Genomic DNA, 461373 nt, shown 5'->3' with positions numbered 1-461373 from the left:
GCGTCAGCGCGTGGATGACGCGATCGCGCAGTTCGCCAATCCGGAAGTCCGCACCACAACGCAGTTCGTCGGGCCCCTTTCGGTGGTCAGCCCCACGCTGGCCGATCAGGCCGAAGCGGTGGTTCGCGAGGCAGTCAGCAATGCCATCCGGCACGGCAAGGCGACCACGCTTTCGGTAAGCGTCACCGCAGCAGATGACCTTCTGATCGAAGTCGTTGACAACGGCGTCGGCATCTCGGGTGCGGTCACGCGCAGTGGACTGGCCAATCTGGAGAAGCGGGCCCTCGACGCCGGGGGCGCGTTTGCGATCGACAGCGAGCCCGGCGGCGGGACCACGCTGCGGTGGTCTGCACCGCTGCAGGCGTAGGCCATACGAACTCCGCGGCGACGACCAAAGTCCCTAACCGGACTGGTGCGGGTGTCGATAGCGTTTAGCCATGTCAGGCGGTCTATCCGGAGAACGCAAGCCGATCGTCGTTGGTATCGACGGCTCGTCTGCATCGCTCAACGCCGCGAGATGGGCTGTTGCGGAAGCGGTTACGCGTGACGTTCCGCTTAGGCTCGTGCATGTCGTGCGAGATCACCACAAACACACCGGAACGACGGCGTGCGAGGCCGACCCCCTGTTGCTCACCGCGACGGATGCGGTCGAGGCGGCGGGACATCCTGTCTGCCTTCAGGTGAGGCGGACAGTGGGGGACCCTGCTGAAGTCCTGATCGCCGAGTCCTGCCACGCCGCTATGGTCTGCATCGGTGAGCCGACACCGAACCCGATGAGCGGAAAGTTGTTCGGGTCCGTCGCGGTCGCGCTGTTCGAACATGCGCGCTGCCCGGTGGCGGTCATCCGCAGCGATTCAGCGGGGCTGATTCGCGACGGCGGCGTAGTCTCGGTCGTTCTCGACGACGAACCCGACAACGACGCGGTGGTTCATTTGGCGATGCAGGAAGGTCGGCTACGCAAAGCGACTGTGCGACAGATAGATCGACGGGTCGACAGTTGGATCCGCCGCTATCCCGACGTGCACGTCGAAGTCGTTGCTTCGGGTACCGGACGACGGTACGGACGCACTTGTGATGAACCGGGTGCGACTCAGCTGGCCGTTGTCGGCGATTCGGAGGCCGATCAGTTGGGCACGCTCGCCGTTCCGAACTGCCATCCCATCCTTGACTATCCCGATTGTTCGGTGTTGATGGTTCGCAACTAACGGCGGCGCCGCCACGCCACCAACCCGACGGCAACCGCTGCGACCACGAGTGCGGCGATCACCGGAGCCGTCACTTTCGGCTCGGTCGCGACTCGCCCCATGGAGTGCGTCGTCTCGACGACCCGCTCCCTGGTTTCGGCGGCCTTGTCCTTGGCGCGCTGCTTGACGTCCAACTTGTCCGACAGGGCTCCGACCGTCTGGCCCAACTCTTTTCGCGTGCGTTCGATGTCGGCCTGGATGTCGTCGACCTCGGCGTCTGGGCCAGGTTCGGGGCGGGGGGGATCAGGTAGTGCCATGGCGCGCGTCCTTGATCTCTGCGATATCGGCCTTCACGGTTTGCACGGTTCTCGGCGCCGCCGGAGTGGCCTCCTTCGCCTGGCTTCGTCCGCCGACCGCGGCGAGCGCCGCCGCGATGAACAACACCGCGGCTACGATGAGCGCGGCCGCCCACACCGGTAGTGCCAGCGACAGCGCAGCCACTGCCGCCGCGATGACGGTGGCCGCACCAAAGAATGCGAGCAGTCCGGCGACACTGAACAATCCGGCGCCGATGCCCGCATGTTTAGCGGACTGTTGGAACTCCTTCTCCGCAAGTCTGAACTCGTCACGGATCAGGCGTGACACCTGCGATGAGAACTGGCTCATCAGCTCGCCGATCGAAAGATCGGTAGCCTGCTTCGACTCGACACTCATGACATATAGATGCCCCGGCCTGCTCAGCCGAAACCCGGTGACAGGTGTGCTTCGCCGGCGCAACGTTTGGATAACTCGTAGGCTGCGTCTGCCTGCAGCACGTGACGTGCGGGCACAACGCGTGAGGTCGATGCAGCTCAAAGTCATTTTTCGGCGGCGTGCGCCTCGTGGGCCGCCACGGCCGGCCAACGTCACCATTTGGAAACAGTGTGGTGCGGCGTGACCCGTGGGGCAGTAGTGACTGCTGATAATTAACGCGGTCGTCCTGGCGACTTCGGTACGGCATGCGGCCGTGCCGCGTGAATTGCGGAATGTCTGAGCGCAAATGAAGGGTTCGACGTCGATGAGGGTCTTTGATCGATTCAACATCACGGTAGTTGCTGCCGGCGCTGGCTTGTGCGCTGTCGCCATGGCGGTGAGCCCGCACGTTGCGGCTGCGCCACTGGTCACCGGTGGCGAGGACTACGCATGCGTCCAGTCGTCGGCGGGGGAGATCCCCGGTGGGGCTCCGGCTGCCGTTGGCGCCGCGGGCGCGTGCGCTCCGGCTAGCGCTCCAGTAGCCGACATGGCAGGCGTTCCGATGGCCTTGCCAGGACCGGTGCCCGCCGCCCCGCCGGTGCCGGTGGCTCCGCCCGTACCGCTGGCTCCGCCGGTCCCGATCGCTCCGCCGGTGCCAATAGTGCCCGTGCCCGCCGCGCCAGTGGCGGCGGCGCCTCCCATCGGCGCCCCGCTCACTCAGATGGGCGGCGCAGGCGGCGGCAAGGGAGAGGTGACCGGTCCGCCGCCACCGGGAGCGCCTGTGTCCGGTGAGCCAATCTGGCCGGGTCCGACGAGCTGATGGCGCGCCGAGCCCCGTCGGCTTCGAATCTGCCTGTGTTGCAGGCTCTTCCGCGCTAAGAGGTGGTGCGCCGCGCGAATCAACAAGCGGCACTGCGGTAATCTGCTGCCCTTAGCGCGACGTGGCCGAACCGTGATGAATCCTTGATCGAATTGCGAAGGCGCACTTATAGATCGAAGTCACCGCGACACCTACGATCAAATTGACACCGTTGTAATTTCAAAGGAATCGGAAGCCATGCGTGGGGTTGTTCTGTGTGTAGTCGCAGCGATCGGGCTCAACGCGATTGCGGCTTCAGGCCCGACCGGCGTCAGCATGACGGCAGCGGATGTCTCCTATAAGGCCGGCGCGGCTGTGCATCAGGCCTACGAGCCCGCCATCGCATCTGTGCTGCCGAGGCAGGGCCAGGTCGTGGGTGTGGCGCACCCCGTGGTGGTGACATTCAGCGAGCCCGTCTCCGACAGGCATGCGGCCGAGCGTGCGATCGACATCAAGTCGGTGCCCGCGATGACGGGCAAGTTCCAATGGCTCAACAACGATGTCGTGCAATGGGTTCCGGACCGACGCTGGCCGGCGCACAGCGCGGTGGCGCTTTCAGCGGGCGGCTTCAAGACGGAATTCGCAACCGGGCCTGCGGTCGTCGGGGTTGCGAACATCTCCGATCACACATTCAAGGTGACCATCGATGGTGTCGACGCGGGGCCCCCGTCGTCATTGCCGTCGCCCCATCACCGACCCCATTGGGGGGAGCCGGGGGTCTTTCCGGCCTCGATGGGTCGGCCCGAGTATCCGACGCCTGTCGGCACCTACACCGTGCTGGCGAAAGAACGCGACGTTGTGATGGATTCGAGCAGTGTCGGCATCCCAGTCGACGCCCCCGACGGATACCTGCTCGACGTCGATTACGCCGTCCGGATCACCGACCGCGGCCTTTTCGTCCATTCGGCTCCATGGGCCGTCAACTCACTGGGCTATGAGAACGTCAGCCACGGATGCATCAGCCTGAGCCCAGAGGACGCGGAGTGGTACTTCAACACGGTCAACGTGGGCGACCCGGTGATCGTCCAGGAGAACAGTATTGAAGTTCCGCGAGCCGTCTCGGGCTAACTGTCCTGCCGGTTGGCGACGAGTTCCGTAGCGACTTGCAGCAGCGGCACATTCGAGTCCTGTGACAGCTTGCGCAACACCTCGAACGCCTGCACGGAGTCCACGCCGTACCGCTCCATGATCATGCCCTTGGCCTGGCCGATGGTGTCTCGGCTCGCGAGCGCGCGCTTGAACTGCTCGTCGCGCCGTGCCGCGTTCCAGGCGACCGAGGAATGCGCGGCGAAGATCAATCCCATGTCCCTCGATACCTGGCCGAACACGTTGGGCTCTTCGGAGTAGATGTTCAGTGCGCCCATGGTTTCGCCGGCGATGAACATCTGGAAGGCCATGACCGAGCGAATAGGCGTCTGCTCCAACGCATCTCGGCGGTACATCGGGAACCGCTCGTCGGTCTCCAGGTCCGCCACGTGGATCGTCTTTTCTTCCCACGCCGCGGTCAGGCACGGGCCTTCGCGGTGACGTTGCTGGATCTCGTCGAGCAAGATCGGCCACTTGTGCGTCGCCGCGGGGGTGTCGATGTGCTTGGCGTTGCGGGTGACCGTGACGCCCGCGTATTGGGCACCAGGGATCTCGATGGCGGCGTGTTCGGCCAACTCTGCGATCACGGTGTCGGAATCCGCGTCCGACCGGCTGTACAGCTGCTGTACGAGTTCCGCTATCCGGAGGTGGGTGGCCTCCACTCCGGCGGAATCGCTCGCGGTCATCATCCGATCATCTTGCATGACTAGGCATAAGGCTACGCGTTAATTAACGGTTAACCTGGCAAATCACAGTGCCCGCAGATATCGGTCGGTGACCACCCGCTGAATCACCGAGGTGACCGGCGCGCCCAGCCTGCTCCACCATGTGCCGTGCCGGGAGAATGCCACGACTTCCGCGTACACGTCTTCGGTAGCCGGGTCGTAGCGCACCATGAACCGTTCCTCGCCCGATTCGGCGTGCCCGGGCAGCGTCCCGTAGGCGAAGCCGCGGCGGTCAGCTTCGTCGACCACGTAGACCACGCGGCATGGCGCGCGCACCGGGCCCAGATGCACGATCACTTCTGCGCCCACGGTGACGACGTCGCTCGTCGCCTCGACCCGAAGCCCGGCGCCGCGCAGCATGCCCCATCGCATGCCCTTGTCGGCTGCCTCCTCGAAGCGTGGTCTGCCCCTGCCGATCACCGCCGACTTCTGCACGTGGTGGTAGCCGGCGGGCAAGTGGCCCGCGGTCGCGCCGACTTCGGAGTACGTCAACGGCAGCGCGGCAAGGTCGGACAGCTTCACCAGGACAGCTTTTCATCGCCGGCGTACGGTCGGAAAAGTGACTACTGAAAGCGTCGCTCAAGCATCAGGAACGTTCAGCATCGGCGGCGACCTCCCGGTCAACCGCCTGGGATTCGGCGCGATGCGCCTGACCGGTAAAGGCGTCTGGGGTCCGCCCGAGGACCGCGACGAATGCATTCGCGTGTTGCGCCGCGCCGTCGACCTAGGTGTCAACTTCATCGACACCGCCGACTCGTACGGTCCGTACATCTCCGAGGAACTGATCCGCGAAGCACTGCACCCGTACGACGGGGTCGTCATCGCGACGAAAGCCGGCCTGCTGCGGACCGGGCCCGATGAATGGCCGCCACTGGGCTTTCCGGCGTACTTGCGTCAGGAATGCGAGATGAGCCTGCGCAGGCTCGGGGTAGACACCATCGATCTTTTCCAGCTGCACCGGATCGACAACAAGTTTCCCGCCGAGGATCAGATCGGTGAACTCGTCACCCTTCAGAATGAGGGCAAGATCCGCCACATCGGCCTGTCCGAAGTGAACGTCGATCAGCTCGAGGCCGCGCAGAAAACCGCGACCATCTCCTCGGTGCAGAACATGTACAACATCACCGTGCGCTCCGCTGAGCCCGTGCTCGAGGCATGCGAAGACAAGGGCATCGGCTTCATCCCGTGGTTCCCGCTGGCGGCCGGGCCGCTGGCCGCGCCGGGCGGACCGCTGCAGCGGATTGCCGACGACCACCGCGCCACCCCGTCGCAGCTGGCGCTGGCATGGCTGTTGAAGCGCTCACCGGTGATGCTGCCGATTCCCGGGACGTCGAAGGTCGCGCACCTGGAGGAGAACGTCGCGGCCGCCGAGATCGAGCTGTCCGACGAGGAGTTCGACACTCTGAGCAAAGCCGGGTCCGCCAGCAGCTGAGGTAGGCAATACCGTGGCGGTGTGACCACCGAATTCGCAGAGGAGCACCGCGGCGGCGATTTCAGCCCCATTGAGCCCACGCTCCACGGCGGACCCGACTACGGCCGGTTCGTCGAAGCGGTCCGCACCTTGCAGGACCACGTCCGCGCCGCCGACGCCCCCGACGAGGTGATCACCCAGGCTGCCGACCTGATCGAGGCCGCCTCGGCGCTGCTCGCGCCCTACGACGCCGACGAGTGGTCGTCGCCGTCCGGCCGCCGCATGGACCTGCCGAACCGGGGCAGCCTGTTGAGCATCCCGGGCGACTACCACAAGACGGAGGGCGAACGCGTCGCGGGCACTGTGTGCTTTCGCCGCTTCCACCTGGGCCGCAACGGCGCCGTGCACGGCGGATGCATCGCGCAGCTCTTCGACTCGCTGCTCGGCTACACCACGTTCCGGCTTACTCAGAGCCTGTATCAGCGCACCGCGTTCCTGCACGTCGACTACCGAAAGATCGTGCCGATCGAAAAGGAACTGCAGGTCGACGCCGGTGTGGACGGCGTCGACGGCCGCAAGATGTTCATCTCGGGCCGGATCCTCGACGGGGATACCGTGCTCGCCGAAGCCAACGCACTGTTCGTGAAGCTCAATCCGGGTCAGCCGTGAAACCGTCGGAGGTCAAACGGCGCTGGGCGCGCTGGCGCGACCGGCTGCGTGACCGCCCGAAGACCGAGTTCGGCTACCGCATCGCCGTCGCAGTGGTCGGCCTTGCGATCCTCGGCGTCGGCATCCTGGCGATCCCGTACCCGGGCCCCGGCTGGGCGATCGTGTTCGTCGGGCTGGCGATCCTGGCCACCGAATTCGATTGGGCGCGAAGGCTCTTGGCGTTTACCCGCGAGCGCTACGACAAGGTGATGGGCTGGTTCAAGGCGCAGGGACTGTGGGTGCAGGTGCTCGGCGCGGCCTTCACCGCCGCGGTGGTACTGGGCACCCTGTGGCTGTTGGGCGCGCTCGGCTGGGCGGCCGGGCTTCTCGGCGCGGACGCCAGGTGGCTGAAGAGCCCGATTGGCCTGGGGGCATGACGACCGACCCCGATAGCATGGTCGCGTTCAGTGCCGAGCCGCACACCGCCCGTTTCACCGACAGTTTGGAGAGTTCCCGATGAGCGCGCCCGCCAGCTCCGCCCTAGCAGCCCCGATCCGGGTCGCTGCCGGGACTACCGCAGGGGCAGCGGTCCGTGACGCGGGCCTGCCGAGCCGGGGCGCCGACGACGCGATCGTCGTCGTGCGGGAGGCCGACGGCCGGCTGCGCGACTTGTCGTGGACGCCGGAGGCCGACGTCGAGGTGACGCCGGTCGCCGCCAACACCGACGACGGCCGCGCCGTGATCAGGCACTCGACCGCACACGTGCTCGCGCAGGCCGTGCAGGACATGTTCCCCGAGGCCAAGCTCGGCATCGGGCCGCCGATCACCGACGGGTTCTACTACGACTTCGACGCGCCGCGCGCGTTCACGCCCGAGGACCTCGAGGCGCTGGAGAAGCGGATGCGCCAGATCGTGAAGGAAGGCCAGCTGTTCTCGCGGCGTGTGTATGCCTCAAAAGAGGAAGCGCGCGAAGAACTCGCGAACGAGCCGTACAAGTTGGAGCTCGTCGACGACAAATCCGGCGACCCGGAAGTCATGGAGGTCGGTGGCGACGAACTGACCGCCTACGACAATCTCAATCCCCGCACCCGGGAACGAGAATGGGGCGATCTGTGCCGCGGGCCGCACATCCCGACGACCAAATACATTCCGGCGTTCAAGCTGACCCGCAGTTCGGCGGCGTACTGGCGCGGTGATCAGAACAACGCGAGCCTGCAACGCATCTACGGCACCGCGTGGGAATCGCAGGAGGCGCTCGACAAACACCTGGAGTTCATCGAGGAGGCGCAGCGCCGCGACCACCGCAAGCTCGGCGCCGAGCTGGACCTGTTCAGCTTCCCCGACGAAATCGGTTCAGGCCTAGCGGTTTTCCATCCCAAGGGCGGCATCATCCGGCGCGAGCTCGAGGACTACTCGCGGCGCAAGCACATCGAGGCCGGATACCAGTTCGTCAATAGCCCGCACATCACCAAGGCCGAGCTGTTCAAGATCTCCGGTCACCTCGATTGGTATTCGGACGGCATGTTCCCGCCGATGCATCTCGACGCCGAGCTCAACGAGGACGGTTCGGTGCGCAAGCCCGGCCAGGATTACTACCTCAAGCCGATGAACTGCCCGATGCACTGCCTGATCTTCCGGTCGCGCGGGCGCTCGTATCGCGAACTTCCGTTGCGGCTCTTTGAATTCGGCACCGTCTACCGCTACGAACTGTCCGGCGTGGTGCACGGCCTGACCAGGGTGCGCGGCCTGACCATGGACGATTCGCACATCTACTGCACCCGCGAGCAGATGCGCGACGAGCTGACCTCCCTGCTGCGCTTCATCCTCGAACTGCTCGGTGACTATGGCCTGACCGACTTCTATCTGGAGCTGTCGACGAAGGATCCCGACAAGTTCGTCGGCTCCGATGAGATGTGGGAGGAAGCCACCAGCGTGCTCGCCGAGGTCGGCGCCGCATCCGGGCTGGAGCTGGTGCCCGATCCGGGCGGCGCGGCGTTCTACGGCCCGAAGATCTCGGTGCAGGTCAAGGATGCGCTTGGCCGCAGTTGGCAGATGTCGACGATCCAGCTGGACTTCAACTTCCCCGAGCGCTTCGAGCTGGAATACACCGCGGCCGACGGCAGCAGGCAGCGGCCAGTGATGATCCACCGCGCGCTGTTCGGGTCGATCGAGCGCTTCTTCGGCATCCTGACCGAGCATTACGCAGGCGCGTTCCCGGCGTGGCTGGCACCGGTCCAGGTGGTCGGCATCCCCGTCGCCGACGACCACATCCCGTATCTCAACGGCCTTGCGACGCAACTGAAGATGCACGGAGTCCGGGCCGAGGTGGACGGCAGCGACGATCGGATGGCGAAGAAGATCGTCAACCACACCAATCAGAAGGTGCCGTTCATGCTCGTGGCCGGTGACCGTGACGTCGAGGCCAACGCCGTGAGTTTCCGCTTCGGCGACCGCACCCAGATCAACGGGGTGCCACGGGAGGAGGCCGTCGCCGCGATCGTCGAGTGGATCGCCGGTCGCGAAAACGCCACTCCGACAGCCGAACTGCTCAAGGTGGGCGCGAAGAAGTGAACGACCCCGACGACCGCACGATCGTCGACCACGGCGTCGGTGAGCCCGACCATCTGCAGCGCTTGTGGACGCCGCACCGGATGAGCTACATCGCCGAGGCGCCGATGAAGGGTGGCTCGGCGGCGTCGACCGAGCCGTTCACGGACATCCCGCGGATGCCCGACGAGGAAGGGCTGATGGTCGCGCGCGGCGAGCTGGTGTACGTCGTGCTCAACCTCTACCCGTACAACCCGGGGCATTCGATGGTGGTCCCGTACCGGCGGGTCTCCGAGCTCGAGGACCTCACCGCCGAAGAGAGCGCCGAGCTGATGGCGTTCACCCAGAAGCTGATTCGCGTGATCAAGTCGGTGTCGCGACCGCACGGTTTCAACGTGGGGCTGAACCTCGGCAGCTCGGCGGGCGGGTCGCTCGCCGAGCATCTGCACATGCATGTGGTGCCGCGATGGAGTGGGGACGCGAACTTCATCACGATCATCGGTGGTTCGAAGATCGTGCCGCAGTTGTTGCGTGAGACCCGTGAGCTGCTGGCGACCGAGTGGGCCAAACTGCCGTGAGCAACTTCTACCTGATGACCCGGGCGGCCTACGAGAAGCTGTCCAAGCCGGTCGCCAAGGCGGCACTGCGGGCCGGCTTCACGCCCGACAGCATCACCATTCTCGGCACCGCCGGAACGGTGCTGTGCGCGTTGACGCTGTTCCCGATCGGGCAGCTGTGGTGGGGTGCGTTCGCGGTCTGGATATTCGTGCTCGCCGACATGCTCGACGGGGCGATGGCGCGCGAGCGCGGCGGTGGCACCCGTTTCGGTGCCGTGTTGGACGCAGCGTGCGACCGGATCGGCGACGGCGCGGTGTTCTGTGGCCTGCTGTGGTGGGCGGCGTTCGGTATCGGCAGCACGTCACTGGTGGTCGCGACGCTGATCTGCCTGGTCACCTCGCAGGTCATCTCCTACATCAAGGCACGCGCCGAGGCGAGCGGCCTGTCCGGTGAGGGCGGCCTCATCGAGCGGCCAGAACGGCTGATCATCGTGCTGGTCGGCGCCGGGCTTTCCGGGGTGTCGTTCCTGCATGCGCCGTGGCTGCTGCATGTGGCGATGTGGGTGCTGGCGGTGGCAAGCCTGGTGACCGTCGGGCAGCGGATGCACAGCGTGCGGACCTCGCCGGGCGCAATGGAGCCCATCACGAAGTCTGAGCCCGCCAACGGCGAGACGGGCGAGCCATGACCCCATTCGGGGGCCAGCTCTCGGACCTGGGCTACGCCACAGGCTGGCGCGTCGTGCGCGCGATGCCGGAGTTCTTGGCGCGCAACGCTTTCGATGCGGGCGCGCACTACGCGGCCCGGGGTGGTGGACCCGAGCAACTGCGTAAGAACCTGGCGCGCGTCATCGGGGTTACGCCGGACAGGGTGCCCGACGGACTGATTCGTGCTTCGCTGGCCTCATATGCGCGGTATTGGCGAGAGGCGTTCCGGTTGCCCTCGATGGACCTCGAGAAGCAAGGCGAGTTGCTCGACCCGCACTGGGCGGGCAAGGAGCACATCGCTGCCGCCCTGGACTCCGGCCGCGGTGTGATCCTGGCGCTGCCGCACAGCGGGAACTGGGACATGGCGGGGGTATGGCTGGTGTGGAAGCACGGCCCCTTCACCACCGTCAACGAGCGGCTCAAGCCCGAATCGCTGTACAACAGGTTCATCGCCTACCGCGAAGGGCTTGGTTTCGAGATGTTGCCGCTGACCGGGGGCGAGCGGCCGCCGTTTGAGGTGCTTTGCGAACGGCTGCGCGACAACCGCGCCGTCTGCTTGATGGCCGACCGCGACCTCAGCCGCAACGGGGTCCAAGTCGACTTCTTCGGAGAACCCACGCGCATGCCCGCCGGGTCGGCGAAGCTGGCGATCGAAACCGGCGCGCACCTGTTGGCGGTGCACTCGTGGTACACCGCACACGGGTGGGAATTCAGCGCGAGCGAGCCACTGGACACGTCGTCGGGAGACGTACGCGTCATCACGCAGAATCTGGCGGACCGGTTCGCCCGCAACATCGCCGCCCATCCGGCCGACTGGCACATGATGCAGCCGCAATGGCTGGCCGATCTCTCAGACGAGCGCCGCGCGAAACTGGAGACGTAATGCGCATCGGCATGGTCTGCCCGTATTCGTTCGACGTCCCCGGCGGCGTGCAATCGCACGTGCTGCAACTCGCCGAGGTGATGCACGGTCGCGGCCACGACGTCAGCGTGCTGGCGCCGTCGTCACCACACGTGAAGCTGCCGGACTACGTGGTGTCCGGTGGTAAGGCGGTGCCGATTCCTTACAACGGCTCGGTGGCCCGGCTGCGGTTCGGCCCCGCCACCCATCGCATGGTGAAGAAGTGGCTGGTGCAGGGTGAGTTCGATGTGCTGCATCTGCACGAGCCGAATGCGCCGAGCCTGTCCATGCTGGCGCTGAACATTGCAGAGGGCCCGATCGTCGCGACGTTTCACACGTCGACCACAAAGTCGTTGACACTCAGCGTGTTTGAGCCGATTCTGCGGCCGATGCACGAGAAGATCGTCGGCCGCATCGCGGTGTCGGATCTGGCGCGCCGATGGCAGATGGAGGCGCTGGGCAGCGACGCCGTCGAAATCCCCAACGGCGTCGACGTGGGCTCATTCGCACACGCACCTGTGCTCGACGGCTATCCGCGGCCGGGCAAGACGGTGCTGTTCCTTGGCCGCTTCGACGAGCCCCGTAAGGGCATGGAAGTCCTGCTGGGTGCGTTGCCGACGCTGGCGAAGCGGTTCGGTGACATCGAGATCCTGATCGTCGGCCGCGGCGATGAGGATGAACTGCGCGAAAACGCCGGGAAACTGGCCAAGCATCTGCGCTTCCTCGGGCAGGTCGACGACGCCGAGAAGGCGTCAGCGATGCGCAGCGCCGACGTGTACTGCGCACCGAACACCGGCGGCGAGAGCTTCGGCATCGTGCTCGTCGAGGCGATGGCCGCGGGCACCGCCGTGGTGGCCAGCGATCTCGACGCGTTTCGTCGCGTCCTGGTGGACGGCAAGGCCGGGCGCCTGGTGCCTGTCGACGATTCCGCCGGCCTGGCCGCGGGACTCATCGAGGTGCTCGACGACGACGGCCTGCGCGAGCGGTACGTGGCCGCGGCGACCGCGGCGGTACACCGCTATGACTGGTCAGTCGTGGAGCGGCAGATCATGCGCGTCTACGAAACGGTTGCCGGAGCAGGAGTGAAGGTGCAGGCGACCGGATCCTCGGGCCGAAGCGCCGGGCCCAGGCGCGAAGCGCAGCGGACGAGCAGGGGGACTAGGTGATCACCTGGGTCGTGATCATCGTGCTGGCCATGCTGGCCGTCGTGGTGGTGCTGGTCGGGATGTGGGCGTATCAGACCGCGCATCGGCTGGACCGGTTGCACGTCCGCTACGACTTGTCCTGGCAGGCCCTCGACGGCGCGCTGGCCCGGCGCGCGGTGGTGGCGCGGGCGGTCGCAGTCGAGGCCTATGGCGCCGGCCCGGACGGCAAGCGACTGGCTGCGTGGGCCGATGCGGCCGAACGGGCACCGCGAGCCGCGCGTGAGGCAGCCGAAAACGACTTGTCCGCGGCGCTGGCACTCGTCGACCCGGCGGCGCTACCGGTGGCATTGGTCGCCGAGCTCGCCGACGCCGAGGCGCGGGTCCTGCTGGCACGCCGCTTCCACAACGACGCCGTCCGCGACACCCTCGCGCTGCGCGAGCGGCCCGCGGTGCGCGCGCTGCGACTCGGTGGAACAGCCGCGCTGCCAACATATTTCGAGATCGCCGAACGCGCCGAGACCACGCCGCGAGATGTGGGGCCGGTCAACCGGCGGCTGTCCGCACGCGTCGTGCTGCTCGACGACGACGGCTGCGTCCTGCTGTTCTGCGGATCGGATCCCGCGATAGCGGCCGGCTCGCAAAACCCAGCGCCGCGGTGGTGGTTCACCGTTGGTGGGGCGGCGCAGCAGGGGGAGACGCTGCCGCAGGCGGCGGCGCGCGAAGTCCAGGAGGAGACCGGGCTGCGCGTCGAGCCGGCCGATATGGTCGGACCGGTGTGGCGGCGCGAGGCCGTCATCGACTTCAACGGCTCGGTCATTCGCAGCGAGGAGATGTTCTTCGTGCACCGCACCCGGCGCTTCGAGCCGTCGGCGGCCGGCCGCACCGGGCTGGAGCGGGCCTATATACACGGCCATCGGTGGTGCGATGCGACAATGATTGCCGACCTAGTCGCCAAGGGTGAAACCGTCTATCCGCTGCAGCTCGGTGAGCTTCTCGAGGAGGCGAACGCGCTGGCGGACGTGCGGGGCGCAGTGCCGCGCAGGCAGCTGCAGTCGATCCGCTGAGAGGTTCGAAGCTGCGGATTCATTGGATTTGCCGCCACGTTTAGACTGGATCGGTAGCGATTTGGAGGAGATAGCAGTGGAAACCGCAGCTGGATCGAACGGGTCGGCCAACAGCCAGACCGGGACGGCTCGGGTCAAGCGCGGCATGGCCGAGATGCTCAAGGGCGGCGTGATCATGGACGTCGTCACCCCCGAGCAGGCCCGCATCGCTGAGGGCGCGGGTGCCGTGGCCGTGATGGCGTTGGAGCGGGTGCCCGCCGACATCCGTGCACAGGGCGGGGTGTCGCGGATGAGCGACCCCGACATGATCGAGGGCATCATCTCCGCGGTCACGATCCCGGTGATGGCCAAGGCCCGCATCGGGCACTTCGTGGAGGCGCAGATTCTGCAGAGCCTCGGCGTGGATTACGTCGACGAGTCCGAGGTGCTCACCCCGGCCGACTACACCAACCACATCGACAAGTGGAAGTTCACTGTGCCGTTCGTGTGCGGTGCGACCAACCTGGGCGAGGCGCTGCGTCGCATCAGCGAGGGCGCGGCGATGATCCGCTCCAAGGGCGAGGCCGGCACGGGTGACGTGTCCAACGCGACCACACACATGCGCAAGATCGGCGGCGAGATTCGTCGCTTGACATCGCTGGCCGAAGACGAGTTGTACGTCGCGGCAAAGGAATTGCAGGCGCCCTACGAACTGGTCGTGGAAGTGGCGCGGGCAGGCAAGCTGCCGGTGACGATGTTCACCGCCGGCGGTATTGCCACACCCGCCGATGCGGCGATGATGATGCAGTTGGGCGCCGAGGGCGTGTTCGTCGGCTCGGGCATCTTCAAGTCCGGGGACCCCGCCGCGCGGGCCGCGGCCATTGTGAAGGCAACGACTTTCTACGACGATCCCGACGTGTTGGCCAAGGTGTCACGCGGGCTGGGGGAGGCCATGGTCGGCATCAACGTGGAGGACGTGCCAGCCCCGCATAGGCTTGCTGAACGGGGCTGGTAAACAACTCTGCATGGCGATCGAAGAGATCCTGAATCTCGAGCAGCTCGAGGTAAACATCTACCGCGGAAGTGTCTTCAGTCCGGAGTCGGGCTACTTTCAGCGGACCTTCGGTGGCCACGTGGCAGGACAGTCTCTGGTATCCGCGGTACGCACCGTCGACGAACGCTTCCAGGTGCACTCGCTACACGGTTACTTCCTGCGGCCTGGAGATGCCAAGGCGCCGACGGTTTTTCTCGTCGAGCGCCTGCGTGACGGCGGCTCGTTCGTCACTCGGCGGGTGAACGCGATCCAGCACGGCGAGACCATCTTCTCGATGTCGGCGTCGTTTCAGACCGACCAGAGCGGTATCGAGCACCAGGACGCGATGCCGTTCGCGCCGCCGCCAGATGATCTGCCCGGCTTCATATCCAAGGGCGGGGCATTCGACGACGCCGGCTTCGCCCAGTTCGCCGAGTGGGATGTCCGCATCGTGCCGCGAGATCAGATGAAGCTGTTGCCGGGCAAAGCGTCGCAGCAGCAGGTGTGGTTCCGGCACCGCGACCCGCTGCCCGACGACTACGTGCTGCACATCTGCGCACTGGCGTACATGAGCGACCTGACGCTGCTGGGCTCCGCACAGGTGAACCACGTCGAGGAACGCAAGCATCTGATGGTCGCGTCACTGGACCACGCCATGTGGTTCATGCGGCCCTTTCGCGCCGACGAATGGCTGCTCTACGACCAGTCGTCGCCGTCGTCGTCCGGTGGCCGGTCGTTGACCCAGGGCAAGATCTTCACGCAGACCGGTGAGATGGTGGCGGCGGTGATGCAGGAGGGTCTGACCCGTTACAAGCGTGACTACACGCCATGAGCGCGCCCCGCGTTGGTGTGCTCGCTCTGCAGGGCGACACCCGTGAACACCTGGCGGCGTTGCGTGAGGCGGGTGCCGATGCGACGACGGTGCGTCGTCTCGGAGAGCTCGAATCCGTCGACGCGCTGGTGATCCCCGGCGGGGAATCCACCACGATGAGCCACCTGTTGCGCGAGTTCGAACTGCTCGAGCCACTGCGGACGCGGCTGGCCGAAGGCATGCCCGCCTACGGCTCCTGTGCCGGGATGATTCTGCTGGCGACCGAGATTCTGGACGCCGGTGCCGAGGGTCGCGAGGCCGTCCCGCTCAAGGCCATCGATATGACGGTGCGGCGCAACGCTTTTGGCCGCCAAGTCGACTCGTTCGAGGGCGACTTTCCGTTCGAGGGGCTGGACGACCGCGTGCATGCGGTGTTCATCCGTGCGCCGTGGGTGGAACGCGTCGGCCCCGACGTGCAGGTGCTGGGGCGGGCCGCGGATCACATCGTCGCGGTGCGGCAGGGTCGCATGCTCGCGACGGCGTTTCATCCGGAGATGACGGGCGACCGTCGCATTCACAAGCTGTTCGTCGATATGCTCTAGCGAGTTATGGAATAATCGGTACGAAACGCGGCTTGGATACAGCATGACTACCGAACAGATCACCGCACTAGTAACCGGAGCGAACCGCGGATTGGGCAAGCGGTTCGCTGAGCAGCTCGTCGAGCGCGGCGCCAAGGTATATGCCGCCGCCCGTCGGCCCGAGACGATCGACGTGCCGGGTGTGATTCCCGTGCAACTCGACATCACCGATCCAGAATCCGTCGCCCGCGCCGCTGAAGTGGCCGGCGACGTCAATGTGTTGATCAACAATGCAGGCGTCTCGACCGGCGCATCACTGCTGACGGGGTCGCTGGATGATGTGCGGCTGGAGATGGAGACTCACTACTTCGGTACCCTCGCCGTGACCAGGGCGTTCGCTCCGATCATCGAAAGCAACGGCGGCGGCTCGATCCTCAACGTGCTCTCGGTGTTGTCGTGGTTCCATGCGCCCGAATTGGGTGCGTACTCCGCGGCCAAGGCGGCGGGCTGGGCGATGACTGATGCACTGCGGCAGGAACTCGCGCCCCGCGGTGTCCATGTGGCTTCCCTGCACGTCGGATACATGGACACCGACATGGCCGCGCACGCTCCTGACGATCGGAAGGTCGACCCCTCTGCGGTCGCAAAGCAGGCGCTGGACGGCCTGTTCGCAGGCGAGCCGGAGATCCTCGCCGACGACCTGACGCGCGGCGTGAAGGCGCAACTGTCCGGGTCCTAGCGACTTGGGCACGGTTTTCGGCGCTCAACGCGTCAAGACGTGCACAAATCGCGCAAAGTAGGCCCATGACGATCATCGAGGTCGAGCCGCAGCCGCGTATCGACACGCTGGTGCGCCTGCCCGCCGGCGGCGAGGCCCGTAGGACCGAATACATCGGCACGGTGTGGTTCGACGGCAAGCCGATCGTGTCCGGGTTGACGCTGCAGCGGGCTCCCCACGCGCCGCGGGGTGTCCGGATGCCGAACTTCCAGACGTTGTTCTTCCTGCCCGACAGCCTTCGTTATGACCGGGCCGAACTCGGCGATGCGACGCTTTCGACCTCGGCGGTCTTGCAGGCGTCCGGCGAAAGGGCCGCGATCGTTCACGCCGCGGCCACGTTCACCGACGACCCGTCGGGGGCACCGACCTGGATTCAGGTGCACGTCAGCGGCCACCTCGGCTGGCCTGCGGGCATCGGCTACCGGGTGGTGGCGCTGGCGCCAACCGCCGCGGTTCGGTGAGGCATAAACCTCCACGTAGACTCGTTGATTGGACTTTGCATCGTTAGAAAGAGAGCAGTACCTGCATGAGCGGCCATTCCAAGTGGGCCACCACCAAGCACAAGAAGGCTGTGATCGACGCCCGTCGCGGCAAGAACTTCGCCCGATTGATCAAGAACATCGAGGTGGCGGCGCGCGTCGGTGGCGGCGATCCCGGCGGCAACCCCACGCTGTACGACGCCATCCAGAAGGCCAAGAAGAACTCGGTGCCCAACGACAACATCGAGCGGGCCCGCAAGCGTGGCGCGGGTGAGGAAGCCGGCGGCGCCGACTACCAGAGCATCACTTATGAGGGCTACGGCCCCAATGGCGTCGCAGTGCTGATCGAGTGCCTGACCGACAACCGCAACCGCGCGGCAGGCGAGGTGCGCGTCGCGGTCACCCGCAACGGCGGCAACATGGCCGACCCCGGATCCGTGTCCTACCTGTTCTCCCGCAAGGGTCTGGTGACGCTGGCCAAGGACGGCCTGACCGAGGACGACGTGCTGACCGCAGTGCTCGAAGCAGGGGCAGAAGAAGTCAACGATCTCGACGACAGCTTCGAAATCATTTGCGAGCCAAGTGATCTCGTTGCCGTTCGGACCGCGTTGCAGGATGCGGGCATCGACTACGAGTCGGCGGAGGCCAGCTTCCAGCCGTCGGTCAGCGTGCCGGTGGACCTGGAAGGTGCCCGCAAGGTGGTCAAGCTGATCGATGCGCTCGAGGATCTCGACGACGTGCAGGACGTCTACACCAACGTCGACATTCCCGACGACGTCGCCGCCGCTCTCGACGAGGAGTAGCCCGGACCAGCATGTCGACAGCCGAGGTGGCCGCGAACAAGGCGCTGTTCAGGCGCTTTCATGAGGCAGCCAACACTGGTGACTTCGACTTCCTCGCAAGGACGATCGACGAAGTCGTCGCGCCGGATGCGGTGATCCGCACGCCGTTGCCGATAGACACGACCGGGGCCGCGGCGCTCAAGCAGATCTGGTCGATGCTGCTGCGCATCTATCCGGACATCCACCTCACCGTCGAGGACTTGATCGGCGAGGGCGACAAGGTCGTCGGCAGGACGACGGTGACCGGCACGCACCGAGGTGAATTCATGGGTGTCGCGCCGACCGGAAACACTGTCACCTACAACGAGATGTTCATGTTTCGCATCGCCGACGGCCGCGTCGTCGAGACCTGGGGCGTCGTCGACGTCTACGCGCAGATGAAACAGATCGGCGTCGTCTAGCTCAGGTCGCCCTGGCTTCGACCAGACTGAACGGCGATGCGGTTGGGACCGCCCGGGTCATCTCGAACCCCGCGTCTCGCAACAATTCTCGGTACTCGTCTGCGGTGCGTTCGCGCCCCGAATTGCCCACCAGCATCTCCAAATCCAGCCATTTCGTGGCAAATTCGCGGTCGTGTTGGGGTATCAGGGATTCGACCAACAGCAATTTCGAGTCCAGGGGCGCAGCGGCCCGCACGGTCTCGAGGATCTGCTTGGCTTTCTCATCCGACCAGTCGTGAATGATGTTCTTCAGCACGTACAGGTCACCGCCCTCGGGAACGGCCTCGAAGAAGGACCCGCCGACGATGCTGACGCGGTCACTGACTCGCTGCTTGCGCAGCAGCGGTTCGGCGCCTGCGACGACATGCGGAAGGTCGAACAGGATGCCTTGCGCGGTCGGTGCTGCCGACAACATGCCGGCGAGCAGACGTCCGTGCCCGCCGGCCACATCGACGATGGTCCGGTGCTCGGCGAAGTCGTAGGCGGCGAGCACCGCCGTCAGGGCCAACTCGGTGAAGTTGGTCATCGCCTGGTTGAAGACTTCGCTCAATTCCGGATCGCTCATGGCCCAGTCGAACGCGGGCATTCCCCGCAGCTTCGGGACAACGGACTCACCGGTCCTGATGGCTTCGATGCAGTGGCTCCAGTGCTCACGGTCCTCCGGCGAGCCGACGAATCGGGCGAAGGCCGCCATCGAATCCGGAGTGTCCGACTGCAGCGTCTTCGCCAGCGGGGTCAGGTCGTAGCGGCCGTCGCGACGCTGACGGAAGATGCCTCGGCCGATCAAGGCGCGCAGCATCCGGGCCAGGGCGTCCGGGTTCGCATCAACCTTGCGCGCCAGGTCGTCGATATCCATCGGCTTCTCTGCGAGGACATCCGCAATGCCCAGTTCGGCAGCCACCGCGATCGCTTGGGACAGCCAGGTCGCCATGATCAGCTCGACCATCGCGGCGGGCGGCGGCACCAGGGATTGGTGAATTCGCAACAGGTGATGACGAGTCCGCTCGACTGCGCGGACCAACGGGACAGGCGGAACCTTCAGTGAAATACCCACATGGCCGAGTATCAGCCGATGAAGAGCCGCCGCAGCGAGTAGTTCGGTACTCGAATCACGCCGGGTGCAGGCTGACCGGCACGCCGGAGTAGCGCGTCATCCCGGTGACCAGATCGATGTCGTCCTTGCTGGTGAGCAGGTTGACGTTCGCCCCGACATGGCCGTGCGGGACCGAAACCGCACCGCGCCGAACAGAAGCGTCCACCCGCGCGACCCCGGTGAGCTCGCCGTGCTCGCTGCGCACGGTCAGCTTCTGATCGTCTGAAATCCCCGCCGCTGCAGCATCGTCGGGGTGCACGACGATCTCGGCGGTCTCGCCGAGGAACTCCAGCTGAGCGTTCAGCCGACGCAGTTGGCGGCGCGGCACGAGCACCAGCGGCGCGGGCTCGCGCAGCGCATTCAGCTGGTCGACGAGCACGCGGGGCGCCATCCGCCAACCGCCGAGCCGGTCGACGTGCCGATCCACCCACGGTGCGGGCAGTTCGCGGTCGGCCTCGGCCCATCCGTTGGCGACCAATTCGTCGTACGGCGCGCGTCCGCTCGAGCTCAGCTGCGCCAGCATCGCCTCGTCGCTGGCGTTGGGATCGGCGAGCTCGTGGCCGAGGCGCCGGCCGATTTCCGCCAGCACCCACCACATCGAACGTCGTTCTGCCACAGGGGCTACCAGCGCATCGGTGTGCTGCGCGGAAACGCGCGGGCACAGGAAGTCCCACAGCGTCACGTCGGGCCGCTCGAGCTGACCTTTGGTCGGAAGCACATGCGTCGACAACGCCGTCGTCTCGTTCGGCAGGATCTCGGTAGTCACCAGCACGTCGAGCTTTTCCAGCGCAGGGCGCAACGAGCAGGCATTGGGGAACGCCGTGAGCATGCTGCCACCGAGGTTCAGAAATGCGCGGATGTTGCCCGCATCGATCTCGTCGGGCAGCGTGGCACACGGCCACTCCCGCAGAAACGCCTGCGTCTCGGGACGGCTGCGCGGTCCTGGACCGAAACGTCCTTCCGGCGGCGTGACCGGCAGTTCGAAACTCTCCAGTTGGTAGCCGAAGCCCGGATGGAACCAGATGCCGCCGGGGCGGTTCATCGAATCGGTGATGATCAACAGCGCCCACGAAAGCCATTGCGTCACATTCGCACTCGGCGACATCGTGACACCCGTACCCGTGTCGACCGCAATGCGGCCCGCTTTCCGTATCGAGCTCAGCAGGCGCTCGAGGTCGGCTGCCGGCACGTCGGCGATTGCGGCCGCGTGGTGCACGGTGAACGGTTCAACCGCGGCTGCCAACGCGTCGACGTCCTGGGCCGGCGCCCTGACGCCGTCGCGCAGCACTTCGCGCACCAGATATGCGAGCACCGCGTAGTCGGTGCCGGGCCGCGGCGCGAGGTGGTGGGTCGCAAGCCGCGCGGTCTCGGTGTAGCGGGGGTCGACGACCCACACCTCGGCCTGCTTGGCGAGGTCGCGGATGACGCCGCGAGGATTCGGCATTCCGACGCTATGCCCGTGGGAGACAACGGGATTGCTGCCGATGAACATCGCGAACGTGGCGTTGTCGTAGTCGGGCCGCGCGGCAAGCGCCGGTGTGCCGCCCATCAGGTCGGCCATCAACACCTTGGCGGTGCCGTCGATGGTCAACGGGCTGAACTTCGCCGGTGTGCCGATCGCGGCGTGCAACTGCTGCGCGACGCGGTAGCCGACCGCGTCCATGCCCACGCCGGTGCCGAAGTTGATCCCGACGGATTCGGGTCCGTACCTCTCGATGGTGTCGCTCAGCTTGGTGCCGATGTCGTCGAGGCACGCTTCCCATGTGGTGTCCTGCAGCGTGCCATCGATCCGCATCTGGGGTCGTTCCAGCCGGTCAGGATGATGGTGAATCTTCGGCAGCGCACGGCCCTTCGGGCAGGTATAGCCCTGCGAGAACGGGTTGTCGCGGTCGCCGTGCACCGCGACCACGCGGTCGCCATCGAGGTCGACGAGGATGCCGCACACCGACGTGCACACCCGACAGAAACTGCGGACCGTTCTCACGATCGCAGAACGTTACTCGCAGGCGGTGAGGAAGGCCCCAATTTCCTGCGCCGTCTGCTGCGGCTGGTCGAGCATGATCAACACGTTCGCGTCGTCGATGTAGCGCAGCGTCCCCCCGGTCAGTTCGACCAGCCGCGTCGCATGCTCATCCGGCATCACCGGGTTGCGACTCCACAGTACGAGCACGTCGCCGTCGAAGTCGGCCAGCCGGTTGGTGGCCCGGATCAGATCGGTCTTGTCGAACCTGGTGCGGCAATACTTGACGAGATCGTGCCGGATCCGCCGGTCGGCCAATCCCGCCGCCATCCAGTGGTCGACAATGTCTTGGGGGACAGGCTTTTTCGCCATCTGGCCGAATATCAGCCACTGTCTCCGCAACCAGCCGACCTTGAGCTGCCGCATGGCCAGCGACACCGTCAGCGTGTTTCGACTGGCCAACCACGCCACCTTGCCGGGCAACCCTGGCGGGAAGTTGTCGAACGCTTCGGACGGACAGATCACCAGCCGCGCAATACGTTTGTCGCGGCCGGCATCGGTCAGAAAAAGCGGCCCGCCCCAGTCGCTGACCACCAGCGTGACGTCGGCGAGATCGAGTGCGTCGAGGAAGTCGGCGACGATTTCGACCATGCCGGGCAGCGTCAAATCCGCCTGCGCGCGCATCGGGATGCGGTGCCCGCCCATCGGCAGAACCGGCAGCAGATAGCGGAAGCCGGCGGGCAGCAGGGGCAGCGCCAGGTTCCACTGCGCGTCGTTCATCAGCAGGCCATGGAGCAGAACGACAGGTGGTCCACCCGGGTCGCCTTCCTCGCGGTATTCGATGGTCCCGGCGGTGACATCGACGGCTTTCATGACGACCTTTCGGCGGTAGAACGTCGGTTCTAGAACGTATGCTCTAGTCTGTCGTCAGGAGGCGCAGATGGCAAGGTCCACTCGAGAATCGATCCTGACCGCCGCTGCCGAGCTGATGCGGCACAAGGGCTACGGCGCTGTGGGCATGAAAGACATCGCTCAGGCATCCGGCGCTCCGATCGGCTCCCTGTATCACCACTTCCGCGGCGGCAAGGTGCAGATCGCGCGCGAGGCGCTGATCAACGCAGGCCACGCCTACGCGCTGCTCATCCCGTCGATCGTCGACGCCCACACCGACCTCGGCGACGCGATCGACGCCGTGTTCACCCAGGCGGCCGAGGACATGGCAGGCACCGGATTCGCGAACATGTGTCCAGTCGCCAGCGTCGCCGCGGAAATTGCCGACACTGTGGAGGAACTCCGCCAAACCTCTGCGACCGTGTTCCAGGGCTGGGTGGACGGGGGCGGCGCATATTTCGCCTCGAGGGGGCTGGACGCAGCGCAGGCCCGCGACGTGACGCTCGCTCTGATCGGCGGGTTGGAAGGTGCCTTCGTCTTGGCCCGCACGCTTCGCAGCACCGAGCCGCTGTTGGCCGCGGGTCGCACCATGGCCCCGCAGTATCGCGGTGTCGGGTTGGCCGCCAAGATGTCCGCATGGCAGTAGTCCTCGACCCGCACGGCAGGGCCTGGTCGGTGCGCCGCGATTGGTGGCCGTTTCCCGGCGATTTGTTGGATTTCACCGACCTGTTCGAGATCGTGATCGGGCTGGTGTTCGTGGTGCTGTGGCCGTTCTGGTTGGTGACGAAATTCCTCGGTGCGCGCTGGGTCGTCGTGGTCGAGCGCGACGGTCACGAAGTGGGACGCGAGCTGGTGCGCGGTGGGGGCAGGGCAAAGGCGCGCGTCAACGAGATCGCGACGCAGATCGCCGGCGGCGACCGCTCCGGCAGCTACTCGATCTGAGGCGTGTCCCTGCGGATTTCCGTCGGCGAATCGCGCTACTGTCGAACAGATGTTCACAGGAGGCCTGACGTGCGGGTGATGGGGGTCGACCCAGGGTTGACCCGCTGCGGCCTGTCCGTCATCGAGGGTGGTCAGGGCCGCCAGGTCACTGCGTTGGACGTCGACGTGGTCCGGACTCCCTCCGAGGACCCGTTGCAGCTGCGGCTGCTCGCCATCAGCAACGCGGTCGAGTACTGGATGGACACCCATCGCCCTGACGTCATCGCGATCGAGCGGGTCTTCAGCCAGCAGAACGTCTCGACGGTGATGGGCACCGCGCAGGCCGGGGGTGTGATCGCGCTGGCGGCCGCCAAACGCGGCATCGACGTGTACTTCCACACGCCGAGCGAGGTCAAGGCCGCGGTCACCGGCAACGGTAACGCGGACAAGGCGCAGGTCACCGCAATGGTCACGAAAATCCTTGCGCTGCAGGCGAAACCGACGCCAGCCGACGCTGCCGATGCGCTGGCGCTGGCGATCTGCCACTGCTGGCGCGCACCGATGATTGCCAGGATGGCCGCGGCGCACGCGTTGGCCGCCGAGCAGCAGCGCAAGTACAAGGCGACATTGAAAGCTACGCAGGCAAAGGCAAAGGCGGCACGATGATCGCATCCGTTCGCGGCGAAGTCCTCGATATCGCACTCGACCACGTCGTCATCGAAGCGTGCGGGGTCGGCTACAAGGTGATGGCGACGCCGACCACCCTCGCGACACTGCATCGCGGCAGCGAGGCCAGGCTGATCACCGCAATGATCGTGCGCGAGGACTCGCAGACGCTGTACGGCTTCGCCGATGCCGATGCGCGTGACCTGTTCCTGACGCTGCTCGGGGTGTCCGGGGTGGGCCCGAAGATCGCGTTGGCCACGCTCGCCGTGTACGACGCACCATCGCTGCGGCAGGCCCTTGCCGACGGCGACGTCACCGCGCTGACCCGCGTGCCCGGCATCGGCAAGCGCGGCGCCGAGCGCATGGTGCTCGAACTGCGCGACAAGATCGGCTCGGTGCACGCATCGGGCGCCATCGCCCTGAACGGTCACTCGGTGCGCGGCCCGGTCGTGGAAGCGCTTGTCGGACTTGGCTTTGCGCTCAAGCAGGCGGAGGAGGCCACCGACAAGGTGCTCGCCAACGAACCCGAGGCAACCACGTCCAGCGCGCTGCGGTTGGCGCTGTCGATGCTGGGTAAGAAGTAATGGGTCGATTCGAGGACGACGACCCCGAAGACACTTCCGAGCGGGAGGTCTCGGCCGCGTTGACTGTCGGCGAGGGTGACATCGACGCCAGCCTGCGGCCGCGGTCGCTGGGAGAGTTCATCGGGCAACCGCGGGTTCGTGAGCAGTTGCAACTCGTCATCGAGGGCGCCAAAAACCGTGGCGGGACACCGGATCACATCCTGCTGTCCGGACCGCCGGGGCTCGGCAAGACCTCGCTGGCGATGATCATCGCCGCCGAACTCGGTTCGTCGCTGCGGGTCACTTCGGGTCCGGCGTTGGAGCGCGCCGGTGACCTGGCCGCGATGCTGTCCAATCTGGTCGAGCACGACGTGCTGTTCATCGACGAGATCCACCGCATCGCCCGGCCCGCCGAGGAGATGCTGTATCTGGCGATGGAGGACTTTCGCGTCGACGTGGTGGTTGGGAAAGGCCCTGGCGCAACGTCGATTCCGCTCGAAGTTGCGCCGTTCACGTTGGTCGGGGCCACCACTCGGTCCGGTGCGCTGACCGGACCGCTGCGCGACCGGTTCGGGTTCACCGCGCACATGGACTTCTACGAGCCGGCCGAACTGGAGCGGGTCCTGTCTCGCTCGGCAGGCATCCTTGGCATCGAAGTCGGCCCCGAAGCGGGCGCCGAGATCGCCCGCCGGTCGCGGGGTACGCCTCGAATCGCCAACCGGCTGCTGCGGCGCGTTCGCGACTACGCCGAGGTGCGTGCCGACGGGGTGATCACCCGCGACATCGCGAAGATGGCGCTGGAGGTCTACGACGTCGACGAACTCGGCCTGGACCGGCTGGACCGCGCCGTATTGTCCGCGCTGACACGCAGTTTCGGCGGCGGGCCCGTCGGGGTGTCGACGCTGGCCGTCGCGGTCGGGGAGGAAGCGACCACCGTCGAGGAGGTGTGTGAGCCGTTCCTGGTGCGCGCCGGGATGATCGCCCGCACCCCGCGTGGACGCGTCGCCACCCGGCAGGCCTGGACACATCTGGGGATGACGCCGCCGAGCGGGGTCAACACCCTCGGTCAGTCCGGATTGTTCGACTAGGAGGGCCAAATGATCTACGCCGGTTTGATTTTCGCGGGTCTCGCGGCCTTGCTTCATGTCTACATCTGGGTGATGGAATCGCTGACCTGGACGTCGGCGCGCACCCGCGCGACGTTCGGCATCACCGAGGAAGAGGCGGTGGCCACCAAGGAACTCGCCTTCAATCAGGGTTTCTACAACCTGTTCCTGGCGATCGTCACCGCGGTGGGGGTGATTGGCGTGATCGCCGGCCACCAACCGGTGGGAGCGGCTTTGGTGTTCGCGGGTGTCGGGTCGATGCTCGCCGCAGCGGTGGTGCTGTTGACGTCATCACCGGATAAGGCACGCGCGGCCGTTACGCAAGGAGTCTTTCCGCTTATTGCCGTCGTGCTTCTGGTGATCGGGTTGTTGGTCTAGCTGCCCGCGCGAGTGTGCGGTCCCATACGCTCACCACGGCGTGTCGCGTATGGAACCGCACACCCGACTGCTCTACAGCAGGCCGAGCAACTGCAGATCGGTGATGTACTTGACGATGACATCCCGCGTCACGTGCGGAATGTCTTTGTCCGGACCGATTTTGGCGTCCTGCACTGCCGCGCGGAACCGGTTGGTCGGAGCGATCGACCCGCGAATCGGGGTCTCCGGCCGCTGGTAGTTGTGCAGCAGCGGAAGCAGGGAGGCCTGCCGCTGCCGCTCGGGTAGCGCACGGACCGCGGTGTCGAAGCGCTGCAGCCAGCCGGCGTAGTCACCGACACGCTCGACCGGGAACCCGGCTTCGATCAGCCAGTCGACGTACTCGTCGAGCCCGATGCCGTCGTCGTACGGGTTCATCACGTGATAGGTCTCGAACCCGTCAACAACCCGCGAGCCCAGCGTGGAGATCGCCTCGGCGATGAATTCGACTGGCAGCCCGTCATAGTGGGCCCGCTGCCGATTGCCTTCGGCGTCGAGTTCGTAGAACGAGTCGGGCGCGATCCCCGTGGCGACCAGGCTGAGCATCAGCCGGGTGAACATGTCGGGCAGGTTGAGCTGACCGGCATACGTGGTGTCGGCGAGGATCATGTCGCAGCGGAACACCGAGACCGGCAGGCCGCACAGGTCGTGCGCCTCGCGCAGCAGCACCTCGCCGGCCCACTTGCTGTTGCCGTACCCGTTGGCGTAGGTGTCGTCGACCTTGCGGGTCGCGCTGTAGACGCGAACGTCGCCGTCTTCGGTGAACTGGCCGGCCTCGACGCCCGCGCCCACCGCGATCGTCGATACATAGACGAACGGCTTCTGCTTGGTGGTCAGCGCGATCCGGATCAGCTCCGCGGTGCCCAGCGCATTCGGTCCGAACAGCTGGCTGTAGGGCAGCACATGGTTGACCAACGCCGCCGGGTCGACGATCAGGTCGACTGTGTCGGCCAGTCGCTGCCAGGTCTGCTGATCCAACCCGAGGTTGGCCTCGCCCTTGTCACCGGCGATGACCTCGAGATGGTCGGCCGCCAATTCGCTGTAGTGACGCAGCAATTCGGGGTCACCGCTGTCGAATGTCTTGTCAAGGCGTTCGCGGGCGGTGGCGTCATCCTTCGCACGCACCAACGCGATGACCTTGCCGTCGACCATGTCCATCCGCTCGAGCCATTCCAAAGCCAGATAGCGGCCGAGGAAGCCGGTCGCGCCCGTCAAAAGCACGGTGCGCACCTCTGAACTCGGACCCGGTAGCGACGGAGCCGCCGCAAGGGTCTTCGCGTCGATGAACTTGTCCAACGTCAGATCACTGGCGTGCACCTCGGTAGCGTCGCGGCCGTGCACCGACGCGAACGTCGGTCGCTTGCTGCCCGGCTGCCGCTCACCCTCGATGTAGGCCGCCAGCGCAGCGAGGTCACTGGCCGGGCTGACGATGACGCCGACGGGCACGTCGATCTCGAAGATCTCATGCAGCAGGTTGGCGAAGGTCAACGCGGACAGCGAATCTCCGCCCAGATCGGTGAAATGGGCATCGGGCTGCAGTTCGCTTGCCGTTGCACCCAGCAGCGCACCCGCGGCGCGGCTGATGGTCTCGAGCACCGGCCGATCGGCGCCGTGCTGGCGCAACTCCCGCAGCTCGTTGGCCTGACTGTCGGCCAGGTCGGTGTAGAGCTGTTCGAGCCGATCGCCGTAGAACTCCTTGAGCTTCGGCCGCGCGAGCTTGCGGATACCGGTCAGCAGACCGTTCTCCAGCGTGAAAGGTGTTGTCTCGATGAGGAAGTCACGGGGGATCTCGTAGGACTGCAGTCCCGTGGACTTCGCGACATCTTGCAGCGATTCGGTAATCCGCTGCTTCAGCTCGGCTTGCGGCCACCGCGAAAGTGCTTCCTGGGTCGGGACGATGACCGCCAGCAGATACGAGCGAGCGCTGTTGCCGTACACGAAGATCTGCCGGATCAGCGGGCTGTCGACGAACACCGCCTCCAGCTTGGCGACGGTGACGAACTCGCCCTGCGACAGCTTCAGCACGTTGTTGCGGCGATCGAGATACTGGAGCTGGTCTGGTCCCAGTTCGGCCACGACGTCGCCGGTGCGGTAGTAGCCGTCGGCGTCGAACACGTCGGCGGTGATCTCGGGCCGCTTGTAATAACCTGGGAACATGGTCTCGGACTTCACCAGCAGCTCACCGCGCGGGTAGGGGCGGTCCGTGCTGAAGTAGCCGAGGTCGGGGACGTCGACCAGTTTGTAGTCGATGACGGGCGGGCGTTGAACCTGGCCGTCTACGAACACCGCGCCGGCCTCGGTGGAGCCGTAGCCGTCGGTCAAGTGGATGTCGAGCAGCGACTCGACGAACGTCCGCATTTCCGACGAAATCGGAGCTGAGCCCGTCATCGCCGAGATGAACCGTCCGCCAAGGAGATTCTGGCGAAGGTCGGCGAGCACGTCGGCCTCCACCGCCCATCGGTCGGCACCGTCGGCGGATCGACGGTCGACCTCGCTCTGGAACTCACTGAACACCATGTCCCAGATCCGCGGCACGAAGCTCAGCTGAGTGGGGCGCACCAGAGCCAAGTCCTCGAAGAACGTCGAAAGATCACTTCTGGCAACGAAATAGGCGGTGCCGCCAGCGCCGAGCGTTGCGTACAGGATGCCGCGGCCCATCATGTGGCTCATCGGCATGAAGTTCAGCGTGATCGACGGCGTGGCGCCTTCGTTGCCCCACATCGCCATGCTGGAGCGCCGCCACGAGTTCTTGACCGCCTTGGCCAGGTACATCGCGCCCTTCGGCGCGCCCGTGCTGCCCGACGTATAGATGAGCAGCGCCAGGTTGTCGTCGCCTGCGTCGAAGGCAGGGGAAGCCGGCAGTTCGTTGCCGCGAGCCAGCACCTCGGCCAAAGTTTCTACAACAACCGGGGTTTCGGCGAGCCGCGCGGTTGCGGCGGCCAGCGCGTCGCGGTGGTCGTCGACCTCGTGGTGGTAGTCGAACACGACGAGCCGCTCGGGAAGGTGACCGGTCAGCATGAGTTCGACCGCGTCGTCGAGGAAATCGACACTCGACAGGATGGCAACCGGCTCGGTCTCTGCGGCGATCGGCCGCAACTGTGTGACGGGTGCGCTGGTCTGAAGGGGAACGGAAACCGCGCCGGCGCGTAGCAGCGCCATGTCGACAGTGGTGTAGTCGATGCTGGTGAACCCGAGGATCGCGACGCGGTCTCCGGGCTGTATCGGGTTCTGCGCCAATGCGGTCGCGACCGCGGTCACCCGGTCCGACAACTCGCGGTAGGTGATTGTGTCGAAGCGGGGGAGCAGTTCGGCGGAGGTCCGGCCCGTGGTCGGGTCGGTGACGAATTCGACGGCGCGCTGTCCCAACGCGGGCCGGTCGGCATAGCCGTCGATGACGGTCTGGATGATCTGCGGCAGGCTCAGCTCGGAGGATTCGATCGCGTGCGCGACGGCCTCGCTAGGTCGGGCGTCGGCGAACTGCTGGTCAGTGGCATACAAATCGGTGATGCGGCGCGCAAGCCGCTGTTCACGGGTAACAGTCGACATCAAAGGTCCTCAGCAAATCGCAGGAATTGTTGGCGCGACGTTGCGCCTAATCAAAAGTACGTTAGCGAAGCTAAGTTTATTCCGCTGTTGGCTGTCAGTTCGCTGTGAACGCTGTGACGGCTGTCACCGGCGCGGCACGCGGTTACGTGGGCGTCACAGCGGGTACCCGAGCGTCGACCCGAGGAGGCAACCATGACTGACACACGCGTTGACGCGCGCGGCGGCAGGCTGCAGATGCCCCGCAGCCGCGGCGCAATGAGCGGATTCCTTTTGATCTTGTTGGGCGCTTGGGGCGCTCTGATCCCGTTTGTCGGACCGTATTTCGACTTCGCCTTCACGCCGGATCAGGAGTGGTTCTGGACGACGGCGCGAGGCTGGCTCGAGGTGCTGCCCGGCGCCGCGACGGCGCTCGGCGGACTGCTGCTACTGATGTCGCGCAACCGCGCGACCGCGATGTTCGGCGGCTGGCTGACGGTTCTCGCCGGCGCATGGTTCGTCGTTGGCCGCGCGCTGGCCGGCCCGTTGGGCATCGGTGATATCGGTGCTCCGGTAGCAGACACTGAAACAAAGCGGGTGTGGCTTGAGCTGACGTACTTCTATGGACTGGGCGCGCTGATCGTGTTCTTCGGCGCTGTCGCGTTGGGTCGGCTGTCGGTGCGCAGCGCGCGCGACATCGCCTACGCGCAACGCCCCGTCGCCGCAGCGGCGACACCGCAGCCGGCTCCTTCCGAAGAGGTGACGGAGATTCAACCGACCGGCACGACGACGGCAGACCGGCCGCGCCGCAGCTGGCGCGACATGTTCGCCGGTGGCAGCGGCCATAGGCCGGCGCACCGCTAGCCCCTCCACAACGGAATTCCCGGTCGCTACCTTCCCCCAGCTAGCGGCCGGGAATTCCGCTTCTGCGTGCTGCCTCCTGTGCGAGTTGAACGCGCGAGGCGAGCCCGAGCTTGTTGTAGACGTGCCGCAGGTGTGACTGCACGGTTCGCGGTGAGACGAAAAGCCTTGTGGCGATGTCCTTGTTGGGAAGCCCTTCGCCGACGAGTCGCACGACGTCATGTTCGGTCGGCGTGAGTGAGTCCCATCCGCTTGAGGGCCGCTTGCGTTCGCCGCGGCCGCGAAGCGCGTAGGCGATGGCTTCATCTGTCGACAAGGTAGCGCCCTCGGCCCATGCGGTATCGAAGTCTGTGTCGCCCATTGCATTTCGCAGCACGGTCACCAGCGCCTGGTGATCGGCGTCGAACGCTCGTAACCGAATCGCGCCCATGCTTGCACGTGCTGCCTGGGCGGCGCCCAGTAAGCGCGCCGCTTCGCGATGACTGCCGGCATCACACGCCACGCGTGCCAGGCAGTCAAGAGCATCGGGGACGCAAAAGTGAGCATCGTTCCGCGACGCGAGGACAAGCGCATCGTGGATGTCGTCTTCCGCCGACCTATTTTCGTCGGCGGCGACCTTGACCATGGCACGCGTGGTCAGGCCCAGGGCTAACCAGCATCCTCTGGAACCTGACACGGTGATGTTGGCGACACGCATCGCCGTCTCCATCTCGCCCGCAGCCAAGGCCGTTCGCGAAACCCAATTGGAGTTCGTCGCGTTGTAGGGCTGTGCGATGTGCGGTAGCGCAAGTTCGGCCGCTGCCCAAGCGGCAGCGATATCACCATCGGCAAGGCAGGCCAAGGCGACGTTGGGATAGCAGGCGCTTTCGAAGTACGGGCCGATCTCCAGCGCTCCTTCGAGCGCTTCGCTGATTTTGTCGCGGGCGCCACGCGCGTCGCCTTGAGAAGACAGCGCAATCGATTCGGACATCAATCCGGTCAGCGTCGACAGGAGATCTTTGGCGGCGCGCGCCTCGTCAGCGGTCGCTCTCGACTGAGCAGCCGACGCTGCCAGCTCGCCGCGCACCCACCGCACGCACGCGAGGCTTATCCCACACTGGTGCTTAGCCAGATCGTCACCGACGGATTGGGCGATTGCAAGCCCTTCATCGAGCAACTCAAGTGTCGCCTGCGGGTCACCGGACACGATCGTCGCCATGTAGGACTGACGCTGGAGTATGTGGTTCAGACGCCACCAATCTCCGGTCTCACGTGCAAGCCGGGCAGCCTCGATGAAATACGGCTCCGCAGCGTCGGGGTCGTAGAGCACCACGCAGGCACGAGCTATCAGCGCACGAATCAACAGCGCGTTGTCGCCGCCAGTGCGGGCTGTTGCCAAGGCTTTTTCAATGTCTTCCAGATTCGGCACGTCCAGCGAGCCGTACCAGGAGTCGATCAACGCCTTGTCTGACAGCGCGCGGACACGCCCGGCGGTGAAATCAGTGGCGCCCGTGCCACCGTCAGTTAGTGCAGCGTCGATCCACGCCATGCCTTCGCGAAATCTACCTCGCCCCAACCAAACCGGCTGCAGCCACGAGGCAAGATCCAATGCCTTTGCAGTGTCCTTGCTTTCGAGGCTCCACACGAACGCGGCACGCAGGTTGTCCATCTCAGTGACTGCCTGCGTGATCCGTTGCGCGTGCCCGCTTGTAGCAGGGGCGTCAAGCGTCTCTGCCATGGATGTGTAGTGGTCGCGGTGTCTTGCGCGAATGTCGTCCGCTTCACCTGACTCGCCAAGCTTCTCCAGTGCGTATTGGCGCACCGTTTCCAGCATGCGGTAGCGGGTTCGCCCTTTGGCGCTTTCGGCGACAACCAAGGACTTGTCGACCAACAGGCTGAGCTGATCGAGCACCTGAAAGCGCTCCACGTCTGTTACGCCCGCAACGGCCTGCGCCGCGTCGAGGCCAAAGCCGCCCATGAAGACGGACAGGCGACGGAAAAGCACTCGTTCGGACTCGGTCAGCAGTGCATGTGACCAATCGACTGAGGCGCGCAGGGTCTGCTGACGTCGAACGGCAGTGCGGGCGCCGCCGGTCAACAGTCGGAACCTGTCGTGAAGGCTCTCGACAATTTCATCGAGTGAGAGGGCCCGCACTCGTGCCGCGGCGAGTTCGATGGCCAACGGCATGCCGTCGAGACGGCGGCAGATGTCGATCACCGTTCCGCTGTTCGTTTCCGTAACAGTGAAATCGGGGCGGGCGCGACGTGCACGGTCGGCAAATAGCTCGATAGCCTCGCCGTCGAGGGAAAGCGAGGGCACTTGCCAGTTGACCTCACCTGCCACCATGAGTGGTTCCCGACTCGTCGCGAACACAGCTAGATTCGGGCAGCCGGCAAGCAAGTCGTTGACCAGAGCCGCGCTGGCGTCGAGCAGATGCTCGCAGTTGTCCAGGACCAGCAGCATTCGTCGCTCGCGGATGGAGCGGTGGAGTGTTTCTGTGATTGAGCGTCCGGGCTGGTCTGTCAATCCGAGGGCACGCGCGATCGTGAGCGGTACGACCTCTGGGTGGGTAAGTGGGGCCAGATCGGCATACCAGACCCCGTCGGCGAATTCCGGTGTCATCTGCCCTGCGACCTCAATCGCCAAGCGGGTCTTGCCTGCTCCGCCCGCCCCGGTCAAGGTAACCAATCGACTGTCCGCCACGATGGATCGGACTTCAGCGACTTGCTGGGCGCGTCCTATGAAGCTTGTGAGCTGCCTTGGAAGATGTTGCGCGGCAGAGGCATTCGACGTCCGTAGCGGTGGGAAGTCGTTACACACGTCGGGATGGCACAGCTGCACGACATGCATGGCGCGCGGTAGATCGCGCAGTTGGTGGCGGCCGAGGTCCGTCAGCCAGGCATCCTCTGGCAGGCGTTCTTCCACCAATTCCTCAGTGGCTGCCGACAATACGGTCTGGCCGCCGTGCGCCAGGTCTCGCAGGCGGGCTGTCCTGTTGATCGTCGACCCTGCGTAGTTACCTTCGTCGCGCAACTGCACTTCACCGGTGTGCACGCCGATTCGCAGCTTGATGGGTGTCAGGTCTGCCCGTTGCAGATCCAGCGCACAGGCCACGGCATCGCTGGCCCGCGTGAAGGCCGCCACGAAGCTGTCGCCCTCGCCCTGCTCGACCGGCCGAACACCGCCGTGCTCGGCGATCAACTTCGAAGCGGTTTGATTCAGCTGCCCGATTGCGGCGGTCATCGCCGACGGCTGCGACTCCCACAGCTGCGTGGAGCCTTCGACGTCGGCGAGCAGCAGCGTCACCGTTCCGGTCGGCAGCAGGTCCGTCACATCGAGGTCACTCCAGTCAGTTTCGCTCACGCTAGTCACGATGCGATCCCGGCTTCCGGGAAACATCCGCCCTATGGCGCATTTTTCACCGTGGTGAGGCGCCGAGGCGCATGTTTCGCACACAGGCCGCGATATCGCAGGTGACATCGCAAATGAATCTCCGCCCCTACTTCACGCAAAACCCCGCCCAACGGCGGATGGTGCGGCGGTCGAGGAATCGGATAGTCAGAGGCATGACCACCATCAAGCCACCAACAACCACTCACACCCGGTCCATCGAGGCCGTTTGTACGCAACTCGGCGTGCCTCAGAAGGATCGGCATCTGTTCGAGCGTTGGGCGGGCAAGTCTTTGACTTCGCAAGCGCTGGACCAGTTGTACGCATACGTCGACGTGATGATTGCCATCCGCTGCGGCAAGCCGGGTTCAGACCTGCTGTCGGAGTTGATTGCGATGGGTGTCGACGGAGAAGACCTCACTGTCGACGAGTTGCGCGCCGTCGTTGCGGCGATGGTGAGTTCCGCTTCGCGGCGAGCAGACGCAGAGTGTCCCAACACGCCGACGAAATAGGGCCTTTTGCGTCTGCTCGCGCGAGAGAAAGCTAGCCCGTGTACGCCATGACGTGCTTGATCCGCGTGTAGTCCTCGAACCCGTAGGCCGACAGATCCTTGCCATGGCCGGAGGATTTGAAGCCACCGTGCGGCATCTCGGCCACCAACGGGATGTGCGTATTGATCCACACACATCCGAAGTCCAATGCGGCCGAAACGCGTAGCGCCCGACCGATATCGCGCGTCCACACCGATGACGCCAGTCCGTACTCGGTCCCGTTGGCCCACCCGATCGCCTCGTCCTCATCGGAGAACGACTGCACGGTGATCACCGGCCCGAAGATCTCCTGCTGGATCAGCCGGTCGTCTTGGCGAAGGCCGCCGATGACCGTCGGCTCCACGTAGAAACCCTTGCTGCCCTGGCGCTGTCCGCCGACCGCGATCTTCGCGTGTGACGGCACGTCGCCCAGGAACGAGAGGACTCGCTCCAGCTGGGTGGCGTTGTTCACCGGCGGCACCCACGCGTCCTCGTCGTCGGCCGGCTTGCCGTACGTCGTGGTCGCCCCTCGAGCCTGCTCTGCGAGCGCATCGGTCAGATCGGACGCCACCGAGGCCCGCGCCAACACCCGCGTCGCCGCCGTACAGTCCTGTCCAGCATTGAAATAGCCCGCTGTCGCGATTCCCTCTGCGGCCGAGGCGATGTCGCTGTCGTCGAACACAATGACCGGCGCCTTGCCGCCCAACTCCAGGTGCGTGCGCTTCAGGTGGCCACCGGCGCTGACCGCCACCGCACGCCCCGCGGCCACCGAACCGGTGATCGACACCATCTCGGGAGTCGGATGCGCCACCACCGCTGCGCCCGTTTTGCGGTCGCCGCAAACGACATTCAGCACACCGGCCGGGAAGTGCCGCGCCGCGATCTCGGCCAGCATCACAGTCGTCACCGGCGTGGTGTCGCTTGGCTTGATGACCACGGTGTTGCCCGCCGCCACGGCCGGGACGAACTTCCAGATCGCCATCATCATCGGGTAATTCCACGGCGCCACCTGGCCGACGACGCCGACGGGCTCACGGCGGATCCACGATGTGTGGTTCTCCATGTACTCGCCGGCCGACTTGCCTTCCAACATCCTTGCCGCACCGGCGAAGAACCGAATCTGGTCGACCATCGGAGGGATCTCTTCGGCCATCGTGACGTGGTTGGGCTTACCCGTATTGCGGCCCTCGGCTTCGACGAGCGCCTGCGCGTTCTTCTCGACATCGTCGGCGAAATCCAGCAGCGCCTTCTGACGGTGAGATGGGGTGGTGCGTTTCCAGTCGGCGAACGCCTTCGAAGCTGCGGCATACGCATTGTCGATGTCGGCCTCGTTGGAGACGGGCGCCGTGGCGTACTCTTCGCCGGTGGTCGGGTCGACGAGCGCCATCGTCGCGCCGCTGACGGAGTCGACGAGTTCGCCTGCGATGAAATTCTGAACCTTGGTCATTTCAACTCCTGGTTTAGAGGTCGGCCAGGACGAGAGCGAGAACGTCGAGGCCTTCGATCAGAAGCTCGTCGCTGATGGTCAGCGGCGGCAGGAAGCGCAAGACATTGCCAAATGTGCCGCAGGACAACACGATTACGCCCGCGGTGTGGCACCCGACGCACAGCTTCATGGTCAGCTCGGCGTCGGGCTCGAGCGTCCCTGGCTTGACCAGCTCCATCGCGATCATCGCGCCCCGGCCGCGGACGTCGCCAATGCGATCGTTCTCCGCCTGCAACCGCCCGAGTCGGTCCTTCATCAAGACCTCGATCTGGCGAGCACGCTCGACCAGGCCGTCGGACTCGATCGTTTCGATGGTGGCCAACGCCGCGGCGCAGGCGACCGGGTTGCCGCCGTACGTCCCGCCCAGCCCGCTGACATGTGGAGCGTCCATGATGTCGGCGCGTCCGGTGACCGCCGAGAGCGGCAGGCCGTCGGCGATGCCTTTCGCCGTGCAGATCAGGTCGGGCTCGATGCCTTCGTGTTCGCACGCGAACATCGCGCCCGTTCTGGCGAACCCGGTCTGCACCTCGTCGGCGATGAACACCACGTTGTTGGCACGGCACCAATCCAGCAGCGCAGGCAGGAAACCGTCCGCGGGAACGATGAACCCTCCCTCACCCTGAATGGGTTCGATGATCACGGCGGCCAGGTTGTCCGCGCCGACCTGCTTCTCGATGACGCCGATGGCGCGCTTGGCGGCCAGTTCGCCATCGGTGGCGAGTTCCTTACCGAATTCGGCGTCGCGGAACGGGTACGACAGCGGGGCACGGTAGATCTCGGGTGCGAACGGGCCGAAGCCGTGCTTGTAGGGCATCGACTTCGCGGTCAGCGCCATCGTCAGATTGGTTCTGCCGTGATAGGCGTGGTCGAACGATACGACTGCTTGCTTGCGCGTATACGTCCTGGCGATCTTGATTGCGTTCTCGACGGCTTCGGACCCGGAGTTGAACAAGGCCGACCGTTTGTCACCGCTGCCCGGGGTCAGCCGGTTGAGCTGCTCGGCCACCTCGACGTAGGCCTCGTACGGCGTGATCATGAAGCAGGTGTGGGTGAACTTCGCGACCTGTTCGGCCACCGCCGCGACCACGCGCGGCGACGAGTTGCCGATCGTCGTCACGGCGATGCCGGAGCCCAGATCGATCAGCCGGTTGCCGTCGACGTCTTCGACGATGCCGCCGAACGCCCGGGCGGCGTAGACCGGCATGGTGTTTCCGATTCCGCGTGACACCGCGGCGCTCTTGCGGTCGATCAGCTCTTGTGACCGCGGCCCCGGAATCGCCGTGCCGAGGTAGCGGCTTTGCTCGAGAGTGCTCAATGGAGGCTCCTGATTTCGGTGGGTTTCCGCCGCGCACGCGAGGAGCGGAACTACCAGCTCGCGCTGCGAACCGAGCCTAGTCTCTTGACGCGCCGATCCGTCGAAAACCGCGGCAGCTCATGCCGGAACCATCGGTAACATCCGGCCAATGCAACGGATTTCGTTGCGCAGGCTCACTCGCGGTCGTGATGGCACACCGCTTCGAGCATGACGCCCCAGGGGTCGAGCCAGAACGTCGCGAAGTACGGCTGCGGATATTGAGGGAACACCTGTGGCTCGTGCAGCACGCTGCCACCAAACTGAGCGGCGAGTTCTTCCGCAGCGGAATGCACGGCGCTCACCGCCGACCGCGTGCGCACCATGAACGCCAGGTGCTGCAGGCCGGCCTGGTGTCGTGAGTACGTTGACTGCTCGGCGGCGGGATAGAAGAACAGATAGGTGCCGGGCTTACCGGCCATCGGGCGATATGCAAACTCATCGGCGGCATCGAGGAACGTTTCGAATCCGACCAGCGGCATGAGCGCGCTGTAATAACGCCTCGCAGCGTCCAGGTCGGGAACATTGATGCCGATGTGTCCCAGCATCCTGCGACGCTAACAGCGGACCGGGGGGACGGCCGCCGATGGCAGCAATGGCACACTGGTCAAAGACGAGGCCCCTGACCTGCGGTCTGGGCGCCGTAACCGCAAGACGACACGAAAGACACCTCCGCCATGGGCGAAATGACCCTCTTCCTGCCCCTGATCATCATCTTGGGCGCATTCATGTTCTTCGCCTCGCGCAAACAGAAGAAGGCGATGCAGGCCACCATCGACCTGCACGAGTCGCTCACCATCGGGGACCGCGTGCACACCACGTCGGGCCTCGAGGGCACCATCACCGGCATCACCGACGACAGCGTCCATCTGCAGATCGCCCCCGGCGTCGTCACCACCTGGATGAAGCTCGCTATCCGCGACCGCATCGTCGACGACATCGACGATGACATCGACGAACCGGAAGACACCGACTACGAGGCGCGCGAGTCGACCGCGACCGAGATCACCGACAGCCCGAACGCCAAGACCGACGGCTGACATCTCGCGCACTTCCCGGATACCAGCACGTACCCTTTGCGGTGCTGACGAACTGATCTCGAAGGAGACCCTGACAACGTGGCATCGTCCCCGACGCCGGTGCACCCTGCCCGCTACCTGACGCTTTTCTTCGTGTTGCTGATCGGTGTCTACCTGCTGGTCTTCCTGACCGGCGACAAGCAGGCCAAGCCGAAGCTCGGTATCGACTTGCAGGGCGGCACCCGCGTCACGCTGACCGCACGCACACCCGACGGCTCCGCACCCACCCGGGATGCGCTCAACCAGGCGCAGCAGATCATCAGCGCGCGTGTGAACGGTCTTGGCGTCTCGGGGTCCGAGGTCGTCATCGACGGTTCGAACTTGGTCATCACGGTGCCGGGCAACGACAGCAGTGAGGCCCGCAACCTCGGGCAGACGGCTCGGCTGTACGTCAGGCCCGTCATCAAGGAGTTCCCGGTTCCCGACGCCGCCGGTCAGCCTGCCGAGGCTCCGCCGGGAGCACCACCGGGCGCGCCCGGCATGGCGCCCGGTGCGCCCGGCATGCCGCCCGGTGTGCCGCCGATCGCCCCCGCCGAGCCCGGCGCGCCCGTTTCGCCGCCGTCGCCCGCCGAACAGGCACCACCGCCGGCGGCCCCACCCGCGCAGAGTCCGGCGCCTCAGCCGCGGCCGTATCCGCAGGAACCGCCGCCGACCCCGGCACCGCCACCCCCGCCAGGGCCGGGCGCACCCCCGCCAGGACCGGGAGCCCCGCCGCCTGGCGAGAAGCAGACGCTGGCCCAGCGCATCGCCGACGAGAAGCAGCTGCGGCAGAGCAACGATCAGCAGATCCAGGTGCTGGCGCTGCAGTTCCAGGCAACCCGTTGCCACGACGAGGACGTGCTGGCCGGCAACGATGATCCCAATTTGCCGCTCATCACCTGTTCGCAGGACGGCAAGGCGGTCTACATCCTCGACAAGGCGATCATCAAGGGTGAGCAGATCAAGAACGCCGACTCCGGGCTCGACCAGCAGCGCGGCGAGTACGTCGTGACCGTCGAATTCAACGATGAGGCGTCGCGGATCTGGGCCGACTTCACTGCCGCCAACATCGGCACCCAGACCGCGTTCGTGCTGGATTCAAAGGTGGTCAGCGCACCACAGATCCAGGAAGCCATTCCGGGCGGTCGCACCCAGATCACCGGCCACTTCACCGCCGACTCGGCGCGCGAGCTGGCCAACGTGCTGAAGTACGGTTCACTGCCGCTGTCATTCGAATCATCTGAGGCCGAAACCGTCTCTGCCACACTGGGCTTGTCGTCCCTGCGGGCCGGCCTCATCGCAGGCGCCATCGGCCTGGCGGCGGTGCTGCTGTACTCACTGCTCTACTACCGGGTGCTGGGGCTGCTCACCGCGTTGTCGCTAGTCGCTTCGGGCGCAATGGTTTTCGCGATTCTGGTGTTGTTGGGTAGATACATCAACTACACGCTCGACCTCGCCGGTATCGCCGGTCTGATCATCGGTATCGGCACCACCGCCGACTCGTTCGTGGTGTTCTTCGAACGCATCAAAGACGAGATCCGCGAAGGGCGTTCGTTCCGCTCGGCTGTGCCACGCGGCTGGGCCAGGGCGCGCAAGACGATTCTGTCCGGCAATGCGGTGACCTTCCTGGCCGCCGCGGTGCTCTACGTCCTAGCGGTCGGCCAGGTGAAGGGCTTCGCGTTCACGCTGGGCCTGACGACGATCCTGGACGTTGTCGTGGTGTTCCTGGTGACCTGGCCGCTGGTGTACCTCGCCTCGAAGTCGCCGACGCTGGCCAAGCCGGCGTTCAACGGGTTGGGCGCGGTGCAGCAGATTGCGCGCGAACGACGAGCGGCCGCACACGCGACGGAACGGGGATAGCCAGATGGCGGCCAAACATTCATCCGACGTGACCGACTCCGACGCGGTCGAGGCACCCGACCTCGAAGCCGCAGCGGCCAACGCGCCCAGGCATGGCTTCTTCGTGCGCCTGTACACCGGCACAGGCGCTTTCGAGGTCATCGGGCGTCGCAAGCTCTGGTACGCGGTCAGTGGCTTGATCGTGGCGGTTGCCCTCGCGAGCATCCTGTTGCGCGGTTTCACCTTCGGTATCGATTTCGAGGGCGGCACCAAGGTGTCGATGCCGGTCGCGGGCCAGAACGGCACGGTCAGCACCCAGCAGGTCGAGGACGTGTTCAGCAAGGCGCTGGGCAAGTCACCCGAATCGGTGGTCATGGTCGGCAGCGGTGGCTCGGCCACCGTGCAGATCCGTTCGGAGACGCTCACCAACGAAGAGACCGAGAAACTGCGCAACGCGCTGTTCGACGCGTTCCACCCCAAGGGCGCTGACGGGCAGGTTTCCAAGCAGGCGATCAGCGACTCGGCGGTGTCGGCGTCGTGGGGTGGGCAGATCACCAAGAAGGCGCTCATTGCGCTCGTGGTTTTCCTGGTCCTTGCGGCCATCTACATCACCGTCCGCTACGAGCGCTACATGGCGATGTCGGCGCTGGCGACGCTCGTATTCGACTTGGTCACCACGGCGGGTGTCTATTCGATCGTCGGTTTCGAGGTCACGCCTGCGACGGTGATCGGCCTGCTGACCATCCTGGGCTTCTCGCTGTACGACACCGTCATCGTCTTCGACAAGGTCGAGGAAAACACGCGAGGCTTCGAACACACCACGCGCCGCACGTTCGCCGAACAGGCCAACCTCGCGGTCAACCAGACCTTCATGCGCTCGATCAACACCAGCCTGATCTCGGTCCTGCCGATCGTCTCGCTGATGGTGGTCGCGGTGTGGCTGCTCGGCGTCGGCACGCTGATGGACTTGGCGTTGGTCCAGTTGGTCGGCGTCATCGTCGGCACCTACTCCTCGATCTTCTTCGCGACCCCGCTGTTGGTGACGCTGCGCGAGCGCACTGATCTGGTCCGCACGCACACGCGGCGAGTGCTCAACCGGCGCAAGCCCGCCCGGGCCACCGAGGTCGTGCAGGACGCCGAACCGCAGGAGGCGGTGGTGGCCGCCAAGCCGGCGCCGGAGAAGCCTGCGCCTGGCTCGCGGCCCGTGCGGCCGACCGCCAATCGGACCGGACGTCCGTCGGGTAAGCGAAACACCCGGCGGTAAGGGTCATGCCAGTCGGGAGCCGGAGCGTCATCGCCGCGGCCGTGCTGTCGCTGGTCGGTGGGCTGGGGCTGGCGGCGTGCTCGGCGGGTCCCGCCGACAGCGTGAATTACGCCGTCGACGGCACGCTGGTCACCTACAACACCAACACCGTCACGGGCGCCGCATCGGGCGGGCCGCAGGCCTTCGCCCGGGTGCTGACCGGCTTCAACTACCACGGACCCGACGGGCAGATCGTCGGCGACCACGATTTCGGCACCATCTCCGTGGTCGGGCGGGCGCCCTTGGTGCTCGACTACGAGATCAACGCCAATGCGGTGTACTCCGACGGCAAGCCGATCACGTGTGACGACATGGTCCTGGCGTGGGCCTCGCAATCGGGTCGGCTGCCCGGTTTCGACGCTGCCAACCGGGCCGGCTACAGCGATATCGCCTCTGTCGACTGCGCGCCGGGTCAGAAGAAGGCGCGGGTGACGTTCGCCCAGGACCGCGGGTTCATCGACTTCGGCCAGTTGTTCGCGGCGACGTCGATGATGCCGTCGCACGTCATCGCCGACGAACTCGGACTGGGAGACGGGGGCGTCACCACCGCCCTCATCAACAACGACGGCCCGGCCGCCGAGCGCATCGCGCAGGTATGGAACAACACCTGGAATCTGGACCCCGGGCACTTCGACGCCAAGCGGTTCCCGTCCTCGGGGCCCTACAAGATCGACGCGGTCAACAAGGACGGCTCGGTCGTGCTAGTCGCCAACGACAAGTGGTGGGGCGCCAAACCCGTCACGAAGAAGGTCACGGTGTGGCCGCGGGGCGCCGACATCCAGGACAAGGTCAACCAGGGCGTCTACGACGTGGTCGACGTGGCGGCCGGGTCGTCGGGGACGCTGAATCTGCCCGACGATTACGTGCGCACCGACTCGCCGTCGGCGGGCATCGAACAACTGATCTTCGCGGCGCAGGGGCCGCTGGCCGGCCCGCCAGCGCGTCGGGCGCTGGCGTTCTGCACGCCGCGCGACGTGATTGCCAAGAACGCGTCGTCGCCGATCGCCAATGCCCGACTCAACCCCGTCTCCGAGGATGCGTATGCCGCGGCCGAGGGTGCCGTGGAGTCGGGGCAGTTCGCGGTCGCCAACCCCGACGCCGCCCGCGCCGCGATCAACAACCAGCCGATGACCGTTCGCATCGGGTATCAAAGCCCCAATGCGCGGCTGGCCGCGACCGTCGGTGCGATCGCGAAGGCCTGCGCGCCTGCGGGCATCACGGTGCAGGATGCGGCGTCGGATGCTGTTGGCCCACTGAGTCTGCGCGACAACAAGATTGACGCATTGATCGCAAGCACCGGCGGAGCTGCCGGCAGCGGGTCGACGGGCTCCTCGCCGATGGACGCCTATGACCTGCACACCGCAAACGGCAACAACCTGTCCGGCTACTCCAACGAACGCATCGACGGCATCGTCTCGTCGCTGGCGGTGACCTCCGATCCGAAGGAGCTGGCGCGGCTGCTCGGCGAGGGCGGCTCGATCTTGTGGGCGGACATGCCGACGCTTCCGCTCTATCGTCAACAGCGCACACTTCTCACATCGAAGAAGATGTATGCGGTGAGCAGCAATCCGACTCGATGGGGCGCGGGGTGGAACATGGACCGCTGGAAGCTGTCGCAATGATGGACATTTCGCGACTGGTCGCGTCGCTGATGCGCGAGGTGCCCGACTTCCCCGAGCCAGGTATCCAATTCAAGGACCTCACCCCGCTGCTGGCCGACGCGCGCGGCCTTGATGCGGTATCCGAGGCTCTCGCAGAGATCGCCAGGGGAGTGGACCTGGTGGCAGGAGTGGACGCCCGCGGGTTCTTGCTCGGCGGCGCCGTCGCGATCAAGCTGGGGATCGGTGTGCTGGCGGTCCGCAAGGGCGGCAAACTGCCGCCGCCGGTGATCGGCGAGACCTACAACCTCGAATACGGCTCCGCCACGCTGGAGGTCCCTGCCGAGGGCATCGAACTCGCAGGCCGGAACATTGCGATCATCGACGACGTTCTGGCTACCGGTGGCACTGTAGCGGCGACGGCCAAGCTGTTACGGCACGCAGGAGCGAACGTCACCGGCGCGGCAGTGATCCTCGAGCTTGCCGCACTCGGTGGCCGCGACCTGCTCGAACCGTTAGCGGTAAGCAGCTTGCACACGGTGTGAGGGCTATCCTCGAAGTCTGGCGAAGAGGAGGTGACCATGGCTGACGAACCCGGCACGGGACAGGCCGTGCAGGCGCCTCCCGGGGCTTCACTGCCTGAGACACAGCCGCTGGAGATTCCGAAAGTCTCGACGAGCGCGTCGCGGCGCGTGCGCGCCAGACTGGCCCGCCGGATGACAGCTCAGCGCAGCGCCGTCAACCCCGTGCTCGAGCCTCTGGTCGCCGTCCACAAGAGTTTCGTTCCGAAGGCCAATCTGGCGTTGCTGCAAAAGGCTTACGAGGTAGCCGAGGAGCGTCACGCCGACCAGATGCGGCGCTCCGGTGACCCGTACATCACCCACCCGCTGGCCGTTGCGAACATCCTGGCCGAACTCGGGATGGACACCACCACGCTGGTCGCCGCGCTGCTGCACGACACGGTCGAGGACACCGGCTACACGATGGAACAGCTGACCGCCGATTTCGGCGAGGAGGTGGCGCATCTGGTCGACGGCGTCACCAAGCTGGACAGGGTCGCACTGGGCACCGCCGCCGACGCCGAGACGATCCGCAAGATGATCATCGCGATGGCCCGCGACGGCCGGGTGTTGGTGATCAAGGTCGCCGACCGACTGCACAACATGCGCACCATGCGGTTCCTGCCGCCGGAAAAGCAGGCCCGCAAGGCTCGCGAGACGCTGGAAGTCATTGCGCCACTGGCACATCGGCTGGGTATGGCCACGGTGAAGTGGGAGCTGGAGGACCTGTCGTTCGCGATCCTGCATCCGAAGAAGTACGAAGAGATCGTTCGGCTGGTCGCCGACCGCGCGCCGTCGCGCGACACCTATCTCGCCAAGGTTCGTGACGAGATCAACGGCACGCTGTCCGCGTCGAAGATCAACGCGACGGTGGAGGGCAGGCCGAAGCACTACTGGTCGATCTACCAGAAGATGATCGTCAAGGGCCGCGACTTCGACGACATCCACGATCTGGTCGGGGTGCGAATCCTCTGCGACGAGATCCGCGACTGTTATGCCGCTGTGGGCGTGGTGCATTCGTTGTGGCAGCCGATGCCGGGTCGATTCAAGGATTACATCGCACAACCGCGCTACGGGGTGTATCAGTCGCTGCACACCACGGTCGTCGGACCCGAGGGCAAGCCGCTTGAAGTGCAGATCCGCACCCATGACATGCACAACACCGCCGAGTACGGCATCGCAGCCCATTGGCGGTACAAGGAAACCAAGGGCCGCAACGCTCCTCATCCGCACGCCGCCGCCGAGATCGATGATATGGCGTGGATGCGCCAACTGCTCGACTGGCAGCGGGAGGCCGCGGACCCCGGCGAGTTCCTCGAGGCGTTGCGCTACGACCTTGCGGTGCAAGAGATCTTCGTGTTCACCCCGAAGGGCGATTTGATCACATTGCCGACGGGCTCGACTCCCGTCGACTTCGCCTACGCCGTGCACACCGAGGTCGGTCACCGCTGCATCGGCGCAAGGGTCAACGGCAGGCTGGTCGCGCTGGAGCGCAAGCTCGAAAACGGCGAAGTGGTCGAGGTTTTCACATCCAAGGCGCCGAACGCAGGCCCGTCGCGAGACTGGCAGACGTTCGTGGTGTCGCCGCGCGCAAAGGCAAAGATCCGGCAGTGGTTCGCCAAGGAGCGCCGCGAAGAGGCCCTGGAGTCGGGTAAAGACGCGATCGCGCGCGAGGTTCGGCGCAGCGGGCTTCCCTTGCAGCGCTTGATGAATGCCGAGTCGATGGCGGCGCTGGCCCGCGAGCTGCGCTACACCGATGTGTCCGCGCTCTACACCGCCGTTGGTGAAGGCCACGTCTCGGCACGGCACGTCGTGCAGCGGCTGGTGGCCCAGCTCGGCGGTGACGACGAAGCCGCCGACGAGCTCGCCGAACGCTCGACGCCGACGACCATGGTGGTGCGGCAGCGCAGCACCGACGACGTCGGCGTGTCGGTACCCGGCGCTCCCGGAGTGTTGACGAAACTGGCCAAGTGCTGCACGCCGGTGCCCGGCGACAACATCATGGGATTCGTGACGCGCGGAGGCGGCGTCAGTGTGCACCGCACCGACTGCACGAATGCCACGTCGCTGCAACAGCAGTCGGAACGGATCATCGACGTGCAGTGGGCGCCTGGCCCGTCATCGGTGTTCCTGGTCGCCATCCAGGTGGAGGCGCTCGATCGGCATCGACTGCTGTCGGATGTGACCCGTGTACTGGCCGACGAAAAGGTCAACATCCTGTCGGCGTCTGTGACGACGTCCGATGACCGCGTCGCGATCAGCCGGTTCACCTTCGAAATGGGCGATCCGAAACACCTTGGCCACCTGCTCAACGTGGTGCGCAACGTGGAGGGCGTCTACGACGTCTACCGTGTGACTTCCGCCGCGTGACCATCTGTCAGCGGTAAAGCATTGAGCTCATTGCGTACGTCATCGCCACGCCACCAATGAGGAAAGTGAAGACCGCGGCTCCAGCGCCGCGCCGGTCGACGACAGCATCCGCTGGATTGTGGGAATTGACAAAGACAGTCAGCTGATCCGGCAGGTTGGCCAGCTCTGCGTCTGCTCGTTTGCGTCCATAGCGGCGCGGCACAAACGAGAAGCGATCACTGACGAGCTCGCTGCCGTTCACCAGGTACGCGTACTTGACTTTGAGGACGTACGGGCCCCATCCGGCGGTCACCCGAAACCACGGCGCCGGCACGACGGACCGTTCGACGACCCGCCCCGGGACGGGACGAAACAAGGTCGCCCGCTGGGTGTGCCAGAAGGCCGGGATCGACAAGACCAGGCCGACAAGGCCGACCGCGAACATAATCCATGCGCCACCATCCATCTGCTCTTCCCCCGTCGACCGATGTGTCGTTTCCCCATCAAGTATGTCGCTGTTTGCTCTGTTGTGAAATACTGCCGCGATGCGCACTGCATTGGTGGTCCTGATTGCTTCGCTGGCGGTGGTGTTGGCGGGTTGTGGGTCGACGATCAGGCCCGAGGGGGCCGCGCAGTCCGTCGTCGACCTGGTGTCCAAGCAGACCGGCTTCAAGCCGAACGACGTCAAGTGCCCTTCGGGCGTCGACGCCGAGGTCGGCAAGGAATTCGAATGCCACTTCACCGGACCCGAGGGCAAGGAGTACACCGCCAAGATGAAGGTCACCAAGGTGCAGGGCGACGACGTCGAGTTCTACATCAAAACCGCGCCGACCAAGTAATCTCCGCCGGATTCTGTGCCGCGAGACTGCAGTTATTGCGGGAAAGTCGCAGTGGGACAGCACAACAAGTGCAATCTCGCGGAATCGGCTGCGGGGATGCCTCGCGCTAGGAGCCGATCTGCACCGACTTGATCGTTGCGTCGATCACCGGCTTGCCGTCCTCGGTGCCGTCGGCCACGCCGCCCGCGGCGACCTTTTCCAACGTCGCCAGCCCCGCCGCGTCGATGGTGCCGAACACGGTGTAGGTCGGTGACAGCTGAGAGTCCTTGTACACCAAGAAAAATTGGCTGCCGTTGGTCCCTGGCCCGGAGTTGGCCATCGCCAAGGTGCCGCGCGGATAGATCACGGGGACCTTCAGTGCCGGATCGGTCAGGCGGTACTGGTTGGTGGGGTACTCGTTCGGGAACCGGTAGCCGGGCCCACCCGTGCTGCTGCCGGTCGGATCGCCGCACTGCAGCACACCGAGTTCGGCCGATGTGGTCAGCCGGTGGCACTTGGTGTTATCGAAGAATCCCTGCCTGGCCAGGCTCGTGAAGTTGTTGACCGTGCACGGGGTCTTGCCGTTGTCCAACTCCAGCCCGATGGCGCCCTGGGTCGTCGTGATGGTCGCGCGGATGAGCGCAGGATCGGTCGCGATCCGCCCGTTCTGCGGTGGCTTGACGGGCTTGCTCGCCGGCTCAGTCGTCGCCGGGTATTGGCAGTTGGCCCCCAATGTCTTCGGCGGCTCGAACGGCGGCAGCTGCTTGTCGACGGGCGAGGGCGCTGCGGTGACTGAGGGCTGCGTGGACAGGCCGTCCAGCCGCTCGAGCTCATTGGCGACCGTCACGAAGAACAGCACGCTCAGCACTATCGCCACGACCGTGAACACAGTGATCAGGTAGCTGATGACGAGTCCCGCGATGGCAAGGCCGCGGCCGTCCTCGCCGGTCTTTTTGATCTGCGACAGCGAGATGTGTCCGAAGATGATGCCAAGCGGTGCGAACAGGAACGCGCACACCAACGACACGATCGCCAACGCGTTGGTGCCCCGCGGCGGGTACCCCGGATAGCCATAGGGCCCCGCGTACGGACCCGGCGGCGGTGGGTAGGGCCCGTACGGCGGCGGAGTTGTCATGGCCGCAGCGTCAGTCGAGCAGAATCGACTTGATTGTGACGTCGTTCTTCGGCTTGCCGTCCTGACCTCCGTCGGCGGTGCCCGCCGCGGCGATCTTGTCCAGCGTCGCCAGGCCGGTCTCGTCGATGGTGCCGAACACCGTGTAGTTGGGCGGCAACTCCGAATCCTTGTACACCAGGAAGAACTGGCTGCCGTTGGTGCCGGGTCCGGCGTTGGCCATGGCGAGAGTGCCACGCGGATACTTCACCGGCTCCTGCAGCTTCGGGTCATCGGGCTGGTACTGGTTGGTCGGGTACTCGTTGTCGAACTGGTAGCCCGGACCGCCGGTGCCCTGGCCCGTCGGATCACCGCACTGCAGCACCGCCAATCCCGGCGATGTGGTCAGCCGATGGCAGGGTGTGTCGTTGAAGAAACCCTGCTGTGCCAGGTTGGCGAAGCTGTTCACCGTGCACGGTGCCTTGCCGTTGTCGAGTTGCAGCCCGAGGTTGCCCTGGTTGGTGGACATGCTGGCGCTGACCTGTGCCGGGTCGGTGGGCACCTTGCCAGTGCGCGGCGGCTTGGCCGGCTTGCTCGCCTTGTCCGCGGATGGCGGGTACTGGCAGTTCGCGCCGAGGTTCGCCGGTGCCGCGAACGGGGGCAGCGCTCCTGCTGCAGCGGGGGCCGCGCTGGTCGGGGCGGCCGATGACGTCGTCGCGGCGGCGGTCTGAGTATCGGAGTGCTTGTTGGTGATGACGATGGTGGCCACGATGGCGCCGATCACGACGATCGCGGCCGCGGCGGATCCGACGATCAGGTAGATGCGGCGTTTGCGCTCCCTCGCCGCTCGGCGCTCGAGCTGACGTTCCAGTTTGCGCTTCGCCGTTGCACGCCGTTGTTCGTTGGTCGGCACCGCCGGTGTCCTCCTCGTGATCGGTAGTCGGCACCGAGTGTGCCAGGCGTTGCTGAGTGCAGGGGTTGCGACCCGCGCCAACGATGAATGGGACACTGGACGCCGTGTTGATCACCGGATTCCCGGCAGGCATGTTGGCGTGCAACTGCTACGTGCTGGCCAAGCGGGCTGGGGCCGACGCGGTCATCGTCGACCCTGGCCAACGGGCGATGGGGCAGTTGCGGCAGGTCCTCGACGACAACCACCTCACGCCCGCCGCGGTGCTGTTGACCCACGGACACATCGACCACATTTGGTCGGCCCAGAAGGTGGCCGATATGTACGGCTGCCCCGCCTACATCCATCCCGAAGACCGCTTCATGCTGACCGATCCGATCAAGGACTTCGGGCCCCGGCTGGCCCAAATCGCGTTCGGCGCGCTGTTCCGCGAACCCAAACAGGTTGTTGAGCTCGACCGCGACGGCGACAAGGTAGAGGTGGGTGATGTGACGGTGACCGTCGACCACACGCCAGGACACACCCGCGGCTCCGTCGTGTTCCGGATTTCCGACGGGCCAGAAGAGGTGGTCTTTTCCGGGGACACCCTGTTCCGCGGCTCGGTGGGGCGCACTGATCTTCCCGGCGGCAGCGGCCGCGACCTGCTCGGTTCGATCATGACAAAACTGTTGGTGCTCGACGACGACACCGTGGTACTACCGGGTCACGGTGAAAAGACCACGATCGGTTTCGAACGCCGTACGAACCCATTCCTCGAAGGCTTGACTTGATGAGTTTCCGTGACTGATTTTCAGGCGCCAAAGGGCGTCCCGGATTACCTGCCGCCCGACTCCGCCCAGTTCGTGGGTGTGCGCGACGGCCTGCTCGATGCTGCCCGGCGCGCCGGCTACGGCGACATCGAATTGCCGATTTTCGAGGACACCGCGTTGTTCGCCCGCGGCGTCGGCGAATCCACTGATGTGGTGAGCAAGGAGATGTACACCTTCGCCGATCGCGGCGACCGTTCAGTGACGCTGCGACCGGAGGGCACTGCGGGCGTGATGCGCGCGGTGATCGAGCATGGGCTGGACCGCGGGCCGCTGCCCGTGAAGCTGTGCTACGCCGGACCGTTCTTCCGCTACGAGCGCCCGCAGGCCGGTCGCTACCGTCAGCTGCAGCAGGTCGGCGTCGAGGCGATCGGCGTCGACGATCCGGCGCTGGATGCTGAGGTGATTGCCGTCGCCGACGCGGGTTTCCGCTCGCTCGGGCTCGACGGTTTCCGCCTGGAGATAACGTCATTGGGCGACGACTCCTGTCGGCCGCAGTACCGGGAACTGTTGCAGGAGTTCCTGTTCAAGCTGGACTTGGACGAAGAGACCCGCCGTCGCGCCGAGATCAACCCGTTGCGGGTGCTCGACGACAAGCGCCCCAAAGTGCGCGAGATGACCGCCGATGCACCTGTGATGCTGGATCATCTGTCCGATGCGGCCAAGCAGCACTTCGACTCGGTGCTCGCGCACCTAGACGCGCTCGAGGTGCCGTACGTGATCAATCCGCGGATGGTGCGCGGGCTGGATTACTACACGAAGACGACTTTCGAGTTCGTCCACGACGGGCTAGGAGCTCAGTCGGGCATCGGTGGCGGCGGGCGCTATGACGGGCTGATGCGTCAGCTCGGCGGAAAAGACCTGTCCGGCATCGGCTTTGGTCTCGGTGTCGACCGTACGCTGTTGGCATTGAAAGCCGAGGGCAAGACCGTTGGCGGTGCCACCCGCGTCGATGTGTTCGGGGTGCCACTGGGGGATCAGGCCAAACTGACGTTGGCCGTGCTCGGTGCGCGACTGCGGGCTGCGGGTGTGCGCGTCGACCTGTCCTACGGTGACCGCGGAATCAAGGGTGCGATGCGCGCCGCCGACCGCTCGGGCGCGTCGATCGCTTTGGTTGCCGGTGATCGCGATATCGAGGCCGGCACGATCGGGGTGAAGAACCTGTCGACCGGTGATCAGGTCGATGTGGGTGTGGATAATGTTCTCGCCGAGGTGCTTTCGCGTCTCAGCCGCGGTTGATTGCCGAACTTCTCGGCCCGCCACACCTTTTAGTCACGTAGACGACCAGACCATAGCAGCAGGCTGATACACCAGGCGATGCTGCAAGATGATGCGGAAGAACGCTGACAGATCCCGCCCTCCCCGCGTGAAAGTTCCAGTGCCACTGGCGTGTTCGACACCTCCGAGCCTGCGCAGGAGCGCGGTGTCGAAGGCCAGGTTCGTTGCCGCGCCGAATCGTCCCGCGGCGAACGCGAACAATGGTTCGCCGCGCCGACTCAGGTCGGTGTCAAAGGTCCGTTGCTGAAACCCTTCATCGGGGCCGCTCCGGCGCTCGAGCATCAGCTGGGCGTGGGTGTTCAATTCGGCGGGCAGGGTGGGGCCGGTGACGCAACCCACGTCAGCTGCGCTGGCGAATCCCTCGGCAACGCCGGTCAGCCAAGACCGGTCGACGACGACAGTGTCGTCGACAAATGCGGTGATCATTCCGTGCGCTGCGTGCAAACCCTTGTTGTGTGCGGACGCCGTTCCCCGGCGGAGTTCTCTGATGTACTGCACCCGCGGATAGAACTGTGTTGCAATCAGTTTCGTGGTTTCGATGGTGTGCGGGTCGTTGTCGACGACCACGACCTTGAACCGTGGGTAGTCCTGTCGGAGCACACTGTCCAGGCACTCGCGGAGGGCGGCAGGGCGTTCGTGTGTGGCTACGATGACGGTGATCTGCGGCGTGTCGACCAACAGTGCAGAGCGGTGACGGACGCACTGTGGCACCGAGTCGTGTTCGCTTGCAATCGACTCAATGTCGTCGGTGCCGGGTAGCCCGTCAGCGGCGAGGTGGTCGTTGATCCGCGATCGCAGTGCCGCCATGACCGTCGCGGAATGGGCGTGCCATGTCCGGTCTTGGCTGACGTCGAGCACGACGACGCCCAGTGGTTGGTTGTGCAGGCGAACGAGGGTCATGACTTTGTGGGCACCCGGGTCGGCGATTGTCAGCTCCCGCTGTGGCCATAGCGCACTCAGTTCGATGTCGGCCCATGCCGCTGGAGGGGCTCCCGTGGCGGGGGACTGCGTCCATGCGGGACGACAATTGGAGGCGCGTGGCGATGCGGAGGTATGGGTCTTCACGTCGCCTCGCGCCCCCAATCGGGTCCTGACTGATATGCCGTCTGCAGTTCGCACCGAACGCACCATTGGCACCAAGCCGAATTTGCGCATCGGTACCGCCCACGCCACAAGTCCAGGGCGCCGAGGCTGGACGCGCTAGCAGAACTTGTCTGAGCGAAGTGACATCTTCCCCTCAAAGTGCCCGGCCCAGACTCCCTTTGACGAGTCCTGCAAATCTCAAAGGCGGTGCCAGCTACCGGGGACTGGGGAAGCAGCGCAACCCGAGGATAGGTTATTTGCTCGGGATTACGCAAGAAAACTGCCGTCTCCTGCAGAGATGTGTTACGCGACGCCACATGCAACCGCGACGTACCCGGTGACTGTGGCGGCGTGCCCTTGGACCGGCAAAGACCTTGGGGGCACCCGCAGCGCCGAAATGCTATGCGCCAAAGACGATGTCGACGAGGCCGAGTTGACCGCGAGGAGTTCAGGGGCAAGACTGCCCACCAGAGGGATGTGAATGGATCGCTACGAGAGTCTGGCCAACGCGGTCGTTTCGTTGGCCGACACCTTGGTGGCCGACTACGACGTCGTTGAGTTGGCGCATCAACTTGTCGACAGTTCGATGGCCCTGCTGCCGGTCGACGCCGTGGGCATCGTGCTTGTCGATCCACTCGGCGACGTACACGTGCTCGCGTCGAGCAGCGAGCAGACGCGATTGCTGGAAGTGTTTCAGATTCAAGCCGATGCGGGCCCCTGCCTGCAGGCCTATCGCGCCGGGCAACCGGTCGTGGTCGACGACCTGACTGTCGATCCGAATCGGTGGCCGGCGTTCGCCGAACGCGCAGGGCAGTACGGCTTCCAATCGGTCCATGCGTTGCCGCTGCGGTTGCGTGATGAGCGGCTGGGCGCGATGAATCTGCTTCGCATCAAGCCCGGCCGAATGTCGGTTGCTGACATTGCGGTGGGTCAGGCTTTGGCCGACGTGGCGACGATCGGGATACTGCACCAACGCATCGTGAGGCGCTCGGAGGAAGTCAGCAGGCAGTTGCAGGCTGCGTTGAACACACGCGTGATCATCGAGCAAGCAAAAGGCGTGCTGGCCGAGCGTGGCGCTATCGACATGGATACCGCGTTCAGACTCTTGCGAACCCACGCCCGAAAGACCAACCAACTCTTGGTAGAAGTCGCCCGTGCGGTGGTCGAGGGCACGGACACGACCGCCATCTTGGATGGCGCGCCATAACCTCGCATGCTTGACGTCACGCAGTAGGCGGCCCCGCTGGGACCTATCTGACCGTTGAATAAGGGACCGTGCCCATCTCGACATCGCTATGCGCAGGAAGCGACGGCAGTAGCCACGCGGCTGCCGCGATGGCTGCCACCAGCACTGCAATTGCGAAGTCCTCAAACATCATTCAGTCCCCCTCATAGTGCACCAGCCTGGGCAGCACGCCGATGACCCAGCCGATCAGGAAACCAACCACGAACACCCAGATCATCGGCCGGCCTCCGCAAACTCCAGGCCGGCATGCTCGGCCCAATCGCGCGGGCACGTGAAGTGCCTGGCGTAATTCGGTGAATCAGTGATGTCGCCGCGGAAGGCATGGAGTTTGAATTTGCTTGTCCGCCTGGGCAGCTCGGGGCTTGGCGCCCCCGAATTTTGCAGGCCTCCCCGCCCTGCGCTCACTGCTCCTTCATTTGTCTGTGGCGGTCGGGGTTGGCATGTGCGCGCCTGTGGGAAGGCGCTGCCATCTCCACGAGTCGCATCTTGATGGTGGGATTGAGTAGAGCGAATTGCGGGCAACACGGCCGACTCCCTCGGCTTCTAACGACATGGGTGTCATTTGCCGCGGGGTCTCGACGACAACGCTAATTTCTCGCTTGCCAACGCTTTATCCCCGTGGGAACGCGTTGGCAGATCCCAAAATTAACACACGCGAAAGCAACGGTCTAATTATTTCCCAAAATTGTCGCAGCGCGTTCCAAGTAGCTTGCTATTTGACCTGAATATGCAGGTGACAGCCGTACGTTCGGACGACATCGCCTAGGCGTACCAAATAGCCATCAATCCAATCAGCCAACCGAATCATTGTTTTCGTTTGAAACGAATCTCGGTCGCGCTCGCCGCTGCCTTCAGCCGCCTGTGACAACCGCAGTCAACAGTTCATCGACATTGCCGATGCCGCCGTCGAACGGGTTTCCGCGCTTGAGCACGTGCGTGCCGCCTGGCGTGACCGCGACGAGTTTCGGCGAGCTCGAGCCGATCTGCAGCTTGCGCGCAAAGCGCACCTGATCCAACTGGACGATTGCACCGCCGCCGTAGCTGAATATCCCGAGCTTGCGGTCGATGACCGCCACCGGGCGACAGGTGTGCAGCGGTTGACTGCGGCGGCGGCGAAACTGACGGAACGCCACCACTGCTCCTATCGCGATCACCAGGCCGACGACCGCGAATACCGCGCCGACTCCGCGAGACGGCGTGCCGGCGATGAGCGCGACGAGACCGAAGCCGCCGACGACGACTGCAAGCAGCCCCAGCACAAATGTCACGACCGTCAGCGCACCCGTCCGACGGTCAAAGACGAGCACCCGTCGGCCGTCATCGGTGACGACGAGGCCGCCCGTGTCTGCCAGTGTTCGCGGCGGGGTTGCTGTGTTCACCTATTGCAGGGTGCACGCTAGCCGGCTCGGACGTGGCCGAATTCGCAAACGCCATCCGGGACAGCATGCCGTCGCGCAGCGTCAGCGTGTGCAGCAGCACGGCGCTGACGTGTGCGGCAATGACAATCACCAACGTGTAGGCGAGCAGCGAATGCGTTTGGCGCAGCGTGAAATACAGGTCCGCGTCGAACGGCGCAATGCGAGGCAGGGACACCGATCCGAAGACGACGGCCGGCTTACCGGTGGCCGACACCATTGCCCATCCGACGAGCGGCTGGGCCAGCAGAAGCGCGTACAACAGGAGTTCCGAACCGATGACGACCTTGTGTTCCAGCCAGCCGACCGTTTCGGGCAGCGTGGGCACGCGGTGCGTGAACCTGTTGGCGGCCCGCACCACGACGATGACGAGCACGATGATGCCGAGCGACATGTGCACAGCGCGCAGCGAGGCGTAGGAGCCGATCGAGTTCACCATCGCGAATCCGATGAGCAGCATGCTGAACACGAGCACCGCGGTCAGCCAGTGCAGGATGCGCGTGCGCAGTGGATAGCCCGCCGGCGCGGTCACGGTGCGACCTCGTCGACCTGCACCGCGGACGGCGACTTCGGCTCACCCGTCCGTGCTCGATAGGAGGCCGCGTACACGGCGGACCGGGCGGAAAGCAATGGGTCATCCGATGGCTCGACCCCATCGGGCAGTACGAGCGGATCGAAATTGACGTCGCGAGCATTGCCGGCCGCTTCGGTCTCGACGGTCGTCAAGGTGAGCACGCCCGCGTCGACGGTGCGGCGATCGCTCGGCCACGCCTGCGTCGCGTCGGCTATCGGATCGCCCGGTTGACCGACGCTCAGCAACAGTCGCCACCGCAGTGGGCCGCTGCGCATCTGACGCACAAGCGCGTCGAAAAGCGAGTTTGTTGTTCCCGGCAGCGGTGGTAACGCCGCTTGCATCGGGACGAACGCCCACCGCACCGGTGTGCGTTCACCTGCGTCGTTGACGAAGAAGAACGTGATGAGACTGCTGTACGTGCTGTCGGCGAACCCCGGGGTCGGCGGATGCTGCTTGATCAGTGCCATCGTTGCGACCGACTCGGGATGCGCTTTGTTGAATGCCGACATCGCCACCGGGTCGGGTTTCCCTGTTGCCGGATCCGTCTTCGATGCCAGCAGCCGGTCGTAGAAGCCTTGCGGCGAATGGTCAACGAACACCGGCAAATTCAGCAACGCCATCCGCCACTGCGTGGCATCGGGGAAGGCGAATGCGAGTCCGAGGCCGCGCGCCGTCGCCGGTGCGTCGGCCACCATCGGGTTGCCGCCGCTCAGCGAGAACCGTCCGATCACCGGAGTTCGACCGGGCGTGAACAGAGCGGCTTTCGACAGCTCACGACCGTCGCCGTTGCTGTCGAAGTAGCCGTTGACCACGACCCCTTTGGCGTGGTTGCGCCGGAAGCCGGGATGAAGGCCGAATACCGTGCGGAAGCCGGCCATGAAGGTCTCGCGGGTCAGCGAGCGCGGTCCGATCCACTTGTTGGCGTAGGCGACGGCCCCGAGGTCGATCGCCAAGAATGCGCCGACCGCACCGATGCCAAGCAGAACCGAGCGACGGCTGAGTTGGGTCACTACCGGCTAAACGCGTCTGCTCGCGGATCGGTTCAACGCTGTGCGCTACGTCACACTACGTCTGCGCGGGCAGCACGTGGTCGGCCACCTTGTCAGTGCTCAGACACAGCGAGCAGACGTGCGCATCGTGCGTCTCGCACCGCATCATGTCGGGGCGCTCGTAGTCGTGATGGCACACGTGGCATTTCAGGTGCTCGCCCGACGGGTTGCCGTGTTCGTCGTACATCGGCAGATCGATGCCGTCGTCCGTGCGGCGCAAGTAGTACTTGCCCTTGGTGGCGATGGCGAGGATCGGTGGCAACACCAGCGCAAGGCCGATCGCCACCAGCGGTGAGTACGGGCGGATCGCCTCGCCGAGGCCGCCGAAGAACGCGATGACCGACAGGCCCGCGGCCAGCAGCATCGAGCCGAAGCCGACCGGGTTGAACGCATACAGCATGCCGCGGCGGAACTCCGGCTTCATCGGGGAGAGCTTCAACAAGTACTTGTTGAACACGATGTCTGAGGCGACCACCACCACCCAGGCCATCCCGCAGTTGGCGTAGAAACCGAGGATGGTGTTCAGGAAGCTGAACATGTTGGCTTCCATCAGGATCAGCGCGATCAACAGGTTGACGCCGAGGAACACGATGCGTCCCGGGTAGTGCTTCGTGATGCGCGTGAAGGAGTTGGTCCACGCCAGCGAGCCGGAGTAGGCGTTGGTGACGTTGATTTTGATCTGGCTGATGACGACGAGGACGACGGCCAACGTCATCGCGAGCCAGCCGGGCAGGAAGTTGCGGTAGATCTCCAGGAACTGGTGCACCGGCTGGTTGGCGATGCCTGCGCTGTTGGCCACGTTGGCGATCAGGTACACCGCGAGGAACAGACCGACGATCTGCTTGATGGCGCCGAAGAACACCCAGCCGGGCCCGGCCAGGATCAGCCACGTCCACCAGCTGCGCTTGTTCTCCGGGGTTTGCGGCGGCATGAAGCGCAGATAGTCGTTCTGTTCGGCGATCTGGGCGATCAGCGACAAGCAGACACCCGCGGCCAGCAGGGTCGAGCCCAGATCGAAGCCGCCCTTACCGTTCTCACCCTGGTAGGCGAAGAACTGGCTGACCGAATCGGGATGACTGATCACCAGATACACGAACGGCGCGACCATCAGCACCAGCCACAGGGGAGTGGTCCAGACCTGAAGTGTGGACAGCACTTTCATGCCGTAGATCACGAGCGGAAAGATGATCAGCGTCGAAGCCGCATAGCCGAGCCATAACGGGACATGCAGCCCGAGGTTGAGTCCCTGCGCCATGATCGAGCCCTCGAGCGCAAAGAAGATGAAGGTGAATGTCGCGAAGATGACGTTGGTGACCACCGAGCCGTAGTAGCCGAATCCGCTACCGCGAGTGACGAGGTCGAGGTCGATGTTGTAGCGCGCGGAGTAGTAGGCAACCGGGAAGCCGGTCAAGAAGATGACGACGGCGAAGATCAGGATGCCCCAGAGTGCGTTGGTGGTGCCGTACGAGATGCCGACGTTGGCGCCGATTGCGAAGTCGGCGAGATATGCGATGCCGCCCAGCGCGGATATGCCGACGACACGTGTTGACCATTTCCGGTAGCTGCGCGGTGCGAATCGCAGCGTGTAGTCCTCCAAGGTTTCCTTGGTGGCTGTCATTGTGTCGAGGTCGGTCTCGACGATCTCGTTCAGCGGCTCTTTGCTGAGCTCTTGTGTCATGCCGCGAAATTAAGACCGACTTGTTTCGTATCGATTTCAAGCACGTTCCCTGCGTGAACAGATTTGGCCAGGGTGTGTGGACATGTACCGGTTGTAACGATCCGGTACCGTGCCGCGATGTGACGGACATGCGAAAAGTGACAACGGTTGGGGCTGCGCTGGTGGTGGCGGCTGCCGGAATTACAGTGAGTCATGGCGTGGCGAGCGCTGAGCCGGCTGGTCACCAGGTGCGGTACACGCTCACGACGGGCGGCCCCGCTGATTTCGACCTCTTCTATCTGGTCAACCAGCCGCCGAACAAGCAGGCCTACAACGCCGATGCGTACGCATTCGTGAAGCGAGAGACCATCAACGTCGGGCCGGACGCGCCGTGGGTGTTCGAGACCACGCTTGCCGATCCGCAGTGGGCGATCTTCACCGTCAGCAGCACCACGCACGGCGGGCAGGCCGCACCGAATCCGCATTGCGAAATCGCCGTGGACGGTCAGGTGGTCGTGCAGCAGGACGCTCCATACAACCTGCAGTGCCAGCTCTCGCAGTGGTGATTGCTCTTCGCGCAAGCGCTCATCGCCGGTGATTAGGGCCTAACTACTGGCGCGCACCGCGCGCACAAATGACGCGACGGCGGCCCCGATTTCGTCGGGGCTGTCTTCTTGAAGGAAGTGCGAACCGGGCACCGTGACCTCGGTCTGGTTCGGCCAGGTGCGGACGAAGTCGCGGACACGTCCCTGGATGATCGATCCGGGGTCGCCGTTCACGAAGAGTTTGGGCACCTCGCTCTGCGACAGCCACTTGCCATACTCCTCGACGGTGGCGACCACGTCGGCCGGTTCACCCTCGATAGGGATGTTGCGTGGCCACGACAATGTCGGCCGTCGATCTTCGCCCGGGTTGCGGAACGGTGCGCGGTAGTGGTCCATCTCTTCTTCGCTGAGTTGACGAAGGATCGAGCCGGGCAGTACCCGCTCGACGAAGACATTCTTGTCGAGCACCATCGCTTCGCCCTCTGGCGAGCGGAATCCCTGAAAGACGCGACGGCCGGCGTCGGGCCAATCGTCCCAATTGACCGGCATTGCAATCGCTTCCATGTAGGCGATTCCGGCCACCCGGTCACGGTGTTGGTTCGCCCAGTCGAAGCCAAGCGCTGAACCCCAGTCGTGCAGAACAAGTATCACCCGATCGCCCAGGTCGAGTTCATCCCAAAGCGCGAAAAGAAAATCGCGCTGCTCGGCGTAGTGGTAGCGGTCCGCGCCCGAATCGTCGAGCTTGTCGGAGGCACCCATGCCGATCAGGTCGCAGGCGATCAGTCGACCCAGCCCCTCCAGATGCGGCATGACGTTTCGCCACAGATACGACGACGTCGGATTGCCGTGCTGGAACACGATCGCATCGCCTTGGCCCTCGTCGATGTACGCCATCCGCTTGCTGTTGATCTGCTTGTACTGCAGCTGGCCGTAGGGCTTGGCTCCCGGCATTGCGTCCTCCTCAATTCGGTTGGTTATCAGCGAGTTTCGCGGCGGCTTCGCGGGCCACGCGCAAGATGCGGGCCGAGAACTTCGGGTCGGCGACGGCACGGGACAGCGCCATCCCACCGACGCAGACCGTCATCAGCGCGATCGCGTCGTCCAGGTGCTGATTGTCGCCGTCACAGATCGCGGCCAACGACCCCCGCAGTTCGCGTTCGTAACGTGTCCGGAACTCGTCGGACGCACGGGCCGCGTCGGAGCTCAGGGTTGCGAATCCGCAACTGGTGGAGAGGTTGTCGCGGTGAGCGGTGGTGAGGTAGCGCCTGGCCAGGCTGGTCAGCCTGTCCCGCCACGACTCGCCGGATCTGGGCTTGATCCAGTGTGGCCTGCCCGTGGTGATCGCCCGCGCGAACGCGGCATTCGCCAGGTCCTCCTTGCTGGAGAAGTGTGAGTAGAACGCCCCGTGCGTCAGGCCGGCGTCCCGCATCACCGGAACGATCGCCGCGCCGTCGAGTCCGTCTTCGCGAATGCGGCGCGCGGCGGCGTCCAGGATCTTGTCCAGCGATTCCTGCTTGGCCTCTGCGCGTGCACCGCCGACTCTTCGCATGATGGGCATCATGCTAGTCGCATGACACGCATCATGCGAGTGCTTTTGTGTCCTCCTGTAGCGGCGTGTCCCAGTCGATGGCGTAGCGCTGTTCGGCGGCCATGGTTTTCTCCACGTTCGTCGCCGAGAACATGATCGGCAGCAGCAGCCGCATCATTCGCTGCGCGATCGGGCCAGGCGCCTTCGCGTGGCTGATGCGGGCTCCGCGCGCGGCGATCTTCTCCACTCGTGGCCTGCGCAAGCGCTCGTATGTCGCGAATGCCGACGAGACATCGGGTACATCGCGCAGACAACGCGCCAGCTGAATGGCGCTCTCCATTGCAAGCGACGCGCCTTGGCCGGTGCTGTTGGACGGGGCGTGCACGGCGTCGCCGACGAGCACCATCCGGCCACGGTGCCAGTGCGGGACGGGCGGCATGATGTGCAGGCCGCCAACGGCTTGCAGTGTCTGGCTGGTTGTCTCGGCGGCCAGCCGTGCGCCCGGGATGTCGTTCGCGTAGGCGTTGCGCAGCGTCGTCAACCATTCTTCGGCGGCAACGGCGCGGGCTTGCTTCAGGGTCATGTGTTGGGATGACGGCAGATTCGCGCCCCAGCCGATGCGGCCGTCGGGCCGCTTCCAGTACAGGTAGTACGCGCGCCGCCCGAACGCGAATGTCATGGTGCCGGGCTCTAACTGCGCAGTGTCGGATGCGTCGTCGACAAGGCCCTCGAAGCCGAGCAGTCCGAGATAACGCGCGCCGGGCGCCGCGGGGTCGATGAGCCTGCGCACTGTCGACTGCACCCCGTCGGCGCCGATCAGCACGTCGGCGCTCGCGTTGGTGCCGTCGGCGAAATGAGCGGTGACACCGTCGCGTCGTTCGTCGACGTGAATCAGCTTCTTGGCGTCGTGGATTCGCACACCGGCTCGCTCTGCTCGGTTCCGGAGTATCCGGTGCAGCGCGCCGCGGTCGATGAGTTGGCGTGGCCCGAGCCCTTGAGGTGTCGGCATCTCGCGGCCCGGCCTGTTGGCGATCGACATGATTGAGCGCGTGATCGGCGTGGCGGCGGCGCGGACGTCGTCATCGGCGCCGACGATCCGCAGTGCGGCCATACCGTTGGGTTCGAGTGCAAGCGATCCACCGATCCCGTTGGCCGAGGCCGCATCTGCTGGCCGCGCGTCGTACACGGTGGCGTCGATGCCTGCCATGGCGAACGCGGTCGCTGCGACCGGCCCGACGATTCCGCCGCCGATCACGAGTGCGGTACGTGTTGCGGTCATGATTCCTCCTGTGCGGGATCGGTGAATTCGGCAGGCAGTTGGCCGGTCTCATGGAATTGGCGCCACGCGTCGAGATGCGGGAAGGTGCCCGCCGTCAATTCGTCGAGCAGCGACCTCGTCCAGTCGGCCTCTGCGCGCGTCATAGCGATGCGGTATTCGTCCTCGATCAGGAACAGCCGCGGCACCTGTGACGCCTGCTGCAGTCCTGCGCTCAGTGCTTCGACGGATGCGGACAGCCGATCGAGCCGTGTCTGCAGTAGATCGATGACGTCCTGCGGTGCCAGCACCGCGAGCACGGACAGCCCGGCGGTGAATCGCGTGTGTTCGGCCTCGGGTTCGGCGATCAGTTCGCGCGTCCAGGCGACGAGTTCGTCACGGCCGGCGTCGGTGATTTGGTACACCGTGCGCTCGGGGCGGGCCCCTTGGCGGGTGACGCCGATTGCTTCGACGTAGCCGCTGCGCTCCAGATTCTGCACGACGGTGTAGAGCGATCCCCATTTGATACCCATGTCGCGTTCCTTGCCGCGCGCCCGCATCACCGACGCCATCTCGTAGCGGTGCATGGGCCGCTCCACGACCGTGGCCAGCACCGCAAGCGCCATCAGGTTCGCGACCTTGCGCTTTTCGGCCATCTCACGCCTCCGTCCGATTACTCGTGGCCGAATATACGGCTACGAGTAATCGCGACACAAGCCGGTAATTACCTTGACATCAGATCGAACAAGAGTTCGAATAGTGGGGTGCGGTGGGATCGACAGGGCGTCAGCGTCGATGACGGCGCCCTGCCTGGGCTGCAACGCATCGGTTTCGTCCGTAGCGTCCGCAGTCCTCAGTTCGAGGGCATGACGTTCCACGAGATTCTCTGCAAGAGCGCATTGAACAAGGTGCCGGCCGCGTCGATGCTGCCGTTCCGGTTCACGGTCAACGGCTACCGCGGCTGTTCACATGCGTGCCGCTACTGTTTCGCCCGGCCCACCCATGAGTACCTCGATTTCGACTGCGGCACCGACTTCGACTCGCAGGTGGTCGTCAAGACCAACGTCGCCGAGGTGTTGCGCCGCGAGCTGAATCGACCGTCGTGGCAGCGGGAGACCGTCGCGCTCGGCACTAACACCGATCCGTATCAGCGGGCCGAGGGCCGCTACGCGTTGATGCCGGGAATCATTGGCGCGCTTGCTGATTCCGGCACACCGTTTTCCATCCTGACCAAGGGCACACTGCTGCGCCGCGATCTACCGTTGATCGTCGAGGCCGCGCGCAGCGTGGACGTCAGCGTCGCAGTCTCGCTGGCGGTCGGCGATCCGGAACTGCACAAGGATGTCGAACCGGGAACGCCGTCGCCGCAGGCGAGGTTGGGATTGATCTCGGCAATTCGTCAGGCGGGCCTTGGCTGTCACGTCATGGTGGCGCCGGTGCTGCCGCGGTTGACCGACTCCGTCGAGCATCTCGATGCGCTGCTGGCTCAGATCGCCGCGGCCGGCGCGACGGGTGTGACGGTGTTCGGCCTGCACCTGCGCGGCTCGACTCGCGGATGGTTCATGGCGTGGTTGGCCCGGTCACACCCGGAGTTGGTCGCGGAGTATCGCGAGTTGTACAGGCGCGGAGCGTATCTGCCGTCGGACTACAGGAAGACGCTGCACGACCGCGTGACACCGTTGGTGGCCAAGTACGGTCTTGCGCCCGACCGGCGGTCGTTTCGTGCGGGCGAGGCCCCGGCGGTTGCCCCCGCCGAGGTCCTGCAGCCCACGTTGTTTTGATTCGCGGCTCGGTTCGCGGTGTTCTAGCCCTTGTTGAAGCCGAGATCTGCGAATCGTGGCACCGACTGGCCGCGGCGCGCCGCCTCCGCGTCCAGTCGCTTGCTCAGCCGACGGCCCGCCGACAGCATGTAGATGGCCCGGTAAATCGGGTTCTTGGGCACGATGAAGTCGTTGAGCGCCCGATTCACCTCGAAATCGACTGTGCCATCGGGATTCCCATGCGAGCGACCGACGAGTGTGATGTTCTCCTGACTGTCGAACACCTCGCCGTGGCTGTGGAACGTCAGGGCGGCAGGACCGCCGACCACATCGACGCCCGCCGGTGGCCGCACGCGGAACCCCGTCGACGTCTGTTCGGCATCGCGCACCCGCAACGGCAACGGCCACCCGTCCGGCGTCACGGTCGTCAGGACTGGCATGCCGAGCCGGTCCAACGCGCCGCGGGTCCGTGACTTCCAGTGAACCGGAGCGGTCGTCTTCCACGACCCGGCCCCACGACCGGCGGGCGCGGGATCAGACGGCGGCACCGGAGGCGCCGCATCCGGCATCCAGATCTGCGGCGTGGCGTCGAGATCACCACTGGGCCACCACAATACGCGCACCGGCGTGACCTCGATCCAGATCCGCGCCCAGTAGAACGCCATGCCACGCAACATGGCCGTCGGGATGCTCGCATACGTTTGCGGCAACCGCTCTTGAGAAACCTTCAAATAGCGTGCGGCGTTGGCTTGCAGATCGGCGTCGCGCACCGTCGCCAAGCCCTGGACGACGAATGTCGCCGGCTGTTCGAGTCCGGAGCCGCGCGGCTGTGAGAACGACAGCGTCACCTTCGGGTTGCGACGAGCGCGCTCGGCCTTCAGCGGATACGTCAGGCCAGTCGAGATGTCGATGGTGTGCTCGCCGAGGTACGGGGTCACCGGCCACGTCACCGGAGAACCGGCGCGATTAAGCGACGCGTACTCGGTTGTGACGAATGCGCCGGCTTGGTCGCGGATGATGGACCAATCCAGATCAGCCTGAATGGGGACAGCGGTCACGGCAGCCTCCGGGGTGTAGTTTGGATAGAGCAAGCTATATTGATTAGAGCGGACTATAAGGAAAGGCGGTGCGAGGTGTCAAGGGACAGCGACTCGCGTCGCAAATACGACAGCACGCGACGGCAGGCTGACGCCGAAGCGCGGCACCAGCGCATCCTCGAAGAGGCGATCGCGCTGTTTCTCGAAGTCGGCTTCGGCTCTACATCGATCGGTCAGATCGCCACTGCCGCAGGCGTTTCAGCGCAAACCATCTACGCCACGTTTGGATCCAAAGCGGGTGTGCTGTCCCGTGCCTACGACTATCTGCTGACGGGTGATTTCGAAGCTGTCCCTATCCGGCAGCGCATGCCCGGATTCGACGGCGTGCATCCGAGGCAGTATTGCGCCGTGTTCTCCGAACATGCGGCCATGGTTCGCGGGATCAACGACCGCGTCGCTGCGCTGCTGCGGGTGGTGGAGCAGTCTGCGTCGGTAGATCCAGCGCTCGGTGAACTGCGCGCAGACCTGATTTCCCGACTGCGGTCGGACTGCCGTGCATGGGTCAACCAACTCGACCCGGACGCGCTTGCGTCGGGGGTGACGCGCGCCGAGGCCGCCGACGTGATGGGTTTGATCATCTCGCCGACAACGTATTCGATCCTGACGGCCGACCTCGGTTGGTCGGTCGATCGCTATCAGCGGTGGCTCGCGACGACTTTGCCCACGTTGCTGCTCAAGCCGGAACTTCTATCCAATCAATCGCCGAAACTGCGGTGAGATCGCAATTTTCGCCGAAACCTCGATCTGTGCGCAGTCTCACGAAGGGCGTCAGCTCTTGTTGCGCTTGACCTGATTGAACGGCACACCGCGGTCGGCGGCGTACTCACGCGGGAAGCCGAGCACGCGTTCGCCGATGATGTTCTTTGCGATCTCAGTGGTGCCGCCGCCCAGCGCCGCAGCCTGCCGCGACAGGTAGCGCTCGCCAAAGCGCAGCGAGTCATCGCCACCGTCGACCACTGCCGACGTGCCCGTGATGGCCAGCACCGTGTCGAACTCGAGATGGTGAGTTTCGGCGTGCGTTACCCGGATGATCGAGCCCGCGGCCGGAGGCAGTGAGCCGTCGAGGACGCCGTGGTAGACGTGGTCGATCAGCTGCTCACGCACCGCTCGATGCACCAACGCCCTGCCAGCCATCTCGCGCACGCGTTCGTTGTCGGCCTGCCCCGTCTTCTCCAGGAGCTCGACGTAGTCGATGGGCATGTCGGTCTTGCCTTCGGCGCCAATGCCACTGGCGAATTCCGAGCCGCCGCCAACCGCGCGGCGCTCATGGTAGAGCTGCCGGGAGGCGACGTGCCAGCCCTCGTTGACCTCGCCGACGACGGCGTCATCGCCGAGTTCGAGGTTGTCGAAGAACTCCTCGCAGAACTCGACCGACCCATTGACCTGCTTGATGCGTCGAAGCGTGATGCCTGGGCTGTTGATCGGCACCAGGAACATGGTCAGGCCTTCATGCTTGGGCACCTCCCAGTTGGTGCGCGCCAGCATCAAACCGTAGTCGGCCGCGAACGCGCTGGTGCTCCATGTCTTGGCGCCGTTGATCACCCACTTGTCGCCGACGCGGTCGGCGCGGGTGATGACACCCGCCAGATCGGACCCACCGCTGGGTTCGGAGAGCAGCTGCACCAGTACTTCGTCGCCGCGCAGCACGCCGGAAATGTGTTGGCGCTTCTGTTCTTCCGATCCGGTGTCCAAGATCGTCGCCGCACAGATCGTGAACGTCGGCGTGTTGAGGATGACCGGCATCTCATAATTGCGCGATTCGGCGTCGAACGCCTTCTGATAGGCGATCGGCAGCCCCAGGCCGCCGTACTCCCGCGGGAAGCAGATGCCGGCGAATCCGCCGTCCCACAGCATCTTCTGCAACTCGCGGGCGCGCAGCCACGGTGCCTCTTCGCCACGGTCGGCTTCAGGCGGATTATCCCGATCGATGCGCGGCATGTTCGCTGCCAGCCACGCCCGTGCGCGAGCGGCGAATTCGTCGACCGACTCGGTCGCGACCGGCGCTGCTGTCGTCTCCGTCATGAGGCAGCCTTCGTCAGTGCGTAGACGCGCAGGTTGTGGTCTTCGGGCGTGCCGAACATCGAGCGGTACAACGTGACTCGGCGCAGGTACAGGTGCAGGTCGTGTTCCCACGTCACGCCGATGCCGCCGTGTAGCTGGATGCAGTCCTGCAGCATGCCCGGGGCATGTTCGCCCACATAGGATTTCGCGACGCTGACGGCCATCTCCGCGTCAGGCGACCGCGACGCCACCGCGGCGACCGCTGCCTTCGTCGTTGCGCGGCATGCCTCGAACCAGATCTTGAGGTCGGCGTACTTGTGTTTGAGCGCCTGGTAGGAGCCGATGGGTCGGCCGAACGAATGCCGGTCGAATCCCCACTGGATGGTGAAGGCCAGCACCGTGTCAAGGATGCCGACCACTTCGGCGCACTGCAGCATCTGGGCGATCTGGCTCTGTCGCGCGATCAGATCGGGCGTCTGCTCAGCCGATCCCACGGCAGCGGACTCGTCGACCTCGACACCGTCGAAATGCACACGCGCGTAACTCTTCACAAGGTCGATTGACTGCTGCGCCTCGACGCGTACGCCGGGCGCGTCCGTCGGCACCAGGAACTGGCGTGGTGCACCGTCACATTGCGCGACCACCAACAGCACCGCGCTCTCTGCACCCGCCTCGACGCGGTCCTTCGCTCCATCGATCCGGTAGCCCGCCGGTGTGCGGGTGGCCGTCACCGTCGCGCCCAGAGGCGACCAGGGCCTGCTCGGCTCGTAAACCGCCCACGACCCGACGATCTCACCCGAGAGCAGGGATTCGATTGTCGCTTCGTGGTTTTCGGGCGCCTCGACCAGACCGGCCAACACCGTGCTGACCGGATGCAGCGGCCCAGGTGCGACGGTCCTGCCCGCGAGTTCGGCGACCAGCGCCAGATCGGCGACACCGTCACCGGACACGCTGCCGCCGCCTAGCTCGTCTGGCACAAGCAGGCTCGTCCAGCCCAATTCGGCGGCTCGCCGCCACCAGTCGGCCTCAAAGGACGCGCCGGCGGCGTGGAGTTCCCGCAGGCGACTCAGCGACGCTTCCTTTTCCAGAAACGACTGGGTCGTCGAGGCGAAGAGCAGCTGTTCTGGGTTTGTCTCGTCGGTCATGTAGTCCGTTCAGGCGGGTATGACGAGGGGTGGCACGTCGGGGTTGTGGACGATCTGGTTGGGCACCTTGAAGAGATCGATCATGTTGCCGCCCATGACTTTTCGTTGCCCCTCGTCATCAAGTCCCTGCAAGTCGTCGATCAGGTGGGTCGGCTCGGCCAACCCTTCCGGATGCGGCCAGTCCGATCCGAAGATCACCCGGTCGACGCCACACAGGTCGGCCATCTGCGCGAAATCGTCCTCCCAGAACGGCGCGACGTAGACGCCGCGCTTGAACGCCTCGATCGGATTCTCCGGGAACGCCTGCGGCATCTTCTTGTACGTGTTCTCGAACTGCTTGAACAGGTACGGCACCCAGTCAGCACCGTTCTCGATGGACAGGATGCGAAGGTCGGGGTTGCGGGTCAGCGCGCCGTGGCACACCAGCGCGGCCATCGAATCCTCGATGGGGCGCTTGCCCATTGACACCATGCGGAACGCCGTCGGCTTGAAGGGCAGGAACTCGTCGGCAGGCTCCCAGTCGTTGAGGTACTCCGCATAGCCGGAATCCGACGCGTGCATCGAAACCGGAATGCCCGCCTTGACGCAGGCGTCCCAGAACGGGTCGAACTCCTCGGTGCCGAAGGACCGGGTGCCGCGCAGGCCGGGCACCGGGGCGGGGCGCACGAGGACGGTCTTGGCGCCGCGCTCCAGACACCACTGCAGTTCCTCGAGCGCCCGGTCGACGATCCCGAGGTTGATGACGGGCGTGGAGAAGATGCGGCCTTCGTAGTCGAACTGCCACGTTTCGTACATCCACTCGTTGAGCGCGTGGATGACGTCGGCGATGAGCGCGGGATCGTCTTTCATGCGCTCTTCGACCAGGCTGGCCAGCGTCGGGAACATCAGTGAGTAGTCCAGTCCGAGGCCGTCCATGACCTCCATCCGCGCGGCCGGATCGCGGAACGCGGGGATGGCCTTCATCGGCTTGCCCATCACCTCGCGGAAGCTCTTGCCGCCGCTGCCGTGGCGGAAGTAGTCTTCCTGCGCGCCGGGCCGTGCGACGACCTCGAAGGTGGGATTGGGGATGTAGTCGCTGACTTGGTTGCGCACCATGATCTTGGTGCGACCCCGGACCTCGATGTAGTCGATGACGTGCTTGCGGTGCTCCGGCAGGAACTTGGTCAGCGCTTCCTTGGGCTCATAGAAGTGGTTGTCGGCGTCGAACACCGGATAGGGAAGCTTGCGGGTCATATTCGCCTCCTGGAAGTCTCATTGGCGGTAACTGGTAATGACATTACCACGTCTCGACCAGCGAAAACACCACCCCGGGAGAAACGGTTTGCGGTCGGTGCGGCGCAGGTCAGGCGACGTTGCCCGGCCGCGCGAGGGCGGCGAGGCAGAACTCGTAGATGTGTCCGGCGTCGATAGGGGCGCCGTTCAGTTCGGCGCCCAGGACCTGCAGTCGCATGGCGCCCAGCGCCGTTTGCATGATCAGCGCCGCGGTGGCGTCGACGGCGATGCCCGTGCGAAATGTGCCCTCGTCGATGCCGCGGTTGATGATGTCCTTGATCAGCTCGTGCAGCGGAGACAGCACCCTGGCGTACTCGCGGGGCAGCGTCTCGGCGAGGTGGTCGTTGTAGTTGGTCAGGCCGCGGTTCACCCTGTCCTGGGTGCTGGATTCGGCGGGTGTGCAGATGCGGTCGATCAGGATCCGCAGCGCTGCGGCGCTCTCGACGCCGGTGGTGTCCGCGCGCCACTTCTTCGTCGACTCCGACATGATCTTGTCGACCAGCGCGAGCAGCAACTCATCCTTGGTGGTGAAGTGCTGGTAGAAGGACCGCAGCGAGGTCTTGGACCGCTCGACGACCTCGAGCACCGTGAAGTCGGTGCGGCCTGTCTCACCCAGGATCGCCAGCGCCGACTTCATGAAGCGCCTCTCGCGCGGTTCGGTGTCGACGCCCGCGGCATCCGGTGGCCCGCTGGACTTCGTCATGGTAATGACGTTACCGCTTTTGCAGAAGCTCGGTTACTGTTCCGTCCCATGACGACAGACTCAGCGCAGACGTGGACCGTTGCCGGTCTGCTCGATTTGTTCGACGTCCGCCAGGACGGGGAGAACCGCTTCATCGCAGAGACGGGTCCCGCCGGCGAGGACGAGCGCCAGGTGGTGGAGGGCACGCAGGTGCTGGCCCAGGCGATTGTCGCTGTGGCCAAACGGTTCCCGGAGAAATCGGTGCGCTCGGTGTCCGCGGTGTTCGCGCGCGCCGTGATGGTCGGCGCGGGGCCGGTCGAGCTGGAGCTAGACGTCGTGAGCGAGGGCCGGTCCACGGCGACCGCGATCGTCGCCGCCAAGCAGAACGGCAAGCGCTGCATCACCGCGACGGTGCTCACGGACGTGCCGACCGCTGACGTGATCCGGCACCATCTGCCACGCCCTGACGTCGTCGGACCCGACGATGCCAATGTCGCAGAAATGCCGATGGACGGACGGCAGCTGCGTTTGGTCGACGTCGTCGACGTGAACAGCCCCGACGAGGTGGGTCCCCCGGAGCTGTATGCCTGGCTGCATTACGACCCGATCCCCGCCCGCGACGATCTCGCCAAGGCGCTGATCGCGTATTTCACTGGGCACCTTGGTATTTCGACGACTATGCGCGCGCATGAGGGCATCGGCACCGCGCAGGCGCACCTGACGGTGTCGACGGCACCCATGACGATCACGGTGAGCTTTCACGAGCCGTTCCGATGGGAGGGCTGGCTCCTCTACACGCATGAGAGCACCCAGGTCGGCGCAGGCATGTCGTATGTGCGCGGCGCCGTGCACACCGAGGAGGGCGAGCTGATCGCATCGTTCGCGCAGGACGCGTTGATCCGGCCGCTGCGCACGACCGACACCGCCATCAAGGAGCAGTCGCGGCTCTAGATCTTCAAATATCCCTTGTCAGCGGGGATTTGGGCCGCGGTCACCAGTGACGACGCGTCGCTGGCGAGCCACACCACGATGTCGGAGATCAGGTCCGGGGCGGCCAGCGATTCGGTGGGCAGCGCGCCGGGCGAGTAGCTGTGGATGTAGTTGGGGTGGTCGGCGAAGATCTGCCACATCGCGGTGTCGTTGCCCATCGGAGTGTCGGTGCCGTACGGGTGCACCGAGTTGACCCGAATACCGAATTCACCGAGTTCGACCGCCAACGAGTTCGTCAGCCCGACGACACCGAACTTGCTGGCGCAGTAATGGCCGCAACCGGGAACGGCCTTGATGCCCGCCGCCGAACTGATCGCGATGATCGAGCCGCCGTTGCCCGCCTCGATCATCGGCGGCACCGCGGCCTTGATGGTGTTCCACACGCCGGTGAGGTTGATGTCGAGGACTTCCTGCCACTGCTGCGCCGAAATCTCCCACAGCCGACCCCAATTCATCACGCCGGCATTCGCGACGACGATGTCGAGGCGACCGTACTGTTCCAGCGCGCCGGCGACCACGCGCTGCTGTCCGGCGGCGTCCCGGACGTCGACCTCGTCGGCGACGATCTTGCGACCCTCGCCCTCGACCAGGCTCACCGTCTCCGCGAGGTCCTCCGGCGTCGCAGGCGGATATCCGTTGTGTTCGGCGACCGGCGCGCACGCGTCGATCGCGACGATGTCGGCGCCTGCCCGCGCCAGCCGGATGCAATGCGAACGCCCTTGTCCGCGTGCGGCTCCTGTCACGTAGGCGACCTTGCCGGCCAGCGGTTTGTCTTCAGCCATGGTCGACATCGTGCGCGTGGTGCATGACGTCGTGCAAGTGGTAGACCGCGATTGTCGCGATGGTGAATTCGCTGCCGTTGCTGCGCAGGCCGCGCCGCGACCACCCGTCGTCGGGCACATGGGCGTAGGTGTCGGCGACGACGCTTGCGGCATCGAACAGTTCGGTGGCCACCGTGGCGGGGTGCTGGGACGCGTAGTCGTCGGCGATCGCGGTTTCGTCCTGGTCCCAGTTCGGAAACTGCGGGTCGTCCTCGGTGAGCATCAACTGCACTCGGTGGTTGAAGATCCTGTGGACGTCGCGGACATGGCAACCGTATTCCAGCGTGGACCACACCGTGGGCTGCCGGCGTTGTGCGGCGTCGGGTTCGGCAAGGCGACGCATCCACTCGGTCGCGTCGCCGCGGATCCGATCGGCGACCGCGCTGTAGGGCACGGATGTCGCATCGAATCCGCACTCCGGGCAGGGCCGCGACAGCACCCAGGTCCAGTCCTTGGTGTCGGGCTCGATTGGCTCAGGTGTCACGCCACCAGTGTGGCAGCCTCTTCACGAATCCGGTCGGCGGAATCGGGTCACCGTGGCCGACGGAACGCTAAATGTTCCAGCGGGTGCGACGAATGCCGATCAGCTAGCGGCGAAATCGGCGAGCAGCGCCGACCGAAGCACGTCCAACGGCAGCCCGCCGAGATCGAGCGCGCTGCCGTGGAACTCCTTCAATGACAACCCTCGACCGAGCATCTCGTCGCGAAGCTGCTGCCAGATCCGCTGCCCGATCGCGTACGACGGCGCCTGGCCGGGCCAGCCCAGGTAGCGGTCCAACTCGAAGCGCAGATGCTCCTCAGTCATCGCGCTGTGCGACTGCAGGAACACCCAGGCCCGTTCCGCGTCCCATCGGCCGCCGTCGGGCGCGGTCAGTCCGCAGTGCACGCCGATGTCGATCACCACGCGCGCAGCCCGGAAGCGTTGCGCGTCAAGCATTCCCATCCGGTTGCCGGCATCGTCGAGCCAGCCGAGGTCGGCCATCAGACGCTCGGCGTATAGCGCCCACCCCTCGCCGTGCCCCGACACCCAGCAGCCCATCCGCCGCCACCGGTTCAATCGGTCCGACGAAACGACTGCGCGCCCAACCTGCAGGTGGTGGCCCGGCACCCCCTCATGGAACACCGTGGTCGTTTCCTGCCAGGTGCGAAAGGTGTTGACGCCGGGCGGGACGGACCACCACATCCGGCCAGGGCGGCTCAGGTCTTCCGATGGGCCCGTGTAGTAAATGCCACCCGTATGCGTCGGCGCGATCCGGCACTCCAGCCTGCGCAGCGCGGGTGCGATGTCGAAGTGCGTATCCGCCAATGAGTCGACGGCGCGATCGGACAGGTTTTGCATCCAAGCCTGTAGCGCGTCGGTGCCATGCACCAGATACCGCGGTTCGTCGTCCAGTCGCCGGATCGCCTCGCTGACCGAAGCTCCGGGATAGAGCCGGTTTGCGATCGACTCCTGCTCGGCGACAATGCTTTCCAATCGTTCGAGACCCCATTGGTAGGTCTCGTCGAGATCGACGGCAGTGCCGAGGAATTCGCGCGACAGCAGCCGGTACGCGTCGCGGCCGAAGGCGTCGTCCTGCCGGGCGTGTGGCGCGATCTCGTCGCGCAATGCCGCCGCAAGCGTGGCGTAGGCTTCGGCGGCCGCCGCAGCATATTGCTGCAAGTCCGCGTGCAGTACGTCGTTTCCAGGCGCGGCGTCGGACACCATCGCCACGAACAGCTGCTGAATCTGTGCCGACTGTTGGACGCCGCGCGCCACCTGACGGGCCGCTGGTGCATGTCCGGCCGCCGCGGACGCCCGCAGCGCCTCGGTGTAGCCGCGGACACGCTCGGGCACCCTGGACATCCGCTTGCCGATCAGCGCCCAGTCCTCGTCGGTGTCGGTCGCCATCAAGTCGAACACGTCACGCATGGACTGCAGCGGCGACGCGATCACGTTCAGATCGCCGACATCCAGCCCGGCGTCGTGCAATTCGATCTGCAGGCCGAGCCGTTCACGCATCGCCGCGACCGTCACATGGTCGACCTCGTCGACCGGGGTCGTGGTCTGCAGCTCACGCAGTGCCGAACGGGCGGCGTCGACGCGGGCCGCCACGCCGTCGGGGGAGTAGTCGGTGACGTCGTCGTCGTGGCCGAGGATGCCCATTTCCGTTGCCGCGCATGGGTCCAGCGCGGCGAACGTCTCGAGGTAACGTTCGGCGACGGCGTCGACGGCCGTTGGTGGCCTAACCAAGGTTGTCGGTTGCGAAGGTGTCGCACTTGTTGGGATCGCCGGTCTGGTAACCGACCGTGAACCACTTCTGCCGCTCCGCTGACGACCCGTGGGTCCATTGCTCGGGGTTGATGCGGCCCGTCGCCTGCTTCTGAATGCGGTCGTCGCCAACGGAGGAAGCCGCTGACAACGCATCGGCAATGTCCTTGTCGCTCAATGGCTCCAGGAACGGCACACCGGTGCTTTCCTGTTTGGTGATTGCCGCGTAATGCGCCCATACGCCGGCGTAGCAGTCGGCCTGCAGTTCGGTCCGCACGCCGCCACCCTCCGCGCCGGTGGGGTCCTGCTGCGCTCGGCCGAGGACGCCTTTGAGGTCCTGCACATGGTGGCCGTATTCGTGGGCAACGACGTATTCCTGCGCCAACGGTCCACCGCTGGAACCGAATTCGTTGACGAGCACCTCGAAGAAGTCCGTGTCGAAGTAGGCGGTCTGATCGACAGGGCAGTAGAACGGGCCGACCGACGTGTCGGCGGGTCCGCAGCCGGTCTGCACCGAACCGTGAAACAGCATGGTGTGCGGGGGCGTATATCCACGCATCAGCTGCTGCCACACTCCGTCCACCGAGTTCGTCGTCGCAACCACCCGACATTCGACGTACTTGTTGGCATCCGCACCGGTTTTGCAGTGGCTCAGGTCGTAACCGGGCGCCTGCACGCCGCCCGCGTCGATCTCTTGTTGCTGGGGCATCACCGAGCTCGGATCGACACCGAGGAACAGCGCGACAACGACGATCAACAAGCCACCGAGTCCGCCACCGATCGCGATTCCGCGACCAGGCCCAGGCCCACCTCCGGTGGAGATGTTGCTGGTGTCGATCTGCATACCCTCGTTGAAGGTCATTGCCCCGCTCCGTCGCTCGCCACACCCGTTCAGACCCCGGCGTGTCCAGCTTTGCACACTACGATTTAGGGGTGGCAGTCCTTCTGGGACATTCGACCATCGCGCACACGGCACTGGGAGATCTTCGCGGCACCACCGACGGTGGTGTCGAGGTCTGGCGCGGCGTGCCGTACGCCGAGCAGCCAATCGGTGAACGCCGGTTCCTGGCACCCGGTGCGCTGCGCCCGTGGACCGGCGTGCGCGACGCGTTCGAGCATGGACCGCTCCCGCCGCAGAGCAAGTCGTTCGTCGGCGGCGGTCGCGACGACCCGAAGGTGCGCGACGAAGCGTGTCTGACCCTGACGGTGTGGTCGCCCGATACCACCGCTTCCCTGCCCGTGATGGTGTGGATTCCCGGTGGCGCATTCGTCTACGGGGCCGGTCAGTTTCAGCTCTACAACGGCTCGCGGCTGGCAGCCAATGGAAATGTGGTGGTGGTCAACGTCACCTACCGGATCGGCGTGTTCGGCGGTTTCGAGCTGAGCGATCTGGGCGACGGATTCGACGACAACCTCGCGCTGCGCGATCAGATCGCCGCGTTGCGATGGATCAAGGACAACATCGCCGCATTCGGCGGTGATCCCGATCGGGTGACCGTGTTCGGCGAATCGGCAGGCGCAACGTCGGTGCTGGCGTTGTTGGCCAGTCCCGCCGCCGACGGCCTGTTCCGCCGCGCGATCGCGCAGAGCCCGGCGCTGCCGCTGATCGCCGACCGCGAACTGCGGGCCAGGCAGGCCCACGACTTCCTGAAGCGGTTGGGTGTCAGTGCCGACGAGGTGAAGGGGCTTCCGCAGCGGCAACTGCGCCGTGCCGCAGGCATGCTGCAGCTCAAGAGCGCCGCGAGGACCCCGACGCTTGCCTATGGCCTCACCTACGGCGTCGACCTGCTGCCGCGCCATCCTGTCGAAGCCGCCCGCGCGGGCGCACTAGCGCGGGTGCCGTTGATCATCGGCACCAACAGCCACGAGGCGTCGATGTTCGCCTGGACCAAGCCGCCGATGCTGCCGACGACCGTCGCGTCGATCGACTCGTACCTCAACCGTGTCGCTCCCGACGCCAAGCAACAGGTGTTGGCCGCGTATCCCGACTACCCGCGGAGACGCGCGCTCGTCGCGTTCGGGTCGGACGTCATGTTCGGTCGTGGCGCGTGGGCATTCGCCGACGCTTACAGTGCGCACGCGCCGACGCACATGTACCGATTCGACCATTTCGGTTGGAGCCTGCGGCTTCTCGGCCTCGGCGCCACGCACGGCAGCGAGATCGTGCACATCCAGCACAGCTACGCCTCGTTCATCGGACGCAAGCTGCATCCGCTCGGGCGTCGGCTGCAACCGCCCGTCGGCAGGCGCATGCAGCGTGCCTGGCTGGACTTCGCGGCGCAGGGATGGGAGACCGGCCAGATCATTTGGTCCAACGGACACGACTGGCCGATGTACGACACCGACCGTCGCTGCACCCGGGTCATTTTGTCGGCGCACGACATGGTCGTCGAAGATCCGGACGCGGACCGTCGCAAGGCCTGGGCGGGCCTGCACTAGCTTGCGCCGAAACTGTATTCCAGCAGGGTCGTTCTCGAACTTTCGCTGCTGGAATACCGTTTCGGCGAGTACTAGGTTCGCGCGTAGCGCTTGGCGGCGTAATCGCGCAGGTTGTAGAGGAATTTCTGGAATGTCCGCGCCATCAGCGGGCGGCCAAGGGTCATTCCGATGCGGCTGGCGACACCGTTCGGCTTCATCGCCATCACCCACGTCAGATGACAGCCGGTGGTCGTCGGCACGATGCGGTAGTCCTCGGCGAACGCCGCGATGCTGCGGCTCGAGGCTTGGTTGAACCGAAAAGCCATGTGCGTGAAGGGCTCCCAGGCCAGGAATTCCTCGTCGCCGACGATGCCGCCGCGCATGTCGACCGTGCGGGTGGTGCCCACGCCGTGGGGTGGTGGACTGGTCCACGTCACCTTGGTGATCGCGGTTGCCCACTGCGGCCACGACTCGGCGTCGTCGAGGATCTCGAACACCTGCTCCGGGGTGATCGCAAGATCGACGGTGGAAACGAACCGGTACGGTGCGCTGTCGATGAAGTCCAGGCCGACGCGTTCACAAGCGTGCATGGCCATACACAGTAAATGACGGTGTCTAGCCGGGGCCGTCGCTTGCCGCAGCCAATAGCGGCACCAGCACTTCGCTGATCGGAGCGGCGATGCCGTGCGCCGCGGCCTTGCGCAGGATCACGCCGTTGCGGATGTCCCACTCCAGCGGTCGGCCCGCTTCGCGGTCGGTCAGCATCGAGGTGGTGATGTCCGGCGGGGCCTGCGCCAGCATGCCGATGATCTCGTCGATCACGTCATCACCCAGGTTGGCGCCCTCGGCGCGCGCTACGGCGAGGCATTCGGCCAGATACCGCCGCCCCAAGGCGGCCACGTCGTCGCGACGGAACGCGCCCGAGCGCCGACCGGTCAGCACCATGACCGCAACGACGGCGTTGACCAGCAGCTTGTGCCATGCCGCGGTGCGGAAGTCGGGATCCAGCTCGACGATCACCCCAGCTGGTCGCAACAACTCCGCCAGTACCGCGGCTGCCTCGCTGTCCGGCAGCACCAGCCGCGGCTCGGTGCGCACCCGCACCCAACCCTCCGGTTGGACTTCTGCGGACAGCCAGACGGCTGCGGGCACCACCGTCGATGTCGGGCAGAACCGGCCCACCCGCTCGACCTGCTCGACGCCGTTCTGCAGCACACAGACCAACGTGTGCTCGTCGCACAGCCCCGCCAACCACGCGCCGGCCTGCTCGTTCTGGGTGTCCTTGACGGCGATGAACACCACGTCGACGGGTCCGCCGACCTCGGCCGGATCAGCGTGCACGGGTCCCGGCAGCAGGATCGGCGCCTGGTCGTCGGGCCGGACCTCGATCGATGAGCGCGGTCTGTGCCCGCACAGCAGGACAGGGCGGCCAGCGGTGTGCAGGTAGGCGGCAACGGTTGCGCCGATGGCGCCGGGTCCGATCAGAGCGATGCTGGTGCCCACCATCGCCAAGTTACCGGCGGTCAGCCCCCCTCTACACTTGGCAATCGTCTCGTCAGGCCATCAACAGGGAGATTTCGTGCTGCGCACACATGCCGCCGGTTCGCTGCGGTCCACCGACGCCGGGCAGAAGGTGACGCTCGCGGGTTGGGTGGCGCGTCGTCGCGACCATGGCGGCGTCATCTTCATCGACTTGCGCGACGCGTCGGGGGTCGCGCAGGTGGTGTTCCGTGAGGGTGACGTGCTGGCCCAGGCGCACCGGCTGCGCGCCGAGTTCTGCATCGCGGTGGACGGTGTCGTCGAGATCCGGCCGCAGGGCAACGAGAATCCCGAGATCCCTACCGGCGAAATCGAAGTCAACGCGACATCGCTGACGGTACTGGGGGAGAGCGCGCCACTGCCGTTCCAACTCGACGAGACCGCAGGCGAAGAGGCCCGCCTGAAATACCGCTACCTTGATTTGCGCCGCGAAGGTCCTGGCAACGCAATTCGATTGCGCTCCAAGGCAAATGCTGCCGCCCGCGAGGTGCTTGCCCGACACGACTTCGTCGAGATCGAGACTCCGACGATGACGCGGTCCACGCCTGAGGGCGCCCGCGACTTCCTGGTGCCCGCCCGTTTGCAGCCGGGAAGCTTCTACGCGCTGCCGCAGAGTCCGCAGCTGTTCAAACAGCTGCTGATGGTGGCAGGCATGGAGCGCTACTACCAGATCGCCCGCTGCTATCGCGACGAGGACTTCCGCGCCGACCGTCAACCCGAGTTCACCCAGCTCGACATGGAGCTCAGCTTCGTCGACACCGAGGACGTCATCGCGATCTCGGAGGAGATCGTCAAGGCGTTGTGGGCGCTGATCGGTTACGACGTGCCAACCCCGTTGCCGCGCATGACATACGCCGACGCGATGCGGTTGTACGGCTCGGACAAACCCGATCTGAGGTTCGGCCTGGAGCTCGTCGAGTGCACCGACTACTTCTCCGATACCCCCTTCCGGGTGTTCCAGGCGCCCTACGTCGGGGCCGTGGTGATGCCGGGCGGGGCCTCGCAACCGCGGCGCACGCTCGACGGCTGGCAGGAGTTCGCCAAGCAGCGCGGCCACCGCGGGCTGGCCTACGTGCTGGTGAACGACGACGGCACGCTCGGCGGCCCGGTGGCCAAGAACCTGTCCGACGCCGAGCGCGACGGGCTGGCCGCACACGTCGGTGCATCGACCGGTGACTGCATCTTCTTTTCGGCAGGCCCGGCCAAGTCGTCGCGCGGGCTGCTCGGTGCGGTCCGCATCGAAATCGCCAGGCGGCAGGACCTGATCGACCCGAACGCGTGGGCCTTCACCTGGATCGTCGACCCGCCGCTGTTCGAACCCGCCGACGAGGCGACCGCGCACGGCGACGTGGCCGTCGGCTCGGGTGCGTGGACGGCGGTGCACCACGCGTTCACCGCACCCAAGCCGGAGTTCGCCGACAGCGTCGACACCGACCCGGGTGCCGTGCTGGCCGACGCATACGACGTGGTGTGCAACGGCAACGAGATCGGCGGCGGCTCGATCCGTATCCACCGCCGCGACATTCAGGAGAAGGTGTTCGCGGTGATGGGCATCGACAAGGCCGAAGCCGAGGAGAAGTTCGGATTCCTGTTGGAGGCGTTCACCTTTGGCGCACCGCCGCACGGCGGCATCGCATTCGGGTGGGACCGGATCAACTCGCTGCTGTCGGGCATGGATTCGATCCGCGAGGTCATTGCGTTCCCGAAGTCCGGCGGCGGCGTCGACCCGCTGACCGGTGCACCCGCGCCGATTACGCCGCAGCAGCGCAAGGAATCGGGAATCGACGCGAAACCGGAGCCGAAGGGCTAAGCCGGCTCGGGTGTGCGTGCCGCCGCGAAGAAGCCACGCAGTGCGTCGGCCATCCTGGCGCGTATCGGGGCACCCGAAATCACCACGTCGACCATCGTCAGCGAGTGGTGGGTGTGGCCCCTGGCGCCGAGGTGCTCGGTCGGGACGCCCGCGGCCGCCAGCGCGGCGGCGTATGCCCTGCCGTCGTCCCGCAACGGGTCGAACTCTGCGGTTACCACGATCGCGGGCGGCAGCCCGGACAAATCGTCGGCCCGCAACGGCGCAAAGCGCGGGTCGCTGCGCTGCGCTTCATCGATGTAGTGGTTGTAGAACCACTCGGTCAGCGGCGTCGTCAACAGGTAACCCTCGGCGTTCTCGACGAATGACGTCATCGCGGTGCCACCGCTCGTGGGCGGTGTCAACAAGACCTGCCCGACGATGTGCGGATCGCCCATGTCTCGCGCCAGTTGGCAGACCACCGCGGTGAGCCCGGCACCTGCGCTCCACCCGGCCACCGCGACTCCGCCCGGACGGCCGCCGAGCGTCTCGACGTTGTCGGCGACCCACCGCAGCGCGGCCAGGGCGTCGTCGACCGCCGCAGGGAACCGGTGCTCTGGTGCGTGGCGGTAATCCGCCGAGATGACGATCGCGTCGGTGCGCGCGCAGAGGTCTCTGCACAGCGGCTCATCTGAAACGGCGTCGCCGACCACCCAACCGCCACCGTGGAAATACAGGACGACGGGGTGTGGGCCCGGCGTTGTGGGGCGATACAGCCGGTATGCGAGATCGCCTGCGGCCCCTGGCAATACGCCGTCGACGATCTCACCGACATCCGGACCAGGCGGCCGGTCCGCGAGCATCTGCAAGTAGAACGCCCGGGCTTGCGGTACTGACATCGATTCCATCAGCGGCAGCTCCATCGCCGCCATTTCCATCAGGACCATCTCGACGTCGGGCTGCAACCGGCGGACCACACCGTCGTTGCATTTAGAGCCCTCAGGACCAGACAGCGTGAAGCCCAGGTAGTTTCGGGCGACGACTTCGTCGCAGCTGGCGCGGTAGAAGTCGACACCCGCACAGTACGGCAGGAAGACTCGCGGCTTGCCTGGCACATTGGCGCCCATGTACCAAGAGTTGGCGGTGGGGAAGAGCGTGATGGCGCCGCAGTCGGCGACATGTTGCATCCACCCGGCCTCAGCCGTTTCGGTGGGCTCGATGACGTCAAGGCCGGAAGCGCTCATATGACCGAGGCAGTCGAGCACCCAGTCCACGTGCTGTTCGATCGAAACGGTCATGTTCGACAGCACCGACGGGCTTCCCGGGCCGGTGATGAGGAACAGGTTGGGGAAGCCGACCGTCGTCAATCCGAGATAGGTCTGCGGCCCATTGGCCCACTTCTCCGTCAGCGCCAAGCCGTGGCGGCCTTTGATGTCGACGGCGGTGATCGCACCCGTCATGGCGTCGAAACCAGTGGCGAACACAATCACGTCGACGGGGAACGATTCGTCGGCCGTATCGATGCCGGTTTGGGTGATTTCTCTGATCGGGTGCTTCCGGATGTTGACAAGGCGCACATGCGGCAAGTTGTAGGTGGCGTAATAGTTCGTGTCGAGGCATGGCCGCTTCGTCCCGATGTGGTACTCGCCCGGGCACAACTCGAGAGCTGTCTGCGGATCGTCGACGATGGAGCGGATCTTGTTCCTGACGAATTCGGCGAACTCGTCGTTGGCGGCGGGATTGCTGAGCACGTCGGCGAACACGGTGAACGACTGCAGCAGCAGCCCCTGCTCCCATACCCGTTCGTAGCGCTGTTGGCGGACGGCCTCCGAGACGCTGAACGTCGTGGTGATGTCGCGCTCTGCGGGGATGCCGTTGGGTGACACCTTTGCCGCGGCGCGGTATTCGGCCTCGTTGTCGAGTGGCGCGAGCATCTCCGGGGTCACCGGCCCGTTGTGCGCCGGGATGCAGAACGTTGGGGTGCGCTGGAAAACCACCACTTGTTGCGCCTGTTCGGCGATGGCCGGAATCGACTGTACCCCAGAGGAACCCGTCCCGATGACGGCCACGCGCTTGCCGGCGAAGTCGACCGGCTCGTGCGGCCAGCGGCTGGTGAGATACACCTCGCCAGCGAACCGGTCAAGACCGTCGATCTCGGGAGGCTTCGGTATGGACAGACATCCGGAGGCCATCACGACGAACCGAGTGGTGACTTCGTCACCGGTATCGGTATGGATGCGCCACAGCAAGGCTTCGTCGTCCCAGTGCGCCTGCTGCACCCTGGTCGAGAAGGTGATGTGGCGGCGCAGGTCGTGCTTGTAGGCGACGTGGTTCAAGTAGCGCAAAATCTCGGGCTGGGTGGCGTACTTCTCCGACCATTGCCACCCGCTCCGCCAATCAGGGTCGAAGCTGTACATGTAGTCGATGCTGGGGATGTCGACGCGGGCCCCGGGATAGCGGTTGCAGTACCACGTGCCGCCGAGGTCATCGCTCGCTTCGAAAATCCGCATGCGGTATCCCGCTCGGCTGAGCCGGTAGGCCAGGTACAAACCCGCAATCCCCGCGCCCACCACGACGACGTCTACCTCAGGTCCGCTCGTGTCGGTCATCAACCGATCATCACGCCCCGCTGACCTGCTGTACCGGGTACTGCAATACTCGAGTCCCCGGGAATAGACCCCAAGCGTGTAAAGCTTGAAGGAGCAATGACCCAGCCACCCGACATCGAGACGACCAAAGCGTTCAACGCGAAGATCGCCGACGAGTTCCGCGCCAACGACGGCAAGGTCGGCGCCTTCGAGGGCAACGAGTTGCTGCTGCTGACAACCACCGGCGCCAAGTCGGGTGAGCCGCGACTGTCGCCGTTGTCGTGCAAGCGCATCGACGGGAAGTTGGTGGTCGTCGCGGGTTACGGCGGCGCCGACGTCAACCCGGCGTGGGTGCACAATCTTCGTGCCAATCCCCGCGCGCACGTCGAACTGGGCGGCGAGTCCTTCGACGTCATCGCACGCGAACTGACGGGCGCCGAACGTGAGGCGATCGTTCCCAAGCTCACCGCGATCGCGCCGCAGTTCGCAGATTTCCAGGCGAAGGTCAGCCGCGTGATCCCGATCTTCGAATTCGACAAGGCGTAGGACGCGATGCCGGTGCGCGTCGGGATCATGCTGCCCAGCCGGGAAACCGCAATGACGGGACAGCACGACGCGCCGGGCCTGGTCGAGTACGCCCGGACCGCGGAAGCGGCCGGCTTCGACTCGGTGTGGGTCGGTGACTCACTCTTGGCGCGGACCCGTGGCGAACCACTGTCGATCCTGTCCGCGGTCGCGGCTGTGACGGAGCGGGTCGCGCTCGGGACCGCGGCGCTCATCGGGCCGTTGCGCCAACCGCTTCTTGCTGCCGCGCAGGCGGCCACCGTCGACCAGTTGTCTGCCGGCAGGCTGATTCTCGGGCTCGGGTCGGGCGCGCCGCTGCCGGAGAGCCGCCGTGAATTCGACGCGGTCGGAATGCCGTTCGCCGGGCGCGGCACCCGACTGGACAAGACTGTCGCGCTGTGGCGTGAGACATGGAGTGGCCAAGGCGAATTCGCCGATGCGCTGCCGCCTGCGCGAGCGGGCGGCCCGCCGGTGTGGCTGGCGGGCGGGGACACGACGAAAGTCATCGAGCGCGTGTCGGCCACCTATGACGGCTGGCTGCCGTACCTGCCCGACGCCAATGCCTATGCGCGAGCGTGGGATCGGATTCGCGCACAAGCGGTCCGCGAGGTCACTCCGGCGTTGTACGCGACTGTCAACCTCAGTGGTGCGGGCGCCGACGCCGAACTCGACGAGTACCTGCGCTCCTACTACGGCCAACCGCTCGACGTGATGCGCCACGTCCAGGCAATCCGCGGCGGCTCGGTCCAGGAATGTCTTGACTGGCTGGCCCGCTATGTCGACGCGGGCGCTCAACACCTGATCCTGCGGATCGGCTCGCTGCGCCCGCGGCCCGAATCCGTAGCCGAACAATTGTTGCCTGCATTGAAGGAGATCTGATGACTGAAATACCCGACGCAGAAACGATGAAGGCGTTCAACAAGAACATCGTCGATGAGTTCCGCGCCAACGGCGGGAAGGTCGGCGGGCCCTTCGAAGGCGCGACCCTTCTGTTGCTCACGACCACCGGCGCCAAGTCGGGCCAGCCGCGGCTGGCTCCGCTGGCCTACCTGACGATCGACGACAAGATGATCATCGTCGGATCGAAGGCGGGCGCCGACACCAACCCCGATTGGGTGCACAACGTTCGGGCCAACCCGCGGGCGCACATCGAGGTCGGCACCGACGCCTACGACGTCACCGTGCGCGAGTTGCCGTCCGAGGAGCGGGACGCGACATATCCGAAGGTTGTCGAGTTGGCGCCGGGTTTCGGTGAGTACCAAGCGAAGACGAGCCGCGTCATCCCGCTGTTCGAACTGCAGCGGGCCTAGGGATTGCACTCAGGGTCGTGAAAGGCACCGGATCACGACCCTGAGTGCAATCGGAAGGGGCAAGTCTTACAGCCGCTCGATGATGGTCGCGTTGGCCATGCCACCGGCCTCACACATCGTCTGCAGCGCGTAGCGGCCGCCGCGCTGTTCGAGCGCGTTGACCATCGTCGTCATGATGCGCGCACCGCTGGCGCCCAGCGGGTGACCGATCGCGATCGCGCCACCGTTGACGTTCGTCTTCGCCAAATCAGCGCCCACATCGTGCGCCCACGCCAGGACCACAGGTGCGAACGCCTCGTTCACCTCGAACAGATCGATGTCGGCGAGCGTCAAACCTGCTCGCGCCAAGACCTTTTCGGTCGCGGGGATGACACCGGTCAGCATGTACAGCGGGTCCGACCCGACGACCGTGGCCGTATGGATGCGGGCCAGCGGACGCAGGCCGAGGCGCCGTGCTGCTTCGCTGGTGGTGATCAACACCGCTGCGCTGCCGTCCGACAACGGCGATGAGTTGCCTGCGGTGATCTCCCATGTGATCTGCGGGAAGCGTGCCTCGTACGCAGGGTTGTAGAACGCCGGCTTCAAACCTGCCAGCGTGTCAACGGTGGTGCCGGGGCGGATGATCTCGTCCGTCGTCAGGCCCGCGATCGGCGCCAGTTCGTTGTCGAATCGGCCCTCTTTGGTTGCCGCCGCGGCCTTTTCGTGGCTACTCGCGGAGAACTCGTCGAGCTGCTGCCGGGAAAAACCCCACTTCGCGGCGATCAACTCCGCGCTGATGCCCTGCGGCACAAGGCCTTCGGGATAACGCTGGGCCATTTGACCGAACGGATCGCTGCCCGGCAGGACACTCGAGCCCATCGGCACCCGGCCCATGGACTCGACACCCGCGGCGATCACGACGTCGTAGGCTCCCGAGATCACGCCCTGGGCCGCGAAGCTGATGGCCTGCTGGCTGCTGCCGCACTGACGGTCGACCGTCGTACCCGGGACACTCTCGGGGAAGCCGGCGCCCAGCACCGCGTTGCGGGCGATGTTGACCGCCTGGTCGCCCACCTGGGTGACCGCGCCCGCGATGACGTCGTCGATCTGCGTCGGATCGATTCCGGTCCTGTTGACCAGTTCCTTCAGGCTGTGCGCCAGAAGGTCGACCGGCAGCACGTCGTGCAGTGCCCCGCCGGCTTTTCCTTTTCCGATCGGGGTGCGTACCGCACCCACGATGACTGCATCCCGGCCCACGTATCCGGCCATTGCCGCCTCCTGACAGACTCGACGCTGAGTAGTGCTCTCTATATCCAGCTATAACACCTAGGTATAGTGAGAGCAACCCAGGAGAGGGGTGACGTGCATGACAGTGCTGCAAGGGCCGCTCGTCGACCGTGACAAGTGGTCGGCTGTCGGCGAGTGCCCGATCGAGAAGACGATGGCATTGCTGGGCACCAAGTCGGCAATGCTGATCATGCGGGAGGCGTTCTACGGCACCACTCGGTTCGAAGACTTCTGGCGGCGCGTCGGCATCACCAAGGCTGCGGCCTCGGCGCGGCTGGCCGAACTCGTGGACGCAGGTCTGCTGGAGCGCAGGCCGTACAAGGAACCCGGGCAGCGCAGCCGCGACGAGTATGTGCTGACCGCCGCTGGGACGGATTTCATGCCGGTGGTATGGGCGATGTTCGAGTGGGGTCGACGGCACCTGCCGTACAACGCCTCGCTACAGCTTGCGCATAAGGATTGCGGCGCCGAGGCGACTGTCGAGATCCGTTGCGAGCGGGGCCATCAGGTGCCCGCCAACGAGCTGGTGGTTCAGCTCGCAGGCAGGTGATCGGAAGCTGATTCACAGCCGAAGGGAACGGGGCAGCGGTTTGCCCGCAGCTACGGTGAGCCATGTCGAACACCCCTGTCCACCACGGGTCTCGTCCCGCCGAGGCTGCCCAAGCCCATCAACCCGGCGCTCGCCAAGCACTACGAAGCCCGCGCCGCCAGCATCCAGAATCGGATCGCCGACGTCATCACGCGATTCGCCGGTTCGATGGCGTTCGTCTATTTCCACATCCTGTGGTTCGCGGTGTGGATCATCTTCGGCATCGAGGGCTATCCGTTCGGGCTGCTCACGATGATCGTGTCGCTAGAGGCGATCTTCCTGTCGACGTTCGTGATGATCAGCCAGAACCGGGCCGACTTCAAACGACAAGCCGCCGCCGATCAGCAGTGGCAGATGGTGCAGGAAGAGGATCAGCAGAACAAGCAACTGATCGAGCTGACCAACCAGATTCTCGAGCTGACGCGCGCCGTGCACGCGATCACATGTGCTGACGGCCAACATAATTCGACTGCAGTCAACGGCTCTGCAGAAACGCCTTAGCCAACGTCTTCGGTGCCTGCGCCAACCACGCCTCGGTGATCAGCTCCTCGAGTTCGGGCACGCCGATCTCGGCAAGGCGCACCAGCACGGCCGGGTAGCCCTCGAAATGTGGGGTGGTGAAATACACCCGCGGATCGTCGGCGATGAGCGCGAACTTGACCCCCTCATCAGCCACTCTGGCGCCGAGGATGTCGCCTTCGGGGGCGTCGGCGCCGAGCGCCGCCAAGTCCGACGTGCGCAGCGGCCGCTCCCACGCGATCAGCTTTTTTCGCACCCGCCAGTTGTGCGGCGACGCCTCGGCTGTCTCAGGAAGCCCAGCGACTGATCGCCTGACGTCCGCCCACGTGGCCACGACATCACGATAGGCCGGAGCCATGCGCGCACCGCAACCTTGTGATGGGATCTGTCGATGGGCATCAAGGTGGCGCTGGAGCACCGCACCAGCTACACATTCGATCGGCTGGTGGAGGTGTATCCCCATGTCGTTCGGCTGCGGCCCGCGCCGCATTCGCGCACCCCTATTGAGGCCTACTCGCTGTCCGTCGAACCCGCCGATCACTTCGTCAACTGGCAACAGGACGCATTCGGTAACTTCCTGGCCCGCCTGGTCTTTCCGACCCGCACCCGCAGCCTGACCATCACCGTCGGCCTGATCGCCGACATGAAGGTGATCAACCCGTTCGACTTCTTCATCGAGGACTGGGCCGAACAGATCGGCTTCCAATACCCCAAGGCGCTCGCGGAGGATCTCAAGCCGTATCTGCGGCCGGTCGACGAGGAGGGCGAAGGGTCGGGGCCCGGTGAGCTCGTCCAGGCGTGGGTGAAGAACTTCTCGGTTGCGCCCGGCACCCGCACCATCGATTTCCTGGTCGCGCTCAATCGTGCGGTGAACGCCGACGTCGGCTACAGCGTGCGGATGGAACCCGGTGTGCAGGCACCGGATTTCACGCTGCGCACCGGAATCGGTTCGTGCCGCGACTCGGCGTGGCTACTTGTGTCGGTCCTGCGGCAGCTCGGCCTGGCCGCCCGGTTCGTATCGGGCTATCTGGTGCAGCTGACTTCCGACGTCGAGGCTCTCGACGGACCCTCGGGCCCCGCAGCCGACTTCACCGATCTGCATGCCTGGGCGGAGGTCTACATCCCCGGCGCCGGGTGGATCGGGCTCGACCCGACGTCGGGCCTGTTCGCCGGCGAAGGGCACATTCCGTTGTCGGCGACGCCGCATCCGGAGTCGGCGGCACCCATCACCGGCGCGACCGAGCCATGCGAGACCACGCTGGATTTCACGAACGTGGTGACGCGCGTGCACGAGGATCCGCGTGTCACGCTGCCCTACACCGAAGCCGCATGGGGCGCGATCTGCGCGCTGGGTGCCCGTGTTGATCAGCGGCTCGCCGACGGTGACGTGCGACTGACCATCGGCGGTGAGCCGACCTTCGTCTCGATCGACAATCAGGTGGATCCCGAGTGGACCACCGACGCCGACGGGCCGCACAAACGAGAGCGAGCCTCTGCGCTGGCGGCCCTGCTGAAGAGGGTGTGGGCGCCGCAGGGTCTTGTGCAACGCAGCCAGGGCAAGTGGTATCCCGGAGAACCCTTGCCGCGCTGGCAGATTGGGCTGTTCTGGCGACACGATGGCCAACCGCTGTGGAATGACGAGGCGCTGCTGGCCGACCCGTGGCGGCCCGAGGTCGAATTGCCCGCGCTCGCACCGGATATCGGGCACCAGCTATTGAATGCGATTGCCGACGGCCTCGGACTGCCAGGGTCCCAGGTGCGACCGGCGTACGAGGACGCGTTGGCCCGGCTGGCGGGTGCGGTGCGTCGGCCAGAGGGTGAACCCGTTGCTGCCACAGACGATCTGGAGGCCGACAGCGCCGACGCCCGTGCTGCCCTGGTATCGCGGCTCGACGAATCTGTCGCCGAACCCGCCGCGTACGTGCTGCCGTTGCATCGTCGCGACGACGACTCGGGATGGGCGAGCGCCGACTGGAAACTGCGCCGCGGGCGCATCGTGCTGCTCGAAGGCGATTCACCGGCCGGCCTGCGGTTGCCGCTGAACTCGATCAGTTGGCGTCCGCCGCGGCCGTCGTATGACGCCGACCCCTTGCGTCGGCGCGCCGCTTTGCCTGTCGACTCCGAGGCGGAGACGGCGGCGGTCGAGGACGCCGACTCCGCGCCCACCACTGCGCTTCTCGCGGAGATCCGCAGCGGCTACCTGTACGTCTACCTGCCGCCGACCGAGGAACTCGAGCACTTCGTCGATCTGGTCAGCCGAGTCGAAGCAGCCGCCGCCAAGGTCGACGTGGCCGTGGTGATCGAGGGCTACGGACCACCGCCCGATCCGCGGATCGCGTCGATGTCGATCACTCCCGACCCCGGCGTGATCGAGGTCAACGTCGCTCCGACGGCCAGCTTCGCCGAGCAGAAACAGCAACTGCAGACGCTCTACGAGCAGGCCCGCCTGGCCCGGCTGTCGACTGAGTCGTTCGACGTCGACGGCACGCACGGCGGGACCGGCGGAGGCAACCACATCACGCTCGGCGGCGTCACGCCCACCGATTCGCCGCTGTTGCGCCGCCCCGACCTGCTGGTTTCGCTGCTGACCTATTGGCAGCGCCACCCGTCGCTGTCGTATCTGTTCGCCGGCCGGTTCATCGGCACCACCTCGCAGGCACCGCGCGTCGACGAGGGCCGCGCCGAGGCGCTCTACGAACTCGAGATCGCGTTCGCCGAGATCGCGCGACTGAGCTCCGAACCCGGTGCGACGAAACCGTGGGTCACCGACCGCGCGCTGCGTCATCTGCTCACCGACATCACCGGCAACACGCACCGCGCCGAGTTCTGCATCGACAAGCTGTACAGCCCCGACAGCGCACGCGGCCGCCTCGGGCTGTTGGAGCTGCGCGGTTTCGAGATGCCGCCGCACTATCAGATGGCGATGGTGCAGTCGCTGTTGGTGAGGTCGCTGGTGGCTTGGTTCTGGGACGAGCCGCTGCGGGCCCCGCTGATCCGCCACGGCGCCAACTTGCATGGTCGATACCTGTTGCCGCACTTCGTGATTCAAGACATCGCTGATGTAGCTGCCGACCTGCGTGCGCACGACGTCAACTTCGACACCAGCTGGCTGGACCCGTTCACCGAGTTCCGGTTCCCGCGGATCGGCACCGCGGTGTTCGACGGCGTGGAGATCGAACTGCGTGGCGCGATCGAACCGTGGAACGTGCTCGGCGAGGAATCCGCGGTAGCAGGCACGGCCCGCTACGTCGACTCGTCGGTGGAACGCATCCAGGTCCGGCTCATCGGCGCTGACCGTCACCGCTACGTCGTCACCGCCAACGGCCATCCGATCCCGCTGCTGGCCACCGACAGCGCCGATGTCCAAGTCGGCGGGGTGCGCTTCCGCGCGTGGCAGCCGCCGAGCGCGCTGCACCCGACCATCACCGTCGATGGGCCGCTGCGCTTCGAACTGCTCGACACGGTGACGGGGATGTCGCGCGGCGGTTGCACCTATCACGTGTCACACCCGGGTGGTCGCGCATACGAAACGCCACCGGTCAACGCCGTGGAGGCCGAGTCCCGCAGGGGCAGGCGCTTCGACGCGACGGGCTTCACCCCCGGCAAGGTCGACATGTCGGACATCCGGGAGAAGCAAGCCCGCCAATCGACCGATGTCGGTGCGCCGGGCATCTTGGATCTGCGCCGGGTGCGTACCGTTCTGCAGTGATGGCCCTTCCCGCACCGAATACGCACGACATCGACAACCTGCTCGCCCGGTACCGCGCCGCGCGTTCACAGCAGGCGCTGTTCGATGTGCGCGGCGACCGGGCGGGCACCGGATACGACGAATTCGTCGACGCGGCAGGCAATGTCCGGCCGGCCTGGCAGGAGCTCGCCGAATGCGTGGGGGAGCGCGGCCGCGTCGGGTTGGATCAGCTGCGGTCGATGGTCCGCGGCCTGGTCGACAACGACGGCATCACCTACATCCAGGTCGACAGGCACGGCTCGGTCGTTGGCCAAGCGCAAACCAACGGCGACGGCACCGCGGAGCCTGGCCCATGGCACCTCGACGCGCTGCCGCTGGTGCTGTCCTCGGCGGAATGGGACGCTCTGGAATCAGGTTTGGTGCAACGCTCCCGGTTGCTCGATGCGGTGCTGACCGACCTCTACGGCCCCCGCGACGCGGTGACCAGCGGCGTGCTCCCGCCGCAGCTGCTGTTCGCGCACCCCGGCTACGTCAGGGCGGCCCGCGGCATCGAGGTGCCAGGTCGCCACCAGCTGTTCCTGCACGGCTGCGACATCAGCAGGGCCGCCGACGGCAGTTTCCAGGTCAACGCCGACTGGACCCAGGCACCGTCGGGCGCGGGCTATGCGCTGGCCGACCGGCGAGTGATCGCGCACGCAATCCCTGACCTGTACGAGCGGATCGGGCCGCGGCCCGCCTCGCCGTGGGCGCAGGCGTTGCGCCTGGCGCTGATCGATGCGGCTCCGGAGTCGGCAGAGGAGCCAGTGGTAGTGGTGCTGTCTCCCGGTATCCTCTCCGAAACGGCCTTCGACCAGGCCTACCTGGCCAGCGTGCTGGGTTTCCCGCTGGTGGAGAGCGCCGACCTGGTCGTGCGCGACGGCAAGCTGTGGATGCGGTCGCTGGGCACGCTCAAGCGCGTCGACGTGGTGCTGCGTCGGGTGGATGCGGAATACGCCGATCCTCTTGATCTGCGGGCAGATTCGCGACTCGGCGTGGTCGGCCTTGTCGAGGTGTTGCGCCGCGGAGCGGTGACGGTCGTCAACTCGCTGGGCAGCGGCATCCTGGAAAGTGCTGGGCTGCTTCGGTTTTTACCCGAGCTGGCCGAACGGCTGCTCGGGGAGACGCCGCTGCTGCAGACCGCTCCGTTGTATTGGGGCGGCATCAACACCGAACGCTCGCATCTGCTGACCAACCTGTCGTCGTTGCTCATCAGGTCGGTGTGCGGCGGCGACCCGATCGTCGGACCGGCGCTATCGTCGGTGCAGCGCAAGGAATTGGGATCGCGCATAGAAGCCACCCCGTGGCAGTGGGTGGGCCAGGAGTTGCCGCAGTTCTCGTCGGCGCCCACCGACTATTACCCGGGCGGGCTGTCGTCGGCCAGCGTCGGCATGCGGTTGTTCACCGTGTCGCAGCGCAGCGGCTATGCGCCGATGATCGGCGGGCTGGGGTATCTGCTGGCCCCTGGAACCGCTGCCTACCGATTGAATTCTGTTGCGGCCAAGGATATCTGGGTGCGTACGTCCGCCCGTGTGACCGCCGAGCGGATACCGACCGCTGTGGAACTTCCCGCGATGACGCCGAGCCCGACGCGCGCGGTCAGCTCGCCGCGTGTGTTGTCCGACCTGTTCTGGATGGGCCGCTACGCGGAGCGCGCCGAGAACATGGCCCGGCTGTTGACCGTCACCCGCGAGCGCTATCACGAATACCGGTACCGCCGCGAGATGGAAGGCAGCGAATGCGTGCCGGTGCTCCTCGCCACACTCGGGCACATCACGGGGACCGACACCGGGGGAGGCGGCGACTACGCCGAGATGGTCGCGACGGCTCAGAGCACGCTGTGGTCGCTGACCGCCGACCGGCACCGGTCCGGATCGCTGGCGCAATCGGTGGAACGACTGGGGTTGGCCGCGCGCGCCGTTCGCGACCAGATGTCCAACGACACGTGGATGGTGCTGGCCGCAGTCGAGCGGGCGCTGCTGCACGCTCCGGATGGGCCACCCGAGTCGCAGACAGAGGGCGAGGCGTTCCTGTCGTCGACCAACAATCTGACCCTGGCAGGGATGCTGGCGCTGTCAGGTGTCGCCGCGGAGTCGATGGTGCAGGACGTCGGCTGGACGATGATGGACATCGGCAAACGCATCGAACGCGGGTTGGCATTGACGGCGCTGCTGCGGGCAACCTTGACGACGGTCCGCAGCGCAGGCGCAGAGCAAACCATCACCGAGTCGGCGCTGGTGGCTTGCGAGTCGTCGGTCATCTACCGGCGGCGAATGCTGGGCAAGGTTAGTGTGGCTGCTGTGGCGGACCTGGTGTTGTTCGACACCGAGAATCCCCGGTCGCTGGTCTACCAGCTCGAGCGGCTGCGGACCGACCTGAAGACGCTGCCCGGATCCTCTGGCTCTTCGCGGCCCGAGCGGCTGGTCGACGACCTCATCACGCGGCTGCGCCGGCTCGATCCCGCCGACCTGGAAGTGGTCAGCGCGGACGGCACGCGAGCCGAACTCACCGACCTGCTCAACAGGATGCATCGCGACTTGCGTGAGCTGTCCGGTGTCATCACCGCGACCCACCTCTCGCTGCCCGGTGGCATGCAGCATCTTTGGGGTGCCGACGAACGTCGTGTGGTGCCGTGACCGACGGCCCGATCGCGTCGCCGTCGACCCGTTGCTACCAGATCTCGCACAGCACGGTGTACCGGTACTCGGATGTCGTCACCAGTTCCTACGGTCGCGGATTCCTGACCCCGCGAGACTCGACGCGTCAGCGGTGCCTGTCGCACGAGCTGATCATCGAACCCGAGGCCGCAGACAGCTCTACCAGCCGCGACGGGTATGGCAACATCAGCTCGTATTTCCATGTCACCGAACGCCATAACACGCTGTCGATTCGCAGCAATTCGGTGGTGGAGGTGGATCCGCTGCCGCCCGAGCTGTACGGCGGCGGGTCGGCGCGCGCGCCGTGGGAGATCGCCCGACCCGTCGGCTTGGACGGAGCGTTGGCCACCGAGTTCACGTTGGACCTCCGGCCTGCGGAGATCACCGACGAGCTACGCGCTTATGCCGCACCGAGTTTCGAGCCCGGTCGGCCGTTGATCGAGGTGCTTCGCGATCTGACGTCGCGGATTTTCACCGACTTCACGTACCGGTCGGGATCGACGACGGTGTCCACGAAAGTCAACGAGGTTTTGGCGGCGCGAGAAGGGGTATGTCAGGACTTCGCGCGGCTCGCCATCGCTTGTCTGCGTGCCAACGGGTTGGCGGCCAGCTATGTGTCGGGATATCTGGCGACAGACCCACCGCCGGGGAAGGAACGCATGGTCGGCATCGACGCGACGCACGCGTGGGCGTCGGTGTGGACGCCGCAGAACCAGTGGCTGGGTTTGGATCCCACCAACGACCAGATGGTCGACGAGCGTTACATCTATGTAGGGTTCGGCCGTGACTACGCGGATGTGCCGCCGCTGCGCGGGATCATCTACACCGACGCCGAGAGCAGCGTGATCGACGTCTCGGTAGATGTAGCGCCGTATGAGGGCGGTGTGCTGCGTGCGTGACTTCCTCTGCCCCAACTGCGGCCAGCATCTGGCCTTCGAGAATTCAGTGTGCCTGAATTGCGGTAGCGCCCTTGGCTTCTCGCTGCCGGACATGGCGCTGCTGGTGATCGCACGCGGTGAAGCGAGTGACCACGGCGGTGCCGTCGACGCCGCCGACTACCAGTTGTGCGCGAATCTTCACCTGGCGGAATGCAATTGGCTCGTGGAGAAGGGCCCCGTCGCGCGGCTGTGTGCGTCGTGCGTACTCACCCGCACCCGTCCCAACGACAGCGACACGACGGCGCTGGCCGCGTTCGCAGCCGCCGAGAAGGCGAAACGTCGGCTGATCGCCGAGCTCATCGAACTGAAGCTGCCGATCGTCGGCCGCGACGAGGACCCGCAGTTCGGGTTGGCGTTCGACCTGCTGTCCAGTGAGCAGGAGAAGGTGTTCACCGGCCATCACAACGGCGTGATCACGCTCGACCTGGCCGAAGGTGACGACGTGCACCGCGAGCAGTTGCGTGTCGCGATGGCCGAGCCCTACCGCACACTGCTCGGGCATTTCCGGCACGAGATCGGGCACTACTACTTCTACCGACTGGTCGAGCCGTCGGAGCAGTATTCGAAGCAGTTCCGCGAACTGTACGGCGATCCCGATGCTGACTATCAGGCGGCGCTGGACCGGCATTACAAAGAGGGTGCGCCTGCGGGCTGGGAGGACGACTACGTGTCGTCTTATGCCACCATGCATCCCGCCGAGGACTGGGCCGAGACCTTCGCACACTATCTGCACATCCGCGACACGCTTGATACGTCCGCCGCGTTCGGCTTTGCTGCCGCCGCCGCGACCTTCGAGCGACGGGTATTGGGCCCCAGCGGATTCGACGCGATCATCGATATGTGGCTGCCGCTGGCGTGGGCACTCAACATGATCAACCGGTCGATGGGTCGGGAGGATTTGTATCCGTTCGTGCTGCCGCCGCCGGTCCTCGACAAGATGCGGTTCATCCACACGGTGATCGAGGAAACCACCACGTAACCGCCGCGCTAACTACCGCGAGCGTGCGTGTCTGCACGTCGACACGCGGCAAAACGCGTGCACCTCGCGCACTATCGACGCCCGCGAGCGTGCGCGAAATGCTCACAATTGGCGGCGTGTCTGCGTGCAGACACGCACGCTCGCGGTAGTAGAGGTTGGGCGTTCAGGTCCAGTACCCCGCGGTGGTGGCGTACAGCCGCGCGACTAGCTCGGCGACGGGTAGCTGCCGCAGCGCCGCGCTGAGCACCTCGACGCTGACGGTGCCGTCGAAGCCCTGGTCGAGAAATGTTGCGGCGAAACGAGTCAACTCAAGTATGCCTTCGCCGGGCACGGCGCGACGATGCAGGCTCTCGCGGATCATCCGCTCGCGAAACTCGGGTTCCAGCGCGTCGGTGAACTGCAGATAGGCGATGTCGTCCAGCGGCACCGTGGCCAGGTCCTCCCACGTGTTGGAGCTGAAGCAGAAGTGCCAGGAGTCGATCATCAGGCCAGCCCGCGCGGTCTGGCTCGCAGCCCGTACGTACTCCATGCCGTCGCTGATCGTCGGAATCGCACCGAGCGGTGTGTATTCCACTGCGAGACCTGCCCCGGCATCGTCGAACAGCTTGGCGCAGCGCTGAATTCGCTTGGGAGGCACCCTGTGGGTGAATACCGTGAGCACCCACTCCGCGCCGATCGCCTGCGCACGGTCGGCCAGCTGCTCGGCGCTTGCCATCATGGCGGACTCGTCGTCGCCGACGATGAAGGCGAGCAGCTCGTGGCAACGCACGCCGGCGGCGGCGTACGCCTCGACGGCCCAGGCGTCGACCTTCTCGACGTTGATCCCCACTGCGCCGAACCCCGCCGCGCTCGCCGCCGACACGAGGTCGGCCGTCGCGACGTCCCACTTGCCGTCGGGGGTCAGAGCAAGCCGCATAGGAATGCCTTTCCGCGCGGCGATAGTCGATATCCCACGTCGAGGCTGATCGTCAGGCCCAGTCCCTTGAGCTGACGTACGCGGCGCTTGAAGCGAGGCACATCCAGGCCGACGCGGGCGGCCAGATCCGGCGCCCGCACCGCCTCGTTCGCGCCAATCATCTCCAGATATTCTCGCGTCCAAGGGGATTCGGCCGCGGCATCCCAGCGGGCCAGGCGGGCGGCGATCGCGTCGACGTCGGCCTCTGAGAGCCGGTCGTCGGCGGCCAGATCGGGTCGCTCGTCTGGAGCCAGATAAGACACCGCGATCAGGTAGGTGTGTTTGGCCGGGCGGCGGTCGAGGTCCTTCTGCACGGACTTCGCGTCCGGGTACCCTGCGGCGCGCGCCTGTGCGGCGGTCACCCGGTATTTCGCCGGATGCTCGGCAACCTCGTCGATGCGGATGGTGCCTGCCACGGTGCGCTGGGTGCCACCGGCCTTGGCGCGCGGGGCGTCCCACCGCCGCAGGACGAGTGTGATGTCTCCGTTAGCAATGCCTTCGGCCGTGTCGCGGTTGAGCAGCACGCGTCTGACCCTACGATCGCCCGGTGGCTGATCGCTATGGCTCCGATGTACTCGCAAACAACCCGAACCGAAGGCCCCGCTCTACCGAACAAGCGGTGGAGATGGGCATGGTCGTCGAGGACGCTCAGACCGGCTACGTCGGCGCGGTGGTGCGTGTCGAATACGGCCGGATGGAACTCGAGGATCGGCATGGGCGACGCAAGCCGTTCCCGATCGGACCGGGCTATCTGGTCGACGGGAAACCGGTGATCCTCACCGCGCCAAAGCGTTCGGCGCCGACGGCTCCTGCACGCACCGCGTCGGGCTCGGTGGCGGTGCAGGCCAAGGCGAGGGTCGCGCTGGCCAGCCGGATCTACGTCGAGGGCAGGCACGACGCCGAACTGGTCGAGCAGGTGTGGGGCGACGACTTGCGCGTCGAGGGCGTTGTCGTCGAATACCTCGGTGGTGTCGACGATCTCGTCGGCATCGTCGACGAGTTTCAGCCAGCCTCCGGCCGCCGTCTCGGCGTGCTCGTCGACCACCTGGTGGCAGGCTCGAAAGAGGCCCGGATCGCTGAAGCGGTACGCCGCGGACCCGGCGGGGAGCACACCCTGGTCGTCGGTCATCCGTTCATCGACATCTGGCAGGCGGTGAAGCCGGCGCGCCTGGGCATCTCGTCGTGGCCGGTGGTGCCGCGCGGCACCGACTGGAAGAAGGGTGTCTGCAAGGCGCTGGGCTGGCCCCACACACAGCAGGCCGACACCGCCAACGCGTGGCAGCGGATTCGGGGCAGGGTGCGCGACTGGAACGATCTGGAGCCGGCGCTCATCGGTCGGGTCGAGGAGCTGATCGACTTCGTGACCGCCGGCGCTTAAGCCAGCGTGTGGCCTGTCGTGCTGTCGACATGGTCGGGTATCTCACCCTCGTGCCGATCGCCGGTCGTCGAGGTGCCGCGAGGCTCGAACATGAGGATGGAGCCGCCCGGCGACGACGGCTTGTGCTCGGTGCCCTTCGGCACGACATACGTGTCGCCCTTGCGCAGCACGACGGTGGCTTCGACACCGTCGGCGTCCCGCACCGCGACGTGGAACTCGCCGTCGAGTACGAGGAAGAATTCGTCGGTGTCTTCGTGGACGTGCCAGACGTGCTCGCCCTCCGTGTGGGCGATTCGGACGTCGTAATCATTGACCTGGGCGACGATTCGCGGGCTGTAGATGTCGGCGAACGAACCAAGCGCCTCGGTGAGATTGACGGGTTTGGCTATCACGATTCGAGAGTATGTCCGCTTCCCGTGGTATTCCTGAACGGTGTCCGACGGTCTGTTCGACGTCCCCGGTGAGCCGAGTGCACCCGCGGGCGGACCTGTCGGCGCATCGGCCCCGCTGGCGGTCAAGATGCGGCCGGCCACGCTCGATGAGGTGGTCGGCCAGGATCACCTGCTCAAGCCGAACTCCCCGTTGCGCCGCCTCGTCGAGGGCTCCGGCGCGGCGTCGGTCATCCTCTACGGGCCGCCGGGCACCGGAAAGACCACGCTGGCGTCGCTGATTTCGCAGGCCACCGGCCGTCGCTTCGAGGCGCTGTCGGCGCTGTCGGCGGGCGTCAAGGAGGTCCGCGCGGTCATCGATATCGCCCGGCGCGCCGCCGTACACGGTGAACAGACGGTGTTGTTCATCGACGAGGTGCACCGGTTCTCCAAGACCCAGCAGGACGCGTTGCTCTCGGCCGTCGAGAACCGGATAGTGCTGCTGGTCGCGGCCACCACCGAGAACCCGTCGTTCTCGGTGGTCGCACCACTGCTGTCGCGGTCGCTGATCCTGCAATTGCAACCGCTCGACGCCGACGCCGTGCGGGCGGTGGTGCGCCGCGCCATCGACGACCCTCGCGGCCTGGGTGGCCAGGTGGATGTGACCGAGGACGCCGTCGACCTACTGGTGCAACTCTCCAGCGGTGATGCCCGGCGCGCGCTGACCGCGCTGGAGGTGGCGGCCGAATCGGGCGAGCAGGTGACGGTTGCGACCATCGAGCAGTCGCTGGACAAGGCCGCCGTGCGCTACGACCGCGACGGCGACCAGCACTACGACGTGGTCAGTGCGTTCATCAAGTCGGTGCGTGGCTCCGACGTCGACGCCGCCCTGCATTACCTCGCGCGAATGCTGGTGGCGGGGGAGGACCCACGGTTCGTGGCCCGCCGGCTGATGATTCTGGCCAGTGAGGACATCGGCATGGCCGATCCGACCGCGCTGCAGACGGCGGTCGCCGCGGCGCAGACAGTACAGCTGATCGGCATGCCGGAGGCGCAGCTCACGCTTGCCCACGCCACCGTGCACCTGGCTACCGCGCCGAAGTCGAACGCGGTCACCACTGCACTGGGCGCCGCGATGAGCGACATTCGCGAAGGTAAGGCCGGGCTGGTTCCCGCTCATCTGCGCGACGGACATTACTCCGGCGCGGCCAAACTGGGCAACGCCATCGGCTACAAGTACAGCCATGACGACCCGGATGGTGTTGTGCCGCAACAGTATCCGCCTGACGAGTTGGTCGGCGTCGACTACTACCGGCCGACCAACCATGGCGCAGAACGGGAGATTGCGACCCGGCTGGACAAGTTGCGGGCCATCATCCGCAAGAAGCGCTGAGCGGTTCGAATCTGACCCTTGACAGCCCTGGTAAACCCTTCTACGTTGGTATTCAATCAAATCATTGATCAAACATAAGGTTGATAATTGGGGAGTGATGGCGACGCAGACGGCTCGCTGGACCGTGCCTTCATGGCGTTGGCCGACCCGGTTCGGCGCGCGATCGTTGCACGGCTGTCCCGCGGACCGGCCACGGTCAACGAGCTGGCCGAGCCGTTCGACATCACGAAACAGGCAGTGTCCAAACACATTCAGGTGCTCGAGCAGGCGGGGCTGGTCACCAGGACCCGCGACGCGCAGCGCAGACCCGTGCATCTCGATGCGGCCGCACTCGAGCGGCTGACCGCATGGATCGACCGCTACCGGCTCGACGCCGAACGCAGCTACCGCCAGCTCGATGCCCTGCTGGCGGCGATGACCGACCCACACCAGAAAGGAACCGACAAATGACGAACGCGCTCAACCTCAACGCCCCGGTCGACACGCTGGCCATGGAATTCACCCGCGAGTTCGACGCTCCGGTCGAGGCGCTGTTCCGCGCCCATGCCGAGCCCGAACTGGTCAGGCAGTGGCTCGGTCCGCGCGATCTCGAGATGACGATCGAGCATTGGGAGTTCAAGACGGGTGGCGGCTACCGCTACGTGCACAAGGCCGATCGCGGTGAGTTCGCTTTCAACGGTGTGTTCCACAAGGTCCGGGACAACGAATTCATCATCCAGACTTTTGAATTCGAGGGCGCCCCGGACATGGTGAACATCGAATACATGTGGTTCGAAGACCTCGGCGGCGGTCGCAGCCGGCTGCGCGGACGGTCGATCTGCCCGACCGTCGAGGCGCGCGACGGGCTGCTGTCGTCGGGCATGGAGGGCGGCATGACAGAGGGCTACGAAAAGCTCGACGAATTGCTCAAGACGCTCTGATGGACTGGACACTCGAGGTCGTGGTGGTTCCGGTCGCCGATGTCGACCGGGCCATCGAGTTCTACCGCGACAAGCTGGGCTTCCGACTCGACCACGACACGCGGGCCGGTGACCAGCGCTTCGCCCAGCTGACGCCGCCCGGGTCCGGGTGTTCGATCGTGCTCAGTGAACCACCACCGATGACGCCTGGATCACTTCGGGGCCTGCAACTCGTAGTGGCCGACGCGTACAGCGCACGTGGCGAACTCGTCGAACGTGGAGTTGCCGCCGGTGACATCGAAGTGATCGACGAACGCGACGGCGGAACGCTTTTCGGGTTCAACGACCCCGACGGCAACGCCTGGGTGGTGCAGCAGATCAAGGAGCGGGCGGACAAGCCACTGCTGCCGCGGACATGAACGATCCCGGCCGGTCGGGGGCCAGGCCGGGATCGTCGGGGGATGGGGGCTAGCGCATTAGACCGGAACGCCTGCCACCCATCAGGCCGGTACGCCGACGGCCCATCAATGCCGACACGAGCGCGACGCCGATGGCTGCGACGACCACCTGGCACAAAAGCTCGAGCCAGTCGATGCCTGCGGTTGCGGTCGGAATGCCGAGCGCGCGGGCGATTGCCGTGCCGATGAAGGCGGACACGATGCCGACGACGATCGTCACGAGCCATCCGATCGGCTGCCTCCCGGGGACCATGAGCCGCCCCAGGGCGCCGACGACGATGCCGATCAAAATTGCGGTGATTACACCGGTGATAGTCATTGTTCCTCCAAGCTGTGTGGGCTGGAGGTGACATACCCCTGCGTCGGCGTCAATAAACGCGTGCGTCAAACGGCACGCGAGAGTCAAGCCATCTCAGGCACCCGCAGGTGGGCGATGGCGAGTTCGAACTCGCCGACGTCGATCACGTCAGCGCCCATCTCCCTGGACCGGGTGTCCCGCAGCTCCCGTGCCTGCTCACGGTTGCGCTCCATCGCGTCGCGGCTGTCGAACGTCGCCGTCGACACTGCTCGCCCGCTGGTGTGGTTGACCAGCATGCTGGCGCTGCAGAACCCCTCGAGGTCCTCCAGCGACGGCAGGACGTCGCTCTTGTAGAAGTCCAGTGCTTTGTTCGCCTGATCCGGCGGCACCTTGATCCACGTGACGCGTGCACAGGCGCCGTCGGTCGACTGGTGGTCGCGGTGCAGTACCCCGATTTCCCACTCGTCGATCTTTTCGACCTCACCGCCGAACCTCTCGACCGCTTGGCTGCGGAGCTGCTTCGCCTTATCGGCCGAATCGCGCATCGCGTCGTCCGACTCGTACGCAGCGGTGATGATGCAGCGGCCGGACTCGCGGTTGACCAATAGCGAGATGCCGACATACCCGTCGATGTTCTCGAGTTCGGGCATCACCTGATCGCGCATATAGGCAACGCCGTCGTCGATCGATGCGGTTTGCGCCTGAATTGTGGTTGTGCGTGCGTGCACGATCCACCCCCGGTTGGTGTTAGGGCGGCGCCCCGGCGACGCCACCGGACCAAACCTCAGCTTGCGCCCGCCAAGCAGGGGATTCAATGGATGTTTCGCTTTGCAAACGGGCGTATTTCGGTTCGCAACTTGATGATCCGTACCCTGGGGAACGTGGCCACAGACAAGTCCCACGTGCTCGATATCGACACATCGCGCCAGCGGATCGTCGACCTGACCGACGCGGTGCGCTCGTTCTGCGGCGGGCACGGCGACGGGTTGTGCAATGTCTTCGTGCCGCACGCCACCGCTGGCGTGGCGATCATCGAAACCGGCGCGGGTTCCGACGACGACCTGGTGGACACGCTCGAGCGCCTGCTGCCGAGGGACGACCGCTACCGCCACGCGCACGGGTCGCCCGGCCACGGCGCCGACCATGTGCTGCCGGCCATCGTCGCACCGTCGATCACCGTGCCGGTCGAGGACGGCGAACCGCTGCTCGGCACGTGGCAAAGTGTCGTGCTGGTCGATCTGAACAGGGACAATCGCGAACGCCAGGTGCGGCTGACCTTCGTCGGCGGGTAGATCCGGCACTCCGCGCCGCGCCGGTTCGTTGAGTTGTCAGCGCGACAATCGCGACCGGTACTGTAGTGCGGTCGAATAGTCGCAGGTTGCGACGAGAACTTGGAAAAGATGAGGCAGTAGGAACGTGCAGACACACGAGATCAGGAAGCGCTTCCTCGATCACTTCGTGAAGGCAGGCCACACCGAGGTGCCGAGCGCCTCGGTGATCCTCGACGACCCGAACCTGCTGTTCGTCAACGCGGGCATGGTCCAGTTCGTGCCGTACTTCCTCGGCCAGCGCACGCCGCCGTACGACACGGCAACCAGCATCCAGAAGTGCATCAGGACGCCGGACATCGACGAGGTCGGCATCACCACCCGGCACAACACCTTCTTCCAGATGGCGGGCAACTTCTCGTTCGGCGACTATTTCAAGCGCCGCGCCATCGAGTTGGCCTGGACACTGCTGACCAACCCCATCGACCAGGGCGGCTACGGATTGGATCCCGAAAGGCTCTGGGCCACAGTCTATTTGGATGACGACGAGGCTGTCGGCCTCTGGCAGGAGGTGGCGGGACTGCCTGCCGAGCGCATCCAGCGCCGCGGCATGGCCGACAACTATTGGTCGATGGGCATCCCCGGCCCTTGCGGTCCGTCGTCGGAGATCTACTACGACCGCGGCCCCGAGTTCGGGATCGAGGGCGGGCCCGTCGCCAACGAGGACCGCTACATCGAGATCTGGAACCTCGTGTTCATGCAGAACGAGCGCGGCGAGGGCACCAGCAAGGAGGACTTCGAGATCCTCGGCCCGCTGCCGCGCAAGAACATCGACACCGGCATGGGCGTCGAGCGAGTGGCATTCCTGCTGCAGGGCGTGCACAACGTCTACGAGACCGACCTGCTGCGCCCGGTCATCGACACTGTCGCAGCGCGGGCGCCTCGCGCCTACGACGTCGGCAACCACGACGACGACGTCCGCTACCGGATCATCGCCGACCACAGTCGCACCGCGGCGATCCTGATCGGCGACGGGGTGAGTCCCGGCAACGACGGCCGCGGCTACGTGCTGCGCCGCCTGCTGCGCCGCGTGATCCGCTCGGCGAAACTGCTCGGCATCGACGACCCGATCGTCGGCGACCTGATGGCCACGGTGCGCGACGCGATGGGTCCGTCGTACCCCGAACTCGTCACCGACTTCGACCGGATTCACCGCATCGCGGTGGCCGAGGAGACCGCGTTCAACCGCACCCTGGCCTCCGGATCGCGGTTGTTCGAGGACGCCGCAGGCGCAACCAAGGCTTCGGGCGCCACCGTGCTGTCAGGCACCGACGCCTTCACGCTGCACGACACCTACGGTTTCCCGTTGGAGCTCACGCTCGAGATGGCCGCCGAGTCGGGTCTCAGTGTCGACGAAGAGGGCTTCCGCACTTTGATGGCCGAGCAGCGACAGCGCGCCAAGGCCGACGCGGCGGCCCGCAAGCAGGCGCACGCCGACCTGTCCGAGTACCGTGATCTGGTCGACGCGGGTCCGACCGAGTTCACCGGCTTCGACGAATTGACCTCCGAGGCAAAGATTCTCGGCATCTTCGTCGATGGCAAGCGGGTTCCCGTCGTCAGCCACGAGGGCAACCCGGACCGCGTCGAGTTGATCCTCGACCGCACGCCCTTCTACGCGGAGTCCGGCGGTCAGATCGCCGACGAGGGCAGCGTCACCGGCTCGGGCGCGTCGAGCTCGGCCAGGGCCGCCGTCACCGATGTACAGAAGATCGCCAAAACCCTGTGGGCGCACCGCGTCAACGTCGAGTCCGGTGAATTCGTCGAGGGCGACACCGTCGTAGCCGCCGTCGACCCGCGTTGGCGGCATGGTGCGACGCAGGGCCACTCGGGTACCCACATGGTGCATGCGGCGCTGCGACAAGTGCTGGGCCCCAATGCTGTTCAGGCAGGTTCGCTGAACCGGCCCGGTTATCTGCGGTTCGACTTCAACTGGCAGGGCGCGTTGACCGAGGATCAGCGCACTCAGATCGAAGAAGTGACGAACGAAGCCGTTGAGGCCGACTACGAGGTGCACAGCTTCACCACTGAGTTGGACAAGGCCAAGGCAATGGGCGCCATGGCGCTGTTCGGTGAGAACTATCCCGAGGAGGTTCGCGTCGTCGAGATCGGCGGGCCGTTCTCGCTGGAGCTCTGCGGTGGTACGCACGTGAATAATTCGGCGCAGATCGGTCCGGTGACGATTCTCGGGGAGTCGTCGGTCGGATCGGGTGTGCGTCGGGTCGAGGCCTATGTCGGTCTGGACTCCTTCCGCCATCTCGCCAAGGAGCGCGCGCTGATGGCGGGCCTGGCATCGACACTGAAGGTTCCCTCGGAGGAGGTTCCTGCGCGGGTCGCCAACCTGGTCGAGCGCCTGCGGGCAGCCGAAAAGGAACTCGACAAGATGCGGCTGGCGAGTGCGCGCGCCGCCGCAGCGAATGCTGCCGCAGGGGCTGAGCAAATCGGTAAGGTGCGTGTCGTGGCGCAGCGGATGGCCGGCGGAATGTCGGCGGCGGATCTGCGCACACTCGTCGGCGACATCAAGGGCAAGCTCGGCAGCGATCCGGCCGTCGTCGCGTTGATCGCCGAAGGTGAGAACGACAGTGTGCCCTTCGTGGTGGCGGTCAACCCCGCAGCGCAGGATCTTGGCCTGAAGGCCAACGAATTGGTCAAGCAGTTTGGTGCGGCGGTCAACGGCCGTGGGGGCGGGAAGGCCGATCTGGCACAGGGTTCCGGTAAGGGGGCAGCGGGCATTGACGCGGCATTGGCCGCGCTGCGCGCGGAAATAGGCCGGGGGTAAGCCCGTGGTCGACACTGATGATCGTCTCCCGGATCGGCCAGGGGGCGACGATCCAGGCCGTGGCCGACGGCTCGGTGTCGACGTGGGTACGGTGCGTATCGGGGTCGCGGCCAGCGATCCGGACGGGATTCTGGCCACACCCGTGGAGACGGTGGAGCGGGACCGGCGCAACAAAGCCGGCAAACATCTGCGTCGGCTCGCGCAGCTGGCCGAGGAGCTGGAGGCAGTGGAGGTGGTGGTCGGGTTGCCGCGGACCCTTGCCGACCGCTCCGGGCCGTCTGCCAAAGACGCGATCGAATTGGCCGACCAGTTGGCTCGGCGCATCTCGCCAACGCCGGTACGGTTGTCCGACGAACGGCTCACGACAGTGGTCGCGCAGCGCTCACTGCGCGACGCGGGCGTCCGCGCCAGGGGCCAGCGCGCGATGATCGATCAGGCTGCGGCGGTAGGTATTTTGCAGAATTGGCTGGACCAGCGGCGCGCTGCGCTGCGCACGCGAGGAGCAGAGATCACCGGTGCCGCGCACGGAGAGGTCGGGGATGACTGACAACCCATGGGGCGGCCGCGAACGCGCAGAGCCTGTGTCGGTCGGACCGCCGCGGCGCCGAGTGAGTCGGTCGGACCGGATCAGGGAAGCGCGCGGCCGCCGCAAACGGCGGTTCACCAGCGGCTTCGCGTTGGCTCTCTTGATCGTGGTCCTGGTCGGGGCGGTCTTCCTGGGTTCGAAGATGTGGCACTCGCTGTTCGGCGGGGACAACGACTACACCGGCGACGGTGTCGACGACGTCGTCATCCAGATCCATGACGGCGACTCGACGACCGCGATCGGCCAAACGCTCGCGGACCGCAAGGTCGTGGCCAACGTCAAGACGTTCGTCGCAGCAGCCGAGGGCAACACTGCGATCTCGGCCATACAGCCCGGTTTCTACAAGGTGCGCACAGAGATCCCAGCGTCCAACGCCGTTGCACGACTTGCCGATCCGCAGAACCGCGTCGGCAAGCTGGTGATCCCCGAAGGCCGCCAGCTCGACGATGTGCAAGACGTGAAGACCAACGCCGTCACCGAGGGCATCTTCAGCCTGATCTCGCGGGCGACATGTGTGAACCTCAACGGTGACCGGCACTGCGTTGCGGTGGACGACCTGAAGAAGGCCGCGGGAAGCGCTGAGCCGTCGGCGCTTTCGGTCCCAGACTGGGCTGCCAACCCGGTCGCCGCGCTTGGCAACGACCACCGCCGGCTGGAAGGGCTGATCGCTCCTGGCACGTGGAACATCGATCCTTCGGCGTCCGCGCAGGACATCTTGTCGACGTTGATCGGCGCCAGCGCCACGCAATACGCCCAGGGCGGGCTGCTGGACACGGCGAAGGCGATGAACATGTCGCCGTATCAGATCCTCACCGTCGGTTCGTTGGTGCAGCGCGAATCCAAACCCGATGACTTCGCCAAGGTTGCACGGGTCATTTACAACCGGCTGCACGAGAACCGGACGCTGGAGTTCGACTCGACGGTGAACTATCCGTTGGACCGGATCGAGGTCGCCACCACTGACGCCGACCGTGCGCAGCACACGTCGTGGAATACGTATGTGCGGCCTGGCCTTCCGGCAACACCGATCTGCTCGCCGGGGCAACCCGCGCTTGCGGCGGCCGAACAGCCTGCGCAGGGGGACTGGCTGTACTTCGTCACGATCGACATGCAGGGCACGACACTGTTCACCCGCGACTACGAGCAGCATCTGGCGAACATCGAACTGGCCAAGCGCAACGGTGTCCTCGACTCCGCAAGATAGTGCGCGCAAAGCCGCGGTGCTCGGGTCGCCGATCGGACATTCGCGCTCACCGCAGTTGCATCTGGCCGCCTATCGGGCGCTGGGGCTGAACGACTGGACGTATGACCGCATCGAGTGCACCGCCGATCAACTGCCCGGCCTGGTAGGAAGTTTCGGCCCGGAGTGGGTGGGTGTCTCGGTGACGATGCCCGGCAAGTTCGCGGCGCTGCGGTTCGCAGACGAGCGCACCGAACGCGCCGAACTCGTCGGCTCGGCCAACACATTGGTGCGAACCGCGGTCGGCTGGCGGGCCGACAACACCGACATCGACGGTGTGAAGGGAGCGTTGGGGCCAGTCGCTGGCCGAGCCGCAGTATTGGGCTCGGGCGGCACCGCGCCTGCCGTCGTCGTCGCGCTCGCAGAGCTTGGCGCACACGATATTTCGGTCGTCGCCCGCAGCCGAGACAAGGCGGGGCCGCTGCTCGCCCTTGGCCCCAGAGTCGGGGTCGACATCCGTTGGATCGAACTCGGGACGACATTGGCGGACGTCGACGTCGTAGTCAGCACCATCCCCGCGGACGTCGCCGCCGGATATGCCGCCACCGTTGTGGCGACACCGTTGCTGCTCGACGCGATCTACGACCCTTGGCCTACCCCGTTGGCAGCGGCCGTCGAGGCGGCAGGAGGACGCGTCATCAGTGGACTGCAGATGCTGCTGCATCAGGCCTTCGCTCAAGTCGAGCAATTCACCGGCATGCCTGCGCCTGTCGAGGCGATGAGGGCGGCGCTGGCCGAACAGTAGGGTCGAACGGGTGAATGCTCGCATCGGCGTCGTGTTTCGCCCTGACTTTCATCCCGACACGCTACGAGAAACGGCAGCGGCCGCCGATCGCGCAGGCGTCGCCGAACTGTGGCTGTGGGAGGACTGTTTCCTACAAGGCGGTATTGCTGCGGCGGCGGTCGCGCTGGCGTCGTCCGAAACGCTCACGGTCGGCCTCGGTGTGCTGCCTGCGCCGCTGCGCAACGTCGTGACCACAGCGATGGAGATCGCCACCCTCGAGGCGATGTTCTCGGGACGGATACGGGTCGGCATTGGGCACGGAGTCCAGGACTGGATGCGGCAGGCCGGCGCCGCCGTGGCGTCGCCACTAACGCTGATGCGCGAGTACGTCACAGCCTTGAGCGATCTGCTGTCGGCACGATCGGTCACCGTCGAGGGCCGATACGTGCGACTTGCTGATGTGCGGTTGGATTGGCCTCCGCAACAACCGGTTCCGGTGCTGATCGGCGGAACGGGACCGAAGACACTTACGTTGGCAGGTGAGATCGCTGACGGAGTGATTCTCGACTCGCGATACACCGCGACCACGTTGCGGGATGCGCTTGGTCACGTGACGTCTGGTCGCGCCGGCCGTTGTGATACGGCCTTCAGCACGGTGTTGTTCCTGGCATGTGGCGCGGCTCAGGTGGCGGAATCGGTGGGGCCATTTCTGGCTGCGGGCGTTGACACCCTCGTTATTCAGCCGACCGGGCCGCAGATCGATATGCCTGAATTGATTGCGGCCGCAGGCGAGGTCGCAGCGGCTATGCGGTGATCAGCCGGGTGTCGTTGTGTCCCAATCGGTCTCGTGCAGAGCGGACCGCGCCGATGCTGGCCACCGTCACCAATACGATCGCCACATACCCGGACACCGCCAGGTGCTGGCCGAGGATCAACCAGCCCGCGACCGCGGCCACCACCGGCGACAGACATGTCAGGATCGCGAATGTCTCAGGCGGCAGCCTGCGCAGCGACACCAACTCCAGCGAGTAGGGGATCACCGACGACATCACCCCGACGGTTATCCCCAACCCCAGCACGTGCCATCGCAGGGCGGCGTCCGGGTCGACCGCGACCATGGCAAACGGCGCCGTGACGACCGCACCGATCGCCGTCGCGACCGCCAAGCCGTCGAGCCTGGGAAAGTCGGCGCCGGCCCGCGCGGTGGCCAGGATGTAGCCCGCCCAGCTCACGCCGGCGCCCGCGGCGAAGCCGAGTCCCACCGGGTCGAGATGACCGACCCGGACGCCCGTCAGGCTCAGTAGCGCGACTCCGAGCAGGGCGAGCATGGCCCATACCCACGCCGATGCGCGACGGCTCACGATCACGGAAAGCGCAAGCGGGCCAAGGGCTTCGACGGTGACCGCGACACCTAGAGGGACCCGGGTCAGTGAGATGTAGAAGCACGCATTCATGACCACCAACGCGGCGGCGAGCGCGGCGGCCGACACCCATGCCCGGCCCGAAATCCCGCGCGGTCGGGGGCGGACCGCCACGCAGAGGACCACGCCGGCGACAACGAGGCGGGCGAACACCGCCCCGATCGGGCCCAGCGCCGCGAACAAGCCGACAGCGAACGCTGCGCCGACCTCCTGGCTGATCGCGGCCACCACCACCAATAACGCTGGACCAACTGGTGACCGTCGATGCACGCAACCGACGTTAGCCTCGATGGATGGGGGCGGGGATGACCGGTGCCTGCGTGCTGGTTTGGCTGGGCGCGCTGTCCGTGTACGACGTCAGGGTGCGGCGGCTACCGAACTGGTTGACGATGCCGGGCGCCGCGGCGATCCTCGCGACGGCGGCGGTACATGGACGCGGTGGCCCGGCGGTCGTCGGTGCGGTCGCGTTGTTCGTCGGTTATGCCGTCGTGCACCTGATGTCACCGACGGCGATGGGCGCCGGTGACGTGAAACTCGCCATCGGCATCGGCGCGCTGACGGCCACCTTCGGCAGCGACGTCTGGCTGCTTGCCGCGATTGGCGCGCCGCTGCTTACTGCCGGCGTGGCCGTCGTGATGCTGATCCGTCGTTCGGAACACACTGTGCCGCATGGCCCTTCGATGTGCGTGGCAGCGGCGATGGCCATGGCGTTGGCGTTGCTTTAAGCCGATGAGGACGGCTGTGCCGACTCGTCGGTAGAAACATCCCGCGATGATAGGCCCCGCGTGCATTTGCATACTGCAGGTAGGTTAGTACATACTGCAAGTATGCAAACTACCGTTCACGATTTACAAGCGATCTCACAGCGGTATTTCGCCGCCTGGGCGGCGCATGATCCCGACGCGATCGTCGCGCTGCACACCGACGACACCCAGTTCTGGACACATTTGGGCGCAGGCCCGGTGCGGGGCCGTGATGCCGTGCGTGCGGCCTTCGCCGAAATCTTTGCGCAGTTCCCGGATTTCTCGTGGGAGACCTATCGCGTGCTCTACGGCGAGGATCACTGGATCCTGGACTGGGCGTTGATCTCCGGCGATGTCCGCTTCGACTGCCTCGACGTCGTCAACGTCGGCTCCGACGGGTTGGTGACCCGCAAGGACACCTTCATCGACGCAGCACAGTTGCAGCAGGCGATGGTGGCTGCGCGATGAGCACCGCAACGCCCGTCGACCAATTGCCCCTCGTCACCGCCCTGCCCGTCGAGCACCTTTTCGATATGCACGTCAATCTGCAACCGGGGCAACCGATCCCGACGCCGGTCGGTATGCGCTTCACGTTCATCACGACCGGCGGCGTTATCGAAGGACCGCGACTGCGCGGCGAATTGCTTCCCGGTGGGGGAGACTGGCTGCTCGTCGGCGCCGATGGCACGGGCCGCGTCGACGTCCGAGCCACGCTGCGCACGCATGACGGTGTCCTCATTCACTACGAGTCGCGCGGCGTCATCAAGCTTCCCGCCGACGGCGTACAGCGACTGGCCGCCGGGCAGGTTCTGCCGTTCGAGGAGACGTACATCCGCACGACGCCGAAGTTCGAAACCTCCGACGAACGCTATGCCTGGCTGTCCGAGGTGGTCGCCGTCGGCTACAACATCTTGTCGCCCAACCACATCGACTACCGGATCTATCGGGTGCTCTGAGTGGACCACATTCGGCTTGCGCGCCAGTCGAATCGCGTAGTGCGACGCTGGCCCGCCACGCAACGTGCGGTGGGTCGGCTGCATGCGCGGCTCTACCGGATCAGCGGCGGGCGCTTCGGATCGCATTGGTTCGCACGGGCGCCGGTGATGGTGCTCGAAACCGTCGGCAGACGAAGTGGACAGCGGCGGGCGACACCGGTGCTGTACCTGCGCGACGGCGACGCGCTCGTCGTCCTCGCGGCCAACGCGGGAGCAGACCGGACTCCCGCGTGGTGGCTCAATCTGCGCGAGGCGGAAGTGGGCGAGGTGGTGGTGGGCCGACGCAGAATGCGCGTGCGGCCCCGGCTCTTGGCGGGCGCCGAACGCGACCGGTTGTGGCGGGCTTTCGTGGAGATGTACCCGCAGGCCGAGCATTACGCGCAGTTCACTGATCGCGTCCTGCCGCTGATCGCGTTGGAGCCGGATGCCAGGTGAGCACCGGCTATGGTCAGGCCGTGGCTACGAAGGTGGCGAGACGGACACAGGCCGAGCGGACCGAGGCGACCACCGCGGCTCTCGTCGACGCCGCGCGCGAACTGTTCGCCCGCGACGGCTACGACGCGACGTCCCTGGATGCGGTGGCGGCACGCGCGAACATGACGAAGGGCGCGGTGTATCACCACTTCGACGGCAAGCGACAGCTGTTCGAGGCCGTCTTCACCCGCGAGGTGGAGCAGTTGGCCACGCCGCTCGTCGAGGCCTACGCCCGCAAGAAAGATCCGTGGGAGGCCTTCAAAGCCGGATGCCGAGCCTTCCTCGACGAATGTCTTGACCCGGACCTGCAGCGAATCGTGCTGCTCGACGCCTTGGCCGCCATCGGGTGGGAGCAGGTGCGCCGGCTGGAAGGCCCGCTGCTGGACATGATGCAGCTCGGGATTTCACAGGCCGCCGAAGCCGGCCGGATCGCACCGCGACCGCCAGGGCCACTCGCGCATTTTCTCTACGGAGCGTTGTGCGAAACCGCGATGATCGTCGCCCGCGCCGACGACCAGAAGGCCGCCCACCGCCAAGCCGTCACCGAGATCAACCGCATCCTGGACGGCCTCGCCATCGACTGATTCGGGTCCCGGGGGCGCGACGTGCGAAAATGGGACGCGTGTTGCGATGGACGACAGCTGGTGAATCCCACGGCCGCGCGCTGGTGGCCATGGTCGAAGGCATGGTTGCCGGCGTACACGTCACCTCCGACGACATCGCGGGCCAACTGGCCCGTCGTCGCCTCGGCTACGGCCGAGGTGCCCGGATGAAGTTCGAGCAGGACCAGGTCACCATGCTCGCCGGCGTCCGGCACGGGGTCACGCTCGGCGGCCCGATCGCGATCGAGATCGGCAATACGGAGTGGCCCAAGTGGGAAACTGTGATGGCGCCGGACCCTGTCGACCCAGCTGAGCTCGATGTCGCGCGTAACGCGCCGCTGACCCGGCCCCGGCCCGGCCACGCCGACTACGCAGGCATGTTGAAGTACGGCTTCGACGACGCGCGCCCAGTGCTCGAGCGGGCCAGTGCCCGTGAAACCGCCGCCCGCGTCGCCGCCGGAACCGTCGCCAGAGCGTTCCTCAAAGAAGCACTCGGCGTCGAGGTGGTGTCGCACGTCATCTCCATTGGCGCGTCCAAGCCGTACGAGGGCCCGCCGCCGGTGGCCGCTGACCTGGCCGCCATCGATGCCAGCCCGGTTCGGGCGTTCGACGAAGAAGCCGAAAAGTTGATGATCGCCGAGATCGAGGCCGCCAAGAAGGACGGCGACACGCTCGGCGGTGTGGTCGAGGTCGTCGCGCACGGTCTGCCGGTCGGGCTCGGCTCATTCACCAGCGGCGACAACCGGCTCGACAGCCAACTGGCCGGTGCCGTGATGGGCATCCAGGCGATCAAGGGCGTCGAGATCGGCGATGGCTTCGAGACCGCGCGCAGGCGCGGCAGCGTCGCCCACGACGAGATGTACCCGGGCCCCGATGGCGTGATGCGTTCGACCAACCGCGCAGGCGGCCTCGAGGGCGGCATGACCAACGGCCAACCGGTGCGGGTGCGTGCGGCGATGAAGCCGATCTCAACCGTGCCGCGGGCGCTGGCCACTGTCGACATGGTCAGTGGCGAAGAAGCCGTTGCGATTCACCAACGCTCCGATGTGTGCGCGGTGCCCGCCGCGGGCGTCGTCGTCGAGACCATGGTCGCACTGGTGTTGGCGCGTGCGGCACTGGAGAAGTTCGGTGGCGACTCGCTGAACGAGACGCGGGCCAACATCGACACCTACCTACGTTCGGTCGCCGACCGCGAGCCGGCGACCGAAGCCGCGGAAGCGTCTGGCTGATGGCGCCAAAGGCTGTGTTGATCGGGCTGCCTGGATCGGGCAAGTCGACGATCGGGCGGCGGCTGGCCAAGTCCCTGGGCACCTCGATGCTGGACACCGACGCCGCGATCGAAGAGACCACCGGCCGCACCATCGCCGATATCTTCGCCACCGACGGCGAGCAGGAGTTCAGGCGCATCGAAGAGGACGTGATCCGTGGCGCGCTGGAATCGCATGACGGCGTGCTGTCGCTGGGCGGCGGCGCCATCACCACGCCGGGGGTGCGCGACGCGCTCGCCGGACACACCGTGATCTACCTGGAGATCAGCGCCGCGGAGGGTGTGCGCCGCACCGGTGGCAGCACAGTGCGGCCGCTGCTGGCAGGTCCCGATCGCAACGAGAAGTTCAAAGCGCTGATGGCAGAACGGGTTCCGCTGTACCGGCGGGTCGCCACAATGCGTGTCAACACCAACCGTCGCAACCCCGGCGCCGTGGTGCGACACATCGTCGACCGCCTGGAGAACCCGCAGGCCGCCCGGCGTCGCCGTCGTCGACCGTCGTGGCGCCGCGGTCCGTCCTCGCTGACGCCGAAGCCAAGCGCCCAGGACAGCGAGGCTCCACCGACACCCGCGGCCGTCGCCGCCCGACATTCGAAAGGCCACCGTGACTGAGCCGGTGACCGTCGACGTTCTCGTCGACCCGCCATACCCCGTCATCATCGGCACCGGACTGCTCGGTGAACTTGGGCGCGTCCTGGAGGGCAGGCACAAGGTCGCGATCCTGCACCAGCCGGTGTTGGCGCAGACCGCGGAGGCGATCCGAAACCACCTGTCCGACAAGGGGGTCGATGCACATCGCATCGAGATCCCGGACGCCGAAGGCGGCAAAGAGTTGCCGGTGCTCGGTTTCATCTGGGAAGTCCTGGGCCGCATCGGTATCGGCCGCAAGGACGCGATCGTCAGCCTCGGCGGAGGAGCGGCCACCGACGTCGCCGGATTCGCCGCAGCGACGTGGCTGCGCGGTGTTGACATCGTCCACGTGCCGACCACGCTGCTGGCCATGGTCGACGCCGCGGTCGGCGGCAAGACGGGAATCAACACCGACGCGGGTAAGAACCTGGTCGGCGCGTTTCACCAGCCGGCCGCCGTGCTCGTCGATCTCGCGACGCTGGAGACGTTGCCGCGCAACGAGATCGTCGCGGGCATGGCCGAGATCGTGAAGGCAGGTTTCATCGCCGATCCGGTGATTCTCGACCTCATCGAGGCCGACCCGCAGGCCGCCCTCGATCCGTCCGGGACGGTTCTGCCGGAGCTCATCCGGCGGGCCGTCGCCGTCAAGGCCGAGGTGGTCGCGGCTGACGAGAAAGAATCGCAGCTGCGCGAGATCCTGAACTACGGCCACACCCTCGCGCACGCGATAGAACGCCGGGAGCGCTACCAATGGCGGCACGGCGCAGCGGTCTCGGTGGGCCTGGTGTTCGCCGCCGAATTGGGCCGGCTGGCAGGACGTCTCGACGACGACACCGCCGCGCGGCACCGGTCGATCCTCACCTCACTCGGACTGCCCGTCAGCTATGACGCCGACGCGCTACCGCAGCTGCTCGAATACATGGCCGGGGACAAGAAGACGCGTGCAGGCGTGCTTCGGTTCGTGGTGCTCGACGGGTTGGGCAAGCCGGGGCGTCTCGAGGGCCCGGATCCGTCGCTGCTGGCGGCAGCCTATTCAGAGATCGCGGAGGTGGGGCAGTGAAGTTCTCAACCGTGCTGGTGCTCAACGGCCCCAATCTCGGTCGGCTCGGGCGTCGTGAGCCGGAGGTGTACGGCAGCACCACTCACGATGAACTGGTCGCGCTGATCGAACGCGAGGCTGAGCAGCTGGGCCTGAAAGCCGTTGTGCGACAGAGCGACAGCGAAGCCGAGCTGTTGAATTGGGTGCACGCCGCCGCCGACGCCGGCGACCCGGTGGTGCTCAACGCGGGCGCGCTCACCCACACATCGGTGGCGCTGCGCGATGCGTGCGCGGAATTGCAGGCGCCGCTGATCGAGGTGCACATCTCGAACGTGCATACCCGCGAGGAGTTTCGGCACCACTCGTACCTCAGCGCCGTGGCAACCGGCGTGATCGTCGGACTCGGAGTGCAAGGCTACGTGCTGGCGCTGCGCTACCTCGCGAGCCTCGACTAGGGGCTACTCCTCGCGGCGCGCCTGGGTGGGCGCGGTTTCGGCGCCGCCGTCGTGGCGCACCGCTGCGAACACGTCAGTGTCGGCGCGGTCTTGTTCTTGCTCGGCGGCGGCCTCGGCCAGACCGTGATGCTTGCGCGGCTGCTTTTCGAGGTTGCGGTCGACCATCCAGCGACCGAGCGCCACGCCCGCGATCGCGAACAGGAACACCAACAGCGCCGTGAACGCCGCGAACGTGGTGACCTCGTTGAGCAGCGCCTCGACGTAAAGGCTCTTGTAGAACAGCGAGATGAACCAGGCCACCGCACCGCTCACCACACCTGCGAACAGGCCGGCCAGCAGCCACGTCATCGCCAGGTCGCCGCGACGGTCGGGGTCTGGGTTGGCCTTCGCGTCGGCTTGACCGTCGAGAAGGCCCCAGATGAAGACCGCGATCGCGAAAAGCACGACCAGCACGATGCTGATCAATCCCGCCTTGGTCTCCCACGCGTTGATCAACGCCCCCTGCAGCAATCGGACGATCACCATCAGGGCCGCGAACACCAGTCCGCGCAGTAACCACTTACTCATGGGGCCACACCTTAGCGAGTAGGTTCTTCAACTGTGACTATTTCACAGCGTCGGGACCGTCTGCGCCAGCGACTGGCCGACGCCGAACTGGACGCGATGCTGGTTTCCGACCTGGTCAACGTGCGTTATCTGTCCGGTTTCACCGGTTCGAACGCTGCCCTGCTCGTCCGGGTCGACAGCGAAACGCCGATCCTGGCCACCGACGGGCGCTATCGCACCCAGGCGGCGCAGCAGGCCCCCGACGCGGAGATCGTGATCGAGCGGGCGTGCGGCCCGCATCTGGCCACGCGTGCCGCCACCGACGGGGCTCGGCGGGTGGGCTTTGAGAGCCACGTGGTGACCGTCGACGGATTCGCCGCGCTGCGCAAGGCCGCAGGGGATCAGGTGGAGCTGGTTCGGGCAGCGGGCACCGTGGAGGCGCTGCGCGAGGTCAAGGACGCCGGCGAGATCGCACTGCTCAGGCTGGCGTGCGAGGCGGCCGACGCGGCGCTGACGGATCTCGTGGAGCGTGGCGGTCTACGCGCGGGGCGCACAGAAAAAGAGGTAGCCCGCGAACTCGAGGCGCTGATGCTCGATCACGGGGCCGACGGCGTGTCGTTCGAAACCATCGTGGCGGCCGGTGCGAACTCGGCCATCCCACATCACCGGCCGACCGATGCGGTGTTGGCCGCTGGCGACTTCGTCAAGATCGACTTCGGCGCGCTGGTGTGCGGCTATCACTCCGACATGACCCGCACGTTTGTGCTGGCTCCGGTCGCGCAGTGGCAGCTCGACATCTATGAACTGGTTGCCACGGCGCAGCGGGCGGGCCGAGAAGCCTTGGCGCCTGGCGTCACTCTCAAGGATGTCGACGGAGCGTCGCGGCAGGTCATTGCCGACGCAGGCTATGCCGACAACTTCAGCCACGGGCTCGGCCACGGCGTCGGGCTGCAGATCCACGAAGCGCCAGGAATCAGCGCGTCGGCCGCCGGTACACTGCTTGCTGGCTCTGCGGTCACCGTGGAGCCAGGTGTCTATCTACCCGACCACGGTGGCGTCCGCATCGAGGACACGCTGGTCGTCTGCGATAACACCCTGGAGCCGGACGGCCGGCGACATGAGACCACAGACTTACTCACCCGGTTCCCGAAAGAACTGGCGATCCTTTAAGAGGAGAACAACCGAAAGTGGCAACGACCGCTGACTTCAAGAACGGGCTCGTCCTGCAGATCGACGGCCAGCTGTGGCAGATCACCGAGTTCCAGCACGTCAAGCCGGGCAAGGGGCCGGCGTTCGTGCGTACCAAGCTGAAGAACGTTTTGTCCGGCAAGGTCGTCGACAAGACCTACAACGCGGGCGTCAAGGTCGAGACCGCGACGGTCGACCGGCGCGACCACACCTACCTGTACCGCGACGGCTCCGACTTCGTGTTCATGGACTCGCAGGACTACGAGCAGCACCACCTGCCCGAGTCGCTGGTCGGCGAGGCCGCCAAGTATCTGCTCGAGAGCATGCCGGTGCAGATCGCGTTCCATGATGGCGCGCCGCTATATCTGGAGCTGCCGGTGACCGTCGAACTTGAGGTCACGCACACCGAGCCGGGGCTGCAGGGCGATCGGTCGAGCGCAGGCACCAAGCCGGCCACCGTCGAAACCGGTGCCGAAATCCAGGTGCCGCTGTTCATCAACACCGGCGACAAGCTGAAGATCGACTCCCGCGACGGCAGCTACCTGGGTCGGGTGAATGCCTGACCGCAAGGGGGATCGAGGCAGGCATCAAGCCCGCAAACGCGCCGTCGACCTGCTGTTCGAGGCCGAGGCGCGAGGACTCACCCCCGCCGAGGTAGCAGAAGCGCGAAACTCCTTGGCGGAAAGGGAATCCGACGTATCGCCCCTGAACGCGTACACGGTGACGGTGGCGCGCGGCTACACCGAAAACGCCGCGCACGTCGACGATCTCATCTCGGCGCATCTGCAGGGCTGGACGTTGGAGAGGTTGCCTGCTGTCGACAGGGCGATCCTGCGGGTGGCGGTGTGGGAGCTGCTGCACGCCGACGATGTTCCCGAGCCGGTCGCCGTGGACGAGGCCGTCGAGCTGGCCAAGCAGTTGTCCACCGACGACTCACCGGGTTTCGTCAACGGTGTACTGGGTCAAGTGATGCTGGTGACGCCGCAGATTCGGGCGGCGTCGGCAGCGATGCGGGGGACTAGCGAGGGCAGCTGATGGGCGTACCGCAGGATTGGGCTCCGTATTCCAGTGTGGAGGAGGCTGCCCGGGTGTACCTGCGTGATCCCGAGCTGGCGCTGGACCAAATCCGTTCGGTGATAGACCTTTCCGCGATCAAGTCGTTCATCATGTCGCGCGGGTCAACCGACGAGGCGTGGGGCGAGGCGTTGTGGCAAGAAGTGATCCTCACCGACGGTCAGCGGCTGATCATGTGGCGCGCCGACGACGAGTTGTCGACGGTGGACGACCGTGAACGACGGGTGCTGAACGCCTCGGTACGAACCATCCTGCTGTCGACGATCACCGACCACGTGCTGACCGCGGAGTACGAGGTGCTCGGCGACGACACCCGGCGGTTGTCCGAGGTGCGGCTGCGAATGTACACCCAACTCGTCACACGATCGCGGCAGAAGTCGGCCACCGAAAGCGACATCTACTGCGAATCTTTCAGGTATTACAAGTCGGTCGACAATGGCGGGCTGGCCCAGATGCAACGGCTTCTGCAGTTCGGCCGCGTGCTGTCCCGCTGCATGCAGTAATAACTGCACCGAGCGTGCGTGTCTGCACATCGACACGCCGACTTTTGTGTACATTTCGCGCACGCTCGCGACCGCCGATTGTGCACAGCCGCACATTCATCCACAGATGACCGGCGGGCCCTACCGCGGTTGTCGGCGGGCTTCGATGATCCTGGCCATGAATCCCGAACTAGCGGAGCTCTTCGAAAGTCAAGGCGGCGTCGCCACTACCGGCCAGATCCTGGCCCGCATGACAAGGCGCCGCTTCGAGGCTGCGGTCAATTGCGGTGTCCTGGAAAGGATGTGGCAAGGAATCTATTGCCTCGGCGAGCCGACGGCCGAACTCAGGCTTCGTGGCCTCGACCTGTCGAGCGGCAGCTCCGTACCGGTCTGCCTTGGTACTGCCGCCGCGATCTACGGCTTCGACACCGAGGGCACCGTCGATCTGCATGTGCTGAATCCGCCCGGCGGTCAACTGCGCAGCGCTGACGGCCTGGTGGTGCATCGCCGCGACGGCGCTCCTCTCGTGTCGGTCGACGGACGACCGGTCACATCTGCTCCATGGACGGCCGTCGAGGTTGCCCGCGCGCAGCGTCGGCCGCGGGCGCTGGCAACTCTGGATGCCGCGCTGCGCAGCGAAACGTGTAATCGGGCCGAGCTGTGGCGCGCCGCCGTTGAGCAGTCCCGGCGGCGTGGCATCGTCGCGGTGCGCGAGCTCATTCCGCTCGCTGATCCACTTGCGGAGTCGCCGATGGAAAGTGAAGCGCGGCTGGCCATGATCGACGGTGGCCTGCCTATCCCGAAACTGCAATACGAGATCATCGACGGCAACCGCGAGCGCAGGCGCGTCGACTTCGCGTGGCCGCAATGCCGGATCGCCGTCGAGTACGACAGCGAGGAATGGCACAGCAATCCCGACGCCATGAAGCGGGACCGTCGCCGGCGGACGGCCTTGGAAGCGGTCGGATGGACAGTCATCTCGATTGTTTTCGAGGACGTCCGTAACCGGCCATGGGAGTTCGTCGGGTTGATTGCCGGGCAGTTGCGTCACGCTCGGGCGGCGTGAGCGTGCGCGGAGTGCACACAAAATGCGGCGTGTCGACGTGCAGACGCGCACGCTCGCGGTAGTTGAGGTGGTTGAAGGTAGTTGCGGGGGACAGTTCGGCTCAGCGCGATTGTAAATTCTTCGTTCGCACCGACTGGCGCAATGGCGCCTCGACGCCGTCCTTTTGCCTGGTAGTCGCCGATGGCCAGTGGCGAAATCAGTTAACCTGCGCCGGCGTAGATTTCACGGGGCTGCGACGGCCATTCGCGGCTCCTAGCGTTCACCTCGTGTCAGCTGAGCCGACGCCGATCCGGCGGCCCCGCGCGGATCGAGCCCGTCAGGTCGCTGACGTGCTGCGGCATCAGATCCACACGGGCGCCTACGGCGACGGGCTGCCCAGCGAGCAGGACCTGGCCGCGGAGTTCTTCGCCTCACGCAACACCGTTCGTGAGGCGCTGGCCGTACTCAAGAACGAGGGCCTGATCGACCGTGGTCGAAAAGTCGGCACGCACGTTGCGGTCCGCAAGTACGACCACGGTCTCGACGCGCTGGTGGGCCTGAAGGAAACCTTCAAGGACTACGGCGAGGTGCGCAACGAAGTGCGGGCCGTCCTGCATCTGGCCGCGCCCCCTGCGGTCGCGCGCCGACTGCAACTCGAGCCCGGTGCACAGGTGGTCTTCATCGAGAGGTTGCGCTATCTCGGGGACCTACCACTGTCCCTCGATCTGACGTATCTCGCACCCGATATCGGCGCCAAGGTGCTCGCGCACTCGCTGGAGACCAACGACGTGTTCGCACTCATCGAGCAGGTCAGCGGTCAACGGCTCGGATCGGCAACGCTTGCGCTGGAGGCGGTTTCGGCCGATCCGCATTCCGCGGCCACGCTGCAAGTGCCCGATGGCGCGGCGCTGCTGATGTTAGAACGCCTCACCAGCCTCGACGACGGAAGGCCCGTCGACCTCGAATACATCCGGATGCGTGGTGACCGAATCACCATGCGCGGCAGCCTGATCAGGAGTGAATCATGACGCTGGTGAACCAACGCGCCGATGTTCCGGTGACGATCGACGAGTCCCTGTGTATCGAGGGCTGCACGCTGTGCGTCGATATCTGTCCGCTCGACTCGCTGGCGATCAATCCCGGCAACGGCAAGGCCTACATGCATGTCGACGAATGTTGGTACTGCGGGCCCTGCGCAGCCCGCTGTCCCACCGGAGCCGTCACCGTCAACATGCCCTATCTGATCCGTTGAGGACCCCACACATGAAGAAGCGCCTGATCCGAGTCGCCGCCCTGGCCACCGCCCTCATGCTGGCTGCGACCGGCTGCTCGCTCGACTCTTCCAACCAATCGTCCGGCAATGTCGTCAATGTCGTCATCGGCTACCAGTCGAAGACCATCAACACCGTCACCGCGGGCACCTTGCTGCGCGCGCAGGGTTATCTGGAACGACGGCTGGCCGACATCACCACCCGCACCGGCACCAAGTACAACGTCACCTGGCAGGACTACGACACCGGCGCACCCATCACCGCGCAGATGGTCGCCGAGAAGATCGATATCGGCTCGATGGGCGACTACCCGATGCTGATCAACGGGTCCAAGACCCAGGGCAACGAACGCGCCCGCACGGAGATCGTCTCGGTGACGGGGTACAACCCCAAGGGTGCGCTGAACATGGTTGTGGTGGCGCCTAATTCGCCTGCGCAGAAGCTGACCGACCTGACCGGTCAGAAGGTGTCGGCCAGCGTTGGCTCGGCAGGCCACGGCACGCTGGTGCGGGCGCTGTCCAACGCCGGCGTCGATCCCAAGACGGGGGTCGAAGTGCTCAATCAGCAGCCCCAGGTCGGTGCATCGGCGCTGGAATCGGGTCAGGTCCAAGCGCTTTCGCAATTCGTTGCGTGGCCGGGCCTGCTGGTGTTCCAGGGCAAGGCGAAGCTGCTGTACGACGGCGCCGAGCTGAACTATCCGACCCTGCACGGTGTCGTCGTGCGACGGGCGTACGCCACCGAGCATCCGGAAGTGCTCGACGCCTTCCTGCAGGCGCAGCTAGACGCCACCGACTTTCTCAACACCAAACCGCTGGAGGCCGCCAAGATCGTCGCCGACGGCAGCGGACTGCCCCAGGAGGTCGTCTACCTATACAACGGGCCCGGTGGTACCTCATTCGACACGACACTCAAGCCGTCTCTTATCGACGCGTTGAAAGGCGATGTGCCCTACCTGAAGTCGATCGGCGACTTCGCCGACCTCGACGTCGCAGGCTTCGTCCAGGATGCTCCATTGAAGGCCGCTTTCGCGACACGCAACCAGGACTACGGCAAGGCCGTCGCCGCCACCGCCAACCCGTCGGTGTTGGGCGGCACCGATCTGATCTGCAACGCACCGGTCAACAATCCGGGCCAAGCCAGTGAACTGTGGCTCGACGGAGCTTCCGCGACGCAGTCGGCGGCCAACCCCACCTGCCTGCTGAAGGCGGTTCGCGACGCCACCGCGAAGGGCTCGAAGGTGCGCGCAGCCTACGTTCCCGACACGGAACTGGGCACGCGGTGGTTCGCCGACAAGGCGGCGTGGGTTCGTGACGGTCAGAACTACCTTCCGTTCGGCACCCCCGCGGGAGCCCAGAGGTACGTTGCAGCCCATCCCGGAACCGCCGCGGTGGACTACCAGCAAGCATTGGCCGGCGCCGTATGACCACCGCGGATGCTGTCGTCTCCGGTGTTCTCGACTCGCCGGTAACCGCGCGTCCGGCCATCCGACGGCCGCGGCCTATTTCGCAGTGGCGCCGTCGGCTGGTCCGCCTGGCATCAGTCATCGCGGCGATCGGCCTGTGGCAGTTGCTCACCGCCAACCACATCCGGCTCTGGTTGCGATTCGACACGCTGCCGACGGTCACCCAGATCGCCTCCGCATTCGTCAAACGGCTTGGCACACAGCCATATTGGCTTGATCTCGGACAGTCGCTGATCCGGATCCTGACCGGTTTCGCGCTGGCCGCGGTCATCGGTGTCGTCACCGGAATTCTGCTCGGCAGGTCTGCGGTGTTCTCCGACGTGTTCGGGCCGCTGACGGAATTGGCGCGGCCCATCCCGGCGATCGCGATCGTCCCGGTGGCGATCCTGCTGTTTCCGACCGACGAGGCCGGGATCGTGTTCATCACGTTCCTCGCGGCCTACTTCCCGATCATGGTCAGCACCCGGCACGCCGTGCGCGCGTTGCCGACGATCTGGGAGGACTCGGTCCGCACCTTCGGTGGCAACAGCTGGGATGTGTTGCGACGCGTCGTGTTGCCCGGCATCCTGCCCGGCCTGTTCGGCGGCCTGTCGGTCGGCATGGGGGTCGCGTGGATCTGTGTGGTGTCCGCCGAGATGATCTCGGGGCGGCTGGGTGTGGGCTACCGCACCTGGCAGGCCTACACGGTGCTCAACTATCCCGACGTCTTCGTCGGCATCATCACGATCGGCGTGCTCGGCTTCGGCACCGCTGCGGCCGTCGAACTGATCGGCAGGCGGGCTACGCGCTGGCTGCCCCGCGCTGAGGAGAACCTGCGATGACGACCGCTGTGGCACAGGGCATGCGGCTGGAACTCGACGACGTCCGGCTGTCCTACACAGGGGCGCCGGTTGTCGACGGGCTGAGCCTGACGGTGCAGCCTGGCGAGATTCTGGTGCTGACCGGACCGTCCGGCTGCGGCAAGTCGACGGTGCTTCGCGCGCTGGCCGGGCTGCTGCGGCCGGATTCCGGCCAGGTGCTGGCCGACGGGCACGAGGTCACGAGCACTTCGCGGGACCGTGGGATGGTGTTCCAGGACAGTGCGTTGTTGCCATGGCGCACAGTGCGTTCCAACATCGAACTGGCACTGCAGTTGCGAGGCCAGCCACGCGCCGGGCGACGCCGGCGGGCCGAACAGTGGATCGACGAGGTGGGGTTGACCGGGTTCGCCGATTATCTGCCGAAGAGTTTGTCGGGCGGCATGCGTCAGCGCGTCCAACTCGCTCGCGGGCTCGCCGGGGCGCCGCGCGCGGTGATGATGGATGAACCGTTCGCCGCGCTGGACACCCAGACCAGGGGCGCCATGCAACGACTGCTCATCGAGACCTGGCGCGCCCACCCGACCACGATCGTGTTCGTCACCCACGACGTCGACGAAGCGCTGATCCTCGGCGACCGTGTCGCTGTTCTCGGTCGCGTCGGGCAGCCACTGCGCGCCCTCATCGACGTCCCTGAGCCGCGCACTGAACAGACGGGCCGCCAGGCGCTGCGCACCGAAATCATCACAGCTCTTGGTCATTCATGATGCAAATACCTGAACTGGCCGAGACGAGTCGGCTCGACTGCGACGTGCTTGTGATCGGCGGCGGCACGGCGGGCACCATGGCGGCGTTGACCGCCGCCGAGCACGGGGCCCGGGTAATGCTGCTCGAGAAAGCCCATGTGCGCCACTCGGGCGCATTGGCGATGGGCATGGACGGGGTGAACAACGCCGTCATCCCCGGCAAGGCCAGCCCCGAGGACTACGTCGCCGAGATCACCAGGGCCAACGACGGAATCGTCAACCAGCGCACCATCTACCAGACCGCGACGCGCGGGTTCGCCATGGTGCAACGGCTGGAGCGTTACGGCGTCAAGTTCGAGAAGGACGAACACGGCGAGTACGCGGTACGCCGGGTGCATCGATCCGGGTCCTACGTGCTGCCGATGCCCGAGGGCAAGGACGTCAAAAAGGCCCTGTATCGAGTGCTGCGGCAGCGGTCGATGCGGGAGAAGATCACGATCGAGAATCGGCTGATGCCGGTGCGTGTGCTGACCGACAACAACCGCGCCGTCGGCGCGGCCGCACTGAATTCGCGCACAGGCGAATTCGTCGCCGTCGCAGCGAAGGCCGTGATCCTGGCCACCGGTGCGTGCGGACGACTGGGGTTGCCGGCTTCCGGATACCTCTACGGCACGTATGAAAACCCGACCAACGCGGGCGACGGCTATTCGATGGCGTATCACGCAGGCGCAGAGTTGTCGGGCATCGAGTGCTTTCAGGTCAACCCCCTGATCAAGGACTACAACGGGCCCGCATGTGCCTATGTCGCCAACCCGTTCGGCGGCTATCAGGTCAATGCATTGGGGGAGCGGTTCGTCGACTCCGACTACTGGTCAGGTCAGATGATGTCGGAGGTGAAACGCGAGATCGAGTCTGCCCGCGGCCCGATCTACCTCAAGGTGTCGCATCTTCCCGATGAGACGTTGACGGCTTTGGAGAACATCCTGCACACCACCGAACGTCCGACTCGTGGGACGTTCCACGCCAATCGCGGTCATGACTACCGCACACATGACATCGAGATGCATATCTCCGAGATCGGTTTGTGCAGTGGGCATTCCGCGTCCGGGGTCTGGGTGGACGAACATGCGCGCACCACCGTGCCAGGGTTGTACGCGGCAGGTGATCTGGCGTGCGTGCCGCACAACTACATGATCGGCGCGTTCGTTTACGGCGATCTGGCCGGCGAGCATGCGGCTTCGACAATCGCAGACGTCGTTGCGCCGCAGGAACTTCCGCAGGACCAGCTAAAGGAGGCGCACGAGCTCGTCTATCGGCCGCTGCGGCAGCCCGATGGTCCACCGCAGCCGCAGGTGGAATACAAGCTGCGTCGGTTCGTCAACGACTACGTGGCTCCGCCGAAGACAGCGACGAAGCTGTCGATCGCGGTGCAGAGCTTCGAGCGGATGCACGATGAAATCGCCGAGATGGGCGCCACTACACCGCATGAGCTGATGCGTGCGGTCGAAGTGTCGTTCATCCGCGACTGCGCAGAAATGGCCGCCCGCTCATCGTTGACGCGCACCGAGTCGCGATGGGGTTTGTACCACGATCGCGCCGACCTGCCCGATCGCGACGACGAAGAGTGGCGCTACCACCTGAACCTGCGCAAGACACCCGACGGCGCGATGGAGTTCCTGAAGCGGCCCGTCGCACCGTATTTCGTGCCGGTTCCAGAGTTTGAGCACCTGCCCTCCGAGCGGCCGGTGACGCATATCGACCAACCTGTGTTGGCCGGCGGGCGGGCACCGGCCACCTCGTCGTCGCGCGTGCCGCAAGCCGGGCCGATGCAGCCGCCGTCGCCGCGCATCGCCGAAGTGCTGACGCTGGAATCACCGACGGTCGCTGAGCTGACCGACTTTCTCACCGACCCCGATCCGGGCGTGCGACGAACCGCGGTGGCCACCCTGGTGGAGAATCTGCCCGATGGGTACGCAGGGCCGCTGTTGGATGCGCTGGGTGACGACGACGGCGAGGTGCGCCGGGCAGCTGCCGAAAGCGTTCGCGAACTCGTCGAAGTCGTGCCAGCGCCGGAAAATGTTGCCGGACAGCTGGGTTCGGTAGATCCTCTCGTCCGCGCAGTGGCGGTGTACCTTCTCAGCGCGCGCCGGGTCGGCGACGGTGCACAATATCGGCTGGCGTCGGGAGATGCCGATCATCGGGTACGCATCGAAGCCGTGCGGGCGCTGGTGTCCGTCGACGACGTCGACGGCGTAGCAGCCGCGGCGGCCGATGACAATCGCGAGGTCAGAATCGCAGCGGCCAACGGCTTGGCGACGCTGCGCGCGGGGGTCGAGGCGGTACGCCGTTTGGTCGGTGACCGCGACCCCCTGGTGCGGGCTGCGGCGCTGGCGGCGCTCGGCGCCGTCGGATGTGGTGCCGACGATCTGGCCGAGGTGCAGCGGGCGCTCACTGAGCCGGCGTGGCAGGTACGCGAAGGTGCCGCAAGGGCGCTTGCAGGGGCGGCGCCGACCGTCGCAGTCCCCATACTGACAACTGCGCTTACCGATCAGCACCTCGACGTCCGCAAGGCGGCGGTGCTGACCTTGACGCGGTGGGCCGACGACGAACCCGCGGCCCGTGAGGCGTTGGGGTTGGCACTGGAGGATGGCGACGCCGACGTCCGAGCGTATGCCCGCAAAGCGTTGGCGGTTCGACTCAGCTGATCGAGTGGACGAGTGTTGGAGAAATCGAGTAGGCCGCTACTCACCTGGTCGGCCCGATACGGGGGCAGGCTGATGAGGTGGCCGATGAACTCACCTCGCACGAGAGGGCACTGCGCAAGCTTCCGCTGCCGTACTCGCTTGCGCTGCGATTGCGCGACGCAGGTGTCGCGCCAGAAGTAGTCAGCGAATATGTCGGTGTCGACGAGGCCGCGCTGGACGGGGTCTACCGCATTGCAGAGGCCAAGCTCAGTGCCGCTGAGCAGGCACGGATGCCATGTGAACACTCGTGCTGAGCAGGTGGCGGCCCTGGGATTCAGTAGTCCGGCAGGTCGATGGCGTCCGCGGTGGTGAACCACTTCTTCTCGGCGAAGGAGCGAAACGGCCGGCGCTGCATCCACTTCATCACCTGCGCGGTGACGGCGATGTCGCTGGCCGACTTCGGTAGATATCCGTCGACGCCGTTGGGCAGGTCCTGACAGCGACTGATGTACGGTCGCATCACCGCCTCGTATCGCCGCAGCGCCGCTTGGATACGTTGAGCATCAAGAGATCCGGCAGGCCCGAGTTCGCCCGCAAGCACGTACGCGCCGACCAAGGCCAAGCTGGTGCCCATACCGCTCAGCGGTGAGGCGCAGTATCCGGCGTCACCGACCAGCGTCACCCGCCCCTGCGAGATCGTCGGCATGTGGACCTGGACGAAAGCGTCGAAGTAGAAGTCGTCGGCTGTCTGCGCCGCCGACAACAGCGCGTCGCACTGCCACCCGGCGCCCGCGAAATGCGTTGTGAGCAACGCCCGTTGCTCGTCGGCGTTGCGTCGGTCATAGGCGATCGGTTCCGAGCGAAAAGCCAAACCGGCCTTGCACAGCGCGGGATCATGCGACGGCCGCATCGACGCGTTGAGTCCGGGGGCCTGGTACATCAGATACCAGCCGTCGAGTCCGACCGTGTCCGGTGCGGTGAACCATGCGTTGTACCCGCCCATTGGTTTGACGAACAGCTCTTCGGGCCCGAAAGCCAAGCGCCGCACTGCCGAATGTGGCCCGTCGCAACCGACGACCAGGTCGGCAGAAAACGTCGATCCGTCGCTCAACGTCGCCTTGACCGCATCCTCGCTCTGGCTGAGTTCCTCGATGCGGGTGCCGAAGCGGTAGTCGGTCTGCTCCGTGGTCGCCTGATACAGCACGTCGACCAGATCGCCGCGCAAGATCTCGAGCTTGGAAACCAGCCCGTTGCCGTTGAACGCGGTGACCGGCATCTCGGCGCGCCTGCTGCCGTCGGCCTTGATCCACGCGACACCACGCTGGTCTAGCGACCGCTGACGCATCTGCTCGATGAGCCCCATGCGCTCGACCACATCGCCGCCCGCCCCGCGCAAGTCGACGGTCTGTCCGCCGGGGCGAATGCCGTCGGCGAGTTCGACGATCGTGACCTGATAACCACTCTTGTTAAGCCAGAAGGCAAGTGCGGGCGCCGCGATCCCGGCACCGCTGATCAGTACCGTCGGCATCTAGATTTCGAGCGCCTGGTAGGTGCGTCGGACGAACTTCGGTTGGGTGGATTGAAGTTTCAGCAATGCGGTGTTGCCCGCGACAGCGGCCGCCGCGTCTGCGCCGAAGTTCGGCAGATTCTGGATCAGGTAGATCAAGATGAGGTCCTCGCTTGGATCCGCTTGCCACCACGTGCCGTATGCACCCGGCCAACTGAAGGTGCCAAGACCCCCTGGGCCGAACAGTTGCCGGGATCGGGTCGGGTCGGTCACCACCGAAAGGTTCAAGCCGAAACCGCGACCGATCCAGAACGGCATGCCCAGAAACGGATGTTGCTTCTGCTCGTCGGTCAGTCGGTCGGTGCGCATCAATTGCACGGACGGCTCCGACAGCACGCGCACACCGTCGACCTCGCCGCCCGCCAACAGCATTCGGACGAATTTCAGATAGTCGTCGGCGGTGGAGAACAGATTTGCACCGCCCATACAGAACGGCGGCGGCGTGATCGGCGGCGGTCCCATCGCGTCATGGCTGAGGGTGTCGTCGTCCTCGAGCTTGTACATCGTCGCGGTACGACCGCGGTTGCGGGAGTCGACGAAGAATCCGGTGTCCGCCATGTTCAGCGGACCCAGTACCCGCTCGGTGAGCACATCCTGAAGCGACTTGGCTTCCATGCGCTCGAGCAGGATCCCCAGCACGTCCGTCGCGTTGCTGTAGGTCAGGCGGTCGCCGGGTTGGTGCTGCAGCGGCAGTGCCGCAACCTCGGCCAGCCAGCGGTCGGGGCCCTGCCGCGGCGAAATGCGGGAGTACGCCTTGGCCAGCGGACCGGTCACCGAGAAGAAGTACGCCAGCCCGCTGCGGTGGGTCATCAGGTCGTCGACGGTGATCGGCCGGCGCGCAGGCACCGTCTTGTCGAGCGGACCGCCCGGGGAGGCGAGCACCCGCATGTCCGACAACTCCGGCAGCCATTTCGCGACGGGGTCGGTCAGTGCGAGCTTGCCCTCGTCGACCAAGGTCATGGCCGCGGCGACGGTGACCGGTTTGGTCATCGACGCGATACGGAAAATCGTGTCGCGCTGCATGGGCAGGTTGGCATGGACGTCGCGGTGGCCGAGCTCGTTGACCTGCAGCACCTCCCCGGCGCGCCACACGAGGGTGACCGCCCCGGCCAGCAGGCCGGCATCGATGGCCTCGCGGATGGACGCCTGATTGGTGTCGAGCTTCATCGGCGCCAGCGTACCCAGCTGCAGTCGGATCCTCGCCGGGCGGTGAGTAGGGCTTTGTCGATTGCCCCAAAAACGAGTACGGGACTACCTAATCCCACAGCGTCCTCACAGCTGACGATGTTCTTGCAGCGCTAGCTGCCTTTCGCGTCCGTACCGGGAGGGGTCGTGATGGGGTACGCAACGTACGTCGGTCGAGTGGGTGGCTTGGCAGTGGCCTTGGGGGTCGGTGTTGCGGTAGCGACCACGCCCGGGGTGGCGTGGGCAGGGCCGACAGATTCCGGGTCGACGAGTCCGTCAACGGATACATCCTCCTCGTCGTCGTCGGCAGCCGATTCCTCGACGCCCTCGTCCGCGTCCCCGTCCGGCGACCAGGGCGCCGGCGCCAGCGGCGAGAGTGGCGGTGGCGCCGCTGACACCAAGAAGTCCGGAGAGACCAGCGGTGGCAAGTCGACCACCAACGCCACGCCGAAGGACAAGAAGTCAGGTTCGGACAAGTCGAGCGCAACGACTGCGCCGAAGAAGCCGAAGCGGCGGCCGGCGAGCATCGCGTCGGGCCGCGACGCCACCGATAGCAACCACGACGCCGACACCACCACCTCATCGCAACCCAAGACGGGCGCGGTGGCGGATCCTGCGTCGACGAGCGTATCGGTCGATGTCGCGACGAAGACATCTTCGCTGAACACCGCGCCGGTGCAGGACCAGGTGACGGCACCGAAGCCTGAGGTGACGCCGTTGTCGTCCACGATGTTGTCAGCGGTCGGATTGACACCGTCAGCCGATGGCGATGCTCCAGCGGCGCCCAGGGATTCACCGCTGCTGCTCGCGGGCTTGGCGGCGTTCCGGCGGCAGACCCAGCAAGACATGGTTGAAGACCAACCGCTGGCGCAGACGGCATCTGATCCGTCTCAGTCGAGTCTGATGATGGCTCAAACGATCACGGCGAATTCTGCACCGGTGGCGTCGCCTACGGTCGGCCTGCCCGAGACAGTCAACGGCACGGTAACCGGCTCGTTGAATGCTGTTGACGCTGAAGGCAATCCGTTGACGTATACGGTCCAAAACCAGTCGGTGGGTGCCGCGGTGGCGGTCACCGGGGCCGGCAGTTTCACCTACACGCCGTCTGTGACCCAGCGCCTGCAGGCGGCGTCGACGTCGGGTTTGGATACTGACACCTTCACGGTGCGGGTCTCTGACGGGCAGGCATACACCGATGTACCCATCACGGTTGTGGTGCGGCCCGCCCAGCTTGCCGCAGGTGCACCAGTGGACGTGGATCGGGACCCGTCGGGCGTGGCGTTCAGCGCCGACGGTTCGCGCGCGTATGTGACGAACAAGTACGACAAGACGGTTTCGGTGGTCAATACGGCGAGCGGCGCGGTGGTGGCCACGATAAAGGTGCCGTATGCACCGACGGCGGTTGTCGTCAGCCCAGTGGCAACTCAGAACCGCGCGTATGTGGCGATGACAACCGGTGTGGCGGTTATCGATACGTCGACCAACAAGCTGGTCGACGCCAAGCCCTCGACGTCGGCGGTGGATTCGATCGCTGTCGGGGCTAGTCCGTCGGCGTTGGCGATCAACAGCACCGGCACTCGGCTCTACGTCAGCAATGGCGGTAGCAGCACTGTGTCGGTGGTCAACACCGCGACCAATACGGAGATCACCAGGGTCACGGTGGGATCGCAGCCGTCCGGCCTGGCGGTCAGCCCCGACGACAGCCGCGTCTATGCGCTGAGTCGCTACAGCGATTCGGTGACGGTGATCAGCACCGTCGACAACAAGGTGATCGGCAGCGCGAAGGTCGGTGATTCGCCGCGCGGCGTCGTGGTCAGCCCGAACGGTCAGCGAATCTATGTGTCCAACTACAACTCCGGCACGGTGACGGTTCTCAATACGGCAGGCGCGACACCGGTATTCGTGAAGACAATCACTGTCGGCACCCAACCGGAGGGCATCGCCATTACTCAGGACGGCGCGCTGGTGTACGTCGCCAACGGCAAGGACACGGTGTCGGTGATTGACACGCGCACCAACACCGTTGTGGGCTCACCGGTTGTGATCGATTCACCCGCGGAGAGCGGAGCGCACTCAATCGCGTTGAGCGGCAACAAGCTCTATGTCACCGATTATGTCGATGACTACGTGCGGGTGCTAAACCTCTCGAGGGTGCAGACAGCGCCGCAGGCAAACGGTTCGCCGACGGTCGGCACGCCCGATCCCACCAACGGAACGGTCATGGGCGACCTGAAGATGATCGACACCGACGGGGATGCGTTGAGCTACAACGTGTTCGCTGTTCCTGCGAAAGGTGCGGTGACGGTGACCCCGAGCGGCGTCTACTCTTACACGCCGACGGCTGCGGCCCGTGCCTCGGCAACACCGGGCACCGTCGACACGTTCACCGTGCGCGTCAGCGATTCTCTCGGCGCCTATAAGGATGTCAGCGTCACCGTGCCGGTTCTGTCGTCGACGAACCGCGCGCCCGTCATCACCGGCACCCCGTTCTGGTCCTCACCGGACTCGGGGACCGGACAAGTCACCGGCGGCGTCACCTTCACGGATCCGGACGGAAACCCGTTGACATACACCGTTATCAACGGACCCACCAAGGGGACAATCACCCTCCGTCAGCTCGGAAGCCTGACGTCATTCACCTACACCCCCACAGTCGCGGCCCGAAACGCCGCGTATCAGACGCCGGGGGAGGACACCGACAGCTTCACCATCGTCGCCAGTGATGGCCAAGCTACCGCGTCGGTGCCGTTCACGGTGACGGTGTCGCCGTTGTCTCCGGTCAATCACCCCCCGGCGCTGCAAGGTCAGCCCACCATGTCCGTCGATCTGTATACGGGCAAGGTGTCGGGCAACTTCACCGTGGTGGAGCCCGACGGGGATCAGGTCAGCTACAGCTCCTACGGGGGACCCGACGGAGGGGTGGCGCTCTACGGGTCATCGGGCCCCGCGACGACCTACACCTATACCTTCTACTACCAGCCGACTGACGCGGCGCGCGAACGGGCCGCGCAGACAACGGGGTCGGATACCACCAGCTTCGACGTCACCATCAGCGATGGTCGAGGAGGGACGACGAACTTCTCCGTAACAGTGCCGCTGGAGCCCCGACCGACCGATATGCCGGTGTGGAACGGGCCGACGACGACCACGTTCGACTCGTACACGGGTCGCACAACCGGCAACATGAACGTCGTCGATCCCGACCACGATCCACTGACCTACGGCACCGCCTACGGTCCGTGGTACGGGACACTGACGATCGACAATGCGACGGGCAATTACGTCTATGTGCCGTACCTGAACGCCGACCAGGGTGTGTTGTCCGACGAGATCGTGACGATCAGTGTGAGCGATGGCACGTACGTGACGTATCACGACTGGTGGGTGCTGACCTACCGCGATGACCTCGCGCCGCTGTAACCCGCCGGTGTGTCGCTGGCGGCGTCCCCGCGACGACGGTGACGGTGATGATCGGCAAATTCGAGTATGCGACTACCTAATCCCACCGGGCGCTCACAGCTGACGATGTTCTTGCAGCACCAGTGGCTGCTTCGCGTCCGGACTGGGAGGGGTCGTGATGGGGCATGCAAAGTACGTCGGTCGTGTTGGTGGCCTGGCAGTGGCTCTGGGGGTCGGGGTTGCGGTAGCGACCACGCCCGGGGTGGCGTGGGCAGGGCCGACAGATTCCGGGTCGACCAGTTCGTCGACGGATTCGTCGTCCGATTCTTCGACGGGCTCGGCTTCGGGCGCAGACACGCAGGCGCCGTCGTCAACCGAGTCATCCCAGTCGGCGCCGGCCGGCGAAGGCGCGGGAGCGAGCAGCAACGGCAGCGGTAGCTCCGCCGGCAGCGATACTTCCAAGGACACCGGCAACCCCGCCGGTAAGAAGTCGACCACGAAGTCAGCGGTCAAAGACAAGAAGTCGGGTTCGGAGAGGTCGGCTGCGGCGGCCGCGCCGAAGAAGCCGAAGCGCCCGGTGGTGAGCACCCCGTCTGGTGCAGACAGCTCTGGCGGCCAATCGGCCACCGCCACCACGTCGCAACCCAAAGCTGCGCCGGCGACAGACAACGCGTCCACGAGCGCGTCGGTCGATGTCGCACCGGCGCCGATCAACACCGCGACCGTTGCGGATCCCGAGGTGACGTCGGCGCCCGCGGCTGCGACGACGCCTTTGCCGGCTGCGACGTTGACTGCCGTTGGGCTCGCTCCGTCCGCGGACGGTGATGCTCCCGACGCGCCGGGCGATTCCCCACTGATGCTGGCCGGACTGGCGGCGTTCCGGCGCCAAACCCAGCAGGGCTTGGTCGAGGACGAGGCAATCACGAACACGGCGTCAGATCCGTCGCAGACCAGTCTGATGATGACGACCGCTACAGCCGTGAACTCTGCGCCGACGGCGGCTCCGGTGGTCGGGTTGCCGGATCCCACGACCGCTGCGGTTCAGGTAGCGTTGAACGCCTCAGACGCCGACGGTAATCCGTTGTCGTACAGCGTGACAGGGCAGCCCACCGCCGGAACTCTGGTGGCGTCGGGCGCAGGCAACTACACGTACACGCCTACTCAAGCTGCTCGACTGCAGGCCGCCACGACAACCGGTTTGGACACCGACACCTTCACTGTGCGGGTTTCCGACGGGCAGACCTTTACCGACGTGCCCATCACGGTTGTCGTGCGTCCGGGGCAGCTCACCACGGGTGCCCCGGTAGATGTAGGTCGGGACCCGTCGGGCGTGGCGTTCAACGCAGACGGTTCGCGCGCGTATGTGACGAACAAGTACGACAAGACGGTTTCGGTGATCAATACGTCGACCGGCGCAGTCCTGGCCACAATCAAAGTGCCGTACGCACCGACCGCGGTTGTCGTCAGCCCAGTGGCAAGTCAGAACCGCGCGTATGTCGCGATGACAACCGGTGTGGCGGTTATCGATACGTCGACCAACAAGCTCGTCGACGCCAAGCCCTCGACGACGGCTGTGGATTCGATCGCTGTCGGGTCCGGTCCATCCGCGTTGGCGATCAACAGCACCGGCACCCGGCTCTACGTCAGCAACGGCGGCAGCAGCACTGTGTCCGTGATCAACACCGCGACCAATACGGAGATCACCAGGGTCACAGTGGGATCGCAGCCATCCGGCCTCGCGGTCAGCCCCGACGACAGCCGCGTCTATGCGCTGAGTCGCTACACAGACAAGGTGACGGTGATACGCACCTCGGACAACGTGGTGATCGGCAGTGCGACGGTTGGTGATTCGCCACGCGGCGTAGTCGTCAGTCCAGACGGCAAACGAATTTACGTGTCCAATTACAACTCCGGCACGGTTACCGTGCTCGACACCTCTGGCAACACGCCGGTGTTCGTGAAGACGCTCACCGTGGGGACTCAGCCAGAGGGCATCGCGATGACCAAAGACGGCAGTCTCGTCTATGTCGCCAACGGCAAAGACACCGTATCCGTTATCGATACTCGCACCAATACCATTCTGGGACCGGCTGTTCCGATAGATTCACCGGCTGAAAGCGGTGCGCACGCTATCGCGGTGAGCGGCGACAAGCTTTACGTTACCGACTATGTCGATGATTGGGTGCGGACCATCAATGTCGCTCGGGTGGAGACTGCGCCGCAATCGTCCCAAATGCCTACGGTCGGCACGCCCGATTCGGCGACGGGAACTGTCGTCGGCGACTTGCAAGTCGTCGATACTGACGGAGATGCGTTGGGTTATAACGTGATTACTCAACCCACCAAGGGCACTGTGACGATCAGCCCCAACGGAAGCTACAGCTACACGCCGACGGACGCGGCTCGTCTGCAGGCAGGGCCCAACACCACCGACACGTTTACGGTGCGCGTCAGCGATACGCTCAACGCCACGAAAGACGTCACTGTGACTGTTCCCGTGTCGCCCAAGGCGGCGACACCTCCGCCGCCGGACCCGACGAACCATCCACCGGTGGCGTCACCGTCGATATTTGCTCAGGATCAGGTGGTCGGCGCGGTTACCGGATCGGTCCATGCCACTGATGCTGATGGGAACGCCTTGACCTACACGGTAATTGGCGCGCCCAGCCACGGGACGGTAGTGCTGAACCCGTATACCGGCAGCTATGCATACACGCCGTCGGCGGCGGCCCGGTTGGCTGCCAATCAAACGTCCGGCCCCGATACCGACACATTCACCGTCGCGGTCAGCGACGGAAAAGCCACCGTCACCACACCGGTGACGGTGCCCATCTCGCCGGCGAACGTGACTGTCAGTCCGACCACGACGACCGTGGGAAGTGGAGCGCTCGGCATTGCATTCCGCGGCAACTATGCATTCGTGGCGAACCAGGGGGCCGGCACCGTTTCCGTGATCGACATGACGACGAATTCCATTGTCGCGACATTGCCGGTCGGCGCAGCGCCGACGTCCGTGGCGACGATCAATGCGAGTCCCAGCTATCAGGGCACATACGCGTATGTGACCAACCGGGACAGCAATTCGGTCTCGGTCATCAACACCTACACCAACACCGTCGACAACTGGATACCGGTGGGCTCTCAGCCTTGGGGGGTCGTCGAGACCCCGAATCTTGCACAGGTGTACGTCACCAATTCCGGTAGCAACACGGTTTCTGTGATCGACACCAGTTCGAGAAGTGTCGTCGCGACTATCCCGGTCGGCGGTGCGCCGACTGGCGTGGCTGTCAGCGGTGACGGTACTCGCGTGTACGTGGCCAACAAGACCAGCAATACGGTGTCCGTGATCGACACCGCTACCAAAGCCGTGGTTGCCACTGTGCCGGTAGGCATTAACCCGATGGTGCTGGCGGTCAGCGGGGACGGAAGCCACGTGTATGTGGCCAACAAAGCCAGCAACACAGTGTCGGTGATCGACACAGCCAGTAAAACCGTGGTCGCCACCGTGGGTGTCGGAAGCAACCCGATGGGAGTGGCAGTGAGTCCGGACGGCACTCTTTATGTGGCCAATGGCAATGACACCATTTCGGTTATCGATACGGGGACCAACGCTGTGGTGCGTACCGTGACCATGGACGCCGCGCCGGAAACCGGGATGCATCTGTTGGCGGTCGACCCGTACGGTCGGGTCTACACCACCGACGCCGCCGACGGTGTCGTTCGGTCGTTCTCCATTGCTGCTCCGGCCTCCTCCGCGCTACCCGTCACTTCGACGGCAGTGTCAGTCGGCTCGAACCCAAGCGGTGTTGCAGTCGCCGGTAATCGGGCCTACGTGCTCAACACGGGCAGCGACACCATTTCGGTGATCGACACCACCACCAAGCAGGTCATCAAGACCATTCCGGTCGGCGCAGGCGCGACCACCGTCGTGGTCACTCCCAATGGGCAACGGCTGTATGTCGCCAACTACGACACGGTGTCCGTGATCGACACCGCCAGCGGCAACGAAGTCGTAGCTCCGATAACCATTCCCGACCTGTGTGAGAACGGTTCCTGCTACGGCAGTTCGGGGGGTATTACCGATCTTGCGATCAGCCCGGACGGCAGCCGGGCCTACGCGGTGCGGGAGTATTACACCGACACCGGCCAGTTCAGCGGCGTGTCGATCATCGGTACGAACACGAACACCGTGACCACCACCACCTGGACGTACCCGTTGAACGACATTGACGTCTCGGGCGACGGCACCCGACTCTATGGGGCCGAGGGGGACTACCGCTTCGTCAACGTGTTCGATGCCACCACGTTGAGCGGGCCTGGCTATATCGATGTGTCGACTCCTGAACCTGGGTGGGCGTATACGACGGCGGTCGCAACAAGTCCCGACGGCAGGCGGACCTACGCGATCGTCAACACCGACGAATTCTCGTACCGCTCGAATTCGAAGTATGTGTCGGTGATCGACACCGATCCGGCGAGTCCGACATACAACACCCAAATCGGGCAGATCGCGGTTGCATACGGCGCGAAGGACATCACTGTTAGCCCTGACAACAGCCGCCTTTACGTCACGCTGGCGGACGGCGCGACTGTCGAGGTCTTCGATACTGCAAGCAACACTGCGCTCGGGTACTTCGTCAAACCCAGCTCGGGGTCGCTCACCGTCGGTCCGGACGGGACCGTGTATTTGACCGACTACGCCAATGGCACGGTTTACTCCGTCACAGTGGGCACTGCACCGTCCTCCCTCTAGCCGCCGCAGACGTTCACCGGTGTCGCTGGCCGCCACCTGAACGGGAGGTGTTAAGCTCTCGCGGAAGTTCGACGTCCTTTAACGATCCGTCCAGAGAGGCGGAGAAGGAGGTCAGGGTCACTTGGGCTCTAGCGCAGCCTCATCAGGCACCGACCGGGAGTTGATGTCCGCAGCGGACGTCGGTCGAACCATCTCCCGCATCGCCCATCAGATCATCGAAAAGACCGCACTCGACGGCTCCGATGCTCCCCGCGTCATCCTGCTCGGCATCCCGACCAGGGGCGTCACGCTGGCCGCGCGGCTGGCCGACAAGATCAACGAATTCTCCGGCGTCACCGTCCCGCACGGCGGCCTGGACATCACGCTCTATCGCGACGACCTCGACTTCAAACCACCGCGTCCGCTCGAGGACACCTCCATTCCCGAGGGCGGCATCGACGGCGCGCTGGTGATTCTCGTCGACGACGTTCTCTACACGGGGCGATCGGTCCGCTCGGCCCTGGACGCGCTGCGCGACATCGGCAGGCCCCGCGCCGTGCAACTCGCGGTCCTTGTCGACCGCGGCCACCGCGAGTTGCCGCTGCGCGCCGACTACGTCGGCAAGAACGTGCCCACCTCGCGCAGTGAGAACGTCAAGGTCCGCCTCGTCGAAGACGATCAGGTTGACGGCATCTGGATCGCACCACACGGAGGGCCGGTCCGTTGATGAGCGCTCGCGCGAAGAAAGCACAATCATGAAGCATCTTCTCTCGGCCGGCGACCTGTCCCGCGACGACGCGCTGGCCATTCTCGACGACGCCGACCGCTTCAGCCAGGCCCTGCTCGGGCGTGAGGTCAAGAAGCTGCCGACGCTGCGCGGCCGCACCATCATCACGATGTTCTACGAGAACTCCACCCGAACCCGGGTGTCGTTCGAGGTCGCAGGCAAGTGGATGAGCGCCGACGTGATCAACGTCAGCGCGTCGGGATCGTCTGTCTCCAAAGGGGAATCGCTGCGCGACACCGCGTTGACGCTGCGGGCCGCCGGCGCTGACGCGCTCATCATCCGCCACCCCGCCTCCGGCGCGGCCCAGCAGCTGGCCGAGTGGACGGCCACCGAGCAGGGCGGTCCGGTGGTGATCAACGCAGGCGACGGCACCCACGAACATCCGACGCAGGCGCTGCTCGACGCGCTGACCATCCGCCAACGGCTGGGCAGCATCGACGGCAAACGGGTGGTGATCGTGGGCGACGTCCTTCATAGCCGCGTCGCGCGGTCCAACGTGCTGCTGCTGGCCACCCTCGGCGCCGAGGTGGTGCTCGTCGCGCCGCCGACGCTGCTGCCGGTCGGCGTTGCCGACTGGCCGGTCACCGTTTCACACGACCTCGATGCCGAACTGCCGCTCGCCGACGCGGTACTGATGCTTCGCGTCCAGGCAGAGCGGATGAACGGCGGCTTCTTCCCGTCGGCGCGGGAGTATTCCGTGCTCTACGGACTCTCCGAGAAGCGTCAGGCGATGCTGCCCGGCAACGCCGTGGTGCTGCACCCCGGCCCGATGGTGCGAGGCATGGAGATCGCGTTCGCAGTCGCTGATTCGACACAATCGGCTGTCCTGCAACAGGTTTCCAACGGTGTACATGTCCGGATGGCGGTGCTGTTCCACTTACTCGTCGGCGCCGAGCAGGAGGTCAGCGTATGAGCGTGTTGATACGAGGGGTGCGCCTCTACGGTGAGGGCGACCGGGTCGACGTTCTCGCGTCCGACGGCCAGATCGCCGACATCGGCGCGGACCTGGCCGCCCCCGACGACGCCGACGTGTTCGATGCCACCGATCAGGTCCTGCTTCCTGGCTTCGTCGACCTGCACACGCACCTGCGCGAACCCGGCCGCGAGTATGCCGAGGACATCGAAACCGGTTCGGCAGCAGCGGCTTTGGGCGGCTACACCGCGGTGTTCGCGATGGCCAACACCAATCCGGTCGCAGACAGCCCGGTCGTCACCGACCACGTATGGCACCGCGGCCAGCAGGTCGGACTCGTCGACGTGCACCCCGTCGGCGCGGTCACCATGGGCTTGCAAGGCAAGCAGCTCACCGAGATGGGCATGATGGCCGCCGGTGTGGGTCAGGTGCGGATGTTCTCCGACGACGGCATCTGTGTCGACGACCCGCTGATCATGCGCCGCGCACTGGAGTACGCCACGGGCCTTGGTGTGCTGATCGCCCAGCACGCCGAAGAACCGCGCCTCACAGTCGGCGCCGTCGCGCACGAAGGACCCAACGCCGCCCGGCTCGGCCTGGCCGGTTGGCCGCGCGCTGCGGAAGAATCCATCGTCGCGCGCGATGCGTTGCTCGCCCGGGACGCCGGTGCCCGGGTACACATCTGCCACGCTTCCACCGCAGGTACCGTCGAGATCGTCAAATGGGCGAAGGCGCAAGGTATTTCGATCACTGCCGAGGTGACACCTCATCATCTGCTGCTGGACGACACTCGGCTGGTCAGCTACGACGGCCGCAACCGCGTCAATCCGCCGCTGCGGGAGGCCTCCGACGCCGAGGCGTTGCGCCAAGCGCTTGCCGACGGTGTGATCGACTGCGTCGCCACCGACCATGCGCCGCACGCCGAGCACGAGAAGATGTGTGAGTTCGCCAACGCGCGCCCGGGCATGCTCGGCCTGCAGACTGCGCTTTCGGTGGTGGTCGAGACGATGCTGCGCACCGGCCTGATGACGTGGCGCGATGTCGCGCGGGTGATGAGCGAAAACCCCGCCCGCATAGTCGGACTGCCCGACCAGGGCCGACCGCTGGAGATCGGTGAGCCTGCCAACCTGACGGTCGTCGACCCCGACGCCGCCTGGACGGTCGAGGGCACGGCGCTGGCCAGTCGCTCGGACAACACGCCTTACGAGTCGATGGAGTTGCCTGCGGCCGTCACGTTGACGCTGCTGCGGGGCAAGGTGACGGCGCGGGATGGGAAGAGCCCGGCGTGAACTTCGAGCGAGTAGCGCAGGCGGATCGCGCATGAACACCGGAACGCTTGTCACGATGCTGGTTGTAGCGGCGGTGCTCGCGGTGCTGATCGCGTTGGCGATCCGGCAGATGCTGCGCGGCTGGTTGCATCGAGCCCAGCGGCAGGCCCAATTGATTGGCACGCTGCCGCAGCTGCCCGATAGTGTCGGCCCGGCGCTGATTCCCGCCACCAAGGGCCTCTATGTCGGCAGCACGCTGGCCCCCAGCTGGCTCGATCGCATCGCCGTCGGTGACCTCGGCTATCGCGCGAAGGCCGTGCTGACCCGCTATCCCGAAGGAATCATGTTGCAACGCACCGGCGCCGGGCCCATCTGGATACCCGACGACTCGATCGAAGCGATCCGCACCGAGAAGGGCATCGCTGGCAAGGCGATGACCCACGAAGGCATCTTGGCCATCCGCTGGCGATTGCCGTCGGGCGCCGAAATCGACACCGGGTTTCGCGCCGACGATCGCCGGGAGTACGACCGATGGCTGGAGGTCGCATGAGTAAGGCAGTGCTCGTCCTCGAGGACGGCCGCATCTTCACCGGCGCCGAGTTCGGGGCTGTCGGGCAGACGCTTGGCGAGGCCGTCTTCTCCACCGGGATGTCCGGCTATCAGGAGACGCTGACCGACCCGAGTTATCACGGCCAGATCGTGGTGGCGACGGCACCGCAGATCGGCAACACCGGATGGAACCACGAAGACGCGGAGAGTCGCGGCGACAAGATCTGGGTGGCCGGTTACGCGGTGCGTGACCCGTCACCGCGCGCCTCGAACTGGCGCGCGACCGGCACCCTCCAGGACGAACTCGTCCGCCAGGGCATCGTCGGTGTCGCCGGCATCGACACCCGTGCAGTCGTTCGGCACCTGCGCAGCCTCGGTTCGATGAAGGCCGGCGTGTTCTCGGGCAATGCGCTGGCGGACCCCGATGAGCTGCTGGAGAGGGTCCGCGACCAGCCGTCGATGCTCGGCGCCAATCTCGCGGGCGAAGTCAGCACCGACGCCACCTACACCGTGGAACCAGATGGGCCGCAACGATTCACGGTCGCCGCGATCGATCTCGGCATCAAGACCAATACGCCACGCAACTTCGCCAGACGAGGGGTGCGCAGTCACGTGTTGCCGTCGACGGTGGAGTTCGGGCAGATCGCCGACCTCAACCCGGACGGCGTGTTCCTGTCCAACGGTCCCGGTGACCCTGCGACCGCCGACCACATCGTCGGGGTCACCCGAGAGGTGCTCGGAGCCGGGATTCCGTTGTTCGGCATCTGCTTCGGCAACCAGATCCTCGGCAGGGCGCTCGGCCGGTCCACCTACAAGATGGTCTTCGGGCACCGCGGCATCAATGTGCCGGTCATGGATCACGCCACCGGGCGGGTGGCGGTGACCGCGCAGAACCATGGATTCGCGCTCGAGGGCGAAGCGGGGGAGCGGTTCGATACCCCGTTCGGACTCGCCGAGGTCAGCCATACCTGCGCCAACGACGGTGTCGTCGAGGGCATCAAACTCGTTGACGGCCGCGCCTTTTCGGTGCAATACCACCCGGAGGCGGCGGCGGGCCCGCACGACGCCGAGTACCTGTTCGACCAGTTCATCGACCTGATGGGTGGCGGGCGATGATTTTCGCGGCGAGCGACCGCTTTTGCACAGAAACCCGCGGCGTGTCGTGTACAAACACGGTCACTCGCGGAGAAGGGGGAGCAGTAGATGCCGCGGCGGAGTGACCTCAACCACGTGCTGGTGATCGGCTCCGGGCCGATCGTCATCGGGCAGGCCTGCGAGTTCGACTACTCCGGCACCCAGGCGTGTCGTGTGCTGCGCGCCGAGGGCCTGCAGGTCAGCCTGGTCAACTCGAACCCGGCGACGATCATGACCGACCCCGAATACGCCGATCACACGTACGTGGAGCCGATCACGCCGGCGTTCGTCGAGAAGGTGATTGCCCAGCAAGCGGCGCGCGGCAACAAGATTGACGCGGTACTGGCCACGCTTGGCGGCCAGACGGCGCTCAACACCGCCGTCGCGCTCTTCGAAAACGGCGTACTCGACAAGTACAACGTCGAGATGATCGGCGCTGACTTCGAGGCCATCCAGCGGGGCGAGGATCGACAGCGTTTCAAGGACATCGTCGCGAAGGTCGGCGGCGAATCGGCCCGCTCCCGAGTCTGTTTCACCATGGACGAGGTCCGCGAGACAGTAGCCGAACTCGGGCTGCCCGTAGTGGTGCGACCGTCGTTCACGATGGGCGGTCTCGGGTCCGGCATGGCGTATTCCACTGACGACGTCGAGCGGATGGCTGGCGACGGCCTGGCCGCCTCGCCGAGCGCCAACGTGCTCATCGAGGAATCCATTTACGGCTGGAAGGAATTCGAGCTCGAGTTGATGCGCGACCACCACGACAACGTGGTCGTGGTGTGTTCGATCGAGAACGTCGACCCGATGGGTGTGCACACCGGCGACTCCGTGACTGTGGCGCCTGCGATGACGCTGACCGACCGGGAGTACCAGAAGATGCGCGACCTCGGCATCGCAATCCTGCGCGAGGTCGGCGTCGACACCGGCGGCTGCAACATCCAATTCGCGGTCAACCCGGCCGACGGCCGCCTCATCGTCATCGAGATGAACCCGCGAGTGTCACGCTCGTCGGCCCTGGCCTCCAAGGCAACCGGCTTCCCGATCGCCAAAATCGCCGCCAAGCTGGCCATCGGCTACACGCTCGACGAGATCCTCAACGACATCACCAAGGAAACGCCTGCCTGCTTCGAACCGACGCTGGACTACGTCGTGGTCAAGGCTCCTCGGTTCGCGTTCGAAAAGTTCCCCGGCGCCGACCCGACGCTGACCACCACGATGAAATCCGTCGGCGAGGCGATGTCGTTGGGCCGCAACTTCATCGAGGCTCTCGGCAAGGTGATGCGTTCACTGGAGACCGGGCGAGCCGGGTTCTGGACCGCCCCCGATCCCGACCTGTCTGTCGACGACCTGCTCGAAGGTCTCAAGACGCCCACCGACGGCCGGCTCTACGACATCGAACAAGCGCTGCGCCTTGGCGCGACCGTCGAGCAGGTAGCGGCGGCCTCGGGCGTCGACCCCTGGTTCGTCGAGCAGATCGCCGGGCTCGTGGCGCTGCGCTCGGAGCTGCTGGACGCGCCGGTGCTGGACGAGGCGCTGCTGCGCCGCAGCAAGCATTACGGTCTTTCGGACCGCCAGATCGCCGCGCTGCGACCGGAATTGGCCGGCGAGGTCGGCGTGCGCGCATTGCGTGAGCGGCTCGGCATCCACCCCGTCTTCAAGACCGTAGACACGTGTGCGGCCGAATTCGAGGCCAAGACGCCCTACCACTACAGCAGCTACGAACTCGATCCGGCCGCCGAGACCGAGGTCGCCCCGCAGGCCGAGAAGCCGAAGGTACTCATCCTCGGCTCCGGCCCGAACCGGATCGGGCAGGGCATCGAATTCGACTACAGCTGTGTGCATGCCGCCACCACGCTGAGCCAGGCCGGTTTCGAGACCGTGATGATCAACTGCAATCCCGAGACCGTGTCCACCGACTACGACACCGCCGATCGGCTGTACTTCGAACCGCTGACGTTCGAAGACGTCTTGGAGGTGTTTTACGCCGAATCCGCCTCGGGGAAGGGCGGTCCCGGGGTCGTCGGCGCCATCGTGCAGCTCGGCGGGCAGACCCCGCTCGGGTTGGCCGAGCGCCTCGAGAAGGCGGGTGTGCCGATCGTCGGCACCAGTCCGAAGGCGATCGATCTCGCCGAGGACCGGGGCGCATTCGGTGAAGTTCTGATGAATGCGGGACTGCCCGCACCACGGTTCGGCACCGCAACCAGCTTCGAGCAGGCGCGCCGGATCGCCGCCGATATCGGCTACCCGGTGCTGGTGCGACCGTCCTACGTGCTCGGCGGTCGCGGCATGGAAATCGTCTACGACGAAGAGACTCTGAAGGGCTACATCACCCGCGCCACCCAACTGTCGCCCGAACACCCCGTGCTGGTCGACCGATTTCTCGAGGACGCCATCGAAATCGACGTCGACGCGCTGTGCGACGGCACCGAGGTGTACATCGGCGGCATCATGGAACACATCGAGGAAGCCGGCATCCACTCCGGCGACTCGGCATGCGCACTGCCGCCAGTCACCTTGGGCCGCAGCGACATCGAATCCGTACGGCGCGCGACCGAAGCGATCGCCCACGGCATCGGAGTGGTCGGCCTGCTCAACGTGCAGTACGCACTCAAGGACGACGTGCTCTACGTGCTGGAGGCCAACCCGCGCGCCAGCCGCACCGTGCCTTTCGTCTCCAAGGCCACGGCCGTCCCCCTGGCCAAGGCGTGCGCGCGAATCATGTTGGGCGCCACCATTGCTCAGCTTCGCGATGAAGGCATCCTGGTCAGGACCGGTGACGGCGCCACCACAGCGCGCAACGCGCCCGTCGCGGTCAAGGAAGCCGTCCTGCCGTTCAACCGATTCCGCAAGGCCGACGGTGCCCAGGTCGACTCGCTGCTCGGGCCGGAGATGAAGTCGACCGGCGAGGTGATGGGCATCGACCACGACTTCGGCAGCGCGTTCGCGAAGAGCCAGACGGCGGCCTACGGGTCGCTGCCTGCCGAGGGCACGGTGTTCGTCTCGGTCGCCAACCGCGACAAGCGCTCACTGGTGTTCCCGGTGAAGCGCCTCGCGGACTTGGGCTTCCGGGTGCTGGCCACCGCGGGCACGGCGGAGATGCTGCGGCGCAACGGCATTCCCTGCGACGAGGTACGCAAGCACTTCGAAGAGCCCAGCGAAGGCCGCCCGGAGCTGTCGGCGGTCGACGCCATTCGGGCCGGCGAGGTCGACATGGTGATCAACACCCCGTACGGCAACTCGGGCCCGCGTATCGACGGCTACGAAATCCGTTCTGCCGCAGTGTCGATGAACATCCCGTGCGTGACGACGGTGCAGGGCGCCTCAGCGGCGGTGCAAGGCATCGAGGCCGGAATCCGCGACGATATCGACGTGATGTCGCTGCAGGAATTGCACAGCAGTTTGGGTTCATAAGTGGCCGGGTTCGGGCGACGGCTGGCCGAGGCGGTGTCGCGACGCGGTCCGCTGTGTCCGGGCATCGATCCGCACAAGGAGCTCCTGCAGGCCTGGGGATTGTCCACTGACAGCGACGGCCTGGCCGAGTTCTGCGACATCTGCGTGCAAGCCTTCGACGATTTCGCGATCGTCAAACCACAGGTCGCGTTCTTCGAAGCGTTCGGCGCCAAGGGTTTCGCGGTGCTGGAGCGCACGATCGGCGCGCTGCAGTCGTCGGGCGTGCTGGTGCTTGCCGATGCGAAACGCGGCGACATCGGCTCGACGATGGCCGCGTACGCCGACGCCTGGGCGGGTGACTCGCCGCTGGCCGCCGATGCGGTGACCGCATCGCCGTATCTCGGCTTCGGCTCTCTGCAACCGCTGCTCGACACCGCGAAGGCCCACGGCCGCGGCGTCTTCGTGCTCGCCGCGACATCGAACCCGGAGGGCGCAAGCGTCCAGCGTGCCAAGACCGACGGGGGCACCGTCGCCCAGTCGATTGTCGACGCCGCCGCGGCAGTCAACCGCTCGTCATCGCCTGAACCCGGCTCGGTCGGCGTGGTTGTCGGGGCCACGCTGTCCGACCCACCCGACCTGAGCGCCCTTGGCGGTCCGGTCTTGGTGCCGGGTGTCGGTGCCCAGGGTGGACGGCCCGAGGCGCTCGGCGGCTTTGGCGGGGCCCTGTCCGGACAGTTGCTGCCCGCGGTGTCGCGCGACGTGCTGCGTGCCGGGCCCGACGTGGCCGCGCTGCGCGCCGCCGCCGAGCGCTTCCGCGATGCGGTGGCGTACCTGGCGTAACCGACGGTGGGCGACGGATATCGCCGCCATCGACCGCTCCTGGTCGTCGGGCGGCCATCACCGAGCTACTACGTCAGGTAGTTGCCGCGGCTGAACCCCGCGCAAATGCCACTTTTGTCACACCAGGCACAGAGGTCACGGCGGTCTAGTTGAATCCAACAATTTTGCGCTCTGTGCTGGGCCGATTACCTGTCAACTGACCGGCCGCGACACGCCCGACACGCCATGACCTGGGAAAATTTTAATAATGCGATCGCGGCCGCCGCGGACCCTCGACTGGGTCACATCTCGGCCCTCCGCGTGACGTATGACACAAATCCCGAAAACCGTTGATATGCAGGCAGTTCCGCCGAAATGGCCGGAAGAGTGGCGCCGCTGACGCCTCTGACGGCCGTCCCGTCCGACTCACGCGTGCGCGCTACACGCTGGGCTTTTGACCCAAGAACCAGGGGGTGGGGTTAGCTTTCGTCAGATTGCGTGGGTACGGTCGTGCTCGCTGGCTGGTTCTAGGAAGTTTCTAGGTCAGCCGAGACAAAACAGATGATGGTGACGATACGGAGGAACCCGTGGCCCTTCCCCAGTTGACCGACGAACAGCGCGCGGCAGCGTTGGAGAAGGCTGCTGCCGCACGTCGAGCACGTGCCGAACTCAAGGATCGGCTCAAGCGCGGCGGCACCAACCTCAAGCAGGTGCTCAAGGATGCCGAGACCGACGAGGTCTTGGGCAAGATGAAGGTTTCTGCGCTTCTGGAGGCATTGCCCAAGGTCGGCAAGGTCAAGGCGCAGGAAATCATGACTGAACTCGAGATCGCCCCGACCCGCCGCCTGCGCGGCCTGGGCGACCGTCAGCGGAAGGCGCTGCTGGAAAAGTTCGACTTCTCGTAAGGGAGGTCAGTGAGCGAAGGCGGAGGGCCGGCCGGCACTCGGCGCTCTAAGGCACCGGTCTTAGTGTTGTCCGGCCCGTCTGCCGTCGGGAAGTCCTCAGTCGTTCGCTGCTTGCGGGACCGGCTTCCCGACCTGCACTTTTCCGTGTCCGTCACCACCAGGGCACCCCGCCCGGGTGAGGTGGACGGCGTCGATTACACGTTCGTGACCGCGGACCGATTCCAGCAGCTGATCGACGAGGGCGCCCTACTGGAATGGGCGGAAATTCACGGTGGCCTGCACAGGTCTGGGACGCCAGCCGCGCCGGTGCGCGAGGCAACCGAGGCCGGCCGGCCGGTTCTGATCGAGGTCGATCTGGCTGGCGCGCGGGCGGTCAAACAGGCAATGCCCGAGGTGATTACGGTTTTCTTGGCCCCGCCCAGCTGGGAGGAGCTGGAGAGCCGACTGGTCGGGCGAGGCACCGAAACGGCCGAGGTGATGGCTCGCCGGCTGGCCACTGCACGGGCCGAATTAGCCGCTCAGGGCGACTTCGACGAGGTCGTCGTGAACAGCGAGTTGGAATCTGCCTGCACCGAATTGGTATCCTTGCTGGTGGGCAGGACTTGTTGAGGCGCCCGTAGCCGTTCGCCATCCCGCCCGAGAACCACCTAACCCTCAGGAGACTTTCTACGTGAGCACCCCGCACGCCGACGCGCAGCTGGCCGCTGTGGACGACATCGACACGTCCGCCGCCAGCGCCTACGACACGCCGTTGGGCATCACCAACCCGCCCATCGACGAGTTGCTGGACCGCGCGTCGAGCAAGTACGCGCTGGTGATCTATGCCGCCAAGCGGGCGCGCCAGATCAACGACTACTACAACCAGCTCGGCGACGGCATCCTCGAATACGTCGGCCCACTGGTCGAGCCCGGCCTGCAGGAAAAGCCGCTTTCGATCGCCATGCGCGAGATCCACGAAGACCTGCTCGAGCACACCGAGGGCGAGTAGCTAAGGCCACGCGGTGACGGACCGCAAGCGGATCATCGTCGGCGTCGCCGGTGGCATCGCCGCCTACAAGGCGGCCACAGTCGTCCGTCAGCTGACCGAAGCCGGCCACTCCGTCCGCGTCGTGCCGACCGACTCGGCGCTGCGCTTCATCGGCGCCGCGACGTTCGAAGCGCTGTCCGGAAATCCCGTGCACACGGGCGTCTTCGACGATGTCCACGAGGTCCCGCACGTCCGCATCGGCCAGGAGGCCGACCTCGTGGTGGTTGCCCCGGCCACGGCCGACCTGCTGGCCCGAGCGGTGGCAGGCCGCGCTGACGACCTGCTGACCGCGACGCTGCTCACCGCGCGATGTCCGGTGTTGTTCGCGCCCGCGATGCATACCGAGATGTGGTTTCACCCAGCCACCGTCGAGAACGTCGCGACGTTACGGCGAAGGGGCGCAATCGTTCTCGAGCCCGCTTCGGGCCGACTGACAGGTGCGGACACCGGCGCTGGCCGGTTGCCCGAGGCCGAGGAGATCACCACGCTCGCGGGTCTGTTGCTCGAACGCGGCGATGCGCTGCCCTACGACATGGCCGGCGTCAAGGTGTTGGTCAGTGCCGGTGGCACCCGCGAGACGATCGACCCCGTGCGTTTCATCGGGAACCGCAGCTCAGGCAAGCAGGGTTATGCGATGGCCCGGGTGATGGCACAGCGCGGCGCCGACGTCACGCTCATTGCGGGCAACACCGCGGGCCTGATCGACCCGGCCGGCGTCGAGGTCGTCCACATCGGTTCGGCCGCCCAGCTGAAAGACGCGGTGTCCAAGCATGCCCCCGACGCGCACGTGCTGGTGATGGCGGCCGCGGTGGCGGATTTCCGGCCGACGACCGTGCAAACCAGCAAGATCAAGAAGTCCGCCGACCCCAACGCGGCGGCCCCGGTGATCGAGCTGACCCGCACCGACGACGTACTCGCCGGTGCCGTGCGGGCCCGTGCCGACGGCCAGCTGCCCAACATGCGGGCCATCGTCGGCTTCGCTGCGGAAACGGGCGACGCCAACGGCGATGTGCTTTTCCATGCCAGGGCCAAATTGCAGCGGAAAGGCTGCGATTTGCTCGTGGTCAATGCTGTCGGTGAGAATCGGGCGTTCGAAGTCGACAACAACGACGGATGGCTGCTTGCGTCGGACGGAACCGAATCGGCACTGGAGCACGGTTCGAAAACTCTGATGGCCAGCCGTATTGTGGACGCGATCGTGGCGTTCCTGCACAGCAGCGGCGGATAACACCGACGCAGGCGTCAGGCTGCGGCTAAGGGTTGCGCGAGAAGCTGGCGCACGGTTGGCTGCAGCGAAGCAGGGATATAATTTGACTAACTAAGTTTCGGAAAGGGTTCGAACCGTGAGCGATGCTCGGCTGTTTACCAGTGAGTCGGTAACCGAGGGCCACCCCGACAAGATCTGTGACGCCATCAGCGACTCGGTGCTCGACGCGTTGCTCGCGGACGACCCCAAATCACGCGTAGCAGTGGAGACGCTGGTCACCACGGGACAGGTGCACGTCGTCGGGGAGGTGACGACGAACGCCAGGGAGGCCTTCGCCGACATCACCAACACCGTGCGTCGACGGATCCTCGACATCGGCTACGACTCCTCGGAGAAGGGCTTCGACGGCGAGACCTGCGGCGTCAACATCGGCATCGGCGCGCAGTCGCCCGATATCGCCCAAGGCGTCGACACCGCGCATGAGACCCGCGTCGAGGGCGCGGGCGATCCGCTGGACCTGCAGGGCGCCGGCGACCAGGGGCTGATGTTCGGCTACGCCATCAAGGACACCCCTGAGCTGATGCCGCTGCCGATCGCGCTGGCGCACCGGCTGTCGCGCCGGCTGACCGAGGTTCGCAAGAACGGCGTGCTGGGCTACCTTCGCCCCGACGGCAAGACCCAGGTCACCGTGCAGTACGACGGCACGACGCCGGTGCGCCTGGACACCGTCGTGCTCTCGACCCAGCACGCCGCGGGCATCGACCTCGACGCCACGCTGACCCCGGACATCCGCGAGAAGGTCGTCAACACGGTGCTGGCCGATCTGAGCCACGACACGATGGACACCTCGGACTTCCGACTGCTGGTCAATCCGACCGGAAAGTTCGTGCTCGGCGGCCCGATGGGCGACGCCGGGCTGACCGGCCGCAAGATCATCGTCGACACCTACGGCGGCTGGGCCCGCCACGGTGGCGGCGCGTTCTCGGGCAAGGATCCGTCAAAGGTGGACCGTTCCGCGGCGTACGCGATGCGCTGGGTGGCCAAAAACGTGGTCGCTGCGGGCCTGGCGGAGCGGGTCGAGGTGCAGGTGGCCTACGCGATCGGCAAGGCGGCCCCCGTCGGCCTGTTCGTGGAGACCTTCGGCAGCGAGACCGTCGACCCCGCCCGCATCGAGAAGGCCATCACGTCGGTCTTCGACCTGCGACCGGGCGCGATCGTCCGCGACCTGGACTTGCTGCGTCCGATCTACGCGCAGACGGCCGCCTACGGCCACTTCGGCCGCACCGATGTCGAGCTGCCGTGGGAGCAGCTGAACAAGGTCGACGAGCTGAAGGCCGCCGTTTAGTCAACGCTGCGGCGCTAGGAACTGAACACGTAGTCCTCGAGCGGGAAGCGGCGGCTGCGCCAGTACGCCTCGATCGTGCTGGCCGGCCGCAGCGGCACATCGCCGTTCTTGTCGAAGTAATAGCTGTTGGCCAGCCGGCAGCTGTCCTGCCAGAAAATCTGCCGGTGCCGCTTGCGCATCATCTCGGCGAAGTAGCGGTCGTTGGCCTCCTGCCTCACCGCGACCCGGGTGGCGTTGCGGCGATGGGCTCGCTTCAGGCAACGCGCGATGTGGTGGGTCTGCGTCTCGATCAGTGCGAAGTACGACGATCCGACGTAGCCGTACGGTCCGAAGACCATGAAGAAGTTGGGGAAGTCGGGGATGCTCACGCCTTCGTAGGCCTGCAGGCGATGCTCGTCCCAGTAGCTGCTCCACGATCGGCCGCCGGGCCCGGTGACCGGATACGTCGGCAGGTCGTCGGTGTCCATCACCTTGAATCCGGTCGCCAGGATGAGCACGTCGACGTCGTGGTTTTCGCCGTCCCCGGTGGCAACCCCTGAACCGGTGATCTTGTCGATCGGCTCAGTGACCAGCCGGACGTTGTCGCGGTTGAACGTCGACAGGTACGTGTTGTGGAATCCGGGCCGCTTGCAGCCGACGGCGTACCTCGGCGTCAGCTTGTCCCGCACGTCGGGGTCTTTGACCTGTTTGCGCAGATACGCCTCACCGACCTTCGACATGTTCTTGGCCATCGGGTTGACCGTGAAGTACTGCGCAGCCAACGGGAACGTCAGCTCGACATAGGCCTGACTGAGCAGCCGCTGTACGGTCCTGCCGCCAGGAAGGCCCATCGCGCGGCGCGACCACGGCGGTAGCGGCACGTCGAGCTTCGGGAAGCACCAGATCGGTGTGCGCTGAAAAACCGTGAGGTGCTTGACGATTGGCGCTATCTCGGGAATCACCTGCACCGCTGAGGCCCCGGTACCGATGATCGCGACCCGCTTGCCGGTCAGGTCCTGCCCGTGATCCCAGCGCGCGGTGTGCATCGTCAGACCCGCGAAGGAGTCGACGCCATCGATGTCGGGGAGCTTGGGTGTGACGAGCACACCGCTGGCGTTGACCAGGAACCGCGCGGTGACCACGCCGCCTGGATCGGTGCGGATCAGCCACAGGTTCTGGGTCTCGTCGAAGTCCGCGCCGAGCACCTTGGTGTTGAACCGGATCTTGCGACGCAGGTCGTACTTGTCGACGCAGTGCTCGGCGTAGGCCCTCAGTTCGTGCCCCGGCGCGTAGGTGCGCGACCAGTTTGGACTCTGCTCGAACGAGAATTGGTAGGAGAACGACGGAATGTCAACGGCGATACCGGGATACGTGTTCCAGTACCACGTTCCGCCCGGCCCCTCACCCGCCTCGATGACGAGATAGTCGCCCAGACCCACTTTGTCGAGCTTGATCGCGGTGCCGATGCCGGAAAACCCGGCACCGACGATGACGGTCTCGTAGTCGGGCACTGTCGGCGCTGTCATGTGGACTCCCGTCGCTGGGTTCCTTCCCCATTTCACAGGAAGCCCCGCGCCGGGTCAAAGGATCAATGGGTCGCTAGTGCAGCGCAGCGCCTACTCCGGCCAGCCGTTGCTGAGGATGATGTCGACGAAATCCTCACGGACGAACGTCGGATCGAAATGGGCCAACACGTCGTCGTTTACCGTGCCGAAGGTGGTCTGCGGCCGGTGCGCCATGCCGCCGTTGAAGGCCTGCAGAATCTGACGCTTGAAATTCGGCCTCGGATGCGCGGCCGTAACGGCGTTGCGGGCATCCTCCGACAAGTCGTCACGGCCGATGCCGAGCACGTCGGTCTCGACTCCCGCGGTCACGAGTGCGATCTCCGGGTCGAGGAACTCGGGAACACCGGGAGTGGTGTGCAGCGCGATGGCGAGCCATACCTTGCGCACGGCAGCGTCGTCGAACCCGCGGTCGCGCAAGAACTTCTCGGCCGCGTTGGCGCCGTCGACCTCGAAGCGCAGCGTGGAGTCGCGGAAGCCGTCGGTCAGGCCGATGTCATGGAACATCGCCCCGACATACAACAGTTCGAGGTCGGGGTCCAGCCCGCGACGGCGGCCCTGTAGCGCGCCGAACAGGAAGACGCGCCGAGAGTGATCGAAGAGCAGGTCGTCTTCGACATCCCGGATGTATTCGGTGGTGTCACGGACAAGTTGGGTGTCTGGAATCGCGATGCCCGCGATCGTCTGTGTAGTCATGGCCCAAGTGTGGGCGTGCGGAAACCCCTCGGCCCATGTCCGTTCTGCCATCTTTCCCACAAAAAGCGACATATGCTGGACCCATGGCTGCTGCTCGCGACGTCGTGTTCGTGGTGTTCGACGGTATGACGTTGCTCGACGTGGCTGGCCCGGCGGAGGTGTTCGCGGAGGCGAACCGGTTCGGAGCGTCCTACCGGGTGTCGATGGCCTCGGTCGACGGTCAGGACGTGCTGACGTCGGTTGGGGTGCGGCTCGCGGTCTCCGCGCCGATCGCCTCGGTGAAGCAGGTCGACACGGTGGTGGTGTCGGGTGGTGACAATCTGGTCGGCCGCCCGATCGATCCGCAACTCGTGGCGGCCGTGGCCGCGCTGCGGCCGCGTACCCGGCGGATGGCGTCGATCTGCACGGGGTCGTTCATCCTGGCACAAACCGGGCTGCTCGACGGCCGCCGCGCGACCACCCACTGGCGGCAAACCGCCCTGATGTCGCGCGCCTATCCATCGATCAACGTCGAGCCGGATGCGATCTTCGTGCGCGACGGCGACGTCTACACGTCGGCCGGGGTGTCCGCAGGCATCGACCTGGCGTTGGCCCTCGTCGAAGACGACCACGGTCCTGACCTCAGTCGCGATGTCGCCCGGTCGTTGGTGGTCTATCTCAAGCGGGCAGGTGGACAGTCGCAGTTTTCCGTGCTGGTCGAATCGCGGGCACCCGAGCGGTCGCAGCTGCGCAGGGTGACCGACGCGATCGCAGCCGACCCCGGTGCCGACCACACCGTGAAAACGCTTGCGGCACAAGCATCTCTGAGTACGCGGCAGCTGACCCGACTGTTTCAAAGCGAGCTGGGGACGACCCCGGCCCGCTACGTGGAGATGATCCGCATCGATGCGGCCCGCTCGGCGCTGGACGCGGGCCGCTCGGTCGCGGACTCCGCGCGATTGGCCGGATTCGGCAGCGCCGAGACGCTGCGGCGCGTGTTCGTCAGCCAGCTCGGCCTCTCACCACGGGCATACCGCGATCGGTTCAAGTCGACCGCGTGAGCCGCTGAATTCATCCGTGCAATGCGTCCCGCAGCGCCGACAATCCATGTTCGGCCGCGTCGGTCGCGGCCGGCACCACCCCCGCATAACCGAGGTAGCCGTGGATCAGTGTCTCGGCGTTGTGCAGTTGAACCGGCACTCCGGCAGCGTCGAGAAGTTCGGCGTAGCGGGCGCCGTCATCACGCAAGGGGTCGTGGCCTGCGACGGCGATGTACGCCGGGGGCAGTCCGGTCAGATCCTTCGCCCGGCCGGGAGCCAGCGTCGCCGGCATGTCGGAGAGATCCAAATCGCCGACGTACCAACGGGAAAACCCGCCGACAGACGAGAGGTTGAGCAGCGGGGCGTCGGCGTTCTCGGTGAACGAGGGCAGCGAGGTGTCCCACGTCGTCGCCGGATACCACAACAGCTGGAAGCGGATGGCCGGCGCGCCGGCATCGCGTGCCAGCAGCGCCACCACCGCCGAGAGGTTGCCGCCCGCCGAGTCGCCTGCAACGGCGATCCGGTCGGGATCGACGCCGAGCTCGCCCGCGTGTGCCGCCACCCATTGCGTTGCGGCCCAGGCATCTTCGACCGCGGCCGGGTAGGGGTGTTCGGGGGCCAGCCGGTAGTCCACCGACACGACCACCGCTTCGGCTCCGACCGCGTGGTTGCGTGCGTCGCCGTCATCGGTGTCGAGGTCGCCGACGCACCAGCCGCCACCGTGGAGGAAGACGACCACCGGCGGCGTTGTCTGGTTGTCCGTGGGCGGCCGGTAAATGCGGATGGGGATCGGGCCGGCGGGCCCGTCGATCGTGCGGTCCTCGGTGCGCACGTCGGGGTGGACCGAACGGCGCGGCAGGTCGCGGAACCGTTGCCGGGCCGCCTCGACACCCCCGTCGGTTGTCAACTGAAACGGAACGGCCTCCAGTACCTTCAGCAGAATGGCGTCGACCGCGGGTTTCTCGTCAGCAACGGACATGGGGACACCGTACGCACACTCCCGAACCAGGCTGTTTTGGGTGACGGCCGCGATCGTCGGCGCCTGCTATGGCGTCTTCCTCATCGTCACCGCACTGCGGTTGCCCTCGGGCGCCGAGCTCACCGGCCAGTTCAGGCTGCAGCCTGCGGTCAAGGCGCTGACGGCGGTGCTGTTGGCCGCCGCGGCGTTGACACACCCCGTCGCCCGGGAGCGCCGATGGCTGATCGCGGCGCTGGTGTTCTCGGCTGCCGGGGATTTCCTGCTGGCGATGCCATGGTGGAAACCGTCGTTCGTGCTGGGCCTCGGCGCCTTCCTGGTCGCGCATCTGTGCTTCCTGGCCGCGCTGATTCCGCTGGTCTCCCGGTCGGGTCCGCGGCTTGCTGCCGCCGCCGCCATTGTGTTGGCCTGCATCGGGCTGCTGGTGTGGTTCTGGCCGCGGCTGCTGGAAGAGGGCATGGCCGTACCGGTGACGCTCTACATCGCCGTGCTCGGGGCGATGGTGTGCGCCGCGCTGCTGGCCCGGTTGCCGACGCCGTGGACGGCAATGGGCGCGGTCTGCTTCGCGGTGTCGGACGGGATGATCGGCATCGGCAAGTTCGTGTTGGGTTCCGAGGCGTTGGCGGTGCCGATCTGGTGGGCGTACGCCGCGTCGATCCTGCTCATCACGGCGGGCTTCTTCTTCGGCCGCGCGTCTGTGCCCTCTGCTAGACCTGCTGCGTGAGCACTACCCGCCAGCAGGCCGAGCACGAGCCGATCGCGCGTGTGCTGCCGATGCTGACGGTGCCGCATCTGGACCGTGAATTCGACTATCTGGTTTCGGCCGAGCAGTCCGACGACGCGCAGCCCGGTGTGCGGGTGCGGGTGCGCTTCCACGGCAGGCTTGTCGACGCGTTCGTGCTCGAAAGACGTTCTGACACAGACCATGTCGGCAAGCTCGGCTGGCTCGACCGTGTCGTTTCGGCCGAGGCGGTGCTGACGCCCGACGTGCGTCGCCTCGTCGACGCGGTGGCCGCGCGCTACGCAGGCACCCGCTCCGATGTGTTGCGCCTCGCCGTCCCGCCGCGGCACGCCAACGTCGAAAAGCAACCGGCCCCCGACTTGGCGCCGTTGGCCGTAAAACCTGTCGACACCGCTGCGTGGGCCGCCTACGGGCGCGGCGAACAATTCCTTGCCGCCCTCGGTGACGGCCGCGCCGCCCGCGCAGTGTGGCAGGCCCTGCCGGGGGAGCGGTGGACCGACCGACTGGCCGAAGCCGCCGCCGTCACGGTCAATTCGGGCCGCGGTGTATTGGCGATCGTGCCCGATCAACGCGACGTTGATGCGTTGCACGCCAGCGTAATTCGATACATCGACGAGGAGAGGGTGGCCGCGCTCTCGGCGGGACTCGGCCCTGCGCAGCGCTATCGCCGTTGGCTGTCTGTGCTGCGCGGCGGCGCGCGCATGGTCATCGGCACGCGCAGCGCGGTTTTCGCCCCAGTCACCGATCTCGGGCTGGCCATCGTCTGGGACGACGGCGACGACACCCTCTCCGAGCCCCGCGCTCCTTATCCGCACGCGCGGGAGGTGGCGATGTTGCGCGCCCACCAACTCCGTTGTGCCGCATTGATCGCCGGCTACGCCCGCACCGCGGAAGCGCAGGCGCTGGTGCGCAGTCGGTGGGCTCACGACTTGGTTGCGCCCCGCCCGGTTGTCCGCGCCCGCTCGCCTCGTGTCGTCGCACTCGACGACAGCGGCCACGAGCAGGAGCGCGACCCGGCGGCCCGCACCGCCCGGATTCCTTCCCTGGCTCTGCGTGCGGCGCGGACCGCCCTGCAGGCCGGGCATCCCGTGCTGGTGCAGGTGCCCCGGCGCGGCTACATACCTGCGCTGGCGTGTGCGCGGTGTCGCACCGTCGCGAGGTGCAGACACTGCACCGGACCGCTGTCGCTGCTGAACCGCGACGCCGCGGTGTGCCGGTGGTGCGGTCGCGAGGAGCCGGCGCTGCGCTGCGCACGCTGTGGATCCGACGCGGTGCGTGCCGTTGTCATCGGCGCGAAACGCACAGCTGAGGAACTCGGCAAGGCGTTTCCCGAAACACCGGTGATCACCTCAGGCGGGGAGGCGATGGTGGCCGAGGTGCCCGCAGAACCGGCGGTCGTCGTCGCGACGCCCGGTGCCGAACCCACTGCCGTCGGCGGCTACGGCGCGGCGCTGCTGCTCGACGCGTGGGCGCTGCTCGGTCGTCAGGATCTGCGCGCCGCCGAAGACGCGTTGCGGCGCTGGATGGCGGCGGCCTCGCTGGTGCGGCCGCGCGAGGACGGCGGCACCGTCGCAGTGGTGGCGGAGTCGGCGATCCCGACGGTGCAGTCGTTGATCCGATGGGACCCGGTCGGCCACGCCGACGCCGAGTTCGACGCACGCGCCGAGGTCGGCCTGCCGCCCGCCGTGCACATCGCGGCTGTCGACGGCACACCCGCGGCCGTGGCGGCCCTGCTCGACACCGCGGAATTGCCCGAAAGCACGCAGGTGCTTGGGCCCGTCGATCTGCCGATCGGCGCGCGCCGGCCGCCCGGACTTTCGGCTGACACGACGGTGAACCGGATGCTTGTGCGGGTGCCGCGCGACGGTGGGCTGGCGCTCGCTGCGGCGCTGCGCCGCGCCACCGGGGTGCTCAGCGCCCGACACGATCAGGAGCCGACGCGTGTGCAAATCGACCCGTTGCACATAGGGTGATGCGGACACGGTGACTCGCGCCGGTCAGGAGGTGGTCATGGGGCGGCTGTTCAAGTGGCTGATCCCGTTGGCGCTCATCACTTTTGGCCTGCTGTGGCCCCTCGTCATCCGCGGCGGTTCCGACGCATCGGACGTTTCCGATCCGGTGGTCTTCAGCAATTACCAGGCCGATTACGTCGTGAACGGCGACGGCGAACTCGACGCCGTCGAGACCATCACCGCTGAATTCCCCGGCGGGCGGCACGGCATCTTCCGGTACTGGGACGTCGCCAACCAGAACAGCCCACGCGTGCGGCAGAAGCCCGAGATCACCTCGATCCTGGTCGACGGTGAGCCCGCGTCATATCAAATGCTGTGGGAGGGCGGGGAGCGCTTCCTGGTGGCCAAGATCGGCGATGCCGACAAATACCTGAGCTACGGCACCCACACCTATGAGATCCGCTACCGGATCCCCGGAGTGCTCGACCCCGGCAGCACCGGCGCCGACAAGACATTCGCCCGAGGCGTCGGTGCCCCGCCGAGGTCGCCTTCGGTGTTCTTCTGGAACGTGATCGCGCCCTCGTGGAACAACCAGATCGACAACGTCGACGTCACGGTGACCCTGCCGGGCGAGGTCGGCCTCGCCCAGTGCTCGGTCGGCTTCGGTGTCGGCAGAAAGTGCGACGGGCTTTCCGTCGACGGCAACACGGTCAGGTTGACGGCCACCGGCCTGGCGCCGCGCACGCCCGTCACCGTGCGCGCCGGTGTCGACGTGCCGACGCCACCGCGAACCAGCCTGCCGTGGCCGTACACCTGGGACCGCATCCTGGGCCAGTCCTGGTCCGGCGTCATCTGGATCGCAGGCCTGACAGTGGCTTTCGGCCTCGGCGCGGTTCTGTGGTACCGCACCATCGTCGAACCGCCGCCAGGATTCCCGTTGCAGTACGCGCCACCGCCGGGCCTTGGGCCGGTGCAGACCGAGTACATCCGCACCGAGAGCGTGCCGAAGAACGGGCTCACCGCCACGCTGTTCTACCTTGCCGAGCGACGTCTGATCGACCTGCGACAGGTCAACGACAAGCAGTGGAACATCCGCGGGACGGCAGTGCACGGGGCGTGGGCCGACGTGGATCCCGTCAGTGTCGCGGTCGGTTCGGCACTCGATGTGATGACGGCAGGCAAGGAGTTCGAGGCCAGGAAGACCGTGAAGGCCGGCCAGAAACTCAACAAGGCCAAGACCGACATGGCCAAGGCCGTCGAGAAGTGGGCATTCAAGAACGAATTGATGGTCAAACGCAAGAAGGAGATGTGGGTCCGCACCGCCAACGCGGTTGCCTTTCTGCTCATGATCTGCGGCTTCTTCCGGTGGGGCTTCCCGACCACCATGTGGGCGCTGCCGTTCGCGGCGTTCTTCCTGCTCTCGGTTGGGGCGTGGGCCGATGGCGTCGGCACTCGCCGCACCGAAAGCGGTCGCCAATTGTGGTCGCAGGCAGGGGGATTCCACCGTATGCTGTCGACCGACTCCGCTGAGGCGCGGTTCGACTTCGGGGCCCGCAAAGACCTCTACAGCGCATACGTCCCGTTCGCAGTCGCCGCAGGCGTCGCGGCGCTGTGGGCGAAGAAGTATGAAACAACGGTGGGAGCGCCTGCGCCACAACCGGATTGGTACAACTCGTCGTCATCGACCTCGTGGGGCTTCAGCCACGGCTCCAGCGGTCCTAGTTTCGACAGCTTTGAGTCGGCGTTATCGTCGTCGATCGGCGCCTACACCGCGTCGCAGTCGTCGTCGTCCTCCTCCGGTAGCAGTAGCGGCGGCTTCAGCGGCGGCGGTGGCGGCGGCGGTGGCGGAGGAGGAGGCGGCTCATGGTGAGGTTTCTGCTCATCTTGGTGTTGGTGCTGGCGGTGTTGGTGCTGATCGGTTTCGTGATGGGCTACAACAAGATTCGCAGCGCCGACATTCGCGTCGCCGAAGCGCTGTCTGGCATCGACGTGGAGCTGACGCGACGTGCGTCGCTGATCCCCAGCCTGGTGCACACCGTGCAGACCTTCGCCGCCCACGAGAAGGGCATCCTCGACCACGTCGCCAACGCGCGCGCGGCATTGACGTCTGCCACGACCGGAAAATCGGTCGCGCAGCGCAGTGCTGCCGAGAAGGAACTCGACAGCGCACTGGCGCCAGTGCTGGCGCTCGGTCAGAGCTACCCGCAGCTGAACTCGTCGAACAACTTCCTGAATCTGCAGGACAACCTCGCCGACACCGAGAACAAGCTGGCCTTTGCGCGGCAGTACTACAACGATGCCGCGGCGACGCTGAACCGACTGATCAGCACCATCCCGTGGATGTTCGTCGCGCCGATGACCGGGGTGTCGGAGCGGGAGTACTACCAGACTCCTCGCTAGAGCCCGAAGAAGGCGTCCCTACACTGGCGCGGTGCGCATCGTCTTCGCAGGGACCCCCGAACCCGCGCTGCCGTCGCTGCGACGGCTGATCGATTCGCCGCGCCACGACGTCATCGCGGTGTTGACCCGTCCCGACGCCGCGAAGGGGCGGCACGGCAAGCCGTCGCCGTCCCCGGTGGCACAGATGGCAGTCGAACACGACATCCCGGTGCTGAGGCCGTCGCGTCCCAACTCCGAGGAATTCATCGCCGAGCTGACGGAGCTGGCGCCGGACGCGTGCGCAGTCGTCGCCTATGGCGCGCTGCTGTCGGAGCGGCTGCTCGCGGTGCCGGCCAACGGCTGGATCAACCTGCATTTCTCGCTGTTGCCCGCATGGCGCGGCGCCGCACCGGTACAGGCCGCGATCGCCGCCGGTGATGCCGTGACCGGTGCGACCACGTTTCAGATCGAACTCGCCCTGGACTCCGGCCCGGTGTACGGCGTCGTTACCGAGACCATCCGGCCCGCCGACACCGCGGGCGATCTGCTTGAGCGGCTGTCGATTTCGGGTGCAGCCCTGCTGGAGACCACTCTCGACGGCATCGCCGACGGCTCGCTCACCGCGGTACCGCAGCCTGCCGATGGCGTCACCATCGCACCGAAGGTCACCGTCGAGGACGCGCGGGTGCGGTGGGACCTGCCCGCGCATGCGGTCGATCGCCGCATCCGGGCCGTCACGCCGAACCCCGGCGCCTGGACCATGATCGGCGACCTGCGCGTCAAGGTGGGACCCGTTACCGTCGACGAGTCGTCAAACAGCCTGCCGCCCGGTGCGATTCGCATCGAACGCAAGGGTGTCCACATCGGCACCGGGTCACACCCGGTCCTCCTCGGCCAGATTCAACCGCCCGGCAAGAAGCCGATGAAGGCAGCCGACTGGGCGCGCGGAGCACGCCTTGACGAAACCGCACACGCCGAATGACCAGACCGCCCAACAAACATCGGCCCCGGCGTAAACCGCTCGATCCGGCCCGTCGTGCGGCGTTCGACGTGCTGCGCGCGGTGTCAGAGCGCGACGCCTACGCGAACCTCGCGCTTCCCGCGATGCTGCGCGAGCGCGGCATCACCGGCCGCGACGCCGCGTTCGCCACCGAACTCGCCTACGGCACCTGCCGCACCCGCGGCCTGCTCGACGCGGTCATCGGCAAGGCCGCTGAGCGACCGCCGGAGAACATCGACCCTGTGCTGCTGGACCTGTTGCGGCTCGGCGCGTACCAACTGTTGCGTACGCGGGTGGAACAGCATGCGGCTGTTTCGACCACCGTCGAACAGGCGGGTATCGAATTCGATTCGGCGCGAGCAGGTTTCGTCAATGGCGTGCTACGCACCATCGCGCGCCGCGACGAGCAGTCGTGGTTGGCGGAGCTGGCCCCGGCTGCCGGCAGCGATCCCGTCGGGCACCTCGCATTCGTACACGCCCATCCGCGCTGGGTTGCGCAGGCCTTCGCCGACGCGCTCGGCGCCGACGCGGGGCAGCTGGATGCGCTTCTGGCCAGTGACGACGCCCGCCCTGCCGTGCATCTGGCCGCACGGCCCGGGGTGTTGACCGCTGAGGAACTCGCCGATCAGGTCGACGGTACGGTCGGCCGCTACTCGCCGTACGCCGTCTACTTGTCCGGCGGTGATCCCGGTCGGCTGGATCCGGTTCGTGACGGCGCCGCGCTGGTGCAGGACGAAGGCAGCCAACTGGTGGCCCGGGCACTGACCCTCGCCTCTGTGGAAGGTCCGGACAGTGGCCGGTGGCTGGATTTGTGCTCAGGCCCTGGCGGCAAGACCGCGCTGCTGGCCGCCTTGGCCCGCGGTGCCCGGGTGACCGCGATCGAACCTGCTGCCAGGCGTGCCGAGATGGTCGAGGAGAACACCCGCGGCCTTCCGGTCGAGGTGCTGCGCGTGGACGGCCGCGAGCCCGGGCTCGAGCCGGGATTCGACCGGGTGCTCGTCGACGCGCCATGCACCGGGCTCGGCGCACTGCGGCGCAGACCCGAGGCCCGCTGGCGGCGCCAGCCCACGGACGTGCCGACGCTGGCCAAGCTGCAGCGCGAACTGCTGGCCTCGGCGATCCGGCTGACCCGACCGGGCGGGGTCGTGCTGTACGCCACGTGTTCGCCGCATCTGTCCGAGACAGTCGGCATCGTCGCCGATGCGCTGCGCCGCCACCCGGTCACCGCGTTGGACACCCGGCCGCTGTTCGACCCGGTCGACGATCTGGGTGACGGGCCCTACGTGCAGCTCTGGCCGCACCGGCACGGCACCGATGCGATGTTCGCCGCCGCCCTCTTAGTAGGGTGAGCGCCATGGCAGAACCCCTGATCGCGCCGTCGATCCTGGCGGCCGACTTCGCCGAACTCGGTGCCGAAGCCGCGGCGGTGACCGGCGCCGATTGGCTGCACGTCGATGTGATGGACAACCACTTCGTGCCCAACCTCACCATCGGGCTGCCGGTCGTCGAGGCGTTGCTCAAGAGAACCGACATCCCGATGGACTGCCATCTGATGATCGACAACCCCGACAAGTGGGCCCCGCCCTACGCCGAGGCAGGCGCGTACAACGTGACCTTCCACGCCGAGGCCACTGACAATCCGATCGGGGTGGCCCGCGACATCCGGGCGGCAGGCGCCAAAGCGGGGCTCTCGGTCAAGCCAGGCACGCCGATCGAACCGTACCTGGAGATCCTGCCGCACTTCGACACGCTGCTGATCATGTCCGTGGAGCCCGGCTTCGGCGGGCAGAAGTTCATCCCGGAGGTGCTGCCGAAGGTCGGCACTGTGCGCAGGCTCGTCGACGCCGGCGAGCTGACGATCGTGGTGGAGATCGACGGGGGCATCAACGCCGACACCATCGAAGAGGCGGCGCTGGCCGGTGTGGACTGCTTCGTCGCGGGGTCGGCGGTTTACAGCGCCGAGGATCCGGCCGCCGCAGTGGAATCGCTGCGCCGACAGGCCGCCTCGGCATCCAAGCATTTGACGTTATGAACCTCGACGCCGCGATGCGGTTGGCTGTCGAGCACGCCGACCGGGTCAAGGGCACCACATACCCGAATCCCCCTGTGGGGGCGGTCATTTTGGACCGCGACGGGGAGATCGCAGGAGCGGGCGCGACGGAACCGCCCGGCGGTCCGCACGCCGAAGTCGTGGCGTTGCGCAGGGCGGGGGAGCGCGCCGTCGGCGGCACCGCAATCGTGACGCTCGAACCGTGCAACCACTACGGCAGGACGCCGCCATGTGTGGATGCCCTTGTCGCCGCCGGTATTTCGCGCGTCGCTTATGCGGTCGCTGACCCGAATCCAGAAGCCGCGGGTGGTGCGACGCGGCTCGCCGCATCCGGCATCAAAGTCGAAGCCGGCGTATTGACCGATGTCGTCGCGGGCGGGCCGCTACGCGAATGGCTGCACAAACAACGCACCGGACTTCCGCACATCACATGGAAATACGCCACCAGCGTCGACGGTCGCAGCGCGGCCGCCGACGGCACCAGTCAGTGGATCACCAGCGACGCCGCCAGGGCCGACGTGCATCGCCGTCGGGCGACCGCCGACGCCATCATCGTCGGAACCGGAACGGTGTTCGTCGACGACCCCACGCTGACCGCCCGGTTGCCCGATGGCACGCTGGCCGAGCGCCAGCCCCTTCGCGTCGTCGTCGGTGAGCGCGAAATATCCTCCGAGGCACGGGTTCTCAACGATGACTCGCGCACCATGGTGATCCGCACCCATGATCCACACGAGGTGATCAAGGCCCTATCGGATCGCACCGATGTGATCCTCGAGGGCGGACCGACATTGGCGGGAGCGTTTCTGCGGGCCGGGGCAATCGACCGGATCCTGGCGTATGTGGCGCCAATTCTGTTGGGCGGACCCATCACCGCGGTCGATGACGTCGGCGTGCTCTCGATCGCGCACGCGCAGCGGTGGCGCTTCGACGGCATCGAGCCGATCGGGCCCGACCTGCTGCTCAGCCTGGTGCCGGCATAGCGATCGCGGGCGGAGCCAGCGCACCGACCTGGTAAAGGACGTCGAGCTCGTCGCGGATTCCCCAGTGCTCGCACAGCCGGCCGTCGCGAGTGCGGAAGAAGTGCGCGGTCTTCATCGCGAACGGTCGCCCTGTGACGTCGACGCCGGGTGGCGAAACCGCATTGACGCCATGGGCGGTCGCACGGATCGCGATGGTGTCACCGGCGGAGACGACGTCGTGCACCTCGTAGCGGACCTGTAGCACGGCCGTGACGAACGTCAGGATCGCGATGTAGCCGTCGGGTCCTGGCGGAAGGGAGACGGGGGAGCCGTGGTCGACGAAATCGTCGGTGACCAGGTCACGGATTCGCTCCAGCTGCCTGGAGTTCATCGCGCTGATCACGCCTTCGGCAAGTGACTCATTCGTGGTTTGCACAACCATCCCAACGGGGCTACCTCCCGATTGGTTCAGTCCACCTCCAGCGGGCGGTGCTCGATCAGATCGCGCACCCCACCGACGCCGAGACGCTCACGGAAGGCGCGTACGGTATAGCCGACCACCGTGGCGTCGGTGCAAGCCCGCGCCGTTGCGTTGCGTGGTAGATGAAACACCGGGCCGATCTCACCGAAGTAATCACCGCGTTTGACGACCTTCAAAATTTCTGTTGCGCCACTGGGCAATTCGCGCACAATCTCAAGATCGCCATCGGAGACGATGTAGATCAGCTCGCCCATCGTGCCCTGCTCGAACAAGACCTCGCCTGCCTCCAACTCCACGGTCTCGGGGGGCCGGTCGGTGGACGCGAAGTCTGGCACGAGTTCGACGACACGGTCGGCCAGCGGCAGAATCCGGCTGTCGTGCGTTGCGACGACGACCATTCGATCGCCCGACGCCAGCTCGCGAATCAGCCGCAGGATCTCCTCGACCTGAATGAAATCCAGGTGCGCGGTGGGCTCGTCGGCCAATATCAGCGGCGGATCGAGAGCGATCGCGCGCGCGACTGCGACGCGCTGCTGCTGCCCACCGCTGAGGTCGCCCGGACGATGGGACATCCGATCCTGCAGACCGACGCGGGACAACAGCTGTTCGGCCTTCTTGAACGAGGCGCGGCGCGACATGCCCGAGGCCAGCAGCGGCACCATCACGTTCTCCAGCGCGGTGAGGCTCGGGACGAGATTGAAGGCCTGAAACACGATGCCGACTGTTTCCCGACGGTAAGTCGACAGTCCGCGTGCGTCGAGGGCGGTGACGTCGACGTCGCCGAATTTGATGGCGCCGCCAGTGGGTTTGAGTATGCCGCCGAGGCAGGACAGCAGCGTCGTCTTGCCGCAACCGCTGGGACCCAACAGGATCACCAGCGAACCGGCGGCAACGTCGAGGCTGAAACCGTCAATCGGGCGAACGGTATCGGCGCCGCTCGCGTACTCGACCACGAGGTCCTGAATGCTGAGATCGCCCATGGCTCAAGGACCCCCGAACGCCAGCGCTGGATCAACGGACACCGCGCGGCTCAGTCCTGTCGCGCTGGCGATCAGACCGATGACGACGGCGACCAATGGAAGCGCGACGAAAGCATAAGCGGGCACGATGACTTGCATGGGGAACAACGGGCCCAGCAGCATCGATAATCCCGCGCCGACGAGCGCGGCGAGCAACGCCACGATCACCGACTGCATCGCAAGACCCGCCGCGATGCTCCGCGTGGGAACGCCAATCGCCTTGAAGACTGCGAAGTCTCGCAGGCGTTCGAGCGCCGACAGATAGATCACCGATCCGACCACGAGCGCCGCCACCACCCAGAGCAGAACCGCCACGATCGTGATCGAATTCACAGCCACCTTCAACGGCCGAAGGAGATCGGCGACCGCGCCCGCTCGATCGATTCCGCGATAACCGGCGGGTGTCTGCGCGAGTGTTCCGCGGATGCCGATGGAGGCGACGAGCGGTTGACCGCCGTACACCAACTGCTGCGCGCCCTGAGTGGTGAGGAACACATTCGGCAGGTTCGCCAGCGCCGTCGAGTTCTCGACGCGGCCGACGATGTGCAGTCTGCGCGAAGCGATTTCGACGTCGTCACCAATGTTGCGGCCGAGCGTGGTCGACACCACCACCTCATCGGGCGTCCTCGGCGGCCGACCTTCTGAAACCGCAGGCATCCCTGGCCCGCTCTCCGGTGCACCGAAGATGTCGACGTTGCGGGTGGTGTCGCCCAGCGTGGCCGTACCCCCGGCGTAGGCAAGCGGAGCGGCCGCGCTCACGCCGGGGGTGGCTGCGATCCGTTGCAGGTCGACCGGCGCGAACGGCGTTGCGCCGACAAAGGGCCCGGAGGCGCCGGCCTTGACGAGGAAGAGATCTACGCCAAGCGCATCGACAGTCTTCTCAGCCTCCACCCGAAAGCCGTTCGCAAGCCCCGTCAGCGCGAGCGTCATCGCGAAGATGATGGATGTGGACAGGATTGCGATGACGAAGCGCCGTTTCCGCCACTGCATGTCGCGCAGCGCGGCGATCAGCATGTCCGCGAGATTACCGACGCCTTAACAATTGCGGGCGGAGTTGGGGTTATGACTTCTCCTTGGCGAACGCATCGACCAGGGTCCGGCAGAACGCGGGTAGGTCGTCGGGCTTGCGACTCGACACCAACGTGTTTGGCCCACGCGAGCATTCGACAACTTCGTCATCGACCCAATTGGCGCCTGCGTTGCGAAGGTCGGTCGCCACACTCGGCCACGACGTCATGGTCCGGCCGCGGACAGCGTCGGCCTCGATCAGTGTCCAGGGGCCGTGGCAGATCACCGCGACCGGCTTGCCCGCGTCGAAGAAACTCTTCACGAACGCAACAGCCGCGTCGTTGGTGCGCAGGAAATCGGGATTGGCCACTCCGCCGGGCAACACCAGTGCGGCGTAGTCCGACGCGGAGGCAGAATCGGCCGCTTTGTCCGCCTCGAACGTGTCGGCCGGGGTCAGGTGGTTGAACGCCTGGATCTTTCCGACTTCCGTCGACACCAACTCGGGTGTGCCGCCTGCCTGCTCGACGGCCCTCCAGGGCTCGGTCAACTCGACCTGTTCGACTCCTTCGGGGGCGACGAGGAACGCAATAGTCTTGCCTTTCAGTGAACTTGGCATGAATTTCCTCCCTTCAAATTGTTGGCTATCGCACGCGTACCCGGCGCGGCGAGCAACCAATCAGGGCGTTGCCGTCGGTACACTCGTACCAAAGCGCTTTCACCGACGAGAGTTGCCGCCTGGTGAGCACTAACAAAGGAAAACGAGCGTGACTGCACTGCAGGACTGGCTCAGTACCCGACCCGTAGATCCGCGAGGCCTCAAGACAGCCATCTGCGACGCCTGGCGGAACCTGACCGCCGATGAGCCGGCAAAGACCGACGAGCCTGCGCTGCTGCGCCGCGGACTCGAGCGCTGCTGAGCGCTTAGTCCTGCCGGTGTCGGCCCCGCCTCGCAACCTCTTCATCGACAGGCGTCTGCTCGGCCTCGGGCAGGGGCGCAATCTCCTCGGCGTGCTCGTGCCTGCCTGCGATCAGCAGGCCCAGCAGGGCACCGATCACACACACGAGCGCCGTGATGCCGAAGATCTCGCCGTATTGCATGACATAGGCGGTGCGGACTCGGGCGGCCTGCGCGGCGAGCCGTTCGACGAGGTTGTTGCCGGTGCCGGCGGGCAGGCTCGCCAGGTGCTGGTTGAAGCGATAGAGCCCCCACGCGCTCAGCGCGGCGATCCCGATCAGCATGCCGATCATCCGCGACACCACGACGGCCGCCGAGGCGATGCCGTGCTGGGCGGCAGGCACCACGCGCAACGTCGCCGATGTCAGCGGCCCGATCACCAGGCCGAGGCCCAGGCCCGCGATCGCGAGGTCGGTGTCGAGGGTCGGCAGGCTGATGAAACCGAGGTCGTGGCGCGCGGCAAGCAGGTCGACGGGCCACTTGGAGATCAGCCAGTAGCCGCCTGCCGCGATCATCAGGCCGAAGAACGCCACGATCCGGTCGCCGACCTTCGTGGCGATCCAGCCGCCAAGCAGCGCGCCGATCGGCAATGCGATCAGGAACCGGACCAGGAGGGCGGCTGCCCCGTTCTTGTCGAGCCCGAGCACGCCCTGGCCGAACAGTTCGACGTTGACGAGCGTGACCATCAGCGCCGCGCCCGCGGTCAGCGATGCGCCGAGCGCGGCGAGGAATGGCCGGAAGTGCACACCGGCCGGCTCGATCAGTCGGGTGCGGGCGAACTTCTCCCACACGAAGAACGCCACGCAGGCGATCGCGGCGCCGATGAGCAGCGGCAGGCCATAGCTCGGCAGCACCTGCTTGCCGTCGGGGGCGGGGTTGTACAGGCCCCAAGTGGCCAGGCCAAGCGTGATCGCGAGCAGGATGCCGCCGATCACGTCGACCTTCTCGGGTTTGTCGGTCTTCTCCCGCGACGGAAGGCTGAAGTGGATCATCACCATCGCGACCGCGGTCAGCGGCACGTTGATCCAGAAGACGTCGCGCCAGGTGTTCAGCGCCCAGACCACCGCGATGCCGTACAGCGGTCCGAGCACGCTGCCCAGCTCCTGGGCGGCACCGATGCCGCCGAGCACGGCAGCGCGGTTGCGCGCGGACCAGAGGTCGGCGGCGAGCGCCAGCGTGACGGGCAGCAGCGCTCCGCTGGCGGTGCCCTGGATGGCACGCCCGATGATGAGCTGAAAAAGATCACTCGAAAGCGCGGTGACGACCGAGCCCAGCGCGAACCCGGCGAGGCTCACCTGTAGCACCAGCTTGCGGCCGAACCGGTCCGAGGCCCGGCCAAGCAGCGGCATGGCCGCGATATAGCCGAGCAGATACCAGGTGACGATCGGGGTGACCCGCTGGATCTGGTTGATCCCGATCCCGACGTCTTTCATGATGTCGGTCATGATCGTGACCACGACATAGGTGTCGAGGGCACCTAGCAGCACCGCGAGGCTGCCGGCGCTGATCGCGACTCTGCGCGAGGAGCGCATCAGACCGTCGGTTTGGTGACGGTCACCGACTTGCCCCAGTCGGTGCATGTCATCGTGATGCTGTTGCCCGGTGTCGGCTCGAGCTTCGCCTGCACGAGTTCATGGTTGCCGTCCTCGCGGATCCACGCGGTGCTGGGAACGGGTCCGGTCGCGCCGATCTGGGGCGCGATCTTGTTGACGGCGTCGGCGCTCACGGTCCCGGTGATCCGGACCGCGTCGATGCCGGCGATGGTCTCGCGGCCGTCGGCCTTGGGGTTGGAGAAGTTGGCCAGCACATTGCCCAGCCCGGCGTCAGGGTTCAGCAGCACCGATACGTCGTAGATGTCGGCGGCAGGTCCGAAGTCCTGGAAGCTGCCCTTGGTGATGGCGCCGAACAGGTTGCCGTCGGCGACCACGAAGTCGACCCCCTCGAGGCGCTGGCCCAAGAAGATGATGTTGGCGGTCCCCTGGGCGGCGACGGCTGGCTTGTTCGTCAGATCGCCTTCGAGGGTCTCGATCGGCAGTTCCTTGATCTCGCCCTGCACGCTGAGCTTGAGGTGGACGCTCGACTGGGCCTTGGTGGTCTCGCTGGACTCCTTGAGCAGGGTCGCGGCGTCCGGGAGCTCCTTGGACGAGTCCTGTGATTTCGAGGAGCACCCCGCGATCAGGGCGACGGTGGCGAAAAAGGCGGCGAAGATGGCCAAGAGGCGCGTCTGCATGAGTGCATCGTAGAGGGTGCGCCTGTCCGTACGCGTTTCGCGTGGTGCCGGCCGAAATGCAATCGTGGCTTCCGAACTGGACTTTCGGCGGGACGCTAGGCTCGTCGGCGTGTTCACCGGAATCGTCGAAGAGCTGGGCGAGGTCGTCGGCAAGGAAGAGCTTGGTGACTCGGCGCGCTTCGTCATCCGCGGGCCCGTCGTCACCTCCGATGCGGGACACGGGGACTCGATCGCGGTGAACGGCGTCTGCCTCACCGTGGTCGAGGTGCTGCCGGATGGTGCGTTCAGCGCCGACGTGATGGGCGAGACGCTGAACCGGTCGAGTCTGCGCGGCGTGGGCGTGGGCAGCCAGGTGAACTTGGAGCGCGCCGCCGCAGTCAACAGCCGCCTCGGCGGACACATCGTGCAGGGACACGTCGACGGCACCGGGCATGTCATCGCGCGAACGCCGTCCGAACACTGGGAAGTCGTCCGGATCGCATTGCCGACAGCGCTGTCCCGCTATGTCGTCGAGAAGGGTTCGATCACCGTCGACGGTGTCTCCCTTACGGTTTCGGCTCTTGGTCATGACTGGTTCGAGGTGTCGTTGATCCCGACGACGCTGGGTCTCACGACGCTGGGCAGGGCAGAGGTCGGCACTCGGGTGAACCTCGAAGTCGACATCATCGCGAAGTACGTCGAGCGGCTCATGGGAACGGAATAGCGCTCCATCTGACCCGCGGCTACCAACTTTGGCCGCCAATACACTATCTGCTGCGATTTTGGTGTCGCTTTGCCGCAACTTCCCGCGTTCAAGGATCCGCACTGTGGTTCATGCAGCTCAGCGCCGAATACCCGTCCAAATGCAAAAACGCGGACACGCGTGGATGGTTTGCGAAATGTGCTTGCCCAGATATTGACGATCATGTTAAGTTTCGCCGCAGTTAATTAGCAGCACCGCCCCGGCTTCCGGGGTCCCATGAACCGTCACTCGGGGGAGTCGGGAGCACGCAATGGCGTCAGCTAAGCGTGGCAGGCATGCCAAACGGCCGAGTCGGGCCAACCGTGCCAGCGGGTTAGCGTTCGCCGTCGGACTGGGAATGGCGGTCGCCACGGGTCATGGCGTCGCATCCGCCAGCACGGGCGACGGCCAACCGGACCCTTCTGCGAATGCCGACACCGGAACGAAGACGGACCCGACGACCGGTAGCGCTTCGGGCACAACGACTTCCGGTACTTCAACAACCACCACGACAGGTACGGAAACGTCGACGACGACGTCCAGTAGCACGACCTCCGGTTCGACGACAACAACATCCGGTGACGGACCGACCTCATCGGTCAGCGCCTCGGGCGGTTCGGGGACCACCGTCTCGGGCGAAGGGTCATCATCTGGAACGTCGACGCAGTCCACGACCGAACCGACAACGGAGAAGCCGAAGCCGACCGAGACCAGTTCGAGCACCACGACTCCCGCCACGCAGACCTCTGAGACCGAGGGCAAGCAGAAGTCATCCACCACCACTACCGAGCAGACCGCCACCCCGACAGCGGAGACCGTCGCGGCCAAGCCTGTCGAGGGTAAGCCAGAGACTGCCGAACCGCTAAGCGCCACAACGCAAAACGCCGAGGCGAAGACCGAAGTGGCGACGATCGCGCCTGCCGCGCGGATGATGACCATGTCGACCGCGTCGACGACGACGGCACCCGCCCTGCCGACCATCACGTTGCCGCCGTACCCCACGGTGCCCGGCGTTTCGCCGACCAAGGTGGCGCTGGCCGTTTTCGTGGTCTTGGGCAAGGCGCTGCAAACGGCGCTCTCAGGTCCGGTTCCGAACCCGATCGCGATTCCGCTCTACATGCTGGTGATCGCCGCGTACCAACGCTTGACCGAACTCGCAACCAACCACGTTCCGGTCGCGGGAACCCCCTCCACGCCTTTGCAATTGCCGACGGGCACCGTCGTCGGTGACATCGGAACGGCAACGGATCCCGACGGTGACCCGCTGACGTACACGGTGACGACACCACCGACCAAGGGCACGGTCGCGTTCGTGGGCACGTCGTACGTCTACACCCCGAACACGCTGTTGTCGCGCGACGGTGGCACCGACAGCTTCACCGTCACCATCGACGACAGCGGCGGGGCGGTCGATCACCCCTACGCCCCGAATGGCCACACCACCGCGGAAACAATCAACATCAACTATGTCGGCACCGGCATCGATCTGCCCCCGGTGCCCACTGCGACTCAGGGTCCGCGCGACTCCATCGGCGTGGTGCGCGGTGGTTTCACCGTGGTCGACCTCGACGACCTCACCGGCGCCGGGCGCACCTTCAGCCTGGCGAACGGCAACTCCGCGGGTGCCACCGCCACGTCGGCGTTCACCAGCCTGGGCGGCATCGTGACCCTCAACCAGACCACCGGCGACTGGACTTACGTGCCCGCCGTGTCGGGCAACGTGCTGGGCATCCCGACGCACACGGACACGTTCGTGGTCACCGTCGACGACGGTCACCCGGGCGGTTCGGTGCAGACGACCGTTTCAGTGGGGGCCGACCTCGGTATCGCGGTAACCGGAACCAGCACCAACCCGACGACCGGCGCGTACAGCGGCAGCCTGAACGTCCCGGCAGGCGACAACGGCTTGCTGACCTACAGCGTCGGCACCGGCCCTTCCTCCAAAGGCAGCGTGTTCGTCACATCCACTGGCGGCTTCATCTACACGCCCACCGACGCAGCGCGGCATGCCGCGGCGAAGCTGACTGCCACCGACGCCGACAAGACCGACTCGTTCACCATCAAGGGCACCGATGCCAACGGCAGGTCGATTACCGTTGCGACAGTTCAGGTTACGATCAGCGCAACCAATGCGGTCCCGACCGGAACCGCCACCTTCAACAGCCCGGGCTCGAACGGCGTGATCACGGGCGCGGTGTCGGTGACCGACGCCGACAACGACACGCTGGCCTACAGCGGAACAGCGGGTAAGGGCACCGTGACCTTCACCGGCGCCAACTTCACCTACACCCCGACGTTGACGGCGCGCCACGCCGCGGCCGCCGACGGCGCGAGCACGGCCACCAAGCAGGACACTGTCACGATCAACGTCAGCGACGGCTATGGCGGGGTGAAGACGTTCACGCAGACGGTCGACGTCACACCGCAGAACACCAACCCGACGTACACGAGTGTGAGCAAGTCCAGCAGCGGTCTGCTGAACCTGACCAAGACGTGGACCGTCAACGGCATGGCCGATGCCGACAGCGACACGCTGACGCTGGCCGTCACGTCCCTGCCGTCGGGAGGCTTGGTGAATGTGCCGGTGGTCTTGGGCAACACCGTCACGCTCGTCAGCCTGGGGACGGAGAGCGGTAAGACCTTCGTCGTGACCATGTCCGACGGGCATGGAGGCAACGTGCCGATCACCCTGACCATCTAGGTCAATGCCCAGGTCAGGGGAGTGGCAATAACTATCCAGCCGGCGTGGTTCATACTGATGTGATGACGAGGCTGGACACCGTCGAGCGAGCGGTTGCCGATATCGCCGCGGGTAAGGCGGTCGTCGTCATCGACGACGAGGATCGCGAGAACGAGGGCGACCTCATCTTCGCCGCCGAGAAGGCCACGCCCGAGCTTGTCGCGTTCATGGTCCGTTACACGTCGGGTTACCTCTGTGTGCCACTGGACGGTGAGGTTTGCGACCGTCTTGGACTGCTTCCGATGTACGCGGTCAACCAGGACAAGCACGGTACCGCATACACCGTCACGGTCGATGCGAAAAACGGTGTGGGAACGGGTATTTCGGCTTCTGATCGAGCTACCACCATGCGTCTGCTCGCCGATCCGTCAAGCGTCGCTGAGGATTTCACCAAGCCGGGGCATGTGGTGCCACTGCGCGCGAAGGACGGTGGCGTGTTGCGCCGTCCCGGCCACACCGAGGCCGCCGTCGACCTCGCCCGTCTCGCTGGTTTGCAGCCGGCAGGTGCGATCTGTGAAATCGTCAGCCAGAAGGACGAAGGCGCCATGGCGCAGACCGATGAGCTGCGTGTTTTCGCCGACGAGCACGAACTTGCGCTGATCTCGATCGCCGACCTGATCGAGTGGCGGCGCAAGCACGAGAAGCACATCGAGCGCATCGCCGAGGCGCGCATCCCGACCCGGCACGGTGAGTTCCGCGCGGTCGGCTACACCAGTATCTACGAAGACGTCGAGCATGTGGCGCTGGTCCGTGGCGACATCGCAGGGCCCCACGGTGACGGGCACGACGTGTTGGTGCGGGTGCACTCGGAGTGCCTCACCGGCGACGTGTTCGGTTCCAGGCGCTGCGATTGCGGTCCGCAACTGGACGCCGCGCTGGCCATGGTCGCCCGCGAGGGTCGTGGTGTCGTGCTGTACATGCGCGGTCACGAAGGGCGCGGCATCGGGTTGATGCACAAGCTGCAGGCGTATCAGCTGCAGGACGCGGGCGACGACACCGTCGACGCGAACCTCAAACTCGGCCTGCCCGCCGACGCGCGCGATTACGGTATCGGCGCGCAGATCCTGGTGGATCTCGGTGTGCGGTCGATGCGACTGCTGACCAACAACCCCGCCAAGCGGGTCGGCCTCGACGGTTACGGGCTGCACATCATCGAGCGCGTGCCGCTACCGGTGCGGGCGAACGCGGAGAACATCCGTTATCTGATGACCAAGCGCGACCGGATGGGTCACGATCTGGTCGGCCTCGACGACTACGACGAAGCGGTGCCTGGCGAATTCGGCGGCGCGCTGTGAGCGCCGAAGTGAGCAGTGGAGCTGTGAATTGAGCGGTGGCGCTGGCGTTCCTGATCTACCGGATCTGGACGCGAGGGGTGTGACGCTGGGCATCGTCGCCAGCACGTGGCACGAGAAGATCTGCGACGCACTGCTCGAGGGCGCGCGAAAGGTGGCAGCGGACGCGGGCGTTCACAACCCGACGATCGTCCGCGTGCTCGGCGCGATCGAGATCCCGGTCGTGGCGCAGGCTCTGGCCGCAACCCACGACGCGGTCGTGGCGCTCGGTGTGGTGATTCGCGGCGAGACACCGCATTTCGACTATGTGTGCGACGCTGTCACCCAAGGATTGACACGCGTGTCGCTGGACGCTTCCACACCGGTGGCCAACGGCGTGCTGACGACGAACACCGAGCAGCAGGCGCTGGATCGGGCGGGACTGCCGGATTCGGCCGAGGACAAGGGCGCGCAGGCCGCCGCTGCGGCGTTGTCGACCGCGATGACGTTGCGCGATCTGAGGTCATGAGCGACTGGGAAATCGAGGTGCGGCCGCATCTGACGCCCTACTTCGCCTACGGCGCGGCCGCGCTGATCCTGGCCGCTCACATCGCCGTCGGTGCGCTGCTGAAGATTTCGTCGACCGGCGTGATCTTTCAAACCGCCGACCAGGTGGCCATCGCACTCCTCGGTGCTGTCATCGCGGGTGCCGTTCTGTTGTTCGCCCGGCCGCGGCTTCGGGCCGGGCCCGCCGGTATTGCGGTGCGAAACCTGTTCGGTTACAAGCTGATCCCGTGGTCGGATGTCGTGGACGTGTCGTTTCCGCGTGGGGCACGGTGGGCGCGGGTGGACCTGCCCGACGACGAGTACATTCCGGTGATGGCGATCCAGGCTGTCGACAAAGACCGCGCGGTCGACGCGATGGATCGCGTGCGAGGTCTGCTGGTGCGCTACCGGCCAGACATCAACTCACACTGAGGGTCATCGCCACTTCGCCGCGCTCGCTTGGGCTTTCGGCTGGATTCAGCGCGAAGCCAAGACTCTCGTACACGGCGCGAGCCACGGCATTGTCGGCTGCTACCCGCAGGGTGACGGTGCGGGCGCGGCGCTGGCGGGCCCACTGCACCGCGGCGGCGACGAGCGGGCGCGCCAAACCCCGGCCGCGGGCGGCCGGGTCGAGCCACAGCGAATACAGATAGACCGTTTCGGCGTTCTCCAGCTGCGCGCCGATCAGGCCAACGGGCCGGTCGTCGATCAGCACCGCGAGCTGAGCATGATCACGCAGTCGGCGGCGCCACTTCGCGGCGGTGAACGCCGCTTCCTGTTGATATTGGGGGTCGTCTTCGCCGAGCGAATCGGCCAACGCGCGCAATCGAACTGCGGCGAAGACTCGCCAGTCCGACTCCGTCAGTCTGGCGACACGGGCCACTACTGCGGTCACGGAGTGTCGCCCATGACGAGGCCTTCGCGACGCGGGTCTGCACCACCGCTCCAGCCTCCGCCGTCGCGGACGATCGCCGACAGCCCGCTGGATTGATCGGCGATGTCGACCTGGTGCCCGAGCTTACGCAAACCAATTACCAACGGGTCATGGTCACCGTTGTCGGCCGTGTTGATCGCCGGATGTTCACCGCCGACATTGGTCTTCGGTGAGTTCGCCGCACCGAAGTCCACCGCCGACACCGCCTGCTGCGGATCCAGGCCCCAATCAATCATTCCGACAAGGGTTTTCACGACGAACTGAATGATGACGGAACCTCCAGGGGACCCCGTCACCGCATAAAGGGTCCGCTTCGACTGGCCTGGATCGGTCAGGTTGAACACGAGCGTGGGCGCCATCGAGCTGCGTGGTCGCTTTCCTGGCTCGACGCGGTTGGCCACCGGCACCCCGTCCTTGGCCGGCTCGGCCGAGAAGTCGGTGAGTTGATTGTTGAGGATGAACCCGTCCACCATGTGGAACGAGCCGAACGCCGATTCCACCGTGGTGGTCATCGACGCCGCGTTGCCTTGGGCGTCGACGATGCTGATCTGGCTGGTGCCGTGTTCGGGTGTCGGCGGGGCGGGCGGTGTCGGTGGACCGAATTCACCGGGCTTCGCGGTGCCCATGGTGTGCTGTTCGGAAATCAGCGCGGCGCGGCCTGCGAGGTAGTCACTGCCAAGAAGTGTGTTCGGTGAGCCACCGGGCAGCGCCACGAAATCGGTGTCGGCAACGTATTTGTCGCGGTCGGCGTAGGCCAGCCGTTCGGCTTCGGAGATCAGGTGCACACCCATCACTGTTGGCTTGCCACCGTTGAGGTCGACGTCGGTGGGCTTGTGATCGGCCATCGGGAAATGTTCGAGCATGCCCAGTGTCGCCGCCACCGCGATGCCGCCCGAGGACGGGGGCGGCATGCCGCAGATCTCTTTGCCGCGGTAGGCCGTACAGAGGGCCTCGCGTTTCCTGGCGGTGTAGCGGGACAGATCGTCGAGCGTCATCAGGCTTGGGGTACGGCCGCCGCTGGTGTCGCCCGCCGCGGCCACGATGGCCCGTGCGAGGTCACCGGTGTAGAAGGCTTCCGGATCGGATGCGATGACGCCCAACGTCTTTGAGTACGCCGGGTTGGTGAGCTTCAAGCCCGACGCCTTCGGGCTGCCGTCGGGGTTGAGGAAGTAGGCCGACGCATTGGGATCCACCTTCAGCTGCGGTGCGGAGTCGGCGATCGCGGCGGCGAGCCGCGGGCTGATGTCGAAGCCGTCGTCTGCCATCGACACCGCGGGACTGAACAGGTCGCGCCATGGGGTCTTGCCGTGCTCGGTGTGGACGGTCTGCAGCAGCCGAAGAATGCCGGGCACTCCAATGGACCGTCCCGAGGCGCGGGCATTGGGTTTGGGCTCGGTGCGGTCGGCATCGGAGATCCAGCGCAGGTAATTCTCGGTGGCGGCCATCGGCGCCGTTTCGCGGCCGTCGTAGGCCTGCACCGAACCGGAGGCGGCGTCGTAGTACAGCAGGAAGCCGCCGCCACCGATGCCGGAGGACTGCGGCTCGACCAGCCCTAGCACCGCCTGCGCGGTGACGAGTGCGTCGGCGGCGGTCCCGCCATTTTTGAGCACCTCGCAGGCGGCCCGCGTGGCCAGCGGGTTGGCGGTGGCGACGGCATAGTGGGCCGTCCGGACCGCCGTCATGTCTTTGCGGTAGCCGGTGGCGACCTCGGGATTGGTCGAGATGTTCTTGGAGGTGGTGGCCGAACCTGAGGCCGGCGCCGCGGAGGTCTTGGGGGCCGGTGTCCCGTTCGCGACGATCGAGCAGGGGCCGGCCTGGGTGGCCGGTGGTGTGGTCTCCTCGGCGGCACATCCGGCCAGAACCAAGATCAGAGCTGCGAGCGGTGCCAGGATCCGCATCACACGACGGTAGTTGATCTGAGCCGTGCGGCGACGGCAGTAACCTGGAATCCGTGCCCGATCCAGCGACATACCGGCCTGCCGCCGGGTCGATCCCCGTCGAGCCGGGCGTTTACCGGTTCCGGGATCCGCACGGCCGGGTGATCTACGTGGGCAAAGCCAAGAGCCTGCGCAGCCGGCTGAACTCCTATTTCGCCGACATCGCGGGTCTGGCACCGCGCACCCGGCAGATGGTGATGGCCGCGGGCAGCGTCGAGTGGACGGTCGTGACCACCGAAGTCGAGGCGCTGCAGCTGGAATACAACTGGATCAAGGAGTTCGATCCGCGGTTCAACATCCGCTATCGCGATGACAAGTCGTATCCGGTGCTGGCTGTCACGCTGAACGAAGAGTATCCGCGGCTGATGGTGTACCGGGGGGCAAGACGTAAAGGCGTTCGATACTTCGGGCCGTATTCCCATGCCTGGGCCATTCGGGAGACGCTTGATCTGCTCACCCGGGTATTTCCCGCCCGTACCTGTTCTGCGGGAGTTTTCAAGCGGCACAGGCAAATCGGACGGCCGTGTTTGCTCGGTTACATCGACAAGTGCTCGGCACCATGCGTCGAGCGGGTCAGCGCTGACGAGCATCGCCAGATCGTCAACGACTTCTGCGATTTCCTCGCGGGCAAGACCGACCGCCTTGCCCGCGACATGGAACATCAGATGAACCAGGCCGCCGCCGAACTCGACTTCGAGCGCGCTGCCCGGTTGCGGGACAACATCTCCGCGCTGAAGCGCGCGTTGGAAAAGCAGGCCGTGGTGTTCGGCGACGGCACCGACGCCGACGTCGTCGCATTCGCCGACGACGATCTCGAGGCGGCCGTACAGGTGTTCCATGTCCGCGGCGGACGCGTCAGGGGCCAGCGTGGGTGGATCGTGGAAAAGTCCGGCGAGCCAGGGGGATCCGACCAGAGTCAACTTGTCGAGCAGTTCTTGACGCAGTTCTACGGCGATCAGGCCGAACTGGACGGCGCTGCCGACGAGTCGCTGAACCCGGTGCCGCGCCAGGTGTTGGTGCCGTGCCTTCCCGACAACTCCGAGGAGTTGGCCACCTGGCTGTCGCAACTGCGCGGGTCGCGCGTCTCGCTGCGGGTGGCGCAGCGCGGCGACAAGCGGGCCCTCGCCGAAACCGTCAAGCGCAACGCGCAGGATGCGCTGAACCAGCACAAGCTCAAGCGCGCGGGTGACTTCACCGCGAGAACGGCTGCGCTGCAAAGCATCCAGGATGCGCTCGGGTTGGCTGAGGCGCCGCTGCGCATCGAATGCGTCGACATCAGCCACGTGATGGGCACCGACGTGGTGGCTTCGCTCGTGGTGTTCGAGGACGGGCTGCCGCGCAAATCGGACTACCGGCACTACGCGATCCGCGAGGCTGCCGGAGAGGGTCGTTCCGATGACGTGGCGTCGATCGCGGAGGTGACGCGTCGGCGGTTCTATCGGCATCTGCACGATACGCAGCACCCGACTGAGCTTGCCGCGGAAGGGAAATCGCGCAAGTTCGCGTATCCGCCCAACTTGTATGTTGTGGACGGCGGCGCGCCGCAGGTCAACGCGGCGCAGGCGGTGCTCGATGATCTTGGCATCACGGACGTCGCGGTGATCGGGCTGGCGAAGCGGCTGGAAGAGGTGTGGGTGCCCTCGGAGCCGGACCCCGTCATCATGCCGCGCAACAGCGAGGGGCTGTATCTGCTGCAGCGGGTGCGTGACGAAGCACACCGGTTTGCGATCGCCTATCACCGCAGCAAGCGCTCGAAGCGGATGACGGCCTCGGCGCTGGACTCGGTGCGGGGGTTGGGGGAGCACCGACGTAAGGCCTTGGTCACGCACTTCGGCTCGGTGGCCCGGCTCAAGCAGGCCAGCGTCGAGGAGATCACCGCGGTGCCGGGGATCGGCGCGGCAACGGCGAAGGCGGTGCTGGAGGCCCTCGGCGCGCCGACCGATTCCGAAGCGCCCGCTCCGGTCATCGGCAATGATCAGACCAGGGCATCGGGATGACGGAGCATATGCACGAGGAACTGCGCGACAGCGCCGGCGACACCGAATCGGACATCGATGTCGTGCTGGTCACCGGGTTGTCGGGGGCAGGGCGTGGCACCGCCGCAAAGGTGCTGGAGGACCTCGGCTGGTACGTCGCGGACAACCTGCCGCCGGAGCTGATCGCCCAGATGGTCGAACTCGGACTGGCGGCGGGGTCGCGCATCACCCAGTTGGCGGTCGTGATGGATGTGCGCTCGCGCGGATTCACCGGCGATCTGGACTGGGTGCGCAACGATCTGGCCACCCGGGGCATCACGCCGAGGGTGCTGTTTCTGGAGGCTTCCGACGACATTCTGGTCCGCCGATACGAACAGAACCGGCGCAGTCATCCGTTGCAGGGCAATCAAACTCTGGCCGAAGGCATCGCAGCGGAACGGCAGATGCTCGCGCCGCTGCGCGCCGTGGCAGATTTGGTGATCGATACGTCGAAGTTGTCGGTGCCCGCGTTGCGCGAGAGCATTGAGCGCGCGTTCGGTGGCGAGACCATCGCCCAGACGAGCGTGACCGTCGAATCGTTCGGGTATAAATACGGGCTGCCGATGGACGCCGACACGGTGATGGACGTCCGGTTCCTGCCGAACCCGCACTGGGTGGACGAACTGCGGCCACACACCGGCCAACACCCCGCGGTGCGGGATTACGTGCTCGGGCAGCCGGGGGCCGCGGAGTTCCTGGATACCTACCATCAGCTGCTGGACGTCGTGATCGAAGGCTATCGCCGGGAAGGGAAGCGCTACATGACCGTTGCCATCGGCTGCACCGGCGGCAAGCACCGCAGTGTCGCGATGGCCGAGGCGCTGGCGTCGCGACTGCAGGACGATGAGCTCACGGTGCGGGTGCTGCACCGGGATCTGGGCCGCGAATGAGCCCCCGCATCGTCGCACTCGGTGGCGGGCACGGGCTTTACGCCACGCTGTCCGCCGCACGTCGGCTCACCCCGCATGTGACAGCTGTCGTCACCGTCGCCGACGACGGCGGATCATCGGGCCGGTTACGCAGCGAGCTCGATGTGGTGCCACCGGGTGATCTGCGGATGGCGTTGGCGGCGTTGGCATCTGACAGTCCGCATGGCCGGCTGTGGGCGACCATCATTCAGCACCGGTTCGGCGGCAACGGCGCACTGGCCGGCCACCCGATCGGCAATCTGATGCTGGCGGGCCTCAACGAGGTATTGGCCGATCCGGTGGCGGCGCTCGACGAACTGGGCCGCGTCCTTGGCGTCAAGGGCCGGGTGTTGCCGATGTGCCCGATGGGACTGAGCATCGAGGCGGACGTTTCGGGGCTCGAGTCGGATCCGCGAATGTTTCGGGTGATCCGCGGGCAGGTGGCGATCGCCACCACCGTCGGTCAGGTGCGACGGGTGCGGCTGCAGCCTGCGGATCCACCTGCCACCCGGCAGGCGGTTGACGCGATCATGTCCGCCGATCTGGTGGTGTTGGGTCCCGGCTCCTGGTTCACCAGCGTCATTCCACACGTGCTGGTGCCGCAACTGGCAGCGGCGCTGCAGGCCACGACCGCCCGGCGGGCTCTGGTGGTGAACCTGGTCGCCGAGCCGGGCGAAACCGCAGGCTTCTCGGTGGAGCGGCACATCCATGTGCTTGCCCAGCACGCGCCGGGGTTCTCGATACACGACATCATCGTCGACTCCAGCCGGGTGCCCAGCGAACGCGAGCGTGAGCAGTTGCGTCGGACCGCCACCATCCTCAATGCCGAAGTTGAGTTTGCTGAGGTGTCCAGACCTGGTACACCTTTACATGACCCGGCGAGGTTGGCCGCGGCTCTGGAGGGTGTGCGTGTTCGCGGGATGGCTCCGACCCCGAACATCCAGGAGCCGACCGTGCCCGCACCGACAGTGAACGGACCGAGAGGTGACGACCCGTGGCGATGACGGCCGAGGTCAAGGACGAACTGAGCCGGCTGGTGGTGAACTCCGTCAGCGCCCGCCGTGCCGAGGTGGCGTCCTTGCTGCGCTTTGCGGGCGGCCTGCACATCGTGTCCGGACGCGTGGTGGTCGAGGCGGAGGTCGACCTGGGGATCATCGCCAGGCGACTGCGTAAGGACATCTACGACCTGTACGGATATAGCGCGGTGGTGCACGTGCTGTCGGCCAGCGGCATTCGCAAGAGCACGCGCTATGTGGTGCGGGTGGCCAAAGATGGGGAAGCGCTGGCGAGGCAGACAGGTCTACTGGATCTGCGCGGCCGGCCGGTGCGAGGGCTGCCGGCCCAGGTGGTTGGCGGTAGTGTCGCCGACGCCGAAGCTGCTTGGCGCGGAGCGTTTTTGGCGCACGGATCACTGACCGAGCCGGGCCGGTCGTCGGCGCTGGAGGTCAGCTGTCCCGGGCCGGAGGCGGCGCTGGCATTGGTCGGTGCGGCGCGGCGGCTTGGCGTGAGCGCCAAGGCGCGCGAGGTACGGGGCAGCGACCGGGTGGTGGTGCGCGATGGCGAGGCCATCGGCGCGTTGTTGACGCGGATGGGCGCCCAGGACACCCGGTTGACCTGGGAAGAGCGTCGGATGCGCCGCGAGGTACGGGCGACCGCGAATCGGCTGGCCAACTTCGATGACGCCAACCTGCGGCGTTCGGCACGGGCGGCGGTGGCCGCAGCGGCAAGGGTGGAGCGGGCGCTGGAGATCCTCGGCGACACCGTGCCTGATCATCTGGCCGCCGCAGGGAAGTTGCGCGTCGAGCACAGGCAAGCGTCGCTGGAGGAGCTCGGTCGACTTGCTGACCCACCGATGACGAAAGATGCTGTGGCGGGCCGGATTCGACGGTTGCTGTCGATGGCCGACCGCAAGGCCAAGCAAGACGGCATTCCCGATACCGAGTCTGCCGTCACGCCTGATCTGCTTGAGGACGCCTAGGCTAGCCGGCCGTCGGCGGTTCCGGTTGCGGGTTGAAGCCGCGGAGGATGCCGGGGTTCAGCACCGGCACACCCGGCGGATCGGGCTGCGGGTTGAAGCCGCGAATGACACCCGGATTGGTGATGGGTGACGTGGCCACCTTGCCGGGCGGGTCCGGCTGCGGGTTGAAGGCCTGGGCGGTACCCATGCTCAGTCCAAGTCCGGCGAGCGCGATGCTGCCTGACAGCAGCGCCCCGACGACGATCTTCTTCATGGTTTCTCCTTGTTCGAGTCTCCCGGTGGTTCCGGTTGGTCTCCAGCATCAGAGGCGAGCCTTGGCGGATTCTTGGCGTCGGAACAAGCGTGCCGAGCGCACGGTTGGTGTACGTAAACATCGACACGGCCCGTAAACAAGCGTGCGTTCGGCAAGAGGAGAGGTATGCGCATAGTCCTCGTCGGCGGTTCCGGAACCATCGGCCGACGGCTGGCGCCGGCGCTGGCGCAGCGTCATGAAATCGTGGTGGCAGGGCGAACTTCCGGCGACATCCATGTCGACATCACCTCTGCAGAGTCGATCGAGGCGATGTATCAGGAACTGCCCGGAGTGGACGCAGTTGTCGGCATCGCGGCATCGGGTGCGCTCGACGAATTCGCTACTCTCACCGAAGAACAACTTCTCGACAACATGCGCGGGAAGTTCTTCGGCCAAGTCAATCTCGTGCTGATCGGTCAGCGCTACGTGAACGCCGGAGGGTCGTTCACGTTGACGTCGGGTGTGTTCGCCGACCAGCCCGCCACGGGCGTGACCGGCGGCGGTGTCGTGAGTGGGGCGCTGCATAGCTTCGTGCTGTCCGCGGCACTGGAGTTGCAGGGCCGCTACCGTGTCAATGTCGTCAGCCCGACGATGGTCAGCGATTCGGTCGACGAATACGCTCCGCTGTTTCCCGGGTTGTCCGCTATTCCGATGGACACCCTCGTCGGGCACTACGTCGACTGCATCGAAACCGAGATGACCGGTCAGATCATCCGCGCCTACGGCTGAACATCGCCTGACACTGCGTCTTCTGTGGCATTCTGCGGGGATGGTGGCTTCGCCGCCTTCGGGGGTTGTGACGTTTTTGTTCACCGATATCGAGGGTTCGACCCGTCGGTGGGAGGCAGACGCGGCGTCGATGCGGGCGGCGCTGCTGGCCCATGACAAGGTGCTGCGCACGGCAATCGAGGCGCACGAGGGTTTCTTGTTCAGCCACACCGGCGATGGTGTGGTCGCTGCGTTCGCGTCGCCGAGGGCTGCTGTTGACGCGGCGATCGATGCGCAGCGCGCGCTGGAGTTGCCGGTGCGGATGGGCATTGCAACCGGTGAAGCAGAATTGCGTGACGGTGACTACTTCGGCACGGTGCTCAATCGCGCTGCGCGGGTGATGGCGGCCGGGCACGGGGGTCAGATTCTGATCGCAGACTCGACGGCGGGTCTGCTCAGCGGTGTCGAGCTCATGAACCTCGGTCCGCGGCGGCTACGCGACGTCCCGAGCCGAATCACGTTGTACCAGGTGCAGGGCCCCGGACTGCGGTCGGAGTTTCCGCCGGTGCGGACAACCGATCCGAATCCGGGAAATCTGCGGCCGGCGGTAGGCAGGCTGGTCGGCCGCGGCGATGAGGTCGATGACATCGCGGCAGAGGTGCGATTGCATCGTTTGGTCACGTTGACCGGAGTGGGCGGAGTGGGTAAGACCAGGTTGGCTCTCGAAGTCGCCGCTGTGCTGTCCGACGAATTTCCCGACGGTGTATGGGTTTTCGAACTGGCATCGGTTTTGGATCCGGCGGCGGTCCCCGCCGCAGTGGCTTCGGTGCTGGGCATCACCCAGCAGCCCGGTAAGACAGTCAGCCAATCGCTGGCCGCCGCTTTGGACGGAAGGGTGCGTCTGCTGGTAATCGATAACTGCGAACACGTCGTCGATGCCGCAGCACAACTTGTCGAGGCCATCCTTGCTCAGTCGGCAACGGTGCGAATTCTGGCCACCAGCCGTGAGGGCCTGGGTGTCGTGGATGAGCGACTGCGACGGGTGCCTTCGCTCGAGGTGAACGCCGCCACCGAGCTGTTCGTCGAACGCGCCCACAGCTTCTCCGCTGACGAATCGACGGCGGTGGAAGAAGTTTGTCGACGCCTCGACGGCATTCCGTTGGCGATCGAACTGGCCGCCTCACGGATGGAGTCGATGACGGCAACCGAGGTTCGCGATCGACTCGATCACCGATTCAAACTGCTCGTCGGAGCCCGGCGCGGATTGGAGCGCCACCAAACACTACGTCAGGCCATGGCATGGTCATACGACTTGTTGGATGATGCCGAACGTGCTCTGCTGCAACGGTGTTCGGTGTTCGCCGGTGGATTCGGTCTTCAAAGTGCTTGCGCAGTGGCCGGCTATGAGGATTCCGACGAGTATGCCGTGCTGGATCTGCTCGACGCACTCGTGCGCAAATCGCTGTTGGTCGCCGACCGGTCTGCCGGACGGACCCGGTATTCGATGCTGGAGACGATCCGCCAGTTCGCCGAGGAGCAACTCTTGGCTGGTGGGGGGATCGACGATGCGCGTACTGCGCATGCCCACCACTACGCCGGTAAGGAAGCCGAGATCCTGACCTTGTGGGATGGCCCAGGGCAGCGGGAAGCATATGACTGGTTCACAGTCGAACTCGCCAATCTGCGCACCGCGTTTCGCTGGGCCGCCGACCGCGAGGATCTCGATGATGCGGCCACCATCGCGTGTTACGCAGCGTTCCTCGGCTACTGCGTTGAGAACTACGAGGCTGTGCCGTGGGCCGGGGAGTTGATCGAGCGCGCGAGCGCTGCTGATCACTCACGGCTCGCCTTCCTGTGCGCAATGGCAGCGCTGGGCTGGTTCGTAGGTCCCGCCGAGGCGGCAGTGCGGTGTTGCGACGTCGGACAGGCGGCGCTGTGCAACGGTCCTGCCGCGATACCGTTTGGCCTCGATGGCATGATGGCCACCTCCTATCTGGCCGTCGGTCAGCCTGATCGGGCGGTCGAGTGGCTCCGTGCGCGACTTGGAGGCGGGCTGGATACGCACGCGCAAGCCAACATCAGAGCGACGCTGTCCATGAGCTTGACGATCGCGGGTCGCGAAGAGGAAGCAATTGCTGCCGCGGCCGGTCTGGTCGACCTCGCCGAGACCACCCGCAACCCCTACACACTCTCGCTCGCGCTCATGGCTGACGGCTTCGCCTGGCGCAGTGCGGACCCCGACCGCGCATTGAAGGCGATGAACCGCGGCCTCGGTATAGCCCACGACAGTGGGAATCGCTTCAACGAATCCCACCTGACAGCCAATCTGGCCCAACTCGACGTCGAGCGCGGTGATCCCCTCTCCGCACTCGAACACATCGGCTTGGCGATTCGCGATATGCACGATTCGGGGAACATCACCACTGTCCGTTCGCCGTTGGCGAACTTCGCGATCTTGCTCAATCGGCTAGAACACTACGAAGCAGCGGCGACCATCGCCGGCTTCGCCCGCAGTCCTCTTACTGCCGCCTCGTTTCCCAAAATCGATACCGCGATCGCACACCTCCGCCGTGTACTTGGCGAGGACGCGTACGAGTCGCTCGCCGATGAAGGTGCGGCGATGACCATCGCCGATTTGGTCGCCTTCGCATACGACCAAATCGACCGCGCCCGAGCGCAACTCGAGCGGTCGCCATGAGGCCGCCTTCGGGGGTTGTGACGTTTTTGTTCACCGATATTGAGGGTTCGACCCGTCGGTGGGAGGCAGACGCGGCGTCGATGCGGGCGGCGCTGCTGGCCCATGACAAGGTGCTGCGCACGGCAATCGAGGCGCACGAGGGTTTCTTGTTCAGCCACACCGGCGATGGTGTGGTCGCTGCGTTCGCGTCGCCGAGAGCGGCTGTTGACGCGGCGATCGATGCGCAGCGCGCGCTGGAGTTGCCGGTGCGGATGGGCATTGCAACCGGTGAAGCAGAATTGCGTGACGGTGACTACTTCGGCACGGTGCTCAATCGCGCTGCGCGGGTGATGGCGGCCGGGCACGGCGGCCAGGTGTTGGTGGCGGAGTCAACGGCGGGACTGCTGAGCGGACTCGACCTCGTCGATCTCGGTCAGCGGCGGTTACGCGACGTTCCTAGCCCCGTCAACATCTTTCAGTTGCGCGCGCCGGGACTACGTGAAGACTTCCCGCCGTTGCGGACCGCCGAAACCACCCCTGGCAATCTGCGACGACCGGCGACAAGTTTCATCGGCCGTGACTCCGCGATTGCCGAAGTGGAAACCGCGGTGCGGGCACATCGACTGGTCACGTTGACGGGATCCGGCGGAGTCGGCAAGACCCGTCTGGCACTGGAAGTGGGCGCCCGGTTAGCAGCCGAGTTTCCGGACGGAACATGGGTTTTCGAGTTGGCCGCAATAGCCGATCCCGACGCGGTGCCGGATGCCGCTGCGGCGGTGCTGGGAATTACCCAGCAGCCCGGCAAGACTGTCTCCGATTCGGTGGCTGCGGCACTCGAGGGCAGAACGCGACTGCTGATTTTCGACAACTGCGAACATGTCCGCGATACGGTCGGCGATCTGGTCGAGACAATCCTTGCCCGTTCCTCATCGGTTCGGATACTCGCCACCAGTCGCGAAGGACTGGGTGTCGAAGACGAGCGCGTGTGGCTGGTTCCCTCCCTCGAGGTTCGGACTGGCTTGAACTCCGCTGCAGCAAGACTTTTCGTTGACCGTGCGGTAAGCGTCGCCTCGCACTTCGCGGTGGCCGACTCCGAGGACGCTAACGCCGTGACTGAGATATGTCGCCGCCTCGATGGAATACCGTTGGCGATCGAGCTTGCGGCCTCCCGAATGGCGTCGATGACCGCCAGCGACGTCAGGGACCGCCTCGACCATCGGTTCCGGTTGCTGGTGGGGACCCGTCGAGGGTTGGAACGTCACCAGACGCTGCGCCACGCGGTGGCGTGGTCCTACGATTTGCTCAGTGACGAAGAAAAGACATTGTTGACTCGGTGTTCGGTGTTCACCGGTGGCTTTGATGTCGAAAGTGCCCGTGCGGTGGGCGGACTCAATGACGACTTCGCCACGCTCGATCTGCTCGACGCGCTGGTGCGCAAGTCGTTGGTGGTCGCAGGCCGGTCCGCCGGTAAGGCGCGATATTCGATGTTGGAAACGGTGCGCCAATTCGCCGAGGAGCAGCTCGCGGAAGGTGCCGACGCGGATGCGGCCCGGGCAACGCATGCGTCCTACTTCGCTGCGCGCGAAGACGACATTTTGGCGCTGTGGAACAGCCCGCGGCAGCGTGACGCCTACGCCTGGTTCAACACGGAGTTGGCCAATCTGCGCACTGCGTTTCGATGGGCTGCCGAGCACGATGATCTCGACACCGCGGCGCCGGTCGCGACGTATGCGGCCTTGTTCGGCGTGCTGACGGAGAACTTCGAACCCGTGACATGGGTCGAAGAACTCATCCCGGCCGCCCGTGCCGCCGACCATCCCAGGCTCACATCGCTGTATCTGCTGGCCACGCATTGTTGGATGGTGGGACGCATCGATCAGGCCGTGCAGTACGGCGACGAAGGACAAGCGCTGGTCGACAGCGGCCGATACGGGGTGCCGCGCGGGTTGGAGAGCTGGTCGGCCGGCGTGTCCAACAACATCGGGCTGCCCGAGGACTCGATCGAGGCATACCGTCGCATGCTCGCACGCCGAGACGATGACCCGTACGGGTTGACGCGCTCGGGGCTCGCATTGGGCCTGATGAGAGCTGGGTCTCCCGCCGAGGCGATGGCCGTCGCCAAGGATCTTGTCGACTCTGCCGGAGAGATAATCAACCCATGGGGACAGTCCTACGCCCTGTTGGTGTACGGCATGGCGTGGTGTGATGCCGATCCTGCCGGTGCTCGTGACGCTCTGCGGCGGGGCCTTGCGATTGCTCAGGACAGCGGTATTCGCTACAACGAATCGCATCTGGCGAGCGTCCTTGGTCGGCTGGAGGCGCGACACGGTGACGCGAGGTCGGCGCTCGAATACCTCCAACTGTCGATCGGCAACTACCACGACTGCGGAAACACCTCTACCCTGCGGGTCCCGCTCGCCAGCCTCGCGGCGTGCCTCGAGCGCCTCGAGTATTGGGAAGGAGCGGCGGTCATCGCGGGCTTTGCGTCCGGTCACCTTGCCAGGGCATGGCTCCCTGAACTCGGCAGCGCGATAGCGCATCTGCGGGACGTTCTCGGCGACCAGAGATACGTCGAACTCAGCGAAAAGGGGGCAGCGATGACCGCCGCCACGTTGGTGGCCTACGCCTATGACCAAATCGACCAGGCGCGAGTAGAACTCGAACGATCGCAATGAAGCGGCCGTCGGGGGTTGTGACGTTTCTGTTCACCGATATCGAGGGCTCGACCCGTCGGTGGGAAGCAGACGCGGATGCGATGCGGGTCGCACTACTTGCCCATGACAAGGTGCTGCGCACCGCGATCGAGGCGCACGACGGCTACCTGTTCAGTCATACCGGCGATGGCGTGGTCGCGGCTTTCGCATCACCGAAGGCGGCCGTGGACGCGGCAATCGATGCGCAGCGCGAGTTGCAGTTGCCGGTGCGGATGGGCATCGCGACGGGTGAGGCCGAACTGCGCGACAACGATTACTTCGGCACGGTGCTCAACCGCGCTGCGCGGGTGATGGCCGCGGGCCACGGCGGCCAGGTACTGGTCGCAGACTCAACGGCAAGCCTGCTCAGCGACGCTGAGCTGGTCAGCCTCGGACCTCGTCGGCTGCGAGATCTACCGAACCCGATCACAGTGTTTCAATTGCACGCCTCTGGCTTGCCGACGGATTTTCCGCCATTACGGACGATCGATTCCAGTCTTGGCAATCTGCGGCCGGCAGCCAGCCGGCTCATCGGTCGCGACGACGAAGTCGACCTCGTCGCAGCGGCGATGCGGTCGCACCGGCTTGTCACGTTGGCGGGTGTGGGTGGTGTCGGTAAGACTCGATTGGCGCTTGAGATTGCCACCGTGCTGGCCGACGAATTTCCGGACGGCGTCTGGGTTTTCGAACTGGCTTCGGTCACTGATCCTGCGGCCGTACCCGACGCCGTGGCCGCGGTGCTGGGCATCACACAGCAGCCCGGCATGACGATGAGTGAGTCGATCGCTGCCACTTTGGAGGGCAGGGTCCGCCTCCTGGTCTTCGACAACTGCGAGCACGTCGTCGACTCCGCAGCGGATCTGATCGATCTGGTCCTCGCGCGCTCGGCCACGGTGAAGATCCTGTCCACAAGCCGTGAGGGGTTGGGACTCGCCGACGAACGGTTGTGGCGAGTTCCATCACTGGAAGTCGTTGCGGCCATTGAGTTGTTCACGGAACGGGCTGCGCGGGCATTGTCGGCTGACGAATCAGGGGCGGTCGAGGAGGTGTGTCGCCGACTCGACGGTATTCCGTTGGCTATCGAGCTTGCCGCCTCGCGGATGGAATCGATGACCGCGACAGAGATGCGCGACCGCCTCGATCACCGATTCAAGCTACTCGTCCGGTCGCGACGCGGACTCGCACGCCACCAGACGCTGCGCCAGGCGGTGTCCTGGTCGTATGACCTGCTCGATGGCTCGGAAAGATCGCTGCTGGAACGTTGTTCGGTATTCGCGGGTAGTTTTGATGTTCAAAGCGCCTGTGCTGTAGCGGGATTCGACAACATCGACGAGTTTGTAGTCCTTGACTTGCTCGACGCGCTGGTGCGAAAATCGTTGGTCGTCGCGCATCGGTCGACAGGGCGAACCCGCTTTTCGATGTTGGAGACCATCCGCCAGTTCGCCGAGGAGAAGTTGGTCGCGCGCGGGGCGGCAGCAGAGGCAAGCTCGGCGCACGCCGAGCATTTCGCCGGCCGCGAAACCGAAATCATGGCGTTGTGGGACAGCGCGCGCCAGCGCGAGGCTTATGACTGGTTCGGCACCGAACTCGCCAACCTGCGCATAGCGTTTCGTTGGGCGGCCGATCACGGCGACCTCGAGGTCGCCGCTTCCATCGTGACCTTCGTCGGCCTTCTCGGCTTCGGCGTTGAGAACTACGAGCCGGTTTCCTGGGCAGAAGAGCTGATCGAGCCCGCCCGCGCGACTGGACACCCCCGCCTCGCGAGTTTGTATGTGATTGCGTCGCTGTGTTGGATGGCTGGCCGGGTTGATGACGCGCTCGGCTATGCCGACACCGCTCAAACCGTCATGGGCAGCGCACTGCGTACGCCGCCGTACGCGATGGAAGGCTGGGTCGGAGCGGCGTATGCAGTCGTCGGGCAGCCAGAGCGATGGGCGGAACTATGCCGCGCTCAGCTCGAACGCCGAGGTGACAACCACGTCTACATACGTGCTTGCCGGGTCTTCGCGCTCAGTTTTGCCGGCGCGATAGATGAGGCCGTTGACGACGCCGAAGGACTGATCGAAGCAGGGATAGCGACAGGCAATCCGTACATGCGTACGTTCGCGGTCGCCGCCTCCGCCTTCTTTCTCACCACTGGTGATAATGCGCATGCGATGCAGGCGTGTCGCGAAGGGCTGGCACTGGCTCAATCCAGCGGCAATCACTTCAACGAATCAATCCTTGCGCTGAACCTGGCCCGCCTCGAGGCACAGGAAGCCGTCAATGTGCAGGCGATCGATCATCTGACTCTAGTCATTCGCAACTATCACGACTCCGGAAACGTCGCGAGTCTACGCAGCCCGCTGGCTGTGCTCGCAGGATTTCTAATCCGGCTCAGGCGTTTCGAACCGGCGGCGACGATCGCAGGATTCGCGTACAGCCCTCTCGCTGTAGGGGCCGTTCCGGACCTGGAGAGCGCGATCGCTCAACTGAGGGATGCGCTCGGCGATGAGGTCTACGAAACGCTTGCCAACGTGGGCCAGTCAATGACCGCCGCTGCGGTGGTCGCCCACGCCTACGACCAAATCGACCAGGCGCGAGCGCAACTCGAACTACTACGGTGAACGCATGGAGACACTGAGGGTCGGTGCGGCCTTTCCCGATCCACCGTTCAACGGCATGCCGGATAACAGCGGACTCGATATCGACCTGATGACCGCGATCGCCGAAGCCCTCGGCGCCACAGTTGAATTCATCCCGTATGGCGGTGCTGACTTCAACGGCATCTTCGATGCCCTCGGCTCCGCCTACGACTGCGTGGCCGCAGGCACCACCGTCACCCCCGAACGCGAAACCAAGGCGCAGTTCGTCGCGCCCTACCTGATCTCCGGCCAGTCGCTGGCCGTCGACACCACCCGGTTGCCGAACGTCACGTCCGTCGACGACCTCGAAGGCCTGACCATCGGCGTACAGCAGGGCAACACCAGCCAGCCCATCGCCGAGCGCCTCGTCGCCGACGGCAAGGCCGCGGAGGTCCGCGTCTACGACTACGGCACCATCCGCACCGCGCTGACCGACCTGACCACCGGCGACTGCGACGCGTTCATGAAGCTCGCCCCGGTGCTGACGGAATTGGTCACGCCGATCGCCGGCGTCGAGGTCGTCCAGCGCGGCATCTCAGTCGAGAACATCGCGATCGCGGTACCGCTCGACGACCAGGCCTTGTTCAGCCGCATCACCGTCGCGCAGGCCGAACTCGAGGCCGACGGCACCCTGCCGCGCATCCGTCAGAAATGGCTGGGCAAGCCCGATGCGGACCAAAGCTCGGCCGTCCACTGAACCAGCCCGCACGTGGCGTCTATCACACCACTAGGCTGGTCGCGAGCGATAAGGCGACTAAGAGGAGACACAAAGTGACCATCCGGGTCGGCGTTAACGGCTTCGGCCGCATCGGACGCAATTTCTACCGGGCTCTCGCGGCGCAGAAGGCCGAGGGCAAGAGCACCGACATCGAGGTCATCGCGGTCAACGACCTCACCGATAACGCCAGCTTGGCGCACCTGCTCAAGTTCGACTCGATCCTGGGCCGCTACCCGGAGGAGATCAGCCTGGAGGGTGACGACACGATCGTCATCGGCAGCACCAAGATCAAGTCGCTGGAGGTCAAGGAAGGCCCGGCCGCGCTGCCCTGGGGTGACCTGGGTGTCGACGTGGTCGTCGAGTCCACCGGCATCTTCACCAACGCCGCCAAGGCCAAGGGTCACCTGGATGCGGGGGCCAAGAAGGTCATCATCTCCGCGCCGGCCACCGATGAGGACATCACCATCGTGCTCGGCGTCAACGACGACAAGTACGACGGCAGCCAGAACATCATCTCCAACGCCTCGTGCACCACGAACTGCCTTGGCCCGCTGGCCAAGGTCCTCAACGACGAGTTCGGCATCGTCAAGGGCCTGATGACGACGGTGCACGCCTACACCCAGGACCAAAACCTGCAGGACGGCCCGCACAAAGACCTGCGCCGCGCCAGGGCCGCCGCGCTCAATATCGTGCCGACCTCGACCGGTGCGGCCAAGGCCATCGGCCTGGTGTTGCCCGAGTTGAAGGGCAAGCTGGACGGCTACGCGCTGCGGGTGCCGATCCCGACGGGTTCGTGCACCGATCTGACCGCCGAGCTGTCCAAGTCGGCCACCGCCGAGGAGATCAACGCGGCATTCAAGGCCGCCGCCGACGGACCGCTGAAGGGCATCCTGAAGTACTACGACGCGCCGATCGTGTCCAGCGATATCGTCACCGACCCGCACAGCTCGATCTTTGATGCCGGGCTGACCAAGGTGATCGACAACCAGGCCAAGACGGTGTCCTGGTACGACAACGAGTGGGGTTACTCGAACCGCCTCGTTGACCTGGTCGCGCTGGTCGGCAAGTCCCTGTAGCCCAGTGGCTATCAAGACACTCGAAGACTTACTCGCAGAAGGCGTTTCGGGCCGGGGCGTCCTCGTGCGCTCCGACCTGAACGTCCCGCTCGACGACGGGAACATCACCGACCCCGGGCGCATCATCGCGTCGGTGCCCACGCTGCAGGCGTTGTCCGATGCAGGCGCCAAGGTCATCGTCACCGCGCACCTGGGTCGGCCGAAGGGCGGCCCCGACCCGCAGTTCTCGCTCGCGCCGGTGGCAAAGGCGTTGGGGGAGAAGCTCGGCCGTCACGTTCAGCTGGCTACCGACGTGGTCGGCACTGATGCTCTTGCGCGTGCCGAAGGGCTCACCGACGGTGACGTCCTGCTGCTGGAGAACATTCGCTTCGACGCTCGCGAAACGAGTAAGGACGATGGCGAGCGGCTGGCACTGGCCAAGGCGCTGGTCGAATTGGTCGGCGATGACGGCGCTTTCGTGTCCGACGGCTTCGGGGTGGTGCATCGTAAGCAGGCCTCGGTCTATGACGTGGCGACGCTGTTGCCGCACTATGCGGGCACGTTGGTGGCCGCTGAGGTGAAGGTCCTGCAGCAGCTGACCAGCTCGACCGAGCGGCCGTACGCGGTGGTGCTCGGCGGTTCGAAGGTGTCGGACAAGTTGGCTGTCATCGAGAATCTGGCGACCAAGGCCGACAGCATCGTCATCGGTGGCGGCATGTGCTTCACCTTCCTTGCCTCACAAGGTGTTTCGGTGGGCAAGTCGCTGCTCGAAGAGGGGATGATCGAGACTTGCCGCAAGCTGCTCGAGGACTACGGTGACGTGATCCACGTGCCCGTCGACATCGTCGCGGCCGACGAGTTCAAAGCCGATTCGCCATCGGAAATCGTTGCGGCTGACCGCATTCCGCAGGACAAAATGGGTCTGGACATCGGGCCGGGCTCGGTCGAACGGTTCACCGCGCTGCTGTCCAACGCCAAGACGGTGTTCTGGAACGGCCCGATGGGCGTCTTCGAATTCCCCGCATTCGCGGCGGGCACCAAGGGCGTCGCAGAGGCGATCATCGCGGCAACCGACAAGGGCGCGTTCAGCGTGGTCGGCGGCGGTGACTCGGCCGCCGCGGTGCGTCAACTCGGCCTGCCAGAAGACGGCTTCTCCCACATTTCCACCGGAGGCGGGGCCTCGCTGGAATACCTTGAGGGCAAAACACTGCCCGGCCTGGAGGTACTGGAATCATGAGCCGTAAGCCGCTGATCGCCGGCAACTGGAAGATGAACCTCAACCATTTCGAGGCGATCGCGCTCGTCCAGAAGATCGCGTTCTCGCTGCCGGACAAGTACTTCGACAAGGTCGACGTCGCGGTGATCCCGCCGTTCACTGACCTGCGCAGCGTGCAGACCCTGGTCGACGGGGACAAGCTGCGGCTGACCTACGGTGCACAGGACGTGTCGCAGCACGACTCGGGTGCCTACACCGGCGAAATCAGTGGAGCCTTTCTGGCCAAGCTGGGCTGCACGTTCGTCGTCGTCGGGCACTCGGAGCGGCGCACGTACCACCACGAGGACGACGCCCTCGTCGCCGCGAAGTCGTCCGCGGCCTTCAAGCACGGCCTGACGCCGATCATCTGCATCGGTGAGCAGCTCGAGGTCCGCGAGGCCGGCAACCACGTCGAACACAACGTGGAGATGCTGCGCGGTTCGCTGGCCGGCCTGACTTCCGAGCAGATCGGCAACTCCGTGATTGCCTACGAGCCGGTCTGGGCCATCGGCACCGGCCGGGTGGCCAGCGCGGCCGACGCGCAGGAGGTCTGCAAGGCCATCCGCGACGAGCTCGGCAAGCTGGCGACGCCGGAACTGGCATCCGGGGTCCGCGTGCTCTACGGCGGTTCGGTCAACGCCAAGAACGTCGGCGAGATCGTCGCACAGGAGGATGTGGACGGCGCACTGGTCGGTGGCGCGTCGCTGGACGGCGAGCAATTCGCGACACTGTCGGCCATCGCGGCCGGCGGCCCCCTGCCCTGATAGCAGCTCAGGAGCCTGTAGTCTGGCTGCCATGGAATTGGCCCTGCAGATAACCCTGGTCGTGACCAGTGTGCTGGTTGTGCTCCTGGTCCTGCTGCACCGCGCAAAGGGCGGTGGCCTGTCCACGCTGTTCGGTGGTGGCGTCCAGTCCAGCCTGTCGGGGTCGACGGTTGTCGAGAAGAACCTCGACCGGCTGACGCTCTTCGTGACCGGCATCTGGCTGGTTTCGATCATCGGCGTCGCGCTGTTGATCAAGTACACCTAGGGCGGCCATGAACACGCCGGAACACAGCCGGCAGCCGTACTACACGCCCGTCGAGGGCATCGCGATCACCTTCTTGTACAACAGGGCTTTCGGCAGCTTCTTTGACTTCTTCGGCCCGAAGATATTCGTCGACGGCGCCGAGATTCCCGGCCAACGCTGGGGCAAGGCCGATCTGCTCGTCCCGGCGGGCAGGCACCAGGTGCACGTCTATACGAGGTATTTCTTTCCGCCGAAAACCGGTCCCGCCGATTACACGGTCGTGGTGCCGCCGGGGGAGTTCGTCGAACTCGAATACCGGGCGCCGGTGTTCACTTTCGCCCGCGGATCGCTGGGCCCGCCGCCGCAGCGGTATCGGGGAGTCTGGCCGGTGGTCGCGCTGATCGGCGGCGGGCTGCTGATCCTGGCGCTGATGCTGCTCTTTGCCGCTCTCTAGCGGCTAGAGGATGCCGCCAAGGCCGGGCAGATTGCCAAGCACCGGCAGGTCGCCGAGCAGTCCGCCCGTCGGATCATCGTCGCAGACCTGGCTCTGCTGCGGCACATTGATCACCTGACCCTGGTTGCCGATCGTGACAGTGTTCTTCGGACAGGCCTGCGGTTCGGCGGCAGCGGGGCCCGGATAGCCGAGCGCCAACGCAACGAACGTCGCAAAGATGGTGGCGGCGAGCGCTTTCATGATGGATCCCAACCTCGGAGTTTGCTCTGCAATCAGCATGCGCCACCAGCAGGACGGCAGCAACCCGCGGTGCCAGGAACCATTCAGCAGTCGACCATAGGATCGCGCGCGTGTTCGTGCACATACTTCTTCGCGCCGGTGCTGTTGCGGTTGTTCTGGTGTCTTTCGGACCCGGCATCGCCGCAGCGGACCCGTTGCCCGTCGCGGACGTCACCCAATCCGCGGACACCGACGACGGCTGGCATCTGAGCGCTGCGCTGACGAAGATGACCATCAACTCCGTGCCGAACATGGCCGCAACGGCGTTCACCAGAGAAGGTTTTGTCACCGGCAAGGCGGTCGCTTCGATCGACGGCAACGGCAACTCGGCAGTGAACTCGGGCATGTTGATTTTCGGTCTGCAACTGGGGTGTCAGGTCGACCTCAGCGAGGGCGGCAGCATCGGTGTCGATGCCGACGCCGGTATCAGCCCTGGCTTCAACGGCGGCAATCTGCTCAACATCGTTGGCCCGTATGCCGATATCGGCGGAAACGCCTCGATCAATCTGTTGCCGGGAAACATCACGAACCTCGGGCTGGGCAAGAAGGAATTGAAGGGCCGCACCGGCGAGATCGTGGTGCACGACGCACACGTCAAGGTGGACAGCTGTGGAGGACAGGTCTCCGTCCGGTTCTTCGCGACGGCGATGATCGACACGGACAAGTCGGACGACAGCGTCAACGCCTACGGGGACATTCTCACGTTATGAGTACGTTGCGGATTTGCGTTGCAGCAGTGGCACTCTCGCTGGCAGTGTGGGGTGCCCCTGTCGCCGATGCTGACTGCACCACCGCGGGTGACTTCGGAGCCGGTGCCGGCTGCTCACCTCCGGGATCGGGATCGGGATCGGACAACAGCATCGAAAGCTGGCCACCGACATCCGTGGATTGGCCCCCGCCGCAGAAGTCGGATTCCGACAGCGACAGCGGCGGCAAGACAGGTGACGCCAAGCCGACGCCCATCGTGTTGCCCACCGGCCAGAGACCATCGCCTACCGTGACGCCGAGCACGAGCACCACACCGACACCCACTCCGATCGTGATTCCGCAGCACTAGGACCCTCGTCATGCGGGCTTCAGCGCCCGCATCGATACTTGAGCCATGGCTGAAGGACCCGACGTCACGCTCGCACCGATCGGTTCGGTGCGGCGCACCCAGGTGGGTCGCGAGGCCACCGAGCCGATGCGGGAGGACATCCGCCTGCTCGGCACGATTCTCGGCGACACGGTGCGTGAGCAGAACGGCGAGGAGGTGTTCGACCTCGTCGAGCGGGCCCGTGTCGAATCGTTCCGCGTGCGGCGCTCGGAGATCGATCGCGCCGAGTTGGCCCGGATGTTCGACGGCATCGACATCCACCAGGCCATCCCCGTCATCCGCGCGTTCTCTCATTTCGCGCTGCTGGCGAACGTCGCCGAGGACATTCACCGTGAACGCCGCCGCGCGATCCATCTCGCGGCAGGTGAGCCGCCGCAGAACAGCACTCTGGCCGCCACGTATTTGAAACTCGACTCGGCAGAACTGGATTCGGCCACAGTTGCCGAAGCGCTGAGCGGTGCATTGGTCTCGCCGGTGATCACCGCGCATCCCACCGAGACCCGCCGCCGCACGGTTTTCGACACCCAGCACCGGATCACCGAACTGATGCGGTTGCGGCTGCACGGGCACACCGAAACCGACGACGGCCGCGACATCAACGTCGAACTGCGCCGGCACATCTTCACGCTATGGCAGACCGCTCTGATTCGGTTGTCGCGGTTGAAGATTCAGGATGAGATCGAGACCGGGTTGCGGTATTACCAGTCGGCGTTCCTCGAGGTCATCCCGAAGGTCAACGCGGAGGTGCGATCCGCGTTGCAGGCCCGCTGGCCGGACGCGGATCTGTTCGAGCTGCCGATTCTGCGACCGGGCTCATGGATCGGCGGTGACCGCGATGGCAATCCCAACGTCACCGCCGAAGTCGTCCGTCAAGCCACTGGCAGGGCCTCCTTCACCGCGTTCGAGCACTACTTCACCGAGATCAGTTTTCTCGAGCAGGAGCTGTCGATGTCGGCGCGGCTGGTGCAGGTCAGCGAAGAGCTCAAAGCGTTGGCGGATGTGTGCAACGAGCCCGCCCGCGCCGACGAACCGTACCGCCGCGCATTGCGCGTCATCCACGGCAGGCTCACCGCGACCGCGGCTGAGATCCTGGACAGCCAGCCGGAACACGAACTCGACCTCGGCCTGGAACGCTATGTGACGCCGGCCGAACTGCTTGCCGACCTCGATGTCATCGATGGTTCATTGCGCTCCAACGGAAGCGGTGTGCTCGCCGATGATCGGCTGGCCAGGCTGCGGGAAGCCTTGCGGGTCTTCGGTTTTCACCTCTCCGGCCTGGACCTGCGCCAGAACTCCGATGTGCACGAGGAGGTGGTGGCCGAGCTGCTGGCGTGGGCGGGAGTACACGCGGACTACCCGTCGCTGGCCGAACCGGAGCGTGTCGAACTGCTGGCTGCCGAGTTGGCGACCCGTCGACCGCTGACGAAAGACGACGCCGCACTGTCGGAGCTGGCCCGCAAGGAGCTGGACATCGTCGCCGCGGCCGCCCGCGCCGTTCGGGTCTTCGGACCGCAGGCGATACCGAACTACATCATCTCGATGTGTCAGTCGGTTTCGGACATGCTCGAGGCGGCGATCCTGCTCAAGGAGGTTGGCCTGCTCGATGCCTCGGGCGACGAGCCCTATGCCCCCGTCGGCATCGTTCCGCTCTTTGAGACCATCGACGACCTGCAGCGCGGTTCGGCCATTCTCGAAGCGGTGCTTGACCTTCCGCTGTATCGCGGCGTCGTGAGTGCACGCGATGACAGCCAAGAGGTGATGCTCGGGTATTCCGACTCGAACAAGGACGGGGGGTACCTGGCGGCAAACTGGGCGCTGTATCGCGCCGAACTGGACCTCGTCGAGTCGGCCCGCAAGACCGGAATTCGGTTGCGGCTCTTCCACGGACGCGGTGGCACCGTCGGTCGCGGGGGCGGGCCGAGTTACGACGCCATTCTCGCCCAGCCACCGGGTGCGGTGAACGGATCGCTTCGGATCACCGAGCAGGGCGAAGTGATCGCCGCCAAATATGCCGAACCGCGTGTCGCACATCGCAACCTCGAGACGCTGTTGGCGGCCACGTTGGAGGCCACGCTGCTCGACGTCGAAGGCCTGGGCGATGCGGCGGGGCCTGCCTATGAGGTGCTCGACGAACTGGCTGCCCGCGCTCAGCGCGCGTATGCCGAATTAGTCCATGAGACACCAGGTTTCGTCGAGTATTTCAAGGCGTCCACGCCGGTCAGCGAGATCGGTGCGCTCAACATCGGCAGCAGGCCGACGTCGCGGAAACCGACGACGTCGATTTCGGATCTACGAGCCATACCGTGGGTACTGGCTTGGAGCCAGTCGCGGGTGATGCTGCCCGGCTGGTACGGCACCGGCGCCGCATTCGAAACCTGGATCGCCGACGGCGACGGAAGGCTTGAAGTACTGCAAGACCTCTATCGTCGTTGGCCGTTCTTCCGCACCGTGCTATCGAACATGGCGCAGGTGCTGTCCAAGTCGGACATGGGTCTGGCTGCGCGCTATTCCGAACTCGTCGAAGACGAGGCGCTGCGCCAGCGGGTGTTCGGCAAGATCGTCGACGAGCATGAGCGAACGATCCGCATGCACAAGCTGATCACCGGCCAGGACGACCTGCTAGCGGACAACCCGGCGTTGGCGCGGTCGGTGTTCAACCGCTTTCCGTATCTCGAGCCGCTGAACCATCTGCAAGTGGAACTGCTGCAGCGGTACCGCTCAGGAGACGACGACGAACTGGTCCAGCGCGGCATCCTGCTGACCATGAGTGGGCTGGCAACCGCGCTGCGCAACAGCGGATAGCCACGCGACGTTAGAGTCCCGCGGTTCGACGCATCCTGTTGACGACACCGCGCACTGCGGACTCCGTGGCCGCGATCGGCGCGACTGCAGCCTCACCGATGTCGACGATGCGTTCGACGCGACCGACGATGGCTTCGAGGCGATCGACCACCGCGAACAGTCGCGGTGCGAGCTCGTTGATCTGGTTGATCGTTTCGTTGAACCGCTCCAGGGTGGCGTCGAGGTTGCCTGTCGAATGGTTCAGGTCGACCAGGGTCTCGCTCAGCCCCTCCAGGATGGTGTCGACCTGCTCCACCGTCACGTCGGCGTTCAGTGCCGCCTGCGCGAGCTTGCGGATCCGCTCGGTGCCCGTCCGAGGCGCGGGTTTGCCACCTTTGTCAACCATGCCCGACATTATGACCACATCGATGGAACCGCCGGAGCGTAGTGGTCGTCTGAATCAGGTATGCAGTGCCGGAACAACCCACGTTCAGCCAGCCCTGACCTTGTCCGACGTATCGCGGAGTACGTCGCGGGATTCGCCGACGCGGAGGCCGACCAAAGGGGCGATGTCGAAAGCCGACGCCCGCCAGAGTAGGGAATGTGATGGAAATCCGGCGAAATCCGTCAGATATCCGACTCCCGGCGCGCTCCTAGAGCTCGGCGGCGGCGTCCTCGTCGAGCAGCCACACTGTCGCGTCGCGACCGACCGCGCCGGCGGCGGGCACGTCGACCGGCTTGGCGCCGCCGATCGCGGCCGCCACCGCGTCGGCCTTGCCTGCGCCCGAAACCACGAGCCAAACCTCGCGCGAACGCTGAACCGCGGGCAGCGTCAACGTGATTCGTTGCGGCGGCGGCTTGGGGGAGTCCGGCACACCGAGAACCAGTCGCTCTGTCTCGCGCACCGCGGCCGTATCCGGGAACAGTGAGTTGATGTGCCCCTCCGGTCCCATGCCCAGCAGATGCACGTCGAAGTCCGGTGCGGGCTGCCCCTCGTCGGCATTGGCGAAGAGCACTTGCTCGTAATCGCGTGCTGCGGCGTCCAGGTCGTCGCCGAACTCAGCGCCGCTGGCCGCCATCGGATGCACGTTGCCGGTCGGGATGTCGATGTGGTCGAGCAGCGCCTCACGGGCCTGCTTGTAATTGCGTTCGTCGTCGTCTTCGGGAACGAACCGATCGTCACCCCAGTACAGATGCACCTTCGACCAGTCGATCTTGTCGCCGGCCTCGCCAACCCGCTTGAGCAAGCCAATGCCGGTGCCCCCGCCGGTCAACACGATGTGGGCAGTGCCGCGGTTGTCGACGGCGCTGATGATCGCCTCCACCAGTCGGTCGCCTGCCGCCGCCACCAATGCCGCAGTGTCGGAATACTTCTCAACAATGTGGCTCACAGGTATTGCACTTTCTCGATGCCTTGCAGCGCCTCGTGATAGATCTCGTCGGCGTCCAGCCTCCGCAGGTCCTCGGCCAAGCACTCCTTGGCGTCTCTGCGCGCCAAGGGTATCCGCGCTTCAGGCTTACTGGTTCTGTTCAGCGTTGCGGTCACCCCTGTCTGTGGACGCTTCAGGGTGATGGTTTCACTGTCTCGCACGAGTTCGACCTTCAATTCGCCGACTGCCCGCTGCACCGGGCCGTCGATTCGGGCGGCGAGCCAACCGGCGAGGACGTCGAGCGAGGGCTCGTCCCGCAGGCCCGACACCAGCGCCGAGGTGATCGGCTCGAAGGGTGGCTGATTGAGCGCGGATGCCAGCAGCGCGCGCCAGTAAGTGATGCGGGCCCACGCCAGATCGGTGTCGCCGTCGGTGTAACCCTGCAGGCGACTCTTGATCGCGGCCAGCGGGTCGGAGCACTCTGTCGCATTAGTTATCCGGCGAATCGCCAAGTGACCCAACGGATCCTGTGCCGGCACCGCCGGGCCTCCGGCAGGCCACCATGCGACGACCGGGGTATCGGGCAGCAAGAAGGGCAGCACAACGCTGCTGGCGTGTTCGGCGAGCTCACCGTGCAGGCGGAGCGCAACGACCTCGCCCGCACCCGCATCGCCGCCGACGCGAAGTTGCGCATCCAGGCGCGACTCGGTGGCGCTTCGATCGCCCTGGACCACCACGATCACTCGGCACGGGTGCTCACGACTTGCAAAGTTGGCCGCCTCGATGGACTCCTCCAGCAGATCGTCTGAGTCAAGCGAGATCACGAGCGTGAGCACGCGGCTCAACGTGATAGCGCCGCCCTCTTCACGCAGGCCGGTGATCTTCTTGCTGATGTCGTTTGTTGTCGTGTCGGGCAGGTCGACGATCATCAGGGTCGCCTCCATTCGCGGCCCATGCGATGCATCATCTCGTCGGCCGACGGCGGCCCCCAGGTACCCGATTCATACGCATCAGGCTTGCCATGTGACGCCCAATAATCCAGCACGGGATCCAGGATCTCCCAGGACAATTCGACCTCGGCGTTGGTCGGGAACAGCGATGGTTCGCCGAGCAGCATGTCGAGGATCAACCGCTCGTATGCCTCGGGAGAGTCCTCGGCGAAGGCCGAACCGTAGGAGAAGTCCATGTTGACGTCACGGACCTCCATCGCGCTGCCGGGAACCTTCGATCCGAAACGCGTGGTGATGCCTTCGTCGGGCTGCACCCGGATCACCAAGGCGTTCTGGCCGAGTTCTTCGGTCATGGTCTTGTCGAACGGCAGGTGCGGGGCGCGCTTGAAGATGAGTGCGATCTCGGTCACCCTGCGTCCCAAGCGTTTTCCGGTCCGCAGGAAGAACGGCACCCCCGCCCAACGACGAGTGTCGATCTCCAGCGTGATCGCGGCATACGTCTCCGTCGTGGACTCCTTGGAAAAGCCCTCCTCGTCCAATAGACCGACGACCTTCTCGCTGCCCTGCCAGCCCGCGGCGTACTGCCCGCGAGCCGTGGTGTCATCGATGGGCTGCATCAACTTGATGGCGGAGAGCACCTTGATCTTTTCCGCCTGAAGTTCGTGCGGGCTGAAGTTCACCGGCTCTTCCATGGCCGTCAGCGCAAGCAGTTGCAGCAGGTGGTTCTGGATCACATCGCGGGCCGCGCCGACTCCGTCGTAGTAACCACCGCGGCCACCGAGACCGATGTCCTCGGCCATGGTGATCTGCACGCTGTCGACGTAGTTGTTGTTCCAGATGGGCTCGTACAACTCGTTGGCGAAGCGAAGGGCCAGAATGTTCTGGACAGTCTCCTTGCCGAGGTAGTGGTCGATGCGGAACACCGACTCCTCGGGGAAGACACTGTTGACCACCGTGTTGAGCTCTTTGGCGCTCTCCAGGTCGTGGCCGAACGGCTTCTCGACGACGACCCTGCTCCACCGGCCCTCTTGCGGCCTTGCCAATCCCGACTTCTGTAGCTGCTCGCATACCTGCTGAAAAGCCTTGGGCGGGATCGACAGATAGAATGCGTGGTTGCCGCCGGTGCCGCGCTCGGCGTCTAGCTTCTGAAGTGTTTCCGACAGCCGCTCAAATGCTTTCGCGTCATCGAAGGTGCCCTGCACGAAGCGGATTCCCTCGGCCAGCCGGTCCCAGACCTCCTGGCGATACGGCGTGCGGGCATGCGTTCTGACCGCATCGCACACCAGCTTGCCGAAATCCTCATCGGCCCAGTCCCTGCGGGCGAATCCGACCAGGCCGAAGTTCGCAGGCAACAGTCCGCGATTGGCGAGGTCGTAGATGGCAGGCATCAGCTTCTTGGTGGCCAGATCGCCGGTGACGCCGAAAATCACCACACCGCACGGGCCCGGGATGCGGGGCATGCGCTTGTCGCGCTTGTCCCGCAACGGATTACGCCAGGTAGCTCCGGCTGCAGACGCCGTATCCGTTTCGGGCGTCATTTGTTGGCGGCGTCGAGCTGTTCCTGCGTGGCATCGAGCAGCTCAAGCCACGACTTTTCGAACTTTTCCACGCCTTCGTTCTCGAGCACGAGGAATACGTCGGTCAGATCGACTCCCACTTCCTGGAGTTTGTCGAACACGCTCTGCGCTTCGTCCGCTGTCCCGGTGACGGTGTCACCGGTGATCACACCGTGGTCGGCGACCGCGTCAATCGTCTTCTCCGGCATGGTGTTCACGGTGTTCGGCGCAACCAGCTCGGTGACATACAGCGTGTCCGAGTAATCCGGATTCTTCACGCCAGTCGACGCCCAGAGCGGCCGCTGCACCCGTGCACCGTCGACCGCCAAGGCCTCGTAGCGGGATCCGCCCACGAACACTTCTTCATAAGCCGCATAGGCCAGCCGCGCATTGGCCACTCCGGCCTTGCCGCGCAATGCGAGCGCCTCATCGCTGCCTATCGCCTCCAGGCGCTTGTCCACCTCGGTATCCACGCGCGAAACGAAGAACGACGCGACGGAATGGATCTTGGTGAGGTCGTGCCCGGCATCCTTGGCCTTCTCCAGGCCTGCCAGGTAGGCATCCATCACCGCGCGGTGCCGCTCAACAGAGAAGATCAGCGTCACGTTCACCGAGATGCCCTCGGCAAGAACCGAAGTGATCGCCGGGATTCCTTCCTTCATCGCGGGGATCTTGATGAACAGGTTCGGGCGGTCGACAATCTTCCACAGTTCGATGGCTTGGGCGATCGTCTTCTTTTCGTCGCGTGCCAGTCTCGGGTCGACCTCGATCGACACTCGTCCGTCCACGCCGTCGGACGCCTCCCACTGCGGGCGGAGAACGTCGCAAGCCTCGCGTACATCATCGGTGGTGACTGTGCGAATTGTGGCGTCCACGTCGGCGCCGCGCTCGGCGAGTTCCTTGACCTGCGCGCTGTATGCGTCACCTTTGGACAGCGCCGCCTGGAAGATCGACGGGTTGGTGGTCACACCGACCACGCTCTTGGTGTCGATCAGTTCCTGCAGGTTGCCGGTCTGCAGTCGATCACGGGACAGGTCGTCGAGCCATACCGAAACACCCTGGGCGGAGAGGGCCGCAAGGTTGGGATTCTGTGCCATTGCTGATGCCTTTCCAAACTTTTCGCTAGTCAATTCTCTAGTGATCGCTCCGCGGCGGCCACCACTGCCTCTGGGGTGAAACCGAACTCACGGAACAACGTCTTGTCGTCGGCCGACTCGCCGTAATGCTCGATCGAGACGATCTCGCCGGTGTCGCCGACCAGCTTGTACCAACTCTGCGCGACCGCCGCCTCGACGGCGACGCGCGCCGACACCGCAGGCGGCAGCACGCTGTCGCGGTACTCCTTGGGCTGGGACTCGAACCACTCGACGCATGGCATCGAAACAACGGTCGCGGTGATTCCCTTGTCCGCCAATATCTTTTGCGCCGCCACGGCCAATTGCAGTTCCGAGCCCGTGCCGATCAGCACCACATCGGGATCCTCGTCGGGTGCGCCGCCGAGCACGTAACCACCCTTGGCGACCCCTTCGGCGCTGGTGCCCTCCAGTACGGGGATGCCCTGTCGCGTCAGAATGAAACCGACCGGACCGCTGCCGGCGCCGCGCGCGATGATGTTGCGCCACGCATAGGCGGTCTCGTTCGGGTCGCCCGGCCGCACCACCGAAAGGTTCGGGATCGCCCGCAGCGCCGCCAGGTGTTCGATCGGCTGATGGGTGGGACCGTCCTCGCCAAGGCCGATCGAATCGTGCGTCCAGATGTAGATTGTGTCGATGTCCATCAGCGAGGCCAACCGCACCGCGGGGCGCATGTAGTCCGAGAACTGCAGGAAGGTGCCGCCGAACGCGCGCGTCGGCCCGTGCAGCACGATGCCGGACAGGATCGAACCCATCGCGTGTTCGCGAACTCCGAAGTGCAAAACGCGGCCGTAGGGATCGGCGGTGAACTCCTTGGTGGAGATGGACGCGGGCCCGAACGACTTGACGCCCTTGATCGTGGTGTTGTTGCTGCCCGCGAGATCCGCTGAGCCGCCCCACAATTCGGGCAGCTTCGGTGCGACGTCGTTGAGGACCTGGCCAAACGCCGCGCGGGTGGCCAGCGGCTTGGAACCCGGCTCCCAGTAGGTGAGGTCGGCGTCCCAGCCGTCGGGCAGCTCTTCGGCCGTCAGCCGGTCCAGCAGCGCCTTGCGGTCGGACTCACGCTGCGCCCACGCGTCGAACTCGCTCTGCCATTTCTCGTGCGCTTCCTTGCCGCGCGCCACCAGCCCGCGGGTGTGCTCGATGACCTCGTCGCGCACCTCGAACGTCTTGTCCGGGTCGAAGCCGAGGATCTCCTTGACCTTCGCGACCTCTTCGTCGCCGAGCGCGGCGCCGTGTGCCTTGCCGGTGTTCATCAGCTCAGGCGCTGGGTAGCCGATGATCGTGCGCAGCGAGATGAACGACGGCTTGTCGGTGACCCGCTTCGCCTCGGCGATGGCCTCTTCTATGCCGACGACGTTCTCGCCACCCTCGACCTGCTGCACGTGCCACCCGTAGGCGCGGTAGCGGGCTGCCGTGTCCTCGCTGAGCGCGATGTTGGTGTCGTCCTCGATCGAGATCTCGTTGTGATCGTAGAAAACGATCAGGTTGCCGAGTTGCTGGGTGCCTGCCAGCGACGACGCCTCGCTGGTGACGCCCTCCTCGATGTCGCCGTCGGAGGCGATCACGTAGATGTAGTGGTCGAACGGGCTGGTGCCCGGCGCTGCGTCCGGATCGAACAGGCCGCGCTCGTAGCGCGAGGCCATCGCCATGCCGACCGCAGAGGCCAGCCCCTGGCCGAGCGGTCCGGTGGTGATCTCAACGCCCTTGGTGTGGCGGAACTCCGGGTGTCCCGGTGTCTTGGACTTCCAGGTGCGCAGCGACTCGATGTCGGAAAGCTCGAGCCCGAACCCGCCCAGGTACAGCTGGATGTACAGGGTCAGGCTGGAATGCCCTGCCGAGAGCACGAAGCGGTCGCGGCCGAGCCAGTGCGGGTCGCTGGGGTCATGGCGCATCTGGCGCTGAAACAGCGTGTATGCCAGCGGCGCCAGGCTCATCGCGGTGCCCGGATGGCCGTTGCCCACTTTCTGCACCGCGTCCGCGGCCAGCACGCGGACCGTGTCGACAGCCTGCGAGTCCAGCTCGGTCCAGTCGTCGGGGTGGTTCGGACGAGTGAGGGTCGAAATCTCGTCGAGAGTGGTCACGTGGCGAACTCCTTACATAGGCCCGGGCTTCGCAATCCGCTTTGTCCACCCTAGTGCGCGAACCTGGGGCACCGCAGGTGCGTGGGGGACGATTAGGACGGCGTTTACACGCGGTCTACCATCGTCTGTAGTAGAAGCCGCGAGGCGGCGACCCCGAGGAGTAATTGCGTGAGGATTCGCGAAGGCAGCCTTGTCGAAGGGGCGCCGAACCGGATCAGCACCAAACTCCTCGGCTATCTGTCACTGACCAAACCGCGGGTGATCGAGCTGTTGCTCGTCACGACCATTCCCGCGATGCTGCTGGCGCACCGCGGCACCGTCGACCCGCTGCTCATCCTCAACACTTTGTTCGGCGGCATGCTGGCTGCCGCGGGCGCCAACACGCTGAACTGCGTGGCCGACGCGGACATCGACAAGAAGATGAAGCGCACCGCCCGTCGACCGCTGGCTCGCGACACCGTGCCGCGCAGTCATGCGCTCGTGTTCGGCTTGGCACTGTCCGTCGGCTCCTTCTTCTGGCTGTGGTGGACGACGAACATGCTGTCCGCGCACCTGGCAGGCGCGACCATCGCGTTCTACGTGCTCGTCTACACGCTGCTGCTGAAGCGGCGCACCTCACAGAACGTGGTGTGGGGCGGGGCGGCCGGCTGCATGCCGGTGATGATCGGCTGGTCCGCCGTCACCGGGACCATCCAATGGCCTGCGCTGGTGATGTTCGCGATCATCTTCTTCTGGACGCCGCCGCACACCTGGGCGCTGGCCATGCGCTACAAGGACGACTACGAGGCGGCCGGGGTACCGATGCTGCCCGTGGTGGCCACCGAGCAGCAGGTCACCAAGCAGATCCTGGTGTACACGTGGCTCACTGTCGTCTCGACTTTGGCGCTCGCGTTGGCCACGGGCTGGCTGTACGCGTCGGTGGCGATCCTTGCGGGCACCTGGTTCCTGGTGATGGCCCATCAACTCCACGCAGGGGTGCGCCGCGGGGAGTCGGTGAAGCCGCTGCGTCTGTTCCTGCAGTCGAACAACTACCTCGCGGTGGTCTTCCTTGCGCTCGCGGTGGATTCGGTCTTGGCGCTGCCGAGACTGCTAGGGCACTAACACCACCGAGCCGACGGTCTTGCGGCCCTGCAAATCGCGGTGGGCCTGCTCGGCATCTTCCAGCCGGTAATGTTCGCTCACCGTGACCGTGATGGTGCCCGCGGCAATGGCGTCGAGTAGTTCGCCTGCGCGCCAAGCGAACTCGTCGGGTGTGCGGGTGTAATGCGCAAGCGTCGGGCGGGTCAGGAACAGTGAACCCGACGCATTGAGCCGCTGCGGATCGAACGGCGGCACCGGGCCGCTGGCCGCCCCGAACAGCGCAACCGTGCCGCGCACCCGGCAACTGGCCAGGCTCGCGTCGAAGGTGTCCGCGCCCACCCCGTCGTACACCGCGGCGACACCGCCGTCCGTCAACTCCTTGATCGTCGCACCGAATTCGGCTGGGTCATCGGGGTAGCCGAGCACCTCGACCGCGCCTGCTTTGCGCGACAGCTCGCGCTTCTCCGGTGTCGACACCGTGGTGATCACCCGCACGGCGAGGCTGGTGGCCCACTGCGTCAGGATGAGCCCGACACCTCCCGCGCCTGCGTGCACCAGCACGGCGTCGCCCTCCTGCACCGGATACGTCGACTTGATCAGGTAGTGCGCGGTCATTCCCTTGAGCAGGGATGCTGCGGCCACATCCGCGTTGACGCCCTCGGGCACATATGCACAGAAATCGGCTGGGGCAGTGCAGTATTCGGCGTAGGCGCCGTCGGCCTGGGCGGTGACGACCCGATCTCCGACGCTCAGCGCCGCGACATCGTCGCCGACGGCGTCGACGGTGCCGCACACTTCGGTGCCGACGATGAACGGCACCTCGCGCGGATACTGGCCGGACCGGAAATAGGTGTCGATGAAGTTCACGCCGATCGCCTCGGCCTTGATCACCACTTCACCGGGGCCGGGGGTGGGCTTGTCTTTGTCGGCGTAGGTCAGGACTTCGGGACCGCCGGTCTCTGCGACTTCAATGGCCTTCATGCCCACTATCCTGCCAAGGTGAAGCTTGCCCGGCCCGACGTGTTCCATCCGCGCATCGTGCTGGCGGGTTGTCCGGCACTTCCTGAGGGCGATGGCGACGATGACGGCCTGGTCGCAGCGCTGCGCCAGCGTGGGCTGCATGCCCGCTGGCTGTCGTGGGACGACCCGCAGGCCCTGGAAGCCGATCTCGTGATCCTGCGCGCGGCGTGGGACTACATCGACCGACTCGACGAGTTCCTGGTGTGGACGAAGCGCGTTCGCAATCTGCTCAACCCGCCCCAGGTCGTGCTGTGGAACACCGACAAGCGCTATCTCGCCGACCTCGCCGACGCTGGTGTCCCGACCGTCCCCAGCCAATTCTTCGCGCCGGGGGAGAAGGTCCGGCTGGCTGCAGGTGAGGTGGTGGTCAAGCCCGCGATCGGCGCGGGATCCGTTGGCGCCCTGCGGTTTTCTGACCATGATGAAGCACGTGCCCACGCCGCATCGCTGCAGGCCGAAGGTCGCACCGTTTTGGTACAGCCCTACGACCGTCGAATCGAGGACGGCGAGACGGCACTGGTCTTCCTGGGTGGCGGGCAGTCGCACGCGTTCACCAAGGGCCCGATCCTGCCGCCCCCGGGGCAGGCGCCGGTGTTCGACGCGTCCGGCACCTACGCCGAGGAAACCCTCACGCCCGCCGACCCCGACTTCGAGCTGTGGGACATCGGTCACGCGGCGCTGGCGGCGGCCGCCGCCCACCTCGGCATCAACGTCGAAGACCTGCTGTACGCCCGCGTCGACGTGATCGGGGACCGGCGCGACGCGCATGTACTCGAGGTCGAACTCGTGGAGCCGTCGCTGGGCTGGCGGCAGTTGGATGAGGACACCAGGGCCCGGCAGCAGCGGGTCTTCGCCGTCGGTGTCGAATCAGCCCTGGAGCGCCTCGGGCTTGGACCGCTCTCGCATCGACGCCCATAGCGCAGCGGTCGCAGCGGTGCACGCCGCCGCACCGAGCACGTGGACCGCGACCAGCGCGGCGGGCACGCCGGTGAAGAACTGCACGGTGCCGACGAAGCCCTGGGCTGCGACGAGCGCCAGCAGCACATTCAGCCGCAGCGTGACAGGCCGCGGCGCACGCACCGCGAGCAGACCGAAGCCGAGTCCGACGAGCAGCGCCAGATAGGCGACGAGCAGCGACGAATGCAGGTGCACCAGCGTGGTGATCTCCACCTGCAGCCGCGGCACCGGCTGGGCGATGCTCTTGTCGCCCGCGTGCGGCCCGGCGCCGGTGACCAGCGTGCCGCTCACCAGCTGCCCGGCCAGTACGACGGCGGTCAGTACGGTCAACTGGCGCAACGGTTTTGGCACCACAGGCGCCGGCATGCCATCGTCGGGTTCACCGATCTTGACGTACAACAGCACGGCCAGCCACACCATGGTCATCGACGCCAGCAGGTGAATGGCGACGGTCCACCAGAGCAATCCGGTCAGCACGGTGATGCCGCCGATCACGGCCTGCACCACGGTGGACGCCGGCATCAGCCAGGCGTAGATCAGCACCTCGCGGCGCCGCCGAGCGCGCGTGACCGCCAGCACCGCGAGTGCGGCCGTCAGTACCACGAGGAAGGTGATCATCCGGTTGCTGAACTCGACGACCTGATGAACGACGGCGACCTCGGCGTGGGGGACCGGGACGAAACTGCCGGGGAAGCACTGCGGCCAGGTCGGGCAACCGAGGCCAGACGCGGTGACGCGGACGATGGCGCCGGTGACGGCAATCCCGCCCTGGGTCAGGATGACGAGAAGCGCGACGATGCGCTGAACCCGAAGACTCGGCACGGGCAGCAGGTCGACTATTCGCAGGAGAAATCGTCCGACGGCCACGACCTCGATCGTAGAGCACCGCAACTACACGCCGTAGTAGCGGGGACGGCGTCCCTGGCGGGCATCAATTGAGACAAAACCGTCTAACATGAGATAAAGTCGTCTCATGAAGTTGGATCGCGATCAGGTGTTGCGCGCAGCCGCGGACTTCCTGAGCCGACGGCCCAACGCGACCCAAGACGAGATCGCTGCGGCCGTCGGCATCAGCCGCGCGACCTTGCATCGTTACTTCGCAGGGCGTGCCGCTCTCCTCGAGGCTTTGGACCAGCTCGCGGTGGCTCACATGCATGAGGCGCTGAAGACAGCCCGATGGCAGGAGGGTTCGGCCGAAGAGGGGTTGCGGCGCCTGGTGTCGGCGTGCGAGCCGGTGGCCGGATACCTCACGTTGCTCTACACCCAAAGTCAGGATTTCGACGCCAACGAGGCCACGGATGCCTGGGCAGAAATCGACGCCGAGATCAGGCAACTGTTCCAGCGCGGTCAGCGGGAAGGCGAATTCCGTCCCGATCTGTCTGCCGTCTGGCTGACCGAGGCGCTCTACAACCTCGTCGCCGGCGCGGCGTGGCTCATTCAGGTCGGACGGGCGGCGCGCCGCGACTTCACTGAGATGGTCACCGAACTGCTGTTGCATGGGGTGAGGGCGTCGTGACGCGTCGTTGGCTGGCGCTCGGCGTGATCAGCCTCGGAGTGCTGGTGATCGGCGTCGACGGCACAGTGCTGGCGGTGGCCACCCCGTTCATCACCAAGGATCTCGAGTCGACAGCGACCCAGGTCCTTTGGATCGGCGATATCTACTCCTTCGTGCTGGCGGCCTTGCTCGTCACAATGGGCAGCCTCGGCGACCGCGTCGGTCACAAGAGGTTGCTGCTCTGCGGCGCAACGGCTTTCACTGCCATGTCCGTGGTGACTGCATACGCTTCGTCGGCTGAGCTCCTGATCGGCGCGCGCGCGCTGCTCGGCGTGGCCGGGGCCACGCTGGCACCGTCGACGCTGGCGTTGATCCGCGGGCTGTTTCTCCAGCCGCGTGATCGCAGCATCGCTGTCGGTGTCTGGGCCTCGATGTTCTCGGCCGGTGCCGCACTGGGCCCGGTGGTCGGCGGCCTGCTATTGGAGCACTTCTGGTGGGGGTCGGTCTTCCTGATCAACGTCCCGGTGATGGCTGCGCTGCTCGTCGGCGGCATCGTCCTGTTGCCGGAGCAGCGCCACCCCACGCCGGGGCCGTGGGACCTGCCCAGTGTCGGGCTTTCCCTCGTCGGCGTGCTCGGCCTCGTCTATGCCGTAAAGGAAACTGCCGCAAACGGCCCTCGCATCGACATCGCGGTGATCGGCGTCGCCGGCGTCGCGGCCTTCACGCTGTTCGTCCGGCGTCAGCTCAGGCTGCCCGCACCGTTAATCGACGTGCGGTTGTTCCGCAACCGTGCGTTCTCGGGCGTTGTCGCGGCCAATCTGCTTTCAGTGCTGGGTCTTTCGGGCCTGGTGTTCTTTCTGTCCCAATTCTTCCAACTGGTACAGGGCTATAGCCCGATGAAGGCCGGGCTGGCCGAACTGCCCGCCGCGGTCGCGGCGACCGTGTTCGGCGTGCTGGCCGGTTTCGCCGTGCGCCACTGGTCGCAGCGCGCCGTCCTCACGACGGGCCTGGTACTGGTCGGTGTCGCGATGGCGTCACTGACCGCGATCAGCCCGTCCACCGCCTATCTGCGTCTCGGCGTCGCCCTGTTTTTCGTCGGCGTTGGCCTCGGGCTGGCCTTCACCGCGGCCAGCGACGTCATCATCGGCAGCGTCATCCCTCAGCGGGCCGGTGCGGCAGCGGCGGTCTCGGAGACTGCCTACGAACTTGGCATGGCGCTGGGAATCGCGACACTTGGCTCGATCATCACCGCCGTATACCGCGGGTTGGCGATTCCGCCCGGCACCCCCGATGCGGTGGCGTCGCGTGCGCGGGAATCGCTCGCCGCGGCGGTCGACGCGTCAGCAGGGCTGCCCGCCGACAACGCAGATGGCTTGTTGGCCGCGGCGAGGGATGCCTTCACCGGCGGACTGGCGATCGCGGCCGGTGTCGGCTCGGCGCTGCTACTGGTTTCGGCAGTGGCGGTGTGGTTGTTGCTCAGGCCGCGACCAGCACCACCACCGGATCATCCGACGGGATGCCCTGCTCGCGGCGCAGCCGCAGCCGGCTGAAGCCGTAGTATCGGATTTCGTTGTCTTACAATAACTCTCAAATAGCCCTTGCAGGCGCGGCGGCTATCGCCGGCGGTTGTACAGCGGTGGAATGCTTTGCTCGAAGCTGAAGACATTGTTGGGGTCGTACTTCGCCTTGATCGTGCGCAGTCGGTCGACATTGGGTCCCCAATAGGCGGTCTCCCAGTCGGCTGTACCGGCATTCGGCACATTGACATACGCACCATTCACGTACGGCGCCAACGCTTCGCTGAACTCGGCGATCCAGGCCAGACACTTCGGTGTCAGCGGGTCGGCCGCGACTGTCTCAGCCGGTATGTCGCCCCGACGAGGACCCCAGCCGGCGCCGGGCTCGGCGTAGAAGAGCGCGTTGCGGTGAGCGAACGCCGATCCGCCCGACGGTTCACTGCCCGTGAGGGCTCCGCCGAAGGCATTGGTGAAATAGTTGCAACCCGGCGCGGGAGCCTTCGCCATGAATGAGGCGACGAGTTCGATAGCTTCTGCAGGAAATGGGTCGTAGATGAACTGCGAGTTGAACTTCCAGTTCCTGGGCTCCTCGGCTGTGGGTATCTGGAAGCCCGCGTAGATCTCGGCCCAAGTCGCGTCCGCCGTCGAGATGGTCGGCTTGCCGACCGACAGGATCGGCGCCAGCAGCTGCATTGCCTCTGCCGCTGTTCCGGATGCGAGCGCACCGACCAGCTGGAACTCATCGCGGTTGATCTCGAGTTGGCTGGTGAGCCGGTTGTCGGTGTAGGGGGCGCAACGCTGCCAGGCTTCGAAAACGCCCGGTAGGTCGCCCATCCGCGGCCACGTCGCGGTGAGGTAGATGGCCTGCGTCAGTGGGCGAACCCGGTAGGTCAGCGATGTGACGATTCCGAAGTTGCCGTTCCCGGCGCCGCGGAGTGCCCAGAGCAGATCTGTGTTGTTCTGCTCGTCGGCGATGATGGCGTCGGCCCCACCGTCATCCGACGCCACGACAATTTCGGCTGCCATGAGATTGTCCGACGCCATGCCGAAGGCGCGGGTCAACAGCCCGAAGCCGCCGCCAAGGGTCGCGCCGACCAGACCGACGGATCCTTCGGTGCCCGTTGGCGCCGCAAGGCCGGCGTTGCCGAGCGCGGTAACGGCCTCGAGCTGGTTCAATCCAGCGCCGACGACCGCCGTGTTCGACGCGGCATCGACCGTTGCCGATTTCAATTCGCTGACATCGATCACAATGCCGTGGTCGACGTTTGACCAGCCCTCGAGGCAGTGCCGGCCGCTGCGCACCCGGGGTGCGACATCGTTCTGTCGCGCCCACGCCAGCGCGTTGACCACGTCCTCCGTCTCTTGGGCGAACACGATCACTGCGGGATTGTGGGTGAAGAGCAGGTTCCAGCCGGCGCTGGCGATCGGGTAGTCGGCGTCGACCGCTCGGACGACGCGGCCGGTCAACTCAGCCGGCCGTGCGGTCGTAGACCTCACACCACCGCTTCGGGTGCGGCGAAGATGTCATCGCCCGGCTCGGTGTCGAGCACCTTGCGGTTGAACATCATCAGATAACCGAAATAGACCCCTCCGGCAGCGATCAGGCCGATGACGATCAGGGTGGGCACCGTGGCGTCGCCGGGTGTGACGAGCACGAACAACACGAACGCCTCCCAGGTCAGGGCAGCGACCGCGACCGGCAGCTCGAAGCGCCCCAGACTGAAGCCGCCCTCCCTGTGCTCGAGTCGTTTCCGCACCGCCAGGTAGAGGATCACTATCGCGCCGTAGATGAGCGCAGGCAGGATCGTCGAGCCGATGATCAGCTGCATCAGCGCCGCACCCGGGAGCGCGAGCATCAACACGACACCGACCACCAGGATCAGGATCGTCGCAGGGACGGGAGTTTGGGTCCGCGGATTGACTCGCCGCATCAATCCGTGCGCGGGGAAGCGTTCGTCGCGCGCCATGGCGAACACCTGCCGCGAGCATGCCGCCATCACCACCATCCCGGCGCCGAACATCGCAAAAGTCAGCCCCGCCAACAGGATTCGCTCCGTGACCGGTCCGAGCTGATCGCGGATGATCGCGGCGACCGGCGAGCCGCTGCCGCTCACGCGCGGAATGTCCTTGATTGCGACGGTCAGTGCGATCAGGAACACCAGCCCGAGGACGCCGGCCGCGACCACCGAAGCCACGATCGCTCGCGGGACGCTGCGAAAGGGATCCTTGGCCTCTTCGGCGAGATTCGCCGCAGAGTCGAATCCCACGAGCGTGGTGAGACCCATGATCATGCCTGCCATCAACCCGCCGCCGATGGCGAAGTAGTTGGGCGCCCCTGCGGTGATGCCGCGTGAGGTGAGGTTGGCGATGTCGCCGCTGCCGGTGAACACCATGACCGCGGCCAGCGCGACCACCAACACCGCGACGATGGCGAGTTCGATTCCCACCGCGCCCGAGGTGATGAGGCCGAGCAGGCGCGTCGAGGCGATCACCAGCACAGCCTGAATGATCAGTATCGCGACCGTGATCAGCCGAGCGGTGTCTTCGCTCGGGTGCATCCCCACCAACGGCATGAACGCCTGACTGGCCAGCGCATTGTCGAGGGCGACCACCGCGATCGCCAGGTACCAGAACGTCAGCCACCCGAACAACCAACCGATCTTCGGGTTGGCCAGCCGTGAGGCCCACTGATACGACGAGCCGCTGAGCGCGATGCGGGCGGCGAACTGCGCTACCACCAGCGCCACCAGAGCCTGTCCTATTGCCGCGAGGATCCACAGCCAGATACCGACGGGCCCGGCAGTAATAAGCAGGTCGTCGTACGTCGCGAAGATGCCCACGGCCACCGAGATGAACGCGAACGAGATCGCGAATATCTGAAAAGCACCGAGTGTTCGTTTCAGTTCCGGCTCGTAGCCACAGTCCCGACAATCGACGTCGGCAGAAGTGGTCTCCGCCAGATTTTCAGCCGTCATTTTGGGCCTTTCGTGGCGGGTGATACCCGGACACTAGCTGACCGGATATCCGTTTCCGGGCCGAATTGTCCTTTACGTAAAAATTCGCTGGCTGGTCAGGTGAACCGGAACCAGCGCAGCGCGCATAGTCCGGCGACTGCGCCCCATGCCGCGAGCACCGCGATGCCGAACCAGTCCACCGACAGCGTCATCGCCCGTGTCAGCGCTTCGGTCAACGCGCCCGACGGCGTCAGCCGGGCCACCCACTGCACGCTGTGCGGCACCATGCCGCCTTCGAGTGTGAGCGCGCCAAGGCCTGCGAAGACGAACCACAGCAGGTTGGCGATCGCCAAGACGATTTCAGCCTTCAACGTGCCGCCCAGCAGCAGGCCCAGTGCCGTGAAACCCGCGGTGCCGAGCGCGATTATCGCGGCGCCGAGCAACAAGCCCAGGATGTTCGGTCGCCAGCCAAGACCAAAGCCGATGGCGCCCAACAAGATCGCCTGTAAGAACACGACGGTGACGACGGCCAGCGACTTTCCGGCGATGATGCCCCACACCGGCAACGCCGTCGCACCGAGGCGTTTCAGCGCGCCGTACCGACGGTCGAAAGCCACCGCGATGGCCTGCCCGGTGAACGCCGTCGAGATCACCGCGAGCGCCATGATCGCGGGCACGAACGTCGCCGCCCGGTTCGGGCCGAACGAGCCCAGCGGCAGCAGCGTCAGCCCGACCAGCAGCGTGATCGGGATGAACATGGTGAGCAGCAGCTGCTCGCCGTTGCGCAGCAGCAGCTTGAGTTCGAGGCCGAACTGCGCGGCCAGCATCTTCTGCACGGTCGCGGGGCGCGGATCGGGCGAAAACGTCCCTGGCGCAAACAAATTGGTCATGATCGCAACTCCCGGCCGGTCAGATCGAGGAACACGTCCTCGAGGCTGCGCTGTTCGACCCGCATGTCGGTAGCCAGCACATCCAGCCGTGCGCACCAGGCGGTGACGGTGGCCAGCACCTGGGGGTCGATGTTGCCCTCGACCAGGTACTCGCCCGGCGCTGTCTCGGTCGCCTGGTAGCTCTCGGGCAGGGCCGACACCAACAGCGACAGATCGAGCATCCGTGGCGCGCGGAACCGCAGCTGGTTCTCGGCGCCGCTGCGCATCAGCTCCGCCGGTGTGCCGGTCGCCACCGCCACACCGTGGTCGATGATCACAATTCGGTCGGCCAGTTCCTCGGCCTCGGTCAGCTGATGTGTCGTCAGCACCACGGTCACGCCGTCGCGGCGGAGCCCATTGATCAACTCCCACACCACGATTCGCGCGTGTGCATCCATGCCCGCCGTCGGCTCGTCGAGGAACACCAGCTCCGGACGGCCCACCACCGCGCACGCCAGCGCCAACCGCTGCTGCTGGCCGCCGGACAGCCTGCGGTAGGTCGTGCGCGCCGCCTCGGTGAGGCCAAGAGTGTCCAGCAGCCATCGCGGGTCGAGTGGGTTAGCCGCATACGCCGCAACAAGATTCAGCATTTCGCCGGCTCGAGCGGCCGGGTAGCCGCCGCCGCCCTGCAGCATCACACCGATGCGCTCGCGCAGGCGGGCGTTGTCAGCGAAAGGATCCAGACCGAGGATCTCGATGCTGCCCGCGTCGGGTTTGATGAAGCCCTCGCACATTTCCACCGTCGTGGTCTTGCCTGCGCCGTTGGGGCCGAGCAGCGCGAGCACCTCAGCGGCGTTCACGTCGAGGTCGAGTTCGGAGACGGCCGTCGTCGACCCATACCGCTTGACGACGCCGCGCAGGCGCACGGGGGCAGTCGAGTCGGGGCTCACGGGGATTCAGCGTAAGCGCCGGGCTTGGCAGGCTGCGGCGCCGGTATTGCCGGTTCGACGATTTCCGGCACCGGCTCCACCTGCGGACGCCCGGGGTCTGGCAGCTTGCGCCACGGCAGGCGGTAGTACGTCAGGCTGATGAGTATGAGCACGATCACGGTGCTTGCCACCACCGCGAGCAGGATCTGGAACAGCGTGAACCGGTCGCCGTTGGCTGTCGGGCCGAATATCCCGACGACGAGCGTGACGACGATCGTTGTGGTGCGAAACGCCGGCCTGGTCGCCCACGCGGCCAGCGGGATCACGGCCCACAGCACGTACCAGGGCTGAACCACCGGAAAGAGCAGCACGGTCATGCCGAGCGCCACACCAAGCCCACCGACCGGATGCAGTCGCCCGCGCAACACGGCGAGCAGCAGGAACGTCACGATGATCGCGATGGTGAACACACCGATCGCACGCGTCAGTCCGAGCACCGCGGTGGTGTGATCGCCGAGCCCCAACAGGATGCCGACCTGTCCTGTCCCCAACGCCAACAACGTCGGCAGTGACATCCAGCTGCGCACGACGTTGGCGGTGCCCAGTGTGTACAGCCAGCCGAAGCCGAGGCTGCTGGCCCAGCCGATCAGCGCCATTACCGCCACCGACACCAGGGTCAGCGACCCGCCCGAGATCAGGAACGCTTTGACCGTGCCGCCCCAGCGGCAGGCCAGCGCCATCGCGACGAAGCCCAGCGCGAGCAGCGACGGCAGCTTCACCTGCGACGACAGCGTGATCAGCACGATGCCGAGCAGAAGACTGCCCATCGGCAGCCAACGCGCCCATTCGTCGCGGCCATGTGGCCAGGCCCAGGGTTTCGGCAGTAGCGGGCCGACCGCATCGACGCCACGCAGCGCGAATTCGGTGCCGGCCAACATCAGGCCCAGCATCAACGCCTCGTTGTGGATGCCTGCGACCAAATGCATGATCAGCAGCGGATTAGCCGCGCCCAGCCACAGCGCGCTCACCTCGGCGACCCCGCAGCGGCGCGCCAGCCGCGGCACCGCCCACACGATCAGGCCGACGCCGAGCAGCACGACGATCCGGTGGCACAGCACCGCCGCCACGATGTTTTCTCCCGTCAGCGCCGAGATGCCCTGCCCGATCCACAGAAACAACGGACCGTACGGGGCAGGCGTCTCGCGCCACATGTTCGGCACCGACAACGTGAAGACATGGTCGAGGCCCAGCCCCGGGGCGGGGCCGACGCGATAGGGGTTGAGGCCCTGCAGCGAGATCTCGCTCTGCGCCAGGTAGGAGTAGACGTCTCTGCTGTACATCGGCGGCGCGATGAGCAGCGGCAGCACCCACAGCATCAGGGTCCGGTCCAGCTGACTGCGTGTCATGCGCCGGTCGCCGAGCGTGAACCGACCGAGCATCAGCCAGGCCAGCGCCATCATCACCGCGCCGGTGGTGGTCATGGTCAGCGACACCGTCTGGATGCGCGAGGGCAGATTCAACAGGCGGACACCGAAAGTCGGGTCCTGAACCACGGGACGCGCGCCGACACCCAACGCGCCGATCGCCATCAACACCGTGCCGGTGGCACCGAACAGGCGGGTGCGGCGAAACGCGATCAGCTCGGCGTCGTTGAGCGGGGAGCCGACGGCGCGTTCGTCGCCGTGCCATCCGGCAATCGACGTACTGAGAGTCCGCAGGCGGAGCGCCACCACAGCAGCGTAACGGCCGTCCGTATGGTTCCCGTCACCATAAGGGGACCCTTGCTTTACCGCGTTCCTGAATTCCGTCACAATAGTGTTGTGAAATTCGGTCCGGAAAGCGCTGGAGCCGCCGCGGTGGCGACATCCAGCGATCGCCACACCCGTGGCGCGATCGTCCAGCTCTTGCTGGAATCCGGGCCGATCACCGCGGGTGAGATCGGCGACCAGCTGGGCATCTCCGCCGCCGGCGTGCGCAGGCACCTCGACGCGCTGTTGGAGGCCGGCGACGCGCAATCGGCCGCCGCTGCCGCGTGGCAGCACCACGGTCGCGGGCGGCCGGCCAAGCGGTATCGGCTGACGGCCCAGGGCCGCGCCAAGCTGCAGCACACCTACGACGACCTGGCTGTTGCCGCGATGCGACAGCTGAGGGAGATCGGCGGCGACGACGCCGTGCGCACCTTCGCGAGGCGCCGCATCGATGCCATCCTCGCGGGAGTAACCGAGGGGCCAGGCGACGTTGAAGCCAGGGCAGACAGGGTGGCGATGGCGCTGACCAAGGCCGGCTACGCGACCAGCACGACACCGGTGACCGGGCCGATCCACGGCATTCAGCTCTGCCAGCACCACTGCCCGGTTTCACACGTCGCGGAGGAGTTTCCCGAGTTGTGCGAGACCGAGCGGGAGGCGTTCGCCGAGATCCTTGGCACCCACGTGCAGAGGCTGGCGACCATCGTCAACGGCGACTGCGCATGCACCACCCACGTCCCGCTCACCCCCGAGAAGCCAAAATCGATCCGGCGCACAGCCCGCGTCGGAAAAACCACGAGCAAGCAAGGAGCGTCGACATGACGACCACTCCCGAGGTCCACAAGGTGGGCGAACCGCTCAGCCAGGACGAGGCCATCGCCTCGCTGAGCCGGTACGGCTACGGCTGGGTGGACTCCGACGCGGCGGGCGCCAGCGCACAGCGCGGACTGTCCGAAGCGGTGGTGCGCGACATCTCGGCCAAGAAGAGCGAGCCGGAGTGGATGCTGGAGACTCGGCTGCGCGCGCTGCGCACGTTCGACAAGAAGCCGATGCCGAATTGGGGCTCGAACCTCGAGGGCATCCACTTCGACAACATCAAGTACTTCGTGCGCTCCAGCGAGAAGCAGGCCGCCACGTGGGACGACCTGCCCGCCGACATCAAGAACACCTACGACAAGCTGGGCATCCCCGAGGCCGAGAAGCAGCGTCTGGTCTCTGGCGTCGCCGCACAGTACGAATCCGAGGTCGTCTACCACTCGATCCGCGAGGATCTGGAGAAGCTCGGCGTCATCTTCCTCGACACCGACACCGCGCTGAAGGAACATCCGGAGATCTTCAAGCAGTACTTCGGCACCGTGATCCCGGCGGGCGACAACAAGTTCTCCGCGCTGAACACCGCTGTGTGGTCAGGCGGTTCGTTCATCTACGTGCCGCCCGGCGTGCACGTCGACATCCCGCTGCAGGCCTACTTCCGGATCAACACCGAGAACATGGGCCAGTTCGAGCGCACGCTGATCATCGTCGACGAGAACGCCTACGTGCACTATGTCGAGGGCTGCACCGCGCCGATCTACAAGAGTGATTCGCTGCATTCGGCGGTCGTCGAGATCATCGTGAAGCCCGGTGGCCGTTGCCGTTACACGACCATCCAGAACTGGTCGAACAACGTCTACAACCTCGTCACCAAGCGGGCGCGGGCCGAGGCAGGCGCGACCATGGAGTGGGTCGACGGCAACATCGGCTCGAAGGTCACGATGAAATACCCGGCGGTCTGGATGACCGGCGAGCACGCCAAGGGCGAAGTGCTTTCGGTGGCGTTCGCGGGCGAAGGTCAGCACCAGGACACCGGCGCCAAGATGCTGCACCTGGCGCCGAACACCTCGAGCAACATCGTGTCCAAGTCGGTGGCCCGCGGCGGCGGCCGCGCGTCCTACCGCGGCCTGGTTCAGGTCAACAAGGGCGCACACGGTTCGCGGTCAAGCGTGAAATGCGATGCGCTGCTGGTCGATACGATCAGCCGCAGCGACACCTACCCGTACGTCGACATCCGCGAGGACGAGGTGACGATGGGCCATGAGGCGACGGTGTCGAAGGTCAGCGAGGATCAGCTGTTCTATCTGATGAGCCGCGGCCTGACCGAGGACGAGGCGATGGCCATGGTGGTGCGCGGGTTCGTCGAGCCGATCGCCAAGGAGCTTCCGATGGAGTACGCGCTGGAGCTCAACCGGCTGATCGAGCTGCAAATGGAAGGCGCGGTCGGATAGTGGCTGAGCTGACTACTGCTGTCGAGGGAATCAACAAGGGGGAGCTGTTCACGTCGTTCGACGTCGACGCCTTCGAGGTGCCGCACGGTCGCGACGAGCTCTGGCGCTTCACGCCGTTGAGGCGGTTGCGCGGCCTGCACGACGGTTCGGCTGTTGCGACCGGCGCGGCCACAATCGATGTCCAGACATCGGATGACGTGCGAGTCGATCGGGTCGGGCGTGACGACTCGCGACTGGGCGCGGCGGGTGCACCCGCTGATCGTGTTGCGGCGCAAGCGTACTCGTCGTTCGAGACCGCGACGCTGATCGAGGTGCCCAAGGACACCGTCGTCCGCGACGAGATCCAGGTGACGGTGACCGGGCCCGGCGAGGGCAAGGTCGCCTACGGGCACCTGCAGGTGCGGGTCGGTGAGCTGTCCGAGGCGGTCGTCGTCATCGACCAGCGCGGCAGCGGAACCTATGCCGACAACGTCGAATTCGTGGTCGGCGACGCTGCCCGGTTGACCATCGTGTCGATCGCCGACTGGGCGGATGACACGGTCAACGTCAGCACACACCACGCCGCGCTCGGCAAGGACGCGGTGCTGCGCCACGTCGCAGTCACGCTCGGCGGCGACGTCGTGCGGCTGACGGCGCGGGCCAAGTTCTGTGCGCCGGGCGGTGACGCCGAGTTGCTCGGGCTGTACTTCGCCGACGACGGCCAGCACTTCGAGTCGCGGCTGCTGGTGGACCACGCTCAGCCGAACTGCCGCTCGCACGTCACGTACAAGGGTGCGCTGCAAGGCGATCCCGATTCGAAGAAGCCGGACGCGCACACCGTGTGGATCGGCGACGTGCTGATCCGGGCCGCGGCCACCGGAACCGACACCTTCGAGACCAACCGCAACCTGGTGCTCACCGACGGCGCGCGCGCCGACTCGGTGCCGAACCTGGAGATCGAGACCGGCGAGATCGTCGGGGCCGGGCACGCCAGTGCCACCGGTCGTTTCGACGATGAGCAGCTGTTCTATCTGCAGGCCCGCGGCATTCCGGAGGACCAGGCCCGCAGGCTGGTTGTGCGCGGCTTCTTCGGCGAGATCATCGGCAAGATCGCCGTCCCCGCGGTGCGTGAACGTCTCACCGCGGCCATCGAACACGAACTTGAGCTAACCGAAGGAATCACTCACTGATGACCACACTGGAAATCAAGGACCTGCACGTCAGCGTCGTCTCCAAGGAGGACGGGACCGACATCCCGATCCTCAAGGGCGTCGACCTCACCGTGAACTCGGGGGAGACCCATGCGTTGATGGGCCCCAACGGATCCGGCAAGTCCACGCTGTCCTATGCGATCGCCGGCCACCCCAAGTACACGGTGACGTCGGGCTCGATCACGCTCGACGGCCAGGACGTGCTCGAGATGAGCATCGACGAGCGCGCACGCGCCGGGCTGTTCCTTGCGATGCAGTACCCCGTCGAGGTGCCGGGCGTGTCGATGTCGAACTTCCTGCGCACCGCGGCCACAGCGGTTCGCGGCGAGGCACCGAAGCTGCGGCACTGGGTCAAAGAGGTCAAAGGCGCGATGGCTGACCTCGACATCGACCCCGCGTTCTCCGAACGCAGTGTCAACGAAGGCTTTTCGGGCGGCGAGAAGAAGCGCCACGAGATCCTGCAGCTGTCGCTGCTGAAGCCCAAGATCGCGATCCTCGACGAGACCGACTCGGGTCTCGACGTCGATGCACTGCGCGTCGTCAGCGAGGGTGTCAACCGCTACGCCGAGGCTGAGCACGGCGGCGTCCTGCTGATCACCCACTACACCCGCATCCTGCGCTACATCCAGCCGCAGTTCGTGCACGTGTTCGTCGGCGGCCGCATCGTCGAATCCGGCGGACCGGAACTGGCCGACGAGCTCGAAGAGAACGGGTACGAGCGCTTCACGCAGGCGGTCGGAGCCTGACATGACCGCCGCGCAGGTTCTCGACCTGACTCGGGATATCGAAAAAGTCAGGGCCGACTTTCCGATCCTGAAGCGGGTGATGCGCGGCGGAAGCCAGTTGGCGTACCTGGATTCCGGTGCGACATCGCAGAAGCCGGTGCAAGTGCTCGACGCCGAGCGGGACTTTCTGACCACCTCCAACGGCGCGGTGCACCGCGGTGCGCACCAGCTGATGGAGGAGTCGACCGACGCCTACGAACAGGGCCGCGCCGACATCGCGGCGTTCGTCGGTGCGAATCCCGACGAGCTGGTGTTCACCAAGAACGCCACCGAAGGCATCAACCTGGTCGCCTATGTGCTCGGCGACAACCGGTTCCAACGCGCGGTCGGCCCCGGCGACGTCATCGTCACCACTGAGCTCGAGCATCACGCGAACCTGATTCCGTGGCAGGAGCTGGCTCGGCGCACCGGCGCGACGCTGAAGTGGTACGGGGTCACCGACGAGGGCCGCATCGATCTGGACTCGCTGACACTCGACGATCGCGTGAAAGTGGTTGCCTTCAGCCATCACTCGAACGTCACCGGCGCCGTGGCTCCGGTGGGCGAACTCGTGTCGCGCGCGAAGGCGGTCGGTGCGCTGACGCTGCTGGACGCCTGCCAGTCGGTGCCGCATCAGCCGGTCGACTTCCACGCGCTCGACGTCGACTTCGCAGCGTTCTCCGGGCATAAGATGCTGGGCCCCACCGGCATTGGGGTGCTGTACGGCCGCAGCGAGCTGCTCAACGCGATGCCGCCGTTCATCACCGGCGGTTCGATGATCGAAACCGTCACGATGGAGCAGACCACGTACGCTCCTGCGCCGCAACGCTTCGAGGCAGGCACGCCGATGACCTCGCAGGTGGTTGGTCTGGCTGCCGCGGCGAGATATTTGCGAGAGATCGGCATGGCCGCGGTCGAGGCGCACGAGAGCGAGTTGGTCGCCGCGGCGCTCAGCGGGCTGGCCGGCATCGACGGCGTGCGGATCATCGGGCCCACCTCATTGGAAAACCGCGGCTCGCCGGTGTCTTTCGTCGTCGACGGCATTCACGCCCACGACGTTGGGCAGGTGCTCGACGACGACGGTGTCGCGGTGCGGGTGGGCCACCACTGCGCGTGGCCGTTGCATCGCCGGTTCGGCATCGCCGCGACCGCACGCGCCTCGTTCGCGGTCTACAACACGCTCGACGAGGTCGACCGGTTGGTGGCGGGTGTGAAGCACGCGGTGGAGTTCTTTGCGTGAGACTGGAGCAGATCTACCAGGAAGTGATCCTCGATCACTACAAACACCCCCACCATCGGGGGCTGCGTGAGCCGTTCGGCGCCGAGTCGTATCAGGTCAACCCGACGTGCGGAGACGAGGTGCGGTTGCGGGTCGCGCTGAGCGACGACGGCGAGCGTGTCGATGACGTCTCCTATGACGGGCAGGGCTGCTCGATCAGCCAGGCCTCGACGTCGGTGCTGACCGATCAGGTGATCGGCCAGAGCGTCGGCGATGCGTTGAAGACAGTGGCGGCGTTCACCGAGATGGTGTCCTCACGTGGCACCGTCGAGGGGGACGAGGAGGTGATCGGCGACGGCATCGCATTCGCCGGCGTCGCCAAGTACCCGGCGCGGGTGAAATGCGCGCTGCTGGGTTGGATGGCTTTCAAAGATGCGCTAGCGCAAGCCAGTGAGGAGATCGCAGATGAGCGACACCGCAGTGCCTAACGACGAACTGCTCGCCGACCTCGAGGAGGCGATGCGCGATGTCGTCGACCCCGAACTCGGGATCAACGTCGTCGATCTCGGCCTTGTCTACGACCTGAATGTCGAGAAGGGGGAGCAGGGCAACGTCGCGTTGATCGACATGACGTTGACGTCGGCGGCATGTCCGCTCACCGATGTCATCGAGGATCAGTCACGCACCGCGCTGGTCGGTGCCGGGCTCGTCAACGAGATCCGGATCAACTGGGTGTGGAACCCGCCGTGGGGCCCTGACAAGATCACCGAAGACGGCCGCGAACAGCTGCGGGCGTTGGGTTTCACGGTCTAACCTGCACGGCCGACGATAAGTCGGCGGTTCGGCGGTTGTGGACGGGGCTGCTCGTTCACAATCGCACTGTGGTCACGGTTCCAGCGTTGGTGTGGCGAGGTGGTTTTTTTCGCCGGGCGGTGCTGATCGGTGGTTTTCTCGGGGTCGTCCTCGGAGCCATGGCCTGGTTGGACTCCGGTCTGCTGCTCGCCGGCATTCTCGCGGGCGTCACCACCGGATTGATTTACGGAATTTGGATGCCGCGGCGTATGGCCCGCTATTGGCCTGGCGCCAAACAACTCTCGGGCAAGAACCGCGTGACGGTAGCGCGCACCGCCCGCCACGGCGAGCCCATCGGCGACCCGCAGTTGGCGGCGGCGGTCATTGATTACAGCGGCGGCATGCATGCTTCGGCCGAACAGGCCAAGCCGTATCGCTGGGTGCTACCGCTCGTCCTTGTCGTCAGCGTCGGAACGGCGTTGTGGGACAGCATCTTCGGCACCTGGGGTAACGCGATCGTCTCCCTCGTTTACCTGGTTGCTCTGCTGGCCGAGTTGTTGTGGTGGCCCAAGCGACGGGACCGGCTGCTGGCCAACAGCGATCGCGCGGCCGACCTCGCCGGCGACATTCTCGAAAAACGGGGTGCCGACCAGACGGATCTCTGACTAAGGTCAGAGATATGACGGCGGATTTGGTGGCGCAGGTCAGGCGTTTCAATCGCACCGTCACACAGCGGATCGGCGTGCTGAACGAGAACTATCTGGCCAGCGACCGCTCACTCGGGCAGAACCGGCTGCTCTGGGAGATCGGCGTCGACGGCTGTGATGTCCGCTCGCTGAGGGAACGCCTGGACCTGGACTCTGGCTACGTCAGCAGGCTGTTGCGTGCACTGGAGACCGCCGGTCACGTCGTCGTCGAGCAGAGCCCCGCCGACGGGCGCATCCGCATCGCCCGGCTGACGGCGGCAGGCCGCCGCGAGCTCGCCGCGCTCGACCAGCGCTCCGACGACGCCGCAGCGGCGATCCTGCAACCGCTCAACGCCCGGCAACGCACCGAGCTCGTCAGCGCCATGGCAGAAGTCGAACGCCTGCTGATCGCCTCCACGGTCGAGGTTCGGCAATGCGATCCGCGCCACCGCGACGCCCGGTTCTGTCTGCACACCTACTACGACGAGCTCGCTGTCCGCTTCGAGGGTGGCTACGACCCGGCGCGCAGCCCTGTCGCTGACGTCGAAATGACCCCGCCCGCAGGGCTTTTGCTGGTCGCATCGCTGCACGGCGAACCTGTCGGTTGCGGCGCGCTGATCTTTCATCCCGACGCGGTCGGATTGCTGAAGCGGATGTGGGTGGCGCCATCGGTTCGCGGCCTGGGGCTGGGCCGCCGGTTGCTTCACGAGCTGGAGAACCGGGCCCGCACAGAGGGGCTACGGCTGATGCGGTTGGAGACGCGCGACGAACTGTCCGAGGCGATCCAGATGTATCAGACGTCCGGGTACCGCGAAGTCGCTCCCTTCAACGACGAGCCCTACGCCCATCACTGGTTCGAGAAGTCGCTGTAACGCTCGGCCAGTATCTGGTAACTCAGTCGGTATGAGCCTCGACGAGTCTTACGTCGCTACCCGGCGACAGCTACGGGGAGTGGCCGAAAGCCTGATCGCCGGGCCGCAGTACCGGGCAGCGGGCACGGTCCGGCTTGCGGTGCGCCCGGATGGGTTCGCAGGCGTGGCCGTCCCATTGGCTGTGCGCGGCACGCAGTTCGTCTGGCCCGATGGCGCCGCCGAGCTGGCCGGACCGGTTCGCACGTTGGCCGAAGCCGCCGGGGTCGCGGCTGGCCCGCCCGCCGGGGTGTACGAAATCGTCGACCCGTTACCCGTGGATGCGACGCTGGACGTCGACGCGGCAGCTGCCGAGTGGCTCTATCGGAGCCACTACGCAGGCGGGCACGCGATCAAAAGCGCGCTGCCCGAGGCGCATCCCGTGTTGTGGCCCGAGCACTTCGACGTCGCGGCCACCGAGGACGAGGTGAACTACGGCGTCTCAGCAGGTGACGACTACCACCCGACGCCGTACGCGTATATCGGGCCATGGACCAAACGCACCGGATCGTTCTGGAACGCGCCTTTCGGCGCCGTGTATGCGCTCGACCCGGCGCACGATGTGGACGCGTTGGCCACGCAGATCACCGAGTTCTTCGAACAGGGCAGAAGGGAATCGCGATGACGGAGTTCAACACCGACTTCAGTGGCGTGCGGGCCCTGTTCATCAACTGCACGTTGAAACGGTCGCCGGAGGTCAGCAACACCGAGGGTCTGATCGACATCAGTTCACGGATCATGGCGAAACACGGTGTCGAGGTGGAGGTGGTTCGCGCCGTCGATCACGACATCGCCCCCGGGGTTTGGCCAGACATGCGCGAGCACGGCTGGGCCTCCGACGATTGGCCCGTCATCTTCGAGAAGGTGCTGGCGTCCGACATTCTGGTACTCGCAGGCCCGATCTGGCTGGGGGACAACAGCTCCGTGATGAAGCAGGTGCATGAGCGCCTTTACGGGGGCTCGCATCTGCTCAACGACTCCGGCCAGTATCTGTACTACGGCCGGGTGGGCGGCTGTTTGATCACCGGCAACGAGGACGGTGTCAAACACTGTGCACAGAATGTCCTATACACCCTCCAACACATCGGCTACACGATTCCGCCGCAGGCCGACGCGGGCTGGATCGGCGAGGCCGGGCCGGGGCCGTCGTATCTGGACCCTGGATCCGGCGGGCCCGAGAACGACTTCACCAACCGCAACACCACGTTCATGACGTGGAACCTGATGCATCTGGCCCGGATGTTGAAGGCAAGCGGAGGTGTGCCCGCGTACGGAAACATCCGCTCGGGATGGGATGCGGGATGCCGCTACGACTTTGCCAATCCTGAATACCGTTGAGCGGTTACCGTGACCGTGATGACCGAAACAGTCGACGAAGCCGCGCTGATCGCCGCGTTGCGCGACGGCGACGAAGCCGCGTTCGCCCACCTCGTCGATCAGCATGCGCCATCGATGCTGCGGGTGGCGCGGGGTTATGTGCCCAGCCGCGAGATCGCAGAAGAAGTGGTCCAGGAGACGTGGATCGCGCTGCTCAAGGGCATCAACAATTTCGAGGGCCGATCCTCTTTGCGCACTTGGCTTTTCGCCGTGATGATCAACATCGCCAAGGCACGGGGTATGCGCGAGCGCCGTGATGCCGACGCAGCGATCGCGGCTTCCACTGGCACCGTCGACCCGGCCCGGTTCCGCACGGCCGACGATCCGTACCCGGGCCATTGGAAGCAAGGCGAAGAGCCGTCGCCGTTCCCCGACACCCCCGAGGGCACACTGCTCGGCAACGAGCTCGTCGAGGTCGCGCGCGCCGAACTGGAGAAGCTGCCCGACCGTCAGCGCACGGTTGTCACGCTTCGCGACATGCTCGGCTTCGACTCCGCCGAAGTGTGCGGCCTGCTCGACATCAGCGTCGCCAACCAACGGGTGCTGCTGCACCGTGGCCGGGCCGCAGTCCGGCAGGCGCTCGAAGAGTATTTGGAGGACGCCTCATGACTGGCCGCGACGCCATGGACTGCAACGAACTGGTCGAGCTCGTCACCGCCTACCTGGACGGTTCGCTCGACCTACAGACGCGGGCACGGTTCGACATGCACCTACTGGAGTGCGATGGCTGCGAGAACTACCTTCAGCAGTTCCGGGAGACCGTGGCCACGGTCGGCAAGATCCGCGACGACGACCTCGACCCGGCATTCCGCAACCGCCTGCTGGACGCGTTCAAAGACTTCACCTGACCACTACCGCCCAGTTTGTGCTGACCATAGGCTGGGAACAGACAGATTGACAGCAGCGTTAGGAACATCGTGGCTACGCGAGACATCACCGCCGAACAGTTCAACGACACCATCAACGACAACGAGATCGTGCTGGTGGATTTCTGGGCGTCGTGGTGCGGCCCGTGTAAGGCCTTCGCGCCCACGTTCGCCGCGTCCTCGGAGAATCACCCCGACGTCGTCTACGCGAAGGTCGACACCGAGGCCGAGCAGCAGCTGGCCGCGGCAGCCGACATCCGCTCGATCCCGACCTTGATGGCCTTCAAGAAGGGCAAGCTGGTGTTCAACCAGGCGGGCGCACTGCCGCCGGCGGCGCTCGAGCAGCTCGTGCAGCGGGTCAAGGAGTTCGACATCGACGCCGCGATCGCCGCGCAGGGCAACGGCGAAGCGAACTAGCGAAACGCACGCGATAGCGTGCACGGGTGAACTTTGTCCTCGTAGATAGACCGCGACCGCACGTCGCGCTGGTGACACTCAACCGGCCCGAGCGGATGAACTCGATGGCGTTCGACGTCATGGTCCCGCTCAAGAAGGTGCTCGACGAGTTGACCTACGACAACGACACGCGCGTGATTGTGCTCACAGGCGCGGGCCGCGGCTTCTCCTCGGGTGCCGACCACAAGTCGGCAGGCTCGGTGCCGCACATCGACGGGCTGACCCGGCCGACGTTCGCGCTGCGATCGATGGAGGTGCTCGACGACGTCATCCTATCGCTGCGCAAAATGCACCAGCCCGTGATCGCTGCCGTCAACGGCGCGGCGATCGGCGGCGGACTGTGCCTTGCGCTTGCCTGCGATATCCGCGTCGCAGGTGCGGGTGCCTATTTCCGTGCTGCGGGTATCAACAACGGACTGACGGCGAGCGAGCTCGGGCTGTCCTACTTGTTGCCGCGCGCGATCGGTACGTCTCGGGCGTTCGAGCTGATGCTGACCGGACGCGACGTCGACGCCGACGAGGCCGCACGTATCGGACTGGTCTCGCGTGCCGTGCCGGACGATGAGCTGCTCGACGTTTGCTATGAGCTCGGGGAGCGCATCGCATCGTTCTCGCGGCCGGGAATCGAATTGACCAAGCGCACGCTTTGGAGTGGACTGGACGCCGCTAGCCTGGAAGGGCATATGCAGGCCGAGGGCCTGGGACAGCTCTTCGTCCGTTTGCTCACCGGCAACTTCGAAGAAGCGGTCGCGGCGCGCGCCGAGAAGCGCGCACCGGTCTTCACCGACGACAAATAAGGGGACAGCAGCGTGATCACCGCAACGGACCTCGAGGTCCGCGCTGGAGCGCGCACGCTGCTGTCCACCGACGGTGCGGCGCTGCGGGTGCAGCCAGGCGACCGCATCGGGCTCGTCGGACGCAACGGCGCAGGCAAGACCACGACCATGCGCATCTTGGCGGGTGAGGGTGAACCTTACGCCGGGACGATCGCGCGGACCGGGGAAATCGGTTATCTGCCACAGGATCCCAAAGAGGGCGACCTCGAGGTGCTGGCCCGCGATCGGGTGCTGTCAGCCCGCGGCCTCGACACGTTGCTTGCCGACCTGGAGAAGCAGCAGGCGCTGATGGCCGAGGTGGCCGACGACGCCGCGCGTGACAAGGCGGTCCGCAAATACGGCCAGCTCGAGGAGCGCTTCGCTTCGCTTGGCGGATATGCGGCCGAAAGCGAGGCGGGCCGCATCTGCGCAAGCCTTGGTCTGCCCGAACGTGTTCTGACACAACCACTTCGCACACTCTCCGGTGGTCAGCGCCGCCGGGTGGAGCTGTCGCGCATCCTGTTCGCCGCCTCCGACACGGGGTCGGGATCGGCCACCACGTTGTTGCTCGACGAGCCCACCAACCACCTCGACGCCGACTCGCTGGGTTGGCTGCGCGATTTCCTGCGCGGGCATGCCGGCGGTCTGGTGGTGATCAGTCACAACGTCGAACTACTCGCCGACGTCGTCAACCGCGTGTGGTTCCTCGACGCGGTGCGCGGCGAGGTCGACGTCTACAACATGGGCTGGCAGAAGTACCTCGACGCCCGCGCGACAGACGAACAGCGGCGCCGCCGCGAGCGGGCCAACGCCGAACGCAAGGCCTCGGCCCTACGCGCCCAGGCGGCCAAAATGGGTGCCAAGGCCACCAAAGCCGTTGCCGCACAGAACATGCTGCGTCGGGCAGACCGGATGATGGCTGCGCTCGACGAGGAACGCGTTGCCGACAAGGTGGCCAGGATCAAGTTCCCGACGCCTGCGCCGTGCGGCCGCACCCCGTTGGTGGCCAAGGGTCTGACCAAGAACTACGGCTCACTAGAGGTCTTCAGCGGCGTCGATCTCGCCATCGACCGCGGTTCGCGGGTCGTGGTGCTCGGCCTCAACGGCGCGGGCAAGACCACCCTGCTGCGGCTGTTGGCCGGCGTCGAGACGCCGGACTCCGGAGGCCTCGAGCCGGGCCACGGAATGAAGATCGGCTACTTTGCGCAGGAACACGACACGCTCGACAACTTGGCGACGGTGTGGCAGAACATCCGTCACGCCGCGCCCGACACGGGTGAGCAGGAACTGCGGGGTCTGTTGGGCGCCTTCATGTTCAGCGGTGCGCAGCTTGATCAGCCCGCCGGCACGTTGTCCGGCGGTGAGAAGACCCGACTCGCGCTCGCCGGTCTGGTGGCATCGACTGCGAACGTGCTGCTGCTCGACGAGCCGACCAACAACCTCGACCCCGCGTCGCGCGAGCAGGTGCTCGACGCACTGCGGTCGTATGTCGGCGCAGTGGTGTTGGTGACGCACGACCCCGGCGCCGCCGAAGCACTCGACCCGCAACGCGTGGTGCTGCTGCCCGACGGCACCGAAGACTTCTGGTCCAACGACTATCGCGACCTGATCGAGCTCGCCTGAGCGCGAATTGCGAACTGTTTCATCAATTCCGCCCGTTGGGTGTGAACGCTTCCTACGCTGGGTATTGGGTAGGGGTCGGGGCATCAAACGTGGGGAGAGATGTCGATGAAGAAACTGAACAAGTCCCGGGATGAAGTCCTGAACGAATTGCGCAGCGCATACGAGGGGGGCGCGAGCATCCGTACGTTGGTGGCCAACACCGGCCGCTCGTATGGCTCGATCCATAGCATGTTGCGCGAGTCGGGTACGACCATGCGCAGTCGGGGCGGACCCAACCATCGCAGCCGCAAGGCAAGCTAGGACGGTTGCTGGCGCAGCGAGGCCTCGACGAGGTCGAGTACGGCACTGAGCTTTTCGGGTTCGTCGCCGGATGCCAGCCGCGCAACCAGGCCGTCCAGCACAAGGTCAAGATACGTCTGCAGGACCGCGCTCGGCACGTCGTCGCGTAGCCGGCCCGCCTGCTTCTGTGTGCGCAGCCGTTGGGTGGTCGCCGCCGACAACTCCGCCGAGCGCTCCGACCAGCCGCGGTTGAACGCCGGATCGTTGCGCAGCTTGCGCGCGATCTCCAGCCGCGTCGCCAGCCAGTCGAACTGGTCGGGAGCGGCAAGCATGTCGCGCATCACCTGAACCAACCCCTCCCGCGACGCGACATCGGCCATTCGCTCGGCATCCTCGCGGGCCAGTTCGAAGAACAGCGTGTCCTTATCGCGGAAATGGTGAAAGATGGCACCGCGCGACAGCCCGATCGTCTGCTCGAGCCGTCGCACGGTGGCCTTGTCATAGCCGTATTCGGCGAAACAGCGCCGGGCGCCGTCGAGGATCTGTCGGCGCCGCGCCGCCAGATGGTCTTCGGTTACCCGGGGCATATCTGCGCTTACGACTTCAGCATGTTGCGCAGCACGTACTGCAAGATGCCGCCGTTGCGGTAGTAGTCCGCTTCACCGGGGGTGTCGATGCGCACGACGGCGTCGAACTCCACCTTCGAGCCGTCCTCCTTCGTGGCGGTCACATGGACGGTCTTCGGCGTCTTGCCATCGTTGAGCGCCTCGATGCCGCTGATGTCGAACGTCTCGGTGCCGTCCAGCTTCAGGCTCGCGGCGGATTCGCCTTCGGGGAACTGCAGCGGGATCACCCCCATGCCGATCAGGTTCGACCGGTGGATGCGCTCGAACGACTCGGTGATGACCGCGCGCACACCGAGCAGGCTGGTGCCCTTGGCCGCCCAGTCGCGCGACGAGCCTGAGCCGTACTCCTTGCCGCCGAGCACGACAAGCGGAATGTCCTGCGCCGCATAGTTTTGCGCGGCGTCGTAGATGAACGCCTGTTCGCCGTCCTTGGTGAAGTCGCGGGTATAGCCGCCGGACACGTCATCGAGAAGTTGATTGCGCAACCGGATGTTGGCGAACGTGCCGCGGATCATCACCTCGTGGTTGCCGCGCCGCGAGCCGTAGGAGTTGTAGTCCTTCTTGTCGACCCCGTGCTCGTCGAGATATTGCGCGGCCGGCGTGCCGGGCTTGATGCTGCCTGCGGGGGAGATGTGGTCGGTGGTCACCGAATCACCCAGCAGCGCCAGCACTCTCGCACCCTTGATGTCGGTGACCGGCTGCGGCTCGGCGGGCATGCCGTCGAAGTACGGAGGCTTGCGCACGTACGTCGAGTTCGTGTCCCATTCGAAGGTGTTGCCCGACGGGGTCGGCAGGTTGCGCCACCGGTCGTCGCCCTTGAAGACGTCGGAGTAGTTCTTGACGAACATCTCGGTGTTGATCGCCGACGCGATGGTGTCGTTGATGTCCTTCTGCGATGGCCAGATGTCCTTGAGGAAGACCTCGTTGCCGTCGGAATCCTTGCCAAGCGGTTCGGCCTCGAAGTCGAAGTCCATGGTGCCGGCCAGCGCGTAGGCGATCACCAGCGGCGGCGACGCCAGGTAGTTCATCTTCACGTCCGGGTTGATGCGGCCCTCGAAGTTGCGGTTACCCGACAGCACCGCGGTGACCGACAGATCGGCGTCGTTGACCGCCTTGCTGATCTCCTCGGGCAGCGGACCCGAGTTGCCGATGCACGTGGTGCACCCGTAGCCCACCAGGTAGAAGCCGAGCTTCTCCAGGTACGGCCACAGCCCGGCCTTGTCGTAGTACTCGGTGACCACCTGCGAACCCGGCGCCATCGTCGTCTTCACCCACGGCTTGGCCGTCAGACCCTTCTCGACGGCGTTCTTCGCAAGCAGCGCCGCACCCAGCATCACCTCGGGGTTGGAGGTGTTGGTGCACGACGTGATGGCCGCGATCACCACCGCGCCGTGGTCGAGGATGAACTCGCCGCGGTCGTCGGATTTCACCTCGACCGGACTGCTCGGCCTGCCGTTGGCGCCGACTGCCGCCGAAGGCACGACCGCGTCGTCATCAGCGAAGGCCAGGCTGGATGCCGGGTCGCTGGCGGGGAAGGACTCCTCGACCGCCTCGTCGAGCTTGGTGTGCTCGGCGGGCAGGTTCTCCTCTACGTAGTTGTGAATGTCCTTGCGGAAAGCGGTCTTTGCGTCACCCAGCGCGATCCGGTCCTGCGGCCGTTTCGGCCCCGCGATCGAGGGCACGACATCGGACAGGTCGAGCTCGATGTACTCGGAGTACTTCGGCTCGCGCTCTGGGTCGTGCCACATGCCCTGTTCCTTGGCGTACGCCTCGACTAGCGCGAGTTGCTCGTCGCTGCGGCCGGTCATCCGCAGGTAGTCGATTGTCACCTCGTCGATCGGGAAAATTGCTGCGGTGGAACCGAATTCGGGGCTCATGTTGCCCAGCGTTGCGCGGTTGGCCAGCGGCACCTCGGCGACGCCCTCGCCGTAGAACTCGACGAACTTGCCGACCACGCCGTGCTTGCGCAGCATCTCGGTGACGGTGAGCACCACGTCGGTGGCGGTCACGCCGGGCTGCCGCTCCCCGGAGAGCTTGAAACCGACGACACGGGGGATGAGCATCGACACCGGCTGGCCCAGCATGGCCGCCTCGGCCTCGATGCCGCCGACGCCCCAGCCGAGCACGCCGAGGCCGTTCTCCATCGTCGTGTGGCTGTCGGTGCCGACGCACGTGTCGGGGTAGGCCACGCCGTCGCGCTCGAAGACGACGCTGGCCAGGTATTCGATGTTGACCTGGTGCACGATGCCGGTACCGGGCGGCACCACCTTGAAGTCGTCGAACGCGCCCTGGCCCCAGCGCAAGAACTGGTAGCGCTCGCCGTTGCGCTCGTACTCGATCTCGACGTTGCGCTCGAATGCGTTCGCGGTGCCGAACAGATCGGCGATCACGGAGTGGTCGATGACGAGATCGGCAGGCGCCAGCGGGTTCACCTTGTCCGGGTCACCACCGAGGTCGCCGACCGCCTCGCGCATGGTGGCCAGGTCGACGATGCACGGGACGCCCGTGAAGTCCTGCATGATCACTCGGGCGGGGGTGAACTGGATCTCCACGCTCGGGTCGGCCGACGGGTCCCAGTTCGCTATCGCCTCGATGTGGTCCTTGGTGATGTTGGCGCCGTCCTCGGTGCGCAGCAGATTCTCGGCGAGCACCTTGAGGCTGTATGGCAGTTTCTCGGTTCCGGCCACCGCATCGAGGCGGTAGATCTGATAACTCTTGTCCCCGACCTTCAAGGTGTCGCGGGCGCCAAACGAATTCACCGAATCTTTGCTGCTCACATCAACTCCCGGCTCGATATCGCCGCGACGGGCTGTGTCGTCGGCGGTCACAATTCTAACAGTACGCTTGTCCTGTGAATCAACCCAGGGGTGCTTTTAGTCTCGTCCTCGTGGGTGAGTGCTGCCACCCGCATACCCACTCATCGCGTACCGTGCCCGTGTGACCGGACCGCACGTGCTCCCGTTTCTGCCGACGTACATCCCGCCTCAGGTATGCGCGACGGTCGGGCAGGACCCGGCGACCCCGCCGGACGCCTGCATGAACCTCGTCTTCGCCGATGTTCGCGACGATGGCGTGAGTGCGTCGGCCAGCCAGGACAAGGCCGGCCTCGCCGGCGTGGTCGCCGACGCCAAGCAAAAAGGCATCGATCTCAAGATCGTCGTGATGGACCAGAGCCCGCCGATCGACACCCCGCTGCGCGATGTCGCCACCGCGGTCGGCAAGGCGTACCCCGGTTCCACCGTTTTGGTGATCAGCCCCGGGTGGGCGGGGACTTACAGCCCGACCTATGACCGGGTGACTCTCGAGGCGGGTCAGGACGTCGCCAAGACCGGCGATGCGGTGCAGTCTTCGAAGAATTTCGTCAGCGAGTTGACGACACAACATTTCCCGTGGACGCCATTCACCATTGTGCTCGTGCTGGCGGTGATTGCAGCGGTCGTCGCCACCCGCGCGTTACAAATCAGAGCGCGCCGCGAACAGCCGTAAAAACCCCTCTGGCAGCGCATTTGGCGCGTTTCTGCTTCCGTATTGCAAATAGAAAAGTCACAGCGGGATAACGCTACATTCAATTACAGACTTGTAATTTGTGACTAAAGTTTCCTTAGCGTCAGATGTGACGTACCGTGCAATCGGTGGCTGATGTTGCAGTTGTGATTGTTGTGACTGCACACAGCGTGCGAGCCATAGGAGACACGGTCGGATGAGACGCAACCCTCGGGTCCGCGCGGTGATGCTTGCCATCGGCATGCTGCTCGCGACTCCTGGCCTGGCGGTCGGGCAGCCCGCCAGCTCGGACACCCTCGGCGAGCTTGTCGCGGCTGTGGCGAACGCCAATCAGAAGCTGCAAGACCTCGGCGCCTCGATTCAGGCGCAACAGGAAAGCGTCAACAAGGCGATCGTCGATGTGCAGACAGCGCGCGAGAATGCCGCGGCCGCACAACAGGAAGTGGACGCAAGCGCACAGCGCGTCTCGGAGGCGAACGCCGCGATCGCAGCGGCCCAACAGCGATTCGACACCTTCGCTGCCGCAACATATGTCAGCGGTCCTTCGGATTCCTATCTGACGGCCACCGATCCTGCCGACATCCTGTCGACCGCGGCGGCCGGTCAGACACTGGCAGTGAGTTCACAGCAGATCATCACCGATCTCCAGCGGGCCCGCACCGAGCAGGTGAACAAGGAGTCGGCCGCACGGTTGGCGAAGCAGAACGCCGACAAGGCCGTCGTCGACGCCGAAGCCAGTCAGCAGACCGCTGTTTCGGCGCTCACCACCGCGCAACAGACGTTCAAGGACCAGCAGTCCCAACTCGATCAGTTGACCGCCGAACGGGCCGCGGCGCAGGCCAAGCTCGAGGACGCGCGCAACTGGTCGGCCCCCGCAACCGGTGCGCCTGCGGCCCAGCCCGCTGCGGCGCGCGTCGGTGACCCGAACGCGAACTGGGATCGGGCGCCGGGGGCACGCGATGGGGGCGGTCAGAAGTGGGATTCGCTGTGGGATCCCACTCTCCCTGCGATCCCGAGCGCGTTCGTCAGCGGTGACCCGATCGCGATCATCAACACGATCCTCGGTTACGCGTCGACATCGGCACAGGTGACCCAGCAGATGGGTCGCGGCTTCCTGCAGAAGATCGGCCTGGTGCCGACGCCGAGCGGCTACACCAACGGCGCAATTCCGCGCGTGTATGGCCGCCAGGCGACCGAGTACGTGATCAACCGCGGCCTCGCGGTGCGGGGCACGCCGTACTCGTGGGGTGGCGGCAACGCCGCCGGCGCGAGCCGCGGCATCGATTCCGGTGCCGGCACAGTCGGTTTCGACTGTTCGGGGCTGATGCTGTACATGTTCGCAGGCGTCGGCATCAAGCTCGACCACTACTCGGGCTCGCAGTACAACGCGGGCCGCAAGGTCCCGTCGTCGCAGATGCGTCGTGGCGACATGATCTTCTACGGGCCCAACGCCAGCCAGCACGTCGCGATGTACCTCGGTGACGGTCAGATGCTCGAGGCTCCGTACACGGGGTCCGTGGTGAAGATCTCGCCGGTGCGCACCAGCGGCATGACCCCGTACGTGACTCGAATGATCGAATGGTGAATCCTCTGCGCCGCATAACAATTGGACTACTGATCGCCGTCGCGCTGCTGCTTGGCCTTGCTGCACCCGCGATCGCCGCCCCCGACGACGGGCAATGGGATCCGACGCTGCCGAAGATCCTCAGCGCCGGTGCGCCCGGCGATCCCGTCGCGATCGCCAACGCGTCGTTTCAGGCGACGCAGGTGGCCCTTCAAACGACACAGAATCTGGGCCAGCAGTTCCTCGCCAGCATCGGCCTCGGCGGCTCGCCAAGCACAGGAGCGGTTTCCCCGGGCGCGCGCGTGCGTGGTCCGCAGGCGATCGAGTACGTGATCCGCCGCGGCGCCTCCCAGATGGGTGTGCCGTACTCCTGGGGCGGTGGCACGCCGAACGGTCCGAGCGCAGGCGTCGACGAAGATGCGGGCAAGATCGGCTACGACTGTTCCGGATTCACCCGCTACGCGTTCGCAGGCGTCGGCGTGCTGATCCCCAAGTACTCCGGCGACCAATACAACACCGGCCGCAAGGTGCCGCTGTCGCAGGCCAAACGCGGCGACCTGTTGTTCTACGGCCCCGGCGGCACGCAGCACGTCACGCTGTACCTGGGTGGCGGGCGGATGCTGGAAGCGTCGAGCGCCGCAGGCCACGTGACGGTCAGTCCAGTGCGGCAGGGGGGTCTGCAGCCGTACGCCGCGAGAATTATCGAAAGCTGAGCGTGGCCTGAGTTAAACCTGAGCACTCCTGGTGAATGCCGTTCGACCAGGCGACACTTCGCTGGGCAACGTCGACGGATTCCGGACTGCCTGGAATAGTTGACGGCGAGCGTGCGGCCAACTCCGGCCGACGCCGCTGCGACCAGCGTCTTAACAGATCTGGAAGGACCGTTGATGAGTTCACCGAGTGGGCCGCCGCAGGGCGCTGGAGGTTATTCCGGACAGGCCCCAACACAGGCCTACAACCCCGGTAACCCCGCCTCCCACGCCGCGCCGCCGAACAACGGAGGCCTGCAGCAGGAGGTGCACACCCTCGAGCGCGCCATCTTCGAGGTCAAGCGGATCATCGTCGGCCAGGATCAGTTGGTCGAGCGGATGCTGGTCGGCCTGCTCGCCAAGGGGCACGTGTTGCTCGAAGGCGTGCCCGGGGTGGCCAAGACGCTGGCCGTCGAGACCTTCGCGAAGGTCGTCGGCGGCACGTTCGCCCGCATCCAGTTCACCCCTGACCTGGTGCCAACCGACATCGTCGGCACCCGGATCTATCGCCAGGGCAAAGAGGAGTTCGACATCGAACTCGGTCCGGTGGTGGTCAACTTCCTGCTCGCCGACGAGATCAACCGTGCACCCGCCAAGGTGCAGTCGGCGCTGCTCGAGGTGATGGCCGAGCGCAAGATCTCGATCGGCGGCAAGACGTTCCCGTTGCCGGCCCCGTTCCTGGTGATGGCCACGCAGAACCCGATCGAGCAGGAAGGTGTTTACCAACTGCCCGAGGCGCAGCGCGACCGCTTCCTGTTCAAGCTCAACATCGACTACCCGACTCCGGAGGAGGAGCGGGAGATCGTGTACCGGATGGGCGTCAAGCCGCCGGAGCCCAAGCAGATCCTGGCCCCCGGTGATCTGCTGCGCCTGCAGGACGTGGCGTCCAACAACTTCGTGCACCACGCGCTCGTCGACTATGTGGTGCGCATCGTCACCGCGACCCGGCACCCCGAGAAGTTCGGCATGCCCGACGCCAAGGCGTGGATCGCCTACGGCGCCTCGCCGCGTGCGTCCCTCGGCATCATCGCGGCCTCGCGCGCGCTGGCACTGGTGCGTGGCCGCGACTACGTGATCCCGCAGGACGTCGTCGAGGTCATCCCCGACGTGCTGCGGCACCGGCTCGTGCTCACCTACGACGCGCTGGCCGACGAGATCTCTTCGGAGACCGTGATCAACCGGATCCTGCAGACGGTGGCGCTCCCGCAGGTGAATGCCATTCCGCAGCAAGGTCATTCGGTGCAGCCGGTCATGCCGGCAGCAGCGGCTGCCGCCGGTAATCGGTGACTACTTCCAGACGAGGGGTCGACCTGCCGTCGCTCAAGCGCGGGGAGATTCGTGACCCAGCGCTGACGGCGGCACTGCGCAAGCTGGAACTGACCGTGCGCCGCAAGCTCGACGGCGTGCTGCACGGCGACCACCTCGGGCTGCTGCCGGGGCCGGGGTCCGAGCCGGGGGAGTCGCGGCTCTACCAGCCCGGCGACGACGTACGCAGGATGGACTGGTCGGTCACCGCGCGCACCACTCACCCGCATGTGCGTCAGATGATCGCCGACCGTGAGCTCGAGACGTGGTTGGTGGTCGACATGTCGGCCAGCCTGGACTTCGGCACCACCGGTTGCGAAAAGCGCGATCTGGCGGTCGCGGCCGCGGCTGCGATCACGTTCCTCAACAGCGGCGGCGGTAACCGGATCGGTGCGATCATCGCCAACGGCGACTCGGTGCGGCGCGTTCCGGCACTGTCGGGCCGCATGCACGAGCAGGAACTGTTGCGCACCATCGCGACAATGCCGAAGGCACCGACGGGGGTACGCGGCGAGCTGGCCGCCGCCATCGACGCGCTGCGGCGTCCGGAACGGCGCCGCGGCATGGCGGTGATCATCAGCGATTTCCTCGGGCCGATCAACTGGATGCGTCCGCTGCGGGCGATAGCGGGCCGACACGAGGTGCTCGGCATCGAGATCCTCGACCCCCGGGATGTGGAACTTCCTGACGTGGGCGACGTCATCCTGCAGGACGCTGAAAGCGGGGTGACCCGGGAGTTCACTATCGACGCGCAATTGCGCGACGACTTCGAGAAAGCCGCGGCCGCCCATCGTGCCGAGGTGGCGCGCACGCTACGGCGTTGCGACGCACCGTTGCTCTCGCTGCGCACCGACCGGGACTGGATCGCCGACGTCGTCCGATTTGTCGCCAACCGCCGCCGTGGAGCACTCGCCGGCCGGACGTAATCCGACGAAATGACAACTGGCATATGACATTACCGTTGCTCGGACCGATGACGCTGTCGGGCTTCGAACACGCGTGGTTTTTTCTCTTCCTCATCGCTGTCGTCGCGATCGCCGCGCTCTACGTGCTGGTGCAGGTGGCCCGGCACAAGCGGATGCTGCGCTTTGCGAACATGGAGTTGCTGGAAAGCGTTGCGCCGAAACGGCCTTCGCGCTGGCGGCATCTGCCCGCGATCCTGCTGGTGTTGTCGCTGTTGATGTTCACCGTCGCCATGGCGGGCCCAACGCATGACGTCCGCATTCCGCGCAACCGCGCGGTGGTGATGCTCGTCATCGACGTGTCGCAGTCGATGCGGGCCACCGACGTGTCGCCGAACCGGCTGGCCGCCGCGCAAGAGGCGGCCAAACAGTTCGCCGATCAGCTCACGCCCGGGATCAACCTCGGCCTGATCGCGTACGCGGGCACGGCGACGGTGCTGGTGTCGCCGACCACCAACCGCGAGGCGTCGAAGAACGCGATCGACAAACTGCAGTTGGCCGACCGCACGGCGACCGGCGAAGGCATCTTCACGGCGCTGCAGGCCATCGCCACCGTCGGCGCGGTGATCGGCGGAGGAGACGAGCCGCCTCCAGCCCGCATCGTGCTGATGTCCGACGGCAAGGAGACGGTGCCGTCGAACCCGGACAATCCGAAGGGCGCCTACACGGCCGCGCGCACTTCGAAGGACCAGGGCGTGCCGATTTCGACGGTGTCATTCGGCACGCCGTACGGCTACGTCGAAATCAATGATCAGCGCCAGCCGGTCCCGGTTGACGACGAGATGCTGAAGAAGATCGCCGAGTTGTCGGGCGGTCAGGCCTACACCGCCTCGAGCCTGGAGCAGCTCAAGGAAGTCTTCACCAACCTGCAGGAGCAGATCGGCTACGAGACCCGCAAGGGCGATGCGAGCGCGGGCTGGCTGCGGCTCGGCGCGCTGGTGCTGGCTTTGGCGGCGCTGGCTGCGATGCTGATCAACCGCCGACTACCCGACTGACGCAACTGAAATGACAACTGGCACATGACTTTACCGTTGCTCGGACCGATGACGCTGACGGGTTTCGACCACCCGTGGTTCTTCCTGTTCCTCATTGCGGTGCTCGGGCTGGTCGGACTGTATCTCGCCATGCAGGCGGCGCGCCGCAAGAGAATGCAGCGCTTTGCCAACACGGAACTACTGGAAAGCGTTGCGCCCAAGCGACCGCCGCGTTGGCGGCATGTGCCGACGATCCTGTTGGTGTTGTCGCTCGTGCTGTTCACCATCGCGATGGCTGGGCCGACGCACGATGTCAAGATTCCGCGCAACCGTGCGGTGGTGATGCTCGTCGTCGATGTGTCGCAATCCATGAAGGCCACCGACGTGTCACCGAACCGGCTGGCGGCCACGCAGGAGGCGGCCAAGCAGTTCGTCGATCAGATGACTCCCGGCATCAACCTCGGGCTGATCGCCTATGCGGGCACCGCGACCGTGTTGGTGTCGCCGACCACCAATCGTGATGCGTCCAAGAATGCGATCGACAAGCTGCAGGTGGCCGACCGCACCGCGACCGGTGAGGCCATCTTCACGGCGCTGCAGGCCATCTCCACCGTCGGTGCGGTGATCGGCGGCGGCGACACCCCACCGCCTGCCCGCATCGTGTTGATGTCCGACGGCAAGGAGACGGTGCCGTCCAACCCCGACAACCCCAAGGGCGCCTACACGGCGGCGCGGGCCGCCAAGGATCAGGGCGTGCCGATCTCCACGGTGGCCTTCGGCACCCAGTACGGCTTCGTCGAGATGAACGGCCAGCGGACGCCGGTACCCGTCGACGACGAGATGCTGAAGAAGATCGCCCAGCTGTCCAATGGACAGTCCTACACCGCGTCCGATGTCGAGCAGCTCAAGGAAGTCTTCACGAACCTCCAGGAGCAGATCGGCTACGAAACCCGCAAGGGCGACGCGAGCGCGGGCTGGCTGCGACTCGGCGCGTTGGTGCTGGCGCTGGCGGCGCTGGGCGCGTTGTTCATCAACCGGCGCCTACCCAACTAGTCATATCCCCATGTCGCTGCGCTCCTGCCCGCCGTAAGGCGATTTCTTAAGAATGCGCTTCAGGCACTAAGTTGGCGGTCATGCCCGAATTCGTATCCCGTTCCGTGCTGGTGACCGGCGGAAACCGCGGCATCGGTCTGGCCATCGCTCAACGGCTGGCCGCCGACGGCCACAAGGTCGCCGTGACCCACCGCGGATCTGGCGCGCCGGACGGGCTGTTCGGCGTCGTGTGTGACGTCACCGACAACGCTGCCGTCGACCGCGCCTTCAAGGAGGTCGAGGAGCATCAGGGCCCGGTCGAGGTGCTGGTGTCCAACGCAGGCATTTCCCAGGATGCGTTCCTGATTCGGATGACAGAAGAGCGGTTCGAGAACGTCATCAACGCCAATCTCACCGGGGCGTTCCGCGTGGCTCAGCGGGCGTCGCGCAGCATGCAGCGCAACCGGTTCGGGCGGATCATCTTCATCGGTTCGGTCTCGGGCATGTGGGGGATCGGCAACCAGTCCAACTACGCGGCCGCGAAGGCCGGTCTGATCGGGATGGCCCGTTCGATCTCCAGGGAGCTGTCCAAGGCCGGCGTCACCGCCAATGTGGTGGCACCCGGTTACATCGACACCGAGATGACCCGCGCGCTGGATGAGCGAATCCAGGCCGGGGCACTGGAGTTCATCCCGGCGAAGCGGGTCGGCACCGCCGAGGACGTCGCCGGGGCCGTGAGCTTCCTGGCGTCCGAAGACGCGAGCTACATCGCCGGTGCGGTGATCCCGGTCGACGGCGGCATGGGCATGGGCCACTAAGAGAGAGAAGGACTTTGACATGACAGGTTTGCTCGAAGGCAAGCGCATCCTCGTAACGGGGATCATCACCGACTCGTCGATCGCGTTCCACATCGCCAAGGTGGCGCAGGAGGCCGGTGCCGAGCTGGTGCTGACCGGTTTCGACCGGATGAAGCTGATCCAGCGCATCGCCGACCGGCTGCCGGAGAAGGCGCCGCTGCTGGAACTCGACGTGCAGAACGAGGAGCACCTGGCGTCTTTGGCCGACCGGGTCACCGAGGTGATCGGTGAGGGCAACAAGCTCGACGGGGTGGTGCACTCGATCGGGTACATGCCGCAGACCGGCATGGGCATCAACCCGTTCTTCGACGCGCCGTATGAGGACGTCGCCAAGGGCATTCACATCTCGGCGTACTCGTACGCTTCGCTGGCCAAGGCGCTGCTGCCGATCATGAATTCCGGCGGCGGCATCGTCGGCATGGACTTCGACCCCACCAGGGCGATGCCCGCCTACAACTGGATGACCGTGGCCAAGAGCGCGCTCGAGTCGGTGAACCGGTTCGTGGCGCGGGAGGCCGGTAAATACGGCGTTCGGTCGAATCTCGTTGCTGCCGGGCCGATCCGGACACTGGCGATGAGCGCCATCGTCGGCGGTGCACTCGGCGAGGAGGCCGGCGCCCAGATGCAGCTGCTCGAGGAGGGCTGGGATCAACGCGCCCCGATCGGCTGGAACATGAAGGATCCGACGCCGGTGGCAAAGACGGTGTGCGCGTTGCTGTCCGATTGGCTGCCCGCGACGACCGGCACCATCATCTACGCCGACGGCGGCGCCAGCACACAGCTGCTCTAGATGAATTTTGACGCGCTTCTGCTCCTGTCGTTCGGCGGACCGGAGGCGCCCGAACATGTGATGCCGTTCCTGGAGAACGTCACTCGCGGCCGCGGTATCCCGCGCGAACGGCTCGCCTCAGTCGCCGAGCACTACCTGCACTTCGGCGGCGTGTCGCCGATCAACGGCATCAACCGCGAGTTGATCAGCGCGCTCGAGGCCGAAATCGACCTACCCGTCTACTTCGGCAACCGCAACTGGGAACCCTACGTCGAGGACACTGTCGCGACCATGCGCGACAACGGGATTCGTCGGGCCGCGGTGTTCGCCACTTCGGCATGGGGCGGCTACTCCAGCTGCACGCAGTACGTGGAGGACATCGCCAGGGCCAGGGGTGCAGCCGGCGAGGGAGCGCCCGAACTGGTGAAGCTGCGCCAGTACTTCGACCACCCCTTGTTTGTCGAGATGTTCGCTGAGGCCATCGGCGCTGCCGCACAGACCGTTTCCGGGGACGCGCGCCTGGTGTTCACCGCGCATTCGATTCCGCTTGCGGCCCGAAACCGTTGTGGTGCAGATCTTTACAGCCGTCAGGTGGCCTATGCGTCGCGCTTGGTCGCCACTGCGGCCGGCTACGCCGACTACGACCAAGTCTGGCAGTCGCGCTCCGGGCCGCCGCAGGTGCCGTGGCTCGAGCCCGATATCGCCGATCATTTGACGGCACTTGCCAAGGGCGGCACCAAGGCCGTGATCGTCTGTCCGATCGGTTTCGTCGCCGATCACATCGAGGTGGTGTGGGACCTGGACAACGAGCTACGCGGCCACGCCCAGGATCTCGGCATCGCATTCGCACGGGCGGCGACGCCGAACGCCGATCCGCGATTCGCGAGACTGGTCGCCGATCTACTCGACGAGTTGCGCGACGGCCGCGAGCCCGCCAGGGTGCCCGGTCCCGATGCACCTGCGCTGCAAGGGTTTTCGGTGAACGGGGAGGTCTGCACGCCGAACTGCGTTAGCCGCTCCACGCCGAGTGCAGAATCGCGCTGATCGCCGCGATCCGAGCCGATCGCACCACCGAGGACAGCGGTCGCAGCGCTTCGCTGGCGATCTGGACTTCCGATGACGTCTGCAATCCGATCGGGATCAGCCCGGAGCTGACGGTCACGATCGCGTCGATGTGAGCGGCGTTTTCGAGCACGCGCACCGCGCGCGTGGGCGCGTGATCGGGCACCCGATGGCCCCTGCTGCCTTCGAGTACTTGCTCGACGAGTCCGCGCGGGTCGGCCACGTCGGTGCCCGCGGCGCGGATGGCGCCCAATGCATCTGCGGCCGACCGGACCGCAGCGCGCAATGCGTATTCCGCCTCACCGAGGTCGACGAATTCGGCAGAGGCCTGCGTCGGCACCGAATACACCGTCCACGACAATGCGGTCGGCTCCGGCTCGAAATCGGACTCGTCTTCCAATTCGTCGTACTCGAATTCAGGGACAAGACCTACCGCGGTTGATGCATCACGGCCGATGATGACGGCTTCGCCTGCGGTCACCGCGTCGCGCTGAAATTGGGTACCTGCAGGGAGTCCGCGCACATCGCCAGGCACCGGCAGCACCACGCCGATGGCGGGTGCGCGGAGTCCCGTTCCTGCGGCTGTGCGCACGGTCTGCAGCAGCGACACTGCGCCCGCGTCGTCTAAGTCGGGCCACGGCAACCCCGTGCGGCCTGCCGCCACCGAGTCGTACGCGGTTACGGAATGCCTTGACGCCCATTGCGATAACGCGTCGAGGACATCATCAGGCGCGGCGGCGCCTGCGAGCCAGGCGTTGGCCCAAACCGAAAGGGAAACACTGGGGCACCACATGATGCTCGCAGTGTAGTTGTTAGCGGCTGTTTGGGTCGGCTACGCGATAGGCTGGCGGCATGGCCGTCCCGCTGATCTGGCTAATCGCCGCACTGGCCCTCGCCGGGGCCGAAGCGCTCACTGGCGACATGTTCCTGCTGATGCTCGGTGGCGGCGCGCTGGCCGCAGCCGGTTCGAGTCTGGTCTTCGACGACTTCTGGGTGCACGGCGCGGTTTTCCTGGTCGTGTCGGTGCTGTTGCTGGTGCTGGTGCGGCCCGCGCTGAAGCGTCATTTCATGTCGGGCAAGGGCCTGCCTGAGCCGGTCAAAGCGCTCGAGGGAAAGAGCGCGCTGGTGCTCGATCGGGTGGCGCGCCATGAAGGCCAGGTGAAACTCGATGGCGAAATCTGGACGGCGCGCCCGTACAACGACGACGATGTCTACGAACCGGGCGACCACGTCACCGTCGTGCACATTGACGGCGCCACCGCGGTCGTTCAAAAAGTGGTCTAGAGAAAACTGGACAACCAAGGAAGGAACGCGTCATGGAAGGTGCCGTCGCCGGCCTGATCCTGGTCGGGGTGCTGGTGGTATTCGCCGCCATCATCGTGGCCAAGTCGATCGCGCTGATCCCGCAGGCCGAGGCCGCGGTCATCGAACGGCTGGGCCGCTACAGCAAGACCGTGTCCGGTCAGCTGACGCTGCTGCTGCCGTTCGTCGACAAAATCCGCGCCAGAGTAGACCTGCGCGAACGGGTGGTCTCGTTCCCGCCGCAGCCGGTGATCACCGAGGACAACCTGACTGTCAACATCGACACCGTGGTGTACTTCCAGGTCACCAACCCGCAGGCGGCGGTCTACCAGATCAGCAACTACATCGTCGGCGTCGAGCAGCTGACCACCACCACGCTGCGCAATGTGGTCGGCGGCATGACGTTGGAGCAGACGCTGACGTCGCGCGATCAGATCAACGGGCAGCTGCGCGGCGTGCTCGACGAGGCCACCGGCCGATGGGGTCTTCGGGTGGCACGAGTAGAGCTGCGCAGCATCGACCCGCCGCCGTCGATCCAGGATTCGATGGAAAAGCAGATGCGCGCCGACCGCGAGAAGCGAGCCATGATCCTGACCGCGGAAGGCTCCCGCGAGGCGTCGATCAAGCAGGCCGAAGGCCAGAAGCAGGCGCAGATTCTCGCGGCCGAGGGTGCCAAGCAAGCGGCGATCCTCGCGGCCGAGGCCGATCGGCAGTCGCGCATGCTGCGCGCCCAGGGCGAACGGGCCGCGTCCTACCTGCAGGCACAGGGCCAGGCGAAGGCGATCGAGAAGACCTTCGCTGCGATCAAGAGGGGCAGGCCGACCCCGGAGATGTTGGCCTACCAGTACCTGCAGACGCTTCCGCAGATGGCCAAGGGCGAGGCGAACAAGGTCTGGCTGGTGCCCAGCGACTTCGGGTCGGCACTGGAGGGCTTCACCAAGATGCTGGGCGCCCCGGGCTCTGACGGTGTATTCCGCTACACCCCGTCTCCGGTAGAGGAGGATCTGCCTGCGCCAGAAGACGATTCCGACGAGGTCGCCGAGTGGTTCACGACGCAGACAGACCCGGCGATCGCGCAGGCCGTCGCCAAGGCCGAGGCGGACGCGCGTGGCTCATCGGGCATCGGCGCCTTGCCGCCGCCGCCGCTGCCGCACGACACCATGCCGACGATGCAGTATCCGCCGCTGTCACAGCAGCCACAGGACGGGCCGCCGCAGGCGCCTGGACGGCACGGCGGCTAGTCGACTCAACCGGTGATCGCCGGCTCGGTGTCGGGAGCCGAGTCGGCGAGCCGGTCGCGGTGATGGCGGCGGTGGATACGGATCTCGTAGACCAACCCCGCGATGCCGATGCTCGCGGTGCACAGCGACACCACGAACAGCAGCGGGCTGACGTGCCCGGTGAGCGCGTCGCCAAGTATGACGACGGCGGCGGTGCCTGGCAGCAGACCCACCACGGTGGCCAGTGTGTACGGGAGTACGCGCACCGCGGATGCCCCGCACGCGTAGTTGACGACCGAGAACGGCATCGCCGGGATCATTCGCATGGAGATCACCGTCGGCCAGCCGCGCTCGCGTAGCCGCGCGTCGACGGACTCCACCCGGGAGTGCTTGACCAGCCGGCTCAGTTGCCAGCCTGCGGCGCGCACCAACAGCAGCGCGATGACAGCGCTCACCGTGCTGGCCAGCACCGCCAGCGGCACACCTAGGTAGGGCCCGAAGAGCAGGCCTGCGGCGAGTGTGAACACGGTGCGGGGAAACGGGAAGACCGTCATCACAATGTGTGCCGCGAGGAACGCCAGCGGGAACCACGGACCGGCCGCTTTCACCCAATCACGCAGCTGAATGGCTGTCGGCAGCGGCACCAGCCAGGCGACTGCGACGAGAATCACAATTGCTGTCAGGATCGCGATGAAGCGGCGGGGCGAAACCGTCGACGCCGTGGAAATCACCGCAGCACGCAGCGCGCGCAGGGTGCTGACGACGGGTTTCATGCCTACCCACACTACGGCCCGCGCGGCGGCGACACGTTCTGCGCGTCGGTGTGAGTCGGCCAACCGGCAGGCGCTGCTGTGATGGCGATCATTTAGCCTGATGGCTGTGCAGAAACCCGGTGTTACGGATTCCGATGTCGCGAAGTGGCGCTCGGCGGTAGCCGGCGTCCTTGCCAAGAGCACCCGGCGTGACCCCGCGGATTTGCCCGCCGAGCCTGAGCGGCTGCTGGACTCGCTGACCTACGAAGGTTTTCCGGTCCGCCCGCTCTACACCTCGCTCGACGAGCTGCCGGAACCGGCACTGCCGGGGCAGTGGCCGTTCGTGCGCGGTGGCGATGCGCTGCGCGACGTCAAGTCCGGCTGGCGGGTTGCCGAAGTCTTTCCTGTCGACGGATCCTCGCCGGCCGACGCGAACGGCGCTGTGCTGGTTGCGTTGACCGAAGGCGTAAGCGCGCTGGTGCTGCGCGTCGGCGGCTCGGGGCTGGATCGGCTGCTCGACGGTGTGTTCCTCGATCTGGTGCCGATCGTGCTCGACGCGGGTGCCGACTACGTCGCCGCATCGGATGCGGTGCTGGCACTGTTGACCGATCTCGATGACGACCAGCGCTCGCGGCTTTCGGTGGATCTCGGTGCCGACCCGTTGACCGCGCCGCTGAGCGGGCGCGCCACGGCGAACCTCGCCGATGTCGTTGCCGTGGCCGCGAAGGCCACCGGGTACGACGGCGGCGTGCGCGCGATCACCGTCGACGGCCCGGCGTTCCACAATCTCGGCGCCAGCGCATCCTGGGAATTGGCGGGCAGCATCGCCGCGGCCGTCGGGTATCTGCGGTCGCTCGGGGACGGCGGCATCGCACCGCGGGATGCACTGCGACAGCTCAGTTTCCGGTTCGCCGCCGACGACGACCAATTCATGACCATCGCGAAGCTGCGCGTGGCGCGCCGGCTGTGGGCCCGCGTGGCAGAGGTGGTGGGGGAGCCCGACGCGGGAGCCGCCCGGGTGCATGCGGTCACGTCGCTGCCGATGATGGCGCAGCGCGATCCCTGGGTGAACATGCTGCGCACCACAGTGGCGGCGTTCTCCGCGGGCGCAGGCGGGGCGGACACCGTGCTGGTTCACCCGTTCGACGTCGCCATACCCGGTGGGTTCCCCAGCACCGCAGCGAGTTTCGCGCGCCGTATTGCCCGCAACACCCAACTGCTGCTGCTGGAGGAGTCGCACATCGGCCGGGTGCTCGACCCCGCGGGCGGCTCATGGTTTGTCGAGGATCTCACCAAGAGCCTGGCCGAGCAGGCGTGGAAACACTTCCAGGACATCGAATCCCGCGGGGGCTTCGAGACCGCCCGCGACTATGTCGTCGCACAGATCACCGAGGTGGCCGAGCGCCGCGCCGACGACATCGCGCATCGGCGCACCGCGATCACCGGCGTCAACGAGTATCCGAACCTGGCGGAACCTCCACTACCGCAAGGTGATTCCCTGGAGAACGTGGTGCGCTACGCCGCGGGCTTCGAGGCGCTGCGGGAACGATCAGACGCGTTCCTGGCAAAGACCGGATCGCGGCCGACGGTATTGCTGCTGCCGCTCGGGCCGCTGGCCGAACACAACATTCGCACCACATTCGCGACCAACCTGCTGGCCTCCGGCGGCATCGAGGCGGTCACCGAGGACGCGGCAGCCAAAGTCGCGGTGATCTGCGGCACCGACGCTCGCTACGCCGCAGAGGCCTCGGCGGCCGTCGAGTCCGCGCGCAAGGCCGGCGTTTCGCACGTCCTGCTCGCAGGCCCGGAAAAGGCTGTGGCCGAGGCTGATTCGAAACCCGACGGCTATGTGACCGCAGAGATCGACGCGGTCGAGGTGTTGTCCGACCTGCTCACCCGATTGGGGGCCTGAGGTGACCGCGACCACTGGAATCGGCAGTTTCGCCGACGTACCACTGCACGGCGAGCAGAACAGCGCGCCGGCCACCGCTGCCGCCGTCGCCAAGCACGTCGAAGCCGCGGCCGCCGCGCACGGCTACACCCCGGACCAATTGGATTGGGCCACCCCTGAGGGCATCGACGTCAAGCCGGTGTACATCGGCGCAGACCGCGATGCCGCCGTCGAGGCCGGCTACCCGCTGAACAGTTTCCCCGGCGAGGCGCCCTACATCCGCGGTCCGTATCCGACCATGTACGTCAATCAGCCGTGGACCATCCGCCAGTACGCCGGGTTCTCCACCGCTGCAGAGTCGAATGCGTTCTACCGCCGCAACCTCGCCGCAGGCCAAAAGGGTCTCTCGGTCGCATTCGACCTTGCGACCCACCGAGGCTATGACTCCGACCACCCGCGCGTGCAAGGCGACGTCGGAATGGCAGGTGTGGCAATCGATTCGATCCTCGACATGCGCCAGCTGTTCGACGGCATCGACCTGTCGACGGTCTCGGTTTCGATGACCATGAACGGCGCAGTGCTTCCGATCCTCGCGCTGTATGTGGTGGCAGCAGAGGAACAGGGAGTGGTGCCGGAGAAGCTGGCCGGGACCATCCAGAACGACATCCTCAAAGAATTCATGGTCCGCAACACCTACATCTACCCGCCCAAGGCGTCGATGCGGATCATCTCCGACATCTTCGGCTACACCAGCACCAAGATGCCGAAGTTCAACTCGATCTCGATCTCCGGCTACCATATCCAGGAGGCCGGTGCCACAGCCGATTTGGAGCTGGCGTACACCCTTGCCGACGGTGTCGAGTACATCAAGGCGGGACTCGACGCGGGCCTGGACATCGACAAGTTCGCGCCCCGGCTCTCGTTCTTCTGGGGCATCGGGATGAATTTCTTCATGGAGGTCGCCAAGCTGCGCGCAGGCCGGCTGCTGTGGAGCGAACTGGTCGCGGAGTTCAACCCCAAGGACGCGAAATCGCTTTCATTGCGCACACATTCGCAGACCTCTGGCTGGTCGCTGACGGCGCAGGATCCGTTCAACAACGTCGCGCGCACCTGCATCGAGGCGATGGCCGCCACCCAGGGGCACACCCAGTCGCTGCACACCAACGCGCTCGACGAGGCGCTTGCGCTGCCGACCGACTTCTCCGCACGCATCGCGCGAAACACTCAGCTGCTGCTACAGCAGGAGTCGGGGACCACACGCCCGATCGACCCGTGGGGTGGTTCGTACTACGTGGAGTGGCTCACCCATCATTTGGCCGAGAAGGTGCGCGCGCACATCGAAGAGGTCAACGAGCACGGCGGCATGGCGCAGGCGATCAGCGACGGCATCCCCAAGATGCGGATCGAAGAGGCGGCCGCGCGCACGCAGGCCCGCATCGACTCGGGGCAGCAGCCGGTGATCGGCGTCAACAAGTACCAGGTTGACGAAGACCACGAGATCGAGGTGCTCAAGGTCGAGAACAGCAGGGTGCGCGCCGAACAGATCGCCAAATTGCAGCAGCTACGCGCCGACCGCGACCCGAACGCCGTCGAGGCCGCGCTGACCGAGCTGAGCCGGGCGGCCACCGAAGGTGATGGCAACTTACTCGAACTGGCCATCAACGCGGCCCGGGCCAAGGCCACCGTCGGCGAGATCTCCGATGCGCTCGAGAGGGTTTGGGGGCGCCATCAGGCCGAGATCCGTACCATCGCCGGGGTCTACCGCGACGAAGTCGGAAAGGTCAGCAATATCTCCAGCGCCACAGAGTTGGTCGAGAAGTTCGCCGAGGCCGACGGCCGCAGACCCCGGATCCTGGTCGCCAAGATGGGCCAGGACGGGCACGATCGCGGTCAGAAGGTGATCGCAACGGCGTTCGCGGACATCGGCTTTGACGTCGACGTCGGCTCACTGTTCTCGACTCCGGAAGAGGTGGCGCGCCAAGCCGCCGACAACGACGTGCACGTGGTCGGAGTGTCGTCGCTGGCCGCCGGGCACCTGACGCTGGTGCCGGCACTGCGCGACGCGCTCGCCGAGGTGGGCAGGCCCGACATCATGATCGTCGTCGGCGGCGTCATCCCGCCCGGCGACTTCGACGAGCTGTATGCCGCCGGTGCGACGGCGATCTTCCCGCCGGGCACAGTCATCGCCGACGCCGCGATCGGCCTGCTGCAGAAGCTGGCCGAGCGGCTCGGCTACCGCCTCGGCTAGATGACCACCCCGGCCGAAGAACTCGCGGCGGCCGTCCGCAGCGGCGACCGCGCGGCCCTGCCGAGGGCCATCACGCTGGTCGAGTCGACCCGCCCGGATCATCGCGAGCAGGCTCAACAACTGCTGCTGGAGCTGATGCCCGAAGCCGGTGGCGCGATGCACGTCGGCATCACCGGGGTGCCCGGTGTCGGCAAGTCGACGACCATCGAAGCGCTCGGCATGTATCTGATCGAGCAGGGCCACCGGGTCGCGGTGCTGGCCGTCGACCCGTCGTCCACCCGCACCGGCGGCTCCATCCTCGGTGACAAGACCCGGATGGCTCAGCTCGCGGTGCATCCCGACGCGTACATCCGGCCGTCGCCGACTTCGGGCACGCTCGGCGGCGTCGCGAAGGCCACCCGCGAAACCATCGTGTTGCTCGAGGCGGCCGGCTTCGACGTGATCCTGGTCGAGACCGTCGGTGTCGGGCAGTCAGAGGTGACCGTGGCCAACATGGTCGACACGTTCGTGTTCCTGACGCTGGCGCGGACCGGCGACCAACTGCAGGGCATCAAGAAGGGCGTGCTCGAACTCGCCGACATCGTGGTGGTGAACAAGGCCGACGGTGAGCACGCGGCCGAGGCCAAGAAGGCGGCGCGCGAGCTCGCAGGAGCGATTCGGCTCATATACCCACGCGAAACCCTTTGGCGCCCACCGGTTCTCACCATGAGCGCGGTGGAGGGCAGCGGCCTCACCGAGCTGTGGGACACGGTGCTCAAACACCGCCAGGTGCTCACCGACGCGGGGGAGTTCGAGACCCGCAGGCGAGCCCAGCAGGTGGACTGGACATGGTCGATGGTTCGCGACACCGTCCTGGACCGGGTGCTGTCGCATCCGGCCGTGCGGAAGATCCGCGCCGAGGTGGAACGCCAGGTGCGCGACGGCGAGCTGACCCCCGCGCTTGCTGCGCAACAGCTGCTCGATGCGGCTGACGTGCAGGGATCTAACTAATTGGTAACACTTCGTTTATTTGCCGGGGTTGCAGGTAAATTCAATACATTGTGACGGGTGTCAAAAGCCGGGAGCGCAGCGCAGCGCTCCCTCACGGCATACAGGGCGCGGCCGACTCGAGCTTCGCCTGCACGGTGCGCGCATTTTCCCAGCTGTTTCCCGGTAAGCGATTCGGTGGCGGTGCGCTTGCCGTCTACCTCCACGGCGAACCGGTAGTCGACGTCTGGACGGGATACGCCGACCGCCGCGGCACGGAGTACTGGACCGCCGATACCGGCGCGATGGTGTGGTCGGTGACGAAAGGTCTCGCGTCGACGGTCATCCACCGACTGGCCGACCGCGGGCTGATCGACTACGACGCCCCCGTCGCTGCCTACTGGCCCGAATTCGCGGCCAACGGCAAGGCCGAGATCACTGTGCGTGACGTGATGCGCCACCGCGCCGGGCTGTCCCAGCTCAACGGAGTGAGCAAGGCCGAACTGCTGGACCACATGGCGATGGAGTCGCGACTGGCGGCGGCGTCGGTGAACAGGGTGCTGCACGGTAAGCCGGCGTATCACGCGCTGACGTATGGCTGGCTGATGTCGGGCCTCGCCCGCGCCGTCACCGGCAAGGGCATGCGCGCGCTGATCCGCGAGGAGTTGGCCGAGCCGCTGAACACCGACGGGTTGCACTTGGGCCGTCCGCCGGCCGATTCGCCGACACGCGCCGCGCAGATCCTCGCGCCGCAGGGCACGCTGAGCAATCCGATCTTCAACTTCGTCGCGCCCCGGGTCGCCGCCATGCAGTACTCAGGGGTGTTCGGCTCGATGTACTTCCCGGGCATGAAAGCCGTTGTGCAAGGGGATATCCCGTTCCTGGACTCCGAGATACCCGCTGCCAACGGCGTGACGACAGCCAGAGGCCTGGCCAAGATGTATGGCGCGCTGGCCAATGGCGGCCGAATCGATAGCAGGCAGTTCCTTTCGCAGGAGCGGGTGACGGGCTGCATCGGCAAACCAAGCCTGCTGCCGGACCGGAACATCTTCGTGCCGATGAGCTTCCACCTTGGCTACCACTCGCTGCCGTTCCCGCCGGGGCTGATGCCTGGCTTCGGGCACGCGGGTCTGGCCGGTTCGGTGGGCTGGGCCGATCCTGAGACCGGGTTGTCGTTCGGGTTCGTCCACAACCGACTGCTCACCAGGATGGTGCTCGACCAGGCGGCCTTCGCGGGGGTCTATGCGCTGATCCGTCGCGACGCCGCGCAGGCGCGCGCGCGGGGCTATCAGACGGTGCCTGCATTCGGCGCGCCCTACGACGTGCAGAAGCCCGTCGCGCTGTAATTCAGCGGTTGGCGTTGGTGAACCATTTGGTCTTGTTGCGCCAGGACTCCGCCGATGTGATCGCGAATCCCGCACCGCACATGCACGCGAACACCCACACCAGGGTGGTACCGCCCCAGGTGGTCTGAAGCGGCGTGATGAAGGCGGTGGCAAGCCGGACGACGCATGCGGCCACGCCCGCCGCCGAGGCGACGAGATAGATGTTGGCCACCCGGCGCGAACGCGGATCCTTGCGCAGCACGAGCAGCGCCCTGGCGCCGTAGGTCAGCAGGTAGATCAGCATGCCGCAGAGCAGCAGCCAGTAGATGTTCAGCCAGAAGTCGGTGGGCACCTGGAAGAAGTCGGCCTTGTATATCTTCGCGCCGTTGCCGAGGGTGAACGTGACCAGCAGCAGCGGGATGCACAGTGTCGCCGGATATTCGACGTACTGCTTGAAGGTTCTCTGCAGCGAGTGGTCGTCCTGCAGCCTGCCCAGCGCGTTGTACACGACGGCGGACGCGGCGACGATGTAGAGGTCGTGGCCGATGTAGTCCTCGAGATTCCACTTGCCGGTCATCGCGTGCAGCCAATGACCGAGCGTCTCCGACGCCCACGGAGACATCAGCAGAACCGCGCCGCCCTGCAATGCGATGTTCAGGGTCGCAGCGAACTCCCAGCGAGACGACCAGGTGACGCGACGGATCCACAAACTCCACCCGATACATGCCAGGGTGATCGCTATCAGGGTTGCCAGAGCCATGGGAGTCGCCTTCGTACTGAGCCTGTCAGCAAAGTGTACGGCTTAGCCGGATTAAAGAGGAGGAGCGTCCGCCCTCGGCTTCATCTCGGATAACTTCGGCGGGCGGGTCGTCTGCTTGGTCTGCACGGTGTCCTGCACTGCCGTCATCGTCGTGAACGGGGCCGACTCGACGTAGCTCCACACTTCCTGGCGGCTCATCAATCCGAACTGGATCTGCAGGTCCGGGTAGCTAAGCGCGAACCTGTCGGCGACTCGCCGCAGTTCCTCGGCGTTCGGATAGTCGTCTTCCTTGATCCGCCGGTAGTACGTGCTGCTCGAGATCCCCAACGCGTCATAGATGTCCTTGGCATCGATGTCGCCGTCTAGGAGATAGTCAAGCAACGCCTTGAGCTGTCTGCCGTTCTCGTCGGTCCGTGGCATGCACTTACGATAGCTGGACTTCCCGCTTTTGGGCAGTACCCTTCGCAAATCGGATGGCTTAGCCGTTATTGACGCAGGTGTCACACTTTTGGGAGCACTCTCCCAATTTTGGGAAACCGGTGTTATGTTAGCTACATGGTTGCTCCCTATTTAGCTGATCAGACCAGCGAGATGACGTATCCGGTCGACACCCTGGCCATGGCCACGTTGCGGGTTGTCGACCATGACATTGCAGACGGGACTGCTCCTGTCCTGGACAAACTGTCCACACCGCCTTCCGAAGAGGTGACCGCGGAAGTTGACGGAGCAACGGAATGGCTGGGGGTGGCGGCCGACGAGATCTTGCTTGCCGCGCTCGGCCGGACCATCGCTCGCACCATCGGTGACGGCGTCGTCGCAATCGACGTCACCGGAGAGCGGCGCTGGCTGCTTCACGGCATCCCGCTGCTGTGCGCGACGTCGCTGCAAGCGAGTCCGACCGACATGCTCCGCGACGTGCACCGCCTGCTCAGTGCAAGCCCCGCGCCGTCGTCCCCGCTGTCGCCGGAGATCTTCCTCAACTACATCGGCACACTGGCCGATGGAACCGACCCCTCATACGAGACGCCGCCGGGCCTTGGCTATGCACTCGAGCTGCGGGTGTACCGCATCGACGGCGAGCTGCACCTCGACTGGTGGTACGACACCACCCGGTTCGACCGCTACACCATCGAAGAGCTCACGGAACAGTTCCCGCTGGCGCTCTTCGAGATGACTTCAGACGCCGCCGCTCCGGTCTGACGTCATCGGGCATCTTCCAGGCGGAACCCAACCTTCATCGTTACCTGGAAATGCCCGATGGCGCCGTCTGCCAGGTGCCCACGAACTGACTGCACCTCGAACCAGTCGAGGCCGCGCATGGTCTCCGAGGCACGGGATATCCCGTTGCGGATCGCCTCGTCGATGCTGTCGGGCGAGCTGCCGACGATCTCGATGATTCGGTACGTGTGATCGCTCATGTCGCGAAGCTACGCGGTTTGGGCTGCCGGTATGCCGGAGTCGGCGGGTGACACGCTGGCCGAGCGCAGGGGCGCGGCGGCAGAGGCGGCGCGCCGCCTGGTCAGCCCTGATTTGCGGCGGCCACTAGAATCGACCTAACGGCACCGATCCGGCCATCACCGGGGAGCCTTCGGAAGAACAGCTGAACCAGCCAAGTAGACCCGAACGGGTGGGCCCGTCATCGCCTGCAGTTGAGCGGCGCACACCTGTGTGCGCAAGCGGGGTGGTACCGCGGCGCTCGCGCACCGGCGCGACGTCGTCCCCGTGCCGAGAGATCTGGCATGGAGACGACGGACCACTGTGACTGCATATCCGAAGCCGACATCCGGCGCTCCGAAGTTCCCGGAGCTCGAACTCGACGTCCTCGACTACTGGGAGTCCGACGACACGTTCCGCGCGAGTGTCGCGCGCCGTGACGGCGCACCGGAATACGTGTTCTACGACGGCCCGCCGTTCGCCAACGGTCTGCCGCACTACGGCCACCTGCTGACTGGCTACGTGAAGGACATCGTGCCGCGCTACCGCACGATGCGCGGCTACAAGGTGGAGCGCCGGTTCGGTTGGGACACCCACGGCCTGCCCGCCGAACTCGAGGTTCAGCGCCAACTCGGCATCGCCGACAAGGCCCAGATCGAAGAGATGGGCATCGAGAAGTTCAACGACGCGTGCCGCGAATCGGTGCTCAAGTACACGAACGAATGGCGGGCCTACGTCACCCGGCAGGCGCGCTGGGTCGACTTCGACAACGATTACAAGACGCTGGACCCGACCTTCATGGAGTCGGTGATCTGGGCGTTCAAGCAGTTGTGGGACAAAGGCCTTGCCTACGAAGGCAATCGGGTGCTGCCGTACTGCTGGAACGACGAAACACCGCTGTCCAACCATGAACTCCGGATGGACGACGACGTCTATCAGAGTCGGCAGGACCCGGCGATCACCGTCGGCTTCCGCGTGGCCGACGGCCCGCTCGAGGGCGCTCATTTGCTGATCTGGACGACGACGCCGTGGACACTGCCGTCGAACCAGGCGGTCGCAGTCGGGCCCGATGTCGACTACGTCCTGGTGCAGGGTCCCGACGGGCGGCGCTACGTGCTGGCGCAGGCACGGCTTGCGGCCTACGCCCGCGAACTCGGTGAGGAACCCGAGGTGCTTGCCACCTACACCGGCCGGGATCTGGTCGAGACGCGGTACGTGCCGCCGTTCCCGTATTTCATGGACGCGCCGAACTCGTTTCGGGTGCTGGCCGCCGATTACGTCAGCACCGAGGACGGCACGGGCATCGTGCACATGTCGCCCGCCTACGGCGAGGACGACATGGTGGTCACGCAGGCGGCGGGCATCTCGGCCGTCACACCGGTGGACGCCAAGGGCCGCTTCGACAAGACCGTGGCCGACTATGCGGGCCAGCACGTATTCGACGCCAACCCGCAGATCATCCGCGACCTGAAGAACCATGGCCGGTCGGCGGGGGTCAATGGCGCGGTGCTGTTGCGCCATGAAACCTACGAGCACTCCTACCCGCACTGCTGGCGGTGCCGAAACCCGTTGATCTATCGGGCCGTATCGTCGTGGTTCATCAAGGTCACCGACTTCCGCGACCGCATGGTCGAGCTCAACGAGGACATCACCTGGTATCCCGAACACGTCAAGGACGGGCAGTTCGGTAAATGGCTGTCCAATGCGCGCGACTGGTCGATCTCGCGAAACCGCTACTGGGGCAGCCCGATTCCGGTGTGGAAGTCCGACGACCCGGACTATCCGAGGATCGACGTTTACGGCAGCCTCGACGAGCTCGAGCGCGACTTCGGGGTGCGACCGGACAATCTGCATCGGCCGTACATCGACGAGTTGACCCGGCCCAATCCTGTTGACCCGACCGGTAAGTCGACGATGCGGCGCATCGAGGATGTGTTCGACGTGTGGTTCGACTCGGGGTCGATGCCGTACGCGCAGGTGCATTATCCGTTCGAGAACCAGGACTGGTTTGACACGCACTTTCCCGGCGACTTCATCGTCGAGTACATCGGCCAGACCCGCGGCTGGTTCTACACGATGCATGTGCTGGCGACCGCGCTGTTCGACCGCCCGGCCTTCAAAACCTGTGTGGCACACGGCATTGTGCTGGGCAACGACGGCCAGAAGATGAGCAAGTCGCTGCGCAACTATCCCGATGTGACCGAGGTGTTCGACCGCGACGGCTCCGACGCCATGCGGTGGTTCCTGATGGCGTCGCCGATCCTGCGCGGCGGCAACCTGATCGTCACCGAGCAGGGCATCCGCGAAGGCGTCCGACAGGTGCTGTTGCCGTTGTGGAACGCCTACACGTTCCTGGCGCTCTACGCGCCGAAGAAGGGCACCTGGCGCACCGATTCGCAGCATGTGCTCGACCGCTACATCCTGGCCAAGCTCGCCGAACTGCGTGACGACCTGACCGAGTCGCTGGACGTCTGCGACATCTACGGCGCGTGTGATCAGCTGCGCCAGTTCACCGAAGCGCTGACGAACTGGTACGTGCGCCGGTCGCGTCAGCGGTTCTGGGAAGAGGATCCCGACGCCATCGACACGCTGCACACGGTGCTCGAGGTGACGGGCAGGCTGGCGGCGCCGCTGCTTCCGTTGATCACCGAGGTGATCTGGCGCGGCGTGACCGGCGAGCGGTCGGTGCATCTGACCGACTGGCCCGAAGCCGGTGTGGTGCCAGCGGATCCAGAACTCGTCGCGGCCATGGACCAGGTGCGCGAGGTCGCCTCGGCGGCGTCATCGTTGCGCAAGGCGAAGAAGCTGCGGGTGCGGCTACCTTTGCCGAAACTGACTGTGGCAGTAGAGAATCCGCAGCGGCTTTCGCCGTTCACCGATCTGCTGGCCGACGAGCTCAACGTGAAGGCCGTCGAGCTCACCGACGACATCGACACCTACGGTCGATTCGATCTGACCGTCAATGCCAAGGTGGCCGGTCCGCGGCTCGGCAAGGACGTGCAGGCGGCGATCAAGGCCGTCAAGGCGGGCGAGGCGGTCCTCAACGAGGACGGCACGTTGACTGCGGGGCCTGCCGTGCTGCAGCCCGAGGAGTACAGCTCGCGGCTGGTGGCCGCCGACCCCGAGTTCACCACCGCGCTGTCCGACGGCGCCGGCTTGGTGGTGCTCGACGGCACCGTGACGCCGGAGCTGGAAGCCGAGGGCTGGGCACGCGACCTGATTCGGGAGTTGCAGGATCTGCGCAAGTCGACGGGCCTCGACGTGTCCGACCGGATCCAGGTGACGATCTCGGTGCCCGAGGACAAGGCGCAGTGGGCCCAGACGCATGCCGACCTGATCGCGGGCGAGATCCTGGCCACCACTTTCGAATTCGGCGAGCCGGTGGAAGGCGCCGAGGTCGGCGACGGCGTGCGGGTGGCGATCGCCAAGGCCTAGCCGGGCGACTCAGCCGACCCGTGCGCCACGGCCGTCGAACGTCACGGTGTCGCCGGAGCGAAGCTGCCTGCCGCGGCGGCGTTCGATCTCGCCGTTCACGACGACCAGCCCGTCGGCGATGACGACCTTGGCGTCTGCGCCGCTGTCGATCAGCCCCGCCAGTTTCAGGAACTGACCCAGGCGAATCGTCTCGTCGCGAATCGGCACATCGTGCATTCCGTCAGGCTATCGACCTGGCATCGGCGGTTGCGGATTGCTAGTTGCCCGGGTGGATGTCGTCGACCCACCGCACGTGCTCGGGTTCGACTTCCACATCAGGCAAGTCCAGGTTGACGACGACCGGTTCCTGGTCGCTGCGCACGACGACGCACGAGAGGGGTTCGTCGGGGCTTGCGTTGATCTCCTGGTGCGGCACGTACGGCGGGACGTAGATGAAGTCGCCGGGGCCTGCTTCGGCGGTGAACTCGAGACGGTCGCCCCATCGCATCCTGGCCCGGCCCGCGACGACGTAGATCACGCTCTCGAGGTGCCCGTGGTGATGCGGTCCGGTCTTGGCATCGGGATGGATGACAGCCGTGCCTGCCCACAACTTGTCGGCCCCCGCAGTGGCGGCATTGATCGCTGCCGCGCGATTCATGCCGGGCGTCTGCGCGGTGTTGGTGTCCAGTTCGTCGGCGTGCACGATTCGTACGCCGTTGAGGCGATAGTCGGTCTTCTCGGTAGGCATCAAAACCTCTCTCAACGGAGCCGCACTTTCCAGCGCTGTCAACAAATGATGACGCTTTGCAGAAGAGTGTCCCTCGGGGACACGGTCGGCGAGGTCGGGCGGTGGCCATAGCATCGGGAACCGTGGATTCGCGCTGGGTGCTGCACTTCGACATGGACGCGTTCTTCGCGTCCGTCGAGCAGCTGACCCGGCCAACCCTGCGGGGGCGTCCCGTGCTCGTCGGCGGGCTGGGCGGCCGCGGTGTTGTCGCAGGGGCAAGCTACGAGGCCCGCGTCTATGGCGCCCGATCGGCGATGCCCATGCATCAGGCTCGCCGCCTGGTCGGCGCCCCGGCCGTGGTGTTACCGCCACGCGGCGTGGTCTACGGCGTAGCCAGCCGCCGCGTGTTCGAGACCGTCCGAACGCTGGTGCCCGTCCTCGAGCAGCTCTCGTTCGACGAAGCCTTCGGCGAGCCAACCGAGCTTTCCGGCGCTGACGCCGCAGACGTCGACGCGTTCTGCCGACACCTCAAGGACCGGATCCGCGAGGAGACGGGCCTGGTCGCATCCGTCGGTGCGGGATCGGGCAAGCAGATCGCCAAGATCGCCTCGGACCTGGCCAAGCCGAACGGCATCCGGGTGGTGCGCCGCGACGAGGAAACCGTTCTGCTGCACAGCCTTCCGGTGCGCCGGCTGTGGGGCATCGGGCCCGTGGCCGAGGAGAAACTGCACCGGCTCGGTATCGACACCGTAGGCCAGCTTGCGGCGCTGACGGACGCCGAGGCCGCGAACATCCTCGGGGCGACAGTCGGCCCCTCGCTGCACCGCCTAGCGCAGGGCATCGACGATCGACCGGTCGCCGAGAACGCTCCGGCCAAACAGATCAGCGCAGAATCGACCTTCCCCGAAGACCTGACAACCCTCGACCAGTTGCGGGAAGCCGCAGGGCCGATCGGCGAGCATGCGCATGCACGGTTGGAGAAAGACGGTCGCGGGGCCCGCACCGTGACGGTGAAGCTGAAGAAGTCCGACATGAGCATTCTGACGCGGTCGGCCACGCTGCCGTACGCGACAACGGACGCCCCGACCTTGATCGCGATGGCAAGGCGGCTGCTGCTCGACCCTGTCGAAATCGGCCCGATTCGCCTTGTCGGCGTTGGCTTTTCGGGGCTGTCCGATGTGCGCCAGGAGTCGCTGTTTCCGGACCTCGAGCTGATGGCCGAGGAAGTGTCCGACACGCAGCTGCCGCAGACGGTCAGTGACCTGGCCGCCACCGCGCCGGCATGGCGCGTCGGCGACGACGTGGTCCACCCCGAACACGGGCACGGCTGGATTCAGGGCGCGGGCCACGGCGTGATGACCGTGCGGTTCGAGACCCGCAGCACCGGGCCGGGGCCCGTGCACACATTTCCCGACGACACCCCCGGCATCGAGCGGGCCAACCCGGTCGACAGCCTGGACTGGCCGGACTTCGTCAGCGAGTTGGCGGCCCGCTCAGCCCCAGCGGCCGAGGACCTCCTCGACGGGTGAGCCGGCAGCCAAGGTGGCCATCAGCAGCACGCGGGCCTGCGCCGCCGGTAGCCGCGGCACCAGCACCGCTCCCGCGTCGACAAGGTCCCTGCCCGGGCCGTAACCGGCGGTGACCTTCCCGCCGGGCACCCGCGTGGACACCGCGACCGCCACCCCGTTGCGGCAATGCCGCCGCACCCCTTCGATCACCGCCGCGCCTGCGTTACCCGCGCCGAGGGCCTCCAGCACGATGCCGCGAGCGCCCGCCTCGACACAGGCGTCCATCGCGACCGCGTCTGCGCCGGGATACACCGCGACGGTGTCAACGCGCGGCGCGTCCGCCCCGGACAGTGGACCGAGAAACGGCCGGTCCTTGGACCGCTGCGCGATGAACCGCCCGTCGGCGACGCTGCCGAGCACGTCGCCCGTGAAGCCGCGCATGTCACCCGTCGCAGACTTCTGCAGTCCCAGCGGCTGCCACACCGTGCCTGCCAGTGTCACCAAGACGCCTTGCCCACGGGCCCGCGCGCTGGCGGCCAACGTCAGCGCATCACGCAGATTCCCGGGTCCGTCGGCGTCGGGCGCGTCGGCGCTGTGCAGCGCGCCGGTGACCACCACGGGCATCTCGCCGTCATAGGTCAGCTCGAGCCAGAGCGCCGTCTCCTCCATGGTGTCGGTGCCGTGAGCGATGACCACACCGGTGGCTTCATCGTTCTTGCAGGCCGACAGCACCGAGGCGCGGATTTGGTCCCAGTGCGCGGGTGTCAATTGCGAACTGTCCATCGCCATCAGATCGACGACGTCGACGTCGAGACCGGCGGTCAGGTCCGCGCCGCTGCGGGTCGGTCGCTTGACCCCGGTGTCGTCGCTGCTGGTGGCTATGGTGCCGCCGGTGGTGACGACGACGAGGCGACCCATGGGGGAATCATTTCAAATCCAGTCTCCTGCGATGATGGGGGAGTGACTGATGAATCCCCGGGCACGGCCGAACCCGTGACTGACGAGGAGGCGCCGCAGCAGCCTGCACATAAGCGGCTGCGTCTGCTCCTGACTGTCGCCGGGGTCGTGCTGGTCCTCGACATCGTCACGAAAGTTCTCGCGGTGCGGTTGCTGACCCCGGGTCAGCCGGTGTCGATCGTCGGCGACACCATCACGTGGACGTTGGTGCGCAATTCCGGCGCGGCGTTCTCGATGGCGACCGGCTACACCTGGGTGTTGACCTTGATCGCGACAGGCGTCGTGATCGGCATCATCTGGATGGGCAGGCGACTGGTCTCGCCGTGGTGGGCGATCGGACTCGGCATGATCCTCGGCGGCGCCATGGGCAACCTGGTCGACCGGTTCTTCCGCTCACCGGGACCGCTGCGCGGGCACGTGGTGGACTTCCTGTCGATCGGTTGGTGGCCGGTGTTCAACGTCGCTGACCCGTCGGTGGTCGGCGGGGCGATCCTGCTGGTTGCCTTGTCGCTGTTCGGTTTTGACTTCGACACCGTCGGCCGCCGCAAGGCCGACTCGTCCGAGTGACGACCCGCTCGATGCCAGTCCCGGAGGGACTGGCGGGGATGCGCGTCGACGCCGGGCTGGCGCGGCTGCTCGGGCTGTCGCGAACGGCGGCCGCGGCGCTGGCCGAGGACGGCGGCGTCGAGGTCGACGGCGCCCCCGCCGGCAAGTCCGACAAGCTCACCGCAGGCGCGTGGCTGGAGGTGCGGCTCCCCGAAGCGCCTGCGCCGGTGGAGAATACGCCCGTCGACATCGAGGGCATGGAGATCCTCTACTCCGATGCCGACATCGTCGCCGTCGACAAGCCGCCAGGCGTTGCCGCGCATGCGACCGTCGGATGGCACGGGCCGACGGTGCTCGGCGGGCTCGCCGCTGCGGGTTTCCGGATCAGCACGTCGGGGATCCACGAACGGCAGGGGATCGTGCACCGCCTGGATGTCGGCACCTCGGGCGTCATGGTGGTCGCGCTGTCGGAACGCGCCTACACCGTACTCAAGCGGGCGTTCAAACAGCGCACCGTCGAAAAGCGGTATCACGCACTGGTGCAGGGGCATCCCGATCCGTCCAGTGGGACCATCGACGCGCCGATCGGGCGCCACCGCGGACAGGACTGGAAGTTCGCGGTGACCGAACAGGGCCGGCACAGCGTCACGCACTACGACACACTCGAGGCGCACCAGGCGGCAAGCCTGCTCGACATCGAACTGGAAACCGGACGCACCCACCAGATCCGGGTGCACTTCGCCGCATTGCACCATCCATGCGCGGGGGACATCACGTACGGCGCCGATCCGACCTTGGCGAAAAAGCTTGGCCTGCAACGCCAGTGGCTGCATGCGCGATCGCTGGCGTTCGCCCACCCCGCCGACGGCAGGCGCGTGGAGATCACCAGCCCCTATCCGCACGACTTGCAGCATGCGCTCGACGTGTTGCGCAACCACGAACTGTGAGCGATTCACGTCGCTCCGGGTTGCTCTTCGGCGTCGGCGCGTACGCGTCGTGGGGCCTGTTCCCGGCGTTCTTCCCGCTGCTGAAGCCCGCCAGCGCATTCGAGATCCTGGCCCACCGAATCATCTGGTGCGTGGCGCTGATGGTCGTTGTCATCGCGGCGGTGCGGCGGCTCGGCGATATCCGCCAGATCACCGGGCGCACTTGGCTGTTGCTGACGTTGGCGTCGGCCCTCATCTCGATCAACTGGGTGATCTACATCTACGCGGTGAACAACGGCCACGTCGTGGACGCCGCGCTCGGCTACTTCATCAACCCACTGGTGACGGTGGCGCTGGGGCTACTGGTCTTCCGCGAGCGGCTCAACCGCGCACAGTTCGCGGCGTTGGGCATCGCGGTGATCGCGGTGGTGGTGCTGACGGTGGAAGTCGGCTCGCTGCCCGTGATCGGGCTCGGCCTGGCACTGTCGTTCGGTCTCTACGGGGCGATCAAGAAGGTGGTGCCCGTCGACCCGCGGGTCAGCGTCGGCATCGAGGCTGGACTGGCTGCGCCCTTCGCGGTCGCCTACATCGTGGTGCTGCAGGTGACGAACCGCGGCACCTTCACCGACCACGGCCCGGGTCACGTGGTGCTGATGATCCTGTCCGGAGTGTTCACGGCGCTGCCGCTGCTGCTGTTCGCCGCCGCTGCTCAGCGGTTGCCACTGGTGACGATGGGCTTGCTGTTCTACCTGACCCCGGCCATGCAGCTGACCTGGGGTGTGGTCGTCGGCCATGAGCCGATGCCGCCGGCGCGGTGGTTGGGCTTCGGGTTGATCTGGGTGGCGCTGGCGGTGTTCACCGCCGACGCATTGTGGCGGTCCCGTGTCGATCGGCGGGCACTCGAATCGTCATCTCCGTAGTGACACCATCGAGTCAGAGAGGACCACGCCATGAGGTACTGCCTGTTGATGCATTACCAGGAGGGCACAGAAGTCGGATTGACCGAGGAGGACATGGCGCCGGCCATGGCAGCCTTCCAGCAGTACGCCGACGACTTGTCGGACGCCGGTGTGCTGATCGACACCGAGGTGCTCGAATCCGTCGTCGCCACCACCACCGTCACCGCCCACGCGGGCACGCCCGAAATCCAGGACGGCCCGTTCGCCGACACCAAGGAGAAACTCGGCGGCATCTTCGTCATCGAGGTCGATGACCTCGATGAGGCGCTGAAGTGGGCGCAACGCAATCCGGCCAACGGCTGGGGCTGGATCGAGATCCGTCCGGTGGCGCGGACATACGCCGCCGACCGCGGGTGGTACCACCCCTAGCAGTCCAGTCCCTGGTCGCTGAGCTCACCCGGGACTCCTACGGCAGACTGTTGGCGGTGCTGGCGGCGCCGACGCGCGATCTCGCCGCCGCCGAGGATGCGCTGGCCGACGCGTTCGAACGCGCGCTGGCCCGGTGGCCCGACGACGGCATACCCGCGAACCCCGAAGGCTGGCTGCTGACGGTGGCACGCAACCGATTGCGCGACCTCTGGAAATCCTCCGGCTACCGGATGACCCAGCCATTGGACGAAATCGATTATTACCCAACATCTTTGGATGACGCCATGCCCGCTGTACCGGACCGGCGGCTGGAGCTGATGTTGGTCTGCGCACATCCGGCGATCGCCCCGAACATCCGCACGCCGCTGATGTTGCAGTCCGTGCTCGGCGTCGAGGCCACCGCGATCGCCACCGCTTTCGCCGTTGAACCCGCGACCATGGCACAGCGTCTGGTGCGGGCCAAGAAACGCATCCGCGACGCAGGCATCCCGTTTGTGCTGCCCGAACGCGACGACCTCGCCAAGCGACTGCCCGCGGTCCTCGAAGCGGTTTACGGTGCCTATTCGATTGATTGGCAACTTGCGCCGCAGGGCGCGCCGATCGAATCGCTGTCCGCCGAAGCGTTGCATCTGGCGCTCGTACTCGCCGAGTTGCTGCCCGATGAGCCGGAGGTGCTTGGTCTCGCCGCGTTGGTGTGCCTGTCGGAGGCGCGCCGACCGGCTCGGCGCACCACCGACGGCGCCTTCGTCCCGCTCGACGAACAGGACACCACCCTTTGGGATGCGGCACTGATTGCGCGTGGCGAGGGTCTGTTGCGCCGCGCATACGAGCACCACACTCCTGGCCGGTTCCAGTACGAGGCGGCGATCCAGTCCGCCCATTGCGCCAGGGCCACCCACGGCGCCGTCGACCTGGATGTGCTGAGCAAGCTGCACCGGGCACTGCTGCGAATCGCGCCGTCGCTGGGCGCGGCCGTGGCCGCTGCGGCGGTCGACGGGCAACTCGACGGACCCGAGGCGGGGCTGCGCCGTCTTGACGCGATCGATGACCCGGCCGCCGCGCGCTTTCAGCCGTTTTGGGCCACGCGGGCGCATCTGCTTGCCGAGGCGGGGCGGCCCGCGGAAGCGGCGAAAGCGTTCCGCCGAGCCATCGAACTCACCACGGATCCCGGGGTTGCTGACTATCTTTTCTGGCGTTTGCGTTGAAAACCCACTAGCAATGACTTAGCGTTTGCTCGTGGGGAGCGACGCTGAGCAGTTTTCCGGGGGCAGGGGACGCGGCCGTCCAGTCGGCGCCGACTCGGCTGAGACGCGCGCGCGCATTCTTCGCGCAGCGCGTGAAGTGATCAACGAACGCGGGTACGAGGCCGCCAACTTTCAGGCCATCGCGTCTCGTGCAGGGCTGAGTCGGCCCACCATGCACTACTACTTTCACGCCCGCGAGGAGATCTACGACTGCCTCATCGCAGAGGCGTATTCGATTGTCGCCGACTGCATTGCCCAAGCGAAACGTCAAGATACCCTGCTGAACCAGCTGACGACCTTCGCCGTGGCCGCGGACCGATCGGGCTTCGCGGATCAGTCGATGTTGCGATTCGTCATCACCGCCCGGTTGGAATCACATCGCAGTCCAAGCCTTCGGGAGCACCCCGGGCCGGTGGTCGCCGCCGTGCAGGAGTTCTATGCCTCGGTCATCGATGACGCGATGGCCCGTGGCGAGATTCCCGCCGAAACCGATGGCCCCGCAGTGGTGAGCATGTTGCTCGCGATGTTCCTGGGAATGGGCTTCTACGCCGGATTTATTGTCGAACACAACAACATGGCCGAGATTGCCAAGCAACTTCACCGGCTGATGACAAGGGGATTGCTAGATCAGCGGAAGAACGGCAGAACGCTCAGCTTGACCGCTCCCGTCCCTGCGGCCGTCGGCGCCGATGGGCTTTCCCACGTCTGGCCCGAACTGACTGGTTGATCTTGTCACCGCAGGTCAGCCACCGATCGGGGCCACCCTGACGGTGGCATGACCTTTTCGAGGGCAACCGCTTTGGTTTTCGAGGGAAACACCCGATTCCTACCGCGGAGGACCGCAATAGCGTGCTGTCCATGGTCGGCATCTGGTTGGCAGTCCTCATCGCCGCGTTCGTCGCGGCGGGGGTGCTCGTGCAAATCGGCTGGGAATTGCATCCGATGCCCACCGTCAGACGGGTGCTGCGGCGCGGACGGTCGCGGATCGACTAACGCCTCTCGGCCACCCACTGGTGGGCCCAGTCCTGCAGCGGCTCAAGCGCAGTCATCAGCGCACGGCCCTGATCGGTGAGCCGGTATCCGCCGGCATCGTGGTCGACGATCCCGAGGTCTCGCAGCTCGCGGAGCCGGGTGTTGAGCGAACCGGGATTGGTCTCGCAGGCGGCCTGCAACGCCCGGAACGTCAATGGGCCGCCACGCAGTTCCCAGAGCGCGCGCAGCGCGCCGCGACGGCCAAGCGTGTCGAGAGCCACCATGATCGGTCTGCCTGACGTCGAGCCACGTACCGGCGATCCGATCCTCGGGGAAGTCATGCTTCACATTTTGTAGCACCGATGCGTAGAGTGCCAGCATGACAAGCTATAAAATCCATAGCGCGCGGATCGCCCCGGCATCGGCACCGCTGGAATCCGACATGCAAGAGGCGATCGACGCGATCATGCGGGGCGCGCCGCCGCTGGTGCTCTTCACGACGATGGCCCGTGATCGACGGCTGTTCTTCAAGTTCTTCAACTCGGGCCTGCTCGACCGCGGCCACCTGACGATTCGGCAGCGCGAGATCGTCATCGACCGCGTGACGGCAATGTGCGGCGCCGAATACGAATGGGGCGTGCACGTGGCCGTTTTCGCGGCCAAGGCCGGGTTGACCGAAGCGCAGATAGCGTCGCTGGTGGCGGGCGGGCCCGACGACACGTGTTGGGCCGACGAAGACCGGGTGCTCATCCGGTTGTGCGACAGCCTGGAGCAGACTTGCTCGGTCGACGACGACATCTGGACGCAGTTGGCTGCACACCACAGCGACGAGGCGATCCTCGAACTGCTCATGCTCGCAGGCACCTACCGGACTGTGAGTTATCTCGTGAACAGTCTGCGGCTGCCGCTGGAGCCTGGCGCGCGCCGGTTCCCCGGTTGAGGCACGCCGGCAAAGACACGCACAGCGACACGCCGAGAAGTGTCGGACCGCGGCCATAGACTGGCTCCCCTATGAACTCTTCCTTCGTGCACCTCCACAACCACACCGAGTACTCGATGTTGGATGGTGCCGCGAAGGTCAAGCCGATGCTCGCCGAGGCGGAGCGGCTTCAGATGCCCGCCATCGGGATGACCGATCACGGAAACATGTTCGGCGCCAGCGAGTTCTACAACGCCGCCACCGATGTGGGCATCAAGCCGATCATCGGGATCGAGGCCTACATCGCACCTGCGTCGCGCTTCGAAACCAAGCGCATCCTGTGGGGTGACCCAAGCCAGAAGAGCGACGACGTTTCGGGCAGCGGGTCCTACACCCACCTGACCATGGTCGCCGAGAACGCAACCGGCCTGCGCAACCTGTTCAAGCTCTCCTCGCTGGCCTCGTTCGAGGGTCAGCTCGGCAAGTGGTCGCGGATGGATGCCGAACTCATCGCCGAGCACGCGTCGGGCATCATCGCCACCACCGGCTGCCCGTCGGGCGAGGTGCAGACACGGCTGCGGCTCGGTCACGAACGTGAGGCGCTGGAATCGGCAGCCAAGTGGCGCGAGATCTTCGGTCCGGACAACTACTTCCTCGAGCTGATGGACCACGGTCTCGACATCGAGCGCCGGGTGCGCGACGGGCTGCTCGAAATCGGCCAGAAACTCGGGATCCCACCGCTGGCCACCAACGACTGCCACTACGTCACCCGCGACGCGGCACACAACCACGAGGCGCTGCTGTGCGTCCAGACCGGTAAGACGCTGTCGGATCCGAACCGGTTCAAGTTCGACGGCGACGGTTACTACCTGAAATCCGCCGAGGAGATGCGGCGGATCTGGGACGCCGACATTCCCGGCGCCTGTGACTCGACATTGTTGATCGCCGACCGGGTGCAGTCCTACTCCGATGTGTGGGAACTGCGCGACCGCATGCCGATCTTCCCGGTGCCCGAAGGGCACGACCAGGCGTCGTGGTTGAAGCACGAGGTGGACGCCGGGCTCGCCCGTCGCTTCCCCTCCGGCGTGCCGCAGGACTACGTCGACCGTGCGGCCTACGAGATCGAGGTGATCTGCGCCAAGGGCTACCCGTCCTACTTTCTGATCGTGGCGGACCTGGTGAGCTACGCCCGCTCTGTCGATATCCGGGTTGGGCCGGGTCGCGGTTCGGCGGCCGGCTCGCTGGTCGCCTATGCGCTACGCATCACCGACATCGACCCGATCGAACACGGGCTGCTGTTCGAGCGGTTCCTGAACCCCGAGCGCGCGTCGATGCCCGATATCGACATCGACTTCGACGACCGCCGCCGCGGTGAGATGGTGCGGTATGCCGCCGACAAGTGGGGGAGCGACCGGGTCGCGCAGGTCATCACCTTCGGCACCATCAAAACCAAAGCGGCGCTGAAGGATTCGGCCCGCATCCATTACGGCCAGCCGGGCTTCGCGATCGCCGACCGGATCACCAAGGCGCTGCCACCGCCGATCATGGCCAAGGACATCCCGCTGTCCGGGATCACCGATCCGAACCACGAGCGGTACAAGGAGGCCGCCGAGGTTCGCGGGCTCATCGACACCGACCCCGATGTGCGCACCATCTACGAAACCGCGCGGGGTCTCGAGGGCCTGATCCGTAACTCGGGCGTGCACGCCTGCGCGGTGATCATGAGCAGTGAGCCGCTGACCGAGGCCATCCCGCTGTGGAAACGGCCGCAGGACGGCGCGATCATCACCGGCTGGGACTACCCGTCGTGTGAGGCCATCGGCCTGTTGAAGATGGACTTCCTGGGGCTGCGCAACCTGACGATCATCGGCGACGCGCTGGAGAACATCAAGGCCAACAGGGGAGTCGACCTCGACCTCGAGTCGGTCCCGCTCGACGATCCCGCGACCTACCAACTGCTCGGCCGCGGCGACACCCTCGGCGTCTTCCAGCTCGACGGCGGGCCGATGCGCGATCTGCTGCGCCGCATGCAGCCGACCGGTTTCCAGGACGTCGTCGCAGTGATCGCGCTGTACCGGCCTGGCCCGATGGGCATGAATGCCCACAACGACTACGCCGACCGCAAGAACGGCAAGCAGGCCATCAAGCCGATCCATCCCGAGCTCGAGGAGCCGCTGCGCGACATTCTCGCCGAGACGTACGGCTTGATCGTCTACCAAGAGCAGATCATGCGCATCGCGCAGAAGGTGGCCGGCTACTCGCTCGCCCGAGCAGACATTCTGCGAAAAGCCATGGGCAAGAAGAAGCGTGAAGTTCTCGAGAAGGAGTTCGAAGGCTTCTCGGAGGGCATGAAGGCCAACGGGTTCTCGGCCGCGGCCATCAAGGCGCTGTGGGACACGGTGCTGCCGTTCGCGGACTACGCGTTCAACAAGTCCCACGCCGCGGGCTACGGCCTGGTGTCCTATTGGACGGCCTATCTGAAGGCCAACTATCCGGCCGAGTACATGGCGGGCTTGCTGACGTCGGTCGGCGACGACAAGGACAAGGCCGCGGTGTACCTGGCCGACTGCCGCCGACTGGGCATCACCGTGCTACCGCCGGACGTCAACGAATCGAGCCTGAACTTCACCTCGGTCGGCGAGGACATCCGCTACGGCCTGGGTGCGGTCCGCAACGTCGGCGCCAATGTCGTTGCGTCCCTTGTCGCTACGCGTACCGACAAGGGCAAGTACATCGACTTCTCGGACTACCTGAACAAGATCGAGATCGGCCCGTGCAACAAGAAGGTGACGGAATCCCTGATCAAGGCGGGGGCGTTCGACTCGCTCGATCACCCGCGCAAGGGGCTGTTCCTTATTCACACCGACGCCGTCGACTCGGTGCTGGGCACCAAGAAGGCCGAAGCGATGGGTCAGTTCGACCTCTTCGGCGGTGCGGACACCGCGACCGATGCGGTGTTCACCATCAAGGTGCCCGACGAGGAGTGGGAGGACAAGCACAAGCTGGCGCTCGAGCGCGAGATGCTCGGCCTCTACGTCTCGGGACACCCGTTGAACGGCATCGCTCATCTGCTTGCGGCGCAAGTCGATACGCAGATCCCGGCCATCCTCTCTGGCGATGTCGCCAACGACACGCAGGTGCGCGTCGGCGGAATTCTGGCCTCCGTCAACCGGCGGGTGAACAAAAACGGCTTACCGTGGGCCTCAGCACAATTGGAAGACCTCACCGGCGGCATCGAGGTGCTGTTCTTCCCGCAGACGTACTCGACGTTCGGAGCGGAGATCGCCGACGACGCAGTGGTACTGGTGGGAGCCAAGGTTGCCATCCGCGACGACCGCATCTCGCTGATCGCCAACGAGCTTGTGGTGCCGGACTTCTCGAGTGCCCAGGCGAACCGTCCGCTGGCCGTCAGCCTGCCGACGCGGCAATGCACCGTCGACAAGGTGACCGCGCTCAAGCAGGTGCTGGCGCGCCACCCCGGCACCTCGCAGGTGCATCTGCGATTGATCAGCGGTGAGCGCATCACCACACTGGAGCTTGATGCCTCGCTGCGGGTGACGCCGTCGTCGGCGTTGATGGGCGACCTGAAGGCACTGCTCGGGCCGGGCTGCCTCGGCGGCTAGAACGCGTAGCGCAGGATGCGCGCCTTGCGTGCGCCTGCCTTGCTCTTGCCGGACAGCTTTGTCGCCACCCGGATCCATCCGGGAAACAGGTCGACCTCGGGCTGGTGCGCCAGGCTGGCTTCCTCGACCAATGTCAGCCGCCGGTTCCACATCTCCGGATGGTGTGCGTCCTTGAAACCCGCATAACCCCATTGGCTTCCGACGTCCTTGAACATCTTCTGCGGGGAGAGCTTGATCGCGACTCGGCTGACCCAGCCGATGCGGCCATAGTCGTTGAATGCGAGCTCGCCGGAGCTGAAGTAGTCGGTGATGCGCCGGAAGATGCTCACGATCACCGCTTCGGACAGGAACGCGAACAACCCGTCAGCGACCAGAATTGTCGGGCGGTCGGCGGGAATGCCATCGGGCCAATGCTTTTCGGAAAGGGACGCGGGCACCGAATGCGAGTGCGGGTGGGCCGGCAACACCTCGTCGCGAAGTGACATGATCCCAGGCAGGTCCACGCTGTACCAGTCCACCGTCGAGGGCGGGTCGACACGATAGACGCCGCTGTCCAGTCCCGCGCCGAGGTCAACCACGACGGCGTCCCGGTGCTTTCGGATGAACGCGCGCACCCGGTCGTCGAGCATCTTCGCCCGTAGCGCCGTCTGGCAGACGACGCTGGTCTGCACGCCCAGACCCGCGAAGTCGTAGTCGATCTGGCCGACGACCTCGTCGGCCAGCCGGTCGGCGAGAATCGGTCGTGCCCACCGGCTGTCCAGCGCCCTGGCATATTGAGTGAGGAACGCGGTCTGCTCGACTGGCGTGAGTTCGGTAGTGGCAATTCCCATGTCCGCCAACGATACTCCGCTTTTCAGGCTGAACAATCAGCCCAAAACGTTCACCGCCCTTGCGATTACGAGCGCGATGGTGGTCACCGCCACCAGGCTCTGCACCGCCATCATTCCCTTGGCCCAACGGGCCAGCGGCATCGTGTCGGTTGGAGAAAAGGCCATCGCGTTGGTCAGGCTGACGTACAGATAGTCGACGAACGTCGGACGCCACCCCGGTTTGACCAGCTTCGCGGTGTCGGGGTCCATCTGCGGAAACATGAAGTCCGGGTAGGGCTGTTCGCCCGCACGCCGGGCGAACGGGCCGCCGCGGTCCAGTTCCCAGTACCAGATGCCGAACACGATGATGTTGGTCACGAAGACCGCCCCGCCGCTGCCCAGCAACACCGCAGCCTTGTTGCTGACCTCACCAGTGAGGATGCGAACGTCCAGCAGCACCGCCGAAAGCGTGTTGTCCAGGGTGATGGCGGCGAGCAGCACCCAGGTGGCGTATCGGCCGAGCCGTGTCGCGTTGGTGAGTTTCAGCGGGTTGAGCCACAGCAGCACCGCAATGAGAAGCAACTCGAGCCCGACCAGCGGCCAGCGGGGGACCACGGTGTAGCTCTTCGGGATTGCCAGTTGCAGACCGATCACGGCGACGAGCGCGAACAGCACTGGCAATCGGCTCTCGGGATCGCCGGGCCGCAGCCACGACGGTAGATGGCGTTCGGCGCCGGAGGCCAAGCGCTCTGCGCGCTTGAGGAATTCGTCGACCGCCGCCGAGGGTTCGGGTGTCGTGTCCATCAGGTCAGTGTGTGCGACACGATAAGGGGATGGAATCGCGACACGTCAGCATTTGGATCGAAGCCGCCCCAGAAGTCGTCTACGAGTTCGCCGCCGACCCACAAACCTGGCCGCAGTGGGCCGCCGGACTCGCCGCAGGCGAACTTCGGCAGACCGCCGACGGCTGGGTCGCCGATTCCCCGATGGGCCAGGTGACGGTCGAGTTCGCGCCGCCGAACCAGTTCGGCGTGCTCGACCACGTGGTCCGGCTGCCGTCGGGCGAGGCCGTCTACAACCCGCTGCGGGTGATTCCCGCAGGCATCGGGGAGCCCCGCTGTGAGGTGTTGTTCACGGTGCGGCGACGCGACGGCATGACGTCAGCCGAATTCGATGCCGATGCTGCCGCGGTGGCCGCTGACCTCGAGGCGCTACGGCGGCTGCTGGAGAACTAACGCTCAGACGACTGGAACGGGCGCAGGGCCAGCCAGACCACGGTGCCGGCTGCTGCAGCGGCAAGGACCGAGGGTGCGGCGCTGCCGGTGGCGACCGCGACGATCACCAGGACCAGGAAGCCGATGGCGAGCGCCAGCAGCTTGTAGACCGGCCACGCCACGCCGGCGATGTTGACTTCGTCGCGCACGGTCATGAGGTGACGATAGCTCGCAACCGAGTTTTCGGTCAACCGAAACACCGGCCTGAATGGGCACTTCGGTAGCGGGTCTACGCTGGTGCGATGCCACTTTCCGGAGAGTACGAAGCAAGCCCGTGGGACTGGGTCCGCAAGGACGCCGACAGGATCCTCGAGACCGGCACCACCGACGGCAGCGAGATGAAGGGCAAGCCGATCATCCTGCTGACCACGATCGGCGCCAAGACCGGCAAGGTGCGGAAGACGCCGCTGATGCGCGTCGAGCACGACGGCCAGTACGCGGTCGTCGCGTCTCTCGGCGGGGCGCCGAAGAACCCGGTCTGGTACTACAACATCAAGGCACACCCGCGGGTCGAGTTGCAGGACGGCGACGTCACCAAGGAATACGAGGCGCGCGAGGTCACGGGTGACGAGAAGGCCGTCTGGTGGGAGCGTGCGGTCGAGGCCTGGCCGGACTACGCGGAGTACCAGACCAAGACGGACCGGCAGATTCCTGTCTTCGTGCTGACCCCGATTAACTGAAAACCGCTGGTTGGTGGCACTATTGTTCGGTGTCCGCTGAACTGAGCCAGAGCCGTCGTACTGGAATGTCTGCGCCGCTTTCCGCCGCAGATATCGACGAGGCTGCTCAGCGAATTTCCGGCGTGGTGCTGCGCAGCCCGCTGCAGTACAGCGAGCGGCTGTCGGAGGCCACGGGCGCGACCGTCTACCTCAAGCGCGAGGATCTGCAGGCGGTCCGCTCCTACAAGCTGCGCGGCGCGCACAACCTGCTGATGCAGCTGTCCGAGGACGAGAAGGCCGCGGGCGTGGTCTGCTCGTCGGCGGGCAACCATGCGCAGGGCTTCGCGATGGCGTGCCGCTCGATGGGCGTGCACGGCCGGGTGTACGTGCCGGCCAAAACGCCGAAGCAGAAGCGCGACCGCATCCGCTATCACGGCCGCGAGTTCATCGAGCTGATCGTGGGCGGCAAGACCTACGACGTCGCCGCAGCCGCGGCACTCGATGACGTCGCCCGCACGGGTGCCACGCTGGTGCCGCCGTACGACGATCTGCGCACGATGGCCGGCCAGGGCACCATCGCCGTCGAGATACTCGATCAACTCGACGGTGAGCCCGACCTGGTGATCGTGCCCGTCGGTGGTGGTGGCTGCATCAGCGGCGTCACCACCTATCTGGCCGAACGCACGGCCAATACCTCGGTGTTGGGCGTCGAACCGGCAGGCGCCGCCGCAATGGTCGCCGCGCTAGCCAATGGCGAACCCGTCACGCTGGAGCACGTCGACCAGTTCGTCGACGGCGCTGCGGTCGCGCGCGCGGGCTCGCTGCCGTATGCGGCGCTCTCCGCGGCAGGTGACATGGTGTCGATCACCACGGTCGACGAGGGCGCGGTGTGCACCGCGATGCTCGACCTCTATCAGAACGAGGGCATCATCGCCGAGCCCGCAGGCGCGCTGTCGGTGGCCGCAGTGATGGAGGCCGACATCGAGCCGGGATCGACTGTGGTGTGCCTGATTTCGGGCGGCAACAACGACGTGTCGCGGTACAACGAGGTGCTCGAACGCTCGCTGGTCCACCTCGGGCTCAAGCACTACTTCCTCGTCGACTTCCCACAGGAACCCGGTGCGCTGCGGCGGTTCCTCGACGACGTGCTCGGCCCGAACGACGACATCACCCTGTTCGAGTACGTCAAGCGCAACAACCGCGAAACGGGTGAGGCGCTCGTCGGCATCGAACTGAGTTCGGCCGCCGATTTCGAAGGCCTGCTCGACCGGATCAAGGCCTCCGACATCCACGTCGAGACTTTGGAGCCGGGCTCACCCGCGTACCGCTACCTGCTCTGATCGCAACACCGCGACTGAGTGTGGCGCCAATACCGTTGAGCCGTACCTGACTTCGGGCTCGCCCCATGCCAACGCGACCTTGCCGGTGGCCGGGACCTCGACGGCATCGGTGCCAAGGTTGCACGCGATCGCCAACGATCCTCGGTGCATGACCACCCACCGGTCGGCTTCGTCATAGTCGACGCGCATGTGGTCCAGCCAAGGATCGGCCAAGTCAGGTTCGTTGTGCCGCAACGCGATCAGCTGCCGATAGAACCGCCGCAGCCTGCCATGCTCGCCCTCGTCGATCTCGGCCCAGTTCAACTTGGACCGTTGGAAGGTCGCGGGGTCCTGGGGATCCGGAATCGCGTCGGCGTCCCAGCCGTGTTCGGCGAACTCACGCTTGCGTCCCTCGGCGGTCGCCCTCGCCAACTCCGGCTCCGGATGCGAGCTGAAGAACTGGAACGGCGATGACGAGCCCCATTCCTCGCCCATGAAAAGCATTGCGGTATACGGTGATCCAAGGGCGAGCGCCGCCTTGACGGCCAGTTGACCAAAGCTCAGATTCTGCGAGGGCCGGTCCCCGACCGCGCGGTTGCCGACCTGGTCGTGCGTCAGCGTGTACGCCAGCAGCCGTGTCGCAGGGATGCTGGTCGTGTCGAGCGGACGTCCGTGGCGGCGATGCCGGAACGACGAGTACGTCCCCGCGTGGAAGTAGCCGTGCGTCAACGTCTGCGCCAACGCCTCCATCGAACCGAAATCCGAGTAGTAGCCCTGCTGCTCGCCCGACACCGCCGCGTGGATGGCGTGGTGGATGTCGTCGTCCCACTGCGCGGTCATTCCGTATCCGCCGCGGTCACGGGGAGTGATCAACCTGGGGTCGTTGAGGTCGCTCTCCGCGATCAGCGAAAGGGGGCGGCCCAACTCCTGTGCCAGGGCGTCGGTTTCGCCGGCCAGCTCTTCGAGAATGTGGATGGCGGTGGTGTCGACAAGCGCGTGCACGGCGTCGAGTCGAAGGCCGTCGGCGTGAAACTCACGCATCCATCGCAGCGCACATTCGATGATGTAGCGACGCACCTCGTCGGCGTCCGCATCGGAGATGTTGATCGACTCGCCCCACGGGTTGCTGCCCGACGACAGGTACGGCCCGAATTGCGGCAGGTAATTGCCTGACGGGCCAAGGTGATTGAACACCGCGTCGATCAGCACCCCGAGCCCACGCTGATGACAGGCATTGATCAGCCGCACGAGCCCGTCGGGCCCGCCATACGGCTCGTGTACCGCATACCAGAGCACGCCGTCGTAACCCCAGCCGTGTGTCCCGCCGAACGCGTTGACCGGCATCAGCTCGACGAAATCGACGCCCAGATCGACCAGATAGTCCAGTTTTTCGATCGCCGAGTCGAATGTGCCTGCCGGCGTGAAGGTGCCGACGTGCAACTCGTAGATGACGCGGCCTTCGATCGACAGGCCCTGCCAGCCACCGTCTGACCACGCGGCCGCGGCGGGCTGCCACAACTGCGAGCGTTCGTGCACGCCGTCGGGCTGACGGGCGGAGCGAGGATCCGGTAGCACCTTCGGATCGTCGTCGAGGACGAAGCCGTACCGCGCATCGGGTCGGGCGTCGACTGATGCCCGCCACCAGCCGTCGTCGGACCGCGTCATCGGATACAGGGTGCCCTCCACGTCGAGGCGCACCTGGTGCGGCCGCGGCGCCCACACCGCGAAGTCAGTCATCGGCCCGCTCCAGCAGCGCGACAGCGGACCCGGCGAACAGATCGGAGGCCGAGACCTTTCCGCTGAATCGGCCCCCGCCGATGCGGTCCGTCCAGGTGCCTGCGGGAAACGTCAATGTCGTATCGCCCCAACCGGTTTCAGCAAGGCGAACCGAATGCCGGGTGACGGCGGTCACCACGTCGTCTCCTCGCAGGAAAGCGACCAGATGCTCGGCGCCCGCGCCTTCTGCCAGCAGCGGCGTGTAGTCGCCGTTGGTGAATGTGTCGGGGCGGTCGCGGCGCAGTCGCAGCGCCGACCTCGTGATGTTCATCTTCGGATGCTGTGACGCCTGCCGCCGCGTCGGGTAGTCCACGGGTCGCCGGTTGTCCGGATCGACAAGGCTGTCTTCCCACAGTTCGGTGCCCTGATACACGTCGGGCACCCCTGGGGCTGTCAACGCCACCAGTTTCTGGCCGAGGCTGTCGTTGCGCACGTGTTCATCGAGTCGGGCGACCAGCGAGGTGAGTTCTGCCCCGACCGGACCGTCCATCACTGCATCCAGCCACGCGTGCAGATCGGATTCGAACGCGGTGTCCGGATCATTCCATGTGGTGTGCACCGCGGCTTCTCTGACGGCTTTCTCGGCGTACGCGTGCACCCGGGTGCGGAGGTCGTCGGTCACCTCACCGTCGGTCGGCCACACGCCGAACAGGTTCTGCAACAAGAACAGTCCGGTCGCGGGATCAGGCGGCGGCGCCGCGAGGACCCACTTGCCGACCAACTCCGCCCACAACGACGGCACCTGCGAGAGCACCCCGATCCGGGCCCGCACATCCTCACCGCGCTTGGTGTCGTGGGTGGTCAACGCCACCATCGCCTGCGGCCACAGCCTGGCCCTTACCGCGGCGCGCTCGTGAAACTCCGCGACGCTGACACCGAACCGTTCCGGCTCTCCACCGACCTCGTTCAGCGACACCAAGCGGGCATCCCGATAAAACAGGCAGTCCTCCATCGACTTGGCGGTCGCTGCGCCGCACAATTGCTGCAACCGGACCGCCGCTTCGGCACTGGTCGACAGCGTCGAGGCCACGATGCTCAGCGGTTGCGTCAATTCCGGTAGCGCCGTGGCGGTTTCGGCCAATGCCTCCGGCAGCACCAGGGACAACGACCGGTAGTCGGAGCGGTAGACGGGCACCCGGCTGATCAATTCCGCTACGGCGCGGGGCACGTCGGGGTGGTCGATACCGGTCGCGGAGGCGATGGTGCGATGCAACCGGGCGAGTTCGCTTGCGAGCGTGTCGGTGACGGCCTGCGCTTTCAGCCGTCGAGCCAACTGCGGCATCTCGGCGTACGTGTTGCCAGTCGAGTCGAACAACGCGGTGAGCGGGCCTGCGCCTGCGGGATCGAGAAACAGTCCGCCGATTTCGCGCAGCGCGTCGTAGCCGGTGGTGCCCGCGACGGGCAGCGTCGGCTCCAACGGTTCGCCGACGGCGAGAATCTTCTCGATCACGATCCAGGCGTCGGGCCCGACGAGTTCGCGCAGCCACCCCAGATAGCCTGCGGGGTTGGATAATCCGTCCGGATGGTCTATCCGAATGCCGTCGACGAGGCCCTCGGTGAACCATCGCTTGACCTCCACGTGCGTGGCGTCGAACACCGCGCGGTCTTCCTGGCGCAATCCAGCCAGCGACGTGATGGAGAAGAACCGCCGATACCCGCAGATGCCGTTGCGCCATCCGATCGGCCGGTAGTGCGTCTGGTCGGCGGGATAGTTCGGCGGCGCCGGATCATCGTCGGACCCCAACACCGGCAGGACGACCCGGCCGTCCGGATCGAGGTCCCAGTCGATGTCGAAGTACGACGCGTACGGTGATGCGCGACCCTTGGTCAACACGTCGAGCCACCAACGGTTCTGATTGGGGTCGTCGACGCCCACGTGGTTCGGCACGATATCGACAACGAGGCCGATATTCCGTTGCCGCGCAGCGGCGGAGAGTCGCGCTAATCCCTCGGCGCCGCCGAGCGCGGGGGAGACGGTGGTGGGATCGGTGACGTCGTAGCCATGGGTGGAGCCCTCGGCCGCGGTCAGGATCGGCGACAGATACAGGTGCGACACGCCGAGTTCGTCGAGGTAGTCCAGGATTGCGATGGCGTCGTCGAAGGTGAAGCAGTCACCGCGCATCTGCAGTCGGTAGGTCGACAGCACTGGGAAAGCCATGTGTGTCAAGCAGTCTTACGCAGCACCAGCAACGACCGCGCCTGCAGCGAGATCTTCTTGCCTGCAGTCACGACCAGGTCGGTGGACCCGGTCGCTTCGGCGGTGTCCAACGTGGCGGTCCATTCCTTGGCGTAGTTGCCCTTGGGGGTGACGAAATCCTGTGCCTTGTCATTGGCGTTGAAGCACAACAGGAACGAATCGTCGACCACGCGTTCCCCGCGTGCGTTGGGAGTCGGGATCGCATCGCCGTTGAGGAACACCGCGACGCACTTGAAGCCGGAGTCCCAGTCCTGCTGTGTCATCTCCTTGCCGGCCGGCGTCAGCCAGGCAAGGTCACGAACCTGATCGCCGCGCGCGATCGGCGCGCCTTCGAAGAAGCGGCGCCTGCGGAACACGGGATGGTCGCGCCGCAGCTTGGTGACCCGGCGGGTGAACTCGAGCAGATCGGCGTTCTTCTCACACAACGACCAGTCCATCCAGGACAACTCGGAGTCCTGGCAATACACGTTGTTGTTGCCTTGCTGGGTGCGTCCGATCTCGTCGCCGTGCGAAATCATCGGAGTGCCCTGAGAAACCATCAACGTGCCCATGATGTTGCGCATCTGCTTGGCGCGCAGCGCAAGGATGTCCGGATCGTCGGTCGGGCCTTCGACGCCGCAGTTCCACGACCGGTTGTGGCTTTCTCCGTCGCGGTTGTCCTCGCCGTTGGCCTCGTTGTGTTTCTCGTTGTACGACACGAGATCGGCCAGCGGGAAGCCGTCGTGACAGGTGACGAAGTTGATGCTCGCACCGGGCCGCCGGCCGGTGGCCTCGTAGAGGTCCGAGGATCCGGTCAGCCGCGAGGCGAACTCGCCGAGGGTCGCGGGCTCGCCCCGCCAGTAATCGCGCACAGTGTCGCGATACTTCCCGTTCCATTCGGTCCACAAACCTGGAAAATTGCCGACTTGATAGCCGCCCTCGCCGACGTCCCACGGTTCGGCGATCAACTTGACCTGGCTGACGACGGGGTCCTGCTGCACCAGATCGAAGAACGCGCTCAACCGGTCCACGTCATAGAACTCGCGGGCCAGTGCCGCGGCCAGGTCGAAGCGGAACCCGTCGACGTGCATCTCGAGGACCCAGTACCGCAGCGAATCCATGATCAACTGCAGCGTGTGCGGATGCCGCGGGTTGAGGCTGTTGCCGGTGCCGGTGAAGTCCTTGTAGAACCTCAGGTCACCGTCCTGTAGGCGGTAGTAGGCGGCGTTGTCGATGCCGCGGAAGTTGATGGTGGGGCCGAGGTGGTTGCCTTCGGCGGTGTGGTTGTAGACCACATCGAGAATGACCTCGATGCCGGCTTCGTGAAATGACCTCACCATGGTTTTGAACTCCGCGACCGCGCCGCCCGCGTGCCGGTTGGCGGCATATTGGTAGTGCGGCGCGAAGAAGCCGAATGTGTTGTAGCCCCAGTAGTTTCGCAGACCGAGTTCGAGCAGCCGGTGGTCGTGCAGGAACTGGTGCACAGGCATCAGCTCGATCGCGGTGACGTTCAGCGACTTCAGATGGTCGATGATCGCCGGATGGCCGAGCCCGGCATAGGTGCCGCGCAGTTCCTCGGGGATGCTGGGATGGGTCTGCGTCATCCCCTTGACGTGGGCTTCGTAGATGATGGTCTCGTGGTACGGCGTGCGCGGCGCGCGATCCGATGCCCACTGGAAGAACGGGTTGATCACCACGCTGGTCATGGTGTGGCCTAGTGAGTCGACCTGCGGCGGAGTGCCGCCCGACGCCAGGTCCTCGGCGTTGAGGTCGTAGGAGAACAACGCCTGGCTGAAGTCGAAGTCACCGTGGAACGACTTGCCGTACGGGTCGAGCAACAGCTTGCTCGGATCGCACCGGTGTCCGGCCGCGGGATCCCACGGGCCGTGCACGCGGAAGCCGTAGCGCTGCCCGGGAGTGACGGTGGGCAGATAGCAATGCCACACATAGCCGTCGACCTCATCGAGGTTGATGCGCTCCTCGGTGCCGTCCTTGGCGATCAGGCACAACTCCACCCGCTCGGCTACTTCGGAAAACAGCGAAAAGTTTGTCCCCGCACCGTCGTACGTGGCACCGAGGGGATAGGCCTCACCGGGCCAGACGGTGGGTACGGATGCGCGCTCGGCCGATGACATCAGGGTCGCCACCAGCCGGTGGCCAGGCCCATCTGACGGCCCAGTTCGTTGACCATCGTGCGCATGTAGGTCGTCGAGATGTGGTGGGCGTCGCGATACAGCAACACATTCCCCTCCACGGCCCGGCAGACGTCCTTGCGGCACACCGCATCACTCATGTCGAGCGGCTTCAGCAGTGGAAACTGCGCGACGAAGTCCAACGTCTGGTTGTGCTCCGACAGTACGTCGGATCGCTTGATGCCGCAGGAGATCGCGTTGCCGCCGCTGGCCAGACAGTCGGCAGGGAAGAACGGCTTGCCGTCATGGACCATCCACGGTGTATCGCGCATCGCGAGAATCGGAATGTTGTTGTCGGACAACGCTTGCCAGATGCCGATGTAGTGCGACGGCATCACATCGCCCGGCTTGATGTTCCACGGCCGGGTGGACGTGGTGAATACGAAGTCGGGATGATCGGCGATCAGTTTCGGCATGACGCGGTTGTTCCACACCCGGCATCCCGGGTACGGCCGGTTGTCACCCATCACCAACGGCATCTGCTCGGTGGTCAACGGGCAACCCATCTTCAGGTACGTCACCACCTTGAAGTGGTGCAGCTGCCCGAGTAGGTCGAGCGCGGTTATCCAGTGTTCGGCATGTGAACTGCCTGCCAGCGCGATGGTGCGGGTCGCGTCCTTGTCGCCGAAGGTGCATTCGATGACGTCGCTGTTGTCGAAATCGCTGATGCAACCGTCGGTGGTGGTCTCAGGCAGATCGTCCTTGGCTTCCAGCACGGTCGGGCGCATCGGCAGCTTGGGCACCTTGGCGTGGTTGAGCAGGGCGGTGGCTCCGGGGTAGTCGCGGATGGAAAGGGTCGCGAGCTCCTTGCCGTTTGCCCGCTGCACCGTGACGTGCTCGCGCCACCCGAACGCCGTCGCCGTCAACGCGACACCCAGCAGGCCGACGATGGAACCCAGCGCGATCGTCGGGCGACGCAGCCGAGTCCACAGCGGGACGACGGGGGTGGTTTTGGGTGCCTTCGTCGAAGCGCGGTAGCGCAGCGGGTTCTCGACATACCGCAGTGTCAGCCATGCCAGCACGCCGGAGAGCAGCAGCACCGCCGCGCCTTCGATGAAGTTGACCCGCGGCCGGCCCGTATAGGACAGCCAGAAGATCAGCAGCGGCCAGTGCCACAGGTACAAGGAGTACGCCATCGACCCGAGCGTCACGAATGGCGCGGTCGCGAGGAACCGGTTGGGGACGGGCAGGCGGCCTGCGGTCTTGCCGTCGGACTGCCGGTTGGCTGCGGAAAGGATGAACAGCATCGTCGCGCCGACGGGCACCAGCGCCCAGGGGCCAGGGAACTCCTTGACGCCGTCGATCAGCGCGCCGCACGACAGGATCGCCGCCAGCGCGACCACCGCGATCGTCGTCCGCAGCCACATCGGCCAGCGCACGTAGGGCACCACGGCGCCCAGCAATGCGCCGAGCAGCAGCTCCCATCCCCGCGCGAAGCTGTTGTAGTAGGCGGTCGCCTGATCGGCGTTGTGAGCAAATATCGCGTAGACGAACGAGGCGATGGTGAGCGCGCTCAGCAGCACCACGAATGAAATCCGCATGTACTTTCCGAGGCGGCCGCGGAACAGATAGGCGAACCCGAAGATCAACGCCAGAAACGCGATATAGAACTGTCCTTGGACCGACATCGACCAGATGTGCTGCAGCGGACTGACCGCCTCACCGGCGCGAAGGTAGTCCGCCGCGGTGTTCGCCAGCTCCCAGTTCTGGAAGTAGCCCAGGCTGGCCAAGCTCTGGTCAGCAAACGTCTCCCACCGCGTCTCCGGCTGGATCAGGATCGTCAGCACCGCCGACGCGGCGAGCACGACGACAAGCGCGGGCAGCAGCCGGCGAACAAGTCGCGTCACCTCGGGAACGGGCGATAGAGACGTGCCCGGCGTCAGCGCCGTGCGCAGCAGTCGGCCGCCGAAGAAGAAGCCCGACAGCGCCAGGAATACGTCGACGCCACCGGACACCCGGCCAAACCACACGTGGAACACCGCGACGAGCGCGATCGCGATGCCGCGCAGTCCGTCGAGATCGTGTCGGTAGAAACCCGACTCACGAGTGCCGGTGGTGGCGCGTGAGGGGGAAACCGGATCGGTGACGGCCGCCGGCCGGGGAGGGGCGAGGGTCATCATGGTCGACGGTTAATCTACCGAAGATCGCCTGGTGCCTCATGCGACAGGCGATTCGTCACAGCCACTGAGCAAAGGATCAGGCTCGTTCTACAGATGACGTTGACCCCAGCGGAGATCAGCGCGATCGACGCCGCGCATGTTTGGCACCCGTACAGCTCCATCGGGGCCGAAGCGCTGCCTCCGGTGGTGGCGGTGGGCGCGAAGGGCGCCTGGCTGACGCTGGTCGACGGTGGGCGACAGATCGAGGTCCTCGACGCGATGGCGTCGTGGTGGACGGCCATCCACGGGCACGGCCATCCGGTCCTGGACGCGGCGATCACCGACCAGCTCGCGACCATGAACCACGTGATGTTCGGCGGGCTCACGCACGAGCCCGCCGCACGGCTCGCGCGACTGCTGGTGCAGATCACCCCCGACGGTCTGGAAACCGTGTTCTTCAGCGACTCGGGGTCGGTGTCGGTGGAGGTCGCGGCCAAGATGGCGCTGCAGTATTGGCGCAGCATCGGCCGTGGCGACAAGAGCCGGCTGATGACGTGGCGCGGCGGCTACCACGGCGACACGTTCACCCCGATGAGCGTGTGTGACCCCGATGGCGGCATGCACTCACTGTGGACGGACATTCTGGCCCGTCAGGAGTTCGCGCCGCAGGTGCCGGGCGAGTACGACGCCGCGTACAGCGAGGCGTTCGAAAAGCAGTTGTCCGAGCACGCCGACGAGTTGGCCGCTGTCATCGTCGAACCCGTCGTGCAGGGCGCGGGCGGCATGCGGTTCCACGACCCGCGCTATCTCGTCGACCTGCGCGAGATCTGCGACCGGCACGGTGTCCTGCTCATCTTCGACGAGATCGCCACCGGCTTCGGCCGCACCGGAGAGTTGTTCGCCGCCGACCACGCGCGCGTCAGCCCGGACATCATGTGTGTGGGTAAGGCGATGACCGGCGGGTACATCACGCTGGCCGCGACGTTGTGTACCCGCGACATCGCCCAGACGATCAGCACGCGCGAGCCGGGTGCGTTGATGCACGGCCCGACGTTCATGGCCAACCCGCTGGCTTGCGCAGTCGGGGTCGCGGCGGTCGAGCTGCTACTCGAACAGGATTGGCGCGCAAGGGTTTCCGCGATCTCGGCGGGTCTGCAGGACGGGTTGGCGCAAGCTGCCGACCTGCCGGGCGTCGCCGACGTGCGGGTGCTCGGCGCGATCGGGGTCATCGAGATGGAGAGGCCGGTCGACCTGCGGGTCGCGACACCTGCCGCGCTGGAACGCGGCGTCTGGCTGCGCCCGTTTCGCAACCTGATCTACGTGATGCCGCCCTACATCTGCACCGACGGCGAGATCGAGCAGATCACCTCGGCGATGGTCGGGGTCGCGCGTGCGCTAACCTGAACACCGTTCAATTGTCGGCTCGCCGACGTGTTCAAGTCTTTAGAAGGTGCTCCAGTGACCCGTGTCGGTCTTTCCCCGCTGGCCTGGCTCGACGAGGTCGAGCAGCAGCGCCGCGCGGCCGGACTGCGTCGCGCCCTGCGCACCCGCCCGCCCGTCGGCGCCGAACTGGACCTGGCGTCCAACGACTACCTGGGCCTGTCGCAGCACCCCGAGGTGATCGACGGCGGCGTCGAGGCGCTGCGCACCTGGGGTGCCGGTGCAACCGGATCGCGGCTGGTCACCGGCAACACCGAACTGCACGAAAACTTCGAAACCGCGCTCGCCGACTTCGTCGGCGCAGAGTCCGCGCTGGTCTTCTCGTCGGGCTACACCGCCAACCTCGGGGCGGTGGTGTCGCTGTCTGGGGCGGGCTCGCTGCTGGTCTCCGACGCGCTGACCCATGCGTCTCTGGTTGACGCGTGCCGGCTGTCGCGCGCCCGCGTCGTCGTGACCCCGCACCGCGATGTGGCCGCCGTCGAGGCGGCGTTGTCAGCACGCGACGAGGAACGCGCCGTCGTGGTCACCGACTCGGTGTTCTCGGCCGACGGGGTGATGGCGCCATTGCGTGCGTTGCACGAGGTCTGCCGCAGGCATGGCGCGCTGCTGATCGTCGACGAAGCGCACGGCCTTGGCGTGCGGGGCGACGGCGGGCGGGGGCTGCTGCACGAGGTCGGCCTCGCCGGTGCGCCCGACGTCGTGATGACGACGACGCTGTCGAAGGCGCTCGGCAGCCAGGGCGGCGTCGTACTCGGCCCCGCCGCGGTGCGGGCGCACCTGATCGATGCGGCGCGGCCGTTCATCTTCGACACCGGCCTTGCCCCTGCAGCGGTCGGCGCGGCATCGGCCGCTCTGAAAGTGTTGACCGCCGAGCCGTGGCGGGCGCAGGCCGTGTTGGACCACGCGGCGGCGCTGGCGGCGATGTGCGGCGTTTCCGAGGTTCCGGATTCGGCCGTGGTGTCGGTCATCCTCGGCGAACCGGAGGTGGCGTTCGCCGCCGCAGCGGCATGCCTTGACCGCGGTGTGCGGGTTGGCTGCTTCCGCCCGCCGACCGTGCCTGCCGGCACCTCGAGGTTGCGGCTGACGGCGCGGGCGTCGCTGTCGGACGACGAAATGGCTTTGGCGCGAGAGGTTCTCACCGAAGTGCTGTCAGCCCGAACGTGAGCATCGTCGTCGTCACCGGCACCGATACCGGCGTCGGGAAGACCGTGGCCACGGCGGCGCTTGCGTGCGGCGCGCGGTTGGCAGGCATCGACGTCGCGGTGTGTAAGCCGGTGCAGACAGGCAGTCCTCGCGACGACGACCTCGCCGACGTGGCGCGGTTGGCGGGGGTCAATGCGCTCTTCGGCACCTGGCGCTACCCGGAACCGCTGGCACCGGCCGCGGCCGCGGAGCGCGCAGGCATGGCGTTGCCGACACGCGAGGAGTTGGTGGGTTCGGTCACCGCGGTCGATGCGAAGCTGACCCTGGTCGAGGGTGCCGGTGGACTGTTGGTCGAGTTGGGCGACGGTGGCGTGACGCTACGCGACATCGCGCGCGACCTCGGTGCGCCCGTGCTTGTCGTTGTCTCGCCGGGCCTCGGCACCCTGAACCACACCGCGCTGACGCTGGAAGCGCTTGCCGCCCATGACATTCCGTGTGCCGGCTTGGTGATCGGGGCGTGGCCGCGCGACCCTGACGTGGCGGCAGTCGGCAATCGCGACGCATTGGCGCGGTTGGGCGAGGTACGAGCGGTGCTGCCCGCCGGGGCGGGAGCTCTTGGCGCTGAGGAGTTCGAGTCGATGAGCGCGGCGGCCTTCGACGCGCAGTGGGTCAGGAGTCTGGCCGGCTGATGGTCCACTCCGTCGAGTTGGTCTTCGACCGCGAGACCGAGGAAGCGATCCGGCACATCTGGGACGGATTGCGGGAGGCCGGAATTCCGAGCCAGGCGCCGGCAAGCAGACCGCACGCGACGCTGACGGTCGCCGAGCGGATTGATCCCGCGGTGGACGAACTGTTGGCGCCGCTGGCGGGGTGGTTCCCGCTGGACTGCCGGATCGGGGCACCGCTGCTTTTCGGCCGGTCCCAGCTGATCCTGACGCGACTGGTGGTGCCGACAGCCGAACTGCTGGACGTGCACGCCGAGGTTCATCGGCTGTGTGCGCCGCATCAGCAGCCGGGCCCGATGGCGAACACACTGCCCGGTCAGTGGACCGGCCACGTGACGATGGCCAGGCGGCTGCACGGCGATCAGCTCCGACGTGCACTTCGGATCGCGGGCAGGCCGTCAGAAATCGTCGGTCGCGCGATCGGGGTGCGCCGCTGGGACGGCAACGCGAAGCGCGAGTATCCGATCAATCGATAAGAGCGGCAACCTTTTTCGGCACGCACATCCGCCATGCGTCGAGCACCAGCTCGCGAACCTCGTCGAGGTCGATCGCGTCGAGCCGGACGTGAATCCAGTTGTATCGCATGTCCGACTTGCGGGGCAGCATGAACTTGTCGGGCTCCGCGGCGATCATCGCCTCGCGCTCCTCTTTCGGAAAGCCGACACCCATCACCGTCTCGTCGCGCGAGAAGGCCACGAAGACGATCTGCCCGACGCGGAACTTGATCTGATCGCGGACGACGACCTCGTAGGCCCGCGGCAGTGTCGCGGTGATGCGTCGGACATCGTCAACGGTGATCACACTGCAGGACGCTAGTCGAGGCCACCGACTCGTTGCGCTGACAAATACAGCAAAACCTGAGATTCTGCTGTACGTGTCGGGGATTGTTAGTCGACCTGACGAAGAACGGGCTGTTGCCGATTTCCTACTAGCGGCTACTCGACAGCCGTCGGCCCTTCTTCTGGAAGGCCCGGCAGGCATAGGCAAGACCACCGTGTGGTTGCGCGCGGTCGACGAGGGCCGGCGGCGTCGGATGCGAGTACTGACGACACGGCCCGCGCAGGACGAAGCCGTCGTCGCCTACGGTGCGCTGGCCGATCTGCTCGGCGGTATCGAGGCCTGGCTACTCCAACGCCTGCCACCGCCACAGCTGCGGGCCGTCGACCAGGTGCTGTTGCGGGCCGACGAGACCGATACCTTCACCGAACCCCGCGCAGTTGCCGCCGCGGTTCTGGCAGTCGTCGAAGCGTTGGCCGCCGAGACCCCCGTCCTGCTGGCCATCGACGACGTGCAGTGGCTTGATCCGTCTTCGGTCTTCGCGCTGGGTTTCGCCGCTCGCCGCTTCGCCGGACGCATCGGCGTGCTCGCGACTCGTCGTACGCACACTGGCATGAGCGCGGCGGCGTCGTGGTTGCGGATCGGCGGTCCGGAGGCTGTGCGGCGAATCACCTTGGCGCCTTTCACCATCGGTGAGCTCTCTGACCTTCTTTCGTCGCGGCTCGAAAGGCCGCTCAGCCGATCGGCTGTCAGGCGGATACACCAGATATCAGGGGGAAACCCGTTCTACGCCCTCGAGTTGGGTCGTGGTCTTCACGTCACGACGCCCGAAGGTGAAGTATCTCTGCCGGACACGCTTTCGGAGTTGGTCGATGCGCGAATCAGCCGGCTGGAGCCTCGGACTCGGCGCGCGCTGTTGAGTGTGGCTTGTCTGGCGACACCCTCGACGGACGTCATCGCGCGAGCCATGGACACCACCGTGAGCGAGGTGGCGGCGCTCCTCGAGCCAGCCGAAACCGATGGGATCGTGCGCATCGATGGAAGCAGTGTCGCGTTCACCCATCCGCTGCTGGCGCACGGTGTCTACGTCAACGTGGCGCCTGCCGACCGCCGCGCGATGCACCGGGCCATCGCATCCGTGGTTGATCAGCCTGAGCTGCGGGCGCGCCATCTGGCCCGCGGCGCCACAAGTGCCGACGACACGACGGTGAGGGCGCTCGACGAGGCCGCGCAGATGGCGCGCAGCCGAGGGGCGCCCGCCGCGGCGGCGGAATTGCTCGACCTTGCGCTCAATCTCGGCGGGGCCGATCCGGACCGCCAAATTCGCTCTGCGACATATCATTTCGAGAGCGGAAATGCAGAGAGGGCTCGCTCACTTCTCGATGCGGCGATCAAGCGGCTCGAACCCGGCGAAGCCCGAGCGGCCGCGGCGAGTCTGCTCGCGACCATCGTGATGTATGCCGACGGATTCGGCTCTGCGGCAACCGTGCTGGAACGGTTCCTGCCGGAGGCGAGCGGAAGTGCGGCACTGTCGATTCAGATGCTGATGGCACTCGCCTACGTGCTGGTGAACACCGGCCGCAAACGTGAGTCCGCCAAATATATCGATGAGGCGGTGACGCGCGCCGAGGCGCTGGGTCAGCCCACGCTGCTCAGCCGTGCTTTGGGGCTGCAAGTCGTGCTGAGGTTCATGTGTGGCGTCGGCGTCGACGAGACGAGGATGCAGCGCGCCCTCGAGCTCGAAGACGACCTGTCACCGGCTCAGTTGGCGTTCCAGCCGCGGGTGCAGAACGCAATTCTGCGCGCCTGGACCGGTGACCTGGACACTGCACGTACCGAGCTTCGGGCCATAAATGAGCGACGCATAGACAACGGCGAGGAGAGCGAATCGGTCTTCATCTCGTATCACCGCGCGATGGTCGAGATATGGAGCGGCGACTTCGCCGAGGCCCATCGCATCGCGGAGGAGGCGATGGATCGGGCCGCACACCTCGAAGGCGACGTACACCTCTTCAGCATCGTCGCAATCAAGTCTTCGCTCGCCGCCTACGCGGGACGGGTCGACGAGGCGCGCCGCGACGCTCGGGTGGCGCTTGACGCATCCGATCGCAGCGAGGGCAGGGAACTGGCGGGCTGGATGGTGGCGAACCTTGGGTTCTTGGAGACATCGCTCGGCAACTACAAGAAGGCCCTCGACGTGATGCAACCGGTTATCGACGGGCTACTCAAGGACCCGGATTATTCCGAGATCATCGTTGCGTCCTGCGTCGGCGACGCGGTGGAAGCCATGGTCGCGCTCGAACGGCTGGACGAAGCCGAGCGCCTGACCGCTTTCATCGAGCGCAACGGTAAACGACTCGACCGCGCGTGGATGCTTGCAGTCGCGGGCCGGTGCCGGGGAATGCTGTTGGCCGCAAGCGGTGATTTCGCCGCGGGGGCGCGGGCGGCCCAAGATGCCATGTTGCAGCACGACCGCGTGCCAATGCCGTTCGAACGCGCCCGAACTCAGTTGCTGCTTGGGCAGTTACAACGCAGGCAGCGCCAGAAGCGCACGGCGTCAATCACATTGCGCGGTGCACTCGAGGTGTTCGAGCGGTTGGACACTCCGCTGTGGGCCAAGCGTGCACGCGCCGACCTGGCTCGCGTCACGGTCAACGCGGGTCAAGTGGTGCTCACGCCCTCCGAGCGGAGAGTCGCAGAACTTGCTTCCTCGGGGATGACGAATCGCGCCATCGCAGCCGAGCTGTTCATCAGCCCGAAGACCGTGGACACCAACCTGGTCAGGATCTATCGCAAGCTGGGCATCCACTCGCGAGCGGAACTCGGCCGCTGGGTGTCAGACAATCTGCGTTGACCGCGCCGATATCCCGGCTACCAGCAGTGCGAGCCCGAACGCGAACCGTGCGCTGGGATCCTCCGTCAGCACGGACTGCTCGTCCGGCAGCTCGGCGCCGGCGGCGTCCCACTGCAGACGGGACTGCTCGTCGACCGTGAATCCGAGCACGTAGTAGACGACCGTGCGAGCCGCCAGCTCGGCGTGCGCGGGTTCGACGCCGGCGTCTGCGGCAGCCGCGGTCAGGTGTGCGAGCACGCGCGCCATGGCCTGCGACTGGCCTGCCGCGAAGCTCGCCGATACCAGCTCGGCGCCATCGGTATGCGACAGAAGGGCATCGCGCAGCCGCCCGCAGATGCCGGTGATGCGGTCGCTCCAGCCGCCTGCCACGTCGTCGACCGACTCCAGGATGCGGTCGGCTACGGCGCCCAGAAGTTCCTGCTTGTTGGCGAAATGCCAGTACAGGGCACCCGGCGAGACATTGAGCTCGCGGCCCAGCCGCCGCATCGTCAGGTCGGCGATGCCGTAGGAGTCCAGCAGCGTCGTCGCTGCGTCGACCACGTCGCGTTTGTGGAGCTGCACACCGGTACCCTAACCTGAACAGTGTTCAATTGTCGGCTCGGCCGACGTGTTCAAGACGCGACGGAGGGCAACGGGTGAGCGACATTCTGGCAGAGGCTCGCGAGCAGGTACTGGAACGCGGCGAGGGCCTGACCCAGGACCAGACGCTGCAGGTGCTGCAACTGCCCGACGACCGGCTCGACGAGCTGCTGGAGCTGGCCCACGACGTCCGGATGAAGTGGTGCGGACCCGACGTCGAGGTGGAGGGCATCATCAGCCTGAAAACGGGCGGCTGCCCGGAGGACTGCCACTTCTGTTCGCAGTCAGGGCTGTTCGCATCGCCCGTGCGCAGCGCATGGCTGGACATCCCGAGCCTGGTTGAGGCTGCCAAGCAGACGGCCAAGACGGGCGCGACCGAGTTCTGCATCGTCGCCGCCGTGCGCGGACCCGACGAGCGACTGCTGGCGCAGGTCGCCGCGGGCATCGAGGCGATCCGCAACGAGGTCGACATCCAGATCGCGTGCTCGCTGGGCATGCTCACCCAAGAGCAGGTCGAGCGGCTCGCCGAGATGGGCGTGCACCGCTACAACCACAACCTCGAGACCGCGCAATCGTTTTTCACCAACGTCGTCACCACCCACACGTGGGAAGAGCGTTGGGACACCCTGCAGATGGTCCGCGAGGCCGGCATGGAGGTCTGCTGCGGCGGCATCCTCGGCATGGGCGAAACGCTTGAGCAGCGCGCCGAATTCGCGGCGAACCTCGCGGAGCTGGATCCGCACGAGGTGCCGCTGAACTTCCTCAACCCCCGGCCCGGCACGCCGTTCGGTGACCTCGAGGTGTTGCCCGCATCCGAGGCGCTGAAGGCCGTCGCCGCGTTCCGCCTCGCGCTGCCGCGCACGATGCTGCGCTTCGCGGGCGGCCGCGAGATCACGCTCGGCGATCTCGGCGCCAAGAAGGGCATCCTCGGCGGCATCAACGCCGTCATCGTCGGCAACTACCTGACCACGCTCGGCAGGCCGGCCGAGGCCGATCTGGAGCTGCTCGACGATCTGCAGATGCCGATCAAGGCGCTCAACGCCAGCCTCTAATGGCTGCCAAGTTCAACGTCTACACTGGCGAGCCCGCCGGCGGGGCAGTCCCGACCGCCGCACAACTCGGCCTGGAGCCACCCCGGTTCTGCGCGGAGTGTGGCCGCCGCATGGTGGTGCAGGTGCGCCCCGACGGCTGGGTGGCGAAGTGCTCGCGCCACGGCGAGCTGGACTCCAAGGATCTAGATGAACGCCGATGAGCGCTCGCGCGAGGAGACGATGACTGACGTTGAGCCGCCCCGCTTTTCACGCCGCAGGGCCGCGCTGACGACGGTCGTCGGCCTGACCCTCGCCGGCGCTGTGGTGGGAGCACTGTGGGCCTGGCTGGCGCCATCGATTCACGCCGTCGTCGCGCTCACCAAGAGCGGCAACCGGGTCAAGGGCTATCTCGGCAACGAGAGCGACAACTTCTTTACCGCGGCGTTCCTGATGGTCGGCATGGCGTCAGTGCTGGCGTTCGTCGCAGCGGTCCTGGTGTGGAAATGGCGCGCGCACCGGGGGCCTGTGATGGCGGCTGCGCTGTCCGTCGGTTCCGCTGCGGCAGGCGCTGCCGCGGCGGGCGTCGGCGCCGTGTTGGTGCATTGGCGTTACGGCGCAATCGACATGGCAGCTGCGCCCGTTTCGCCAGAGCACCGCGTGCACTATGTGATCGAGGCGCCCGCAGTGTTCTTCGGCCAGGGCCCGCTACAGATCGCGACCACAATCCTGTTTCCTGCTGCGGTGGCGGCGTTCGTCTACGCGCTGATGGCGGTTTCGACGCAGCGTGACGACCTCGGCGCGTGGCCGCCCGTAGCAGAACCGGTCATGGGCCCGCCGGTCACAACGGAGAACGCTCTACCGTCCGCCCAGTGACGACCTTCGCTGCGATCTTGATCAGCCGGGCCATACCGACGTAGGTCATCGGGTTCAGCAGCGTCGGCCACGTCGTCCGCACCAGGTGCTCGTCGAGCGGCTTGCCCTTGAAGCGGTCGGTCAACCAGCGCAACGTCATCGGCGCCGACATCGGGTGCAGCAGCATGTGCTCGCTGAACATGTCGCGGTGGTAGGTCACCGATGCGCCGCCCGACTGGTAGGTGTGCGTCAGCTCGTCGATGTCATCGACCGAGACGATCCGGTCGTGCACGGCCTGCACGATGAGCACGGGAGGCGTCGGCACCGCAGTGCCGAGCTTGATGCTGTCGAACACATGCTGCACCTCTGGCGTCTGCAGGATCTGCTCGAGCGGCTGGTCGACCAGCTTGGCCATGTCCATCCCGATGAAGCGGAGCACCGCGTGCGCGGTCGTCATCTTTTCGATCCGCAGCAGCATCGCCTTGCCCTCTTCGGTGGCGTGCTCCTGGATGACCTTGTCCAGCTCCGGATAGATGTGCGTCAGCGCGGCCACGACCATTCCGGGCAGCCCGGAGTAGAAGCTGCCGTTGAGGCGCCTGAACGCATGGCCGAGGTCGGCGACAGGCGAGCCGAGCACCGCGCCGACGATGTTGAGTTCAGGCGCGTACGAACCGCTGACTTCGGCCGCCCACGCAGTCGCCAGGCCACCGCCCGAGTAGCCCCAGAGGCCCACCGGCGCGTCAGTCGACAGGCCGAGGCGTTCGTACTGCAGTGCGGCGCGCACGCCGTCGAGGACGTGGTAGCCGGGTTCATACGGTGCGCCCCACATGCCCTTGGTGCCCTCGTGATCGGGCACCGACACAGCCCACCCCTCGGCGAGCGCGGCGGCCACGAGCAAGAACTCGACCTGTGCCAGCGCTCCGACCGCCTTGGCGCCGCGCCGCAACGCGTACGAGGGGAAGCAGCGGCTGGCTACCGCGTCGATCGCGACCTGGTAGGACACCAGCGGAATCGGGCCCTTGGCGGCACGCTCGGCCGGCACGATCACCGTCGTGGCCGTGGCCTGCGGCAGGTCGTTGAGATCCGTGGTGCGGTACAGCAGCTGGGTGGCGGTGAACTTCTGCGGGATCAGGCCCATAAACGCCAGCTCAACGTCACGGGAGCGCAGCACCGTGCCGGGACGGGCGTGCTCAAAGCCGGGCGGCGGCTCGTAGAAGGGGTCTTTAGCTGGAATGACGGGCCGGGCCTTGCGCTCCACGTCCTCGTGTTGCGGCTGGCCGATCCATTCGGCGCCGGTATACCGCGCCGCGCTGCCCAGGTCCATCCGGTCATTCTTACCTTAAGAAGGCATTAAGAAGCCAGCCGACTCACCCTGGCGGGCGTAGTGCCGCGAATTCGTCGGTAACCCGGTAGCGCGAGTCGGTGAAGCGATACAGCGCGGCAGGACGGCCCCCGCTGCGCCCAGAACGCGCCGTGGTGCCGGTGCGGGTGATGACGTTGCGACGCTCCAGCACGCGCTGAAGATTTGTGGCGTCGACTTGATAGCCCAGCGCCTCGCTGTAGATGTCGCGAAGCGCCGACAATGCGAATTCTTTTGGCGCCAAAGCGAATCCGATGTTGGTATACGACAGCTTGGCGACCAACCGGGTGCGGGCGTGTTCCACCATCGGGCCGTGGTCGAACGCCATCTGCGGCAGATCGCTGACAGGGTGCCAGCGCGTGTCCGGTGGCAACTCTGGCGTCGCGGGGGAGGGCACCAGCCCGAGGAACGTCGAAGCGATGGTGCGGGCGCCGGGCACGCGGTTGGGGTCGGAAAACACAGCCAATTGCTCGAGGTGAGCAAGTTCACGCAGGTCCACCTTCTCGGCGAGCTGCCGCCGGACCGAGCTGGTCAGATCCTCGTCCACGCCGAGCCGGCCCCCGGGCAGCGACCACTTTTCGACTTCGGGCTCGAGTGCACGTTGCCACAACAGCACGTGAAGTGCGGGTTTCCCGGAGCCGACATCGCGAACCTGGAACACGACTGCGAGCACCTCATGGGCGGTGCTAATATGAGACATGTTTTCGATTATAAGTCGAAAACCTGGTTGGAGTTAAGGAGGCGGCAGTGACGGTTCTTGACCGCATGCCTGCTAACGATCTTGCGGACCGAATTGTTGCTGGTCCGACCGGATATTCCGGTGTCGACGGCGACGAGGAATGGGCTGCCGAGGTACGGCGTCTGGCCGACTTGCGCGGCGCCACGCTACTGGCCCATAACTACCAATTGCCGGCCATTCAGGACGTCGCCGACCACGTCGGTGACTCGCTGGCGCTGTCGCGGATTGCGGCCGATGTGCCCGAGAACACGATCGTGTTCTGCGGTGTGCACTTCATGGCCGAGACGGCCAAGATCCTCAGCCCCGAAAAGACCGTCCTGATCCCGGATCAGCGTGCGGGCTGCTCGCTGGCCGACTCGATCACCGCCGACGAGTTGCGGGCATGGAAAGCCGAGCATCCCGGCGCCGTCGTCGTCTCCTACGTGAACACCACCGCGGCAGTTAAGGCCGAGACCGACATCTGCTGCACATCCTCGAACGCGGTCGAGGTCGTCGCGTCGATCCCCGACGACCGCGAGGTCCTGTTCTGCCCCGACCAGTTCCTCGGCGCCCACGTGCGGCGGGTAACGGGCCGCAAGAACCTGCACGTGTGGGCTGGCGAGTGCCATGTGCACGCAGGCATCAACGGTGACGAACTCGCCGACCAGGCCCGCACTCACCCCGACGCGGAACTCTATGTGCACCCCGAATGTGGTTGCGCCACATCGGCTCTGTACCTGGCAGGCGAAGGCGCCTTCCCCGAAGACCGGGTCAAGATCCTGTCCACCGGTGGCATGCTGGACGCGGCGCGCGAGACTCATGCCCGTCAGGTGCTGGTCGCCACCGAGGTCGGCATGCTGCACCAATTACGGCGCGCCGCACCGGAAGTCGACTTCCGCGCCGTCAATGACCGGGCGTCGTGCAAGTACATGAAGATGATCACTCCCGCCGCCCTGCTGCGCTGTCTGGTGGAAGGCCGCGACGAGGTCGACGTCGATCCCGAGACCGCCCGGCTGGCCCGTGCCAGCGTGCAGCGGATGATCGAGATCGGGACACCCGGCGGCGGCGAATGATCGCGGCGTGTGGGGGTCAGGGTTACTGGCAGCAGCGTGCCGACGTCGTCGTCATCGGCACAGGAGTGGCCGGCCTCGTCGCCGCGCTGGCCGCGCATCGCAGCGGGCAAAAAGTGGTGGTGCTGAGCAAGGCCAGTGAGACCGCGACGTTCTACGCGCAGGGCGGCATCGCCGTCGTGCTGCCGGACGCGCTACGCGAAGACGGTGACTCGATCGACCAGCACATCGCCGACACGCTGGCGGCTGGTGCCGGGCTGTGTGACCCGGCTGCGGTGCGTTCGATAGTGGCCGACGGCTACCGCGCGGTCGCCGCGCTCGTCGACGACGGCGCGCGGTTCGACGAAGCGGCGCCAGGGCAGTGGGCGCTCACCCGCGAAGGCGGACATTCTCGGCGTCGGATCATTCACGCCGGCGGTGACGCCACGGGAGCGGAGGTGCAGCGGGCACTCGATCATGCCGCGGCCCTGTTGGATATTCGGCGCAATCACGTTGCGCTGGAGCTGCTTCAGGCCGACGGCGCGATCACGGGTGTGCTCGTGCTCAACGACGACGGACTCGGCATCGTGCACGCGCCGTCGGTGATCCTGGCTACCGGCGGGCTCGGACATCTCTACACCGCGACCACGAACCCGGAGGGCTCGACCGGGGACGGCATTGCGTTGGCGATGTGGGCCGGGCTGGCGGTCAGCGACCTCGAGTTCATTCAGTTTCACCCCACGATGCTGTTTGACGGCGATGCGGGTGGCCGGCGCCCGCTGATCACCGAGGCGGTTCGCGGTGAAGGTGCGATACTCATTGACCGACAAGGCAATTCGGTGACCGCCGGAGTGCATCCGATGGGCGACCTCGCGCCGCGGGACGTAGTGGCGGCAGCCATCGACGCGCGAATGGTGGAAACCGGCGATCCCTGCGTGTATCTCGACGCGCGTGCCATCGAGGGTTTCCAGCGGCGGTTCCCCACCGTGACGGCGGCCTGCCTGGCAGCGGGAATCGATCCGACGCGCCAGCCGATTCCGGTCGTGCCTGGCGCGCATTACAGCTGCGGTGGTGTCGTCACCGACGTGGATGGCCGCACGGCACTGGCGGGCCTGTTCGCCGCAGGGGAGGTGGCGCGCACGGGGTTGCATGGCGCAAACCGATTGGCGTCCAACAGCCTTCTCGAGGGCTTGGTCGTCGGTCGTCGAGCGGGCAGGGCCGCGGCCGAGCATGCCGTGGCCGCCGGACCGAGCCGCGCGACGTTGCCCGACCTCTCACAACGACGTGCCCTACCGCGGGCGGATCTGCAGCGGGCGATGTCGCGGTACGCCTCGGTGGTGCGCGACGGTGACGGCCTGGAACGGCTCGCGAAAGAACTCGACACCGCGACATCGCGTGTTCTCAAGTCCCGCGGCGACTTCGAGGATGTCGCACTGACCACGACCGCGGGCGCCGTGGCGGCGGCCGCGTTGTCTCGCACCGAATCCCGTGGCTGCCATCACCGTTCGGATTATCCGAACACCGACCCGGCATTGGCTCACAGCTTGGTTCCGGCGGTGGCCTGCTGATGGAGCTCAGTGCTGACGAGCTGACCGAAGCTCGAAGGGTGATCGCCCGCGGCCTTGAAGAAGACCTGCGTTATGGCCCCGATGTCACCACGCTGGCGACCGTGCCCGGCGATGCGACGACAACCGCGTCGATGGCCACCCGTGAGCCCGGTGTGATCGCCGGCGTCGACATCGCGCTGCTGGTGCTCGACGAAGTGATCGGACCCGACGGCTACCGCGTCAAGGAGCGGGTCGAAGACGGTGCACGTCTGGGCGCCGGTGGGGTTCTGCTCGTCGTCGAGGCGCCGACACAAGGGCTGCTCACGGCGGAGCGCACGATGCTCAACCTGGTGTGTCACCTGTCGGGCATCGCGACGTCGACCGCGGCGTGGGTGGATGCGGTCGACGGCACCAAGGCGAAGATCCGCGACACCCGCAAGACGCTGCCAGGGCTTCGCGCGCTGCAGAAGTACGCGGTACGCGTCGGCGGGGGAGTCAACCACCGGATGGGTCTTGGCGACGCCGCGCTGATCAAGGACAACCACGTCGCCGCTGCCGGTTCGGTGGTGGCCGCCCTGCGCGCGGTCCGGGCCGCCGCACCGGAGCTGGAGTACGAGGTCGAGGTCGACTCGCTCGAGCAACTCGACGAGGTGCTCGCTGAAGATGTCGAGTTGATCCTGTTGGACAACTTTCCGGTGTGGCAGACGCAGATCGCGGTGCAGCGCCGCGACTCCCGTTCCCCCGCAACGAAACTCGAGTCGTCGGGCGGGCTGTCGTTGGAGTCTGCCGCAGAGTACGCGGGGACGGGCGTCGACTACCTATCCGTCGGCGCCCTCACCCACTCCGTACGCGTATTGGATATCGGCCTGGACCTCTAGCCGTCAGCGCCGTCGTGGCCGTCGGCGCCGTCGCCGCTGGCCTTGCTAGTACCCGTTCCGGTCCCGCCCTTGCCGCCTGCTCCACCGGGCGCGCCGAGGCCACCATGGCCGCCGTCGCCGCCGTTACCACCGAGGCCGGTGCCCGACTTGGACGTTCCGTTGCCGCCGTCTCCGCCGTCGCCGCCGCGCCATGTCGGGCCGCTGGCTCCGCCAGTGCCGCCGGTGCCGCCCGTGCCGGTGCCGAGGCTGGTCGTCCCGCTGCCACCCTTGCCGCCGGTGCCGCCCGGGCCATAGAGGCCGCCGCCCTGGCCGGCGTCGCCGCCGTCACCGCCGTTGGCATTGCCGAGACCGCTCTTCGCGTCGCCGCCCGAGCCGCCGCTGCCACCGGCCCCCGCGCCTGTGGCATGTCCGCCGTTACCGCCGTCACCGGCATTCGCGTTACCGACGGTCGTGGTGGCGCCACCGCCGCTGCCGCCGTCGCCCGCGTTGCTGAAGCCGCCGGTGTTGCCGCCATCGCCGCCAGCGCCGCCGGTGGCGGTGCCCGCGGTGGTGGTGGCGGTACCGCCGCTGCCGCCGGAACCGCTGTTGCCGGTGACGATTCCGCCGTCACCGCCGTTGCCTCCTGCGCCGCCGGTTGCCGCACCTCCGACGTTCGTGGCGGCGCCGCCTGCGCCACCGTTCCCGCCGGTGCCGAGTACCGACGTGTGACCGCCATTGCCGCCTGCGCCGCCGGTTGCGCTGCCCGCGACGGTGAGCACGGCCCCGCCCGCGCCACCGTCGCCTGCGTTGCCGAACACATTGCCGGAGTTGCCGCCGTCGCCGCCTGCCCCGCCAGTGCCACTGCCCAGCACGCCGCCACCGGTTCCGCCTGCACCTCCACTACCGACCAGCACGCCGCCGTTGCCGCCGTTGCCGCCCTTGCCGCCCGTGACGCCGACGCCGATCTGAACGAAGCCGTTGCCGCCCGCGCCGCCGTTGCCGATCAGACCCGCGTGTCCCCCGTCACCGCCGTCGGGATCCGACAGTGTTCCGTTGCCGCCGTCCCCGCCGCTGCCCAAGAGCAGACCGCCGTTGCCGCCGTTCTGGCCATTCGTCGCATCCCAACCGTTTCCGATCAAAAGCCCGGCGTTCGGGTGCTCCTCGGTGCCGTTACTGATGAATATGCCGACGATCCCACCGATCAGACCGGCGACCGAGTTGAGCGCCGAGGCCGGCACGAGGGTGGGCGACGCTGCCGGTCCAGCGAGCGTGGAGGCCGCGGTGCTGGCCGTTCGCGCCGCTGCGAATGTGGTCGCACCACTGGTGGTGGCGGCGGGACCGCCGCCGGTCGGCGCCGCGGCCGAGCGCGCGAAGATCGTCGGGGCGACGAGGTTGGGGCTCGATTGCGACGCCGCGGTCTGGCCAGTCGGCGCAGCGGAGCCAGTGCCACCGACCACCGCCGTCACGATGGATGCCGCACCGCCACCCGCGGCCGGACTGCTGCCGGTCGACAGACCGCTGACGCCTCCGAACAAGGTGTTGGGCGTAACCAGAGCTGCGAGGTTCGGGCCGGCGGGAATTGTCACCTGCTTTGCCGATGTCGACGGAATTGGCGTTTGCCCGGTCGAATAGGCGGAACTGCCGGCTGCGAGAACACCTACCGCAACTGCCGCGGTGAACACCGTTGTTTTGCTGGCAATCGTCATTGCCGATTCCTTCCCCTAAAGGGCCCCTCGTGCGGATGACTGGCTAATTGCAATACCAATCTGAGCAACATATTTATCACTTTTTCAAGGGTCCGAAAGGCTTTTGACGGCGGTAATTCGAATATGGCTGCAAACCGCACAGCGAAACCGTCGTCCAGCGACTCGCGGGGGCAGCCCGGCGCTTGTTCGAAGGTGGCGCCGCTACTATCCCCTCATGGCGCAGCGAGCAGATGATGAGTCCACGGTCGTGTATCCGCATGGTGGGGGGTCGCGCTCGATGCAGATTCTGCTTGCCGTCACCCTTGTCATCGCCCTCGTCGCGGCCGTGCTGTCGGGCTGGCTGCTGATTCGAATGCTGCGCGAAGGCACGCCGGACTCGCCGAACTACTCCGGCGCACAGCGCGCCGATGCGAAGCAGAAGATCTGCACCGCGACCGATGTGGTGCGTAAGGGCGTGTCGCTCAACACCAATCTGCAAGCGCCCGGTGGCCCGGAGGATGTCACCGGCAGCCTGGCAGTGGCGGCCAATGCCAGGATCTCGCTGTACGACGGCGGCCAGTACCTGCTGACCCGCCTCGACCCGGCTACCCCGCCAGATCTCACGGACACGGTGAAAAAGTTTGCCAATTTGTTGATGGACATTGGCGCGAACGCCACCGCAGGGTCACCGAACTCCCAGCCGGAGCAGGCAGCGCGATTAAAGGAAGCCGACGCGGCCAACACCAAACTCACCGAACTGTGCAAATAACGAAATTAGCAACAGTTCCACGACAGGCATTCAAGCCGCTTTTACTGGGTTAAAAGACAACTCAAACGTATTTGGCGAACTGGCTAACTGTGTCCGACACGGCGGCGACGCCGCGGCATTGGTCATTGGGAACGCCACCGCTTGACGGATTCGTTAATTTACGCGAAACGCGGGAAAAGCGCCAGTGCATTTTCCCGAGCGATCGCCGCCTCGGCGAGCGGACGTCGAACTCACCTACGCGTTGGCTTAGCTCGCCGGGCTGAGCAGAGTGCGCGCGGCCGCCTTGGCGGCACTCAGTGCGGCGGCGTCGCCGGCGATCCGCGAGAGGATCAGCGCGCCTTCGAGGAGCGCGATCACGGCGAGCGCGGTCTGCTGTGCGTCGTCGTCGGGCCAGCCGTCGCGGCGTAGCCGGTCCGCGACGGCCGAACGCCAGCCGCCGAAGGCCCGCGCCGAAGCTTCGCGCACCTGCGCGCTGGCGTTGACCGACTCGGTGGCGATGGGCTCGATGGGGCAGCCGTCGCGCTGATCGGAGCTCAGCCCGGCGCTCATCAAATCGATCCATCCTTCGACGATGTCGGGGACCGCCAGGTCGCTGTCGAGGAAGGACCGCAACCGTCGCTCGATGTCGGCGCCGACGGTGTCCACGACAGCAGCGGCGAGCTCCTGCTTGCCGTCGGGGAAGTGGTGATACAGCGAGCCCGCCTTGACGTCGGCGGACTCCAGGATTTGGTTGACCCCGGTCGCGGCGTACCCCTGCCTGCGGAACAGCAGGGCGGCGCTGTCCAGCAGCGCGGCGCGGCTTCGATCCGGGCGAGGCATGCCTTGACTTTACTTGAAAGATCGCTCAACAATACTTGAAAGGTCGCTAAAGAAAGGTCTGCCATGCACCAGCTGATGTTCGAGGCCGCAGGCGAATACGCCTGGCGAAACGCGCCCGATCCGCAGATCACCACACCAGAACAGGCGATCGTGCGCCCGGTGGCCGTGGCGTGTTGCGACCTCGACGTCGCGGTCGCCGAGGGACGGTTGCCGATGCCGCCCGGGCACGCGGTCGGCCATGAGGGGGTCGCCGAGGTCGTGGCCATCGGTGACACCGTCCACAGCGTCAAGGTGGGCGACCGGGTCGTCGTGCCGTTCCAGATCAGCTGCGGCACGTGCGTGGCGTGCCGTCGCGGTGCGACGGGGTCGTGTGCGTCGCTGCCGCTGATGGCGATGTACGGCATGGCGCCGTCGGCGGGCCTCGATGGCGGCGGGTTCATGGCCGACCTGCTGCTGGTGCCCTATGCGGACGCGATGCTGGTTCCGCTGCCCGACGGTGTCGACCCGGTGGCCATCGCGTCGTTGTCGGACAACATCCCCGACGGCTGGCGCGCGATCGGTCCATATCGTGCGGAACTGGCCGCACTCGACCCCGCCGAGCGTCGTGTGCTGGTGGCTGGCCGCCTGTCGATCGGGTTGTATGCCGCCGCCTTTGCCTCGGCCTACGGCGCGCAGGTCGACTATGTGGACACCGACCCGCAGCGACTGGCCATGGCCGAGAAGTTGGGCGCCACAAGCCATGACCGATCGAAGCCGGACAAGTCGTGGGACCCGTACCCGATCACCGTGCACACCACGGCCGATCCCGCGGTGCTCGCGGCGACGATGCGCGCCACCTGGCCCGACGGGGTGTGCACCGACACCGGCATCTACTACCAAGGCGCGGTCGAGATGCCGCTGCTTTCGATGTACACCCGCGGATTGCGATTCGTCACGGGCCGGGTCAACGCCCGCGCCGTGATCCCGGAGATCCTCGAATTGCTAACGGCGCATTGCGATCTCGCCCCGGCCGTCGACAGGGTCGTGGCGTGGGAGGACGCGGCGCAGGCGTGGCCCGCGATGACGGGCAAGACGGTGTTCACGCGAACGGATCGGTGATCGCGCGGAGGTCTTCGAGTGCCTCGCGCAGCTGGCCGAAACGTCGGATGCCGAGGTGTGAGCGCCACTCGGCCGCAATGGCGTCGTGTGCCTCTTGCGCGGCCTTGCCGGCCTGCAAGCCGCGCTTGTCGATTTGAATGAGCCGGGCGCGCCGGTCGCTGGGATCCGGCACCCGACGCACGTAGCCCATGCGCTCGAGTTCGTCGACGAGGCCGGCGGCGCTCTGCTTGGTCATCTGGGCCTGCTCGGCCAGGTCGGTGAGTCGCGACCCACCTGGCGCGATGCGCTGAAAGACGCGAGCCTGGGCCAGTGTCACGTCATCGAACCCGGCGTCCTTGATGGCCTGCAGGATTCGGCTCTCCATATGCCGGTAGGGGATGAACAGCAGCAGACCGAAGTTGATCGCGGGCTCTTGCATGTAGTCAGGATACCTGACTAATATACGCACGGTGGACGCCGAAACCAGTTGGCGGGTAATCGAACAGGAGCGCCTCAGCCTGGCCGACCTGCTCGAGGGGCTCACCGAGGACCAATGGAACTCGCCGTCGTTATGCGACGGGTGGCGGGTCAGGGACGTCACCGCCCACGTCGCCCTTGCCCCCCAGCCGCCGAGCCCATTGACCATGGTGGTCGAAGCCGTGCGCGCCGGGGGCCGGTTCCACAAGCTCAACCACGACGTATCGGTGCGCCACGCCGAGCAACCGGGCGTCGACCTGGTCGCCGAGTTGCGTGAGCATGCCGCGTCGCGGCGGCTGCCACCAGGGACCAACTACCGCAACATCGTGTTCGACATCCTGGTGCACGGCCAGGACATCGCGATTCCGCTCGGACTCGCGCGCGACATGCCGCTGGAAGCAGCCCGCGCCGGAACCGAGCGGGTGTGGACCATGGGGTGGCCGTTCGGCGCAAAGCGCGACCTCAAGCAGTTCCGTTACGTCGCAACCGATATCGACTGGTCCGCGGGCGAGGGCCCCGAAATCACCGGACCCATTTCCGCGCTCCTGCTGGTGCTGACCGGACGGCAGGCGGGGCTACGGCAACTGTCCGGCCCGGGGGTCGAAGCGCTGACCGCGCACGTCAGACCGTAGCCACACCGCGGCGTACCAGCGATAGCACCACCGCCGCGGTGGCGAACAATCCGGAGAACACCCGGTTCAGAATCGTTTGCTTGCGCGGCGTCTGCAGCCACTTCAGCAGTCGTACCGACAGGCCGGTGTAGAGGCCCATGACGACGAGGTCGACCGCGACCATCGTCACGCCGACGGCGAGATATTGCGGCAGCAGCGGTTGAGTCGGCACCACGAACTGGGGCAGCACCGCGAGAAAGAACACCAAACCCTTTGGGTTGGTGGCGTTGACGAGAAATCCGCGTACCAGCAGCGCGACGCGGCCGCCGTCCATCGCCTTGCTGACCTGCTCGCGGAGATCGATGGTCGCTGTACGCCATTGGCGCACAGCCAGATACACCAGATACGCCACGCCGATCCATTTGATGATGTTGAACGCCAGGATCGAATTGGCAACCGCGGCACCGAGCCCGATCGCTACGAGCGCGAGTTGCAGCATCAGCCCGACCTCGAGCCCGAGGATGCTCCAGTAGCCGCGCCGCACCCCGTGCGTAAGGCCGGTCGCCATCGATTGAATGGCACCCGCGCCAGGAGACACGCTGATCGCGATCGCCGCGCCAAAAAACGTCAGCCAGACTTCCCACGCCATGAGGTCAGTCTGTCAGCGTGGTCAAGCGATATCGGCGACGAAGATCGCGACGTTTTTCGCCTGCACTCGAGCCATGAACGGCAGCCCCTCGGCGCTGCTGCCCGCCGGGACGATCCGCGGATTTGTCAGATGCACTTCTTTGCGGACGAAGCGCAGGTCGGCCTCGCCCGCGGCCAGCACGTTCTTGACCCAGTCCGTCTTCCCGTGGCCAAGGGCAATCGCCACCTGATTGCCCTTGCGGAACGCGGTGACGACGGTTTCATACTGTTTGCCCGACTTGCGGCCACGATGGGAGATGGTCGACATTCCCGGCAGAAACTTCGCGATCGGCTTGATGATCGGGTTGAAGTACTTGACCTGGAAGTTCTCGACGGCGACCGGAAACACCATCGGCACACCCGGCGCGTTATTGGGATGGTCTTTACGAGATGCAGCGGCCATGACGATGAATGTAGCCGTCATCGGTAATGGATTTTTGTTCGGATAGCCCGATCAGGGACAATCGAGTCGATGACCCCGATCAGGATGACCCGCATCGACCTGCGCAACCGCGCCCTCGGCGCGGCGCAGCTGCGTGCCGCGTTGCCACGCGGCGGCGTTGACGTGGACGCGGTGGTGCCTACCGTGCGCCCGATCGTGGACGCGGTCGCCGAGCGGGGCGCAGAGGCCGCCCTCGACTACGGCCAATCCTTCGACGGCGTTCGGCCCGCGACTGTGCGGGTACCGGCGAGCGAGCTGGACGGCGCACTGGCCGCACTCGACTCAGATGTGCGCGCGGCGCTGCAGGTGGCCATCGACCGGACCCGCGCCGTGCACGCCGACCAACGGCGCACCGACACCACGACCACCCTCGCGCCCGGCGCGACGGTCACCGAACGCTGGGTGCCCGTGGAGCGCGTCGGCCTCTACGTGCCGGGCGGCAACGCCGTCTACCCGTCGAGTGTGGTGATGAACGTGGTGCCGGCGCAGATCGCGGGCGTTGACTCGCTGGTGATCGCCAGCCCGCCGCAGGCCGAGTTCGGCGGCTTGCCGCATCCGACCATCCTGGCCGCCGCCAAGCTGCTGGGTGTCGACGAAGTGTGGGCGGTTGGCGGCGCGCAGTCCATCGCGCTACTGGCATACGGCGGCGCCGACACCGACGGTGCCGAGCTCGCGCCCGTCGACATGATCACCGGGCCGGGCAACATCTACGTCACCGCCGCCAAGCGGATCTGCCGTTCGCAGGTCGGCATCGACGCGGAAGCCGGGCCGACGGAGATCGCGATCCTGGCCGACCACACCGCAGACCCCGCGCACGTCGCAGCGGACCTGATCAGCCAGGCCGAACACGACGAGATGGCAGCCAGCGTGCTCGTCACCGACAGCGTGACGCTGGCCGACGCGACCGACCGCGAGCTGGCCAACCAGCTGCAGACGACTGTGCACCGCGAGCGAGTGACCACAGCGCTGACCGGCAAGCAGTCGGCGATCGTCCTCGTCGACGACGTCGACGCCGGGGTGCGCACGGTCAACGCCTACGCCGCCGAACACCTGGAGATCCAGACCGACGAAGCACGCGAAGTGGCCAACCGGATCCGTTCGGCGGGAGCGATTTTCGTCGGAGCGTATTCGCCGGTCAGCCTCGGCGACTACTGCGCCGGCTCCAACCACGTGCTACCCACTGCCGGCTGCGCACGGCACTCGAGCGGCTTGTCCGTGCAGACCTTCCTCAAGGGCATCCACGTCGTCGACTATGACGAGGCTGCCCTGAAGGATGTGTCCGGCTACGTCATCACCTTGTCCCAGGCCGAAAACTTGCCGGCACATGGCGAAGCGGTGCGGCGGAGGTTCGAAAGGTGACGGTAGGCAAGAAAGTGACGCTCGCCGACCTGCCGCTGCGTGAGGATCTGCGCGGCAAATCGCCTTACGGCGCACCCCAATTGGACGTTCCGGTGCGGCTCAACACCAACGAGAACCCGCATCCACCCACCCTGGCCTTGATCGACGACGTGACGGCTTCGGTGCAGGCGGTCGCAGGCGATCTGCACCGCTATCCCGACCGTGATGCGGTGGCCTTGCGTACTGACCTGGCCGCCTACCTGAGCGCGCAGACGGGTACCGACCTGAGCGTCGAGAACCTCTGGGCGGCAAACGGTTCCAATGAGATTCTGCAGCAGCTGTTGCAGGCGTTCGGCGGACCGGGCCGCAGCGCGATCGGCTTCGTGCCGTCGTATTCGATGCATCCGATCATTTCGGACGGCACGCAGACGGCATGGCTGGTGGCGAACCGCGCCGAGGACTTCGGCCTCGACGTGGAGGTGGCTGTTGCCGCCATACACGAACACAGCCCCGACATCGTGTTCGTTGCCAGCCCGAATAACCCGTCCGGACAAAGCGTTCCGCTGGACGAGCTGAGTCGGCTGCTCGACGCTCTGTCGTCTCAGCCCAAGGGCATCCTGATCCTGGACGAGGCCTACGGCGAGTTCTCCTCGCAGCCGAGTGCGGTCAAGCTCATCGACGAGTATCCGACCAAGCTGGTCGTCACGCGCACGATGAGCAAGGCGTTCGCGTTCGCCGGCGGCAGGCTCGGTTATCTGATCGCCGCGCCTGCAGTCATCGACGCGATGCTGCTGGTGCGCCTGCCGTACCACCTGTCGTCGGTCACCCAGGCGGCCGCTCGCGCCGCGCTGCGCCACGCCGACGACACGCTGGGTAGCGTCGCGAAGTTGATCGCCGAGCGCGATCGCGTCACAGAAGCCTTGACCGACATGGGTTTCCGGGTCATTCCCAGCGACGCCAACTTCGTGCTGTTCGGCGAGTTCGCCGACGCGCCCGCGACCTGGCAGCGCTACCTCGACGCCGGCATCCTGATACGCGACGTCGGCATTCCTGGATACTTGCGCGCCACCACAGGGCTGGCCGAGGAGAACGATGCGCTGCTCAAGGCGAGCGCCGAAATAGGAGCACAGTGACCGAGCCACGTCGCGCGAGAATCGAGCGCAAGACCAAGGAATCCGACATCGTCGTCGAGCTGAACCTCGATGGCACCGGCATCGTCGACATCGACACCGGCGTTCCGTTCTTCGACCATATGCTGACCTCGCTGGGCAGCCACGCCAGCTTCGACCTGAGCGTGCAGGCCAAGGGCGACATCGAGATCGAGGGACACCACACCATCGAGGACACCGCGATCGTGCTTGGCCAGGCGCTCGGTCAGGCGCTCGGCGACAAGAAGGGCATCCGCCGGTTCGGCGACGCGTGGATCCCGATGGACGAGACGCTCGCGCACGCGGCCGTCGATGTATCGGGGCGGCCGTATTTCGTGCACACCGGCGAGCCGGAGTTCATGGTGGAGTTCACGATCGCCGGTTCGGCCGCGCCGTACCACACCGTGGTCAACCGGCACGTCTTCGAATCGCTGGCGTTCAACGCCCGCATCGCGTTGCACGTACGCACGCTTTACGGTCGCGACCCGCACCACATCACCGAAGCGCAGTACAAGGCCGTGGCCCGCGCGCTGCGCCAGGCCGTCGAATACGACCCCCGGGTCAGCGGTGTGCCCTCGACCAAAGGCACGCTGTGACAAAGAAAGTCGTCGTGCTCGACTACGGCTCGGGCAATCTGCGCTCGGCGCAGCGGGCGCTGCAGCGGGTGGGTGCCGACGTCGAGGTCACTGCCGACGTCGACGCGGCGATGACCGCCGACGGACTGATGGTGCCGGGCGTCGGCGCGTTCGAGGCGTGCATGACGGGGCTGCGAAAGATCAGCGGGGACAAGATCATCGCCGACCGCGTCGCGGCAGGCCGACCGGTGCTCGGTGTCTGCGTCGGGATGCAGATCCTGTTCGCGCGCGGGGTGGAGTTCGGCCAGCAGACCACCGGCTGCGGGCAGTGGCCGGGCGCCGTTGTGCGACTCGACGCCCCGGTAATTCCGCACATGGGCTGGAACGTCGTCGACGCTCCTGCGGGATCGACCCTGTTCAAGGGCATCGGCTCCACCACCCGGTTCTACTTCGTGCACTCCTATGCCGCCCAGCAGTGGGAGGGCGACCAAGACGCGCTATTGACCTGGGCCACCCACACCGTGCCGTTCCTCGCCGCCGTCGAGGACGGACCCCTGTCCGCCACGCAGTTTCACCCGGAGAAGAGCGGCGACGCCGGAGCCGAATTGCTGACCAACTGGGTCGGAGCACTAGGTTGAGCCCGTGTCTTTGATTCTGTTGCCCGCTGTCGACGTCGTTGACGGCAAGGCTGTCCGCTTGGTGCAGGGCCAGGCAGGCAGCGAGACCGACTACGGCTCGGCGCTGGATGCCGCCATGACATGGCAGCGCGACGGCGCCGAATGGATTCACCTCGTCGACCTCGACGCCGCGTTCGGCCGCGGCTCCAACCGCGACCTGCTGGCCGAAGTGGTCGGCAAGCTCGACGTCGCCGTCGAACTGTCGGGCGGCATCCGTGACGACGATTCGCTGACCGCGGCGCTGGCCACCGGATGTGCCCGCGTCAATCTCGGCACCGCGGCGCTGGAGAACCCGCAGTGGTGCGCCAAGGTCGTCGCCGAACACGGCGAGAAGGTCGCAGTCGGCCTGGACGTCAAAATCGTTGACGGCGAGCACCGACTCCGTGGCCGCGGTTGGGAAACCGACGGCGGCGACCTCTGGGATGTGCTGGAACGCCTTGATCGCGAAGGATGTTCGCGATTCGTCGTCACCGACGTCACCAAGGACGGCACGCTCAACGGTCCCAACCTCGAACTGCTCAGCAAGGTCACCGAGCGCACCGACGCGCCGGTGATCGCCTCCGGCGGGGTCTCCAGCCTGGACGACCTTCGCGCCATCGCCACCCTGGTCGACCGCGGCGTAGAAGGTGCGATCGTCGGAAAGGCGCTGTACGCCGGACGATTCACGCTGCCGCAGGCGCTGGCCGCGGTAGCGCAGTAGGCCGCCGATGGCACTGGACGACACCGACCTCGACGCACTGGTGTACGAGGCTGCCGCCATCCTCGATGCCGCAGCGGTGCCGTTCATCGACGGCCACCGTGCCGACTCCGCGGTGCAGAAGAAAGGCAACGACTTCGCCACCGAGGTCGACCTGGCGATCGAGCGGCAGGTGGTCGAGGCGCTGACCACCAAGACCGGCATCGAGGTGCACGGCGAAGAATTCGGCGGCGCCGACGTCGATTCTCCGCTGGTGTGGGTGCTCGACCCGATCGACGGCACATTCAACTACGCCGCGGGCTCACCGATGGCGGCAATCCTGCTCGGCCTGGTCCGCGACGGCGAACCCGTCGCCGGGTTGACCTGGGTGCCGTTCACCGGCGAGCGGTTCACCGCGGTGGTCGGTAAACCGCTGCGCAGTAGCGGCATCGAGCAGCCACGGCTGCAGCCGTCGAAGTTGTCTGACTCCATCGTGGGACTCAGCACCTTCAACATCGACTCCCGTGGCCGGGTGCCGGGCCGCTACCGGCTCGCGGTGATCGAGAATCTGAGCAGATCGTGCTCGCGAATGCGGATGCATGGTGCGACGGGCATCGATCTCGCCTACACGGCGGCCGGAATCCTGGGCGGCGCAATAAGTTTCGGAGCCCATGTGTGGGATCACGCGGCCGGCGTCGCGCTGGTGCGTTCAGCGGGGGGCGTGGTCACCGACCTCGACGGCAGCGCGTGGACCACGAAATCACGTTCGGCGGTCGTCGGCGCGCCCGGCGTGCACGGCGAGCTCCTCGAGATTTTGAATTCCGCCGGTGATCCGGGGAGTTACTGATGGATCCCAAAGACCTTGCGGTGCGGATCATCCCGTGCCTGGATGTTGACGACGGCCGGGTGGTCAAGGGTGTCAACTTCCAAAACCTGCGTGACGCAGGCGATCCCGTCGAACTGGCTGCCCGCTACGACAAGGAGGGCGCCGACGAGCTGACCTTCCTCGACGTTACCGCGTCCTCGGCAGGCAGGGCGACGATGTTGGAGGTCGTCAAGCACACCGCCGAGCAGGTGTTCATCCCGCTCACTGTCGGAGGCGGTGTGCGCTCGGTAGAAGATGTCGATGCGCTGCTGCGGGCCGGAGCGGACAAGGTGTCGGTCAACACGGCGGCGATCGCCCGCCCCGCACTGCTCGGCGAGCTGTCGCGCCAGTTCGGCTCCCAATGCATCGTGCTTTCCGTCGACGCGCGCACCGTGCCGGAAGGCGAGCCGCCGACCGCATCGGGCTGGGAGGTCACCACGCACGGCGGCAGGCGAGGCACCGGCATCGACGCGATCGAATGGGCCACGCGTGGCGCCGAACTCGGCGTGGGGGAGATCCTGCTCAACTCGATGGACTTCGACGGCACCAAGGCCGGTTTCGACCTGAAGATGCTGCGGGCCGTCCGTGGCGCGGTATCGGTTCCGGTGATCGCCAGCGGCGGCGCGGGCGCGGTGGAACATTTCGCGCCCGCGGTTGTTGCAGGAGCAGACGCCGTGCTGGCCGCCAGCGTGTTCCACTTCGGGGAGTTGACCATCGGCCAGGTGAAGGCGGCGATGGCATCGGAAGGGATCGTGGTGAGGTGACGCTGGATGCAGGCATCGCGTCGCGACTGAAACGAGACGCAAACGGGTTGTTCACCGCTGTGGTGCAGGAACGCGGTACCGGTCAGGTGCTGATGGTGGCGTGGATGGACGACGAAGCGCTGGCCCGCACACTCGAAACCCGAAGGGCCACTTACTATTCGCGCTCGCGGCAGCAGCAGTGGGTGAAGGGCGAGACGTCGGGTCACACTCAGCACGTGCATTCGGTGCGGCTGGACTGTGACGGCGACACCGTCCTGCTCGAGGTCGATCAGGTCGGCGCCGCATGCCACACCGGCGATCACACGTGCTTCGACGCCGACGTCCTGCTCAGTCCGGAGGATTAGGCGCGCTCCGCTGGCGTGGCCAAAATGCGTCGGCACCGCAGATAGACGACCCCGATGGTGATCAGGGTCAGCCCTAAGAACACGCCTCCCGCCGCGGACAACGGTTGCTGCAATTGCGGCCCGCGACGCGCGCCAGGGACGAGGAGGACCGTGGCCAACAGTCCCGACGACAGCACGCCACAGACAAGGCACGCCGAGCCCCAACCGACAAGTCCGGCTCGAAACTTTGCGACGAACTTTTCGTGTCTGCCATTGAACGTGCGGAAGCCGGCGATGAGCGTGCGGCCAATCCAGCCATCCCGGACCTTTCGCGTCAGGGTCGGCGCTCCTGCTGCCTCCAATAGGAAACACCCGCCAAGCGCCACGCAGGCCAACGCGTTTACGGCGTCTTCCGCGTCGGTGGACATCGCGACGATGTGGCGCACCACGACGAGCCACACCACGGCGGCGAAGACCCCGATCTCTCCGGCCAAGTGCAACGCCTTCATCGTCGGCGATCCACTTCTCGACACGCTCAGCCCCTTCCTGTTCGGTTCGCTGGCGAAGTGTAAAACGCCGATCGCGCCGAACGTTCGTTACCGCTCGACATTTGGCGATCTTCTCGTCAACGGGCTCACGTTCGGCCGAGACGCCACACTGTGACGATGCCTCGCTTCGCTGATCGGATCGCCCTCGTCACTGGCGCCAGTTCTGGAATCGGTCGCGCCACGGCGCTCAAACTCGCGGGAGAGGGCGCTGCCGTTGCGCTCGTCGCCCTGCCGGGTGACGACCTCGACGAGGCGGCGGCCGTATGCCGCGATACCGGGTCGTCCGCGCTCGCCATCGCGGCCGATGTCGCAGACGCACGCCAGGTGGCCGCCGCGTTCGATCGCGCCGAGACGCTCGGTCCCGTCGACGCGGTCTTCAGCAACGCCGGCGTTTCGATCGTCGGCCCCGCGATCTCGCTCTCCGACGACGACTGGCTGCGGCAGCTTCACATCAACCTCTCGGGCAGCTTCTACGTGGTGCGCGAGGCCGCGCGACGGATGATTCCGCGGGGCGGCGGCGCCATCGTCGTCACCGGCTCTGAACTCGGAATCCTCGGTCAGCAAGGCTACGTCGGCTACACCGCGACCAAGGGTGGCGTGCTGGCGATGACGCGCGCTTTCGCCGCAGAACTCGCCGGATACGGTATTCGCGTCAACAGTATTTCGCCGGGCACCACCGAAACCCCCATGCTGACAGCCGAATTCGAAGCCTCGCCCGACCCGGCCCGTGAGCGCGCCGAGAACGAGTCGACCATCCCGCTGGGCCGTTTCGGCCAGGCCGGGGACATCGCCGCAGCCGTCGCGTTCCTGCTGTCAGACGAGGCCGGCTACATCACGGGAGCCAACCTGGTGGTCGACGGCGGCCGCACATCGTGTTTCACCATCGGCACGCTTGGCGGCTAGACGTCGATGCGGGTGGCCTTGGTGCGGGCCATCCACCTGCCCTCGTCGAACCGGACCTCGATGGGATGCGAGAACGCCGCGGTGACATTCTCGGTCGTCACCGTCTCGCGTGCCGGCCCTGCCGCGACCGTGCGGCCTTCGGCGATGAGCAGCGCATGGGTCGTGGTGGTCGGCAGCTCCTCGAGATGGTGGGTCACCAGGATCGAGGCGACCTCCGGGTGCGTCTCGTCAAGCGTGTCGATGGTTTCCAGTAGCTGCTCGCGAGCTGCCAGGTCGAGACCGGTGGTGGGTTCGTCGAGCAGCAGCAGCTTCGGATCCGAAATCAGCGCTCGCGCAATGAGAGTGCGGCCGCGCTCACCCTGAGACAGGGTTGGCCAGACGTCGTCGGCTCTGCGCGACAGGCCGACGGTGGCGATCATGTCGTCGGCGCGGCGCAGTTCGTCGGCGCTCGGCGTCCACCGGTTCGGCAGGTCGATCGTCGCGGTGATGCCGGTGAGCACAACGTCGCGCACAGTCAGCGCGTATTGCAGACGGTGCCGCGGGTTCACGTGGCCGATCGAATGCCGCAGCTGTGCCAGGTCGACGCGGCCCATCTGCGCGCCGAGGATGCGCACGCTGCCCGACGTCGGGAACATGACCGCTGCGCAGAAGCCGAGCAGTGTGCTCTTGCCCGCACCGTTGGGACCCAACAGTGCCCAGTGCTCACCCGCGTGCACCGTCAGCGAGATGCCGTCGATGATCTGCTTGCCGTCGCGGCGAAACGTCACGTCCACGAGTTCCAGGACCGGCGTCACGACTCGCACGCTACTAGGCCCGCGGGGGCACGCCTATCGCCAGAACTGCTGCGTCGTCTTCGACACCCTCGCCCAGCCCCTCCAGAACCGAACGTAGTGCGTTGACGATCGTCGCGGCCGAGGCGGGGGAATGGGCCGAAGCCAACTCGAGCAATGCATCGTCACCGAGACGCTGACTGGCAACTCCGGTGCGTGCTTCCGTAAGACCGTCGGTGTAGAGCACAAGCGTGTCGCCGGCGGTGAGACGGATGTGGGTCGAGGTGAAACGCGGAGCCGAGGAGATGCCAACGGCTTGACCGCCAACGAGGTCCACGAAATGTGCGGCGCCGTCGGCGCTGAGTAGAAGGGCAGGTGGATGCCCACCATTCGCGAGGTGGACGTCGAATCCATCCTCGCATCGAGTCAGCACTCCGAAAATCACAGTGCAGAACCGCATGGAGCGGCTGAGCACTTCCTGGTGGAACACCGTGTCGAGGTTGTGCAACACCGTCACTGGGTCGCCGTCGATGACCGCGGCCGCGCGCAACGTGTATCGGGTCAGCGATGTGAGCGCCGCGGCATTGGCGCCCTTGCCACAGACGTCACCGATGAAGAACCCCGATCTGTCGTGCGGCAGTGCGAACAAGTCGTAGAAGTCGCCACCCACCTCGTCGGGCGAGGCGGCGTGGAAGTAGGCGCGCGCCTCTAGACCTTCGGATGGCGATAGCGTCGGTGGCAGCAGTGAACGCTGCAACGTCCGCGCCAGTACTTGAGTCCTCGCTCGCTCGAGTTCGGCCTCGCGTTGCGCTTCGAGCAGTTCGCGCTCATAAGAGCGACGATCGCTGGCGTCTTGAACGACAATCCGCAGTAGCTCGATGTGTCCGTCAGCGTCTGCCTTGACGTTGGCGGTGAAGAAGACAGGAAGCCGTGTGCCGATCGAGGTAACCAAATCCACTGTGATACCAGATATTTCGCCGTTCATCTGCAGCAACGGTTCAAAATGTGTCTCGTAATGGATGCGGCTGCCAGCGGTGAGCAGATCGGTGAAGGGCTTACCGGTCAGTGCATCCGGCTCGTAACCCAGCCATCGTGACAGCGTCGTATTGACCGCAATTATCCGGCGATCGGCACCCGCGGATATGTATCCGCATGGTGAGTTCTCGTAGAGGTCGGCAATATTCACGGGGCACCGGCGAAGGCCACTATGGCCCTGGCGGTGACTTCCGGGGCGCTTAGGTGCGGACAGTGGCCTGTGGTGTTCAGCGTGACGAGTTCGCTGCCTTCGATGTGCCGGTGCACGTAGGCCCCGACTTCCCGTGGGGCAATGGCATCCTGTTCACATTCGATCACCAGCGCAGGCACCGTAACGCGGCTCAGATCGCCCCGGTTGTCGGAGAGAAATGTCGCGTGCGCGAACACACGGGCGCATTCGGGGTCGGTCCGGCAAAAACTGTCGGTGAGTTCGTCTGCGAGCTCGGGGTGTTCGGGTGCGCCCATGATCACCGGCGCCATGGCACGGGACCAACCGAGGTAATTGCTCTCCAGCGATTCAAGAAGTTCGTCGATGTCACTGCGTGAGAAGCCGCCATGGTAGTCGCCGTCATCGATGTAACACGGCGACGGGGTCAAGAGCACCAGCTTTGCGAACCGACTCGGATCTGCGGCCACCGCAAGCACTCCCATCATCGCTGCCACGGAGTGCCCGACGAACGTCACATCGCGTAGGTCGAGCTCGGACAAGATCTCGAGAATGTCGTCAGCGTATTGCTGAAGAGATCCGTATCGCTCCGCGTCCCAGGCGGCCGGCTCGGCGGCGCCTGACCCGACATGATCGAAGAGCACAACCCGGAAGTTGGGAACAAGTTCGGGTACGACAAGTCGCCACAGCTGTTGGTCGCAGCCGAATCCGTGGGCCAGCACGATTGTCGGCGCATCGTCGGACCCGACGATGTTGACGTTGTTGCGGCTGCGGGCTGCCATCACGCCGATTGCCGCTGCCTCAACACCTCCAGCGCCTTGTCGGCATGGGACTCGAAGCCGAACTCACTGGCGATCACGTCGAGCACAGTGCGGTCGGTGTCGATCACGAAGGTGGTCCGCTTGACGGGCATGAACTTGCCGAGCAGGCCGCGCTTGACGCCGAACTGGGTGGCGACGGTGCCTTCGGTGTCCGAGAGCAGCGGATAGTCGAAGTTCTGCTTGTCGGCGAACTTCGCCTGCTTCTCGACCGCATCGGCGCTGATCCCGACGCGGCTGGCGCCGACGGCTGCGAACTCCGATGCCAGGTCACGGAAGTGACAGGCCTCCTTGGTGCAACCCGGCGTCATCGCCGCGGGGTAGAAGAACAGCACGATCGGGCCGTCGGCGAGCAACTCGGTGAGGCTTCGTACGGTGCCTGTCTGATCCGGCAGTTCGAAATCGGTTACCTGGTCACCCTGCTTGATGGTCATGGCCGTTCACGCTACGCCCAGCGGTGGCCCGGGCAAATATCGCTGCGACGAAAACCATTGGCGCCGTGCTTTGTTGTCGTGCCAGCCTCGTCGCGATGGTCAACCTCGAGGCGTTCGTATCCGACGGCTACGTCAAGCTCGAAGCGGCCGCGCCGCGGGCGGTCGCCGACGCTGCGCGCGCCGAACTGTGGAAGCAGCTGAATCTGTCGCCCGATGAAGCCGACACATGGTCGGCGCCTGTGTTGTGGGCATCTGACCAGACGGGGGCCGGCCCGTTCGGCGCGCTCGCGCGCAGTCCTGCGTTGGCCGAGGCGCTGGACCGCATCTGCGGGACGGGCGGCTGGTTGCCACGCGGTGCGCTGGGCAATGTGCCCGTGCGGTTCCCGGTAGCGCCGTCAGACGATGACCGGGGCTGGCACATCGACGCCAACACACCGCAGCCAGACGGGTCGTGGGCGGTGACGGGACGACCGCACACGGTGCTGGTGCTGACACTGCTGTCCGAGGTCGGCCCCGACGACGCACCGACTCGGATTCGCATCGGTTCGCATCGCGACGTCGCCCTGGCGCTGTCCGACGAACCTGTCGCGCTGGCTGAGATGGGCCGCATCGTCGACGAGGCGAGCGCCACGCGCCCCGTGGCCTACGCGACGGGCGAGCCCGGCGACATGTACGTCCTGCACCCGTTCACGGCTCACGCCGCCGACGTGCACCGCGGCCGTACGCCCCGCTTCATGGCTCAAGCGCCCGTCATGCTGACCACCCCGTTGACGCCTGCGTCGTCTTCGGCGTTGGGATGCGTCTGGGAGGATTGACGCGTGCAAACCGCCGCCAATCTCGCGACCACCACCTCCCGCGAGGACTTCAGGGCGCTGGCTGCCGAGCATCGCGTGGTGCCGGTGACGCGCAAGGTGCTGGCCGACAGCGAGACCCCGCTCTCGGCGTACCGGAAGCTGGCCGCCAACCGGCCGGGGACCTTCTTGCTGGAGTCGGCCGAAAACGGTCGCTCATGGTCGCGATGGTCGTTCATCGGCGCGGGCGTGCCGTCGGCCCTGACGGTGCGCGACGGCGAGGCGGTATGGCTGGGCACGACACCGAAGGACGCACCGCGCGGCGGCGACCCGCTGCAGGCCCTGCGCGCGACGCTGGAGCTGCTGAAGACCGAGCCGGTGCCCGGCCTGCCGCCGCTGTCGTCCGGCCTGGTCGGGTTCTTCGCCTACGACATGGTCCGGCGGTTGGAGCGGCTGCCGTCGCTGGCCGTCGACGACCTCGGGCTGCCGGACATGCTGCTACTGCTGGCTACCGACATCGCCGCCGTCGATCACCACGAGGGCACCATCACGCTGATCGCGAACGCGGTGAATTGGAACGGCACCGAGGAGCGCGTGGACTGGGCGTACGACGATGCGGTGAAGCGCCTGGACGTGATGACGGCCGCGCTGTCCGAACATCTGCCCTCGACGGTCGCGACGTTCAGCAGGCCCGAGCCGCTGCACCGCTCGCAGCGCACGGTCGAGGACTACACGCGCATCGTCGAGAAGCTCGTCGGCGACATCGAGGCGGGCGAGGCGTTCCAGGTGGTGCCGTCGCAGCGATTCGAGATGGACACCGACGCGGATCCGCTCGACGTCTACCGGATGTTGCGGGTAAGCAACCCGAGCCCCTACATGTATCTGCTGAACGTCCCCAATGATGAAGGGGGACTGGACTTTTCGATCGTCGGCTCCAGCCCCGAGGCGCTGGTCACGGTGAAGGACGGTCGGGCCTCGACGCATCCGATCGCAGGCACGCGGTGGCGTGGTGCGACCGAGGAAGAGGACGCGCTGCTCGAGAAGGAGCTGTTGCACGACGACAAGGAACGCGCCGAGCACCTGATGCTCGTCGATCTGGGGCGAAACGATCTGGGTCGGGTATGTCGGCCCGGCACGGTGCGTGTCGAGGACTACAGCCACATCGAGCGCTACAGCCACGTCATGCACATCGTGTCGACGGTGCACGGGGAGCTCGCGCCCGACAAGACGGCGTTGGACGCGGTGACGGCGTGCTTCCCGGCGGGCACGCTGTCCGGCGCACCGAAGGTGCGCGCGATGGAACTGATCGAAGAGGTCGAGAAGACCCGCCGCGGCCTGTACGGCGGTGTGCTCGGCTATCTGGACTTCGCGGGAAACGCCGACTTCGCGATCGCGATCCGCACGGCGTTGATGCGGGGTGGCACCGCGTACGTGCAGGCAGGCGGGGGAGTCGTGGCCGACTCCAACGGCCCGTACGAGTACACCGAGGCGGCGAACAAGGCCAAGGCGGTGCTGAACGCGATCGCCGCGGCCGAAACGCTGACCGAGCCGTGATCCGGCTGGCTCAGCTGCTGTTGCTGTCTTCCGCCGGGGCGCTGTGGGTGGCGTCGCGGATGGCGTGGGTCGACGTGCAGTCATTCGATGGGCTCGGCCAGCCGAAAACCACGGCCCTGACCGGGGCTGCGTGGTCGACAGCGCTGGTGCCGCTCGCGGTGCTGTTGCTGGCGGCCGCGGTGGCTGCGCTGGCGGTGCGTGGCTGGCCGCTGCGGTTGTTCGCGGTGCTCGTCGCCGCGGCCAGCGCGCTGATGGCTTACCTGGCCATCGGCCTGTGGGTGATCCGAGACGTCGCGCCACGGGCCGCTCATCTCGCCGACGTGCCGATCACAAATCTGGTCAGCACTCAGCGCCATTACGGGGGCGCCATCGTCACGTTGGTGGCCGCGGTGGTGACGCTGTCGGCGGCGGTGCTGCTGGTGCGTTCCGCGGCCAGGGCCAAGCCCGAGGCTGCGCGTTACGAACGTCGCAGCGCGCAGGCGGAGGAGCAGGCCACCGCGCCGTCCGAGCGGGCCATCTGGGACGCCCTCGACGAGGGGCGAGACCCGACGGATCCGGACAACAAGGGTCGGTGATCGATCGTGCTGTGGTGGCGGCTACCCTTCGTGGAAGATCAAGCGCGCTCTATGGAAGGACTACGGCGGGTATGAGTTCGGCGACTGTGCTCGACTCCATCATCGAGGGAGTTCGCGCCGACGTAGCCGCCCGTGAGGCCGTCGTATCTCTCACCGAGATCAAGCAGATGGCCAAGGATGCGCCGCCGCCGTTGGATGTACTGGCTGCACTGCGTGAACCGGGCATCGGCGTGATCGCGGAAGTGAAGCGCGCGAGCCCGTCCCGCGGGGAGCTGGCGACGATCTCCGATCCTGCCAAGCTCGCCAGCGCGTACGAGGACGGCGGGGCGCGCGTCATCAGCGTCCTGACCGAGCAGCGGCGGTTCAACGGCTCACTCGACGATCTCGACGCGGTGCGCGCAGCGGTGTCAATCCCGGTGTTGCGCAAGGACTTTATCGTCAGGCCGTATCAGATCCACGAAGCGCGCGCGCACGGCGCGGACATGCTGCTGCTGATCGTCGCGGCGCTGGAGCAGTCGGTGCTGGAGCCGATGCTTGACCGCACCGAATCGCTGGGCATGACGGCGCTTGTCGAGGTGCACACCGAGGAAGAGGCGGATCGCGCTCTGCAGGCGGGCGCGAAGGTCATCGGTGTCAACGCCCGCGACCTCAAGACGCTTGAAGTCGACCGTGATTGCTTCGCCCGGATTGCGCCGGGGCTGCCGAGCAACATCATTCGGATCGCGGAGTCCGGAATACGCGGCACCGCTGATCTGCTCGCTTACGCCGGTGCCGGCGCCGACGCGGTGCTCGTCGGCGAGGGGCTGGTCACCAGTGGCGACCCCCGCAGCGCCGTTGCCGATCTGGTCACCGCAGGCACGCATCCGTCGTGCCCCAAACCCGCGCGCTGACACGTGGCGGACCTCGCCGGCCCCGAGTTGCCGCGTTCCAGCGCTGCGGTAGCCGAACCGACAGTGCACGATCCCGATGCGCGTGGGCATTTCGGTGTCTACGGCGGGCGGTTTGTTCCCGAGGCGTTGATGACGGTGATCGAGGAGGTCACCGCCGCCTATGAAAAGGCCCGCGGCGACCAGGTTTTCCTCGACGAGTTGGACCGGCTGCAGCGCCACTACAGCGGCAGGCCGTCGCCGCTGTACGAAGCGTCCCGATTGAGCGATCAAGCTGGGGGCGCACGGATCTTCCTGAAGCGAGAAGACCTCAACCACACCGGATCTCACAAGATCAACAACGTGCTGGGGCAGGCCCTGCTGGCGCGCCAGATGGGCAAGACCCGGGTGATCGCCGAAACCGGTGCCGGACAGCACGGAGTGGCGACCGCGACGGCATGTGCGCTGTTGGGTCTCGAGTGCGTGATCTACATGGGCGCGATCGACACCGCGCGGCAGGCACTGAACGTGGCGCGGATGCGACTGCTGGGCGCGACGGTCGTTTCCGTCGAAGCAGGCTCGAAGACGTTGAAGGACGCCATCAACGAAGCGTTCCGCGACTGGGTCACCAACGCGGACGACACCTACTACTGCTTCGGCACTGCGGCGGGCCCGCATCCGTTCCCGACCATGGTGCGTGACTTCCAGCGCGTCATCGGGTTGGAGGCGCGCGTGCAGATCGTCGAGCAGGCGGGGCGGTTGCCCGACGCGGTGACGGCATGTGTGGGTGGCGGGTCGAATGCGATCGGCATCTTCCACGCGTTCATCGACGATCCCGGCGTGCGGCTGATCGGCTACGAGGCGGCGGGCGACGGTGTCGAAACCGGGCGCCACGCCGCGACGTTCACCGGCGGCTCACCGGGGGCGTTCCAGGGCTCATTCTCATATCTGCTGCAGGACGAAGACGGCCAGACGATCGAATCGCATTCGATCTCAGCAGGTTTGGACTATCCGGGCGTCGGGCCCGAGCATGCGTTTCTGAAGGACACCGGCCGCGCCGAGTACCGGCCGATCACCGACACCGAGGCGATGGACGCGTTCTCGGTGTTGTGCAAAACCGAGGGCATCATCCCGGCGATCGAGTCCGCGCACGCGGTGGCGGGTGCGTTGAAACTCGGCGTCGAGCTGGGCCGCGGGTCGATCATCCTGGTGAACCTGTCGGGCCGCGGTGACAAGGATGTCGAGACCGCCGCCAAGTGGTTCGGGCTTCTGGACGGTGCGTCATGAGCCGGCTTGCCTCGTTGTTTTCCGCATGTCGTGACGAGGGCCGCTCGGCGCTGATCGGATATCTGCCGACCGGCTTTCCCGATGTGCCGACGTCGATTTCGGCGATGACGGCGATGGTCGAATCTGGCTGCGACATCATCGAAGTCGGCATTGCCTACTCCGACCCGGGGATGGACGGGCCCGTGATCGCCGCGGCTACCGAGGCCGCGTTGCAGGGCGGGGTGCGGGTGCGCGACGCGCTGACGGCGGTGGAGGCGATCAGCAAGGCCGGCGGTCGCGCTGTGGTCATGACCTACTGGAATCCGGTGTTGCGTTGGGGCATAGATGCATTCGCGCGAGACCTGGCCTCTGCCGGCGGGCTCGGAATGATCACACCGGACTTGATTCCCGACGAGGCTTCGGAATGGATCGAGGTTTCCGAAGCCCGCGACCTGGATCGGATCTTTCTCGTCGCGCCGTCGTCGACACCGCAGCGATTGGCGGAGACGGCCAACGCGTCGCGCGGATTCGTCTATGCCGCTTCGACAATGGGCGTCACCGGCGCACGCGATGCGGTTTCGGTGGCGGCGCCCGAACTGGTGCGCCGGGTGAAGGCGGTTTCCGACATTCCGGTCGGCGTCGGCTTGGGGGTGCGGTCCCGTGAACAGGCGGCGGAGATCGGCGCCTACGCGGACGGTGTCATTGTGGGGTCGGCGTTGGTGTCGGCGTTGAAGGACGGTATCCCGGCGGTGCGGTCGTTGACCGAGGAACTCGCCGACGGTGTGCGGCAGAGGATTACTGCGTGACGACGACTTACCTGGCTTACATTCCGAGTCCGCCACAGGGCGTGTGGCATCTCGGTCCGATACCTATTCGGGCGTATGCGCTGTTCATCATCATCGGCATCGTGGTGGCGCTCGTGCTCGGCCAACGGCGGTGGGAAGCACGCGGGGGTGCGCGCGAGGGAGCCTGGTCCGACGAGGATCACGGCGCCGTCGTCTACGACATCGCGCTGTGGGCGGTGCCTTTCGGGCTGGTCGGTGGGCGGCTTTATCACGTCATCACCGACTGGCGAACTTATTTCGGCGAAGACGGGGCAGGTCTCGCTGGAGCCTTCCGGATCTGGGACGGCGGCCTAGGCATCTGGGGTGCAGTGGCGCTGGGCGGCGTCGGGGCGTGGATCGGTTGTCGGCACCGCGGCATTCCGTTGCCGGCATTCGCTGACGCGATCGCGCCGGGAATCATTCTGGCGCAGGCCATTGGGCGACTTGGCAATTACTTCAACCAGGAGTTGTTCGGCAGGCCGACGACGCTGCCGTGGGGCCTGGAGATCTACGAGCGGCGCGATGCCAGCGGTGCGCTGGACACGTTGAACGGTGTGTCGACGGGTCAGTTGCAGCAGGTGGTCCATCCGACGTTCTTGTACGAATTGCTCTGGAATCTCCTGGTTTTCGCGGCGCTGATCTACCTCGATCGCCGGTTCAAGATCGGCCATGGTCGGCTGTTCGCGATGTATGTGGCGGGCTACTGCATTGGTCGGTTCTGGATCGAGTTGATGCGCAGCGACGCCGCCTACATGCCTGTCGACGGCATTCGGGTGAACTCGTTCACGTCGACGTTCGTGTTCATCGGCGCGGTGGTGTACATCATGGTCGCGCCAAAAGGCCGCGAGGATCCTGCGTCGCTTGTCGGTAAGCCGAAGGTGGAGGACGACCTCGCGACGTTGGCCACGAAAGAGTTGACCGCCGTGGCCGCGACGACCGGGGTGGTGGCCGCCGCGAAGGCCGCTGGCGATGCCGAGGAGGAAGACGCCAAGGCCGCGGGCGACGTCGTGGATGCCACCGATGCTGAAGCGCTCGGCGCTGACGTCGCGGGCGTCCCCGCCGAGAGCGTGGAAGACGCCGAAGCGTTCGCCGTCGAAGGAGAAGAGGAACCCGAAGGGTCCGAAGCCGGCCTTGGCGCTGTCGAGGGTGACGAGGTGGCCGAGGCGGTGGACGCCGCGCCGGAGGTTCACGACGCCGAGGTGGAAGCGGCCGACGAGGCCGAAGCGATCGCGGATGAGGTGGCCGCCGAAGCCGAGGAAACCGAACAGCCAGAGGCCGGCCTTGGCGCGGTCGAGGGTGACGAGGTGGTCGAGGCGGTGAAGGCTGCGCCGGAGGTTCACGACGTCGAGCTGGAAGCGGCCGACGAGGCCGAAGAGCCGGTTGCGACCGAAGAGCCAGAGGCCGGCCTTGGTGCGGTCGAGGGTGATGAGGTGGCCGAGGCGGTGCAGGCCGCGCCGGAGGTGCACGACGCCGAGGTAGCGGCCGCCGATGAGGCGGAAGCCGTCGCAGACGAAGTGACGGCTGAATCCGAGGAACCGCTGTCGGAGGTGGCGGCCGAAGCAGAAGATCTCGCGGAGGCCGTGGCGGATGCGCCCGACGAAGACATCGAGGCGGCTGCGGAGTTCGAGGCGGCCGGGGAGCAAGCCGACGCCGTCGAGTCGGACGACTCCGAACCCGACGAGCCGGAGACCGAGGCCGCCGAAGCGGCGGTAGAAGAGGCTTCGGCCGAACCCACCGAACAAGAGGCCGCCGAGGAAGCCGAAGCGGTAGATGATGAGGCCGATTCCGCCGCAGAGGACGAGCCCAAGACGGGCGTCCTCGAGGAGGCGAAGCTCGAACCCGAATCGGCCGATGAGGGTGAGCCGGCAGAAGGAACGGGCGGGCGACTGAGCCGCTGGCTCCGCCGTAATCGTTGATCACAGCGGTTTATCCCCAAGCCCGAATTCATCCACAGGCTGGATCTTTCGTGTGGCGGGACGTCAGTTTGGCTGATTATTGTCGAAAGTATGTTCGAATCGCTGGCCGCAGCCGCCGCGGGTACTTCTGGTGCCGGCGGAGTGAGGGCGTGGACGTGCGTGGAGAACGCGGCGTGCGCGCGGCGGTTGGCCGCAAGCGCTGACGTCTTGGAGGCGCGGTGGTCTGCCGATGGGTCGGCCGAGCGCGACCAGTGGTGCCTCGACAATTGGGATGCGGTGGCTGCCGAGGTGGCCGCGGCGCAGAACGTTTCCCACGGGGTGGCGTCGCACCAATTATTGGTGGCGATGGCCTTGAGGGAGCGGCTCCCGCGCGTCGCTGAGGTCTTCGCGTCGGGGACGATCTCCTATCGATTGGTGACGACGATCGTCTCGCGCACCCGGCTGGTGCGCGACCCCGACGCCCGGACGCAGTTGGATGCGGCGATCGCAGCTGAGGTCGCGGGCTGGAGTGACCTGTCGGTGGCCAAGGCCGAGGCGGCGATAGACAGATGGGTGGACCGGATTGATCCAGGCGCATTGCGGCGCACGGAGACTAATTCCCGTGGCCGGCACCTGGACATTGTGCCCAACAACGACGGCAGCGGGCTGGACAGCGTCCAGGGCATGCTGTACGGCCACTACGGGGCTGCGCTGAATCAACGCCTCCTAAACATGGCCCGTGGCTTGTGCGACAAGGACCCCCGCACGGTTGATCAGCGCCGCTCCGATGCCATGGGCGCCTTGGCGATCGGCGCGGACCGGCTTGCATGCGAATGCGGTGATCCGGAATGCTCGGCGACCGCCAATTCGGCGCCCAGCGCACCTGTCATTCACGTCATCGCCGAGGAGCGCAGCTTGGCAGATGACACACCGGTACAGCTGGACGGCGAAACTCCGCCGACGTTCGGTGCGGATAAGCCGTTGCGGGAGAGGACGATTGCCGAAGTCTCGGCGCCTGAGCCGCAGACGGGGCCCGCGCACACCAATCCTGCGCTGGTGATCGGTGGCGGGATCATGCCCGCGCCGCTGCTGGCCGCCAAAGTCGCGAACGCTGCTACGATTCGGCCGCTGATTCATCCTGGGGATGCGCCGCCGGAGCCGAGGTATGTGCCGTCACGGAAACTGGCCGACTTCGTACGCTGTCGGGATCTGACATGCCGCTTCCCCGGCTGTGATGAGCCTGCGTACCGCTGCGACCTGGACCACACGATCCCGTATCCGATTGGGCCCACGTGCGCATCGAACCTCGGCTGTCTGTGCCGAAAACACCACCTGCTCAAGACTTACTGGGGCTGGTCGGCCCAACAGTCACCTGACGGCACCTTCATCTGGAGGGCGCCCAGCGGACAGGCCTACACGACCTATCCAGGTAGCAGGCTGCATTTCCCGACGCTGTGCAAGCCCACCGCGCCCGTTGCGGGGCCGGTGCGCTCGCCGCGAGTGGCCTCCGGCCTGATGATGCCGCGCCGCAAGCACACTCGCGATTACCACCGGCAACGCAGTATCGACGCCGAGCGCAAACTCAACGACGACCGCATCGCTGAGCGCAACAAGCCACCGCCGTTTTGAGCCCGGTCGAGTAGGCGCCTGGAATTTGGCGGATTTCCTTACTTACAACGGGATGTCTCGCTCTGGCATGCTGAATGCCATGACCGAGCCGCAGTTCAGTGGCAGTGAGAGTGGCAGTTCGTTCCCGCCGCCTGGGCAGCAGCCGAGTTACGTGCCGCCGCCGGCGGGCCAATATCCGCCGCCGCCAGGGCAGTACCCCCCGCCACCTGGCCAGTACCCGCCGCCGTATCCCCAGGCGTACATGGATCCCGCCGCGCCGTTCGGCCGCCACCCGCTCACCGGCGAGCCGCTGTCCGACAAATCGAAGGTCGTCGCGGGACTGCTGCAGTTGCTCGGGCTGTTCGGGCTCGTCGGCATCGGCCGCATCTATCTGGGCTACACCGGACTTGGCATCGCGCAGCTCGTTGTCGGCATCGTCACCTGCGGCATCGGCGCAATCGTCTGGGGCATCATCGACGCGGTGTTGATGCTCACTGACAAAGTCCGCGACCCAGCGGGCCGTCCGCTGCGCGATGGCACCTAGCGCGACAAGTCGGGGACGGCGCTACGGCGCGCTCGGTACCGGCGCCGCAGCGTTGGGTGCGCTCGCTTATATCGGCATCGGTGATCCGCACCGCCCGAACTTCGCGTTCCCGACCTGCCCGTTCAAGGCCCTGACGGGTTGGAATTGCCCAGGCTGCGGCGGGTTGCGGATGACTCACGACCTGCTGCACGGCGACATCGCCGCCGCCATCGTCGACAACGTCTTCCTCCTCGTCGGTCTGCCGATGCTGGCCGCTTGGCTGCTCGTGCGCTGGCGACGCGGGGAAAAGCTGATGCCGATGCCGGTCATCGTCGTGATCGCCATCGCCGCGATCACCTGGACAGTGGTGCGCAACCTGCCCGGGTTCCCGCTGGTCCCGACGCTTATCGCCGGGTAGTTCCACCGCTGCGCTGATATAATCACCAACCGGGCCGGTGCAGTCCCGGACAAGATTTTCCCGGACTGCGGAGGGGCCTCTCGATGCTGTATTCGGCATTCCCCAAACCTCAGGGTCTATACGACCCAGCAAACGAATCAGACTCCTGTGGCGTGGCCATGGTCGCCGACATCCAGGGTCGCCGCTCGCACGGCATCGTCGCCGACGGGCTGATCGCTTTGGAACACCTCGAACACCGCGGAGCCGCAGGCGCCGAACCCAACAGCGGTGACGGAGCGGGCATCCTCATCCAGCTGCCCGTCGAGCTCCTCACCGAGGTTGTCGACTTCGACCTGCCGGCTGTCGCCGAGGCAGGCGCCAACACGTTCGCCGCGGGCATCTGCTTCCTTCCGCAGGACGCCGACGCCCGCGCGGCCGCACAAGAAGGCGTCGAGGCCATCGCCGCCGAGGAAGGTCTACGTGTCCTCGGCTGGCGCACGGTACCCGTCGACGCCGACGGCGCCGAGGTCGGCGCCACGGCGCGAAGCTGCATGCCATACATGGCGCAGTTATTCGTCTCGGCTCCCGAAGGCGACGTCGGCGGCATCGATCTCGACCGCCGGGTCTACCCACTGCGCAAACGCGCCGAGCGTAGCGGCGTGTACTTCCCGTCGCTGTCCAGCCGCACCATCGTCTACAAGGGCATGCTCACGACAATGCAGCTGCCCCAATACTTTCCGGATCTGCGCGACGAACGCTGCGTCAGTGCGATCGCCATCGTGCACAGCCGCTTTTCCACGAACACATTCCCGTCGTGGCCGCTGGCCCACCCGTACCGCTTCGTCGCACACAACGGCGAGATCAACACCGTGCGTGGCAACCGCAACCGCATGCACGCCCGCGAGGCCATGCTCGCCAGCTCGCAGATCCCCGGCGACCTGTCCCGACTCTCGCCGATCTGCACGCCGGAGGCCTCCGACTCGGCCTCCTTCGACGAGGTGCTCGAACTGCTGCACCTCGGCGGCCGCAGCCTGCCGCACGCGGTGTTGATGATGATCCCCGAGGCGTGGGAGAACGCCACCACCATGGACGCTGCCGAGCGCGCGTTCTGGCAGTTCCACGCCTCGCTGATGGAACCGTGGGACGGCCCCGCCTGCGTGACGTTCACCGACGGCACGCTCGTCGGAGCGGTGTTGGACCGCAACGGATTACGGCCCGGCCGGTGGTGGCGAACCATCGACGACCGCATCATCTTGGCCAGTGAAAGCGGTGTGCTCGACGTGCCGTCCGCCGAGATCGTCGCCAAGGGACGGCTGCAGCCCGGGAAGATGTTCCTCGTCGACACCTCGCAGGGCCGTATCGTCTCCGACGACGAGATCAAAGAGGACCTGAGCAAGCAGGAGCCCTACGGCGAATGGCTGCATGCCGGCCTACTCGACCTCAAGACCCTCCCCGAGCGGCACCGCGTCCAGCCCAACCACGAATCGGTGGTGCGCCGCCAGATCTCGTTCGGCTACTCCGAGGAAGACCTGCGCATCCTGCTGACCCCGATGGCGGCATCGGGCGCCGAACCGTTGGGGTCGATGGGCACCGACACCCCGACGGCCGTGTTGTCCCAACGCTCGCGGCTGCTCTACGACTACTTCGTCGAGCTCTTCGCCCAGGTGACCAACCCGCCGCTCGACGCGATCCGCGAGGAGATCGTCACCTCCATGGCGCGTGTCATGGGCCCCGAGCAGAACCTGCTCGAACCGACCGCCGCGTCGTGTCGCCAGATCGTGCTCGGATGGCCCGTCCTCGACAACGACGAGCTCAACAAGATCGTCCACATCAACGACGACCACGAGCACCCCGGCCTGCGGACCACCGTGCTGAAGGCACTGTATGAGGTGGAACGCGGCGGTGAGGGTCTCGCCGATGCACTCGAGGAACTGCAGCACCGGGCATGTGAGGCGATCGCCAAAGGTGCACGGACACTGGTCATCTCCGACCGCGACTCCGACCACACCAGGGCCCCCATCCCGTCGCTGCTTGCGGTCTCTGCGGTACACCACCACCTCGTCCGCACCAAGGAACGCACCTCGGTCGCGCTCGTCGTGGAAAGCGGTGACGCCCGCGAGGTGCATCACATCGCGATGCTCATCGGCTTCGGTGCGGCCGCGGTCAACCCGTATCTGGCTTTCGAGTCCATCGAGGACCTGATCCGCGAGGGCGAACTCACCGGCATCGAACCCGCCACCGCCGTGCGCAATTACCTCAAGGCGCTCGGCAAGGGCGTGATGAAGGTGATGAGCAAGATGGGCATCTCCACCGTCGCCTCCTATACGGGCGCACAGGGATTCGAGGCCGTCGGCATCAACAAAGACGTCATCGACGAGTACTTCACCGGAACGCCAACCCAACTCGGGGGAGCCGGACTGGACGTGATCGCGGAGGAAGTCAAGCTTCGCCATCGCCGCGCCTATCCGGAGAACCCGACCGAGCGGGTGCATCGTCGCCTCGAGGTAGGCGGTGAGTACGCGTTCCGTCGCGAGGGTGAGCTGCACTTGTTCACCCCGGAAGTGGTTTTCCTGCTTCAGCATTCCACGCGCACCGGCCGGCATGAGGTCTTCCAGCAGTACTCGGACGAGGTGAACCGGCTGTCGAAGCAGGGCGGCACGCTACGGGGACTGTTCGATTTCAAGAAGCTGAGGCCGCCAGTCCCGCTGGAGGAGGTCGAGTCCGTCGAATCGATCGTCACGCGCTTCAACACCGGTGCGATGAGCTACGGCTCCATCTCCGCCGAAGCCCACGAGACCATGGCCGTCGCCATGAACAACCTCGGCGGCCGGTCGAACTCCGGTGAGGGCGGCGAGGACGTCGACCGGCTTCATGACCCGAAGCGCCGCAGCGCCGTCAAGCAGGTCGCAAGTGGTCGCTTCGGTGTCACCAGCGACTACCTGGTGAACGCCACCGACATTCAGATCAAGATGGCCCAAGGCGCCAAACCCGGTGAGGGCGGCCAGCTTCCGGGCTTCAAGGTGTATCCGAACATCGCCAAGACCCGGCACTCGACGCCCGGCGTCGGGCTGATCAGCCCGCCGCCGCACCACGACATCTATTCGATCGAGGACCTCGCTCAGCTGATCCACGACCTGAAGAACGCCAACTCCGAGGCCCGCATCCACGTCAAGCTCGTCAGCTCGGTCGGTGTGGGAACGGTCGCCGCGGGCGTGTCGAAAGCGCATGCGGACGTGGTGCTGATCTCGGGCTACGACGGTGGCACGGGTGCCGCTCCTCTGACGAGCCTCAAACACGCCGGGGTGCCATGGGAGATCGGCCTCGCCGACACCCAGCAGACGTTGGTGCTCAACGGGTTGCGTGACCGCATCACCGTGCAGTGCGACGGTGGGATGCGGACGGCCCGCGACGTGATCGTCGCCGCGCTGCTCGGTGCCGAGGAGTACGGCTTCGCCACCGCGCCGTTGGTGGTGTCGGGCTGCATCATGATGCGGGTGTGTCACCTCGACACCTGCCCGGTCGGCGTCGCGACCCAAAACCCGGAACTGCGAGCCAGATTCAACGGCAAGCCAGAGTTCGTCGAGAACTTCTTCCGGTTCATCGCCGAGGACATCCGGCGGTATCTGGCCGAGCTCGGCTTCCGCAGCCTCGATGAGGCCATCGGCCACGCCGAGATGCTCGACACCGCCGAGGGTATCGCGCACTGGAAGACCCAGGGCCTCGACCTGACCCCGGTGTTCGCCGTGCCTGACGGCCCTCAGCGCCGCCGCACCACCACTCAAGACCACGGCCTGGATCAAGCCCTTGACCGCACCCTGATCCAGCTCGCCGAGGGCGCCCTCGAGGACGCCCACCCGGTCAGGCTCGAGCTGCCTGTGCGCAACGTCAACCGCACTGTCGGCACGCTGCTGGGCTCGGAGGTGACCCGCCGCTACGGCGCGCAAGGCCTGCCCGACAACACCATTCATGTCACGCTCACCGGATCGGCGGGCCAGTCGATCGGCGCGTTCCTGCCGCCGGGCATCACGCTCGAGTTGATCGGCGATGCGAATGATTATGTCGGCAAGGGTCTTTCGGGCGGTCGGGTGATCGTCCGGCCACCGGACGACGTCTTGTTCCTGCCCGAGGACAACGTGATCGCGGGTAACACGTTGCTGTTCGGCGCCACTTCCGGCGAGGTGTACCTGCGCGGGCGGGTCGGGGAGCGGTTCGCCGCGCGCAACTCCGGTGCGCTCACCGTCGTCGAAGGCGTTGGCGACCACGCGTGTGAGTACATGACCGGCGGACGCGTCGTGGTTCTCGGCAAGACCGGCCGGAACATGGCCGCGGGCATGTCCGGCGGTATCGCGTTCGTGCTGGGGCTTGACCCGAGAAAGGTCAACACCGAGATGGTCGAGCTGCAGCGCCTCGAGCCCGAGGACCTGACCTGGCTGCACGACGTGATCGCCAAACACGCCGGCTACACCGGAAGCACCCTCGCCACGTCGGTGCTCTCCGATTGGCCAAGGCGCAGCGCACAATTCACGAAGGTCATGCCGACCGACTACCAGCGCGTGCTGCAGGCCACCTTGGTGGCCAAGCGGGAGGGCAGGGACGTGGACACCGCGATCATGGAGGCCAGCCGTGGCTGACCCAACCGGGTTTCTGAAGATACCCAGGGTCGAAGCCGCCAAGCGACCCGTGGACGAGCGCGTCGGTGACTGGCATGAGGTCTACGAACGCCAGGATCCCCACGAGCGTGCAGGCGAGGTGTCCCAGCAGGCCGGCCGCTGCATGGACTGCGGAATCCCGTTCTGCCACTCGGGAACCGCTGGCTGTCCGCTCGGCAACCTGATCCCCGAGTGGAACGACCTGGTCCGCCGTGGTCGCTGGGATGCAGCGAGCAATCGGCTGCATGCCACCAACAACTTCCCGGAGTTCACCGGCCGGCTGTGCCCCGCGCCGTGTGAAACCGCCTGCGTGCTCTCCATCGCCGAGGAGCAGACCGGCGGCAGCGTGACGATCAAGCGGATCGAGCAGACGATCGCCGATCACGCCTGGATGTACGGCATCGTCGAGCCCGAGCCTGCCGCTATCTCCACTGGCAAAAAGGTCGCGATCGTCGGTTCCGGGCCGGCGGGACTTGCTGCCGCACAACAACTCACGCGAGCCGGCCACGACGTCACCGTCTACGAGCGCGACGACCGTATCGGGGGCCTGATGCGCTACGGCATCCCCGAGTACAAGCTGGAGAAGGCCACGCTGAACCAGCGGCTGGCCCAAATGCGGGCTGAGGGAACCCGTTTCGTCACCGAGACCGAAGTCGGCGTCGACATCACGGTCGAACAGCTCAGAGCGCAATACGACGCGATAGTGCTCGCAGTGGGCGCGCTGAGGGGGCGGGACAACGACGTCGAGGGCCGCCACCTCAAGGGCGTGCACCTCGCGATGGAGCATCTGGTGCCCGCGAACAAGGAGTGCGAGGGCGACGGGCCGAGCCCGCTGTCCGCCAAGGACAAGCACGTGGTGATCATCGGCGGCGGCGACACCGGTGCCGACTGCCTGGGCACCGCGCACCGGCAGGGCGCCAAGTCCGTGACGCAACTGGACTACAACCCCGAGCCGCCGGAGTACCGCGACGAGTCCCGCTCGCCGTGGCCGATGTGGCCGATCGTGCTGCGCACCCGGCTCTCGCCCGCGCACGCCGAGGGTGGCGCCCGCCACTACGAGGTCGCCGTGCAGCGATTCCTCGGCGACGAGCACGGCCACCTGCGCGCAATGGAGATCGCGGAGGTCAAGGTCGACCGCGACGACGACGGTCGCAGACGCATCACCCCGGTTGGGGAGTCGCTTGAGATTCCCTGTGAATTGGCGCTGCTTGCCATCGGCTTCGACGGTGTCGAGCACATGCCGCTGCTGGACGGTCTTGGTCTGACACTGAACCGGCGCGGGGCTTTGCCGTGCGGCTCGGATTGGCAGACAGACGCCCCCGGCGTGTTTGTCTGCGGTGACGCGCACCGCGGCGCGTCGCTGATCGTGTGGGCCATCGCGGAGGGTCGCAGCGCCGCGCACGCCGTCGATACATACCTGATGGGCGAGTCGGATCTGCCCGAACCTGTCAAGCCGGGAGCGCTTCCCCTGGCCGTCGTCTGAACCGATTCACCGCTATGCTCATCAACCGTGAATAGACGCGGAAAAATCGTCTGTACGCTCGGCCCGGCCACCGCAACGGACGAGACTTTGCGGGCTCTGGTCGAGGCAGGGATGGACGTCGCACGGCTCAACTTCAGCCACGGCGATTACGCCGATCACGAGGCCAACTACAAGCGGGTGCGCGCCGCTTCCGACCTGACCGGGCACGCCGTCGGCATCATGGCCGACCTACAGGGCCCCAAGATCCGCCTCGGCCGTTTCAAGGACGGCCCGACCTTCTGGGCCAACGGCGAAACGGTGCGCATCACCGTCGATGATTGCGAAGGCAACCACGACCGGGTGTCCACCACGTACAAGCGACTGGCCGAGGACGCCACACCCGGCGACCGCGTGCTCGTCGATGACGGCAACGTGGGCCTGCTGGTGCAGAGCATCGACGGAAACGACGTCGTCTGCACCGTCACCGAAGGTGGACCGGTCAGCAACAACAAGGGCATGTCGCTGCCCGGCATGAACGTCTCGGCCCCCGCGCTTTCGGGCAAGGACATCGACGACCTCGAGTTTGCGCTGCGGCTCGGCGTCGACCTGATCGCGCTGTCGTTCGTCCGCTCGCCCGCAGACATCGAGCTTGTCCACGAGATCATGGATCGCGTCGGCAGGCGGGTACCGGTGATCGCCAAGCTCGAAAAGCCCGAAGCCATCGACAATCTCGAGGCGATCGTGCTGGCATTCGATGCGATCATGGTCGCTCGCGGTGATCTCGGCGTCGAACTGCCGCTCGAAGAAGTGCCGCTGGTGCAGAAGCGTGCGATCCAAATGGCAAGGGAGAACGCGAAACCCGTCATCGTCGCCACCCAGATGCTGGAGTCGATGATCGAGAACTCCCGGCCGACCCGGGCCGAGGCCTCCGACGTCGCCAACGCTGTGCTCGACGGCGCCGACGCGGTGATGCTCTCCGGCGAGACATCGGTTGGCAAGTTCCCGCTGGAGGCCGTCAAGACGATGGCGCGCATCATCGCCGCGGTGGAGGAGAACTCCGTCGCCGCACCACCTCTCGCGCATGTGCCGCGCACCAAGCGCGGCGTCATCTCGTATGCCGCCCGCGACATCGGTGAGCGGCTGGATGCCAAGGCGCTTGTCGCGTTCACCCAATCCGGCGACACCGTGCGCAGACTCGCAAGGCTGCACACCCCGCTGCCGGTGCTGGCGTTCACGTCCCTGCCCGAAGTCCGCAGCCAGTTGGCGCTGACGTGGGGCACCGAGACGTTCATCGTGCCGCACATCGCCAGCACCGACGGCATGATCCGGCAGGTGGACAAGTCGCTGCTGGAGCTCGGCCGCTACAAGCGCGGCGAGTTGGTGGTCATCGTCGCAGGCGCTCCGCCCGGCACAGTAGGCTCCACGAATCTGATCCACGTGCACAGGATCGGGGAGGAAGACGTCTAGTCGGATCAGGAGGTTTTGAGTGTCGACAGCGGACTTCAAAGAGCTGCTGGCGATCCTCGACCTCGCCCGCGAGGACGACGACCTTTTCATCGGTTCGCACCCGAGCAAGAACCCGATAAGAACCTTCGGTGGCCAGATGATGGCCCAGGCCTTCGTGGCCGCCAGCCGCAGCCTCGAGCACGAAATTCCGCCGAGCGCGATGTCGGTGCATTTCATCGCAGGCGGGGATCCGGAGAAGGATCTCGAATTCCATGTGGTGCGACTGCGCGACGAGCGTCGCTTCGCCAACCGGCGCGTCGACGTGATGCAGGACGGTCAAGTGTTGACCACGGCCATGGTCTCCTACCTGGCCGGCGGGCAAGGGCTCGAACACGGCGTCGAACCTCCCGTGCTCACCGACCCGGAATCGCTACTGCCGGTGGATGATCTGCTGCAGGGGTACGAGGACGTCGTGCCGCATTTCGTCGAGGCGCTGCGGCCGATCGACTGGCGCTACACCAACGACCCGGCGTGGGTGATGCGCGACAAGGGCGAGCGGCTCCCACACAACCGGGTCTGGATGAGGACGGTCGCGCGGATGCCCGACGACCCGGTCATGCACGCCGCCGCGATGGTGTATTCGTCGGACACCACCGTGCTCGACTCGATCATCACCACGCACGGCCTGTCGTGGGGCTACGACCGCATCTTCGCCGTGACCACCAACCATTCGGTGTGGTTTCACCGGCCGGTGCACTTCGACGAATGGGTGCTTTACTCCACGTCCTCGCCGGTGGCGGCGGATTCGCGGGGCCTTGGCACCGGACATTTCTTCAACCGGTCGGGCCAACTGCTGGCCACCGTGGTTCAGGAAGGCATCGTCAAGTATTTCCCGGGTAAAGCAAGGTAGCGAGCGTAACCTTTTGCTGTGAGCGAATCGCACGTCAATTTTGCTCCGAAGCTGCGCGCACGTGAGCGTGTCGTCGTCCACGTGGATTCTCCTGCCGCGCGCTGGATCGGCGCGCTTGCGGTGCTGTCCATGTTCTGCTGGCTGATCCTGCTTCTCACCCGCGACCACGACCGCGACTGGCATGCCGCGGGTCGGCTGGCATGGTCGCTGACGCTGCTGTCCGCCGTCGCGTTGATCGCCCGCGGCATCTTTCTCGGCAGGCCCGTTACGGCGGCACACGCCTGGCTGGCTCTGGCCGCGGTGATCGTCGGTCTCGGCGCGCATGTGCTGGTGTTCGACCTCGTCGGCAACCTATTTATCGTCGCGGCAGGCGGGCTGCTGATGTGGCCTACCAGCGCCAGACCGAATCCGGCTGACCTGCACCAGATTTGGGCCCTCGTCGACATGACGACCGATGATCCGCTCGCGCCGTTCGCGATGCAGGACTTGAAGTGCTACCACTTCAACGCTGACCGCACTGCGGCCATCGCATACCGGACCCGGATGGGCTATGCCGTGGTCAGCGGCGATCCGATCGGCGACGAATCCCGCTACGCCGAACTCGTCGCCGACTTCGCCGCGATGTGTCACTCCCACGGCTGGCGCATGGTCGTGCTGGGCTGCAGCCAACGACGGTTGGAGCTGTGGGCCGACGCGACCGTGCTGGGCCAGTCACTGCGCGCTGTGCCGATCGGGCGCGATGTGGTCATCGATGTGACCGCGTTCGACATGGTCGGCCGCAAGTACCGCAACCTGCGGCAGGCCGTGCAGCGCACGTGGAACTCCGGGCTGACCACCGAGGTGGTGTCCGAGCAGGGCCTCGATGATGACACGCTCGCCGAGTTGACCGAAGTGCTGCTGGCCTCCCCCAAGGGGGCGCGCACCGAACGCGGCTTCTCGATGTGTCTGGACGGTGCCCTCGAGGGGCGGTATCCCGGCGTGCAGTTGATCATCGCCCGCGACAAGGACGGCCGGGTGCAGGGCTTTCACCGATATGCGACCGCGGGACACGGCAGCGAGGTATCCCTCGACGTGCCGTGGCGGCGCCGCGGTGCGCCCAATGGCATCGACGAGCGCCTGTCAGTGGACATGATCGCCTGGGCCCGTGACAACGGGGCGCACCGGCTGTCGTTGGCGTTCGCGGCGTTCCCCGAGATCTTCAACGACAAGCATCGCGGCAAGATCGCGAACCTGATCTACACGGCGATTCACCTGGGCGACGCGCTGATTGCGCTCGAATCGCTCTACCGGTATCTGCGCAAATTCCATGCGCTCGGCGATCGCCGCTATGTGATGGCGTCGCTGACGCAGATCCTGCCGCTGCTGATCGTGCTGCTGTCGCTGGAATTCATGCCGAGGCGGCGACGGCTGAGCTAGGGACTGGGCGTCAGCGTCACCGAGAACTGATTCTCGACATGTTGCCGGAATTCGTCGGCGCACTTCTGGATCGCCTGCTCGTCGGAACCCGCCTTGGATAGGCAGTCGACGTAGTTGGACCCACCCATCTCGTCGAACATCCCGATCCAGATCGGGATGAAAACCAGCGAGACGATGATCGCCAAGAACCCCAACACGATTCCGGCGATCGCGACGCCGCCGTTGGTGGCCTCGCCCCGCTTGACCCGGCCGCGCGCGACGAACCCGATGATGATGGCCGCGACACCGAGAATGACGCCGCCCGCCACCGTCCAGCAGAACACCAAGCCGACGATCGCAACCACCAACGCGGCGACCCCCAGCCCGTTGCGGGGCCCGACCGCAGGGGCGTAGCCGGCGTAGGGCGGCGGTGGCGGCGGGGGATAGTTGCTGGGGTACTGACCCCACTGCGGTGGTGGCGGGGGTGGCGGCGGTTCGCTCATGCCGGTGAGGCTACTCGCCAGAGCTGAGTTTGAGCACGGGACAGACAACGTCGGCGGGCAGATGGTGAGTCGCGACCACAACGGTGCGGGTGGCGGGGAAAAGCGCGCCGGGGGTGAGGAGTTCGCTCAGCAGCCGGTCACTGTCGGCGGCGTCGAGATGTTCGGTCGGTTCGTCGAGAAGCACCGTCGGCGTCGTGCAGATCAGCGCCCGCGCGAGCAGCAGGCGCCTGCGCTGCCCAGCCGAGACGGCCGCTGCGCCGCCGACGAGCACCGTGGCCAATCCGTCCGGCAGGGCGTCCAGCCAATCGCCAAGGCCGACGCGCTGCAGTGCATCTCGTAGCTCCTCGTCGGTGGCATCGCCTCGGGCGACCAGCAAGTTGTCGCGCACGGTGGTGGCGAAAATATGCGCATCTTCGGCGAAAAATGCTTCTTCCGAAGGATTTTCGGCCATCGCCAGCAATAGAGTGGTCTTGCCCGAACCGCTCGGCCCGGTTACCGCCAGCCGGTCACCGGCTTCGAGCGCGACGGGCGTCGCGGGCGGCCGCGCCCTCAACTCGACAGCAGGCGCGGTGAGGTCGAGTAACCGCCGGGCCGCGAGCCGCGAGCGGGTCAGTTGCACAGCGGCAGCGGGCAACACGGTGGTCGCTTCAAACGCCGCGAGCGGCACCAGCATCAGTATCGCCACGGTCATCGGTGCGACTTCGTTGGCGATCCCGATGGCGGCGACGACGGCGCCGAGCACGCTCACGCCGAGCGCCGCGGTCGGCGCGGCGGCGGCCACGGCCGCGGGCCGAGCCGCTCGATCGGCGGCCCGGCCCCACGCACGATAACGGTGCTCGGCTTCGGCGACGATGTCGTCAAGGCGGCCGGCGACCCGCAACTCGGGCCCGTGGTCGAGGGCCAGCATGACAGCTACGTCGCGACCGGAATGATGTTGGGCCGCAATATCTTCAGCGGCAGAGGCGGCGCGGGCGGACAGCCACGGCGCAATCACCCCCGCGATGACAAGGCAGACGGCGAGGATAACCGCGGCGGCGGGGGAGATGACCGCGATCGCGGCCACTGCCGCCACCGAGAGCACCGCAGCGACCGCGATCGGCAACACCGCACGCACCAGTACGTCGGCGAGTTCGTCGACCGACGCGCCGATGCGGGCCACCAGATCCCCGCTGGGTAGCCGCATCGCGACCTCGGCAGGCGCCTCCGCGAGCCTGCGGTACAGGGTTTCGCGGGTGTCGGCGGCGGCCCGAAGCGCGGTGTCGTGCGTCGCCAGTCGCTGGCAATAACCGAGCACACCGCGCGTGATACCCAGTGCGCGCACCGCGACCACCGCCACCGACAGGTCGAGCACGGGCGGCATCTGCCACGCCCTGGTGATCAGCCAGGCCGAGACGCCCGTCAACGCCAGCGCGCTGCCCAACGACAGCACGCCCAGTGCCACGGCCAGCAATAGCCGTGGCAGTCGGGGGCGCAACAGCTCACGCATCGACCAAGCTCCCCATGTGTACGACCCGGTCGCCGATGGCCAGCACCGGGTCGCGGTGGCCGACAACCAGTACCGCCGCTCCCGCCCGTGCGCGCGCCACGATCTCCTGCAGCACCCGGGCCTCCAACGCTGCGTCCAGGTGCGAGGTCGGCTCATCGAGGAGCAACACCGATGCGCTGGACCCGAAGACGCGTGCCAGGCCGAGGCGCTGGCGTTGGCCAAGTGAGAGACCGACCCCTCCGCGGCCGATCACGGTATCCAATCCGTCCGGCAGCAGCGCCAGAACCTGATCGAAACCTGCGGCGCGGCAGGCTTTGTCGAGATCGATCAACGGTCCGAACAGCTGAAGGTTGTCCCGGATGCTGCCCGGCACCAGGACGGGACGCTGGGCGAGCCACGCGACCTGGCCCCACCATGGCTGCGGTTGCGGCGAATCGAGGCCGAGCATGTGCTGCAACAGCGTCGTCTTGCCGACGCCGTTCGGTCCTGTCAACACGGTCACCAGGCCCGGCTCGAGCTCGACCTCCAGTGCGGGTGCATTTGCCGGTGCCGGCGAGGTGGCCTCGAGTAGCTCAAAAGCCTTGTCAGCAGCGACCTTTCCGTCCTGTGCCGCGTGGAACTCCATGCCAACGCGGCGCAGCGGCCAGAACACCTCCGGCGCCAGCAGTAGCGCCGTGAGGCCGGCCGCCAGCGTCATATCGCCGAACACGAGGCGCAAGCCAACCGCCACCGCGACGAGCGCGACGCCGAGCGTGGCCAGCAGCTCGAGCACCAGCGCCGACAGGAACGCGATGCGCAGCGTGGACATCGCCGAGCGGCGATGGGCCGCACCGAGTTCGGCGATCCGTTGCGCGGAGCCGCCCACCCGGCCCAGTGCCCGCAGTGTCGGAATGCCCGCCACCAGATCCAGCAGCCGTGACTGCAGTGTGGTCATCGCGGCCAGTGCTGCCGCGGACCGGTCGCGGGTGAGCAGCCCGATGAGCACCATGAAGATCGGGATGAGGGGGAGCGCGATCACGACGACGACCGCGGATCGCCAGTCGTAAACCGCGATGACCACTACCGCGGCCGGGGTGAGAATGCCCGCGAGGAACAGCGAGGGCAGGTACGAGGTGAAATACGGTCGCAACCCGTCCAGCCCCCTGGTGATCAGCGCGGCAGCGGAATCACGCTGTGCCGCGAGTTGCCGAGGTGGCAGCGCGGTCACCTTGCGCAACACCTCGCCCGCCAGTTCGCCTATCACCGCCGTGGCACCCCGCTGGGACAGCCGGCCCTGCAGCCACTGCGCCCCGGCGCGGATCACCCAGAGCGCGACCAGGATCCAGATGGCATCGGCCCAATGCGCGACGGTGCGCGAGGCCGGGTCGGTGATCACGCCGGCGACGATGTGCGCCAGCACCACGGCGGAGGCGATGGCGGCGCCGCTGATCACCACACCGCAGACCACCGATGCGGCAAGGAAGCGCCGCATCGCGGTGGAAGCCTGCAGTAGGTTCAGCTCGACCGCCTCGCCAGCCCGATGGATGCCGGTATGGCGTCGGCGGTGATCCGGCGGCGAAACACCCAATACGTCCAGCCCTGGTAGATCATCACCAGCGGGAGCAACGTCAGCGACGCCCACGACATGATCTTCAGCGTGTACGCAGTGGACGACCCGTTGTAGATCGTCACGCTCCACTGCGGATTCAGCGTGGACGGCAACAGGTTTGGATACATCGAACCGAACACCAGTACCGCGACGGCCGCGATCACGATGACCGTCGACACGAACGCCAAGCCCTCCCTGCGCCGCGCCCACATCAATGCGACAGCGATCAACAGGGCGACGACCGCGACGCCGAGCGGCAGCCAGGTCCACGGCTTGCCGTGGGCGAGCTGTGTCCACAGCCCGAAGCCACCGGCCGACACAATCGCAGGCAGTGACAGCACACGCGCGAATCGGAATGCGTCGTCGCGCACGGGTCCCGCGGTTTTCAACGCGATGAACACGGCCCCATAGAAGGCGAACAGCGATGCGGTCGCGAGACCGCCGAGCAGCGTGTACGGGTTGAGCACGTCACCGATGGACAGGTGGACGCGGTGCTCGGCGTCAATCGGCAAGCCGCGCAGCAGGATTGCGAATGCGACGCCCCATAGGATCGCGGGCAGCCATGATCCGAGCGCAATGCCCGCATCGGCGCGCGATCGCCACGTGGGGTCGTCTATCTTGCCGCGCCACTCGATGCCGACGATGCGCAGGATCATCCCGAAAAGGATCGCCAACAGCGGCAAGTAGAGGGCAGAGAACATCGTCGCATACCAATTGGGGAACGCCGCGAACATCGCCGCGCCCGCGGTGATCAGCCAAACTTCGTTGGCATCCCACACCGGGCCGATAGTGTTCAACACTGCGCGCCTGCGGTTTTCGGGTTCGCCCTCGCCCGTCGCCCCCAGCGGCGCCATCAGCATCCCGACCCCGAAGTCGAAGCCCTCGAGCACCAGGAAGCCGAGGAACAGCGCCGCGATGAGGAAGAACCACAGTTGTTGAAGTCCCACGATCCACTCCTCTCAGTACGCGAACGACAGGGGGGCCACGTCGTCGGATTCCGGCGGTGCGGGCGGGGCGGGTTCGGAGTCGTGCTCGAGCGGTCCCTCGACCACGTAACGACGCAGCAACCCGAACCAGATCACCGCCAGCACGCCATACAGCAGGGTGAAGACGGCCAGCGAGAAGAGCACCATGCCCGCCGAGTGATCGGACACGCCCTGCTGCACCATCATCCGCACCATCTGGTCGCCGGTCGGATTAGGCGCGACAACCCATGGCTGTCTGCCCATCTCGGTGAACACCCACCCAGACGAATTGGCAAGGAACGGTGTGGGAATGGTCAACAGCGCGAACCAGCCGAACCACCGCTGGTCGGGAATCCGGCCACGACGTGTCAGCCAGAGGGCCAGCAGTGCGAACGCCACTGGGACCAACAGGAATCCGATCATCGCGCGGAAGGCCCAGTAGGTGACGAACAGGTTCGGGCGGTAGTCGCCTGGCCCGAACTTCTGCTGGTACGACTGCTGAAGATCCTTGACCCCTTGAAGTGTGACGCCGTCGAACTTGCTCTCCGCGAGGAAGGGCAGCACGTAGGGCACCTCTATCACGTGTGTGACGCTGTCGCAGTTGTTGTGCGTGCCGATCGTCAGGACCGAGAAGTCCGGATCGGTTTCGGTGTGGCACAACGATTCCGCCGAAGCCATCTTCATCGGCTGCTGGACGAACATCAGCTTGCCCTGGAAGTCGCCGGTGAAGAACAGCCCGCCGGCGGCGGCAAGGGCGACCAGGCTGCCAACGATGGTTGCGGGCCGGTACATGGTTCGCGCGTCGGTCCCCTCTTCGGTCTGTGCCTGCTTGCGTGAGCGGACCATCAGCCACGCGGACACTCCGGCCACGAAGGCGCCTGCGGTCAACAGCGACCCGGCAACCGCGTGCAGGAACGCCCAGATTGCGGTGTTGTTGGTCAGCAGCGCGCCGAAGTCGATCAGTTCGGCGCGGCCAGTGGTGGGATTGAACGTGGCGCCGACCGGATGCTGCATGAACGAATTCGCCGCGATGATGAAATACGCCGAGGCGTTGACCCCAAACGCGACGATCCAGATGCAGGCCAGATGGACCAGGCGGGGCAGCCTGCTCCAGCCGAAGATCCACAACCCGATGAACGTCGATTCGAAGAAGAACGCGACCAGGCCCTCGAATGCCAGCGGCGCGCCGAAAATGTCGCCGACGAAGCGGGAGTACTCGCTCCAGTTCATGCCGAACTGAAACTCTTGGACGACCCCGGTGGCCACGCCGATGGCGAAGTTGATCAGGAACAACTTTCCGAAGAACCGCGTCAGGCGGTACCAACCGGTGTTGCCGGTGACCACCCACGCGGTCTGCATGGCCGCGATGAGCGGCGCCAGACCGATCGTGAGCGGGACGAAGATGAAGTGGTAAACGGTGGTGATACCGAACTGCCACCGCGAAACGTCCAGGGCATCCATGCGCCACTCCCAGGCTCAGCATCTATCTACGACGAATTGTAGTAGTGATTCGTGCCTGGATCGATAGGGCCAGATGGCCCGCTTTGCCGAGCCGGATGGGCCTAGCTGGCCGGCTCGGCCTCGGGCGGCGTGGTCAACCTCTCCCTGACTTCGCCGACCGTCTTGCTGGCGCTGCGGATGCCGAAGGCGGAGATCACCTCGAACACTCCGATGACGATCAGCCAGATGCCGACGACGAAGGTGAGTGTCGCGATCGACTCGAACGGGGATGCCAGCATCACGATGCCGGCGATCAGGCTGATCACGCCGATGAAGATCTCCCATGCGCGGCCCGGCAGCGTCGGATCGCTGATCGCCGACACCGCCGTCGCGACCCCGCGAAAAATGAAGCCGACCCCGACCCAGATTGCCAGCAACAGGATCGAGTCAGCCAGGCTGCGGAAGCACAACACCGCCAGAATCAGCGACGCCGCGCCGGACAGGAACAGCAGCACCCGTCCACCCGCCGAGACGTGCAACGCGAACGCGAATATCACTTGTGCGAAGCCGGTGACCAATAGGTAGGCGCCGAAGAAGATCGCCGCCACGATGATCGTCTTGCCTGGCCAGGCAAGTACAAGAATGCCGAGAATCACGGCGAGAATCCCGGACAACAGCGCGGATTTCCACAGATGCTGCAGCATCGCAGGAGGAGCAGGGCTTTCCATGGCCGAAGTGTGGCATAACCGGCGCGAAATTGACGCGCCTTTCCACAATTGTTCCGCGCAACGCAAACTAGCGCGAGGGCTCAGTGCAAATGGTTTTGACGATGGCGAGAATTCGAGATTCCGGTAACAATAGTTTCGTTCGATACGATGTCCAGTTGAACGATTCCCGTCAGCACAGCTGGTCAATGCCTGCGGGCAAACAAGGAGTGAGGATGACGAACACGGCGATTCGCCGGAGTGCCGGCACGCTCGTCGCGGCCCTTTTCGTTGCGGCCGCAGGCGCCGTATCCATTACGCCCGCGAATGCCGACCCGGCGTACGACCAGAAGTTCCTCGATTACCTCGACGCCAAGGGCGTCCCGTTCGACAACAAGACATCCATCATTCGGACCGCCAAACAGTTCTGCCTCGACATGGGCCGACAGGGCGGGTCGACCTGGAAGGTCGGCTACCACCTGATGAAAGAGCAGGGCTGGACCGAGTCTCAAACAGAGACGTTCATCCAAGGGGCGGTCCCGACCTACTGCCCGAGCGCCTGGGGCTGAGTCACAGCTTGGTCGCTGGCTTCCGTTCTCCTGCCAGCGCGTTAGGTCTCTACTACTGTTCCGTTACCGGTGCTGCGCGCCGGATCCACGAAGCAGAAAGTAGAGGCAACCGTGTCAGCTGGATGTCAAAGCGGACCAAAGAAGTTCTGGCGCATCGCGGCGGTGTTTGCTGCGACCGGCGCCCTCGTGCTGTCGGGATGCTCGAGTAAGAGCGAAGAGGCGGGACCCACGACGGCCCCCTCGACGGTGAACGCCGAAAAGGTCGACGCGATCGCAAACACCGTGCCCGAGGCCATCAAGTCGTCCGGAAAGCTGATCGTCGGCGTCAACATTCCCTATGCGCCAAACGAGTTCAAGGATCCCAGCGGCAAGATCGTCGGCTTCGACGTCGATCTGATGAACGCGATCGCCGCGACCCTCGGCCTGAAGGCGGAGTTCCGCGAAGCGGACTTCGCGAAGATCATCCCGGCAATCCAGGGTGACACCTTCAACGTCGGCATGTCGTCGTTCACCGACACCAAGGAGCGCGAGCAGACGGTCGACTTCGTCACCTACTTCTCGGCGGGCATTCTGTGGGCCCAAAAGCCGGGCGCCGGAATCGATCCCAAGAACGCGTGCGGCAAGAAGGTTTCGGTGCAGGCGACCACGACCGAGGAAACCGAGGAGTTGCCCGCCAAGAGCAAGGCGTGCACGGACGCAGGCAAGCCCGCGATCGACATCATCAAATTCGACGGTCAGGACGCGGCCACCAACGCAGTGGTGCTCGGCCAGGCGGACGCGATGTCGGCCGACTCGCCGGTGACCTTGTACGCGATCAAGCAGAGCAATGGCAAGCTGGAAGCAGCGGGCGATATCGCTGATGCGGCGCCGTACGGCTGGCCCGTGAAGAAGGGCTCTCCGCTGGCGCAGTCGCTCAAGCAGGCCCTCGAGCATCTCATCGAGAACGGCCAGTACAAGCAGATCGCCGCGAACTGGGGTGTCGATAAGGGCACCATCGACAAGCCAGTGATCAACGGCGCGATCAACTAGGTTCCGAGGAGCCGCAGAAATGACTGTTGTCGACTCGTCGCCGTCCACCGGCCCGGCTGCGATTGATGCCGTCCCGCTACGACATCCGTGGCGGTGGGCGGCGGCGGTCGTCATCGTCGTGCTGGCCGCGCTGTTCATCTACGGCGCGGCCACCAATCCGTCCTACCGGTGGTCGATCTACGCGGACTACCTCTTCAACGACCGGATCATGTTGGGGGTCTGGAACACCCTGCAATTGACCGTCTATTCGATGGTGATCGCGATCGTGCTCGGCGTGCTGCTCGCGGTGATGCGGCTGTCGCCGAACCCGGTGTTCCGGTCGGTGTCATGGGTGTACCTGTGGATTTTCCGCGGCACACCGATTTACGTGCAGTTGGCGTTCTGGGGCCTGATCCCGACGATCTATGCGAACATCCAGCTCGGTATCCCGTTCGGGCCGTCGTTTTTTCATCTCAATCTGCAGGCGCTGTCCATCCCGTTCATCCTCGCGATGCTCGGCTTGGCTCTCAACGAGGCCGCCTACATGGCCGAAATCATCCGCGCCGGAATCAGTTCCGTGCCGGAGGGGCAGACGGAGGCCTCCACTGCGCTGGGCATGTCGTGGGGGATGACCATGCGGCGCACGGTGCTTCCGCAGGCGATGCGGGTCATCATCCCGCCGACCGGCAACGAGGTCATCAGCATGTTGAAGACAACATCGTTGGTCACCGCCGTGCCCTACGCGTTCGACCTGTACAGCATCGCCACCCGCGAAATCGCCGCCAGGACATTCGAGCCCGTCCCGCTCGCGCTGGTGGCTGCGACCTGGTATCTGATTGTCACCAGCATTTTGATGGTCGGCCAGTTCTACCTGGAGCGGTACTACTCACGCGGGGCAAGCCGGAAGCTCACCACCAAACAGCTTGAGGCACTGGCCAATGCACAGATGATTGGAGAGCCGCATCCATGACCCCGCCGATGGTGAAGGCCGAACAGGTCTGCAAGAGCTTCGGCGCGCTGAACGTCCTGAAGGGGATAACGCTGGAGGTCGGCAGGGGCCAAGTGCTCGTCATGGTCGGCCCGTCCGGGTCCGGAAAATCGACGTTCCTGCGCTGTATCAACCATCTGGAGCAGGTCAATGCGGGCCGACTGTACGTCGATGGCGAGTTGATCGGCTACCGCGATCGGGGCAACAAGCTGCTCGAGATGTCGCCCCGTGACGCCGCCAAGCAGCGCCGCGACATCGGCATGGTGTTCCAGCATTTCAACCTGTTCCCGCATCGGACTGCGCTGGAGAACATCATCGAGGCACCGATTCATGTCAAGGGGGTCAAGAAGTCCGAGGCCGTCGCCCGGGCCCGTGATCTCCTGGATCAGGTTGGCATGGGGGAGAAGGCAGGCGCTTACCCGGCGCAGTTGTCGGGCGGGCAGCAGCAGCGGGTCGCGATCGCGCGGGCGCTGGCGATGAATCCCAAGCTCATGCTGTTCGACGAGCCCACCTCCGCGCTGGATCCTGAGCTGGTCGGCGAGGTCCTCGGCGTGATGAAAAAGCTTGCGCAAGAAGGCATGACAATGGTGGTCGTCACCCACGAGATGGGCTTTGCCCGGGAGGTCGCCGACCAACTGGTGTTCATGGACGGCGGCGTTGTCGTTGAGAGCGGGCCGCCGCGCGAAGTGCTCAGCAAGCCACAACACGAACGCACGAAAGCGTTTTTATCCAAGGTGCTGTAGTGGCGCACCCGGATCCGGCCACCCCGCTGTGGCGGGCCGCTCAGGTATTCCGGCTGCTGAGTTGCCTTTACGCGCTGGGCTTCCAAATCGCCATCAACCCAGAGCTCGACCATCCAGCGGTCGGATGGCTGCTGTTCGCCGTCCTGATCGGCTGGAGCGCGGCCTGCGCGGCAGCGTATCTGCAGGGGTTCGGCCGCAGGCCAGCGTGGGTGTTGACGGAGATCGCAGTGGTGACTGCGCTGGTGCTGTCGACCGAGTTCGTCGCGTCCGACCAGTGGGCACTGGACAATCAGTCGTGGCCGACAACCTTGTGGGCGACCAACGCAACCATCTCGGCGGCGGTCCTGCTTGGCCCGATCCCCGGCATGCTCACCGGCGTGGTGGTGATGATCGCCAGCACGGTGGTGAAAGGCTTCATCAACTACGACCTGGGCCGCAACGCGACCATCGTCATCGAACTGGCCGTTGGTCTCGCGGTCGGGATGGCGGCGCAAACGGCCAGACGTGCCCACGCGGAGCTGGAACGAGCCACCCGGCTGGCAGCCTCGCAACAGGAGCGGGATCGGCTGTCGCGTCAGGTGCATGACGGCGCGATCCAGGTGCTCGCGCTGGTATCCCGTCGTGGCCGCGAAATCGGCGGTGAGACAGCGGAATTGGCCGAGCTGGCCGGAGAGCAGGAGCGGGCCCTGCGTCGACTGGTCAGCTCGTCGGACACCGAACCGCGGGCAGGTGCGATGGCCGATCTCGGCGCGCTGTTGCGGCGGCGAGCATCGGACCGGGTGTCGGTCAGCGTGCCTGCTGATCCGGTGCTGCTCGACTCCGCAACCGCAGACGAGCTATACGCAGCGGTGGCCAACTGTTTGGACAATGCCGCGTCACACGCCGGGCCGGAGGCGCGCGCCTACGTGCTGTTGGAAGACCTCGGGGACTCGGTCGCCGTCAGCATCCGCGACGACGGCGTCGGCATTGCCGAGGGCAGGCTGGCGGAAGCAGTCGCTGAGGGCCGCGTGGGCGTGGCCAAATCAATTGTGGGACGGATGAATTGGCTAGGTGGTAGCGCGAAGCTGAACACCTCGCCCGGAGGTGGGACGGAATGGGAGCTGACGGTACCCCGACGGTGATGGTGGTCGACGACCATCCGATCTGGCGTGACGCGGTGGCCCGCGACCTCACCGAGGACGGCTTCAACGTGGTGGCCACGGCGGACGGCGTGGCCACGGCGCGCAGACGCGCTGCTGTCGTGCATCCTGATGTGGTCGTGATGGACATGCGATTGTCCGACGGCGACGGTGCCAGGGCCACCGCGGAGGTGCTTGCGGTTTCCCCGGCGTCGCGCGTCCTGGTCCTCTCGGCCTCCGACGAGCGCGACGATGTCCTGGAGGCGGTAAAAGCCGGTGCCACAGGCTATCTCGTCAAGAGCGCGTCGAAGCAGGAACTCGGCGCTGCGGTGCGGGCGACCGCCGAGGGGCGCGCGGTGTTCACGCCGGGGTTGGCGGGCCTGGTATTGGGGGAGTACCGGCGCATCGCGCAGGCACCCGGCAGCGGACCCGAAACGCCGAGCCTGACCGACCGCGAAACCGAGATACTGCGTCACGTCGCGAAGGGGTTGACTGCCAAGCAGATCGCGGCGCGGCTTTCGCTGAGCCACCGCACCGTCGAAAACCACGTGCAGGCCACGTTTCGCAAGCTGCAGGTGGCCAATCGGGTCGAGCTCGCGCGGTATGCGATAGAACACGGTCTGGACTCCGACGAGTAGTCCTACTCATCCGCTTTCGTGTGCGCGTTGGGACGATCGTCGATATGACCGACATGACCGAACCGCGCGCCGTCATCTCCCGGTTGTCGGCGGACTTCGCCGCGATGACGCAGCAGTTGGCCAGGATGTCCGCGGATCTGACCGAACTCGACCGCCAACTGTCTGGACAGCCGCAGCCCTACGTCCCTCCCGCGGTGCCGTACTGGCAGCCCATGCCTTACCCGCCGCACTACCCGCAGCCAGCCCGACCCGCATTCGTTCGGCCGCCGGCGGCGCCGAAGCCTCCAAAGGAACGGTCTGAGGGCTGGATCGGCAAGGTCCTCGCGGTCGCCGGTGTCGCCGTGACGCTGATCGGCGTCGTCCTGCTGCTGGTGCTGGCGGCACAGGCGGGCCTCCTTCGCCCGGAGTTCCGCGTCGGCGGCGGTGCCGTGCTCGCCGGCGGTCTGGTGGCAGCGGGGTGGTGGCTGTCGGCTAGGCCCGGTGGGCGGGTCGGCGCGATCGCTTTAGCAGCCACGGGTCTCGCGGCCGCATACATGGACGTCATCGCTGTCACGACGATCTATCACTGGGTGCCCGCGGCCGTCGGGCTGGTCATCGCCGCCGGCATCGGCGGCGGCGGGTTGACCTTGGCGCGCCGCTGGGATTCGCAGCATCTCGGCCTGCTGGTGCTGGTGCCGCTGATCTTCCTCGCGCCGGTGGTCACCGATGGCATCACGCTGTTGCTCGTCGGGTTCATGCTGGCGCTGTCGGCGGCCTGTCTGCCGGTTCAACTCGGGCAGGACTGGATCTGGATGCACGCCGCCCGCACGGCGGCCCCTACCTTCCCGCTACTCGTCGCATTGGCAGGCGCTCATTTCGCCGCCGGGCGCGACCTCTGGCTGGCGGGCGCGTGCGCCATCGGCGCGGTGCTTGCCGTCGTCGGCGCGCTGATTCTGTTGTCGCGCACGGCAAATCGTGCCGCGATGGCGCTGCTAACCACGGCCGGCGCAGTGCCGCTGTTGGGGGTATCGCTGGCGATCGACAAAGTGGTGGCGGCATTGATGGTGGCCGCGTTTGCCGCGGCGATGCTCGCCATCGTCCTGATCGCCCCGCCTGGCGTGACGGGAGTGGTGCGGTCCATCTGGTCCGCCCTTTCGGCGGTGTCGGCAATGGTCGCTGTGACGGTGGCGTTCGACGGGTACATCGCGGGACCGGTGCTGCTGGCGTTGGCCGTGGTGCTCGCCGTCGCGGGTCGTCGCGACGAGATCGCCCGGTGGGTCGCGGTTGGGTTCGGCGTCGTCGGCGGTGTCGTCTTTCTTGCCTACGCGCCGCCGAGCGCACTGCTCGCGGCGACCGAAACCACATCAGCGGCAAGCGTTTCCACGCTGATCGCCAGCGTCTTGCTGGCGGCGTGCGCGGTCACGCTCGCATGGTCTTCGAAGTCCGAAGCAGGCGTCTGGGCGATGGCGGCCGCGGTGATCAGCTATGCCGTCACCGCATTCACGGTGACCGCAGGCGTGCTGATCGGGGGAGAGGGCGGCGGCTTCTTCGCCGGCCACATGGCGGCGACGATCTGCTGGATCGCCATGGCCGCCGCGGTGTTCGGCTACGCCGCGCGCCTGACCAAGGCGGAGCGGCCGATGCCGATCGGTGCGGGAATGGCGCTCGTGGCCGCGGCCATGGCCAAACTGTTCCTGTTCGACCTCGGCACACTCGACGGCATCTTCCGCGTCGCGGTGTTCATCGTCGTGGGATTGGTCCTGCTGGGCATGGGCGCGGGCTATGCGCGACTGCTGGAGAAACAAGACCGCGCTAATTTGGAATGATTCCAGAAAATCGGCGTTGACCTAGGCATGGGTACCACAACACGTCGCACAGAAGCAGAAGTACAGAATTTTCAGGCATCACCGGAGCTGAGCGCCAACCTGCAGAGAGTGCTGGTCGATCTGATCGAACTTCATCTACAGGGCAAGCAGGCCCACTGGAACGTCGTCGGCACCAATTTCCGTGACCTCCACCTGCAGCTCGACGAACTCGTCGACTTCGCCCGCGAAGCCAGCGACACCGTCGCCGAGCGGCTGCGGGCACTGGACGCGGTGCCGGACGGCCGGTCCGACACCGTCGCGGCAAGCACCACGCTTCCGCAGTTCCCGGCCTTCGAGCAGGCCACCACCGAGGTCGTCGACCTGATCACCGGGCGGATCTACGCGACGGTCGACACGATCCGCGCCGTGCACGACGCCGTCGATGCCGAGGATCCCAGCAGCGCGGACATCTTGCATCAGCTGATCGATGGTCTGGAGAAGTTGGCCTGGTTGATCAAGTCGGAGAATCGGAAGGTCTAGTCGACGCAGATCACGTCCACGGTGGCGCCGATCAGCGCGTCGAGGACTGCAGTGGGTGCTCCGGTTCGGGCGCGCACCGACAGTGTGTTCAACGTTGCCGTGGCGATGTGTGCGAGCGCGTCGGGCGGGTGTGGGGACAGCTCCCCTTCTCGCTCGGCGCGCTCGAATCGTTCGGCGAACGTGGCGGTGAAGGACGCCAGCGTGGCCTCGACGATGGCTCGCACCTCCGCGTCCTGGCTGGCCTCGGTGACGGCCGTCCCGAGCAGGAAGCAGCCGCGCGGCGATTCGTCGCCGGCCAGGTAGAAGTCGCGGGCGTACCGGTACACCGCACCCAATCCCTCGCGCAACGGTCGCGGCCTTGCCAGCGCCGTCGCCAGCCAGTCGCAGCTCATGTCCGCATACTCACTGATGGCCCGCAAATACAGCGAACGCTTGTCGCCGAACGCCGCATAGATGCTCGGGCGGTTCATGCCCATGCCTGCAGACAAATTCTCGAGCGAAGTGCCTGCATAGCCACCGCGCCAGAATGTGTCCCGGGCGTGTCGCATTGCAGCGTGCGGGTCGTAGTTCCTGGGCCTGCCGCGGCGTCTAGGCACGGAGCAAATTTTATACTATTCTGAACAAAATGAAGCCGCCGCCTCTCGACATCGGCGCGGGCGAACCCGTGCTGCTGTTGCACGGATATCCGCAGAGTGCATCCTGCTGGCGATACCAGATCCCCGCCCTTGCCGAGCACTACCGCGTCGTCGCGACCGATTGGCCCGGCTTCGGGCGCGCGGAATCGCCGGACACTCCGCCCACCTACGACGCCGAGGTCGAGCGGATCGGCGCGCTGGCCGACTCCTTCGGTTTGGACCGCTTCAACCTCGTCGCGCATGACTACGGTGGCTTTCTCGGCCTTGGCTACGCGCAACGCCATCCGGAGCGCGTGCTGCGACTGGCTCTGCTGAACACGCGCGCGCACAACATCTTTCGGCCCTGGTTCTATCGCTTCTCGCAGGGCCAACACTGGGTCGCGTGCCATGCGCCCGCGCTGCTGCGACGGCTGCCGCTGCGACGGCTGCACCATGTCGCACTACGCCCGTACCGTGTGATGGGCTGCTTCGACGAGCGCCTTGAAGACGAGTACCTCGGCTGGCTGGACACGCCCCGCGGCAGGCAGACCTTCGTCGACTTCTTCACCAACTACCACGTGCCGGCCGTGCCCGGTCTGGCCGCAGGGCTTGGGCAGATGGACTGCCCCACGGCGGTCATCTGGGGTGATCGCGACCGGTATATCCCGTTTTCCACCGCGCGCGAGCTGGCCGACCGTATCCCTGGCGCAACGCTGACCCGACTGGCCGGCGGCGATCACTACATCATGGAAGAGCGCCCGGACGAGGTCACCGCTGCGCTGCTGGACCTGCTGGCTCGGCCGCGTGTCGCTCGACAGAGTTCTTGATGGCCTCATCGTTGCGACGCCCGACCAGGTACCACGTGGTCATCATGCCCTTGCCCTTGACCTCGACCTCGCCGCGTTCCTCGAGCAGGAACGCGTGGTTGAGCCGTTCATAGACGTCTTGTGGCACCTGAATGCGGCCCTCGACATCGGTGGTCTCCATCCGTGCCGCGACGTTGACCGCGTCGCCCCAGACGTCGTAGAAGAACTTTCGGGCGCCGACGACGCCGGCGACCACGGGGCCCGCCGCGAGGCCGATGCGAAACGGCACCTCGCGTCCCTGCGGGTCTTTCAGATCGGCCACTGCCTCGGCCATGTCGAGGGCGAGACAGGCCAGCGCCTCGATGTGATCGGGACGCGGCTCGGGCACGCCGCTGACCACCATGTAGGAGTCGCCGCTGGTTTTCACCTTCTCCAGACGATGGCGGTCGACCAGCGCATCGAGGTCGGTGTAGAGGCGATCGAGGAAGCGCACCAAATCGCCGGGGGGAGTGTCGCTCGCGCGCTTCGTGTAGCCGGCGATATCGGCGAACAGGATCGAGGCATCGTCGTACTTGTCGGCGATGATGTTGCGCGACGGGTCTTTCAGCCGCTGGGCGACCGTGGCGGGCAGGATGTTGGTGAGCAGTCGTTCGGACCGCTCGTATTCCGCCTCCATCGCCAACCGGGCGCGACGCGTTTCGCGCAGCGCGTACCAGGCCACCGCGACGATCATCACGAACGCGGAAACCACCGTCAGGAAGAAGCCCAGCCGAAACGCCCAATAGGGTTGTACGCCAGTGTTATACGGCACGAAGACCTCGAGCGCGATGACGGTTGCGGCGCCGAGGGCCGCCAGCGTCGACGTGAGAACAAGGTGGTCGACGCCGAGAATCAGCACCATCAGCGCCGCGCTGAGCAGGTAGTACAGCGGCATGCCGGAGCCGGTGCCGAGATGCCAGCAGACCACCGTGATCGTCGCGTACGCGACGAAGTAAAACACCAGCGGGGCAACGAGTTCGCCGAACTTGTACAACAGCGGGATCAGCAGGAAGACCAAACCGCTTGCCACGTTCAGCAGCGCGATCCACACCACGTCCTGGCCGACGACCAGGCCCTGGACGCCGAAGAACAGGCTGACGGCCGCGCCGATGCGGGTGGTGACCGTCAGCACCCGCAGATGACGCGCCACGGTCTCGGCGTAGTGGCGCGTGCGCGCCGGGACTCGGCTTTCCAGCGCCACTTCGGGCACGCAGACGGGGCGGACCTTGACCACCACGGTCAAAGCGTAACGCCCACGTGCTTCTCGACCTGGGGATTCGTGGCTTCCCCTGAGCGATCGCTCGTCCTCGTTTTGCCTAGGCGTTCCGATGCGCGGCGTGCCTCGGCAGTGGGCATTTGCCGCTCGCCAAAGTCGACGCCATTGTTTCCACGGACATTGCGGCGAGGGGTTAGGGGCACTGGCGCGGCGGATGGCGCCGTCGCCGGATCATCACGTGACGCATGCGGACTCGCGTAGTAGCGGTTCGCTCCGGATGGTGTCGATGTCCAAAAAGCGAACGGTGGTTGTCGACCCGCAGCACGCAATTGGCGTGGCGATCCGGAACAAGATCAACCAAAAAGTTGCTTGCTAAGGTCGTCGCAAACCGTCGAAGCCAAGGTTCGCCATCTGGTCGCCAGTAATTGGTTCGTGACGATACCGTGATTACCAGGATATTCCCAGGTTTGGGACAGCAATGCCGCCGTTTTGCCGTCTAACAACCGTCGAAATATCGCGTTTGCTAAATCCGCACATTGGCGCGCAGCAATGATGTGCCTGCGCTGTTCGCCTTCGGCACACCGGGGAAGATGTCTTGGGCCGCCACACTTTTCAGACCAAAAGTTCTTTTCCATTGGTTGCGCGATTTACTACCGGATAGGTTAATTTGAGTCGACACAACTTGCGGGAAGTCTCCGTACTGACAACTCAACCGGGAGTGGCTATGAGTCGGGCCATGAGTCGCCGTATGCGGCGATATGGGATATTCACCTTGATTGCCGCAGTACCGATCGCGATCTTGTGTGCATACGTCACCAATTTGCTCACTCCCACCTCGCCAATGCCGCGGGCGGTTAGCGCGGCGAGCTACCGCATCGTTGAAACAGCGGTCATCAAGGAAGAGTCGGACACGATCGGCATCGCCGACTCGGATTTGTACAACGCGTCGGATGCCGAAATTGAAGCGCGTTTCGATGAGATGCAGGCGTTGGGCGTCAACACCGTCCGGGTCATCGTCCCGTGGGCCGCGATCAAGCCCGCCGAGCCGGGGTCGGCGTTGGAGCAGCTCTACCCGCCGAACTGGACAAAGATGGATCGCATCATTCAGGAGGCGACCGATCGCGGTTTCTCGGTTTTGGGCGTGCTCAACTCGACGCCGTACTACGGCGGTCAAAACAACACGGGCTGCCTCGGTTGCCCGGGTGTGGCACCTGATCCGGCGGATTTCGCGGCTTTCGCAGCTGAGGTTGCACAGCGATACCACGGCGAAATTTCGGCCTATGAGGTGTGGAATGAGCCGAACTCCTACAAGAGCTGGTCGCCTGCGGTCGACCCGGTCGCCTATACCAATGTTTTGAAGGCCGCCTATAACGCGATCAAGGCCTCCGATCCGAACGCGACCGTTGTCGCAGGCGTGCTGGGTGCGGTCGTTACCGCGGGTGGATTGACGATGGACCCGGTGACCTTTGTGCAGACCATGTACGCCAACGGCGCGAAGGGTTACTTCGACGCGCTCTCTTACCACCCGTACAACTACTCGAAGACGTTCGCCGAGCAGAACCCCAGTTTCATTTCGCCGCTGCAGATGCTGCTCAAGATGCGGCAGACAATGCTGGCCAACGGCGACGACCTGGTGAAGATCTGGGCGTCCGAATACGGGCTGCCAACGTCGCTCAATGCCGACCAGGCACAGGCGTACCAGAACCAGCTGAAGTTCATCAGTGACTTCCTCAACGTCTGGGGCGACGGGCTGACCGATGCGCAATTGGCGCAATTGCCCGCCGAATACCAGGAATTGGCGGCGACCTGGAAGGACTGGGTCGGACCGGCATTCATTTACAGCCTGCGCGACCGGTTGGGTCAGGAAATGACCGAGCAGGGTTCCTTCGGCCTCTACTACTTCGATGAGGCGACCGGCGAGTGGAAGCTGAAGCCGGCCGGGCAATGGATCAAGGACCTGATTGCGTCCAGGAATTCCAACAATCTCGCGGAGGCCTTGGCGGCGTCCCTGCAGAAACTGGTTCAGCAGGTGGCCACGTCGGTGCAGACGACGGTCCAGAACGCTGTCGTTCCTGCGGTACAACAGACGGTGCAAAAGATCGGCAGTCAAGTCGGCAACGCCTTGGCGGCCGCGCTCGCGGCCTGGGCGGCGTCGTTCAAGAAGCCGCCGACGACGACTGCTGCCGTGGCCACAGTCGAAGCGATTGACACCTCCGCGATTGCCCAGCAAGCAGTGACGGAAACGTTCGAAACCGCTTCGCCGACAACGGAATCAACGACGACGTCGACTATCGCCGGCGCGGTCACCGAGAAGCTGGCCGCGGTCCAGACGCCTGCGACCAAGGAAGCGTCAGCGTCGACGACTGAGCCGAAGGCGTCGACGGGCGATGAGCCGAAGGCGACGACGGGCGACGAGCCGAAGGCGTCGACGGGCGATGAGCCGAAGGCGACCACGGGCGACGAGCCGAAGTCGACGACTCCGGCGTCGGAGGAGGAGTCGGCGACCACGGACACGCCCGCGGCCACCGACGACACGACGACGCCCGAGGATCCCAAGGCCACGACTCCTGCCAACCGCAAGGAGAACGAGGACGAGGCCAAGGGCGGCGACACCAAGAAGGACGGCGACAAGAAGTCGGGCGGCGAAACCAACAAGGACGCCGACGGCACGACCGCCACCGGCAAGCACGCCGAGGGCTCGGTCAAGAACGGCACGTCGGTCGACGAGATCAAGACCAAGCTCGGCGACGACACCGCCAAGACCACCACGGGCACACCGAAACACGCAGCCAGCGAAGACGCTTCGGCGTCGACCGGCGGCTAGTCGGACGATATCCGGGCGGCGTCGCGGGCCCGCAGTGCCAGCCACAACTCGTGGCGGTCCTGCGCGGAATCCATGCGCCGCCCGGTTAGTCGTTCCACCGCGGCGATGCGATTGCGCATGGTGTGCCGGTGTACGCGCAGTGCGGTGGCGGCCGAACCCCAGTGCCCGTTGTGTTCGAGGAACGCGGTCAATCCTCGCAGTAGCTCATCGGATCGGTCCGTTGCGTCGAGCGGGCCGAGCACGGCATCGGCATACGCCTGAAGAGGTTGTGCCCCAACAGTGTTGAGCAGCAGGCGGCTGCTGGCGATCTCCTCGGCGTGCATGTGCCTGCCCTGCACCCTGCTCGCGGGCAACGCGGAGCGGGCCTGCCGCAGCGAGACGACCAACGCGCCGGGTCGCACCGCGATGCCGATGCCCGCCGCGTGGTGCCCGGCCAACGTGGCCAGTGCGCCCGGCAGATCGGTGTTGCGTGGCACGGCCAACTCGACGACCTCCCCGACGACCCGCACCAGCGCGTCAGGCACAGTGGTCAGCAGGTCGGCGGCCAAGTCGTCGGCGTCGTCCGGCGCGGCGACAGCGGCGGCCTGCAGGTCGGCGTCGGGCAACCCGACCGACGTCAGCCAGCGCGCTGCCACCACGTCATCGACGGTGCCTCGGGCCAACCGGTCGAGCATCTGGGCACGACCGCGGCGCTGTGTCGTGTTGAGCCCATGCCTGCGCTCCAGTTCGAGGGAGAGCAGTGATACCAGATCGCCCGAAATCTGATGCGCCGCAGGCAGTTCAGCGGGTCCGTCGATCAGCAGCCAGGCCCGTAGCCTGCGGGCGCCCAGCGCGTGCAGCTCGCGTCTGCGGCCCTCGCTGATGTCGGAGGCCGCGGCGTTGAGGCCTTGATCGCGAACCGATTCGAGCAGCCCCGACAGGCGCCTTACCAAGCGCTCGCCGCTCGCATCTGATTGTGCGAGTACGCGGCCGAGCAGATCGATCACCACCCCCGAGCGGCCGGTCGTCTCGCGGTGCGCGGCAAGGATGCCCGGCAATCCGCCCGGAGTGACGGCCGCGGCCGTCAACGCGCGCTGGGTCTGCAACGCCCATTCCAGCTCCTGGCGCTCGGCGCGCGCCCGGTAGGCGAACACCGCCTTCGTCACGGCGATGAACGGCACCGGGTCGGGGACCGTCAACAGCGGCATGCCGATCTCGTCGGCAGCGGTGATCAGCGGCGCCGGTGCCCGCTGGTGGGGCAGTTCGGCGCCGAGTCCGAGCCCGACGGCCTGCACGCCGACGGCATCCAACTCCGCCAGATATGAACGACAGCCGGCGGTGGACTTCGGAAGCAACAGCCCGATCGTCAACAGCAGCTCGCCGCCCTGCAGCCACGGGCCCGGATGCACCAGCTCGGAAACAGCGGCCGCCTCGATCTCCCGATCGGCGCCGGTCCGCCCGGCCACCAGCTCGAGACCGAGTTCGGGATCTGCGACGAGTTCCGCGACGGTCAGCATGGACATATCGTCGAACAGCACCCGCCCAGTCTCTACAAAATGGCCATATCCGCCGGCGGTCATTTCGGGAAGCCTGCTGGGCATGACAACTGTGCCCCCGATCGGACCGGTCGATGCCACCCGCGTACCGCGCTTCGCGGGCCCGGCCACCTTCGCACGCCTGCCCCGTACCGACGAAGTCACCCGCACCGACGTCGCGGTCGTCGGCGTCCCGTTCGACTCAGGGGTTTCCTACCGGCCGGGTGCGCGCTTCGGCCCGGCGCACATCCGCGCGGCGTCCAAGCTGCTGCGCACCTATCACCCGCGACTCGACGTCGAGCCCTTCGCGGTTCAACAGGTGGCAGACGCCGGCGACATCGCTGTCAACCCGTTCGACATCGCCGAAGCGATCACCACGATCGAGCGGGCATCGGACGAGTTGCGCGACGGCGGGACGAAGCTGATCACCCTCGGCGGCGACCACACCATCGCGCTACCCCTGCTGCGGTCGCTGCACCGCGACCACGGGCCAATCGCCGTGCTGCACTTCGACGCCCACCTCGACACCTGGGACACCTACTTCGGCGCGCCGTTCACCCACGGCACGCCGTTTCGGCGGGCGAGCGAGGAGGGCCTGCTCGACAAGGAGCACTGCCTGCACGTCGGGATTCGCGGCCCGCTCTACGCACCGACCGATCTGACCGACGACCACGTGCTCGGCTTCCAGGTGATCGGCACCGACGACTTTCAGCTCGACGGCCTGGCCGCCGTGATCGAGCGGATGCGGGCACGCCTCGGCGACGCGCCCGTCTACGTCTCCGTCGACATCGACGTGCTCGATCCTGCCCACGCGCCAGGGACCGGGACACCGGAAGCCGGCGGAATGACCAGCCGCGAGCTGTTGCACTGCCTGCGAAACCTGGTGGGAGTCAACCTGGTTGGCGCCGACATCGTCGAGGTCGCGCCCGCATACGACCACGCCGAGATCACCGGCATCGCCGCTGCGCACGTCGCGTTCGAACTGATATCTGTGCTCGCGAAGTCATGACCGCGCATCGCAACGGGGGCGCCGCGGTCGTGGAAACCCTCGCCGCACACGGTGTCGACACGATCTTCGGCATCCCGGGCACTCACAACCTCGAGCTCTATCGTCACTTCCCTGCGACCGGAATTCGGGCGATCACCCCACGTCACGAGCAGGGCGCCGGGTACGCCGCCGAGGCGTATGCCCGCGTCACGGGCACGCCAAGCGTGGTCGTCGCCACCAGCGGTCCCGGGCTGACCAATACGATGACGGCCGCGGCGACCGCATACGCGGAATCGCAGCCGATGCTCATCGTGTCGTCGGGCATGCCCACCGGCAGCGAGGGCCAGGATCTGGGGCAATTGCACGAGGCCAAAAACACGAGCGCCGCAATGGATCAGCTGGTCCGCTGGAGTCGGCGGGTGCATGGCGCCGATGAAGCGGCCGAGGCGGTTTGCGACGCATTCGCATCCTTCACCGGCGGCCGACCGCGACCGGTGCACATCGAAGTTCCTGTCGACGTCTTGGAGCAGCGTTGGTCAGGCCAACCGCGGGTGGCCGCGAAAGTTGCTCCGCCCCAAGTAGATCCGGGTGCGCTATCCCGCGCGGCCGACGTCCTCGCCCGCGCGTCGCAGCCGGTGATCATTGCCGGTGGGGGATCCGTCGACGCGCAGGCCGGATTGACGGCGCTGGCCGAGGCGATCGGTGCACCGGTGGCCACCACGGTCAACGGCAAGGGTGTGGTCGACGAGGGGCATCCACTGTCGGTCGGCGCGTCGATCCGGTTGCGTGCCCTGCAGAAGGCTGCTGCGGACAGCGACGCGCTGCTGGTGGTCGGCACCGAACTCGGCGATTCGGACCTGTGGGAAGGCCAGATTCGCGGTCGCACCGTGATCCGTTGTGATATCGACCCAGCCCAGCTCAACAAGAACTGCCCGGCCGACATCGTGCTGCTCGGTGACGCGGCCGCGACCGTCGCTGCGCTTCGTGCGGCGCTGCCCGCGGGCCGGTCGTTCTCCGGTGAGCGGGCTGCCGCGCTGCGGGCGGCATGCCGTGCAGAGGCGGATAAGGACGCGGGCCCCTACGCCGAGATCAATGCCGCGGTCCGTGCGGCGCTACCCGTCGATGGCGTGCTCACCGGCGACAGCTCACAAGTCACCTACTTCGGCTCGGTGCACTTCTTCGACATGCCTGCGCCACGGCGGTTCTGCTATTCGCCCGGTTTCGCGACGCTGGGCTACGGACTGCCCGCCGGCGTCGGGGCCGCGCTAGCCAAGCCGGGGACGCCAGTGGTCGTGCTGCTCGGCGATGGCGCGCTGATGTTCTCGGTCCAGGAGTTGGTAACGCTTGTCGAGCAAAGACTTTCGGTGCCGGTGGTCGTGGTCGACAACGGCGGCTATCGGGAAATCCGCGACCAGGAGGCGGCTCGCGACATCCCGCCGATCGGCGTCGACTTGCGCACCCCGGATTTTGCCGCGCTCGCGGTCGCGATGGGTGCGCGCGGCGCGCGCACTACGTCGGCCGCCGACCTCACCGACTTGGTCCGCGACGCGTTCGACGCCGACGGCCCGACCCTCATCCACTTCGACATGCGCTGAAAGGACAACGGAATCATGGATGTAGCGATTGTCGTCGTCTACCTGCTCGGAATGATCGCGTTCGGCTTCTGGGGAAAGACCAGGGCCAAAACGCAATCCGATTTCCTGGTCGCCGGCCGGCGGCTCGGACCATTGCTGTACTCCGGCACCATGGCCGCGATCGTGCTTGGCGGCGCATCCACGATCGGCGGGGTCGGCCTCGGCTACAAATACGGCATCTCAGGAATGTGGCTGGTGTTCTGGATCGGTGTCGGCATCCTGGCGCTCAGCCTGCTGTTCGCTGGCCGGATTCAGCGGCTGCGCGTCTACACCGTCAGTCAGATGCTCGAATTACGTTATGGCCCAGGATCTTCCGTGCTCTCCGGCATCGTGATGTGGGGCTACACCCTGATGCTGTCGGTGACGTCAACGATCGCGTATTCGACGATCTTCGGGGCGCTCTTCGATATCGGCAAGGTGCCGGCCATCATCCTCGGCGGCAGCGTGGTGATCATCTACTCCACGCTGGGTGGCATGTGGTCAATCACGCTGACCGACTTTGTGCAGTTCCTGGTCAAGACCGTCGGCATCTTCTTCATCCTGTTGCCGGTCGCGCTGTACAGGACGGGTGGCGTCTCCGGGCTGGCCGACAAACTGCCTGCCGACGCTACGTCGTTGACGACGATCGGCGGAGACACCATCCTGACGTACTTCGTCATCTATACGTTCGGCCTGCTGATCGGTCAGGACATCTGGCAGCGGGTGTTCACGGCACGCAGCCCGGGAGTCGCGCGCTGGGCGGGGGCGGCCTCGGGGGTGTACTGCCTGTTGTATGCGGTGGCGGGCGCGGTGATCGGCATGGCGGCCAAGGTGCTGCTGCCCGCGCTGGAGTCCCGTGACGACGCATTCGCGCAATTCGTCGAGCAGCAGTTGCCGCCGGTGCTGGCCGGTTTGGTCCTGGCTGCCGCGCTCGCTGCGGTGATGTCGACCTCCAGTGGCGCGCTGATCGCCACGGCGACCGTGTTCAGTCAGGACATCGTGGCTCGGCTGCGGCACCGCGACATCGAGGGCGGCAGCGAGCACGACCACATCCGCAATAACCGGTTCTATGTTTTCGGCTTCGGCATCGTGATGGTGATCATCGCGTGCGTGCTGCAGGACGTGGTCGCCGCGCTGACCGTGGCCTACGACATCCTCGTCGGCGGTCTTTTGGTGCCCATCCTCGGCGGATTGATCTGGCGCCGCGGCACGAACGTCGGGGCCGTTGCGGCCATGGCCGTCGGCACCGTGGTGACGTTGGCGACGATGATCTATGTGGGCGACATCTACGCCAACGAGCCGATTTTCTGGGGCTTGGCCTCAGGCCTGGTGGTCTTCGTCGTCGGCAGTCTCGCCACCCCGCCAACAGCTCCCGCCGTGCTCGCGGAGTGGGACCGCCGCAGCCGCGCGCAGGACGTCGAAAACGCACCAGCTCCGGTTTCGTAGATTTGCTGATAGATGACATCACCGCTAACTGGCCGTGCGCTGCAGCAAAATTTCGCTCGCGCCGCGCAGATGACAACGCCCAGCGTCAATTCACCAGTTGCGTCAATTTTGCTGTTTGCCATGCTTGATGGCTTTTCCGCGTAGTTGGACTGTATCTCCAGTGAATTGATAGCCAGTAATGTTTGCCAGGTGCTTCTCAAACGATGCTTGGCAAGCTAACCTGTTGTTCGTCAACCATCGGCTCTGGCTAAGGGGAAAAACATGCCAGCTCTTCGTCCACTCGTCATCTTCGGTTGTTCGCTAGCCGGCGCCAGCGCCATCGCACTGGCTGTTCCTGCTACATCCAGCGCCGCCTGCTTGCTGGGCATCCAAGGCCTGGTCTGCACCAACGGCATCCTCAACAGCGGCCCCAATGTCGGTATCGGCAACAGTGGCGGCCTGAACGGCGGAATCCTGAACTCGGGCATCGGCAACGTCGGCATCCTCAACAACGGCACCGCGAACCAAGGAGTGCTCAACGGCGGGACCCTGAATCAGGGGATCGGCAACCAAGGCACTGGTAACCAGGGCCTCCTCAACGGCGGCACCGGTAACCAGGGCATCCTGAACCTCGGCGGCGGCAGCCTCGCTGGGCTGGCTCCCGGTGGTCATCTGCTGGGCATTGGCGGCTAACGCAGCACCAAGAAGTCGAGGGTGAGAGCCTCGCGGGTTCTTCGAGGGCCCGCGAGGCTCCCTCTCATTTGTGCCCTCGGTGAGATTCGAACTCACACTGGACGGGTTTTGAATCCGTTTCCTCTGCCAGTTGGGATACGAGGGCTTGTCTACCGCGGCTTACCACCATAGAGGATGCCCCCCGGTCGCTGATCGGGCGTGGTACCGCCACAATGTGTGCCATGACCGCGTCACCTCCCAACGCCGACAAGCCGCACCGCGTTCTCGTCGCTGAAGATGAGGCGCTCATCCGGCTGGACTTGGCCGAGATGCTGCGCGAAGAAGGCTACGAGATCGTTGGCGAGGCCGGCGACGGCCAGGAAGCGGTCGATCTGGCCGAACGCCTGCGGCCCGATCTCGTCATCATGGACGTCAAGATGCCGCGCCGCGACGGCATCGACGCCGCATCCGAGATCGCCAGCAAGCGAATTGCGCCGATCGTCATTCTGACCGCGTTCAGCCAACGCGATCTGGTGGAGCGCGCCCGCGACGCCGGTGCGATGGCGTACCTCGTCAAGCCCTTCAACATCACCGACCTGATCCCGGCCATCGAGGTGGCGGTCAGCCGGTTCAGCGAGATCGCCGCGCTGGAAAAGGAAGTCGCGACGCTGTCGGACCGGCTGGAGACCCGCAAGCTCGTCGAACGCGCAAAGGGTTTGCTGCAGGAAAAGCAGGGCATGTCGGAGCCCGAGGCGTTCAAATGGATTCAGCGCGCCGCGATGGATCGCCGAACCACGATGAAGCGTGTCGCAGAAGTGGTGCTGGAAACCCTCGATACGCCGGAGAAGGCGTAAATACTGGGTTTCCGACGCGCCGTTGACAGCGTTTTTACGGCCGGTCAGCGGTGTGCGTTTTCCAACATCACGCGGCATGGGTTCCCGTTGGCTATGGTCGTCCCGAAGCATCGCCGCCCCGGCAGAGGAGGGCTGGTGTGCCGATGCCGACGAAAACATTGACTCGGAGGTGAAGTGTGCGCGGACGCGTGGCGCGGAATGTATTTGCTCTCGGTAGTGCGGGTTTGGTTGTGCTCGGCTCGATGGGGCTCGCCGGCTGCAACCAGTCCAAGCCGGAAGAAGGGGGCACAGCGCAGACCGATCTGAAGATCGTCGAGCAGGTGCAGATCGACGAGCAGGGCAAGGAGGTCAAGTCCGACCAGACGGCTGCGCCAGCCGATCCCGCCGGAGACGGCAAGGCCACCTGCCCGCCGGTGTCGATCGCGATGGCGGGGGCGCTCAACGGCCCCGACGCCGCGCTGGGCATCAACATCAAGAACGGCGTGCAACTGGCCATCGACAAGCACAACGCCGCCAATCCGGGCTGCCAGGTGCAGCTCAAACCGTTCGACACCGAGGGCGATCCGCAGAAGGCCACCGCGATCGCGCCCCAGATCGTCGACGACCAGTACACGATCGGCCTTGTCGGCCCGGCGTTCTCGGGTGAGACCAAGGCCACCGGCACCGTCTTCGATCAGGCCGGCCTGGTCGCGACGACGGCATCGGCGACCAACCCCACGCTTAGTGAGAACGGGTGGAAGACGTTCTTCCGCGGCCTGGCCAACGACGCCGTTCAGGGCCCGGCGGTCGCCAATTATCTGAAAAACACGTTGGGCTACAAGAAGATCTGTGTGATCGACGACAGCACCGACTACGGTCTCGGTCTGGCCTCGGCGGTGCGTCAGACGCTTGGCCCGATCGCTGATTCGGGATGCAACATCTCGGTGAAGAAGGGCGACAAGGACTTCTCCGCCGCGGTGACACAGGTCAAGGGCGTCAGCCCCGACGCGGTGTTCTACGGTGGCTACTACTCCGAAGCCGCGCCGCTGACCCAGCAGCTCAAGGACGGCGGCTTCAGCGGAACCTTCGTTTCGGCCGACGGCACCAAGGATCCCGAGTACGTCAAGCAGGTGGCGAGGCGACCAAGGGCGCGATTCTGTCCTGCCCGTGCGGTCCGGCAACAGGCTCGTTCGCCGATGAGTACAAGAAGAAGTTCAACACTGACGCCGGCACCTACAGCGCGGAGGGCTATGACCTCGGCACCATCTTGGTGAAGGGCATCGACTCGGGCGCCATCACCCGGCCCGCGCTGCTTGACTTCGTCAAGAACTACAACGGCCAGGGGACGGCGCGTAAGTACCAGTGGACGCCAACCGGTGAGCTCACCACCAACCTCATCTGGATCTTCAAGGTTCAGTAGTCGCTCGAGCGAAGCGCGTCCGAGACCGAAAGGCTCGGACGCGTTTTCGCTAGGGACACGTTTTCTTGCCAAAGATAGTTTCGCGAGGAGAGCCGCCACCGGATGATTCACGAGTGCGTACAGCACGGGGCGCAGTACGCGTGCCTGGCTGCCAACATCAACTTCAACCTAGAAGGCCTGCGAATCGGCTTCTGGCAGTTGACGATCGACGGGCTGGCCTGGGGAGCGATCTACGCGTTGGTGGCGGTCGGCTACACGCTGGTGTTCGGTGTCCTGCGGCTGATCAACTTCGCGCATTCCGAGATCTTCATGCTCGGCATGTTCGGCGCCTATTTCGCGCTCGACATCCTCCTCGGCTTCACGCCAAGTGGCAACGCGTACAACAAGGGCATCGCGCTGACGGTGTTGTATCTGGGTGTCGCAATGCTATTCGCGATGCTGGTGTCGGGTTCGGCGGCGGTGGGGTTGGAGTTCGTCGCCTATCGGCCGCTGCGAAGACGGGGTGCCCGCTCGCTGACGTTCCTGATCACGGCGATCGGTGCGTCGTTCGTGATGCAGGAATTCGTCCACTTCATCCTGCCGCACATCATCAAGGGCTACGGCGGTAGCAACGCACAGCAACCGATCATCCTGGTGCAGCCGAAGGCGCAGTTCCACATCTTCGGCGCGACGGTCTCCAACGTCACCATCGTCATCGTCGTCGCGGCGCTGATCTTGGCGGTACTCACCGATTTCGCGATCAACCGCACCAAGTTCGGCCGCGGCATCAGGGCTGTCGCGCAGGATTCGACGACCGCGACGCTGATGGGGGTGTCGCGGGAGCGCATCATCATGACGACGTTCCTCATCGGCGGACTGCTCGCCGGCGCGGCGGCGCTGCTGTACACCATGAAGGTGCCACAGGGAATCATTTATTCGGGCGGATTCCTGTTGGGTATCAAGGCTTTCTCCGCGGCAGTGCTCGGCGGCATCGGCAATCTGCGCGGCGCCCTGCTGGGCGGCCTGCTGCTCGGCATCATGGAGAACTACGGCCAGGCCGTGTTCGGCACGCAGTGGCGCGACGTGGTCGCGTTCGTCCTGCTGGTTTTGGTGCTGCTGTTCCGGCCGACCGGGATACTCGGGGAGAGCCTCGGGAAGGCACGAGCATGAACGGCAAGCGGTTCCTGGCGCCTGGCGACGGCCTGCGCGACTGGTGGGACGGGCTGTCCCGCGTGCACAAGTGGGCCTTCGGCGTTCTGCTGTTCGGGGCACTTGCGCTGCTACCGCTTTACACGCCACCGTTCCTCGACACGCCGGGCATCAGTTTCGGCGGCACGATGGCGCAGTTCGCGATGGTCGCGATCATCGCGATCGGGCTGAATGTAGTGGTGGGCCAGGCCGGCTTGCTCGACCTCGGCTATGTCGGCTTCTACGCCGTCGGCGCCTACACGGTCGCCCTGCTCACCAGCCCGGACAGCCCGTGGAACCAGCTGAGCGACACAGGGCCGTTCAGCGCCCCGTGGGCGTGGTTGTCATGCGTGCCGCTGGCGATGGCCATCACCGCGCTTGCCGGTCTGATCCTCGGCATCCCGACGCTGCGGCTGCGCGGCGACTATCTGGCGATCGTCACGCTCGGTTTCGGCGAGATCATCCGGCTGATGGCCGACAACCTCTCCGACATCACCAACGGGCCGCGCGGGCTGAACGAGGTCGCGTATCCACGGGTGGGGGAGAGCGACAAGCTGCCGGAAGGCGTGTTCTCCAATGGCAATTCGTCGGGGCACGCCAACTACGGAACGTGGTGGTTCTGGCTCGGCCTGCTGCTGATCGTCGTCATCCTGCTGCTGGTCGGCAATATGGAACGCAGCCGGGTTGGTCGCGCGTGGGTGGCCATCCGGGAGGACGAAGACGCTGCGGAAGTGATGGGCGTCAACACTTTCCGGTTCAAACTGTGGGCGTTCGTGATGGGAGCCGCTATCGGCGGGCTGTCCGGCGCGTTGTATGCGGGCCAGGTGCAGTATGTCGCGCCGCCGAGCTTCAACATCATCAACTCGATGCTGTTCCTGTGCGCGGTGGTGCTCGGCGGGCAGGGTAACAAGCTCGGCGTGATTTTCGGTGCGTTCGTCATCGTCTATCTCCCGAACCGGCTGTTGGGCGTGCACTTCCTCGGCATCAACATGGGCGACTTGAAGTATCTGTTCTTCGGACTGGCCCTGGTGGTCATGATGATCTTCCGCCCCGAAGGCCTTTTTCCCGCGCGCGCCCGGCTGTTGGCGTATGGCAGGGCCGCCCGTGAGTGGCTGCGGACTCCGCCGGTCGAGAAGGAGCCCGCAGCATGACCATCGAGGACCTGGCAGGCGTCCACCGCGAGATTCACGTCGCGGAGGGTGAAGTCCTTTTGGAGACAAAGGATTTGACGGTCAAGTTCGGCGGCCTCGTTGCACTGGATTCCGTCACCTTCAACATCAAGCGTGGTGAGATCCTCGGCTTGATCGGGCCCAACGGCGCGGGCAAGACGACCTGCTTCAACGCGATCACCGGCGTGTACCGACCGAGCTCGGGGTCGGTGATCTTCGACGGGGCGCCGCTCGGCCGGATCAAGCGACACCAGATCACCCGCAAGGGCATTGCCCGCACGTTCCAGAACATCCGGCTGTGGGGCGAAATGACGGCGCTGGAAAACGTCGTCGTCGCAACCGATGCCCGGCACAAGACGTCGGTGCCCGGCGCGCTGGTGCGAACCCCGCGGCATCGGCGGGAAGAAAAGACGGCCATCGAACGAGCCGCGGCGCTGCTGCACTTCGTCGGTATCGCACACCGCGGCGAGGAGAAGGCCAAGAACCTGCCCTATGGCGACCAGCGGCGCCTGGAGATCGCCCGCGCGTTGGCCACCGAACCGAAGCTGATCTGCCTTGACGAACCTGCCGCCGGCTTCAACCCGAGCGAGAAGGCCGCGCTGATCGACCTGATCCGCAAGATCCGCGACGACGGCTACACGGTGCTGCTCATCGAGCACGACATGCGGCTGGTGATGGGCGTGACGGACCGGATCGTGGTGTTGGAGTTCGGCCGCAAGATCGCCGACGGCCTGCCGCATGAGATTCGCGAGGACCCGAAGGTCATCGCCGCATACCTGGGGGTGCCCGACGATGACGTCGAGTGACGATCGCCCGATCCTGCTGGAGGCCCGCGATGTCGTGGTGCACTACGGCCGCATCAAGGCCCTGCACGGGGTGTCGCTGGTGGTGCACGAAGGCGAGTTGGTGACGCTGTTGGGCTCCAACGGCGCAGGCAAGACGACGATGATGCGGGCGATTTCGGGCCTGCGCAGGCTGACATCGGGTTCGGTGTGGTTCGACGGTCGAGAAATCACCGGCGTCAAGGCGCACAAGCGGGTGACTGACGGTCTGATCCAGGCGCCGGAGGGCCGCGGCGTGTTCCCCGGTATGACGGTCACCGAGAACCTCGAAATGGGTTGCTACGGACGTAAATTCGCCTCAAAGGCCGAGCACGACGAGCGCCTCGACTGGGTGATGGAGACATTTCCGCGGCTGGCCGAGCGCAAAAACCAGGTGGGCGGCACGCTGTCCGGTGGCGAGCAGCAGATGCTGGCGATCGGTCGGGCACTGATGGCCAGGCCCAAAGTGCTGCTGCTCGACGAACCGTCGATGGGGCTGGCGCCCATGGTGATATCGCAGATCTTCAAGATCATCGCCGAGATCAACTCGCAGGGCACGACGGTACTGCTCGTCGAACAGAACGCGCAACAGGCTTTGACCCGCTCCGATCGCGCATACATCTTGGAGACCGGGGAGGTCACCCGCGAGGGCAACGCGCGAGAGTTGTTGGCCGACGACAGCATTCGCGCGGCCTACCTCGGCGTCGCCTAACGACCTCCACTACCGGCAACTACCGGCAACTACCGCGAGCGTGCGTGTCTGCACGCCGACACGCCGTCAAATGTGTACATTTTGCGCACGCTCGCGCTCATCGAATGATGCGGAAACGCTTGGTCCGTGACGTGGCACCCGAGGCGAGTTCGATGTGACTGCGGGGCACGCCGAGATGCTCAGCGAGCAATCTGACGACGGCCGTGTTCGCCTTACCTTCGACCGCCTGCTCACGAACGTAAATGGTCAGCTCGCCCTCGGCACCGGTCTCGACAAGCGGTCCCTTCTTGCTCCCAGGTTTGACTCTGACGACGACGGTGTCGGTCACGTTGCCGCGGCGCGGGCCTGGATCGCGTCGAGAACCGCTACATGCTCAGGCGGAACGCCGATACGCATGACGAAATCGTCGCCGGTCGATTCGAGCTCAAACGTGAAGAACGAACAGCACTCGCTTTCTCGTCGGGCCAGATCCCGAGCCGGGGCCTCGACGATGCGGCGCAGCACGAGGTCCAACCGTTGCGGCTCTCGGCGCTCGGCTCGCACGACGAACCTGAACAAGTCGTCGAACTCTGCAACCCGCAGTGGGCGTTCCGACGTCGGCAGCGTGCACGCGTCGGGCGCCCAGTCCGCCGGGATCGCCATCAGACCAGGCTAGCGCGAGGACCGTGGCGACTTGGATGGCCCGAGTCATCGACGTCAGGCGCACGCCCATTCAATGGCGAGCGTGCGCAAAATGCTCACGATTCGCGGCGTGTCGACGTGCAGGCACGCACGGTCGGCGTAGGTGGGCCCACGGCATAGTTGGAGACTAGCGCGACGAGTGCCGCTGCCATGGCCATGTCATCAACGCCCAGACGACGGATATCAGGGTGGCTCCGACGAAGACGTACCACGGCCACGGGCCCATCACGTCCAACAGCGACGCGGTCGACGGTTTGCGGTTGAGGAAGCCGAAGTTCGTTCCGGTGATCCGGTTGAACGTGAACGTGACGACGGCCCACCCCACCGTGACGGCCACCGCGATGCGAAAGTCGCGCCAATCCGGGCGCATGCCGCGTCCCCAGGTCAGGTAGATGGCGGCCCACACCACCATCAGGTGAATCGCCCAGAACGCCACGAATTGGTAGTGCGGAAAATCGGGGCTCTGCAGCGCAGGCGAGATCAATGCCTGCGTGCTCAGCACCAGCCCCCAGTAATAGGTCAGCGCATAAGCCCACTGCTTTTGCGACCACAATGCATACGCGCCAACGACCGTCGCGAGGTCGGTCAACTGAAGCGGCACCGAATCCAGCGTCGGCGGAGTCAGGACGTAGACCAGTATCGCGGCATAGACCAGCGCGGTCAGCGCACCGAGAACACGACCCAGTCGACGTGCCTGCTGTTCGGTCTGCCTGCGTCCTGTCCACACCAGGGCCACGGCTCCGACGGCGAACACGGCGATGACGGCCCAATGCGACGGGCCATACTGTTCGAAACGCCTAGCGAGCAACAATGACCGACGAACCGTGGCCGAACAGGCCCTGGTTGGCGGTTACGCCGACGGTCGCGCCCTCGACCTGGCGGCCGGTGGCCTGCCCCTTGAGCTGCCAGGTCAGCTCGCAGACCTGCGCGATGGCCTGCGCCGGAATGGCTTCGCCGAAGCACGCCAGCCCGCCAGAGGCATTGACCGGGATGCGGCCGCCGATCGTCGTCGCACCGCTGCGCAGCAGTTGCTCGGCCTCACCCTTCGGGCAGAGGCCAAGGTGCTCATACCAATCCAGCTCCAGCGCGGTGGACAGATCGTAGACCTCGGCGAGGCTGAGGTCCTCGGGTCCGATGCCGGCCTCGGCGTAGGCCGCGTCGAGAATCTGGTCCTTGAACACCCGGTCCGGCGCGGGCACCACTGCAGTGGAATCCGTTGCGATATCGGGCAATTCGGGCAGATGCTGCGGATAGCGCGGCGTCACCGTGGACACCGCGCGCACCGACGGCACGCCGTCTAGCGAACCCAGATGCTTCTTCGCGAACTCGGCACTGGCCACAATCAGCGCAGCGGCGCCATCAGAGGTCGCGCAAATGTCAAGCAGCCGTAGCGGATCCGACACCACCGGGCTGGCCAACACGTCCTCGACCGAGGCCTCCTTGCGATAGCGCGCATTCGGGTTGTTCAGGCCGTGACGCGAGTTCTTCACCTTCACCGCGGCGAAGTCCTCGAGCGTCGCGCCGTAGAGATCCATCCGGCGCCGGGCCAGCAGGGCGAAGTACACGGTGTTCGTCGCACCGATCAAATGGAACCGCTGCCAGTCAGGGTCGTTGCGGCGCTCGCCACCGACCGGGGCGAAGAAACCCTTGGGCGTGGTGTCCGCGCCGATCACCAGAGCCACATCACAGAACCCGGCGAGGATCTGGGCGCGGGCGCTCTGCAATGCCTGAGATCCGCTGGCGCATGCCGCATATGACGACGACACCGGCACGCCATTCCAGCCGAGTTTCTGCGCGAATGTCGCGCCGGCGACGAAGCCCGGATAGCCGTTGCGGATGGTGTCGGCGCCCGCGACGAGCTGGATCTGACGCCAATCCAGTCCGGCCTCAGCCAACGCCGCGCGGGCCGCGGCCACCCCGTATTCGGTGAAGTCGTTGCCCCACTTGCCCCACGGGTGCATGCCGGCGCCGAGGATGTAGAGCGGTTCGGGGCTCATGATGGGATCCTCCAGGCGTAGACGATGCGCTCGACGCCGTCGTCGTCGACGAACAGCGGCATGGTGGTCAGTTCCATCTCCATGCCGACCTTCAGATCCGCGGCCAGCGTGCCCTCGACAACCTTGCCGAGCACAATCAGGCCCTCGTCGGCCAGTTGCACGGCCGCGACGGCGAACGGCTCGAACGGATCCGGCGACGGATACGGCGGCGGCGGGGCATAGCGGTTCTCGGTGTAGCTCCAGAGCGTGCCGCGCCGCGACAACGGCACCTGCGCCAACTCGTCACCATCGCAGGCGGGGTTGGGACAGTTGTTGGCCCGAGGCGGAAACACATACGTTCCGCATTGATGACACTTGCCGCCGATCAGATACGGCGCTCCGGATCCGTCGGTGGCGAACCAGCCGTCGATCGCGGGTTGAGTAGAAGCTGACACGCGGTCAGCGTACCGAGTCGAAGGACGAAACTGAAACGTGTTCCAGTTTCGCCTTCCGATGCGATGTTGGGATCGGTAGTCGTGGCCGCCGCCTGTACTTGAGGTGATGCGACGCCAAGCATGGCGGCGGACGGAAGATTGGGAGACATCGATGGGACTGTTCGACAAGGCGAAGAAGGCAGCGCAGCAGGCACAGCAGGCGTTCGCCCAGCCTGCGCAGGGTGATGGCATGGTGCACGTCCAGGGTGCCGGCCCGATCGACCCGGCCATCCTGGGAGGGCCGTCGACGCGCTCGGTCGCTGGGGACGACCCGATTTGGCAGCCCATCAACGGCATCTCGCTGCAGGATTACGCCGAGCTTGCCCGCCAGGCGCAGGCCCGCGGCATCAATGACGAGGCCGGCATGATCACCCTCGCCCAGGAGCGTGGCTGGAGCCCCACCGACACCAAGGCCGCGCTCGACGGCTGGGTGCAGCGGATGGGCCAGTCGATGGCCGTCGGGCAGCAGTTCCGCAAGCTCCTCGGTTACTGAGCAGGGACTGATCGAGATGCCCAACCCATTCAAGGACTGGGCGCGGATGTACGACGCCAACAAGCAGTACCTGGAATCGCAAGGACGGCCGTCGTCGTTCTTCGGCCAGATCGGGAACATCCCCAACCGGATGCACGAGGCGGCCGACGCCGCCGAGATCGGCATGAAGATGATGCGGCATTCGCAGTTGACCAACGGCGCCGGCCTGCCCGCCACCCTCACCGTCGAGGGTGTCTGGCAGGTCGGGTCCTACATGAACATGTCGCCGGTGCTGCGGATCCAGGGCAGCGTGGTGCGCGACGATCGCACTCCGCAGTACGGGGCGGTATTCGACGAGGTCGTGGCGCAAATGCACATCGCGCGGGTGCAGCCAGGCGCAAAGCTCGCTGTGTCCGTCGACCCGCAGAACCCGGTCGACATGGCGATCGACTGGATCCGCACGGGTCAGCTCGGCGGCTAGGCACAGTCCAACAGGATCCGCAGCAGGTCGTCGGGGCAGTCGCGCATCAGGTTGTGCGCACCGTCGAGCACGTGCGTGGTCCATGTCGGATCGCGGCGCACCCGCTCGAACGTCGCGGCGAACGGTGACTGGCCTTCCCATTTGGCGGCGCAGACGTATACCCGTCGATCGAACCGGGACAGGTCTCCTGTCATCCGGGCCGGCTGCATCAACGAGGCCAGTGGATGAGCGGTGGCGCGTTCGTCGAAGAACGGCAGCGGCGGCACGCCGTAGCCGGTCGCATCAACCGAGGTGTACCACTCGCGCTGGTCGTCGGTGGTCAGTTTCCAGCACGACTCGCCGTCGCGCGGGACGAACGCATCGAGGTAGATCAGCGAATTAACCTGTTGCGGAACATGATCCGCGACCGCGGTGATCACCATTCCACCGTAACTGTGCCCGACGAGCACCGCGTCGCTGACATCGTGCACCGCCAGCTCGGCCAGCACGTCGGTGACATGGGTGTCGAGGTTCACGCCGGCGTGCAGCAGATGGGCGCGCTCCGCGATGCCTGTCAGCGTCACGGCGAGCACCCGATGCCCTTGGGCGCGAAGGCCTTCGGCGAGATCGTCGAAGCACCACGCGCCGTGGCAGGCCCCTGGCACCAACACGTAGGTGGTCATCGCTTCACCTCGTCGGCTCGGGTGTCGACGCGGTACTTGCCCGTCACCTTCGCGAGATCCTCCGGACGTTGGGTGGCGCCGGTGGCGTGCATGTCGCGATTGGCGGTCACCACGTCGGCCGTTTCGGGACGGCGGATGTCCTCGTAGGATCGCAGCCCGTCGACGACGTCACGCGCCAGCTCGTCGGCCAGCACCCGCGCATCGACGATCGCCTGCGAACCACCGTTGGCGCCAACGGGATACATTGGGTGTGCGGCGTCGCCGAGCAGCGTCACCCGGCCGCGACCCCACCACGGCAGCACGTCGCGGTCGACCATCGGATACTCCAGTACAGAGTCGGTGCGTCGTACCAGATCGGCGGCGTCGAGGAAGCCCAACTTCCAGCGCTTCAGGTGCGCCACGATCGCCGTGCGGTCACCTGGTTGATTCCATTTCGCGTCGCCGGGCAACGGCCGCGGGTCTGCCTGCGGCATCATCACCACCCAGTTGATCAGGCCGCCGCCGATCGGATATGTGACGAGGTCGATTCCGTCGGGGTCCTTGACGATCACCATCGTGGCGCCGTCGAGGAAGTCACCGGCAGCGGCGCCGCGAAACATCCGCACGCCCGACCAGAGCAGCGGGTCGGGACCGGGGTGCAACTGCGCACGCACCGCCGAATGGATGCCGTCGGCGCCTATCAGCGCGTCGGCCGTGAATTCTCCCGCCGAGGTGTGCACCCGCACGCCGTCGGCCGTCTCGTCAAACCCGTCTACTTGAGCGCCGGTGCGAACGGCATTGGCGCCCAGCCGTTCTCGTAATGCCGACAGCAGCAGCAACTGCAACTCGCCGCGGTGCACCGAGTACTGCGGATAGCCGTAGCCGCCGTCGATGCCGCGCGGCTCACAGAACAGCAATTCGCCGTCGGTGTCGTAGTACGAGATCGAGGTGGGCGCGACGGCCTTTTGCGCCAGCTTTTCGCCGAGGCCGAGTGTGTAGAGCTCGCTCACGGCGTGCGGCAGCAGGTTGATGCCGACGCCCAATGGCCGTAGCTGCGACGCGCGTTCGAGGACAATCGGATCGATGCCGCGGGCATGCAATGTCAAAGCGGCGGTCAGTCCGCCGATACCGCCGCCGGCAATCAATACATCAGTCATGCCTCCAGGGTGGTAAAGCGCAAGCTATAAGTCCAATATCAATCGAACCCAGAAACTATAATCATTGCTTATGGAACTGCGGCAGCTCGAATACTTCGTCGCCGTCGCGGAGGAGGCCAACTTCACCCGCGCCGCCCAGCGCATCCACGTCGCGCAACCGGCCGTCAGCGCCCAGATCCAGCGGCTAGAACGCGAACTCGGCCAACCGTTGCTGGATCGGTCGCGTCGCACAGTGCGCTTGACTGCCGCGGGTGAGGCCGCACTGCCGTTTGCCAGGGCCGCCCTTGCCGCGGTCGCCGATATGCACGTCGCTGTCGACGAGCTGACCCAATTGGTGCGCGGCACGGTCACGATCGGCACGGTGACCTCACACAGTGTTGACATCCCTTCGCTGCTGGCGGACTTTCACGCCGACCATCCGCAGGTCGAAATCACGCTCAGCACAGACACTTCCGATGCGCTGATCGAAAATGTGCGCGCAGGACGGCTGGACGCAGCGATCGTCTCGGTCGGGCCTGACGAGCGACCGGAAGGCCTCGCCGTGGAGGTCGTCACCGACGAGGCGATTCAGGCCGTGGTGTCACCCCGCGACGAGTTGGCGTCGCGCAAGACCATCCGCCTGCGTGATCTGGCCGACCGTCAGCTCATCGCGCTGCCCGTCGGGGCGGGCATCCGCCATCAGTTCGACATCGCGTGCGCCAAGGCCGGGGTAACGCCACGAATCGCGTTCGAGGCGAGCACCCCGGTGGCGCTGGCGGACCTGGCCGAACGGGCGCTGGGTGTCGCGATCGTGCCTGCATCGGTGCCGCGCGGCCGGGACGGACTCCACGCACTCAACATCGTTCCGCAGCTGCGGGGCCGCCTGGTGCTGGCCTGGCGGTCGGGCGGCCCGATGAGCCCGGCCGCCCGCGAGCTGGTCGCTAGGGCCCGGCGGCTGCTTCGCGCGGGAGACGGCCGCGGGGAAAATTTGCTCGGGCAATGGTGAGCAGACAGCCAATCGCTCTTCCTGTGCTGATCGGCGTTTCTACTATTGACGCGTGGCGAAAGACTGGCCATTCACTGGCCGCGGGGGTGAGACCGCGCAGATCGTCGCGAGGTTGATCGGTACCGGCTCCTCGTCGGGGGTGGTGATTGCCGGCGAAGCCGGAGTTGGCAAAAGCCGGCTGGCGCGAGAAGTCCTGACCGCCGTTTCCGACCGTTGCGAGACGCGGTGGGTCGTTGCCAGCAGGTCAGGTCGCACGCTGCCGCTTGGCGCGTTCTCCGAATGGATCCGCGAGGCCGGGTCGGATCCCACCATGCTGGTGCGCAGCGTCGTCGACACCCTGACCGCCAGCCCGCACGGCCGCAGGGTCGTGGTGGGCGTGGACGACGCTCATCAACTCGACGACCTCTCCGCGTTCGTGGTGCACCAACTGGTCCACCGTGAGCTCGCGAAAGTCGTTGTCACCGTGAGAAATCGGGAAGCGACGCCAGACGCGATCACCGCTTTGTGGAAGGACTCCTACCTCGAACGCATCCAGTTGGCAGCGCTGACGCGCCAGGAGTGCGATCGGCTTGTGAGACTGGTGCTCAACGGGCCGGTCGCTCCGAGTTCCTTCGAGAAACTGTGGCATCTGACCGACGGCAACGTTCTGTTCCTGCGCCATCTCATCGACCAGGAAATGGCCCGCCAGCGCTGGTCCCGCGAGAAGGGCGTGTGGGAGTGGCACGGCGACGCGTTGGCCTCCACAGAGCTGGCGGATCTCGTGACGTCGCAGATGGGCTCTCTCTCGGAGCCGCTGGCGGACGTCGTCGACCTGCTGACCGTAGCCGGACCGTTGGACTGCGATCTGCTGGCTCAGGCCTCGGGTTGGTCGGCCGTCGAGGAGGCTCACACAAGGGGGCTCATCACTGTCGACTACGACGCAACCGCTGCGGTGGCGCGGCTGAGCCACCCGCTGTACGGCGAGGTCCGCCGGTGGAAGAGCGGTGGAATGCGGGGCCGACAACTCCGCGGACGCATCGTGCGCGCAGTTGCCGATAGCGACGTGCGCGATACCCAAGAGTTGCTTCGTCGAGCTCTGTGGTGGCTCGAGTCAGATCTACCCGCCAACGGCCCACTCTTCACCGAGGCGGCGGGCGCAGCGATGCAACTGCTGAATCCGCTTCTGGCAGAACGCCTTGCGGGTGAAGCACGGCGCGCCGATCCGACATACGAGGCGACCTATCTGCACACCTTTGCCTTGCACCTGATCGGGCGGGCGCCCGAGGCTGAACGCATCCTCGCCGCGGCGTTCAGTGCCGGATTCACGTCCGAGCAACTCGCAATCCTGGCGATGTTCCGGGCGGCAAACCTGTATTGGGTGCTGGGAATGAGCGGCCAATCGCGTCAGGTGCTCGACGATGCGCAAGCGCGCCTCCCGGCCGAGGCGTGCGGTGTGCTGATCGCCTATCGCGCATTGGTCGAAGCCGCCGATGGATCTGCGTCGAGGGCCATCGAGTCGGCCAAAGCCGTTCTCACCGGCGATCTTTCGGAGGTGGCCGCGATGAACGCGTACTACGCGCTTGAACTCGCCTGCGGTTATGCCGGGAGAAGCGAGGAAGCGACCGACGCAGCGAATCGTGGGTACCAATTGGCAGAACGCTCGCCGGGCGCCGCTGCGATGCTGTTCGGCTTTACCGAGCATCACATCCAGGCGCTCGTATTCGCCGGCCATCTGCGCGAAGCAGAAGCGCTCGCTCATCGCACCGCACGCCAAACGATGGATACGCCGGTCGCTTCGAGCGCCTACGCAGCGCTGTTCATGGGGCACGTCGACCTCGGCGCGGGGCGGGTTCGAGCCGCGATGGGCTGGCTCGAGAAGGCCATTCACACCTTCGTCGAAATCGGGAACGTGAAATTGGGTGAAGTGCTGTCCCGATGCGATCTCGTTGTGGCGCTGGCAACAAGCGGCGACGCGGACACAGCCGCTGCCGAGTGCGTCGAACTAGACGCGTTGCGAAATCCGTTTCGATACCTCGAGCCGCGTTGCCTGATGGCACAGGCCTGGTTGCTTGCCGCGGAAGGCGCGATGACAGCCGCTGTGGGGCGGTGTTGGCGTGCGGCCGAAACGGCCAGGGCCAACGGCTATTTCGCACAAGAAGTGATGTGCCTGCAAACGGCCACTCGATTCGGTGACTCGACGTCTGCCGTGCGGCTGGGCGATCTCCGCAACGTTGTCGAGGGACCGCGGGTCGCCGCCGCGGCGGCCCACGCCGATTCGCTGGCTACTGGTGATCCGGCGGGGCTGTCAGCCGCTTCCCGGATGTTCGAAGAGTTCGGTGATCTGGCGGCCGCCGTCGACGCTGCGGCGCATGCGGCGAACGCCTATCGACGGCGCGATCAGAGAGGGTCCGCGCTGACCGAGCTGGCGCGGGCACACAAACTGGCCGATGTGAGCGGTGGCATGGACACGCCCGCGTTGCGCGCCGTCGAAGCTGATCTGCTGACCGGCAGGCAGCGCGAGGTGTTGGCGATGGCGGCGCGCGGACTCTCCAATCGCGACATTGCGCTACGGCTGAACGTGTCGATTCGCACGGTCGAAGGGCACCGTTATCGCGCGACGAAGCGGAAGGCGTAGTCGGCTCCGCTGCCGGACGCGAAAAGGCGTAGTCGGCACCGATGACGCGCGCGAAAAGGGGTAGCCGACTACCCGCGCTGACAGCCTTCTACCAGCAGATACTTGCGTCGAGCAACCATTTTTCACTCGCTGGGAGGGATGATGTCGTACGCCGCTTACGTCGGCCGAGTCGGGGGACTTGCAGTCGCATTGGGCATCGGTGCAGTAGTTTTCACGGCGCCGTGGACAGCCGCTGCGAAGCCCCCTGACAATGGCAACGGCCCGAGCTTCAGCGTGTCCGCTAACGGTGAGACGCGGGTCACCAAAGGAACCGCGACGTCCAGCGCGACGGGCACCGGTTCGGTTGCCATTGCACGCGGCGATCTGACGTCGGCGACTGCAGCCGGGAGCGGAGCCAGAGCCACTGCCATCGGAACCAACAGCCACGCTACGGCGACGGGGACCAACAGCACCGCGTCCGTCGAAGGCGACAACAGCACCGCGATTGCGAGTGGGGGTAGCAACAACACCGCCACCGTCATCGGGAACAACAGCACCGCCACCGCAGGCAGCTCGGATGGAATCAGCAGTGGCTCCAACGACTCCGCCACCGTCATCGGCGACAACAGTCTTGCTGTCGCCAGGGGCGGCGAGAACAACACGGCCATCGTCACGGGCGACGACAGTCGCGCATACGCCGGAAGCGTGCCCGTTGATAGCGGGGATGTCTACGAGGGCAGTAACGGCACAGCCATCGTGACCGGCGACCACAGCTTGGCCACAGTGCTCGGTGGCGACGGCAACACGGCCACCGTCACCGGAGACAACAGCGGCGCCTTCACCGTCCTAGGCGAGGACAACGTCGCCACCGTCGTGGGTGACTACGGGGTTGCCGAGGCCGGCCAGGGCGACCGCAACACCGCCACCGTCATGGGCGACAACAGCGAAGCGCACGCGTTCGCCGGCAATGACAACACGGCCATCACCACCGGTAACTACAGCCACACGGACGCCGAACTCGGTGACAACAACGTCGCCACAGTCGAGGGAAACAACAGCACGGCCGCATCGGGTAGCGGCGACAACAACACCGCCACCGTCACGGGTGACGGGAGCAGAGCGTTTGCCGGCCAAACCTTCACCGGCAGCCCCGGCGACGGCAATGACGGCAATACCGCCATCGTGGTCGGTGACAACAGCATCGCCGACGCAAACCTCGGCGACCAGAACTATGCGGAGGTCTACGGCGACAACAGCACGGCGACTGCGAACAACGGCACCTCCAATCAGGCCTCCGTCTTCGGGAACGACAGTCTGGCGAGGGCAGTCGTCGGCGACAACAACACGGCTATCGCGAACGGCATCGACAGCGATGCCACGGCGGCGTTCGGCAACGAGAACTGGGCCTCGGTCGACGGCAACAACAGCTCCGCGGTCGCGGGCGGCGACATCGGCGGCCCCGGAAGCAACAACACGGCTGGCGTGACCGGCGACGGCAGCACCGCCCTCGCGGGCGGCCCTGGTGCCGACTTCACTTACGCCCTAGCCGACGGCGACGGCCTTGATGCCCATGCGGGCCCGGCAGATATGGACGTTGACATCGTGACGGGTCCCTGACTGACAGTCACGGCATCCCTGTCGGCGGCGGTGCATAGAGTAGGGCCGTGAGCCCAGCCAGTACCGCAACCGAGAAAAAGACTGCGTCCGAAGGTGTGGGCCAAAAGCCCACATTGATGCTGCTGGACGGCAATTCGCTGGCGTACCGGGCCTTCTACGCGTTGCCGGCGGAGAACTTCAAGACCCAGGGCGGGCTGACCACCAACGCGGTCTACGGCTTCACCGCGATGCTGATCAACCTGCTGCGCGACGAGCAGCCGTCACACATCGCCGCCGCCTTCGACGTCTCCCGCCAGACGTTTCGCGTGGACAAATACCCGGAGTACAAGGCCGGACGTTCCGCGACCCCCGACGAGTTCCGGGGGCAGATCGACATCACCAAGGAGGTGCTCGTCGCGCTCGGCATCACCGTGCTGGCCGAGCCGGGCTTCGAGGCCGACGACATCATCGCCACGCTGGCCACCCAGGCCGAGGACGACGGCTACCGCGTGCTGGTCGTCACCGGCGACCGCGATGCGCTGCAACTCGTCAGTGACGACGTCACGGTGCTGTATCCGCGCAAGGGCGTCAGCGAGCTCACCCGGTTCACGCCGGAGGCGGTCGTCGAGAAGTACGGGCTGACGCCGCAGCAGTACCCGGACTTCGCGGCGCTGCGCGGCGACCCCAGCGACAACCTGCCCGGTATCCCGGGTGTGGGGGAGAAGACGGCGACCAAATGGATCGCCGAGTTCGGATCGCTGCAGTCCCTTGTCGACAACGTCGATGCGGTGAAGGGCAAGGTCGGCGATGCGCTGCGCGCCAACCTGTCGAGCGTGGTGCTCAACCGGGAGCTCACCGACCTCGTCAAAGACGTGCCGCTGGCGCAGACGCCCGACACGCTGCGGATGCAGCCGTGGGACCGCGACCAGATCCACCGCCTGTTCGACGACCTGGAGTTCCGGGTGCTGCGTGACCGGCTCTTCGACACGCTCGCCTCCACCGATCCCGAGGTCGACCAGGGCTTCGACGTCAAGGGCGGGGCACTCGAGGCGGGTGAGCTGGCCGGCTGGCTGGAGGACAAGGGCGGCCGGTCCGGGATGGCAGTCGTCGGCACGCATCTGGCGTTCGACGCCGATGCCACCGCGCTGGCCATCGTCGCCAGCGATGGCGACGGCCGCTATATCGACACGGCCACACTGAGCGCCGACGACGAGGCCGCGTTGGCTTCCTGGCTCGCGGATCCCGAACAACCGAAGGCGCTGCACGAGGCCAAGCTGGCCATGCATGACCTCGAAGGCCGCGGCTGGAAGCTGGCAGGCGTCACCTCCGACACCGCGCTGGCCGCCTATCTGGTGCGGCCGGGGCAGCGCAGTTTCGCGCTCGACGACCTGTCGCTGCGCTACCTGAAACGTGAGCTGCGCGCGGATAACCCTGAGCAGCAACAACTTTCGCTTCTCGACGACAGTGAGGGCGTCGACGATCAGGCCGTGCAGACCGTCATCCTGCGCGCCAGCGCGGTGATGGATCTGGCTGATGCGCTCGATGAGGAACTGGCCCGGATGGAGTGCTCCTCGCTGCTGGGCGACATGGAGCTGCCGGTGCAGCGGGCGCTGGCCGCGATGGAGTCGGTCGGTATCGCCGTCGACCTGAAGCAGCTGGGCGAGTTGCAGAGCGAATTCGGCGACCTGATCCGCGACGCGGCCGAGGCCGCCTACGCGGTGATCGGCAAGCAGATCAACCTCGGCTCGCCGAAACAGCTGCAGGTGGTGCTGTTCGACGAGCTGGAGATGCCGAAGACCAAGCGCACCAAGACCGGCTACACCACCGACGCCGACGCGCTGCAATCGCTCTACGACAAGACCGGGCACCCGTTCCTGCAGCATCTGCTGTCGCACCGCGACGCGACCAGGCTGAAAGTCACCGTCGACGGGTTGATCAACTCCGTCGCGTCCGACGGCCGGATTCACACCACGTTCAACCAGACCATCGCCGCGACCGGCCGGTTGTCGTCGACCGAGCCGAACCTGCAGAACATCCCGATCCGCACCGAGGCGGGTCGCCGCATCCGCGACGCTTTTGTCGTCGGTAAGGGATTCGACGAGCTGATGACGGCCGACTACAGCCAGATCGAGATGCGGATCATGGCGCACCTGTCCAAGGACGAGGGCCTCATCGAGGCGTTCAACACCGGCGAGGACCTGCACTCGTTCGTCGCCTCGCGGGCCTTCTCGGTGCCGATCGATGAGGTCACCGCCGAGCTGCGGCGACGGGTCAAGGCGATGTCCTATGGCCTGGCCTACGGGTTGAGTGCGTACGGCCTGGCCGCCCAGCTGAAGATCTCCACCGAGGAAGCCAAGGTGCAGATGGAGCAGTACTTCGACCGCTTCGGCGGGGTGCGCGACTATCTGCGCGATGTCGTCGACCAGGCCCGCAAGGACGGCTACACGTCGACGGTGTTCGGGCGGCGCCGCTACCTGCCGGAGCTGGACAGCAGTAACCGCAACGTGCGCGAGGCCGCCGAGCGGGCCGCGCTGAACGCGCCGATCCAGGGCAGTGCGGCCGACATCATCAAGGTCGCGATGATCAATGTCGACAAGGCGCTCAAGGAGTCCGGTTTGAAGTCGCGGATGCTGCTGCAGGTCCACGACGAGCTGCTGTTCGAGGTCGCCGAAGGCGAACGCGCGGACCTGGAGAAGTTGGTGCGCGAGCAGATGGGCAACGCCTATCCGCTGGACGTGCCGCTCGAGGTCAGCGTCGGGTTCGGTCGTAGCTGGGATTCAGCCGCGCATTAGGACGAGCTCGACTCGGAATAAAGCACTGCTGAGCACTGGTTGCGCCCTATTATGAGACCAAACCGTCCCGTATTACGCGAAGCAGATCCGATTGATGACGACCTGGATGCCGATGCGCGGCGGCAGCGCGCCAATGCCGTGATCGACCGATTACAGGCGGCGTTGTTGGCGCACAACATGGACGCGTTCGCCGACGAATGGGCGGCCGACGGCACGATGACCTTCCCGTTCGCGCCGCCCGGCTGGCCGCGGCTGAGTGGTCGCGAGGAGGTTCGCGACTATCTCGCGGGCTACACCGACATCGTCGATGTTCGGGGCGTGAGCCATCAGACCCGGCATGAGACCACGGACCCCGACACGATCATCGTCGAGTGGGGAGTGAGCGGCATCGCCCACGCGACCGGCCGGGCGTACGACATCGATTACGTCGCCTTCGTCACGGTTGGCGCGGACGGCATCGTCGCCTACCGCGACTATTGGAACGCGCTTGCCGCCGGCGCAGCACTCGGCAGTGTCGACGAGATGATCGCCGCGTTCACCGATGCAGGCCCCAAATGAGCGGCAAGGTTCTCGTGCTCGGTGCGACCGGAAACACCGGATCGGCCGTTGTCGATGAGCTGGCAGGCAATCCAAACTTGACGGTTCGCACGGCAACGCGGGCGAGGATCGCGCCGACTGCCTTCGAACACGTGCGGTTCGACTGGTCCGATCCGTCGACGCATCGAAGCGCACTGGATGGCGTTGAACGCATCTACCTCATCGCTCCAGTGGGTGACCCTGACCCGATCCGGATGGTCGGCCCATTCCTGGACCAAGCCGCATCTATGGGTGTGCGTCGGGTGGTGATGCTCAGTTCTTCTGCGGTCGCCGCCGGTGATCCGGGTCTCGGCGTCGTGGCCGCGGCATTGCGAAACACGTTGCCCGAGTGGGAGATTCTGCGGCCGTCGTGGTTCATGCAGAACTTCGTCGAGCGCCATCCGCATGCGGACAGCATTCACGCGACGGGCGAATTCGTCACCGCCACAGGGCGTGGGCGGCTGGCCTTTATCGACGCCGCCGACATCGGTCGCTGCGCCGCTCGCCTGCTCGCCCGCGAGCGCGCAGGCAACACCGACCACCTGCTGACCGGGCCCGAGGCAATCAGCTACGACGATGCCGCGGCGATCATGACGACGATCACCCAGCGCCCGGTGCGCCATCGTGCAGTCGAAACGGCGCGGTACGTCGACTTCCTCGTTCAGGCCGGATACGACCTCGGGTTCGCATCGGCGCTCGCCGTGCTCGACGAACGGATACGCGACGGCAGGGAAGCCCGAGTCACCGATGCAGTCGAACGGCTCACCGGACAGCCGCCACGTTCGTTCGCTGACTACCTTCGCGAACACGCAGGGATACCAGCATGATCCGGTCGGCGCCGGGCAGACCCCAGGACACTGCGGTTACGGCCGCCATACTCGATGCAGTGATGGCCGACCTGGCCGAGCATGGGTTTCGGGGCCTCACCATGGATGCCGTCGCCCGGCGCGCCGGCGTTGGAAAGAGTGCGATCTATCGTCGGTGGCCGTCCAAGGTCGAGATGACCGCTGACGCGCTGCGGACCCTGAGCGTGGTCGTCGCTCCTGTGCCCGACACAGGCTCGCTTGACGGCGATCTGCTGGCGCTCCTCACCGAGGTGCGATCCTGGCTGGACGACTCCCGGATCCGCCGCGTTTATCCCGATCTCCTCGCAGAGGCCCAGCGCAATCCGGTGTTGGCCGAGGCACTCATGGACTATGTGGGCCGCCCACGTCGAGCGCGGGCCCAGGTCGTCCTCGACCGCGCCGCCGAGCGCGGTGAATTGGCGGCCACCGCCGATCAGGACCTCATGCTCGACGCGCTTGGAGCGCTCGTGTTCTGGCGCCTCATCGCACTGGGTCGTCCGGTGACGGACGCGCATCTTGGCCGCGTCGCGCGCTTGGTTGGCTCCATGGCCCGATAGTTCCTGCCTAGGCGCGGTATCCGGCCAGCCCCTGCAGCACGGGAGCCGCCGCCCGGGCGCCGTACAGCCGATAGGCCTCCTCGTTCTGCAGCGCGAACACGCGCTGGTCGCCGAAGCCGCGGTCGATGCGGTCCCGCACGAACGCCAGCTCGACCACCTGGGCCGCGAAGTTCTTCGCCGACTTGCCTGCGGCCCGGCCGCCCAGCCGGGTCGCCTCGGTGATCGCGACCTTGCGGGCCTTCAGAGAGCCCAGCCAGGTGGCCTCATTCGGGGTGACGAGGCCCGCCGACACCATTCCCGGCAGCTTGGAGGCGACGACCGTCTGCTCCCGGCGTCGGCTGTGCACGCCGAGCGCGATCACCAGCGCGAAGATCGGCACCATCCACAACGCGTAGACCAGCAGATACGCCTCGAAGCCCACCAGCGACGAGCCGTTCCAGAGCCCGTGCATGAATACCGCGCCCAGGTAGCCGAGCACGACGCAGCCGGCCTTCGCGACGCCGTTGCGCTGCTGCAGTGCGAAGTACACGCCAATGCCGGTCATGGTGGTGAAAAGCGAATGCGCGAACGGGCCCATGATCAGCCGGACCGCCGCCGTCAGCAGCGACTCGGACACCGATTCGCCGTTGGCGATGTAGAGGATGTCCTCGAGCCAGGCGAAGCCCGCGCCGACCAGCCCCGCGTACACCAGGCAGTCGGTCAGTGAGTTGAGTTCGTTGCGGCGCCGGCCGGTCATCATGAGCAGCAGGAACAGGCCCTTGGCGGCTTCCTCGGTCAGCGGCGCACTGAGCACGAGGGAGAGTGCGCTGGGCGACTCCGTGTCCGCCAGATCGGGGTGGAGCATCGATTCGGCGTAAATCTGAATGATCGAAGCCAGCACGACTGCGACCGAGGCACCCCAGAGAAAGGCGAAGACAAGCAGTCGCGGCGGTTCAGGCTCCCAGCGGTCCAGCCAGATGTAGGCGAGGACGACGACGATCATCACGGTGCTGGACAGCGCGAATCCGATTCCCGCTCCGACGGGGTTGTAGACGGTCAGCCCGATCACGATCAGCCCGGCGATGGTGCCGAGCAGGATGATCACGGCCAGCGGGGCGCCGACCTTACGGATTTTGCGCTGAAACGGCGGGGTGAGCACATACGGAGGTGGTGGTGCGCCTGCGGATGACACCAGAGCAGCGTAGCCGCGCATTGATCATGATCGGCGGGCTCTGGAGGCCGAGTTTGTCCAGCATGTACACAGTCGAGTAACCTCGACGGGTACCCGTCTGCGGTTTTGCGATCTCTGCTGCGGGTGCACAGCACGATATCGGCGCCCGCGCCGAGCCAATAACAAGATTCCCATGTCCCTACGATTGAACCTGTCCGGAGCAACCCACCACATGCCAAGTCCCTCCGTCACGTCTCCGCAAGTAGCCCTCAACGACATCGGCTCCGCGGAGGATTTCCTCGCCGCCATCGACAAGACCATCAAATACTTCAACGATGGCGACATCGTCGAAGGGACCATCGTCAAGGTTGACCGCGACGAAGTCCTGCTCGACATCGGCTACAAGACCGAAGGTGTCATCCCTTCCCGTGAGCTCTCCATCAAGCACGACGTCGACCCCAACGAGGTCGTTTCCGTCGGCGATGAGGTCGAAGCTCTGGTCCTCACCAAGGAGGACAAGGAAGGCCGCCTGATCCTGTCCAAGAAGCGCGCTCAGTACGAGCGGGCCTGGGGCACCATCGAAGAGCTCAAGGAAAAGGACGAGGCCGTCAAGGGCACCGTCATCGAGGTCGTCAAGGGCGGCCTGATCCTCGACATCGGCCTACGCGGCTTCTTGCCCGCTTCGCTGGTCGAGATGCGTCGTGTCCGCGATCTGCAGCCGTACATCGGCAAGGAGATCGAGGCCAAGATCATCGAGCTCGACAAGAACCGCAACAACGTGGTGCTTTCCCGCCGCGCCTGGCTGGAGCAGACCCAGTCCGAGGTGCGCAGCGAGTTCCTCAACCAGCTGCAGAAGGGCGCCATCCGCAAGGGCGTCGTCTCCTCGATCGTCAACTTCGGCGCGTTCGTCGATCTCGGCGGTGTCGACGGTCTGGTGCACGTTTCCGAGCTGTCCTGGAAGCACATCGATCACCCGTCCGAGGTTGTTCAGGTCGGCGACGAGGTCACCGTCGAGGTGCTCGACGTCGACATGGACCGCGAGCGGGTTTCGTTGTCGCTCAAGGCGACTCAGGAAGACCCGTGGCGGCACTTCGCCCGCACCCACGCCATCGGACAGATCGTCCCCGGCAAGGTCACCAAGCTGGTGCCGTTCGGTGCGTTCGTCCGCGTCGAGGAGGGCATCGAGGGCCTGGTGCACATCTCCGAGCTCTCGGAGCGCCACGTCGAGGTCCCGGACCAGGTGGTCCAGGTCGGCGACGACGCGATGGTCAAGGTCATCGACATCGACCTGGAGCGCCGCCGCATCTCGCTGAGCCTCAAGCAGGCCAACGAGGACTACACCGAGGAGTTCGATCCGTCGAAGTACGGCATGGCCGACAGCTACGACGAGCAGGGCAACTACATCTTCCCCGAGGGCTTCGACGCCGAGACCAACGAATGGCTCGAGGGCTTCGAGAAGCAGCGTGAGGAGTGGGAGTCCCGCTACGCGGAGGCTGAGCGCCGGCACAAGATGCACACCACGCAGATGGAGAAGTTCGCCGCTGCCGAGGCCGAGGAAGCAGCTCGGCCGTCGTCGTCCAACGGCGCGTCGCGCTCCGATGAGCCGTCCGCCGGTGGGTCGCTGGCCAGCGACGCCCAGCTGGCTGCACTGCGGGAGAAGCTCGCCGGCAGCGCCTAACGGCCTGCACGATGCTTCGCATCGGTTTGACCGGCGGTATTGGCGCCGGTAAGTCGACGGTGTCCGCCACGTTCGCAGAATGTGGCGGCATCATCGTCGATGGCGATGTGATCGCCCGTGAGGTCGTCGAACCCGGCACCGAGGGGCTGGGTCAGCTGGTCGCGGAGTTCGGTGAGGACATCCTGCTGCCCGACGGCGCACTGAACCGGCCCGCCCTGGCGGCCAAGGCGTTCGTCGACGACGAGAAGCGCGCCAAGCTCAACGGCATCGTGCATCCGCTGGTCGCTCGTCGTCGCGAGGAGATCCTCGACGCTGTCCACGACGACGCAGTGGTGGTGGAGGACATCCCGCTGTTGGTGGAAACCGGTCTGGCGCCGTTGTTTCCGCTTGTCGTCGTGGTCTCCGCAGATGTCGAAACCCGAGTAACCCGTCTGATCAAGCGGGGGATGGACGAGGCCGACGCGCGTGCGCGCATCAAGGCGCAGGCGCCCGAGGAGCAACGGCGCGCGATAGCAGATGTGCTGCTGGACAACTCGGGTTCCCAAGGTGAGCTCGTGGAGAAGGCCCGCGACCTCTGGCACAACCGGGTGCTGCCGCTGGCGCACAACATCAGCACCCGGCAGTGCGGTCCCACGGTCTACGAGCTCGTGCCCTATCGCCCGGCCTGGTCCGACGATGCGCGCAGGATTATCAAGCGCATCGAAATGGCCTGCGGCGCAAAGGCGTTACGGATCGATCACATCGGATCGACCGCAGTGCCCGGCATGGACGCCAAGGATGTGATCGACATCCAGGTCACCGTGGCGTCGCTGGACGTTGCCGACGAGATCGACAGCGCGCTGGAACACGTCGGGTTCCCGCGTATCCAACACATCACTGCGGACACGCCGCACACGGCCGATTCTTCGTTGTGGCGCAAGCGGATTCACTGCGCGGCCGATCCCGGACGCCCGGCGAACGTCCACCTCAGGGTCGACGGCTCGCCGGCTCAGCAGTTCGCGCTCCTGTTCCGCGACTGGTTGGCCGCGAGTCCTGCTGTGCAACAGGATTATCTGGCGGCCAAGCGTCGGGCGCTGTCTGCGCCCGACTACGCAGACGCCAAGGAGCCGTGGTTCGCCGACGCGTATGAGCGCGCGTGGGAATGGGCGGAGACGACGGGGTGGCGGCCCTAGCTACGTAGCGGCTGGGGCAGGCGCCTCTGCTGGCGGAGCGGCGGGCTGCGGCGCGGTCGCCGACGTCTGACCGGCGACCGGCGTGTCCAGCGGGGCGCCACATTGCAGCACGCCGTACAGCGGATCGTCCTTCGGGTGGAACAACCGCGGTGCGATGAACTGATCCGCCTGCGCGACGATCTGGTCGTCGGCCAGGATCTCGCAGTGCAGATTCGACCCGTACGGCCACTGGATCGAGATCTCCATGCCGGCCTCTTTGGGGTCGTCCAAGACTGTGTTGACCTCAAACGTTTGTCCCGGCAGCAGCGTAGGCGTTTCGCTGTTGACGTTGTGATCGTCCATCTTGTACGCGACAACTGCGCCCCGCGACGTCCCGGTCGCGCTTGCGCGGTACGTGATGTTGTGCTTCACGCCATCGCCGGGAGCGGGCTGGATTTCAGTCTGCGGTCCCGGCGGCCCGGGTTCGGGGTCGGCCACGGCGGGGGCCGGCGTCAACTGCGCACCTGCGCCGATGACCGCAGCAGCGGCGATCGCCAGCCATCCGCGCGTGGTGGAGCTCATGACAGCCGACCTTACCGTCGTCAGAGCCGTGACAGCGACGCGGTTGCCGGTCGGCGGCCGCTCGATAGCCCCGTCGTGAGGCGCGGACCTGCGGTTATTTGCCATTACAAGATCATCGCGCATACGTCCTCGACCGTTACGGCCGGTGGAAGAGGGCGCGCCCGCGGGGGCAATTGTTTGCTGATTTCGCAGCAGCGGAATTGAAATGCGATCATCACCAGCAACATTGAAGTTACGCTTGACAGCCTGACTAAATGTGATGTATCTGCGTTTGCAGTCGGCGTAACTGGTTCCCATAGGCGCTGTTATGTCACACGTCAATTAGTCGGCAGGATATTGACGGATCTGCCGATAAGGGTGTTCGCGGTTCGACCGAAATCGATTAATTAGCAGTCGCTTACGGGTGGCAGGCGGTGGTCAAGCTGTGCAGAATCGAGCAATCGGATACGATGCGGCGAGCCGTTTACCACATTGCCTGCGCCCGTCACAAGCTTTGCACCCAGCGTGTTGAACTCCACTAGTTGCAATCGAAAAAATTGCCTATCAGCAAACCCAAAAGCCATCGACGCCGGTTACTATCCTCTCGATCTCGAAGGTTCGCTCAAGGCCCCCACCAAGAAATCACCGGCGACCCGTTGCCGGTTCGGGGAAGGGAGCCGTGGGTCAGCACCGAGGGGATCGCGGTTGGCAAAAGCCAGCTATCAGCGAGAAGAGGTTCACGAAGTGATCACTCGAAGGGAGATTCGGTTATGACCGATGGCGTGTACGCGCCTGCGAGAGAGCGGGCGGGCGGCTCGCGGCACCGCAAGAGGGGCCAGGGCACCCGTCCGAACGCGATAACGGCCGCGGTGGCGGCGGGCGTCCTGGCCGTTGGCGGCGGGGTCGCCGGTGGCATCGTTGCGGCGGGCCAGCAGGCTCCGGCGCCGACCGGCGGTGCCAGTGGCCCGGTCTATGCGCCGGCACTGACCGCGTCCGATACCGCACTCGGTGTCGGCGTGGCCGCGGCCGCACCGACGTCGAGCGGGGTGGGCGCATCGTCCGCTCCGATCGGCGATGCGGTGTCACCTCTGGCGGTGCTGGGCCTGATTCCGTCGGACAGCCCCGGCGGCGCCGCGGTATCGCATTCCGGTAATGCACGCGGGGCGCAGAGTGCCGCGAATTTCTTTGCGCCGACGACGTTTGCGACATCCCTCGTCGGTGGGGCGGGCGGTGGCGGAGCTTCGGCCTCTGCAGCGTCACTGTCGACGTCGGGCCTGTCGCTGACGAGCCCGAGCGGAGCCTTATTGGGTCTGATCGGCCCAGGCGGGCTGCTGATCGGAAACGGCATCGACGGCGATGAGCCCGGCGAAAAGGGCGGCAACGGCGGTCTGCTCTGGGGCAGCGGCGGCAAGGGCGCCGACGGAGCTGCGGGTCAGGCCGGTGGCGCAGGCGGACACGGTGGGCTGTTCGGCAACGGCGGCGCCGGTGGCGCAGGCGGCACGGGCGCGGCGGGCGGTGCTGGCGGCGCCGGTGGCTTGGTGCTGGGCAGCGGTGGCGACGGCGGTAACGGCGGAGCCGGCGGCGCTGGTGGCAAGGGCGGCAGCGGACCTGGGCTGCTGGCGGGCAACGGTGGCGACGGAGGCACTGGCGGTATCGGCGCTGTCGGCGGTGACGGCGGCAACGGTGGCCTGCTGATCGGCGCGGGCGGTAGCGGTGGCACGGGTGGCGCGGGCGCCGCCGGCGCGAACGGCGTGAATCCCACTCCGAACGGCCAGACCGCCGGTTCCGGCACCAACGGCGCAGACGTCACCGTCTCGCCGCCCTCCACCGACGACGCATTCGGTGGCAATGGCGGCCCCGGCGCCAACGGCGGCACCGGAGTCGCAGGCGGCACGGGCGGCAAGGGTGGCGACGCGGTCAACGAGGTCGGCACGGTTAGCCCCGCGACCGGCGGCAACGGCGGAGCGGGTGGCACCGGCGGAGCAGGCGCGGCCGGCGGCAAGGGCGGCGACGGCGGCAACGGCACCGGCCCGTACTGCTGCGGCGGCACCGGCGGCAATGGTGGTGACGGTGGCGCCGGTGGAACCGGCGCCAACGGTGGCGACGGCGGCAATGGCGGGAACGGCTCGAACGTGGGCGATCCCGGCAACGCCGGCGGCACTGGCGGCAACGGCGGCAACGGCGGCACGGGTGCGGCCGGTTCTGCCGGCTCCGCAGGCGCATCGGGCGGCAGCGGTGGCCACGGCGGCCTCGTGCTCGGCATCGGCGGAAACGGCGGTTCCGGCGGCAAAGGTGGCACCGGCGGTACCGGAGCCACCGGCGGCAACGGTGGTAACGGTGGCAACGGCGGCAACGTCGAGACCTCGGGAACACCGGGCACCGGCGGAAAGGGCGGCAAGGGTGGCGTCGGCGGTACCGGCGGCACGGGCGGCGCAGGCGGTACCGGCGGCTCCGGTGGCGGTGGCGGCCTGCTCGGCGGCGGCGGTCACACCGGCAGCACCGGTAGCACCGGTGCCAACGGCAGCAACGGCGCCAACGGCAGCAACGGCGCCAACGGAAGTAACGGCGGCACCACCTAACAGCTGCGCATGACGGTGAGCCCGCTCAGCCCCGCAACGAGGTGCTGAGCGGGCTCATTGCCGTTATGGCGGTTGACAATTCGGACACCACACCGTGGTTCGGCCACCGATCCGGCTACGCCGCAACCGGGTGTGACAGCGCGGGCAGCCCGGATCCGGGTCGTCGCGAACGCGCGTCAACCACCGCGGAAGGCCGGGCACTCGCCCGTGCCGCACCGACGTCTCCAGAACGCTCTTCATCGCAGCGTGAACTCGGCGCGCATCGACACTGCTGACGGGCCGCCCGGGATGCACCTTTGCACGCCAACAGATCTCGTCGACGAGCAGGTTGCCAAGGCCCGCGATCACCGATTGATCCATCAGGGTCGGCTTCAGTGTTCCGCGGCGCCCCTCGAGCGCCTTGCGGAATCCGGCGAGATCGAGTCCGAGCGCATCGGGCCCCTGCTTGCCCATCACCTCGGCTGTCGCGTCGTCGTCGACGGCCAGCCAGATGCCGCGCAGTTTCCGGAGATCGGCATAGCGCAACTCGCCACGGTCGAGGGCGATCACAAGCCGTTCGTATCCCTTTTCGTTGGCGCCGTCGGCCGCGAAGTACGGCTGCCCAGTCATCCCGCTGTGAACCAGCAGAACGGGACCATCCGTCGGCAGGATCAGCCATTTGCCGTGTCGTCGCGGCTTTCGGAACGTGTGCTTCATCAGATTGCGGGCCAGCGCGGGCGCGCTGGTGTTCCGCAACACTCCGGGGTCACGCACGTCGACGGCCCGCACCTCACGCCCGGGCAGCTTTTCTGCCAACTCGCGACGGAACCCCTCCACATCGGGTAATTCAGGCATTGAGCTTCGACAGACGTTCGATGGGCCGGGTCAACGAGCGGGCGTGCCGACGCATGTCGGCCCATGGATCGCCTTGTCCGGCAACCCGTTTCAGCACGTCGCGAAGCGTGAAGCGGTCAGGCCGCAAACCACGTGCGCTCAGCTCGTCCCACTCCAGTGGGGTGGCGACGGGAGCACCGCGTCGTGCGCGCACCGTGTACGGAGCCGCGGCGGTTTGCGCGTAGGCATTTCGCATCACGTCGACGTAGATCCGGTCGCCGCGCTTGTCCTTGCGCTGCTCGACCGTTCGGTGTGCGGGATCATCCGCCACCACGACCTCGGCGACGTCGCGGGCGAACTGCCTGACAGTGTCGAAGTCGTGTCCGCGGGCCAGCGGCGTGACGACATGCAGCCCCCGCGATCCGGTGGTCTTCAGGTACGGCGCAAGGCCGAGATCGCGCAGCACGTCGGCGCAGGCTTGGGCGGCCGCGCGCACCGCGGCAAAATCGTCGGTTGACGGATCCAGGTCGAAGATGACTTGATCCGGTTCGCCGAGCAGGTCGCGCCGCGACAGCCACGAATGCACGGTGACGCAGTTCTGATTGGCCAGCCATACCAACGCATCGCGACGATCCACGACCGGGTGCACGACCGTGCCGCCCTCCTTGGTGACCTCGGCCGAGCCCATCCATTCGGGCAGCGTGCCGGAGAAATCCTGTTGCACGAAGCCGTGCTGGCCGATGCCGCGGGGATATCGCCACAACGTGAGCGGTCTGCCCTTCAAGTGCGACACCATGACATCGGCGATTTCTGAGTAGTAGTCGACCAGGTCGCCCTTCGTGATGCCGTCGTCGGGAAACACCACCCGGTTCGGATGGGTGATCTCGACTGCTCGGGACCTTGCAGCCATCAGTGCGTCTCCCTCACCACCTCGTTGGGACTCTTGTCGGTACGCAGGCCGAGATATCGCGGGTGGCGCAGCTTGCCGTCGCGGGTCCACTCGCCGAACGCCACCTGCGCCACCAATTTCGGTCGCACCCAACGCGCGGTCGGCTCGCGGACCGATCCTCTTGTGATGGGCGACGTCGCCTGCTCGGTGCGCGCCAATTGTTCGTGCAGTTTTCGCAGTGTCGCGTCGTCGAACCCGGTGCCGACCTTGCCTGCATAGACCAGATCCGCCCCGTCGTAGTAGCCGAGCAACAGCGCTCCGAGACCCACCCGGCTGCCCTTCGGGGCCGTGTACCCGACGACCACAAACTCTTGATCGCGGCTGCACTTGAACTTCAGCCAGTTGCGCGACCGTCCGCCCTCGTAGGTCGATTCGGCCAACTTCGCGATCACCCCTTCGTCGCCGCGCTCGCAAGCGGCGCGATAAGCCGATTCACCGTCCTTGACTCGGTGGGTGGTGAAGCGTAGCGGATCATCGAAGCTGAAGGTGTTGCGCAGCAGTCGTTTACGCTGTAACAGCGGATAGGCCGTGATGTCTTCGCCGTCCAGGTTCATCAGATCGAACACGTAGTAGAAGACGGGAATGCCCGACACCCTGGCGAGGGCGGGATCGGTGATGCCGGAGCGGCCCTGCAATCGCTCGAAACTGGTTCGTCGTCCTTCGAAGGCCACGATCTCGCCGTCCATGACGAATCGAGATGTCTCCTGTTTGGCAAGTCCCTCGACGATCTCAGGGTAGGTGTTGTTGAGCGACAATTGGTTTCGCGACAGCAGCCGTATCCGCTTGCCGTCGCGGAAGGCAAGGCCCCGCACCCCGTCCAGCTTGCGCTCGAAGATCCAATCGGGGTCGGAGAAGCGCTCGTCGGTGAGCGTCGCAAGCGTCGGCGACTGCCAGTCGGGAACCATTACCGAGGCATACCCGCCGCGGAACGGGGCTATGCCGGCCGCCAGGTCAGCGTCATTCCGCTTTCGGCGAGCCAGCGGTTCAAGTCGTAGTCGTGCCTGGACAGCCCGTCGATCGCCGACACGGCCGTCTGCACCGCATGCTCGCCGGTTTCCGGCGTCAACAGGCCGTGACGGACGGCGGTCAGGAGCTCGTCGACGTCCAACAACTCGACGCTCTTGCCTGTCCGGACGACGAGGTCGAGGTAGTGGTCCTCGGCATGCCATGCGTTGGTCCCCGGCGTGTAGTGGCCGACGTCGAGGTAGTAGTCCTGATCGACTTCATGGCCGGGGTTGAAGTGAAAGATCGTGGCTCGCAAGCCGACGGACGGCAGCAACCAAGACTCGATGTAGTGAAACTGTGTGCGTCCGGGGGCCGGTCGCGCCATGTAAAGGCCCCACGGCTCGACGGTATAGACGTCAACGGCCCGCACGATGCCCTTCGGATCGGTGTTGGTGCGGGCTACCAGGTCAAATGTTTCGTGCTTTGGCGCGTGGATGCTCTCAGCATAGGCGGCCGAGAGGTCATCGGTTGTGCCAGGAAATCGCGGTGCGCAGGGTAGCCTCCAGCGCGCGGTGGACGTCGCGCAGCGGGCGGATGTCGCGCCGTACCCGGCAGAGCAGGATCGCGCCCTCGATCGCGGCGACGACCGTGGTAGCTAATCGTCGCGCGTCGGTGCGGCTGACACCCGCGTCGAGCAGGCTCCGTCCGATCAGATCCTGCCAACGCGTGAACGCGGCGGCGGCCGCATCGGTCGCGGTTGACCCGGCGTCCGCCTCGGCGGCCACAGCAACGACGGGACAGCCGGCACGAAAGTTGCTGTCTTCGAGCACTTCTCGCCAGGAGTCGACGAAGATGCCGAGTGCAGCGATCGGGTCGCCGCCCTCAGCGGCACGGGCGATGCGCCGCTCGACCACGCCAGCGGCCCACGCCATCGTCTCCGCCGCGAGTTGTTCCTTGCCGCCGGGAAAGTGGTGGTAGATCGAACCGCGCGGCGCTCCGCTGTGCTCGATGACGTCGCGAAAACCCGTGCCGCTGTAGCCGTTCTCTCTGAACAGCAAAGCGGCGCTTTGAATCATCCGGTCTCGGCTATCGCTGGCTATGACATCCATCATAGTCTAGCCTCTAGATTATGCCAACTGTCATAGTCGACGAACGGGACCACATACTGCACATGGGGCTCAACCGGCCCGCAAAGCGAAACGCATTCGACGTCGAGATGCTCGAGGAGCTGGGCCGCGCCTACGAACGCCTGGAACGCGACGACAACCTGCGCGTCGGCGTGCTGTACGCGGAGGGCGACAACTTCACCGCCGGCCTGGACCTTGCCGAAGTCGGCCCCCGCCTGATGAATGGGTCGCTGGACTGGCCCGACGACGCCCGAAACCCGTGGCGCAATGACGGCCGGGGGTGGACGAAGCCGGTGGTCGCCGCCGCCCACGGCTGGTGCCTGACGCTCGGCATCGAACTCCTGCTGGCCGCAGACATCCGGATCGCCGGCGCCGATACCCGGTTCGCCCAACTCGAGGTCCAGCGGGGCATCTATCCGTTCGGCGGGGCCACCACCCGGCTGCCGCGCGACGCCGGCTGGGGCAACGCGATGCGCTGGCTGCTGACCGCTGACGAATTCGACGCCGCAGAGGCGCTGCGGATCGGCCTGGTGCAGGAGGTTGTCGAACCGGGACGGCAGCGCGAGCGCGCCGTCGAACTGGCTGAGCGGATCGCCGCACGATCGGCGCCGCTGGCCGTGCGAACCACACTCATCGCAGCTCAGCGTGCCAACCGTGAGGGTGAGCGGTCCGCCGAGGACCGCTTCGTCGACGACGTCGTCGCCCTGTTCAAGACCAGCGACGGGGCCGAGGGGATCCAGGCGTTCGTCGAACGCCGTCAGCCGCGCTTCACCGGGGCCTGAGCCTGGGGAACAGCCGATGTCGGTGGTGGGTTCTACCCTGGTGAAATGGCTTTCGCTACCGAACACCCCGTGCTTGCGCACTCGGAGTATCGCGCCGTCGACGAGGTCGTGCGGGCGGGCGGCCGCTTCGAGGTGGTCAGCCCGCACTCGCCCGCGGGTGATCAGCCTGCCGCCATCGACGAGCTCGAGCGCCGCATCAGAGCGGGGGAGCGCGATGTCGTGCTGCTGGGTGCCACCGGAACGGGTAAGTCGGCGACCACCGCGTGGCTGATCGAGCGCCTGCAGCGCCCAACGCTGGTGATGGCGCCGAACAAGACCCTGGCCGCACAGCTTGCCAACGAGCTACGAGAGATGTTGCCGCACAACGCCGTTGAGTACTTCGTCTCGTACTACGACTACTACCAGCCCGAGGCGTACATCGCGCAGACCGACACCTACATCGAGAAGGACAGCTCCATCAACGACGACGTCGAGCGGCTGCGGCACTCGGCGACGTCGAGCCTGCTGTCGCGGCGCGACGTGGTGGTGGTCGCGTCGGTGTCCTGCATCTATGGCCTTGGCACGCCCCAGTCGTATCTGGACCGCTCGGTCGAGCTGCAGATCGGCCAGGAAGTCCCGCGCGACGCGCTGCTGCGACTGCTCGTCGACGTTCAGTACACCCGCAACGACATGGCGTTCACTCGCGGCTCGTTCCGGGTTCGCGGCGACACCGTCGAGATCATCCCGTCCTACGAGGAGCTTGCGGTCCGCATCGAGTTCTTCGGCGACGAGATCGAGGAGCTGTACTACCTGCATCCGCTGACCGGTGACGTCGTTCGCAAGGTCGACTCGCTGCGGATCTTCCCGGCCACGCACTACGTGGCAGGTCCAGACCGCATGGCACACGCGATCTCGACCATCGAGCAGGAGCTCGAAGAGCGGCTGGCCGAGCTCGAAGGGCAGGGCAAGCTGCTGGAGGCGCAGCGGCTGCGGATGCGCACCAACTATGACGTCGAGATGATGCGTCAGGTCGGCTTCTGCTCGGGCATCGAGAACTACTCACGCCACATCGATGCCCGCCCGGCCGGCTCAGCGCCTGCCACCCTGCTCGACTACTTCCCCGAGGACTTCCTGCTCGTCATCGACGAATCGCACGTGACGGTGCCGCAGATCGGCGGCATGTACGAGGGCGACATCTCGCGCAAGCGCAACCTGGTCGACTTCGGGTTCCGGCTACCGTCGGCCATCGACAACCGGCCGCTGACGTGGGAGGAGTTCGCCGACCGGATCGGCCAGACGGTGTATCTGTCCGCGACGCCGGGGCCGTACGAGTTGAGTCAGACGCAAGGCGAGTTCGTCGAGCAGGTGATCCGCCCGACCGGACTGGTCGACCCGCAGGTGGTGGTCAAGCCGACGAAGGGCCAGATCGACGACCTGATCGGCGAGATCCGCAAGCGCACGGAGCGCGACGAGCGCGTGCTCGTCACGACGCTCACCAAGAAGATGGCCGAGGACCTCACCGACTACCTCCTGGAGATGGGCATCCGGGTGCGGTACCTGCACTCCGAGGTGGACACGCTCCGCCGGGTCGAGCTGCTGCGGCAGCTGCGACTGGGCGAATATGACGTACTGGTCGGCATCAACCTGCTGCGCGAGGGCCTCGACCTGCCCGAAGTGTCGCTGGTGGCGATCCTCGACGCCGACAAGGAAGGCTTCCTGCGGTCGACCCGCAGCCTGATCCAGACCATCGGCCGCGCGGCGCGCAACGTGTCCGGCGAGGTGCACATGTACGCCGACAACATCACCGACTCGATGCGGGAGGCCATCGACGAGACGGAGCGCCGCCGCGCCAAGCAGGTCGCCTACAACAAGGCCAACGGCATCGATCCAAAGCCGTTGCGCAAGAAGATCGCCGACATTCTCGACCAGGTCTACCGCGAGGCCGACGACGTCGAGGTCGGTGGCTCCGGCCGCAACGCCTCGCGCGGTCGTCGCGCACAGGGGGAGCCGGGCCGCGCGGTCAGCGCCGGAATCATCGAGGGTCGCGACACCTCGAACATGCCGCGCGCCGAGCTCGCCGACCTGATCAGGGATCTGACCGAACAGATGATGGCCGCGGCCCGCGATCTGCAGTTCGAGTTGGCCGCGCGCATCCGCGACGAGATCCATGATCTCAAGAAGGAACTGCGCGGAATGGACGCCGCGGGGCTCAAGTAGGGCCTGCCGAAGCTGACCGCTACGTGGCGGCTGCGAGCAGCGCGTACTGCGCGGCCGACTTCTGCTTGGCGCTGATCGCGGTGTCGGCGTGCAGTGAGGTGTAGAAGTTCTCGAACACGATCCGGCACACGAATGCGTTCGAGGGTGAGTTGTTGACCTGGAAGCAGCGTTCGTCAGGGACGTTCGGATCGGCGTCGATCTCGTGTTCGCGGCCGGAGGCCTCGGCGGTGAACTCGGCGAGCATCTCGAGTGCGGACTTGTGGTCTCGTAGCCGGTAGAGGTTTTGGGCGCCGGAGACCGCCAGCCGGTCGACACCCCACTTCTCGTAGAGCTTGTCCTTGCGGAACGTCGACGGCTGGAAATGCAGCGCGCCGGTGGGTCCGTAGACCCCGAATCGGGCTGACACCGGTGTTGGATGCGCCGGGTCGGTGCTGACCATCCGGCTCAACAACCCATCGGGGTCCCGGGGCAGCGTCGGGATCGCTTCGGGCGGGGTGGGACGGAAGTCCTGCAACAGCTTTCGCTGGGCATCGACAACGGGGTCGAGGTCACCGATGTGGGATTCCACTTCGGCGGGCGGGGCATCGATCATCAGATGCACGACGAACGGCCCCATCGCAGTGTCTGCGAGCACCGCGCCGTTTCCCGGTGTGTAGCGAGCCAGGACTTCCGGATGCTTGGGCAGCGGCACCGCGACTGTCTTGGCCATGTCTTTCCAGTTGGTGGTGTCGAGCGAGGCTGCTGCCGCGCGTGCCGCATCGTCGTTGGGAAAACGCAGCAGCGTGATCGACAGCCCGACGTAGGGCTCAGGGGGCGCATTGTCTGCGGGCGGGGGTCGGTCCGCGAAGCCGGCGCGATACCCGGCCAACCAACCGTGCTGATCGAGGACCCCTTTGCCCGCTTCGCCGAGAAGCGGAAGAAGACTGGCTGCGTCGGGAATCGGGTCGGCCCGCCACACGTACAGCAGCATCGAATCGAATTGCGACGAATCGGCGACGGCGTCCGCCATCCGAATGCTTTCGAGGAGAGTGGCCTCCTGCGGTGATGGCTGACCGGGCACCGCGCGCAGCGTGGTCGGAAAGGTGCCCACATCCAACTTGGCCAGGTCAATGCTTTCGCCCGCGGACTGTTCGCCTGAGCAGCCTGCTGCGAGCACGGCCGCCACCGACGCAGCGACGAGCCACCGCAACCGTCCGCGCTGCATCGGCGCTTTTGCTACCACGGTGAACACGCTAGTGCCACCGAGACAGCTAATTGTGAGAATCGCCAACGTCAAAATCACTTGACCTCAATGACGGTTGAGCTCTTACGGTGAGCGGCGTGACCGATACCCCGGCGATCATCACCGGTAGCTGGCGTGAGCTGCTGGGCCCCAAGAACCTCGGGGCCTCGGCCGTGCTCGCCGGCGGTGTCGCGCTGTACGCCACGAACGAATTCCTCACCATCAGCCTGATGCCGAGCGCGGTCGCCGACATCGGCGGGCACCGCTACTACGCATGGGTGACAACCGTGTACCTGGTGGCATCGGTGGTCGCCGCGACCACCGTGCACTCGCTGCTGTTGCGGCTGGGCCCACGCTGGGCATACCTGTTGGGGCTCAGCGTGTTTGGCATCGGCAGTCTGGCGTGCGCGGCGGCGCCGACGATGGAGATTTTGCTAGCAGGCCGCGTGGTCCAGGGCGCGGCCGGCGGTCTGCTCGCCGGTCTCGGATATGCCGTGATCAACACCGCGCTGCCCAGTTCGTTGTGGACCAAGGCCTCTGCACTGGTGTCGGCGATGTGGGGGGTTGGCACGCTGGTGGGGCCGGCCGCCGGCGGGCTCTTCGCCCAATTCGGTTCTTGGCGTTGGGCTTTCGGTGTCCTGGTGATTCTGACGGCTGTGATGGCGGCCCTGGTGCCCGTCGCCCTGCCTGCGCGCGGCGACGCCGAAGTGGGTGACCCGCGCAGCCCGATCCCCATCTGGTCACTGGTCCTGCTTGGCACCGCGGCCCTCGTGGTGAGCGTGGCCGGCATTCCGCACGATTGGCGCGCGACCGCGGCGCTGTTGGCGCTCGGCGCCGTACTGGTGGCCGCGTTTCTCTACGTCGACCGGCGGCTGCCCGCGGCGGTGCTGCCGCCGAGCACCTTTGGCGCCGGCCCGTTGAAATGGATTTACCTGACGCTCGGGTTGTTGATGGCGGCGACGATGGCCGACATGTATGTGCCGCTCTTCGGTCAACGATTGGCGCATCTGACACCGGTTGCCGCGGGGTTCCTCGGTGCGGGGCTTGCCATCGGCTGGACCGTCGGCGAGATCAGCAGCGCATCGCTGCACAGCGAGCGGGCGATCAGGTGGACGGTGGCCGTCGCGCCGCTGGTGATGGCCACCGGGCTGGCATTGGCCGCGGCCACGCAATACGAGCGGGCGTCGTTCGGGCTTGTCGCGGTGTGGGCGGTGGCACTGCTGATCACCGGCATCGGGGTCGGTATTGCGTGGCCACATCTTTCCGCATGGGCGATGAGTCGAGTCGACGATCCAGCCGAAGGCCCAGCGGCCGCAGCCGCCATCAACACCGTGCAGTTGATCTGCGGTGCCTTCGGTGCCGGGCTCGCCGGAGTGGTGGTCAACCTGACCGAAAGCGGGGGCGCGACGCAGGCGCGCTGGCTCTTCTCGACGTTCGCGGTGCTGGCCGCGGTCGGTGTGCTCGCGTCGACGAGAAGCGGGCGTCCTCAGAGCACTGGCAGCAGCCGGCGCAGGATGGTCGCCGAGGACTCGGCGGCCTGATCGACGAACGCGGTGAAGTCGAACAGCGCATTGCCGCCGGCGAGGTCCGACAGCGCCCGGATCACCAGCCAGGGGATGCCGAACGACTCGCACACCTGCGCGACCGCACCGCCCTCCATCTCGATCGCCTGCCCGCCGAGATCACTGCGCAGTCGGTCGCGGGTGGTCTCGCAGTTCAGGTACTGATCACCGGATAGCACTGTGCCGTAGACGATTTGGCCAGGAATCGAGACGTCCGCCAGCCGCTCCCTGACCCGGTCCAGCAGTTCGCCATCCACTGGATAGCCGAGTCGATCGGTGGGGTTGATGACCGGTACGTAGCCGGGCTGATACGTCCGTACGCGTCCGTTTTCCACCACGCCCGCGTCGTGCTGGATCAAGAAATCGGCGACGACGATGTCACCGATGGCCAGCCCCGGGTCCAGGCCGCCGGCCACGCCGGTGAAAACAATTGTGCGGCAACCGAATCGGTCGGCCAGAAGCGTCGTCACGAGCGCGGCATTGACCTTGCCCATGCCCGAACCAACCAGCACGACGTCATGCCCGTCGATCATGCCGCTGTCGAAGACGGTGTGCGCGGCTTCCGTGCTGCGGGCGTCGGCGAGGATGGCGCGCAGGTGTGCGAGTTCCTGCGGAATCGCACAGATCAGTCCGATGGTCACACCGCAGTATGACTAGTCGGATTCGTCGTCGAGCTGGCGGATCGCCGTCACCCCGTCGATGGACGCCAGCACCGTCGGCGCGGCGAGAATGCCCCTGCCCGACAGCGTGAGTAGTACACCGGCGCTGCCCGCGGCGATGCGCTCGCCTGCGGCGTCGGCCGACAGATCGGTGAGCTGCCACTGCCTCTTGTCGCACGCCTGCAGTAGCCGACTCATCACGCCGCGGCCCTCGTCATAGGTGACGTGCATGGTGACCGAGCCGGCAAGCCGGGCGGACAGTCGCTTCGCCAGCGGCATGAAGCCGACGATGATCAGGAAGTGCATCGCGGTCACCGTGACCGCCAACAGCAGAAGGCCCGAGCCCGCCGCCATGCCGATGGCCGCGGACTCCCACACGGCCGCTGCCGTCGTCAGTCCGTGGACTGAGCCACGCCGGAAGATGATGATGCCGGCACCGAGAAAGCCGATGCCCGAGACGATTTGGGCCGCGACACGGGACGGGTCGACGACCACCAGACCGTCCTGCAGCACGTCGGAGAAGCCGTACTTGCTGACGAGCAGGATCAGGGCGGCGGCGGTGCCGACGATGGTCTGGGTGCGCACCCCGGCGCTCTTGCCCTGGATCTCGCGCTCGAGGCCGATCAACGACGTCAGGCCGAACGCAACGAACAGCTCGACGATCTGTCGCGTGCCCTGTCCCGGGCCACCGAAGAACGGCGGATCGGCCAGCCACACCTGCATGGGAAACAAATTAACCCCGGGGCAGGACCGATGACTTTCGGCGCGCCGCATAGTCCATATTTGCAGCCCATGTTGCCAGTGCCTATTGGTTAGGAGATGCGCGATGCCCACAACTGCCGCCGGCTATCCCGACGTCACCAGTCGCGAGGAATGGCTCGCCGCCCGCAAGAAGCTACTGGCGCGCGAACGCGAAGTCACCCATCTGCGAGATGCCGTCAATGCGGAGCGACGCCGGCTGCCGATGGTGAAGGTAGACAAGGACTACGTGTTCGAGGGCCCCGACGGCGAACTGCGCTTGGTCGACATGTTCGACGGCCGCCCACAGTTGTACATCCACCACTTCATGTGGATCGACGCCACCGACAGGGGCTGCCCGAGTTGCACGATGGCAGCGGATCTCACGTTCACCGAACGGGACCGCGGACTGCTGCATGCCAAGGGCGTGACGTTCGCGGCGGTGTCGAGAGCGCCGTATGCCAGCATCGCGCGCTACCAGGCCGAACACGGATGGACGTTTCCGTGGTACTCGTCGCGTGACAACGACTTCACCTACGACTACCACGTCACCTTGGACCCGGCGCGCGCGCCGATCGAGTACAACTACAAATCCGTCGACGAGTTGCACGCCGACGGACTGACCGATGATGTGCTGCGCGGAGACTGGCCGGGTGCCAGCGTCTTCCTCCGACGCGAAGACGAGGTGTTCCACACGTATTCGGCGTTCGCGCGCGGTCTCGACCACTCCGCGCCGGGATATCCCTTCCTCGATCTGACGCCGTATGGCCGCCAGGAGAAGTGGGAAGACTCGCCTGCCGGTTGGCCACAAGGCACCGACGCAGTCGGCGTGCCGATGGACGACTAGCGATCACGGCGATCCAAAGCCTGGGCCGGTGCCGGGCCGGCCGGCAGGATCTTGTCCTGTTGCGGGTGTGGCTGAGTGGCTAGGCACCGGCCTGCAAAGCCGTCTACACGGGTTCGAATCCCGTCACTCGCTCGCGACACGTTGGGTAATAGTCGTGCGCGGGTGCCGCGGCTTACCTAACGTTTGCACCGATGGACAATCCACCCCTGCGCTCGGTCAATCCAGCAGTGCGCGACGCAATGGCCAGGCGACTGCAGCGCCGATCGGTTGTCACCGGAAAAATCACCGTGCCCGCGGTGCCGGGGATGATCGATCAGTACGTAGCGATGTGCGAGTCGCTGTTCGCGACCCTGGGTAGGCCGTTCAGCGATGAACAGCTCGCCCACGTCAGAGAGGTGCTGGAGGGCCAACTCGCGGAGGCATACGCCAACTCGCCGCGCTCCAACATCGTCATCTCCTACGACGCCCCGGTCGGCACGACGTTGAACTATCACGTCAAGGCCGAATGGTGGACGGTCGAGGGCGCCTACGAGAACTGGATCAGCACCCGCGAGCCGCCGCTGTTCGGCACCGAACCGGACGCCCGAGTACTGGCGTTGGCCAACCTCGCGCTCGACCCCAGAGCGTTCCGGATTCTGGACATCGGTGGGGGAACCGGGCGCAACACGCTGGCGCTGGCGCGGCGCGGCCACCCCGTCGACGTGGTGGAGATGACGCCGAAGTTCGCGGAGATCATTCGTACCGACGCCGAACGGGAATCGCTGACCGTGCGCGTGATCGAGCGGGACATCTTCGCCACCGAGGACGACCTGCGGCACGACTATGAGCTGATCCTGCTGTCCGAGGTGGTTTCGGATTTCCGCACGGCGCAGCAGCTGCGCGCGGTTTTCGAACTCGCCGGCCAGTGCCTTGTCCCTGGCGGCCACCTGGTGTTCAACGCGTTCCTCGCGAAGCCCGGCTACACACCGGATGACGCCGCGCGCGAACTCGGACAGCAGTGTTACACAACAATTTTCACCGCCCAGGAATTGTCGACGGCGGCCGCCGGTTCGGCGCTTCACCTGGTGTCCGACGATTCCGTGTACGACTACGAGATGGCGCATCTGCCGCAGGGCGCCTGGCCGCAGACGAGTTGGTATGCCGACTGGGTCAGCGGCCGCGACGTGTTCGACCTGCCGCGCGAAGAATCGCCCATCGAAATGCGTTGGCTTGTGTATCAGAAAGCAGCCTGGTAGCCGTGGCCAAACTCGAGCTGTCCCGCGAGCTGTCGCTGTCCCCCGAAGACGCCTGGGCCCATGCTTCGAATCTGGCCGAGCTCGGCGACTGGCTGGTGATGCACCAGGGCTGGCGCGGCGAGGTACCGGCGGAACTGACGACGGGTGCGACCCTCGTCGGCGTCGCAGGCGCGAAGGGGTTACGCAATCGAGTGACCTGGACCGTGCGCGAGCTTGACCCGCCCCGGCTGCTGCACATGACCGGCGACGGTGTCGGCGGCACCAAGTACGCGCTGCGGATGACGGTCTCGCCGACCGAGACCGGCTCCGCGTTCACGTTCAACCTCGAACTGGGTGGCAGGCCCTTGTTCGGGCCGATCGGAGCGGCCGCCGCGCGCGCCGTCAAGGGCGACATCGAACGGTCGATCCAGCGGTTCGAAGAACTGTACGGCTGACGTTCCGGCCGCTCGATCGGAGCGACACCGGTCCCGTACCGTTGCACCATGGTCAGGATCGCGTGCTGCCAGATCGACCCGACGATCGGCGAATTGGCCGCCAACGCCGAGTTGATCGAGGAGAACATCCGTCAGGCGGTCGCGGCAGGCGCCAACGTGATTGTGCTGCCCGAGCTCGCCACGTCCGGATACATGTTCGCCGATGCCGATGAAGCGCGGGCGGCGGCGCTCACGCCGGGAGCTGCGGCATTCGCCAATTGGTCTGCAGCCGCGGGCGATTCGATCGTCATCGGCGGCTTCTGCGAACTCGGCGACGATACCCGGTTGTACAACAGCGCGGTGATGGTCGACGCCACCGGCGTGATCGCCACCTATCGCAAGACGCATCTGTGGGACCGCGAGAAGTTGATCTTCACCCCGGGCGACACGCTGCCCTCGGTGGTCGAGACGAAGCACGGCGCGATCGCCGTGATGGTCTGCTACGACCTCGAGTTCGCCGAACTCACTCGCCCCATCGCGGTGCACGGCGCAGAGCTGATCGCCGCGCCGGTGAACTGGCCGTTGTTTCCCCGGCCAGAGGGCGAACGCCCTGGCGAGGTCATCACCGCGATGTCGACGGCAAGGACGAACAAAGTCGCCGTGGCGGCGTGCGACCGGGCTGGCGTCGAGCGTGGCCAACAGTGGACGGAAGGCACCGTGATCGTCGATCCGGACGGCTGGATCGCCGCCGCAGCAGGTCCCGGTACTGCGATGGCCGTCGCCGACATCGACCTGGCCCTCACCCACGACAAGACCCTGACCGAGCACGTCCACCTGTTCGACGACCGGCGCGTCGACTTGTACTAGCGCCTCAGCGCAGCGAAGATATCGCGGTAGTGCAGGTGCGCCATGAAATGGCCGCCGTCGCGAATATTCAAGGTGGCGTTGGGGATTCGCGAAGCCAACCGGTGCGGCCAGCTTTCGTTGACGAGTTGGTCACCCGTTCCAGCCCACACATCTACTGCCACCGTCAGCTCCTCTGGAGCAAAACCCCACGGTCGCATCCACGCCCGGTACTCCTCAACCGCGCCTGCCGGTTGCCGTAACGCCTCGCGCGTCATCCGCGCGAACGCCGGGAAGCCCTCGTCGTGGAGTACCGCTCCGTCGGCCTGGCCGAGCTCGCGCGCGGCCAGTCGCCCGTACAACGTCGGTGCGGCGCCCGCCGCGAATCCCATGATCCGAAACCACTGCGCCGCAAGCCACGGTGCGCGCTGGGAGAGGCGGGTCAGCGTCCGGTCCATCGCAGGCAGTTCGTCAAACACGCCGGGCTCGGTCAGAGGCAACGCGCCGGCGATGATCGCTACCCGGGTCACCCGATTCGGTAGCGCATGGCCCACGGCCGCGGCGTACTGCCCACCCATCGACCAGCCCATCACCGCGAACCGGTCGACGTCGATCAGGTCGAGCAGTCCCGCGACATCTTGCGCCCAGTCGTCGACGGTGCGACCGGGTTGCGGATCCGACCGCCCCACACCCGGCCGGTCGGGGGAGATCAGCCGGATACCAGCGGCTGTCGCAACGGCGTCTGCGGCAGCCACATCGAGGCGGCAGGCCAACCCACCGTGTGCGTTGACGATCGGAAAGCCATCGGGTTGGCCGTATTGCGCGTAGCTAACCGACCGTCCGTCCAGCAGCCGGACGATGCGATCGACTGCGGGCTGCATCTAGCCGATCATGTCTCAACGGGTCACCAACCCGGCGGCGAACCGCAGATCCGACACCAGCCCGTCGAATGCTTTGGCCCTGTCCTCCGGCGGTCCACGCAGCACGGACGATGGGTGAACGGTGACGGCCACCTGCGGGTCGAAGTCGAGATCGGCCAGCTCGTCGATGGCGGGCAGGTGCAATGCCTCGCCCCGATGCGCGGTCAATCGAAAGTCGTTGCCCATCAACGACTTTGCTGCCGTAGCACCGAGCAGCACGACCACGTCGGGCTCAACCGACATCATCTCCGCGAACAGCCATGGCCTGCACGCCACCACCTCGGTCCGGCTGGGGGTCTTGTGGATGCGGCGCTTACCGCGTTCGGGCAGCGTGAACTTGAAGTGCTTCACCGCGTTGGTGACGTACAACCGGTCGCGGTCGACCCCAGCCTCGATCAGCGCCTTGTCGAGCAGCTTGCCCGCAGGCCCGACGAACGGGGCACCTGCCTTGTCCTCCTGATCGCCGGGTTGTTCACCGACGAGCATCATGGCGGCGTCCGCCGCGCCTGCGCCGAACACCGTCTGATTCGCGTGCAGGTACAGGTCGCACCCCTTGCACCCGTGCGCGGCCTCGGTCAGCGTGTCGAGGTCTTGGCTGTCGGGGACGAAATCGGCGGCGCTCACACGGGCCGGTTACCCGCTTATCGGGTTGACTTCACCACCTGCGCGAAGCTGAACTGCCAGCGTTCGACGATGTGGAAGCCCATGCGCTGCGGCACCTGGTACGCGGGAGCGCGCTTGAGGCGCGGTCCTGGATCCAACGCCTGGCCGCTCTGGCGATCGGGCACCGTGGTGTCGCGTTCGGACACCGTCCACAGCACCGTGCAGCGCTGAACGCGGTCGGCGACGCCCCAGATGCCGAGGTGCTGGTCCCACAACCAGTTGCGTTGCGCCCCGCGCAAGCCGCGGCCTGGATCGACGAGTTTTGCGTAGGCGGCGGGCCTGGCCGCCGTCAGCGGCCTGATCGGGCCAGGCTTCCACGCGGCCGTGTTGTCGAGGATCAGGCAGTCGCCTGCCGATGCGTGCGCGGTGATCACGTCGGCGACCTGGCTGAAGTCCATGCCCTCCTTGGCATACGGGCCGCGTTGCCCGAGGAGATAGTTGGGAGTGGCGACGAGGGCGAACGCGGCCACGACCGCGGTGACGCGTTCGCGGGTTCGGAACAACGCCGCCAGGCAAACCGCCAGCAGCAACGCCATCCCGGGGGAGGTGTAGCAGAGGTAGCGGGGATAGTAGATCGGTTGCTGCACCGCCGAATACAGCAGCAGCACGGCGGTCGGCAGGACGATCCACGCCACCGCGATGCCTGCCAGTTGACGGTTACCCGTCGGCCACGGCCTGCGCAGCACGAGCGGTGCCGCCAGCACCACACCGGCCAGCAGCGCGAACCCCACGCTGTGGTCGAAGTACTGCTGCTGGACGATCTCCAAGAACGTCGCGGGCTGAAGCGGCGAAATCCATCTGACCTGTGCGATCTGGGTGCGGCAGAACATCAAGAACGGCACGACCGTCAACACGGCGACCGCCGCGGCCGCGGCCCACCTCATCACCGCGGCCCGGTTCTTGGCCACCACCGCCACCACGGCGGCGTGCACCAAGACCATCAGCACCGCAAACACGTTCAGCAGCGTCGACATCATCAACGCCAGCGTGTACAGCGGCCACAGCGCCGCGGTGTTTCGTCGGGCGGCGGTGATCACCAACACTGTCAACCACACCGCGGCAGCGGCCGTCAGCGCGTACGACCTCGCCTCGATGCCTGCCCATGTGATGCGCGGCAGGATCGCGAAGATCACTCCAGCGCAAACGCCCACGGTTCGCGTCGAAAACTGTTTGGCCACAACGACAACGCCGGCAGCAGCGAGCCCGACGGCCAGACAACTGGATAGCCGAGACCAGAATTCGGTCACGGGGAAGATCGCGAACCAGCCGTGCATGACCAGGTAGTAGAGGCCGTGCACCGCATCGATGTTGTGCAGCAGCTGCCACAGCTGGGGCACGGATCGAGTCGAAGCGGAGATGGTCGCCGCTTCGTCGAACCACAGCGACGGCCTGGCGGCGCCCGCGGCGGATACCGCGACGGCGAACACCGCCACCATTGCGGGATCGAACCGGCCGGCCCGAACCCGCTCAAGCGGTTGGACGCGCGCGACGCGTAGCGGTCTAGTTGAAAGATCCACGTGCTCGGTCTGCCCCCTCAAGTGACGGCAAAACCGTAACCCGTCTCTACGCTGCGCGCTCGGGAAAGCCCGCTACGGCCGCATATTTGACGTCGTCGTCGGGATCGGCGCCGACTTTCCTTGCGGCCGTGGTGGGTTCACACAGGTTGAGCTGGATCACGTCGGCAATGCCGTTGCGACACGGACGTTCTGGTAGCAACGACGTAGCGTCCATCACTTAAGGTGCGCGAACGGCCGAACCGCCGTTACCATCGGGTGTTTCCAATTGCGCCCCTGGTCAACGGGCAACAGGTTACTGTCTCGGGTGGCGTTGCAACTGACACTGGGAGGGAATGGATGAGCGGCTACCAGACCATCGTCGTCGGCACGGACGGATCGGATTCGTCACTGCGGGCGGTGGACAAGGCCGGCCAGATCGCCGCAGGGTCGGGTGCCAAGGTGGTCGTCGCGACCGCGTACTTCCCTCAAAGCGAGGATCAGCGCGCCGCCGATGTGCTCAAGGACGAGGGCTACAAGATGGCAGGCAACGCGCCGATCTACGCCATCCTGCGTGAGGCCAGGGACCGGGCGAAGGCTGCCGGGGCCGGCGACGTCGAAGAGAAGGCCGTCGTTGGCGCGCCGGTCGACGCACTTGTCGATCTGGCCGAGGAAGTCAACGCCGATCTGCTCGTCGTAGGCAACGTCGGGCTGAGCACCATCGCCGGGCGACTGCTGGGCTCGGTGCCTGCCAACGTCGCACGCCGGTCCAAGACCGACGTGCTCATCGTGCACACCACTCCTTGATGCGCCTCAGGTACTAGAGGCCTTCGCGATCTCGGCGATCGCGGCATCGAGTGTCGCGTTGAATTCCTGATCGCTCTGCTGCGCCGTGAGCCCTTCGGTCAGCGCGCGCGAAAAGCTCGCGATCACACCGTTGTTGCGGGCGAGCTTCTCGCACGCCTGTTCCCGGTTGTATCCGCCGGACAGCGCAACCACGCGGACCACCTTGGGGTGCGCCACGAGTTCGCTGTACAGGTTGTCCGTGTCGGGCAGTGTCAGCTTCAACATCACCGCCTGGTCGTCGGCCAGCTTGTTCACGCCGTCGAGCAGGGCGGCCTTCAGTTGATCCTCTGCCTCCGCCTTGCGCGGGCTGTGGATGTCGACCTCGGGCTCGATGATCGGCACGAGCCCCTTCGCGAGCACCTGCTGGGCCACCTCGAACTGCTGGTCGACGACGGCGTCAAGACCGGCGCCGGGGAGCTTGATGACGGAACGTTCCTTGGTGCCGAAGATCCCGTTCTCGACGGCGCGGTCCAGCAGCGCGTCGAGGCCCGGCATTGGCTTCATCACCTGTGCGCCCTGGTCCTCGTCGGCGAGACCCTTGTCGATCTTGAGGAACGGCACGACGTTCTTGACGTTCCACAGGTAGTCGGCCGACGGCCGGCCGTCGATGGTGCGGTCCATCGTCATCTCGAACAGGATCGCGCCCATGATGCGGTCGCCGTCGAAGGCCGGACTGGTGATGATGCGGGTCCGCATCTCGTGCACCAGATCGAACATCTGCTCGTCGCCGGAGTACGCATCCTCGCCGATGCCGTACAGCTTCAGCGCCTTGGGCGTGCTGCCGCCGCTCTGGTCAAGTGCCGCAATGAAGCCGGCGCCATTCTTTGCCTTCTCGAACTGCTCGGTGTTCATTTCCGCCCTTTCCTCTCCATCAGGCAATCTACTGGTGCGAAACTCAGGCTGACGGAGAGGTCAGTGATGACGGCAACAATCCGCAAGTCGGGGATCGCTCCTCGCAGAAACGGCGTCCCGCCGCCGGACGTCCCGCTCACCGAGATCGACCTTGGCACGCTGGAGTTCTGGGAGCGGGACGACGACCTGCGCGATGGCGCGTTTGCGACACTGCGACGCGAGTCACCGATTGCCTTTTTCCAAGTCCCTGAGGTCGCGGGGTTTCCGCCTGGCGCGGGTCACTGGGCCCTGACGACGTATGACGACGTGCACCACGCGAGCCGTCACCCCGAGATTTTCAGTTCGATCCCGACCAGCACGTCGCTCACCGACGTGCCCGCCGAGATCGCCCAGTTCTCCGGCTCGATGATCAGCCTCGACGACCCGCGTCACGTTCGCCTGCGCAAGATCGTCAACCGCGCGTTCACGCCGAAGGTGGTTGCGCGCATCGAAGACAGCGTCCGCGAACGGGCGCGCACATTGGTGGCGGAGATGATCGCCAACCATCCCGATGGGCGCGCGGACTTCGTCGCTGAGGTGTCGGGCCCACTGCCGCTTCAAATCATCTGCGACATGATGGGCATCCCGGAATCCGACGAGCAGAAGGTCTTCCACTGGACGAATGTGATGCTGGGGGTTGGGGATGCCGAGCAGTCCGGTGAGTTCGACGAGGTCGTCAAGGTGGTCATGGCAAGCGCCGAGTACGGCGTCGCACTGGCCGAGGAACGACGGGCGCGGCCCGGCGACGACTTGACGACCAATCTCGTGCAGGCCGAGGTCGATGGTGAGCGGCTGACCTCAGCCGAGATCGCGTCGTTCTTCATCCTGTTGTCGGCAGCAGGCAACGAGACGACGCGAAATGCGATCAGCCACGGCATGGTTGCGCTCACCCGCTATCCCGAACAGCGCGACGTCTGGTGGCGAGACTTCGACGGCGTGGCCGGCACCGCGGTCGAGGAGATCGTACGGTGGGCGTCGCCAGTTATCTTCATGCGGCGCAATCTCACTGAGGACATCACGATGCGTGGCATCGAGATGAAGGCAGGCGACAAGGTCTCCATGTGGTACAACTCGGCCAACCGGGACGAGTCCAAGTTCGCGAATCCTTGGCTGTTCGATGTGACCCGAAAACCCAACCCGCACATCGGTTTCGGCGCAGGCGGGGCGCACTTCTGCCTCGGCGCCAACCTGGCCCGGCGCGAGATCCGGGTGCTGTTCGACGAGCTCTACCGACAGATTCCCGATGTGGTGGCGGTCGAGGAGCCCGCGATACTGCACTCGGCGTTCATCCACGGCATCAAACGGCTGCCCGTCGAGTGGACGCCTGGAGCCTGAGCGGAACTACCAGCCGCGCTGTCTCCACTCGTCGAGATGCGGGCGTTCCGTTCCGAGCGTCGTGTCGTCGCCGTGCCCCGGGTAGACGACGGTCGAATCGCCGTAGACGTCGAACACCCGGCTGGTGACGCCCCCGAGAAGTTGCTCGAAGTCGCCTTCCTTCCACGTCTTGCCGACACCGCCGGGGAACAGGCAGTCACCGGTGAACAGGTGCGTCGCTCCGGTTTCTGGGTCGGCGCCGTTCAGGGCCAGGGCCACCGAGCCGGGAGTGTGGCCCTGCAAATGGATCACATCGAAGGTCAGCTCGCCGATCTTGACGGTGTCGCCGTGGGCCAGCGTCCGCGCGGGCTTCACCGGCAGCGGATCGGAGTCGAGTTGATGCGCGGCCGTCGGCGCCCCGGTGGCTTTGGCGACCTGCTCGAGGGCCAGCCAGTGGTCCTGGTGCTGGTGGCTGGTGACGATCAGCGACAGCTTGGGTGCGTGCCGCTCGATGAGCTCGAGCAGGATCTCGGCGTCGTTGGCGGCGTCGATGAGTAGCGTTTCGCCTGTCTGGGAACACGTGACCAGGTAGGCGTTGTTGTCCATCGGGCCCACCGACACCTTGACGATGGATGCCCCGGGGAGGTTGCGTCGCGCCGCGGTCCTGGGTTCGACGTGGCCGGTGTAGTTGTCGTCGACGACGGTCATGGCTCTCACCGTACAAGCGCTCGCGACGTTGTCGGTGGGTGGACATAGCATGGGCATGAACTCTGTGCTGCGGGAGGAAACACTTGGCTGAGCGCCTGATCATCAAGGGTGCGCGGGAGCACAACCTGCGAAGCATCGACCTCGAACTACCTCGCGATGCGCTGATCGTTTTCACCGGTCTGTCCGGCTCGGGCAAGTCGTCGCTGGCGTTCGACACGATCTTCGCCGAGGGCCAGCGCCGCTATGTCGAGTCGTTGTCGGCCTACGCCCGGCAGTTCCTCGGCCAGATGGACAAGCCCGACGTCGACTTCATCGAGGGCTTGTCGCCTGCGGTGTCCATCGACCAGAAGTCGACCAACCGGAACCCGCGGTCGACCGTGGGCACCATCACCGAGGTGTACGACTACCTGCGCCTCCTGTATGCCAGGGCAGGCACCCCGCATTGCCCGGTGTGCGGTGAGCGGATCGCGCGCCAGACCCCGCAGCAGATCGTCGACCAGGTACTCGCGATGGATGAGGGCCTGCGGTTCCAGGTGCTTGCGCCGGTGGTGCGCACCCGCAAGGGCGAGTTCGTCGACCTGTTCGACAAGCTCAACTCGCAGGGCTACAGCCGGGTGCGGGTCGACGGGGTGGTGCATTCGCTTACCGATCCGCCGAAGCTGAAGAAGCAGGAGAAGCACGACATCGAGGTGGTCGTCGACCGGCTGACCGTCAAGGCAAGCTCCAAGCAGCGGCTTACCGATTCCGTGGAGACGGCGCTGAATCTCGCCGACGGCATCGTCGTGCTGGAGTTCGTCGACCGTGAGGACGACCACCCGCACCGCGAGCAACGCTTCTCCGAGAAGCTGGCCTGCCCGAACGGTCACCCGCTGGCCGTCGACGACCTGGAGCCGCGGTCGTTCTCGTTCAACTCCCCGTACGGCGCCTGCCCTGAGTGCACCGGTCTCGGCATCAAGAAAGAGGTCGACCCCGAACTCGTGGTGCCCGATCCGGAGCTGACGCTGGCCGAGGGCGCGATCGCGCCGTGGTCGATGGGCCAGACGGCCGAGTACTTCACCCGGATGTTGTCAGGGCTGGGCGATCAGCTCGGCTTCGACGTCGACACCCCGTGGAAGAAGCTGCCCGCCAAGGCGCGCAGGGCGATTCTCGAGGGCTGCGACGAGCAGGTGCACGTGCGGTACCGCAACCGTTACGGCCGAACCCGTTCGTACTACGCCGATTTCGAAGGCGTGATGGCTTTCCTTCAACGCAAGATGGAGCAGACGGACTCCGAGCAGATGAAGGAGCGCTACGAGGGCTTCATGCGCGACGTGCCGTGCCCGGAGTGCGAAGGCACCAGGCTGAAGCCGGAAATTCTCGCGGTGACCCTCGCCGCGGACAGCAAGCACAAGTCGATCGCCGAGGTCGCCGAGCTCTCCATTGCCGAGTGCGCGGAGTTCCTCAACGGGTTGACGCTCGGCACCCGCGAGCAGGCGATCGCGGGACAGGTACTCAAGGAGATTCAGTCGCGGCTCGGCTTCCTGCTCGACGTCGGCCTGGAGTACCTTTCGCTCTCGCGGGCGGCGGCCACGCTGTCCGGCGGTGAGGCGCAACGTATTCGGCTGGCCACGCAGATCGGGTCGGGTCTGGTGGGCGTGCTCTATGTGCTCGACGAGCCGTCCATCGGCCTGCATCAGCGCGACAACCGCCGGCTGATCGAAACCCTGATCCGGCTGAGGGATTTGGGCAACACGCTGATCGTGGTGGAGCACGACCTCGACACCATCGCCCACGCCGACTGGGTGGTCGACATCGGTCCCTATGCTGGCGAGCACGGCGGCCGCATCGTGCACAGCGGCCCGTACGACGAGTTGCTCACCAACCCGAATTCGCTTACCGGAGCGTATCTTTCGGGCAAGGAGCAGATCGACGTGCCGGCAATTCGGCGCCCGGCCGACCACAAGCGTCAGCTCACGGTGGTGGGTGCACGCGAGCACAACCTGCGGGAGATCGATGTGTCGTTCCCGCTCGGGGTGCTGACGTCGGTGACGGGTGTTTCGGGTTCGGGCAAGTCGACGCTGGTCAACGACATCCTGGCGTCGGTGTTGGCCAACAAGCTCAACGGCGCGCGGCAGGTGCCCGGTCGGCACACCCGGGTCACCGGGCTGGACAAGGTGGACAAGCTGGTGCGGGTCGACCAGTCGCCGATCGGCCGCACACCGCGGTCGAATCCCGCCACCTACACCGGGGTGTTCGACAAGATCCGCACGCTGTTCGCCGCCACCACAGAAGCGAAGGTGCGGGGCTATCAGCCTGGCCGGTTCTCGTTCAACGTCAAGGGCGGCCGGTGTGAGGCGTGTTCGGGTGACGGCACCATCAAGATCGAGATGAACTTCCTGCCGGACGTGTACGTGCCGTGCGAGGTGTGCCACGGCGCCCGGTACAACCGCGAAACGCTCGAAGTGCATTACAAGGGCAAGACCATCGCCGAGGTGCTGGACATGTCGATCGAGGAGGCGGCGGAGTTCTTCGCGCCGATCAGCTCGATTCATCGCTATCTGCAGACGCTGGTCGACGTCGGGCTCGGCTATGTGCGACTGGGCCAGCCGGCGCCGACGCTGTCCGGCGGTGAGGCGCAGCGCGTGAAGCTGGCGTCCGAGCTGCAGAAGCGGTCGACGGGTCGCACGGTGTACATACTCGACGAGCCGACGACGGGTCTGCACTTCGAGGACATCCGCAAGCTGCTCGGTGTGATCAACGGCCTTGTGGACAAAGGCAATACGGTCATCGTCATCGAGCACAACCTCGACGTGATCAAGACGTCGGACTGGATCGTCGACATGGGTCCCGAGGGGGGAGCGGGCGGCGGGTCAGTGGTCGCGTCGGGTACCCCCGAGGACGTCGCCGTGAACCCCGACAGCTACACCGGGCACTTCCTGGCCGAGATTCTCGACGTGCCGCGGCCCAAGCCGGCAAAGCGCAACGCCCGCAAGGCGAGCAAGGCCAGCGCCTAGTTTCATTCGCCGAAACTGCCTACAGATCGCGATCGATTTCGATTTCGCGATCTCACCGCAGTTTCGACAGCGGCGACGGGAACCGCGGGCTGACCCGCACACCGTCCAGCCATGCCGTCAGCTCGTCCGCGCGCCTTTTCAACGCTCGCTTCGCGTCGCGGCCCACGTTCTCGAGCAGCTGCACTTCTACGCGACCATCCGCGTCTTGCCACCATCCGCCGACGATCCGGCCGCACCACCACGCGGTCGGCCCCGCGTTGCCGTTGGTATCGAACACCTGGTCGCGATGCTCGCCCAGATACCAGTCCCGGCCGTACCACCCCATCGTCGTGACATCGAGGCCCGGCAGCAGCGCGCACCACGGCTCGACCTCCGGTTCGACGTCCAAGTCGTCGGGCAACGCGAAACCCGGTGTGCCACCAAGGTCCACCTGGACCGCATCGATGTCGCGCAGCGCATGCCGCGTCCATGTCAGCGTGTTGCCGAACCACCATTTGATGTCGGTCTCAGTCGCCGGGCCGAATGCCCGCAGCCACCTGCGCACCAATTCGGCGCGGGCCACCTCCGGTTCGGCGGACTCCGGTGCAGCCGGCAGCCAAGCACCCATCGGCGTCCATCGCGGACGCGAGATGGTCCACGCGCCGTCGTTGGGACCCCTGACGATATCGCCGCGCACCGATAGCACCGTCAAAACCCTTGGCGCCAAAGGTGTCTCGCCACCCCACCGTTTGCCGGGCGCGTAGTCGTAGCGGCCGGCGAGCTCGGGCAGCGCCTCGCGTAGTTCCTTGGCGCTCGCCGCGCCATGTTCGGCGAGATGCCGCAACACCGCAGCACCGGCTGTGTCCAGCCATCGTTCGCCGTCGGCGGCCACCCCCGCTTTCTGGGCATCGGCGACCAACCGCCTGCGCTCGCTGTCTGCCACCCGGTCGCTGGCGGCCGACTGAATCAACGGCAGATCCTCTGCCTGCACCGTCCACAGCGTGCGGCGCATCGCCAGATGTTTGAGCAGGGTGCGGCGCTCGTACAACTGGGCGTCGAGGTCAGCGACGGCGAAACCGGCCATCCGCGCCCACAGCGATAGATAAGGCGTGGCCGGGTCGGTGGCGTGCAGCCCGATCAGGTCTGCCACCACGCGATCGAGTGAATCCGTCGGATCGGCAAGGAAATGCCGCCGCGCGAGCCTGGCCCGTCGCTCCTCAACAGTGAATGACCTCATCGCCGAGGAACCGTACCTGCGCAGACCGACAAAGGTTGGGATCGGTAGCCGTTGCCCCGATCTTGACTGAGGCCACGACGGACGCCATCAGGGCGACGCGCAACGAAGGGAAAGATCGATGAACAAGGTTGTCGTGGGTGTGGCCGGACTGGCCGCCGCCGCAGCTTTCATGGTGGGTTGTTCGGACAACAAGGCTTCGCTCCCGGGCGGCGGAACGGCCAGCACAGGTGGTAGCGCCGAGGTCAAGGTCGACGGCAAAGATCTCTCCGGTCTGGATATGAAGTCGGTGACCTGCGTCAAGCAGGGCGGCAAGATCAACGTCGCCAGCGGTGCGATCAACGGTCAGGCCGGTCTTGCGGTCGTGATGACCGACGCGAACCCGCCGACCGTCGAGTCTGTGGCCATGTCTGTCGACGGCAATGCCCTCGCCGTCAGCAGCATGGGCGGTGCGCAGGTCGGCAAGGCCGAGGCGAAGGTCGACGGCAGCACCTACACCATCACCGGTGAAGCTTCGGGCGCCGACATCAAGAACCCGATGGCAGGCATGATCACCAAGCCGTTCACCGTCAAGGTGACCTGCAGCTGATCGGCCGGAGTAGGAAGCGGCGGGCGCCGCTGGAGCGTCCGCCGCTTCCTACAATCCAGCTGTGACGATTGTCAGCGACTTGGAGCGCGCACGGCGGCTGATCTTCGCCGCGGACGAAGAAGCGGCGAAGCAGTTGCTGCTGTCACTCGACGAGCCGATCGAAAAGGCCGACCGCGATGATCTGCTGCTCGAGGTCTATGCCCAACTCGGCGAGATCTACCTGGTTCGCACGGCCTACAACGGCGTCGAGGAGTGCCTCCGCCGTATCACCGACTGCCTCGACATCTACCAGTCGATTCGGGCAGGCAGCAACCCCGAAGCGGCCACCCAGGTCACGATGTCCGACGTCGACGTCGACCACATGATCTGCCGGTATTCCCGGCGGGCGCAGTTTCTGCGAACCGGCCTTGCCGCCGCCGCGCACGGTGACCATGAGGCGGCCGAGGCCGGGTTGCTGGTGCTTACCGGCGACACCTCGAATGCGTTTCCCGACCTCGCGGCCGAACACGCATTTCTGATCACCTATGCGCGCATTCTCTGCGCTACCGCACTTTGTGACGACGACCTGCACGTGCGCTCCGTTCCGTTGTGGGAGGACGTGCTCAAGACGATCGAAACCTCCAGCGGGGACGGAGAATTCGACGACTTTCTGCTGGTCCAGGCCGGCACCGCATACGGCCGGTTCTGCGTCGAGACGGGACGGCTGTCGGAGGCCGAGCCTTGGCTGCACCGCGCCGGAGCTCGTGCCCAGAAACGCGGATGGAAGTTGGCAACGGCCAGAACACAATTCGAACGTTCCACCGCCCGCTGGGCGGCCGGTGATCGAGTCGAGTGCCAACGCCTCGTGCATGAGGCGTACCCCGCCATCGCCGAGGGCTACCGTGCTCACGACGTGTCGCGATGCTGGCTGTACTTCGGCCTGCTCAGCCTGTCGATCGAAATGCTCGACGATGCCGACGAGCGGTTCGGGCATGCCGAGCGGCATTGGCGCGAAGTCGAAAAGCCCTTGCACATTCACCGGATTCTGTTGCAGCGCAGCTGGGTCGACATCTTCCGGGGCGACTTCGCCGCGGCCAAGGAACGCACCACCGAGGCCCGTGCGCTGCTCGACGCCTGGCCCAGGCACAGCTGGCTGCAGTACGCCCGGCTCGATGACCACCTCGGCAGCATCCTGCGTGCGGAGGCGCTGGCCGACCCCGACAACGCGGCGGCCAAGTTCGAGCAGGCCGCCGAGCTCAAGGTCCCCGCGGCACTGGCCGTCGACTCGGTGCGGCACGCGATGACCGACGCCGACGCGCGCATGCGGTGGGCAAACCACGTGTCCGCCCGAATCCTGGCAGGCGCGTTCGCCGTCGCGTGGGAGTGGGGCAATACCGAACTCGTCAGCGAACTCGTCGAATACCACAGCGCGCGTGGCAGTTTCAGCACCGAGCCGGACGCTCAGTCCGCCGATTGGACGGAGACCGCGACGGCGGCGGTGCCCTTCGAAACCATCGACGAGTACGCCCTCGTCGCCGCCGGGCCTTCGATACCGGGAGGCGCGGCGCTGACCCGGCTCGGCCCGCTGCCGCCGCTGCAGATGGACCCGACGAAGGGGCCGATCATGAGTCGCTATCGCACACTGGCGTTCGAGCGGTACGGATGTGCGGTGACCGCCGACGAGGCCCCGTGGTCAACGTGGCCGTGACCCTCGTTCTTCGCTACGCAGACGTCGGCGTAGCCACCTATGCCAGCCTCCGAGCGATCGGAGAGCCCGAGCGAACTATCACCTGGGTCGTGCGCGAGGCCGATGTCGTCGCGGCGCGCGACCAACTGTCCACCGCGCTGCCGGATCCCTTGGCATCCGAGACGCGGCGAGATGCGGTCCAGCGAGCCGTCGTCTCAGGTCCTTTCGCGGCACCGGCTTCCGAGTTGACGATCGCAACGACGTTGGGTGAAAGCTTGTTGTCGCCTGAGGCCTGGCAGCTGCTGATCGACAGCGTCACGTCACCGCGGGCCGCGCTGTTCGTGTCGCCCAGTTCCCGGCTGGCGCGGGTGCCCTGGGGGCTGCTCGCGATGCCCGGCGACGACGGTTTCCGGCTGATGGAACTCGCCGATGTGCTGATGGCCGCGCCGTCGAACATCGTGAATTCCGGCCGGACAGCGGCATATTGGGACGATCGCCGCGATGGTCCGCCTCTGCTGATACTCGACCCGCGCGTGCCCGGTCAGCGGCCCGACTCGGCGCTGGGCTCCGTTCTCGGTAGGCCGTCAGCCGAAACCGCACTGGCACAGCATTTTACGGAGCTGATGCAGCGACGTGAGGTACTGCCCGACGTCGCAGGCGCCGTCGAGCTGTTCCGCCGCACCGACGCCGACCGGCCGTGGCTGGGCCGTCAACTCGACCGGCGACCGAGCAGGCTGCTGTACGTCGGGCACGCGACCGCCGCCGACGGCGACGTCGGCCACGCCGACCAGGCCGCGCTCCACCTCGCGGACGAAAGAGCCCTCACAGCATCGGATCTGATGACGGCCAAACTGCCGATGCCGCCGCGAATCGCGATGATCGCGTGTGCGTCCGGTGGTGACTACCAGTTCGACGAAGCCACGGGCTTGGTGGCCGCGATGATCCTCGGCGGCGCGCAACTCGTCACCGCCACGCTGTGGTCGCTACCGACCGCCGCCGGCTATCGCCAGTTCGCGCCCGCCGCGGCCGATCACGATCCGATGGCAGAGGCGATCATCGCCGTAGACCGCGCCCACCAAGAAGCCGATGCGGGACGCGCCGTGAACACCTGGCAGCGCGAGCAGATGCGGCGCTGGCGCGACGGCGACAACACTGCGAGCCCGCTGTATTGGGCCGCGTTGGCCACCTTCGCGGTCGACGGTGCCCGATGAACACCTCAGCTGGGCGGCACGCACACGGCCACTGCCGATTCGTCTCCCGCCAGGTAGTAAGTGTCGATGATGCTGCCGGGGGAGACTTTCGCCAACGACGAGGCGGGGATCAGCGCCGTCTCGTGAGCCGGAAACTGGCCGCCACCCGGCTTTCTCACCATCACGTCGAGCACGACTTCCCGATGGTCCTCCCGAGAGGCGCCGGTGGGACGCATGCCGGTCACGACCGCGTGCGACTTGGTGCCGTTGCGAATCAGGTCGAGTTGATCACCGGTGAGCAGTCCTTTTCGCACCAGCATCTCCTCGAACTCCGCGCGGACCACCAGCATGTCCGCGGCGGTGAGAAGACGCTCGTCACCCTCGTCGGACTCGGGGACAGGCCCGGCGGAGACCCGGGCGGGAGCGAGCAGTGTGGCAGTGCTGCCTGCGAGGAGGAAGCCGAAGAAGACGACATTGACGAGCTGGTCGGCGGCGAATCCGAGCAACAATGCTGTGGACATGCCAATAGGGTCAGCCGTTGTGCCGGCTACCGAACCCAACTTTATGCTGGACCGATGAGCGCGGGATTCGAGACGGTTACGTCGGCTGTTGCCGTCAGCCAACCTCGCCGCGCGGTGATCGATCGCGCATGGCGGGCCATCGGTCCCGGTGTCGAGGTGCTCAGCGGCGACGACGGCGGCCCGCTGCGTCGCACCGTCAAACGGATTCTCGACCCGCTGGTGCTGAGGCTGCGCTCCAACACCCAGTACTCTGCGCCCTTCGTCGACGCGGACACCGCGGTGGCGATGCACGAGCTGATCGTCAGCCACGCCCCCCAATTGCGCTCTGCCGCAGCGTGGTTCGAGCTGCTCAAGCGTGAGCGCCGCCGCCTGCGCATTACCACCGGCAACGCGCAGGAGTTGTACTTCCCGGTCTGTTTCGAGCTTGCTGTGACGAAAGGTGCACCAGCGCAACAAGATGACGGGTCCGCCGAGTTGGTGTTGCGGGAGGTTCACGGGGACCGCGACCGGACCGCGATCGAGGTGCTCAACCAGTACGTGACGGATCCTGATGTGGTGGCCGCGCTGGCCGATCAACTGCGGCGCAGTTGGAGCGACGTGCAGGCGGGCCCCGAGATCACCACCCCGTTCCTCGCGGGCCTCACCACAGTGCTCGGGCCCGCCGACGGCCACAATGCCGCGATCGCGCGGCAGCGGGTGTGGTCGGCACTGATCGCCGACGCCACACCGTACAACCTCGGCGCGAAAGCGCGTGGTCGTGCGGGGGAGCTGCCGTGGTCGATCACCGCCCTTGGCTTGAGTTCCGTTGAGCCGCAAGCGCCACCGGACATCGTCAGCGGTTCAGAAACCGAGCGTCCGCTGAACCGAAGCGTCGTCGACCGGGTGCGGGCGACGCTGCGGCGCGCGATGGGCCGCGACGAATTGCCCGACATCCCGACGCTGTGCGCCGAAGAGGTCGACCGGTCGTGTGCGCCGTGGGGCCTGATGGCCGAGGACAAGCAGGCCACGCTGATCGCGGGGATCGAAGTCGGCGCGTGCCTGGCACCGCTGGCCGAATCCGTCGATACCCGCTACGAACTGGCCGCACAGATTCAGGCCCGGCTGCGCAAGGAAGCATATGTGCTGCACGCCCGTCGCTATCTCGCCGACGGCGGCGCACCGATGCATCCCCGACAACAGCAGGTGATCGACGACCTGGCCTCCTTCGCCCGCCCGTATCTGAGCAGATTGTGGGCCCGGTTGCACGGTCGCGACGTCTGGCAGGAGCCCTGTGACGACGTCGACGATGTACGGGCGCTGCTGGAGGGCGTCGCGAGGTCGGTCAGCCTCGATCACCGGCAACGGATCAAGTCGATGCTCGAGCTGCAGGTGGCGGGATGAGACTCGTGGCCGATTCCGGCTTGTGGAGCACGGGCCGACAACCCGCCCAAGCGCAACTCGTCGCGGTGCTGGAGGTCAGCGGCGCGGTGCTGTCGTGGACCGTCGACGACGCCGCACACGCCGCGCAGATCACCTTCACCGATCTCGACCACGCGGACTGGCTGTGGCGGGTGCTCGGCGAACCGGGACACATCGCATTGGCCACCGCGCTACACGAAGGGACGCCCGAAGCGGCCGTCGAACTCGCCGATGTCGACCTGAAGCCCGAAACCCTTGAGCCGCTTCGCCGGCTGGCGTTGGGTCATTGGCTGCGCCGGTGGTGGCCGACCAGCCAGCGCAATGGCATCGCGGCGCTCGACGCCGCGCTGCTCGACGCGGAGATCGCGATGCTCACGGCAGGGGCCGAGGAGTTCTTCACCGACGACACCTTCGATTCCGACGTGGCTGCCCTGCTGCGGCCGCACACCGCGGCACTGAGCGCACACCTGCAGGGCGGTGACCCCCGCGCCGTCGAACTCGTGCGCAGCTGTGCCGATCTCGCCGACGACCTCGGAGTTGCGTTCGCCGAGGCCGACAGCGTCGCGGTGCGACGCGACGACTACGCGCTGGCCGCCGGGGCGGACGGCGACGGACGCGGCGCAGGCTCGATCGCAACAGGAACCGGCTCGGTCAATTGGGGTGCTGTGCCACCGGGCATCTTCGATGCGGCTGAGGACACCATCCATTGGCAGCTCGAGGCGGCCGACGGGTCAGCGAAAGCGATTGTGCGCGTTGACCTATCGGGCCCTGGGCTGGCTGCAGGCATCAACGTGCGGCTGCGGTCCGGTGACTTCAGGGGTGCCGGCGTGCTCGACGCCAACGGCGTCGCGAGGTTCCCGATCCTCGACGGGCCGCACCCGGTCGCGGAATCGGCTGCGTGGGACCATGATTGGCGGTCGACCGCAGTGACGGTCGGGGCCGACGTCGAGGAGTCACCGCAGACGCGCGAGCGGATCAGGGAATTCGCACGGGCGCGACTGCGGGCCCCCGGCGGCGACGCGTTCCTGGCTGAAGTGCTGGCCGCGGAGTCGGATTACTGACCCTCGCCCTCGTCGGGGTGCATCGACTTGCGAATCTCGGCCAGCCGTTCGGCGGCGGCGCGCTGGCGCGCGTCGTATTGCTCCTCGACGGTGCGACCCTCAGGAGTCTCCGCGGCCAATTCGGACGCGCCGACGGCGGTGCCGTAACGCGTCTCGATCTTCTCCCGCACCGAATCGAATGTGGGCACGCCGCCGGGTGTGTAGCCGGTCTCGGCCGGTTCTACGGGCTCCGGGGGCGTGGGGTCGTCGGGCATACCACCAACGCTACCGGTCTACTTCGCCGCCGCCTGCAGATTCGGCCCGGCGTGCAGTGGTGCGGGCGTCGCGATTGGCTGCGATGACGGGGGCAGTGGCAGGACGGGCGTGCCCGGGGTGCCCAGCTGGCCGGCCAGCCACGGCAACCCTGCAGCGAACGCATGCGCTGCGAACGGCCAGTCGTGCTTGCCGGGCTGCATCACCACCGCACATTTGATGCCGTTGGCGCTACCTGTCGCGCACAACGAATTCGCCGCCGCGGTCTGGTCGCCTACGCTGGCTGCGGCATTGACCACATGCGGCTGCGCCGACGGGTTCCCGTTGATGGCGAACCAGCCGGCCACCCCGGTGTACGGGCCATGGCGGGTGATGACCGTCGTCGGATCGAACGCCGCCCACGCGGCCGCATTGCCACCGAACAAGCGCGCGATGGTCTGCGCCTTGTTTCCCGAGTTCGGTGTCAGATCGCCTGCGATGTCGACGAACGCGCTGAACATGTCCGGATGCATCACCGCCAGATCGACCGCGCATGTGCCGCCCATCGACCATCCGGCAACGCCCCAGTTAGCACGCTTGGCCGACACGTGGAAGCTCGAAACCATAAATGGCACAACATCTTTGGTCAAGTGGTCGGCGGCGTTTCCGCGCGTGCCGTTGACGCATTCGGTGTCGTTGTTGAAGGCGCCGCCGGAGTCGACGAACACGAAGACCGGTGCGTTGCCGCCGTGCGCGGCCGCGAAGTCGTCGATCGTCTTGACCGCGCCGCCCGCGCGCAACCAGTCGGCCGGCGTGTTGAACTCGCCACCGACCATCATCACGGTCGGCAATGGCGGCGGTGGGTCGGTCGCGTACCAGGCGGGCGGAAGGTAGACCAGCTCACCGCGGTGCTTGAAGCCTGACCCGGCATCGGGAATGTTGACAGGCACCACGGTGCCCTTCGGGGGAATCGCGTGCCGCTTCTGCATCGCGACCACGGTCCCGGTGTCCGTCTGATCGGGCAGCGGACCCGCGGTCAGCTGGCTATAGGCGGTCTGCACGGTGGGGAAGTAGCCGACCCACAGATTCAGTGCGAGCGCCGCACACAGCAGGCAAACCGGCACCGCCACTGCAGAAACGCCGCGCCGCCACCAGCGTGCACCGCGCCAACCCGCGATGAGGACGCCGACGGCCACACCGGTCAGCCCGATCCAGATCCACAGCGAATTCGGAGCGGGATTGGAGTCGTCGCTCAGCCCCTGCGAAGCGATGTACCAGTACGACGCAACCGCGAGTGCCACCCCGACCAGCGCCGCCCACGGCAGCCACACCACACGCCAGCGGCGGTTGCGCCAGCCGATCGCGGCGATCAGCAGAAGACCCGCGATGACTTGCACCGTGAGGGGAAGCCAGCCGTGCATGAGCGAGAGGTGGTGGCGAAACGGCCCGGGTAACGTCACGGCAACAATCGTGGACGTATTTCCTTGGCGGTGCCTGTGAGCGACCTGCTAACGCGGTTTGGCTAGCGGGAACGGCAGCGTTTCGCGGATGCTGCGCCCGGTGATCAGCATGACGACCCGGTCGACGCCCATACCGAGTCCGCCCGTCGGCGGCATCGCATACTCCATCGCCTGCAGAAAATCCTCGTCGAGCTCCATCGCCTCGGGATCACCGCCTGAGGCGAGCAACGACTGCTCCTGCAGCCGGCGGCGCTGCTCGACGGGATCCGTCAGCTCGCTGTATGCGGTGCCCAACTCGACGCCCCATGCCACCAGGTCCCAGCGCTCGGCCACGCCGGGGATGCTGCGATGCGGTCGGGTCAGCGGCGAGACCGACGTCGGGAAGTCCTTGTAGAACGTCGGTTCCGTGGTCCGTTCCTCGACCAGCCGCTCGTAGAGCTCGAGCACCACCGCGCCTGCGTCCCAGTGCGTCAGATAGGGGATGCCCGCCGCATCGCAAAGCTTGCGCAGCACAACCAGATCCGTGTCAGGTCCGATCTGCTCGCCGAGTGCCTCTGACACCGCGCCGTGCACGGTCTTCACGGTCCATTCCCCGGAGATGTCGACGGGTTCCAGCGTGCCGTCCTCGCGGGGGCGCAAGAAGACCTGTGCGCCGTTGGCGGCTTGCGCGGCGTTTTGGATCAGCTCGCGGCAGCCGCCGATCCAGACGTTGTAGTCGGCGTGCGCTTGATAGGCCTCGAGCAGCGTGAACTCGGGGTTGTGGCTGAAGTCCACACCCTCGTTGCGGAACGCGCGACCGAGCTCGAAGACCCGTTCGACACCTCCGACGCACAGCCGCTTGAGATACAGCTCGGGAGCGATGCGCAGATACAGGTCGAGGTCGTAGGCGTTGATGTGGGTCAGGAACGGCCTGGCGTTGGCGCCCCCGTGGATCTGTTGCAGTATCGGCGTCTCGACTTCCAAAAACCCGTTGTCGACCAGGGTTTCGCGGATCGCGTGCAGCACCCCGCTGCGCGCGCGGATCAATTCGCGCGCCTCGGTGTTGATCGCGAGGTCGACATAACGGGCCCGTACCCGTGACTCCTGGTCTGTCAGCCCCTTCCACTTATCGGGCAGCGGTCGCAGGCACTTGCCGATCAACCGCCAACTGAGGGCGAGCAGCGAGCGGGTGCCCTTCTTGCTGTAGCCCATGGTCCCGGACACCTGAATCAGGTCACCGAGGTCGATGGCCGCGGTGAAATCCGCGATGGTGCCGTGGTCCAGGATCGAATTGTCAAGCAGCAGTTGGACTTCACCTGACCAGTCGCGTAACTGCGCGAACAGCACGCCGCCGTAATCGCGGATGCGAAGCACCCGCCCCGCCACGGTCACGGTGCCTGCGCCCTCGGAGTCGATGGCCTGCGCGATGGTGTGGCTGGGCGCCTCGCCGACGGGGTATGCGTCGACGCCGTTGTCCTGCAGCGACTTCAGCTTGGCCATCCGGACGCGCACCTGCTCGGGCAGTCGCGGGCCTTCGTCGGCCTCTGGAAGGTCGGCTTCCAGCTCGCCGAGGTCGGGCGCGCTGCCGTCATGGCGCAAAACCCCTGTGGCGACGAGGTTTTCGGGAGCCGAGATGTGATGGCCGGTGTGCGGTTGCTCGGCGCGGCGCGAGAACGGCAACACCAGGAAGCCCTCGGCGATCACCGAGGCGACGCCGACGCGGGGGACAAGACGGGCGTCCTCGTAGCAGGCGTACCGCGGCACCCACTGCGGCTGGTATTTCATGTTCGACCGGTACAACGTCTCGAGCTGCCACCACCGGGAGAAGAACACCAGCAGGCCACGCCACAACCTTGCGACCGGCCCGGCGCCCAGCTGCGCGCCGTGCTCGAACGCCGTTCGGAACATCGCGAAGTTCAGCGAGATCCGGGTCACCCCAATGCCTTCGGACTGCATGCACAGCTCGCTGACCATCAGTTCGATGGTGCCGTTGGGGGATTGCGGTGAGCGGCGCATCAGGTCGAGTGACGCGCCGTTGTTGCCCCACGGCACCAGCGACAGCATCGCAACCACTTGATCGTCTTGGATGGCCTCCACCAGCAGGCAGTCGCCGTCCGCGGGGTCGCCGAGCCTGCCGAGTGCCATCGAGAAGCCGCGCTCGGTTTCGGTGTCCCGCCATGCATCGGCACGCTCGACGACCTTGGCCATTTCTTCGCTGGAAAGATCGCGGTGGCGCCGGATTCGCACCGTGGCGCCTGCCCGTCGCGCCCGCGTCACGGCTTGGCGCACCGCACGCATATCGGGCCCGGAGAGCCGGAAGTTGTCCGGATACAGGATGGCCTCGTCGCCGAGTTGCAATGCGTTGAGCCCGGCCTGGCGGAATGCCTCAGCGCCCGTCGAGCTGGCGCCCATCACGCCGGGCGCCCAGCCGTAGGTCTGGCACAACCCCAGCCACGCGTGGATGGCCTGCTGCCATGCCTTCGGGTCGCCGACGGGATCGCCGCTGGCCAGGCAGACGCCGACCTCGACGCGATATGTGATGGCGGCCCGGCCGTTGGGCGCGAAGACGACGGCCTTGTCGCGGCGGGTGGCGAAATAGCCGAGCGAGTCGTTCTTGCCGAACAGTTCGAGCAGCCCGCGGATGGCCGATTCGTCCTCGCCGGTGAGCGCGTTGTCGGCGCGCTGCGACTGGAACAGCACGATCGCGGTGACCATCAGGGCCAGGGCGCCGAACAGGCCGAGCAGCGCGTTGACGAAGACATGCGGATGGCCGGAGAACGACTCCGAGGAGGCGCCTGCGAAGGCGCTCACCCGGTTGAGCGCGTACAAGAAACGGTCTTCACGGGCGAGGCTGCCCGGGAACAACTCCAGTAGCGCCCAGCCGACCAGTGTGCCGATGGCCATGCTCACGACGAGCGTTGCCGCCGCCTTGAGCAACGCCGCACGGCGAACCCTCGCCCAGAACTGTTTTCGGGCCAGCAGCAGAGCCAGGATCGACGCGACGTGGAAGACCAGCCCGATCACTTCGCCGATGTCGTCGGCCACCGATTTCGGGCTGGTGACCAGCCCGCCGATGTTCCATACGATCGACGCGACCATGTAGCCGAGCAGGATCCACCAGGCGATCCGCTTGCGCGCCGCCAACGCCGCCGCGAGAAGCGCCAACACGAAGGCCCACGCGAAGCTGGTGTCGGGGAAGTTGAAGATGTAGTCGTTGACGAACTCGCGGGGCTGCTTGATGACCCAGCGGATGCCTGGGGACACACTCGCGATCAGTGACAGCGTGGCGATGATGCCGACCGTCCAGCCGGCTGCCGCGGGCACCCAGGAGTACCGGGAGGCCGGGCGCGTCAACGTGGCGGTCATAGGGCGCGAGGATATTCGCTCAAACTCAGAAAATGTTGTGACTGCGTCCGGCTACCAGACCGGGCCCGTGTACTTCTCGCCCGGACCTTGCCCGGGTTCGTCTGGCGCGGCACTGGATTCCCGGAACGCCAACTGCAGAGTCTTCAGCCCGTCACGCACCGGCCCGGCGTGCGGACCGAGGTATTCCGCGGACGCGGTGACCAACCCGGCCAGCGCGGTGATCAGCCGGCGCGCCTCGTCGAGATCGCGCTGCGGACTCTCGTCAGGGTCGTCCGCCGAAAGCCCTAGCTTCTCCGCGGCGGCGCTCATCAGCATGACCGCCGATCGCGTGATGACCTCGACAGCAGGAATTTCGGCCAGCTCACGAATGTTAGGAACGTCGGTCATGCCTGCTAGACTCGCATGCGCGACCGTCCCGGCGTACGCCAGGGACAGCAAGTGGAGTCCCACTCCCACCGCTGACCATACCGGCTCAGCGGTCCGGTCACAGGCATCCGTGCCTGTCCTGGTCGGCTTTGGGCCCTGCTTTGAGCAGGGCTTTTCTGTTCGATTGAGCAGAGTGGCTGATGGCGTGGGCTCCTCGAGGACAACATAGGAGGCCCCATCAGCACTGAGACCCGCGTCAACGAGCGCATTCGAGTCCCTGAAGTCCGCCTGATCGGACCAGGCGGCGAGCAGGTAGGCATTGTGCGCATCGAAGACGCCCTCCGCGTCGCCGCGGATGCCGATCTCGACCTTGTCGAAGTAGCCCCGGATGCCAAACCGCCGGTTTGCAAAATCATGGACTACGGCAAGTTCAAATACGAGACGGCTCAGAAGGCACGCGAGTCTCGCAAGAATCAGCAGCAGACCGTCGTCAAGGAACAGAAGCTGCGACCCAAGATCGACCCACACGACTACGAGACCAAAAAGGGCCACGTGGTCCGCTTCCTGCAAGCGGGGTCGAAGGTCAAGGTGACGATCATGTTCCGCGGACGCGAGCAGTCGAGGCCCGAGCTGGGCTACCGACTGTTGCAGCGGCTGGGCGCCGACGTCGCCGACTACGGCTTCGTCGAGACCTCGGCCAAGCAGGACGGCCGCAACATGACGATGGTGCTGGCTCCGCACCGCGGCGCGAAGACTCGCGCCAAGGCGGCGCACGACGCAGATGCCCCGCCCGCGCAACGCGCAGAGCCGGCCCCGGCCCCCGCGGCGGCACCACCAGAAGCTCCAGACGTAACGCAGAACTGAAAGAGGACACATGCCAAAGGCGAAGACCCACAGCGGCGCTTCCAAGCGGTTCCGGCTGACCGGCACCGGCAAGGTCGTGCGCCAGAAGGCCAACCGTCGGCACCTGCTCGAGCACAAGCCGACCAAGCGCACCCGTCGCCTGGACGGTCGCACCGAGGTGGCGGCCAACGACACCAAGCGCATCAAGAAGTTGCTGAACGGCTAAGTAGCCCAGCCCTGTACGACCCCCGACGATTAGGAATCTCCCATGGCACGCGTCAAGCGCGCAGTGAACGCTCAGAAGAAGCGGCGCACAGTACTCAAGGCATCCAAGGGCTACCGCGGTCAGCGGTCGCGGCTGTATCGCAAAGCCAAAGAGCAGCAGCTGCATTCGTTGACCTACGCCTACCGCGACCGGCGTGCCCGCAAGGGTGAGTTCCGCAAACTGTGGATCTCCCGGATCAACGCGGCGGCCCGCGCCAACGACATCACCTACAACCGGTTGATCCAGGGCCTGAAGGCCGCCGGTGTCGAGGTGGACCGCAAGAACCTCGCCGAGATCGCGGTCAGCGACCCGGCCGCGTTCACCGCGCTGGTCGAGGTCGCCAAGGGCGCGCTGCCCAGTGACGTGAATGCGCCATCCGGCGAGGCCGCCTGACGCTCACCGAGCGCTCCGCACGGGTGGCGGCCGCGGTCAAGCTGAACCGCCACATCGGACGACGCCGCGCCGCACGCTTTCTCGCCGAGGGTCCCAATCTCGTCGAGGCAGCGTTGCGGCGCGGACTCGTTTCTGAGGTATTCGCCACCGAATCCGCGATGAGCAGGTTCGGCGCCATGCTCGCCGACACCCCGGTGCATCTGGTGACGGAGCGTGCCGCAAAAGCGTTGTCCGACACCGTGACTCCGGTCGGATTGGTGGCGGTGTGTTCGGTGCCTGAGACGACGCTGGACGACGTGCTTGCCGATTCGCCGAGGCTGGTGGCTGTCGCGGTGGAGATCTCTGAGCCCGGTAATGCGGGCACGCTGATCCGCATCGCCGACGCGATGGGCGCGGACGCGGTGGTGCTGGCCGGGCACAGCGTCGATCCCTACAACGGCAAGTGCCTACGGGCCTCGGCGGGCAGCATCTTCTCGATCCCCGTGGTCTCCGACGATGATGCCGGTGCCGCCGTCGGTGCGCTGCTCGGCGCGGGCCTGCAGGTGTTGGCCACGACCGTCGACGGCGAGCTCAGCCTCGACGACGCCGACCTTTCGCCGCCTGCGGCATGGTTGTTCGGGCCCGAGGCGCACGGTCTGCCAAGCGAATTGGCGGCAATGGCGACGCATCGGGTGCACATTCCGATGCCGGGCAGTGCGGAGAGCCTCAACGTCGCGTCCGCCGCCTCGATATGCCTGTACCAGAGCGCACGCGCGCACCGACGTTAGGCGCCGAGTGGCCAGTTATGCCACGCAAATCGCCGAAAAGCGACCAACAAGTGGCCACTCGACAGTGCGTTTCTGTCGTACCCGCGTGCCATTGTCTGCCCATGAGCGACTCGCTACAGGTCAGGGGTACCGATCTCCGTTACCTCGTCACCGCGTACCTGTTCGACCATGGCCCGGCCACCGTGGATGAATTGGTCGACGCGCTGGCCTATCACGGCTTCCGCACCGCCGGACGCGCGTCGAAGGCGGTCTCCGAGGCTCTGCGTCGGGAGATCGCCCACGATCGGGTGATACGACCCGAACGTGGCCGATACCTTCCCGGATACATGCCGCGGTCCACCGAGGAACGGATCTACAAGCGCGTTCAGGAATTACATGGCAAAGTCGCTGGCTTGTCGCTGTCTGCCCGCCCGCCGCGTACTGCCTAGCCGCCGCTCAACAGCCCCTTGGCGACGTGCGTGATCTGCACTTCGTTGCTGCCGGCGTAGATCATCAACGACTTCGCATCGCGCGCCAGTTGCTCAACCCGGTACTCGGTCATGTAGCCGTTGCCGCCGAACAGTTGCACCGCGTCCATCGCGACGTCGGTGGCGGCCTGCGAGCAGTACCACTTGATCGCCGACGCCTCAGGCAATGAAATCGACACGCCCGTCTGCGCTGACTCGATGACCCGAAACAGGATGTTGCGCACGTTCATTCGCGCGACTTCCATATTCGCGAGCTTGAGCTGGATCAGCTGGAACTGACCGATCTCTTGGCCCCACAGCGTCCTGCTCTTCGCGTAGTCGACGCACAGCCGCAGACACTCCTCGATGACGCCGAGTGCCATCGCCGCGACCCCGATCCGTTCGGCCGAGAAATTGGACCGCGCACTGGCCCGCCCGTCGCCCGCCGCGTCCTCGGTCTCACCGAGCAGCCGATCCCGACCGAGCCGGACGTTGTTGAAGAACAACTCACCGGTGCGCGAACTGTGAATTCCCATCTTGCGGAAGGGTTTTGACTGGACGAAGCCCTCCATGCCGCGATCGAGGACGAATGTCAACACCTTGCGGTCGCGCTTGGGGACGCCGTCACCCTCGTCGAGTTTCGCGTACACGACCACCACGTCGGCGTCGGGCCCGTTGGTGATGAATGTCTTTTGCCCGTTGAGGATGTAGTCGTCACCGTCGCGCACCACGTAGGACTTCATGCCGCCGAAGGCATCCGAACCGGAGTCGGGTTCGGTGATCGCCCACGCGCCGATCTTGTCGTAGGTGACGAGATCGGGCAGCCAACGCTCCTGCTGCGCCAGCGTGCCGCGGCCCATGATCGTCGGCACCGTCAGGCCCAGCGAGACACCCATGCCGGTGACGATGCCCATCGACACCCGGCACAACTCGCTGACCACGACGAAGCCCATTCCGCCTGAGCCCTCACCGAACATGCCGCCGCCTGAGGACGTCTTGCCCGACGACGCGCCACCCTCGCGCAGTTTTGCGAGCCGCTTGTTCAGCGAGTCGCGCGCCATCTCTGTGATGCCGAACGTCGCGAACAGCTTGCGGATGATGGGGTAGGGCTCCATCTCGCCGCTTTCCAGCGCGTCGACGTGCGGACGAATCTCTTTGTCGACGAACTCGCGCACGGCATCGCGCACAGCAACATCGACATCAGACCATTCGAGCATGCCTTCAGGCTGCCTTACCGCGTCCACGCGCGGGGCGCAGGCCTGCCAACGAGAACGTCGTGTGCACCAGCGACCCGGCTCGATCGAGCAGAGACTTGCGCTGCGGCTGGTAGTGCATGGGCAGACCGTGCCGGTCGCGTGGCGGGGCCATGAACGCGGGCGCCTCGACCAGCGGCGCGTCGGCGGGCAGTCGGCCCTCCGCGCGCCGGTAGGCCGCCAACGCCCGCGGATGTAACCGGATCTCGTCCGGAACGGCGACGAACGCCAGCTCGACGAGCTTGCCGAACAGCCTCAGCAGCACCTCGTCACCGGGTGTCCAGCGCATGCCTGCCTTCTCCCGCACCGCTTCGTCGAACAATCCGGCGGCGATCCAGCGCTGCGCGCCGACCATCGGGCGCAGCAGTTGGTCCCACACCGGGGTCGGCATCAGCACGAACCACGGCTTGGGGATGCGGATCGTGAAGATGTCGAGGGTGGCCTTGTTGATCTCGAGCTCCTCGCTGCACTTGCGTTCCCAGTACTCCTGGAATTCCTCCCACGACGTGGGCACCGGCCGCATGCTCATGCCGTACATCCGGTACCACTGCACATGCTCGTCGAACAACTGACGCTTCTCGGCCTCGGTCAGTCCGCCGCAGAAATACTCGGCGGTCTTGATGATGAGCATGAAGAACGTGGCGTGCGCCCAGTAGAAGGTCTCTGGGTTCAGCGCGTGATAGCGACGACCTTCGGCGTCGATGCCCTTGATCGTCTTGTGATAGCTCTTGATCTGCTCGCCGGTCTGGGGAGCGCGCTCGCCGTCATAGACGACGCCCATGATCGGGTACACCGAGCGGGCGACCCGCTGCAGCGGCTCGCGCAGCAGGATCGAATGATCTTCGACGCCGGCGCCCAGTTCGGGATACATGTTCTGGATCGCGCCGATCCACACGCCGAGCATGCCGGTGCGCAGATCGCCGAAGTACTTCCACGTCAGCGAGTCGGGGCCGAGAGGGTTGCCGTCGTTTGCGGTCGTCGTCGAGCGCACAGTCCAACGATAATGTTGACAACACACGTTGTCTACGATTTGACGGCGCGTGGCGGCACAGCGTTACTCACCCTCCATCGCCGCGCCACACGCCTGTGACCAGGATGTTTAGCCATCGAATCTGCCTCCATTAGGCTGACGGCTGTGGATGATGTCGAGTCGATCGACGAGCGACCCGTCCCACAATCATCCGGCCCGAGGGGTTGGCTGAAGGGCACCAATCACAACCCGGCTGTCATCGCGTTCCTGCGCCGGGCGCGACGGGCATTGCCCGGTGATCCCGATTTCGGAGATCCGCTGTCAGCCGACGGTGTTGGGGGCCCGCGTGCGGCGGCGCGGGCCGCTGATCGTCTCCTGGAGCGGGAGGCCGCCTCGCGCGAAGTCAGCCTTGGCGCATTGCAGGTGTGGCAGGCGCTGACGGAGCGGGTGTCGGGAAAGCCGGCGAATCGTGAGGTGACGCTGGTCTTTACGGACCTGGTGGGCTTTTCGTCGTGGTCGTTGAGTGCCGGCGACGAGGCGACGCTGAAGTTGTTGCGCCGGGTTTCTCAGGTGGTCGAACCACCGTTGCTCGAGTCGCGCGGCCAGATCGTCAAGCGGATGGGCGACGGCATCATGGCGGTGTTCGCCGAGCCCATCACCGCCGTGCGGGCCGCGATCGCCGCTCGCGAGGCGGTGAAAACTGTTGAGGTGGAAGGTTATACGCCGCGGATGCGAGTTGGCGTCCACACCGGCCGCCCGCAGCGGATCGGTTCGGACTGGCTCGGGGTGGACGTCAACATCGCCGCGCGGGTGATGGAGCGAGCCACCAAGGGCGAACTGGTCGTGTCAGGGGCGACGCTTGAGCGAATTCCGGACGAGGACTTCGCCACTCTGGGCGTGACGGCGAAACGGCTTCGCAGGCAAGTCTTTACGGCCAAACAGGACGGCGTCCCCGCCGACCTCGCCATGTACCGCTTGAGAACTCGCAGGCAGTTGCCAGGTGCTGAACAAGACGAGGATGACGCCGCCGGCGCATAGTTGGTGAAGATGTTGCTCCGACTGCTCGCCCAGCTGGCCCGGGTCCGCGCAACCGCGGCGTATGCGGTCGTCGTGACCTGTGTCACGGTTGCCCTGTACGGCCTCGGTCCGCAGGTGCAGGACTGGGTGGTCCGTCATGTCAGCACCAACCTGCACAACCTCAGCCATGGGCATTTGAGCACGCTGCTCTACAGCGCGTTCGTCATCGATGCCGGACCGATCTACGTCTGGCTGCCCGGGCTGGTCTGCCTGCTAGCTGTCGCGGAGTTGATGTGGGGCAGCGGCCGATTGGTCGTGGCGTTCGTAGTGGGGCACCTCGGTGCCACGCTGCTGGTCGCCGCGGGCCTGACCGCAGCGGTGAAGCTGGCGTTGCTACCGGTGTCGGTCAGTCGCGCGACGGACGTCGGCATGAGCTACGGGGCCGTGGCGGTGCTGGGCTCGCTGACCACCGCGCTCCCTCGGCGCTGGCGCCCGGCGTGGATCGGCTGGTTCGTCGCGGTCGGGGTCGCGATGGTGGCCGTCGGCCGTGACTTCACCGACGTCGGACATGCGGTGGCACTTGCCTTGGGCATGCTGCTGTCGGCACGCTTCGGCCGCCCGCACGACTGGACGCGGGTGCGGTTCGCGCTGCTTCGGGTTGCGGCGGCGTTCGGCTTCCTGGTCCTGGGCAGCACCGACCTGCTGATGGCCACCGCGGCAGGCCTGGCCGGAGCGGTGATGGCTGAGGCGCTCACGCGACGCCGCAAGGCCCGGGCACCGGCACGTAATGCGTGCGAGGCCACAACAGGCGATCGCGTACGATCGCCGGGTGGCTGATCAGGCAGGAGACCTGTCCGAAGAGTCGCTGACCAAAGCCGTCAGCGCGGCCCAGCATGCGTTCGATCTGGCCGCCGATTTGGATGAGCTCGCGCGCGCAAAGACCGAGCACCTCGGCGATCGCTCACCGATCGCGCTGGCGCGCCAGGCTCTTGGGTCACTGCCCAAGGGCGATCGCGCCGACGCAGGCAAGCGGGTCAACGTAGCGCGTACCGAGGCGCAGCGCGCCTACGACGATCGTCTTGCCGCGCTGCGGGCCGAGCGCGACGCCGCTGTCCTGGTCGCCGAGCGCATCGACGTCACGCTGCCGTCCACCCGCCAGCCGATCGGCGCCAGGCACCCGATCACCATCCTCGCCGAGCACATCGCCGACACGTTCGTCGCAATGGGCTGGGAGCTGGCCGAGGGCCCCGAGGTCGAGACCGAGCAGTTCAACTTCGACGCGCTCAATTTCCCGCCCGATCACCCGGCGCGCAGCGAGCAGGACACCTTCTATGTCGCTCCAGACGGTTCGCGCCAGGTGTTGCGCACGCACACCTCGCCGGTGCAGATCCGGGCGCTGCTGGAGCGTGACCTGCCGGTGTACATCATCTCGATCGGCCGCACGTTTCGCACCGACGAGCTCGACGCCACCCACACCCCGGTCTTCCATCAGGTCGAGGGGCTGGCAGTGGACAAAGGGCTGACGATGGCGCACCTGCGTGGCACGCTCGACGCGTTCGCCCGCTCGGAGTTCGGGCCCGAGGGCCGCACCCGGTTCCGCCCGCACTTCTTCCCGTTCACCGAACCGTCCGCCGAGGTGGACATTTGGTTCCCCAACAAGAAGGGCGGCCCTGGCTGGGTGGAATGGGGCGGTTGCGGCATGGTCAATCCAAATGTGTTGCGCGCCTGCGGCATTGACCCTTCCGTGTATTCCGGCTTCGCGTTCGGCATGGGATTGGAGCGCACCCTGCAGTTCCGCAACGGCATTCCCGACATGCGTGACATGGTCGAGGGCGACGTGCGCTTCTCGCTGCCGTTCGGGGTAGGGGCCTGATGCGGCTGCCGTACAGCTGGCTGCGCGACGTCGTGCAGGCCGGGGCTCCCGGGTGGGACGTGTCACCAGATGAGCTCGAGCACACCCTGATCCGGATCGGCCACGAGGTCGAGGAGATCATTCCCGTCGGGCCCGTCACTGGCCCGCTGACGGTGGGCCGCGTCACCGAGTTCGAGGAACTCACCGAGTTCAAGAAGCCGATCCGAGCGGTCAAGGTCGACGTCGGCGAGACCGAACCTCGCGACATCGTCTGCGGTGCAACCAACTTCGCAGTCGGCGATCTGGTGGTCGTGGCACTGCCCGGAACGGTGCTGCCCGGTGACTTCACCATCGCGACTCGAAAGACGTACGGCCGCACCTCGGACGGCATGATCTGCTCGACGTCCGAACTCAATTTGGGCACCGACCATTCCGGCATTCTGGTGCTGCCTGGGGGCACGGCGGAACCCGGCACGTGCGCCGCTGACGTGCTCGGACTCGACGACGTCGTGTTCCACCTGGCCATCACGCCGGACCGCGGCTACTGCCTGTCGGTGCGCGGTATGGCCCGTGAGATCGCCTGCGCCTACGACCTCGACTACGTCGACCCCGCCGATGTGCCGCCACTGCCGGCCGATGGCGACGCCCTGCCCGTCACGATTCAACCCGGCACCGGTGTACTGCGGTTCGGGCTGCGGCCGGTGACGGGTATCGACCCGAAAGCGGTGTCGCCGTGGTGGATGCAGCGGCGACTGCTGCTGTCCGGGATCCGCGCCATCTCACCCGCTGTCGACGTGACGAATTATGTGATGCTCGAACTCGGTCACCCGATGCATGCCCACGACCGCAGCCTGATCACGGGCGGCTTCAAGGTGCGTTTCGCGGAGCCGGGGGAGACGGTCGTCACGCTCGACGACGTCGAGCGCAAGCTCGACCCCCGCGATGTTTTGATCGTCGACGACGTCGCGACCGCGGCCATCGGCGGCATCATGGGCGCGGGCACCACCGAGGTGCGTGACACCACCACCGACCTGATGCTGGAGGCAGCGGTGTGGGATCCCGCCGCGGTGTCGCGGACCCAACGGCGGCTGCACCTGACCAGCGAGTCGGGCCGTCGTTACGAGCGCACTGTGGATCCTGCCGTGTCCATCGCGGCCCTGGACCGGGCCGCCACGCTGCTGGCCGATATCGCAGGCGGCACAATCGAACCCACGCTAACTGACTGGCGTGGTGATCCACCGCGGGACAACTGGTCCCCGGCGCCGGTGAGCATGCCGGCCGACCTGCCCGCCCGCACCGCAGGCGTCGACTACGCCGAGGGCACCACGCAGCGCAGGTTGACACAGATCGGCGCCGACGTCGCGACCGACGGCGACCTGGTGACGGCAACCCCACCGAGTTGGCGGCCCGACCTGCGCGAGCCGGCAGACCTCGTCGAAGAGGTGCTGCGGCTGGAAGGCCTTGAGATCATCCCGTCCGTGCTGCCGCAGGCCCCGGCGGGACGCGGTCTCACGCCCGTGCAGAAGCGCCGCCGCGCGATCGGAAAGTCGTTGGCGCTCAACGGCTATGTCGAGATACTGCCGACGCCGTTCTTGCCGGCGGGCGTTTTCGATCAGTGGGGATTGCAGGCCGAGGATCCGCGACGCAACACCACCAAGGTGCTCAATCCGCTCGAATCCGACCGTCCCGAACTGGCGACCACGCTGCTGCCGGGGCTGCTGGAAGCCTTGGTGCGCAACGTATCCCGAGGTGCCGTCGACGTTGCGCTTTACGCGATTCAGCAAGTCGTCGAGCCCACGTCGGAAATCCGCGCCGTCGAACGCATTCCGAACAATCGCAGGCCCACCGACGACGAGGTCGCCACGCTCGATGCCTCGCTGCCGCACCAACCCCAGCACGTCGGCATTGTGCTTGCGGGCCAGCGTGAACCGGCGGGTCCATGGGGACCCGGCCGGCCTGTCGACGCGTCCGACGCGTTCGAGGCGGTGCGTGTAATCGGCCGTGCCGCAGGCGTCGAGGTGACGCTGCGAGGTACGCAATATCTGCCATGGCACCCGGGCCGGTGCGCCGAGGTAGTCATCGGTGATGGCCAGGACGCGTTGGTCGTCGGATACGCCGGACAGTTGCATCCGGCGGTCGTGGAACGTGCGGGCCTGCCGAAGGGGACCTGCGCGGTGGAGTTGAACCTCGACTCGATCCCGCTGTCTGATCGGCTGCCCGCCCCGCGGGTTTCGCCGTTCCCCGCTGTCTTCCAGGACGTCAGCCTGATCGTCGCTGAGGATGTCGCCGCGCAGAATGTCGTCGAGGCCGTGCGCGATGGCGCAGGCGAATTGCTCGAGGATGTTCGGCTGTTCGACGTCTACACCGGCCCGCAGATCGGAGATGGCCGCAAGTCACTGACGCTTGCGCTGAGATTCCGTGCCGCCGATCGGACGTTGACAGAGGACGAGGCGAGCGCCGCCCGCGAGGCCGCCGTAAGGGCCGCCGCAGACCGCGTCGGCGCCGTCCAACGCGCCTAGGTCATCGCGCCTCGGCGCCGACCATCAGCCGGGCGGGGCTGCGGCCAAGCACCTGGCGCCACGGAATTTCGGCGACATCCTCCGACAGGTGCAAGGGGGGATCGGCGGCGAGCACGGCACGCACCGCCTCCTCGACAGCGATCTTGGCCAACGCGGTGCCCAGGCAATAGTGAGTGCCTGCACCGAAATTGAGCAGCTTGGCGGTATCCGGTCTGGTGAATCGGTCGGGGTCGAAACGGTCTGGCTCGGGCCAGGCGGATGCATCGCGACATGCCGACGCGATACACAGAAACACCATCGACCCGACCGGAATCGTGTTGCCGTGTAGGTCAATCGGCGCCACGGCGGTGCGGGGGATTGCTGGGATACTCGGTTCCATCCGCATGGTCTCGCTGACAGCACTGGTGAATCGGGCCGCGTCGTCGAGAACTCCTGTCAAGTGGTCGCGGTGTTGCAGCGCGACCAGGATGCTGCACGGGATCTGACTGCCGGCCGTATCATGCCCGGCGACAAGCAGATTGGTGATCATCGTCACCGTTTCGGCGTGGGTCAGGCGCTCCCCGTCCGACTCGGCAGCGAGCAGTGAGGTGATCAGATCGTCGCCGGGGCCCTTGGCGCGTCGGCGGGTCAATTCATCAACGTAGTCCTGCATCTCAACGATTGCGGTGGTCGCATCGGCGATCTGTTCGGGCGTCATGACGAAGAACACGGGGCTCAGCGCTTCGGCCCACTTGGTGAACACCGCGTCGTCGCCGTCCGGCACTCCGAGCAGTCGACAGATCATCCGGGTGCCCAGTGACGAGGTGGTGAGCAGGTCGCCCGTCTCTTGGGCCGCGGCGACGGCGTCGTGCGCCATCTGGGCAGCGCTCCCGCGAAGTGCCGCGACAGAGCGGGGCGTGAACGCGCGCGACACGAGCGATCGGATGCGGCGGTGATAGTCACCTTCGGTGGTGAACATGACTTTGGCGTACCAGTCGCGCAGGGGGCCGTCGGCGATCCCCATCATGTCGAACAAGATCAGCCCGATGCCCTCGAGTCGCGGATCGTGGGCCAACGTCTCGACGTCGTGCTGGCGCAAGACAATCGTGGCGCCGGTGGCGATGTCGGTGGCCAGCGGCCCTTGCTCCGCTGCATCTCGCAGCATGCCGTGCAGATTGGCCGCAAACGACCCGGTCAGGTCGACAGGTGTGAGTACGGACGAAGTCACGATTTCCCCCCGGAAGTTGCCGTCACGCACAGTATGAGGGCCCCACGTCGTCCCAAACGGCCGAACGCGGGCCCTGCTTGGTAAATCAATTTGCGACACGCTGCATAACCATGCAGAATCGCTGCATGACGTCTGTCGCGGTCGCCGGTGCCAGCGGATATGCCGGTGGCGAGATCCTTCGGCTCCTGCTCGGCCATCCGGCCTACGCGGACGGCAGGCTGACCATCGGCGCACTCACCGCCGCAGCCAGCGCGGGCACGACCCTGGCCGAACACCACCCCCACCTGCTGCCATTGGCGGGCCGGGTTCTCGACGCGACCGATATCGACGTGCTGGCAGGCCATGACGTCGTGTTCCTCGCCCTGCCGCACGGGCATTCCGCCGCGCTGGCCGAGCAGTTGGGCTTCGAGACCGTGGTCATCGACTGCGGTGCCGACTTCCGGCTCACTGACGCGACGGCGTGGGAGAGGTTCTACGGCTCCGCGCACGCGGGCAGTTGGCCGTACGGGCTGCCCGAACTGCCAGGCGCGCGCGAGCAGTTGCGGGACGCCAAGCGGATCGCCGTGCCCGGTTGCTATCCCACCGCGGCGCTGCTGGCGCTCTGGCCTGCGATCGCCGAGGACCTGATCGAGCCCGCCGTCACCGTCGTCGCGGTCAGCGGGACCTCCGGTGCCGGCCGGGCAGCCAAGGTGGACTTGCTCGGCTCCGAGGTGATCGGATCGGCCCGTGCCTACAACATCGGCGGCAAACACCGCCACACTCCGGAGATCGCGCAGGGTCTGGCGGCGTTGACCGACAAGAACATCACGGTGTCGTTCACGCCGGTGCTCATCCCGACATCCCGCGGCATCCTGGCCACCTGCACCGCCCGCACATCGGCGCCGCTGTCGCAGCTGCGCGCTGCCTACGAAAAAGCTTACGATGCAGAGCCTTTCGTGCATCTACTGCCAGAAGGCCAGCTGCCGAAGACGGGCGCGGTGATCGGGAGCAACGCCGCCCAGTTGGCGGTGGCCCTGGATGAAGATGCCGGGATGCTCGTCGTCATCGCCGCCATCGACAACCTCGTCAAGGGGACCGGTGGCGCCGCCGTGCAATCGATGAACCTCGCATTGGGTTGGCCAGAGACGGAAGGACTTTCGATCGTGGGAGTGGCGCCGTGACCGATACCACCGAAACCACCCGGCTGGTGCGCACACAGGGCGTCACCGCGCCCGCAGGTTTTCGAGCCACCGGAATCGCAGCCGGCATCAAGGCGTCCGGCGCACTCGACCTGGCCCTGGTGTTCAACGAGGGGCCGGACTACGCGGCGGCGGGCGTGTTCACCCGCAACAAGGTCAAGGCTGCGCCGGTGCTGTGGTCGCAGCAGGTGCTGACCACGGGCCGGTTGCGCGCGGTGATCCTCAATTCCGGTGGCGCCAACGCCTGCACAGGGCCACAAGGGTTTCAGGACGCACACGCGACCGCGGAGGCCGTCGCCGCGGCACTGTCTGACTGGGGCACCGAAACCGGCGCCATCGAGGTGGCCGTCTGCTCGACCGGGCTGATCGGCGATCGGCTGCCGATGGACAAGGTGCTGGCCGGCGTCACCGAGATCGTGCACGAGTTGGCAGGCGGGCTGACCGGAGGCGAGGAAGCCGCCCGCGCCATCATGACCACCGATACCGTGCCGAAACAGGTTGCGCTGCACCACAGCGGCAACTGGACGGTCGGCGGCATGGCCAAGGGCGCGGGCATGTTGGCGCCGTCGCTGGCGACGATGCTGACGGTGATCACCACCGACGCGGTCGCCGACGCCGCGGCACTGGACCATGCCCTGCGCAACGCGGCGGCCTTGACCTTCGACCGCCTCGACGTCGACGGAAGCTGCTCCACCAACGACACCGTGCTGCTGCTGGCATCTGGAGCCAGCGAGATCACACCCAGCCAAAGCGAACTCGATGACGCGGTGCTGCGCGTGTGCGACGACCTGTGCGCGCAGTTGCAGGCCGACGCCGAGGGCGTCACCAAACGCGTCGTCATCACGGTCACCGGCGCCGCCTCCGAAGCCGACGCGCTGACAGCGGCCCGGGTGGTGGCCCGCGACAGCCTGGTCAAGACCGCGCTGTTCGGCTCGGATCCGAACTGGGGCCGGGTGCTGGCTGCGGTCGGCATGGCGCCGGTTGCTCTCGACGCCGATCGGATCGGTGTGTCGTTCAACGGATCTCCGGTCTGTGTCGACGGCACCGGAGCCCCGGGCGCACGCGACGTCGACCTGTCCGGCGCCGATATCGACGTCACGATCGATCTCGGCGTCGGGTCGGATCGAGCGAGTATCCGCACCACGGATCTGTCGCACGGCTACGTCGAAGAGAACTCGGCGTACAGCTCATGACGCTCGCTACGCCGCTGAAGGCGCAGGTGCTCGCCGCGGCGCTGCCGTGGCTCAAGCAAATGCACGGCAAGATCGTGGTCATCAAGTACGGCGGCAACGCAATGACCGACGACGTGCTCAAGTCCGCTTTCGCTGCCGACATGGTGTTCCTGCGCAACTGCGGCATCCATCCGGTCGTCGTGCACGGCGGTGGACCGCAGATCAGTGCGATGCTCAAACGCCTCGGCATCGCAGGCGATTTCAAGGGCGGCTTCCGTGTCACCACACCCGAGGTGCTGGACGTGGCACGCATGGTGCTGTTCGGACAGGTCGGCCGCGAGCTGGTGGGCCTGATCAACGCACACGGCCCGTACGCAGTCGGCATCACCGGCGAGGACGCCCATCTGTTCACCGCGGTGCGCCGCAGCGTCACGGTCGACGGCGTCGCGACCGACATCGGGCTGGTCGGCGACGTCGAGCGTGTCGATGCCGCGGCACTGATGGATCTGATTGCCGCAGGCCGTATTCCGGTGGTCTCGACGATCGCTCCCGACGCCGAGGGCGTCGTGCACAACATCAACGCCGACACCGCGGCGGCCGCGCTGGCCGAGGCGCTCGGCGCCGAGAAGCTCGTGGTGCTGACCGACGTCGAAGGCCTCTACACCAGCTGGCCCGACCGAGATTCATTGGTCAGCGAGATCGACACCGCGGCGCTGACGCAACTGCTTCCGAAACTGGAGTCGGGCATGGTGCCCAAGATCGAGGCGTGCATGCGCGCGGTGTCGGGCGGGGTGCCGAGCGCACACGTCATCGACGGCCGCGTCGAACACTGCGTACTGGTCGAGTTGTTCACCGACGAAGGGACGGGCACCAAGGTGGTACCGGCATGAGCACCCTCCTGCAGCGCTGGTCGGGCGTGATGATGAACAACTACGGCACACCGCCGCTCGCGCTGGCCAGCGGCGAGGGAGCCGTGGTGACCGACGTCGACGGCAAGTCGTATGTCGACCTGCTCGGTGGCATCGCGGTCAACATCCTCGGTCACCGCCACCCCGCGGTCATCGAGGCTGTCACCCGTCAGCTCAACACGCTGGGACACACGTCCAACCTGTACGCCACCGAACCCGGTGTCGCACTGGCCGAATCGCTCGTCGGACTGCTCGGTGCTGACGCCAGGGTGTTCTTCTGCAATTCCGGGACCGAGGCCAACGAGGTCGCGTTCAAAATCACCCGGCTGACTGGGCGCACGAAACTCGTTGCCGCTCATGGTGCTTTTCACGGCCGCACGATGGGCTCGCTGGCGTTGACCGGCCAACCGTCGAAACAGGAGCCGTTCGAGCCGCTGCCCGGCGACGTCACACACGTTCCGTACGGCGACGTCGCAGCGCTGGAAGCCGCTGTCGACGACGCGACCGCAGCCGTGTTTCTCGAGCCGATCATGGGGGAGGGCGGCGTGGTCGTTCCGCCGGCCGGCTACCTGGTCGCCGCGCGGGAGATCACCACCAAGCACGGCGCGCTGCTGGTGCTCGACGAGGTGCAGACCGGAATGGGCCGCACCGGAGCCTTTTTCGCACACCAGCACGACGGCATCACACCCGACATCGTCACCCTGGCCAAGGGGTTGGGCGGCGGCCTGCCGATCGGTGCGTGCCTCGCCGTCGGCAAGACCGCCGATCTGCTCACACCCGGCTTGCACGGCAGCACGTTCGGCGGCAACCCGGTCTGCACGGCCGCCGCGAATGCGGTGATCAAGGTGCTGGCCGACAACGAACTGGTCGGCCGCGCCGACGTGCTGGGCAAGACGTTGTCGCATGGCATCGAGGCGCTGCATCATCCGCTCGTCGACTACGTCCGAGGCCGCGGTCTGCTGCAGGGTGTGGTGCTGACCGCTGACGCCGCCAAACCCGTCGAGGCCGCGGCCCGCGAGGCCGGCTTCCTGGTCAACGCCGCTGCGCCCGATGTGATCCGGCTGGCACCGCCGCTGGTGATCACCGAGGCGCAGATCGGCGACTTCCTCACAGCGCTGCCTGGTGTGCTGGACAAGGGGGCCCAGGCGTGACCCGTCATTTTCTGCGCGACGACGACCTCACGCCAGACGAGCAGGCCGAGGTGCTGGCGCTGGCTCGTGAACTCAAGGCGAATCCGTTCAGCGCGCGGCCGCTCGAGGGGCCGCGCGGCGTAGCCGTCATCTTCGACAAGAACTCCACCCGCACCCGGTTCTCCTTTGAGATCGGCATCGGACAACTCGGCGGACACGCCGTCGTGGTCGACGGTCGTAGCACGCAACTCGGTCGTGAGGAGACCCTCGAAGACACGGGACGTGTGTTGTCGCGGTATGTCGACGCGATCGTGTGGCGTACGTTCGCACAGGAACGCCTGAGCGCCATGGCATCTGGCGCCACGGTCCCCGTTGTCAATGCACTGTCCGACGAGTTCCACCCATGCCAGGTGCTCGCCGACCTCCAGACGCTCGACGAACGCCTCGGCACGTTGAACGGGCTGCGGTTGGCCTACTTCGGCGACGGCGCCAACAACATGGCGCACTCGCTGATGCTCGGCGGCGTCACCGCAGGCATCCACGTCACCATCGCCGCTCCCGCTGGTTTCGAGCCTGACCCGCAGTTCGTCGCGGCCGCCGAGAAGCGTGCCGCCGACACCGGCGCGTCGGTGACGTTGACCGCGGATCCACATGCTGCCGCTGACGGCGCGGACGTGCTTGTCACCGACACCTGGACGTCGATGGGCCAGGAGAACGACGGACTGGATCGGGTGAGGCCGTTTCGGCCCTTCCAGGTCAACGCGGCGCTACTCGCTCGGGCGCAGCGGAATGTGATTGTGCTGCATTGCCTTCCGGCGCACCGCGGATTCGAGATCACCGACGAGGTGATCGACGGGCCGCACAGCGCAGTGTGGGACGAGGCCGAGAACCGGCTGCACGCACAGAAGGCGCTGCTGGTGTGGCTGCTGGAGCGGTCATGACTTCCGCGACCCGGGTCGGGCGGCAGGCGCGCATCGTCTCGCTGCTGTCGTCGCAGTCGGTGCACAGCCAAACCGAACTGGCCGCGATGCTGGCCGACGAAGGCATCGACGTCACGCAGGCCACGCTGTCACGCGACCTCGAGGAGCTCGGTGCGGTGAAGTTGCGGGGCGCGGACGGCGGCGTGGGCGTATACGTCGTGCCAGAGGACGGCAGCCCGGTGCGCGGCGTCACCGGTGGCACCGAACGCATGTCGCGTCTGCTCGGCGAGCTGTTGGTGTCAACGGATGCCAGCGGAAACCTCGCGGTGCTGCGCACGCCGCCGGGCGCCGCCCATTACCTCGCCAGCGCGATCGACCGCGCGGCACTGCAGTATGTGGTCGGGACCATCGCCGGCGACGACACCATCCTGGTGGTGGCTCGTGAGCCGATGACCGGTGCTGAACTCGCCGCAAAGCTTGAAAGCATCCAACAAGGAGGAGATTAGGTTGCCAAAATCGGGATCCGAACGCGTCATTCTGGCGTATTCCGGTGGTTTGGACACCTCCGTGGCGATCAGCTGGATCGGCAAGGAAACCGGAAAAGAAGTGGTCGCGGTCGCCATCGACCTCGGTCAGGGCGGCGAGGACATGGAGGTCGTCCGCAAGCGCGCACTCGACTGCGGCGCAGTGGAGGCCGTCGTCGTCGACGCCCGAGACGAGTTCGCCGACGAGTACTGCCTGCCCGCGATCAAGTCCAACGCGCTGTATATGGACCGTTATCCGTTGGTGTCGGCGCTGTCCCGGCCGCTGATCGTCAAGCACCTGGTGGCCGCGGCCCGCGAGCACGGGGGCGGCATCGTCGCGCACGGCTGCACCGGTAAGGGCAACGACCAGGTGCGCTTCGAGGTCGGATTCGCTTCGCTGGCACCAGATCTCGAGGTGCTTGCCCCGGTCCGCGACTACGCGTGGACGCGGGAGAAGGCCATCGCGTTCGCCGAGGAGAACGCGATCCCGATCAATGTCACCAAGCGCTCACCGTTCTCGATCGACCAGAACGTCTGGGGTCGGGCGGTGGAAACCGGATTCCTCGAGCACCTGTGGAACGCGCCGACCAAGGACGTCTACGACTACACCGAGGACCCCACCGTCAACTGGAGCACTCCCGACGAGGTCATCGTCGGATTCGAAAAGGGTGTGCCGGTGTCGATCGACGGCAAGCCGGTCAGCGTGCTGCAGGCCATCGAGGAGCTCAACGAGCGCGCGGGTTCGCAGGGTGTCGGCAGGCTCGATGTGGTCGAGGACCGGCTCGTCGGCATCAAGAGCCGCGAAATCTATGAGGCGCCAGGTGCGATGGTGCTCATCACCGCACACACCGAACTCGAGCACGTGACGCTGGAACGTGAACTCGGCCGGTTCAAGCGGACGACGGACCAGAAGTGGGGCGAGCTGGTATACGACGGGCTGTGGTACTCGCCGCTGAAGTCCGCACTGGAGTCGTTCGTCGCCAAAACGCAGGAGCATGTGTCGGGAGAGATCCGGATGGTGTTGCACGGCGGGCACATTGCGGTCAACGGCCGCCGGAGCGCCGAGTCGCTGTATGACTTCAACTTGGCTACGTACGACGAGGGCGACACGTTCGACCAGTCGGCGGCCAAGGGGTTCGTGCACGTGCACGGCCTGTCGTCGAAGATTTCAGCCCGCAGGGACCTCGCTAAATGACCGCGAGCGTGCGTGTCTGCACGTCGACACGCCGCATTTTGTGTACAACTGGGCACGCTCGCGCGGCATCGGGTGTGCACATATGAGCACCAACGAGGGCTCACTGTGGGGCGGCAGGTTCGCCGACGGGCCGTCCGATGCCCTTGCCGCGCTGAGCAAGTCGACACACTTCGACTGGGTGCTGGCACCGTATGACGTCGCCGCGTCCAAGGCGCACACCCAGGTGCTGTATCGCGCCGGCCTGCTGACCGAAGAGCAGCGCGATGGCCTGCTGACCGGATTGGACAGCCTGGCCGAGGACGTCGCGGACGGCAGCTTCGGGCCGCTGGTCACCGACGAGGACGTACACGGCGCGCTTGAGCGTGGCCTGATCGACCGGGTCGGCGAGGAGCTGGGCGGCCGACTGCGGGCCGGGCGGTCGCGAAACGATCAGGTGGCCACGCTGTTTCGAATGTGGCTGCGCGACGCCGTGCGTCGAGTGGCCGACGGTGCGCTCGAAGTTGTCGCTGCGCTGGCGACCCAGGCCGCGGCGCACCCGACGGCGATCATGCCCGGCAAGACGCATCTGCAATCGGCGCAACCGGTGTTGTTGGCGCATCATCTGTTGGCGCACGCTCATCCGCTGCTGCGCGACGTCGACCGCCTGATCGACTTCGACAAGCGGGCGGCGGTGTCGCCGTACGGGTCTGGAGCTCTGGCGGGATCTTCACTCGGGCTTGATCCCGACGCCATTGCTGAGGACCTCGGCTTTGAAGCCGCAGCCGACAACTCCATCGATGCCACCGCGTCCCGCGACTTCGCAGCGGAGGCAGCCTTCGTGCTGTCGATGATCGGGGTAGACCTGTCCCGGCTGGCTGAGGACATCATCCTTTGGAGCACAACAGAATTCGGCTATGTCACGCTGCACGACTCATGGTCGACGGGCAGCTCGATCATGCCGCAGAAGAAGAACCCCGACATCGCAGAGCTGGCACGCGGTAAGGCGGGCAGGCTCATCGGCAATCTCACCGGATTGCTGGCGACGCTCAAGGCGCAGCCGCTGGCGTACAACCGCGATCTGCAAGAGGACAAGGAGCCGGTGTTCGACTCGGTGGCCCAACTCGAACTGCTACTGCCCGCGATGGCCGGGCTAGTCGGGACGTTGAGCTTCGATGTCGACCGGATGGCGGAGCTCGCGCCACTGGGCTTCACGTTGGCCACCGATGTGGCGGAATGGCTTGTGCGCAGGGGAGTTCCGTTCCGCGTCGCACATGAGGCCGCGGGCGCGGCGGTGCGCGCGGCCGAGGCACGCGGCGTCGGTCTCGAGGATCTCGAAGACGCGGAACTCGCCGACATCCATCCGGAGCTCACGGGAGAAGTGCGCGACGTGCTCACGATCGACGGGTCGGTCAACTCGCGCGACGCCCGCGGCGGCACGGCCCCGATACAGGTCGCCAAGCAACTCGGCGTCGTTCGCGACACCGCTGACCGGTTGCGGATGCAGCTCAGGCGCTGACGACGGTTGCGGCTCAGTCCCCGGCCGCCGCCAGCCACGCCTCTTCCAGCGATTCCTTGCGCTCCAACAGCTCCTGAAGCTGGACGTTGAGCTCGCCGACCCGCACATGATCGGCGGCCGCCTCCGCCATCGAGTCATGCAACGCCGCGATCTGACCGTCGAGCTTCTGCAGCTGCCCTTCGATCCGGGCCATCTCCTTGCCTGCCCGTCGCTCGCGGGCCGACGCCGACTCGGACGCCCGCACCGGCGCAGATGCCTTCGTCTCACCGGAAGCCGCCGCTACTCGGTCCGCGAGGTATTGCTCGATTCCGCCGGGCAGCATGTCGCATCGGCCGCCGCCGGTCAACGCATACGTCACGTCGCTGACGCGCTCGAGGAAATACCGATCGTGCGTGACGACGATCAGCGTTCCCGGCCAGCCGTCGAGGTAGTCCTCGATCACCGTCAGCGTGTCGATATCGAGATCGTTTGTCGGCTCGTCGAGTAGCAACACGTTCGGCTCGTCGAGCAACAGCCGCAGGAACTGCAGCCGACGCCGCTCGCCACCGGACAGGTCCGCAATCCGCGCGGTCAACTTGTCGCCGGTGAAGCCGAAGTCCTTCAGCAAGGTGTCGGCCGTGATCTCGCGTCCACCCGCCAATTCGGTTACCCGGCGCCGGTTCTCGACGGCATCCAAGACCCGCGACGCACTGTCCAACTCAACCAGCGCCTGGCTCAGATAGCCGATCCGAAGCGTGGTGCCGCGCTTGATCGTGCCCGCCGAAGGCTGCAACTCGCCGGTCAGCAGCCGCAACACCGACGTCTTGCCCGTGCCGTTCACCCCGACCAACCCGATGCGGGCACCCGGCCCGATGGACCAGTCCACCCGGTCCAAGATCACCCGATCGGCCACTTCCAACACAACCCTGTGCAGATCGAACACGTCCTTGCCAAGGCGCGTCGTCGCAAAGCGTTGCAGCACAAGCGAATCGCGGGGCGGCGGCTCGTTGGCTATCAGGTCGTTGGCGGCCTGGATCCGGAACTTGGGTTTCGACGTGCGTGCCGGCGGCCCGCGCCGAAGCCAGGCCAGTTCCTTGCGCATCAGATTGCGTCGGCGCGCCTCGGTCCCCGCGGCCAGTCGCATCCGCTCCGCGCGAGCAAGAACGTAGGCCGCATACCCGCCGTCGTACGCGTCGACCGCGCCGCCGTGCACCTCCCACGTCCGCGTGCACACCTCGTCGAGAAACCAGCGATCGTGGCTCACCACAACCAACGCCTTGGTGCGTCGTCCGCGCAGGTAGCCCGCCAGCCACCCGATCACCTCGACGTCGAGATGGTTGGTCGGCTCGTCCAGCACCAGTACGTCGTGGCCGGCGAGCAGCACCTCGGCAAGCGCCACCCGGCGACGCTCACCACCGGAGAGCCGGACGACTTCAGCATCCAGATCCACACCGGACAACAGATGCGAGACGACCTCGCGGGTCTCCGGCTCGGCGGCCCACACATGGTCGGCCCGGCCGCCGACGATCACCTCCCGCACGGTGGCGCCAAGGAGCTCGTCGCCCTGTCGCAGATAGCCGACCGAGAGTCCGGAGGTATGCGTGACCCGGCCGGAATCGGGGGGCCTGGTTTCGGTCAGCACCTGCAGCAGGGTCGTTTTGCCGTCGCCGTTGCGCCCGACGACGCCGATCGCGTCGCCCTCCTCGACACCGAGGCTGACCGCGTCCAACAGCGTGCGGGTGCCATAGCCGACGGTCGCCCGCTCGACGTTGATCAGATTCGCCATCAGCCGCCGATGATATGCGGACGACATGCCATGATGACGTCGACGGTCGGGGGACTGGAGCGGCATAAGGGGAGTGGGTCGTGGTGGACCTTTCGGCGATTACCAGGCCGGTCGGGCGGCTGGTGGCCACCGCGCAGAACGGGCTGGAGGTGCTGCGCTACGGCGGCCTGGAAACCGGCGCCGTACCGTCACCGTTCCAGATCATCGAGAGCGTTCCGATGTACCGGCTGCGGCGCTACTTCCCTCCCGACACGCGTCCAAGCGCAAAACGGCCGGGACCCCCGGTTTTGATGGTGCATCCGATGATGATGTCGGCCGACATGTGGGACGTCACCCGCGACGACGGCGCCGTCGGCATCCTGCACAACGCCGGCGTCGACCCATGGGTCATCGACTTCGGCTCGCCCGACAAGGTCGAAGGCGGCATGGACCGCAACCTCGCCGACCACGTGGTGGCACTCAGCGAAGCGATCGACACCGTCAAGGAGGTCACCGGCCGCGACGTGCACCTGGCCGGCTACTCGCAGGGCGGCATGTTCGCCTACCAGAGCGCGGCCTACCGCCGGTCCAAAGACCTGGCCAGCATCGTCGCGTTCGGCTCGCCCGTCGACACCCTGGCCGCGCTGCCGATGAACATGCCGGCCAGCCTGGCGCCCGCGGCGGCCGACTTCATGGCCGATCACGTGTTCAGCCGCATCGACATTCCCGGCTGGCTGGCACGCACCGGCTTCCAAATGCTCGACCCCATCAAGACCGCGCAGTCGCGACTGGAATTCCTGCGCCAGCTGCACGACCGCGAGGCCCTGCTGCCGCGCGAACAGCAGCGCCGGTTCCTCGCCTCGGAAGGCTGGATCGCGTGGTCGGGCCCCGCCATCGCTGAGCTTCTCAAGCAGTTCATCGCCCACAACCGGATGATGAGCGGCGGCTTCTCCATCCACGGCGATCTGGTCACGCTGTCCGACATCGACTGCCCGGTGCTCGCCGTTATCGGCGAGGTCGACGACATCGGTCAGCCCGCATCTGTGCGTGGCATCAAGCGCGCCGCGCCCAAGGCTGATGTCTACGAATTCCTCATCCGCGCAGGGCATTTCGGCCTCGTCGTGGGATCGAAGGCGGCCAGCCAGACGTGGCCGACCGTTGCGCAGTGGGTGAAGTGGATCGACGGCAGCGGTGCTCAGCCCGACGGCGTCAACCCAATGGCGTTGCAGCCCGCCGAGCACAACGAGAGCGGTGTCTCGTTCACCTCCCGCGTCGCCCACACCACCGCCGCCGCGACCGAGCTGGCGTTCAGCCTCGCGCGCACTGCGGCCGACGCCTTCGTCGCGGCCAACAAGTCCGCGCGCACGTTGGCCGTCGAGACGTATCGCACGCTGCCGCGGCTCGCGCGCCTCGGCCAGATCAACGACCACACCCGCATCTCGCTCGGGCGCATCATGTCCGAGCAGGCCCGCGATGTACCCCAAGGCGAATGCCTGCTGTTCGACGGCCGCGTCCACACCTACGAGGCCGTGGACCGCCGGATCAACAACGTCGTCCGTGGCCTGATCGACGTGGGCGTGCGCCAGGGCGCCCGCGTCGGGGTGCTGATGGAGACCCGGCCCAGTGCGCTCGTCGCGATCGCCGCGCTGTCGCGTCTCGGCGCCGTGGCGGTGCTGATGCCGCCCGACGTCGACCTGGCCGCCGCCGCTCGGCTCGGCGGGGTGTCAGAGATCATCGCCGATCCGAGCCACCTGGACGCGGCCCGCGGGCTCGGCACACGGGTGCTGGTACTCGGCGGCGGCGAAGCCCGCGACCTGGACCTGCCCGAGCACGCAGACGTCACAGATATGGAGAAGATCAACCCCGACGTCGTCGACTTGCCCGGTTGGTACCGGCCCAACCCCGGGCTCGCGCGCGACCTGGCGTTCGTCGGGTTCAGCAACATCGGCGGCGAACTCGTCGCCCGCCAGATCACCAACTACCGCTGGGCGCTGTCAGCGTTCGGCACCGCGTCGGCAGCCAACCTGGGCCGCGCCGACACGGTTTACTGCCTGACGCCGCTGCATCATCAGTCGGGGCTTCTGGTGAGCCTAGGCGGCGCGGTCGTCGGCGGATCCCGCATCGCGCTGTCGCGCGAGTTACGCCCCGACCGGTTCCTGCAGGAGATCCGCCAATACGGCGTGACCGTGGTGTCCTACACCTGGGCGATGCTGCGGGAGGTCATCGACGACCCGGCCTTCTCGCTGACCGGAAGCCATCCCGTGCGGCTGTTCATCGGATCGGGCATGCCGACGGGCCTGTGGAAGCGGGTGTGCGAGGTTTTCGAGCCCGCGCACATCGTTGAGTTCTTCGCCACCACCGACGGGCAAGCGGTGCTGGCCAACGTTTCGGGCGCCAAGCCGGGCAGCAAGGGCAGGGCGCTCCCTGGCGGCGGCGAAGTCGAGCTCGCGGCCTACGACGCCGAGGACGACCTGATCCTCGAGGACGAGCAGGGATTCGTGCGCAGGGCCGACGTGAACGAAGTCGGTGTGCTGCTCGCCCACCCGCGCGGCCCAGTAGATCCGACGGCGTCGGTGAAACGCGGCGTGTTCGCCCCGGCCGACACCTGGGTGTCGACGGAGTACCTGTTCCGGCGCGACGAGGACGGCGACTACTGGCTCGTCGACAACCGCGGCGCGGTGATCCACACCGAGCGCGGCACGGTCTACTCGTCGCCCGTCAACGACGCCGTCGGCCGCCTCGGTGCGGTGGATCTGGCCGTGACATACGGCGTCGACGCCAACGGCCACCAGCTGGCCGTGACGGCATTGGCGCTGCGTCCCGGCGGCAGCATCCCATCGGCGGATCTGAACGAGGCGCTGGCCGATCTGCCCGTCGGCAACCCGCCCGACATCGTGCATGTCGTGCCGGAGATGCAGCTCAGCGCGACCTACCGGCCGCTTGTCGGCCCGCTGAAGTCCGAGGGCATCCCCAAGCCGTCTCGTAACGCCTGGTACCTGGATCCCGATGAGAATCGGTACAAGCGGTTGACTGTTGCAGTCCGCACCGAGATCGCTGGCGCTCAACAGTGAGCCGAGTTCACTGTTAGGCTCCCGCTGTCGGCAGGAGGAGATGACATTGCAGACCAGTAATCTGCGGCGTGCAGTTGTAGGCAGCGCGATGGCCGTGTCTCTTCTCGGCGGTTTCGGTGTGGCGACGGCCTTCGCCGACCCCGTTGAAAGCTGCACTGGGGCCGAGTGCGCCAAGAACGATCCGGCGACCCCGAACGCGCAGACTCCCGCCGCGCCGGCGATGACGGCCGATCAGGTGCTCGCCATCATCGACCAGGATTACGACACCGGCGCGGGCGGCGGTCAGCTGTCCGGCCTGATTCACGACGTGCTGAAACTACGCGCGCTGGGCTTCAAGCCCTCGAAGGCGAACACGGACGCGATCGTCAAGGCACTCGACTACCGACCGAACCAGCAACCACTGATCGAGGCGTTGAAAGACACGCTGGCCTATCAGCACAAGATGCAGGCGCTTCAGCAGAACGCGGGTAACACCCAGCAGCCCGGTTACAACTTCGGTATCGGTCAGGCGCCCCCCGGCATGGCACCGGCTGTGCCCCCGGGTGTTCCGGTGGAGCCGGGTCAGAACCAGGGCGTCTTCATCGGCGTCGGCTAGCGGCCGTGGTCGACGAAAAACTGCTCAGTATTCTCGTGTGCCCGCAAGACCGCGGGCCGTTGCTGTTGGTCGATGACGAGTTTCTCTACAACCCGCGACTGCGCCGCGCGTATCGCATCGACGACGGCATCCCGGTTCTTCTCGTCGACGAGGCCGTCGCGGTGACCGACGATGCCGAACATCAGCGACTGCTGGACCGCGCCTCAGGTGAGTCCGGGTAGGTCACCGGTCAGATAACGCTGCAGGTTGGGCCCGATCGTTTCGGCGATCTGCTCCACAGGCAGCGACTTGAACGGGTCCAATTCCAGGATGTAGCGGGCCATCACGATGCCAACCAACTGCGATGCGACGAACTGCACGCGGATTCGTCCGCTGCCAGGAGGGTTGTCGACGCGGCTGCCGACCTCGACGGTGATCACTTCCTGCAAGAAGGAGCGAATCAGCGTGACGTCATTGCCTGCCAGTAACGATCGCAACTCCGCGATGAAACCCTTGCCCATTTCGGAATCCCACAGCGCGAGCAGAATTCGGGGCAGGACGTAGCCGATCTGTTCCACCGGTACTTGGCGAAGCGGACCGATGACATCCATGGGATCGACCGGAATGTGGATGGCCGCGGCGAACAGCTGGGTTTTGGCACCGAAGTAGTGATGCACCAACGCGGGGTCGACGCCCGCGTCCTTGGCGATCGCACGGATCGATGTCTTGTCAATGCCATTGCGGGCGAACAGATTACGAGCGCTCTCCAGGATGCGCTCGCGCGTGTCCGATGTCCCTGGCGGACGACCTGGACGTTTGCGTTCGAGTTCCGCTGTCAAGCTATGGAGTCCTTCGTCGAAGCGTTGCCGCGGCCAGGCACAGCGCGACTATCGCGAAGCCGACCACAACGGCGATGTCACGCACGGCGATCGCCGTCGGCTCCGAGTATGCGCCGACCTGTTGCAACGCTTCCAGAGCGTAGCTTGCGGGAAGCACATTGCTGATCCATTGCAGCCAGTCCGGCAGGACGTCGCGAGGCACGATGATGCCGCACAACAGCAGTTGCGGAGCGATGACCACCGGCATGAACTGCACGGCCTGAAACTCGGTGCGGGCGAAGGCACTACACAGCAGACCGAGTCCCACACCCAGCACCGCGTTGATGATCGCGATGGTGAACACCAGAATCGGGCTGCCCTTGGTGTCCAGGCCGAGGAAAAGATAGGACACCAGACACGCCAGCGTGGCCTGCGCCGCGGCCGCTATCGAGAACGCGGTGCCGTAGGCGGCCAGCAGGTCGAGCCGGCGCAGGGGAGTGGTCAGGATGCGTTCCAGGGTCCCCGAAACCCGTTCTCGCTGCATGGTTATCGAGGTGATCAGGAACATCACAATCAGCGGAAACACGCCGAGCATGATCAGGCACGCGTTGTTGAACGGCGACGGCGCACCAGGCCGATGCGGAGCGTTCTGGAACATGAAATACATCAGCGTGATGATCAGACTGGGCACGACGAGGATCATCGCGACGCTGCGGTGATCGGCGGCGAGCTGCCGCAGGATTCGCCCGGTGGTGGCGAAGTAGGCCTGCGGGCTCAGCCGGCTGCGGCTGCGGTGCTGTGCCGGATGACGGACAGAAACGCTTCCTCCAGTGACTGACATCCCGTGTCCTCTCGTAGTTTCTCAGGTGTGCTGTGGGCCAGCAGATGGCCCTCGCGCATCAGCAGCAGGTCGCCGCAGTGGTCTGCCTCGTCCATCACGTGGCTCGACACCACCAATGTCGTTCCACGTTTGGCGAGGTGGTGGAATTGATCCCACAGATCGACCCGCAGCACGGGGTCGAGGCCCACAGTGGGCTCGTCGAGGACGAGCAGCTCGGGACGGGACACCAGCGCGCAGGCCAACGACACGCGCGTTCGCTGGCCGCCGGATAGGTTGCCGCACAAGGCAGTTCGGTGATCGTCCAGGCCGACGGCCGCGATCGCTTCGTCGGCAGCTTGCGAGTCCGTGCCATACAGCGCCGAGAAGTAGCGCACGTTGTCGACGATTCGCAGGTCGTTGTAAATGGTGGGGTCTTGGGTGACGTAGCCGACGCGGTACCGCAGATCAGCCGACCCGGCCGGGCGGCCCAGCACCGCGACCGTCCCCTCGTCGATGATCTGGGTGCCGACGATGCAGCGCATCAGCGTGGTTTTGCCGCAGCCCGACGGGCCGAGCAGGCCGGTGATCGTCCCGCGCGCGATCTGCACCGAGATGTTGTCCAGCGCGACCCGCTTACCGCGGACTACCCGCAGATTCTGGATGTCGATGGCAGGCTCTGCCCCGTTGCGAAGTAATTCATCGCTCGATGAACTCATCATGTGATGAATAGTCCTCCCCGCCGATGGGGGTGTCAAGGGCCGCAGGCAGAATCGGGCGAGTGAGCTCCGAGCTGTTGTCCGTGGACCCCGTGACCGCGGCGCGGCGGCTGCTCGGTGCCGCGCTGACCGGGCGTGGCGTCAGCGCGATGATCGTCGAAGTGGAGGCGTATGGGGGGCCGCCGGACGGCCCGTGGCCGGACGCCGCGGCGCACTCGTTTCGCGGTCCGACCGGTCGCAACAAGGTGATGTTCGGCCCCGCAGGGCGGCTCTACACCTACCGGAGCCACGGCATTCATGTGTGTGCGAACGTCGTGTGCGCGACGGACGGAGTCGCTGCCGCGGTGCTGTTGCGGGCCGCGGCGGTGGAAGCCGGCATCGATGAGGCCCGGTCACGGCGCGGGGAGTTGACCAGGCCGGTCGCATTGGCCCGCGGGCCCGGCAATTTGTGCTCAGCGCTCGGAATCACCATGGACGACAACGGGATTAACCTGTTCGATGTCGAGAGCCCGGTCCGGGTGACGCTCAACGAGGAGCATGATGGCGTCGAGGGCCCGCGCGTTGGCGTCAGTAAGGCAGCCGACCGACCGTGGCGGTTCTGGCTGGCTGGTCGCCCCGAGGTGTCGCTGTACCGCAGGAGTCCGCGGGCGCCGGCTCCCGGCGAAAGCGACTAACCCGACCGCTCGAGGGTCAACGCCGGCGGCGCGAGCCGTGCGCACCGCGGCCCGCCGCACTCGTCGGTGAGGTCGACCCTCGCGATCACCTTTTGCGTCTCAGCGACCAGAGGTGTGAGGTCGGCGAGCATGAGCTTGGCCCGTCGGAACATCGCAAAGGAGCCGTCGTCGCCGACGTCACCCCAAGTGAGATACACAAACCGGGCGCCAGGCTTGCCCTGCACGGCGGCGCCGCGGAAGTCCAGACCGTCACCGCGAAAGATGACGTCGATGGGGACAGTCCAGGACGGCGACTCCGCGTCGGCGCGGACCAGGTCGCGCGGCTCCTTACCGACTTGAATGCCGACATGGACGTTGTCGTAGTACTCGTCGCGGGACCGCCAGACGCGGCCCGGCAGGTGATGACCCTGGATCTGCAACAACATCGGCATCGACGGTAGGGGAAGATCAAGCGCATGGGTACGTCGATCCTCGACGAGTTGGAATGGCGTGGGCTGATTGCGCAGTCCACCGACCGAGATGCGTTGGCCGCCGAGCTGGAAACCGGACCCGTCACCGTGTACTCGGGTTTCGACCCCACTGCGCCGAGCCTGCACGCCGGACATCTGATCCCGCTGTTGACACTGCGACGGTTTCAGCAGGCGGGGCATCGGCCGATCGTGCTGGCCGGCGGCGCCACCGGAATGATCGGCGACCCGCGCGAGACCGGTGAGCGGACGCTCAACAAGGCGGACACCGTGGCCGAATGGGCCGACCGGATACGTGGGCAACTGGAGCGGTTCGTCGACTTCGATGACTCGCCGACGGGCGCAATCGTGCAGGACAACCTGTCGTGGACAAGCGAGCTCTCCGCAATCGAGTTCCTTCGCGACCTCGGCAAGCATTTCTCGGTCAACGTGATGCTCGACCGCGAAACCGTCCGGCGCCGCCTGGAGGGCGACGGCATCTCCTACACGGAGTTCAGCTACATGCTGTTGCAAGCCAACGACTACGTGGAGCTGCACCGGCGGTTCGGATGCTCGCTTCAAATCGGGGGCTCCGATCAGTGGGGCAACATCATCGCCGGGGTCCGACTGGTGCGCCAGATCGCGAACGCGACGGTGCACGCGCTGACAACTCCGCTGGTGACGGATTCCGAAGGCAAGAAGTTCGGGAAGTCGACGGGCGGCGGCAGCCTCTGGCTCGACCCGGACATGACCAGTCCGTACGCCTGGTACCAGTACTTCATCAACACCGCGGACGCCGATGTCATCCGGTACCTGCGCTGGTTCACTTTCCTTTCCCAGGACGAGCTTGCCGACCTCGAGCAGGCGACGCAGGAGCGGCCGCACGAACGAGCGGCGCAGCGTCGACTGGCCCGCGAGCTGACCAACCTGGTGCACGGCGAGGCCGCGACCGAAGGAGTGGAACACGCCAGCCAAGCGCTGTTCGGACGAGGGGAGTTGGCCCAGCTCGATGAGCCGACGCTGGCGGCCGCGCTGCGTGAAGCATCCGTGGCCGAACTCAAGCCAGGCGGTCCCGAAACCATCACTGACCTGCTGGTGGCGAGCGGATTGTCCAACAGCAAGGGCGCCGCGCGACGAACCATTGGCGAGGGCGGTGCCTACGTCAACAACGCGCGGATCGACAGCGAGGAGTGGGTGCCGCAGCCGTCGGACTTCCTCCACGGCCGCTGGTTGGTCCTCCGACGCGGTAAGCGGAATATCGCCGGAGTCGAGCGAGTGGGCTGATTTGTCGGCTTCGGGAACAAAGTCTTGCCGTTGTGCGTTAGACCACTTGTTGGAGTCGACGTACCTTGTGCGCACGATAGGCCGTAACCCGAAAGACACGCCCTATCAGCCCATTTGACTCCGAGTTATCCCTCACGTAACTTATCGGAGTCGCTGCGACACGGGCCTGGCCCGAAGAGCGCGGCGGCTCCCAGAGGGAAGCCCCAACTTCGGTTGGGTTCCTGATTGTCCGCACTACTTGTCCGCGGCCTTTTGGCCGCGGGCTCGTTGCGCGGCAGCGCGGGTGTGTTGTTTGAGAACTCAATAGTGTGTTTGGTGGTTTTTGTTTGTTGTTGTTTTTGCCGCCCTCTTTTTTCCCGTTTGGGGGGT

442 protein-coding genes, 2 tRNA genes and 3 pseudogenes (1 of these 447 only partly in view) are annotated in these 461373 nt (G+C 66.0%); 291 read left to right on the top strand and 156 right to left on the bottom strand.

Annotated elements, in window-relative coordinates; translation table 11 throughout:
* Both GGC64_RS02225 and GGC64_RS02220 read left to right on the top strand, forming a co-directional pair.
* On the top strand, window positions 1-367 hold the final stretch of the coding sequence (locus GGC64_RS02225; protein WP_192722365.1) for a GAF domain-containing sensor histidine kinase. The gene continues 1319 nt to the left of window position 1, outside the view; the window shows 367 of its 1686 coding nt (coding positions 1320-1686); the start codon falls outside the window, past its left edge; its stop codon occupies window positions 365-367.
* Between the two features lie 70 nt (window positions 368-437).
* The gene (locus GGC64_RS02220) at window positions 438-1205 is read left to right on the top strand and encodes a universal stress protein (RefSeq protein WP_192720820.1); all 768 of its coding nucleotides are present in this window, start codon (window positions 438-440) and stop codon (window positions 1203-1205) included.
* On the opposite strand, the gene GGC64_RS02215 is transcribed toward GGC64_RS02220, so the two are convergent.
* Both GGC64_RS02215 and GGC64_RS02210 read right to left on the bottom strand, forming a co-directional pair.
* A complete protein-coding gene (locus tag GGC64_RS02215; protein ID WP_192720819.1) occupies window positions 1202-1501 on the bottom strand; it encodes a DUF3618 domain-containing protein in 300 nt (99 codons plus the stop codon). The genes GGC64_RS02220 and GGC64_RS02215 overlap by 4 nt on opposite strands.
* Entirely contained in the window at window positions 1488-1898 is a 411-nt protein-coding gene (locus GGC64_RS02210) for a phage holin family protein (RefSeq protein WP_192720818.1), read from the bottom strand. The genes GGC64_RS02215 and GGC64_RS02210 overlap by 14 nt, the downstream gene beginning before the upstream one ends.
* Before the next feature lie 343 nt (window positions 1899-2241).
* Here GGC64_RS02210 and GGC64_RS02205 point away from each other — a divergent pair, with 343 nt between their 5' ends.
* Together GGC64_RS02205 and GGC64_RS02200 are read left to right on the top strand one after the other, a co-directional pair.
* Window positions 2242-2736 carry a hypothetical protein gene (locus GGC64_RS02205; RefSeq protein ID WP_192720817.1) on the top strand — a complete coding sequence of 165 codons (495 nt, stop codon included), beginning with the start codon at window positions 2242-2244 and terminating at the stop codon, window positions 2734-2736.
* Window positions 2737-2973: 237 nt separating this feature from the next.
* The gene (locus GGC64_RS02200; protein WP_192720816.1) at window positions 2974-3843 is read left to right on the top strand and encodes a L,D-transpeptidase; all 870 of its coding nucleotides are present in this window, start codon (window positions 2974-2976) and stop codon (window positions 3841-3843) included.
* Here the strand turns inward: GGC64_RS02200 and GGC64_RS02195 are convergent.
* Window positions 3840-4547 carry a GAF and ANTAR domain-containing protein gene (locus GGC64_RS02195; protein WP_192722364.1) on the bottom strand — a complete coding sequence of 236 codons (708 nt, stop codon included), beginning with the start codon at window positions 4545-4547 and terminating at the stop codon, window positions 3840-3842. The two genes, GGC64_RS02200 and GGC64_RS02195, sit on opposite strands and share 4 nt — an antisense overlap.
* A 63-nt stretch (window positions 4548-4610) precedes the next feature.
* Window positions 4611-5108 (bottom strand): DUF1990 domain-containing protein, encoded by a 498-nt coding sequence (locus tag GGC64_RS02190; protein ID WP_192720815.1) that lies wholly within the window; start codon window positions 5106-5108, stop codon window positions 4611-4613.
* A 37-nt stretch (window positions 5109-5145) separates the two neighbouring features.
* Between GGC64_RS02190 and GGC64_RS02185 the strand changes: the two genes are divergently transcribed.
* The 16 genes from GGC64_RS02185 (at window position 5146) to GGC64_RS02110 (ending at window position 18468) form a co-directional block, all read left to right on the top strand.
* A complete protein-coding gene (locus GGC64_RS02185) occupies window positions 5146-6018 on the top strand; it encodes an aldo/keto reductase (RefSeq protein WP_192720814.1) in 873 nt (290 codons plus the stop codon).
* A gap of 21 nt (window positions 6019-6039) precedes the next feature.
* Window positions 6040-6666: a PaaI family thioesterase gene (locus tag GGC64_RS02180; protein WP_192720813.1), complete on the top strand. Its 627-nt coding sequence runs from the start codon at window positions 6040-6042 to the stop codon at window positions 6664-6666.
* A complete protein-coding gene (locus GGC64_RS02175; protein ID WP_192720812.1) occupies window positions 6663-7082 on the top strand; it encodes a TIGR02611 family protein in 420 nt (139 codons plus the stop codon). The genes GGC64_RS02180 and GGC64_RS02175 overlap by 4 nt, the downstream gene beginning before the upstream one ends.
* A gap of 79 nt (window positions 7083-7161) precedes the next feature.
* Window positions 7162-9216 carry a threonine--tRNA ligase gene (gene thrS, locus GGC64_RS02170; protein WP_192720811.1) on the top strand — a complete coding sequence of 685 codons (2055 nt, stop codon included), beginning with the start codon at window positions 7162-7164 and terminating at the stop codon, window positions 9214-9216.
* Window positions 9213-9770, top strand: coding sequence for an HIT domain-containing protein (locus tag GGC64_RS02165; RefSeq protein WP_192720810.1), 558 nt, complete (start codon window positions 9213-9215; stop codon window positions 9768-9770). Before thrS ends, GGC64_RS02165 begins: the two co-directional genes overlap by 4 nt.
* Window positions 9767-10435, top strand: coding sequence for a phosphatidylinositol phosphate synthase (pgsA, locus tag GGC64_RS02160; RefSeq protein WP_370581944.1), 669 nt, complete (start codon window positions 9767-9769; stop codon window positions 10433-10435). The genes GGC64_RS02165 and pgsA overlap by 4 nt, the downstream gene beginning before the upstream one ends.
* Window positions 10432-11337 (top strand): phosphatidylinositol mannoside acyltransferase, encoded by a 906-nt coding sequence (locus GGC64_RS02155; protein WP_192720809.1) that lies wholly within the window; start codon window positions 10432-10434, stop codon window positions 11335-11337. Before pgsA ends, GGC64_RS02155 begins: the two co-directional genes overlap by 4 nt.
* Window positions 11337-12521: a glycosyltransferase family 4 protein gene (locus GGC64_RS02150; RefSeq protein ID WP_192720808.1), complete on the top strand. Its 1185-nt coding sequence runs from the start codon at window positions 11337-11339 to the stop codon at window positions 12519-12521. The genes GGC64_RS02155 and GGC64_RS02150 overlap by 1 nt, the downstream gene beginning before the upstream one ends.
* Entirely contained in the window at window positions 12518-13564 is a 1047-nt protein-coding gene (locus GGC64_RS02145; protein ID WP_192720807.1) for an NUDIX domain-containing protein, read from the top strand. Before GGC64_RS02150 ends, GGC64_RS02145 begins: the two co-directional genes overlap by 4 nt.
* Window positions 13565-13640: 76 nt before the next feature.
* Window positions 13641-14558: a pyridoxal 5'-phosphate synthase lyase subunit PdxS gene (gene pdxS, locus GGC64_RS02140; protein ID WP_192720806.1), complete on the top strand. Its 918-nt coding sequence runs from the start codon at window positions 13641-13643 to the stop codon at window positions 14556-14558.
* A gap of 10 nt (window positions 14559-14568) precedes the next feature.
* Window positions 14569-15408, top strand: coding sequence for an acyl-CoA thioesterase II (tesB, locus tag GGC64_RS02135; protein WP_192720805.1), 840 nt, complete (start codon window positions 14569-14571; stop codon window positions 15406-15408).
* On the top strand, window positions 15405-15989 hold the full coding sequence (gene pdxT, locus GGC64_RS02130) for a pyridoxal 5'-phosphate synthase glutaminase subunit PdxT (protein WP_192720804.1): 585 nt from the start codon (window positions 15405-15407) through the stop codon (window positions 15987-15989). The genes tesB and pdxT overlap by 4 nt, the downstream gene beginning before the upstream one ends.
* A gap of 43 nt (window positions 15990-16032) precedes the next feature.
* The gene (locus GGC64_RS02125) at window positions 16033-16707 is read left to right on the top strand and encodes an SDR family oxidoreductase (protein ID WP_192720803.1); all 675 of its coding nucleotides are present in this window, start codon (window positions 16033-16035) and stop codon (window positions 16705-16707) included.
* A gap of 65 nt (window positions 16708-16772) precedes the next feature.
* Window positions 16773-17207, top strand: a complete 435-nt coding sequence (locus GGC64_RS02120; protein WP_192720802.1) for a hypothetical protein — start codon at window positions 16773-16775, stop codon at window positions 17205-17207.
* 65 nt (window positions 17208-17272) lie between these two features.
* On the top strand, window positions 17273-18028 hold the full coding sequence (locus tag GGC64_RS02115) for a YebC/PmpR family DNA-binding transcriptional regulator (protein WP_192720801.1): 756 nt from the start codon (window positions 17273-17275) through the stop codon (window positions 18026-18028).
* An 11-nt stretch (window positions 18029-18039) separates the two neighbouring features.
* Window positions 18040-18468, top strand: coding sequence for an ester cyclase (locus GGC64_RS02110; RefSeq protein WP_192720800.1), 429 nt, complete (start codon window positions 18040-18042; stop codon window positions 18466-18468).
* Window position 18469: 1 nt separating this feature from the next.
* On the opposite strand, the gene GGC64_RS02105 is transcribed toward GGC64_RS02110, so the two are convergent.
* From GGC64_RS02105 to GGC64_RS02095, 3 genes are read right to left on the bottom strand one after another with little or no spacing between them, the layout of a single operon-like run.
* Window positions 18470-19561 (bottom strand): methyltransferase, encoded by a 1092-nt coding sequence (locus GGC64_RS02105; RefSeq protein WP_192720799.1) that lies wholly within the window; start codon window positions 19559-19561, stop codon window positions 18470-18472.
* A gap of 55 nt (window positions 19562-19616) precedes the next feature.
* A complete protein-coding gene (locus tag GGC64_RS02100; protein ID WP_192720798.1) occupies window positions 19617-21584 on the bottom strand; it encodes a molybdopterin-dependent oxidoreductase in 1968 nt (655 codons plus the stop codon).
* A 12-nt stretch (window positions 21585-21596) separates the two neighbouring features.
* On the bottom strand, window positions 21597-22433 hold the full coding sequence (locus GGC64_RS02095) for an alpha/beta fold hydrolase (RefSeq protein ID WP_192720797.1): 837 nt from the start codon (window positions 22431-22433) through the stop codon (window positions 21597-21599).
* Window positions 22434-22500: 67 nt separating this feature from the next.
* Here GGC64_RS02095 and GGC64_RS02090 point away from each other — a divergent pair, with 67 nt between their 5' ends.
* From GGC64_RS02090 to GGC64_RS02065, 6 genes are all read left to right on the top strand, one after another.
* Window positions 22501-23097 carry a TetR/AcrR family transcriptional regulator gene (locus GGC64_RS02090; protein ID WP_192720796.1) on the top strand — a complete coding sequence of 199 codons (597 nt, stop codon included), beginning with the start codon at window positions 22501-22503 and terminating at the stop codon, window positions 23095-23097.
* Window positions 23088-23393 carry a hypothetical protein gene (locus GGC64_RS02085; RefSeq protein ID WP_192720795.1) on the top strand — a complete coding sequence of 102 codons (306 nt, stop codon included), beginning with the start codon at window positions 23088-23090 and terminating at the stop codon, window positions 23391-23393. The genes GGC64_RS02090 and GGC64_RS02085 overlap by 10 nt, the downstream gene beginning before the upstream one ends.
* A gap of 69 nt (window positions 23394-23462) precedes the next feature.
* Window positions 23463-24038: a crossover junction endodeoxyribonuclease RuvC gene (gene ruvC / locus GGC64_RS02080; RefSeq protein WP_192720794.1), complete on the top strand. Its 576-nt coding sequence runs from the start codon at window positions 23463-23465 to the stop codon at window positions 24036-24038.
* Window positions 24035-24622 (top strand): Holliday junction branch migration protein RuvA, encoded by a 588-nt coding sequence (ruvA, locus tag GGC64_RS02075; protein ID WP_192720793.1) that lies wholly within the window; start codon window positions 24035-24037, stop codon window positions 24620-24622. The genes ruvC and ruvA overlap by 4 nt, the downstream gene beginning before the upstream one ends.
* Window positions 24622-25689 carry a Holliday junction branch migration DNA helicase RuvB gene (gene ruvB / locus GGC64_RS02070; protein ID WP_192720792.1) on the top strand — a complete coding sequence of 356 codons (1068 nt, stop codon included), beginning with the start codon at window positions 24622-24624 and terminating at the stop codon, window positions 25687-25689. The genes ruvA and ruvB overlap by 1 nt, the downstream gene beginning before the upstream one ends.
* 9 nt (window positions 25690-25698) lie before the next feature.
* Window positions 25699-26085: a DUF1304 domain-containing protein gene (locus GGC64_RS02065; protein WP_192720791.1), complete on the top strand. Its 387-nt coding sequence runs from the start codon at window positions 25699-25701 to the stop codon at window positions 26083-26085.
* A 72-nt stretch (window positions 26086-26157) separates the two neighbouring features.
* Here the strand turns inward: GGC64_RS02065 and car are convergent, their stop codons facing one another.
* Window positions 26158-29667 (bottom strand): carboxylic acid reductase, encoded by a 3510-nt coding sequence (gene car, locus GGC64_RS02060; protein WP_192720790.1) that lies wholly within the window; start codon window positions 29665-29667, stop codon window positions 26158-26160.
* A 192-nt stretch (window positions 29668-29859) separates the two neighbouring features.
* Between car and GGC64_RS02055 the strand changes: the two genes are divergently transcribed.
* Entirely contained in the window at window positions 29860-30507 is a 648-nt protein-coding gene (locus tag GGC64_RS02055) for a hypothetical protein (RefSeq protein WP_192720789.1), read from the top strand.
* A 40-nt stretch (window positions 30508-30547) separates the two neighbouring features.
* Here GGC64_RS02055 and GGC64_RS02050 read toward each other — a convergent pair whose 3' ends face one another.
* Window positions 30548-33883: a LuxR C-terminal-related transcriptional regulator gene (locus GGC64_RS02050; protein ID WP_192720788.1), complete on the bottom strand. Its 3336-nt coding sequence runs from the start codon at window positions 33881-33883 to the stop codon at window positions 30548-30550.
* A gap of 167 nt (window positions 33884-34050) precedes the next feature.
* On the opposite strand from GGC64_RS02050, the gene GGC64_RS02045 reads away from it, so the two are divergent.
* A complete protein-coding gene (locus tag GGC64_RS02045; protein WP_192720787.1) occupies window positions 34051-34386 on the top strand; it encodes a hypothetical protein in 336 nt (111 codons plus the stop codon).
* Window positions 34387-34417: 31 nt separating this feature from the next.
* On the opposite strand, the gene GGC64_RS02040 is transcribed toward GGC64_RS02045, so the two are convergent.
* The 3 genes from GGC64_RS02040 to GGC64_RS02030 all read right to left on the bottom strand — a co-directional run bounded on the left by GGC64_RS02040 (window position 34418) and on the right by GGC64_RS02030 (window position 37789).
* The gene (locus GGC64_RS02040) at window positions 34418-35851 is read right to left on the bottom strand and encodes a gamma-aminobutyraldehyde dehydrogenase (protein WP_192720786.1); all 1434 of its coding nucleotides are present in this window, start codon (window positions 35849-35851) and stop codon (window positions 34418-34420) included.
* Between the two features lie 13 nt (window positions 35852-35864).
* A complete protein-coding gene (gene gabT, locus GGC64_RS02035) occupies window positions 35865-37205 on the bottom strand; it encodes a 4-aminobutyrate--2-oxoglutarate transaminase (RefSeq protein WP_192720785.1) in 1341 nt (446 codons plus the stop codon).
* A gap of 173 nt (window positions 37206-37378) precedes the next feature.
* Complete coding sequence (locus tag GGC64_RS02030; RefSeq protein WP_192720784.1) at window positions 37379-37789, bottom strand: VOC family protein; 411 nt, start codon at window positions 37787-37789, stop codon at window positions 37379-37381.
* Between the two features lie 129 nt (window positions 37790-37918).
* Between GGC64_RS02030 and yajC the strand changes: the two genes are divergently transcribed.
* From yajC to GGC64_RS02000, 6 genes are all read left to right on the top strand, one after another.
* Window positions 37919-38281: a preprotein translocase subunit YajC gene (gene yajC, locus GGC64_RS02025; RefSeq protein ID WP_192720783.1), complete on the top strand. Its 363-nt coding sequence runs from the start codon at window positions 37919-37921 to the stop codon at window positions 38279-38281.
* Window positions 38282-38359: 78 nt separating this feature from the next.
* Window positions 38360-40159, top strand: coding sequence for a protein translocase subunit SecD (gene secD, locus GGC64_RS02020; RefSeq protein ID WP_192720782.1), 1800 nt, complete (start codon window positions 38360-38362; stop codon window positions 40157-40159).
* A gap of 4 nt (window positions 40160-40163) precedes the next feature.
* On the top strand, window positions 40164-41402 hold the full coding sequence (gene secF, locus GGC64_RS02015; RefSeq protein WP_192720781.1) for a protein translocase subunit SecF: 1239 nt from the start codon (window positions 40164-40166) through the stop codon (window positions 41400-41402).
* A gap of 5 nt (window positions 41403-41407) precedes the next feature.
* Window positions 41408-43063: an ABC transporter substrate-binding protein gene (locus tag GGC64_RS02010; RefSeq protein ID WP_192720780.1), complete on the top strand. Its 1656-nt coding sequence runs from the start codon at window positions 41408-41410 to the stop codon at window positions 43061-43063.
* On the top strand, window positions 43060-43584 hold the full coding sequence (locus GGC64_RS02005) for an adenine phosphoribosyltransferase (protein WP_192720779.1): 525 nt from the start codon (window positions 43060-43062) through the stop codon (window positions 43582-43584). The genes GGC64_RS02010 and GGC64_RS02005 overlap by 4 nt, the downstream gene beginning before the upstream one ends.
* Window positions 43585-43620: 36 nt before the next feature.
* The gene (locus GGC64_RS02000) at window positions 43621-45969 is read left to right on the top strand and encodes a bifunctional (p)ppGpp synthetase/guanosine-3',5'-bis(diphosphate) 3'-pyrophosphohydrolase (protein ID WP_192720778.1); all 2349 of its coding nucleotides are present in this window, start codon (window positions 43621-43623) and stop codon (window positions 45967-45969) included.
* 7 nt (window positions 45970-45976) lie between these two features.
* Here GGC64_RS02000 and GGC64_RS01995 read toward each other — a convergent pair whose 3' ends face one another.
* A complete protein-coding gene (locus GGC64_RS01995) occupies window positions 45977-46501 on the bottom strand; it encodes a DUF3592 domain-containing protein (RefSeq protein ID WP_192720777.1) in 525 nt (174 codons plus the stop codon).
* Here GGC64_RS01995 and GGC64_RS01990 point away from each other — a divergent pair.
* Window positions 46494-46787: a DUF4333 domain-containing protein gene (locus GGC64_RS01990; protein ID WP_192720776.1), complete on the top strand. Its 294-nt coding sequence runs from the start codon at window positions 46494-46496 to the stop codon at window positions 46785-46787. The two genes, GGC64_RS01995 and GGC64_RS01990, sit on opposite strands and share 8 nt — an antisense overlap.
* A 106-nt stretch (window positions 46788-46893) precedes the next feature.
* Here GGC64_RS01990 and GGC64_RS01985 read toward each other — a convergent pair whose 3' ends face one another.
* Window positions 46894-47901 carry a peptidylprolyl isomerase gene (locus GGC64_RS01985; RefSeq protein ID WP_192720775.1) on the bottom strand — a complete coding sequence of 336 codons (1008 nt, stop codon included), beginning with the start codon at window positions 47899-47901 and terminating at the stop codon, window positions 46894-46896.
* Window positions 47902-47911: 10 nt separating this feature from the next.
* On the bottom strand, window positions 47912-48790 hold the full coding sequence (locus GGC64_RS01980) for a peptidylprolyl isomerase (protein WP_192720774.1): 879 nt from the start codon (window positions 48788-48790) through the stop codon (window positions 47912-47914).
* A gap of 104 nt (window positions 48791-48894) precedes the next feature.
* Between GGC64_RS01980 and GGC64_RS01975 the strand changes: the two genes are divergently transcribed.
* Together GGC64_RS01975 and hisS are read left to right on the top strand one after the other, a co-directional pair.
* Window positions 48895-49557, top strand: coding sequence for an MBL fold metallo-hydrolase (locus tag GGC64_RS01975; protein WP_192722362.1), 663 nt, complete (start codon window positions 48895-48897; stop codon window positions 49555-49557).
* 9 nt (window positions 49558-49566) lie between these two features.
* Window positions 49567-50832 (top strand): histidine--tRNA ligase, encoded by a 1266-nt coding sequence (gene hisS / locus GGC64_RS01970; protein WP_192720773.1) that lies wholly within the window; start codon window positions 49567-49569, stop codon window positions 50830-50832.
* Window positions 50833-50865: 33 nt separating this feature from the next.
* On the opposite strand, the gene GGC64_RS01965 is transcribed toward hisS, so the two are convergent.
* Window positions 50866-51771, bottom strand: a complete 906-nt coding sequence (locus GGC64_RS01965) for a glycosyltransferase family 2 protein (protein WP_192720772.1) — start codon at window positions 51769-51771, stop codon at window positions 50866-50868.
* Between the two features lie 664 nt (window positions 51772-52435).
* Between GGC64_RS01965 and GGC64_RS01960 the strand changes: the two genes are divergently transcribed.
* Window positions 52436-53161 carry a GAF and ANTAR domain-containing protein gene (locus GGC64_RS01960; protein ID WP_192720771.1) on the top strand — a complete coding sequence of 242 codons (726 nt, stop codon included), beginning with the start codon at window positions 52436-52438 and terminating at the stop codon, window positions 53159-53161.
* Between the two features lie 890 nt (window positions 53162-54051).
* Here GGC64_RS01960 and GGC64_RS01955 read toward each other — a convergent pair.
* Genes GGC64_RS01955 through GGC64_RS01940 form a run of 4 tightly spaced genes read right to left on the bottom strand, consistent with a single transcriptional unit; the run spans window position 54052 to window position 57916 of the window.
* Window positions 54052-54579 carry a hypothetical protein gene (locus GGC64_RS01955; RefSeq protein WP_192720770.1) on the bottom strand — a complete coding sequence of 176 codons (528 nt, stop codon included), beginning with the start codon at window positions 54577-54579 and terminating at the stop codon, window positions 54052-54054.
* Window positions 54518-55147: a cytochrome b/b6 domain-containing protein gene (locus tag GGC64_RS01950; RefSeq protein ID WP_192720769.1), complete on the bottom strand. Its 630-nt coding sequence runs from the start codon at window positions 55145-55147 to the stop codon at window positions 54518-54520. The genes GGC64_RS01955 and GGC64_RS01950 overlap by 62 nt, the downstream gene beginning before the upstream one ends.
* Window positions 55144-56199 (bottom strand): catalase family peroxidase, encoded by a 1056-nt coding sequence (locus GGC64_RS01945; protein WP_370581941.1) that lies wholly within the window; start codon window positions 56197-56199, stop codon window positions 55144-55146. The genes GGC64_RS01950 and GGC64_RS01945 overlap by 4 nt, the downstream gene beginning before the upstream one ends.
* Before the next feature lie 55 nt (window positions 56200-56254).
* Complete coding sequence (locus GGC64_RS01940; RefSeq protein WP_192720768.1) at window positions 56255-57916, bottom strand: cytosine permease; 1662 nt, start codon at window positions 57914-57916, stop codon at window positions 56255-56257.
* Between the two features lie 128 nt (window positions 57917-58044).
* Here GGC64_RS01940 and GGC64_RS01935 point away from each other — a divergent pair, with 128 nt between their 5' ends.
* On the top strand, window positions 58045-58461 hold the full coding sequence (locus tag GGC64_RS01935; RefSeq protein ID WP_192722360.1) for a hypothetical protein: 417 nt from the start codon (window positions 58045-58047) through the stop codon (window positions 58459-58461).
* Between the two features lie 39 nt (window positions 58462-58500).
* Here the strand turns inward: GGC64_RS01935 and GGC64_RS01930 are convergent, their stop codons facing one another.
* Genes GGC64_RS01930 through GGC64_RS01915 form a run of 4 tightly spaced genes read right to left on the bottom strand, consistent with a single transcriptional unit; the run spans window position 58501 to window position 61879 of the window.
* Window positions 58501-59391: a haloalkane dehalogenase gene (locus tag GGC64_RS01930; RefSeq protein WP_192720767.1), complete on the bottom strand. Its 891-nt coding sequence runs from the start codon at window positions 59389-59391 to the stop codon at window positions 58501-58503.
* A 10-nt stretch (window positions 59392-59401) separates the two neighbouring features.
* A complete protein-coding gene (locus GGC64_RS01925) occupies window positions 59402-59989 on the bottom strand; it encodes a TetR/AcrR family transcriptional regulator (protein ID WP_192720766.1) in 588 nt (195 codons plus the stop codon).
* 31 nt (window positions 59990-60020) lie between these two features.
* A complete protein-coding gene (locus GGC64_RS01920) occupies window positions 60021-61247 on the bottom strand; it encodes an NAD(P)/FAD-dependent oxidoreductase (RefSeq protein WP_192720765.1) in 1227 nt (408 codons plus the stop codon).
* Window positions 61244-61879 (bottom strand): PadR family transcriptional regulator, encoded by a 636-nt coding sequence (locus GGC64_RS01915; RefSeq protein ID WP_192720764.1) that lies wholly within the window; start codon window positions 61877-61879, stop codon window positions 61244-61246. Before GGC64_RS01915 ends, GGC64_RS01920 begins: the two co-directional genes overlap by 4 nt.
* 108 nt (window positions 61880-61987) lie before the next feature.
* Between GGC64_RS01915 and GGC64_RS01910 the strand changes: the two genes are divergently transcribed.
* Window positions 61988-63004 carry an Rv2578c family radical SAM protein gene (locus tag GGC64_RS01910; RefSeq protein WP_192720763.1) on the top strand — a complete coding sequence of 339 codons (1017 nt, stop codon included), beginning with the start codon at window positions 61988-61990 and terminating at the stop codon, window positions 63002-63004.
* 23 nt (window positions 63005-63027) lie between these two features.
* Here the strand turns inward: GGC64_RS01910 and GGC64_RS01905 are convergent, their stop codons facing one another.
* Window positions 63028-64041 carry a hemerythrin gene (locus tag GGC64_RS01905; RefSeq protein ID WP_192720762.1) on the bottom strand — a complete coding sequence of 338 codons (1014 nt, stop codon included), beginning with the start codon at window positions 64039-64041 and terminating at the stop codon, window positions 63028-63030.
* A 75-nt stretch (window positions 64042-64116) separates the two neighbouring features.
* On the opposite strand from GGC64_RS01905, the gene GGC64_RS01900 reads away from it, so the two are divergent.
* Entirely contained in the window at window positions 64117-64797 is a 681-nt protein-coding gene (locus GGC64_RS01900; protein ID WP_192720761.1) for a TetR/AcrR family transcriptional regulator, read from the top strand.
* A 51-nt stretch (window positions 64798-64848) separates the two neighbouring features.
* Here the strand turns inward: GGC64_RS01900 and GGC64_RS01895 are convergent, their stop codons facing one another.
* From GGC64_RS01895 to GGC64_RS01880, 4 genes are all read right to left on the bottom strand, one after another.
* On the bottom strand, window positions 64849-66102 hold the full coding sequence (locus GGC64_RS01895; RefSeq protein WP_192720760.1) for an acyl-CoA dehydrogenase family protein: 1254 nt from the start codon (window positions 66100-66102) through the stop codon (window positions 64849-64851).
* Window positions 66099-67226: an acyl-CoA dehydrogenase family protein gene (locus GGC64_RS01890; RefSeq protein WP_192720759.1), complete on the bottom strand. Its 1128-nt coding sequence runs from the start codon at window positions 67224-67226 to the stop codon at window positions 66099-66101. The genes GGC64_RS01895 and GGC64_RS01890 overlap by 4 nt, the downstream gene beginning before the upstream one ends.
* A gap of 9 nt (window positions 67227-67235) precedes the next feature.
* Window positions 67236-68459, bottom strand: coding sequence for an amidohydrolase family protein (locus GGC64_RS01885; RefSeq protein WP_192720758.1), 1224 nt, complete (start codon window positions 68457-68459; stop codon window positions 67236-67238).
* A 109-nt stretch (window positions 68460-68568) separates the two neighbouring features.
* Window positions 68569-69201, bottom strand: a complete 633-nt coding sequence (locus tag GGC64_RS01880) for a TetR/AcrR family transcriptional regulator (RefSeq protein WP_192720757.1) — start codon at window positions 69199-69201, stop codon at window positions 68569-68571.
* A gap of 48 nt (window positions 69202-69249) precedes the next feature.
* Here GGC64_RS01880 and GGC64_RS01875 point away from each other — a divergent pair, with 48 nt between their 5' ends.
* On the top strand, window positions 69250-70131 hold the full coding sequence (locus GGC64_RS01875; protein WP_192720756.1) for an acyl-CoA thioesterase II: 882 nt from the start codon (window positions 69250-69252) through the stop codon (window positions 70129-70131).
* Here GGC64_RS01875 and GGC64_RS01870 read toward each other — a convergent pair.
* The 4 genes from GGC64_RS01870 to GGC64_RS01855 form a co-directional block, all read right to left on the bottom strand.
* A complete protein-coding gene (locus GGC64_RS01870) occupies window positions 70128-70961 on the bottom strand; it encodes a mycofactocin-coupled SDR family oxidoreductase (RefSeq protein WP_370581940.1) in 834 nt (277 codons plus the stop codon). The genes GGC64_RS01875 and GGC64_RS01870 overlap by 4 nt on opposite strands.
* On the bottom strand, window positions 70945-71475 hold the full coding sequence (locus GGC64_RS01865) for a DinB family protein (RefSeq protein ID WP_192720754.1): 531 nt from the start codon (window positions 71473-71475) through the stop codon (window positions 70945-70947). Before GGC64_RS01865 ends, GGC64_RS01870 begins: the two co-directional genes overlap by 17 nt.
* A 99-nt stretch (window positions 71476-71574) precedes the next feature.
* Window positions 71575-73221 carry a DUF885 domain-containing protein gene (locus tag GGC64_RS01860; protein ID WP_192720753.1) on the bottom strand — a complete coding sequence of 549 codons (1647 nt, stop codon included), beginning with the start codon at window positions 73219-73221 and terminating at the stop codon, window positions 71575-71577.
* Window positions 73214-74101 carry a neutral zinc metallopeptidase gene (locus GGC64_RS01855; protein WP_192720752.1) on the bottom strand — a complete coding sequence of 296 codons (888 nt, stop codon included), beginning with the start codon at window positions 74099-74101 and terminating at the stop codon, window positions 73214-73216. Before GGC64_RS01855 ends, GGC64_RS01860 begins: the two co-directional genes overlap by 8 nt.
* A 71-nt stretch (window positions 74102-74172) precedes the next feature.
* On the opposite strand from GGC64_RS01855, the gene GGC64_RS01850 reads away from it, so the two are divergent.
* Entirely contained in the window at window positions 74173-75678 is a 1506-nt protein-coding gene (locus tag GGC64_RS01850) for a carboxylesterase/lipase family protein (protein ID WP_192720751.1), read from the top strand.
* A gap of 71 nt (window positions 75679-75749) precedes the next feature.
* Here GGC64_RS01850 and GGC64_RS01845 read toward each other — a convergent pair whose 3' ends face one another.
* Together GGC64_RS01845 and GGC64_RS01840 are read right to left on the bottom strand one after the other, a co-directional pair.
* Window positions 75750-76253: an SRPBCC family protein gene (locus tag GGC64_RS01845; protein ID WP_192720750.1), complete on the bottom strand. Its 504-nt coding sequence runs from the start codon at window positions 76251-76253 to the stop codon at window positions 75750-75752.
* A gap of 19 nt (window positions 76254-76272) precedes the next feature.
* Window positions 76273-77163, bottom strand: a complete 891-nt coding sequence (locus GGC64_RS01840; protein WP_192720749.1) for an oxidoreductase — start codon at window positions 77161-77163, stop codon at window positions 76273-76275.
* 73 nt (window positions 77164-77236) lie between these two features.
* Between GGC64_RS01840 and aspS the strand changes: the two genes are divergently transcribed.
* On the top strand, window positions 77237-79006 hold the full coding sequence (gene aspS, locus GGC64_RS01835) for an aspartate--tRNA ligase (RefSeq protein WP_192720748.1): 1770 nt from the start codon (window positions 77237-77239) through the stop codon (window positions 79004-79006).
* Here aspS and GGC64_RS01830 read toward each other — a convergent pair.
* On the bottom strand, window positions 79003-81591 hold the full coding sequence (locus GGC64_RS01830) for an FAD-dependent oxidoreductase (protein WP_192720747.1): 2589 nt from the start codon (window positions 81589-81591) through the stop codon (window positions 79003-79005). The genes aspS and GGC64_RS01830 overlap by 4 nt on opposite strands.
* A 96-nt stretch (window positions 81592-81687) precedes the next feature.
* Here GGC64_RS01830 and GGC64_RS01825 point away from each other — a divergent pair, with 96 nt between their 5' ends.
* Genes GGC64_RS01825 through GGC64_RS01815 form a run of 3 tightly spaced genes read left to right on the top strand, consistent with a single transcriptional unit; the run spans window position 81688 to window position 83444 of the window.
* Window positions 81688-82116, top strand: a complete 429-nt coding sequence (locus GGC64_RS01825; RefSeq protein WP_192720746.1) for a nitroreductase family deazaflavin-dependent oxidoreductase — start codon at window positions 81688-81690, stop codon at window positions 82114-82116.
* A 6-nt stretch (window positions 82117-82122) separates the two neighbouring features.
* Window positions 82123-83013, top strand: coding sequence for an LLM class flavin-dependent oxidoreductase (locus GGC64_RS01820; RefSeq protein WP_192720745.1), 891 nt, complete (start codon window positions 82123-82125; stop codon window positions 83011-83013).
* A complete protein-coding gene (locus GGC64_RS01815) occupies window positions 83013-83444 on the top strand; it encodes a nitroreductase family deazaflavin-dependent oxidoreductase (RefSeq protein ID WP_192720744.1) in 432 nt (143 codons plus the stop codon). The genes GGC64_RS01820 and GGC64_RS01815 overlap by 1 nt, the downstream gene beginning before the upstream one ends.
* Window positions 83445-83510: 66 nt before the next feature.
* Here the strand turns inward: GGC64_RS01815 and GGC64_RS01810 are convergent, their stop codons facing one another.
* Complete coding sequence (locus GGC64_RS01810) at window positions 83511-84692, bottom strand: thiolase family protein (RefSeq protein WP_192720743.1); 1182 nt, start codon at window positions 84690-84692, stop codon at window positions 83511-83513.
* 97 nt (window positions 84693-84789) lie between these two features.
* Here GGC64_RS01810 and GGC64_RS01805 point away from each other — a divergent pair, with 97 nt between their 5' ends.
* Together GGC64_RS01805 and GGC64_RS01800 are read left to right on the top strand one after the other, a co-directional pair.
* Entirely contained in the window at window positions 84790-85260 is a 471-nt protein-coding gene (locus GGC64_RS01805) for a helix-turn-helix domain-containing protein (RefSeq protein WP_192720742.1), read from the top strand.
* A 207-nt stretch (window positions 85261-85467) separates the two neighbouring features.
* Window positions 85468-85800: a DUF1003 domain-containing protein gene (locus GGC64_RS01800; RefSeq protein ID WP_192720741.1), complete on the top strand. Its 333-nt coding sequence runs from the start codon at window positions 85468-85470 to the stop codon at window positions 85798-85800.
* On the opposite strand, the gene GGC64_RS01795 is transcribed toward GGC64_RS01800, so the two are convergent.
* On the bottom strand, window positions 85775-86152 hold the full coding sequence (locus GGC64_RS01795) for an MmcQ/YjbR family DNA-binding protein (protein WP_192720740.1): 378 nt from the start codon (window positions 86150-86152) through the stop codon (window positions 85775-85777). The genes GGC64_RS01800 and GGC64_RS01795 overlap by 26 nt on opposite strands.
* Before the next feature lie 57 nt (window positions 86153-86209).
* Between GGC64_RS01795 and GGC64_RS01790 the strand changes: the two genes are divergently transcribed.
* From GGC64_RS01790 to GGC64_RS01775, 4 genes are read left to right on the top strand one after another with little or no spacing between them, the layout of a single operon-like run.
* On the top strand, window positions 86210-89527 hold the full coding sequence (locus tag GGC64_RS01790) for a DUF2126 domain-containing protein (RefSeq protein ID WP_192720739.1): 3318 nt from the start codon (window positions 86210-86212) through the stop codon (window positions 89525-89527).
* Window positions 89527-92178, top strand: a complete 2652-nt coding sequence (locus GGC64_RS01785; protein ID WP_192720738.1) for a circularly permuted type 2 ATP-grasp protein — start codon at window positions 89527-89529, stop codon at window positions 92176-92178. The genes GGC64_RS01790 and GGC64_RS01785 overlap by 1 nt, the downstream gene beginning before the upstream one ends.
* Window positions 92175-93098 (top strand): transglutaminase family protein, encoded by a 924-nt coding sequence (locus GGC64_RS01780; protein WP_192720737.1) that lies wholly within the window; start codon window positions 92175-92177, stop codon window positions 93096-93098. Before GGC64_RS01785 ends, GGC64_RS01780 begins: the two co-directional genes overlap by 4 nt.
* The gene (locus GGC64_RS01775) at window positions 93091-94116 is read left to right on the top strand and encodes a putative zinc-binding metallopeptidase (RefSeq protein ID WP_192720736.1); all 1026 of its coding nucleotides are present in this window, start codon (window positions 93091-93093) and stop codon (window positions 94114-94116) included. Before GGC64_RS01780 ends, GGC64_RS01775 begins: the two co-directional genes overlap by 8 nt.
* A gap of 163 nt (window positions 94117-94279) precedes the next feature.
* Here the strand turns inward: GGC64_RS01775 and GGC64_RS01770 are convergent, their stop codons facing one another.
* Both GGC64_RS01770 and GGC64_RS01765 read right to left on the bottom strand, forming a co-directional pair.
* Entirely contained in the window at window positions 94280-95032 is a 753-nt protein-coding gene (locus tag GGC64_RS01770) for a sugar phosphate isomerase/epimerase (RefSeq protein WP_192720735.1), read from the bottom strand.
* Window positions 95017-95595 carry a hypothetical protein gene (locus GGC64_RS01765; RefSeq protein ID WP_192720734.1) on the bottom strand — a complete coding sequence of 193 codons (579 nt, stop codon included), beginning with the start codon at window positions 95593-95595 and terminating at the stop codon, window positions 95017-95019. The genes GGC64_RS01770 and GGC64_RS01765 overlap by 16 nt, the downstream gene beginning before the upstream one ends.
* Window positions 95596-95618: 23 nt before the next feature.
* Here GGC64_RS01765 and GGC64_RS01760 point away from each other — a divergent pair, with 23 nt between their 5' ends.
* Complete coding sequence (locus GGC64_RS01760) at window positions 95619-96449, top strand: DUF3097 domain-containing protein (RefSeq protein WP_192720733.1); 831 nt, start codon at window positions 95619-95621, stop codon at window positions 96447-96449.
* On the opposite strand, the gene GGC64_RS01755 is transcribed toward GGC64_RS01760, so the two are convergent.
* The gene (locus tag GGC64_RS01755; protein ID WP_192720732.1) at window positions 96446-96841 is read right to left on the bottom strand and encodes a cupin domain-containing protein; all 396 of its coding nucleotides are present in this window, start codon (window positions 96839-96841) and stop codon (window positions 96446-96448) included. The two genes, GGC64_RS01760 and GGC64_RS01755, sit on opposite strands and share 4 nt — an antisense overlap.
* Before the next feature lie 40 nt (window positions 96842-96881).
* Between GGC64_RS01755 and GGC64_RS01750 the strand changes: the two genes are divergently transcribed.
* The 4 genes from GGC64_RS01750 to GGC64_RS01735 all read left to right on the top strand — a co-directional run bounded on the left by GGC64_RS01750 (window position 96882) and on the right by GGC64_RS01735 (window position 99528).
* The gene (locus GGC64_RS01750) at window positions 96882-98210 is read left to right on the top strand and encodes a replication-associated recombination protein A (RefSeq protein WP_192720731.1); all 1329 of its coding nucleotides are present in this window, start codon (window positions 96882-96884) and stop codon (window positions 98208-98210) included.
* A gap of 132 nt (window positions 98211-98342) precedes the next feature.
* Window positions 98343-98660: a metalloregulator ArsR/SmtB family transcription factor gene (locus tag GGC64_RS01745; RefSeq protein WP_192722359.1), complete on the top strand. Its 318-nt coding sequence runs from the start codon at window positions 98343-98345 to the stop codon at window positions 98658-98660.
* Entirely contained in the window at window positions 98657-99130 is a 474-nt protein-coding gene (locus tag GGC64_RS01740; protein WP_192720730.1) for an SRPBCC family protein, read from the top strand. Before GGC64_RS01745 ends, GGC64_RS01740 begins: the two co-directional genes overlap by 4 nt.
* Window positions 99130-99528 (top strand): VOC family protein, encoded by a 399-nt coding sequence (locus tag GGC64_RS01735; RefSeq protein ID WP_192720729.1) that lies wholly within the window; start codon window positions 99130-99132, stop codon window positions 99526-99528. Before GGC64_RS01740 ends, GGC64_RS01735 begins: the two co-directional genes overlap by 1 nt.
* Window positions 99529-99577: 49 nt before the next feature.
* On the opposite strand, the gene GGC64_RS01730 is transcribed toward GGC64_RS01735, so the two are convergent.
* Window positions 99578-99886 (bottom strand): GlsB/YeaQ/YmgE family stress response membrane protein, encoded by a 309-nt coding sequence (locus tag GGC64_RS01730; protein WP_192720728.1) that lies wholly within the window; start codon window positions 99884-99886, stop codon window positions 99578-99580.
* 83 nt (window positions 99887-99969) lie between these two features.
* Window positions 99970-100593, bottom strand: coding sequence for a hypothetical protein (locus tag GGC64_RS01725; protein WP_192720727.1), 624 nt, complete (start codon window positions 100591-100593; stop codon window positions 99970-99972).
* Window positions 100594-100767: 174 nt separating this feature from the next.
* Between GGC64_RS01725 and GGC64_RS01720 the strand changes: the two genes are divergently transcribed.
* The 6 genes from GGC64_RS01720 to GGC64_RS01695 all read left to right on the top strand — a co-directional run bounded on the left by GGC64_RS01720 (window position 100768) and on the right by GGC64_RS01695 (window position 107333).
* A complete protein-coding gene (locus GGC64_RS01720) occupies window positions 100768-101157 on the top strand; it encodes a secondary thiamine-phosphate synthase enzyme YjbQ (protein ID WP_192722358.1) in 390 nt (129 codons plus the stop codon).
* A gap of 124 nt (window positions 101158-101281) precedes the next feature.
* On the top strand, window positions 101282-103969 hold the full coding sequence (gene alaS, locus GGC64_RS01715; RefSeq protein WP_192720726.1) for an alanine--tRNA ligase: 2688 nt from the start codon (window positions 101282-101284) through the stop codon (window positions 103967-103969).
* Between the two features lie 4 nt (window positions 103970-103973).
* Complete coding sequence (gene ruvX / locus GGC64_RS01710) at window positions 103974-104516, top strand: Holliday junction resolvase RuvX (protein ID WP_192720725.1); 543 nt, start codon at window positions 103974-103976, stop codon at window positions 104514-104516.
* Window positions 104509-105759, top strand: coding sequence for an endolytic transglycosylase MltG (mltG, locus tag GGC64_RS01705; RefSeq protein WP_192720724.1), 1251 nt, complete (start codon window positions 104509-104511; stop codon window positions 105757-105759). The genes ruvX and mltG overlap by 8 nt, the downstream gene beginning before the upstream one ends.
* Complete coding sequence (locus tag GGC64_RS01700; RefSeq protein WP_192720723.1) at window positions 105737-106540, top strand: shikimate dehydrogenase; 804 nt, start codon at window positions 105737-105739, stop codon at window positions 106538-106540. Before mltG ends, GGC64_RS01700 begins: the two co-directional genes overlap by 23 nt.
* A 10-nt stretch (window positions 106541-106550) precedes the next feature.
* Window positions 106551-107333, top strand: a complete 783-nt coding sequence (locus GGC64_RS01695) for an LLM class flavin-dependent oxidoreductase (RefSeq protein ID WP_192720722.1) — start codon at window positions 106551-106553, stop codon at window positions 107331-107333.
* Here the strand turns inward: GGC64_RS01695 and GGC64_RS01690 are convergent.
* Window positions 107323-108210 (bottom strand): DMT family transporter, encoded by an 888-nt coding sequence (locus GGC64_RS01690; protein WP_370581938.1) that lies wholly within the window; start codon window positions 108208-108210, stop codon window positions 107323-107325. The genes GGC64_RS01695 and GGC64_RS01690 overlap by 11 nt on opposite strands.
* Before the next feature lie 23 nt (window positions 108211-108233).
* Between GGC64_RS01690 and GGC64_RS01685 the strand changes: the two genes are divergently transcribed.
* The 9 genes and pseudogenes from GGC64_RS01685 to aroQ all read left to right on the top strand — a co-directional run bounded on the left by GGC64_RS01685 (window position 108234) and on the right by aroQ (window position 114145).
* Entirely contained in the window at window positions 108234-108665 is a 432-nt protein-coding gene (locus tag GGC64_RS01685) for an A24 family peptidase (protein WP_192720721.1), read from the top strand.
* A gap of 102 nt (window positions 108666-108767) precedes the next feature.
* On the top strand, window positions 108768-109151 hold the full coding sequence (locus GGC64_RS01680; protein WP_192720720.1) for a nuclear transport factor 2 family protein: 384 nt from the start codon (window positions 108768-108770) through the stop codon (window positions 109149-109151).
* Window positions 109148-109639 (top strand): DUF3237 domain-containing protein, encoded by a 492-nt coding sequence (locus GGC64_RS01675; RefSeq protein WP_192720719.1) that lies wholly within the window; start codon window positions 109148-109150, stop codon window positions 109637-109639. The genes GGC64_RS01680 and GGC64_RS01675 overlap by 4 nt, the downstream gene beginning before the upstream one ends.
* Window positions 109640-109678: 39 nt before the next feature.
* Window positions 109679-110113, top strand: coding sequence for a nitroreductase/quinone reductase family protein (locus GGC64_RS01670; protein ID WP_192720718.1), 435 nt, complete (start codon window positions 109679-109681; stop codon window positions 110111-110113).
* Between the two features lie 20 nt (window positions 110114-110133).
* Window positions 110134-110736, top strand: a complete 603-nt coding sequence (locus GGC64_RS01665; RefSeq protein ID WP_370581937.1) for a TetR/AcrR family transcriptional regulator — start codon at window positions 110134-110136, stop codon at window positions 110734-110736.
* 38 nt (window positions 110737-110774) lie between these two features.
* Window positions 110775-111983: a chorismate synthase gene (gene aroC, locus GGC64_RS01660; RefSeq protein ID WP_192722356.1), complete on the top strand. Its 1209-nt coding sequence runs from the start codon at window positions 110775-110777 to the stop codon at window positions 111981-111983.
* A pseudogene (locus tag GGC64_RS01655) lies at window positions 111983-112489 on the top strand (shikimate kinase); the annotation flags it as partial. The gene aroC and the pseudogene GGC64_RS01655, both read left to right, overlap by 1 nt.
* A 136-nt stretch (window positions 112490-112625) precedes the next feature.
* Window positions 112626-113711, top strand: a complete 1086-nt coding sequence (gene aroB, locus GGC64_RS01650; RefSeq protein ID WP_192720715.1) for a 3-dehydroquinate synthase — start codon at window positions 112626-112628, stop codon at window positions 113709-113711.
* Window positions 113708-114145 carry a type II 3-dehydroquinate dehydratase gene (gene aroQ / locus GGC64_RS01645; RefSeq protein WP_192720714.1) on the top strand — a complete coding sequence of 146 codons (438 nt, stop codon included), beginning with the start codon at window positions 113708-113710 and terminating at the stop codon, window positions 114143-114145. The genes aroB and aroQ overlap by 4 nt, the downstream gene beginning before the upstream one ends.
* Before the next feature lie 3 nt (window positions 114146-114148).
* On the opposite strand, the gene GGC64_RS01640 is transcribed toward aroQ, so the two are convergent.
* The gene (locus GGC64_RS01640) at window positions 114149-114712 is read right to left on the bottom strand and encodes a B-4DMT family transporter (RefSeq protein ID WP_192720713.1); all 564 of its coding nucleotides are present in this window, start codon (window positions 114710-114712) and stop codon (window positions 114149-114151) included.
* A gap of 33 nt (window positions 114713-114745) precedes the next feature.
* Between GGC64_RS01640 and GGC64_RS01635 the strand changes: the two genes are divergently transcribed.
* The 12 genes from GGC64_RS01635 to GGC64_RS01580 all read left to right on the top strand — a co-directional run bounded on the left by GGC64_RS01635 (window position 114746) and on the right by GGC64_RS01580 (window position 125754).
* Window positions 114746-115861 (top strand): aminopeptidase P family protein, encoded by a 1116-nt coding sequence (locus GGC64_RS01635; protein WP_192720712.1) that lies wholly within the window; start codon window positions 114746-114748, stop codon window positions 115859-115861.
* 17 nt (window positions 115862-115878) lie between these two features.
* Window positions 115879-116442 carry an elongation factor P gene (gene efp / locus GGC64_RS01630; protein ID WP_192720711.1) on the top strand — a complete coding sequence of 188 codons (564 nt, stop codon included), beginning with the start codon at window positions 115879-115881 and terminating at the stop codon, window positions 116440-116442.
* Window positions 116435-116914 (top strand): transcription antitermination factor NusB, encoded by a 480-nt coding sequence (gene nusB, locus GGC64_RS01625; RefSeq protein WP_192720710.1) that lies wholly within the window; start codon window positions 116435-116437, stop codon window positions 116912-116914. The genes efp and nusB overlap by 8 nt, the downstream gene beginning before the upstream one ends.
* Window positions 116914-117456, top strand: a complete 543-nt coding sequence (locus GGC64_RS01620) for a hypothetical protein (protein WP_192720709.1) — start codon at window positions 116914-116916, stop codon at window positions 117454-117456. Before nusB ends, GGC64_RS01620 begins: the two co-directional genes overlap by 1 nt.
* A 157-nt stretch (window positions 117457-117613) precedes the next feature.
* Window positions 117614-118501, top strand: a complete 888-nt coding sequence (locus GGC64_RS01615; protein WP_192720708.1) for a DUF559 domain-containing protein — start codon at window positions 117614-117616, stop codon at window positions 118499-118501.
* Between the two features lie 266 nt (window positions 118502-118767).
* Window positions 118768-119508 (top strand): GntR family transcriptional regulator, encoded by a 741-nt coding sequence (locus GGC64_RS01610; RefSeq protein WP_370581936.1) that lies wholly within the window; start codon window positions 118768-118770, stop codon window positions 119506-119508.
* Entirely contained in the window at window positions 119505-119732 is a 228-nt protein-coding gene (locus GGC64_RS01605; RefSeq protein ID WP_192720707.1) for a ferredoxin family protein, read from the top strand. The genes GGC64_RS01610 and GGC64_RS01605 overlap by 4 nt, the downstream gene beginning before the upstream one ends.
* A gap of 11 nt (window positions 119733-119743) precedes the next feature.
* Window positions 119744-121174 carry an ABC transporter substrate-binding protein gene (locus tag GGC64_RS01600; protein WP_192720706.1) on the top strand — a complete coding sequence of 477 codons (1431 nt, stop codon included), beginning with the start codon at window positions 119744-119746 and terminating at the stop codon, window positions 121172-121174.
* On the top strand, window positions 121171-122034 hold the full coding sequence (locus GGC64_RS01595) for an ABC transporter permease (RefSeq protein WP_192720705.1): 864 nt from the start codon (window positions 121171-121173) through the stop codon (window positions 122032-122034). The genes GGC64_RS01600 and GGC64_RS01595 overlap by 4 nt, the downstream gene beginning before the upstream one ends.
* Window positions 122031-122777 (top strand): ABC transporter ATP-binding protein, encoded by a 747-nt coding sequence (locus GGC64_RS01590; protein ID WP_192720704.1) that lies wholly within the window; start codon window positions 122031-122033, stop codon window positions 122775-122777. Before GGC64_RS01595 ends, GGC64_RS01590 begins: the two co-directional genes overlap by 4 nt.
* Window positions 122774-125461, top strand: a complete 2688-nt coding sequence (locus GGC64_RS01585; RefSeq protein WP_192720703.1) for a fumarate reductase/succinate dehydrogenase flavoprotein subunit — start codon at window positions 122774-122776, stop codon at window positions 125459-125461. Before GGC64_RS01590 ends, GGC64_RS01585 begins: the two co-directional genes overlap by 4 nt.
* Window positions 125462-125538: 77 nt before the next feature.
* Window positions 125539-125754 (top strand): hypothetical protein, encoded by a 216-nt coding sequence (locus tag GGC64_RS01580; protein ID WP_192720702.1) that lies wholly within the window; start codon window positions 125539-125541, stop codon window positions 125752-125754.
* Between the two features lie 20 nt (window positions 125755-125774).
* On the opposite strand, the gene GGC64_RS01575 is transcribed toward GGC64_RS01580, so the two are convergent.
* The 3 genes from GGC64_RS01575 to GGC64_RS01565 all read right to left on the bottom strand — a co-directional run bounded on the left by GGC64_RS01575 (window position 125775) and on the right by GGC64_RS01565 (window position 128920).
* Complete coding sequence (locus GGC64_RS01575) at window positions 125775-126968, bottom strand: FAD-dependent monooxygenase (protein WP_192720701.1); 1194 nt, start codon at window positions 126966-126968, stop codon at window positions 125775-125777.
* On the bottom strand, window positions 126969-128174 hold the full coding sequence (locus GGC64_RS01570; protein ID WP_192720700.1) for a serine hydrolase: 1206 nt from the start codon (window positions 128172-128174) through the stop codon (window positions 126969-126971).
* 131 nt (window positions 128175-128305) lie between these two features.
* Window positions 128306-128920 carry a hypothetical protein gene (locus GGC64_RS01565; RefSeq protein ID WP_192720699.1) on the bottom strand — a complete coding sequence of 205 codons (615 nt, stop codon included), beginning with the start codon at window positions 128918-128920 and terminating at the stop codon, window positions 128306-128308.
* Here GGC64_RS01565 and GGC64_RS01560 point away from each other — a divergent pair.
* Window positions 128880-131612 carry an Ig-like domain-containing protein gene (locus GGC64_RS01560; RefSeq protein ID WP_192720698.1) on the top strand — a complete coding sequence of 911 codons (2733 nt, stop codon included), beginning with the start codon at window positions 128880-128882 and terminating at the stop codon, window positions 131610-131612. The two genes, GGC64_RS01565 and GGC64_RS01560, sit on opposite strands and share 41 nt — an antisense overlap.
* A 93-nt stretch (window positions 131613-131705) precedes the next feature.
* On the opposite strand, the gene GGC64_RS01555 is transcribed toward GGC64_RS01560, so the two are convergent.
* Complete coding sequence (locus GGC64_RS01555; protein WP_192720697.1) at window positions 131706-132305, bottom strand: hypothetical protein; 600 nt, start codon at window positions 132303-132305, stop codon at window positions 131706-131708.
* 25 nt (window positions 132306-132330) lie between these two features.
* Here GGC64_RS01555 and GGC64_RS01550 point away from each other — a divergent pair, with 25 nt between their 5' ends.
* From GGC64_RS01550 to metK, 13 genes are all read left to right on the top strand, one after another.
* Window positions 132331-136344: a beta-propeller fold lactonase family protein gene (locus GGC64_RS01550; RefSeq protein ID WP_192720696.1), complete on the top strand. Its 4014-nt coding sequence runs from the start codon at window positions 132331-132333 to the stop codon at window positions 136342-136344.
* 163 nt (window positions 136345-136507) lie between these two features.
* A complete protein-coding gene (gene pyrR, locus GGC64_RS01545; protein WP_370581933.1) occupies window positions 136508-137050 on the top strand; it encodes a bifunctional pyr operon transcriptional regulator/uracil phosphoribosyltransferase PyrR in 543 nt (180 codons plus the stop codon).
* 28 nt (window positions 137051-137078) lie between these two features.
* Complete coding sequence (locus GGC64_RS01540; protein WP_192720694.1) at window positions 137079-138023, top strand: aspartate carbamoyltransferase catalytic subunit; 945 nt, start codon at window positions 137079-137081, stop codon at window positions 138021-138023.
* Complete coding sequence (locus GGC64_RS01535; protein ID WP_192720693.1) at window positions 138020-139312, top strand: dihydroorotase; 1293 nt, start codon at window positions 138020-138022, stop codon at window positions 139310-139312. The genes GGC64_RS01540 and GGC64_RS01535 overlap by 4 nt, the downstream gene beginning before the upstream one ends.
* Before the next feature lie 31 nt (window positions 139313-139343).
* The gene (locus GGC64_RS01530; protein WP_192720692.1) at window positions 139344-139841 is read left to right on the top strand and encodes a transporter; all 498 of its coding nucleotides are present in this window, start codon (window positions 139344-139346) and stop codon (window positions 139839-139841) included.
* Window positions 139838-140956, top strand: coding sequence for a glutamine-hydrolyzing carbamoyl-phosphate synthase small subunit (gene carA / locus GGC64_RS01525; RefSeq protein ID WP_192720691.1), 1119 nt, complete (start codon window positions 139838-139840; stop codon window positions 140954-140956). The genes GGC64_RS01530 and carA overlap by 4 nt, the downstream gene beginning before the upstream one ends.
* An 87-nt stretch (window positions 140957-141043) precedes the next feature.
* Window positions 141044-144382, top strand: a complete 3339-nt coding sequence (gene carB, locus GGC64_RS01520) for a carbamoyl-phosphate synthase large subunit (protein WP_192720690.1) — start codon at window positions 141044-141046, stop codon at window positions 144380-144382.
* Window positions 144383-145201, top strand: coding sequence for an orotidine-5'-phosphate decarboxylase (gene pyrF / locus GGC64_RS01515; RefSeq protein ID WP_192720689.1), 819 nt, complete (start codon window positions 144383-144385; stop codon window positions 145199-145201).
* Window positions 145202-145767: 566 nt separating this feature from the next.
* On the top strand, window positions 145768-146085 hold the full coding sequence (gene mihF, locus GGC64_RS01510; protein ID WP_003932123.1) for an integration host factor, actinobacterial type: 318 nt from the start codon (window positions 145768-145770) through the stop codon (window positions 146083-146085).
* Between the two features lie 9 nt (window positions 146086-146094).
* The gene (gmk, locus tag GGC64_RS01505) at window positions 146095-146694 is read left to right on the top strand and encodes a guanylate kinase (RefSeq protein WP_192720688.1); all 600 of its coding nucleotides are present in this window, start codon (window positions 146095-146097) and stop codon (window positions 146692-146694) included.
* Window positions 146695-146755: 61 nt separating this feature from the next.
* Entirely contained in the window at window positions 146756-147073 is a 318-nt protein-coding gene (rpoZ, locus tag GGC64_RS01500; protein WP_192720687.1) for a DNA-directed RNA polymerase subunit omega, read from the top strand.
* Between the two features lie 13 nt (window positions 147074-147086).
* Window positions 147087-148340, top strand: coding sequence for a bifunctional phosphopantothenoylcysteine decarboxylase/phosphopantothenate--cysteine ligase CoaBC (coaBC, locus tag GGC64_RS01495; protein WP_192720686.1), 1254 nt, complete (start codon window positions 147087-147089; stop codon window positions 148338-148340).
* Window positions 148341-148455: 115 nt separating this feature from the next.
* Window positions 148456-149664 (top strand): methionine adenosyltransferase, encoded by a 1209-nt coding sequence (gene metK / locus GGC64_RS01490; protein ID WP_192720685.1) that lies wholly within the window; start codon window positions 148456-148458, stop codon window positions 149662-149664.
* Window positions 149665-149678: 14 nt separating this feature from the next.
* Here metK and GGC64_RS01485 read toward each other — a convergent pair whose 3' ends face one another.
* Together GGC64_RS01485 and GGC64_RS01480 are read right to left on the bottom strand one after the other, a co-directional pair.
* Window positions 149679-151169 (bottom strand): NAD(P)/FAD-dependent oxidoreductase, encoded by a 1491-nt coding sequence (locus GGC64_RS01485; protein ID WP_192720684.1) that lies wholly within the window; start codon window positions 151167-151169, stop codon window positions 149679-149681.
* A 90-nt stretch (window positions 151170-151259) separates the two neighbouring features.
* Complete coding sequence (locus GGC64_RS01480; protein WP_192720683.1) at window positions 151260-151901, bottom strand: HD domain-containing protein; 642 nt, start codon at window positions 151899-151901, stop codon at window positions 151260-151262.
* Window positions 151902-151984: 83 nt separating this feature from the next.
* On the opposite strand from GGC64_RS01480, the gene GGC64_RS01475 reads away from it, so the two are divergent.
* Window positions 151985-152941 (top strand): GlxA family transcriptional regulator, encoded by a 957-nt coding sequence (locus GGC64_RS01475; RefSeq protein WP_192720682.1) that lies wholly within the window; start codon window positions 151985-151987, stop codon window positions 152939-152941.
* Window positions 152942-152951: 10 nt separating this feature from the next.
* Here the strand turns inward: GGC64_RS01475 and GGC64_RS01470 are convergent, their stop codons facing one another.
* Window positions 152952-153899, bottom strand: a complete 948-nt coding sequence (locus tag GGC64_RS01470) for an alpha/beta hydrolase (protein ID WP_192720681.1) — start codon at window positions 153897-153899, stop codon at window positions 152952-152954.
* Here GGC64_RS01470 and GGC64_RS01465 point away from each other — a divergent pair.
* The 8 genes from GGC64_RS01465 to ribD are packed head-to-tail and all read left to right on the top strand — an operon-like array spanning window position 153898 to window position 162999.
* Window positions 153898-154620 (top strand): lysoplasmalogenase, encoded by a 723-nt coding sequence (locus GGC64_RS01465; RefSeq protein ID WP_192720680.1) that lies wholly within the window; start codon window positions 153898-153900, stop codon window positions 154618-154620. The two genes, GGC64_RS01470 and GGC64_RS01465, sit on opposite strands and share 2 nt — an antisense overlap.
* The gene (locus tag GGC64_RS01460) at window positions 154617-156611 is read left to right on the top strand and encodes a primosomal protein N' (RefSeq protein WP_192720679.1); all 1995 of its coding nucleotides are present in this window, start codon (window positions 154617-154619) and stop codon (window positions 156609-156611) included. The genes GGC64_RS01465 and GGC64_RS01460 overlap by 4 nt, the downstream gene beginning before the upstream one ends.
* Window positions 156612-156648: 37 nt before the next feature.
* Window positions 156649-158460 carry a DUF2207 domain-containing protein gene (locus GGC64_RS01455; protein WP_192722354.1) on the top strand — a complete coding sequence of 604 codons (1812 nt, stop codon included), beginning with the start codon at window positions 156649-156651 and terminating at the stop codon, window positions 158458-158460.
* A complete protein-coding gene (locus GGC64_RS01450; RefSeq protein ID WP_192720678.1) occupies window positions 158454-158990 on the top strand; it encodes a LemA family protein in 537 nt (178 codons plus the stop codon). Before GGC64_RS01455 ends, GGC64_RS01450 begins: the two co-directional genes overlap by 7 nt.
* A gap of 31 nt (window positions 158991-159021) precedes the next feature.
* On the top strand, window positions 159022-159951 hold the full coding sequence (gene fmt, locus GGC64_RS01445; RefSeq protein WP_192720677.1) for a methionyl-tRNA formyltransferase: 930 nt from the start codon (window positions 159022-159024) through the stop codon (window positions 159949-159951).
* Window positions 159948-161318 (top strand): RsmB/NOP family class I SAM-dependent RNA methyltransferase, encoded by a 1371-nt coding sequence (locus GGC64_RS01440; protein ID WP_192720676.1) that lies wholly within the window; start codon window positions 159948-159950, stop codon window positions 161316-161318. The genes fmt and GGC64_RS01440 overlap by 4 nt, the downstream gene beginning before the upstream one ends.
* Window positions 161319-161323: 5 nt before the next feature.
* Window positions 161324-162001, top strand: a complete 678-nt coding sequence (gene rpe, locus GGC64_RS01435; RefSeq protein ID WP_192720675.1) for a ribulose-phosphate 3-epimerase — start codon at window positions 161324-161326, stop codon at window positions 161999-162001.
* The gene (gene ribD, locus GGC64_RS01430; protein ID WP_192720674.1) at window positions 161998-162999 is read left to right on the top strand and encodes a bifunctional diaminohydroxyphosphoribosylaminopyrimidine deaminase/5-amino-6-(5-phosphoribosylamino)uracil reductase RibD; all 1002 of its coding nucleotides are present in this window, start codon (window positions 161998-162000) and stop codon (window positions 162997-162999) included. Before rpe ends, ribD begins: the two co-directional genes overlap by 4 nt.
* Here the strand turns inward: ribD and GGC64_RS01425 are convergent.
* From GGC64_RS01425 to GGC64_RS01410, 4 genes are read right to left on the bottom strand one after another with little or no spacing between them, the layout of a single operon-like run.
* Entirely contained in the window at window positions 162980-163414 is a 435-nt protein-coding gene (locus GGC64_RS01425) for an ester cyclase (protein WP_370581932.1), read from the bottom strand. The genes ribD and GGC64_RS01425 overlap by 20 nt on opposite strands.
* A 32-nt stretch (window positions 163415-163446) precedes the next feature.
* Window positions 163447-164439 carry an ATP-binding cassette domain-containing protein gene (locus GGC64_RS01420; protein WP_192720672.1) on the bottom strand — a complete coding sequence of 331 codons (993 nt, stop codon included), beginning with the start codon at window positions 164437-164439 and terminating at the stop codon, window positions 163447-163449.
* Between the two features lie 3 nt (window positions 164440-164442).
* Window positions 164443-165492: an ABC transporter permease gene (locus tag GGC64_RS01415; protein WP_192720671.1), complete on the bottom strand. Its 1050-nt coding sequence runs from the start codon at window positions 165490-165492 to the stop codon at window positions 164443-164445.
* A gap of 46 nt (window positions 165493-165538) precedes the next feature.
* Window positions 165539-166102 (bottom strand): type 1 glutamine amidotransferase domain-containing protein, encoded by a 564-nt coding sequence (locus tag GGC64_RS01410; RefSeq protein ID WP_192720670.1) that lies wholly within the window; start codon window positions 166100-166102, stop codon window positions 165539-165541.
* Window positions 166103-166250: 148 nt separating this feature from the next.
* On the opposite strand from GGC64_RS01410, the gene GGC64_RS01405 reads away from it, so the two are divergent.
* A complete protein-coding gene (locus GGC64_RS01405) occupies window positions 166251-166403 on the top strand; it encodes a hypothetical protein (protein WP_192720669.1) in 153 nt (50 codons plus the stop codon).
* A 4-nt stretch (window positions 166404-166407) separates the two neighbouring features.
* On the opposite strand, the gene GGC64_RS01400 is transcribed toward GGC64_RS01405, so the two are convergent.
* On the bottom strand, window positions 166408-167973 hold the full coding sequence (locus GGC64_RS01400) for an MFS transporter (RefSeq protein ID WP_192722353.1): 1566 nt from the start codon (window positions 167971-167973) through the stop codon (window positions 166408-166410).
* The gene (locus tag GGC64_RS01395; RefSeq protein ID WP_192720668.1) at window positions 167973-168671 is read right to left on the bottom strand and encodes an LppX_LprAFG lipoprotein; all 699 of its coding nucleotides are present in this window, start codon (window positions 168669-168671) and stop codon (window positions 167973-167975) included. Before GGC64_RS01395 ends, GGC64_RS01400 begins: the two co-directional genes overlap by 1 nt.
* A 109-nt stretch (window positions 168672-168780) precedes the next feature.
* Here GGC64_RS01395 and GGC64_RS01390 point away from each other — a divergent pair, with 109 nt between their 5' ends.
* A complete protein-coding gene (locus GGC64_RS01390) occupies window positions 168781-169374 on the top strand; it encodes a riboflavin synthase (protein WP_192722352.1) in 594 nt (197 codons plus the stop codon).
* Window positions 169375-169767: 393 nt separating this feature from the next.
* Here GGC64_RS01390 and GGC64_RS01385 read toward each other — a convergent pair whose 3' ends face one another.
* Entirely contained in the window at window positions 169768-170220 is a 453-nt protein-coding gene (locus GGC64_RS01385; protein WP_192720667.1) for a hypothetical protein, read from the bottom strand.
* Window positions 170221-170293: 73 nt separating this feature from the next.
* Here GGC64_RS01385 and GGC64_RS01380 point away from each other — a divergent pair, with 73 nt between their 5' ends.
* The 4 genes from GGC64_RS01380 (at window position 170294) to GGC64_RS01365 (ending at window position 174381) form a co-directional block, all read left to right on the top strand.
* A complete protein-coding gene (locus GGC64_RS01380) occupies window positions 170294-172093 on the top strand; it encodes an Ig-like domain-containing protein (protein WP_192720666.1) in 1800 nt (599 codons plus the stop codon).
* Between the two features lie 62 nt (window positions 172094-172155).
* Window positions 172156-173427 carry a bifunctional 3,4-dihydroxy-2-butanone-4-phosphate synthase/GTP cyclohydrolase II gene (locus tag GGC64_RS01375; RefSeq protein ID WP_192720665.1) on the top strand — a complete coding sequence of 424 codons (1272 nt, stop codon included), beginning with the start codon at window positions 172156-172158 and terminating at the stop codon, window positions 173425-173427.
* 28 nt (window positions 173428-173455) lie between these two features.
* Window positions 173456-173932: a 6,7-dimethyl-8-ribityllumazine synthase gene (gene ribH, locus GGC64_RS01370; protein ID WP_192720664.1), complete on the top strand. Its 477-nt coding sequence runs from the start codon at window positions 173456-173458 to the stop codon at window positions 173930-173932.
* Entirely contained in the window at window positions 173929-174381 is a 453-nt protein-coding gene (locus GGC64_RS01365; protein WP_192720663.1) for a PH domain-containing protein, read from the top strand. The genes ribH and GGC64_RS01365 overlap by 4 nt, the downstream gene beginning before the upstream one ends.
* Here the strand turns inward: GGC64_RS01365 and GGC64_RS01360 are convergent.
* A complete protein-coding gene (locus tag GGC64_RS01360; protein WP_192720662.1) occupies window positions 174368-174844 on the bottom strand; it encodes a GNAT family N-acetyltransferase in 477 nt (158 codons plus the stop codon). The genes GGC64_RS01365 and GGC64_RS01360 overlap by 14 nt on opposite strands.
* The gene (locus GGC64_RS01355) at window positions 174841-176781 is read right to left on the bottom strand and encodes a gamma-glutamyltransferase family protein (protein WP_192720661.1); all 1941 of its coding nucleotides are present in this window, start codon (window positions 176779-176781) and stop codon (window positions 174841-174843) included. The genes GGC64_RS01360 and GGC64_RS01355 overlap by 4 nt, the downstream gene beginning before the upstream one ends.
* Before the next feature lie 53 nt (window positions 176782-176834).
* Here GGC64_RS01355 and uvrC point away from each other — a divergent pair, with 53 nt between their 5' ends.
* The 4 genes from uvrC to whiA are packed head-to-tail and all read left to right on the top strand — an operon-like array spanning window position 176835 to window position 181721.
* Window positions 176835-178817, top strand: a complete 1983-nt coding sequence (uvrC, locus tag GGC64_RS01350) for an excinuclease ABC subunit UvrC (protein ID WP_192720660.1) — start codon at window positions 176835-176837, stop codon at window positions 178815-178817.
* A gap of 8 nt (window positions 178818-178825) precedes the next feature.
* Window positions 178826-179725 (top strand): RNase adapter RapZ, encoded by a 900-nt coding sequence (rapZ, locus tag GGC64_RS01345; RefSeq protein ID WP_192722351.1) that lies wholly within the window; start codon window positions 178826-178828, stop codon window positions 179723-179725.
* The gene (yvcK, locus tag GGC64_RS01340; RefSeq protein ID WP_192720659.1) at window positions 179722-180747 is read left to right on the top strand and encodes a uridine diphosphate-N-acetylglucosamine-binding protein YvcK; all 1026 of its coding nucleotides are present in this window, start codon (window positions 179722-179724) and stop codon (window positions 180745-180747) included. The genes rapZ and yvcK overlap by 4 nt, the downstream gene beginning before the upstream one ends.
* Window positions 180744-181721 (top strand): DNA-binding protein WhiA, encoded by a 978-nt coding sequence (gene whiA / locus GGC64_RS01335; RefSeq protein ID WP_192722350.1) that lies wholly within the window; start codon window positions 180744-180746, stop codon window positions 181719-181721. The genes yvcK and whiA overlap by 4 nt, the downstream gene beginning before the upstream one ends.
* A gap of 1 nt (window position 181722) precedes the next feature.
* Here the strand turns inward: whiA and GGC64_RS01330 are convergent, their stop codons facing one another.
* Window positions 181723-181974: a hypothetical protein gene (locus tag GGC64_RS01330; protein WP_192720658.1), complete on the bottom strand. Its 252-nt coding sequence runs from the start codon at window positions 181972-181974 to the stop codon at window positions 181723-181725.
* A gap of 165 nt (window positions 181975-182139) precedes the next feature.
* Here GGC64_RS01330 and GGC64_RS01325 point away from each other — a divergent pair, with 165 nt between their 5' ends.
* From GGC64_RS01325 to GGC64_RS01280, 10 genes are all read left to right on the top strand, one after another.
* Window positions 182140-182742 carry a short chain dehydrogenase gene (locus GGC64_RS01325; protein ID WP_192720657.1) on the top strand — a complete coding sequence of 201 codons (603 nt, stop codon included), beginning with the start codon at window positions 182140-182142 and terminating at the stop codon, window positions 182740-182742.
* A gap of 40 nt (window positions 182743-182782) precedes the next feature.
* Window positions 182783-185419 carry an adenylate/guanylate cyclase domain-containing protein gene (locus GGC64_RS01320; protein WP_192720656.1) on the top strand — a complete coding sequence of 879 codons (2637 nt, stop codon included), beginning with the start codon at window positions 182783-182785 and terminating at the stop codon, window positions 185417-185419.
* Complete coding sequence (locus tag GGC64_RS01315; RefSeq protein WP_192720655.1) at window positions 185416-188073, top strand: adenylate/guanylate cyclase domain-containing protein; 2658 nt, start codon at window positions 185416-185418, stop codon at window positions 188071-188073. The genes GGC64_RS01320 and GGC64_RS01315 overlap by 4 nt, the downstream gene beginning before the upstream one ends.
* Window positions 188070-190697, top strand: coding sequence for an adenylate/guanylate cyclase domain-containing protein (locus GGC64_RS01310; RefSeq protein ID WP_192720654.1), 2628 nt, complete (start codon window positions 188070-188072; stop codon window positions 190695-190697). Before GGC64_RS01315 ends, GGC64_RS01310 begins: the two co-directional genes overlap by 4 nt.
* A gap of 4 nt (window positions 190698-190701) precedes the next feature.
* Window positions 190702-191412, top strand: coding sequence for an ABC transporter substrate-binding protein (locus GGC64_RS01305; RefSeq protein ID WP_192720653.1), 711 nt, complete (start codon window positions 190702-190704; stop codon window positions 191410-191412).
* 74 nt (window positions 191413-191486) lie between these two features.
* Complete coding sequence (gene gap, locus GGC64_RS01300; RefSeq protein WP_192720652.1) at window positions 191487-192509, top strand: type I glyceraldehyde-3-phosphate dehydrogenase; 1023 nt, start codon at window positions 191487-191489, stop codon at window positions 192507-192509.
* A 4-nt stretch (window positions 192510-192513) separates the two neighbouring features.
* Window positions 192514-193725: a phosphoglycerate kinase gene (gene pgk / locus GGC64_RS01295; RefSeq protein WP_192720651.1), complete on the top strand. Its 1212-nt coding sequence runs from the start codon at window positions 192514-192516 to the stop codon at window positions 193723-193725.
* Window positions 193722-194507 (top strand): triose-phosphate isomerase, encoded by a 786-nt coding sequence (gene tpiA, locus GGC64_RS01290; protein ID WP_192720650.1) that lies wholly within the window; start codon window positions 193722-193724, stop codon window positions 194505-194507. Before pgk ends, tpiA begins: the two co-directional genes overlap by 4 nt.
* Before the next feature lie 31 nt (window positions 194508-194538).
* Window positions 194539-194772, top strand: a complete 234-nt coding sequence (gene secG, locus GGC64_RS01285) for a preprotein translocase subunit SecG (protein ID WP_192720649.1) — start codon at window positions 194539-194541, stop codon at window positions 194770-194772.
* 7 nt (window positions 194773-194779) lie between these two features.
* Window positions 194780-195205 (top strand): hypothetical protein, encoded by a 426-nt coding sequence (locus tag GGC64_RS01280; RefSeq protein WP_192720648.1) that lies wholly within the window; start codon window positions 194780-194782, stop codon window positions 195203-195205.
* Between the two features lie 3 nt (window positions 195206-195208).
* Here the strand turns inward: GGC64_RS01280 and GGC64_RS01275 are convergent, their stop codons facing one another.
* Window positions 195209-195445, bottom strand: a complete 237-nt coding sequence (locus tag GGC64_RS01275) for a hypothetical protein (RefSeq protein ID WP_192720647.1) — start codon at window positions 195443-195445, stop codon at window positions 195209-195211.
* Window positions 195446-195603: 158 nt separating this feature from the next.
* Here GGC64_RS01275 and GGC64_RS01270 point away from each other — a divergent pair, with 158 nt between their 5' ends.
* From GGC64_RS01270 to ppc, 3 genes are read left to right on the top strand one after another with little or no spacing between them, the layout of a single operon-like run.
* Window positions 195604-196194 carry an MspA family porin gene (locus GGC64_RS01270; RefSeq protein ID WP_369435062.1) on the top strand — a complete coding sequence of 197 codons (591 nt, stop codon included), beginning with the start codon at window positions 195604-195606 and terminating at the stop codon, window positions 196192-196194.
* Window positions 196191-196541, top strand: a complete 351-nt coding sequence (locus tag GGC64_RS01265) for a hypothetical protein (RefSeq protein WP_192720646.1) — start codon at window positions 196191-196193, stop codon at window positions 196539-196541. The genes GGC64_RS01270 and GGC64_RS01265 overlap by 4 nt, the downstream gene beginning before the upstream one ends.
* Before the next feature lie 45 nt (window positions 196542-196586).
* Window positions 196587-199382 carry a phosphoenolpyruvate carboxylase gene (gene ppc, locus GGC64_RS01260; protein WP_192720645.1) on the top strand — a complete coding sequence of 932 codons (2796 nt, stop codon included), beginning with the start codon at window positions 196587-196589 and terminating at the stop codon, window positions 199380-199382.
* A gap of 10 nt (window positions 199383-199392) precedes the next feature.
* On the opposite strand, the gene GGC64_RS01255 is transcribed toward ppc, so the two are convergent.
* From GGC64_RS01255 to tkt, 6 genes are all read right to left on the bottom strand, one after another.
* Window positions 199393-199767 carry an ATPase gene (locus GGC64_RS01255; protein WP_192720644.1) on the bottom strand — a complete coding sequence of 125 codons (375 nt, stop codon included), beginning with the start codon at window positions 199765-199767 and terminating at the stop codon, window positions 199393-199395.
* A 247-nt stretch (window positions 199768-200014) separates the two neighbouring features.
* Window positions 200015-200752 (bottom strand): 6-phosphogluconolactonase, encoded by a 738-nt coding sequence (gene pgl, locus GGC64_RS01250; protein WP_192720643.1) that lies wholly within the window; start codon window positions 200750-200752, stop codon window positions 200015-200017.
* Window positions 200749-201660: a glucose-6-phosphate dehydrogenase assembly protein OpcA gene (gene opcA, locus GGC64_RS01245; RefSeq protein ID WP_192722348.1), complete on the bottom strand. Its 912-nt coding sequence runs from the start codon at window positions 201658-201660 to the stop codon at window positions 200749-200751. Before opcA ends, pgl begins: the two co-directional genes overlap by 4 nt.
* Window positions 201660-203219, bottom strand: coding sequence for a glucose-6-phosphate dehydrogenase (gene zwf / locus GGC64_RS01240; RefSeq protein ID WP_192720642.1), 1560 nt, complete (start codon window positions 203217-203219; stop codon window positions 201660-201662). Before zwf ends, opcA begins: the two co-directional genes overlap by 1 nt.
* Window positions 203216-204334 (bottom strand): transaldolase, encoded by a 1119-nt coding sequence (gene tal, locus GGC64_RS01235; RefSeq protein WP_192720641.1) that lies wholly within the window; start codon window positions 204332-204334, stop codon window positions 203216-203218. Before tal ends, zwf begins: the two co-directional genes overlap by 4 nt.
* Before the next feature lie 29 nt (window positions 204335-204363).
* Complete coding sequence (gene tkt, locus GGC64_RS01230; protein ID WP_192720640.1) at window positions 204364-206454, bottom strand: transketolase; 2091 nt, start codon at window positions 206452-206454, stop codon at window positions 204364-204366.
* Window positions 206455-206622: 168 nt separating this feature from the next.
* On the opposite strand from tkt, the gene GGC64_RS01225 reads away from it, so the two are divergent.
* Window positions 206623-207555 carry a heme o synthase gene (locus GGC64_RS01225; RefSeq protein WP_192720639.1) on the top strand — a complete coding sequence of 311 codons (933 nt, stop codon included), beginning with the start codon at window positions 206623-206625 and terminating at the stop codon, window positions 207553-207555.
* On the opposite strand, the gene GGC64_RS01220 is transcribed toward GGC64_RS01225, so the two are convergent.
* Window positions 207544-208515 carry a quinone oxidoreductase gene (locus GGC64_RS01220; protein WP_192720638.1) on the bottom strand — a complete coding sequence of 324 codons (972 nt, stop codon included), beginning with the start codon at window positions 208513-208515 and terminating at the stop codon, window positions 207544-207546. The two genes, GGC64_RS01225 and GGC64_RS01220, sit on opposite strands and share 12 nt — an antisense overlap.
* An 18-nt stretch (window positions 208516-208533) precedes the next feature.
* Here GGC64_RS01220 and GGC64_RS01215 point away from each other — a divergent pair, with 18 nt between their 5' ends.
* Window positions 208534-209472, top strand: coding sequence for a hypothetical protein (locus GGC64_RS01215; protein ID WP_192720637.1), 939 nt, complete (start codon window positions 208534-208536; stop codon window positions 209470-209472).
* Here GGC64_RS01215 and GGC64_RS01210 read toward each other — a convergent pair.
* Window positions 209422-210351 carry a heme A synthase gene (locus GGC64_RS01210; RefSeq protein WP_192722347.1) on the bottom strand — a complete coding sequence of 310 codons (930 nt, stop codon included), beginning with the start codon at window positions 210349-210351 and terminating at the stop codon, window positions 209422-209424. The genes GGC64_RS01215 and GGC64_RS01210 overlap by 51 nt on opposite strands.
* A gap of 133 nt (window positions 210352-210484) precedes the next feature.
* On the opposite strand from GGC64_RS01210, the gene GGC64_RS01205 reads away from it, so the two are divergent.
* Window positions 210485-211027, top strand: coding sequence for a TetR/AcrR family transcriptional regulator (locus GGC64_RS01205; RefSeq protein ID WP_192720636.1), 543 nt, complete (start codon window positions 210485-210487; stop codon window positions 211025-211027).
* The gene (locus GGC64_RS01200; protein ID WP_192720635.1) at window positions 211024-212556 is read left to right on the top strand and encodes an MFS transporter; all 1533 of its coding nucleotides are present in this window, start codon (window positions 211024-211026) and stop codon (window positions 212554-212556) included. The genes GGC64_RS01205 and GGC64_RS01200 overlap by 4 nt, the downstream gene beginning before the upstream one ends.
* Before the next feature lie 63 nt (window positions 212557-212619).
* On the opposite strand, the gene GGC64_RS01195 is transcribed toward GGC64_RS01200, so the two are convergent.
* From GGC64_RS01195 to mptB, 5 genes are all read right to left on the bottom strand, one after another.
* Complete coding sequence (locus GGC64_RS01195; RefSeq protein ID WP_192720634.1) at window positions 212620-214020, bottom strand: FAD-binding oxidoreductase; 1401 nt, start codon at window positions 214018-214020, stop codon at window positions 212620-212622.
* On the bottom strand, window positions 214017-215498 hold the full coding sequence (locus GGC64_RS01190) for an APC family permease (RefSeq protein ID WP_192720633.1): 1482 nt from the start codon (window positions 215496-215498) through the stop codon (window positions 214017-214019). The genes GGC64_RS01195 and GGC64_RS01190 overlap by 4 nt, the downstream gene beginning before the upstream one ends.
* 95 nt (window positions 215499-215593) lie before the next feature.
* Window positions 215594-216367 carry an ABC transporter permease gene (locus tag GGC64_RS01185; protein ID WP_192720632.1) on the bottom strand — a complete coding sequence of 258 codons (774 nt, stop codon included), beginning with the start codon at window positions 216365-216367 and terminating at the stop codon, window positions 215594-215596.
* Entirely contained in the window at window positions 216364-217302 is a 939-nt protein-coding gene (locus tag GGC64_RS01180) for an ABC transporter ATP-binding protein (protein ID WP_192722346.1), read from the bottom strand. The genes GGC64_RS01185 and GGC64_RS01180 overlap by 4 nt, the downstream gene beginning before the upstream one ends.
* Window positions 217293-219005: a polyprenol phosphomannose-dependent alpha 1,6 mannosyltransferase MptB gene (mptB, locus tag GGC64_RS01175; protein ID WP_192720631.1), complete on the bottom strand. Its 1713-nt coding sequence runs from the start codon at window positions 219003-219005 to the stop codon at window positions 217293-217295. Before mptB ends, GGC64_RS01180 begins: the two co-directional genes overlap by 10 nt.
* A gap of 24 nt (window positions 219006-219029) precedes the next feature.
* Between mptB and GGC64_RS01170 the strand changes: the two genes are divergently transcribed.
* The 17 genes from GGC64_RS01170 to GGC64_RS01090 all read left to right on the top strand — a co-directional run bounded on the left by GGC64_RS01170 (window position 219030) and on the right by GGC64_RS01090 (window position 232283).
* Complete coding sequence (locus GGC64_RS01170) at window positions 219030-219845, top strand: metalloregulator ArsR/SmtB family transcription factor (RefSeq protein WP_192720630.1); 816 nt, start codon at window positions 219030-219032, stop codon at window positions 219843-219845.
* Window positions 219842-221287 carry a Fe-S cluster assembly protein SufB gene (gene sufB / locus GGC64_RS01165; RefSeq protein ID WP_192720629.1) on the top strand — a complete coding sequence of 482 codons (1446 nt, stop codon included), beginning with the start codon at window positions 219842-219844 and terminating at the stop codon, window positions 221285-221287. The genes GGC64_RS01170 and sufB overlap by 4 nt, the downstream gene beginning before the upstream one ends.
* Entirely contained in the window at window positions 221284-222456 is a 1173-nt protein-coding gene (gene sufD, locus GGC64_RS01160) for a Fe-S cluster assembly protein SufD (protein WP_192722345.1), read from the top strand. Before sufB ends, sufD begins: the two co-directional genes overlap by 4 nt.
* The gene (gene sufC / locus GGC64_RS01155) at window positions 222456-223223 is read left to right on the top strand and encodes a Fe-S cluster assembly ATPase SufC (protein WP_192720628.1); all 768 of its coding nucleotides are present in this window, start codon (window positions 222456-222458) and stop codon (window positions 223221-223223) included. The genes sufD and sufC overlap by 1 nt, the downstream gene beginning before the upstream one ends.
* Window position 223224: 1 nt before the next feature.
* The gene (locus GGC64_RS01150) at window positions 223225-224481 is read left to right on the top strand and encodes a cysteine desulfurase (protein WP_192720627.1); all 1257 of its coding nucleotides are present in this window, start codon (window positions 223225-223227) and stop codon (window positions 224479-224481) included.
* Window positions 224478-224948: a Fe-S cluster assembly sulfur transfer protein SufU gene (sufU, locus tag GGC64_RS01145; protein WP_192720626.1), complete on the top strand. Its 471-nt coding sequence runs from the start codon at window positions 224478-224480 to the stop codon at window positions 224946-224948. The genes GGC64_RS01150 and sufU overlap by 4 nt, the downstream gene beginning before the upstream one ends.
* Entirely contained in the window at window positions 224926-225273 is a 348-nt protein-coding gene (locus GGC64_RS01140) for a metal-sulfur cluster assembly factor (protein WP_192720625.1), read from the top strand. The genes sufU and GGC64_RS01140 overlap by 23 nt, the downstream gene beginning before the upstream one ends.
* A gap of 68 nt (window positions 225274-225341) precedes the next feature.
* Window positions 225342-225917 (top strand): hypothetical protein, encoded by a 576-nt coding sequence (locus GGC64_RS01135; protein WP_192720624.1) that lies wholly within the window; start codon window positions 225342-225344, stop codon window positions 225915-225917.
* 14 nt (window positions 225918-225931) lie between these two features.
* Complete coding sequence (locus GGC64_RS01130; RefSeq protein ID WP_192720623.1) at window positions 225932-226810, top strand: bifunctional helix-turn-helix transcriptional regulator/GNAT family N-acetyltransferase; 879 nt, start codon at window positions 225932-225934, stop codon at window positions 226808-226810.
* Between the two features lie 31 nt (window positions 226811-226841).
* A complete protein-coding gene (locus GGC64_RS01125; protein WP_192720622.1) occupies window positions 226842-227471 on the top strand; it encodes a hypothetical protein in 630 nt (209 codons plus the stop codon).
* Entirely contained in the window at window positions 227468-228184 is a 717-nt protein-coding gene (locus GGC64_RS01120; protein ID WP_192720621.1) for a flavodoxin family protein, read from the top strand. The genes GGC64_RS01125 and GGC64_RS01120 overlap by 4 nt, the downstream gene beginning before the upstream one ends.
* Before the next feature lie 18 nt (window positions 228185-228202).
* On the top strand, window positions 228203-228832 hold the full coding sequence (locus GGC64_RS01115) for an RNA polymerase sigma factor (protein ID WP_192720620.1): 630 nt from the start codon (window positions 228203-228205) through the stop codon (window positions 228830-228832).
* A complete protein-coding gene (locus GGC64_RS01110) occupies window positions 228829-229071 on the top strand; it encodes an anti-sigma factor (RefSeq protein WP_225951130.1) in 243 nt (80 codons plus the stop codon). Before GGC64_RS01115 ends, GGC64_RS01110 begins: the two co-directional genes overlap by 4 nt.
* 69 nt (window positions 229072-229140) lie before the next feature.
* Window positions 229141-229506 (top strand): thioredoxin, encoded by a 366-nt coding sequence (gene trxA / locus GGC64_RS01105; protein WP_192720619.1) that lies wholly within the window; start codon window positions 229141-229143, stop codon window positions 229504-229506.
* A gap of 26 nt (window positions 229507-229532) precedes the next feature.
* Window positions 229533-230342: an enoyl-CoA hydratase gene (locus GGC64_RS01100; RefSeq protein ID WP_192720618.1), complete on the top strand. Its 810-nt coding sequence runs from the start codon at window positions 229533-229535 to the stop codon at window positions 230340-230342.
* A 12-nt stretch (window positions 230343-230354) separates the two neighbouring features.
* Window positions 230355-231983, top strand: coding sequence for an ABC-F family ATP-binding cassette domain-containing protein (locus GGC64_RS01095; RefSeq protein WP_192720617.1), 1629 nt, complete (start codon window positions 230355-230357; stop codon window positions 231981-231983).
* Between the two features lie 105 nt (window positions 231984-232088).
* Window positions 232089-232283: a helix-turn-helix domain-containing protein gene (locus GGC64_RS01090; protein WP_192720616.1), complete on the top strand. Its 195-nt coding sequence runs from the start codon at window positions 232089-232091 to the stop codon at window positions 232281-232283.
* Here the strand turns inward: GGC64_RS01090 and GGC64_RS01085 are convergent.
* Together GGC64_RS01085 and acnA are read right to left on the bottom strand one after the other, a co-directional pair.
* A complete protein-coding gene (locus GGC64_RS01085; protein WP_192720615.1) occupies window positions 232280-232849 on the bottom strand; it encodes a TetR/AcrR family transcriptional regulator in 570 nt (189 codons plus the stop codon). The genes GGC64_RS01090 and GGC64_RS01085 overlap by 4 nt on opposite strands.
* A gap of 8 nt (window positions 232850-232857) precedes the next feature.
* The gene (gene acnA / locus GGC64_RS01080) at window positions 232858-235665 is read right to left on the bottom strand and encodes an aconitate hydratase AcnA (protein ID WP_192722343.1); all 2808 of its coding nucleotides are present in this window, start codon (window positions 235663-235665) and stop codon (window positions 232858-232860) included.
* 160 nt (window positions 235666-235825) lie between these two features.
* Between acnA and GGC64_RS01075 the strand changes: the two genes are divergently transcribed.
* The 10 genes from GGC64_RS01075 (at window position 235826) to GGC64_RS01030 (ending at window position 245648) form a co-directional block, all read left to right on the top strand.
* Window positions 235826-236374 carry a DUF6676 family protein gene (locus GGC64_RS01075; RefSeq protein WP_192720614.1) on the top strand — a complete coding sequence of 183 codons (549 nt, stop codon included), beginning with the start codon at window positions 235826-235828 and terminating at the stop codon, window positions 236372-236374.
* A 214-nt stretch (window positions 236375-236588) separates the two neighbouring features.
* Window positions 236589-237977 carry an NlpC/P60 family peptidoglycan endopeptidase RipA gene (ripA, locus tag GGC64_RS01070; protein ID WP_192720613.1) on the top strand — a complete coding sequence of 463 codons (1389 nt, stop codon included), beginning with the start codon at window positions 236589-236591 and terminating at the stop codon, window positions 237975-237977.
* Window positions 237971-238669 (top strand): NlpC/P60 family peptidoglycan endopeptidase RipB, encoded by a 699-nt coding sequence (gene ripB, locus GGC64_RS01065; RefSeq protein ID WP_192720612.1) that lies wholly within the window; start codon window positions 237971-237973, stop codon window positions 238667-238669. The genes ripA and ripB overlap by 7 nt, the downstream gene beginning before the upstream one ends.
* Window positions 238670-238843: 174 nt before the next feature.
* Window positions 238844-239992: a MoxR family ATPase gene (locus GGC64_RS01060; RefSeq protein WP_192720611.1), complete on the top strand. Its 1149-nt coding sequence runs from the start codon at window positions 238844-238846 to the stop codon at window positions 239990-239992.
* Complete coding sequence (locus GGC64_RS01055) at window positions 239989-240936, top strand: DUF58 domain-containing protein (RefSeq protein WP_192720610.1); 948 nt, start codon at window positions 239989-239991, stop codon at window positions 240934-240936. The genes GGC64_RS01060 and GGC64_RS01055 overlap by 4 nt, the downstream gene beginning before the upstream one ends.
* A gap of 23 nt (window positions 240937-240959) precedes the next feature.
* Window positions 240960-241967, top strand: a complete 1008-nt coding sequence (locus GGC64_RS01050) for a VWA domain-containing protein (protein ID WP_192720609.1) — start codon at window positions 240960-240962, stop codon at window positions 241965-241967.
* 24 nt (window positions 241968-241991) lie between these two features.
* Window positions 241992-242999 (top strand): VWA domain-containing protein, encoded by a 1008-nt coding sequence (locus GGC64_RS01045; RefSeq protein WP_192720608.1) that lies wholly within the window; start codon window positions 241992-241994, stop codon window positions 242997-242999.
* Window positions 243000-243079: 80 nt separating this feature from the next.
* Window positions 243080-243796 (top strand): 3-oxoacyl-ACP reductase FabG1, encoded by a 717-nt coding sequence (gene fabG1, locus GGC64_RS01040; RefSeq protein ID WP_192720607.1) that lies wholly within the window; start codon window positions 243080-243082, stop codon window positions 243794-243796.
* 19 nt (window positions 243797-243815) lie between these two features.
* Complete coding sequence (gene inhA, locus GGC64_RS01035) at window positions 243816-244625, top strand: NADH-dependent enoyl-ACP reductase InhA (RefSeq protein ID WP_192720606.1); 810 nt, start codon at window positions 243816-243818, stop codon at window positions 244623-244625.
* Window positions 244626-245648, top strand: coding sequence for a ferrochelatase (locus GGC64_RS01030; protein WP_192720605.1), 1023 nt, complete (start codon window positions 244626-244628; stop codon window positions 245646-245648). It abuts the gene before it with no gap.
* On the opposite strand, the gene GGC64_RS01025 is transcribed toward GGC64_RS01030, so the two are convergent.
* Entirely contained in the window at window positions 245614-246459 is an 846-nt protein-coding gene (locus GGC64_RS01025; RefSeq protein ID WP_192720604.1) for a hypothetical protein, read from the bottom strand. The two genes, GGC64_RS01030 and GGC64_RS01025, sit on opposite strands and share 35 nt — an antisense overlap.
* A 59-nt stretch (window positions 246460-246518) precedes the next feature.
* On the opposite strand from GGC64_RS01025, the gene GGC64_RS01020 reads away from it, so the two are divergent.
* Entirely contained in the window at window positions 246519-246950 is a 432-nt protein-coding gene (locus GGC64_RS01020; protein ID WP_192720603.1) for an NfeD family protein, read from the top strand.
* A gap of 32 nt (window positions 246951-246982) precedes the next feature.
* Entirely contained in the window at window positions 246983-248209 is a 1227-nt protein-coding gene (locus GGC64_RS01015; RefSeq protein ID WP_192720602.1) for an SPFH domain-containing protein, read from the top strand.
* A gap of 5 nt (window positions 248210-248214) precedes the next feature.
* On the opposite strand, the gene GGC64_RS01010 is transcribed toward GGC64_RS01015, so the two are convergent.
* Window positions 248215-248961: a TVP38/TMEM64 family protein gene (locus GGC64_RS01010; protein WP_192720601.1), complete on the bottom strand. Its 747-nt coding sequence runs from the start codon at window positions 248959-248961 to the stop codon at window positions 248215-248217.
* Between the two features lie 100 nt (window positions 248962-249061).
* Here GGC64_RS01010 and mutA point away from each other — a divergent pair, with 100 nt between their 5' ends.
* The 4 genes from mutA to GGC64_RS00990 are packed head-to-tail and all read left to right on the top strand — an operon-like array spanning window position 249062 to window position 255391.
* Window positions 249062-250852 carry a methylmalonyl-CoA mutase small subunit gene (mutA, locus tag GGC64_RS01005; protein WP_192720600.1) on the top strand — a complete coding sequence of 597 codons (1791 nt, stop codon included), beginning with the start codon at window positions 249062-249064 and terminating at the stop codon, window positions 250850-250852.
* A 1-nt stretch (window position 250853) separates the two neighbouring features.
* Complete coding sequence (gene scpA / locus GGC64_RS01000; protein WP_192720599.1) at window positions 250854-253079, top strand: methylmalonyl-CoA mutase; 2226 nt, start codon at window positions 250854-250856, stop codon at window positions 253077-253079.
* Window positions 253080-254069: a methylmalonyl Co-A mutase-associated GTPase MeaB gene (gene meaB / locus GGC64_RS00995; RefSeq protein WP_192720598.1), complete on the top strand. Its 990-nt coding sequence runs from the start codon at window positions 253080-253082 to the stop codon at window positions 254067-254069.
* 50 nt (window positions 254070-254119) lie between these two features.
* On the top strand, window positions 254120-255391 hold the full coding sequence (locus GGC64_RS00990; RefSeq protein ID WP_192720597.1) for a serine hydrolase domain-containing protein: 1272 nt from the start codon (window positions 254120-254122) through the stop codon (window positions 255389-255391).
* Window position 255392: 1 nt separating this feature from the next.
* On the opposite strand, the gene GGC64_RS00985 is transcribed toward GGC64_RS00990, so the two are convergent.
* Both GGC64_RS00985 and GGC64_RS00980 read right to left on the bottom strand, forming a co-directional pair.
* The gene (locus tag GGC64_RS00985; RefSeq protein WP_192720596.1) at window positions 255393-256130 is read right to left on the bottom strand and encodes a hypothetical protein; all 738 of its coding nucleotides are present in this window, start codon (window positions 256128-256130) and stop codon (window positions 255393-255395) included.
* Window positions 256131-256181: 51 nt separating this feature from the next.
* Window positions 256182-256550 carry an XRE family transcriptional regulator gene (locus GGC64_RS00980; protein ID WP_192720595.1) on the bottom strand — a complete coding sequence of 123 codons (369 nt, stop codon included), beginning with the start codon at window positions 256548-256550 and terminating at the stop codon, window positions 256182-256184.
* A gap of 135 nt (window positions 256551-256685) precedes the next feature.
* Between GGC64_RS00980 and GGC64_RS00975 the strand changes: the two genes are divergently transcribed.
* Complete coding sequence (locus GGC64_RS00975) at window positions 256686-257330, top strand: hypothetical protein (RefSeq protein WP_192720594.1); 645 nt, start codon at window positions 256686-256688, stop codon at window positions 257328-257330.
* Window positions 257331-257332: 2 nt separating this feature from the next.
* On the opposite strand, the gene GGC64_RS00970 is transcribed toward GGC64_RS00975, so the two are convergent.
* On the bottom strand, window positions 257333-257548 hold the full coding sequence (locus GGC64_RS00970; RefSeq protein ID WP_192720593.1) for a dodecin: 216 nt from the start codon (window positions 257546-257548) through the stop codon (window positions 257333-257335).
* A 316-nt stretch (window positions 257549-257864) separates the two neighbouring features.
* Between GGC64_RS00970 and ileS the strand changes: the two genes are divergently transcribed.
* The gene (gene ileS / locus GGC64_RS00965) at window positions 257865-260999 is read left to right on the top strand and encodes an isoleucine--tRNA ligase (protein ID WP_225951287.1); all 3135 of its coding nucleotides are present in this window, start codon (window positions 257865-257867) and stop codon (window positions 260997-260999) included.
* Between the two features lie 9 nt (window positions 261000-261008).
* On the opposite strand, the gene GGC64_RS00960 is transcribed toward ileS, so the two are convergent.
* Together GGC64_RS00960 and GGC64_RS00955 are read right to left on the bottom strand one after the other, a co-directional pair.
* The gene (locus GGC64_RS00960; RefSeq protein ID WP_192720591.1) at window positions 261009-261215 is read right to left on the bottom strand and encodes an RNA-binding S4 domain-containing protein; all 207 of its coding nucleotides are present in this window, start codon (window positions 261213-261215) and stop codon (window positions 261009-261011) included.
* A 40-nt stretch (window positions 261216-261255) separates the two neighbouring features.
* Window positions 261256-261726 (bottom strand): cupin domain-containing protein, encoded by a 471-nt coding sequence (locus GGC64_RS00955; protein ID WP_192720590.1) that lies wholly within the window; start codon window positions 261724-261726, stop codon window positions 261256-261258.
* A 137-nt stretch (window positions 261727-261863) separates the two neighbouring features.
* On the opposite strand from GGC64_RS00955, the gene GGC64_RS00950 reads away from it, so the two are divergent.
* Window positions 261864-263234 carry a DNA polymerase IV gene (locus tag GGC64_RS00950; protein ID WP_370582052.1) on the top strand — a complete coding sequence of 457 codons (1371 nt, stop codon included), beginning with the start codon at window positions 261864-261866 and terminating at the stop codon, window positions 263232-263234.
* On the opposite strand, the gene GGC64_RS00945 is transcribed toward GGC64_RS00950, so the two are convergent.
* Window positions 263199-264131 carry an asparaginase gene (locus tag GGC64_RS00945; RefSeq protein WP_192720588.1) on the bottom strand — a complete coding sequence of 311 codons (933 nt, stop codon included), beginning with the start codon at window positions 264129-264131 and terminating at the stop codon, window positions 263199-263201. The two genes, GGC64_RS00950 and GGC64_RS00945, sit on opposite strands and share 36 nt — an antisense overlap.
* Window positions 264132-264173: 42 nt before the next feature.
* Here GGC64_RS00945 and lspA point away from each other — a divergent pair, with 42 nt between their 5' ends.
* The 7 genes from lspA (at window position 264174) to GGC64_RS34985 (ending at window position 269207) form a co-directional block, all read left to right on the top strand.
* Entirely contained in the window at window positions 264174-264737 is a 564-nt protein-coding gene (gene lspA / locus GGC64_RS00940) for a signal peptidase II (protein WP_192720587.1), read from the top strand.
* Window positions 264734-265663, top strand: a complete 930-nt coding sequence (locus GGC64_RS00935) for an RluA family pseudouridine synthase (protein WP_192720586.1) — start codon at window positions 264734-264736, stop codon at window positions 265661-265663. The genes lspA and GGC64_RS00935 overlap by 4 nt, the downstream gene beginning before the upstream one ends.
* Window positions 265660-266562 (top strand): EamA family transporter RarD, encoded by a 903-nt coding sequence (gene rarD, locus GGC64_RS00930; RefSeq protein ID WP_192720585.1) that lies wholly within the window; start codon window positions 265660-265662, stop codon window positions 266560-266562. The genes GGC64_RS00935 and rarD overlap by 4 nt, the downstream gene beginning before the upstream one ends.
* A gap of 30 nt (window positions 266563-266592) precedes the next feature.
* On the top strand, window positions 266593-266970 hold the full coding sequence (locus GGC64_RS00925; protein WP_192720584.1) for a YciI family protein: 378 nt from the start codon (window positions 266593-266595) through the stop codon (window positions 266968-266970).
* Entirely contained in the window at window positions 266955-268175 is a 1221-nt protein-coding gene (locus GGC64_RS00920) for an RNA polymerase sigma factor (protein WP_370581925.1), read from the top strand. Before GGC64_RS00925 ends, GGC64_RS00920 begins: the two co-directional genes overlap by 16 nt.
* 31 nt (window positions 268176-268206) lie before the next feature.
* Window positions 268207-268941 (top strand): TetR/AcrR family transcriptional regulator, encoded by a 735-nt coding sequence (locus tag GGC64_RS00915; protein WP_192720583.1) that lies wholly within the window; start codon window positions 268207-268209, stop codon window positions 268939-268941.
* Between the two features lie 131 nt (window positions 268942-269072).
* Entirely contained in the window at window positions 269073-269207 is a 135-nt protein-coding gene (locus GGC64_RS34985; RefSeq protein WP_255528841.1) for a hypothetical protein, read from the top strand.
* Here the strand turns inward: GGC64_RS34985 and GGC64_RS00910 are convergent.
* Window positions 269204-269527 carry a helix-turn-helix domain-containing protein gene (locus tag GGC64_RS00910; protein ID WP_192720582.1) on the bottom strand — a complete coding sequence of 108 codons (324 nt, stop codon included), beginning with the start codon at window positions 269525-269527 and terminating at the stop codon, window positions 269204-269206. The two genes, GGC64_RS34985 and GGC64_RS00910, sit on opposite strands and share 4 nt — an antisense overlap.
* A gap of 38 nt (window positions 269528-269565) precedes the next feature.
* Between GGC64_RS00910 and GGC64_RS00905 the strand changes: the two genes are divergently transcribed.
* Window positions 269566-270126: a carboxymuconolactone decarboxylase family protein gene (locus GGC64_RS00905; protein ID WP_192720581.1), complete on the top strand. Its 561-nt coding sequence runs from the start codon at window positions 269566-269568 to the stop codon at window positions 270124-270126.
* A 71-nt stretch (window positions 270127-270197) separates the two neighbouring features.
* Window positions 270198-273728 (top strand): DNA polymerase III subunit alpha, encoded by a 3531-nt coding sequence (gene dnaE, locus GGC64_RS00900; RefSeq protein WP_192720580.1) that lies wholly within the window; start codon window positions 270198-270200, stop codon window positions 273726-273728.
* On the opposite strand, the gene GGC64_RS00895 is transcribed toward dnaE, so the two are convergent.
* A complete protein-coding gene (locus GGC64_RS00895; RefSeq protein ID WP_192720579.1) occupies window positions 273725-274558 on the bottom strand; it encodes a class I SAM-dependent methyltransferase in 834 nt (277 codons plus the stop codon). The two genes, dnaE and GGC64_RS00895, sit on opposite strands and share 4 nt — an antisense overlap.
* A 36-nt stretch (window positions 274559-274594) precedes the next feature.
* On the bottom strand, window positions 274595-275341 hold the full coding sequence (locus tag GGC64_RS00890) for a hypothetical protein (RefSeq protein ID WP_225951127.1): 747 nt from the start codon (window positions 275339-275341) through the stop codon (window positions 274595-274597).
* Window positions 275342-275370: 29 nt separating this feature from the next.
* On the opposite strand from GGC64_RS00890, the gene GGC64_RS00885 reads away from it, so the two are divergent.
* Complete coding sequence (locus GGC64_RS00885) at window positions 275371-275772, top strand: SRPBCC family protein (protein WP_192720578.1); 402 nt, start codon at window positions 275371-275373, stop codon at window positions 275770-275772.
* Here the strand turns inward: GGC64_RS00885 and GGC64_RS00880 are convergent.
* A complete protein-coding gene (locus tag GGC64_RS00880; RefSeq protein WP_192720577.1) occupies window positions 275769-275966 on the bottom strand; it encodes a hypothetical protein in 198 nt (65 codons plus the stop codon). The genes GGC64_RS00885 and GGC64_RS00880 overlap by 4 nt on opposite strands.
* An 87-nt stretch (window positions 275967-276053) precedes the next feature.
* Between GGC64_RS00880 and GGC64_RS00875 the strand changes: the two genes are divergently transcribed.
* Complete coding sequence (locus GGC64_RS00875) at window positions 276054-276491, top strand: nitroreductase family deazaflavin-dependent oxidoreductase (RefSeq protein WP_192720576.1); 438 nt, start codon at window positions 276054-276056, stop codon at window positions 276489-276491.
* Window positions 276492-276520: 29 nt separating this feature from the next.
* Window positions 276521-277810, top strand: coding sequence for a threonine ammonia-lyase IlvA (gene ilvA / locus GGC64_RS00870; RefSeq protein ID WP_192720575.1), 1290 nt, complete (start codon window positions 276521-276523; stop codon window positions 277808-277810).
* Here the strand turns inward: ilvA and treZ are convergent.
* The 4 genes from treZ to GGC64_RS00850 are packed head-to-tail and all read right to left on the bottom strand — an operon-like array spanning window position 277784 to window position 286053.
* Window positions 277784-279526, bottom strand: a complete 1743-nt coding sequence (gene treZ, locus GGC64_RS00865; RefSeq protein WP_192720574.1) for a malto-oligosyltrehalose trehalohydrolase — start codon at window positions 279524-279526, stop codon at window positions 277784-277786. The two genes, ilvA and treZ, sit on opposite strands and share 27 nt — an antisense overlap.
* Complete coding sequence (gene treY / locus GGC64_RS00860) at window positions 279519-281723, bottom strand: malto-oligosyltrehalose synthase (protein WP_192720573.1); 2205 nt, start codon at window positions 281721-281723, stop codon at window positions 279519-279521. Before treY ends, treZ begins: the two co-directional genes overlap by 8 nt.
* A gap of 5 nt (window positions 281724-281728) precedes the next feature.
* Window positions 281729-283876 (bottom strand): glycogen debranching protein GlgX, encoded by a 2148-nt coding sequence (glgX, locus tag GGC64_RS00855; protein ID WP_192720572.1) that lies wholly within the window; start codon window positions 283874-283876, stop codon window positions 281729-281731.
* The gene (locus GGC64_RS00850; protein ID WP_192720571.1) at window positions 283876-286053 is read right to left on the bottom strand and encodes an acyltransferase family protein; all 2178 of its coding nucleotides are present in this window, start codon (window positions 286051-286053) and stop codon (window positions 283876-283878) included. The genes glgX and GGC64_RS00850 overlap by 1 nt, the downstream gene beginning before the upstream one ends.
* Before the next feature lie 93 nt (window positions 286054-286146).
* Between GGC64_RS00850 and GGC64_RS00845 the strand changes: the two genes are divergently transcribed.
* From GGC64_RS00845 to GGC64_RS00830, 4 genes are read left to right on the top strand one after another with little or no spacing between them, the layout of a single operon-like run.
* Window positions 286147-287436 (top strand): adenosylmethionine--8-amino-7-oxononanoate transaminase, encoded by a 1290-nt coding sequence (locus GGC64_RS00845; RefSeq protein ID WP_192720570.1) that lies wholly within the window; start codon window positions 286147-286149, stop codon window positions 287434-287436.
* A 54-nt stretch (window positions 287437-287490) separates the two neighbouring features.
* Window positions 287491-288636, top strand: coding sequence for an 8-amino-7-oxononanoate synthase (locus GGC64_RS00840; protein WP_192720569.1), 1146 nt, complete (start codon window positions 287491-287493; stop codon window positions 288634-288636).
* Window positions 288633-289304: a dethiobiotin synthase gene (bioD, locus tag GGC64_RS00835; protein ID WP_192720568.1), complete on the top strand. Its 672-nt coding sequence runs from the start codon at window positions 288633-288635 to the stop codon at window positions 289302-289304. Before GGC64_RS00840 ends, bioD begins: the two co-directional genes overlap by 4 nt.
* Complete coding sequence (locus GGC64_RS00830) at window positions 289304-289816, top strand: 2'-5' RNA ligase family protein (RefSeq protein WP_192720567.1); 513 nt, start codon at window positions 289304-289306, stop codon at window positions 289814-289816. Before bioD ends, GGC64_RS00830 begins: the two co-directional genes overlap by 1 nt.
* On the opposite strand, the gene GGC64_RS00825 is transcribed toward GGC64_RS00830, so the two are convergent.
* Window positions 289806-290141, bottom strand: a complete 336-nt coding sequence (locus GGC64_RS00825; RefSeq protein ID WP_192720566.1) for an MmcQ/YjbR family DNA-binding protein — start codon at window positions 290139-290141, stop codon at window positions 289806-289808. The genes GGC64_RS00830 and GGC64_RS00825 overlap by 11 nt on opposite strands.
* Before the next feature lie 73 nt (window positions 290142-290214).
* On the opposite strand from GGC64_RS00825, the gene GGC64_RS00820 reads away from it, so the two are divergent.
* Complete coding sequence (locus GGC64_RS00820; RefSeq protein WP_370581922.1) at window positions 290215-292971, top strand: LuxR C-terminal-related transcriptional regulator; 2757 nt, start codon at window positions 290215-290217, stop codon at window positions 292969-292971.
* Here GGC64_RS00820 and GGC64_RS00815 read toward each other — a convergent pair.
* Window positions 292954-293532 (bottom strand): TetR/AcrR family transcriptional regulator C-terminal domain-containing protein, encoded by a 579-nt coding sequence (locus GGC64_RS00815; protein WP_192720564.1) that lies wholly within the window; start codon window positions 293530-293532, stop codon window positions 292954-292956. The two genes, GGC64_RS00820 and GGC64_RS00815, sit on opposite strands and share 18 nt — an antisense overlap.
* 74 nt (window positions 293533-293606) lie before the next feature.
* Between GGC64_RS00815 and bioB the strand changes: the two genes are divergently transcribed.
* From bioB to GGC64_RS00800, 3 genes are read left to right on the top strand one after another with little or no spacing between them, the layout of a single operon-like run.
* Complete coding sequence (gene bioB, locus GGC64_RS00810) at window positions 293607-294602, top strand: biotin synthase BioB (protein ID WP_192720563.1); 996 nt, start codon at window positions 293607-293609, stop codon at window positions 294600-294602.
* Window positions 294602-294802: a hypothetical protein gene (locus GGC64_RS00805; protein WP_192720562.1), complete on the top strand. Its 201-nt coding sequence runs from the start codon at window positions 294602-294604 to the stop codon at window positions 294800-294802. The genes bioB and GGC64_RS00805 overlap by 1 nt, the downstream gene beginning before the upstream one ends.
* The gene (locus tag GGC64_RS00800; RefSeq protein ID WP_225951126.1) at window positions 294789-295454 is read left to right on the top strand and encodes a DUF2567 domain-containing protein; all 666 of its coding nucleotides are present in this window, start codon (window positions 294789-294791) and stop codon (window positions 295452-295454) included. Before GGC64_RS00805 ends, GGC64_RS00800 begins: the two co-directional genes overlap by 14 nt.
* Here the strand turns inward: GGC64_RS00800 and GGC64_RS00795 are convergent.
* Complete coding sequence (locus GGC64_RS00795; RefSeq protein ID WP_192720561.1) at window positions 295420-296757, bottom strand: lipase family protein; 1338 nt, start codon at window positions 296755-296757, stop codon at window positions 295420-295422. The genes GGC64_RS00800 and GGC64_RS00795 overlap by 35 nt on opposite strands.
* A 43-nt stretch (window positions 296758-296800) precedes the next feature.
* On the bottom strand, window positions 296801-297493 hold the full coding sequence (locus GGC64_RS00790) for an NUDIX domain-containing protein (RefSeq protein WP_192720560.1): 693 nt from the start codon (window positions 297491-297493) through the stop codon (window positions 296801-296803).
* Window positions 297494-297558: 65 nt separating this feature from the next.
* On the opposite strand from GGC64_RS00790, the gene nadA reads away from it, so the two are divergent.
* Genes nadA through nadC form a run of 3 tightly spaced genes read left to right on the top strand, consistent with a single transcriptional unit; the run spans window position 297559 to window position 300985 of the window.
* Window positions 297559-298584 (top strand): quinolinate synthase NadA, encoded by a 1026-nt coding sequence (nadA, locus tag GGC64_RS00785; RefSeq protein WP_192722339.1) that lies wholly within the window; start codon window positions 297559-297561, stop codon window positions 298582-298584.
* Complete coding sequence (locus tag GGC64_RS00780) at window positions 298581-300128, top strand: L-aspartate oxidase (RefSeq protein WP_192720559.1); 1548 nt, start codon at window positions 298581-298583, stop codon at window positions 300126-300128. Before nadA ends, GGC64_RS00780 begins: the two co-directional genes overlap by 4 nt.
* Window positions 300128-300985 (top strand): carboxylating nicotinate-nucleotide diphosphorylase, encoded by an 858-nt coding sequence (gene nadC, locus GGC64_RS00775; RefSeq protein ID WP_192720558.1) that lies wholly within the window; start codon window positions 300128-300130, stop codon window positions 300983-300985. Before GGC64_RS00780 ends, nadC begins: the two co-directional genes overlap by 1 nt.
* On the opposite strand, the gene GGC64_RS00770 is transcribed toward nadC, so the two are convergent.
* Window positions 300982-302670 carry a PGRS repeat-containing protein gene (locus GGC64_RS00770; protein WP_192720557.1) on the bottom strand — a complete coding sequence of 563 codons (1689 nt, stop codon included), beginning with the start codon at window positions 302668-302670 and terminating at the stop codon, window positions 300982-300984. The genes nadC and GGC64_RS00770 overlap by 4 nt on opposite strands.
* A 214-nt stretch (window positions 302671-302884) precedes the next feature.
* Here GGC64_RS00770 and GGC64_RS00765 point away from each other — a divergent pair, with 214 nt between their 5' ends.
* Complete coding sequence (locus GGC64_RS00765) at window positions 302885-303418, top strand: hypothetical protein (RefSeq protein WP_370581920.1); 534 nt, start codon at window positions 302885-302887, stop codon at window positions 303416-303418.
* A gap of 246 nt (window positions 303419-303664) precedes the next feature.
* On the opposite strand, the gene GGC64_RS00760 is transcribed toward GGC64_RS00765, so the two are convergent.
* Entirely contained in the window at window positions 303665-304237 is a 573-nt protein-coding gene (locus GGC64_RS00760) for a TetR/AcrR family transcriptional regulator (protein ID WP_192720556.1), read from the bottom strand.
* A 63-nt stretch (window positions 304238-304300) separates the two neighbouring features.
* On the opposite strand from GGC64_RS00760, the gene GGC64_RS00755 reads away from it, so the two are divergent.
* A complete protein-coding gene (locus GGC64_RS00755; protein WP_192720555.1) occupies window positions 304301-305335 on the top strand; it encodes a zinc-binding dehydrogenase in 1035 nt (344 codons plus the stop codon).
* Here the strand turns inward: GGC64_RS00755 and GGC64_RS00750 are convergent.
* On the bottom strand, window positions 305316-305753 hold the full coding sequence (locus GGC64_RS00750) for a MarR family winged helix-turn-helix transcriptional regulator (protein ID WP_192720554.1): 438 nt from the start codon (window positions 305751-305753) through the stop codon (window positions 305316-305318). The two genes, GGC64_RS00755 and GGC64_RS00750, sit on opposite strands and share 20 nt — an antisense overlap.
* A gap of 31 nt (window positions 305754-305784) precedes the next feature.
* Between GGC64_RS00750 and GGC64_RS00745 the strand changes: the two genes are divergently transcribed.
* Window positions 305785-306423, top strand: coding sequence for a maleylpyruvate isomerase family mycothiol-dependent enzyme (locus GGC64_RS00745; protein ID WP_192720553.1), 639 nt, complete (start codon window positions 305785-305787; stop codon window positions 306421-306423).
* Here GGC64_RS00745 and GGC64_RS00740 read toward each other — a convergent pair.
* Together GGC64_RS00740 and GGC64_RS00735 are read right to left on the bottom strand one after the other, a co-directional pair.
* Window positions 306413-307051, bottom strand: a complete 639-nt coding sequence (locus GGC64_RS00740; protein WP_192720552.1) for a LysE family transporter — start codon at window positions 307049-307051, stop codon at window positions 306413-306415. The two genes, GGC64_RS00745 and GGC64_RS00740, sit on opposite strands and share 11 nt — an antisense overlap.
* Window positions 307052-307072: 21 nt before the next feature.
* Window positions 307073-307492 carry a nitroreductase family deazaflavin-dependent oxidoreductase gene (locus GGC64_RS00735; protein ID WP_192720551.1) on the bottom strand — a complete coding sequence of 140 codons (420 nt, stop codon included), beginning with the start codon at window positions 307490-307492 and terminating at the stop codon, window positions 307073-307075.
* Between the two features lie 84 nt (window positions 307493-307576).
* On the opposite strand from GGC64_RS00735, the gene hisD reads away from it, so the two are divergent.
* Genes hisD through hisI form a run of 8 tightly spaced genes read left to right on the top strand, consistent with a single transcriptional unit; the run spans window position 307577 to window position 313918 of the window.
* On the top strand, window positions 307577-308890 hold the full coding sequence (gene hisD / locus GGC64_RS00730) for a histidinol dehydrogenase (RefSeq protein ID WP_192722337.1): 1314 nt from the start codon (window positions 307577-307579) through the stop codon (window positions 308888-308890).
* A complete protein-coding gene (locus tag GGC64_RS00725; protein ID WP_192720550.1) occupies window positions 308887-310002 on the top strand; it encodes a histidinol-phosphate transaminase in 1116 nt (371 codons plus the stop codon). The genes hisD and GGC64_RS00725 overlap by 4 nt, the downstream gene beginning before the upstream one ends.
* Window positions 309999-310613, top strand: a complete 615-nt coding sequence (hisB, locus tag GGC64_RS00720; protein ID WP_192720549.1) for an imidazoleglycerol-phosphate dehydratase HisB — start codon at window positions 309999-310001, stop codon at window positions 310611-310613. Before GGC64_RS00725 ends, hisB begins: the two co-directional genes overlap by 4 nt.
* The gene (gene hisH, locus GGC64_RS00715) at window positions 310610-311230 is read left to right on the top strand and encodes an imidazole glycerol phosphate synthase subunit HisH (RefSeq protein ID WP_192720548.1); all 621 of its coding nucleotides are present in this window, start codon (window positions 310610-310612) and stop codon (window positions 311228-311230) included. The genes hisB and hisH overlap by 4 nt, the downstream gene beginning before the upstream one ends.
* A 4-nt stretch (window positions 311231-311234) precedes the next feature.
* On the top strand, window positions 311235-311969 hold the full coding sequence (gene priA, locus GGC64_RS00710) for a bifunctional 1-(5-phosphoribosyl)-5-((5-phosphoribosylamino)methylideneamino)imidazole-4-carboxamide isomerase/phosphoribosylanthranilate isomerase PriA (protein ID WP_192720547.1): 735 nt from the start codon (window positions 311235-311237) through the stop codon (window positions 311967-311969).
* 7 nt (window positions 311970-311976) lie between these two features.
* On the top strand, window positions 311977-312792 hold the full coding sequence (locus tag GGC64_RS00705; RefSeq protein WP_192720546.1) for an inositol monophosphatase: 816 nt from the start codon (window positions 311977-311979) through the stop codon (window positions 312790-312792).
* Entirely contained in the window at window positions 312792-313574 is a 783-nt protein-coding gene (hisF, locus tag GGC64_RS00700; RefSeq protein WP_192720545.1) for an imidazole glycerol phosphate synthase subunit HisF, read from the top strand. Before GGC64_RS00705 ends, hisF begins: the two co-directional genes overlap by 1 nt.
* Window positions 313571-313918 (top strand): phosphoribosyl-AMP cyclohydrolase, encoded by a 348-nt coding sequence (gene hisI / locus GGC64_RS00695; protein WP_192720544.1) that lies wholly within the window; start codon window positions 313571-313573, stop codon window positions 313916-313918. The genes hisF and hisI overlap by 4 nt, the downstream gene beginning before the upstream one ends.
* On the opposite strand, the gene GGC64_RS00690 is transcribed toward hisI, so the two are convergent.
* Window positions 313915-314430 carry a hypothetical protein gene (locus GGC64_RS00690; protein ID WP_192720543.1) on the bottom strand — a complete coding sequence of 172 codons (516 nt, stop codon included), beginning with the start codon at window positions 314428-314430 and terminating at the stop codon, window positions 313915-313917. The two genes, hisI and GGC64_RS00690, sit on opposite strands and share 4 nt — an antisense overlap.
* Window positions 314431-314562: 132 nt before the next feature.
* Here GGC64_RS00690 and GGC64_RS00685 point away from each other — a divergent pair, with 132 nt between their 5' ends.
* On the top strand, window positions 314563-315348 hold the full coding sequence (locus GGC64_RS00685) for an SDR family NAD(P)-dependent oxidoreductase (protein WP_192720542.1): 786 nt from the start codon (window positions 314563-314565) through the stop codon (window positions 315346-315348).
* On the opposite strand, the gene GGC64_RS00680 is transcribed toward GGC64_RS00685, so the two are convergent.
* From GGC64_RS00680 to GGC64_RS00665, 4 genes are read right to left on the bottom strand one after another with little or no spacing between them, the layout of a single operon-like run.
* Complete coding sequence (locus GGC64_RS00680) at window positions 315345-316142, bottom strand: ATP-binding cassette domain-containing protein (RefSeq protein ID WP_192720541.1); 798 nt, start codon at window positions 316140-316142, stop codon at window positions 315345-315347. The genes GGC64_RS00685 and GGC64_RS00680 overlap by 4 nt on opposite strands.
* Before the next feature lie 13 nt (window positions 316143-316155).
* Window positions 316156-317304, bottom strand: coding sequence for a SpoIIE family protein phosphatase (locus tag GGC64_RS00675; protein ID WP_192720540.1), 1149 nt, complete (start codon window positions 317302-317304; stop codon window positions 316156-316158).
* Complete coding sequence (locus GGC64_RS00670; RefSeq protein WP_192720539.1) at window positions 317301-318101, bottom strand: alpha/beta fold hydrolase; 801 nt, start codon at window positions 318099-318101, stop codon at window positions 317301-317303. Before GGC64_RS00670 ends, GGC64_RS00675 begins: the two co-directional genes overlap by 4 nt.
* Window positions 318101-318565, bottom strand: coding sequence for a peroxiredoxin (locus GGC64_RS00665; RefSeq protein ID WP_192722336.1), 465 nt, complete (start codon window positions 318563-318565; stop codon window positions 318101-318103). Before GGC64_RS00665 ends, GGC64_RS00670 begins: the two co-directional genes overlap by 1 nt.
* Window positions 318566-318666: 101 nt before the next feature.
* On the opposite strand from GGC64_RS00665, the gene GGC64_RS00660 reads away from it, so the two are divergent.
* From GGC64_RS00660 to GGC64_RS00590, 15 genes are all read left to right on the top strand, one after another.
* Entirely contained in the window at window positions 318667-319386 is a 720-nt protein-coding gene (locus GGC64_RS00660) for a mitomycin antibiotics/polyketide fumonisin biosynthesis protein (protein ID WP_192720538.1), read from the top strand.
* Window positions 319387-319389: 3 nt separating this feature from the next.
* Window positions 319390-320916, top strand: a complete 1527-nt coding sequence (locus GGC64_RS00655; RefSeq protein WP_192720537.1) for an anthranilate synthase component I — start codon at window positions 319390-319392, stop codon at window positions 320914-320916.
* Window positions 320913-321491, top strand: coding sequence for a TIGR02234 family membrane protein (locus GGC64_RS00650; protein WP_192720536.1), 579 nt, complete (start codon window positions 320913-320915; stop codon window positions 321489-321491). The genes GGC64_RS00655 and GGC64_RS00650 overlap by 4 nt, the downstream gene beginning before the upstream one ends.
* Before the next feature lie 71 nt (window positions 321492-321562).
* Window positions 321563-322381: an indole-3-glycerol phosphate synthase TrpC gene (gene trpC / locus GGC64_RS00645; RefSeq protein ID WP_192720535.1), complete on the top strand. Its 819-nt coding sequence runs from the start codon at window positions 321563-321565 to the stop codon at window positions 322379-322381.
* A gap of 3 nt (window positions 322382-322384) precedes the next feature.
* Window positions 322385-323644, top strand: a complete 1260-nt coding sequence (gene trpB / locus GGC64_RS00640; protein WP_192720534.1) for a tryptophan synthase subunit beta — start codon at window positions 322385-322387, stop codon at window positions 323642-323644.
* Entirely contained in the window at window positions 323641-324429 is a 789-nt protein-coding gene (gene trpA, locus GGC64_RS00635) for a tryptophan synthase subunit alpha (RefSeq protein ID WP_192720533.1), read from the top strand. The genes trpB and trpA overlap by 4 nt, the downstream gene beginning before the upstream one ends.
* Entirely contained in the window at window positions 324426-326363 is a 1938-nt protein-coding gene (lgt, locus tag GGC64_RS00630; RefSeq protein ID WP_192720532.1) for a prolipoprotein diacylglyceryl transferase, read from the top strand. Before trpA ends, lgt begins: the two co-directional genes overlap by 4 nt.
* Window positions 326364-326453: 90 nt before the next feature.
* On the top strand, window positions 326454-327971 hold the full coding sequence (locus GGC64_RS00625; RefSeq protein WP_192720531.1) for an HNH endonuclease signature motif containing protein: 1518 nt from the start codon (window positions 326454-326456) through the stop codon (window positions 327969-327971).
* A gap of 79 nt (window positions 327972-328050) precedes the next feature.
* On the top strand, window positions 328051-328494 hold the full coding sequence (locus tag GGC64_RS00620) for a TM2 domain-containing protein (protein WP_225951124.1): 444 nt from the start codon (window positions 328051-328053) through the stop codon (window positions 328492-328494).
* Window positions 328484-328891 carry a DUF2752 domain-containing protein gene (locus GGC64_RS00615; RefSeq protein WP_192720530.1) on the top strand — a complete coding sequence of 136 codons (408 nt, stop codon included), beginning with the start codon at window positions 328484-328486 and terminating at the stop codon, window positions 328889-328891. Before GGC64_RS00620 ends, GGC64_RS00615 begins: the two co-directional genes overlap by 11 nt.
* Before the next feature lie 83 nt (window positions 328892-328974).
* Window positions 328975-333501, top strand: a complete 4527-nt coding sequence (gltB, locus tag GGC64_RS00610; protein ID WP_192720529.1) for a glutamate synthase large subunit — start codon at window positions 328975-328977, stop codon at window positions 333499-333501.
* Window positions 333494-335002 carry a glutamate synthase subunit beta gene (locus tag GGC64_RS00605; RefSeq protein WP_192720528.1) on the top strand — a complete coding sequence of 503 codons (1509 nt, stop codon included), beginning with the start codon at window positions 333494-333496 and terminating at the stop codon, window positions 335000-335002. The genes gltB and GGC64_RS00605 overlap by 8 nt, the downstream gene beginning before the upstream one ends.
* A gap of 27 nt (window positions 335003-335029) precedes the next feature.
* Complete coding sequence (gene pyk / locus GGC64_RS00600; RefSeq protein WP_192720527.1) at window positions 335030-336448, top strand: pyruvate kinase; 1419 nt, start codon at window positions 335030-335032, stop codon at window positions 336446-336448.
* Between the two features lie 19 nt (window positions 336449-336467).
* On the top strand, window positions 336468-337337 hold the full coding sequence (locus GGC64_RS00595) for an acyl-CoA thioesterase II (RefSeq protein WP_192720526.1): 870 nt from the start codon (window positions 336468-336470) through the stop codon (window positions 337335-337337).
* A gap of 18 nt (window positions 337338-337355) precedes the next feature.
* Window positions 337356-338753: a phosphatidylglycerol lysyltransferase domain-containing protein gene (locus tag GGC64_RS00590; protein WP_192720525.1), complete on the top strand. Its 1398-nt coding sequence runs from the start codon at window positions 337356-337358 to the stop codon at window positions 338751-338753.
* On the opposite strand, the gene GGC64_RS00585 is transcribed toward GGC64_RS00590, so the two are convergent.
* From GGC64_RS00585 to GGC64_RS00560, 6 genes are all read right to left on the bottom strand, one after another.
* Window positions 338750-339235 carry a DUF4190 domain-containing protein gene (locus tag GGC64_RS00585; protein ID WP_192720524.1) on the bottom strand — a complete coding sequence of 162 codons (486 nt, stop codon included), beginning with the start codon at window positions 339233-339235 and terminating at the stop codon, window positions 338750-338752. The two genes, GGC64_RS00590 and GGC64_RS00585, sit on opposite strands and share 4 nt — an antisense overlap.
* 10 nt (window positions 339236-339245) lie before the next feature.
* Window positions 339246-340721 carry an ATP-binding cassette domain-containing protein gene (locus GGC64_RS00580; RefSeq protein ID WP_192720523.1) on the bottom strand — a complete coding sequence of 492 codons (1476 nt, stop codon included), beginning with the start codon at window positions 340719-340721 and terminating at the stop codon, window positions 339246-339248.
* Complete coding sequence (locus tag GGC64_RS00575) at window positions 340714-342192, bottom strand: ABC transporter ATP-binding protein/permease (RefSeq protein WP_192722334.1); 1479 nt, start codon at window positions 342190-342192, stop codon at window positions 340714-340716. Before GGC64_RS00575 ends, GGC64_RS00580 begins: the two co-directional genes overlap by 8 nt.
* A 23-nt stretch (window positions 342193-342215) precedes the next feature.
* Window positions 342216-343256, bottom strand: a complete 1041-nt coding sequence (cydB, locus tag GGC64_RS00570) for a cytochrome d ubiquinol oxidase subunit II (RefSeq protein WP_192720522.1) — start codon at window positions 343254-343256, stop codon at window positions 342216-342218.
* Between the two features lie 12 nt (window positions 343257-343268).
* Window positions 343269-344735: a cytochrome ubiquinol oxidase subunit I gene (locus GGC64_RS00565; protein WP_192720521.1), complete on the bottom strand. Its 1467-nt coding sequence runs from the start codon at window positions 344733-344735 to the stop codon at window positions 343269-343271.
* Between the two features lie 101 nt (window positions 344736-344836).
* On the bottom strand, window positions 344837-345442 hold the full coding sequence (locus GGC64_RS00560; RefSeq protein ID WP_192720520.1) for an HdeD family acid-resistance protein: 606 nt from the start codon (window positions 345440-345442) through the stop codon (window positions 344837-344839).
* Between the two features lie 212 nt (window positions 345443-345654).
* On the opposite strand from GGC64_RS00560, the gene GGC64_RS00555 reads away from it, so the two are divergent.
* The 8 genes from GGC64_RS00555 (at window position 345655) to GGC64_RS00520 (ending at window position 352806) form a co-directional block, all read left to right on the top strand.
* On the top strand, window positions 345655-345987 hold the full coding sequence (locus GGC64_RS00555; RefSeq protein ID WP_192720519.1) for a DUF732 domain-containing protein: 333 nt from the start codon (window positions 345655-345657) through the stop codon (window positions 345985-345987).
* A 111-nt stretch (window positions 345988-346098) separates the two neighbouring features.
* Window positions 346099-347016 carry an ABC transporter substrate-binding protein gene (locus GGC64_RS00550; protein ID WP_192720518.1) on the top strand — a complete coding sequence of 306 codons (918 nt, stop codon included), beginning with the start codon at window positions 346099-346101 and terminating at the stop codon, window positions 347014-347016.
* A 19-nt stretch (window positions 347017-347035) separates the two neighbouring features.
* The gene (locus GGC64_RS00545; RefSeq protein ID WP_192720517.1) at window positions 347036-347965 is read left to right on the top strand and encodes an amino acid ABC transporter permease; all 930 of its coding nucleotides are present in this window, start codon (window positions 347036-347038) and stop codon (window positions 347963-347965) included.
* An 8-nt stretch (window positions 347966-347973) separates the two neighbouring features.
* Window positions 347974-348726: an amino acid ABC transporter ATP-binding protein gene (locus GGC64_RS00540; protein ID WP_192722333.1), complete on the top strand. Its 753-nt coding sequence runs from the start codon at window positions 347974-347976 to the stop codon at window positions 348724-348726.
* Window positions 348726-349847, top strand: a complete 1122-nt coding sequence (macS, locus tag GGC64_RS00535) for a MacS family sensor histidine kinase (RefSeq protein WP_192720516.1) — start codon at window positions 348726-348728, stop codon at window positions 349845-349847. The genes GGC64_RS00540 and macS overlap by 1 nt, the downstream gene beginning before the upstream one ends.
* Entirely contained in the window at window positions 349820-350482 is a 663-nt protein-coding gene (locus tag GGC64_RS00530; protein WP_192720515.1) for a response regulator transcription factor, read from the top strand. The genes macS and GGC64_RS00530 overlap by 28 nt, the downstream gene beginning before the upstream one ends.
* A gap of 53 nt (window positions 350483-350535) precedes the next feature.
* Window positions 350536-352287 (top strand): DUF2339 domain-containing protein, encoded by a 1752-nt coding sequence (locus GGC64_RS00525; protein WP_192722332.1) that lies wholly within the window; start codon window positions 350536-350538, stop codon window positions 352285-352287.
* Between the two features lie 27 nt (window positions 352288-352314).
* The gene (locus GGC64_RS00520) at window positions 352315-352806 is read left to right on the top strand and encodes a Dps family protein (protein ID WP_192720514.1); all 492 of its coding nucleotides are present in this window, start codon (window positions 352315-352317) and stop codon (window positions 352804-352806) included.
* Here GGC64_RS00520 and GGC64_RS00515 read toward each other — a convergent pair.
* Window positions 352803-353354 carry a TetR/AcrR family transcriptional regulator gene (locus GGC64_RS00515; RefSeq protein ID WP_225951261.1) on the bottom strand — a complete coding sequence of 184 codons (552 nt, stop codon included), beginning with the start codon at window positions 353352-353354 and terminating at the stop codon, window positions 352803-352805. The genes GGC64_RS00520 and GGC64_RS00515 overlap by 4 nt on opposite strands.
* Window positions 353355-353431: 77 nt before the next feature.
* On the opposite strand from GGC64_RS00515, the gene GGC64_RS00510 reads away from it, so the two are divergent.
* A complete protein-coding gene (locus GGC64_RS00510; protein WP_192720512.1) occupies window positions 353432-354247 on the top strand; it encodes an alpha/beta fold hydrolase in 816 nt (271 codons plus the stop codon).
* On the opposite strand, the gene GGC64_RS00505 is transcribed toward GGC64_RS00510, so the two are convergent.
* Entirely contained in the window at window positions 354189-355502 is a 1314-nt protein-coding gene (locus GGC64_RS00505; RefSeq protein WP_192720511.1) for an adenylate/guanylate cyclase domain-containing protein, read from the bottom strand. The two genes, GGC64_RS00510 and GGC64_RS00505, sit on opposite strands and share 59 nt — an antisense overlap.
* Before the next feature lie 820 nt (window positions 355503-356322).
* Here GGC64_RS00505 and GGC64_RS00500 point away from each other — a divergent pair.
* Window positions 356323-358305, top strand: coding sequence for a cellulase family glycosylhydrolase (locus GGC64_RS00500; protein ID WP_192720510.1), 1983 nt, complete (start codon window positions 356323-356325; stop codon window positions 358303-358305).
* Here GGC64_RS00500 and GGC64_RS00495 read toward each other — a convergent pair.
* Window positions 358302-359822 carry a PucR family transcriptional regulator gene (locus GGC64_RS00495; protein WP_192720509.1) on the bottom strand — a complete coding sequence of 507 codons (1521 nt, stop codon included), beginning with the start codon at window positions 359820-359822 and terminating at the stop codon, window positions 358302-358304. The genes GGC64_RS00500 and GGC64_RS00495 overlap by 4 nt on opposite strands.
* A 61-nt stretch (window positions 359823-359883) precedes the next feature.
* Between GGC64_RS00495 and speB the strand changes: the two genes are divergently transcribed.
* The 4 genes from speB (at window position 359884) to GGC64_RS00475 (ending at window position 364538) form a co-directional block, all read left to right on the top strand.
* Window positions 359884-360828, top strand: coding sequence for an agmatinase (gene speB / locus GGC64_RS00490; protein ID WP_192720508.1), 945 nt, complete (start codon window positions 359884-359886; stop codon window positions 360826-360828).
* Entirely contained in the window at window positions 360825-362402 is a 1578-nt protein-coding gene (locus GGC64_RS00485; RefSeq protein WP_192720507.1) for a 5-guanidino-2-oxopentanoate decarboxylase, read from the top strand. The genes speB and GGC64_RS00485 overlap by 4 nt, the downstream gene beginning before the upstream one ends.
* 15 nt (window positions 362403-362417) lie before the next feature.
* Window positions 362418-363866, top strand: a complete 1449-nt coding sequence (locus tag GGC64_RS00480) for a sodium:solute symporter (RefSeq protein WP_192720506.1) — start codon at window positions 362418-362420, stop codon at window positions 363864-363866.
* Window positions 363867-364127: 261 nt separating this feature from the next.
* Window positions 364128-364538: a hypothetical protein gene (locus tag GGC64_RS00475; protein WP_192720505.1), complete on the top strand. Its 411-nt coding sequence runs from the start codon at window positions 364128-364130 to the stop codon at window positions 364536-364538.
* A gap of 71 nt (window positions 364539-364609) precedes the next feature.
* Here GGC64_RS00475 and GGC64_RS00470 read toward each other — a convergent pair.
* Window positions 364610-364683: transfer RNA gene (locus tag GGC64_RS00470), tRNA-Leu, on the bottom strand.
* A gap of 76 nt (window positions 364684-364759) precedes the next feature.
* Here GGC64_RS00470 and GGC64_RS00465 point away from each other — a divergent pair.
* The 6 genes and pseudogenes from GGC64_RS00465 to GGC64_RS00440 all read left to right on the top strand — a co-directional run bounded on the left by GGC64_RS00465 (window position 364760) and on the right by GGC64_RS00440 (window position 370639).
* Window positions 364760-365371, top strand: coding sequence for an ANTAR domain-containing response regulator (locus GGC64_RS00465; protein WP_192720504.1), 612 nt, complete (start codon window positions 364760-364762; stop codon window positions 365369-365371).
* A gap of 176 nt (window positions 365372-365547) precedes the next feature.
* Window positions 365548-366770, top strand: a pseudogene (locus GGC64_RS00460) (branched-chain amino acid ABC transporter substrate-binding protein).
* Between the two features lie 102 nt (window positions 366771-366872).
* A complete protein-coding gene (locus GGC64_RS00455) occupies window positions 366873-367919 on the top strand; it encodes a branched-chain amino acid ABC transporter permease (protein ID WP_192720503.1) in 1047 nt (348 codons plus the stop codon).
* Complete coding sequence (locus GGC64_RS00450) at window positions 367916-369088, top strand: branched-chain amino acid ABC transporter permease (RefSeq protein WP_192720502.1); 1173 nt, start codon at window positions 367916-367918, stop codon at window positions 369086-369088. The genes GGC64_RS00455 and GGC64_RS00450 overlap by 4 nt, the downstream gene beginning before the upstream one ends.
* On the top strand, window positions 369085-369912 hold the full coding sequence (locus tag GGC64_RS00445) for an ABC transporter ATP-binding protein (RefSeq protein WP_192720501.1): 828 nt from the start codon (window positions 369085-369087) through the stop codon (window positions 369910-369912). The genes GGC64_RS00450 and GGC64_RS00445 overlap by 4 nt, the downstream gene beginning before the upstream one ends.
* A complete protein-coding gene (locus tag GGC64_RS00440) occupies window positions 369899-370639 on the top strand; it encodes an ABC transporter ATP-binding protein (RefSeq protein ID WP_192720500.1) in 741 nt (246 codons plus the stop codon). Before GGC64_RS00445 ends, GGC64_RS00440 begins: the two co-directional genes overlap by 14 nt.
* Before the next feature lie 97 nt (window positions 370640-370736).
* Here GGC64_RS00440 and GGC64_RS00435 read toward each other — a convergent pair whose 3' ends face one another.
* The 5 genes from GGC64_RS00435 to GGC64_RS00415 form a co-directional block, all read right to left on the bottom strand.
* Window positions 370737-370967 (bottom strand): DUF167 domain-containing protein, encoded by a 231-nt coding sequence (locus GGC64_RS00435; protein WP_192720499.1) that lies wholly within the window; start codon window positions 370965-370967, stop codon window positions 370737-370739.
* Window positions 370964-371281, bottom strand: a complete 318-nt coding sequence (locus tag GGC64_RS00430) for a hypothetical protein (RefSeq protein ID WP_192720498.1) — start codon at window positions 371279-371281, stop codon at window positions 370964-370966. The genes GGC64_RS00435 and GGC64_RS00430 overlap by 4 nt, the downstream gene beginning before the upstream one ends.
* A gap of 166 nt (window positions 371282-371447) precedes the next feature.
* Entirely contained in the window at window positions 371448-372128 is a 681-nt protein-coding gene (locus GGC64_RS00425) for a TIGR02206 family membrane protein (RefSeq protein ID WP_192722331.1), read from the bottom strand.
* Window positions 372118-373317: a lipid-transfer protein gene (locus tag GGC64_RS00420; RefSeq protein ID WP_192720497.1), complete on the bottom strand. Its 1200-nt coding sequence runs from the start codon at window positions 373315-373317 to the stop codon at window positions 372118-372120. Before GGC64_RS00420 ends, GGC64_RS00425 begins: the two co-directional genes overlap by 11 nt.
* A complete protein-coding gene (locus GGC64_RS00415; RefSeq protein WP_192720496.1) occupies window positions 373314-373751 on the bottom strand; it encodes an OB-fold domain-containing protein in 438 nt (145 codons plus the stop codon). The genes GGC64_RS00420 and GGC64_RS00415 overlap by 4 nt, the downstream gene beginning before the upstream one ends.
* 151 nt (window positions 373752-373902) lie before the next feature.
* Between GGC64_RS00415 and GGC64_RS00410 the strand changes: the two genes are divergently transcribed.
* Together GGC64_RS00410 and GGC64_RS00405 are read left to right on the top strand one after the other, a co-directional pair.
* The gene (locus tag GGC64_RS00410) at window positions 373903-374283 is read left to right on the top strand and encodes a hypothetical protein (protein WP_192720495.1); all 381 of its coding nucleotides are present in this window, start codon (window positions 373903-373905) and stop codon (window positions 374281-374283) included.
* 16 nt (window positions 374284-374299) lie between these two features.
* Window positions 374300-374743, top strand: coding sequence for a hypothetical protein (locus tag GGC64_RS00405; RefSeq protein WP_192720494.1), 444 nt, complete (start codon window positions 374300-374302; stop codon window positions 374741-374743).
* On the opposite strand, the gene GGC64_RS00400 is transcribed toward GGC64_RS00405, so the two are convergent.
* Together GGC64_RS00400 and GGC64_RS00395 are read right to left on the bottom strand one after the other, a co-directional pair.
* A complete protein-coding gene (locus GGC64_RS00400) occupies window positions 374740-375405 on the bottom strand; it encodes an alpha/beta fold hydrolase (protein ID WP_192720493.1) in 666 nt (221 codons plus the stop codon). The two genes, GGC64_RS00405 and GGC64_RS00400, sit on opposite strands and share 4 nt — an antisense overlap.
* Window positions 375402-376541 carry an FAD-dependent monooxygenase gene (locus GGC64_RS00395; protein WP_192720492.1) on the bottom strand — a complete coding sequence of 380 codons (1140 nt, stop codon included), beginning with the start codon at window positions 376539-376541 and terminating at the stop codon, window positions 375402-375404. Before GGC64_RS00395 ends, GGC64_RS00400 begins: the two co-directional genes overlap by 4 nt.
* Window positions 376542-376611: 70 nt before the next feature.
* Here GGC64_RS00395 and GGC64_RS00390 point away from each other — a divergent pair, with 70 nt between their 5' ends.
* From GGC64_RS00390 to GGC64_RS00360, 7 genes are all read left to right on the top strand, one after another.
* Window positions 376612-377526 carry a LysR family transcriptional regulator gene (locus tag GGC64_RS00390; RefSeq protein ID WP_192720491.1) on the top strand — a complete coding sequence of 305 codons (915 nt, stop codon included), beginning with the start codon at window positions 376612-376614 and terminating at the stop codon, window positions 377524-377526.
* Window positions 377527-377578: 52 nt separating this feature from the next.
* On the top strand, window positions 377579-380140 hold the full coding sequence (locus GGC64_RS35230; RefSeq protein WP_192720490.1) for a LuxR C-terminal-related transcriptional regulator: 2562 nt from the start codon (window positions 377579-377581) through the stop codon (window positions 380138-380140).
* 141 nt (window positions 380141-380281) lie between these two features.
* Window positions 380282-381736 (top strand): hypothetical protein, encoded by a 1455-nt coding sequence (locus GGC64_RS00380; RefSeq protein ID WP_192720489.1) that lies wholly within the window; start codon window positions 380282-380284, stop codon window positions 381734-381736.
* Window positions 381737-381852: 116 nt separating this feature from the next.
* Window positions 381853-384507: a DNA polymerase I gene (polA, locus tag GGC64_RS00375; protein WP_192722330.1), complete on the top strand. Its 2655-nt coding sequence runs from the start codon at window positions 381853-381855 to the stop codon at window positions 384505-384507.
* Between the two features lie 51 nt (window positions 384508-384558).
* Window positions 384559-385065, top strand: a complete 507-nt coding sequence (locus GGC64_RS00370) for a nuclear transport factor 2 family protein (protein WP_192720488.1) — start codon at window positions 384559-384561, stop codon at window positions 385063-385065.
* Window positions 385062-385910 carry an NAD(P)H-binding protein gene (locus GGC64_RS00365; protein ID WP_192720487.1) on the top strand — a complete coding sequence of 283 codons (849 nt, stop codon included), beginning with the start codon at window positions 385062-385064 and terminating at the stop codon, window positions 385908-385910. The genes GGC64_RS00370 and GGC64_RS00365 overlap by 4 nt, the downstream gene beginning before the upstream one ends.
* A complete protein-coding gene (locus tag GGC64_RS00360) occupies window positions 385907-386485 on the top strand; it encodes a TetR/AcrR family transcriptional regulator (protein ID WP_192720486.1) in 579 nt (192 codons plus the stop codon). The genes GGC64_RS00365 and GGC64_RS00360 overlap by 4 nt, the downstream gene beginning before the upstream one ends.
* A gap of 7 nt (window positions 386486-386492) precedes the next feature.
* Here the strand turns inward: GGC64_RS00360 and GGC64_RS00355 are convergent, their stop codons facing one another.
* A complete protein-coding gene (locus GGC64_RS00355) occupies window positions 386493-387677 on the bottom strand; it encodes a PrsW family intramembrane metalloprotease (protein WP_192720485.1) in 1185 nt (394 codons plus the stop codon).
* Window positions 387678-387867: 190 nt separating this feature from the next.
* On the opposite strand from GGC64_RS00355, the gene rpsA reads away from it, so the two are divergent.
* A complete protein-coding gene (gene rpsA / locus GGC64_RS00350; RefSeq protein ID WP_192720484.1) occupies window positions 387868-389313 on the top strand; it encodes a 30S ribosomal protein S1 in 1446 nt (481 codons plus the stop codon).
* 11 nt (window positions 389314-389324) lie between these two features.
* Window positions 389325-390485 (top strand): dephospho-CoA kinase, encoded by a 1161-nt coding sequence (gene coaE / locus GGC64_RS00345; RefSeq protein ID WP_192720483.1) that lies wholly within the window; start codon window positions 389325-389327, stop codon window positions 390483-390485.
* Here coaE and GGC64_RS00340 read toward each other — a convergent pair whose 3' ends face one another.
* Complete coding sequence (locus GGC64_RS00340) at window positions 390486-391046, bottom strand: hypothetical protein (RefSeq protein ID WP_192720482.1); 561 nt, start codon at window positions 391044-391046, stop codon at window positions 390486-390488.
* 749 nt (window positions 391047-391795) lie between these two features.
* On the opposite strand from GGC64_RS00340, the gene GGC64_RS35115 reads away from it, so the two are divergent.
* Window positions 391796-393604, top strand: a complete 1809-nt coding sequence (locus tag GGC64_RS35115) for a PGRS repeat-containing protein (RefSeq protein ID WP_192720481.1) — start codon at window positions 391796-391798, stop codon at window positions 393602-393604.
* Between the two features lie 63 nt (window positions 393605-393667).
* Here GGC64_RS35115 and GGC64_RS00330 read toward each other — a convergent pair whose 3' ends face one another.
* The 5 genes from GGC64_RS00330 to GGC64_RS00310 are packed head-to-tail and all read right to left on the bottom strand — an operon-like array spanning window position 393668 to window position 397387.
* On the bottom strand, window positions 393668-394438 hold the full coding sequence (locus GGC64_RS00330; RefSeq protein WP_192720480.1) for an Fpg/Nei family DNA glycosylase: 771 nt from the start codon (window positions 394436-394438) through the stop codon (window positions 393668-393670).
* On the bottom strand, window positions 394431-395327 hold the full coding sequence (gene ligD, locus GGC64_RS00325) for a non-homologous end-joining DNA ligase (RefSeq protein WP_192720479.1): 897 nt from the start codon (window positions 395325-395327) through the stop codon (window positions 394431-394433). Before ligD (GGC64_RS00325) ends, GGC64_RS00330 begins: the two co-directional genes overlap by 8 nt.
* A complete protein-coding gene (gene ligD / locus GGC64_RS00320) occupies window positions 395327-396271 on the bottom strand; it encodes a non-homologous end-joining DNA ligase (protein WP_192720478.1) in 945 nt (314 codons plus the stop codon). Before ligD (GGC64_RS00320) ends, ligD (GGC64_RS00325) begins: the two co-directional genes overlap by 1 nt.
* A 29-nt stretch (window positions 396272-396300) precedes the next feature.
* Entirely contained in the window at window positions 396301-396807 is a 507-nt protein-coding gene (locus tag GGC64_RS00315) for a DUF402 domain-containing protein (RefSeq protein ID WP_192722329.1), read from the bottom strand.
* A 25-nt stretch (window positions 396808-396832) separates the two neighbouring features.
* Window positions 396833-397387 carry a TetR/AcrR family transcriptional regulator gene (locus tag GGC64_RS00310; RefSeq protein ID WP_225951123.1) on the bottom strand — a complete coding sequence of 185 codons (555 nt, stop codon included), beginning with the start codon at window positions 397385-397387 and terminating at the stop codon, window positions 396833-396835.
* Window positions 397388-397440: 53 nt separating this feature from the next.
* Here GGC64_RS00310 and GGC64_RS00305 point away from each other — a divergent pair, with 53 nt between their 5' ends.
* Window positions 397441-398220: a crotonase/enoyl-CoA hydratase family protein gene (locus GGC64_RS00305; RefSeq protein WP_192720477.1), complete on the top strand. Its 780-nt coding sequence runs from the start codon at window positions 397441-397443 to the stop codon at window positions 398218-398220.
* Window positions 398221-398265: 45 nt separating this feature from the next.
* The gene (gene uvrB / locus GGC64_RS00300; RefSeq protein WP_192720476.1) at window positions 398266-400416 is read left to right on the top strand and encodes an excinuclease ABC subunit UvrB; all 2151 of its coding nucleotides are present in this window, start codon (window positions 398266-398268) and stop codon (window positions 400414-400416) included.
* Between the two features lie 19 nt (window positions 400417-400435).
* On the opposite strand, the gene GGC64_RS00295 is transcribed toward uvrB, so the two are convergent.
* Window positions 400436-401638 (bottom strand): hypothetical protein, encoded by a 1203-nt coding sequence (locus tag GGC64_RS00295; RefSeq protein ID WP_192720475.1) that lies wholly within the window; start codon window positions 401636-401638, stop codon window positions 400436-400438.
* A gap of 98 nt (window positions 401639-401736) precedes the next feature.
* Between GGC64_RS00295 and GGC64_RS00290 the strand changes: the two genes are divergently transcribed.
* A complete protein-coding gene (locus GGC64_RS00290; RefSeq protein ID WP_192720474.1) occupies window positions 401737-403179 on the top strand; it encodes an MFS transporter in 1443 nt (480 codons plus the stop codon).
* On the opposite strand, the gene GGC64_RS00285 is transcribed toward GGC64_RS00290, so the two are convergent.
* Together GGC64_RS00285 and GGC64_RS00280 are read right to left on the bottom strand one after the other, a co-directional pair.
* On the bottom strand, window positions 403125-403841 hold the full coding sequence (locus tag GGC64_RS00285; RefSeq protein WP_192720473.1) for a 5'-methylthioadenosine/adenosylhomocysteine nucleosidase: 717 nt from the start codon (window positions 403839-403841) through the stop codon (window positions 403125-403127). The two genes, GGC64_RS00290 and GGC64_RS00285, sit on opposite strands and share 55 nt — an antisense overlap.
* A gap of 12 nt (window positions 403842-403853) precedes the next feature.
* A complete protein-coding gene (locus tag GGC64_RS00280) occupies window positions 403854-404582 on the bottom strand; it encodes an MgtC/SapB family protein (RefSeq protein ID WP_192720472.1) in 729 nt (242 codons plus the stop codon).
* Window positions 404583-404685: 103 nt separating this feature from the next.
* On the opposite strand from GGC64_RS00280, the gene GGC64_RS00275 reads away from it, so the two are divergent.
* From GGC64_RS00275 to GGC64_RS00255, 5 genes are all read left to right on the top strand, one after another.
* On the top strand, window positions 404686-405444 hold the full coding sequence (locus GGC64_RS00275; protein WP_192720471.1) for a DUF899 domain-containing protein: 759 nt from the start codon (window positions 404686-404688) through the stop codon (window positions 405442-405444).
* Window positions 405445-405505: 61 nt separating this feature from the next.
* Window positions 405506-405576, top strand: a tRNA-Cys gene (locus GGC64_RS00270).
* Window positions 405577-405635: 59 nt separating this feature from the next.
* Complete coding sequence (locus tag GGC64_RS00265; protein ID WP_192720470.1) at window positions 405636-406679, top strand: bifunctional 2-polyprenyl-6-hydroxyphenol methylase/3-demethylubiquinol 3-O-methyltransferase UbiG; 1044 nt, start codon at window positions 405636-405638, stop codon at window positions 406677-406679.
* Window positions 406680-406681: 2 nt separating this feature from the next.
* Entirely contained in the window at window positions 406682-407113 is a 432-nt protein-coding gene (locus tag GGC64_RS00260) for an SRPBCC family protein (RefSeq protein ID WP_192720469.1), read from the top strand.
* 48 nt (window positions 407114-407161) lie between these two features.
* Complete coding sequence (locus GGC64_RS00255) at window positions 407162-407959, top strand: nitrilase-related carbon-nitrogen hydrolase (protein ID WP_192720468.1); 798 nt, start codon at window positions 407162-407164, stop codon at window positions 407957-407959.
* Here GGC64_RS00255 and GGC64_RS00250 read toward each other — a convergent pair.
* Genes GGC64_RS00250 through GGC64_RS00235 form a run of 4 tightly spaced genes read right to left on the bottom strand, consistent with a single transcriptional unit; the run spans window position 407956 to window position 411249 of the window.
* Window positions 407956-408816, bottom strand: coding sequence for an alpha/beta fold hydrolase (locus GGC64_RS00250; protein WP_192720467.1), 861 nt, complete (start codon window positions 408814-408816; stop codon window positions 407956-407958). The two genes, GGC64_RS00255 and GGC64_RS00250, sit on opposite strands and share 4 nt — an antisense overlap.
* Window positions 408817-408831: 15 nt before the next feature.
* A complete protein-coding gene (locus GGC64_RS00245; protein WP_192720466.1) occupies window positions 408832-409479 on the bottom strand; it encodes a UdgX family uracil-DNA binding protein in 648 nt (215 codons plus the stop codon).
* Between the two features lie 17 nt (window positions 409480-409496).
* On the bottom strand, window positions 409497-411035 hold the full coding sequence (locus tag GGC64_RS00240) for a hypothetical protein (RefSeq protein ID WP_192720465.1): 1539 nt from the start codon (window positions 411033-411035) through the stop codon (window positions 409497-409499).
* 46 nt (window positions 411036-411081) lie between these two features.
* The gene (locus GGC64_RS00235; RefSeq protein ID WP_192720464.1) at window positions 411082-411249 is read right to left on the bottom strand and encodes a hypothetical protein; all 168 of its coding nucleotides are present in this window, start codon (window positions 411247-411249) and stop codon (window positions 411082-411084) included.
* A 122-nt stretch (window positions 411250-411371) separates the two neighbouring features.
* Between GGC64_RS00235 and GGC64_RS00230 the strand changes: the two genes are divergently transcribed.
* Entirely contained in the window at window positions 411372-411818 is a 447-nt protein-coding gene (locus GGC64_RS00230) for a universal stress protein (RefSeq protein ID WP_192720463.1), read from the top strand.
* Between the two features lie 6 nt (window positions 411819-411824).
* Here GGC64_RS00230 and GGC64_RS00225 read toward each other — a convergent pair whose 3' ends face one another.
* Window positions 411825-412709, bottom strand: a complete 885-nt coding sequence (locus tag GGC64_RS00225) for a fructose bisphosphate aldolase (RefSeq protein ID WP_192720462.1) — start codon at window positions 412707-412709, stop codon at window positions 411825-411827.
* Between the two features lie 66 nt (window positions 412710-412775).
* Here GGC64_RS00225 and GGC64_RS00220 point away from each other — a divergent pair, with 66 nt between their 5' ends.
* Window positions 412776-414083 carry a cytochrome P450 gene (locus GGC64_RS00220; protein WP_192720461.1) on the top strand — a complete coding sequence of 436 codons (1308 nt, stop codon included), beginning with the start codon at window positions 412776-412778 and terminating at the stop codon, window positions 414081-414083.
* Between the two features lie 6 nt (window positions 414084-414089).
* Here GGC64_RS00220 and GGC64_RS00215 read toward each other — a convergent pair whose 3' ends face one another.
* Window positions 414090-414770: an MBL fold metallo-hydrolase gene (locus tag GGC64_RS00215; protein WP_192720460.1), complete on the bottom strand. Its 681-nt coding sequence runs from the start codon at window positions 414768-414770 to the stop codon at window positions 414090-414092.
* An 83-nt stretch (window positions 414771-414853) separates the two neighbouring features.
* Here GGC64_RS00215 and uvrA point away from each other — a divergent pair, with 83 nt between their 5' ends.
* Window positions 414854-417763: an excinuclease ABC subunit UvrA gene (gene uvrA, locus GGC64_RS00210; protein ID WP_192720459.1), complete on the top strand. Its 2910-nt coding sequence runs from the start codon at window positions 414854-414856 to the stop codon at window positions 417761-417763.
* Window positions 417764-417815: 52 nt separating this feature from the next.
* Here the strand turns inward: uvrA and GGC64_RS00205 are convergent, their stop codons facing one another.
* Window positions 417816-418979, bottom strand: coding sequence for a winged helix DNA-binding domain-containing protein (locus GGC64_RS00205; RefSeq protein ID WP_192720458.1), 1164 nt, complete (start codon window positions 418977-418979; stop codon window positions 417816-417818).
* A 118-nt stretch (window positions 418980-419097) separates the two neighbouring features.
* On the opposite strand from GGC64_RS00205, the gene GGC64_RS00200 reads away from it, so the two are divergent.
* The 3 genes from GGC64_RS00200 to GGC64_RS00190 all read left to right on the top strand — a co-directional run bounded on the left by GGC64_RS00200 (window position 419098) and on the right by GGC64_RS00190 (window position 422442).
* The gene (locus tag GGC64_RS00200) at window positions 419098-419565 is read left to right on the top strand and encodes a lipoprotein LpqH (protein WP_192720457.1); all 468 of its coding nucleotides are present in this window, start codon (window positions 419098-419100) and stop codon (window positions 419563-419565) included.
* Between the two features lie 61 nt (window positions 419566-419626).
* Window positions 419627-421252: a hypothetical protein gene (locus tag GGC64_RS00195; RefSeq protein WP_192720456.1), complete on the top strand. Its 1626-nt coding sequence runs from the start codon at window positions 419627-419629 to the stop codon at window positions 421250-421252.
* Window positions 421207-422442 carry a CHAT domain-containing protein gene (locus GGC64_RS00190; protein ID WP_192720455.1) on the top strand — a complete coding sequence of 412 codons (1236 nt, stop codon included), beginning with the start codon at window positions 421207-421209 and terminating at the stop codon, window positions 422440-422442. Before GGC64_RS00195 ends, GGC64_RS00190 begins: the two co-directional genes overlap by 46 nt.
* A 5-nt stretch (window positions 422443-422447) precedes the next feature.
* Here the strand turns inward: GGC64_RS00190 and GGC64_RS00185 are convergent, their stop codons facing one another.
* Window positions 422448-422942 (bottom strand): hypothetical protein, encoded by a 495-nt coding sequence (locus tag GGC64_RS00185; protein WP_192720454.1) that lies wholly within the window; start codon window positions 422940-422942, stop codon window positions 422448-422450.
* Window positions 422943-422996: 54 nt separating this feature from the next.
* On the opposite strand from GGC64_RS00185, the gene GGC64_RS00180 reads away from it, so the two are divergent.
* Window positions 422997-424322: a hypothetical protein gene (locus GGC64_RS00180; protein ID WP_192720453.1), complete on the top strand. Its 1326-nt coding sequence runs from the start codon at window positions 422997-422999 to the stop codon at window positions 424320-424322.
* On the top strand, window positions 424319-425401 hold the full coding sequence (locus GGC64_RS00175) for a hypothetical protein (RefSeq protein ID WP_192720452.1): 1083 nt from the start codon (window positions 424319-424321) through the stop codon (window positions 425399-425401). The genes GGC64_RS00180 and GGC64_RS00175 overlap by 4 nt, the downstream gene beginning before the upstream one ends.
* Here GGC64_RS00175 and GGC64_RS00170 read toward each other — a convergent pair.
* The 4 genes from GGC64_RS00170 to GGC64_RS00155 form a co-directional block, all read right to left on the bottom strand.
* Window positions 425395-425655, bottom strand: coding sequence for a PspA/IM30 family protein (locus GGC64_RS00170; RefSeq protein WP_192720451.1), 261 nt, complete (start codon window positions 425653-425655; stop codon window positions 425395-425397). The genes GGC64_RS00175 and GGC64_RS00170 overlap by 7 nt on opposite strands.
* Window positions 425656-425673: 18 nt before the next feature.
* Complete coding sequence (locus tag GGC64_RS00165; RefSeq protein WP_192722327.1) at window positions 425674-427053, bottom strand: alpha/beta hydrolase family protein; 1380 nt, start codon at window positions 427051-427053, stop codon at window positions 425674-425676.
* Window positions 427054-427140: 87 nt separating this feature from the next.
* A complete protein-coding gene (lysX, locus tag GGC64_RS00160) occupies window positions 427141-430437 on the bottom strand; it encodes a bifunctional lysylphosphatidylglycerol synthetase/lysine--tRNA ligase LysX (RefSeq protein WP_192720450.1) in 3297 nt (1098 codons plus the stop codon).
* 51 nt (window positions 430438-430488) lie between these two features.
* The gene (locus tag GGC64_RS00155; RefSeq protein ID WP_192720449.1) at window positions 430489-430824 is read right to left on the bottom strand and encodes a DUF1844 domain-containing protein; all 336 of its coding nucleotides are present in this window, start codon (window positions 430822-430824) and stop codon (window positions 430489-430491) included.
* Between the two features lie 216 nt (window positions 430825-431040).
* Between GGC64_RS00155 and infC the strand changes: the two genes are divergently transcribed.
* From infC to GGC64_RS00130, 5 genes are all read left to right on the top strand, one after another.
* Window positions 431041-431667 carry a translation initiation factor IF-3 gene (infC, locus tag GGC64_RS00150; protein WP_192722326.1) on the top strand — a complete coding sequence of 209 codons (627 nt, stop codon included), beginning with the start codon at window positions 431041-431043 and terminating at the stop codon, window positions 431665-431667.
* Window positions 431668-431677: 10 nt separating this feature from the next.
* Window positions 431678-431872, top strand: coding sequence for a 50S ribosomal protein L35 (rpmI, locus tag GGC64_RS00145; protein ID WP_015306970.1), 195 nt, complete (start codon window positions 431678-431680; stop codon window positions 431870-431872).
* 42 nt (window positions 431873-431914) lie between these two features.
* Window positions 431915-432304 (top strand): 50S ribosomal protein L20, encoded by a 390-nt coding sequence (gene rplT / locus GGC64_RS00140; protein ID WP_015306971.1) that lies wholly within the window; start codon window positions 431915-431917, stop codon window positions 432302-432304.
* Window positions 432301-433071, top strand: coding sequence for an RNA methyltransferase (locus tag GGC64_RS00135; RefSeq protein WP_192722325.1), 771 nt, complete (start codon window positions 432301-432303; stop codon window positions 433069-433071). The genes rplT and GGC64_RS00135 overlap by 4 nt, the downstream gene beginning before the upstream one ends.
* A 101-nt stretch (window positions 433072-433172) precedes the next feature.
* Window positions 433173-433499, top strand: coding sequence for a hypothetical protein (locus GGC64_RS00130; RefSeq protein WP_192720448.1), 327 nt, complete (start codon window positions 433173-433175; stop codon window positions 433497-433499).
* On the opposite strand, the gene GGC64_RS00125 is transcribed toward GGC64_RS00130, so the two are convergent.
* From GGC64_RS00125 to GGC64_RS00120, 3 genes and pseudogenes are all read right to left on the bottom strand, one after another.
* The gene (locus GGC64_RS00125) at window positions 433496-434470 is read right to left on the bottom strand and encodes an acyl-CoA dehydrogenase family protein (RefSeq protein ID WP_370582051.1); all 975 of its coding nucleotides are present in this window, start codon (window positions 434468-434470) and stop codon (window positions 433496-433498) included. The genes GGC64_RS00130 and GGC64_RS00125 overlap by 4 nt on opposite strands.
* Before the next feature lie 13 nt (window positions 434471-434483).
* A pseudogene (locus GGC64_RS35225) lies at window positions 434484-434609 on the bottom strand (hypothetical protein); the annotation flags it as partial.
* Between the two features lie 129 nt (window positions 434610-434738).
* Window positions 434739-435788: an oxygenase MpaB family protein gene (locus tag GGC64_RS00120; protein WP_192720446.1), complete on the bottom strand. Its 1050-nt coding sequence runs from the start codon at window positions 435786-435788 to the stop codon at window positions 434739-434741.
* 117 nt (window positions 435789-435905) lie between these two features.
* Here GGC64_RS00120 and GGC64_RS00115 point away from each other — a divergent pair, with 117 nt between their 5' ends.
* Genes GGC64_RS00115 through pheT form a run of 4 tightly spaced genes read left to right on the top strand, consistent with a single transcriptional unit; the run spans window position 435906 to window position 441128 of the window.
* Complete coding sequence (locus tag GGC64_RS00115; protein WP_192720445.1) at window positions 435906-436778, top strand: adenylate/guanylate cyclase domain-containing protein; 873 nt, start codon at window positions 435906-435908, stop codon at window positions 436776-436778.
* Between the two features lie 9 nt (window positions 436779-436787).
* Window positions 436788-437594 (top strand): rhomboid-like protein, encoded by an 807-nt coding sequence (locus GGC64_RS00110; RefSeq protein WP_192722324.1) that lies wholly within the window; start codon window positions 436788-436790, stop codon window positions 437592-437594.
* The gene (gene pheS, locus GGC64_RS00105; RefSeq protein ID WP_192720444.1) at window positions 437587-438630 is read left to right on the top strand and encodes a phenylalanine--tRNA ligase subunit alpha; all 1044 of its coding nucleotides are present in this window, start codon (window positions 437587-437589) and stop codon (window positions 438628-438630) included. Before GGC64_RS00110 ends, pheS begins: the two co-directional genes overlap by 8 nt.
* Window positions 438630-441128: a phenylalanine--tRNA ligase subunit beta gene (gene pheT, locus GGC64_RS00100; protein WP_192720443.1), complete on the top strand. Its 2499-nt coding sequence runs from the start codon at window positions 438630-438632 to the stop codon at window positions 441126-441128. The genes pheS and pheT overlap by 1 nt, the downstream gene beginning before the upstream one ends.
* A gap of 1 nt (window position 441129) precedes the next feature.
* Here the strand turns inward: pheT and GGC64_RS35220 are convergent, their stop codons facing one another.
* Complete coding sequence (locus GGC64_RS35220; protein WP_192720442.1) at window positions 441130-442335, bottom strand: cytochrome P450; 1206 nt, start codon at window positions 442333-442335, stop codon at window positions 441130-441132.
* 110 nt (window positions 442336-442445) lie between these two features.
* Here GGC64_RS35220 and argC point away from each other — a divergent pair, with 110 nt between their 5' ends.
* From argC to argH, 8 genes are all read left to right on the top strand, one after another.
* Window positions 442446-443495 carry an N-acetyl-gamma-glutamyl-phosphate reductase gene (gene argC / locus GGC64_RS00090; protein ID WP_192720441.1) on the top strand — a complete coding sequence of 350 codons (1050 nt, stop codon included), beginning with the start codon at window positions 442446-442448 and terminating at the stop codon, window positions 443493-443495.
* The gene (gene argJ / locus GGC64_RS00085) at window positions 443492-444706 is read left to right on the top strand and encodes a bifunctional glutamate N-acetyltransferase/amino-acid acetyltransferase ArgJ (protein WP_192720440.1); all 1215 of its coding nucleotides are present in this window, start codon (window positions 443492-443494) and stop codon (window positions 444704-444706) included. Before argC ends, argJ begins: the two co-directional genes overlap by 4 nt.
* Window positions 444703-445575 (top strand): acetylglutamate kinase, encoded by an 873-nt coding sequence (argB, locus tag GGC64_RS00080; protein ID WP_192720439.1) that lies wholly within the window; start codon window positions 444703-444705, stop codon window positions 445573-445575. The genes argJ and argB overlap by 4 nt, the downstream gene beginning before the upstream one ends.
* Entirely contained in the window at window positions 445572-446744 is a 1173-nt protein-coding gene (locus GGC64_RS00075; RefSeq protein ID WP_192720438.1) for an acetylornithine transaminase, read from the top strand. The genes argB and GGC64_RS00075 overlap by 4 nt, the downstream gene beginning before the upstream one ends.
* Window positions 446741-447664, top strand: a complete 924-nt coding sequence (gene argF / locus GGC64_RS00070; RefSeq protein ID WP_192720437.1) for an ornithine carbamoyltransferase — start codon at window positions 446741-446743, stop codon at window positions 447662-447664. The genes GGC64_RS00075 and argF overlap by 4 nt, the downstream gene beginning before the upstream one ends.
* Entirely contained in the window at window positions 447661-448149 is a 489-nt protein-coding gene (locus GGC64_RS00065) for an arginine repressor (RefSeq protein ID WP_192720436.1), read from the top strand. The genes argF and GGC64_RS00065 overlap by 4 nt, the downstream gene beginning before the upstream one ends.
* 1 nt (window position 448150) lies before the next feature.
* Window positions 448151-449362, top strand: a complete 1212-nt coding sequence (locus GGC64_RS00060; RefSeq protein ID WP_192720435.1) for an argininosuccinate synthase — start codon at window positions 448151-448153, stop codon at window positions 449360-449362.
* Window positions 449363-449444: 82 nt separating this feature from the next.
* Window positions 449445-450857: an argininosuccinate lyase gene (gene argH / locus GGC64_RS00055; RefSeq protein WP_192720434.1), complete on the top strand. Its 1413-nt coding sequence runs from the start codon at window positions 449445-449447 to the stop codon at window positions 450855-450857.
* Between the two features lie 13 nt (window positions 450858-450870).
* On the opposite strand, the gene GGC64_RS00050 is transcribed toward argH, so the two are convergent.
* Complete coding sequence (locus tag GGC64_RS00050; RefSeq protein ID WP_192720433.1) at window positions 450871-452622, bottom strand: ABC-F family ATP-binding cassette domain-containing protein; 1752 nt, start codon at window positions 452620-452622, stop codon at window positions 450871-450873.
* Window positions 452623-452702: 80 nt separating this feature from the next.
* Between GGC64_RS00050 and GGC64_RS00045 the strand changes: the two genes are divergently transcribed.
* From GGC64_RS00045 to GGC64_RS00035, 3 genes are all read left to right on the top strand, one after another.
* Window positions 452703-455672 carry an acyl-CoA synthetase gene (locus GGC64_RS00045; protein WP_370581917.1) on the top strand — a complete coding sequence of 990 codons (2970 nt, stop codon included), beginning with the start codon at window positions 452703-452705 and terminating at the stop codon, window positions 455670-455672.
* Between the two features lie 88 nt (window positions 455673-455760).
* Window positions 455761-456267, top strand: coding sequence for a hypothetical protein (locus GGC64_RS00040; RefSeq protein ID WP_225951121.1), 507 nt, complete (start codon window positions 455761-455763; stop codon window positions 456265-456267).
* 5 nt (window positions 456268-456272) lie between these two features.
* The gene (locus GGC64_RS00035; RefSeq protein WP_192720431.1) at window positions 456273-456488 is read left to right on the top strand and encodes a Trm112 family protein; all 216 of its coding nucleotides are present in this window, start codon (window positions 456273-456275) and stop codon (window positions 456486-456488) included.
* Here the strand turns inward: GGC64_RS00035 and GGC64_RS00030 are convergent.
* From GGC64_RS00030 to GGC64_RS00020, 3 genes are read right to left on the bottom strand one after another with little or no spacing between them, the layout of a single operon-like run.
* Complete coding sequence (locus GGC64_RS00030) at window positions 456471-457085, bottom strand: TetR/AcrR family transcriptional regulator (protein ID WP_192720430.1); 615 nt, start codon at window positions 457083-457085, stop codon at window positions 456471-456473. The genes GGC64_RS00035 and GGC64_RS00030 overlap by 18 nt on opposite strands.
* Before the next feature lies 1 nt (window position 457086).
* Window positions 457087-457905, bottom strand: a complete 819-nt coding sequence (locus GGC64_RS00025) for an ABC transporter permease (RefSeq protein WP_225951120.1) — start codon at window positions 457903-457905, stop codon at window positions 457087-457089.
* Complete coding sequence (locus tag GGC64_RS00020; protein WP_192720429.1) at window positions 457839-458603, bottom strand: ABC transporter ATP-binding protein; 765 nt, start codon at window positions 458601-458603, stop codon at window positions 457839-457841. The genes GGC64_RS00025 and GGC64_RS00020 overlap by 67 nt, the downstream gene beginning before the upstream one ends.
* A 59-nt stretch (window positions 458604-458662) precedes the next feature.
* Here GGC64_RS00020 and GGC64_RS00015 point away from each other — a divergent pair, with 59 nt between their 5' ends.
* Complete coding sequence (locus GGC64_RS00015; protein ID WP_370581916.1) at window positions 458663-459274, top strand: DNA-3-methyladenine glycosylase; 612 nt, start codon at window positions 458663-458665, stop codon at window positions 459272-459274.
* Here GGC64_RS00015 and GGC64_RS00010 read toward each other — a convergent pair.
* A complete protein-coding gene (locus GGC64_RS00010) occupies window positions 459271-459699 on the bottom strand; it encodes a DUF5990 family protein (protein WP_192720427.1) in 429 nt (142 codons plus the stop codon). The two genes, GGC64_RS00015 and GGC64_RS00010, sit on opposite strands and share 4 nt — an antisense overlap.
* Before the next feature lie 30 nt (window positions 459700-459729).
* Here GGC64_RS00010 and tyrS point away from each other — a divergent pair, with 30 nt between their 5' ends.
* Window positions 459730-461004 (top strand): tyrosine--tRNA ligase, encoded by a 1275-nt coding sequence (gene tyrS / locus GGC64_RS00005; protein WP_192720426.1) that lies wholly within the window; start codon window positions 459730-459732, stop codon window positions 461002-461004.
* The last annotated feature ends 369 nt before the right edge of the window (window positions 461005-461373 follow it).

The organism is Mycobacterium sp. OAS707 (assembly GCF_014873705.1).
Taxonomy (GTDB): Bacteria; Actinomycetota; Actinomycetes; order Mycobacteriales; family Mycobacteriaceae; genus Mycobacterium.
This window is presented reverse-complemented; position numbering and strand designations above follow the sequence as displayed.

What these genes read in the sequence shown, in the direction of transcription:
- tyrS (WP_192720426.1), top strand. Translation starts at nt 459,730, where the DNA reads ATGGGTACGTCGATCCTCGACGAGTTGGAATGGCGTGGGCTGATTGCG.
- GGC64_RS00040 (WP_225951121.1), top strand. Translation starts at nt 455,761, where the DNA reads ATGGCCGTGTCTCTTCTCGGCGGTTTCGGTGTGGCGACGGCCTTCGCC.
- GGC64_RS00340 (WP_192720482.1), bottom strand. Translation starts at nt 391,046, where the DNA reads ATGAGCTCCACCACGCGCGGATGGCTGGCGATCGCCGCTGCTGCGGTC.
- GGC64_RS02090 (WP_192720796.1), top strand. Translation starts at nt 22,501, where the DNA reads ATGGCAAGGTCCACTCGAGAATCGATCCTGACCGCCGCTGCCGAGCTG.
- GGC64_RS01365 (WP_192720663.1), top strand. Translation starts at nt 173,929, where the DNA reads ATGAGCGACTGGGAAATCGAGGTGCGGCCGCATCTGACGCCCTACTTC.
- GGC64_RS01805 (WP_192720742.1), top strand. Translation starts at nt 84,790, where the DNA reads ATGACAGTGCTGCAAGGGCCGCTCGTCGACCGTGACAAGTGGTCGGCT.
- speB (WP_192720508.1), top strand. Translation starts at nt 359,884, where the DNA reads ATGACAACTGTGCCCCCGATCGGACCGGTCGATGCCACCCGCGTACCG.
- GGC64_RS00330 (WP_192720480.1), bottom strand. Translation starts at nt 394,438, where the DNA reads ATGCCTGAATTACCCGATGTGGAGGGGTTCCGTCGCGAGTTGGCAGAA.
- GGC64_RS01085 (WP_192720615.1), bottom strand. Translation starts at nt 232,849, where the DNA reads ATGCCCCGGGTAACCGAAGACCATCTGGCGGCGCGGCGCCGACAGATC.
- GGC64_RS00560 (WP_192720520.1), bottom strand. Translation starts at nt 345,442, where the DNA reads ATGGAAAGCCCTGCTCCTCCTGCGATGCTGCAGCATCTGTGGAAATCC.
- GGC64_RS00155 (WP_192720449.1), bottom strand. Translation starts at nt 430,824, where the DNA reads ATGACCGACGTTCCTAACATTCGTGAGCTGGCCGAAATTCCTGCTGTC.
- coaE (WP_192720483.1), top strand. Translation starts at nt 389,325, where the DNA reads ATGCTTCGCATCGGTTTGACCGGCGGTATTGGCGCCGGTAAGTCGACG.
- GGC64_RS01600 (WP_192720706.1), top strand. Translation starts at nt 119,744, where the DNA reads ATGAAGAAGCGCCTGATCCGAGTCGCCGCCCTGGCCACCGCCCTCATG.
- GGC64_RS00660 (WP_192720538.1), top strand. Translation starts at nt 318,667, where the DNA reads ATGGTCAACCTCGAGGCGTTCGTATCCGACGGCTACGTCAAGCTCGAA.
- GGC64_RS01540 (WP_192720694.1), top strand. Translation starts at nt 137,079, where the DNA reads ATGAAGCATCTTCTCTCGGCCGGCGACCTGTCCCGCGACGACGCGCTG.
- GGC64_RS00220 (WP_192720461.1), top strand. Translation starts at nt 412,776, where the DNA reads ATGACGGCAACAATCCGCAAGTCGGGGATCGCTCCTCGCAGAAACGGC.
- polA (WP_192722330.1), top strand. Translation starts at nt 381,853, where the DNA reads ATGCTGCTGGACGGCAATTCGCTGGCGTACCGGGCCTTCTACGCGTTG.
- GGC64_RS00185 (WP_192720454.1), bottom strand. Translation starts at nt 422,942, where the DNA reads ATGTCCACAGCATTGTTGCTCGGATTCGCCGCCGACCAGCTCGTCAAT.
- GGC64_RS00275 (WP_192720471.1), top strand. Translation starts at nt 404,686, where the DNA reads ATGCCCACAACTGCCGCCGGCTATCCCGACGTCACCAGTCGCGAGGAA.
- ligD (WP_192720479.1), bottom strand. Translation starts at nt 395,327, where the DNA reads ATGGCTGCAAGGTCCCGAGCAGTCGAGATCACCCATCCGAACCGGGTG.
- GGC64_RS01395 (WP_192720668.1), bottom strand. Translation starts at nt 168,671, where the DNA reads ATGCAGACGCGCCTCTTGGCCATCTTCGCCGCCTTTTTCGCCACCGTC.
- GGC64_RS00065 (WP_192720436.1), top strand. Translation starts at nt 447,661, where the DNA reads ATGACTTCCGCGACCCGGGTCGGGCGGCAGGCGCGCATCGTCTCGCTG.
- lysX (WP_192720450.1), bottom strand. Translation starts at nt 430,437, where the DNA reads ATGACCGCCACGTTGACGCGCCCGGCCTCCCGGTACTCCTGGGTGCCC.
- GGC64_RS00110 (WP_192722324.1), top strand. Translation starts at nt 436,788, where the DNA reads ATGTTGCTCCGACTGCTCGCCCAGCTGGCCCGGGTCCGCGCAACCGCG.
- GGC64_RS01465 (WP_192720680.1), top strand. Translation starts at nt 153,898, where the DNA reads ATGGGGACACCGTACGCACACTCCCGAACCAGGCTGTTTTGGGTGACG.
- GGC64_RS01965 (WP_192720772.1), bottom strand. Translation starts at nt 51,771, where the DNA reads ATGACCCTCGTTCGCCTGCACAACCAACCACTGGGCGTCGTCGTGCTC.
- GGC64_RS01450 (WP_192720678.1), top strand. Translation starts at nt 158,454, where the DNA reads ATGGTGAGGTTTCTGCTCATCTTGGTGTTGGTGCTGGCGGTGTTGGTG.
- GGC64_RS00735 (WP_192720551.1), bottom strand. Translation starts at nt 307,492, where the DNA reads ATGGCCGCTGCATCTCGTAAAGACCATCCCAATAACGCGCCGGGTGTG.
- GGC64_RS00130 (WP_192720448.1), top strand. Translation starts at nt 433,173, where the DNA reads ATGAGCGACTCGCTACAGGTCAGGGGTACCGATCTCCGTTACCTCGTC.
- GGC64_RS00845 (WP_192720570.1), top strand. Translation starts at nt 286,147, where the DNA reads ATGACGTTGACCCCAGCGGAGATCAGCGCGATCGACGCCGCGCATGTT.
- GGC64_RS00020 (WP_192720429.1), bottom strand. Translation starts at nt 458,603, where the DNA reads ATGATGAGTTCATCGAGCGATGAATTACTTCGCAACGGGGCAGAGCCT.
- GGC64_RS02055 (WP_192720789.1), top strand. Translation starts at nt 29,860, where the DNA reads ATGACTGACACACGCGTTGACGCGCGCGGCGGCAGGCTGCAGATGCCC.
- GGC64_RS01310 (WP_192720654.1), top strand. Translation starts at nt 188,070, where the DNA reads ATGAAGCGGCCGTCGGGGGTTGTGACGTTTCTGTTCACCGATATCGAG.
- GGC64_RS00480 (WP_192720506.1), top strand. Translation starts at nt 362,418, where the DNA reads ATGGATGTAGCGATTGTCGTCGTCTACCTGCTCGGAATGATCGCGTTC.
- tesB (WP_192720805.1), top strand. Translation starts at nt 14,569, where the DNA reads ATGGCGATCGAAGAGATCCTGAATCTCGAGCAGCTCGAGGTAAACATC.
- GGC64_RS00520 (WP_192720514.1), top strand. Translation starts at nt 352,315, where the DNA reads ATGGGTACCACAACACGTCGCACAGAAGCAGAAGTACAGAATTTTCAG.
- ruvA (WP_192720793.1), top strand. Translation starts at nt 24,035, where the DNA reads ATGATCGCATCCGTTCGCGGCGAAGTCCTCGATATCGCACTCGACCAC.
- mutA (WP_192720600.1), top strand. Translation starts at nt 249,062, where the DNA reads ATGGCTGTGCAGAAACCCGGTGTTACGGATTCCGATGTCGCGAAGTGG.
- GGC64_RS00545 (WP_192720517.1), top strand. Translation starts at nt 347,036, where the DNA reads ATGACTGTTGTCGACTCGTCGCCGTCCACCGGCCCGGCTGCGATTGAT.
- GGC64_RS01785 (WP_192720738.1), top strand. Translation starts at nt 89,527, where the DNA reads ATGGCCCTTCCCGCACCGAATACGCACGACATCGACAACCTGCTCGCC.
- GGC64_RS00565 (WP_192720521.1), bottom strand. Translation starts at nt 344,735, where the DNA reads ATGGATGCCCTGGACGTTTCGCGGTGGCAGTTCGGTATCACCACCGTT.
- GGC64_RS00555 (WP_192720519.1), top strand. Translation starts at nt 345,655, where the DNA reads ATGACGAACACGGCGATTCGCCGGAGTGCCGGCACGCTCGTCGCGGCC.
- GGC64_RS01870 (WP_370581940.1), bottom strand. Translation starts at nt 70,961, where the DNA reads ATGTCGACCATGGCTGAAGACAAACCGCTGGCCGGCAAGGTCGCCTAC.
- GGC64_RS00355 (WP_192720485.1), bottom strand. Translation starts at nt 387,677, where the DNA reads ATGCGCGGCTACGCTGCTCTGGTGTCATCCGCAGGCGCACCACCACCT.
- GGC64_RS02040 (WP_192720786.1), bottom strand. Translation starts at nt 35,851, where the DNA reads ATGACCAAGGTTCAGAATTTCATCGCAGGCGAACTCGTCGACTCCGTC.
- pyrR (WP_370581933.1), top strand. Translation starts at nt 136,508, where the DNA reads ATGTCCGCAGCGGACGTCGGTCGAACCATCTCCCGCATCGCCCATCAG.
- GGC64_RS01030 (WP_192720605.1), top strand. Translation starts at nt 244,626, where the DNA reads ATGAATTTTGACGCGCTTCTGCTCCTGTCGTTCGGCGGACCGGAGGCG.
- GGC64_RS00165 (WP_192722327.1), bottom strand. Translation starts at nt 427,053, where the DNA reads ATGCACGGCTGGCTTCCCCTCACGGTGCAAGTCATCGCGGGTCTTCTG.
- GGC64_RS01985 (WP_192720775.1), bottom strand. Translation starts at nt 47,901, where the DNA reads ATGACAACTCCGCCGCCGTACGGGCCCTACCCACCGCCGCCGGGTCCG.
- GGC64_RS01595 (WP_192720705.1), top strand. Translation starts at nt 121,171, where the DNA reads ATGACCACCGCGGATGCTGTCGTCTCCGGTGTTCTCGACTCGCCGGTA.
- GGC64_RS00500 (WP_192720510.1), top strand. Translation starts at nt 356,323, where the DNA reads ATGCCGCGGGCGGTTAGCGCGGCGAGCTACCGCATCGTTGAAACAGCG.
- rplT (WP_015306971.1), top strand. Translation starts at nt 431,915, where the DNA reads ATGGCACGCGTCAAGCGCGCAGTGAACGCTCAGAAGAAGCGGCGCACA.
- car (WP_192720790.1), bottom strand. Translation starts at nt 29,667, where the DNA reads ATGTCGACTGTTACCCGTGAACAGCGGCTTGCGCGCCGCATCACCGAT.
- GGC64_RS01185 (WP_192720632.1), bottom strand. Translation starts at nt 216,367, where the DNA reads ATGACCAATTTGTTTGCGCCAGGGACGTTTTCGCCCGATCCGCGCCCC.
- argH (WP_192720434.1), top strand. Translation starts at nt 449,445, where the DNA reads ATGAGCACCAACGAGGGCTCACTGTGGGGCGGCAGGTTCGCCGACGGG.
- GGC64_RS01745 (WP_192722359.1), top strand. Translation starts at nt 98,343, where the DNA reads ATGGCGTTGGCCGACCCGGTTCGGCGCGCGATCGTTGCACGGCTGTCC.
- GGC64_RS00875 (WP_192720576.1), top strand. Translation starts at nt 276,054, where the DNA reads ATGCCACTTTCCGGAGAGTACGAAGCAAGCCCGTGGGACTGGGTCCGC.
- GGC64_RS01220 (WP_192720638.1), bottom strand. Translation starts at nt 208,515, where the DNA reads ATGAAGGCCATTGAAGTCGCAGAGACCGGCGGTCCCGAAGTCCTGACC.
- GGC64_RS00410 (WP_192720495.1), top strand. Translation starts at nt 373,903, where the DNA reads ATGGGACTGTTCGACAAGGCGAAGAAGGCAGCGCAGCAGGCACAGCAG.
- GGC64_RS00885 (WP_192720578.1), top strand. Translation starts at nt 275,371, where the DNA reads ATGGAATCGCGACACGTCAGCATTTGGATCGAAGCCGCCCCAGAAGTC.
- GGC64_RS01915 (WP_192720764.1), bottom strand. Translation starts at nt 61,879, where the DNA reads ATGGCCGAAAAGCGCAAGGTCGCGAACCTGATGGCGCTTGCGGTGCTG.
- GGC64_RS01320 (WP_192720656.1), top strand. Translation starts at nt 182,783, where the DNA reads ATGGTGGCTTCGCCGCCTTCGGGGGTTGTGACGTTTTTGTTCACCGAT.
- secG (WP_192720649.1), top strand. Translation starts at nt 194,539, where the DNA reads ATGGAATTGGCCCTGCAGATAACCCTGGTCGTGACCAGTGTGCTGGTT.
- GGC64_RS01110 (WP_225951130.1), top strand. Translation starts at nt 228,829, where the DNA reads ATGACTGGCCGCGACGCCATGGACTGCAACGAACTGGTCGAGCTCGTC.
- thrS (WP_192720811.1), top strand. Translation starts at nt 7,162, where the DNA reads ATGAGCGCGCCCGCCAGCTCCGCCCTAGCAGCCCCGATCCGGGTCGCT.
- GGC64_RS01400 (WP_192722353.1), bottom strand. Translation starts at nt 167,973, where the DNA reads ATGCGCTCCTCGCGCAGAGTCGCGATCAGCGCCGGCAGCCTCGCGGTG.
- GGC64_RS01585 (WP_192720703.1), top strand. Translation starts at nt 122,774, where the DNA reads ATGATGCAAATACCTGAACTGGCCGAGACGAGTCGGCTCGACTGCGAC.
- inhA (WP_192720606.1), top strand. Translation starts at nt 243,816, where the DNA reads ATGACAGGTTTGCTCGAAGGCAAGCGCATCCTCGTAACGGGGATCATC.
- GGC64_RS01010 (WP_192720601.1), bottom strand. Translation starts at nt 248,961, where the DNA reads ATGAAACCCGTCGTCAGCACCCTGCGCGCGCTGCGTGCTGCGGTGATT.
- GGC64_RS01570 (WP_192720700.1), bottom strand. Translation starts at nt 128,174, where the DNA reads ATGAAGCTCGACACCAATCAGGCGTCCATCCGCGAGGCCATCGATGCC.
- GGC64_RS00580 (WP_192720523.1), bottom strand. Translation starts at nt 340,721, where the DNA reads ATGCGTGAGCTGTTGCGCCCCCGACTGCCACGGCTATTGCTGGCCGTG.
- ligD (WP_192720478.1), bottom strand. Translation starts at nt 396,271, where the DNA reads ATGGTTCCCGACTGGCAGTCGCCGACGCTTGCGACGCTCACCGACGAG.
- trpC (WP_192720535.1), top strand. Translation starts at nt 321,563, where the DNA reads ATGAGTTCGGCGACTGTGCTCGACTCCATCATCGAGGGAGTTCGCGCC.
- argB (WP_192720439.1), top strand. Translation starts at nt 444,703, where the DNA reads ATGACGCTCGCTACGCCGCTGAAGGCGCAGGTGCTCGCCGCGGCGCTG.
- GGC64_RS00360 (WP_192720486.1), top strand. Translation starts at nt 385,907, where the DNA reads ATGATCCGGTCGGCGCCGGGCAGACCCCAGGACACTGCGGTTACGGCC.
- meaB (WP_192720598.1), top strand. Translation starts at nt 253,080, where the DNA reads ATGACCACCCCGGCCGAAGAACTCGCGGCGGCCGTCCGCAGCGGCGAC.
- GGC64_RS00620 (WP_225951124.1), top strand. Translation starts at nt 328,051, where the DNA reads ATGACCGAGCCGCAGTTCAGTGGCAGTGAGAGTGGCAGTTCGTTCCCG.
- GGC64_RS00390 (WP_192720491.1), top strand. Translation starts at nt 376,612, where the DNA reads ATGGAACTGCGGCAGCTCGAATACTTCGTCGCCGTCGCGGAGGAGGCC.
- GGC64_RS00420 (WP_192720497.1), bottom strand. Translation starts at nt 373,317, where the DNA reads ATGAGCCCCGAACCGCTCTACATCCTCGGCGCCGGCATGCACCCGTGG.
- zwf (WP_192720642.1), bottom strand. Translation starts at nt 203,219, where the DNA reads ATGACGCCCGAAACGGATACGGCGTCTGCAGCCGGAGCTACCTGGCGT.
- argC (WP_192720441.1), top strand. Translation starts at nt 442,446, where the DNA reads ATGCAGAATCGCTGCATGACGTCTGTCGCGGTCGCCGGTGCCAGCGGA.
- GGC64_RS00430 (WP_192720498.1), bottom strand. Translation starts at nt 371,281, where the DNA reads ATGGCGATCCCGGCGGACTGGGCGCCCGACGCGTGCACGCTGCCGACG.
- GGC64_RS02205 (WP_192720817.1), top strand. Translation starts at nt 2,242, where the DNA reads ATGAGGGTCTTTGATCGATTCAACATCACGGTAGTTGCTGCCGGCGCT.
- GGC64_RS01820 (WP_192720745.1), top strand. Translation starts at nt 82,123, where the DNA reads ATGCCGGTGCGCGTCGGGATCATGCTGCCCAGCCGGGAAACCGCAATG.
- GGC64_RS00525 (WP_192722332.1), top strand. Translation starts at nt 350,536, where the DNA reads ATGACCGAACCGCGCGCCGTCATCTCCCGGTTGTCGGCGGACTTCGCC.
- ripB (WP_192720612.1), top strand. Translation starts at nt 237,971, where the DNA reads ATGGTGAATCCTCTGCGCCGCATAACAATTGGACTACTGATCGCCGTC.
- GGC64_RS02220 (WP_192720820.1), top strand. Translation starts at nt 438, where the DNA reads ATGTCAGGCGGTCTATCCGGAGAACGCAAGCCGATCGTCGTTGGTATC.
- hisF (WP_192720545.1), top strand. Translation starts at nt 312,792, where the DNA reads ATGGATCCCAAAGACCTTGCGGTGCGGATCATCCCGTGCCTGGATGTT.
- GGC64_RS01675 (WP_192720719.1), top strand. Translation starts at nt 109,148, where the DNA reads ATGAGCACCGCAACGCCCGTCGACCAATTGCCCCTCGTCACCGCCCTG.
- GGC64_RS01440 (WP_192720676.1), top strand. Translation starts at nt 159,948, where the DNA reads ATGACCAGACCGCCCAACAAACATCGGCCCCGGCGTAAACCGCTCGAT.
- GGC64_RS00740 (WP_192720552.1), bottom strand. Translation starts at nt 307,051, where the DNA reads ATGGCGTGGGAAGTCTGGCTGACGTTTTTTGGCGCGGCGATCGCGATC.
- GGC64_RS00180 (WP_192720453.1), top strand. Translation starts at nt 422,997, where the DNA reads ATGAGCGCGGGATTCGAGACGGTTACGTCGGCTGTTGCCGTCAGCCAA.
- GGC64_RS00960 (WP_192720591.1), bottom strand. Translation starts at nt 261,215, where the DNA reads ATGCACGATGTGCCGATTCGCGACGAGACGATTCGCCTGGGTCAGTTC.
- GGC64_RS02050 (WP_192720788.1), bottom strand. Translation starts at nt 33,883, where the DNA reads ATGTTTCCCGGAAGCCGGGATCGCATCGTGACTAGCGTGAGCGAAACT.
- GGC64_RS01315 (WP_192720655.1), top strand. Translation starts at nt 185,416, where the DNA reads ATGAGGCCGCCTTCGGGGGTTGTGACGTTTTTGTTCACCGATATTGAG.
- GGC64_RS00445 (WP_192720501.1), top strand. Translation starts at nt 369,085, where the DNA reads ATGACCATCGAGGACCTGGCAGGCGTCCACCGCGAGATTCACGTCGCG.
- GGC64_RS01480 (WP_192720683.1), bottom strand. Translation starts at nt 151,901, where the DNA reads ATGACTACACAGACGATCGCGGGCATCGCGATTCCAGACACCCAACTT.
- GGC64_RS00475 (WP_192720505.1), top strand. Translation starts at nt 364,128, where the DNA reads ATGCCAGCTCTTCGTCCACTCGTCATCTTCGGTTGTTCGCTAGCCGGC.
- GGC64_RS01045 (WP_192720608.1), top strand. Translation starts at nt 241,992, where the DNA reads ATGACTTTACCGTTGCTCGGACCGATGACGCTGACGGGTTTCGACCAC.
- GGC64_RS01830 (WP_192720747.1), bottom strand. Translation starts at nt 81,591, where the DNA reads ATGACCGACACGAGCGGACCTGAGGTAGACGTCGTCGTGGTGGGCGCG.
- GGC64_RS01605 (WP_192720707.1), top strand. Translation starts at nt 119,505, where the DNA reads ATGACGCTGGTGAACCAACGCGCCGATGTTCCGGTGACGATCGACGAG.
- GGC64_RS00025 (WP_225951120.1), bottom strand. Translation starts at nt 457,905, where the DNA reads ATGTCAGTCACTGGAGGAAGCGTTTCTGTCCGTCATCCGGCACAGCAC.
- GGC64_RS00255 (WP_192720468.1), top strand. Translation starts at nt 407,162, where the DNA reads ATGGTCAGGATCGCGTGCTGCCAGATCGACCCGACGATCGGCGAATTG.
- GGC64_RS01885 (WP_192720758.1), bottom strand. Translation starts at nt 68,459, where the DNA reads ATGACCCGCAAGCTTCCCTATCCGGTGTTCGACGCCGACAACCACTTC.
- GGC64_RS02215 (WP_192720819.1), bottom strand. Translation starts at nt 1,501, where the DNA reads ATGGCACTACCTGATCCCCCCCGCCCCGAACCTGGCCCAGACGCCGAG.
- GGC64_RS00190 (WP_192720455.1), top strand. Translation starts at nt 421,207, where the DNA reads ATGTGCGGTGACCGCCGACGAGGCCCCGTGGTCAACGTGGCCGTGACC.
- nadA (WP_192722339.1), top strand. Translation starts at nt 297,559, where the DNA reads ATGCCTGCTAACGATCTTGCGGACCGAATTGTTGCTGGTCCGACCGGA.
- carB (WP_192720690.1), top strand. Translation starts at nt 141,044, where the DNA reads ATGCCGCGGCGGAGTGACCTCAACCACGTGCTGGTGATCGGCTCCGGG.
- GGC64_RS00765 (WP_370581920.1), top strand. Translation starts at nt 302,885, where the DNA reads ATGGCGCAGCGAGCAGATGATGAGTCCACGGTCGTGTATCCGCATGGT.
- secF (WP_192720781.1), top strand. Translation starts at nt 40,164, where the DNA reads ATGGCGGCCAAACATTCATCCGACGTGACCGACTCCGACGCGGTCGAG.
- tpiA (WP_192720650.1), top strand. Translation starts at nt 193,722, where the DNA reads ATGAGCCGTAAGCCGCTGATCGCCGGCAACTGGAAGATGAACCTCAAC.
- GGC64_RS00050 (WP_192720433.1), bottom strand. Translation starts at nt 452,622, where the DNA reads ATGGCGAATCTGATCAACGTCGAGCGGGCGACCGTCGGCTATGGCACC.
- GGC64_RS01150 (WP_192720627.1), top strand. Translation starts at nt 223,225, where the DNA reads ATGACCGCCGCGCAGGTTCTCGACCTGACTCGGGATATCGAAAAAGTC.
- GGC64_RS01960 (WP_192720771.1), top strand. Translation starts at nt 52,436, where the DNA reads ATGGATCGCTACGAGAGTCTGGCCAACGCGGTCGTTTCGTTGGCCGAC.
- sufB (WP_192720629.1), top strand. Translation starts at nt 219,842, where the DNA reads ATGACGACCACTCCCGAGGTCCACAAGGTGGGCGAACCGCTCAGCCAG.
- fabG1 (WP_192720607.1), top strand. Translation starts at nt 243,080, where the DNA reads ATGCCCGAATTCGTATCCCGTTCCGTGCTGGTGACCGGCGGAAACCGC.
- pdxT (WP_192720804.1), top strand. Translation starts at nt 15,405, where the DNA reads ATGAGCGCGCCCCGCGTTGGTGTGCTCGCTCTGCAGGGCGACACCCGT.
- yajC (WP_192720783.1), top strand. Translation starts at nt 37,919, where the DNA reads ATGGGCGAAATGACCCTCTTCCTGCCCCTGATCATCATCTTGGGCGCA.
- nusB (WP_192720710.1), top strand. Translation starts at nt 116,435, where the DNA reads ATGCCTGACCGCAAGGGGGATCGAGGCAGGCATCAAGCCCGCAAACGC.
- pheT (WP_192720443.1), top strand. Translation starts at nt 438,630, where the DNA reads ATGCGGCTGCCGTACAGCTGGCTGCGCGACGTCGTGCAGGCCGGGGCT.
- GGC64_RS00985 (WP_192720596.1), bottom strand. Translation starts at nt 256,130, where the DNA reads ATGGCTCTGGCAACCCTGATAGCGATCACCCTGGCATGTATCGGGTGG.
- GGC64_RS01060 (WP_192720611.1), top strand. Translation starts at nt 238,844, where the DNA reads ATGAGTTCACCGAGTGGGCCGCCGCAGGGCGCTGGAGGTTATTCCGGA.
- GGC64_RS00890 (WP_225951127.1), bottom strand. Translation starts at nt 275,341, where the DNA reads ATGGACACGACACCCGAACCCTCGGCGGCGGTCGACGAATTCCTCAAG.
- GGC64_RS00305 (WP_192720477.1), top strand. Translation starts at nt 397,441, where the DNA reads ATGCCAACTGTCATAGTCGACGAACGGGACCACATACTGCACATGGGG.
- GGC64_RS00615 (WP_192720530.1), top strand. Translation starts at nt 328,484, where the DNA reads ATGGCACCTAGCGCGACAAGTCGGGGACGGCGCTACGGCGCGCTCGGT.
- GGC64_RS00755 (WP_192720555.1), top strand. Translation starts at nt 304,301, where the DNA reads ATGCACCAGCTGATGTTCGAGGCCGCAGGCGAATACGCCTGGCGAAAC.
- GGC64_RS01420 (WP_192720672.1), bottom strand. Translation starts at nt 164,439, where the DNA reads ATGGGCGATCTCAGCATTCAGGACCTCGTGGTCGAGTACGCGAGCGGC.
- GGC64_RS01275 (WP_192720647.1), bottom strand. Translation starts at nt 195,445, where the DNA reads ATGAAAGCGCTCGCCGCCACCATCTTTGCGACGTTCGTTGCGTTGGCG.
- GGC64_RS00170 (WP_192720451.1), bottom strand. Translation starts at nt 425,655, where the DNA reads ATGCCCGACGACCCCACGCCCCCGGAGCCCGTAGAACCGGCCGAGACC.
- GGC64_RS00455 (WP_192720503.1), top strand. Translation starts at nt 366,873, where the DNA reads ATGATTCACGAGTGCGTACAGCACGGGGCGCAGTACGCGTGCCTGGCT.
- hisD (WP_192722337.1), top strand. Translation starts at nt 307,577, where the DNA reads ATGACCCGCATCGACCTGCGCAACCGCGCCCTCGGCGCGGCGCAGCTG.
- GGC64_RS01475 (WP_192720682.1), top strand. Translation starts at nt 151,985, where the DNA reads ATGGCTGCTGCTCGCGACGTCGTGTTCGTGGTGTTCGACGGTATGACG.
- GGC64_RS00830 (WP_192720567.1), top strand. Translation starts at nt 289,304, where the DNA reads ATGGTCCACTCCGTCGAGTTGGTCTTCGACCGCGAGACCGAGGAAGCG.
- ribD (WP_192720674.1), top strand. Translation starts at nt 161,998, where the DNA reads ATGAACCTCGACGCCGCGATGCGGTTGGCTGTCGAGCACGCCGACCGG.
- GGC64_RS02030 (WP_192720784.1), bottom strand. Translation starts at nt 37,789, where the DNA reads ATGCTGGGACACATCGGCATCAATGTTCCCGACCTGGACGCTGCGAGG.
- GGC64_RS02095 (WP_192720797.1), bottom strand. Translation starts at nt 22,433, where the DNA reads ATGAAAGCCGTCGATGTCACCGCCGGGACCATCGAATACCGCGAGGAA.
- GGC64_RS02000 (WP_192720778.1), top strand. Translation starts at nt 43,621, where the DNA reads ATGGCTGACGAACCCGGCACGGGACAGGCCGTGCAGGCGCCTCCCGGG.
- GGC64_RS01740 (WP_192720730.1), top strand. Translation starts at nt 98,657, where the DNA reads ATGACGAACGCGCTCAACCTCAACGCCCCGGTCGACACGCTGGCCATG.
- GGC64_RS01125 (WP_192720622.1), top strand. Translation starts at nt 226,842, where the DNA reads ATGAGCCTCGACGAGTCTTACGTCGCTACCCGGCGACAGCTACGGGGA.
- GGC64_RS02195 (WP_192722364.1), bottom strand. Translation starts at nt 4,547, where the DNA reads ATGACCGCGAGCGATTCCGCCGGAGTGGAGGCCACCCACCTCCGGATA.
- GGC64_RS01530 (WP_192720692.1), top strand. Translation starts at nt 139,344, where the DNA reads ATGAACACCGGAACGCTTGTCACGATGCTGGTTGTAGCGGCGGTGCTC.
- GGC64_RS00760 (WP_192720556.1), bottom strand. Translation starts at nt 304,237, where the DNA reads ATGCCTCGCCCGGATCGAAGCCGCGCCGCGCTGCTGGACAGCGCCGCC.
- GGC64_RS00540 (WP_192722333.1), top strand. Translation starts at nt 347,974, where the DNA reads ATGGTGAAGGCCGAACAGGTCTGCAAGAGCTTCGGCGCGCTGAACGTC.
- GGC64_RS01355 (WP_192720661.1), bottom strand. Translation starts at nt 176,781, where the DNA reads ATGCGGATCCTGGCACCGCTCGCAGCTCTGATCTTGGTTCTGGCCGGA.
- gltB (WP_192720529.1), top strand. Translation starts at nt 328,975, where the DNA reads ATGCTGTATTCGGCATTCCCCAAACCTCAGGGTCTATACGACCCAGCA.
- GGC64_RS01935 (WP_192722360.1), top strand. Translation starts at nt 58,045, where the DNA reads ATGCGAAAAGTGACAACGGTTGGGGCTGCGCTGGTGGTGGCGGCTGCC.
- GGC64_RS00010 (WP_192720427.1), bottom strand. Translation starts at nt 459,699, where the DNA reads ATGTTGTTGCAGATCCAGGGTCATCACCTGCCGGGCCGCGTCTGGCGG.
- GGC64_RS00975 (WP_192720594.1), top strand. Translation starts at nt 256,686, where the DNA reads ATGGTTGCTCCCTATTTAGCTGATCAGACCAGCGAGATGACGTATCCG.
- GGC64_RS01170 (WP_192720630.1), top strand. Translation starts at nt 219,030, where the DNA reads ATGGTTCCCGTCACCATAAGGGGACCCTTGCTTTACCGCGTTCCTGAA.
- GGC64_RS00585 (WP_192720524.1), bottom strand. Translation starts at nt 339,235, where the DNA reads ATGAGCGAACCGCCGCCACCCCCGCCACCACCGCAGTGGGGTCAGTAC.
- GGC64_RS00370 (WP_192720488.1), top strand. Translation starts at nt 384,559, where the DNA reads ATGAGACCAAACCGTCCCGTATTACGCGAAGCAGATCCGATTGATGAC.
- GGC64_RS00380 (WP_192720489.1), top strand. Translation starts at nt 380,282, where the DNA reads ATGTCGTACGCCGCTTACGTCGGCCGAGTCGGGGGACTTGCAGTCGCA.
- GGC64_RS00450 (WP_192720502.1), top strand. Translation starts at nt 367,916, where the DNA reads ATGAACGGCAAGCGGTTCCTGGCGCCTGGCGACGGCCTGCGCGACTGG.
- GGC64_RS01800 (WP_192720741.1), top strand. Translation starts at nt 85,468, where the DNA reads ATGGCGTTCGTCTATTTCCACATCCTGTGGTTCGCGGTGTGGATCATC.
- GGC64_RS01120 (WP_192720621.1), top strand. Translation starts at nt 227,468, where the DNA reads ATGACGGAGTTCAACACCGACTTCAGTGGCGTGCGGGCCCTGTTCATC.
- GGC64_RS02150 (WP_192720808.1), top strand. Translation starts at nt 11,337, where the DNA reads ATGCGCATCGGCATGGTCTGCCCGTATTCGTTCGACGTCCCCGGCGGC.
- GGC64_RS02125 (WP_192720803.1), top strand. Translation starts at nt 16,033, where the DNA reads ATGACTACCGAACAGATCACCGCACTAGTAACCGGAGCGAACCGCGGA.
- whiA (WP_192722350.1), top strand. Translation starts at nt 180,744, where the DNA reads ATGACGGCCGAGGTCAAGGACGAACTGAGCCGGCTGGTGGTGAACTCC.
- uvrB (WP_192720476.1), top strand. Translation starts at nt 398,266, where the DNA reads ATGGCTTTCGCTACCGAACACCCCGTGCTTGCGCACTCGGAGTATCGC.
- ripA (WP_192720613.1), top strand. Translation starts at nt 236,589, where the DNA reads ATGAGACGCAACCCTCGGGTCCGCGCGGTGATGCTTGCCATCGGCATG.
- GGC64_RS01485 (WP_192720684.1), bottom strand. Translation starts at nt 151,169, where the DNA reads ATGACAGCGCCGACAGTGCCCGACTACGAGACCGTCATCGTCGGTGCC.
- GGC64_RS02005 (WP_192720779.1), top strand. Translation starts at nt 43,060, where the DNA reads ATGATGGACATTTCGCGACTGGTCGCGTCGCTGATGCGCGAGGTGCCC.
- GGC64_RS00955 (WP_192720590.1), bottom strand. Translation starts at nt 261,726, where the DNA reads ATGCCTACCGAGAAGACCGACTATCGCCTCAACGGCGTACGAATCGTG.
- yvcK (WP_192720659.1), top strand. Translation starts at nt 179,722, where the DNA reads ATGAGCCCCCGCATCGTCGCACTCGGTGGCGGGCACGGGCTTTACGCC.
- treZ (WP_192720574.1), bottom strand. Translation starts at nt 279,526, where the DNA reads ATGACTGACTTCGCGGTGTGGGCGCCGCGGCCGCACCAGGTGCGCCTC.
- GGC64_RS00790 (WP_192720560.1), bottom strand. Translation starts at nt 297,493, where the DNA reads ATGTCTCATATTAGCACCGCCCATGAGGTGCTCGCAGTCGTGTTCCAG.
- carA (WP_192720691.1), top strand. Translation starts at nt 139,838, where the DNA reads ATGAGTAAGGCAGTGCTCGTCCTCGAGGACGGCCGCATCTTCACCGGC.
- GGC64_RS01855 (WP_192720752.1), bottom strand. Translation starts at nt 74,101, where the DNA reads ATGACCTTCAACGAGGGTATGCAGATCGACACCAGCAACATCTCCACC.
- GGC64_RS01815 (WP_192720744.1), top strand. Translation starts at nt 83,013, where the DNA reads ATGACTGAAATACCCGACGCAGAAACGATGAAGGCGTTCAACAAGAAC.
- GGC64_RS02120 (WP_192720802.1), top strand. Translation starts at nt 16,773, where the DNA reads ATGACGATCATCGAGGTCGAGCCGCAGCCGCGTATCGACACGCTGGTG.
- GGC64_RS00705 (WP_192720546.1), top strand. Translation starts at nt 311,977, where the DNA reads ATGGCACTGGACGACACCGACCTCGACGCACTGGTGTACGAGGCTGCC.
- GGC64_RS00405 (WP_192720494.1), top strand. Translation starts at nt 374,300, where the DNA reads ATGCCCAACCCATTCAAGGACTGGGCGCGGATGTACGACGCCAACAAG.
- GGC64_RS01925 (WP_192720766.1), bottom strand. Translation starts at nt 59,989, where the DNA reads ATGCGAAGAGTCGGCGGTGCACGCGCAGAGGCCAAGCAGGAATCGCTG.
- GGC64_RS00925 (WP_192720584.1), top strand. Translation starts at nt 266,593, where the DNA reads ATGAGGTACTGCCTGTTGATGCATTACCAGGAGGGCACAGAAGTCGGA.
- GGC64_RS00625 (WP_192720531.1), top strand. Translation starts at nt 326,454, where the DNA reads ATGTTCGAATCGCTGGCCGCAGCCGCCGCGGGTACTTCTGGTGCCGGC.
- GGC64_RS00750 (WP_192720554.1), bottom strand. Translation starts at nt 305,753, where the DNA reads ATGCAAGAGCCCGCGATCAACTTCGGTCTGCTGCTGTTCATCCCCTAC.
- GGC64_RS00225 (WP_192720462.1), bottom strand. Translation starts at nt 412,709, where the DNA reads ATGAACACCGAGCAGTTCGAGAAGGCAAAGAATGGCGCCGGCTTCATT.
- GGC64_RS00200 (WP_192720457.1), top strand. Translation starts at nt 419,098, where the DNA reads ATGAACAAGGTTGTCGTGGGTGTGGCCGGACTGGCCGCCGCCGCAGCT.
- GGC64_RS01940 (WP_192720768.1), bottom strand. Translation starts at nt 57,916, where the DNA reads ATGACACAAGAGCTCAGCAAAGAGCCGCTGAACGAGATCGTCGAGACC.
- GGC64_RS01415 (WP_192720671.1), bottom strand. Translation starts at nt 165,492, where the DNA reads ATGCTGATCGCCGCGCTGCGCGACATGCAGTGGCGGAAACGGCGCTTC.
- GGC64_RS00125 (WP_370582051.1), bottom strand. Translation starts at nt 434,470, where the DNA reads ATGGGCTTCGTCGTGGTCAGCGAGTTGTGCCGGGTGTCGATGGGCATC.
- tal (WP_192720641.1), bottom strand. Translation starts at nt 204,334, where the DNA reads ATGGCACAGAATCCCAACCTTGCGGCCCTCTCCGCCCAGGGTGTTTCG.
- GGC64_RS01845 (WP_192720750.1), bottom strand. Translation starts at nt 76,253, where the DNA reads ATGGCCATGCACGCTTGTGAACGCGTCGGCCTGGACTTCATCGACAGC.
- GGC64_RS02010 (WP_192720780.1), top strand. Translation starts at nt 41,408, where the DNA reads ATGCCAGTCGGGAGCCGGAGCGTCATCGCCGCGGCCGTGCTGTCGCTG.
- GGC64_RS00880 (WP_192720577.1), bottom strand. Translation starts at nt 275,966, where the DNA reads ATGACCGTGCGCGACGAAGTCAACATCGCCGGCGTGGCGTGGCCGGTC.
- GGC64_RS00205 (WP_192720458.1), bottom strand. Translation starts at nt 418,979, where the DNA reads ATGAGGTCATTCACTGTTGAGGAGCGACGGGCCAGGCTCGCGCGGCGG.
- GGC64_RS00075 (WP_192720438.1), top strand. Translation starts at nt 445,572, where the DNA reads ATGAGCACCCTCCTGCAGCGCTGGTCGGGCGTGATGATGAACAACTAC.
- GGC64_RS00945 (WP_192720588.1), bottom strand. Translation starts at nt 264,131, where the DNA reads ATGGGTCGCCTCGTCGTCGTCACCACCGGCGGCACCATAGCCACCAGC.
- GGC64_RS01930 (WP_192720767.1), bottom strand. Translation starts at nt 59,391, where the DNA reads ATGCCGGGAGCCAAGCCCTACGGCCAGCTGCAGTACAAGCAGATCAAC.
- GGC64_RS00905 (WP_192720581.1), top strand. Translation starts at nt 269,566, where the DNA reads ATGACAAGCTATAAAATCCATAGCGCGCGGATCGCCCCGGCATCGGCA.
- GGC64_RS00235 (WP_192720464.1), bottom strand. Translation starts at nt 411,249, where the DNA reads ATGGACGCTACGTCGTTGCTACCAGAACGTCCGTGTCGCAACGGCATT.
- GGC64_RS01375 (WP_192720665.1), top strand. Translation starts at nt 172,156, where the DNA reads ATGACGAGGCTGGACACCGTCGAGCGAGCGGTTGCCGATATCGCCGCG.
- opcA (WP_192722348.1), bottom strand. Translation starts at nt 201,660, where the DNA reads ATGATCGTCGACCTGCCCGACACGACAACAAACGACATCAGCAAGAAG.
- GGC64_RS02085 (WP_192720795.1), top strand. Translation starts at nt 23,088, where the DNA reads ATGGCAGTAGTCCTCGACCCGCACGGCAGGGCCTGGTCGGTGCGCCGC.
- GGC64_RS01455 (WP_192722354.1), top strand. Translation starts at nt 156,649, where the DNA reads ATGGGGCGGCTGTTCAAGTGGCTGATCCCGTTGGCGCTCATCACTTTT.
- GGC64_RS00770 (WP_192720557.1), bottom strand. Translation starts at nt 302,670, where the DNA reads ATGACGATTGCCAGCAAAACAACGGTGTTCACCGCGGCAGTTGCGGTA.
- GGC64_RS01735 (WP_192720729.1), top strand. Translation starts at nt 99,130, where the DNA reads ATGGACTGGACACTCGAGGTCGTGGTGGTTCCGGTCGCCGATGTCGAC.
- GGC64_RS01265 (WP_192720646.1), top strand. Translation starts at nt 196,191, where the DNA reads ATGAGTACGTTGCGGATTTGCGTTGCAGCAGTGGCACTCTCGCTGGCA.
- rapZ (WP_192722351.1), top strand. Translation starts at nt 178,826, where the DNA reads ATGCACGAGGAACTGCGCGACAGCGCCGGCGACACCGAATCGGACATC.
- GGC64_RS00465 (WP_192720504.1), top strand. Translation starts at nt 364,760, where the DNA reads ATGACCGCGTCACCTCCCAACGCCGACAAGCCGCACCGCGTTCTCGTC.
- GGC64_RS00215 (WP_192720460.1), bottom strand. Translation starts at nt 414,770, where the DNA reads ATGACCGTCGTCGACGACAACTACACCGGCCACGTCGAACCCAGGACC.
- GGC64_RS00670 (WP_192720539.1), bottom strand. Translation starts at nt 318,101, where the DNA reads ATGGCAGCCCGCAGCCGCAACAACGTCAACATCGTCGGGTCCGACGAT.
- GGC64_RS00780 (WP_192720559.1), top strand. Translation starts at nt 298,581, where the DNA reads ATGATCGCGGCGTGTGGGGGTCAGGGTTACTGGCAGCAGCGTGCCGAC.
- GGC64_RS00175 (WP_192720452.1), top strand. Translation starts at nt 424,319, where the DNA reads ATGAGACTCGTGGCCGATTCCGGCTTGTGGAGCACGGGCCGACAACCC.
- GGC64_RS00395 (WP_192720492.1), bottom strand. Translation starts at nt 376,541, where the DNA reads ATGACTGATGTATTGATTGCCGGCGGCGGTATCGGCGGACTGACCGCC.
- GGC64_RS00440 (WP_192720500.1), top strand. Translation starts at nt 369,899, where the DNA reads ATGACGTCGAGTGACGATCGCCCGATCCTGCTGGAGGCCCGCGATGTC.
- GGC64_RS00310 (WP_225951123.1), bottom strand. Translation starts at nt 397,387, where the DNA reads ATGATTCAAAGCGCCGCTTTGCTGTTCAGAGAGAACGGCTACAGCGGC.
- GGC64_RS01115 (WP_192720620.1), top strand. Translation starts at nt 228,203, where the DNA reads ATGACCGAAACAGTCGACGAAGCCGCGCTGATCGCCGCGTTGCGCGAC.
- GGC64_RS01330 (WP_192720658.1), bottom strand. Translation starts at nt 181,974, where the DNA reads ATGAAGAAGATCGTCGTCGGGGCGCTGCTGTCAGGCAGCATCGCGCTC.
- GGC64_RS00530 (WP_192720515.1), top strand. Translation starts at nt 349,820, where the DNA reads ATGGGAGCTGACGGTACCCCGACGGTGATGGTGGTCGACGACCATCCG.
- rpe (WP_192720675.1), top strand. Translation starts at nt 161,324, where the DNA reads ATGGCAGAACCCCTGATCGCGCCGTCGATCCTGGCGGCCGACTTCGCC.
- dnaE (WP_192720580.1), top strand. Translation starts at nt 270,198, where the DNA reads ATGAACTCTTCCTTCGTGCACCTCCACAACCACACCGAGTACTCGATG.
- glgX (WP_192720572.1), bottom strand. Translation starts at nt 283,876, where the DNA reads ATGTCATCGGCCGAGCGCGCATCCGTACCCACCGTCTGGCCCGGTGAG.
- GGC64_RS01130 (WP_192720623.1), top strand. Translation starts at nt 225,932, where the DNA reads ATGACGGCGGATTTGGTGGCGCAGGTCAGGCGTTTCAATCGCACCGTC.
- GGC64_RS01025 (WP_192720604.1), bottom strand. Translation starts at nt 246,459, where the DNA reads ATGTGGTGCCCCAGTGTTTCCCTTTCGGTTTGGGCCAACGCCTGGCTC.
- GGC64_RS01470 (WP_192720681.1), bottom strand. Translation starts at nt 153,899, where the DNA reads ATGTCCGTTGCTGACGAGAAACCCGCGGTCGACGCCATTCTGCTGAAG.
- GGC64_RS00515 (WP_225951261.1), bottom strand. Translation starts at nt 353,354, where the DNA reads ATGCGACACGCCCGGGACACATTCTGGCGCGGTGGCTATGCAGGCACT.
- GGC64_RS01810 (WP_192720743.1), bottom strand. Translation starts at nt 84,692, where the DNA reads ATGGCCGGATACGTGGGCCGGGATGCAGTCATCGTGGGTGCGGTACGC.
- GGC64_RS35115 (WP_192720481.1), top strand. Translation starts at nt 391,796, where the DNA reads ATGACCGATGGCGTGTACGCGCCTGCGAGAGAGCGGGCGGGCGGCTCG.
- GGC64_RS00795 (WP_192720561.1), bottom strand. Translation starts at nt 296,757, where the DNA reads ATGGACCTGGGCAGCGCGGCGCGGTATACCGGCGCCGAATGGATCGGC.
- GGC64_RS02065 (WP_192720791.1), top strand. Translation starts at nt 25,699, where the DNA reads ATGATCTACGCCGGTTTGATTTTCGCGGGTCTCGCGGCCTTGCTTCAT.
- GGC64_RS01680 (WP_192720720.1), top strand. Translation starts at nt 108,768, where the DNA reads ATGCAAACTACCGTTCACGATTTACAAGCGATCTCACAGCGGTATTTC.
- GGC64_RS02155 (WP_192720809.1), top strand. Translation starts at nt 10,432, where the DNA reads ATGACCCCATTCGGGGGCCAGCTCTCGGACCTGGGCTACGCCACAGGC.
- GGC64_RS01770 (WP_192720735.1), bottom strand. Translation starts at nt 95,032, where the DNA reads ATGCGGCTTGCTCTGACCCCCGACGGCAAGTGGGACGTCGCGACGGCC.
- mltG (WP_192720724.1), top strand. Translation starts at nt 104,509, where the DNA reads ATGACTGACAACCCATGGGGCGGCCGCGAACGCGCAGAGCCTGTGTCG.
- GGC64_RS01575 (WP_192720701.1), bottom strand. Translation starts at nt 126,968, where the DNA reads ATGCCGACGGTACTGATCAGCGGTGCCGGGATCGCGGCGCCCGCACTT.
- GGC64_RS01050 (WP_192720609.1), top strand. Translation starts at nt 240,960, where the DNA reads ATGACATTACCGTTGCTCGGACCGATGACGCTGTCGGGCTTCGAACAC.
- GGC64_RS00685 (WP_192720542.1), top strand. Translation starts at nt 314,563, where the DNA reads ATGCCTCGCTTCGCTGATCGGATCGCCCTCGTCACTGGCGCCAGTTCT.
- GGC64_RS01685 (WP_192720721.1), top strand. Translation starts at nt 108,234, where the DNA reads ATGGGGGCGGGGATGACCGGTGCCTGCGTGCTGGTTTGGCTGGGCGCG.
- GGC64_RS01205 (WP_192720636.1), top strand. Translation starts at nt 210,485, where the DNA reads ATGAAGTTGGATCGCGATCAGGTGTTGCGCGCAGCCGCGGACTTCCTG.
- GGC64_RS01895 (WP_192720760.1), bottom strand. Translation starts at nt 66,102, where the DNA reads ATGACGGAGACGACAGCAGCGCCGGTCGCGACCGAGTCGGTCGACGAA.
- GGC64_RS00980 (WP_192720595.1), bottom strand. Translation starts at nt 256,550, where the DNA reads ATGCCACGGACCGACGAGAACGGCAGACAGCTCAAGGCGTTGCTTGAC.
- GGC64_RS01640 (WP_192720713.1), bottom strand. Translation starts at nt 114,712, where the DNA reads ATGAGTAAGTGGTTACTGCGCGGACTGGTGTTCGCGGCCCTGATGGTG.
- GGC64_RS01325 (WP_192720657.1), top strand. Translation starts at nt 182,140, where the DNA reads ATGCGCATAGTCCTCGTCGGCGGTTCCGGAACCATCGGCCGACGGCTG.
- GGC64_RS00895 (WP_192720579.1), bottom strand. Translation starts at nt 274,558, where the DNA reads ATGGGAATTGCCACTACCGAACTCACGCCAGTCGAGCAGACCGCGTTC.
- treY (WP_192720573.1), bottom strand. Translation starts at nt 281,723, where the DNA reads ATGGCTTTCCCAGTGCTGTCGACCTACCGACTGCAGATGCGCGGTGAC.
- trpA (WP_192720533.1), top strand. Translation starts at nt 323,641, where the DNA reads ATGAGCCGGCTTGCCTCGTTGTTTTCCGCATGTCGTGACGAGGGCCGC.
- GGC64_RS01090 (WP_192720616.1), top strand. Translation starts at nt 232,089, where the DNA reads ATGAAGAAACTGAACAAGTCCCGGGATGAAGTCCTGAACGAATTGCGC.
- GGC64_RS01535 (WP_192720693.1), top strand. Translation starts at nt 138,020, where the DNA reads ATGAGCGTGTTGATACGAGGGGTGCGCCTCTACGGTGAGGGCGACCGG.
- GGC64_RS00805 (WP_192720562.1), top strand. Translation starts at nt 294,602, where the DNA reads ATGGCTGCCAAGTTCAACGTCTACACTGGCGAGCCCGCCGGCGGGGCA.
- GGC64_RS00250 (WP_192720467.1), bottom strand. Translation starts at nt 408,816, where the DNA reads ATGCAGCCCGCAGTCGATCGCATCGTCCGGCTGCTGGACGGACGGTCG.
- GGC64_RS00910 (WP_192720582.1), bottom strand. Translation starts at nt 269,527, where the DNA reads ATGACTTCCCCGAGGATCGGATCGCCGGTACGTGGCTCGACGTCAGGC.
- GGC64_RS34985 (WP_255528841.1), top strand. Translation starts at nt 269,073, where the DNA reads ATGGTCGGCATCTGGTTGGCAGTCCTCATCGCCGCGTTCGTCGCGGCG.
- GGC64_RS01875 (WP_192720756.1), top strand. Translation starts at nt 69,250, where the DNA reads ATGACGACAGACTCAGCGCAGACGTGGACCGTTGCCGGTCTGCTCGAT.
- GGC64_RS00850 (WP_192720571.1), bottom strand. Translation starts at nt 286,053, where the DNA reads ATGATGACCCTCGCCCCTCCCCGGCCGGCGGCCGTCACCGATCCGGTT.
- ppc (WP_192720645.1), top strand. Translation starts at nt 196,587, where the DNA reads ATGGCTGAAGGACCCGACGTCACGCTCGCACCGATCGGTTCGGTGCGG.
- GGC64_RS00280 (WP_192720472.1), bottom strand. Translation starts at nt 404,582, where the DNA reads ATGCAGGTGTGGCTGGCCGATCCGCCGTTCTTCGGTGGCCCGGGACAG.
- GGC64_RS01140 (WP_192720625.1), top strand. Translation starts at nt 224,926, where the DNA reads ATGAGCGACACCGCAGTGCCTAACGACGAACTGCTCGCCGACCTCGAG.
- GGC64_RS01190 (WP_192720633.1), bottom strand. Translation starts at nt 215,498, where the DNA reads ATGACGGCTGAAAATCTGGCGGAGACCACTTCTGCCGACGTCGATTGT.
- GGC64_RS00575 (WP_192722334.1), bottom strand. Translation starts at nt 342,192, where the DNA reads ATGCGGCGCTTCCTTGCCGCATCGGTGGTCTGCGGTGTGGTGATCAGC.
- GGC64_RS01255 (WP_192720644.1), bottom strand. Translation starts at nt 199,767, where the DNA reads ATGGTTGACAAAGGTGGCAAACCCGCGCCTCGGACGGGCACCGAGCGG.
- GGC64_RS01890 (WP_192720759.1), bottom strand. Translation starts at nt 67,226, where the DNA reads ATGACCGACGAGACAAACCCAGAACAGCTGCTCTTCGCCTCGACGACC.
- GGC64_RS01590 (WP_192720704.1), top strand. Translation starts at nt 122,031, where the DNA reads ATGACGACCGCTGTGGCACAGGGCATGCGGCTGGAACTCGACGACGTC.
- GGC64_RS02210 (WP_192720818.1), bottom strand. Translation starts at nt 1,898, where the DNA reads ATGAGTGTCGAGTCGAAGCAGGCTACCGATCTTTCGATCGGCGAGCTG.
- GGC64_RS01305 (WP_192720653.1), top strand. Translation starts at nt 190,702, where the DNA reads ATGGAGACACTGAGGGTCGGTGCGGCCTTTCCCGATCCACCGTTCAAC.
- GGC64_RS01840 (WP_192720749.1), bottom strand. Translation starts at nt 77,163, where the DNA reads ATGGTGGGCACCAGCATCGCTCTGATCGGACCCGGCGCCATCGGCGCA.
- GGC64_RS00510 (WP_192720512.1), top strand. Translation starts at nt 353,432, where the DNA reads ATGAAGCCGCCGCCTCTCGACATCGGCGCGGGCGAACCCGTGCTGCTG.
- GGC64_RS01880 (WP_192720757.1), bottom strand. Translation starts at nt 69,201, where the DNA reads ATGACGAAGTCCAGCGGGCCACCGGATGCCGCGGGCGTCGACACCGAA.
- rpmI (WP_015306970.1), top strand. Translation starts at nt 431,678, where the DNA reads ATGCCAAAGGCGAAGACCCACAGCGGCGCTTCCAAGCGGTTCCGGCTG.
- GGC64_RS01990 (WP_192720776.1), top strand. Translation starts at nt 46,494, where the DNA reads ATGCGCACTGCATTGGTGGTCCTGATTGCTTCGCTGGCGGTGGTGTTG.
- GGC64_RS01020 (WP_192720603.1), top strand. Translation starts at nt 246,519, where the DNA reads ATGGCCGTCCCGCTGATCTGGCTAATCGCCGCACTGGCCCTCGCCGGG.
- GGC64_RS00265 (WP_192720470.1), top strand. Translation starts at nt 405,636, where the DNA reads ATGGACAATCCACCCCTGCGCTCGGTCAATCCAGCAGTGCGCGACGCA.
- nadC (WP_192720558.1), top strand. Translation starts at nt 300,128, where the DNA reads ATGGAGCTCAGTGCTGACGAGCTGACCGAAGCTCGAAGGGTGATCGCC.
- GGC64_RS00800 (WP_225951126.1), top strand. Translation starts at nt 294,789, where the DNA reads ATGAACGCCGATGAGCGCTCGCGCGAGGAGACGATGACTGACGTTGAG.
- GGC64_RS01015 (WP_192720602.1), top strand. Translation starts at nt 246,983, where the DNA reads ATGGAAGGTGCCGTCGCCGGCCTGATCCTGGTCGGGGTGCTGGTGGTA.
- GGC64_RS01280 (WP_192720648.1), top strand. Translation starts at nt 194,780, where the DNA reads ATGAACACGCCGGAACACAGCCGGCAGCCGTACTACACGCCCGTCGAG.
- GGC64_RS02110 (WP_192720800.1), top strand. Translation starts at nt 18,040, where the DNA reads ATGTCGACAGCCGAGGTGGCCGCGAACAAGGCGCTGTTCAGGCGCTTT.
- GGC64_RS01825 (WP_192720746.1), top strand. Translation starts at nt 81,688, where the DNA reads ATGACCCAGCCACCCGACATCGAGACGACCAAAGCGTTCAACGCGAAG.
- rpsA (WP_192720484.1), top strand. Translation starts at nt 387,868, where the DNA reads ATGCCAAGTCCCTCCGTCACGTCTCCGCAAGTAGCCCTCAACGACATC.
- GGC64_RS02200 (WP_192720816.1), top strand. Translation starts at nt 2,974, where the DNA reads ATGCGTGGGGTTGTTCTGTGTGTAGTCGCAGCGATCGGGCTCAACGCG.
- GGC64_RS00365 (WP_192720487.1), top strand. Translation starts at nt 385,062, where the DNA reads ATGAGCGGCAAGGTTCTCGTGCTCGGTGCGACCGGAAACACCGGATCG.
- GGC64_RS01615 (WP_192720708.1), top strand. Translation starts at nt 117,614, where the DNA reads ATGAATCCCGAACTAGCGGAGCTCTTCGAAAGTCAAGGCGGCGTCGCC.
- GGC64_RS00230 (WP_192720463.1), top strand. Translation starts at nt 411,372, where the DNA reads ATGAGCGGCTACCAGACCATCGTCGTCGGCACGGACGGATCGGATTCG.
- GGC64_RS01730 (WP_192720728.1), bottom strand. Translation starts at nt 99,886, where the DNA reads ATGACTATCACCGGTGTAATCACCGCAATTTTGATCGGCATCGTCGTC.
- sufC (WP_192720628.1), top strand. Translation starts at nt 222,456, where the DNA reads ATGACCACACTGGAAATCAAGGACCTGCACGTCAGCGTCGTCTCCAAG.
- ruvB (WP_192720792.1), top strand. Translation starts at nt 24,622, where the DNA reads ATGGGTCGATTCGAGGACGACGACCCCGAAGACACTTCCGAGCGGGAG.
- GGC64_RS00485 (WP_192720507.1), top strand. Translation starts at nt 360,825, where the DNA reads ATGACCGCGCATCGCAACGGGGGCGCCGCGGTCGTGGAAACCCTCGCC.
- GGC64_RS01410 (WP_192720670.1), bottom strand. Translation starts at nt 166,102, where the DNA reads ATGCCAAGTTCACTGAAAGGCAAGACTATTGCGTTCCTCGTCGCCCCC.
- GGC64_RS00400 (WP_192720493.1), bottom strand. Translation starts at nt 375,405, where the DNA reads ATGACCACCTACGTGTTGGTGCCAGGGGCCTGCCACGGCGCGTGGTGC.
- GGC64_RS02045 (WP_192720787.1), top strand. Translation starts at nt 34,051, where the DNA reads ATGACCACCATCAAGCCACCAACAACCACTCACACCCGGTCCATCGAG.
- GGC64_RS01790 (WP_192720739.1), top strand. Translation starts at nt 86,210, where the DNA reads ATGGGCATCAAGGTGGCGCTGGAGCACCGCACCAGCTACACATTCGAT.
- GGC64_RS01620 (WP_192720709.1), top strand. Translation starts at nt 116,914, where the DNA reads ATGGGCGTACCGCAGGATTGGGCTCCGTATTCCAGTGTGGAGGAGGCT.
- GGC64_RS00970 (WP_192720593.1), bottom strand. Translation starts at nt 257,548, where the DNA reads ATGAGCGATCACACGTACCGAATCATCGAGATCGTCGGCAGCTCGCCC.
- GGC64_RS02115 (WP_192720801.1), top strand. Translation starts at nt 17,273, where the DNA reads ATGAGCGGCCATTCCAAGTGGGCCACCACCAAGCACAAGAAGGCTGTG.
- GGC64_RS01920 (WP_192720765.1), bottom strand. Translation starts at nt 61,247, where the DNA reads ATGACCGCAACACGTACCGCACTCGTGATCGGCGGCGGAATCGTCGGG.